Origin of the sequence: Bacillus sp. FSL K6-1338 (assembly GCF_038006965.1) — a bacterium.
Taxonomy (GTDB): Bacteria; Bacillota; Bacilli; order Bacillales; family Bacillaceae_G; genus Bacillus_A; species Bacillus_A thuringiensis_S.
The window spans coordinates 1,165,461-1,626,833 of record NZ_JBBOWI010000001.1 but is presented as its reverse complement, the minus strand read 5'-3'; the positions used below and the strand labels follow the sequence as shown (position 1 = coordinate 1,626,833).

The following is a 461,373-nucleotide window of genomic DNA, read 5'->3' as shown; positions in this document are numbered from 1 at the left end:
TGCATCGCCGCGTATGACATAGAAGTCGTTACGTTTTCTAAATTGTGCAGTACTGATTGAATTCCATTCGCCTTCACAATTTGTTCTGAAGGATCATTCACAACATCCATTAACTGTTCATGAAATTGAGCTGTACCTTCATTCACTTCTTCCTGTTTTTCTTCTGGAAAAGCAACTAACATTTCATAATCCTTTTTCCAGAAAAACGGTATATTTCGTTTTACACTTTCATCGACAACGTAATAATAATCTGTACCATATTGGTCAAATAACTTTCGATACAATTCATTTTTCGAAGCTGCTTTTATTCGCATTAACGCTTCTTTCTTTTCTGTACTTTCCATTACTTCACCCCCTACTATTCAATATAGGCAATTTGATCCACAACAATTTCTGGTGCTAATTCGCTAATACAAAGTACTTGTGCTTCCACTTGATAACGTTCTAGCAGTCTTACGATCGCAAATCTAAAATCTTTTCTACGTGTTAATAACACTGGTTCTCTTCCCATTAAACGTGCTTGCTTAAAGACGCGCTGCACTTGCTCAACGACACGTGTTTCTAAATCTAAATCCCAGTTTAATAAGTAACCTTGATATGAATTATTCACAACATCCGCATCTAACTCAATTGAATCAGAGAAGAGCGCTGCATATATTTTTCCGTCCGGATTTTTCGCATTTTCACAAATAACTTTTGAAATACATTCACGAACAAATGATGTCACACCGTCAACGTGGTTTTGATAAATTTCTTTGCCGTCAATAATACCTTCAATAATTGTTGGTAAATCACGAATAGAAATACCTTCTTTTAGAAGTTGTTTAATAACATTTTGAACGAGTGATAAATCAATTTCTTTCTTCTTAATCTCTTCTAATAGAACGCCATTATCATTTTCAAGCGAGTTAATTAAGTCTTTTACATGTTGACGCTGAATTAATTCATGAAGATTACGTCTAACAACAACATCTAAATGTGTAATTAATATGCTAAGTGGCTCTAACACTTGATAGCCTTTCATTTGTGCATCTTGCACCATATGCTCTAAAATCCAATATCCATCTTCACCGAAAATTGGATCTTTAGCTGGCTCTGCATCTAAATCAGCCATTACGTTCGGTGTTTTCAGTGCTAATAAATAACCTGATTTTAAAACACCTTCAGCTGCCTTAGCACCTTTAATTCGAATAATGTAACGTCCGCGTGGTCTAAAGCTCGTATTATCTTTAAAGTTAATTCCAGGAACGTTAATACCAAGGTCAGTAATAATCGACTTCCGCATAAGAACAACTTTATCACGAGCTGTTTCCCCGTTAATTTTCTGCTTTACAAGTGCTGCTAAATCTAAACCGAGTTCTACAATAATCGGATATTTATCCGTAAATACTCCGAATGAATCTTCCACTTGTTGCAGTTGCTCATCTTCGCCTTGAATCATTTCTAATTCTTTTTGAAGCTCGTCTTCTTTTTCTTTCTTTATTCGATTTTTATTACGAATGCCTAAGAAGATAATCGTTCCACCAACGAGTGCGAATGGTAGAAACGGTAGCGGAGTAAAAATACCCATTGCGATAAATAAACCACCTAGTGCATATACAACGACTTCATGCGCTAATAACTCTTTAAAGATACCTTCTGTTACTGTATCCGGTGAGCCGTCAAATACACGCGTTACGATAATACCTGTTGAAATTGCAAGCATTAATGAACCGATTTGGTTTACGATTCCGTCACCGACAGTTAACTGTGTATAATGAAGAGCTGCATCTGCAAAGCTCATTCCTTGCTGCATCATGCCGACAATTAAACCGAAAATAATGTTTACGAATAAAATGACAATCCCGAAAATAACGTCCCCTTTAATGAACTTTCCGGCACCATCCATCGCCCCGTAAAACTCTGTTTCCATATTTAATTTTTTTCGTTTTGCCTGTGCATCTTTTTCTGAAATAATACGCTGGTTTAAATCAGCATCGATAGACATTTGTTTCCCCGGTAAAGAATCAAGTGTAAAACGAGCTGCTACTTCAGCTGTACGAGATGCACCGTTTGCAACGATAAACTGGAATATGATTAATACTGTAAAAATAACGATACCAATTAATAAGTTTCCGCCAATTACGAACTGGCCGAACTCTTCAATAACATGACCTGCATTTCCATCTGTCAAAATCGCTCGCGTCGTCGAAACGTTAATCGATACGCGGAAAATCCCGATTAATAACAACATCGTTGGAAATGACTTTAATTCATCCCACTCGTTAATACTTGTCGCTCGCATATAAATAAGCACTGACATACTTAGTAGAAAAACGATAATGATATCAAGTATAAATGGTGGAAGTGGAATTAAGAGCGCCACTACGAATGACGCCGCTAAAAAGATAGAAAAATAGGTTCTTGCAGACTCTATCTTAAACAAAGAGATCTCCTCCAAACGCGCTATTACACTTCAAGTTCGTTCGTCTGAATTAAATAGCGCATAACTTCAATTACAGCTACGTATAAATCTTCTGGAATCGTCTCATCTTCCTCGACCTGATAATATAAAGAACGAGCAAGCGGACGGTTTTCCACCATTGGTATTTCTTGTTCACGGGCAAGCGTTCGTATATATAATGCGAGCTCATCTTCCCCTTTTGCAACGACAATTGGTGCTGCATCAACGTGTTTATTGTAACGAAGTACAACCGAAATATGCGTCGGGTTGTTCACAATAAACGTTGCACCATCCATCTTCTTCGCGATTGTCCCTTGCAAGATGGCATGCATAAAGTTTTTTCGTTTCCCCTTTACTTGCGGGTCCCCTTCATTATCTTTATGCTCCCTTTTTACTTCTTCTTTTTTCATCTTAATATCTTGCTCGTACTCCCATCTTTGATAAATGAAATCGATAATAGAAAGAACGATTAAAATAATTAAAATGGCTAAAAAGATAAATTTAATTTGGCTAATAATTTCAGTAAGTGACGCTGTCCAGTTAAATCCAATCATACTAACAATCTTCTCTAAATTCTTTTTAAAGAGAACGTACGAAACGTAACCGATTAATCCCATGTAAAACAGTGATTTCAAAATATCTACTAAACTTTTACGACTAAACAATCTCGTAAAATAGTTTTTCGGATTAATACGTGACGCTTTCGGTTTAATGACTTTAGAAGAAAATAGGAAGCCGACTTGAATCATATAATTGAATAAATGAAAAGCATATACGAGTATTAATATCGGAGCCGATACTTTCAGTAATAAAATCCCCATTAAATAAAAATACTCGGTTGAATCTGTATTTTTTCCAATTTGATCAAACAGCACCGCTACGGAATTTGCAATCTCATAACCTAGCCAATCTCCGAAGAAATAAACGACAACTGCTAATACGAGAATGGAAAATAAATTATTTAAATCTTTACTCCGGGCAATATTCCCTTCTTCACGCGATTTTTTACGCTTCTGCGGGGTGGCCTTTTCTGTTTTATTATCCTTTGCCATGCGCGTCCCCCTACTTCGTTAAGAAAAAGTTAAATAGTTTCGTATATTCTTCAAGTAATACATCCGTCATATTTTTAAACACATAACCGAGCATCGGTACACTCATCGCAATAAACAAAATACCACATGTAATTTTAATTACGTATGCATTCATAAAAACGTTTAATTGCGGAGCGTTTTTTGCAATTAAAATTAGAACAAAATTAATGATGAATAAACTTCCCATAAGCGGCAGAGCAATTTCAACCGCTGATGTGATCGCAAATAATAACGTTGCGAGTAGACTATCTAAAAAACTAGTCGTCAACAATTTTGAAATCGCCTCTGTATATTGAAACGACTTTAAAATAGTGGCAACGAAATAGTTAATGCCGCCAAGTGAAATAAAAATAATGAGAAAAAATATATCAAAAATGGTTGATAGTAAAGTAGACTGTGAGCCTGCATTTACATCAAACAAACTTGCTTGTGATAAACCAATATCAAAGTCTAAAATATGCCCTGCCATTTTCGGAATGTTCCACAGCATTTCTACAATTTTTGAAAGTGATAATCCAATTACAATTTGCGTTCCTGCATAAGCTGCAACGTCCCAAACTGTCTTGATGTGAGAGACATCCACTTGATCGGCCACTGTAATTGAAAGAGCAAGTCCAACTGTAACCTTCGCCATTGCTGGAATGGATCGGCCTGAGAAAAACGGTAAAAAATATAAAAATGAAGTAATGCGACAAAACGCAAAAAACGTCGCCGCCCATAATTCCATATTCATTTCAGTTCACCTATCTTAGTACGAACGCAATAGCGATGGGATTTTATCAAATAAATCTAAAATAAGCATCGTTAACTCTTGGAACATCCACGGACCTAAAATGATAATAACGAGCACAATACTCGCCATTTTCGGTAAAAACGTCAGCGTTTGCTCTTGAATTTGCATCATTGCCATAATAACCGCGATAATAATAACGACAATCAGACTTACAACGGCAATCGGCATTAAAATCATAACCCCTTTATAAAAAAAGGTTTGGAAAATATCTATAATTGGTGACGTATTCATTTATATGACTCCTATCACATAGCATCAAACGCTTCAGGCGACCGTCTTAAACATAATATCGACAATTTTTGTATATCCACCTAAATATACGAAAACGAGTATTTTAAACGGTAAACTTAAAATCATCGGCGGTACCATCATCATCCCGAGGTACATTAAAAGTGTACTAATAATCAAATCTATAAATACAAACGCTAAATAAATGAACATCCCTGTTAGTAAACCTTTTTGAATTTGCGTTAACGTAAAGGATGGTACAAGTGTAAATAAGGAAAGATCTTTCAAATCTTTCGGCAACTCTTCTCCGCGTACTTTCAGCATCATTTTCAAATCATGCTTATACGTATGCTTTGACATATATTCTTTCATAATAGGAGCTGTCGTTTCCGCAGCTTGACTTACTGTTATTTTCTCTTTCGTCATCGGATCCCACACATCGCTCTTCAGTTGCCCGAGTACAGGCTGCATCGTAAAGAGTGATAAAAATAATGCAAGTCCAACAAGCACTTGGTTTGGTGGTAAATTCATTACCCCAAGTCCTTGACGTGTAATCCCAAGAACGATCATAAAATAAGTAAAATGTGTAAATAATAGAACGATAGAAGAAGATAATGATAAAAGGGTAACGAGCGCAAATAGTTGTACACTTGAATTACTCGTAAACTCTTTTCCATTTTCGAAATTAATAAAACCGTTCGGGGCCGCATACGCTGGATTTACAAAAATAATTGAAAAAACGATAGAAAATACGAAAATAACGGCTAATAATGATAACTGTTTCTTTATTCTCATGATGGATCCTCTACTTTTTTCGTTTCAGTCTTCACCGCGTCTTCTAGTGCTTGTTGAAACTGATTTCCTGTTCCGGTTAATTGCACAGACTGCACACCGTTATTACTAATAACAGTGAACACTTGCTTTCCGTCCACTTCAAATAAAAAGGCACTCGTTTGATGATTTAAATACACGCCGTCTTTTACTTGAATATGGCCATTTTCACCCTGCTTAAAAAACTGCTGTTTGCGCGTCTTTTTTGTCATATAATATGCACCGTAACCGAGCGCACCAAACAGTAAAACGACTTGAAATAAGGTCGTCATATACGACATATGACTCCTCCTCTACTCTTTATCTTGCATTTGACTTTGCGCTTTCATAAGCGCCGCTTGTTTCTTGTCAGCTTCAATTTCAGAAATGATAATACCGAATTTCTCGTCCATTACGATTGCTTCACCGATGCCGACTTTCATATTACTTAAATACACATCTACTTTATGTCCTAAGTTTTTCTCTACTTCAAGAACATCGCCAACTTTTAACTGCTTTACATCACCAAGCGTAATAGATGACTTTCCAAGCTTTACACCAAGTTCAATCGAAATATCTGAAACAGTATCGATATGTGCTTTGCCTGCTTCATTTCGCTTTCCTGCAAAATCTTCTAATCCCATTAATGACACAGGAGATACTTCATGCTTCATATGGATCCTCCTACTCTACAAAACTTTTAAATAGGAGCGCCTTACGCGTTCCATCTTTTCCAATAAAACAATTAAATTTATGCTTTCCATCTACATAACCAAGTAATTCATCCGAAACTTTCGTATGAAGCGGAATAATATCCCCTTCTTCAATTTGTTCAATCTCACTCATTGTCATTTTCTGCTCACCAATCGCAACGTGAACAGGTTTGTACACTTGATTTACTTTCACTTCCACTTCAGACGTATACTTCCTACGTTTATCCGAAGAATGTTCGACAATATTTTCAGACGTTAACTTATCCATAATTTCTTCAACAGATAAGAACGGAATCCCGATACGCACCGTCGTATTCCAAAAATCTGTTTTCATATTTACATTAAGTAATGAAATGATATCGCTCGCTGTCGTAATCTTTAGTGCATTCGGATCTGTTTCCGTCGTTACAAATTTCGGTTCAATCGCAACAACACTTTCAAATGATTGCTCTAAATTTTTACAAAGAAGCAAGAATATATTATCAAGCGTTAAAAACTCAAATGCTGTTAACGGTCTGCGCATCGTAAAGTTACGCTTACTATCTCCGCCAAGCCAACATTCATGAATATAAATAACGAATGCTAAATCAATCTCAATAACAATTTCTCCAAGCTCTGGTAAACCGAGATCAATTACGCAATATAAATAATAATCTTTCGGCATTTTCTCCACATACTCACTCGTAAATGGAACTTGCTCAACCGTTGAAGGCTCTAGTTCAATTGGAATACGCATACGCGCTGATAACGTCTGTGACGTCTGTTTCCCAAAAGTAGAAGCAATCGCTTGCAAACTACGTAAATGCTCAACACCGAACTTCTCTGGTCTATTAAAATCATACTCTTGAAATTTCTCTTGCTTTCCTGCTTCTTGTGCGAAAGCTGGCATTTCCTCGCCTTCATTTACCGCCTTCAGCAGGGCATCAATTTGCTCTTGGCTTAATTTTTCGCCACTCATGACAATCCCCTTCCCTACCTTTTCAATTCAACGATTTCAACGTACATCTTCCCATTCTTCGTCAAAATCTTTCCGGTTCCAATCTCTTCATTCTCAAGCATAAGACGCACCGTATTTTTCGTTGAATTTTCAAGACGATACAATGTACCTTTCGTAATATGAAGCAGATCTTCAATTTTCTTTTTCGTATTTCCGATTTCAAAATAAATTGTTAACGGAATATCATCTTGTAATTTCAAATCTAGCCAACTCCCATATCATGTTCACGAAAATTTCATGTTCTCTCTATATATGAAACTTCTTATTTTGAAACGTCGATATTTAATATTTTTTTAATATATCCTTGCGTTTCTTTAAATGGCGGTACGCCTCCGTACTTTCTCACATTACCAGGACCAGCATTGTAAGAAGCAAGTGCCAATACTAAGTCGCCGTTATTTTTCTTTAAATAACCGCTTAACTCTTTCACGCCACCTTCAATACTTTCAGCTGGTGAAAATGGATTCTTCACACCCATCTCTTTCACATTCGCTGGCATAAGTTGCATAAGACCCATCGCACCTGCATGTGACACCGTTTTCGGATTAAAATTAGACTCTACTTCAATCATTTTTTGAATTAACGTTTTCGGAATTCCGTATGTACGGCTAGTGCGATCAATAATATCCTCATACTTCCCTTCATTGGAAGAACGTATTTTTTGAATATTATACTTCTTCGTTAATTCCCACGTATCAGCAGCCTCATTTTTCGTTTCTGGGAAACGTCGTTCAAACTCTTTTTGCGCAACTTGCACTTCATCTGCTTTCTTCGTTTCAACCTTTTCTTCAGGCTTACTCGCTTCCTCTACTTTATTAATAGTTTCTGCCGGTTTATTAACAACCGCTTCTATTTTCGTAGATTGTACCGGCTGACTCATATCCTCTACTTTTGCCGGCTGCGTAGTTTCTTTCGTCTCCTTCGCAGGTTCACTCTGCAACTTCTCTTGAAAACGACTACTCACAAATGCTTGTGGACTACTTAACTTTTGCTGAATTTGTCCTTTTTTATATGCAAGCACTTCTTTTACTATATTTCCAACTATCATAATATCACCTTTTCGGTAAACAAAGATAATCTAATATTAGAGTTTTTTTTTAAAGTTTGCAATAATCCTTTTAATAATTATGTAATAAAAAAATGAATATATTGTTAAACTGTTATTTTTTTATATTTATTAATTCGAATTTTTAGTTGACACCCGTTGTAGCAAGGATTACAATAAATCTCGAAATTGATTTTTTCGCATATTACCGTTTTTCAATTTGCAGAAAAGTCAATATAAAAAAATGGGGGTTTCTTAACATGAGAATTAATACAAACATTAACAGCATGCGTACTCAAGAGTACATGCGCCAAAACCAAGCAAAAATGAGCAACGCTATGGACCGTTTATCAAGCGGTAAACGTATCAACAACGCTTCTGACGATGCAGCAGGTCTTGCAATCGCAACTCGTATGCGTGCACGTGAAAGCGGATTAGGAGTTGCTGCTAACAACACACAAGACGGTATTTCATTAATCCGTACTGCTGATTCAGCAATGAACTCAGTATCTAACATCTTACTTCGTATGCGTGACCTTGCAAACCAATCTGCAAATGGTACAAATACTAACGAAAACCAAGCTGCATTAAACAAAGAGTTTGATGCATTAAAAGAACAAATCGATTATATTTCTACAAACACTGAGTTCAATGATAAAAAATTATTAGATGGTTCAAATAAAACTATCGCAGTTCAAACATTAGATAATGCTGATACAAGTAAGCAAATTAACATCAACTTATCTAATGTTTCTACTAAAGAATTAGGACTTGATACTTTATCTATTGGAACTGAAAAAGTAGAAAAAACAGTATATGATGCAACTACAAAAGCATTTGCTGATCTTGGAGCAAAAACAGGTACTGATAAAGCAGCATTTGCTGCAGATGTAACTGCTGCTATGAAAGAATTTGATAAGGTTAAACCATTCATGTCTGCAGACGATGTAAAGAAAATTGAAACGAAACTTGAAGATTACAATAAAGCAAATGATGCTGGTGCCCAAGCTGCTGCACAAGCACTTGGTAAAGAATTTGCTACATTAACAAAACTTGAGACTACAGATCTTAAAGCTAATGCTTCTGGTGCAATCGCATCTATCGATACAGCATTAAAAAATATTGCTTCTAACCGTGCAACTCTAGGTGCTACATTAAACCGTCTAGACTTTAACGTAAACAACCTGAAGAGCCAATCTTCTTCTATGGCTTCAGCTGCTTCTCAAATCGAAGACGCTGACATGGCGAAAGAAATGTCTGAAATGACTAAGTTCAAAATCTTGAACGAAGCTGGTATCAGCATGCTTTCTCAAGCAAACCAAACTCCACAAATGGTTTCTAAATTATTACAATAAGCCATTTGAGTTAGTTTCCTGAATAAACCTCTCTGCTTGCGGAGAGGTTTATTTTTTCTATATAGATAGATTATTTATAAAAGATTTCTTTTTTTATGTGGAAGAGAGCATCTGCGGCGCATAGAAGCGGTTAGTGCTTATCTTGATCCCCTCTTATTCTAAAACACAAATAGCAAATAAGCATAAGTCTTTTTTTCTTTTCATAACCGTTTATTAGCTTTAGAACACTAACTATATTAATCTATAAGGAGTGTCTATTATGCGTATTGGTACGAATTTTTTGAGTATGAACGCTAGGCAATCGCTATACGAGAATGAAAAACGTATGAATGTTGCGATGGAACATTTGGCTACTGGTAAGAAGTTAAACCATGCTTCTGATAATCCAGCTAATATTGCGATTGTGACTCGTATGCATGCGAGAGCAAGTGGTATGCGCGTGGCGATTCGTAATAATGAGGATGCGATATCGATGCTTCGCACAGCCGAAGCTGCCCTTCAAACTGTGACGAATATTTTACAGCGTATGCGTGATTTAGCCGTTCAATCCGCAAACGGTACAAATTCAAATAAAAACCGTGATTCACTTAATAAAGAGTTTCAATCTTTAACAGAACAAATTGGCTATATTGGCGAGACGACTGAGTTTAATGATTTATCCGTATTTGACGGTCAAAACCGCCCAGTTACATTAGACGATATCGGTCATACAATAAATATGACGAAACATATTCCCCCTTCCCCTACACAACATGACATCAAGATTTCAACAGAACAAGAAGCAAGAGCTGCAATTCGTAAAATTGAAGAGGCTTTACAAAATGTATCACTTCATCGTGCCGACCTTGGCTCTATGATAAATCGTTTACAGTTCAATATTGAAAATTTAAATAGCCAAAGTATGGCGTTAACAGATGCTGCATCTCGAATTGAAGATGCGGATATGGCGCAGGAAATGAGCGATTTTTTAAAGTTTAAATTGTTAACTGAAGTTGCACTTAGTATGGTTTCACAAGCAAATCAAATACCGCAAATGGTTTCTAAACTACTACAATCGTAAAAGTTCATCTTCCATCTTTGGAACGATTCCATACAAAATAAAAGGGAAATACATATAAACTATGTATCTCCCTTTTATTTTGTACCCAAATTTTTTTACTGTGTTACGGTCATAACTTGTCCACTACGATCAACCATAATTTTCATTTTACCGTCTTGTGCATTATATAGCCCTAGTTTATGTAATTCCATTTTACAATCTTGTACGAAAGTTGGTAATTTACGAATTTGATCGATATCAGAACTTGTAATGAAATGAATTAAAAGCTGCGTCATGCCTTTAATATCTTGTACAAGCTCTTCTTTCTCTCGTTTTAACCTTTCATTTTCTAGTTGTAACGACTGCAATTCACCTTCTAGACTACGTGTATTCTTTGCTTCTCTAGAACGTCCTGCTGCCATGCTAGAAAGCTTATAAATACCTTCCATAAACTGATGTAGTTCGTCTTCTTTCCTTTCACTACATTGATTAATTGTTTCAAAGTTATCAACGATACCAGATATAACTGTTACAAGATTTTTTTCATCCTCTTTATGCTGGATTTCTTCTTTTAATTCGTACTCATTTTCTTGTTTTCTTGCAACGATTGTCTCTTTTACTGGTATATATTTTCGCTTTCGTCCGGGTTTTTGTTTTTCAATATTTTCAAACGGTATTTCACGTTTTTTCAATTTATAATACGTATTTTGCAATTGACTTTCTGTTTTCGGAAAAAGATTTAGTTCATTTTTACTTACGTATTTTGAAATATTTAAAATGTTTAAACCGTGACGTTGACAAAATTGATACACTTCATAAAGTAGCTCTAGTTCAGACTTCAGCCATGTAATTGCTGATTTTTCATATGCGCGCATCCCGCCATTTTTTTCTATATCTATTTGAAATAATACCATTCTATTATGTAAATCAACTAATTCTTCATACTTTACTTGGAATTCTTTTTCTATTTTTTTTAATTCCACCTCTAGTTGCATATCGTTCATTTTATTATTTGACATGTTTTGTAAAAGATCTAATACATTAATTGCTGTGTGGTGATACATAATCTGTGCCACTCCCCCTCATCCTTTCACAATTCTCATCTGACTCCCATGTCTTTTAAGAAAATAGCAATTTTTACATATCCATATTATAACAGTTCGAAATTATCTGTCAAATAATAAACATACAAAAATGTATAGAAAGTATAAAAATTTGGAAAATGTTTTTTATTAATATGTAAAATTGCATATTAATTACATTTAATTATATTATATGGTATTTTGAATACTTTTTCACCGAAAAAATTTGCGTTACCACGAAATATAACTAAAATAATCCCAAAAATACGTTCGCTTATATTTTTAAATCAAAAATCTTCAAATGAAGATTTTACTTACATACAGCGACAAACACCTCAGAAACCTTTCATTTTTTTGCCAGCTTAAAGTATAGAATACTAAAAAGGAACTAACCAATGCTTACACATGGCTAATTCCTTCCTCTCTCTAACAGAATAGAGTTATAAACCCAATCTTCAAATCCTCAATCAAAGTCTCACTTCTTCTTACCTAAAACTACTTCATACCTCTGAACTCACATCGCATAAGACTCTATTAAGCACTGAAAACTTCCTTACATAAGTAGTTCCTCTATTCCTACTAAATAGAAACATGTTATACACCAGCTCTTCTACTTACCTATAACCATTCCATATCTCTGGTCTCAACATCGCATAGGACTCTATTAAGCACTGACCCGCTCAACACTTGGCTAGAGCTTCTATTCCGGCTAAATAGAAGCTTTTAAAGTACTAACTTATCAACTAAACCAATTAGCTCTTGAATATCTGGCTTACTTACTTGAGCATTTGCTCCTACAGCTTCACCTTTATGGAATAATTCATTTGTAATTAATGAAGAGAAAATAATGACAGGTAAACGATTCATTACTTCACTATCCTTAACCACTTTCGTTAAATGATGTCCATCCATTTTTGGCATTTCAATATCCGTAATTAGCAAGTGAATATGTTCAAACATTTTCTCGCCTTGCTCTTTCGCTAATTTTTCAATTTGCGCTAACGCTTCTGCCCCATTGCTGAAGAAGTTCATTTTCGTATATCCAGCTGATGATAATGTTTCTTCTAATATTTGGCGAAGCATCGCTGAATCTTCTGCAATATAAATTACTTTTTCAGCTCGATCTGTTTTTTGTTCTAACCCTGCAATTGATTTATTGTCATAACCAGTGCCGCTAATTTCACATACAATTTTTTCATAATCTAATAGTAAGATGATTTTTCCATCTAGTTTTACAATACCAGATGTCGTTTCTTCTAGTCCCATAGATAATGAAGCTGGTTCATCAATTTGTTCCCACGAAATACGTTGAATACGATGCACCTCATCAACGCGGAAAATAACTTTCATTTGGTTTAATTCTGAGATGATAAATTTCGTTTGATCAAGTGGCTTTGTTGACTTTAAATTAAGAGCCATTGCCAAGTTAATAACAGGTAAAATTTCACCACGTACTTGAACAACACCTTCAACTGCATGATGAGATTCTGGCACAGTTGTAACAGGGAATGGATTAATGATTTCACGTACTTTCATTACATTAATACTAAATAGGTTTTCACCAACAGTGTACGTAACAATCTCTAATTCATTTGTTCCGCTTTCTAATAAAATACTTTGTGCTTGTGACATAAAGGTGTCGCTCCCCTTCCATTAATTCCGTATATCTAATTATTAAGCTTTATAAAAGCGAAAAAGTCAACTACCTATATAAAAAATATAGATAGTCGATCGATTCATTTTACAAAAAAACAATTAATCTTGTATAAACGAAGCAAGTGCCTCTAATAACACTTCTTGTGCTCCTACAACTTCCGTCGGCATTGCTTCCCATTTTTTCGAAAGCTCGGTCTCTACTCTTATTCTCAGCTCAGAATTCATTTCTGCTAGCACATATTCTTTCGTTGCTATATCAACATCAAGTAGCGCAAGTGCATATAATTCCGGGTCATTTATTTTTTCGAATAATCGTTTTAATACCACCGGTGCTATATGTTTTAATTTTTCAATATGAATTTCCTTATCCGAAAATAGTAACTCATATTGAATAAACGTAACATTTTCTTTAATCACTTTAAAATAGCAATTATTTTTTTTATCATTTACAAAATAACCGTTTGGATCGGCAATAATACTCTCTACTTTACGGATTAAATCTGGCAAACTATTCGCCGCCATTACAGTCCGCTGCTCAACCTCACTCGGCGAAATGAATGTAACGCGATACTTATTTTGCGCCATCCTCCTCACCTCTCCTTTTATAGAAATTCAGTCTAATTGTATACTACAACTACCTTAAATTAACTTAAAACTATTTTATACTACCACTTCTTACACTACCACACTACTCTAGTAACGCTACATATCTCTGGTCTTACACATCGGTCGGGACTCTATTAGGCACTAACCGCTCCAAAACATCGCCAGGTCCTCTCTCAAAACCTAAAAAGTGCTTTTAAGAACCTTTCAATAACTCTATGTTATTAAACCAAAACGCTATCTGCTGATCCGTAATATTTGGCAACATAACAAAAAACTCACGACACTTCATCTCATCCTTAAACAGTTGATACTTCCAAACGCTATCGCTACCAACACTTATGAAATAAAACTCATGGATACGGCCAATGATTGCTTGTTTTTCGCCAAATGAATACGGAGGCACTTGCTTAATTTCAAATTGATCTGGTAAATATACATGCTCTTCTCGTTCTATTTTTAATACTTGCTCGGCAAGTTCACGTTTATTTTCGAAAAAAGGCAATTGTAAAATTCGCTCTTGTCTTGTCATACGAATAAAAAACCCTTTCTACTCCATTACATTTTTCCCATGCGATATATTATCGAATTAAGTTTACAACTTCATTTAATACTTCATCTGAAACTTTAATTACTTTCGCATTTCCTTGGAATCCGCGTTGGTATAACATTAAGTCAACGAACTCTACAGATAAATCTACGTTTGCACCTTCTTGTGCACCACCGCGTACTTTACCTGCACCATTTTGACCAGATGCACCAAGTGCTAAAATACCTGTTGTATTCGTCGCTGTATAGTTACCATTACCTGTTTTCATTAGTCCGCCTTCGTTCGGGAACATCGCAACAGCTAATTGACCAGCTGATTTCATACTTCCATCAGAATATTTTACCATCACATATCCACCGTCAGCAATGAAGCAATCTTTAACCGTCGCTGCTGCTCTACCATCTACGTCTGTTACTGATAATGTTTTATCTGTTGGATGGTTTGTTAAATGACTTAAGTCTAATTTTATAGAGCCGCCATCAAATGGAATATTGGCCCCTTGCTCTTTCGGATTTGGATTTCCAACAGCATCAAATGTCATATTACCACCTGCACCTGGAACATCTTTAAACTCTGTTTCTTTTTTCGAGTCATTACGCATTTGTACTTTATATGTATAATTATGTTCGCTCGTTTGTTTAAACTCTACACGCATTGTCCATGTATTCCCCGCATTATCATATACAGGTAAATCTTGTGTGATTTGTTTTTCACCAGTTGGAATATTCCCTTTAATTGTCCCTTTCGATGTTCGAATACCACCAATTGCTGTTCCCATTGGAATTTGCAACGGTCCTGGAATTCCAGATAAATCAACTTCACCAGTTGCCTCATTTGCAGGGTATGCAAATACGTATTGACCTTCAGTATTCGTAATATAGTAATCTGAAGATATCCCAAACGTACCTTTACGAGTAAATTCCATATTTCCGCCCTTTGAATCACCTACAACGAAGAAACCATTACCTTCCATTGCTGCTTGTGTTTTGCCACCTGTTAACGTAATTGTACCATCACTATAATCCGTAACCGTACCACTCATTTTCACACCGTTACCAATACTTTTCGGATTCGTTCCTGCGTATTTACCGTCACCTTTTGCACCAATCGAATTGTTATATAGTAAATCATCAAACATTGCTTTTTGTTTTTTATAACCTACTGTTTGTGCATTGGCAATATTATTTGAAGTTACACTTAATGCATTTTGTGTTGCATTCATTCCTGTAATACTTGTATATAACGCTTTAATCATAACGTATGGACACTCCTTATGAATTTGTAGTTTTTACTTCTTCAGTTACTTTTTGATCGTCTTTCTTTGCGTCTTCTGGGTTCGTTTCCCCAATCGGTTTATCAGACACTCTCTCAACGAAACGAAGAGATACAACCTTATTATTAATAACGAGCTGTACATCGTTATTTTCCGCAAGGCGAACCGTTTCTACTTGACCGGTTACTTTGTTTCCGTCACCGTCAACACCTCTTACGTATTTACCTAAAAACTTCATTCCACCATCAAGTGCTGTTGAATACATCGTTGATTGCAGCTTATCTACTGCTTTCGTCATATTCTGTACTTGTTCCATAAGAGATAACTGCGCTGTCTGATTCATCATTTGATTCATATCCATCGCATTAAATGGATCTTGATGTTGGAAACTTGATAAAAACAATTTTAGGAAATCATCTTTCCCCATTACCCCAGGAGTCTTTTGCGCTCCTGCCGAAACTCCATTACTTTGTTGCACTGGCGATTGTACACCATTAACAGGTACATTACTTTTTTGCGCTCCTGCTTGTAACGGAATATGATTTGTACTCGTTGTATTTAATCCAACTGTTGGCACGCTTTATTCCTCCAATAATCCCGCAAATTCTGTTGATTGTTGTTTTTCATGATTTGTATTTGCTAATTTCTGTTTTTGCCTTTGCTCTTGTTCTCGCTGTTCTTTACGATTTTCATCTTTATCTGAATAGCTAATTTGAATATTGATTTCTTTTTCTTTTAACTTTAATTTCAATTCATCAAAAATGATTTCAACACGTTTTTTCGCATCGTGTTTTTCCATTTCTACGTGAACATCAATTTGATCTCCGTGTTTTTTCATAAACACTGTTAATGTACCAAGTTTTTCTGGATTTAACTGAAATAAAACACGTTCTTGTTTCACTACAAATTTTTGCAGCGCTTCTACTTGTGCTTCCATTTTCTTTCCTAAGTCAGGTAATGAAACTTTCTCAGCACCACTATTTGATTTCCCTACTTGTTCGGTACTCGTCGTTTTATTTAATAACTCTGCACCTGCAGAGCTCGAATCATTTAATGCATCAACCTCTGGCAACTCTACCTTTGCATCATCGCTCTCAAGTTTCGGAAGATCTACCTCTTTAGACTCTTCTTGTTTCTTTGCAATATTACAAGTTTCTGTTTCTACAACTTTCAATGCTTGCATCGTTTGCTCTGGCATCTTCATTTTGTCTAATACCATTTGCATTGTATCTTCTAAACATATAGCATTTTTGATATTCATATTTGAAAGAAGTTCTTGTAATTGTTGTAATTCAGCTGCAGGTAATTCATTAAGTTTAATATTGCCATATTCTTTATATAGCTCTTGTATTTTTTGTATGTATTGATATAACAATTCCGGCTGCACATGTAATTGCTCAATTGCAACCATTTGCTCAGATACAGCTAATAACAACTGTTCTGTCTCTTTTTTTTCTTCTTTCTTTACAATAGGCTCTTCTTTCGTTACCGATTTTTTAGAAAGAATATAATCTTTTTTCTCTTCTGTTGGTGCTTCTTCTCGTTTCGTTTTCTCCGTTTGCGGCTGTTTTTTATTTTCCATTCTCATCGTACGATCGAATGAAGAATCTTCATTTTTTGATTGTACTTCTAGCCCTTTTTCTTTTTGCGGAGGTAAACTTTGTTGCACCGGTAATACAGACTGTATCACTACATTCACCTCATCCATTCATACACATTTTCAAATCCAGAAGCATTTTTTCTTCCAGCTTTTCTTGTGCTTTCGCAAGCTTTTTGCAATCTTCTTGATACATCTCATCAATGACACGTTCTTTTTCTTTTACTTGCTCTAAAAGGCTTTCATTTTTTTGAATAAAACCTTCCGTTTTTTTAATTTTTCGATTCCATTCTTCTATTCTTTCAGGTGAAAACGTATGTGAAGAAAGCATGCCCGCCATAATACGTTGCCCAGTTTGTACGACTTTACTACGCGATTTCACAACATATAAATCAGATTCTTTTTTTTGTTCTATTTTTCTTTTTTCAGCTGTTAATTCATACACTTCTTTTAAAATATTTTCTTTTTCTTGATTTATTTGCAATTTTATTGTGTCGTACTGCTGTTTATCCACCTGTTTTCATAGCCCCTTCCTATTATAACGTTCTCTTTTTCTATTATATAGTTTTTTTCCAAAAAAATCTGTGAAATATTAAAAAACAAAAAAATAAGACCTCTTAGGCAGAGGCCTTATACTATATGGTGTATCGCTTGAACGATATCATCAAATTGGAAACTATCCGATCGACCTTGCTTTAAAAATGTATTTATACCTTCTACTTTATTTTTACATTCAAAAATATAAGCATTTTCTTCGTTTTCTTGAATCGTTCCTAACTTAAAATACAATTCATTTTCTTTATAAATTGATAAAATTTTCCTCATTTCATTTGCAAGTTGCCAATGATGTGGCGAAACAATTTCTTCCATAATCCTACTTACTGAATCTAATACTGAAATTGCAGGATAATGACTAAGCGTTGCAAGCTCACGCTTTAATACAATATGTCCATCTAAAATACCACGTGCTAAATCTGGTACAGGACCATTTAAATCGTCCCCATCAACAAGCACCGTATAAATACCTGTTATAGATCCCTTTTGCGTTTTTCCGGACCGCTCTAACAGCTTCTTCATATAACTTTCCATTAACAGTGTTTTACCACCAATCGGTAACTCTTTAACAGCAATATCAACACTTCTACGGGCATCGGCGAAACGAGTAACAGAGTCCATCATAAGTAGTACGTTATTGCCTTGATCACGGAAGTATTCAGCAATAGACGTTGCGAGTTTCGCGGCACGAAGTTGCATAAGGTGACTTTCATCTGACGTCGCTACAACAACGACGCTTTTTCGCATCCCTTCCTCGCCTAACTCTTTTCGAATAAAGTCTTTTACTTCCCGGCCACGTTCTCCTACTAAACTAATAACGTTTATATCCGCTTTTGCATTTTTTGCTATCATTCCAAGTAAAGTTGATTTACCAACACCTGACCCAGCAAAAATACCAATCTTTTGACCGATACCAATTGTTAGCATAGAATCAATTGATTTTATTCCTGTTTCAAATACATCAGTAATCTCTTCACGTTCAAATGCATGTATAGGCGGCGCATCTAATTTTATTTTCTGTAATGGCACGTTTTCAGCGTCCTCATTTAACACTTCACCATTTGCACTTAACACTTTTCCGAGTAAGTGATTACCACGTGGTACAACAACATCTTCTGAAATTAATGTCACTGAATCTCCATAACATACTTTTTCTGTCTGTTCAAATGGAAGTAGCATATTATTTTCTTTTTCAATGGCAATCACTTCACATAAGACCTTATGTTCTCCAACGAAGCAAACATCTCCAATCTTCGCTTTCGGCCCTTTTGCTACGAAAAACTGTTCTTGTACACTATGAACTTTGCCTACTTTCGTATACAGCGGTGTTTCAATGAACTTATTCCATTTTTCGTTCTCATTCATTAACAGACGGCTCATACATTTTGCTCCTCAAATAACTTCTCTTCTTCCCATTTCTGACGAAGTTTCGCAAATATAGGTGCAAATTTAAATTCAAAGAACTCTTTCTCTTCTTCCAGAACAAATTCACCAAACTGCAGGGAGAAATCATATTTCCATTCTACTAATTGTAGCAACCAATATTCTTTCGTATTTTCCTTCTCTTCTTGAATACGTTCAAACGTTTCTGGATGTACTGTAATGATTAATTTTTCAAACGAAGTTGGCAATGTTTGCACGATGCCAGTTAAAATAGGTAACACATCAAGCAATCGTGAATCTACCGCTTGATTCACGATTTTTTCTGCTAGATGAAAAGATTGATCCCATAATAACTCTGTCCATTCATATGCTGTTTCTTGTTGTTCTTTTTGAAACTGCACACGCGCTGCTTCCATCTGTTCCATTTGTTCATGAATATGCATTTGAAATTGTTCTTTATCTTGTAATAACTGCTGCCGCTCTCGTTCTAGTATTTGCTTCTCTTGCCTTAGCTGATTCATTTCCATATGTAATGACTCTTGCTGGGCGCGAAGCTCTGCATGATCAGCTTGTAATTCTTCCTCTTCTATTTGAACTGAAGCTGGTTTTGGAAATTGTAATTCATACGTTTCTTCAGAAAAAGAAACAGAATTCTTCGGAATTCTGTTTTTAAATAAGGACATCCTCTTCACCTCTTTGAACGATAATTCTTCCTTCTTTCTCTAGCTTTTTCACTGTACCAGTGATCGTTTGCTGTGCTTTTTCAGCATCCGTCATCTTAAGCGGTCCTAAGCCATCTAATTCTTCTAGAATCATCTCTTTACGGTTTGAAGACATACATGTAAATAGTTTCTCTTTAATTTCTTCTTTTGCAATTTTAAGTGCTTTCGCAAGAACACCGTTATCTGTAATTTCTTCTAATACACGGCGAAGCGCAAGATCTTCAAGACCAAGTAAGTCTTCAAAGACAAACATATTTTCTTTAATTTTCTCAGATAACTCATAATCGACTTCATCCAGCTTTTGAAAGACTGTTTTTTCAACACCACGTGAAACATTATTTAAAATGTTTACGATTGTTTTCAAGCCATCAGTTTTATTAATTGCACTGAATGCCATATTATTTAATTTCGATTTTAACAACTCACCAATTTGATTAATTAATTCACCATCAACTTGTTCTAACTTCGCAATACCCATTACCGTCTCTACTCGTTTATGATCTGGCAATCTCTCAATTAATTGAGAAGCAAGCTGCGGTTTAATATAAGAAGCGATAATTGCAATTGTTTGTGGTGATTCATCATTAAGCACTGTAAGAAGTGGCTCTAAATCTGTAAGTGAATTTAAGAATTCAAATGGATTATCTTTGTTATACCAAAGGTCTTCCAATAATTTTTCCAGTTCGTCTTCTGGCATGTTTTTAAATATGCGACGAATGTATTCTTTATCTGGAGTGACTAAGTTCAATTCTTTTACATTTAGTTCATATAAGAACTCTCCCAGTACATTTTCTAACGTTTCTGGTTTATATACACGAAACTTCGCGATTTCACGAAGTAATACTTCTTTTTCCTCAGCTGTCATATATTCAATGACTTTTGCTGCCACCCCTTCTTCTAATGTACGAATAAGGATGGCAGCTTTTTCTTTGGAGGAGATTTCATCTAACATCGTTGTTCCTCCCTTACTGTCCGTTTAGCCATTTTTTAATTACTTTTGCAGTACCTTCTACATGTTCTTTCGTAGCATCCTGCACTTGTTCATCTAACGTTGGTTCTTTCGGTTCTTCTGGTTCAGGTTTTGGCTCTGGCACTATTTTTTCTTCAGGAATTCCCAAGATACTTTCATTACTTGCCGCAATTTCATCTTCTGCTAAGTATTCTTCATATTCCTCTTCTTCTTCTTTCTTTCTCTTACGTCTTGCTAATAAGAACCATACTAGACCACCGATCGCTAATAAGCCAGCTGTAATTCCACCGAATAACCACCAGTTCATGCCACTTTTTTCTGGCTCTTTCTCTTTTTCGACTTTCGGCTGATCGAACTGAACAGTTACAACGTTAACTTGACCATTTATAAAGTTACCGTTCGGATCAGCTTGCAGTCCTGCCGCTGTTCCGATTGCTTCTTTAAAAGTTGTCATATCCATTCTACGTTTTACTAGCGTATCATTATCTACCCATACAACAACATTTGTTTTCGTTAATTCTGGGTGTTTCTTAATTGTTTCAACTGTTTTATCTATTTCATAGTTTTCGATTTTGTTACCATTTTTATTATCATAGACAACTTTACCATTTTGATTATTGTTCGTACCGTAGTTTGGCACTTCACCGTTCGCTGTAATACCAGCACCTTGCTTCGGATCTGCCCCTTCTTGCGCAGTAGAGCTTTCCTCTTGCTCTTGTTTACTACGAAGTACACCTTTATCACCATATTTCTCTGACTGACGTGTAACTTCATCGTAGTTTACAGATACTTTCGTATTCACTTTATATTCATTCGGTTTAAACATCGTCATTAACGTTGCATCAATATCTTGTTTTAATTTACCTTCAAGTTGGTGCTGCATCTCTACTTCTTTCTCATAAGAAGAAGAACTACTAGAATGTGCTTCATCTGTCCCTTTTGAGATAACACCTTTTTTACTATCAATAACGCTTACTTCTTCTGCCTTTACACCAGGAACTGCTGCACTTATCATTTGCTGTATACCTGCAACTTGATCAGCTGTTAACAATTGGCCACGCTTCACCCCAATTGTAATCGCCGCTGTTCCTTTTGCTTTTTCTTCATCAAAAATTGTCTCTTTTTCAGGCAATGTAATTTGAACATTTGCCGTTTCAACTGTCGCAAAGTTTCTTACAATATCTTGCTCCAATTGCTTCTTCGTACCGACAATTTGCTTCATTTTTTTATCTTGCTCACTTGAACCGAGCGAGCTTTCTAATAAAATTTCCTCACCGCTTTTAGAATTAAACGGTAAGCCCATCCCATTCATTTCTTTTCGAACCCATGGAGCATCATTCTTTTGCACACGAATCGAACCATCGGCCGCTAATTGATAATCGACACCTAACTTCGATAATTCTGCTGTAATCTCTTGTTTATCTGTATCATTTAAATTTTGATATACAACAACATATTTATCTGGCAAGGTGAAGTATAAAAGTGCTCCTGTTACAATCGCTAAAAGCGCAGCACCAATTACTAACTTATGCCACGTTTTTAACGATCGGATAACATTTTTCATCTTTTCCATTTAAACACACCCGTCCACTTTCCTAAATTTGCATATTAATTAGTGACTTATAATTTTCAATAAGATTATCACGTACGAGAGCAGCTGTTTTCATTTGAGACTCAGCTTTCTTTTGCTGAATTAAAACGTCATGTGTTTCTCCTACCCCTTTAGTTAGTAAATCATATACTGCTGTTTGCGCATTGTTTTGCGTTTGATTCATATCTTCCAATAAATCAATAAACTTTTTCCCCTCAACTACAGATGTTTGAGAAGTTTTCGGTGCACCAATTGACTGAATTGCTCCAAATGGTTGTGTATGTAACATTGGTTGGATTTTCATATTACTATCTTCCCCCTTATCCTCGGCCGATTTCTAAATCTTTATCAAGCATTTTTTTATTCGCATTTAATACACTCGTATTTGCTTCATACATTTTTTGAGCAACCATAACATTCGTCATTTCAGCAGTTACATCAATATTTGGATAACGTACATATCCTTCTTCATTTGCGTGCGGATGCGTCGGATCATACACTAAATTTTCCGTTTTGTCTGCTTCAATACTTTTTATCTTTACTCCGTTAGTAGGAGCCCCATCTAACATACTTGCAAAACTATTGTTTGATTCTAGCACCACACTACGACGCTCATATAAATCTGTCCCCGGAGCCGCCGTCGTATTTGCATTTACAATATTGTTAGAAGTAACTTCCATCCACTTTCTCGCTGTCGTTAGCCCTGAGCCACTTGCATTTATTGCCTGAAACATCCGTTGTCTCTCCTTCTACCTTTAACGTCCGCGTGCCGCTTGGTTAATTGCATATTGTGTATTAATTGCGTTAATTGAAATACCGTATAACTGATTTGTTTTCATTAAATCTAGCATTTCTGTCGTTACATCCACACTATTTCCGTCTTTATTCGTTTGCATTGATTTTGTTTGAATCTTTGCATATGTATTTTTCGTATTTACTGTCGGCAAGTGCATTTCATTCGTTTGATATAAATCTGGATTACTCTTTAAATCAGCCGCATTGTTTTTATATAATGCACTACTTTTATTCATCTGCTCAGCAAATGTTACATCTTGTGCTTTATAGCCAGGTGTATTTGCATTTGCAATATTACTAGAAACAGTATTTCGTTTCGTCACTAAATAATTCATATAATGGCTTACATCACTCACTAAATCTGGCATATTCCACACCCTTTCTTTTCTAAATTAATAATCCACTGATAGAAGTTTCACTTCATTATTTATTTTCTTATATGCATTTATTAAAATATTTACTTTTATGTACCCCTACATATTTTATTCCATTTTTCCATTGTTGTCTTTAGAAAAATACAAAAATATAAAAAAGAATGCAAAAAACTGTATACACACAGTAATCTATACAACATTTCAATATATGAACTATAAACTAAAGTCCATTTTTCTATTATTTAGATTACTATTATTTTTCATCACAGTCATAAAATGAAACCTCAATCAGCGGAGTTCTTTATGTAAACGAAGGAATAGACCCCCTTTTAAAAGGGGAATCTGTTTCCAAACGTTATTATTAATATTTACCGTAAAATGAATTAGCCTTCATTCGTCCATCATTTGTCATAATCATTTCTTCCAAAATCTTTTGCTTATCCCGAATATGCTGTGCTGCCTTAATAATGAACGGGCTTACTTCTGCTGCAACTTGCGTACGCGTTTCTTCATCCAATGTCATCATCCAGCGATTTAACATCTCACTCTTCTCAGCAAACTCTCTGTCTGACACTTGCAATTCACCGATTTCATTAAAACAGCTGACAAACGTCCGATAAATATCATTGTTCATTTTCAAGTGCTCCGCGGTAACCGTCTATTAAATCTTGTAACACTTTCACAATTGCATCAATATCTTTCGCTTCACGCGTTACTTTCATCGTTTGAATTTGAATGCTAATCCAATCGTATAAACCATATAAGCTATCATATAAATCTTTCGTAATTTCAGGATTCAATTGAAGTTTTAATTCTTCAAAAATACGTTCTAACTTTTCAAGAAGTGCGTCCCCTTCTTGTAAGTTAAAAGTATGTAAAAGTTCTTCTAAATTACGAAACTCTACAATACACCTTTCATAAATAAAAATTGTATTTTTAATCGGATTACTCGTCATAATATCATTTTGCATATAACGTTGCCATGCTTGCATATGATCACTTCCTCAACTTTCATTAATCATCACTTTTTTGTTTTGTCATTGCTTTAATTGTTTTTAGTTGGCTATCAAGCGCCGCCAATGTACTTTCTAGCTTTTGATACTTCTTCACAATTTCATCTTGCTTTTGCAAGTTTTGCGTCTCAATATCTTTAATCTTTTTATCTAAATCACTTACACGTGAATCAATGTTTTTAACTCTCTCGCCCACTACGCCTTTATCACCGAATAGTTTATCAAGCGGTTCTTCCATCATTTTTCCTAAACCGTTAGAACTAAAGAAAAATTGCTTCGCTGCATCTGGCTTCTCTTTTAATGCTTTCGTTAACTTTTCGTCATCAATTTCCATCGTTCCATCTTGCTTTAATTGAATACCAAATGTGAATAAATAATTACCATCTTGAGAAAATGTTACGACATTGTTCATCGCTTGACGTACACTTTGCATAATAGCTTGACCTTGGAAAGCTCCACCTTTTCCAGCAAAGATATCTACTGTAGAAACAGCTTTATTATAATCAGCTACCATTTTTTTAATAACATTCGATGCATCTGTTACGTTTGAGTCATTTACTGTAAATTTTAGGTCTATACCTTTTGTTTTGGGATCTGTTGTTGTACCAGCATCTGGCGCTCCTTCTACTTTCGGCTCAGTTACCTTTAACAACTCAATTTTTACACCAGGAAGAGCTTCAATTGTATTAGTAGAACTTTCATCTGTAATACCATTAATACTATATTTAGCATTTTGTGCTTCATTGATTGTATTGAGCGCTTTGCCATCCGCGTTAGCTAAACCAATATCTTGAAATAGCGTAGATGTGTTCGCCTCAAACTTAATCTGTCCATCTGTTCCCTCTTTTTTCGAGGTCATGAAAATTTTATTTCCAAGTGTATAAGCTGATACGCCATAATCTCCATCATTAATCTTATTAATTAAATCTTTATATGTCATATCTGTTGTTACTTTTAATTCTTTACCGCCTAGTTTTAATGTTTCATCTTTAGGAAGCTTTGCATTTATATCTTTAATTTCATTAGAAGCTATTTGATGACGTTGCGCGAGCTGTGTAATTGTCATATTAAAAGTTCCTGCAATTGCACCACCATCAGCTTTTACATTAATATAACCGTCTTGTGATGTTGTTACTTTTTTCTCATTCCCTTTAAAAGCCGCTAAGTTTTTAAAAGTTTGTGTGAACGAGCTAAATTCTGATTTCAAACTTGTATATAACAATTTATCATTTGTAAGGTCGTTCTTTTCTTTCGTATACGGTGTCTTTTTCATATCTAACGCATTCATTTCTAATTCAACGAAGTGAGAAGTATCGATCATATTATTTCCAAGATTCCAAATCTGTTGTCTACCACCAATGCCTGTCATCGTTCCTGCCATATTTATCACTCCTTATTGTTTACATATAATCTAAAATACTCGTTTTACTCATCGTACTAACCGCTTTAAGCGTCGCTTCATACGTTGCATTTATATATGCCAAGTCAGAAATTGCGACCGCTAAATCAACATCCTCAATTTCTTTACGGTTTTCTTGAAGCGCTAAGTTTTGCTCGCTTAAAATTGTTTTAAACGTCTCCATTGTGTTCATTGTTGAACCAACTTCAGTTGTACGGTTAATGATGCCATCTAAGTTTTTCTTATTTTCTCCTAGTAACGGTTGTAACGCTTTTTGGTCACCTTTTTGCATTGCTTCGCTTATCTGTTTTAACGTTTTTATAACCGGGGATAATAATGCTTCTCCGTTACGGAATGCCTTTAATTCATAACCGTCATTTAGTTGCCAGTTCACATCATTTTGTCCACCTTGATACGTACCATCTTCTGTAAATGGTGGCTTCTCTGCGCTATCCCCACCGAAAATATAACGACCTTGCTCTTTCGTATTCGCTAAATATACAACTTGTTTTAAAATTTGATCAATCTCTGCACCGATGGCTTTCAATTCTTTTTCACCATTTTGCTCACTTATTGCCCGCAACATTAATTGATCTGCTCTTGTTAAAGATTTAAAAACACCTTGTAAAGTATTTTCAGTTTGTGTTAATACATTTTTAGAATCCGCTAAATCTTTTTGCATTTGTTCAATATTCGCCAACGAATGTTGAATCGCAAATGATTTACTTGCTGCTAGTGGATCTTCACTCATAAGAAGATTTTTCTTCCCTGAAGTTACTTGGTTTCTATGGTATTGTTGTTGCACATTCAAATCCATTAACTGATTCTTTGCCCAGTTTGCATTTTGAAATGTAGATACTCTCATTTCTATCTCCTCCTTATATATTTCCAATCAATTACTATCACTTATCGAATAATCGAAAATAGACTATCAAACACTTCATTCATCGTAGTAATAGCTTTAGAGTTTGCGACGAAGTATTTTTGGAAGGCCATTAAATTTACCATTTCCTCTTCCATATTTACCCCTTCGACGCTCATCTTTTCTTGCTGAATGCCTTCTAATAAGTCCCCATGAATTTTTTGATAACCATTTACTGCACTTTTATCAGATGCAACACGAACTATAAATTGGTCTAATGCTTGTTTATAAGAAAGACCTTCTTTATAATCTCCATCTGTAATTGCTGCTAGTTTATTTGCTGTTTCAGCAGATATTTTCATTTTCGAAATATCTTTTTGGAATTCTGGATTTAACTTCATATCTTTCGCATGATCTCCAACGAAGAAATCTTTTCCCATCACTGTATTCACTTGATTTTTCACTGAACTCATTAAGTCTTCAAGATTTTTTTTATAATCAACTATCTTCGCTTTCGTATCAATCGCTGACTTTATCGCCCCGCTAGTTACGGAGATTTCTGAACCGTAAATCTCAACTGACATTGGGTCTTTTTCTTTATTTAATTGAAGTGGATATGTATCTTGTCCATTTACTGTTAAAATACCATTCATTCTAACACTCGCGATATTAGGATTCATAGATTCATAAGATACTTCGATGTTTGCATACTTAGACATCTCTGTAACGATGCGATCTCGTTCATCTAAAAGTTGATTCGGCACTTGTGTACCTGCTTGTCCAATTTTATGATTCGCTTCTGCTAAACTAGCAGCAAGACGATTAAATTCATTAACATGCGCTTCAATATCTTCTGCCGTTTGTGCTTCCACTGTATCTAAGTTTTTCGCAAGACGATTCACTTGACTTGTGAACTTCCCAGTTTCAGAAATTAATGTATCGTAGTAGTTTGGTTGTTCTGGATTTTTTGCCACTTCACGAAAGGCATTAAAGAAACCGTCCATTAAACTAGATAATGAATTCTTTCCTGTCGTTCCAACCATAGACTCTACACGTGATAAAGTCGAATTCATGTAGTTATAGTAAGAGAGCTGAGATAATTGATCATTAAACTGCTTCGTCTTTACCTCATCAGTAATACGGTCAACACCTAGCGTTTGTACACCGTAACCAATTCTCTGTTCTGGCGTATGACCATTGCTTGCTCCAACAGATCCGTAATTCACCATTTGACGCACATAACCCGGTGTATGAATGTTAGACAAGTTTTGTTTCGTTGTTTGTAACCCCATTTGAGCCGCTAACATGCCTGATAGCGGTGTATTATAATCAGATAATCTCATAAAGCTTCACTTCTCCTTTACAATAGTTCGTTCATAAAGATTTGCGAATTATTGTTTCGCTCTAAGTTATATTCAGAAACAGAATCCACAATACTTTCTGTAGTTTTTAATAGTACGTTTAAGTAATATTGATTTTTCAAAAGAATCATTTTTACATTCTCTTCTAATCCAATTACATTTTTTTGTAATTCTTCCATTTTTTCAATTTCTTCTTGAGAAAAATACGAAAATAACGCACTTACACGAAACGATTCAACTCCTTGTTCTTTACAGAAATGAACAACCATTTCTTCAAATGAGCTTGATAACCCTTTTAAACCATCAATGTACTGCAATTGCTCTACTTGTAACTTTTGAACTGCATTTACATTTTTATTTTTTAAATTCTCATATATTTGCTCTCCAAGCGCTTGAATATTTTCATACGCTTTTTGAATAATAACGAGTTTTTCATATAATTGTATGTACATATAGCTTCCTTCCTTTTACAAGACTAAATTCACAATTAAACCATGGATTTCTCCAATTTGATTTAACATTTCTAAATGTCCTGTTTTCGTATTAATTAAATTCATAACATCTTCTAATTCATTCAATCCCATTTCTGCCTGTTTCACAATCGTCATTTTCTGTGAATATCCGTAACGTGGGTGACGAGACATGACATCTTTATACTGCAATACATTATCAACGTAAAAATTCAAAAATGATTTTACTGTATTTTTGTATTCCATTACATTATCAAGCGTTAATTCCATTTCAATTTTCTCTTTAATTTCTCCAATATTATCGACAAACGCTTCCATTTGTTCTAGCAATTTATCTTTTTTCGGATCTGCATGCAAATTATCCGAAAATGCAAGTCCTGTCCTGACATTTGCTTCTTTCGGCATTTGAGTAGCAGGCGGTATATGCGATAAAATTGGATTATGCGAGATAGAACGTAGCATATATATCACCTATTTATTTTTTTATTTCTTCCTAAACTTAATCGTAAAATCCAGTTATTTATAATTATACTCTGAACAGTAATATTTTGCAGTTATTTTTTATAAAAGATATGTTACAATTTAGCATGAGGTGGCACAATTCTATGAATATTTTCCTTTGTGGTTCAAATCAATTAACAGCATTAGATCAAGAAGAAATTAAAAAATTTTTAACTGACTATGCTCACAAACATAAAATTTACATATTATGTTATAAATCTATTGAAAATGAGGTTCTTCGTTTTTTCGTTGAGAATGAAAGACTCGCTCAAAATTTATGCCTTTACACGCTGCAACCATTGCAAGCAATAACAGATGAATTTCAAGAAGTCGTTGATTACTTAAAAAAACACGGAGCCGAATATGTTGCTTTCGATCATCCTTCTGACTCCATTTACCGATCAGATTATATGTTTTTTGTTAAACAAATTATTGAAGACACTGATTTAGTTCTCTGTTTTTATAATGGGGACAAACATACATCTGTCATCCCTGTCGATGTTGCAAAAGAAGCAGGTATTGATGCTGTCATTTATGATTTACCAGGATTACATGAAAAGCAAATGAAAAAAAGCTTTGAACAAAAAATTCGTATGATGTAAAGGGGGCGGCACAATATCATTATTGTGCCCATTGTAAATATGATAATTGAACAAGATTATGATCATTTTATCGCGAGTTTTAAACAACAATTCAATATGGATATCGCTTCGTATAAGCAAGATAGAATGCGCCGTAGAATCGATGCTTTCATTTCGAGAAAAGGCTTTGAAAACTACACTAATTTTTTAAACAAATTACGTGCTGATCAAAATTTATTTTTAAATTTTATTGACTATATTACAATTAACGTTTCAGAGTTTTTTAGAAATAAAGAACGATGGCAAACTTTAGAGTCGAAAGCACTACCTAAATTACTCGAACAAAATAGCGGAAAATTAAAGGTATGGAGTGCCGCTTGCGCTGCTGGTGAAGAACCGTATACACTTTCTTTAATTTTATCAAAGCATCTAGCTCCATTTCGTTTTGAAATTCAAGCAACAGATCTTGATTTTCATATTTTAGAAACTGCAAAACGCGGTCAATATACAGAACGTTCGTTAAAGGAATTACCTAATGATTTGAAAGAACGTCATTTCACAAAAGAGAATGATCTATATTCATTGCATCAAAACATTAAACAAAACGTCTCGTTTAAACAACATGACCTTTTAATGCAGTCATTCGATACAAATTATGATTTGATTATTTGTCGCAACGTAATGATTTATTTTACCGAAGAAGCAAGAGTAAAACTTTATGAAAAATTTAGTCGTTCTTTACGAAAAGGCGGCGTACTATTTGTTGGTAGTACGGAACAAATTTTAACACCCGAACGTTACAATCTTCAGCGGTTCGATACATTCTTCTACGAAAAAATATAAAAAAGGTCGTCACAATAGAGTGACGACCTTTTTACATAACTCGAATTAAAATAATACCGACAATCCATATAAAGAGAAAAAGAAACGTCATAGACCATTTATGTTCTTGCATCGTTTGTTTTAACGCCTGTGACAATTGTGTCATGTTCATTTCCGCAAGCGCTCTCCATACACTTACATCCCGATCTTTAGCAATGCGGTCTGTAACGCTAATTAAAATTGTTTCGTTAGACAATTTCGTTATATAAGCAGTAATAACCGTTACCATCAAATTTATATTTCCTTCTGAAGAATCACTTTCCACTCTAGAAATAAGTGCGCTCACATCTAGTAACGGAATATGTACTTTTCTACCAAATGATAGTTGTACTTCAGCGAAATCATATGTTCCATCTAACAAAGGAAGGTCTTTTATATGCGCCTGCTTAACAAGCCCTTGTAGGCTTCTAATTACTTGTTCAAATATTTTTTCTGTTTGCTTACCTTCTCCAGATAACGTATGTAGCTTTTTAAAAAGTTGTAACACTGTATCCATCTCTTTAGAAAGCATTTCCTTCATAATCTTTCCATCACTTAAACTTGCAAGTAAAATACCTATTTCATTATTTTTCGAAATAATTTTAGACTGTCCAGTAAACACTAAATTGCTACGCTTTCGTTCTTTCTGGATTTCATGCTCCGAAATAGCTACAGGCTGTTTTAATGGTTGTAACGCCTTATCTTCAATTGTCGTACGTTTAATCTCCATTTAAACGCCTCCACTACTATGAAATAATTAGCCCCATTCTTTATTACTCTTTAAAACTAAAAACAGTACGAATAAACCTGACATGATGGTAAACACATCAGAAGCTTGCACTCCCTGTTCACCTTTTTCTTCTTTCTTGTCTTTCGGTTCTTCTTTTTGTTCTTTCTTTTTAGAGGCAACTTGTTTGTTATTTTTCTCTTTTCGGTCCTTCGCCTTATGTACTTCCTTGTTGTCTTCGAACGGCTCTTTTATAACGTAAGTAAATTCCTCTTGCTCTTTCAACGGTTCTTTTATAAACTTATTTACTATCTCATCCTGCTTCGGAATTTGAACAACTGGCAAATTTTCTTCTGGAAGCGGGTTTTTGACTTTCGAATCTTCTTGCTTCTCATTTTCTTTCTTATCTTCTAATTCATTTTCTAGTTTATTATCTAATTTTTCTTCTTTCTCTTCTATCTTTTTATCATCTTCGTTTTTTGGCGCCAAAACAGAAATGGTATATTCACTTTCCTCAACAAGTTTATTACCTGCTGCATCTATTATCTCTACAAGTAATTCATATGGCCCAGCCGGCAATGCTTCTGTTATTTCAAATACTTTTTGCCAATCCATATCATGCTTGTTGTAGTCTAATAAAAAGGAAAGCTCTTTATTTTCTTTCCCTTTTAATGTAACGCGCACTTCTTTTACAACCGATTCTATATCTGACGCTTTTACTCGTATATGTATAGAATCTCCCTGTTTTCGTTCAACTAAGTTCTCTTTTACTTCATCAATAGTAACTTTCTGTAACTTTGGCAATTCTTTATCTATAGTTGGCGTTTCATTTTTAATACGAATGAGCGGGACTTTCAATTCATTTTTTATGAGGTCTTCTTTCTCATTCTCTTTGTAACTTTGAACGAGCTGAAGATTCCAATCACCTTGCAAATCAAAATCCCCTGCTTTATAGTTAGCAACCCACCTCTTCGTTTCTTCATCATACTCAAAAGATAGCATTCTTTCTTGCGCATATTGCTCGCCATTTTTTTGTAACTGCAATATACCTTTCATGCTTTGAATGTTTTTCCCATTTGGTTCTACAGCAATTCGCACTTCTTCGCCAACTTTAAGCTCCGGCTTATTTACTGTAACAATTCCTTGTTCCGTTTCTATCTTTCTTTCACCCAATTGTTTATTTACTACTTCTTGTTGTTCTACTTCTTGTTGTTTTACTTCTTTTTGTTCTACTTCTTTTTGTTTCTCTTCATCTTGTTTCGTTTCCACTTGCTCTGACTTTTCTTCTTGTACATTCACTTCATTTATTTTTTGATCTGACTCAATTTGTTCTTCAGCCTGACTTTGCAAGGGGAAGAACAAGCACACATGTATGCATAGCCAACTCATTAGAAAAAACTTTACGTTTTTCATCTACTAGTTCAAACTCCTATTTCAATGCCTTATAGTGATTTCGTCACTTTTACTCCGAAAAATCCATCTACATTTACAAGTTCACCATACGCCACTAATACATCATTTACATAAATACGAATCGGTTCATCAATATCCTCATCTAGTACAACTGCTTCATTTTCTTGTAAACATAATATATCTTGAATTGTTTTCACTGTACTTCCAAATACAAATTTCACGTTCATTTCTACATTTTGTAGAATGGACGTGTCCATATATACTGGCTCCATTTGTTTTACTTCTTTAAATTCAATAGGTTGCACAACTGGTTCTACAATTTTTTCTTCTTCAATTTCTTCTGTTGCAATCTCTTCTTCCACCATTGGATACAGAAGTCGCCTTACCATTTCTTTCGCTTCAGAAATCGGCAAAATTTGATACATTTTCGATTGAAGCAGATCGCCAATTTCAAGATTGAACGTAATTTGAACGAGTTCGTCCACTTCCATTGACTCTCCCAAATACTCCATTTCTTCTTTTAACGTTACAAATTTAACATTTGGCGGCGTCATGTCCATTTTTTCTTGGAACATTTCTGACATCGCCGTAGCAGCGTGCCCCATCATTTGGTTCATAATTTCTTTAATACCGCTCAGTTCTAATTCAGTCAACTCTTTTTCCGGATCAACTTCCCCTGTTCCCATCATCATTAAATCTACCATTGTTAAGGCGACATCTTTCGTAAATACGAATACATTCTCATTCTTTAGCCCTTCAACAAAGTCAACATTTAAAATAACAAATGGCACTGGTACTCCATCATAATGACGAACATTGATTGCTTCCACATTTGGTGTACTAATTGTAACTGGCTGATTTAAAAGCGTTGACAATACTGTTGAAGCGGAACCAATTGAAATATTTGCAATTTCACCAAGCACATCTTTCTCTTCTTGTGTTAAATGCTCTTTTTCAACTTCTTCTACAATCTCAGTTTCCACTACTTCTGCTGTCTCGTCTTTTTCTTCTACTCCACCAGATAATTGCATTAATTTATTTACCATTTGTTTCGCATGCTCAACAGAAACAATTTGTACAAGTTTAGAGTTTACAAGATTATCTATCTTTAAATCAAACGACACTTTAACAATCGTATGATTTCCATCGATTTCAGAGATTTTCTCCATTTCTTCTGATAACTTTACAACTTTAATCGTCGGCGGAGACATATCTACTGTATCTTGGAAGAATTCCGACATAGATGTAGCTGCGAATCCCATCATTTGATTCATCGCTTCTTGTACAGCACTTAGCTCTAATTCACCAAGTTCTTTTCCGTCCTCCACCTCGCCTGTTCCCATCATCATTAAATCAGCAATAGACAATGCAACATCTTGCTTAAGGACAAGAAGGTTTTCCATATCTAATCCTTTTGTAAAGTGAATGTTTAATACAACATGTGGAACTTCGACATCTCTTGAATCATATAAATCTACCAACTCTATGCGAGGAGCAGTAATGCTTACTTGCCTATTTAAAATTGTTGATAATACAGTCGAAGCTGAACCAAATGATATATTTGCAATTTCGCCAAGAATATCGCATTCTTGAGGCGTTAAATGCTCATTTTCTTTTTCTAGCACAATCGTGCTCGTATCCCCTTTTGTGTGTTGCTCAGGCATTTTCCCTGCCTCCTCATTTCTGTTTTTCTATCAAATGATATAAACTCTCATTTGATTTTAGCAAACTTATTATATAAAACGTTAATATGTATTTATTGCCATTATTAGAGTAGTAACGATTAGTCAAAAAGCTCCCCAATTGTATACAAGTGGGGAGCTTTCCTTCATTCCTATTATAAACCTTCTGGGTTTAAAATGAGGACCACTCGTCCATCACCGAGAATCGTCGCACCAGAGAAATAATTAGAACTCTCTGCAAAGAAGTCACCTAATGACTTTAAGACTATTTCTCTTTGACCGATAATTGTGTTTACAATAAGTCCATAGCTGCGATGTGTATTACGAACAATTAACACAGGAACCATTTGACCATCATATGACGCAAACGCCTCATCTACTGTTTTTTCACCAAATACAGTACTTAAATGTTTCACTTCAATAATTTGATTACGATAATTTAACACATCTTTTCCTTGTAAGGATTGGATGTCTTCTTTCTTAATTCGAATTGCTTCAACGATATTTCCAAGAGGTAAAGCATAACGCTTATCATTCGTTTGAATAAGCATAGATTGAATAATAGACAACGTTAACGGAAGTTCAATTCTAAATGTACTTCCCTTTCCTTCCTCAGAATCAATAATTAAATGTCCACCTAAACTATGAATCGTATGTTTTACAACATCTAATCCGACACCGCGTCCAGAAAGATCTGATACAACTTCAGCTGTACTAAATCCTGGTTGGAAAATAAGATCAAACACTTCACGATCTGTTAATCTATTCGCATCTGCTTCAGTTACAACGCCATTTTTAATCGCTTTTTCTAATACTTTCCCTTTATTAATACCGTTTCCATCATCCGTAATTTGAATAACGACATGATTTCCACTATGAAAAGCTTCTAATTTAATAGTACCTGTCTCATTTTTACCTGCATCACGTCGTTTTTCAACAGTTTCAACACCGTGATCGATTGCATTTCGAATTAAATGAACGAGCGGATCACCGATTTCATCAATAACAATTTTATCTACTTCAGTATCTTCACCTGTAATTTGTAAATCGATTTTTTTCCCTAAATCTTTCGCTAACATACGTACCATACGCGGGAAACGATTGAACACAGTTTCAATTGGCACCATACGCATATTTAATAGTACATTTTGAATATCTTTTGAAATATCGCCTAATCGATTTAAATGTTCAATTAGTTCCTTGTTTTGAATCGTTTGAGCCAATTCATCAATGCGCCCACGTTCAATTACACTTTCTTCAAACATATTCATTAATCTTTCAATTTTCTCTAATTGAACACGAATTGAACGATTCTCCACTTTAGCATTTTTCGTTTTTGTAGTACTTTTAGCTGGCTGATTCGTTGCCACTATCGGTGATTCTACCTGCGTAGCCACAGCTGGTTGTAGCGTTTCTTCTACTTGCACAACTTCTTGTGTAACGACTTTTTTAGAAGCTACTTCCCTCGATATAGGTTCTCCTTGCTTTACTTCCACTTTCTCAATTTCAGAAACATGAAGTACTACTTGTTTCAATTCTTCTATACTACAATCCGTATCCATAAATACTGTAAATTCAAATCCGAAAGCATCTGCTTCAATTTCTTCAATACTCGGAGCTGTTTTTTGTATATTCCCCACATTTTGTAATGCTTCAATACACATAATGGCACGTACTGCTTTTAAAATTGCTTGCTGTTCAACTGTTATATGCACTGCATGCGAAACTGCATCATCGTTGTCTATATGATTTTGCTCTATATGTTCCGTAGGAGTTTCTACATTGCCGTTCAATAATGCTTCTAATTTCTGTTTAGTTGAGACTACATCAATATTGCCCATTCCACCTTGTTGCACATCTGCAACCATCTTCTCCAAATTATCAATGCACTCAAAAATCACATCAATAATATCCGCATTTACAACTATATTTCCATGACGAATTTCATCTAACACATTTTCCATCTTATGCGTTAAATCAGCCATTTCCGTAAATTCCATGCTCGCAGACATACCTTTGAATGTATGAGCGGATCGGAATATTTCTCCTACAACATCCATATCAGCAGGATTTTGTTCTAACACTAGCACATTTTCATTTAGCGACTGTAAATGTTCTTCTGACTCTTCAAAAAATATATTTAATAGATCTGTTTGCATTTTTATCCCCTACCTGTCTAACAAACATTTCATTTATGTATAACAATTTAGTGTTTTACAATGAGAAAAAAGGGGGCCACACGTCGATCCGCTATCACTGTTTTGATTCCTTGTGGCACCCCTTCTATATTAACTATTTGCTACTTTTGTTAAAGCTTCAATTACACGATCCGCTTGGAATGGCTTTACAATAAAGTCTTTTGCCCCGCCCTTAATTGCATCTAATACCATACCTTGTTGTCCCATTGCAGAACAAATAACAACCTTTGCACTTGAATCAATTTTAATAATTTCTTTTAATGCTTCAAGCCCATCCATTTCTGGCATAGTAATATCTAATGTTACAATATCAGGTTGAAGCTCTTTATACTTTTGAATTGCTTCTACCCCATTCTCTGCTTCGCCAATAACTTCAAATTCAGCATTACTTTTTAATAAGTTTTTAATCATCGTTCGCATAAACATCGCATCGTCTACTACTAAAATTTTATGTGCCATTCTTTTTAATTCTCTCCTTCTATGTATAAATATATCTTAATATTTCACCTTATCATTCTCACTCATTATACAAAATAAAATGATAAAATTTAATATTTTTTTAAAAGAATTTTCGTATTTTTATTATTTTATTATTAAAATAATAATATACTACTCTTTTATATAAATAACAACGCGACGGTTTTTTTCCCAGTTTTGCGGTGAATCATTTGGTACAATTGGCTTTGTGTCTGCATATCCTACCGCAGCTAGCCTTTTATCATCCACATTATACACTTCAATTAAATGGTGAATCATATTTGCCGCTCGTGCTGAAGATAACTCCCAATTTGAAGGGAATTTCTCGTTATGAATAGGTCTACTATCTGTATGTCCCTCTACAACAATTGGGTTAGGTACGGATTGAAAAAATCCAACTAATTGACTTATTATCCCTTTCGCTTCGGGCTTAACGTTTGCATCGCCTGTATCAAATATTAAATTATCTACTATAACGACGCTTACCCCTGTATCCTCTCGATATACATTCACTTGACTAATACCGTTATTATCTACATACGCTTTTAACTTCTTATATAATTCATCCATTCTCTTTTTTGAGATCATCTTTTCATCATTTTTTTCATGTGAAATATCCGGTATTGTATTTTCCATTACTTTTGCATCTACTTGCCCCGTATCACTAAACTTTTCAAGCATCTTTGACAATTTTACTGCATCTTGCTTTGATGTAGCAACTAGTAATACAAAGAAAGTTAATAATAACATTGTTAAATCTGTAAAAGTCGTCATCCAACGAGGCGATCCCTTTTGCGGTCCTTTACTCATCATACCACTCCTTGAAATATTAGGCTGCTCCTTTTACCTTTTTTACCTTTGTTTCGTATACGTATGTATCCAGTTTCAACTTTAATTTAGAAGGGATTTGTCCACGATACAATTCTGAAATTGCTTCTATTACAAACTTCTTCTCTGTATATAAATCTTCAATACCACGATATACTTTTTCCGCAAGAGGGATTGCAATCATATTCGCAAGTACGGACCCATATAATGTCGTTAACATCGCAACTGCCATCCCCGTACCAATTTGCGATGTATCTTGTAAGTTTTGGAGCATAATGATAAGACCGATTAACGTACCAATCATTCCCCAAGCTGGAGCAAAATCACCAATTTTATCTAATAATGCTGCTCCTTTTCTTAACTCATACACTTCCGTTTCAATATCTTTCAGTAACACTTCTTTTAATTCATCTTCATCGTAACCGCTTAACATTAATCGAATTCCTTTTTGAATAAAAGGATTGTCTACTTGCTCTCCATCAACCTCTAAAGAAAGCAAGCCGTGCTTTTTAGACTTTTTCGAAAAATCGACAAACAAATCCGTTAACTGTTCTAAATCTTCTTCTCTTCTATGTAAAACAGTAAAAATGCTTTTCGTATATTTTTTTATTTCTCCAAATCGATATGCCACAACAATTGTCGCTGTTGTTCCCCCTATGACAATTAAAATAGATGAAACATCTAAAAAGTTTTTAAAAGCTTTTATTCCACCGCCGCCAAGCATAATTGCTGCTATCACTATAATGAACCCTACTATAATGCCCACTGGGCTAGAAATATCAAACTTCCTTTTTCTTCTTTGTGGTCTAGCTAATACTTGATTTTTCTCTCCCATATTTCTGCCCTTTCCTTTCCATTTTTATATAACATTTTTTTATTTTAATAATACGTTTTCACATATAACATGTATTATACGCTTATCATCTGTTTATCGCAATATACTCATGAAATTGACACATTTCATTTCTATATTAGAATTATAGTATGGATAAATGAGGAGGATCACGATGGAACACAACATTTTACAAGTCATTGCATTAGCAGAAAAACTAAAATATGAAATGCGACATAGCTGGCTTTCTAACGGACGTCAAGAAAGTGTTGCCGAACATACATGGCGTATGTCTCTAATGGCTATTTTAGTTGAACCTTATTTGGATCAAAAAGTAAATATTGAGAAATTACTTAAGATGGTTATTATTCACGACCTAGTCGAAGCCGAAGCTGGTGATATCCCTGCTTTTGATACGATGAATAGTCACGAATTACAACTACAAAAACAAAAAAATGAACTAGAAGCTATTTTAAATATTAAACAAACATTAACAAGTTCTCTCGGTGAGGAATTATATGACTTATGGATGGAGTTTGAAGCGAAAGAAACGTACGAAGCAAAAGTTGCTAATGCACTCGATAAACTTGAGGTGAAAATCCAACATAACGAAGCTGATATTGATACGTGGTTACCAATTGAACATAAAATGACATTCCAAGTAGCAAAGCATACAAACTTTGATTCTTTCCTATCTAAATTACAAAAAATTATTGAACAAGATGGAGAAAAGAAGTTAATTGCTGCCGGTATTGATGTTGAGGCATGCAAGCAATAATGAAATAAGACACTCAACAAGAGTGTCTTATTTCATTATTGTTGATATAGCCTGCTTATAAATAAGCTGTTGTTTTCCATCCACTAATATTAAAACTGTAAATTTATCTACTCCAACAACTTCTCCTACTATTCTAACGCCACTCTTTAAGAAAATTGTAACTGTACCTTTTTCTTCTTTTATTTGTTTATACAATTCTTCCTGTAAATGTTCCAATTACTGTCCTCTCCTTCTCGTGAAACATCTTAATATAAAAAACTATAAATTTTTTATTTATGCACTTTGTCTTTTCCATTCATAAACTTATTAATTAGTATATCTAAATCTCGGCTAAATAACAAAACTTTATCATGATCCAATCCGTGTCTCGCAACAAGTTGAATTAACTCTTTCTTTTTGTTTTCTATTTTATTTTGTAATTGTCCCATCTCCATCTCTATACTAAAACTCCCTTTTCCCATAATATTACTTGTAAAATTATAGTACATATTCTCTCATAAAAAAATAAAAAAATGGTTTTTTTTACAATTTTTTATTTTTTTATGCCTAAATTACGAATCACGTAAAGGTTCATTTACAAATCACTAACATACAATCCTAATGAATCTACAGGCATTTGTCTAATTATAAATGAGACTGGCTCGTTTTCTATACAAAAAACATACTGTATATAGTAGTCCATGAACCATATAGATTAACTTACTAAAAAGGAGGAAAACATATGAGTTATGGTGGAAGTTGCGCTGGTTTCGGCGGTGGATTTGCTTTGCTTATCGTACTATTCATCCTTCTAATCATCATCGGATGTAGCTGTTGGGGTGGCGGCGGATACGGATATTAATATATCCTATCCTTGACAAATGAACTAAAAACTATAGAAAAACAGCTCATATTTGAGCTGTTTTTTTCATACTTTCGTATGAATTTATATCCCTCTTATTTGCGATTTCAACTAACAAAATATCGTTTAATATGGAATAAGAAACATTTTTCACTGATATAAAAGATCGTTATACATACATATTACAAACAAAAATTATTTTAACATTAATTCTTGTCGGCATTTCATGGGGCATTATTGGAGGCGCTTATCAGCTACTCCTAACGATCTATACCGAGAGAATTTTCCACACTAACATTGGAATTTTATATACAGTTCAAGGCATTGGGCTTATGATTGGAAGCCTTCTCGTTAATCTTTATATGTCTCATAATAAAGAAAAAATGAAAAAAGTATTCGGTTGAGCCTAATTATTACAAGGAATTTTCTTTCTCGGATTCATTCTATCCGATCAACTTATTATCGGTATCGTTACTTTATTCTGTATGCGCATAGCAGGAGGAATCCTCGTTCCACTTGATACGACATTACTTCAAACTTACACACACGAAAATATGATGGGTAAAGTTTTTTCATTCCATTATTCCGTTTACGGATCTCTTATTCAGTTATCTATGTTTTTTACAGGAGGGCTGTTAGAAATTCTTTCTCCTCAAATAATTGGCAGTTTATTAGCTACATGCTGTATTTTTGTAAATTTTATATGGCTTTTCTTGTTTATCGCGGGGATCTCAGTGAATAATCTAATGATAATCAATAGATTTTAATCCCATTCATTATTTGTTTCCTAATAATAAAATTGCTTAAAAATGTCAGTCTAATTTTTTAGTTAATGATCCTTATATGGCAACACTATTTGAGAAAAAACTAGATATTTATGTTAAAATATAAATAAGTTTGTGAAAGTTTGCACTTAAATAAGAGACTTCAACTAGTTAAACTTGATTAAAGAGGAGGGCTGTTTTGGGTATCACATTCATTTTCATATGTATTATATTAGTGGCTTCTATTCTGCAAGCAAGTACAGGTTTTGGCTTTTCCATAATGGCAACCCCTTTCTTACTTATGTTATTTTTACCACAAGAAGCTATACAAATAAACATTATTTTATCTTTAATTATCTCCATTTCACTCATTTGGAAAATAAGAATGGACGTTGATTTTGTTCTACTGAAAAGGTTTATTTTGGGAAGTATAGTTGGTGTACCTTTTGGTATTTTAATCTTCATTTCCGTTAACATAAACACTTTTAAATTAGCAGTTAGCATCCTACTCTTACTATTAACATTGTTGCTAATATGCAAAATTAAGGTTAGATCAACACAATCTAGAGATTTCATAGTTGGTGGATTATCTGGTCTTTTAACGACAAGTATCGGTATGCCAGGTCCTCCCCTGTTACTTTATTTTACAGGAACTGATACTGAAAAAGAGAAGTTAAGAGCAACTACATTAGCTTTTTATCTGTTTATATATTTCATTAGTCTAGTAACTCAAATACTCTTTACTGGCACAAACAAAACCATTTGGGAATCAAGTTTTTATGCCATCCCAATTTTATTTTTAGGTTTGTTTATAGGTCAAATTATTTTCAAATGGCTTAATCAACGGATTTTTAAAATATTTACGTATATCCTTTTAAGTTGTACGGGTATGTATCTTCTTATTGAAAGTTTGCATTTATTATAGAAGTTGCTTTAGGTTATGCATTAAGAATTAGGTTTCGAATGAAATATCATGATATATTTTTAAACGTGATAATGTAAAAAGCGGCTATTATGCCGCTTTTTACATTATCAAATTGGTCGATATTAAACCAAATGACAGTAAATACATCGTTATAACAATCATCCACATATTGTTTTTCAATAGGGGTACTTAATGATTTATGAATAATGTACAAAATTAATTTTCCATATTGATCAATCACTTCTTTCAAAGCATCTTGATCATGTTTTTTCATAGCTATAATTAAATCCTCTTCAGAATTGAAAATCATAAGCATCTTCCTTCCTCAGTTCCCCTTTAGCAGCTGCTTTTACTTACTATTGGCATTTCATTCTCTTTTTCTATCACTTTTATAAAAAATTATTAATTTTTATTTCTATGTATATGATAACAAACAAAATACCTAAGTTCAGAAAGAATAAAGAACTTTCTGGCCTTAGGTATTTCTCCTTCCAAAAAAGGCAAACCCACATCACAGGTTTGCCTCTTTACTCACTTCTTATTTAAACCTTTTTCACTTAAAAACTCTTTCATATGCATTCTTTTTTCTTTGGACATAAATGAACTCATTGATTCCGTCCACGTTACGTTTTTTTGATTTGATGATCTTTCTTTGTAATACGCGCTCATCGTTTCATCATATTCATTTAGTAATTCATCATATTTCTGTTCATTATATCCATTTTCATGAAGAACTGCTGCTACTGGTAAACGTGGTTTAACTCCATGTTCTTCATCTGGTACACCGACTGTCATTCCGAATACAGGATATACTTTATCCGGTAAATGAAGCAATTCGCTCACTTCTCTCGGATTATTACGAATACCACCAATATAACAAATACCGTAGCCTAATGACTCTGCCGCTAGTGCTAAGTTTTGCGCAAAAAGTGATGCATCTACCGTCGCAACGATAAAGTCTTCTACTCCCTCATGCTTTATCTCTGTACCATGTTTTTCACATGCAATTTCAAGTCGTTTTAAATCTGCACAACAAATAAAAAATGCTGCACAGTCTTTCACATGGCGATTTCCGGATAGCTCTGCTAGTTTAGCTTTTAATTCCTGATCTGTTACATATATAACAGAATACGCCTGTACAAAATGTGATGAAGCTGCATGTTGTGCAGCGTGCACCATCTTTTCTACTACATCTTTCGGAATGGATTCTTCTTTATATTTACGAACTGAAACATGTTGCTCCATCTTATGTATCATCTCATTCATGAAAATCACTCCTTTTTTCTCTTCATAATGAAAAATTAACATACCTTTTTCAATATTCACAACTTATAAGCACAAAAAGAGCAATTCAAAATGAAGTGACCCCTAAAAGTTAGACACGGTTATTTGATTAGGCAGCTTGATAAAAGTGAGTCCGGTATTGTACCGGGCTCATTTTTAATTTTGCCTTAATCCGTTTCGTATTATAATAATCTATATATTTTTCTAATTCTATTTTAAAGTGCTCTACATTTTCAAATTCTTTTATGTAGAGGAACTCCGATTTCATAATCCCAAAGAAATTTTCTATTACTGCGTTGTCGTAACAGTTGCCTTTTCGAGACATACTCTGGACGATAGCTCTTGATTCTAGTGTACGGACGTATTGTCTCATTTGATAATGCCATCCTTGATCCGAATGCATCAGTAGCTGGTGCGTTTCAGGTAAACGTTCCAATGCTTTCTCTAACATGTCTGAAACAAGCGAATACGTCGGTCTAGAACCAATTGTATAGGTAATAATTTCACCATTATACAAATCTAATACAGGTGATACATACAGTTTTTCTCCAAACAATTTAAACTCTGTGATGTCTGTTACCCACTTTTGATTCGGTGCATCTGTATGAAAATTACGCTCTAAAATATTAGGTGCAATTCTACCGACTTTTCCTTTATAGGATTTATATTTCTTCATACGCACAACACACTTTAACCCAAGCTCTTTCATAATGCGCTGAACCTTCTTGTGGTTCACTTTCTGGCCACGATTCGTTAATTCATCACGAATGCGACGGTAACCATAACGACCTTCATTTTCCTCATAAATCGCTTTAATCTCAGCTTTCAAATCGGCATCTACATCTGGACGATTCATTTTCTTTACTAAATCATAATACGTGCTTCGAGGAATAGTAGCTAGCTCCACGAGTGCCTTCACCGAATATTTATGCCTTAATTCATAGACTACTTGCGCTTTGTCTTGTTTTGTGATTTTTCCTTGTTTTGAACTAAGGCATTTAACTTTTTTAAGTACTCATTTTCCATCTCAAGCTGTTTAATGCGTGCTTCAAGTGCTTCGACTGACCCTTCAGCTAAATGTTGTTTTAATTGTTTATTTGAATCTTTTTTCATGGATGGACGCCCCTTTTTCTTAGATTGAAGGGCATCAATTCCTTGTGTTTCGAGCTGTTTTTTCCAAACAGAAATCGTTGAAGGGGCAGGAATATTAAAGATAGCTGCCGTCTCAAATAAGGACATACCGTTTTCAATCATAAAGTTTAGTACGTCTAGTTTAAATTGTTGTGTGTAATTTGTACATCGTTTTAGAAAAGCTTCCAGACCATTCTGTTTATATTGGTTTACCCAATTCAAAATGATTGTGTCACTTATACCGAGCGATCTACCCATTTCTCGATAACTTTCATTTCCGTTCAAATAACGTAGAACGATTTGTATTTTTTCATCAGCTGTAAATTTAGCCATAGAAAAACTGCACCTCCAATTGTTAGACTGTGTCTAACAATTGGGGTGCAGTTCAAAAAGAATTGCTCTTTTTTAAAACGTTTATCAATACGGTAAATGAAATTATACTTATCTTATTACGCCGTTTTCAAAACTTTAATACCTCTGACGATATTCCAAATAAAGTAATAAATTCCTACAAGAATGAACACTGCATATGTGATAATCATTCCAATTCCAGCACCGTCAGATTGATCGAAACCTAAACCGTACATTCCTGATACTGCTAGTCCTCCAAATAAGATTGCGTATGGGAAAACATGTGACCAAAATGCTTTTTTCGCGTGATACTTCACTTCATCTTCTGCAACAAAGTACACGATAATTGGTAGTAAAAATGGTGCAAAAAATATACTAAAGTAACATAACGAAGATAAAATATTATTTCCTTTCATCCGATTCACCTCTAAATAGTTTTTGTTACCTTCATTATGTCAGGAAACCATTCCAGAAACTATCGCTTTACCTTTCACGAACGTGACATATTTGTAAGATTTTCTCTATATTCGATTCATAAACCAATATTGTGTAATTGCTAAATATTCTCGTACATTCGATGGAATGATGATTGGTTTCGGTGTTTTTGCCGGAAGACCTTCTAATTGTAAACCTTGTTTGGCCGCTATTTTTTTCGCTCTAAACATATGAAAATCGTTTGTTACGATCATACCTTTTTTCATATCGGCTGGTATTAACGGTTTTGAGAATGTAATGTTCTCATCTGTGCTCGTAGATTTGTCCTCCATTATAATACGGTCTTCTGCGATGTTTTGTTTTATTAATCCTTGTTTCATTGCTAATGCTTCTGAAATGTCTTCACCTTTTCCTTGTCCGCCAGATACAATAGCAATTGTTTTCTCATGTGATTTTAAATATTCAGCTGCTTTATCAATACGATATTGCAATGAATAAGATGGTTTCGTCCCATTTACTTTCGATCCTAGTACAATTATGTAGTCAGCATCGTAGGTTGCATTCATATGCCCATGCTTATAAATGTGATATTGTAAAAAACCCATATACACGGCGCAAATCATTATGACAACTAAAATGCACTTCATTATTTTCTTCTTTCTCATATTCATATACTCCTATTTTCTTTTACTTCCTTCATGATAATATCCATTTATTTGTTTGTATACAGACAGATTTCAATAAACCCTAATTTATCCTCTGAAAGGTAATATTTATATTACTTTCGGGAATAGTAAGTACAACTTTACACGAAGGAGTGTCTCTATTGCTTCTCTTTTTATGTAACGTGTCGTTCTTTTTTATCTTATTTTTACTATCGCTTAAGTTACTCGGTAAATCCGCGTTAGCACAACTAACTCCTCATGATTTTGGGGCTATAATTTTTTTATCTTATTTAGCTTTCCAGGCCATACCCGTCTCTGGTGCTTTACAAGCATTTCTCGGTATGGTTGTTATCACATGTTTACATTTACTCCTTACAAAATTAAGCCTATTTAACAAACTAAATCGCTTTATTCTCGGACACCCTATCATTTTAATTAAACATGGTGATATTATTTTTGAGAACTTACAAAAAAGTAGATACCCCATTGCAGAACTCCTTTCTAATCTTCGCGTTGCAGGTTATCCAAGTGTTCATGAAATTGAATACGCTATTTTAGAAGCGAACGGCGCTATTAGTATTTTACCAAAAAGAGAACTTGTACCATTAACTCCAAAAGATTTAAACATAGATGTTAAGTATGCTGGGTTACCAATTGCCCTTATCGTCGATTCACAAATTCAATATGATAACTTAAAGTTAATACATAAAAATGAAAAATGGTTATATAAAGAATTAAAAGAAAAAGGAATTACAAATATTAAAAACGTTGCCTTTGCTTCTGTTCAAGAAACGGATGGATCTTTTGCGATTAGTTTAAAGGAATAAAAAATCCCCTTAATTGCTTAAGGGGATTTTCTTCATCATATCGCTTCTTTCTCTCCTGCCATATTTAATGGAACAGGATGTTTTATACGATTCATCGTAAATACGATAATCGCTGTCATTACTTCCGCAACTGGCATAACGAGCCAAATTCCGTTTATCCCAAATAATTTTGGCATAATCCATAACAATGGAAGAATAAATAGTAATCCTCGGCTCATTATAATAAGTACTGATTTCTTCGTTTGTCGCACTGATTGGAAGTACTCTCCATACACAATGTTATAACCTAAAAATACGTATTGGATAAAGAATAAACTAATACCTGTTAAGGTTAACTCCAATAATTCTGGAGATTGAACATCAAATAAACCAATGATATATTTCCCGAAGAATAATCCGACAATTATCGCAACGCCTCCGAGGACAACTGCAATTTTCACAGCAAACTTCAATCCTTCACGCAATCTTTCTGATAAGTTTGCACCATAATGGAAACTAGCAATTGGTTGCAATGCAGCACCTACACCGAAGAATAGTAGTAATGTCATTGCATGAATACTATTCACCATCGCATAGGAAGCTACTCCTACTTCTCCTGCATATTGGACGAATGCGATATTAAAACCAATCGTTACGATTGCAACCGTACTTTCTGCTGTAAAACTTGGGAAACCAATCACCATAATTTGTTTGACAGTATCCCATTCAAAATGGAATTTCGTCCACTTTAAGATACTACTTTTTCTAAAGAAATGAGTTAATAATACAAGGAAACCAATCGCTGCCGAAAGAATAGTCGCTGAAGCAGCACCTGTTACGCCCCATCCAAAAATAAAAATAAAGATGTAGTCAAACACGATATTTAATACAGCCGTTACAACAAGACCTGCCATCGCTAAATTAGGATTTCCATCATTTCGAATAAATGTACTTAAAATATTTTCTAAAACGTATATCATTCCAAATGTTAATAATACGTGTAAATAGTCTAATGCATACGGTAAAATCACTTCATTTGCACCAAATAAGTATGCTAAATCTTCTATTCTCCATAAACAAATAGCTGCTAAAACACCTACGATAACAACTGCTACCGTCATTGATTGAGTAAAAATAGACCTTGCTCTCTCTCGTTTATTTTCACCTAATGCAATGGAATATAACGTTGCCCCGCCCATTCCAATCCATAATGAAATAGAGAAGAAAATCGAAAAGGCTGGAATAGCCACGTTCACTCCTGCTAAACCGTTCGCCCCAACTCCTCTACTAATCATAACCGCATCAATTACAATATTCACTGACATTAATACCATTCCGAGGACGGCTGGTATTAAATATGAAATAAATAAGCTTTTTATCGGTTTTTCTCTTAACTTTTCTGTTGCTTCCATACTCTAATATGCTCCTTTTTTTCAACTCTCTTTTCTTAGTTTAAACCTTCAAGTAACTTGAAGGTCAATAGAGAATTAAAAAATAAGTAACTTAATTATCGTGTTTGATCCTCATTTGTAATTATACGAGTCTTACAACTTATTGCTTTATTTTTTCATTATAGGAATTTGAATTTCTGTTACTTGCTCCTCAGGATCTTCTGTTACAGACCAATCAATCAATCCAATCTCAATCGAATCTCCATGTACTTCGTAACCTTCTTTATCAATGTATGTAAGTAACTCCTTGTACGTTGCATCTGTTTCTTCATATGGTCCATGATGATAAGAACAAGCATATAAACCTTCTTTAATTTCATCTGAAGTATGCACTTCATACGGCATATAATCCAAAAGAATAAATACACTGCTATATGCTTGAAACTCATTTTGCATTAATCCTTTTTTCGCAACAGTTACACCAATATCTCCAGAAAATAAACTATCATCCATTTGCCTCATATTTTTTTGCAACGAATGGATGTAGTACTCAAACATATCATCCGTCGTATTCGGGGCAACCGCAATTGCTGTAATTTTCCGCTGCGGGATCTCTTTAATTACCATTTGTTCAGCTTTTGCTTTTGTTGCTTCCTTAATTAAATGAATTCTATGCTCCATTTTCGCCAAAGCATACTCAATTTCTCTTTGTTTTTTCAACATCATTTCTTGTTGTTTTTCCAGTAAATTGAGTGCGTATGCTGGATTTCTTTCATCAATATATTTTTTAATTTCCTTTAATGGAATGTTTAATTGGCGTAAAAACTTAATCGTATCTAATAGTGAAAATTGATCGATTGTATAATAACGATAATTCGTTTGAGGATCAACAATGGACGGATGAAAAATTCCTTTTTCATCATAATACCTTAATGTAGATTCTGCGATATTATGCATTTTTGCCATTTCTCCAATTGTAAAACGTTTATTTAATAACATCTTTTATTTCCTTCCATTTCTATTTATTTCATTATATGTTCATTTTGTCTTCAAAACAAAAAAGAATTCCCATACGAGAATTCTTTTTTTACTATTAAACCTCTATTATTATAGGAAGAATCATCGGCTTTCGTTTTGTATTTGTATATATATACTTCCCTAACGCTTCTCTTACCTCCCTTTTCAAAATACCCCAGCTATTCACATTCTCTTTCTTTAAATTATTAATTGTAATAACAGCTAATTTATTTAATTCTCTTAAAAATTCTTCTGAATCACGAACATAGACAAATCCACGAGAAATAATATCAGGACCTGAAATTATTTCTCCATCCACTTTATTAAAAGTAATAACTATAACGAGCATTCCATCTTCTGAAAGTTGTTTACGATCACGTAATAATGCATTTCCAACATCTCCAATTCCTAATCCATCTACATATATATTTCCTGCCTGTATTCTTCTAGATTGAATTGCCACTTCATTACTTATATCTACAACATCTCCATTACGTACGATAAAGATATTTTCCTTTTCAATACCAATTGATTCTGCTAACAAACTATGGTGATGTAGCATTCTAAACTCTCCATGAATTGGAATAAAATATTTTGGCTTCATTAATGTAAGCATTAACTTCAACTCTTCTTGATATGCATGACCGGATACATGCACTCCAGTAGAACTACCTGATCCGTAAATCACCTTTGCTCCTAATGCAAATAAATTATCGATAATTCGAGAAACGTTACGTTCATTTCCTGGGATAGGGGTCGCGGCTATAATAACCGTATCTTCTGGTAAAATATCCACTTGTCTATAGTTTCCACTCGCTAAACGCGCTAAAGCTGCCATCGGTTCTCCTTGACTTCCTGTACAAAGTATCGCTACCTGCTTTGGATCTAAACGATTTACCTCACTCGCTTCAATTAACATGCCGTCTGGAATATGTAAATATCCTTTCTCTAGAGCAACTTCTACTACATTTACCATACTTCTCCCGAGCAAAGCCAATTTTCGATTTGTTTTTATACATGCTTCAACTATTTGCTGAACACGATTCACATTAGAAGCAAACGTAGAAATAATTACTTTTCTATTTGCTTTCATAAATATTTCCTCTATCCGTTCTCCTACTGACCTTTCTGATGGAGTAAAACCTGGGCGTTCTGCATTTGTGCTTTCAGATAATAAAGCTAGTACACCTTCACTTCCTATTTTAGCCATTTTATGAATATCAGGATGTTGATTATTTACTGGTGTTAAATCAAATTTAAAATCACCTGTATGTACTACAGTACCTTCTGGTGTATGAAAAACAATACCGAGACAATCCGGAATACTGTGGTTCGTTTTAAAAAAGGTTGCCTTAATAGAACCACAATCAATTTCTGATTCTGAATGAATAACGATTAATTCCGTATCATTTTGAAGATTGTGTTCCTTTAATTTAATTTCAATTAAACCTAACGTTAACTTTGTTGCATAGATTGGTACATTTAGTTGTTTTAAAAAATATGGTATTCCGCCAATATGGTCCTCATGCCCGTGCGTTACTACTAAACCGCGAATTTTTTCTTTATTTTCTTGTAAATATGTGACGTCTGGAATTATTAAATCAATCCCTAATAAACTTTCATCTGGAAATTTAGACCCACAATCAATGACGACAATATCATTTTCATATTGGATAGCATACATATTTTTTCCTATTTCATTTACTCCACCTAAAGCAACAATAGACAAGTTATTTTTTAATGAATTCAAATGATAAAACCTCCTTTTCACATTTATAATTCGTGAAATAGCATTTAGGCTTTATTATTTGTAATGAAAAAGGACTTCATACTATTTTATACATATAAAATTCACACGCTACTCTTACACCTATATCTCAATAAGACAGCTTCTTCCCCAAAAAGCTCCCATTTTTTCATTGATTTTTTATAAAATCTATTATATATTAATTACAGGTTCAAATTACGAGTTCAAAAGAACTTGTAATCAGACCCTTTTGTTTAATGAGTTTTACATATTTTCATTAGGCAAATTCCGAGAAATCGTATGATAAAATTAAAAATGACGAGGAGAGGATCAGATGGAATTCGAATTTTTCTTTCAAATTGCACTTATTTTATTAAGTACAAAGCTTGCTGGTGATCTTAGTGTTAGATTAGGTCAACCTTCTGTGCTAGGTAAATTAATTGTCGGTATCGTTATCGGCCCAGCTATATTAGGTTGGATTGAAAATTCAGAGCTTCTAACTCAATTAAGTAATGTCGGTGTTATTCTTTTAATGTTTATGGCAGGACTTGAAACAGACTTAGATGAATTAAACGCAAATCGCAATTCTTCTTTAGCAGTTGCACTCGGGGGTATCATTCTTCCATTCATAGGTGGTTACGTTTCCGGTCTTGTTATGGGAATGGAACAAGGAAACGCTGTATTCTTAGGGTTACTTCTGTGCGCGACAAGTGTTAGTATTTCCGTTCAAACACTTCGTGATTTAGGTAAAATGAAAACACGTGAAAGTACGACGATGCTTGGAGCCGCTGTATTTGATGATATTCTTGTTGTTATTTTATTAGCATTCGCAATGAGCTTCTTAGGCACAGATGATGTTAACTTAACAATGATTATCTTGAAGAAAGTAGTATTCTTCGCTTCTATTATTTTAATCGGATGGAAAGGTGTACCAGTGATTATGCGCTGGTTATCACCACTACGCGTATCTGAGTCTATCGTGAGCGCAGCTCTTATCATCTGTTTCTCATTCGCATATTTCGGCGAATTATTAGGAATTGCTGGTATTATCGGTGCTTTCGCTGCTGGTATTGCAATTTCTCAAACAAACTACAAACATGAAGTAGAAAAGAAAGTAGAACCAATTGCTTACGCTATGTTCGTTCCAGTATTCTTCGTTAGTATCGGTATGAATATTACATTTGACGGTATTGGCAATCAAATTTGGTTCATCCTAGCATTAACAGTAATCGCTGTATTAACAAAACTAATTGGTTGTGGTGTTGGTGCACGCATGACTGGATTTGATGCAAAGTCTTCTGCAATTATCGGTTCTGGTATGGTTTCTCGTGGTGAAGTTGCACTTATCATCGCAGGAACAGGACTCTCTTCAGGTCTATTAGCACAAGATTACTTTACAGCAATCGTTATTGTCGTTATTTTAACTACAATGATTACACCACCAATGTTAAAATACACTTTTGGTGCTAAAGATAAAGCAATGAATGAAAGCAAGTAAATAAGTTTACTATAATAAAAGGAGATTGCTATCTTATAAAATAGCAATCTCCTTTTTGTTTTACCCTTAAACAATCTCGTTCTTTTTTAACCATTTTTCAAAAATAATTCGTGCTTCTTCATCATCGATATCATTACTAAATGAATACACCTTAATGCCATAATCATCTATATATTCGCCTAGTTTCATTTCCTCCACTTTCTTATAAAAACCGTCTACCTCATAGTGCGGAAGATAAGCATCCCAAACTGGTTCATTTATTCTTTTGTACGCCGTCACTTCTAAATCATATCCATCTTCATAATATCCGATGTGATAATGTTTGTTCGGATCATATTTCTCCATTAAAAGTCCCCTCCTACTAAACAAAAGCGAGCCTTATATTACAGCTCGCTCCTCTCTCTATTTATTAAATACGTTCCATCGCCGTCTTCAACGTTCCAACAACAAAGGCAATTTCTTCACTTGAAATAATAAGCGGCGGTGCTAATGTTAAGACGTTATTATATCCTGCTGTTGTCATACCGTTGCGTCCTATAATTAAGCCCTTTTCTTTACAAGCATTTACGACACTTGCAATTTTGTCGTTATCAATTGGCTCTTTCGTCTCTTTATCATTTACTAGTTCGATTCCAACTAATAGACCTTTTCCTCTAATATTCCCAACAAGCGGATGTTCTCCAATTTCATCTTTTAGTTGCTCTAATAAAAGGGAACCCATTTGCGCAGATCGCTCGATTAAATTTTCATTTTCCATAATCTCTAAGTTTTTAAGTGCTAATGCACAAGCTGCTGGATTTCCACCAAATGTATTAATATGTCGGAAGAATTCATACTCTCCCTTCCCTTTAAATGCTTCATATATTTCTTTTTTCACAGCTGTTGCAGATAATGGTAAATATGCGCTCGTAATGCCTTTTGCCATCGTAATAATATCTGGCTTCACATCATAATTCATAAATCCAAATGCTTTTCCTGTACGACCGAAGCCGCAAATCACTTCATCACTAATAAGCAAGGCACCGTGTTTTTGACACGTCTCATGAACAGCTTTCATATAGTCTTGTGGTGGCATTAAAATGCCCCCACCTGTAATAATTGGTTCCATAATAAAAGCGGCAATTGTTTCACTTAATTCCCACGTCATAACACGATCGACTTCTTTCACACATTCTACATCATAAATATGCTGCCCTTCAATCCCAGGCATACGGTAACAATCCGGTGGTGTTACGTGTAAAAAGCCTGAAGCAAACGGCTCATATTGATATCTACGCTGCGCTTGTCCCGTCGCTGCCATTGTCGCCATTGTATTCCCGTGATACCCACGATAACGTGACATAAATTTATAACGATGTGGTTCACCTTTTTGCGCATAGTATTGCCTTGCTATTTTAAAAGCTGTTTCGTTCGCTTCTGAACCACTATTTGAGAAGAAAATAACATACTCTCCCCCAAGCCACTCATTTAACTTTTCAGCAAGCTTTATAGCTGGTTCATGAGATTGTGACATCGGAAAGTATGATAATGTTTGTAATTGCTTATAAGCCGCTTCTGCGAGCTCCTTTCTTCCATATCCACTATTCACACACCAAAGACCACTCATACCATCTAAATATCTTTTTCCTTGTATATCTTCAACCCAGCACCCTTCAGCTTTTGCCCCTACCATTGTACTATTTGGACTAAAGGGACGCATTCCGTGCCAAACATATTGCTCATCTTTTGCTAATAATTCATCAGTTTGCTTCGTTTTCATCATTACTTCCACCTTCCATAACAACTTATTTTTCACAAAAGCTGCGCTGGTGCCATGATGACTTAAATTTCTCCCTGCTATTTTCATTCCACAAAATTAAGACAAATCCTACTTACAAATCAGTAATATTTACAAGAAAATGACAAAAGAAAAAAGAGCTTTTCTTATCTATCGAAAAGCTCCTCTTTTATTTAATGTGAAGACGCATCACTAATACCGTGACCAGTATTAGATTTCACAAGAATTTCATCAAATTTCGCTGCATCTTCTTTCTTACTAGATAAAACAGTTCCTAAATATGCTGCAAGAAATCCGAGCGGAATTGAAATAATTCCTGGTGTCGTATATGGGAATATCGCTTCCCCAACAAAAATAGCTTTTCCAGCTACAGGGTTCCAAACATTCGGACTCAACGCTACGAGAACAATTGCTGATACGAGCCCTACAATCATACCGGAAATAGCACCCGTTGTATTAAAACGCTTCCAATATATTGTAAATAAAATCACTGGTAGATTTGCACTCGCTGCAACTGCAAATGCTAATGATACTAAAAATGCTACGTTTAATGTTTGGGCAAATAATGCAAGTATGATAGATAGTATCGCTACGCCAATAGATGCATACCGAGCCATAGATACTTGCTCTTTTTCTGTTGATTTCCCTTTGCGAATGATCTCATTATAAAAATCATGAGCGAATGCTGATGCTGCCGTTAATACGAGACCTGCCACTACAGCCAAAATTGTTGCAAAAGCAATTGCTGATACGAAAGCAAATAAGAAATCTCCACCTAACGCTTTTGCTAATAAAGGTGCCGCCATATTACCAGCTGGGTTCGCTTTAATAATCGCTTCATTTCCTACAAAAGCCGCCGCACCAAATCCTAAGAAAATCGTCATAATATAAAATGCACCAATTAACCACGTCGCATATACGACAGATTGACGTGCAGTTTTTGCATCACGTACTGTAAAAAAGCGGACAAGTATATGTGGTAATCCAGCTGTACCAAGTACTAGTCCTAAATTTAAAGAAAGTGTATCAAGACCATCCTTATACTTTACACCTGGATTTAAAAATGAATCTTTTAATGGTGTAGCTGTTTTCATTTGAGCGAACATTTCAGTCACGCTGAAGTTGAATTTTGCGAAAACGATAACAGAAATAATAAACGTACCAGCCATAAGTAATACAGCCTTTACAATTTGTACCCAGCTCGTTGCTGTCATACCACCAAAAATAACATACACCGTCATAAGTGTTCCAACGATTAATACAGATGTCGTATATTCAATTCCTAATAATAATTTAATAAGTGCACCCGCGCCAACTAATTGTGCAATCATATAAAAGATAGAAATCGTCATCGTATTAAGAGCTGCGACTCCGCGAACTTTTTTCGCATCAAAGCGTGCTGCAATCATATCCGCCAAAGTGTACTTTCCTAAATTTCTAAGCGGTTCTGCAACAAGATATAGTACAACTAAATAAGCAACTAAAAAACCGATACTATAAAAGAATCCATCAAACCCAGTTAATGCGATTGCTCCGGCTATACCAAGAAATGAAGCAGCAGACATATAATCTCCAGCAATGGCCAGACCATTTTGCCAACCAGTTAATCCCCCTCCAGCCGTATAAAATTCACTCGCATTTTTCGTTTTTTTCGATGCAAAATAGGTTATGACAAGCGTACCAAGAACAATAATTAAAAATAGTGCAAACGCAGTAGTATTCAAGTTCAGCCCCTCCCTTTTTGCATATCTTGCAGAATTTTTCGGGAGATTTCATCAAATGATTCTGCTTTTTTGCTATAAATCATACATAGTGCCCATGTCATGATAAATTGGGAAAAAGCAAATACCCACGCCCATGTAACGTCACCAAATGCAGGTGTATTGAGCACCTTTGAATACGATGTTAAAATAGGTAATGCGATAAAAAAACTAAAAAAGAAAATACTCATTGGAATGATAAACTTCTTTTTCGTATTTAATAACAATTGAAATTCTTCCGACTGAACGACCTCTGTATAATTCACCTCATTTTGCAACTTACGTGCTGACGTATCATCTCGTTTCATTAACCGATCCCCTCTCTTACTTGAAATGCAATTCCCCCTTGCATACCTAAAGACTAAATTTTATAAATATTCAGAAACTTATACTTATTGTAGACAATCCGTGCATTCATGCAAAGATTTTTTGATAGACATTTTTCGGCAATTTCCCCTAAATTTTTAATATACTTTTTCAACATAAAGTGACACCTTACTTATTTTTTCCTCATTAAGACAAAAGCAGTGCTTAACGCACTACTTTTGTCTTTTTTTCCTTTTCTAAATTACGAGCTGTTTCGCTTAACTCAACCTCTTTTCCGTCTTTAAGTGTTCCAAATATAAAATCGAATACTGGATTTGAAACACCGAACCAAAACTTTTCGTTTTTATAATGGTGTAATATATGTTGTTTTTTTAGCCATCTTCCAAACTTAGTGACGGGACGAATCGGTCTATGGGCAATATAATGTTTCCATTCGTAAACGAGCAGCATAATAATCATTCCGATTCCAAATGAAAGTGTAATAGTAAGACTTTTTGTAATACCATATGCTATAAGTAAATATATAGTAAAACTAGGTATACTAAACCATACAGGTAAAAACAAAAGTTTTAAATCATCTGGATATACGTGGTGATCATAATGTAATCTTCTTAACATTTTTAATAGAAATGTGTTTTTAGGTGGCTTTATATGGAATAAAAAACGATGTGTCATATATTCATTCAGTGTATAGAAAACAATTCCAAACATACATGCTAACATGCCAAACCACGTTAAAAATTGCATTTTTAAAATAATAATGAAAATAAATAGAATGCTATACATAATGACGATATCATATTGTAAAAAGAACTCTTTCCCCACTTTCTTCATCTTGTTTCCCCCTTTTCCAAAAAAACAGCCGCAACATATCGTTACGACTATTTCTTTTCTATTCTTATTCTATTCACTTTACAAATTTGCCTGCTGTTCTATTGTCGAGAAAAAATTGTTTGGTCCAAATATATTTTGCTTTGGAATAATATGTTCCACTGCAAACACTGTTACTTCTCCTCTTTGCACTTCTCCAATAATGAGACCAAATATTTGATGATTTACTGCAAACGTCGGTTGCTTTGTTTGTAGCAATCTTGCAGCATTATGAAATACTGCTTCATATAGTGGATTTCTATCAGTAATTTCTTTTCGGATTTTTGGCGCTAACGTAATTATAATTTCTTTTCCGTCAATAGTGGTTCGATACATAAAAATCTCCCCTTCAATCTTATGTGAACAACTGTAAAGCTTTGTATGCAAAATGTATAGAGTAACCTACTAAAATAATACCTGCTCCGGCTGTTATGTAGCCAAGCGCTTTTGGTTTTAATAAAGTTCTTCCAAAATGTACAGAAAAAGCAATATTTAAATTCCATAAAATAATACCTGCAATAATGCAAAGACTGTACAAAAAAGCTTCTTGTTTCGTTACCTTCGTAAGTAATGAGCTAAGTGTACTTCCGTATATACCAAACCAAAAAACAAGATTTAATGGATTGGATATCGCAATTAAAAATCCTGCCATAAACGATTGCTTAAGACCACCTACCTCTTCTTTTTTATATTCCATGTTTGAGTGGGAAATTCCTTGTTTTACACTTTGAAATCCTAAATAAAATAACAAGAAAAAACCCGTGCAATACATGAAGGCTTGTACATATGTATACATAAACACAGAAGATAAACCGAAATAAATGAGAAGCATAAATAAAACATCTGCAGTCATTCCACCAATTCCAACAACCCAAGCATGCCAAAACCCACGTTCAATTCCTCGTTTTAACATTTCAATATTAATCGGCCCTACTGGCGCAGCTAATGAAATACCTAATACGATTTGCTGAATAATTGCTCCAATCATCGCTCTATCCTTTCTACTCTCTTTACTACTAGTTAATGATGTAATTTGAAAAAATAGACTAGCTTTCATAATAAAATACCCTTTTTTATCCAAAATATACAAAAGAGCCATCTAGGTGATGGCTCTTACTTTTCTATCCTATGAAGAAAAGGACATTTCCCTTTTATTGGTTCTACATCGTCTCCTATAAAATATTGTTTCCATTCACGATGCTCTGGGTCACCATAATGACTAATGTTAGGATGTTTCGGCAATTGATCCCACTTTTCAACTCGCTCACGGACCATTTGTCTTGAATATGCTCCTTTAGGACGATCCCCCTCTAATCCATCAAAAATAGTGCGTGGCTGAAACCCAATAACGAGAGAATTCCCTAAATGTCTAGTTTTTCGCTGTTTATAAGCTGGCGCGTTTCCAAATGCGAATATTGGCTCACCACAAAATGAAAATTCCCATAAATAATGGTCTGGATCTTCAGGAATTTGCTTTGGCCATGCTTGATTATCGTTTTCATGTAAATACTGTAACACTTTCCAAAAGGAATCACGGTAATATTCGAGTGATCGTTCTTCACATTCCGGTTCTACAAAAAGGAAAAAGCCCCTTCTTACAATCGGCCTCTCTTTCATTAACTCTAAAAAAGATAACATTGTATGCGGCAAATGACTCCAATCATTATGAGAAAGAAATGAATAACGAAGTTCATTCTTTTTCAAAGCTGTTAAACCGAAATAACATGGAAAAGTTGGTTCTAACACGACACTTGAAAAAATCTCAAATTCTTTTGCAACCCAATCCGGTATGTCGGTTCTCGTTCTCATTCCTTCATTATCTAATAAGTACGACCTATTCATTCTTTCACCTCGTTATGTATAGCATTCAATTAAGAATATTACATACTCGGCCTGTCCTATACCTATTTAAAAATTTGATTGGAAAATTATTTAAAAATATAAAAAATAAAACCGCTTACTTGACTAAATTCTCCCAATTCGTGTATATTTAAATTAATCATTTAGCAGAATATTCAAGAATATAGCATTTTTAGTTTATATTATTTCTTTAAATGAATTTCACTAAATGAAAATAGTAAACGCTTTTAGGAGGAATTGTAACATGCAAGGAAAAGTAAAATGGTTTAACAACGAAAAAGGTTTTGGATTTATCGAAATGGAAGGCGCTGACGATGTATTCGTACATTTCTCTGCTATTCAAGGAGACGGCTACAAAGCTTTAGAAGAAGGTCAAGAAGTATCTTTCGACATTACTGAAGGTAACCGTGGACCTCAAGCTGCTAACGTAGTAAAACTTTAATCCAACATATAACAGGAGGTTACCTTACTTGGTAACCTTCTTTGTTATTCCTTTGTATATTTCCGTTTTACAGAGCAAAAACTATGTAAAATGCGCACTATACAAAGGAGGAATTATTAATGGGATCAGAAGTAAATGATTTTGAAGAAGTAAAATTCCGTGTAGAAACAGCACAAAAGATGGTAGGTTCTGCAACAATTTCAATGGATCCAGACACATTAGAGCATGCCACTACTGCAGTAGAAGCAGCTCGCTCACAGCTTGAAATTATGAAATCTGTTGCAGTAGATTTAGATGAACCATTTTTAATGAACGAGGAAAAGAAACTAAGCAAATGCGAGCAGCAATTAAACGAAGCAAAGCACTAAAAAACATCCAGAGAATTTTCTCTGGATGTTTTTTTATGACAACTGTTCTCCATACTTTTTCAATGTTTCTCCAACTGTACATTGTCTTATACAAAATGAATGTGCATAATATTTACTATTTGTCTTTCGATTATGTTCTCGCAAGAAACATCCTTCACAATATGTTTCTAATAAGTCATTTACCTCTGTAATGAGTTGCTTTTTATCCACCTTTGCACCTCTCTATTCGGTTATTTCTTTATGACTATCAATGACTGTCCCTTCTAATGCTTGCGTTGCTAATTGATGTGCTTCTTTATTTTGTTTTCTAGATATCGGATCACATACAAGTTTTAATTTCATTTGCTTCGCCTTTTGTTCAATTTGATCTAAATAATGGTTTAAATGCTCATCATAACAAGGCCATTCTCCCGCCAATTGCTGCAATACAACTTGAGAATCTCCGCGAAGTGTAACTGCTTCATATTTAATCCCTAATTCCTCGAGTATATTCATACCGTATAATAGTGATGCATATTCCGCTTCATTATTATCATCTATACCTTCTATATATGCATTGCGGCGAATGCGGTAGTTTGTATTTCCTTTTTTATAGTACACACATATACCAACGCCAGCTTCTTTCGTTTGCACATCATACCCCCCATCAAAATAAACGAGTATTTCTTGGGGCTCTTCCTCTACTTGTTTACTCAGTTTTTTCATTTCCTTTAATGACCATTCTGCATCCATTTCATCGTAAAATAAAAGTTCCTTAGCTCTTCCTGTTTTCTCAAAATCCTCTGCAAATTGAAGTATTTCTTCTATGTTCATATAATCTGTTGTTAATTCCGTCTGCAATCCTCGCTTCGTTTTATACAACCAATGAATTTTATATTTCATACTAGATTCCCCTTATATAAGACTTCTTATATGTAGCCAGCTAATGAAAGCCTCACTTTATTTTATTATATTTTATCTAGAGTCACAGCATTATATTCAATATGATTACATACAAAAAGAGCTATCCCTATAGGAATAGCTCTTTCATCTATTACATAAATCTTTCAAATTGTACTCGCTTATTAATCCAGTACATTACAGGCATACCAATGGCCATTACAACAAATTCACCGACTGCACATGTTAACCAAGACAACATAAATGGTAAACCCAATGCAAGATGAAGTTCAATTGCAATCATAAACATTGTAATCGTAAAGATAACCGTATTAAAAATCATACGAGCCCAAACACCTTTAATAAATCGCATAGAAATAATCGTTGCAACTAATGCAAGAATAGATTGCCCTACTCCAAATACTAAATCATAAGCGATCATAGGTGAGAAAAAGAGATTCGTTAAAAATACACCTAATACAATTCCGTAAATTGCTTTCTTGTTAAATACAATGAGATGATTAAACATCTCTGAAATACGAAATTGTACATTCGTAAAGCCAAATGGCTGAATAAGCATAGAAACAGCAATATATAATGCCGCTAAAATACCATTGCCGACTAAAGTTCTAATATTCATGACAAAATCTCCTTAGTTTTTTTACGTGGGATGGTTTCGAACCACGTTATTCTTTTTTTTAGCAACAAGATTATATTTTACGTGGTAGCCCCTCTTTCGTCAATAGATTCCTATCATGAACTACCTTTTTTCTTTTAGACAACGTATAATGAAACATATGAAAGATTTAGGAGGTTTCACTTCATGATAGCAACAATCCAAAATGAAAAAGTGATCGTTTCCATTTCTGACAAAGGTGCAGAATTACAAAGCGTTCGCTTAAAAGAAGACAACACACAATATTTATGGCAAGGTGATTCTACATATTGGGGACGCCGTGCACCAATTTTGTTCCCAATTGTCGGCCGATTAGTAGATAATACATACTACGTAGACGGTAGACCATATTCATTAACACAACACGGTTTCGCTCGTGATCTTACTTTCTCTGTGAAAGAACAAAGTGAAACAAAGATCACTTATATCGTTACTAATAATGAAGAAACGTTAAAAAAATACCCATACGAATTCGAATTACTCATTTCTTATGAGCTAGAAGGACAAAGCGTTCATGTAACATATGAAGTAAACAATCCTACTTCTAAAGAGATGTTCTTCTCAATTGGGGCACATCCTGGATTCAACTTCCCTTTATTGGATGGTGAATCATTTACAGATTATCACTTATCGTTTAATGGTTCGGAACGCTTAGAAACAAGCGTATTAGAAGGACCTTACCTTTCAAACAAAAAGCAATTAATCGCTGAAAATACAACTGAATTGCCACTTACATATGATTTATTCAAAAATGATGCGCTTATCTTTGAAAATATGAATACGAATGAAATTTCGATTCGTTCTCATAAACATAATAAATTTGTAAAAGTAGAATTTGATGGCTTCCCATTTGTCGGCGTATGGACACCAGGGGATAACGCACCTTTCTTATGTATTGAACCTTGGTATGGAATCGCTGATGAAGTAAATCCAGCAAAAGATTTCAAGGACAAAAAGGGAATTCAATCTTTACAAGCGAATGAAACATTTACATGTCGTTACAGCATCACAATCGGATAACTACTCTATCCCCTACTTCAAAAAAATATTTAAGTAGGGGATAACCTTATAATTTGGAGGTTTCTCATTTTGATTGAAGTATATATTGATGGTGCATCAAAAGGAAATCCTGGTCCTTCTGGTGCAGGAGTGTTTATTAAAGGCGTTCAGCCACCTGTACAATTATCATTACCACTTGGAACAATGTCCAATCATGAAGCAGAATACCGCGCTTTACTTCTAGCATTAAAATATTGCATCGAGCATAATTATAGCACTGTCTCTTTTCGTACAGATTCCCAGCTTGTCGAACGGGCTGTTGAAAAGGAATACGCAAAAAATAAAATATTTGCACCTCTTTTAGATGAAGCACTACAGTACATAAAAAACTTCGATCTCTTTTTTATTAAGTGGATTCCAAGTAGTCAAAATAAAGTAGCTGATGAATTAGCTAGAAAAGCTATATTACAAAATTAACGGGGGTATGAGTGTGAAAAAAGATTGGATTGCTCCTCTTGCTTTATTATTTGTCTCTTTTATTTGGGGAGCTACGTTTGTTGTCGTTCAAAATGCTATGTCTTTCGTTGGTCCATTTACCTTTAATGGTATTCGCTTTTTATTCGCTGGAATTATTTTATTATTCGTTCAAATGATTTTCTCAAAAAACACTTCAAAACAAGATATAAAACAGAGTAGCCTCGCTGGATTAATCGTTGGGTTCTTTTTATGTGTTGGCTATGTATTACAAACATTTGGCTTACTTTATACAACTTCTTCAAAAGCAGGTTTCTTAACAGGGCTTAGTATCGTTATGGTACCAATTTTGTCTTTTATCTTTTTAAAACAAAAAGCTACCATTTTTATCGTACTTGGTATTGCTGTAGCAACAGCAGGTTTATACTTATTAACAGTTGCTGATTCTTTCCAATTAAATATAGGAGATATACTTGTTCTCGGTTGTGCAATCGCTTTCGCTGCCCATATTCTTATTAACGGCTTCTTTTCTAAGAAAATATCACCTTTATTATTAAGCACATCTCAAGTATTAGCTGTTGGTATATTTTCTTCTATTTGCGCTTTCTTGTTTGAAGATTGGGAAAAATTATTTTCAGTATCACTATGGACGAATCAATCTTTTTTATTCGCACTCTTTCTAACTGCCCTGTTTGCAACATCTATTGCTTTTTTCATTCAAACATCGGCCCAAAAGCACACTTCTCCAACGAGAGTAGCAATTATTTTCGCAATGGAACCCGTTTTTGCTGCATTAACAGGCTTTCTCGTTGCGAATGAACAACTTTCTATTTCTGCTATTATCGGATGTCTATGTATTTTCCTGGGCATGATTTTTGTTGAATGGCCTTCCAAAACAAAAAAAGAAGCGCAGGCTGCGTGAAGTTATGCTTGTAACTTCCGCATAAAAGCCTTAGCGCTTTTTTTATCTGTAATTTCTTCCTCTTTCAATCGTTCTAATAACGCAACGAAATAACTACCATCAAACTGCAATTGATGTTTAATTGTCGCTTCTATTGCTGCGTTCACAATCCCATCAGACGCACCAGTATATCCTTGTCCGAACATAATAAACCCTTGTGCTTCCTCTGATAATTTAAATCCTTTCGTATGTAAGAATGAAAGATAATCTTCTACTGTTTGCATGTTATTCCCACCTACTCAAAAATTCTCCATCTCCTATCATACATGTTTTTACACGCTATGAGAATGAAATTTCTTTGACAACTTTGTAAATCGCTCTTCTAATTCGCTTGCAATGGAGGATTTCCTAACAATCTGAAGGAATATGTACAGTGGAACTTATTTCATATTAAAGGGGAGACACGATGAAACAAGCACTATTAATTATCGACGCTCAACAAGAATTAATTGATGGAAATGAGCAAGAAAATGAAGTTTTTCGTAAAATCGAGCTATTATCTACACTAAATACAGCCATGCAGAAAGCAATAGATTCCAATGCTCTTATTGTTTTCGTAAGAGATATCGATGTTGCTTCTGGCAGCGGAGAAGGATTTGAAGTACATAATCAAATTCAAGTACCTCAGTCTGCAATCTTTATTAATAAAGCAGCAACCAATTCATTCTACGGCACTTCTTTACTTGAACTTTTAAAAGAAGAGAAAATTGGCCATATCGTTATCGGTGGATGTAAAACAGAGCATTGTATCGACACCGCAGTTAGAACTGCGACTGTACAAGGATTTGATGTTACATTAATTAAAAACGGTCATTCCACAACTGATTCTAACGTATTATCTGCAGAGCAAATTATTGCTCATCACAATAAAACTTTACACGGTCATTATAACGTTGATCATTTTTCTATGGTGAGAGATATCGAGGAAGACCTCTTTCAGCCAACTCATGACCAATATCGTGATTAAATTAGCTCAAAAAAGAATCCTTCATTTAAAAGGATTCTTTCTTTATCCAAAAATTTGTGCTGCAATACTATATAGTTCACTATTTCTTTTTATTAACCGATTACTATTTTTCATCATAATTGGTGGTGTATTCACCTTTTTAAAACCAGCAATCTCTAATTCTTTCATGAAATCGTTCTTTCCTTCTGGTACATCCATTCTTAATTTTCCATTATGCCCTCTTGCTAAATCATGTACCATTCTCATCGCCATCGCATTATTTTTAGCAACGACTGGTCCTATTATTTTATTTTCTGGCGTTTGTATACTTATACCGTATCCTACTACATTTTCTTTCGTATCCTTTACAACGACACACTGCTCACTTTGCATAATTCTTTGTTTTAAAAACTCGTTTCGGCTTGTCCCAAATGCGCCTTTATCTATTTTTATTATTCCTTCTAAATCACTCTCTTTATAAACCATCATATATTCTTCATTTTCTGCACATTTATGATTCGCATTGTACGAGTTACAAATATATTTAGAAACATAGCTTACTACCCTAAATCCTAATGTTTCATATAAGGGCTTCCCTTCATCCGTAGCAATAAGCATACATGGAGTTTGAGCTGATACGCTATTCATACATGAATTCGTTATCATCTTTCCAATCCCTCTCCCCTTATAATCTGGATGTACAATTACCATTCCAATAGATGCCAACGCCTCCCCGTATAATATAATTGCTGCGCTAGCAATAAGTTCCTTTCTCTCATTCCAGACGCCGTATACAATACCTGAGTTAAAAACTGCTTCAATTTCTTCTCTGTTATAATCCCAGCCAATATAAGAAGATAACGCTACAATATCGCCTATTTGTTCTTTCCTAAGACGCTCCACCCTAATTTCCAATTCAATCATACTCCATCCCCTTATCTAGACATTTAAATCATTATTACTAAATCAACTTGTACATGTTTCCCTTTATTTGTCACACACATATGTTATTTTGACCAAGACTATATTGTAAATGAGGTGACAACATGCCCATTACGAATCGATTTTCTACCACCACTAACGGCGCACTCGCTATTACAGGTAATACTTTAGGCTTAAGTAAAATTAGTAATCAAAACCGTGCTGGTACAATCGGGGCCATTGGTGCGTTCGTAACTACGAATACAGCTTTACAAGTTCCTACTTTTCCTGCTGGTACAACATTAAACTATACACAAAATAGTTCTACCGCTATTTTAAATATCCCTGCTGGCAGTACTATTCTTTACGCAGAACTCATATGGGGAGGAAATTATTTAACTCGCGATCAAAATATTACAAGTGTTCTAGGAAATCCCGTTTCATTTACGACACCCGTTTCAACATACTCAATTACTCCTTCAGCTGTTACAGCTTCAAATCAAACATTCGTTTCAAACTCTATTACATTTGGCTTTTATACTCGTTCAGCAGACGTAACAACTCTTATTCAAGCGGGAGGTTCTGGTTCCTATACTACAGGAGCTGTCCCTGGACTTGTTGATCCTTTAGATGCTTCAAATGGATCTATTAACTCGGCTGGATGGACACTCATTGTCGCTTATCAAAACGGAACATTGCCTGCAAGAAACTTAACCATTTACGTAGCTGGTAACCGTGTTTCTGCTGATACTGGTAGTGCAGATGTAGCTGTTTCAGGATTTTTAACACCCGCAGGAGGACCTGTAAGCGGGAGATTATTCTTAAGCTCCACTGAAGGAGATGCAGATTTAACCGGGGATCAAGCATTATTTGGACCAAATTTCAGTTCATTAAATGCTTTATCTGGGCCAAATAATGCTGTAAATAACTTCTTCGGTTCTCAAATTAATAATGCTGCTGGAAACTTAGATACAACTGGGACATTTGGAACGCGAAATCAAAGTGCTTCTACAGGCACAAACATCTCCGCTGGGAGACAGGGCTGGGATATTACTTCTATTGATATTTCTCCTTATTTAACAAACTCACAAGTGTCCGCCGCAATCCGTTTAACAACTAACGGAGATGCGTATATGTTAAATACAGTCGGTTTACAAATCAACATAAATTCACCTACTATACAAGCAACGAAAAGCGTGAATAAAAGTGTTGCTGCAATTGGAGATATTCTCACTTATACAGTTACGATCCCTAACACCGGACTTCTTCCGGCGAATAATGTTACCTTTACAGACATTCTCCCTAACGGGACTTCCTTTATACCTGGCACTGTAACAGTAGATAATGTCCCGCAAACAAACGCAAATCCCGCCGCTGGTATATCTCTTGGAACAATCAATAATGGTGCTTCTCGTACAGTAACTTTCCAAGCTACTGTCGTTTCTCTCCCAAGTCAAAACCCTATCTCTAATACCGCTAATATTACATTTCAATATACACCTATCGCCGGAGGAACAACCTTTAACGGTCTTGCAACAAGCAATTCTGCTGGGACACAAATTAACCTGGCAGATATTAATGGAACAAAATCAGTCAACAAAATTTTTACCGATATTGGTGAAACATTAACTTACAGTATTGCCTTAGCTAATATAGGAAATATCGCTGCAACGAACGTTATATATACGGATCCAATCCCTAGCGGAACTACTTTCATTCCAGGAAGTGTAACTGTTAACGGAGTTACTCAAGCTGGAGCGAATCCCGCTAATGGTATATCAATTGGTTCGATTGCCGCAAATTCCACTACTACTATTTCATTCCAAGTGCTCGTTCCTTCTATCCCTCAAACAAATCCAATATTAAATAGTGGAACAACAACATATCAATATATTCCTATACCAAATCAACCTGCAGTAAGTGGGACTGATACGACAAATATCGTATCTACTCAAGTGAATAACGCTACTGTAACAATGGTAAAAGCAGTAGATAAAAATTTTGCAGATATTGGTGATACACTAACGTACACCGTTTCTTTTACAGGTACAGGTAATACAAATGCGAACAATATTATTTTTACAGATGTCATTCCTACTGGAACAACTTTTGTTTTAAACAGTTTAACAATAGATGGCACTACACAAGTGGGCGCAAATCCCGCTAACGGCGTGAACATTGGATCCATCCCAAGCGGCACAACAAAAAATGTTACATTTCAAGTAGTAATAAACACAATACCCGCGTCAAATGTCGTATCTAATGGATCAAATGCTTCTTATCAATATACCGTCAATCCTATCCAATCACCCGTTACAAAAAACATTTCTTCTAATCTCGTTTCCACTCAAATTAACAATGCGAATGTAACATTAACAAAATTAACTAACAAACAATTTGCCACAATTGGTGAAACGATAGGTTATACAATTCTTATTACAAACAGTGGAAATACAGCCGCTAATAACGTACAACTAACAGATCCACTTCCAAATGGAACGATATTAACATTAGGTTCGGTAACGCTCAACGGCGTTTTGCAAAATGTAGATTCTCTCGTTGCTTTACCTATTGGCACAATTCCTGCTGGAGCTACTTTTATCCTCTCTTTCCAAGTAACAGTTATTAATATTACTTCACAAAATCCTATCCTTAATAACGCTTTTGCCTCTTACATTTACACTGTAAATCCAGGTCTGCCACCAACTTCAAAAACAGCAAATTCTAATTCTGTTACATCTACAATTAGACTAGCAAATCTCCATGCTAATAAATCTGTAGATAAGACGTTTGCGGAAGTTGGCGATGTATTAACTTACACCTTTGCTCTTACTAACGATGGAAATGTTGCAGCAAACAACGTATTACTATCCGATTCCATCGCGAATGGCACTTCCTTTGTACCGAACAGTGTTATAGTTAACGGTGTTACTCAGCCGGGCATAACACCAGCTAGCATCAATATTGGTAGCATCAATGCTAATACTACAATTACAGCTTCATTCCAAGTAGTAATAACTAGCATTCCAAATCCAAACCCTATTTCAAATAGCGCTTTCGTCTCCTACAACTTTATCGTTGATCCAAACGCTTCACCTGTAAATAAAAACACTACTTCAACCACTACATTTACTCAAGTAAACGATGCAAATGTCATTTCAGCAAAAACAGTGGATCAAGCGTTCGCTACCGTAGGGGATATATTAACTTATACTGTTACTTTGACGAATGCAGGAAGTGTTTCTGCTGATAGTCCTACTTTCGTAGATACAAATCCAGACGGTACTACCTTTATTCCAAACACTTTTCTTATTAATGGTGTACTCCAAAATAACGCAGATCCAAATATAGGTGTTCCACTACCTTCCATTCCTGCTAACGGCTCACTTACCGTCTCTTATCAAGTAACCGTCACCTCTTTACCAACACAAAACCCAACGATAAATTCATCTAGTACACAGTATAGTTTTATTCTAAATCCGGGAGATCCACCAACTATAGAAATATCTGTAAGTAACACTGTAAGTACACAAATTAATTTAGCTAATGTAGTTATTGTCAAAGAAGTAGATTTAACTATCGCCGATGTAGGGCAACCAATCACATATACAATTTCTTTAGCTAATCTTAGCAATACTACAGCAAATAATGTTATTGTTACTGATATAATCCCTAATGGCACCACTATCGTACCAAATAGTATTTTTATAGGTGGTGCTTTACAACTAGGTGCAGATCCCAGTACCGGTCTTCAAGTCGGCTCCATTCCTTCGGGTGGTTTTACAACGATTGTTTTTCAAATAAGTGCAAATGGGCTACCTTCACCAAATCCAATTCAAAACAGCGCTTCACTTCAATATAGCTTTATCGTTGATCCAAATTTACCCGCTCTTGTTAGAAACGCTGCTAGCAATATAGTAACTACACAAATTAATACTGCTAATATCATTGCGACAAAGCTAACAAGCACAAACTTTGCTGATGTCGGTGATATCATATTATATGCGACTATTTTAACAAATAACGGGAATATCCCTGCTGCTAATGTAACGTTTACAGATATCATTCCAGCGGGTACCCTCTTCATTCCTAATACTGTAACGATTAATAATGTCCCTATAGCTAATGCAAATCCTGCTAACGGCATTTCGATTGGTACGATAGGAGCAAATTCATCACGCACCGTTGCATTCCAAGTTTTTGTACCAACTATCCCTGCTGTAAATCCGATTACAAATCAATCAGGCACAACATTCCAATATACGTATGATCCATCCAAACCCGCTGTGATGCAGATGGTTGCTTCTAACACTGTACAGACAACTATTAATAACGCCTCAATTGCCGCTACTAAATCGGCAGATAAACAGTTTGCTAACGTAAATGATATTATTACGTACACGACTACTTTAACGAATAACGGGAATACACTTGCATCAAATGTAATATTTACAGATGTAATCCCAAACGGGACATCGTTCATTCCTAATAGTGTTACTGTAAACGGGAATGCACTGCCTAATGTCAATCCAGCTAGCGGAATTGCAATCGATCCAATAGATCCGAATACAAATACGATCATCTCGTTCCAAGTACAAGTAAATTCTATCCCGAACCCGAATCCAATCCCGAACCAAAGTAATACAACGTATCAGTATGTCATAGATCCTAACTTACCTCCAGCATCCGCTAATGCGCTGAGTAACGTAATAACAACTCAAATCAATAATGCCACGATTATCGCTACAAAATCAGTGAACACACCGAATGCTACAATTGGAGATATCGTTACTTATACAATTGCAGTTACGAACACAGGAAATATCCCTGCTAGTGCTACAGTTTTAACAGATGGGCTTGGACCTGGTGCATCCTTCATCCCAAATTCCGTTACAATAAATAACGTTTCCCAACCTGGATTAGATCCTTCATTAGGGATTCATTTAGACGATATTTCACCAGGAAACACTACTTTCATTACATTCCAAGTGAAAATTCTGGCTATTCCACCTAGTGGAACTTTAACGAATAATGCTCTTGTAAACTACGAATATGCAGTGAATCCAGCTGAAACGCCAGCTATTGGTAGTACCGTTACAAACACAACAGTTACACCGATTATTGACGCTACTTTAGTAATAAATAAAAGTGCTAGTACAACTTTCGCTACGATTGGTGATACAATTACATTCACTTCATCTGTTACAAACACAGGAAATACTACTGCGAACAACATTGTTTTTACAGATACAATTCCAAACGGTACTACCCTTGTCCCAAATAGCTTTAAGATAAATGGTGTAACCGTCCCGAATGCAAATCCACAAAACGGTATCAATATTAGTAACTTAAATTCAAATGCATCGGTTACACTCAGTTTCCAAGTAAACATCACAACGCTTCCAAACCCTAATCCAATTCCGAACAAATCATCGCTTCAATATAGCTTTATTGTTGATATAAATGAACCGCCTGTTTCACGAACAGTTCAATCCAATACAACTTTTACGCAAGTAAATTCAGCTTCCGTTATCGCAACGAAAACTGCGAGCAGTGCATTTGCCGCTGCTGGCGATACAATTACGTATACAACTACTCTCACTAATAGCGGAAATACTACCGCAAACACACCTGTTTTTATCGATATATTACCAACTGAACTTTCATTCGTTCCTGATAGCGTACAAATTAATACCATCCCACAACTTGGATTTAGACCAGATAGCGGAATCTCTTTAGACTCAATTCCAGTTGGAGGAACGACAACAATTAGCTTTCAAGCTATCGTTGGCTCAATACCAGCTACAAATCCAACTTTGAACCAATCCAGTACGACATACTTGATCATTGTTGACCCTACCCAGCCACCGGTGACAGAAACAGCTACAAGTAATCCAACTTTAGTTCAAATTAATGAAGCAATTATTCAAGCAACGAAAAGTGTGGATCGACTATTTTCTGACGTAGCACCTGGAAATTCATTTTTAACGTATACAGTTTTATTAGAAAATGTAGGGAACACAACTGCTACGAATATCATTTTTACAGATCCTATTCCAAATAACACAATATTTATAGAAGATAGCGTTCGAGTCGGCGGAGTTTTATTGCCTGGGGTAAATCCAGCGAATGGAATACCAATTGGGGATATTATTGCAGGAGATTTTACAAACGTCACCTTCCGCGTTCAAGTAGTTAGTATTCCAAATCCAATTTTCACAATTGGACCTGGTGGACCAAACTCACCGGTTGTAAATAGTGCCTCCATTGACTATCAATTTATTACAGGACCTAATTTACCACTCGTTTCAAGAAGTACGACATCCAATCCCGTTGCGACACAAATAAATTCCGGAGAAATTGTGGCAATCAAATCTGTAGATAAAACTTTCGCAACGATTGGCGATACAATTTCTTATACAATTACATTAAGTAACCCTGGAAATGTCACTTCACAAAATATAATTTTCACAGATATTTTACCTGACGGAACGACATTCATATCTGGCACTCTTACAAACGATTCTGGTACACAGCAAATCGGAAATCCAGCTAGCGGGATACAGATTGGAAATATAAACCCAAATGGAACGGCCGTTATTTCTCTCAACGTACTTGTTACAAACATTCCAAGTATAAATCCTATCTCTAATTTTAGTTCCATACAATTTGAACATGTGATTGATCCTAGCCAACCTTCTGCATTACAAACAGCTGTATCTAATACAGTTTCAACGACCATTAATAGCGCAGTATTAACTACAACAAAAAGTGTTGATAAATCTATTATTTCCGTCGGGGATACACTTACGTATACAACGACTATTACGAATACAGGAAATACACCAGCTACAAATATAACTTTTACAAGTGCGATTCCTCCTAGTACTACTTTTGTACCAGATTCGGTCACTACAAATGGCATCCAGCAGCTTGGTGCACAGCCAGCACTCGGAGTAAATATACCAAATATCGCTCCTGGTGAAACAGTAACTGTTACTTTCCAAGTAAATGTGATTTCTGTTCCCCCTTCAAGCTCAATTATGGGTAACGATACAATTTTATATTCTTATACTGTTGATCCAAACGGAACTCCTGCTACTACTTCTACTTCAACAAACATTGTTACAAACCCTGTATTAGATGCTATGATAATGATGATTAAATCAGTTGATCAAACAATTGTAACGCTAGATGATACCATTACCTATACGACAATTTTAACGAATAATGGTAATACAAATGCAACGAATATTACTTTCACCGACCTTATACCAGATGGTACAACGTTTATTACTGATAGCGTTACAATAGATGGCATCACGCAAATTGGTCTTAATCCTAATACAGGTATAACGATTGGAGCAATTGCTCCTAACAGCTCAATATCTATAGCATTTCAAGTTACCGCTACTTCTACACCTGTTCAAAATCCTATTGCCAATTCCGCTAGTGCTTCTTACACATTTATCGCTGATCCAAATGCCCCTATTGTTTCAAGAAATGTTACTTCAAACACAGTGTTCACTACGATTAATACAGCTACCATTCTTTCATTAAAACAAGTCGATAAATCCTTTAGTCGTATTGGAGACACACTCACTTATACTGTCGCTTTAACAAACAATGGAAACTCATCCGCACAAAATGTTATATTTACAGATACAATGCCGAGCGGAACTACTTTTATTGCAAACACATTCTCTATTAATGGGGTTCCTCAAAGTGGTGCGGATCCATCGAATGGTGTGAATATTGGGACTATAACAGCCGGGACTACAGTAACCGTTTCGTTCCAAGTTACTGTAACGTCATTACCAACGGAAAACCCCATTGTAAATTTCTCATCAACATCGTACCAATTAGTCTCACCACCTGATGCAGAAACTTCAATTAGCAATCCTGTTTCAACGCAAATTAAAGAAGCCATATTATCCATGACGAAAAATGAAAGTGTATCCTTTGCAGATATCGGGCAAACTGCTTTTTATACTACTTCTATTACCAATGTAGGAAATACCGATGCAACTAACATTGTTTTCACAGATGTATTACCAAGTGGACTCACATTTGTTCCTAACACATTAACTGTCAATGGCGTTTTACAACCTAACGCGAATCCAAATACAGGTGTATTACTTGCAACACTTCCACCAAATGAAATATATAGTATCGTCTTTCAAGTGACAGTGAACAGTATTCCTCCTAGTAACCCAGCACCAAATACAGCATCAACGACGTATGAGTTTACTGTTGATCCAGGTAATCCGCCAGTATCGAGTACAGCTACTTCCAACACTACACTCCTTCAAATAAACAACGCAACTATTATTAGCACAAAAACAGCAGATCTTACTTTCGCGGATGTTGGTAATACAATAACATTTACACTTAACCTCCCTAATACCGGGAATGTGACTGCAACTGATGTAACTATTATTGACATTCTTGATAGTAATTTAAGTTTCGTTCCAAATAGTTTCACAGTTAATGGGCAAACCATTCCAAACGCTGATTTATCTACTGGTGTAAATATTGGTTCCATTAATGGTGGTAATGCGGCAATCGTTACATTCCAAGCAACTGTTATTACACTTCCAACACTTAATCCCATTTCTAACTCTGCTTCTATCACATATCATTATGTCGTTGATCCTAGCCAGCCACCTATTACAACTTCCAATCAATCTAATACAACGACAACACAAATTAATAGCGCTACCCTTACTGCACAAAAAAATTCAAATGTATCTACGGTAGATATCGGGCAGGATATTACCTACACCGTTACAATTACAAATAGCGGAAATGTTAGTGCGACGAATGTTATTTTTACCGACCTTATTCCAGACGGAACTTCCTTTGAACCGAATAGTTTTACACTGAACGGAACTAGCATCCCAAATGCAAATATCATTACAGGCGTTCCAATTGGTGATATTGCGCCAAACGAATCTGTCATCGTAGCATTCCATATTAATGCCAATGAAATTCCGCCTATAAATCCAATTACTAATCAAGCTAGCGTTAGCTTTCAATATATCGTTAATCCAGCTAATCCTCCAGTTTCAAAAAACATTACTTCTAATAGCGTTTCAACACAAATTGAAAGTGCTATTTTAAATACGATTAAAATAGGAGATAAAGCATTTGCAACGATTGGTGATACGATTACGTATACAACAACTATTACGAATACAGGAAATATCCCAGCTAACAATGTTGTATTCTCAGACCCTATACCATCGTGGACACAATTTGTTGCAGGATCAGTTGTTGTTGATGGAACTCCATTAACATCCGCTTCTATCATTGACGGCGTTGGCATAAATACAATAACTCCAAATCAAATCGTAACAATCGTATTCCAAGTTCAAATTGTAAGCAACCCAACAACGCTCACACCTGAACTCCAAAACTTAGGATTTGTTAACTTCCAATATAACGTAGGCAATGCATTACAGGCTCAACCTGGCAATGTGGAAACGAACGTCTTCGTTACCTCTATTAATTCAGCAATACTTTCAGCTGTAAAAACTACTAATACAGCCTTTGCAAATATTGGAGATACAATCACTTATACAGTTTTGATTCAAAATAATGGCAATACAAACGCTACGAATGTAAATTTCTCAGACATGGTTCCAGCAGGAACAACCTTTGTTGAAAATAGTTTTACTGTAAATGGAAGTAGCCTTCCAGGCGCAAATCCAAATAACGGAGTTAATATCGGAACAGTTAACGCGGGTAGTTCCTTAACCGTTACTTTCCAAGTCATTGTTACATCAACCCCACCTTCAAATCCGATTACAAACGTAGCATCTATTCAATACGCATTCATCGTTGATCCAGCCTCTCCTCCTGTTACAAGTACGATAAATTCTAATAGCGCTTCAACACAAATTAATAACGCGACTGTTACAACTGTTTTACAAGCAAATCGAACAATCGTATCTATCGGAGATGTAATTACGTATACAGCAACATTAACGAATACTGGAAACTTCCCTGCAAACTCTGTATTACTCATTAACGGAGTTCCTGAAGGAGCATTATTTGTTCCAAATAGTGTTACGCTCAACGGGATTTCACTTCCAGATGCAAGTCCAACTCTTGGTATTCCAGTTGGTATTATCGCACCAGGTGATTCCGCTACTATTACGTTCCAATTTCTTGCAAGTTCTATTCCACCGCAAGGAGCGATTATAAATCAAGCACTTACAAGTTACACGTATATTGTCGATCCAAGTCAACCTCCTGTTACAGCAACATCCTCGTCTAATACGGTTAATACAGCTGTTGTTGATGCATCGTTATCCGCAATTAAAAGTACAGATTCTCTCGTACAATCTACTGACGGTACAATCACTTACACAGTAGTCGTTCAAAACAACGGAAATACTACTGCAAATACAGTTACTTTAACAGATTTGGTCCCAGAAGGAACTGCATTTATTCCGAATAGCGTAACTATTAATAGTGTTTCCGTTCCAGGTGCCGACCCTAACGTAGGAATACCATTAAACCCCATCGCACCGTCAGAAATCGTCACTGTAACATTCCAGGTTATCGTTCAATCTATTCCAAGCGTGAACCCAATTTCTAATACAGCCCGTATTGACTATACTTTTATCGCCGATCCAACTGCTCCTATCATCTCTCGAACAATTACTTCGAATCCAGCTTTCACACAAATTTCGGATGCGACTATCCTTTCTTTAAAAGCAGTCAATGCACAACAAGCAACAACAGGTGATATTTTGACTTATACAATAACATTAGAAAATACAGGAAATATCCCAACTACGAATCTCACATTTTCAGACACTATCCCTCAAGGGACTACCTTTGTAGAAAATAGTTTTACACTTAACGGAACAGCTATACTTGATGCCAATCCTAATGTAGGTGTTACTTTGCCTAACCTAGCTGCAAACGCTACGCACCTTATTGCGTTCCAAATTCTTATTAACGATTCATTCTCGCAAGAATCAATTACAAATCAATCCAACACAACTTATACAATTCAGCCAGACCCAGGGCAACCGCCTATTACTGAAACATCTACTAGTAATATCGTCATTACAAATTTCGTGCAAGCACAATTGACAATTACAAAAACATCCAATCCAACAACTGTTGATATTGGCGGAACTATACTTTATATTTCTGAAGTAAAAAATATCGGCAATGTTGACGCAATAAATATTAATTTCACAGATTCTATTCCAGCTGGGACTACATTCGTTCCCGATAGTGTCACAATTAACGGTATCCTTCAGCCAGGTGTAAATCCAGAAAACGGAATACCGATTGGAACAATTCCAGCAAACAGTTCCAAAACGATACTATTTCAAGTGCAAACAAATAATCCACCTACTGAAACCGAAATTGTAAATCAATCTTCAGCAACTTACCAATATGTAAGTATTCCTGCAGCCCCACCAGTAAATCGTTCTGCAAATTCTAATATCGTTACAACATCACTTCAAAATGCAAATATTATTTCTGTTAAAAGTGCGGATGTAACTTTCGTATCAATCGGGCAAATTATTACCTACACAAATACACTTCAAAATATAGGAAGCGTTCCAGCTAACAATACCGTTTTCATTGATAACATTCCAGAAGGTACTATATTCATTGAAGATAGCTTAGCAATAAATAATGTAATTCAGCCTGGCGCTAATCCTGAAAACGGAGTAACTCTCGGCACGATACAACCAAATGAAACAGTCACTATTTCATTCCAAGTACAACTTACAAATATACCAGAGGGCAATACAGTCATTAATATTTCAGACACTTCGTACGAATACCAAATTGACCCTAGTTCTCCAATTATTCAGCGTAGATCGTTATCAAATGCAGTAAATACTGAAGTGCGGACGGCAAATGTTAGTGCCAGTAAATCCGCCAATAGATCCATTACACGCATTGGTCAAATCATCACATATACAGTCGCAGTTACAAACGCCGGTACAGTACCTATTACAAATACTCTCCTAATTGACGCAATTGCAGCTGGGACCACATTCGTTCTAAATAGCATTCTTGTAGATGGCATACCGAGACCTAATGAAAATCCAATTACCGGTATCAACCTTGATATTATCCTTCCAAATAATACAATTATTGTTACTTTTCAAGTAAGCGTAGTCTCTATACCGCCACAAAATAACATTAATAATATCGCAGTCATTCACTATGAGTATGAACCAGACCCAAGCGCACCACCAATTTCAGAAACGACATCTTCCAATAGTACAAATATACAATTTATTGATGCTATTCTTATTGCTACAAAATCCGCTAATACTGTATTAGCTAACATTGATGAAACCATTGAATATACAGTATTCATTCAAAATAACGGATCGACTACAACTAACTCCATCTTTTTTACAGATACTATAGCGGATGGAACAGTATTTATTCCAGGAAGTGTAATAGTTAACAATACTGTACTTCCTGCAGCAGATCCGAATATCGGCTTTTCCATTCCTAATGTCGCAGCAGGTCAAATAGCTACAATAACATTCCAAGTTTCCGTTACGAATTTACCTGTTGTAAATCCAGCACCTAATACTGCAAACATCGTCTACGACTTTATTTTCAATCCTGACTTTGCACCAATTCAAAAATCTACTACTTCCAATACTACTTTCGTTCAAATTAATGATGCTGATATCGTTTCACTTAAAACTGTTGATTTGACCTCTGTAACAATTGGTGACATTTTAACTTATACAACAACTTTAACGAATACAGGGAATACGGATGCCACTGCTGTTGTATTTACAGACAATATACCTGATGGAACAACTTTTATTGACGGTAGCGTTTTAGTAAATAACATTCCTCAGCTTAACGCCAATCCAAGTGCAGGTATACTTGTAGGAACGATTACTCCTAACACTTCTATCCCAGTCACATTTTCTGTTACCGTCGTAGCTCTTCCTGCTAGCGGCCATGTTCAAAATCAATCAACTTCTCGTTATACAATAAACGCGGAAGAACAAATATCGACTAGCAATATTACCTTCACTGAAGTTATTTCTGCTAATGTAATTGCGACAAAAACAACGCCTATCCAATATGCTGACTTACAAACTATCATCCCTTATACAATTTCCATCATAAATAACGGAAATATACAAGTCGAAAACATTATTGTTACAGATATCATCCCAGCAAATACGAGCTTTATAGAGAATAGTGTTATCGTGAACGGCAATGCTCGGCCAAATGACAACCCTCTTAACGGTATACAAATTGATAACATTCCGCCTAATACGACAGCAACTATTCTATTCCAAGTACGGGTTACTTCGATTCCACAAACAAATCCAATCTCTAACACGAGTACAATTGAATATGAATACACGGTACCAGATCGACCACCTATTACCGAAACTATTATTTCATCAGCTGCCGCAACAGAAATTAATCACGCGAATTTGAATAGTAATAAGGCTGTTGACCTTGCATTTGCAACGGTTGGTGATACGTTAACGTATACGATTACACTAAATCAAACCGGTAATGTTGCAACAAATGATGTAAACATTCAAGATATTATTCCTCAAGGTACTACGTTTATAGAAAATAGCGTCATTGTAAACGGAGAAGCTCTTCCAGGAGTGAATCCAGTAAGCGGCATACCAATTGGCACTATAATTGTTGGTGGAGATGCTATCGTTTCATTCCAAGTAACTGTGACTTCTATTCCAACACCAAATGAACTAAACAACAACGCAATTACTACTTTTAACTATATAGTCAACCCAAATAACGTACCCGTTACAAATACGACTACAACAAATACCGTCACAACTACTGTCCAAAATGATAATGTCATTGCCATAAAATCTGTTGATGTAACGAATGCCTTACCTGGTCAAACTTTAACGTATACAATTACGATTACGAATAGCGGTAATGTAACGATTGAAGACCTTCTTGCCATAGACACCGTACCAATAGATACGACTTTTGTTGCTGATAGTGTTACGATTAACGGAATCAATCAGCCTAATGAAAATCCTGAAAATGGTATTACGTTAGGAAATCTTGCTCCTAATGAATCTGTTATTATTACGTTCCAAGTGACAATATCTTCTTCTACTCTTCAATCTACAATTAATAATGATGCTTCTGTTTCCTATACCGTTATCATTGATCCAACAAAACCACCTATTACAATTACAAAACAAACAAATACCGTTACAACGACAGTCATTGATCCGATGGTTCGCATTGAAAAAACAACTGACAAATCTATTGTCGTTATAGGAGATATCATTACATTCACATTAGCGGTATTTAATCACTCCCCCATTCCGACAATCAGTACTTCTGTTATAGACAGCATTCCAGCTGGTACAACATTTATAGAAAATAGCGTAACAATTAACGGTACTTCGGTTCAAAATGTTCGTCCAGACACTGGTATTAATATTGGTTCTTTATCTGCAGATACAGTAGCAACTATAACATTTCAAGTTCTCGTAACTTCTATTCCTTCAAACAGTACAATTATAAATTCTGCAACAGTTACCGCTGCTTTTCAATTGACACCACAGGATCCAATTATTACTTTCATTGTTAATTCAAATATTGTTCGTATACCAGTTCAATTTGTAACTGCAACAGTCACGAAAAACGCTTCCGTCAGCTCCGCTTATTTAAACCAATACTTTGATTACACGGTGCGTATTACAAATACTTCCGAAATTTCACTCTCAAATATTTCTTTACAAGATACCATTCCAGCAGGTTTACAATTTATAAACGGCACTGTCTTTATTAACGGTGAACGCTCTCCACTAGCGAACCCAAATATCGGTTTCCTAGTTGCCACTAATTTAGAGCCAACTGAAACAATTATCGTGTTATTCACCGTACAAGTAATAAGTCCACCTATTAATAATCAATTTAAAAATACGGCCAATATTTCGTTACAACTTCAAGTCTCGCCTACCGATCCACCAATTACAGTAACCGTTACAAGCAACGAAAACATCGTCACCTTTGTTCCAGAAAATCCAGACGAAACACTTCCAAATTTAAATTGCTTCTTTGACGGTGAACGCTTCATACGGATTACTCCCCAAAATGCAAGAAATTACCTTTGGACTTGGATTTGGTGGAATTAAATTAAAAAAGAGATTGTAGTTTGGTTGAAACCAAATTACAATCTCTTTTTCATTGCCTTTATCACACTACGTTATAACTCGTCCAAGGATATACAATTAAGCATCACCTCAAGTTATTTTAGTCGTAATAAGTTGGCCAGCTTCATTAATAGTAACTTTCCATTTCACTCCACTAGCTGTCTTCATGATTATGCCTTTACTTGCCTCTATTTCAATATCTCCAAACATTCTTCCACCAGTTGTAGCTAACCAAGCATTCCCATTTTCCATAGAAGACCTTGCAAAAATGCGATTAATTCGAAAACGCTTATGATCTTGAGAATAACCACTTAATGTAATTCTTACTTTATATAGTTGATTCGCCTTCATATTCGATATAATTGTATCGCCTACATTTAATGGAACATCCGATGCGATAACCCAATTTCCAGTTGCGCTTAATGCATATTCAATTTTAATTTTTTTCGCGCTTTCTCCCCATCCAAAATACATTCCAAAACAATTTAACATTTGTATTGGTTTTTTCGTAAAATCCAGTTCAATGACAACTGGATTACTATCTGGAACGTCAATATAGTTTACACTTTGTTCATCTATTAAATTAAAGCAATTTGCGAGATTTCCACCGTACGGTACTTTCCCACTTACTTGCTTAACAATATACTTTTGCTGAGCATTTACTAATATATCATCTTGATTGCCTATTAAGTGAGGTTTATTTAACGTAATCGGTAACTGAATTCGAAGAGATTCTTCATAGGTAGACTTACAAACATTGTATTGCCCTTTATCTACAATAGTTGTCGAAAGCAGATTTGAAAAAAGGTAGTTACGATGAGAATTAGAAGAAAATTCAATGACAATTTGTTCACTACTCATCCGGTACGTATCCCAAATCATACAATCAAATGTATTATACGCACCTGAGCAACGAATTACTTTTTTCGTTTGTTGTCTACATTGCACTTGAATATCATGAAACGTATTTCCTGAACTTTCATTTGGCAAATCACTATTTCCATCTACTTCAATCCCATACCCGCATCCATCAATAAATATAGATTGAAATACATTGGCGTTAATCCAGCAAGGTGTATTGATATCATTTATATATTCTGTCTTCAAATGTATTGCAGTTTGAAAGTTTTTAATTTGAATAAATTTAACTTGAAAGAAACTAATAAAATCCCATGCCTTTTGACAATAAAAATGTATAGCTTTTCCTTTATACGATGGGGTTGCATTTACTATATTTATATTTGATATAACCGATTGATTAGGTACTTCGATTTGTTGTGAACCAGAAACATAAATAACAGCAGATTGAAACAATGGATTTATAACTTGAATAGTACCACCAATTACCGAAGCGTTACTTTGTAGCTCAAATGCATTAAAATCCCCATCAATTTGCAGCGTTACGGTAGGATCTAACTCTAATCTTACATTTGATTTAATAACAATTGGCTTTACAATTTTGTACGTATTTACTCCTGTAATTCTTACCGTCGAAATTCGGTTAGCTACACAATAATCAATAGCTTGTTGAATTGCTAATGAACTATCATTTCCTGAGTTCGGAACTGCGCCAAAACAATTAATATGAACGCTACTTTCTGGCACACAACCTTCTTGGGAAGAAATATATTCTGACAAAATAAATTCACTCCTCATATTACCTTTTTCATATAATATGTGAGTTCTCTCTTAAAAGTTTCTATAATAAAAAAAACAAACGACCTACCCGGTCATTTGTTTAATTCATATATATTTTTCGTTTCTTCTATCATTTTAGTTAACGAGAAATACCTCACTGCTTTCTCTCGTGCTTCGAGTCTAATAGCATTTACCTTTTCTTCATTCCCTTGTAGTTCCTCCAGTGCACTTGCGAATTCCAATTCGCAATATTCAGATACCAAAACACCTGATTCTCCATCTATTACCGCTTCATGTATTCCGCCAACATCTATTGAAACAATTGGTGTCCCTGTAGCCATCGCTTCAATTACTACCATTGGAAATACTTCACGAAAAGATAATAAAAGTAAGGCATCCATTTTCCCTATAAACTCATGCGGTTCTGAAATATTTCCTAGCATCTTTACACTTTGTCGCAATCCATATTTTTCTATTTCTTTCATAATCGATTCTTTCTCTGGTCCATCACCAGCAATATAAAACAGAAAATCATGTCTCTTTTTCAACACATTTGCAATTTTGACAAATAGTTGATGGTTTTTCTCTTTGGATAATCTAGCTAATATCCCTATTTTATATGTAGATTCTTTCTTTTTCTGCTGGAATAAAAACTTTTCAATATCGACACCGTTATAAATTGTATTTATTTTTTCTTCTGCTACATGAATTGAGATTAAATTATTCTTTTCAAACTCACTTACTGTAATAATATTGTTCACATATTTATTCATGAAATAACGAAAAAGCGTTGGCATTTTCTTTTCTAATATCGTTACATTATGTTTCGTATAAACAATTTTTATCTTTTTTTTAATAAACTTTTGAAGTAGCAAAGCATATAATACCATTCGCAAACTATTTGCATGAATAAGTTCTATCTTTCGTTTACAAATTTCGTTTCGTAAATAATAAATATTTCTCAAATGATTCCATCGACTAAGTAATATAAAATTTTCTTTTCTAGTAAGAGATTCATATAGTTCTCCATTACCTGCAGCTGTATAAATCTCAAAATCCTCATAATGCAAATTACTTTCCAATTTACAGAAATAGCTCTCGGCTCCGCCAGTTATCAATTTATCTGTCATCAACAGTATATTCATAATTGCGTCTTCCCAACTACATTGATTTTATTTTTTTTATAAGCATGATAAGCATACTTACTAAAATAGTAAAAAATTTGCACCGAATTCAGTCGTTCTTGTTCCCTTAACAATTTCCAATACCGGAAAGCTGCTCTAATTTTATTTCTAGAAACAGAATTTGTAACAATTCTATATTTTGCTAATACTTGCTGTATCCCTTTTGCTTCATACCCTTCATGTAATAAGTTCAGCCATAACGCTGTATCTTCCGGCTGTATACTAGGCATTTCGACATACGGAATTTTTTCACGATCAATCATCACTGTTAAACACCCGATAATTGTATTCCCTGCTAAATAATGATAGTCAACAGATTTTGGTACACTCACTTCGCGATTTAGTTCATTACCATTTTCATCAATTAAACTATACGACGCATATGAAAAAGCAATATTCATTTCTTCCATAAATAATAATTGTGTCTTCAATTTATGCGGCAACCATATATCATCACTATCTAAAAAGGCAATGTACCTTCCTCTCGCCTCTTGAATCGCTAAATTCCGAGCTTTAGCAGCACCGACATTTTCTTTTAATGATAATAACCTAATTCGTGAGTCTCCTTCTATTATCTCTTTAATTTTTGCGGCAGATTGGTCGGTTGAACAGTCATCAACGATAATCATTTCCCAGTTTTCATACGATTGATTCTGTACAGATAAAATTGTCTCACCTATAAATCGTATACTATTATAAGAAGGTGTTATTACAGAAACATAAGGCGGCTCGTTATGTGCTGATAGACATTTTACCATCTATCTTTCTCCTTCCTTCATATATTGAAATATACTTCACAACAACTGCTAAAAATAAAAAGAACGCTTCGTTAATAATGAGTGACAATGACATCATCTGAAATAAAAATGCAATCATAGTCAATAGAAGGTATGGTTTTTCACGAAATAAAGTATGCTGCGCTAGCTTGAACATTAATATGAATAAAAACGCGCTATATAGAAGAAAACCAATTGTACCCGATTCAGACAAAATTTCTAAAAATGTATTGTGTACATATAATTTTTCATTAAATTGATACTCATAATAATTCGAAAAGTTAAAAGCACCGATTCCGATATATGGATTGGATAAATAATATTTAAAAGCAGCTTCCCATAATGTAAATCTACCACTTCCATTATCATGGGAAAAATCAGAGATTCGTTTATTTAATATGTCATCTAATTGGCCCCCCATTACACTATTCGATAAACTAAAAATAACTAAACTAAACAATACTAAGCTCATAATTATTTTTACTTTTTTAACGAAACTAGACATACATATATATACAAAAACGACAAGTACAAGAGCTAATATACCGCCCCTTGAAAAGGTTAATAGACTCGTCGTAACACATAAAATCAACCCTAATATATTGGTGATATTTTGTAAATTCGTCATATAGTACATAAAAAATATTGTATTATAGAAAATGAAAATATTAGGATCATCTAGCAATCCAATTAACCGTGGATATCCTCTATCAACTAATAACCCAGCAAAAATTTCTCTCTCTTCTCCACCGTATAAACCAAAGTATTGTAAACCGATTATATAGAGTATTAGACTTACAACATTAAATACTACTCCTACATAAGCAATAGATGATTCAAGTACCACTATTTCAGTATTCCCCAATAAATTCCTCATTATAAAATAGCATCCTAAAACGAGTAGCACGCCAAAAATCATACGAATACTAGCATTTAAATACATAGAAAGAATTCCACTTAAACAATAAATGAAATAAAACAGTAAAAATACAACTTCATGAAAATATAACTTTTGAATATGAAAGTCTTTAATTGTTAAACAAAAATATATGACTAAAAAAATCATATATACCTTCAATGAAAATCCAATATATAAATTGTATTTACTTAACATAACAAATAATATTAGAAGAATAATCCATCCCATCGATACTTTCATATTATTTCCCATAGGCTATATCCCCTGTTTCGTAATATAATCCTTTTTGCGTATTTTTCTTATAAAAGAAAGAAGAAGTTTTTTTAGCTCATAATCATATAGGAATATGGCAGCTACTACAATTAGTATATTAAGAACAAGCGCAATCAAATGATATGTATGCACTATATATTGCACTCCAATAAAGGTTACACCAAAATAAATTGTATACGGTATTACAATTTGGAATACAATTTTTTTCTTCACTACACTTACCGCTATATATCCCACTAAAGCGACGATTTCAAATAAAACCATAGCGTATGCCGCTCCTATCACTCCACCAATACTACTAAAGCTATAAAGCATAACCCCACCTATCACCAATGCTACACACTGCACAACAGTTCTTTTATTTTGACATCCACTCGTCGTTAAACCGTCAGCAATGGCAATATTTAAACTTTGTAGCACAATAAGAAATGATAATATTTGGAGTGGTTCTACTGCATTGCTCCATTCTTCATGAAAAAATATAGAAATAAAGTATGGTGCTAAATGATATAAACCGATCGTCATACATATTCCTACAATCGCCATTGATTTAATTTGAAGCAAATTTAATTTCGTATGCTCTTCTAAATTATTCTGGTTATAATGCTTAAAGAGCACTGGAAAAAATGCACCTGCAATTACCCCCGGTACTTGATATAAAGCTGCTGGCATCCGGTACGCCACTGCAAAAACACCTACCATATTTAATGGCAATGTATAGTTAAGCAAGATAGGCGCTAATTGTGGCGTACCCATTATTAAAAAACCGCTAATAATAAAAGGAGTTAATTGCCAAAATAACGCTTTATGAATTACGACTTTCATATTCATTTTCGTCTTTCTTCTCATGATATATATACTGAATAAACCGCCGATCATATACCCAAAAGCATATAAGCGAGCCGTTACATACACCGGTAACTCTCCGAAAATACAAAAACATGTAATTATAATAACAACCGATGATGATACAACTTTAATGAGCGCTATATACTTCATACGTTCCGTCAGTTGAAAATAGGCAATCCCTATGTTTTGCCAAGTTAATCCTATTAACATGAAAAACATTACGTTTATCATCATATAAATTAAATTTTTATCTACATACATATAATGAATAGAAATATAACCGATGATAGAAATAAAAATAAGTAGAATCATTCTTGTTTTTATATACGATGATAAAATCTTCTCTAAATCTGCTCCATCCTTTGCCCCTTCTCGAAGAAATGTATTACTAAGTCCTAAGTCTGTAAAAAATAACATAACAAACGTCACTGCTATGGCAACACTAAACATCCCATAATGTTGTGCGTTAAAAAAGTTTGCTAAAGCAATTAAACTGACAGCCTGAAGAAGGTTAGCTAAAATCGTGCTATAAAATAGATGGATAATATTATTTAGAATAGATCTACCCATACCAGTTCTCCTTTGCAAGTAACCTACTTACATATGTTGTTTGTTTACATATATATTTATCTTGCACCATTACCGTTCAATACAATTAAAACGGTCTTACATAAAATACGGATGTCCATCCGAATCGTTTTCATTTCAATATACTCCATGTCTAACCTCAACTTTTCCTTTGGATCAAGATTATACCCTCCATTTATTTGTGCCCATCCTGTTAAGCCTGGTTTTACCATTAAACGATCCTTAAATTCTGGAATATACGCATCAAATTCATTATAAAAAAACTCTCTCTCTGGTCTAGGACCTACAAAAGACATATCTCCTCTTAAAATATTTAAGAGTTGTGGTAATTCATCAATTCTCGTTTTTCTTATAAACAATCCAACTTTTGTAATTCTTTGATCATGTTCTTTTGCCCATTGTGGTCCGTTCATTTCAGCATCCTTTACCATCGACCTTAATTTAAATACATTAAACTTCTTCCCGTTTATACCTAAACGTTCTTGAAAGTAAATTGGAGCCCCTGATGTTTCTAAAGTAATCATAATACAAAAGAACAACATAATTGGTATCGTTAATAGTAACAATATGATTGAAAATATAATATCAAACAAGCGTTTTACACTTCGATTCAATATGCTAGGCTTTTCTTGAGCCGGAATCGTATACAACTTGGCTTGATTTGTTTCACGAATCATGGATCGTTACCCCCACATTCAAGAATATAAAATTATACCTATTAATTCACATTCTTTTCTCTTTATATCCGCTATTACTTTTTGCACTGTACGTAGTGAATCTTTTCGCTTTTTAACTGCTAAAACCACTCCATCGCACTTCCCTGCAATAATGTGCGTAGCAGGAAGGTCAAATACTTCAGAGGAATAAAAGAAAATGTAATCAAAATCTTCTTTCCACTTAGCAATCGCATTATCAAATTCATCCATAGCAATTAAGGGTGTCCCTGTGTGTACTGTTTTTTTTGCAGGAATACAATATAAGTATTTAGACAAATTACTAGAAAAAGATTCATAATTGCAGGGGGAAGAACTTATTATATCGTTTACTGTTATCATGTGATTACTTTGTAATAATACATGTAGTTTAGGGTCAGAAAAATTCACATCAATAAGTAACACCTTTTTCTTCATTTCCGCAAACACTAGCCCCATATTTACTATAAGCGAGGCAACAACACCTCTGTCCTTCGTTGAACTAACTGTGAACAGTTGTTTTCCAGATTTTTTCAGCTCGTGATATACCGTATAAAACTGCTCTTTCATCAGATCATCATGCATATTGAATGGCAGCTGTTTCTTTGTCCTAAACATCGACATGTTCACCTCGATATATAGATGATTGTTTATCAACCTCTGTAGGTTTCTTTTTTCTATTCGGTTTCATATTTATGTAACCAATAACAGAAACTGTAGTTATTTTCTCTAAATCCTGTTCCACGTATATACGTTCATCAAAATAATCTCGAAATACAGCTAAACCTATACCAACAAAAAAACTAACAATTAAAGAAATAGGAATGATTAGTTGAAATTTCGGAAACAATTTTTCGGCCTGTTCCTGTAACTCAGGATCAGTTAATACTTTCACTCCTTGTACATTTGTGTACTGTTGAAAGCTTTTTTGTGATTGCTCTGCCAATGTCTTTACTATGTCTTTCACGACTTTCGGATTGGAATCTTTTACTGTAACAGTTACAATTTGTGAGTTGTCCGTATTTACCACCGAGATTTTTTGTGCTAATTCATAACTTGATTGCTCTAATTTCAAAGTTTTTTTAACTGTTGAAATAATTAATGGGCTTTTTAAAATATCGACATACGATGTTACTAGTTGCTTATTTTCTTGTGTTTTATTTGTTGAATTTTCCTTATTAAACTCATCTAAATTCCCAACAAGAATTTGCGTTGAATATTGATATGACGGCTTTAAAACATACATAGAGATAAGAACTAAAGAAGCGGTTAAACAACACATCGTTAAAATAATCGTTACGAATCTTCTTTTCAATAATTGTTGAAAATCTTTTATACTCATTTCTTGCTTCAATTATTTCACCGCCCTTTTCTGAATAACATCCTGCAAGTCACTCTTTACAGATAACCCTTTCTCCTTTCTATCCACTTGTTTTGTTACATACTTTCCGACTCTCAATGCAAATTTTTCTACATATATATACGAAAGCATTGCAAATATAAACGAAAAAACAAGTGAAAAAATTAAAATAATAGGCAACGGTAATATTTTATGGAGCATGTATATAAGGGAAAATAACGATATAATATGATATAAATAAAGACTGTAAGAAATCTTCCCCAAATATAACAAGTATTTATTACGTAGTAAGGACGACAAAGTTGATATTGACAAGCTTAATATGACAAATAGACATGCGCTTATCGCCACTACATAGTCTCGAAATATAAAATTATTGAGCACTTTCATTTCTCCAATAAGCCCTTCATACATAAAAAGTAAAATCGCAAATAAAAACCATGCAATTTTCGTGTTTTTAGTACAATTACTATAAAAAACTATTAAATTATTTTTATACTTCGCAACTAGTGCTCCTAGTAAAAATAGCACCGTATAATGCAAAGTTAATGCATAGCTTGTTAATGTTAAGCCCGAACGAAACAAAAATAATATGATGACAGAACATATACTAAAACTAAACAATAATAGTAATGAACCCCTTAACGTTTTTCGTAAGCAAATCATCAAAATTAACGGGAAAATTATTGATATTCGCATTTCATGGACAAGCGACCAAATCACACCGTTATATGCATCTGTATTATATTTCCCAACCAATAAAATATGTTGTGCGATTAAGCTTGAAGAACTTTCAATCGTCCATGAGCGATTAAACCATTCACTTAAATAAGAAATACCATATTCACTAATTGTAGTCTGGCATATAATCGCTATAATTATTGCCACAATATAAGGAATATATATTCTGCATATACGTTTTAAAAGGTATGACCCATAGCTACTATAGTTTTTTTGAATAGATTCATACAAAACAAATCCGCTCAAAACAAAAAAGATAATAACAGATTCGTTACCACTACTAAAAATTAGACGAGCAGGTGTTTCTTTTAATAGATACACAACAAATGGTTTATTATCTTCATAACTGTAATTTTGAAATGCTGAAAAAATCATTAAATGATGACCAATCATTACTACTAATGAAGAAATCCCTCTTATAGAGTCCAATTCTTCGTATCTCTTCATCTTTTTACATCAACTCCTAATGAAATGATACTAATCATTTCAAAGCGACATCTTTATTCATATTCCTCTCCTTTCTTTTCATTCCAATTTTTCATATTAAAATGATTTTATAGTATAAATTTGAGTGTATTGTAACATTTTTTGTAATATTATGAATAGTAAATCTCAAAATTGGTATATACCAATTTCAACCTCGAAAAATGAGTAATATTGATAGAAAAACACTATAAAAATATCTTGCATATTTACAAAATTAAAGAGATGAATAGCGTTTTTTCAATATAAAATAAAAAAGATAGCCTATATAGGCTATCTTTTTTATTTTATTTAATTACTGGCACCACTATATGCTACATGTCGTTTCTCAATTCTTTCTTCAATTTCTTTCATATTTTCTTTATTATTTAATAGTGATTGTTTATTTTCAATTAATAATTGTTTAAAAGATTTTCTCACTTTTTTTCTCATTTTCATTGTCCTCCTTGGGGGATAGTTTATATAAAAGATAAAGAATTATCTGTGTGTCCTTATAATAATTGATTGTTGTGAATTCTATTTGAACTTCATATGAAAATTCCGTTTATTTTCTGACAACTTTGTGAACACGAAAAAAAGACTCTCTAAAACTATGTTGAAATTAATTCACTTCATTATAAAAATTACTATTTCCATCAACTTTTATCATTATATCTTGTCGAAACATTTATATATTTAAAATTGATTTCGACATAATTTTATTTACTATAATACTGTTTATAAAAACAAAAAGAAGGTGTTGCATAAGTCAAAGTTCGACTTATGCAACATCCCTCTTTCTAAACTATTTATAGCATATTTATTAATATTTCAGGTCTTCCCCAATTCATTTCTTCACAAACAAATTTAAGTTTTTCTTCATCCATTGTGTGTAGTCCCTCTTCTAGTGCACATGAAATTGGAACTTCACAGTGAATTTGTGCTAATTGCAACGAAATATTTAAGTTCTCTAAATCACTTTCAATCTTCGTACGCTGCGCTTTCGTTAATGATTCTACATTTTCTAGTACAGCGGATACTGTTCCGTGCTCTTGAATAAGCTTATACGCTGTTTTTTCACCGATACCTTTTACACCTGGATAATTATCACTTGTATCTCCCATGAAAGCTTTTGCATGGACGATTTGCCACGGCTCTACACCTTTTTCTTCCATGATTTTCTCCGGTGTGTAATATTCGTAATTTCCAATTCCTTTACGCAGAAGCATAACTGTAACGTTCTTATCAACAAGTTGAAGTAAATCTGTATCACCAGTTAAAATATAAACTTCAGCTTCATTGCAATATTGTTTTGCAAGCGTACCGATACAATCATCGGCTTCGTAGCCTTTCATACCGATAACTGGAATGGATAATTTCGCAGTCATTTCTTGCACTAAATCAAATTGAGGAATTAATTCTTCTGGTGGCGCTGCACGATTTGCTTTATAATTCGAGAACGATTCTGTTCTAAATGTCGTACTTCCCATATCCCAGCATGTAACGATATGTGTTGGTTCGATCGCTTGCGTAGCTGTTAACAAGTGTTTCATATAACCATGAATCCCGTTCGTAGGGGTTCCATCTTGTCGTTTCATAAATTGTCCGTAGACACTTGTTGCGTAAAAAGCACGAAATAATAGTGCCATACCATCAACTAATAATACTTTTTTCATAATTCCTCTCCTATTAAAAAAATAATAACCTCACGTTATCACGTAAGGTTATATAAATAGATTACCATTCTACGTTTTTGCTCAACTTTGTCTATTATACATGGTTTTTGTATATTTAGCACCATTCACACATTAAGACATCCTACTACAACAAGTATGCAATATGCCTGAATACGTATTTTTTCCAGTAGAAACAACGACAGCCTTTGCATTTCCACTAACAATATGCGAACCTTTAAAACATACATTTTCAAGCTCAAGTGGATTATAATCTTTCATCCGTTTTAATGGAATAAATCGTTTACGTTCAAGGTGATAGCAGCTTTCAAACTTCTCTATACTCGCTTCGTTTCCCGTTAACACAGACTCATTTACTAATAAATCATCTGCATAAATAATACGTACATCAGCTGGCACAGCATCTCCAGCCGAAAGAAAAATCATATCTCCAGGTACAAGTTCTTGCACTGGTATCTCCATCATTTTCAGTTCACTATTTAGCCCTGTACTACTAGAACATTCTACTCTAGATACAGTAATCGTTTCACGTTGTAATTCATCACACACACGTTGTTTTGAAAAACCTGGGATCATGCCACCAAGCTTCATCATTACTTCTGCAAGAAGTGCTCTTTTTGAAGTTAGTTCATTTCGGCCATATACTTGAATACGTTTTTGTGCCTCTTTCATTGATAGTCCGTCTCTTGTTGTTTTAAAATATGCAAATACAGATTTTACATCTCTTGTTGCAATTTCAATTAATAAATCTTTATTTTTTTGAAGCATTGTTTGTTCTTTTATTGATTTTTTACTTAGTTTATATGACGTGTTACCCACAGTTTTGTTTGCATATAACATATTATCGTCTCCTCCTTTACAACATAGGAAGAAACGCTTTGTTTCTCAATTTATCCACTTTACTGTGAAAGTGTCTAGCGCTTTATAAACGCTACATTGTGATAAATATAGAGGGAGGAACAAATCGTTTCCTGCCTACATCATATATTTTTGATTTGAAGTATATGGGTAACGGAACCGAGTCAGAATTTGACATGCTCCTCACCTCCTCGTTTAATTTTATAGTTTATACTATGAAATTACTCATAGCTTGGTAACAAAAAAGACCCCTACCCTTAAGAGAGTAGTGGCCATTACATACACAAATAAACGATTTCTAATATAATTAGAAATCTACGGACCTCTCCCTCACCGAGTTTTAGCACTGTATAGCATAGGTACATTACCAGCTACGTTAAGAAAAACCTTAATTCGATCATTCCTGTTGACCCATTGGCGTCTCTCGACATTTTTGGGCAGTAGCATTTCTCTATACAGGAGCCTCACCTAACAGAGACTTATTTTCATTACATTGAAAATGTTACTCTTATTTAAAATAGATGTCAACCGTAGCCTACAATTTTTTCAAAAGGTATGGCAAACTAACATATATAAAGTGAAACTTTAATCAGTGGGGTTTTGTTCATCCCCCACTGATTATTAGCCCTCACCAATCGGGCTGCCCGGCAAATAGCGGAATAAAATAAAAAACTTTACGTTTAAACGTAAAGTTTTTAATAAGTTATACAGCCAGCAATTACAATCCCAATTGAAAGCGATAAAAACATAAGAAAAAGACCGACTGCTTGATTATCTTCTTCAAGACTTTTGTTTATATTAAAGCGTGGTGTAAGCCACTCAGCTAAATAAAAAACGATAATTTGAGCCAAAATCCCAACTGCTCCCCACGAAATCATATCAAGAAGTGAAATTGAATTAGCTGCTGTCGAATATAAAACAATAGCTAACCCAAGTAATCGTCCTCCAAGCACATAGCTTACCGCCTTATTCCCTTGAGCCATTAACTTAAATTCCTTAACTTTCGTTGTCACTTCCATCAAGAACAGACCAATACATAAAAGTCCGAGTGTTACTGCTAAATATGATAAAAAATTAATCATTTTTCCCCCTCCTTTTTATACCTACCGGTAAATAGTACGATTCATTTCCTGTAATCTTTTCTCCCGCGCGAATACCGATACTACTTGCTTTTCCAGCAATTAAAAAAGAACCAAACACATACGACAGTTTCTCCATCCCTTTTTCTGTTTCCAAGGATACGACTGGAAGTTCTATATACTTTTGAAATATCGGCAGTGAAGTTTTATACGTTTGATGTGCATTTTGAAGCATAATATTTTCATCCTTATCGCGAATCGTAATTGTATCTCCTTCTCTACCAAATGAAGGTTTTTGAACGAAAGAACCTTTTCCTAAAAATAAATCTGGTTCTAAATATGTAGGTAACATATATTCTTTAATCCACTGTTGTTCCTCGTTTGTATAAAAGACTTCTTCTTCTGCTAACCCCCAAATAAGACACTGAATTGATTTTGGCTGAAGTAAAAATGCTGACAAAGGATTTATTATAAAAAGCTTTCCGGCTTTTACAAGTTGCAGCAGTTCCACACCTACCAAATCTCCTGTTTCAGGATCTTGATCCTCAATTAAATCTTCTATCGGATATGTTTGACGATATAAAACATCAATCTTCGCCCCATCTTTATCAACTAGAGCACCTTTCGTAATTCTAAGTTCTGACATTGGCACTACTTTATTTTCAACATGGCATAACTGACTTAAATACATAGTCGTATTCCAATCCTCAATATGTTCATGATGTGCTGTAAAAACAACATTTGGATTGTCTAATCCCTTTGTCGCTTCCATTACAGCTTTCGTAACACCAGAAGATAGTAATCGTTCTTGATCCGAGTTTGGATCATCATAACCTAGGTTTTCACAAACTTTTCCATTCATTTGAAAGCATTCCATAATAAAAGTTGGTGTATCACTATTAAACTCAAGCATTTTAATTTGGTTATCAACCGTTATAACGAAATCAAATCGTGAAATAACAGATTCAGGATATAATCCTTTCATTCTAATGAATGATAAGCTCGCAGGAGGAAAACCAAGCTCAAGAATCTGTTCGTCACTTAAATTTCGCAAAAGTCTAGCAGTCTTAAAAAATATTTTACCCATTCGTTCAGTCGCTAAGTGTAATTGTTCCAAAGTCTGATTTGTTATAGAAAAAACATGAAACAAACTATATTCACATTCATATAAATCCGACCAAAAATTCGGATATTTTAAATAAAAATCTTTTCGATCCCTTATGTATTGCGACATATTTTAGCCCCCAAATCCTCCCTTTGAACCGCTTCCAATTCCACCTTTAAATTCAGCAGACGATTGATACGATTTAAACGCCGATGAATTTTTAAAAGTGGATTTATTTTGATAATATCGCCCACCATAGAAATAATGCCCACGATAACCTGAACTACTATCATCACACTGCCATACCCCAAGTTCATCATCCCAATCCCAATCAGAACAACTATTATCATTCGGTTTTGGGGGAAGATCTTGTGCGCAACCAAATAAAGTGCCAGTCATTAAAGACGTTACGACACCACCTACTAGCCATTTCGTTTTTGTCACCTTCGCACTCCCCTTTTTAAATTCTATTCCTATTATATAGGATGGCATGATAAAGTAGAAGAAAAAGGAAGAAGAGGGATGAAATGCGCTTAGAATATCGACTTAATGATGAAACGAAAGGGTATCCTGCTTTATGGAACTACGCCAATATTTCTAATTCTGAAATCATCGCACGCATGACTTGTGAATATTTTATTAAAGAGAAAAATACTTATGTTGTTACTGCAACTTCGGTTGATCCAGACGGAACAGCAGTTATTTATATTCAAAAAGAAGTTTTCGCCAATGACCCTTCAGACCCTACATACTCCCACATCGGTTTTGAAATTAGAGAACTAAGTGAAACGAGTTCAAGCTTAGTAGATAGTCAAGATGTATGGAACTACGAAAAAATTTTACCATCTCTTCATTCAGATATTATATATATTCAGCGAGACGGCATGTCTATGGAATTCTCCTTGGATTCAAGAGAGATTGATGAAGACAGAAAGTGCTACATTTATTACGGAAACTTCACAGGTGAATCAAGATAATATTGATATATCTATGCAACAAAAAAACCTTACGTATAAAACGTAAGGTTTTTATATAGCCCCACATATGCCGTTCTCTCTAGATGTCCATAAACCTGCTCTCACAGGTGGATGCTCTCACAAATGTTTGTAACTTCCTTCTTAAAAAGATGGCATGTTAGCTACATTTAAATATTGAACTTCCATATTAAACTTATTGGTTTAAGACATGCATAAGCTACGTACACCGTAGGAATTTTATATAAGGTTAGTTGAAATAAGACCCCCGCACGTGCCGCTCCTCGTAAATGTCCAAAAACCCGCTACTCGCAGGTGGATGCCCTCACAGTTACCGTACATCTTCCTCCACAAGGAAGGCTTGATGATGGTCGCTAAATATTGAGCTTCCGTATAACTAACATCGGTTTTAGACATAAATAAGTTACGTACACCGCAGGATGTATTATTTACTTGTCGTTATATTATCACATTGTTTCCAATGTGTAAAATACAAAGTTTTTCGAGCAATCTCTTGCTTGTGACCTTATTTTAATACAAATTATTTTTGCATGCAAGTGATTAATCTTCTTCTTTTGCAATTTGATTTTCTGGATAAGAAATCCAATCACTCCAGCTACCCGCATACAATTTAACATTTTGGAATCCAGCCAATTTTAACGCAATGATATTTGGACATGCCGTAACACCAGAACCACAATATACAATGGTTTCCTTATCTTTCGACAGATTTTGGAATCGTCCTTGTTGCTCAGCTTCATTCTTAAATTGTCCTGATTGCAACATTCCATCCTTCCAAAAATAGTTTGCTGCTGTCGGAATATGTCCTGCTTTATGATCGACAAGTTCCTCTACACCAGCATAACGTTTTGGCTCTCTTGAATCAATTAACGTAACATCTGCACCTGCCTGGATATTCTCTCTTACTGTTTCCATCGATACAAGCATATGATCTTGTATGTTTGTTTTGAATGTTTTTCGTATAACAACAGGAATTTCCGTTGTTGTCGGTAGTCCATTCTCTTTCCAAACCGGGAAACCACCATCTAATATATATACTTTCTCATGTCCTACATAGTTACATAACCACCATAAACGAGCAGCATTTGCACCAGCTTGACTGTCATACGCAATTACTGTCGTATGTTCATCAATACCAACCTCCGAAAGCTTGTCCGCAAACTCTTCAATGCTTGGCAACGGGTGGCGGCCACCATGCTCTACTATAGGACTTGATAAATCTAAATTCAAATCAAAATATAAAGCATGAGGAATATGTTCTTCTTCATACTTTTCTCTACCCCAATTAGGATTCGCTAAATCAAAACGACAATCGATTACACGGACGTTCTCATCTTCTATATGCTCACGTAACCATTCGACTGTAACTATCATCTTTAACGACCTTCTTTCTCTTGTAAACGACTTACATACTCCATAACCATTTCTTCTGTAACATATTTACGCTGCAAGGTAACACCATTTTTTGCAAGATCATTAATTTGCTTTGTTACAACATTAATGACATCAACCGAAAATTCTTTCCCATTTGACGCAAGAGATACGGCTGCTTCAATAGCTGCTTCACGCTGCGCATCTAATTGTAAACATGCTTTTACACTTTCATTTTGTTTACGAGAATGTGCTGTAATTGCTTTATGTACTTCCATCTTCTCTTCCCCCTAAATAAGTTATACGTTCTAATTCAATTCCATTGCAAGCCGAATCATATCACGGCATACAATGCCATTTTCAATAATCTCTTCTTCATAATGCTTTGAAAAGTAATCAAAATCAATAGAAAAAATACGAAATCCACATTTTTGATATAAAGCAAGTTGTGAAACACTAGAATTACCTGTACCAATTTCCAGTTTTGACATACCATATCCTTTAGCAGTTTCTACAGCATGACTTACTAGCTTCTTTCCAATCCCTTTTCCTTGCACATGCTCTGCAACCGCAATATTCATGATTTCCATCGTCTTTGGCCTTGTTTCTAAAAGAACATATACACCGATAACGCTACCCTCTTGCTTTGCTACGTATGTTAATCCTCTTTGTACATATGTAGCTATTTGCCGTTCACTTGGATCAGCAAGTAGCAATAAAGACTTCGGTATAGCTTCTTCTTTCGAAATATACTCTATTACTACACCCATAAAAATTCCCCTTTCTCTATTGTTCTAAACCCTCCTTGTCTACCATAAGTAATAGAAAGGAGGGGTTCATCATGGACAACAATGAGAAAAAATGCAACGTCATCTCTATTGATGGAAAGAAGAAGAAAAGCGACACGTATTCCTACCCAAAATTAGTAGTAGAAAACAAAACATATGAATTTTCTTCATTCGTCTTATGCGGTGAAACACCAGATGGCAGACGACTCGTTCTTACTCATATGATTTCTACCGATGAATTTGCTGGATTTGTCAAATCTTTAGATACTGTACTGCAAAAGAAAATTGAACGAATCTTTTTCTCATAACGACTATATAACATAAATTTCTTTTTCAATCTCTACTAACTGCTTTTGCAATTGTTCTTTACTTTGTTCATATAGAGATACATCGATCGTTTCAGCCAATGCAAACAATATACTTTCATAATAGTTCATCACATCTTGTTGCATCACTTTTTGGAATAAGTTCCACTTCATATCCCATTCTTGCTTATAATGATGAACAAATAAATCTTTTTCATCGGCTACATAGTTTGATACGAGCGGTTCTAATACAGATTTAGCGTCTTCTTGCATAAAAGCTTTGTCATTCTTTTCAAAAAAGCTTTTCTCATTTTTAAAATGTGCCAGTGCTTTTTTGAAATCTTTTATTTCAACTGAAGGGAACGGTTCTTTATGTGTAATATCTTTATATTCATACTCCACTGTTCCATTCATAGAAATTGATTGATTTTCTACTTTACAGTTCACTACAATTTCGTCCTTTGCACGCTTCATCGCTTCGTCTATCCATTTTTCAAGACGTAATGATGTCGCACGCATTTCTTGTAATAAATCATGCTGAATAAATGCTACTAATTCCATAACACACTGTTGCAATTGTGTTTTCACATTTCCATCCGTTCGAAGTGACGCCGGATTAATAAATTCAGTAAACACATCGTTATAGCGTAGGAATAGACGCTGTTGCACGTAATAAAGCAACTCTTTCACTTCATTTTGCATCGCCTGTTCTTCAGCAAGTACACTATATGATGAAATGATATGAAGTAGTTGACCACGCTCTGCTTCATATTTTTTCGTTTGCTTCTCTTTCTCTTCATTCCCCTGCTTTGCACCATTTATCATGTTTACTAAAAGCTGATCTGCCCCTTGCAACGCACCATATAGAGCATGCACAGAAACAAGCATTAAATCTCTCATCATAAAGGACGTAAATGATTCCTCAAACTTAGTAATTCCAGAGTTTTGTAAAATACCATACTTCTCTTTTTCAACATTCTTTCCTTGTTTCTCTTCAAGCGCACATAAACTTGAAATTGCAAATAAACGCGGATTTCTAATACCGTATTGCAGTAGCTGATCTGCGATATAACCTTTTACCATTTCAAGTTCTTCTTCAGACTCTGCTAAATCCGCCGCATTAATTAAGAAGAACATTTTATCAAGGGCAAAGGTATCCTTTACACGACCAAGCTGAATTAAAAATTCACGATCAGCACGAGAGAATACATGGTTATAATATGTTACAAATAAAATAGCATCTGCGTTTTTAATATACTGGAATGCAACATCCGTATGGCGAGCATTAATAGAATCCGCTCCAGGTGTGTCTACAAGCGCTACTCCCTGCCTTGTTAAAGCACAATCATAATAAAGCTCCATATACTCAACGAAGCATGATTTTTCTTCGTTCGCTACATAATCAGAGAACTCTTCTAATGTAACTTGTACTTGTTCTCCTAAATAAGTAGAAACTGCATCATACCCTTTTTGTACCGCTCGTAAAAAGCTAAATGTTGTTTTTTGCTTCCCAGTTGGTGAAGGATATTTCATAACTTTATCAATTTGTGCTAACGCCTCATCTAACGTAGTAATCTCATAATGAAACAGCTTATAAACAGCTTTCATATCTTCTAATAAAGCTTGCTTTGATTTGAATTGAACCATTACTGTTCCGTGTGGTTTTTCCTCTGTAACCGGCAAAATTTGATTAATCGTTGCCGTCGTCGGATTTGGTGATACAGGAAGTACCTTCTCACCTAGTAAGGCATTGGCAAATGATGATTTCCCAGCACTAAAAGCTCCGAATAACGCTACTGTAAATTGTTTCGTTTCCACACGACGCCTTTTTTCTATTACCTCTTGCTGTACATGTTTCAGCGCTGGCAATGGCTCTAATATCATTTCAGCTTTCTTCACTTTCTCTAATATACGCTGAATATTTAAAACTGCTGTTCCTTTTATCTCTTCTTCATGAGCCGCCCCGTTATCATTTACAATCTCCTGCTCTTGTAGTGTAAATTTCTCACTAACAATTTGTTTTTCACGTTGCAATATCTCCTCTATTTGCAATCCTTCTGGTGTAGCAACACGCTCGCGCCAAATATTTTGTAAATAACTTTCATATGTCTCTAAATTGTTACTGTATTGTAATTCCGTCTCTTTTGCCGTTTGCAACATCGTATATTTTTCAATCTCTTGTTCCATACGAGCAACTGCTTCCTTCACCTTTTGCTTTAAAACGACTGCACTTTTATCAAAAATTTGCTGAGCTTTTGTAAAATAACGTTTCTTCAGTTCATTCGCTACATCCGCTGTATAAAGAAGTAAGTAATCACCTGTGAAACCTGCACCTTGTTTAATGACTTCAGCTAACATTTCTGGTCCAAAAGCAATTTCTAAAGCATATATGTCTTTCCCAATTTCCTCCGTGAACAATCCTTCTTCTTTTAAGAAGGCCACAATAAATTCTTTCACATGAAAATCAAGTTGTGTTTCAACAGTCTTTTGAAGGGCAGAATAAAACGCCTCTACACGTCTTTGTTTTTCTTGCTCCGTCTTTCCTTTTGCAAATAGCAAACCAACTTTAAACTTTGTTAATTTCGTTTCTAAATATGCATTTGCCAATTCTCTCATTTCAAATGGCATTAAATACGCGTTATCTAATATAGCTTGTAAACCTTTTATAAATTCGTTTCTCACATGAGATTCTTTACTAGCCTCGCGATCTTTAATTTCCGTTAGCTCTTCTTTCTTTTCAACTATTTCTGAAATCGAAAGCGGTGATGCTAACTCTTCCTCATATGTCAAAAGAGCTTTTTCATTTTCAGAAAGAATAAACGAGAAATGTTCCCCCATTAAATATTCTGTTTCTCGCTCCATTCCATCTCTTACATACTGCTCTTTTTCTTTCATAATAGATGTAATTAATGTTTCTAAGCTTCCAATTTCATTTTGTGGATGGTTCATCATTCTTAATGACGTATAATAAACTCCATCTACTTCAATATCCCAGTTAGAGAACGATTGTTTTACACTATCTTTATAATCCTCAAACGATAATTCATTTTCTTTATGTTTATCTATTTGATTTACAACGAGATAAACCGTTTTATTACGTTGTTTCAATTCTTTAACAAATTGTAAATTCACTTCCGATTGGACGTGATTATAATCCATCATATAAAAAATTACGTCTGCTAGATGCAGCGTTGATTCTGTCGCTAATTGATGGGCATCATCTGTTGAATCAATCCCTGGTGTATCAACTAACATAACACCCTCAGGAATTGGCGCATCATTCCGATAAATATGAACACCAATTACCTCATCACCGTCTTTACAAATTTGTTTTAATTCTTCCGCTGAATATGCACCATCATATTCGTACTGTTCTCCAGATTTAATCGTTACAACAACACGATCAAATCCCTTTTCAATTTTAACGACGTTAGCGCTTGTCGGAATTGGACTTGTTGGTAACAACTGTGCTTTATATAGATGATTCATCATCGTTGATTTCCCTGCAGAGAAGTGACCGCAGAACGCTATCATAAGCTGTTCTTGTTTATATTTTTGAATCACCTCAAACAACTTTAAACTATTCTCTGCATCGCCGTGTTTTTGCCACTCTTCATAAAAACAAACAAGTTTTCTCATACCGTTTGTCTGTACTATGTTTGTCATCCCCTTGTTCCCCTTTATCCAAGATGTATATACTTTTCCCTGCTATTTGCGAGCTCATAACCAGTGAGAGTTACACCTACCCATTGATTACAGTTTCACTTTACTATCATACTAAATTTTCAGCATATTCTCATTAAAAATAAAAAATCCCTTTCATTCTTTTTACAAATGAAAGGGATTTTATGTCATATCACTCATTTTGCTGTTCCTACTCCATTTAAAACATACTTTGTAATAACTGCATATACAACGACTGTACCTGCTACTAATGCATATACCATACTTACGCACCAACCTTTTTTGATAATGATTATCACTTTTGAATACAGTTTATCATTAAAGAGAATCATTATCAACACTTTTCATAAAGAAAGCCCCTTATAGGAAGGAGCTTTACTGCCTGTTTTGAAGAAGGTTAAAACTTGTTGTGCACTCTTATTATATCTCATAATACGCATCTTAACAGTTTTAAAAATTGGAAATTACCTATATACCCTCTTCTTTACATTTTGTATAATAAAAGGGAATTACTTAACAAGGAGGAAAATAATGACACAAAACATTTCACAAGGCGAGAGGATACATTCCATCGATATTATTAGAGGAATAGCTGTATTAGGTATTTTTCTTGTTAACTGGCCAATTATTGCCGGGGTTGACTCACGTGATATTACAGGAATTTACGAAGGGATAGACAGCTATATTCGCCTATTTTACGATATGTTTATTCAAACGAAATTTTATACAATTTTTTCGTTTTTATTCGGATTAGGTTTTTATATTTTTATGAATCGTGCTGAGGCGAAGACCGATCGTCCAAAAACTTTGTTTGTTCGCCGCTTACTTATCTTATTATTATTTGGGTTCTTACATTACGTTCTTTTATGGGACGGTGACATTTTACATACTTATGCAATTACCGGGTTTTTCTTATTTTTATTTTACAAAAGAAAGACACGTACTATTTTAATATGGTCAATTGTACTATTAAGTTTCATGCAATTGTTCACATTATTAGGTTCTCTTGTCATGTTATTAGTGCCGGTAGATGAACTAGGCCTTTCCATAGCCATTATGCCGTTAGAAAACTGGGGCTTACAAATTACAGACAGATTCTATTCTTTCTATTCTGAAGCAATAAGTAACAGTCTTATTATGCTTCCTGAAACACTAGGATTGTTTTTACTCGGATTATATGCCGGTAAAAAAGACATTTTCCGCCGTGCTAAGGAATTAGATCCAAAACTTAAAAAATGGCAAATCATTATGTTCATTTTAACATTACCGATGTGGTTTATTATGGTTTACTTCTTTATGAACAATCAACCATACACACCATTTTCACTTATGGGTATTACGATGATAAGCGGAAAGACATTGTTCATCTTCTACATTGTCACGTTAATGCGTTTATTACAAAAAGAAAAATGGCAAACAGTATTACGTCCATTCCAATACGTTGGACGAATGGCGTTAACGAATTACATCTCACATACAATTGTTACATTACTTGTATTTGGGCTACTATTCAAAAATGATTATCTTGCTCCATTATGGGTTGGACCACTATTCTGCGTCGGTTTCTACACGTTACAAATCTTTATTAGCCGCTGGTGGCTTTCACATTACCAATACGGGCCACTTGAGTACATTTGGCGTCTTGGTACTTACGGGAAAATGATGCCACTTAAAAAGAAAAGCAAGGTCTCATAACGAGACCTTGCTTTTTTACGCTTCTCTTACTGCACTTTGCATAGACACCGGCTCTTCTTTTACTTTCACTTTGCGCTGCGGCACCATATTAAATACGATATTTAACAATACTGCTGATGCACTTCCAAGTACAATTCCGTTATCTGTTAAAATACGAATGCTTTCTGGAAGTTGTGAGAATAATGTAGGAACGACTGTTACGCCAAGCCCAATTCCAACAGAACATGCAACGATTAATAAGTTTTCTTGTCTTCCAAAGTCAACGCTACTTAACATTTTAATACCATATGCCATAACCATACCAAACATTGCGAGCATAGCACCGCCAAGTACTGACTTCGGAATAATTGTTGTGATAGCTGCAATTTTCGGAATAAACCCAAGAGCGATTAACATACCACCGCAAGTATAAATAATAACGCGATTTCTTACTCCAGTTAATTGAACAAGTCCTACGTTTTGAGAGTATGTTGTATATGGGAACGCGTTAAAAATACCACCTAACACCATCGCTAATCCTTCTGCACGATACCCTTTTGTTAATTCTTTTTCACCGATTTTTTTATTGCAAATATCAGATAATGCAAAGTATACACCTGTTGCTTCTACAATCCCTACACAAGCAACGAGAATCATTGTAATAATTGGTGTTAATTCAAATGTTGGTGTACCGAAGTAAAATGGCTGAATACCATGGAACCAATCCGCCTCTCCAACTGCTTGCAAGCTTACTTTCCCCATAAATGCTGCAACGATAGTACCGAACAACAAACCTAATAGAATAGAAATTGAACGGATAAACCCATCAAAGAAACGATACATAATGATGATAAATAATAACACGCCAAATGCTAACGCTAAGTTTTCAAGACTTCCGAAATCTTTGCTTCCTACTCCACCAGCCATATCATTAATAGCGGCTGGAACAAGTGTAACTCCAATTACTGTAACGACAGACCCTGTTACAACTGGTGGAAACAGTTTTACAAGCTTTCCAAATAATTTCGCAAAAATAACAACGAATAACCCGGCAGCAATAATTGCCCCATAGATAGAAGACACACCGTATTGTTTTCCAATTGCAATCATCGGCCCAACCGCTGTAAATGTACAACCAAGTACAACTGGGAGTCCAATACCGAAAAAGCGATTTGATAATGCTTGTAAAATTGTCGCAACGCCGCACATTAATAAATCAATTGAGACTAAGTATGTTAACTCTTTTTGATTTAAACCAAGTCCGCCGCCTACAATAAGCGGTACGATAATTGCGCCAGCATACATAGCAAGCATATGCTGCATACCAAGCGATGCAATTTTAAATGGATGCTGCTTCATTGCTTATTTCACCTCCGCAGTTTCATGCTGTACAAATGCAACTGTGCCGTTATCAAGTGATGCAATTTCTGCTAGTGATTCAACACGAACGCCTTGTTCACGAAGCTTCTTTCCTCCATCTTGAAATGCTTTTTCAATAACAATTCCAATTCCTGCAATACTCGCTCCAGCTTGCTCTACTAAACTCATTAAACCTAAAGCAGCCTGACCGTTTGCTAAAAAGTCATCGATGATTAATACACGATCATTTTCATCGATATGATTGCGAGATAATGAAATTTCATTCGTTTCTTGTTTCGTAAATGAGTATACGTTTGCAACGTACATATTATCTTGTAACGTTAACGATTTACGTTTTCTTGCAAAGATTACTTTTACACCAAGCTCTAATGCAGCCATAACTGCTGGTGCGATGCCTGAAGATTCAATCGTTACGATTTTTGTAATGTTCTCTTCTTTAAAACGTTTAGCAAATTCTTTTCCAATCTCTTGCATAAGTACTGGGTCAATTTGATGATTTAAAAATGCATCTACCTTTAATACGTCACCAGATAAAACCTTTCCTTCGTTCAAAATCTTTTCTTGTAATACTTTCATGTTTGTTCCCCCTCTTATGCAATAAAAAACTCCAAAAGCCGCCACCACTCGTTACAAGTGAGAGACGCGCTTTTGGAGTTTCGCAAAAAAGAATGCTAAACAAGCAATATATTCGTCCTCACTCATAGTCAAAGTATTTACGGTACTTCGGTAGAAACTTGCAGGCCATATCCCCGCGATTATATGAGTGTAGCTAACTATTTATTTTATAGATGGATTATAACGCACTTTTTATACTTTGAAAAGTATTTATTAACAAAACACGTACAAATTTTATAAAAACATCATTTTCGTTCGAGTTTTGTAAACTCTTACATATTATTTCAAAGCGTCGTTAAAACAATTGGCCCATCTTTTGTAATTGCAATTGTATGCTCATATTGCGCTGATAATTTCCCGTCCATCGTTCTTGCAGCCCATCCATTTAAATCTACTTTCGAATATCGCATACCTACATTTACAATTGGCTCAATTGTAATTACCATTCCTTCTTGCAACTCAGGCCCTTGTCCTTGTTTCCCAAAATGAAAAATTGCTGGTTCTTCATGGATCTCTTTACCTATTCCATGTCCCGTAAAGTCTCTTGCGACAGAAAAACCTTCATTTGCTACGTAACTCTCAATTGCATACCCAATGTCTCCTACATGATTACCGATTACCGCCTGATCAATCCCTTTATACAATGCATTCTCAGCTACTACCATTAACCTTTCCGCTTCCTCAGAAACATTTCCAACTCTATACGTCCAAGCAGAATCTGAAAGACCACCATTTAAGTTTACTACCATGTCAATTGTTACAATATCTCCTTCATTTAAAGGAACATCGGCCGGAAACCCATGACACATTTCATCGTTTACAGATGCACATATCGCATATGGATACCCATTGTAACCTTTCTGTTCAGATGTGGCACCATGCTGTTTTAAATACATTTCAACAAACGTATCAATCTCTTGTGTCTTTATACCTGGCTTTATCATTTTCGCAATTTCTTTATGACATGAAGCAAGTAATTTTCCAGATTCATGCATCAAATCTATTTCATTTTTCGTTTTAATTGTAATCATACTACCTCTACCTTTCCTTGCTAAACCTACTATTTACTACTAAAATTCTATCATACACATCTTCTTCCACAATTTCCAATTACAAAAGCAAATATCCTTTATCTCTATTTTCCGAATATAAATTTTTAGTTAATTCGATTTTTAAGATATTATATCTAGTATTTTTTATTGATATTTACTTATAAACAAAGTATAGTGTTACCATACTATTAAAAGGAGGATTATTAAAGATGATGCACGCAGGAAGACTACGTCAGCAAACTTTGAACAATAAGTAACTTAATATGTTCAAAGGCTCTGTTTTCATAAAGCAGAGTAAACGGGATTAGTCTGCACATTTTTAATAATCTTCAACGGAAGAGTACACTTTCCACATGAAGAAAGGCAGATATACGTCTGTCTTTTTTTCGTATATTTTTTCATACAAAGAGAGGCGTTTATTCATTATATCCTCGTTTACTCTTAACCACAGACAGAAGCTCGTCTGTGGTTTTTTTATGATTACATTTCCTTATATCTCGCTACTTTAATCATATTGATGTAGTTAGAAACAATTAGTAACAGAAAACATTAAAATTAGAATAAACATTTGGAGGAAATGGGAATGAATACACTTAAAGTTAAACAATTAGCAAATAAGGAAGGACTAAATATATTAGAAGATTCAATAGTAATTAATGAATCTGGCGTTGACTTTCAAGTAGCACACGTTAAAGAACAAAACGGAGATAAATGGATACTAAGAATTCCTCGTAGACCAGAATCTATGAGACATGTCCAACGAGAAAAAAAAGCATTAGAACTTATGAAAAAACATGTAGAATTCCAAGTTCCTGATTGGTCTATATTCTCTGAGGAACTAATCGCTTATAAACAACTAAGTGGCGTTCCTGCCGCTACTATCGATATAGAACGACAAGAATATATATGGAACTTTAATGAAAAGAATGCACCAACTGAATACAATATTTCATTAGGAAAAGTTCTAGCGAATTTACACTCATTACCTCAGCAAAAATTTAATAATATAGGTGTTGAAATTCTTACTGCTAATGAATTAAGAACTTCTATGAAACAAAGGATGAATCGAGTGAAGGAACAATACCACATCAATCAAAACTTATGGGATCGTTGGCAAGCATGGCTAGCTGAAGACTCTTTTTGGCCATCTCATGTAGGAGTAAAGCACGGGGATATACATCCAGGTCATATCCTGATTGATAAGAAAAATAATGTAACTGGCTTAATCGATTGGACAGAAGTAGGGATAGCTGATGTATCTATCGATTTCGCTTCCCATTATCTGCTCTTTGGGAAAGATGGACTAACAAAGTTAATTAATTCTTATGACAATTCTGGCGGTAAAACTTGGTCAAGAATGGATGAACATATTATCGAACTTCTAACAACAAATAGTATCACTGTTGCTGAATACGCTCAAGTATCAGGTTTGAAAGACATGCATGAAATAGCTGTACACATGCTATCAACTGAAAGTTAATGAAGTTGCAAAAAACAGAAGAACCCTCTTCTGTTTTTTGTTATTTTCCACATATATAATTCATTTTCAAAAACTCAAAACAACTACCGTTTGTTTTTTGTATAAACGTCCCAACTGCTTCAAACCCTGCCCTTTTATATACTTTAATAGCTCTCTCATTAAATTTCACTACTGATAGTGTTATATAATTGCACCCATATTTTTCTTCACTAAAAGCTAGTCCCGCATTCACGAACTGTAAACCAAATCCATTGCCAGTTATATCAGGTCTCATTCCAAGTCCTATATCAACCGTTCCATTATTCATTTTACAAACAGTAAAAAAACCAATGAGAGTGCCATTTTCCTTTACAGAAAACGTATGATTCCCTCTACTCTCATCATGTAAAAACTCATCTAAATCTTCTTCATCTGCCGCTATATCATAAAAAGAATATTTCCCTTCATAGTGCCAGTTATATGCAATCTCTTCCGCTTCTTCTTGCGTCATTACTGTATATGTATAAAGCATTCTTTTATCCCCCTTAAAAAAAGAGCTGCAATTAAGCAGCTCTTTTTTATAACTCATAAATTTCTTTATACTTCGCTTCTAAATAATCTGCTAAGTAGTTTGCATTTAATCCTTCGCCTGTCACATCTTCTAAAATTTCAAGTGGCTTTTTCGTTTTACCGTATTGGTGAATATTTTCTGTTAACCATTCACGAATTGGTGTTACGTTTCCTTCTTCTAATAATGCGTCAAAGTTCGGAATGTCTTTTAACATTCTTTGCTTAAACTGTGCTGCATACATGTAACCAAGCGCATAAGATGGGAAGTATCCAAATGAACCACCAGCCCAGTGAACATCTTGCAATACACCTTGTGCATTATTTTCCGGACGAATGCCTAAATATGCTTCCATCTTATCATTCCAAGCTGCTGGTAAGTCCTTCACTTGTAATGTACCATCAAATAATTCTTTCTCAAGCTCATAACGAACCATAACATGAAGCGGGTATGTAAGCTCATCTGCTTCTATACGAATGAATGACGGTTTCGATTCGTTAATTGCATCATAAAACTCATCAACTGACATATCATCAAATTGACCATTGCTATACTCTTTTAATAAATCATAATTCTTCTTCCAGAATGATTTATTACGGCCGATAAAGTTCTCAAAGAATAATGATTGTGATTCGTGAATACCCATAGATGTACCACTGCAAAGTGGTGTACCTTCAAATTGTTCTGCAATATTTTGTTCATATACTGCATGACCACATTCATGAATTGTTCCAAAAACAGCCATACGAAAATCTTTTTCATCATAGCGTGTCGTAATACGAACATCCCCTCTATTTAATGTAATTTCGAAAGGATGTACTGTTTCATCAAGACGACCTGCTTCAAAGTCATAATTCAATTGCTTCAATAATTCTAATGTAAAGTTCTTTTGTTTTTCTTTTGAAAATCGTTCCGATAAAGCACTTGTTTTTAATCCTTTTTTAGACTCAGAGATTTCTTTTACAAGCGGTACGATGCGCTCACGAAGTTGACCAAATACGTGATCTAAAACTTCCACTGTAATACCTGGCTCATACATATCTAATAATGTATTGTATTTATATGTTTCATAACCCCAATATGTAATAAATTTCTTTTTAAATTCCACAATTTTTTCTAAGTACGGGCGGAACATTTCGAAATCAGATTTTTCGCGAGCTTCTTCCCACACACTCTCCGCTTTCGCTTCTAATTTCACATAAGCCTCATATTCAACTTGTGGAATTTTTTTATTTCTATCATATTCTTTCCGGCACTCTTCAACCATTTTCTTCGTCGTTTCAGAAAGTTTATCTTCGCGTATTAAAGCTTCAAGCTCTGTTAAATAGTTTCCCATCTCATCTGAAGTCGACATAGCAAACACTTCTGACGAAAGCATACCAATTACTTCAGAACGCTGATCCACACCTTTTTTTGGTGCACCTGTTCTTAAATCCCAAAACATTAAACTTAATGCTTCTCCATAATTCTGTATCTTCTTCACGTATGTTAAAAATTGTTTTTCTACTTCATATGTAGCAACTGTCATCGTATAAAAGCCTCCTTTTTCTACCTCAAACTTAATTCGACACGGAAACATAAATTCCTTTTATAATAGAAAAAAGCTTGGCAAGCGCCAAGCTTTTTCCTTATAATTCTTTACCTTCTACTGGCAGTACATTTTTCACAGCTGCAACTACTTTCTCATCTTCTGAATCAGATAAGAAGATTGATATAGCACCTTTATCGTCGCTCGTACGAATTAAACGTCCGATCCCTTGACGAAGTCGTAAAATCATATACGGTACATCTACATCCCAGAATGGATCATTTACGTGCTTACGTTTCGCTTCAAACACAGGATCGTTTGGAGGGAATGGTAATGACCAAATGATAACATGTGATAATGATGAACCTGGAATATCTAAACCTTCCCATAAATGAACGGCACAAAGTACAGTCTCTTCTTCATTTTGGAAACGAGAAACGAGCTGACTAATTTCCTGATCTCCTTCATATAGGAACGGAACTGACATTTGTTCTTTACTTACATATTCTTTAAACGCTGCAAGTTCTTGTGTTGTACGGAATAATACAAGCGTACGTCCATTTGTTTTTTGTATATTTTCAAGTGTATATTGACACTTTCTTTCCCATTCATTTTCTTTCGTATGCGATAGTAAGTTTACCGCCATTTGCTCCTCATAATCAAACGGTGAGGCAACTGAGAATGATAAGTAATCTTTTACCCCTAGACTATTTGCTGTAAATGCGAATGAATCGTTGTTCGATAATGTCGCAGAAGAGAAAATATACGGGATTTTCTTCGAGAATACTTTCTCTTGTAACACCTCTTCAACTGCACGCGGCATAATAACTAACGTGAAGGCACCATCACCTTCTTCACCCCATGTAATTACATTTTTCTCGTGCATAAACAGACGAAGTGAATGTTCTAACACATCTAAATGCTCATCAACGATATTTAAGTCATACGTGTTTACTGTATGCATTTCACTTTCAAATACTAATGCATCACCGACTTCACCAATTTTTGCATAAAGTCGCTTCGCTTCAGCTGTTACTTTTTCTGTCACAGTAATTTCTAAACGATCAGAACCGGCAATTTCCTTTTTATTCTCTTGTAACACATCAAAGAATCGCTCTGTTTGCCAAATTGTTTCTTCTACTAAATGTGCAAACTCCTCGCGAATATCGTTTTGCAACAATCTCGTTAAAAGTTGCTCCATCATCGTTTGCTTTAAACGGTATGTTAAAGCTTTTTGAGCTGCATATTCTACAAGATGTCCTTCATCGAATACAACGCAGCTACTTTCTGGTAATAATGGAATTTGCCCTTCACGCTTACGAGCATCGTACGTCCAAATATGATCCATATAGAAATCTTGAGAACAAATAATTAAATCTGCTGCTTTACGATAATGTTCACGAGAAAGAGTTTGTCCACAGCGATGACGAGAATCACAAGTAAAGCAATCTTGGAAGTAATCCCAATTTACTTTTGACCATTCTTCGTCATTTAAAAGTGGAAATTCTTTTCTGTCACCATAGTGAGTAAAGTTTTGCATCGTACCATGATCGAATACAAACTGTGGTAACTCGTAATATACGTCTTCAATTACTTCTGGAGCTCGTCCACTCATAACATCTTCAAGTTTACGTAAGCATAAATAATTATCCATTGATTTTGCAAGCCTTACATCAACAGATAGCCCTAATGCTTCAGATAACTTAGCAATGTCCCCTTCTTCTTTCACAAGCTGCTCAATTAACGTTTCATCTGCACAAGCAATAATAGCTGGTTTCCCAGTATAACGCGCGTAACAAATTGCATATAGAAGATATACAATTGTTTTCCCTGTTCCTACACCCGCTTCTGCGAACATAACTTTCTTTTCTTGGAAAGCGCGTTCTAACTGAAACGCCATAAAAATTTGTTCATCACGCTCTTCAAAGCCTTTTTCCGGAAGGATGTCGTAAAATACATCTCCAATCCACTCATTCAACTTATCATAAAAATTATCTTGTTTTCCTACTTCAAATGGTAATCTCTTCTCAGTAAACATCCTTAGCCTCCAACCAAAAAGTTTTTCTATAAAAAGATAATAGCAACTGCTACGCATATGTATGCATTTGCTTTCCCCTGTTGCCATACATAGAAATTCACGAAAAAAAATTTTCCTTTCGAAAAAGGAAAATTTTCTTCTATATTAATGACTTTAAATACCGTTTATCAATCGCTGTTTCATGTGAAAGAGCTGACAAATATTCTTCTTGTGCTTTTTGTATTTCATCTACAATCGCACCTTGACTATCCACTTCTTTTCCGAGCTCATCATACGTACGGTGAATAGCTTTTTGAATCATTGATAATTGGAAACTATCCATATCACTTCCTCCTTTACGCATTACATAATAGCCAGTATATGCGCGCTGAAGGAGTTTTATACTATGAATTACGCGGTGGACGTTTTCCGAAGTATTGGTAGTAATCTGTACGGATAAATCCGTTAAACAGTTTACGCTTCTTCGACGCATCTTTTCCGTAACACTTCTCAAATGCTTCGTAGCTTGTTAATACATACGCTGACCATGTATCTAACGGACGGAATACTTGTCCCATTTCTTTATACAGTTGTTCAACGAGTGCTTTTTCACTTAAACGTTCTCCGTATGGAGGATTCGTTACAACGTAGCCATAATCCTCTTTTGTTGTGAAATCTTTTACCTGCATTTGTTTAAATGTAATTAAATCACCTAAACCTACTTCTTCTGCGTTATCTTGAGCAACTCGAATCATACGATGATCAATATCTGATCCTATGATTTGTAATCGTTGATCATAGTTCGCTAAATCTTCAGCTTCTTGACGCGCTTCACGCCAGTTTTGTTTACCTACCCAGCCCCACTCATCTGATGCGAAACCACGGTTAAATCCTGGCGCAATGTTTTGCCCAATTAATGCCGCTTCAATCGGAATTGTACCTGATCCACAGAATGGATCAACAAATGGACGATCTGGCTTCCAGTTTGTTAATTTAATTAAAGACGCAGCTAATGTTTCTTTTAACGGAGCTTCCCCTTGATCCATACGGTATCCACGTTTATGAAGTCCAACACCACTCGCATCAATTGTTAATGTTGCAATATCCTTGAGCATTGCAATCTCAATACGGAATAACGGACCATCTTCTTCAAACCAAGTTGTACGTTTATATGTTGTTTTTAATTTTTCAACGACAGCCTTTTTAACAATACGTTGGCAATCCGAAACACTGAATAATTCAGATTTTAAAGATTTACCGATAACAGGGAACTCGCCATTCTCTGGAATATAATCTCCCCAGTTTAATGCTTTCGTTTTTTCAAATAGCTCATCAAATGTTGTTGCTTTAAATTCGCCAACTTTAATTTTTACACGATCCGCAGTACGTAACCATAAATTCGTGCGACAAATCGCCTTTTCATCTGCTTCAAATGTTACTTTGCTGTTTTCTACTTGACATTCATAACCAAGATCGCGAACTTCTCGGGCAACTAACGCTTCAATACCCATTGCCGCTGTTGCAATTAAAGTAACTTTTCCCATTTGCATTCACCTCTTATGTATATTCAAACAATAATTAATAGCAATTGTTCCTATTAATCATTACATTTTACGAAAAATTTTCTCATTAACCATTTTAACTCATACTTTATAACTTCATACAAATAAAAAGCCCTCCTCTAACAAAGGAGAGCTGAGTTATTTCATAGTTGGTTCATAACGTTCTGTAAGCCATGTTCTGTTCCTTTGTACTACAAACGGCCCACGCCTCGTACTCCGGTGGCAATCATCTATCTACAGGTTATAAAACCTGTCCTTTCCCGTCGTTCATTTCCTTGGAAAAGATTCCCCTACCATTATTTGGGTTTCTCGCTCGTGGGGTTTACCTCGTTCCACTCCTATCATTTCTTCAAGGACTTCGTCACTGTGGCACTTTAAAGGTAGTCAAACCATATCCGAAAGGACTTAGGTTTTTTCCCTGCCGTTAAACCAGCCTTACAGCCAGAATACCCTAGCTTATGAATTGGCTAGGCACGAACACTACAGCCATCTCAGGCCGTGCGAGCATGGACTTTCCTCTACAACGTTGGCGTTGCAGCGATTACCCAAACGTTATGACATCCATTAGTATAGTGGAAACAAAAAGATTTTGCAACGTTTTTTTCTATGTAAAATGCTTAAACCTTTTCCCACCTTACATCATTCGTATAACTTACTTCCAAATACAGCTTTTTCTAAGTTAGATAAGCGTTTTAAAATATCCGTATTCGTGTTGTTATAAACCGGTTGTGCAACTGGTGTTTGTACAGGTTGTTGTGGAACTTGCGTTACTGCTAGTTTTTGTTCCTCTAATTCACGCTTTAAACGAGCATTTTGTTGCTTTAATTGCTCAAACTCTTTGTGGAAAGCTTCATAGTCTTTAATGATCATATCAAGAAACTTATCTACTTCTTCTTGCTGATAACCTCTCATACCTGTTTTAAATTCTTTTTCTAAAATATCTTTCGCTGTTAATTTAATTTTATCCGAAATCATTTTCTTCACCTCAAATTTTTACCAAAACTTTCATTAACTAAATTTTTTCAGAAACAATGCTTTTTGTCAATCATATATACGAGTACTATATTACATATTACTCTGCATTATTCCACTGTTCCTCTTCTATTATATCTTGTAACTCAGAAAAAAGAATGAAATAACTGTGATAATTTTCTATTTCCCCTTTTTTCTTTGCTGTTTCTACAATATATTTGGGACTTCCTGGTTTTTCTTCATCGTATACCGCTAAAAGTGCATCACTTTTTTCAATAAAAAATTGATTTTTTAATTTAAATTGCTCTGGGCTTTCATACTTCCGTTTCGTGATACTATCAACATGGTCTGCTTGAGAAAGAATAAATTCGTAATATTCACGATTATCTTCTTTCCAATTTTCTTCTTGTTCTAAAAACGGAGTGAATACCGCTAATTTTAAATCTGGATATTCTACTTGAATTTCAAAAACAACTTCAGCAGCCCATAATTCTACACCTAACTGGCCGCTTATTATAACCCATTCTAAACCATCTTCTACAAAAGTGGTTAATTTACGGTGTAATGCCTTTTTTATACACCCCACCCCTGGATGATCATTTTTAAATATTCCAAGTTCAAATGGCTTATATCCTGTTACTGCAATAACTTTCATATCAACACTCCAATTACAAAAAAAGAACTAGCATTTCGCTAGTTCTAACATATCATTTACTTTTTAAATATTCCACCAACGTTTGGTCCGATATTTGGACCTACTGGTGATACATTGTTTGGTAAAAACGGTGATACATTTGGTCCTGGTCCAAACGGTGATACATTCGGTCCTGGCCCAAATGGAGATATTTGATGAACGTGGTGATGATGACCATGGCCACACGGTCCACATCCACCGCCGAATCCTGGGTCGATTGGGTCCACAACATTTACATTTGAATTTGTTTGTGGGAAGAAGTTTTGGTTTTTAATTTGTTGATGATGTACATGTGTTGTATGTGTTGGGAAAATGTGTGGCACCACCGTTGTTGAAAAAGAGTGTGTTACGCATTGTTTCGTCGGATGAACGACAGGAGCAGTTGTACAAATAGGTCCTACAGGCTTATGCCCTCCAAAACAAGGATGACAATGATGCATAGTTTTTTCTCTCCTCTCTCGTTAAAAAAATCTGATTACACTTTACAGTATGAGAAAAGAGAGAAAGCCGTTTGTTATATATACCCATTTATTACAAGGAAATTTGTCTAGTCCTTTATTTCATATACCATACTTTCATAGACAACTCTTCAACATTACTTACCAAAAAAGCCTCCAACTTGCTTTACAATACCTGTCACCTGATTCATCGCATTCATCATTTGTCCAGCTGTATTCATCATTTTATTTACATCATAGTTACCATCGGATGTTTTAAATTGAGAAACAAAACTAGAAAACTGACTTGGCTGTTGTTGCTTTTGTTTACTCTGCGTCGGGTACGGCTGTTTTGGTGGATAAAACATCGCTTGTTGATTAGCATAGGGCGATGGTGGTGGCATATAATATTGCGAATTCATATAAGGCTGCTGCTGTTGTTGATTCATGTATGGTTGCTGAGCTTGTGATTGTTGAGCTTGATTCACATAAGGTTGCTGCTGTTGTGATTGTTGAGCCTGATTCACATAAGGTTGCTGCTGTTGTGATTGTTGAGCCTGATTCACATAAGGTTGCTGCTGTTGTGGTTGAGCTTGATTCATAAACGACACTTCAAACGGTTGATAATAATTTTGATTTCCATAATAAGGCTCGAAAGGATACATATTATACCGTAAATATGTATCCGTATTATATTGGTACATATTTTGCTGTGCATATGGATTTGTTTGCTGATATACGTTAGATTGTTGAAACATGCATTCTCTCCTCCTTCACATAAGTTTCTACATATATAATATGTACCTATAAAATAATATGTGTGATGGAGTATCTGTCTATTTTTGTCGGAAGTTTAAATTTTTAAAAAATTAAAAAAGAAAACCCTTCCATGCTATGATAATTAAGAAGAAGATTCTCATGGGGGAGGAATCAACATGGTATTAGGGGATTTAAAACAAGCGTTTTCTCAAAAAAAGGGGTATTGCACAGAGAATGCAAATGAATTATTAGACTTTGCGAGACATTGGTATCTCGAAGGAAAAATATGCATTTCAGATTATCGAACATTAATAAAAGAATTAGAAATAAACGGCGCAACAAAACCTACAACAATGACAGAAGCATAAAAATAACAAGAGGGTTCTCCCTCTTGTTATTTACATTGCTCAACTATATTTTGCAAAGTATACGAAATGGCTTGGTGTGTTTCAAAGAATCGTTTACCTTTACCTTTATTTACAAAACATTGTAACACATTCGTTTGTAAATTATCGTATACTTGATCAATTTGCTGTACATGTATATACTTTGGCTTTTCTTCTTTAATCCACGTATAAGCTAATTCTTTCCACTTCTTTAATTCCTCATCTACCATGTCTACAAATGGTTTCATATCCTTATAAAAGTCGTATTCGATTAGTTCTCTTTTTTTTATATTCGCTTCATTATTATACTGCATGAGTTTTTCTGAAGACTGTATTAATGCTTCATTCTTCATCTCTTTCCCACCTTATTATGCACTCACTACGACGTTTTGAAATGTCTTTACCCAATTCCCTTTTTCTTCGTGATGCACTAATTTATTTTCCATATGTTCAATATGCATTTCTGTTATTTCTATCTTATTACATATTTTTTCACTCGCATCCTTTAATGCATGATTCATTCTAATCCCTATATTCATTTCCAGCAAATCGAGAGAACTTAACATTTGATCCATTTTTTTCATTACATCTTCCTTCTGAACCATCGCCATATACAAAACGCCTCCTTCTTTGCTTTTCCTTTGTCATGTAATTTCGCCGAACGATTCACCACTCCTGCCCACATGACAAAACTAGTTGTTATTCGTCAAAGAAATCATTTCGTATGTCATTTATAGAAATGGTAACAATACAAAAAGGAGGTGTAGTACAATGGCAAAGAACAAAAATGAAAAAAAGAAAAACCAAAACAAACAACAAAATAAACCCGAGACTGGCAATCCAAAGCTAGATGGTCCAAACTTCCCTGCTACATAAAGCGAGACTTTATTACGTACGGTTAAATTTCAAGTCACCCTTAATCTCCTACTAGCATTACGTTTTGAGATTAAAGTCGTAGCAAGCATAGCAGGATTATTTCAAATTAAGAAGTCCCGTCTTCAAAATGGACGACGGGACTTCTTTTTCATTATATCATGAACTCATCCATCCTTTTAACGAAACGATTTACGATAGATATCCTATAGATTTGTTCCCTCTTTCTCCTATACCATTCTGTTATATTAACTTCCTCTTTAGGTTCTTCAAGTACAAATAGCACATTCATTTTCATATTTGCACAAAACCAATCTCTCATTTCTATTTCTTCATGTAAAACAACAGGATAACTATCTCTAAGTGCTGGCGTACACGATTTTCTAGTTTCCTTTGAGTAAAATTCATAATCTTCTCTAGACCCAGTATGTGTAGTTTGCACTGCAAACTTATAAAACGAACCATTATAAATTGGATGAAACAATAACCATGCTAATTTTTTTCCCAGTTCTATACGCTGTTGTAACGTTTCAAATTGATAAACCGAAAATCCATACATCCTCCCTTCAATTGTTGGGAAGATAACTGCACTAATATGAAATCTTTCTTGTACTTTAAAAAGTGCAGTATGGAATACATGTTTTTTAAAATATGTGCTCTCAATGACTGGTTTTTGAATTTTATTTTGTTCATTTATAATAAGGGCTGTTATAAGCCTATTCATATCTCTTTTCTCCCAGAAAAGTAACCATTCTTTTTCCATAAAAATTGATACGCTGAAATATTGCAACAAATGAAAGAGAGGTGTACGTCTCTTCTTACTTTCCTCATACAATAATAGCTGAGGAAAGGCATCTAAGAAAATAATCCAATTAGCTTGTTCGTACAGAAGAAATAAATGTTTTTTTACCGTTTTAGGTAAAACAGTAGCATAATATCTCCCTTCTAAATCGGTCATATTCCATCCCGCATTTCTCGAAACCATACTCGCTAAAAAGGCCCACCTGATTTCACTATTTCTTAAATAATATTCTTGATAAGATTGTGTCCGAGAAATATTGTCCACATTAGCTATTTCTGTTTTCTTTGTAATATTGCGAATGATTGCTTTTTCTTCCTCTGTACAAAACTTTTTTTCTCGATTTTGTTTAATTTTCATATAATCATTCCATGTCAACATAAATAAGTCATCATACCTTTCATCAAAAAGGTCACATCTTTTTTCATTTTTTGATATAATCACCTTTGTAAGTAATTCTTAGTAAGTTGGGAGTGGACACACTATGACCATTCGTTACCCAAATGGAAAAAGGTATAATCAAGCTTCACAACCTCAAAAAACACCTATAAAAACACATACTTATAGCAACAGAGGTATGTCCCTTGAAGAGGAATTGAATGAAACAAATCAATATTACTTAACCCATAATATTGCATGTGTACATAAAAAACCTACACCTCTTCAAATTGTAAAAGTAGATTACCCCGCTCGAAGTGCTGCAGTGGTAAAAGAAGCGTATTTTAAACAACCTTCTACAACAGATTACAACGGTGTATACAAAGGGAAATACATCGATTTTGAAGCAAAGGAAACAAAAAATAAAACTAGTTTCCCACTTCAAAACTTCCACCTTCATCAAATAGAACATATGAAGCAAGTGGTTGCTCATAATGGAATTGCATTTGTCATTATTAAATTTACACTTTTTGATGAATTTTATTTATTAGATGCAAAACATATTATTGCATTTTGGAATCGTCAAAATACTGGTGGACGCAAGTCGATTACGAAAGAAGAAATAGAAGAGCATGGATCCTTATTATCATGCGGTTATCACCCTCGGATTGACTATATCCGTGTACTAGACACGGTTTATTTTTCGTGATAGAGTCATCACTAAGGCTCTTTTTTCGACTTTTGGGGAGAGAATGAAAGGTAGGAGAAAGTATAATGTCAGATAATTATCGTTCTCGTACAGAACGAAATCATGTGAAAAATCAAGAGAAAAAAACACATAAAGAAGAAAAACCAAAGAAAAAAGGCTCCTTTTTCAAGAAATTCCTTATAGGTTGTCTACTTCTTGGTATCGTTGGTCTCGTAGCCGGCGTTTCCGCTTTCTTTGTTATGGTAAAGGACGCTCCAAAATTAGACAAATCCAAACTTGTTAATCCTTTATCAACAAAGTTTCTTGATAAAAACGGGAATTTCTTCTATGAATACGGTGCTGAAAAACGAACGCATGTTACTTATGATCAAATTCCAAAAGTAGTTGAAAATGCATTCCTTGCAACTGAGGATTCGCGTTTCTATGATCATAATGGAATTGATTTTAAACGAACTACAAAAGCAGTTATGGAAAATGTCACTGGTGGTTTCGGTTCCCAAGGTGGTAGTACGATTACACAGCAAGTCGTTAAAAACTATTTTCTAACGATGGATAAAACTGCTAAGAGAAAAGTACAAGAATGGTACTTATCTTATAAATTAGAGCAACAATACTCTAAACATGAGATTTTAGAAATGTACTTAAATAAGATTAATTTAGGTAACCGTTCATATGGTATTGCGACAGCAGCGCAAAAATATTATGGTAAAGATTTAAAAGACTTGCAATTACATGAAGCTGCTATGCTCGCTGGTTTACCCCAAGGTCCAAACATTTATGATCCAACAAAAAAGGAAAATGTTGAACGAGCAACAAATCGTCGTAATGTTGTATTATCATTAATGAATCGACATGGTTATATAACAAAAGAAGAAATGAATAACGCCGTTAAGATCCCAGTAACAGAGGGCCTTCAACCGTCTTCAGAAGTAACTGAGATGAAGTATCAAGCATTTTTAGATGCGGTTGTAAAAGAAGTTGAAAAAGAATATCCTGATGTAAATATCGGTTCAGATGGTTTAACGATTCATACAACACTTGATCAAGATGCTCAAGATTACGCTGACAAAATTATGGATGGCAATCTTATTAAGTATCCAGACGATCAATTCCAAGGGTCATTCGTATTTATGGATACACAGTCTGGAGAAGTTCGAGCAATTGGTGCTGGACGTAAAGAAAGTAAGTCTACTTTCAAAGGTCATAATATGGCAACTGATTTAAAACGCCAAGTTGGTTCAACAATGAAACCAATTTTCGACTACGGTCCGGCAATTGAAAATTTACAATGGTCTACATACCATCAATTAAACGATTCAGAGTATACGTATTCCAATGGTAAAAAAATACAAAATGCAACAAAGAGCTACAAAGGTGACGTTTCACTACGTGAAGCTTTGAAAAAGTCATTAAACATTCCAGCTTTAAAGACAGCACAAACAGTTGGTCTTAATAAGTCAAAAGAATTCGCTGAAGGTTTAGGCATGACCTTTAAAGAAGGAAAAGTCTACGAATCAACAGCAATCGGTAGTAACGAGGGGTCTCCATTGGAAGTAGCAGGTGCATATGCAACCTTCGGTAATAGTGGTAACTATAATAAACCACACTTCGTAAAAGAAGTAACCTTCCCGGACGGGAAAAAGAAAAGCTTTAAACCTAAGGAACAACGCGCAATGCAAGACTATACAGCTTACATGGTTACTGACGTTCTTCGTGACGTAGTAAAACCTGGTTCTGGTGGTACAGGTCCAACAGCATACGTTTCAGGTGTTGACGTAGCAGGTAAAACAGGAACACAAAACTTTGATGCATCAGTTCTTCAAAAATATGATATCCCAGCTGATGCAAACAGAGATAGCTGGTTTGCTGGATATACACCACAATACACAATGGCTGTTTGGACTGGTTACGAAAAAGATGGTCCAAAAAATTATGTTAGTGATCGCTCCACTAGAATTGCACAGCAAATGTTCCAAATAATGATGAGCAAATTCGCTACAGATAAATCACGCTTTGAACGTCCTTCTTCTGTACAAGAAATAAACGGAGAGTTATACGTTAAAGGTGCGAAAAAAGATGCAATTAAACAAATTAAAGTAGATGCCCCTAGTGGTCTGAATGTCACTTTTGATGGCGCTAGCACAGTTACACTAAACTGGTCTGGACCAGCAGAAGTTGACGCATATGCAGCCAGCTATAAAGCAACTGACGGTTCAAGTGGTAGCCTATCAATAAGTGGTACGACAGCTACTCTTGGTGGTATTAAACCAGGTGTTACTTACAGCTTCTCTGTAGTAGCGAAAAAAGGTACTGGAACAAGCCCAGCAATTGGTGCATCCTTCACTGCGCCTGGCGGAACTCCAGATGCGAAAAAAGCTGATGAAGAGGCTAAGAAAAAGGCCGATGAAGAAGCTAAGAAAAAAGCTGATGAGGAAGCCCAGAAAAAAGCTAATGAAGATAAAGTAAAACAAGACGAAGCTAAGAAAAAAGCTGATGAAGAGGCTAAGAAACAACAAGAACAGCAGCAACAAGAACAACAACGTAAACAGCAAGAAGAAGCTCAAAAGAAAGCTGATGAGGAAGCTAGAAGAAAAGCTGAAGACGAAGCTAAGAAAAAAGCTGAAGACGAAGCTAAGAAGAAAGCTGAAGAAGAGGCCAAGAAAAAAGCTGAAGACGAAGCTAAGAAACAACAAGAACAGCAACACCAAAATACCGGAGGAGATACACCTCAGGCAGACGGTGCTGTTGTTACAACAGAGTCCTAATAAACAAAAAAAGAAGTCCGTTTCTCTTAACGAGAAGCAGACTTCTTTTTTGTTATCATTTTCTTTACAAACAGCTTTTCTATTTCGATATATAACTGCGCTAATTGAATATAAGAATGATAATTACTCGGTTTCTTTATAATGAATGAATACCTTTCCATAAAATTAACAGGTTGCACTTTTAATTTATTCGTATTTATTTGCATTTCATTCAAACTATGAACAGGTTGCTCATTTAACCAATAGACAACCGATAACAAGTGAGCTGCAAAAAGAATCATTGGCCCCTCAGCCTCTTGCTTATCTCTATTTCGAAACAGTATAGCAATGTCTTCATGCTTATTTTTCCATACATTCAACACTGCTGGAATACTGTTTTCAATTTCCTTCCATGGCTCATACTGTCTTTCAATATCAAATATAAAGTAAGTATTTTGTATTATTTCTTCAAAAGACTCGTCTGTATGATACTCAATTGAATTTACGCTTTCTTTAAAAAATGGTAAGCAATGAAATTCTTTCGGTATTTCTATAACTCGCTCCATCCTTTATTTCACCTTCATTCGCTTCTTTCCTTCACGACATACTTCTAACAGCCTGCACTCCTCACATTGCGGTCGTTGTGCTTTACAGTGATAACGTCCAAAGAAAATCATACGATGATGCGTAACCCCCCACTCATCCATCGGTACTTTCTTCATTAACGTTTTTTCTACTTCTAACACAGAGTCTTTCCATCTACAAATCGCTAATCGTTTACTCACTCGCTCCACATGTGTATCAACAGCAATTGCCGGAATCCCAAACGCTACGGAAACTACAACATTCGCTGTTTTCCTTCCTACACCTGGTAATTTCGTAAGTTCATCTCGATCGCTCGGTACCTCCCCATTATAGTCATCTAATAACATTCGGCATAATTTTTGAATGTTTTTTGCTTTATTTCTATACAATCCGATAGAGCGTATATCTTGTTGTAATTCTTCTAGAGAAACACTTAAATAATCTTCTGGTGTTTTATATTTTTGAAATAAATTTCTTGTCACTTTATTTACAAGTACATCTGTACATTGTGCAGATAACGCCACCGCGATTACAAGTTCAAATGGATTGTCATGAACCAATTCACAATGTGCTTCTGGATACATATCCGCCATTGTGTCTAAACAATAACGGATTTGCGTTTTGTTAAGCATATTTCCCCTCCTATATTACTGCTCCAACCAATTATAAAAAGGCACTTTTCCAGTAAATTTCGTCTCTTGTTTTGTCATTTGTTGTGCTCTTTGTTGATTCGCTCTAAATTTTTGACCTTGATTTTGAGCCTGATCTACCGTTTTAATTCCATTCTTTTTCCACTCAAATAAAATACGATCAATATATCGGAAATTTAGTTTTCCACTCATTACAGCTTCTCTAAGAGCCGCTTGAATTAAATTTGGATGATGTTGATCTTGGTCCTCCCACATTCCTAACGTTTCACATTCGAACGGCGAAAGTGGTCTTCCAAATTCTTTTTCGAATACTGTATATAAATTTACTTGCAGCTGTTTTTTTTCTTTTTGCTCTTCCTCTATTGATTCATCCATTAAGAAATGTAATATTTTTTCCCATAACGGTTGTAAAGAATAACTTTCGCACATCATCGCTTCTGATCTTTGTCCACCTTCTAGTGATAAAAAACCTTTTTGAATCAACGCCTGAATTATTTCCATACATTTCATTTCTGTTATCGTCATCCGTTCAGAAATCTCTGAAGGAGTCGGAAACGAATTACCTGATTCTAAAAATGTATGTATATGAAGTACAACCATAAATTCCGTCTCATTTAAACCTAATTTTTTATAATGCATCATAAGCAATTTTGGAATTGCAATGCTTCCCTGCTCAAACCACTGTAACATCATTTTCTTTTTCATCACCAAACACCTCGCTCTCTAGTATAACACACCTTTAGCTATTTCTTTTTGCCACAATTCGTCAAAAAAACCTCCCCATTAATAGGGAGGTTTTGTATATTACATAAATGAAATATACAATTAAGCTTGCACTTTACTTTTCATAAATGTATGGATGCGTTCCAATGCTTTCTCTACTTGTTCAAGAGATGTCGCATATGATAAACGAACATTATTTGGAGCACCAAATCCTGTACCTGGTACAAGAGCCACTTTTTCCTCTTCTAATAGAGCTTTTGCCCAATCATCAACTGTTGCATATCCTGATAAAGCTACAGCTTCTTTTACGTTAGGGAATAAGTAAAATGCACCTTGCGGTTTAATACAAGTAAAGCCAGGGATTTGAATTAATTTATCATAAATGATGTTTAATCTCTCTTCAAAGGCTTGACGCATTGTTTCCACAGGTTCTTGTGAGCCTGCATATGCCGCAATTGCGCCGTATTGAGCGATTGAAGTAGGGTTTGACGTACTATGACTCGCTAAGTTCGTCATCGCTTTAATAAGCTGCTTATTTCCTGCAGCATATCCAATACGCCATCCTGTCATAGAATGAGATTTAGATACACCATTAATAATAAGTGTTTGTTCTTTTAATTCATTAGAAAGCTGGGCAATTGAAATATATTCTACGCCACCATAAATTAATTTTTCATAAATTTCATCAGAAACGATTAAAATATCATGTTCTAAACATACTTCTCCAAGCTGTTGTAATTCTTCTTTGCTATAAATCATTCCTGTTGGATTGCTCGGTGAATTAATAATAACTGCTTTCGTTTTCTCTGTAATTGCCTCACGCAGCTGCTTTGCTGTAATTTTGTACTCATTGTCTTCTAAACCTTCTACATAAACCGGCTTACCGCCAGCAAGCTTTACTTGCTCTGGATAGCTTACCCAGTAAGGAGTTGGGATGATAACTTCATCTCCCTCATCAAGTAATACTTGGAATAATGTATATAATGCATGCTTTGCGCCATTACATACAATAATTTCAGATGGATCATACGCAATACCTTGATCGCGAGTAAATTTCTTCACAATTTCTTGTTTTAACGATTGTAATCCACCTGTTGGTGTATACTTCGTATGCCCTTCTAACATCGCTTTATGTGCAGCATCCATAATATGCTCTGGTGTATTAAAGTCAGGTTCCCCTGCCCCTAATGCAATTACATCATGACCCTCTGCTTTTAATGCTTGTGCCTTTGCTGTAATTTCTAAAGTTGAAGACGGTGTTAAAGCAGCTACTCGCTTTGCTAATTTCATTTGTAGTTCCCCCTACATCTATTTTTCAATGCTATATCGTCTTAAAAATTTTCCATCTTTAAATTCAAGATAGTAATAACTATAACGATTGTCATCATCAATATATGTAACTTCCCATAGTGGTACATCATTTTCAAAGCCTAATTTCACTTTCATAATCTCTTTCGGCTTACTTTTTGATTCCTTACTTTCATTGCCGACTTGCTCTATTGTTCTTTGTATAGCCTCTTTTTCAGAAATACCTTCGCTCTTTTTCCTTACTACAGTATCCCCTTTTTTCTCAGGCACCCAAACGATAAGTTGTTCTCCCTTTTCATCTGTACCTTGCACGACTATATATGCAGATTTTCCGTTGTAATAATCAACAGATTTCACCTTTGTAAGCTTTGCTTTTTCTTTAGCAATTTCTACAAATTTCGACTCTTTTGGAATTTTCTTTCCCATCGCTTTATTATAAACATACGCCCCATATATTCCGCTAGCAACGATAACAATAATGATTGCAAAAATCCACTTTTTCATTGTATCGCTACGTTCTGTAAATCGTAAATACAGCTGTTTCTTTATCTTTTTCGTCTAATGCTAGTCCGAACATGAGGTCCTGCTCTTTTAACGTACGATTCAAACTATCAACAATTTTATACAAATCAGACGAATATTTAATACGCGTCGTTGATAGTACTTCGATTTTCTTCTCCATGAAAAAACTCCTCCGTTACACAAAAATTTCTAATTATAGAAGAACGCAATGCGGTTACAATAAGAGTACATTCTTTACAACCCCTGCTTCATCACCCATCTATTATAGCAGGACATGTACAGCAAAAAAAGGTTTCAAGTCGAAAACCAACACATTTTGTATACAAGAAGTAAGAAAAATAAAATTCCTCCTACCCACATTTTTTACGCCTGAAGTTTATAAGTACTTCAGGCGTATTTTTCTTCCATTTTTATTCATTTAATGGTTCTTCTAATTGTACTAATAATTCTTCTAATGGCCCTTCATAAAGAGGTACGTTAGGGATCGATTGTAGAAATCGTTTTCCATAGGAAGAACTCGTCAAACGACGATCTAACACTACTACCGTTCCTGTATCTGTATTCGTTCGAATTAAGCGGCCGAATCCTTGTTTGAAACGTAATATTGCTTGTGGCAACGCTAATTTAGCGAATACATCCTCACCTTGATTTTTTAGCCACTCACCTTTCGCTTCCATCATAGGTTGATGAGGAGGCGTAAATGGTAGACGGACAATAACAAGACAACTTAAGGCATCTCCTGGAATATCTATCCCTTCCCAGAAACTACTCGTCCCTAATAAAATTGATTTGTCGAACTCTTGAAACTTTCGAATTAAGCGGCTTCGACTTCTATTATTCACACTTTGTGTGAGTAATAAATAACCCTCTAATTCATCATTATTTTTTAAATTCGCATACGCTTCTTTTAACATTTCATACGAAGTGAATAAAACAAGCATTCTGCCTTTTGTGGCTTTCGCTATCTTTGCAATATGTTCCGATACAGATTCAATATATCGCTCATTACTTACTTGCTTAATAAAAGGTACATCCGTTGAAACCATTAATTTCATTTGTTCATCATAACGAAATGGCGACGGAACCTTTAAAGTATTTGGAGCGAAATCATGTAAACCAAGTTCCTCTTTTATATAATCAAACGTATCGTTAACTGTTAGTGTTGCGGATGTAAAAATAACACTCTTTTTTTCTGTTAAAAATTTATCAGCAAATCTTTCACCAATATGAACAGGCTGTGCATATAGAACTGTTGAATGAATCGTCCCTTTCGTTTCAGTCTCCATCCAAGTTACATACGAATTCTTTTCTAATACGAGTAACTGTAATGATTCTGCCATCTTTCTCAGCAACTCAATTAAATGCATAAATTCACCTGTTACAACATGCATCTCCCATTCTAACTTACTTTGCAATATATCCACTTGCTTCTCAAGAGCAGTTACTACCCTTCTTAATTCATATATAAAACGATTTGTTAATTCGACGATACTATCCCACAACTTACCTTTTTCTAGTTCTGCGTTATACCTATAGATGAGCGGCATATTATTTGTTCCTTGTTCTTGCTTTGTTTGTTTAAATATAAAAGTACGTAACATTTGGAAGAGTTCATCCGCATCAAACTTAAGTTCCTTCAAACTATAACTTATCATACGGAAAGTTGAACGAGATGCTTGCTCTGATTTTTTCATCATTTTATATACTTTGGAGAGTACATCTTCTGTTTCTAGCGTCCCAAGACGAGATATAACCAATTGAAAATACATACAAGAGAACTGTTCACCCAATGTTCTACTCGCAGCTTCTTCAATATGGTGAGCTTCATCAAAAATAATATGTTCGCATGAAGCAAACAGCGGTTCTTCACTTGAAAAATCTTGAAATAATAACGCATGATTTGTAATAACGATATCTGCAAATAAAGCTTTATTCTTCGCTCGCTGGTAAAAACAACGACTAAACCAATTACTTGGCATACCGCCTGGACTATACGCATCACTACAAATACGATTCCAAAGTAACTTTCCGCCCTCAGGAATATTTAATTCGTCTCGATCACCCGTTTCAGTTTGCAATAGCCAAACTAAAATCTTCGCTTTCGTAAGTGCCATATCATAATTTTTTTCTTCCTCTTGTAAAGCATACTCAAATTTGTGTAAGCAAAGATAATGCTTTCTTCCTTTTAGAAGAGCTGCATCAAATGAAAATGGCATTATTTTTTGTAATAACGGAATTTCTTTTTCTAATATTTGTTGTTGGAGTTGTACCGTTTGTGTACTTATAATGACAGGTTCTTCTTTTCTCTTTGCAAAATAAAGACTAGGAAGCAAATACGCAAGAGTCTTTCCTGTTCCTGTACCGGCTTCAATTAGTGAAAAACGAGAATCTCTTAACGCCGTATATATCTCTTTCATCATCAGTTGTTGACTTTCTCTTCTTTCAAACTTTGGCATATGTGATTCCAATTTATCCATCGTTTTATTCAAGAAAGCATCAAACTTTGATGAACACGTTTCTCCAAGGTTTAAGGAATAGTTCCGCTTTTTCAGCGCAATATTTCGATGTATTTCATACTCCGCTATATCTTCTTTACCATGCATTACTTTCTTTAAAATATTTTCAGAAAGCACATCAGCTATATCACTTTGAAACACGTCGCTTAATTCATAAAGCGATTGCAACGTGACAAGTGGTAACTTTTCAATTTCATTTAAAAATTGTAAAAATAATTCCGCTGTTGCAAGAGCATCACTATCCGCACGATGTGGTTGATCATGTTCTAGTTCGTGCTTCTTAGCTAAATCACGTAATTTATAACTATCAGCTGTCGGTAAAAGAATTTGAGCCAATTCAACCGTGTCGATTTTAGGACAATGTATTTCTGTATATCCAGCCTGCCTTAATTCTTCATTTAAAAAATTCCAATCAAAGTGAACATTATGCGCAACGAAAGCCGCACCTTGTAATAGCTCAACAATCATCGGGGCTACATCTTGAAATAACGGGGCTTGTTTTACAAGACTTTCATCAATCCCTGTTAATTCTGTAATAAATGGTGGGATCTCTCTCTTTGGGTTAACAAAAGACGAAAAAATCTCCAATATCTCTCCATCTTCTACTACAACAGCTGCAATTTGGGTAATTTTATCCTTCCCATCTTTCCAGGAGTTCCCTGTCGTCTCTAAATCAACAACGACATAACGCTTACTCATATATGTAACACCTCAATTTCTTACCGTTCAAACAACAATAATTTATATAATGTTACTATACCACGTTTTATCTCATCTTAATGAAAAGATGCACAAAAAAGCTATCTCCGCAATGGAGATAGCTTTTCTACTTATAATATCGTACCCGCTTTTTCAGCACCTAACATTTCAATAATTTGATTATTGTCGTCTAGTACTGCAATTTTTGGTTCTTGTTTATGAACCTCTTCTTCCGTAACTAGCCCATAACAAATAATAATTACTTTGTCCCCTGGTTGTACAAGCCTTGCCGCAGCACCGTTTAAACAAACAACACCACTACCGCGTTCCCCTTTAATAACGTATGTCTCTAAGCGAGCACCATTATTATTATTTACAATTTGGACTTTTTCATTTTCTACAATATTTACTGCATCCATTAAATCTTCATCAATTGTAATACTACCTACATAATTTAAATTTGCCTCCGTTACAGTTGCACGATGTAACTTTGCTCTCATCATTGTGCGAAACATAGATGCTCCCCCTTATTTAACCGTTAATGTTATATTGTCAATTAATCTTACATTTTCAAATTTAACTGCAATAGCTAAAATGATTCGTCCTTCGACTTTCTCTACCATTGTTAATGACGGATATGCATATAAATCCGCATAATCTACAGTGCCTTTCGTATGCGTCTCAATATACTCTTTCACAAGATTTGTAATGATTTCCGGATTACGTTCACCTGCCTCAATTCTTTCTTTCGCTATACATAGACTGCGGTATAAATGAAGAGCCTCTTCACGTTCATCTTGTGATAGGTACACGTTACGAGAACTTTTCGCTAATCCATCTTCTTCCCTTACAATATCAACTGGTACGATTGTAACTGGAATATTGAAATCAGTTACAAATCCTTCAATTACTGCAACTTGTTGAGCATCTTTCATACCGAAATAAGCACGCGTTGGCAGCGTAATATTAAATAGTTTCATTAGTACAGTTGCAACACCAGCAAAATGACCAGGTCTTTGTTTACCGCATAATACGTCCGTGCGTTTCACAACTTCTACTGTTGTTGTTTGTTCTGATGGATACATTTCTTCTACACTCGGATAAAATAAATAATCTACACCGTTTTCTTTTGCTACATTTTCATCTCTATCAATATCACGAGGATATCGATCTAAATCTTCATTTGGGCCAAATTGCAGCGGGTTTACAAATACACTTAAAACTACAATTTCATTTTCTTCTCTTGCCTTACGTAATAAGGTAGCATGCCCTTCATGTAAATAACCCATCGTTGGAACAAAACCAATACTTTTTCCACTTGCATGCAGTTCGTTTGTAATTTGCTGCATCTCTTGCACTGTAGTTACGATTTTCATTATTGTTTTCCCCCGTATAACGCTAAGCGGTCTTCTTCTTTCATTGTGAACGAATGTTTTTCTTCAGGAAATTGCCTTGTCTTTACTTCAGTAACGTATTGTGAAATCCCGCGCACAATCTCCTCTTGAACAGAAGTATATTGCTTCACAAATTTTGGAACACGATTTACGCCATATGAGATAAGATCATGATAAACAAGCACTTGCCCATCTACTTTTTGTCCTGCACCAATCCCGATTGTTGGTATTGTTAGTTGTTCTGAAATAAGTTCTGCTAACTGCATTGGTACACATTCTAACACAAGCGCTATTGCACCAGCTTCTTCACATTTCTTTGCATCTTCTATTAATTTTTTTGCACTCTCCGCATCTTTTCCTTGCACTTTATATCCACCCAACACTCCTACAGATTGAGGTGTTAAACCTAAATGCGCTACAACAGGAATTCCTGCGTTCGTCAAATATTGAATCGTTGATATAACTTCTCCAGCACCTTCTACCTTCAATGCGTGCGCCCCGCTCTCTTGAACGATGCGGCGTGCATTCATCATCGTTTCTTGTAATGATACGTGATACGACATAAATGGCATATCAGTTACAATAAACGTCTCTTTCGCTCCGCGGCGTACAGCTTTCGTATGATGAATCATATCCTCTACTGTTACAGGTACTGTTGAATCGTATCCGAGTACAACCATTCCAAGAGAATCTCCAACTAAAATCATATCAACTTCAGCTTCTTCTGCTAATTTAGCAGATGGATAATCATACGCCGTTAGCATTGTAATCGGCTCACCTTGCTCTTTCATCTTCAAAAAATCTGTTTTTGTTTTCAAAAACTACTCCTCCTTTATGCAGGAGAGAGGAGATGGCCGAAATCATATAAAAAACCCCTCTGGCCATAAAAGGGCAGAAGGGTTGTGTGTTAGTCGGCATTATTCATCCCTCTGTCCCAGTCCGTTATTGGATCAAGGCAGAATCCAAGTTATTATTTTTCATATTACTTCGAATCATGGTGCAGTTCACTCTGATACTGCCCACATTCGAACTAATTATAGCAAACTACAAAAAGGAATTACTACATTTTTTTGAAAAAATAATTTTTTATTCTTATTACGGTATATGAAATTTAACAAGAGAGTATATATGCTATAAAGTGAAAATTTAATCAGCCCGACAAATAGCGGGATAAAGTTTTTATAGATAATTCAATCTTGAAAAGATACATGTTTTTTCAACGCATGTTAAAAAAATCTAAGTTAATTTCTTCTATAATCAATTGAACTGTATAGTATAACTCTTAAACTAATGATGCAGGTTAATTGAGGAAAAGTACTTAACAAAGGAGAATTGCAGATGTCTATGAACAGGTGGTTATTTCGATTCAGCAGTTTGCTTGTAATGATTGTATGGTGGATGTCTTTAGGATCCTTTCATGTATTTGCCTCAGTTAATGTCGTAACACAACCCACCGATTTAACGAACGTGATTGAGGTTGAACTAAATGATGATTACTTTAATCCAAATGTCATCACGATTCCGCTTGAAGGATCTACAACATTACTATTGAAAAATAAAGGTAAAAACGAGCACACCTTTACAGTGAAAAAACTCGGCATTGACGTCGTAGTCGAGTCAGGAAAAGAAAAGAATATTACCGTGAAACCTAAAAATACTGGTACATATGAATTAATATGTCGATACCATCTTCTTAAAGGAATGGAAGGCAAAGTAATCGTCAAATAACATGCCAGGCCAACTAGACGGAAGATATTTTGAAGTGAACTTTAAATATGAAAAGAATTTATTATCATGTTACAAATTCAACTCAAAAATATTGAAATAAAAAGAAGTTCCAAAAGAGGAACTTCTTTTACTTAATTTCGATATCTGCAGAATGAATATGATGTACTTTCCCCTCATGATCCTCCAGAAGTAATACACCATCCTCTGTGATTCCTTTCGCTAACCCCGTAATCGTCTCTCTCATCGTTCGAGCAGTAATTTCTTTCCCGATGCTCACAGCGTAACTTTCCCAAAGAATTTTAATGACAGAGAAACCATTTTGTAAATACTCTTCATATAATTTTTCTAGTTGTAAATAGATTTGTTGCATAAGTTCTGCACGAACAATCGGCTTACCTGATTCAATCGCTAATGAAGTAGCAATGTGCTGAATTTCTTCATCAAAATGTTCTTGCTTTTGATTCGCATTAATACCGATGCCCATAATGACAGCATTAATTTTATCAGGATCCGCTTGCATTTCTGTTAATATACCTACAGCCTTTTTACCTTGAATTAAAATATCATTTGGCCATTTTATTCCCACGCCTACACCTGTACATTTTTCAATTGCCTGTGCAACACTAACAGCCGCTAACAAAGTAAGTTGCGGTGCATGATGAACTGGAATCGATGGGCGTAAAATAATACTCATCCAAATTCCTGTTCCTTTTGGTGAATGCCATTTTCTGCTTAAACGACCTCTTCCCGCTGTTTGTTCTTCTGCTACAACGATAGTTCCTTCTTCTGCACCTTCATAAGCAAGTTTTGCTGCAATGTGCTGCGTTGATTCAACAGTTTCTTCAAAATACACTGTTCTACCAATTCGCTTCGTTTGTAGCCCTAACTGAATTTCATTAGCAGTCACTTTGTCTGGCTTACTTGCAATTCGGTAACCTAATCGGCGCACAGCTTCAAGTTCATATCCCTCACTCCGGAGATCTTCCATATGTTTCCACACAGCAGTTCTTGAACAACCAAGTTTATCACTAATCGTTTGGCCGGATACAAACTCGCCATCCGCTTCAGAAAAAACTTGTAATAACTGCTTTCTTATAGTAGATTGCATCCTTGCAGCCACTCCCTTATACGCTCTTTCTCATTAACTACGTTTCCTTTTACAATTGCTTCCTCGATTTTCTGAAGCATGTCAGCAACCCACGGACCAGGCTTTTTGTTTGCCCAGTTTAATAAATCATTACCAGTCACATTCATTTCTTGACGACCCTGGATTGGCAATGCATGAAACATTGATTGTACTCGTTTAACAGATGTAGGATTATAGCTTTCAATCATCGCTTCATATACTCTCTCTGCCATTTCAGCGATATAAATTCCCGTTTTATAAAGAAGGACTGTATCCCAATCCTTCTCCTTTCTAGTACGGATTGCCAATAAAACTGCAACAATATCTTTTATTTTTTTATTCGAAAACTTCCATTGACGTAAAAAGACAGATGGATGTTCTTCTCCGATACAATATAAGAAAAATGCCCACGCCTCAATATCCGTTTCGAAAGAATCCCATTTATACTGCGTAGCTTTTAACAGTCTCTCTTCTGACATTTGTAAATATGGCAAATGAGAAAATAGCTTCGTCTCTACTAATTCTTTGAGACCTTTCACACAATATGTACCAGTTAACAATTTCTCAAACTCTACTGTAATGCGCTCAATTGCTATATGTTCTAGCAAATGTCCATACGTTTCAATCGCTTGCTTCGTTTTCGTTTCTAATGAAAAACCTAACGCGCTTACAAACCGAATACCACGCATCATTCGCAGGGCATCTTCTTGAAAACGATCCGCAGCATTTCCAACTGTCACAATTTCTCTCTGTTGAATGGCTTCCTGTCCAGCAAATAAATCAACCATTTCGCCTTCTTCTGTCATAGCAATTGCATTCATCGTGAAATCACGACGTTTTAAATCCTCTTCTAATGAACGAACAAATTGAACACTACTAGGTCTTCGAAAATCTTCATATTCGCTTTCTGTTCGAAAAGTAGTTACCTCATAAGGCTCACCATTTTCTAAAACAATTACAGTTCCATGCTCAAGACCAACAGGAACATTTCTTGGGAATATAGCCATCACTTCTTCTGGTAAAGCAGATGTCGCAATATCAATATCTCCAATCGGCCTATCGATAATAAGATCTCGTACGCTCCCACCAACAAAGTAAGCCTCATGTCCTTGTTGTTTTAATGTCTCAATAATAGAACTAGCTTTTTTAAATCTTTCCATTTTTGTCATCCCTTAGTACGTCATAGTAAATCGTTTCATATTGTGAAACAATTTTTTCTGAGCGAAATTGCTCATAAACACTTTCTCTTGCTCGTTCTCCCATATTACGGTGAAGTTCCTCGTCCTTTAATAGCTGAGTAGCTTGATTTGCCACTCCTGTTGTATCGCCAACTTCACATAAATATCCTGTTTCCCCGTGTTGAATAACCTCTGGAATACCTCCAACCCGTGTTCCGATACAAGGTACACCACACGCCATTGCTTCTAATAAAACAAGACCAAAACTTTCCTTCTCTGATAGAAGCAACATTAAATCACTCATCGCAAGTAGTTCTGCAACATTATCTTGCTTCCCTAGGAATAAAACACGATCTTCAATATGTAAATTCTTCACTATCTGTAAAATCGTACAGAATTCTGGTCCGTCTCCAACAAGAAGCAACTTCGCATCTACTTCTTTAACAATTTTAGCAAATGCCTCAACAACATCCTGCACACGTTTCACTTTACGGAAATTCGAAATATGAATAAGTACTTTTTCACTCTCACTTATACCGTATTCTTTCTTTAATTGAGACATATTACGTTTGAAATATACACGTTCGTCTATAAAGTTATATACCGTTTGAATTTCTTTACTTGGTTTTACAAGCTCATGCGTTTCGTTAATTAATGAATGCGAGACAGCAGTAACAACATCCGATTGCTCAATACCAAAACGAATTAAATTATTTAACGAAGGGTCGGAACCTAACACAGTAATATCTGTTCCATGCAAGGTTGTAACAATTTTAATACGCTCTCCGATCATTTGTTTTGCTAAATATGCACAAATTGCATGTGGTATTGCGTAATGCACATGTAAAATGTCTAAGTTTTCTCTTTGTGCAACCTCTGCCATTTTACTTGCTAACGCTAAATCGTATGGTGGATATTGAAATACAGAGTACTGGCTTACCGTCACTTCATGAAAATATATGTTTGGATATACTTTATTTAACCGGAATGGTAAACCCGATGTAATAAAGTGAATTTCATGCCCGCGTTCCGCCAATTGCTTTCCTAATTCTGTTCCAACAACTCCAGAACCACCTACAGAAGGATAACATGTAATACCTATTTTTAATTTCATTTACATCCCCCTAATAAATCAGCATGTAATAAAATCGGTTTCTTACTCATAAATCCCTCGGCATACAAGACTCCAACTTCTTTTCCAAACATCTTCTCACGAGCAATCACAGTTTCAACGTATCCTTCTGTTAACGGTGTCTTAACACCATCACTTCCTGTTGAAAATTGACTTTCATATGCTTCTAATGCTTCCACCTTTATAGAGAGGTACTCACTTATATCTATACAAAAATTCGGTTTATGAAAACCATTAATCATATAATTATAAAAAGACTCCACACGATGTGGTGAAAGTTCCGGCATATATTTACGGATTCCTGCTGAAAAAATAGCCTCTTCCACAAGCTTTGCACAATTTGCATGATCTGGATGACGATCTTCATAGTATGGCGCAAAAACTAGTTTTGGTTTATATGTACGGATCACCTTGACAATTTCACGTATATACTCTTCTTTCATATACAAACCACGGTCTGGCATCGCTAAATTCAGCCTCGTTTTTACTCCCATTATACGAGCTGCGACCTCTGCTTCTTCTTTTCTCAACTCTATCGTTCCATTGGAAGAAAGATCAGCTTCTGTTAAATCACAAATACCTACTTCATACCCTTGCTTTGTATATTTAGCGATGGTACCAGCCATGCCGATTTCAACATCATCGGCATGAGCACCAAACGCTAATATATGTAATCCACTCATAATTGTTCCCCTCATTTTCTTAACTTACGATAATCTAAATCTCCTCGCTCTAATGCGTGCATCAACATTTCAGCACTTGCCATATTCGTTGCAAGTGGAATCGCATATACATCACATAAACGAAGCAATGCATTCACATCCGGTTCATGCGGCTGTGCTGTTAATGGATCGCGGAAGAAAATCACCATATCTAAATCGTTTTTTGCAATCATTGCACCAATTTCTTGATCTCCACCAAGAGGGCCAGATTGATATCTTGTTACAACTAATCCAGTCGCTTCCATAATACGAAGCCCTGTCGTTCCTGTTGCAAATAATTCATGTTGCTCAAAAATTGGTTTATATGCGTATGCAAACGAAACCATATCATTTTTCTTTTTGTCATGTGCGATTAAGGCAATTTTCATCCGTTGTCTCCCCTTTAGTCGATAATATTTTCTAAACCGTACACAAGATGATCAAGGTTCATTACTGTCTCAATTGATAGTTTTACACCTGACATAAATGATGCACGATTGAATGAATCATGACGAACTGTTAACATTTGTCCATCTCCACCAAACATTACTTCTTGGTGTGCAATAAGCCCTGGCAAACGTACACTATGAATGTGAATACCGTCTACATTTGCACCACGTGCACCTGCTAGTTGCTCTACTTCATTTGGATGACCTTGCTGCTTTGATTCACGATTTTGACGAATTAATTCTACCGTTTTTACAGCTGTACCAGATGGTGCGTCTAATTTTTGATCATGATGTAATTCAATTACCTCAACATCTTGGAAATATTTCGCTGCCATTTGTGAGAATTTCATCATAAGAACTGCACCAATTGCAAAGTTTGGAGCAATAATTGTTCCTACTGCTTTTTCTTTTGCATTCTCTGTTAAACGTGCCAATTCTTCTTCTGTAAATCCAGTTGTACCAATAACAGAACGAAGTCCACGCTCAACTGCAAGTGTAACGTGTTGTTTCCCAACTTCTGGTGTTGTTAAATCTAACAACACATCTGCTTCTACTTCATCTAAACAAGTATGTAAATCAGCGTAAATCGGTGCATGTAATGCTGGCATGCCAGGTAAATCAGAAATCTTCTCACCACCATGCTTATAATCCACTGCTGCTACTAAATTAAAATGTTCCGTTCTTTCCATAAGAAGGACTGCTTCATGTCCCATACGTCCTCTTGGTCCGGCGATAATTACTTTAATTTCTTTCATTATTCTTTCTCTCCCTCATCAATACGTGTCCAGCGATCTTTATCACGTGTATTAAATTTATTCATTACAATGTTATGTGCTGTCTCTAAATCAATATTTAAACTATTTGCCATACAAATCATAACAAATAATACATCTCCAAGCTCTTCTTCAATACTTCTTTCTTTTTCAGTTGTTTTCTTCGGTTTCTCACCATAATAATGATTTACCTCTCTCGCAAGCTCTCCCATTTCTTCCGTTAAACGAGCCATCATTGCAAGCGGACTGAAATAACCTTCTTTAAACTGACCAATATATGCATCTACTTCTTTCTGCATATCTTTCATCGTTTTTGCTTCCATACTATTCACCTCTAATCCTTCCTCTTTCATGTTAGCCAATTCATCGCGATTTGACAAATATTATTCCCCGCCAAACACCTATTTGCGACCCTTTTTTGGATAGACTATAATAAAGTGAAACTTTCTTTTGCGCTTTTTGCAAAAGATTAGCCCATACTAATCGAGTTCTTACTATTTTCACTAGCAACTAGAAATTACTTATTATTATGTTTTACCGTTTCAGCGGAGCAATGTAATCATTACATAATTAGGGGGATTTCTATATGACATCAAAATTGAAGATGCGAAATATTATTTTTATTTTAATCGGTTCCGCTATATTTTCTTTCGGTATTGTCAATATCAATATTGAAAACCACCTTGCAGAGGGTGGGTTTACTGGTATTACACTATTATTGTATTTTTTATTTAAGTTTGATCCTTCCTACTCAAACTTAATTTTAAATATCCCTATATTTTTTATTGGTTGGAGGTTACTTGGCAGAACGACATTTTTATATACATTAATCGGCACCTTTAGCGTATCTTTATTTCTATGGATTTTCCAGCGTTACGAAGTGCTCAACTTACATTTAAACTTGCAAAATGATATGACACTCGCAGCTTTATTCGCCGGGGCATTTATCGGTATCGGCCTTGGAATAATATTTAAATATGGCGGGACTACTGGCGGTGTAGATATTATCGCACGACTAGCTCACAAATATGTTGGCTGGAGTATGGGAAAAACAATGTTTATGTTTGATGCTGTCGTTATCGTAGTCTCTATTCTTACCTATTTATCATACCGCGAGGGCATGTATACGCTAGTTGCTGTTTTTATCGGTGCTAAAGTCATTGATTTTATGCAAGAAGGGGCTTATGCTGCAAAAGGAGCGACTATTATCTCAGAGAAAAACGATGAAATTGCTGCCAAAATTTTATCTGAAATGGAGCGCGGAGCAACCTTTTTAAAAGCCGTTGGATCGTATACAAAAGTGGAACGTAACGTATTGTATTGCGTTGTTGCTAAAAATGAAATCGTGAAATTAAAAAATATTATTACGTCTGTAGATCCTCATGCTTTTGTCGCTGTAAGTGATGTACATGATGTAGTTGGTGAAGGATTTACGTTAGATGAAAATAAAAACCCTTTACATAATTAAATGTAACTAGAAAAGCACCTTAGCTTTTCTAGTTTTTTATTACAAGTCTTTTAAGCTTCTCCAAATCCTCATAAATAAGCTCCAATAAACTCCGATTATAAAAAATAGAAGCTGGATGAAAAGTTGGAAAAACATGATATTCATTCTCTGACCATATAAACTCTGCACTTTGCATATCCTTTAATTTTTGAATGGGCTGTTTTAATAATTGCCCATGTACATCTGTGATTTTTTTATTTTTTCCTGTTAAACGTTGAAGACCGATATTTCCAAGCGTGACGATAAGCTTCGGATTTATTTTCTCTAATTCATAATCTAATAAAGGCGCATGGGCAACTATTTCTCCTTGATTTGGCGTTCTATTATACTTTTTTTGTATGATTTCACCATTTCGTTCTTTTTTCTCTCGCCATTTATAAGGTCTACTCCGAACAGCGCTCGTAATATATACTTCTTCCCTTGTAACGTGAATACGCTCTAAAAAAACCATTAATTGTTTTCCCGCCCTCCCGCTAAACGGAATCCCATTATGAATTTCTGTTTCACCAGGCGCTTCTCCTAACAACATAAATTTGGGATTTTCAGGGCCTTGTCCACTTAAAAAACCTTCTAGTTGATAAGGAGCACTACGCTCTTTCACTTGTTTTACTAAATGGTCTGGATATTTCATTTCCCCCCACCGCCTTTCCACATTACTTCTATTATTTCTATTTGCAATACATTATATAATTCAAGCCACACAACAAAAAAAGACTATCAAAATTGATAGTCTTTAGTCGTCGCTACGCTGCATACCAGTATACATTAATACGAGACGTAATAATTCAAATACCGCTACAGCTGCAGCTGCTACATATGTTAATGCTGCCGCATTTAATACTTTACGAGCTTGGCCATATTCATCTGTTGATACAATACCTAACGCTTCAATTTGTTGCATCGCACGCTTTGACGCATCAAACTCAACTGGTAATGTAACGAGCTGGAACACAACACCTGCTGCCATTAGAATGATACCTAATAACAACAAACCAGACATTTGTGCAAATATACCGATTAGGACGAAAACCCAAGACATATTCGAACCAAAGTTTGCAACTGGCACTAACGAATGACGAACGCGCATAAATTTGTAATCTTTTGCATCTTGAATTGCGTGTCCTACTTCATGTGCTGCAACTGCCGTACCAGCAACTGAATGTCCATAATAGTTATCTGTTGATAATCGAACCGTCTTAGCGGTTGGATCATAATGGTCTGATAAATGACCTGGTGTTTCTTCTACAGCTACGTTGTATAATCCATTTTCATCTAAAATTTTTCGAGCCACTTCCGCTCCTGTCATACCTGATGTTGAATAAACTTGTGAATACTTGCTATAGGCACTACGTACTCTTGACTGTGCATACAACGGTATGATCATTATGATCGCGAAGTAAATTAAATAAAACATCATGAACCTCCATTGAAGTTTTAATTATAGTACTTCTCATTCTATTTTCTTCTGCCACTATTGTCAATAAATAAGCCTTACAATCCATATCTTTACTTATTACATTATCTATTTTTAGAATGTACATTACTTTTTCTTTTCTCTCTCTCTCCTTTATACTTTCTCCATCCAACATAAGTTAATGTGAATAAAATAAGTCCCCCAGTAATTGTCATAAACCAAATGAGAGAGGGTGCAATTTCATCCTTTTTTACTGTGTGAAATATCTTTTGCAAATCCCCTTTAATAATCCCTAATTGCATTTGGCCGCCTTTCGTTTTTAACATAACGTTACGAAATTCATCCAAATAAGATAAATGAGCATTTACACGCTGTACCTCGTTTTCTGGCAAAGCAATCATTAAGCTTGGATAAATAATATTGAATTCATTTAAAAATGTATTTAACGTTTGTTGAAACTGCCCAACATCTTCTTTTTCCATCGCTTTTTCCATTTGAGAAAAGGCATCCATTACTTTTCTTTCTCTTTCCATCCAAAGCGGTTGATATTTCGATACTTGCGCATCAACAGCAAGTTGTAATGCCAGCACATTATCCATTTTAACTTGCTTACCTAAACCTTCTTCAAAGAGCGATTGTTGCGCCTTGTCGTAAGCTAAAGAAATAACTCTAACTTGATCTGGTGTTACTTCCTGCTTCTTTTCATTCCCCTTGATTAAAAATTGCTCTGAGAAAAGTTGTAATACTTGTACTGCTTTTTCATCTTCATTACGCTTCACTAACTGTAACGAGTCATCTAACAACCCTGTTAGCTCATTCCACTCTTCAGCATATATACGTAATGGAAACATTATAATTAGAAATGCTATCAATCCAATTAATGTTCTCTTCATCCCGGTCCCCCCTATAACTACTAGTACAAAATATGTTAATTGGGACAAGAATAGAACAGAACTGAACCGAAAAATATATTATCGTTTTACAAAGAAAAAATTCTCTTTAAGCAGAGAATTTTTTCTTTGACATCCTTTTCTTTTTTACGAAATATCTATATAAACTATAACAAAGTATACTACCACCTAAAATGAATAATAAAATAGCACACGCAGCATGCATAAAGAACTCCTCTGGTAGCATTAATATAACTGGATCCGTTTCAATATCAAACATCCAATAATCATTACTGAATAAAAGCTTATGGAATAATACAAAGCTCTTTTCAAAATTAATAGCGATTGGTAACATAAGCGCTATCGGAAAAATGATTGTTAAAATCGATCCGTGCAGTAAAAACTTTTCATTTTTCTTTTTTAATAAATAAATTCCGCCTATCACTGCAATCATAATTGTCGCATACATCACATATTGAATCTTTACTAAAATATTTTTAACATCTACAAAATGAATACGGCCATTTGTAGACATATCTAATGTTGGCAAATGTAATGCTCCGTCATAAAACGGGGATAAATATGTAATAAGCACATCGTAATTTCTTTTAATTTCATCCTTCGTCATATCCGCTAAATCAGGAATATTTAAAAAATCAATTTCAAAATAATACAGCCATTTTCCATACACAACTGCCGTTGTTGCAAGTGCAAAAATAGAAAATGCTATGCTATATGAAACAATTAAAGTAATCAATCGATCCAATATTTTTGTACCACTCTTATTTTTCTCCATGTTCTCCCCCTAAATGTTCTAACCATCATAAAGAAAATTGTTTCCTGTGCTCACGTAAGCAACAATAATATGTAATACATAGTACAGCAACGCTTAACCAAAACGTAAAATAACCAATTTCCTCTACAAACAAATGCATAATTCCATATCGCGGCATTTGCCAAAATAAATAATCAATTGCATCGTTATGCAACGTCCACACACCCGCTACTATAAAATGCCATTTTTTTATACGGTAAAATGGAGCATATAAAACACCTTGCACCGCCATCGCAAAGTGCGAAAGCATTAACATGTAGCCCATAAGGCCAATAGGACCTTTTACGTAAATCATAATCGCATTTACAACAACAGCCCAAATACCATATTTTATTAAAGTAACAATCGCTAGCGCTTCTATTAATCCCCAGTTTCTCTTTGTCAAAAAAGCAATTAAAACAAAGACAAAAAAGAGACTCGCCATAGGACTATCTGGTACAAACGGCCAAAATATAGGTGACGTTTCTTTCAATTGATTTCCGTACCATATAAACCCGTAAATTGTACCTAATATGTTAACAACCAATAAAAATAATAATACCGAGCGTTGTCTTAACATTGCATACAAGTACACCAATCTGTATGTCCAACACCTTTCAAGCAAAGTAATTCATTCACTAAATCCTACTCTATTATAACAAACTTCATCCAACTAAATACAAAAGCTGACTACAAATTTTGTAGTCAGCTTTTTATTATTTTTTATTATACTTTGCAACGAATTCCGAAAGCTTCTTCAGTTCCTCATCTGTACCTTTAAATACACCTTTAGGCATGGAACCTTTTCCATCTTTCGCAATTTTAGCAATTTCTTCTGGCTTTAAAGTTAAGTTTTGCAGTGCTGGTGCTGCCGCCCCGCCCTGTAAGTTGTCACCATGACATGTTAAACAAGTATTTTTTTGCATTAATTTATAGCCATCATCATTTTTATCAACTGGCGCTGTTTTTACAATTGCTCCTTGTTTCTTTGCAGCTTCCCAGTCGTGGTGTGCTACAGATTCCCAAGTTAAAAAGATAATCGATGCAATTGCTAAAAGCATAAATCCAGTTGCTACAGGACGCTTCAATGGACGTCTTTCTGGACCTCGATCAAGAAATGGAGCTAACAGTAATGCACCAAACGCAATCCCTGGCATAATAAACGCTCCAATTACAGTAAATGAACCGGAAGCATAAGAATACTTTAATAACTGATACAAGAATAAGAAATACCAATCTGGAAGTGGTATATATCCAGCATCTGTTGGATCCGCCATTCTCTCAAGTGGCGACGGATGCGCCACTGTTAAACATAAATAACCGATTAAAAAAACTGCACCAACCATCCATTCTTTTAACAAGAAGTTCGGCCAAAATGCTTCTGTTTTCCCTGGGTATTCAGAATAGTCTTTTGGAATATTTGGTTTCCAAGCTACTGGTACCCGAGAATCTCCTACAAACTTCATCCCTTTGCCGCGATGCATAATCTCCCTCCTTTAGTTCTTTCCCCTTTAATTTAGCAATCTCTTATAGTGGACCGGAAATACCTTGTTTGCGAATCATGATGAAGTGGAAGGCCATTAAACCTAGAAGTGCTGCTGGTAAGAAGAAGACGTGAATAGCAAAGAAGCGAGTTAATGTTTGAGCGCCAACAATTTCGGAATGACCAGCGAGTAATGTTTTAATATAAGGACCAATGAGCGGTGTTTGCTCTGCAATTTGAATCCCTACTTTTGTAGCAAATAAAGCTTTCATATCCCACGGTAATAAATATCCGGTAAAACCAAGACCTAACATAACAAAGAAAATAAGAACACCAACAATCCAATTTAACTCACGGGGCTTTTTATACGCACCTTGGAAGAAAACTCTGAGTGTATGTAAAAACATCATTACAATTACGAGACTAGCACCCCAGTGGTGCATACCACGAACAATTTGCCCATAAGCAACTTCATTTTGTAAATAGTAAACGGATTCCCAAGCATTTTTAATATCAGGCACATAATACATCGTCAAAAACATTCCAGATAAAATTTGAATTACAGTAACGAAAAAGGTAAGTCCTCCAAAGCAATAGACGAATGCAGAAAAGTGATGTGCCGGGTTTACATGTTCAGGTACTTCATGATCAGCGATATCACGCCATATTGGTGTAATATCTAATCTTTCATCTACCCAATCATAAATTTTATTTAACATCTACTTTGCACCCCCTCTTGGCTTTGCTTTTCCTAGATACAGCGTTCCATCTTTCACTTTAGACTCGTACACATCAAGCGGAGCAAGGGGTGGCGTACCCTTAATGTTCATCCCATCTTTTGTATAACGCCCCCCGTGACATGGGCAAAAGAATTGATTCGGATGTGCTTTGTCCGAATTCCAGTTAACTGTACATCCTAAATGTTTACATACTGGAGAGAACGCAACAATGTCTCCGCTTTCATCTTTATGAACCCAAGCCGATTTTGGTTCTTCAGACTTGTACCAACCATCAACCTGCTTCACTTTAAAATCGAAACGCTTCGGCTCTGTTGTAATATCCTTTACTTGCGCAACAGCAACCATATCTGTTCCGGCTTCTTTTCTTAACACCGGATCAAGCGCAAATCGCGTCATCGGCATTAAAATACCGGCAGCCATAAAGCCTCCTACCCCTGTGAGTGTGTAATTTAAAAATTGTCTTCTTGACACGCGATGTTCTTTCTCGCTCACGAAAATTTCCCCCCTCTATCAGAAATTGTCCCCTCGTGATAAATTATATAAAAAATAAAAACTAGGACACTATCATGATATAATACGCTCATGCACAGGTCAATATCATACTACTCATAATAATAAGAACTTTCTGTTTATTGCGAGTTTCCCCACTTCTCTTCCAACATCACCATTATATTTTTTATATGTGCATGAATAACTTCTCTCTTTGCTTGATCACTAAATTGTTCTAATGCTAATGAAGGAAACCAAAATAAATCTCCCTGTAACTCTTGTATATCCTCTTTCCATGAAAAATCACTTGTAACATAAGCAATATGCTTAAAACCTTCTCTTCGTAAATGATTTGTCCATTCTTGCAAACGACCTTTTTCATTCTTTTGACTTTCTACTAAATACGTAAAAGCAGGCAGTAAAAGCACTCTTCCTTTATACTCTCTTTCCAATTCCATACTCAACAATTCGATAAATTCACCTTGTTCTACAACCATTTTTATTTCTTTCGCTGCCGAAATTGATAAAAGCGGTATTACTCCTGTATCAACATACTCTCTTGCTTGCTCAAACTGTTCCACATCTTTTACAATCCATTTCAAATTTCTTCCCCCCTTCATTTACAAATGACAGAACTTTCACTTTATATATATTAAACCATACTAAAAGAGGTAAAAAAAGAAAAACTACCCAATATAGGTAGTTTTTCTTGATAAAAGTCTGAAATTTGTAAAAATATTAATCCAAATACATTCTATAAAGTTTTTAACTCTGCCGTTAATCTATGAAACGCTTCCTTATCTTGCTTATCTAACGCTTCATCAATTTGTTTCAAAAGGCGTTCTCTTCTAAACGAAAATACACTTTCTTCCAAAAACCTTTCTGCAAGTAAACGATCTTTTTCATTTACTTCAATATGCTTTGGTAGATATGGGTTTTCTTCTAATACAGCTACATAATTCGCATTTTGAAACGATGATTTAAAGTTGAGTTGAATATAAATATCCTCATCTCGATTTAAACGAATATCATGAAACGATTTTTCAGCATCTGTTGTCATAACATTTTGTTTAAAAAAGTGAAACGGTGTGTCTTTCACACAATTCGCTGACATCACTAAGCCACGCGGACAATATTTTGCATGCTCTACGAAGTGGACTTTATGCATCAATTGGTCGTGACTCATTAAATAATTCAGAATCCATACACATTCACGCTGTTTCAGTTGGTAATTATTCAAAAACCATTTTACAAAATCCTTCTTCTCGTTTACAGAAACAGGGGTATTCATAGCAATTAAGTCCCTCCTCTGTCTTTCTCTTTTCTTTTTAGATTCAAGAAGCGGCATTCAGTTTCCTTCCAACTTATGAAAAATCCTCTAAATTATATAACAACTCTTCAATATGAATTTGTGTCGGGTCTAGTTGTAATAACTGGGTAAATACTTCTTTCGCCTCTTTTCGCTTTCCTTCTTCCAATAAGAAATAACCGTATTCTTCTAAGAAGTCTGGATGATTCTTAAAAGAAGTATATGCACTTTCATAGTGTTTTAATGCATCCGAATACATTTCTAATTGTTTTTTTGCATACGCAAGGTCCCAAAGTAGTTGTGTATCTGGTTCTCCACTATCAATAGCACGCTCTACAATTGCAATTAAATCTTCGTACTTTTCTTGTTCTTTTAAGATATACGCATATTTTAATGTTGCGCCTAAATGCCCTGGATCTAACTCAAGTGCTTTTTGAAGAACTTCCTCTGCTTCTACTATTTTTCCTAATTTCGCCGCAATGTTCGCTAACTCTACATAAAACGGAACTGAAAGCTCATCTACTTTAATTCCTTCATGAAGCGTTTCATAGCTTTCTTGAAGCATTCCTTCTTTTTCATAGCTTTTCGCTAAATACATGTACAGTGATGCGTACTCAGGGTCTAATTCTTTTAGTTCTTGCCAAGCACCGATTGCTCTCTGATATTCTTCACCTTGGTATAATGTGAAGGCATATCCAAATAATGAGTGAATATCTTTTTGTTCCTCTAGGCCTGCTTCATAATAAGAAATCGCCTCTTCCCAGTTTCCAATCGCACTTAACGTTTCTGCAAGACGAAGTGCGATTACAACACCACCCATTACTTTATGTTCCGCTAATAGCGATTCATAATAAGTAATTGCCTTTTGTTCTTCACCTTTACTACTATATAATTCTGCTAACCCAAACGTAATAACAGGTTCATCAGGCATCATTTCTTTCGCCTTTAATAGTTTTTGCTCTGCTACATCATCAAAACCTTGCATTTGGAATAAATCTGCAACAAGTAATAAAGATTGAACATATAAATCGTCATTTTCTGGAATATCATGAAGTACTTCAATCGCTTCATCTTCTTTATCTAGATCAATATATAATTCTGCTAAAAATACAGTGAATTCACTTTCTTCCGGATACAGTAAACGTAAGTCTTCAGTAATCGCTAATGCCTCATCTGTAAATCCAAGTGTATGATAGTAACGAGCGATATCATACTTCTCTTCATCATTTGCAATTTTTAATTGTTCTTTTAATAATTGTAATCCTTTTTCCGCTTCACCATTTTCAATATATGAAACAACTTGTTCAAACTTTTGCATAAACGTCTCCTTTAATTCTAAAAAATATTCTCTTCTGTTCATTTACCCCGCTATTAACGGGCAGTAAGACCCCCACCTCAAAATTCAGCTAAGGCAAAGAAGTTAGTTTGGGGATCAACTGCCCGTAAAAGCCCGATTGGTTCAACTAATAATCAGCGGGGGATAAACATCCCCCCACTGATTAAAGTTTCACTTTATCATAAGCAACTCACTGTTAGAACGCAACCTTTAGAATGAGCATGCTTCTTCTTATACTTCTTCTTACAGAGTAGGTAATTGTTCAAAAGGTTCGGATATGACACCGATACCTTATCATCATCTTCTATTGTACCGCTTTCTTTTATGACCGTGCAAATAACTTCTCTCACTAATTATCAAGCCATACAAACCGTGATTTACAGAACAACTTAATTACCAGTCTTCAACCTTTATTTTTAATACGATAAAAAAGGCTCCTATAATAGGAGCCTTCACAATCTCTTAAGAATATGTTTCTTCTTTCTGTACTTGCTCATTTACAAGCTCTTTCAGCAACTCTATAATTTCATCATTTTCTTCTTTCAAACCGACAGTAATACGAATACCATCATCGATACCAAATGCAGCACCAGAACGAACGATATATCCTTTTTTCATTAATCGTTCGAAAGCTTCATTACCCGGTATACCAAGTTTTAAGAAAATGAAATTTGTTTGAGATGGATAATAGAATACGTTATATTCTTTACAAAATGCATAATACTGATTTAGACCTTCAGCATTCTTTTTCACACAATCTTGTAAAAAGGCTTGATCTTCTAATGCAGCGAGTGCTACAGATTGCGCTACAGTTGATGTATTGAATGGTAACCTTGCTACTTCTAGCTGTCCGATTAACTTCGCATCCCCAATCGCATATCCAATACGAAAAGCAGCTAAACCATATGCTTTTGAAAACGTGCGTAAAACCATAAGATTTTCATACTTTTCAAGAAGTGGTAATGTTTGCGGATAGTCTTCTGCTTCCGCGTATTCATAATATGCTTCGTCCATAATAACGAGAGCCGACTTAGGAACCGATTCTAAAAATGAAAGTAATTTTTGTTTCTCAACATATGTACCTGTCGGATTATTCGGATTACAAATCCATACAATTTTCGTTTTATCATCTACTTGCTCTAGCATTGCATCTAAATCGTGAATACCATCTTTAAGTGATACTTCACGAACTTCTGCTCCTTCAATAACAGCATGGTGATGATATTGTGAAAACGTAGGATTCGCCATTACAACGTTTGTTCCTTCATGTAGTAACGCTCGGCTAATCATTTGAATGACTTCATCTAATCCACTACCAAATAGTAGTTGTTCTGCTTTTACACCTAAATGTTCCGCTACTTTTGTCCGAAGTTCAAAGGCATATCCATCTGGATAAAGGGCATATTGGCTCGCTAAAGAAGTTAATGCTTCTGTCACACGCGCTGAGCAACCGAATGGATTTTCGTTCGATGCTAATTTCACAATTTTCGATAATCCATATTCCCTTTTTACTTCTTCAATGTTTTTCCCAGGTACATATGCTCTCAAAGTTAACAATTGCTCTTTCACTCTCATTTTTCTTCCCCCAGTCATTTCATTCAATTTGATTACAATACAGTTATAGCCCCTTACTGTAATCTTTTATCATAACCGTCACTATTACGAGAATACCTCTAAATGAGCACTTCACAACACTTCGCTATCATTTTAAACCATATCTTTTTGAAATGCCTCTAACGCAATATGAACAGTCTCATCTGAAATAGATACGACATTCACTACCCCATATTCCTGCATAAGCACCATATGAATTGCTCCTGCATTTGCTTTCTTATCTTGTTTCATCAATTGAACGAGGCGCTCTACATTCAAATCTCTTGGCATTTTTGGATAGCCGTATTTCAAGAACCACTGCTTCATATCTTCATAAGCAAGATTAACCTTGTACACTTGCTCACTTAAAAATATGGCGAATAACATTCCAACCGCTACGCCGTCACCGTGAGTAATATTTCCATACCCTAGCTCTTTTTCAAGAGCATGTCCTAACGTATGTCCAAAGTTCAAATGGGCACGTACACCCTTCTCTGTTTCATCTTGTGATACAACATTTGCCTTTACAGGAATCGCCTTCGTTAATATATGGATTAACTTCTCATCACGAAGATCCGCTAATGTTTGCACTTCTTCTTTTAACCAATGATATAGCTCCACATCACCAATAAGAGCATGCTTTATCACCTCTGCATAACCTGAACGCCACTCTTTTTTAGGAAGAGACTGTAAAAACGGTGTATGATATACAACTGCTTCTGGCTGATGGAATGCACCAATCATATTTTTACCTAACGGATGATTAATCGCTACTTTCCCACCTACTGCGCTATCGTGCGCTAATAAAGTCGTCGGAACCTGCACAAAGCGAATACCACGCATAAACGATGCAGCAACAAAACCAGCTAAATCTCCAATCATTCCGCCTCCCAGTGCAAGAATTAAAGAATTTCTATCTAATTTATTTTCAAGAGCTGACGTATGAGCCGCATAGAAATTTTCGAAAGACTTCTCTTTTTCGCCACTTGGTACAACAAACGAAAACACGTCCTGCTCCACTTGTAATGCATCGATAACTGTCTGTAAATGTAGTGATGCAACAGCTTCATCTGAAATGATCATTACGTTAGATACAGCTGGCTGCATATTTTGAACGATCATTGTTAAGTGTGACAACGCTTCTTTACCAACATGTACATCATATTCTTTTGATTTCGTTTGAATATGTATGTTTCCCATTAAAATCCCCTCGCATATTCATTATGTTTCTCAATATTTTCACGAATCAGTTCCATACGATCTAATCCGAATTGTTCTATTAAAGCTGTTGCTAATTCCCAAGCCACAACCGCTTCTGCAACGACACTAGCTGCTGGTACTGCACAACTATCTGAACGTTCAATGCTCGCTGTAAAAGGCTCTTTCGTATCAATATCTACACTTTGAAGAGGTTTATAAAGTGTAGGTATCGGTTTCATCACACCGCGCACAACAATTGGCATTCCAGTCGTCATACCACCTTCCAATCCACCTGCATTATTTGTTCTTTTTGTATATCCATGCTCCTCATTCCATAGAATTTCATCATGAACTTCACTTCCCGGTCTATGCGCTGCTTCAAAACCAATTCCAATCTCGACACCTTTAAAAGCATTAATACTCATAATTGCAGCTGCTAATTTCGCATCCAGTTTTCGATCATAATGCACGTAGCTACCTACTCCAATTGGCATTCCTTCCACAATTACTTCAACGATTCCACCAATTGAATCACCATTTGCTTTCGCATCATCAATCGCTTTCATCATTTGGTTACCAGCTTCGTCATCTAAGCAACGTACAGGAGATGCTTCTGTAATACTCTTTAATTCTTCAATTGAACTATACGTAACCTCCTTAGCTTGTACACCGCCAATTTCAATTACATGGCCCGCCACTTTAATACCAAGTTCTGCTAACACCTTTTTAGCAACCGCACCAGCAGCAACACGCACCGTCGTTTCGCGCGCTGACGAACGTTCCAGTACATTCCTCATATCTCTATGACCATATTTAATTGCACCATTTAAATCAGCATGCCCAGGCCTTGGTTTTGTCACTTTCCTTTTCATCTCTTTTTCTTCTTGTTTCGTTAAAGGTTCTGCACCCATAACTTTTATCCAATGGGCAAAATCACGATTTTCAACAACGAGTGCAATAGGGGAACCTAATGTTTCTCCATGTCTAACACCACTTAAAATTTGCACTTGATCCGTTTCAATTTGCATGCGTCTACCACGCCCATACCCCTTTTGCCTTCTAGCTAACTCTTCGTTTATATCATCCGCTACTAAAGACAATCCTGCTGGAACACCCTCTATAATTGTTGTAAGTTGCGGACCATGAGATTCACCAGCTGTAATATATCGCATACGTTATTCCTCTTTTCGTATATGTATTTATCTCACTATATTAACTTTTATCATTCTAAAAATATTAAAGAAATTATATCATATATCGACCATTTTCTTATTCTATATTTCCGATAGGCCTAATTTAAATATCAATATATCATAACAGCTCAAACTTCGTAACTAATTGAAAATAAAAAAAGTGCAAGAAGAATAGGGGTATTCTTCTTGCACTTTTTACTATTATCACAGTGATTAAAGCGTTTACAAATTATTTCAAAATAATTAGTAAATCCATTCATTCATTAATTTTGAGTAGTCAACTAATTCTTCTTCTTTAAAGAAAATAGCAATCTCGCGCTCTGCGCTTTCTAAAGAATCAGAACCATGGATAATGTTTTTCGCAACAGTTACACCGAAATCTCCACGAATTGTTCCAGGAGCTGCTTCATGTGGTCTTGTTTTCCCCATCATGTTACGCGCTGTATCTACTACACCTTCACCTTGCCATACCATTGCGAACACAGGTCCAGATGTAATAAAGTCTACTAACTCACCAAAGAAAGGTTTTTCCTTATGCTCAGCGTAGTGTTGTCCAGCAATTTCCGGAGTGACTTGCATTAATTTTGCACCAACTAATTGAAAGCCTTTTTTCTCAAAACGAGCTACAATTTCCCCAATGAAGGCACGTTGTACACCGTCTGGTTTTACCATTAGAAATGTTTTTTCCATAAAAAATCTCTCCACTTCTGAATTATGTATGTAATTGTATATCCCCACACACATATTATCACCCTTATCACAATTGTGCAATAGTTTTGAAATAGAGAGATTATTTTATTTTTTAGAATAAACATTAAAATTTTCGTTTTCCAATATACTTTGCAACATTTTGTAATGCGTACTTTGCTTGTCCACGTGGGAGTGGTTTTATTATTTCTAAAGCTTTATGTAAATAACGTTCACTAAACGCAAATGCTTGATCAATTGCTGTACTATTTTTTACAGCATCAATAATTTCTTGCATTTCACTTGCTGTTGAATTTTCATGTACAGATGTGATTTTCTGACGAAGTACGGGATCTTCCATCGCATATAAAGCAGGAAGTGTAATATTCCCTTGTAGTAAATCTCCACCAGCAGGTTTTCCAAGTTTCTCTTCTGTAGAAACGAAGTCTAAAATGTCATCAATAATTTGATAAGACATTCCTACAAAATACCCATACCAAAATAGACGATTTACCGTATCACGATTAGCACCAGCAGCAATCGCTCCCAATTGACAACTCGCGGCAATTAATAATGCTGTTTTTCGCTTTATTCTTCTTAAATACGTTCTTAAATTTTGGTCATAATTGTATTTATCTTTAATTTGTTCAATTTCACCTTTACAGACTTCTAAAATAGTATGCGATAACGCTTGATGTGCCTCTGGAATTTCGATATTTGTTATACATTCAAGAGACTTAGCGAACAGATAGTCCCCTGTATACATCGCAATACGATCTCCCCATTTTGCATTCACAGTCGCACTGCCGCGTCGTAAAAATGCAGCATCAATAACATCATCGTGAACAAGAGAAGCCATATGAATAAGTTCTAACGCAACAGCAACATGCTTAATTGCATCTAACTTATAATCTCCAAATTTCCCTGCAAGCAACACAAATACAGGACGAATTCGCTTCCCACCAGCTTCAATAAGCTGTAATGCTGCCTCTTCTACTAATGGCTGTTCAGAAGCGACTGTCTTTTTTAATTCTTTTTCTATCACATTAATATCCGATCGTAAAAAAGAGTACATAAGTTGTAACTTCATATTGTTCACCTTAACCTAAAACTTCTTTTTTCTATTTTGATTCTGGTTTAATACCTAAATGCATCGCTGCTACCCCAAAAGTAAATGGTTTTACTTGCACACGTTCAAGTCCAGCTTGCTCAAACATTTGAGCCAGTTCTTTCATCCCTGGGAACGTACTAGCAGATTCTTGAAGCCATGAATATTCTTTATAACTTTTCGCAAACATCTTTCCAAATAACGGCATGATATATTTAAAGTATAAAATATACCCTTGTCGAAAACCAATCATTGTTGGTTGAGATGTTTCTAAACAGATTACTTTTCCACCTGGTTTTACTACACGTGTCATTTCTTTTAATACGTGCATATAATCCGGTACGTTACGTAAACCAAACCCAATCGTCACATAATCAAACGTATTATCTTCAAATGGAAGTTCCATTGCATTCCCATGTAGAAGTTCTACTTGTTTTAATTGTAACGCCTCTACCTTTTGCTTACCGACAGATAACATATTTTCACTGAAGTCTAAGCCAACAACCTTTCCTTGTTCACCTACCGCTCCAGCTAGCGCAATTGTCCAATCTGCGGTTCCACAGCATACATCAAGCGCTTGACTACCTGGTTGTACATCCATAATTCGCATCGTTTCTTTACGCCACGCTTTATGTCTTTGAAAACTAATTACAGAATTCATCACATCGTATTTATCAGAAATCTTTTCAAATACGTCATGTACTCTTTCTTCTTTTGATTGTTGCATGCTCGTACCTTCTTCCAATGTAAAATTGCTTATGTCTTCTATTTATCCCTTAACACAGAATTTATTTCATTAATGTCTATGTGATTTTCTAAAAATTGTTTTTCTTTCTTTCTCAATTCCATCATCAAACTATTAATCACTACTTCTGCTTTATCCCCTAAAGCATCTTGCATCGCTTGAAAAACAGGTGAATGTTGTTTATCAGCATACAATTGAATTTCTTTTTGAAGACGATTTCCACCTAATACGTATGTGATAAATGGCTTCCAATGTGATAAATGAAAATGATCACATGTTTTTTGAAGGAGCGCAGACTCAATCGTTACTACGCTTTTCATTATGTCATCCGTCGTTTCATGCGCTTTTTGGTATAACATAATTTTGTGTTCATTTATCTCTTTAATTCCTTCAGCAAGTGCACGAATTAAAACAATATCACGATTCATAGACAATAAATAATAATATAGTCCACTATAGTAATCGCCTGCAAGTACTGTTAATTGACGACATTTATGCGATTCAATCGCTTCCTCGCCTGCTTTATTTGATACCTTTTCATGCGTATCAAGCGCAATTTGCACAAGCATAATCGTTACTACGTAATGCTCAATTTGTTCTATATGTAAGTTTGCACTCTTTAAAGCACCATATAACAATGCTATCTTTTCTTCATCAATAAATGGTTCTTCAATATAGTTTATAAAATAAGGATGGCGTAATTTCTCCATCAATTTCTCTTTTATACCCGCATACCCTCCGTAGATGTCACACACAAAAAATCACCCTTGTTTTCTAATTCATAAAACTTATTATAACACATACACTCTATTTTCTATAACCAAAACTTGGCTACACCTACCATTCATGTAAGCAATTTTTCTAATCTCACTCTGTCTAGCTAAAACTATATCATTTATTTACTAAAAAAAAAAAGAAAAGCAGTTTCCCGCTTTTCTTTACTTCGTTTTAATAAACGATAAAATTTCACTGCGCGCTGCAGCATCATTTTCAAGCACACCACGCACTGCTGTCGTTACTGTTTTCGCACCTGGTTTTTTCACACCACGCATCGTCATACACATATGTTCTGCTTCTACTACTACCATTACACCATGAGGCTCTAATACTTCCATAATAGAGTTCGCTACTGTTGATGTAATACGTTCTTGCAGTTGTGGACGACGTGCAATTGTATCTACAGTACGAGCTAATTTACTTAACCCTGTCACCTTTCCACCTTGCGGAATATATGCAACGTGAGCAACTCCATAGAATGGAACTAAATGATGCTCACACATCGAATAAAATGGTATATCTTTTACTAGTACAAGCTCTTCGTGATCTTCTCCGAATACTTTATGCAAATGCTCTTTCGGATCTTCATGCATACCTGAGAACACTTCTGCGTACATTTTTGCAACACGTTTTGGTGTATCAAGTACTCCCTCACGATTTGGATCATCCCCAATCGCCTCTAAAATAAGGCGTACTGCATGTTCAATTTGTTCTAAATTAACTTTTGCCATCCGCTAGCCCTCCCGAAAACCTAAAAGTGATACGAACACATTCTAGCATATTTATGTTTTTAAAAGCAAAAAGAAGAGTTCCCAAAAAGGAAACTCTTCTTCCCTGTTAATATGTAAGGATTATTTAACCGCATCTTTTAACGCTTTACCAGGTTTGAATGCAGGTACTTTACTTGCAGCGATTTCAATCTCCTCACCTGTTTGTGGGTTACGACCTTTACGAGCCGCACGCTCACGAACTTCGAAGTTACCGAATCCGATCAGTTGTACTTTATCACCTTGTTTTAAAGCTTCTAAGATAGAATCAAAAACAGCGTCTACTGCTTTTGTTGCGTCCTTTTTAGAAAGGGAACTTGCTTCTGCAACAGCATTGATTAAATCTGTCTTGTTCATGCCATTCACCTCCTCCCAAAGATAAGACTGTATAATGATCATAAAATGAGTCTTACTTTCATTTGTAGGCAATTTTTACAAATTCTATACTACAAAGATGTAGATAAATCATTATCAACGCCTATATTATACGATTCTCCTTTATAATTCAATATTTTTAAGGAAATTGTTACTGTGAAAATGTGAAAATCTGATGAAACTTGACAATTTACAACAATGTATTAGATAATGACTGTTTATTTTTCTATTTTATAATCAAAAAAAAACAAAAAATCCCTCTACAATGAGAGGGATTTTTCTTATAGTATAATCGCAATTAATCCGCCAGATCCTTCATTAATAATTCTTTCTAGCGTTTCTTTTAATTTATATCTAGCGTTTTCTGGCATTAAGGATAATTTCGCTTGAATTCCTTCTCGAACAATTGAGCTAAGCGAACGTCCAAATATATCAGAATTCCAAATTGATAACGGGTCATCTTCAAAATCTTGCATTAAATAACGAACTAATTCTTCACTTTGCTTTTCAGTACCAATGATCGGTTCAAACGTTGACTCTACATCTACTTTAATCATATGAATGGATGGCGCTACCGCTTTTAACTTCACACCAAACCTTGAACCGTGACGAATAATTTCTGGCTCATCTAAGCTCATATCTGCTAGCGCAGGCGCTGCTACACCATATCCTGTTTGTTTAACCATACGCAGTGCGTCTGCGACTTGGTCGTATTCTGTTTTCGCATGAGATAAATCGAGCATAAGCTTCAATAAATGATCTTTCCCCCGAATTTCTACCCCTACTACTTCTTTTAAAATCTGATCATATAATTCATCTGGCGCATATAAATCAATCTCCGCCACACCTTGCCCCATATCAATGCCAGCTAAGCTCGCTCGATCAATAAATTCATATTGACTAAACTGCCAAACAACCCGATCCACATCACGAAGACGTTTTATATCCTTCACAGTTTCTTGAACTGCTTCTTGATAACTTTGACGCAACCAATGCCCTTCATTTAGCACCATTACCCAGCTCGGAAGGTTCACATTCACTTCTAATACAGGGAATTCAAATAGCGCTTCACGAAGTACATTATATACATCTGTTTCTCTTAAACTCTCCACACTCATTGCAATAACCGGGATATCATATTCTTCTGATAAACTTTGGCGTAATTGCTCTGTATCTGGATGATACGGCTGTACCGTATTAATTATCATAATGAAAGGTTTTCCTACTTCTTTCAATTCATTTACAACGCGTTCTTCTGCCTCTATATAATCTCTTCTTGGAATTTCACCAATTGTTCCATCTGTTGTAATTACAACACCAATTGTTGAATGTTCTTGAATTACTTTACGCGTGCCGATTTCTGCAGCTTCATGGAATGGAATAGGTTCTTCATACCAAGGGGTATTAATCATGCGCGGGCCATTCTCATCTTCATAGCCCTTCGCTCCTGGAACCGTATATCCAACACAATCTACTAATCGAATATTCACTTCAAGTCCTTCATCTACTTCGATAGAAACCGCTTGGTTTGGAACAAACTTCGGTTCCGTCGTCATAATTGTACGACCAGCAGCACTTTGAGGCAATTCATCCTGCGCTCTTTGACGGTCAGACTCATTCTCAATATTTGGAATAACTACAAGTTCCATAAATTTTTTAATGAATGTTGATTTCCCTGTTCGAACAGCTCCTACAACTCCAAAATAAATATCACCGCCTGTTCGTTCTGCAATATCTTTAAAAATATCTACCTTTTCCAAGTGATTCCCTCCCTCAAAATTTTTGGGAATAATTCCGCGTTTATAGTCAACTAATACCTTCTCTAACGTTGCCTATAATATCTGATATAATATAATGGTATTCTAGAAGTTCGGACAATATATCATATAATTTTGTCCAATTTCATATGACTATTAAAAAATATCTTTTGTTTGCATCGTAAGTTGTATAACATAAAAAACCTTTCTTCTAGAACTTATTCACTAAAAGAAAGGTTCATGACTTATGATTTTAAAAAAATTGGTTCTCCGTCCTTTACTGTGTACGGTAAAGAATAAGCTGGTACAAACGGGGAACCTTTCGAAAGTATATTTCGAATATCTTCTCCCTCCGTAAACTGCCCTTCATTTTTTTTCAAAGCGTCATATAAGTCGATTCTATAATCAACAAAAACTTCTCCTTTTTCATTAATTACAAAAGGAAGTCCTTTACCAGAATATGGACTTGTCACTTGTGGCACATCTTTATATCCTAGTTTTTTAAAATCCAATTCATATACACCATCTGAAATTACTTTTTTAAAAGGTGGATATTGATGTTCATCACGATACATCCTAAGCTTTAAAGATAGTTCCTGAATTTGTTCAGCCATCCTAACATCAATTAACTTTACTGTTGGATTTGTTTCAACGTCTATTAATACGTATTGATATACTCCTCCACTTTCATATGCATTCCCTGGTGCTTCTTGTATGTAACGCGGGGCAATCTGTTGAAAGTCGATTGGATACTTTTGATAAATAGGTGTACTCATATCCCTCGTCTTAATTGGCAATATCCCATCATTTTGCTCCTTAAATGTCACAACAGCTTTTTGAACAACCTGTAGCTGATCTTCATAAGGAACCGCATTTTGCTTCATATTTTCTTTCGGATACAGACACCCCGTTAAAAGGCTCATACAACAAAATATTAAAATAATATGGACTTTTTTCACTAGCATCACCTTTTCATACTAATATAACTTGCTCCGTATGTAGTATTTTCGAGACCATTCCATTTACTGCTGTACAGGTCCACTAAATACAACAAGAAAAATAACAATTCCTGACACAACCATAAGGGTGTACGCTACTAACGCTGTAATCCCTTTCAAAAATTTATTCTGTATTTTATGTCTACTTAATAAAATAAAACTTACTGCAAAAAACATAAATCCAATTGCCCCTAAAGCCAACCACATTTTCATAAGCCCTTCTGACATATACACACCCCTTTTTATTAATCTATTTTTATACTATTTTAACAAATTAAAATCTTTAAACAAATACAAAAAGAACATTTTACTACAAATTACGAATATGTAACTTTAATCAATAGGTTTTTCAGCATTTTCCACTAATCTAGATAAAAATAAAACCGAAGCGATTGTATCTCTCGCTTCGGTTGACCAAATATGCCCAAAAACAGCTCTATTCCCATTCTTTCATGGCTATCATATGCAATCTACAAACTCTTTGTTTCTCATAATTTATTTTTTAAACATTTTGCTTAACGAGCCAAAATCTGCTGGCATATTATTATTAATAATCGCTTTTACAATTTGATCCTCTTGCTCTTTCGGCACTTCACGTCCCGCCATAAGAGCCACTTGATGAATTAATTGACGAAGTACAGTTTCATCACGTAAATTCGCATTTTGCACGGATGACGCTAATTTAAAAATATCCTCTTTATTTACTTTCGCTTCCTTCTCAATATTATTAAAAATGTTATTATCCATTCTTTTCACCCTCTCCTCAAGTTACTCTTCATCCTATGCAAAAATAAAAAAATGGTGAAAAGACCCATAAAATAAAAAAGGGACAGAAGTACAAATGTACTTCTGTCGCTTTTCTTTACAGTAAGTCAGGTATAGCTTCCACTTCATGTTTTCGAACACGTCCCATCAATGAGCCTACCGCATCTTTTACGTTATTCCCATTGAACAGCACGTCATATAAAGCAGCTGTAATCGGCATTTCAACTTCCATTTTCTCTGCCAATTCATGAGCAGCTTTCGTTGTTCTTACACCTTCTACAACCATACCCATGCTTTCTAACACTTCTTCTAAAGAATGTCCTTTTCCAAGCATATTTCCAGCGCGCCAATTTCGGCTATGAACACTTGTACAAGTTACAATTAAGTCTCCCATACCGGTTAGACCAGCAAACGTTAACGGATTCCCGCCCATTTTTCTTCCTAAACGAGCAATCTCTGTTAAACCACGTGTCATCAATGCCGCTTTTGCATTATCACCTAATCCAAGACCATCAGTTATACCAGCAGCTAATGCGATAATATTTTTTAACGCACCACCAAGTTCAACTCCAACGATATCTGGATTTGTGTATACACGGAAATAACTATTCATAAATAAATCTTGTACTTCCTCAGCCGCTTCCATACGCTTTGCTGCAGACGTAACTGTTGTCGCTTGTCGTAAACCAACTTCTTCAGCATGACTCGGTCCAGACAATACAACAACATCTTTAATTAAGTTCTCTGGAATTTCTTCCTCGATCACTTCCGAAATACGTTTTGACGTACCAGGTTCAATCCCTTTACTCGCATGAATCCAAGTAATCGGTTCTGTAACAATTTCTTTCATCTCTTGTAATACATCTCTGTACGCTTTCGTCGGTACTACTAGCAGTACTGTATTTACATCTACTAATGCTTCTTCTAAAGAAGAGTAGGCTACGATTGTGCTTGGCAATGTAATGCCTGGGAGATATCGACTATTCTCATGTTTCGTATTCATTTCATCCATAAGTTCTGAGCGATTTCCCCAAATACGTACATCATGTCCATTGTCAGCTAATACCATCGCTAACGCTGTTCCCCAGCTACCTGCTCCTACTACTGTGATTTTTGTCATAAAATCACATCCTCTCCATTAGTCTCTTGCTCGAGCAATAATGTGAATCGGCGTTCCTACAAAACCGAACGCTTCACGTAAACGATTCTTTAAGAAGCGCTCATATGAAAAGTGCATTAATTCTGTATCGTTTACAAACACAACAAATGTCGGTGGTTTTACCGCAACCTGTGTCGCATAGAAGATTTTCAGACGGCTACCATTATGAGTCGGTGTTGGATTCATCGCTACCGCATCCATAATTACATCGTTTAATACGTTTGTTTGTACACGGATACTATGGCTTTCATTTACCTCATTGATAACCGGTAATAACGTTTGTGTACGTTTTTTCGTTTTTGCAGATAAGAATACAATCGGTGCATAATCCAAGAATTGGAAATGAGCACGAATATTTTCTTCAAATGCTTTCATTGTTTTTTCATCTTTTTTCACTGCATCCCATTTGTTTACAACGATAATAACAGCTCGTCCTGAATCATGAGCATATCCAGCGATTTTTTTATCTTGCTCAATAATTCCTTCTTCTCCGTCTAAAACAACTAAAACAACGTCAGAACGTTCAATCGCTCTAAGTGCACGAAGTACACTATACTTTTCTGTACTTTCATATACTTTTCCTTTTTTACGCATACCAGCTGTATCAATGATTACATAATCTTGATCATCTTTACTATATGGTGTATCGACAGCATCACGCGTCGTTCCTGCGATATTACTTACAATTACACGTTCTTGACCAAGAAGTGCATTTACAAGCGATGATTTCCCTACATTTGGACGTCCAATTAAAGAGAAACGGATTGTTTCATCGTCATACGCCTCTTCTTCAATCTTTGGAAAATGATTTGCAGCTTCATCTAACAAATCACCAAGTCCTAAACCGTGTGTACCTGAAATCGGGAATGGCTCGCCAAATCCTAATGAATAAAAATCATAAATATCACTACGCATTTCTGGATTATCAACCTTATTTACCGCAAGTACAATTGGTTTTTTAGAACGATACAAAATTTTAGCAACTTCTTCATCCGCTGCAGTTACACCATCGCGACCATTCGTCATAAAAATGATAACATCTGCTTCATCAATCGCAACTTCCGCCTGTTGACGAATTTGTGTCAAGAACGGCTCGTCTCCAATATCAATTCCACCTGTATCAATAATGTTAAACTCATGATTTAACCATTCTCCCGCACTATAAATACGGTCTCGAGTTATACCTGGGATATCTTCTACGATTGAAACTCTTTCTCCAACTATTCTATTGAAAATAGTAGATTTTCCTACGTTCGGGCGGCCTACTATTGCTATTACTGGTTTCGGCATATACTTTCATCCTTTCAACTTGCTTCTGTTTATTATGTAAAAAACCCTTCTTTGTGCAAGAAGGGATTTGCATTCCAGAATATTTCTCAACGTATCAAAACACCTCACATTATAACACACGTTCCTAATGTTTCACAATAATATATACATTCTCTTGTAAGCGATGCGCAATACCATCTAAAATTGCCTCTAAATTATTTGCAACAAATTCTAGTTCCTCCATCGACTCACAAACAAATAAAGGAGCACCACCTGCAAATTTTTCTGGCGCTGTTGTAATAACTGCCAGGATAACGCTTTCTAACATCATCTCTTATCTCCCCTTCCTTTCGGGGCTTCCGATGACATATGGACGGCACTTTCTAACGTTGGTACATTTCCTATAACACTTATCGCTTTCTCTGCATCTTGATCTTGCGGTAAGACAAAAATTCCAACCCTACCATCCTCTAAATCACGCTTTGCTAACGGTACAAGCGCTGGTGTACCAGAATCTCTATAAATCCCTAGCGCCACCGAAACATCGTGTAAAACAGCTTGCCGTTGCCCTAAATTTGAGATTGTCACCATCGCATCAATTGATTTCGGTTTTAAAATAAACCCCATGCCATATTTCATAATCTCTTCTTGCCTCGCCGGTAATCCAATATTCATAATATAAATATTATCAATATACAGTCCTGCCCCTTCAAAACGAAGGGGCACGTGCTCAATTTCAACAAGATCATGTAGCCTTTTTCCAGACATTAATTTTTTCGCAATAAAAAATGCGATTATAGCCATAATTACTCCCGCAATCCATGAACGGAACCCTATATACGCAAATGTCGTTGCAAACGACGTTAACATCGCCAAATAGTTGCGACTTTCAAAAACCAATGCAATTCCTTCAATATATGTATTTCCACGCGGTACGAGCTCATATCCATCTAATTGTTGAAGCGTGTTTCTTTCCATATTACGTACATCACGAAATTGTGTTGCCGCTAACGTAAGAAATGTAATGGCAGAAAAATCTTTTTTCAAAATAGACGGGATTGCAATCGCTCCTAAAGCAGCTGCAATTAACCCCATTGCAATATGAATAATTTTCCCATGCAGCCTCGTCGGATATTGCCGCGTATCCGTCCGAAGCATTAACACTCTTGTAACTGTCCCCGCTATTACGCCGCATAAAATGGCTGATGTATATTCAGTCATGCATTACCCTCGCCTTTCTTTTACGTGTTTTTCTCTTAAACTGTTCCATGTATACTGATGCTTTTGCAATCCAAAACAATACTGCCATGAATAATGTAGAAACGGCGACGATATCAAAAAATGCTAAACTACCGTAATCATATGGAAAATTCAATTTCCGAAAAATAAATGTCACTAGCAACTCTCCTTGTAACATCCCTACATATAGGGAACATAATCGTAATATGCGATCCCCATGCAATAACACCGATGCATACACAAGAGCACTACTTAGCAGAAACACTCTATCCACCACAATCCAAATCGGATCATATATTTCTAACAAATGAAAACTTGTATATAACATTGCAATAATAAGTGCCGAAAGTAAGCTATATAATTTTTTCCAAACAGAATATAGCGTAATTCCTATAAAAGAAATAATACAAAGTAGAAGAGCATTTACTGATACCACGAATGAGGCAATCGTTACATGTAACGGAGAGCAAATTATAAAAATCATTATACAAGCGCCTAACTTCCACCGAATAGGGTCCTTTTTCATAAAAAAGGTTACGATGATCCACCCTATCCAAGCTACAAAATAAAAAGTACTTCCATCCATCAACTTCACCTCCTATGTTTTCCATTATGGGAACTTTTTATGAAAGTTAATCCACTTTATTTACGCATAGTTTTTTCTTATAACAGCAACACTTTTAACAAGGAGGTGTTATTTATTATGGGTAAAGATCGCCAAGAACGAAAACTACGAGAATCACGCCGCGTTGAATCTGATCGTAATCAATCACTACAATATCCAGGTGCAACTGGACTTGATACACCAGAGCAGGCTCGAAAACAAAACCAGCACTAATTAATACAAAAAGACGGTTTCGATGTTGTACGAAACCGTCTTTTGCATAATCATTTTAATGATTTTTATTTATATTGAAATAATATTTTGTGTACTATATCCTCCTATCACTTCTTTTCCCCCCACCTATTTCCCTTATAAAAGCAAGTCCTCTCAAAAATCCAGTAACTAATCATCTTCATTTTTTAACCTTTTTTCAATTACAATTTTTATAAAATACCAATTCCATTCTCCACTTTATATTACGAGAAAGAAAAGAAAACAAAAAATCAACCGAACGGTTGATTTTTTATCTCCTACTATAATGCGCAGTATCAATACCACGCTGCATTAACCAATGATATGTTTCACCTTTTACAACAAGAGGTACAGATTGCAACTCTTCTATCGTCTTCGCACCAAGAGCTGTCATAATAAATTTCAAATCTGTATGTAGAAGCTCAATTTCATCCACTAATTTCTCGATACCATCTTGCATTAAAATACGTAAAAAGTAACCAGCAAACGCAGTTGTATTCGCCCCTAATGCGATTGCTTTCGCTACGTCAAGCGCTGTCTGTATACCCCCTGATGCAATAAAAGAGAGGTTATTATTTGTAGAGGTTGCTTCAATAATCGAGGTTGCTGTTTGTATGCCCCAGTTATTAAAATAAGAAAGCATTCGCTGTCTTCTTTCATTTTCAACAGCAGCAAAATTCGTACCACCTTGCCCACCAATATCAATTGCCGTTACACCTACGTTCGCTAACTGTTGCATTGTTTCCTTACTCATCCCAAATCCAACTTCTTTTACAATGACAGGAACTTTACTATTTAAAACAATTTTCTCAATACGCTGAAGTACGCCAGTAAAATCACGGTCTCCTTCTGGCATCGTTAACTCTTGTATGACATTTAAATGAATTTGCAATGCATTCGCTTCAATCATATCAACGGCACGCTCTGCCTGCTCGATAGTTGCCTCACTACCTAAATTAGCAAAGAAAATACCATTTGGGTTTACCTTTCTGATCACCTTATAAGAAGCAGCCTCACTTTCATCTTTTAACGCCGCCATTTGCGAACCTACAGCCATAGCAAGGTTATGTTGTTTCGCTACATATGCTAATTGCTCATTGATATGTAACGTTTTCTCTCCTCCACCACCAGTCATCGCATTGATAAAAATCGGCGAACTTAGTGAAAGTTCGCCGATTTTTGTTTCACATGTTATTGTGTCATAATTTGAATTTGGCAAGCTTTGATGCACAAAATCAATATCATGAAAGCCATGCGTACGAGACTGACCAGTAGAAAGAGCGTATTCAATATGATCTAATTTACGTTTTGCCCTTACCACTTGTACCCCTCATTATTTCTTTAATTTTTTCAGTTGTTCACCAATAATATCACTTAATTGGAAAGTAGCAGAATCAGCATTTGGCTCATACTGACTATAATCTTCAATTACATTATTTTCCTCAAGCGCTTCTTTTATACTTAAAGAAATACGTTTCTCTGCTGCGTGAACTTCAAGTACTTTCACTTTTACTTCTTGTCCCATTTCCAATACTTCATTCGGATTTTTCACGTGACGATTTGCAATTTGAGATACGTGTACAAGTCCTTCAACGCCAGGTAAAATCTCAACGAATGCACCAAATGTAACAAGGCGTTTTACTACGCCCTCACGAATATCTCCAGCTTTTATTTCGCCAGCAACGTTTTCCCAAGGTCCTGGTTGAGCTGCTTTAATCGATAAAGAAATACGTTGTGTATCAGCATCAACAGATAACACCTTTACCTTAACCTTTTGACCTTGCTCTAAAACTTCAGAAGGTTGCTCTACACGTTCGTGTGAAATTTGTGAAATGTGAACTAAACCGTCCACGCCACCAACGTTAACGAAAGCACCAAAGTCAGTTAATCGTTGCACTGTTCCTTCAACAACGTCCCCTTCTTTTAATGAAGAAATTGCTTCTTTTTTCTTAGAATCTAGTTCTAATTCTACTACCGCTTTATGCGAAAGGATTACACGATTTTTTTCACGGTCTAATTCAACAATTTTCACCGCTAACGTTTTACCTTTATAGTCAGTAAAGTCTTCTACATAATGTACTTCTACAAGTGAAGCTGGGATAAAACCGCGAACCCCAAGATCCACAACTAATCCGCCATTCACAATATCTTTTACAGTAACATCAAACACATGACCAGAAGTAAATTTCTCTTGTAATTCTACCCATGCTTTTTCTGCATCAACAGCACGTTTAGACAAGACAAGATCATCTTCTTCTAATTTAATAATTTTCAACTCTAGTGTTTGATCTAATTCTACAACATCGCTTGCTTTTTCAATATGAACGTTAGCTAATTCACTAATTGGAATTACGCCATCTGTTTTGTATCCAACATTTACAAGCACTTGTTTCTCTTCAACTTTCGTTACAGAACCTGTAACAACGTCACCAACTTGTAATTCTTTTGAATCCATAACTTCTTCATTCATTTTCTCTACCATGGAAATACCTCCCTACAGAATTGACAAAGCATTTTTTATGTATATACGAAATGAAAACAAAGTTTTCATTTGCATGTTTAAGAATTTCTCATCACATACTTTTTTCAATACCATTCATAAGAAAATATATTAAACCTATATAAATAGTATACAGCAAAACCAGCTTGAAAAAAGTATGTTTTGAAATATAATAGCGAATATATTCTGACAGTTTTATTCCTCTTTAACTAACTTCTTACAAATCAGCTCATTTGTCAAGGAAAGAGACTCACAATTCACGTATCCTTTACATTTCTATTTAAACAAAAAAGAAAGGGGATCATCCCCTTTCTTTATTTCGCAAACACTCCTGAAACAATACTCATAATTTTTTGGACAACTTCTTCAATTGATAAAGAAGTCGTATCTAATTCCAATGCATCATCAGCCTTTTTTAGTGGAGAAACTTCGCGTTCTGAATCTAATTTATCACGCTGAGCAATTTCTTCTTTTAGCTGCTCTAAATTAGAATCGAAACCTTTATTTAAATTTTCTAAATGTCTTCTTTCCGCTCTTTCTTCAACAGAAGCAAGCATAAAGATTTTCACTTCAGCATCCGGTAATACATGTGTACCAATATCACGGCCGTCCATTACAACACCGCCTTTTTTCGCTAAATCTTGCTGACGGCGTACCATTTCTTCACGAACAAGGCGATGCTTTGCTACAATAGATACTCGATTCGTCACATCAGGTGTACGAATTACTTCAGAAACATCTTGTCCATTTAAAAATACAAGCTGTGTATTTTCTCCTTGCTGAAATTCAATATTTACATTCCTTACAACTTCCATTAACTGCTCTTCATTTTCAATATCTACTTTTTGTTCAAGGGCTGCATATGTAAGCGTACGGTACATTGCGCCTGTATCAATATAAACGTAAGAAAGTTCCTTCGCAACAACTTTTGCCACTGTACTTTTACCAGCAGCTGCTGGACCATCTATAGCAATTGAAATTCGTTTATCCATTGTAACACCTCATTTTTTCACTTATAAAACAAAACGAAAAGCAGGTGTTCACCCTGCTTCTTCTCATTTGCTTCACGTCATTAAATCCTCAATTATTGTAGCATAATCCTTCATAGAAGAAAATGAAAACTACCTATTCACCTGTAAGATTTCCGCTTTGTCTTTTACCATGACACCTTCATAATAAACAATTTTAGATAAATATTTCACTGATGACTTATGTATAAATAACAATTGCACAACAGAAAGACAAATAAATTGTATTATTAATATACGAATAAAAATTCTCTCCATCTTTTCCACCGTAATTGCTCCCTCCTATACTATATTTACACATCTCGTTTCGTAATTTTATACATCGTACATATAGCAGTTAATTTTATTGTCATTTGCGAGGCATACTTTTATACATTTCCATTGTCGAATTTACTAAAAACATGTTATGTTCTAAATGTATTTTTTACTTGAAAGGGGTATAAGAATTGAAAAGAATCCTAGTTTTACACACAGGTGGAACAATTGCAATGGAGGAGGATAAAGAAACTGGAGTCGTACAACCAGGTGAAAAAAATCCTCTTTTAAAATTCATTCCTGATTTAGAAGGCGATGTTGATTTAATCGTTGAAGATGTGTTCCATTTACCATCTCCCCATATGACACCGAGCGAAATGTTACAATTACAAGTCATCATTGATGAAAGAGTAAAACAAGACAACATTCATGGCGTAGTCATTACGCATGGTACTGATACATTAGAAGAAACAGCCTATTTCTTAGATTTAACAGTACAAGCAACTATTCCGATCGTTGTGACAGGTGCAATGCGCTCTAGCAATGAATTAGGTGCTGACGGCCTATATAACTTCTTATCAGCTGTAAAGGTTGCTAGTTGTGATGAAGCTGCAGAAAAAGGTGTTTTAGTCGTATTAAATGACGAAATTCATTGCGCTACAAATGTAACGAAAACACATACAAGTAATGTCGCAACATTCCAAAGCCCACAATACGGACCAATTGGAATGGTAACAAAACGCGGCGTTGTCTTCCATCACGCTTTAGTACATCATGAAACATATACGATAAACACAGTGTCTAAAAATGTAGTTGTTCTAAAAGCATATGCTGGCATGGATGATACATTATTAGCAGCAATCGAAAATCTTCCTGTAGACGGTATTGTTATCGAAGCGCTCGGACAAGGTAACCTACCTCCAAGAACACTTCCTAGTCTAGAACGATTATTAAATAAAGGTATTCCTGTCGTATTAGTTTCTCGCTGTTTCAACGGTATCGTTCAAGACGTATATTCGTATGAAGGTGGCGGTAAACACTTAAAAGATATGGGCGTTGTATTCACATACGGCTTAAATGCACAAAAAGCACGTATTAAATTACTTGTCGCATTAGAGAATACAAATTCTCATGAATCCATTCAAAATATGTTTATGCACGAATAAAAAGGAGTTGTCGAGATTTTCTCGACAACTCCTTTTTATTTTTCTCTTGATGCAATGGTTTGCGCAATCGCATCTCCATGAAATCTACCGTTCTCGATAAATATTTCATTTGCATTATTTCCAGCAGCAATGACACCTGCAATGAAAATATTTTCAGCATTCGTTTCCATTCTATCCTCTGTATAAATTGGACGTCCTGTTTCTTCATCAATCTGAACACCCATCTTCGTTAAGAAGCTATGATCAGGATGATAACCAGTCATCGCAAATACAAAATCGTTTTGGATTGTATAAACTTCACCATCAACTGTAAACGTTAATGTATGCTCAGTAATTTCTTTCACATGAGCCCCGAAATGCATTTGAATTGTACCGTTTCGTACTAACGCCTCAAATTCCGGCAAAATCCAAGGCTTTATGCTTGGCGAATACTCAATTCCACGATACAGTACCGTTACACGCGCACCAGCTTTAACAAGTTCTAATGCGGCATCTACACTCGAATTTTTCCCACCTATAACTACTACGTCTCGATCAAAATAAGGATGCCCCTCTTTAAAATAGTGAGCTACTTTCTTCAATCCCTCACCTGGAACATTCATATAATTTGGATTATCATAATATCCAGTTGCTACAACAATATATTTCGCTATATATGTTTCTTTACTTCCGTCACACTTTGTCGTCTCAACTTGAAAAACTCCTCCATCTTTTTGAACTTTCTCCACTCGCTCAAAAGCATTTACACGTACAGATTTACGTTTTACTACTTCACGATAATACGCAAGCGCTTGATTTCGAACTGGCTTACGATTTTCTGTAATAAAAGCTACATCACCAATTTCTAATTTTTCACTAGAAGAGAAAAATGTTTGATGAGTTGGATAATTATAAATGGCATTTACAATGTTTCCTTTTTCAATTACTAACGGATTTATCCCTACCTTTTGCAACGAAATCGCTGCCGCTAATCCGCACGGACCGCCTCCGATTATAATAACTGTTTCTTTCTGCATACTCGTCCACTCCTAGTCTTCTACCAATACACTATTTATAAAAACAAGAAAAAACCTACTTACAGCAGTAGGTACCTATCTTTATTGTATTCATTTTTCATATATTTGTCATCTAAACGAAACGTACATCCGATAGACATCTGCTAAAAACTGCTGAAATTTAATACCTTGTTTCCCTAATACATTCTCAGGATCAATCTTTCTAGCTGGATCAAGCGTTTTATGTGACACGATATCTTTTTTCGGATTTAAGCCAAAGTTTTGGCATAAATACGCATGATACCATGTAAAACGATTATATGCTTCCCAAAAGTTAACATCACCGCCATAACAAAGTTCCACTCCAATGGCCGCCTTATTCGCGTCATAGCCGTATAAGTCATTATCCGTCGGCACACCATATCGAACATGATACGCAACTTCATTTATAGGAATAATCTCCAATATTGTTTTATCATCTATAAATGTATGCGCCGAAGCTTTCGGTTGTAATTCATTAAAGTAATCTCGATTTCCTATCGCATTGCTTCCTGGATTCCCCGTATCATGGCTTACAATAAATCTCACTTTAGTCAGAGGAATCCCCGGCCGTGAACTTCCATATCCAATATAGTTGCGTTCTATAGGAAACATCGCCATTGCTACCAACTCCCGCTCTAGAAGATTACCTTACTTCCTTATATATGTATTCGGTAGCAACGTCCTTATCGCATATTTCTTACACGAAGAGAAAATCGAAAATATTTGAAGTGAACACCATAAACAACAAGATACTTACAGCCACTCCATAAAAACCGTAAAACCAAACACAATCTTCTTTCGTATCTAAACCGAAAAATTTATTTACCGATTGTAATAATGTGCCACGCTTGCTTTGTTTGTTTCGTAATACTTCCACTCGCTCTACAACATCTGCTGGCATCATAAATCTTTGGTCTACTGTCATTTTCATCATTTATCTCTCCTTAAAATCATTTCCGTTTTGTTTATCTAAGGAGAGTATAGCACATTTGTTCGTATAGAACAAGCGTTCTTTTTTATTTTTATTTTATTTTTCAGCAAGCCAAGTAAAAATTGAGATTACAACGGCAATAATCGGCCCTACTACAACCACACCAAATATCAAAAACAGTAGCCCTTCCCCGAACATTCTAACGGTACTTACTTTTCGAGCTTTCATCGTTCTTGCAAGTTCTCCCTCTAACCTCTTAACCTTTTCTTCTAATTGTTCTACTCGTTCCAGCATTTCATTCTCCATATATAACACCTCATTTAATACTTCAACAAAAAAACGTGATTCCCTCGAAAGGAAATCACGTTTTCTCAAGATATAATATTTTATACCCAACCTCTGAAGCGGCTTGCTTCAGCCATTTTACGAACACCAACCATGTACGCCGCTAAGCGCATGTTCACTTTACGAACTTGTGCTGTTTCATAAATAGAATCAAATGATCTTACCATTACTTTTTCTAAACGTTGTTCTACTTCTTCTTCAGTCCAGTAGTATCCTTGGTTATTTTGTACCCACTCAAAGTAAGATACTGTTACACCACCAGCACTTGCTAACACGTCTGGAACAAGTAAAATTCCGCGATCTGTTAAAATTTTAGTCGCTTCTAATGTTGTTGGACCATTTGCAGCTTCAACAACGATTTTTGCTTTAATATCATTAGCATTTTCTTCTGTAATTTGGTTCTCAATTGCAGCTGGAACTAAAATATCGCAATCAAGTTCTAACAATTCTTTATTTGAAATTGTATTGTTAAATAGCTTTGTTACTGTACCGAAGCTATCACGACGGTCTAATAAATAATCAATATCTAATCCGTTTGGATCATGTAACGCACCGTAAGCATCTGAGATTGCAATAACTTTCGCACCTGCATCATGCATAAATTTAGCTAAGAAGCTACCAGCATTACCGAACCCTTGGACAACAACGCGTGCACCCTTAATATCAATGCCACGTTTTTTCGCAGCTTCACGAATACAAATTGTTACACCTTTCGCTGTTGCTGTTTCACGGCCATGTGATCCACCTAATACAAGCGGTTTACCTGTAATAAATCCTGGTGAATTAAATTCATCAATACGGCTATACTCATCCATCATCCATGCCATAATTTGAGAGTTTGTGAATACATCTGGAGCTGGAATATCTTTCGTCGGACCTACGATTTGGCTAATTGCTCGTACATAACCGCGGCTTAATCTTTCTAACTCACGGAATGACATTTCACGTGGATCACAGATAATTCCACCCTTACCTCCACCATATGGTAAATCAACAATACCACATTTTAAACTCATCCAGATTGAAAGTGCTTTCACTTCATTTTCTGTTACATTCGGATGGAAGCGAATTCCACCTTTCGTTGGACCAACAGCATCATTATGTTGTGCACGATACCCTGTAAATATTTTAACAGTCCCGTCATCCATACGAACTGGTATTTTCACTGTCATCATACGAATTGGTTCTTTTAATAATTCATATACTTCGTTTGGATAACCCAATTTTTCTAACGCTTCACTAATAACAATTTGTGTTGAATTCAATAGTTCAAAATGTTGTTCCCTTTGTTGTTGTGTTTTTGTTTGAGTTCCCTTTTCGGCTACCATAGTAAGTAAACCCCCTGTAATTTCACTTGTTTAGTAAACCTTCATTGCCTAGTATACACCCTTAAATTTGGAATGCAATAGAAAACGCTAACAAATATATACAAACTATTTTCTGTTGCAAGCGTTTTCACTATTATTATAGTCCTTTTATTACTTTTAGAAAAGTAAAATACTTAAATATTTAAATATTTTTTATTTTACTCAAACATACTCCCATAAAACTGCATATTTTATTTTAAAAAAGTATGTTGGAGTATTTACAATCATCCCTTCCCTTATCCAAATAAAAACAAAACCTCAGCTATGTTGTATTAGCTGAGGTTTTGTTTTTTCACAAAGTAATTGTGTATTTGTTCTATCGCATTAAAATCCATTAATTCTTTACCGTACTCCATGATGCGATAAATAGTTGCGGTAGACGGATTACCGTATTCCGCTAAAATAGCTATAAAATCCGCCTTTAACAATTGAATTTGTTCCTCTTCTTCCATCCAAAGATAGAAGCGCTTATCCCACGTATATAGCTTTCCGCCAGTTACACCAAGGTTATATAAGCGATTCGACAGGTTAATTATGTCATCTAGCGTAGCAAACTCATATAATATATGCTCACTTTCATCTAGAGTCACTTGCATTTCAATAAACTCGTCACGAAACTCATCATCTGTATCCATTTCTTGATTTTCTTTCGTTACAATTACAACCATCCCTTGTGCTTGTAGAGAAAATACTTCAACTGCAATCGGACCATCTGCTTCAAATCCTAATTCCTTATTTGCTTCTTGCATCATATCACGAAATAATTGCTGTACTTTCGGCGCATTTCTCCATAAATCTTCTTTCGTTAATCCTCGTTCAGATAAATCATCAAATGTTAGAAAAATTTTTATCTTATTGTAATTTAATCGTTCCAGCCTCATCTCATACCCTCCCTACGTAACCAATGCATCTAATTTTTATTATATGAAATAGAAAATAGATGGTTCTTTTCGAACAACTATTCCGACATTTTTAACCATTCATCCCATTCTTCTTTTGTATCACCAATTAAGGTTGTTTCAATGTCCAACTGGTTTAGAACGCCTAGCTTTCCGATAAAGCCAACAGAAAGAGATTCCCTTTTTTCTTGTAATAAATTTATAAAGTTCATCGTCTTTTTCATTTCTTGTTCGTCAGCACAAGATACAAATACATATTTCGGCTGTATTTCTTCTACCGCTGACAACATACCATCTTCAGCTAAGCTTGTCCTAATATATATCGCCTCATATCCTTTTAAGCGTAAATACGTTGAAAAAATAAATCCTTGCAATGCATTCTTTTCTAACACAATAACTTTGTGTAAAGAGGAAAACATTGAGGCATTGTGATACACCATTCCTAGACGCGTTTGTAAAAATGATAGTGCATATTGGAATTGCGCCATTGAAATCTCATTATTATTTTTTGACATTAATAAATTGTCTGTCACTCGAAGAACGATACTGGCAACAACCTTCTCTGTTGAATATATACTAAAAGCTTCGTTTAATAATGCAGTAATTGTAATTTCATCAAATTTTAACAAAGCTTGTAGCAAATCGTCCACTAAAACAACTTCTTTATCGAAAGGTATCTCTTTTTGAACTGTACTCTGCAAACGATTCTCTTCTAATAACTGAACTGCTTGTCCAATCATCATACCGGAAGAAACTTTTTCCATTAACCATTTTAAAATTTGAATATGTTCTTCTGTATATAAACGATGCCCAGCTTGATTCCGCTTTGGGGCAATAATTTGATATCGTCTTTCCCATGCACGAAGCGTACTCGGCTGAACTCCAATTATATTCGAAACAGCTTTTATATTATATTTTCCACTAAGAGTTGGCATCATTTCCCTCCGCACAATGTAATGATATGTGTTTGAGCAGGTGCTCGGAAACGAAGTGGTATCAATGTTGTTCCGTACCCATTACTAACAAAGAGAATCGTATTCAAATGGTTATATACGCCACCTTTTAAATATTTTTTAGATGGGAATAATCGGATTTGTCCCCCATGCGTATGTCCACTTAATACAAGTGAAATCTGCTCATTTCCAGACATCTTTTTTATTATATCAGGGTTGTGACTAACTAAGATACGAAAACCTTCTTCTTTACAATCCGCCAATGCCAAATCTAGACGATCACGGTGCAATCCAACATCATCTATACCGAGCAAACAAATTCTCTCTCCTAATTCAGACTCAAATACCACTCTTGTATTATCTAAAACTTTTACGTTATTTTCTAATAATAACGCATCTAATTCATGATATTCTATCTCATAATCATTGTTTCCCCACACAAAATATACAGGAGCTATCTCTCTTAACTTTTGGATATTCGCAGAGATTTTTGATAAAGAGACACCTTTCTCTGCTAAATCTCCTCCGATAATTACTAGATCTACTTTTCCTTTTACTTGTTCAATTAACAAATTCGAAATAACTCTTCTATGAATATCAGAAATAAAAAACACATTTACTTTTTGAAAACTTTTCGGAAATTCTTTAAATACTAAAGTATGTTCCAACACCGTATTACGCGTCGCTTCTTTATACATCACAAGAAGTAATAAAATCCCCATGCCTATGAGAGTACTGAATAATATAATCCATATCATATTTTTTACTCCCCTCCTCATAAAGATAATCCTAGGCTTTTATAACAAATTGTGATCGCCTAATTCACTAGCTCTCTTGCTTTGTGGATTTATCTTTTATCGGAATTTTTAATTCTTGCCCTGCACTCACTTCATCTTCTTGCAAGTTATTATACTTTTTAATGACTTCAATCCCATTTTCATCCGAAAAATATTGCTTCGCTATACTTTCTAAAGTTTCTCCCTCTTTCACAGTATGCGTTATCGCTTTTTCAGACTGTTTCTGTGAATCAGATTTAGCTGAATCAAAGAAGATTACTTCAAACGCACTTTTCCCGGCATTATTACTATCGCCCTTCACCTGAATATATTTATCCGTATACCACAAAATACTAATTGGCAGCAGAATGAATAGAAATGTTAAAACCCGGACGAAAATGTGATTTATTTTAAACTTTTGTTTTTTCTCTTTATTTCTATGAATTTCACTACGCGGCGGTAAACTTTCTTTTTCTTCCACTCGCTCAACTTCTAATTCCTCTTCAAAATCAGGAATTCGTTTCCTCATGTTGTTCACCACCACCTTCCATTTATTTTCTTAATTGGAGTCCCATTATAAAATCAACAAGAAAGTGTGCAAAGATTGTTATAAACAAATTCCCTGTCCATTCAAATACATAACCAAAGACAAAACTAATGAAACAGACGAAACAAAACAAAAATGGCTTTGTTATATAACGAATATGTAACACTGCAAATACTAAACTCGCAATTACAATTCCAAAATGAGTCTGCACTACACCTCTAAATAAAAATTCTTCTGCAAAACCGATTACGAACGTAATAACGAGTAAATGTAGAACCGACATTCCTCGAAACATCTTATCGTTAATACCACCATCATCAAACCAAGACTCTGGAAACACTCGCATTGCAACATAATCTAATAACACAATACCAATCGCTAACAAACCACCTATAATAAGTATAGATACTGGTTCCCATTTCCATAAATTAAACACTTCTTTTACATCTTGAAATAATATATATGCTAGTAAACAGCCAATACCGATAATAATTAACTGTGTTATATATAGATTCAGCCTTATTTCCTGCGGACTCATATCTTCAACATTATGCCTTTGAATGTTCATCATTCCTCCATCTTTTCTAGGCCGAAAAGCTTTTGTAACTCTGTTTCCCAATTATAGTCGAAATCCGATTGTTGCGCTCGTCTTTTTTTATAATCTTCTTTTGTAATACCGCAATAATCGCAGCAATTATTTAACTCTTTCTCTTTCCTATAACCGAACTGTTGCAGCACATATTCACGTCTACATCCTTTAACTCGTATCCATGACTTCATATTTTCTAATTCACTATATTTATTACGCAACCTTATTTCTACTTCAGCTATTAATCGGTTCATAATTTCATCTGACAAACCCTCTAATAATAATCTTCGTTGTTGTATAATTCCAACCTGTTCGAGATGATAACGAACGAAACGCCAATATTGCTCATTAAATCTTGCTGCATTATAACAAATTTCTTCTACATCTTCTATTGGTAATTCTTTCGTTTGAAACATTCTTTCTTGTAGTAAAGAAAATAAAAATTGTATTTGCGACTTACTTGGCAATTCATCCTCAATGATTGAAAGTGGTAAATCATGGTCCAACGGACTACACAATAAAATAGCTATACTCGGTTTGCCATCTCTTCCAGCTCTTCCGATTTCTTGTAAGTAAGAAGCTATATTAGTTGGATAATGAAAATGAATAATATATTGCGTATTCGCCTTATTTACCCCCATACCAAATGCACTTGTACATATTACAAGCTGCAATTGATCGTTCATAAACTGCTGTTGAATTAACATACGCTCTTCATGTTCCATACCACCATGATAAAAAGCTACACCAGTAACACCTTTCCCTCTCAAGTATTCCGTTAACCTTTCTGTCCACGCTCTACTTGAACAATATACAATCCCCGGCCCTTGTAAATACATCACCTGCTCCAAAAGCGCCTCTTTCTTTTCTTCTATCGTCTCTACAAATTGCACCTCCATTGCAATATTAGGACGGTCAATAGAGTATACATGTTCCGCGGCACCCTTTAAATTTAAACTGTCTGCGATATCTTGCAGTACCCCTTTTGTCGCTGTGGCTGTCAATGCTAACACTGTAGGAGAACCAATATTTTCAATAACTACATTTAGTTTCTTATAGTCCGGTCTAAAATCATAACCCCATTGAGAAATACAATGAGCCTCATCAACAACAAATAATGAAATATGAATTTTCTTCAATTCCCTAATTAATAACTCCGACTGTAACATCTCTGGTGAAACAAAAATAAATTTATATGAAGATAATTTTTTCATCGCTTCTCTTTTTTCATTTAATGTCCGAAAACTATTAAATGCTATCACTCGGTTTTTCACAACATACTTTAATTGTGTCACTTGATCTTCCATTAAAGATAATAACGGCGATACAACAAGCACTGTTCCTTCTCGCATAAGCCCCGGAAACTGATAGCACATAGACTTTCCTCTTCCAGTCGGAAGCATTGCTATCACATCTTTTCCTTCTAATAAATCTGTAATAACTCCTTTTTGACCTGGACGAAATTCAGAATATCCAAACCACTTATATAAATATTCTTCAAGTTTCATTTACACCCTCCATCCGCGCTAATACAAGACGAACTTCAAAATAAGAGATATCTTCTCCAATCGCTTGTTTCAAAACACGTAACTTCCGCGTTTGCAATGCTTCAATTACTTTTATTACTTTGTCTATCTTTTCTTTTTCCATAAACATTTCAATAGAAAAATCTTTTTCTCGCAAAGCAATTTCAACAAAATGATCTTCTATCGTTGCAACCTTCAAATTCCGAATCGTTGCTATTTCTTCTAAAGAACGCCCTTGTCTCCAAAAATTATATGTTTTTTTCGTGGATAAACTAAATAGTTCAGCTCTCTCATTTGGATAAGATATAATTTCAGCTAATAGCGGAAATTCATTTTCTTTATCACGAACTTCTTGTATAAAGAAATGCATTGTACCCCAAAATAAAAAATACACCCTGAACATATCTTGTTTCGTAATTTCTGCTAATTGTTGCAATGTACAACCAATCCGTTCATAACCCGTTAGTCGATATGTTACAATCGTCGCTTCTATCGCATTACTTTTTTCTAAAAGATTATGTACTTCCGTCCACAGTTTTCTCGCCAATTCACTTCTCTTATATGGCCTTCCTGTTAGAAAACGTTTCACCCACATCATTATTTCTGTATCTTGTTGAATCGGGATAAACTTAGTATTATTCTGTTGTAAATTTGATATAGTTTGAATAATCAATGATAATCTTTTCCAAAATGTTTCACCTAATTCTCCATAATGTAAACCATGCAAATGCGCTGGAAAAGCATAAACTTCCTCCCATTTATGTAACTGCGTTTTACCCTTAGGTGTTAACACATATGTATTTTCATGTATTTCTTGAATAAAATCTGCTTGCAACAACTTTACAACTTCACCATCATAGTCATTTCTATTTAATGATTTATATATTCCGAACAAAAAAGAAATTCTAAACATATTTCCATCTTGTAAAGTTTGCGAAGAACGTTTGCCCTTTAGTAAATAATAAATAGATGAAACGGTTCTTTCACCATTCAATTGTTTTAAACAATGCAACAAAGTATATTGTATTTGCATGACCGCTTCCACCTTCCAATCTTAACTTCATTCTTTTCAGTACAATTACACTATCTACTGTCGCTCATTAAACTTATCATAATAAGAACTATATACTTGTATATATTCTATTGTATCAAACGAAATCATATTTACGTATTTTGAAAATCTTATGACATAATTCAAAAATAAGTTGACACTCTAATTGATAAGCATTATCATTATAATTTTATGTTGAAAAGTTTTACAAACCGTTTTACAATAAGGTTATAATTTTTATGGCAAGCTTTTCACATACATATTATCAGGAGGGAAAAAAGATGGCAAAATATACAATCGTTGATAAAGATACTTGTATTGCATGTGGTGCTTGTGGCGCTGCTGCACCAGACATTTATGACTATGATGATGAAGGTATTGCATTTGTAACATTAGACGATAACCAAGGTATCGTTGAAATTCCAGATGTACTAATTGAAGATATGATGGATGCATTCGAAGGCTGTCCAACTGACTCAATTAAAGTTGCTGACGAATCATTCGACGGAGACGCTTTAAAATTTGAATAGTGTTTTATTAACTTCAAAAAATGCCCCTCATATTGATGAGGGGCATTTTTTGTATCTAAATTTTATTTTCCTTAATAAAAAACCATTAGTAGTTCCACACTACTAATGGTTTATATATATTATGCATTTTTCATTTTTGTAAACACCCATACTTTCAGGCGTGAGAATAATGCCACAAATACAATTGTTACAACAATTCCTTTAATTAAATTAAATGGTAAGATTGCCGTTACAACCGTTGTTCTTATAGCTTCGCTAGACATAGCTGGTGAATTTAAAAACCAAGTGTACGCCGGGAATATGATGATGTAGTTTAATACACTCATAATAAGTGCCATTGTAATTGTCCCTAGCATTAACCCTGTCGTTAAACTCTTCACAGTACGATACTTTCTAAATAAGAAAGCTGCTGGTCCAATAAATAAACATCCTGCAATAAAGTTTGCAATTTCTCCAACTGGTACTCCCGTTAAACTTCCTTGAATCCCGTAATGTAAAATGTTCTTTATTGCCTCTACAATCACTCCAGCTACTGGTCCAAAGATAATTGCTGCAATTAGAGCTGGTACATCACTAAAATCAATTTTCAAAAATGGCGGAAGCCCTGGGAACGGGAAATCTAACATCATTAGTAAATATGCAATACTACTTAGCATCGCTACACTCACCATCTGCACCACACTGTTTTTTTGTTTCATCTTTCTCTCTCCTTTTCCATCGATCTTCTCATGGAAAGTGGAAAGGTTCTGCTATGCCTATTTTTTCATAGAACGAAAAAACCCTTTGTGTTTTACACAAAGGGAGAATTTAAGGCACATCAAACAGACGTTCAAATCCATATCTTTTTTGAACGCTTGAACCTCCATCTTCTCCCATCCAGACTGTACTGTCGGCTTTGGAATCACACCAAATCCTGCCTTAACGGCTCGCGGGCTTAGAACAAAATCATAAATAGTTCATCACCGCCGGTCGGGATTTTCACCCTGCCCCGAAGATAGACCGATATTCTATTTTCCCCTTCATTATACAACAACCTCATAACATTGTGAACAAAAAAATTGTAACTTATTTAAAATTAGTTATTTATTTTTCGTAACAATAAATAAATTGCGAGATATTTTACAATACAATCCATATTTTTTATTATTCGGCATTTCTCTTTTGAATTACCTAGTCATATATAATTAAAAGTGATAAGATATTGAATTGTTAAGATAAGAACATTTTCTGAGTTATGGAGGAAATGTCATGAAAAAAGAAAAGAGACATTCTATTCGAGAAGCAATGAAAAAAAACTTAAGAAAAGAATACTTTTACTTAAAAAAAGAATTACTTTTCTACTGCCCAATTGATTTAGGCACATTCTCAAACGAGACATACTATGCTACTTTCGATGAAGATGGCATCAGTATTTATCAGTATGATAAAAAAACAGAAAGTAAATTAAAATTGTGTGAGCGTCATCCGTGGAAAAGTTGGAGTAAAGTGAAGATTGATCACTATTTGACAACTTCTCAATTTATTTTTCAGGGTGAGCGAAATTGGATCTTATCCCTTTTTCAAAAAGGAAAAGAAGCTCAAAGAATTATTGAAGAGCATACATCTTTACAAACAGAAGTTGTTTCCCGCTCTTTCTTAAAAAAACTTCCTGGTTTTCGTTCTAATACACCACTGAATAAATACATCGGTAGCATTTGTTACACTGCACTTATTGCATTTTTATTAAAATGGATGATTCCATTTCAAGCACCACAAATCGCCCTGTATTCTATTTCGATTGGTTGTATGCTTCTTGGCCTACTTTGTTTGACAATCGGTTTAATTGAACCGACTATCGTACTGTTTCGAACAAAAGAGAAAACAAGAACAAAAGTTTTTTACTTATATAGCTATTTAGCTATTTCTGGATTTATATGTGTCTTTATTTTTTGGTAAAAGAAGCCGTCCCAAAATAAATTTTGGGACGGTTTTCTTTTAGATATAAATACTCTAATTCACTCAATACTTCTAGCAGAAGCGCCCATATAATTTCATTTACATTGAACCTTATTTAAGAATATTCAAAGTTTAATTTTTGAGACGTTACCTTTACTTAACATATAATTGTTGATTAGGATAAATTAGCTCTTGCTGCAATCCATTTTTTTCTTTAATTTCCTTAAGTGTCATACTAAATTTCCGTGCAATACTAACTAAAGTATCCCCTTTTTGTACGACATATAATGATGAAGAAACAACTTCATTTCTTTGTTCACTTAAAACAAGCAATGGGTTCATCGCATTCTTTTTCGCCATCGTCCATCTTCCTTGATGAAGTTCTAGATGTAAGTGTGCACCTCGCGATTCTCCCGTGTTCCCTACTTCTCCAATTTTTTCACCTTTTGAAATATAATCTCCTTGACCCACATATCTCTTATTTAAATGTGCATATACAGCCTCATATTCTCCGTGTTTAATAAATACAACATTTCCATAACTACTTGAATAATAAGACTTCGTTACCTTACCATCTTGGATAGCTGCCACAGGCGTTCCAATCGGTGCAGCTACATCAATACCATAGTGTTTTCCATGCCTTGTCCCAAAATAATCACTTATCTGACCTTCAACAGGCCATGTCCATCGATTTTCTTCTGCATAAACATGTAATTGAGATACAAACAGTATACTCAATAACATGACTCCGCATTTTAAAACTTTCATATACATCCTCCGTTTTCTAATTACCACCATACCTTCTCTATTTTGGTATATTACAGAAAAAAGTATACAAAAAAAGAAAGTGAATTACTCCACTTCCTTCTCTTTCTTATCACGAAAAACTAATGCACTAAGGTTATACTCCACATCTTTCACTTGTAATCGGGCATTTATTACTCTAGCTACTGCAAATAAATAGTCAGATAATCTATTTACATACTTTAGAACAACTTCATTTATTTCTCCTTCTTTTTGTAAGGACACGATACATCGTTCTGCTCGCCTTACAACTGTACGTGCAATATGAATAGCAGCTGCCGACTCGCTTCCACCTGGTAAAATAAAGCGCTCTAGCGGCGGTGCTTCTTCTATATACAAATCAATCTTTCTTTCTAAGCTTTCAACCATCTCAATTGTCACCTTATAAGGAATTTTTTGTTCCACTATTGCCAAGTCTCCTCCGCAATCAAATAGCTCATGTTGAATATTTTCGAGCTCATTGTAAATATCTCTATAAGTCCCGCCTTGAAGCTTAGTCATTGCATATCCGATATGAGAATTCGCCTCGTCTATTGTTCCATACGCTTCCACACGGATATCATCTTTATCAACCCTACCGCCTATTACACTTGTCGTTCCTTTATCTCCTGTTTTTGTATATAATTTCATTTCTTCACAGCACCTCTCTTGTTATTCTTTATTCGAGCAACATAGAAAAAAGTTCTACCATTCTTTATTTAATTGAGTTTACAAAAAAATAAAAAACAGCAGAACTTTATTCATTATCAACTTTAAAAACACATATCTAAATTATACGATTCGGTAAATATACAGAGAATGTAGTTCCTTCTCCAACAACACTTGAAACAGAAATTTTACCATCATGACCTTGAACAATATTTTTCGCAATCGCAAGCCCGAGTCCTGTTCCACCCTTTTTCCCACGTGTTCTTGCTTTATCAGCTTTATAGAAACGATCAAATAAAAATGGAATATCCTCTTCTGGAATGCCTGCACCCGAATCTTGTACTTCAAAAATGAGGCCATTATTTTTCGTATCAATTACAAGTGTTACATGTCCGCCTGCATTCGTATGACGAATTGCGTTATCAATTAAATTCGTCAATACTTGTTCCATACGATCTGCATCAAATGGGTATTGCTCAATTGGATTTTGGAAATCAACCGTTAATGCGACTTCTTTATCCTTTGCAATCCCTTGGAATTTACGACCTATTTTTTCAACGAAAGGATGAATATCAACTTCACCTATATGTAACTCTACATTACCACTTTCCATGCGTGCTAAATCTAATAATTCATTTACAAGTTTACCTAAACGAACGGATTCATCATAAATGATTTGAACAAAATCATCAATTTCTTCTTTCGTTTGCACAATATCATCTAAAATCGCTTCACTATACCCTTGCAGCATTACCATTGGTGTACGAAGTTCATGCGATACATTCGCAATAAAGTCTTGACGCATCTTTTCAAGACGGCGTTCTTCCGTCATATCTCGCAGTACCGCTACAGCTCCACGAATTTTCGTTTGATTGTAAAGCGGCGTCATAAGAACTACATAGTTCCCTTTTTGTAAATTAATTTCAACAACTTGTTGTTGTTCACTTTCTACAACAAGATGGAATAGTTCCACAAGTTCAGAAGGTAGTTTTTTACTTAGCTCTATCTCTTTTTCTTCTTGCCAAACTTGTAAGAAATGTTCGGCCGGCGGATTAATTACAACGACTTCACCTTCTTGATTTAACGTAATAACCCCATCTGCCATACTACTTAAAATACTAGCTAACTGTTCTTTTTCTTGCTGCAGTGCATTCATATTAAACTTCAACTGTTTCCCCATTTGATTTAAGGCCGTTGCAAGCTCACCAATCTCGTCCTGAGACACCATAGGAGCTTTCGCATCAAACTTCCCACGCGCCACCTCAAAAGCAACTTCACGCATTTTACGGAGTGGTGCTGTAATTCGAGTAGACAAGAAGAATGCAAAGAACGTTGTTAATATAATCGCAATCCCTGCTGATAAGAATATAAAATCAGTCGTTCTCTCCATGCCTTGTATCGGTACTTGTAAAGATTCGTATACGAACACTGCACTTTGATTTTTTGACTGCACTGGTTTTCCGACAATCATAATATCATTTTCAGTGTTTTTATTCTTTCTACTATTAGAGGCTTTTCTAATGTTATTCTTAATTTCTTTTTTGTCTGTGAAAACAGCCGCTAATTCTTTATCTTCTTTCAAATCATCCATTGTAAGAGTGACTAACCCTTCTTGTTTCGGCGAAGATGATATTTCTTTACCATCTTCTACAATAATGATCCTTGAAAGTGAATCAGAGAATTTGTACGCGATATTCTCAATCGTTTTTACATCGGCGCCTTCTTCAATTAACTCTGAAACACTTGTTGCAACTTTTTGAAGCCTATCTTCACTCATATCAACATAATATGTTCTAAAAAACTGTGAAAGTAAAATCGCAACAAATCCAAGCACAAACGAAACGAGAAGTAATATAGTCATCCATAACTTCCCTACTACACTTCTCCAAAGCATCAGTCGTTCACAACCTCAAATTTATAACCTACGCCCCAAACGGTAACAATCATCTTCGCAGCATCTGGTGATTTTTTACTTAACTTCTCACGTAAACGCTTTACATGCGTATCAACTGTACGTAAATCTCCGAAGAATTCATATTGCCATACTTCTTTTAACAATTGCTCACGATCGAATACTTTATCAGGAGCTTTCGCTAAAAATAATAGTAACTCATATTCTTTCGGCGTTAAGTTTACTTCATTACCATCTGCAGTAACACGGTGTGCATCGTTATCAATTGTTAAGTGCGGGAATACAGTAACATCTTTTGTCGTTGTATCTTGTGTAAAGAATGTTGTTGGTACAGCACGACGTAATACCGCTTTCACACGTAGCACGACCTCACGTGGACTAAATGGCTTTACAATATAATCATCTGTTCCAACTTCAAATCCTTGTACTCTATTTACTTCTTCACCTTTTGCTGTCAGCATAATAATTGGTGTCGCTTTCTTCTCACGAACCCCTTTACATACTTCAATGCCATCTTTACCAGGCATCATAAGATCTAATAAGATTAAATCGTAATCATTTTGCAACGCCATTTCTAAAGCTGTATCACCATTATCTGCTTCTTCAATTGTGTATTGTTCTCTTTCTAAGTACATTTTCAATAAACGACGAATACGATCCTCATCATCTACAATTAAAATTCTTGATTCATTTTCCATCTCTACCCGCTGCGTACTCTCACCTCAGCGGTTCACACCTACCCTTCTTTACTATTATGTTGCGCTATTCTCGTTTATTTAAGCAATCTTCTAAATGTTTCACTTCCCATATTATGCTTCACAAGAATAATAAATTTTGTTCAATTTTTTTCCAAAACTATGTATTTTTTTTGAACAGTATATAATGTCCTCGACATCATTTTACAAAATCAACCGCTACTTTGTCATGTTTTTCTCAAAAAAGAAGAAAAGTTGACAAAAATAAAATAGGAAAGTGACATGCACTCTCCTATTTTATTTCTCTATGCATATGAATGTAAACCGGCAATAATTAAGTTTACTACAATAAAGTTAAACATAATAATTGCAAAACCAATTACTGCAAGCCAAGCTGATTTCTCTCCATGCCACCCTTTAGATAATCGTAAATGTAGTACTGCAGCATAAAAGAGCCACGTTATAAGTGCCCAAACCTCTTTCGGATCCCAGCCCCAAAAACGCGTCCACGCTATTTGAGCCCAAATCATTGCAAAAATTAACGCTCCTAATGTGAAAACTGGGAATCCAATTGCAATAGATCGATATCCGATTTCATCTAGTAAATCACTATTCGTATTCTTTACTAACGGCTGAAGTGCCGCCGATACTCGCTTCCGTAAAACAAGCCTTAATACAATATAAAGTAATGTTCCAACTAACACTGACCAAATAACAGTATTTAATTTTTTCGCATTTACAATCGCTGGAACTTCAACTACCGGTTCTAATTTATTTTCTGTCTGTAACTTCCCTTCATGCGGTCCTACTAAAGCTGGAAGATTGTACTTCATTTCCAGTTGTTGTTCATTTTTATCAACCCATTGAAACTTCGCTTCATATTTCATACTAGAAAATACCGTTGTTACTCCAATAAATCCAACTGTACAAACAAGCGTAAACACTACCGTCTCTAGCCAAAATGTCCGTTTACTTCTCGTTGATTGATCTACATTTTTTAATAAATACATGACGCCCGTAATAAAACTAATCGCTAAAATTGCTTGTCCTGCTGCTGCAGTCGTCACGTGAATATGTAACCAATTACTTTTTAAAGATGGAATAAGCGGAGATATTTCCCTCGGAAACATACTTGCATAGGCAATTAATAAAAGCGCAACTGGTAATGCAAATAGTCCAATTATACTTACGCGGTACATAAAATACATTACAATAAATGCTCCTACAAGCATCATGCCGAAAAATGTACCGAATTCAAAAAAGTTACTAACTGGCGCATGCCCTGATGCAATCCACCTTGTAACAAAATATACTGTTTGTGCTATAAACCCTAAAATTGTAATTGTTATTCCTACATTTGCCCATTTATGACCCTTTTCTTTAATGGCTCCACCAAAAAATAGAGTCGCAATTAAATATAAAATAAATGCGGTAAAGAGAAAGTTACTACTTATTTGCACCATATCGTTTCCCCACCTTAACTAATTTTTTTATCGATTACTTTATCATTTGGCTGTGGAATTGCTGTACCTTCTATTACTCTTTCAATATCTTTCTTTAAACCGAACCAATTTTTATTCGTATGCCCTGCAATCCACCATTCATCATTAACACGTTGTATCCAAATACGGCGATGATTCCAATACATACCTTGAATGACACCAACCATAAATATAAATCCTCCAATACCGAGAATCCAAAGCGTTAAATCTTTTCTTACAGTAAGTGCTGTTGCATTTTGCATTTCAACACCCGCAAACGACATTTTATATTTGTTGTTTCCATCAGGTTCTATATTTTGCTGAATACCAACAAAACTCACTTCACCATCTGATGTTTCAGGTGTAAACATTTTAAATACAAATGCAGGATTGTTCGGTAATTTCGTTTTTGTATTCGGTTTTCCATTCTCATCAAAATAAAAATCAGGAAAATAGCTTAATAGTTCTAGAGAATAACCATTTCCTAAATCATATTTTTCCTTAGGATTCGTTAAATCTACTTTAATCGGTCCCCATTTTTGATTATTTTCTTTATTTTGCAAGTTGAAGGACATACTTTTAAATTCACTTTCTTTATAATCCACTTGATACACTGCAAATTGATCAAATTTCAGTGGTTCATTTACTCGAATTTCCGCTTCTTTTACTTTTTCCAACTTTGGTTTTTGCCCTGCTATATTTTCGCCCACAGCTTTATATAATACAGCATTCGTTTGGAAGTTTTTCGCAATCATTTTATCGCCTACACGATCAATCGCTTCCTCAAAAACTTCCTTGTCCTTACTTTTATCATAAACTTCTTTTATAAATTTCTCGTTTTTTAAGTAGTATTGTCCATCCGTCCCTGGTATTTCTTTCGTTTCACCATCACGTAACCAAAGTGCTTCGTCTACGTACATACTCGGTAAAAAACGAAGCATCGCACCGAATAAAAAGATAATAAGACCGATATGATTTACATATGGACCCCAACGCGAGAAGCGTCCCTTTTCTGCTAAAACGTTTCCGTCTTCCACTTTCACGTTATAGTTTCTTTTCTTTAAATTCTTTTGCACTCTTTCCAGGTCACCATCTTGCGGTGTACCAGTCCCATATAATCTCTGTCTCTTTAAAAAACTAGGATGTCTTTTTACGCCTTGCTTTTTTAAAGCTTTATAAAGTGGAATAACGCGGTCTAAACTACATATCACAAGTGAAATACCGATAGAAGCAATCAAAATCATATACCACCATGAACCGTATAAATTATTAAATCCTAATTGATAGTATAATTGCCCTAAAAATCCGTATTCTTGCTTATAATATTCAGCTGGTGCAATCCCTGGAGTTATGTACATTTCTTGCGGAAAAATAGTTCCTATCGCTGATGCAGCTAAAGTTATTACGATTAGCCATACACCGACTTTTACAGAAGAGAAAAAGCTCCAAATTTTATTGACTATCGTTTTTGTTTGCGTGAGAGATCTCCGTGCACTCCCCTCATAGCGCATATCCAATAGTTTTGCATTTTCATTGCTTTCAAATGGTTTCCCGCAAGCTTCACAAAAAACGGTTCCTATCGGATTAACATGTCCACATTCACATTTAATTTCTTTCAACACTCTCACCGCCCCTGTATCTATATGTACTATTGTATATTCTAACCTCGAGTTACCGCAATACTCAGAATTTTTAAATCAGAGGCACTATAGACACGCACCTCTTATGTAAAGGCTTTCTTTATTACGGAGTAATTTTCTTTAAATACTCTTCTAACTGTTCTTTCGTTTGTTCACCTATAATTTGCTCCACTACTTTTCCATCTTTATCAATCAAAAAGCTTGTCGGTAATGGACCTACTCCATATGTTCCTATAATCTTTTGTCCTTTATCAATAGCAACTGGGAATTTCAAACCATATTGGTTCACAAAGTTCTTTACTGCAATATCCGTTTCATCTGCATCTAACGCTATGATTTCAACGCCTTTTTCTTTATACTTTGGATATAATTCATTCATATAAGGCATTTCTTTTTCACAAGGTTTACACCACGTACCCCAAAAGTTTAAAAATACACCTTTTCCCTTTAAATCTTTTAGTTCAATTTTCTTCCCTTCTAAATCTGTCACAACAAAGTTAGGTGCTTCTTTTCCGATTTGCATTTTCTCTTTATTAGCAAAGAATCCTTGATAAAGGGTAAATCCTACAGCACCACATAAAATGAGTAGAATAATAACGCGAAATAATAAGCGATTTTTCTTCATATTACCTCTCCTCTCCTCGGTAAATGTTATGTATTATCTTCTGTAAATGTTGTATTGAATAAATCACCAGCAGAGCACTCCACTGGTGAATTTTTAACTCTATAGCTTATCTTGGCTTTGTAGAAGCAAGCGCGCGTAATTGTTTCACCTCATGTGGTGTCAATTCTCTCGCATCACCAGGTCGCAGGCTTCCTACTTCTAAGAAAGCATAACGTTCACGTTTTAATTTCACTACTTTACAGTCTAACGCTTCAAACATACGACGTACTTGACGATTACGTCCTTCATGAATTGTTAATTGTACAATAGCCATCTCTTTACGCTTGTCCCAAGAAATAATTTTCACATGTGCTGGTGCTGTTTTACCATCTTCTAATGCAACACCGCGTTCTAACATGCGAATTTTCTCACCTGTTAATGGGCCTTTTATTTTTGCAACATACGTTTTTTCAACTTTATATTTAGGATGCATTAATATATTTGCGAAGTCCCCGTCGTTTGTCATTAATAATACTCCTGACGTATCATAATCTAGACGTCCGATTGGGAATAAACGTTGTGTAATTTCAGGGAAAAAGTCTGTTACAACACTTCTACCTTTATCATCTGATACACTTGAAATTACACCAGTTGGTTTATATAGTAAAAAATAAACAGGTTCTTCTTTTTCAAGAGGGATGTTATTTACTTCTACTTTATCTTGAGGAGTTACTTTTGTTCCTAACTCTTTCACTATTTTTCCGTTAACTTTCACTTTTCCTTGCTGAATTAATTCCTCAGCCTTTCTTCTCGATGCAATACCTGCTTGCGCAATCACTTTTTGTAATCGTTCCATTTCTTTTTTTCACCTCGAATTTATCTTACCTTACATTAGAAAGACTTGGCAACCGCATACGCTTTACGGTTATTCGCTCCATCTCCCTTAAACAACATAGCGATGATATTAAACATATAAAGGTCAAATCATGTTTTTATCCTTTATTATTGTCCATATTTTTCATATTTCTCACAATAAAAGTTCATCATTTTGTCAAAAATACTGCATAAAAAAACCACTATTAAGCTACACCTTAATAGTGGTCGTATACGTATTATACGCGAAATAGCATAAAAAATGAATAGCTTTACTGAAACAATAGGGAAACAAAGACAATCGAGCAAATAATTCCGATTAAATCTGCAAAAAGACCTACTTTTAATGCATCTCCCATTTTTCTAATACCAACAGCTCCGAAGTATACTGTTAAAATATAAAAAGTCGTATCTGTACTCCCTTGCATCGTAGAAGCTAATCTCCCAATGAATGAGTCTGGCCCATATGTAGCAATTAAATCAGTCGTAATACTTAGACCAGCAGAACCTGAAATAGGACGTATTAGTGCTAATGGAACGATTTCTGCTGGAACGTGAATTAAATCTAGCATTGGCTTCATTACTGATATCATTGCATCTAGCGCACCTGACGATCGGAATATAGAAATAGACACAAGCATTCCAACCATAAACGGTAAAATGGAAATTGCAATTTGAATCCCTTCTTTTCCTCCCTCAACGAACGATTCATACGTCGGCACTTTCTTTATCGTGCCATATAAAAGGATAAAACCAATTACACAAGGGATTACCCATAAGGAAATTGTATTTACAATACTCATTTTTTCCGCCCCTTTCTACTCCTTCTTCGGTAAAAATAGCGGTCAATCCAAATTGCTCCAATCATAGAAAGTACTTGTGCAATAAATGTTACCCCAACAATTTCAGTAGGATTGGCTGATTCATATGTCATTCGAATTGAAATGACTGTCGTAGGAATTAATGTAATAGCTGATGTATTTAATGCTAGAAACGTCACCATAGAACGGCTCGCCGAATCCTTTCCTCCATTTAACTCTTTTAGTTGTTCCATCGCTTTAATACCAAGAGGGGTTGCTGCATTACCTAGACCAAAAAAGTTTGCCATCATATTTGATAGAATAAATCCCATGGACGGATGATCCTTTGGTATTTCTGGAAACAACCTTTTTACTATCGGCATAAAAAGTGAAACTAATTTTTTTAACAATCCGGCTTCCTCTGCAATTTTCATTAAACCAAGCCAAAATACTAAAACACTAATAAGTCCTATACAAATCGTTACTGCATCTTTTGCTCCGTCAAATACAGCCTTATTCACTTCTTCCATCGTTCCATTTATCATGGCGTATACAATCCCAATGACAGCCATCGCTACCCATACGAGATTAACCATTGTTCCCAACACCTATCATGTAAGAAAAAATTTCTTTCACATTATTCCAGTAAAGTCCCGTTGTAGCTACTAACTTCCGTTTACTATAAAATAAATTCCGTTCTCCAACTTTCTCATTGCCAACATAAACATCTGTCTTTCCAACCTTTACTCCATCCTCAAGCGTTATACTTTTATCCAGTTCAACTTTTAATAATACGTTCTTTCTTTCCTCTTCAGTTAACGGCACGGAAAAACTATTTTTCGTATAAACATGGTTGGCATACTTCTTTTCATTTATTTCAGCAATTGCTCCTTGTCCTAAAACTTTCGTTTGCTTGAAACGTTCAAATCCTTTATCAAATAGATTCATATGATCATCCCAATCACTAGAAGCACTCAAAGTTACGACAATTAAATCTAGTCCATCTTTTGATGCCGTTGTAACAAGCGTTCTTCCTGCTTTCTTCGTAAAGCCTGTTTTTCCTCCTGTTGCAAATTCATAATAAGACGTTACCAACTTATGTTTATTTTTCCACGGGTAATCCCAAGAATCGGATTTATACGTTTTTGTTCCAAAGATTTTTTTAAATGACTCGTTTCCCATTGCATACTTCGTTAATAACGCCATATCGTAAGCCGACGAATAATGTGATCCATCTCCATCTAAACCATGAGGGTTTGAGAAGTGAGTATCTTTCATTCCAATTTCTTTCGCCTTTTCATTCATTAAATATACGAATCCATCTATACTCCCACCCACACTTTCAGCAATTACTTGCGCTGCGTCATTACCAGATCTAAGCATGAGTCCGTATACTAAATCTTCTAACTTCACTTTTTGTCCAGGCTTTAAATAGATTGCTGATCCTTCCACCCTCACCGCTTCATTGCTAACTGACACCATTTCTTTCATCTTCCCTGATTCAGCAGCTAACAAGGCAGTCATAATTTTTGTTATACTAGCAATTTTTTGAGGTTCATGTTCTGCTTTTCCGTATAATACACGACCAGACTGTTGCTCCATTAATACAGCATTTCGAGCACTGACATTGCTGTTCATCTTTGCATATGTAGGAATCGGCATAACGCTTGCGTACATAATAAGAAGCGTAATGATTACACAAATTCGTCTCATATTTCCCCCCACGTCCTTTTGGCACTTTTTGTACAAGTGTATGCTTGGCCTTTTAAAATATGAACGAAATCTTCCTTCTGCTTCCATTAAAAAAGACGCAGAGAATTTGCGTCTAATATGGTGTCCATTCAATTTGTTTCGCAGTTTCAAACCTTTTTTCTACATCAGGCCAATTTACAACATTCCACCAGTTTTTAATATATTCATCTTTTCGATTTTGGTATTGTAAATAATACGCATGTTCCCAGACATCTAGTACAAGGAGTGGTATCGTATCCCATTGTGTAAATAATTGATGAAGTGTACTTTGCAAAATTTCTAACCTTCCAGACCGGGGCACCCAAACGAGAATTGCCCAGCCTGAACCTTCTACTTTAGAGGCCGCTTCTGTAAAATGTTTTTGGAAACGTAAAAAGCTCCCAAAATCTTGTTCGATTTGTTGTGAAAAAGCACCTCTTGGACTCCCACCACCGTCTTTTTTCATGTTATTCCAAAATATCGTGTGTAAGTAATGACCTGACCCATGAAAAGCCGCTTCTCTTTCCCAATGCTTAATTAAATCAAATTGATTTGTTTTTCTCGCTTCTTCCATCATCTTCTCAGCTTTATTTAACCCTTCCACGTAACTCCGATGATGTTTATCATGGTGTAACATCATAATTTCTTTAGAAATATAAGGTTCTAACGCATTATACGGATAAGGTAATGGCGGGAGTGTATGTCCTCCAATTGGAACAGCTCGTTCGCTATCCCCTCTTTCATATAATTCATATTCCTCTTCTTCTTGCATAAATACTTCCTGCAAGTGATGCTGAATATGTTCTACATCATCACTTATTTCATACATAAACTCTGCATCTGTTTCATACTCATGCTCTTTCATACGCTCTAACAACGCCTGAATTTTATAAGCAAGCATATGGACATCATACACTTCCATTGCGCGGCTATCTAATACGTGAAGAACACTTTCACACCAATTTTCTACTTCATGAAAGTAATCTGTAAATACACCTTGCTGATTCATGTTGCACCTCCCTAATGCTATCCACTTAACTATATTCAATAAAAATCCCTTATATAACTGTACAAAAGGAAAAGAAGCTAAGTCACCTTAGCTTCTTTTCCGCAATCAATATTTGTGTAACATCTTTGTCTGATAATCCGTCTCATAATATTCTAGTTCTTCACGCATCAATTGAAATTTACCTTCTAAACTCTTCATCACTTGCCCCAAAGATGCAGGTGGTGTTTGTTGAAAAACGATAGAATTTTTTCCTGTATATGCAGACCGACTATTTTCATACCAATAATCACTCTTTGGTGAAAAAAACTCTGCAATTACTTGATGGTAAATCTTATATAAAATTTTTTCAGCTGCTGTTTTTCGAAATGGCTGACTATTCAACAAAACAAAACATGCATCATGTCCTTCTTCGCAAAAAACGAGAAGTCGTCTCATTGATGCTAATAACCCTTTATAATATTGCTCATTCCCTGCTGGTGTTTCCTCTAATAAAGAAGGCAACGTATGATAATTTACATAATTGGTTATCAAATTAATAGCATCTTCTAAAAATATAGAAACTTGTTCTGTTTGATTTTCAACCATCAAATTAGACATTTTTTCTCTCTCCTTTGCCATTTCACGCTATTTCTACTCTTTTATTTTTATGTAATTCAGCCAATATTTCTTGTACTTTCGACACCGTTCCCTCATCAAAATATTGTTGAAATTCTTCCAGGTTATTTAAATACAAACGTTTTTGCGCACGAAGTTCCCTATCCTTCACTAAACAACATATCGCTACAATATCGCGCAAATATATGTTTTGTTCTTCTACTTTATACACTGGATTTCCTTCAAAAGGAGTAATTTCTTGTAAAACTTCTTCAAAATATCGAACGTATAAAACCGAAAAAGTTTTCTCTTTATCATTTAATATATATGTCACTTCAGATCTGTTAAAAAAATCTTCTGATGTATTAGGTTTCGCCTTTTCTAACTCATATCCTACATAACCTTTTATAATCATATACTCCCCTCCACCTTCTTTCATCTTATTCTAACTTAATTTTCTGATAAACAAAATATTCTTTTAAATATACCTATATAAAAAATAGCTCCCCTATACAGGAATTTACCTTTTTATTTTTCTTGAAGTTTGTCATAATAATATTATTGTCTCAGTTTTCTTATACAAGGAGAGTTGTATTTATGTCGTTTTCATGGAAACGTTTCTTACTAATCGGGAAAATTATCTTCCCATTTGTTGTATTAACAATTGTATTCTTTCAAGCAAAAAAAGAATTAGCGGGCATTTCTTTTTTAGAAGCGATTGATACAATTAAAAACATTCCAACTGGAGGAGTCTTTTTAGCAATTACACTTGGTGCATTCGCTGTATCAACAATGTTCTTTTATGACTATGTTATGCTTCGTTACTTAAAAGCTGATATCCCTGTCCAAAAGATTTTCCGTATCTCGTGGATTGCTAATACTTTAAATGGATTTATCGGGTTTGGTGGTCTAGTTGGAGCTGGCGTACGCACAATGCTTTATCGTCCATACATAAAAGAAAATGGAAAACTTATTAAAAGTATCGCTTGGATGACAACTGCCTTTATTAATGGATTAGCCATTCTTTCATTTCTTGGTCTTATCGGAATATTAGACACGAGATTTATTTTGCATGAAAAACCATGGCTATGGCCTGTTCTTATCTTCTTTGCTCTTTTCGTCCCTATATATATCGGATTTTCTAAATTAAAAAATAGAAAAGCGATGCAAACAGAGGGACAAGAAGAAGAGGAGAAAAATCCAACTGTTTTATACTCATTAGTTTCATTAGTCGAATGGGTATCTGCTGGTATTGTTATGTACGTCATATTACTATTATTTGGCATTGAAATCGAATTCCAAAAGTTTTTAGGCGTATATGTCATTGCTGCTTTAGCTGGTGTCGTTAGTCTTGTTCCTGGTGGTCTTGGATCATTTGATCTTGTCTTCTTAACTGGGCTTGGGCAATACGGCATCGATACAGGTGTTTTGCTTCCTGCTATGTTATTATATCGTCTCGTCTATTACATCTTACCATTCTGCCTTGGTCTCATTTTTGCAGCTTTTGAAATGACAGGAGTAGCCATTAAAAAGTTTGAAGATAAACCCTTTATTGCGCCTGCATTAGAGACAACTGGTGTTATATGGACTTTGCAGCGTGACTTTCTAGGAAAGTTAGGTTCTTGGGCATCTGCTGCTTTAACAGTATTTGCTGGCTTAATGGTTATTTTATCAACTATTCTACCGACAAGTATAAATCGGGCACACGCCTTACATATTCTAGCTCCAAAACATCTTATTCAATTTTCTTTTAGCTTATCGCTAACATTCGGTATTCTCCTCCTCATTCTTTCACGAGGGATATATTACGGAACAAAACGTTCTTATTATATGACGATTGTTTCTTTAATTGGAGCGGCTATTTTTAATACACTAAAAGGAATTGATGTTGAAGAAACTTTTATTTTATTAATCGTACTCGCTGTATTGTATATGCTTCGTAAAAGGTTTGTACGTGAGAAAATGGAAGTCTCACTTTCCGATATCGTAAAAGTTTTTATATTCCTACTTGTAACGTTATATTTATATAAAAACTTAGGTATTTTATTTGCAAGTGCAAAAGAAGCTTTCCAACCTGATTTTGTCGTTCGTAATATTACACAAGTGAAACGAAGTGCATTAGCAGCTGCCTTTTTTGTTCCTACTTTTTTACTAATTGGTTCACTCATTGCAAATCGTTATCGAAATGAATTTCCCGGGCAACCAGCTAATGATAAAAGATTACAAAACTTCTTAGATGAACATGGTGGAAATGTACTTAGTCATTTAGGTTTTTTAGGAGATAAACAGTTCTTTTTCAGTAGTGATGGAAAAGCACTCATTCTCTTCTCAATAACTGGAAAACGACTTATTGTACTAGGTGATCCAATCGGGGACCCTTCCTCCTATCGTACTGTATTGCAAGAGTTTTTAGCTGAGGCTGATCGATTTGGATACATTTGTGTATTCTACCAAATTGAAAGTAAATGGATGAGTTTATATCACGATTTTGGTTATAACTTCTTTAAGCTCGGTGAAGAAGCTGTTGTTGATTTAAATACATTTACAATAACAGGAAAGAAACGCGCTGGCATGCGAGCTACTTTCAACCGTTTTGAAAGAGAAGGCTATACATTCTCTATTCATGAGCCACCTTTCTCAGACGAATTATATGAAGAGTTAAGAAAAGTTTCAGATGCATGGCTTGGTGGAAAAAAAGAGAAAGGTTTTTCACTCGGATACTTCGATCGTGAATATATTAGTCGCGCTCCCATTGCAACATTATCTGATGCGGATGGAAAAATTATTGCATTCACAACATTCATGCCCGTATATCAAAACGGATCATTATCTGTCGATTTAATGCGATATTATCCAGATGCGCCTAGCGGCATTATGGACGCAATTTTCATCCACTTATTCCAATGGGCAAAAGAAAATGAATACCACTCCTTTAATATTGGTATGGCACCACTTTCAAATGTTGGTTTATCCACACAGTCTTTCTGGTCTGAACGAGTGGCTGCTGCAATCTTTAATAACGTTCGTTATACGTATAGTTTCAGCGGATTACGACATTTTAAAGAAAAATATAAACCAGCATGGAGCGGTAAATATTTAGCATTTAGGAAGAATCATTCTTTACCAATTACAATGCTCTCTGTAACAAAATTAATAGGAAAAAGAAAAAACAGCTAAATTCTTAGCTGTTTTTTCTTTTTTGAACTTGTACAATAAATTCTTTTTCATATTTCTTACCATTTATATAGAAATTCCCCCACATTTTATACGTACCCTCGGCAGGAAATGTAATACGGTATTGTAATTGTTCATCCGTATCCACAGGCATAGCGTATAAAAAGTTCTCCTTCGTTTCATCCACGATATAGAGTGACTCTACTTCTCCTCTCTCTGAATGTAATTTCAATTTTTCACCCTTTTTCGCTTGAAACTGAAATGTTAACGTAACTGGTTCATTCGGATGTAATGCGCCAAATAAAAGAGAAACTTCATACTCCCCTATTTTTTTTGTAAGTACACTGTCGATTGGAAATTTCACTTTTTTCTTATTGTTCTCCTCTTTCGTTCTACCAAAATCTTTCCTAGCGAATGACTCTACGGACTTATTTTTATCTTCGTATAAAAATATCGTATATTCTTCATCTTTCGCTATTTTGGAAGATAACTTATATGACCCGTTCCCTGCAAATGTAGGTTTAATTTGTTGTATGTGTTTTAACTGTCCATCTACAATCACTGCCCGTATTTGATCATTTACACCACGAATTTCATTATTCTTTTTGTTTAACAACTGAAATACAATATCTACTTTCTCATTTCCCTTTCCATTTGACATATCCCACTTTACTTCCTGAACATCTCCTACAGTCTCTTCGTTTTCTTGATATTTTTTTATGTAAAATCCTCCTGCCACAATAAGTACTAACGCAATAAGCCCAATGACAAGATTTTTCAAAACATCACCTACCATTTTTATTGTCTCTGTTCACATAAAACTTCTTAAGCTATATATTCTAGATTATGATTTATGAAATCCTCCTATTTTGCACATATTACAAATAATAAAAAGATTTTAATTGAAAGGATTCGTAGTGTATAATGCAAATGATATTGATTTCTATCAATACATTATAAGGAGGACTTTTCATGAGTGTACATATCGAAGCAAAACAAGGCGAAATCGCTGAATCTATTCTATTACCAGGTGATCCATTACGTGCAAAATATATCGCTGAAACATTTCTAGAGGATGTTACTTGCTATAATAACGTACGTGGTATGTTAGGTTTTACTGGAACTTATAAAGGAAAACGTGTATCTGTTCAAGGTACAGGTATGGGTGTTCCTTCTATTTCTATTTATGTAAACGAATTAATCCAAAGCTACGGAGTTAAAAATTTAATTCGCGTTGGCACTTGCGGTGCAATTCAAAAAGATGTAAAAGTTCGTGATGTTATTATCGCAATGACGGCTTGTACTGATTCTAATATGAACCGTTTAACATTCCCAGGATTTGATTTCGCACCAGCTGCAAACTTTGATCTTTTAAAGAAAGCTTACGATGCTGGAACTGAAAAAGGATTACACGTTCGTGTCGGTAACGTCTTAACAGCAGATGTGTTTTATCGCGAAAGCATGGACATGGTTAAAAAACTTGGAGATTACGGTGTATTAGCAGTAGAAATGGAAACAACTGCTCTTTATACATTAGCAGCGAAATACGGCGTAAATGCATTATCTGTATTAACAGTTAGCGATCACATCTTCACTGGCGAAGAAACAACATCTGAAGAGCGTCAAACTACATTTAACGAAATGATTGAAATCGCTTTAGATGCAGCAATTCAACAATAATACACTAAAGAACTTGTCATACGTCTGGCGAGTTCTTTTTATGTGACTTTTTATAAATAACTATTTTATAAAGAGACAGATTTCTCCCCTCTACTTTATTGTAACGTTTGTTATAATAAAGTGAAACTTTAATCAGTGGTTTTTTTCCATCCCCCACTGATTATTAGTTGAACCAATCAGGCTTTTACGGACAGTTGATCTCCCACCTACTAACTCCCTTGTATTCGCCGAATTTTGAAGTGGAAGTCTTATTGCCCGAGCGGGATAAAGAAATCATTTACAGTATTTCTCATAAGAGGTGACGCAGTGAAAAACAGAAGTATCGTCTTTAAACTATTTTTATTAACATCAACTTTATTTACAATAATATTCCTACTTTTTTTCCTAGGACAATCTCTATTTTTAGAGAAATTTTATATTAATAAAAAAGTAAAAACAGTTCAAACTGCTTTTGAAAAATTCGTAGATAATTATGACAAAAGTGATAAAAGTTATGAGAAAGTTAGAAAACTAAAACAAGAATTTCATGATAAAACAAATGCCGATATGCAGTTTTTGGATTCTAACGGTATTATTAAAAGTGATAACAATTACTATATCGATGTATTTAATCCCAACAATAATAAACAGTATTCCATTCCACTCAATAACCTTTTAACACCAGAAGAATATAATAAATTCGAAAATTTAGGTTTAAAAAAAGATGTAATAATTAATGTTGATGGAGTCGTACAAGAGAATAATATTATTACACCACAAAAATTAGGAACGAATTATAATCAATGGCAAAACGAACATTTCTATTCGGATTTTCAGTCAATTAATGGTAATCCTTCTAAGAATAGACTTGCAAGCCGATACAAATCTACAACTCGTATCGTCTTTACAGGTGTTATAACTAAGTTACAGCTCCCATCAAAAGCTGAGGTTCGTCTTGCAAATGATATTGAAACATTACAAGCCGTTCAATATTTTGCAGATATTATTAGAGATGGCACTTCTAACTCGAACCAATTAAACACTTTCATATTAGATGGCGGCGAAAATATAAAAAATAGTATCTTTGTAAAGCCGATTATAGAAAACGGAAAGATTACAGAATATGCTTTTGCGATAGCGTCTTTACAACCCGTTAATGAAGCGATGCTAGTTTTAAAAGACTATTATGTTTATGCCTTAATCATCGTGTTTCTCGTTATTATTTTGTTATCCTTCTACTACTCAAAAATCATTGTTAAGCCATTAATTAAAATGAATCGTGTTACAAAAAAAATGGCTAATTTTGATTTCAGCGAGAAATTACCTGTTACAGCCGACGATGAAATTGGTGGGCTTTCCGGCAGTATCAATACATTATCTGTAAATTTAAAAGATCGAATCGATCGATTAAATGTTGCCAATACAAAGTTACAACAAGACATTGAACGTGAACGTCAATTAGAGAAAACAAGAAAAGAATTCATTTCTGGCGTATCACACGAATTAAAAACACCACTGAGTGTAATTAGAAGTTTTGCAGAAGGTATTAAAGATGGTGTTAGTAAGGATACTTCGTATTATACTGATGTTATTTTAGAAGAAACAGAAAATATGAACAGGCTGATTGTTGAAATGTTAGAATTAGCAAAGTTAGAATCTGGTACTTACAAACTAGATATGACGACGTTCTCAATTGGTGAATTAACGCAACAAGTCTATACAAAATTATTATTTAGCATGGAAGAAAAGCATCTACAAGTGAACGTCGATGCAGACCCTTCTATACTTGTTAAAGCAAATCGTAGCCGTATTGAGCAAGTAGTTGTGAACTTACTAAGTAATGCCATCCGCTATACGCCGGATGGAGAAAAAATACAAGTCTCCATTATAGAAGCAGAAGATACCGTAAAAATCGAAATCGAAAATACAGGAAACCCTATCCCTGAAGAAAGTCTTGAAAAAATTTGGGATCGCTTCTATCGCCTAGATGCATCACGTAGCCGTCACACCGGAGGTACCGGTCTCGGATTATCTATTGTAAAAAACATTTTAGACCTCCATCATGCCGAGTACGGTGTGTATAATACGACTAACAGTGTTGTATTCTATTTCAATTTACAAAAAGTAAAAGAAGTCAAATAATTTGTCTTAATTTCACTAGGAGTTCACATGAAATTCACACTCTCCCTTTATAGTAAGAAACAAGTTAATCCTTTCCTTTACACATATAAAAGAGGAGAGTGCGTGAAATGAAACAAGCAGGACAACCTATTCAAAATGAAAAACAATTAGAAACTATCAAAAATATACTTTTACAATCTTCGAAACGTGATGGCTTATTATTCGTATTAGCTGTAAATTCTGGCTTAAAAGTAAGTGAAATCTTACAATTAAAAGTTAGTGATGTAATCGATGAAAATGAAAATGTTCGCCATTCCATTTTATTTTACAATGAAAAAGTGAAGAAACATAAATGGTTTGCTGTAAATGAAGACTTACAGCACGCAATCGAAGACTACATGAAAGAACGTAAAACTTGGAAACGTAATGAACCATTGTTAAAATCTCAAAAAGGAACAAAATCTATTACGAGACAACATGCATGGTACATTTTAAACAAAGCTGCAAAAGAAGTTGGATTAGAAGGGATTAGCTCACATACACTTCGAAAAACTTGGGGTTATTGTGCATACAAATCAGGTGTTGATATTGCATTTTTACAACACTTCTTTGATCACAGTACTCCATCAAAAACTTTAAAGTATATCGGTATTGCTTAATAACTCTTATACATAAAAAAGGTTACCATTTGAAAATTTGGTAACCTTTTTTATATTTCATATTCTCTTTTCTTGTCTCTCCTATACTGTAGTGGTACTCTAATAATAAGGGGGAGAAATTATGAACACACTTACAATTGAATTACCAAAAGAAACGGCTGAAAAACTTGATTTATTAAAACAAGCTTACGAAAAGAAAACAGGTGCTTCTATCTCTGAGAGCACTCTCGTGCAAACACTTATCTCAAAAGAATTTATCCAGGCGATAACTCCTTTTGATTTACAACAATTCATCAACGGAAAAGAACAGCATTAATGCTGTTCTTTTTTTATCTCTATTTAAAATATACAAAGTTTTTTATATATTTTTAGAAAAACCATTGACAATGATAATGATAACCATTATCATTTATTATGAAGCCAACAATTGATGAATCAACCAAACGCTCAGTAACATTGTTACCCCTCTTTTTCATATAGAAAGGCACTGTACATTCCCCCTGTTTGTACAGTGCCTTTCTTGTTTATTATCATTCAAAAAAATTTAATTGCTCCGGCTTCGGCTCACCATATGTAATGTTCATCATTTTCATAAGCTGTTTCGCATTATCTGCTGCATCCCCACCTGAATTGTTGTTAAACAGTACGTATATATCCTTTGTTTTCTTTTTTAATTGCTCTAGTCGTTCCACCCATTCTTCCAGTTCTTTATTGTTGTAGCGATATAAACAACGAACCGCTCTCCAATTTTCCCCTTTATCAAGCCAACCATGAACATTTCGACCGTGAAAACGTATTAATGCCATGTTTGAATTCGTAACCTCTAATACGAGTGGCACAGAACCTATCCCAGCCTGTGGTTCATCACAAATTGTATGAACCCATTTCTCCTGTTCTAGAAACTGTAACGTCTTATCTCTCATTTCTGGATAAAACCATGTTTGATTTCGAAATTCTATTGCACATGGTAAACCTTCCATTTTTTCTTTCGTATATCGAAGAAAATCTACATTTTTCTTTTTGCAATCAAACCATGGTGGATATTGAAATAAAATTGTTTTTAATTTATTAGCTTCTATTAAAGGAAGAATGGACTGCTTATACACATCAAACATCTCATCAAACGTAGAAAAAGGAAATTCCCCTTTCATATGTCCTGTCATTCCTTGATACGCTTTTACGACAAAAGAAAAATCTTTCGGCGTTTCCATTGCCCATTTTATATAATTTCGTGCAGGTTGCATCGCGTAAAATGAACTATCCACTTCCACAATAGGAAAATACTCACTATATGTTCGTAATTTATTTCTATTTTCATAGGAATCTACGTATAAAGAATCATGATCTCCCCATCCTGTCACTCCAATGAACAGCACATATATTCCTCCCTTTTTAACTTTATCTTCTATTCACTCCCCAAACACTTTTGCTAATCAATTTCATTAAGTGGCCCTTTCTTTAAGAGTATCCTTATTAAAATATGATATACTATATGGAAGAATTTTTAAAATGAGGGGTTATTTATTTATGCTTCCAAACGATGCTACTGTATCTCATGAAAAACGAATTGAAGAACTAGAAAATAAAGTGCGTTTTTATGAAGAACTTGTAAATCAATTACCACATCATTTCACATACAAAAATCCACATATTGGTTTACAAATAAAGAAAACTAGAGCAACTCATTCCATTCAAGAAATACCAAAAGAGAATAAAGAGGCTCATTTTCAACTTACTTGTGATTCATTATTCTTATTTGAACAACTTGAAAAACACTTTGTACATATTTTTGATGCCTTTTCACATCATGTAACCTTTGTCGATAGTAAAGGGAATATTACTTTATGTAATCAAGTTGCCGCAGATGATTTCGGTGTAATACGAAATGATATTATCGGAAAACCGATTCAACAATTACTAAGCTTGCCGGAAGAAAAAATTAAAGCGATTGAAACATTAAGAACGGGAACAGAAATATATAATGAAGAAGTTTTAGACAAAAACTATGGCATTATAAACAACCGAATTATTCGCGATTATAACGGGGAGATTTTTAGGGTTATTAGTGTCTTTCATTATTTAAACACAGAGCGTGATGCAGAGAAGTTTTCGTTAGCAGGACGAATCGCAGCCGGAATTGCACACGAGGTACGAAACCCTCTTACGACAGTACGAGGATACTTACAATTTTTACAAGAAAGTGTTTCTCCATCAAATAAAGAGTTATTTAAAAGCTTACTTATCCCTGAATTAGATCGTGCAAATAGTATTATTACAAAATTTTTAGCCATTTCAAAAACACGTGAATTTACAAGAGAACCGTTTCCTATTAATACATTTTTATGCGACTATATTCAACAGTTACTAGCTAGTGAAGTCTTCTTGCATAACATTTCAATTGATTATAACTTTTCTAATGAATTAGATGATATTTTAGTCAATATTGATCGACATGAACTTGTTCAAGTATTTTTAAACCTATTTCAAAATGCCGTCGATGCTCAAGGCGAAAAGCCTCTTTCTATTCAAATCACTAGTTATCGCCTAGATAACTTCGTTCGGATTACTTTCACAGACAATGGAATTGGTATTCCTCTAGCTATTCAAGAATATATCTTTGATCCATTCTTCTCAACGAAGGATTCGGGGACAGGACTAGGCTTATCAGTAACAAAAAAAATCATCCAAAATCATAACGGTACGCTCAAAATGACTAGTGATCCAGACGGTACAACCTTCACTATTTCTATTCCGATTTTACCTAAAGTAAATCGTGAAGCAATTAACTTATAAAATGAGAATGCTGTTCTATTAACTCCCTTTAATTGTTAAGCACACTCTAACAATTAAAGGGAGTTTTTTAAAACATATAGATTTTTCTCTACTTCTTTATTGTTCGTGTTAGGTAGGTAAACTTCTTATTTTTTGAGAAATAGTAGTTTGTCCATCACGAATTTAATTTAAATTTCATTATAATATATAGTAACGACTATTATTCTATGAAAGAAAGGAATGCAAAGATAAACAACAAAAATAAAGGGAAAGTATTTTATGGTAATGATTGTTGCGAAGTAAGAGCTTGTAGTTATATCAACATCTCTAAGTCCGAACTTAAATAATTTGTTAGACTTCTTCAAGCTCTCGGCCAAGCTATTCAAGCTGTCTTAGTTCAATATGGATCTGGTTCCTAGGTGGAGGCGCTACTGGACCAGCGGGTACTCCGATTCGGGTAACTATAGCTGCAATAGGAAACTCCAATGCTCAAACAATATCAACTGGAATTAATATTCAATTAAATCAAGTTTTTGAAATAAATAATATTAACTTTAATGACACTACACATACTTTACAGGCGTATATGATATTAGTTTCTCGGCATCTACAACTTTCCCAGGCTCTTCACCGTTTGGATTCGGTATTTCATTCAATGGCCAACCACCTACTCGTAATTTTTCAACTAATGTTATCGGTAGTGCTGTTTCTTTCTCTACAATTGTTACTTTACAAGCTGGTACAACGATTTCTGTACAACCTACAGCAAATACTATTTCTATTCCTAACACGGGCGATACAACTGCGACACTATCTGTACTCCGAATTTACTAACCACAATTTCCGATAATATTTTGGGAGGACTAAACACATTTATAAGTAATAGGTGTGATTTTGATTGTCTATTAAATCTCTCTTTTAATAAAAAGGAGCACTTATTTGGGAGGATAAGTGCTCCTTCTTTACGTTTCTTTACCTCAAATTTACTCTATCTTAATCCTCATTTTGTATGATAAATAATGAAGTCAAAGATATGAAAGAGGGATGAAAAATGAGAGTTATGTCACCGATACGCATTTGGATTGCTCTTATGATATGCATTATTTTATGTGTAGGGTTTTTTTTAACTCTAAAATATTCTACTATTTCAAAAGCAGAGAGAAAAACAGTTCCATACACACTTTTGTATACGAAACAAAACAACATCCTTTATTCCAATTCCACAAATAATGAAAAAAAAGTTATAAAAGGAATGCTTATTACGAAAGCTTCTAGTTACGAAACTCTACTTCAAATTACTGAAACGATTAAAGATCAGTATACAAATAAAGGAATTGATGAAATCACGCTGACTATCCATAATGAAAATAATGGTAGTTATGAAGAAGAATTACCATACGAACCGATTAGTAAAGGAACAATAATCATCACATACGATTCTCAATCCTTTGGCAGTACCAACATTACTCTTAATGAATAGTAGCATTTACCCCACTAATTATGAGCTCACTTCATTTTTTACATGAGAAAGAGGCGAATAACGAAATTCGCCTCTTTCTTTTACCATAACGATGGAATCCACTCTTTTACTTTATTAAACCACTCTTGCTGTTCTTTTTTCCTTTTTTGTTCTTCTTCTTGCCTTTTCTTTTCTTCTTCTTTTCTTCGCTTTTCTTCTTCAATTGTTTGCAATTGTTTTTTATAGTCCGCCTCAGATATTAACGACAATTGGAACGCTTTTTGGGCTGGGTTTGCATTTGCTTTTTTCATGATATCCCGGAACATCGTCGTTGTAATTTGACTACCACCTGGAACATAATGCTCGCTATCTGTTTTGTCATATCCTACCCAAACTGCACCTACTAAATCTGGTGTGTATCCTACAAACCACGAGTCCTTTGCCCCTACGCTCGGGCCATTTACAAGTTGAGTAGTCCCTGTCTTCCCTGCTGTATCAACATTAGTAACTTTCGCTTTTCCACCTGTTCCCTTTTCTACAACACCTTTTAATAAATACGTCATCTTTTGAGCAATTTTCTCACTCGTCACTCGTGTCTCTTTCTTATACCATTTCCCTATTATTTCCCCTTCAGCATTTTGAACTTCTCTAATTGCATGAGCCTCTACTTGAACCCCATCATTAGCAAATGTACTATATGCTTGGGCCATTACAAATGGTGATGTCCCTACATGCATCCCACCTAAAGCAATTGGATACGTACGGTCTTCTGGTACTAACGGAATACCAAATCGCTCTAAAGATTTCAATCCTTTATCTAATCCTATTTGTTCTAAAAGCCACACAGCGGAAACATTATACGACTTTGCTACCGCTTCATACATTGTCACATTACCATGAAAGGCCTGATCACTATTTTTCGGTTCATATTCTTTAATATGAAATGGTTCATCTTTTAATATATCGTATACTTCATACCCTTGTTCTAAAGCGGGTACATATACAGCTAGAGGCTTTAATGTTGAACCTGGCTGTCTTTTTAATTGCGTAGCATGATTAAATTGTAAAAACTGATATGGTCCTCTACCTCCAACTAAAGCTGGAACACCGCCTGTTTTTGGATTTATAAGGACTACACCCGTTTGCATAAGTTGATCTGAGCCACTATCTTTGAAATAACTATCATTATTCACAACATCTTCTACAGCTTGTTGTTTTTTCGGATCAAGCTCTGTATAAATACGATAACCACCTGCTAAAATTTCATTTTGTGTTAATTCATACTTATCCATCGCTTCTCTAACTATATAGTCTACATATTGGGAGTATTTACCTTTGTATTTATCATCAACCCCACGTTTTAATACAAGGCCTGACTCTTTTTCTTTATTGTATTGCTCTTCAGAAATATATCCTTGTTCCTTCATTAAACTTAATACGACATTACGTCGTTCAATTGATTTATTAAAGTTTTTATAAGGAGAATACGCAGACGGCGCTTTAATTAAACCTGCAATCGTTGCAGCTTCTGAAATTGATAAATCTTTTACCTCTTTATCAAAATAAGATTTAGCTGCCCTCTTTATTCCCCAAGCACCTTCCCCAAAATAAATTTGATTCATATACATTTCAATAATTTCATCTTTTGTATAAGTACGTTCTATTTTTTTGGTTAAAAAGTATTCCTTTATTTTACGAGAAAATGTACGATCTTGTGTCAGAAATACATTCTTTGCAAGCTGCTGTGTAATTGTACTTCCCCCTGCTACAACTTCTCCTGCTGTAATATTTTTAAAAACTGCACTTATAATTCCACTATAATAAATACCATGATGGTTAAAAAAACCCTTATCTTCTACTGCAACAATTGCCTGAACCATAATATCAGGAATATCTTTTCTTTTAACACCTTCTGTTTTCGAAGAAGCTAATTTAGTTGCGACCTCATTATTTGCATCATAAATTAAAGTCGGTTGTGGAACAGCTTGTTTTAATTCAGATATGTCTTGAATGGATATTATTATATTTATAGCAATAAATAGAGTAATGAGTACACTTCCCAATACAATTAATGAATTACGAAGTTTCTTCCTCTTATTGAACCACTCAAGCATTTTTTTAAAATGAGTGTTCTTCAATTTCATTCGTTCACTTCCTTCATTTATTTACACTCTTCTTTTTAAAAGGAAGAATATACCGCCTTTTAAATTTACTATAATAACGTAGTCATTCCTATAGTGTAAAGCTTTTCTTTTACATTCATACTTTTTGCAAGAAAAGGACATTCTACAAGTAAGATATTCACTATTGGATATTAATATTATTAATAGAACAACGAGAGTTATGTTAAGTTTTTGTAAACTTTTCGATAAAATGTTTTAAAAAACGACAGTTTTTTGTTAGAATTGATTAGCCAATATATTTTACATATATTACTTTTGTGGGGGTAACAATAATGGTCTTTAAATCAAAAAAAGATAAATTTTCTGAAATGTTAATGAATGTTTCCGAAAATTTAAAAGAAGGCGCGCAGTTTTTCGTGGAGTATAAAATTAAAAATGCTAGCGATTTAAAAGAGTTTTCTATGCGCATGAAAGAGTATGAGTCAAAAGGTGACTCATTTATTCACGAAATCATTATGGAGCTAAACAAAGCGTTTATTACTCCAATTGAACGTGAGGACATCCTACAACTTGCAATGAGTATGGATGATGTATTAGACGGATTAGATCACAGTGCTGGTCTGTTCGAAATGTATTCTATTACAGAAGCTGATGAATACATGATTAAATTCGTGGAAGCAATTAATCAATGTGCGATTGAGATTGCAAACTCTGTTGAACTACTGTCTAAAAAGAAGTTAGTCGACATTCGTACGAACGCGATTAAGATTAAGGATTACGAATCACAATGCGATGATATTCGTCGTCATGCGATTAAGCACTTATTCTCTCGTGAAAAAGATCCGATTAAGATTATTCAATTTAAAGAGATTTACGAAGAGCTTGAAGAAGTAGCTGATAGCTGTCAAAGCGTTGCAAACGTATTAGAAACAATTATTATGAAGAACGCGTAAGGAGTTTGATCATGGATACACTCTTGATACTGACCGTTTTAGTAGTCATTTGCGCTTTAGCTTTTGACTTTATCAATGGATTTCACGATACAGCAAACGCTATTGCAACGGCTGTTTCAACGAAAGCTCTAAAGCCTAGACATGCAATTATTATGGCAGCTATTATGAACTTTTTAGGTGCAATGACATTTACAGGTGTAGCAAAAACGATTACAAAAGATATCGTTGACCCATTTGCTTTACAAAATGGTTCTCTTGTAATTTTAGCTGCTTTGCTTGCGGCGATAGCATGGAACTTAATTACTTGGTACTACGGTATCCCAAGTAGTTCTTCGCATGCAATTATTGGCTCAATCGCAGGTGCAGCCATTGCTGCTGCTGGTATTAGCTCATTAAACCTTAAAGGATTCATTAAAATTCTTGAAGCTTTAATCATTTCACCAATTATCGCTTTCGTTATTGGTTATATCGTTTACAGTATTTTTAAAGTGGTCTTTAAAAACTTTAACTTAACGAAAACGAATAAAAACTTCCGTATATTCCAGATTTTCACTGCAGCATTACAAGCCTATACACACGGTACGAATGATGCACAAAAAGCAATGGGAATCATTACGATGGCTCTTATGGCTAATAACTATCATACTTCTAGCGATATCCCGTTCTGGGTACAATTATCTTGTGCTATCGCAATGGGACTTGGTACTTCTGTCGGTGGATGGAAAATTATTAAAACTGTCGGTGGACAAATTATGAAAATTCGTCCTGTAAATGGTGTAGCTGCCGATTTATCATCATCACTTGTTATTTTCGGTGCAACATTCATTCACTTACCGGTTAGTACGACGCACGTTATCTCTTCTTCTATTTTAGGGGTTGGTGCTTCTCACCGTGTGAAGGGGGTAAAATGGGGAACTGCAAAACGTATGTTAATTACATGGGTTATTACACTTCCTATTTCAGCTTCTTTAGCTGCTCTGTTTTACTACCTATTACATTTTGTTTTCTAATCAAAAGTCGTCTTCCTTATTTTTCTAGGAAGACGACTTTTTTGTGAACAAGCCTATTTCTCATTAAAAAGCGTGTATAATAATTGGTGGATAAGTTATTTAGAGGAGTTGGCAATTTTGGAATACATCATGTTACTTTTCATCGGACTAATCGCCGGGACAGTCGGCAGCCTAGTTGGGCTTGGAGGCGGAATTATTATTGTTCCGTTATTAATTGGATTACACAGTTTATCACCACAACTTGCAGTAGGGACTTCTATGGTAACAGTCGTTTTCACAGGACTATCTTCTACCCTTACTTACATGAAGCATAAGCGAGTGGATTATAAAAGTGGACTTATTTTATTTATCGGAAGCGGTCCTGGTGGTATTATCGGATCATGGGCAAATAAATTTTTAAACCAAGACACATTTTCTTTATACTTTGGGATTTTCCTTATATTCGTCTCAATTCTACTTATGCTTCGAGACAAATTAAAACCTCTTTCCCTCTCAAATACGTCTGTAATTAAGCGTTCTTTTACAGATAATGATGGAAATGCTGTACACTACCAATTCCCACCGTTTCTTGCTATCTTTATCGCCTTTATAGTTGGGTTTATATCTGGGTTATTTGGAATTGGTGGCGGTGCCTTACTTGTTCCAGCAATGATGCTTCTTTTTGCATTCCCAGCACATATTGCAGTAGCAACTTCAATGTTCATCGTATTTCTATCGGCAATTGTAAGTTCTGCAACTCACATCTCACTTGGAAATGTCAGCTGGATTTATGCATTAATCCTTATTCCTGGTGCATGGATCGGCGGAAAAATCGGGGCTTACATTAATACAAAACTGAGTGGTAACGCCGTAATTAATTTATTACGTATTACGTTAATTATTCTTGGAACTAGATTAATCATTATTTCCCTTTTATAACGTATTCTTTTTAGAATGCGTTTTTCTTATACACATGAATATAAAAATCCTCCGAGGAGAACAAATAAAATTAAACAAGCACTTAATAACATATAATTTGAAATATGTACTTTCTTCAAGTTGACCACTCCTATAACTGCGACTGTTATCTTTATGATAGCGAAAAAATAGTTCACTTGCAGTTACAGAGTGCTAACAATGCAAAATCAATTATTACAAATTTTATCCTTATATTTCATTTCTTTGTATATTCTATCGATTTAATAAAAAAAGATGTCATATTGACATCTTTTTTAGTGAAGAAGTGACCATCCCATAAAGTCTTCATGTACTTGGCACGCCCTCTTATCGTTTCGATCATATAATTCAGCATAACTATCTGTTTCTTCATCATAAGCCATCGTATAAATAATTTGGCCGTCTACTTCAACGGATAAAACGACTCCACCTTTCATCTCTTCTACATGAATGATAGCATTCGCCGGAATTCTCATATCCGTCATTCTTATCGCATCTAACAATATACTAAACCCCCTACAGCGTATTCATTGCTAGTACTATTACACACTAAATAGTATACTACTGTAATAGCATACATTTCGTCAATGAAATTGCTGTTGAAATAGCATATTGTCTATATACATATACGCTAAAATAGAAGAAATAGAAACATATTAATGGGGGGCTAACATTGATTCTACACAAAGGAGATGTACTATTCCGTCAAGGCGAGGACGGTCCTTTATACTTTATAAAAACAGGCTTATTAAAAGTAGTTCGGCTAGAAGAAGACGGAACACCATTTTTATTCAACATTATCGTTCCAGGTGAAACGATACCTCATCATTCTTTAATTTCACCGAAAGAATATCACGGTACAGCTATCGCTTTAATAAAGACAGAAGTGGAACCGATCACTAGTAGTGAATGGTACGAGAGACTTCAAGCAAATCCCGAATCATATGCCAACATCGCTATGCAATTGCAATCTAAATTAAGAATGATGCAACAACGAATTGATCAATTGACAACTGTCTCTCCGAAAGAACGTCTTCATCGTTTACAAGAATGGTTCACATTATATTTAGGTGACATTCCTATATATGAAATATTAACACAAACTGAAATTGGTCAACTGATAGGCATACGCCGTGAAACAGTTAACCGTTTATTACGAGAACAAATAAAAAACGAGGTAAAATAAATACCTCGTTTTTTTGTTTATTCTCATCTGTCTTATTGTAAGCTTGTTGCTGGGCCGAAAAATTCATAATGAATATGCTCTTGTTTCACACCTAAATCAGTTAGTGCAGCATTTATATGCTTCATAAATGCTACTGGACCACAGAAATAAAATTCTGCTTCAGTTGTCTGAATAATAGTTTTTAACCATTCGCTTTCAACGAAACCTTCTTTATCAAAGTTCTTCATTTCTAAATCTTTTTCAGTCGGTGCAGAATAACAAGTATATGCTTTAACTTGTTCATATTCATTTTCTACTGCCTTAACGTGTTCTTTCATTGCATGTGTATTACTATTTATTGCTGCATGAATAAAATATACATTACGTTTTGAATCTTGTTCAATTAACGTATTTAACATACTCATCATCGGTGTAATCCCTACTCCACCACTAATTAGTACAACTGGTAATGTTGAATCCATATTTAACACGAAATCTCCCGCTGGTGCACTTACTGGTAAAACATCTCCTTCTTTTACATGTTCATGTAAGTAATTAGACACTTTACCGTCTGGTGTATCTACACCTTTTTCTTTCTTTACACTAATACGATAATATTCTTTCCCAGGTGCATCGGATAAACTGTATTGACGATTATGTGTATATGTCTCACCTTCAATATTGATTTGAACCGTTACATATTGACCTGGGATGAATGAAGAAACTTTCCCTCCATCTTCAGGTTTCAAATAAAATGACGTAATAACATCGCTTTCCTTCACTTTTTTAACAATCACAAAGTTACGGAAGTCTTTCCATCCACCTTCTTTATGTGCAGCTTCTTCATACATCTCTGCTTCAATGCTAATAAATGCATCAGCAATGACACCATATGCTTCTCCCCATGCATTTAAAACTTCATCAGGTGCACCTGCGACCTCTTTAATGGCACGTAGTAAACATGTACCTACAATCGGATAATGCTCAGCTTTAATACCTAAACTTCTATGCTTATGACCAATTTGTTTTACAACTGGAATAATTGCTTCTAAATTATCAATGTACGTTGCAGCTGCATAAACAGCATTCGCTAACGCTTGTTGTTGTCTTCCCTTTTTCTGATTCGTATGGTTGAAAATATTCAATAACTCCGGATGTTCTGAAAATAAAATTTCATAAAATCTCGTTGTAATTTCAACGCCTTTTTCTTGTAATAATGGTACTGTTGACTTTACGATTTCAATTGTTTTTGCACTTAACATTGTATCCCACTCCTCTATTTCCTTAACTGTTTTTAGTTTAACTGAATCTTATAATGCAGATTGTGATTTTAATCACTATTAACACGTTGTTTTTGTGAATAATATATGAACATTGTACTTACAAAAGAAAATAAGCTAACTAGAATTCTAGCTAGCTTATTATTTTGTTTGTATAGCTTGTTCAATTACTTTTATATCTTTCCCCTCGCCAAACTCTGTATACCCCCAGATATTCGTTTCCCCCCTATATTTATTTACGATAATATCCAAGTCATGATATACACGGTGGGCATACACTACATACTCAATATTTTGAAGTTCCACACCTTTTTTTACAATTTCATAGCTTCTATTTACATCGCGTTTTATTTTTTCATTCTTTATTTCCGTATGTATATTTTTTAAAGATGGTTCTTGTTGTTGAAACCATTGCTTAAATTGATTCCAATCCCCGTCTGTATAATTCTCTGCTTTACCGTAATTTAAGAAATTATTATAGCTTTCATGTGTCATTCGAATAAAATCTAGCACTTTTGTCTCTTCTTGCACATCTTCTACTTGAGCTATTGTATTTACCTCAGCAGGCTTATTCGCATAATGTAACAGCACTTTCATAAGACTATAACTCGCGATGATCATTACGATAATAATCCCGAATACACGTAGCAATTTCTTCATATACAGAACTCCTTCTCTACTAAAGATATTATAATGTATGGCTATACTTGTAACATTCTCTCGTAGAAATATACTTCCTGTATAAATTCTTCCTATCATTTCGACAATATTTTTCTATACATTTCTCGTTGGCAAATGTTCTTGTAAAACAATATATCCTTCATAAGCTGTGTAACCGAGTATAGCCATTAATCCGATATAACAAGCAAATACTGTCCATTTCGTTTTCGCATCCACTTTATAATAGTTTTCTTGTTGTTCTTTTTCTATTTTCCATTTATTTAATTTTCTTTCTGACGCTTCAAATGCTTCCCTTATGTGAATTGTATACTCATCTTTTTCATCTTCATATGGAACATAATCTAACGGTTCGAACTTCGGTAAAAGATACTCTAACACTTCCATTTTTTGAAGTTCACCTATTTGTAACTCTTTTTCCCGTTCTCTTTGTCTTAATGCATTCATCTCATGATGCATCATGTATATAGTCCGATGTACAGCACCCGTTTCTTTTAATTCCTCTTCAATCCTAGCAACATATTCTTTCATCCCATCAATTTTATGCCCTAATTCCTTAATCGGCTCATCTCTCTTTATCACTCTATATAATTCCATACAACCGATAATAACAATAAATCCTCCCAAAATATTTTTAAAGTAAATTGAATAGCCAAGTAATAAAATAAGGCCTGCTCCCCAAATTTTAGTGCTGACAACTGAAATAATTCGCCCACCATCTAGCGGCGAAACGGGAATTAAATTAAAGAAATTAATCATACTTCCAAGCAAAATAACAAGCGCCCAAAATGGTTCTTTCGTCATTATGTAAAGCGGTATCGCGGGTAAATATGACAGAAGCCCGAAAAGCGGACCCATATAGGCAATGTAAGCTTCATCTTTTGCATTTTTCGGCATCTCTTTCATTCCAATAAGAGCCCCCATAAATGGGATAAAGATTGCTGGCGATGTTGGAATTCCTTTTCTTTTCGCAGCCCATAAATGGCCCATTTCATGAACAAACAACAAATAAATGAGCGCCACCCCAAATTTCCAACCATATAGAACTGCGTATGCGCCAAGCGATAGAAACATACTAAATACCGTTGAAAACTTTGCTAATTTAAAAATTGCAAATACCCACTTTAACTTAGACAGTAAAAATAATCCTATGGCAACAATAATTCCCCATAATCCTTTTTTATTATTTTTCATCTCTCTCCTTTAACCCCCTGTAACGAGTCATACAAGCTCATCAAAAATTATTCTCCTCTTTATTATGACATATTTTTTTCTATTGTTAGAAATAATGTTTATTTAATCCATTTTTAGCCAAAAATATAAATAAAGGAGGTATATACGAATGAATTTACAATCTCTCATAATAAGTGTTTTATCATTTTTAGCTTCAACTCTTATTTTTTATACAGTGAGCTATGTATTATTATTAGATTGGTTGCCAAATCACTTACTTATCACTCTTATCATTCTTTCCGCTCTTATGATTTCATTTCTTATTACACGAAAATCAATGAATGAGCCATCTGCAAAAGCAAAATAATAGAGAGGGTGTTCTTCTCCCCTCTCTATTATCATTTCCTAGGAAAGGCTATATAGAATTTACAATTCAGTTACAGCCAATAAGGGCCTTACCCCAAAATTCAGTTGAAACAAAGAAGTTAAGTGAGAGTCAACGCCGAATTGGCAAAGACTATTAATCAATGAGAAATGATCAGCCTCCGCCGATTAAATTCTCACTTTATCTTTGGAAATTCATTTTTTCACCATACTCTTTAACGATTTGAATTATATTTTGAAACACACCTATTTTTTCTTTTTCACTGTTTAATATTTTTAAATCATACTTTTCGTAATATGTTTCTAATGATTTTAATTGTGATTCTGAAGCGCCTTTTACCTGCACAGTAGCATGCAATTCATATTGCTTATACCCTTCCTTTACTTTTTCACCTAAAATCATTTCACTCTCTTTTGCTCCAATTAATTTTTGAACTTTTTCTGGGAAAGTGAGTTGCAAATAATATTCTTGTTCCTTCACTAACTTGTTGTATAGTGATTGTGAAATCGTATACCGTACCATATAATTCACGTTTTGATAGCCTGCTTTAATATGAAACGCGGTAATCTGCAAATCTTTTTTTGTTACCTCCGTTAAAGGACCTACCTGCATCTCTTCTTCTTTTTGTTCTGAAACATTTGGAAATATAGCCAAAAGCTTTTCCGTATCTTTTTCATTCAACATATACATAACTTTCTTATATTGCACCCATCCTCGTCTATCTTCTCCCCTTAACCATGCATAATAAGTTTCTTTTTTCCCCTCTCTACTAATTTGTATTTCATATTCAGGTTCACCGAAGCTTCCGGTTATTTCTTGTTTCTCAGCTTTATCCAAAATGTCTATTACTAACTTCGCTTCTGATTCCTGCAACTTTTTCTCTTTATGTTTTTTTTGTATAACGGTTACCCCTATTGTTTCTTTCACTTCATTCACCGTCTCTTCTACTTTTTTTGTTTCTTGTTTTTGCTCAGCTTGACCACAAGCTGCTAGTAACATAACAAATAACAACAATACATATTTCCCTTTCAAATTAATCCTCCTTTTACGATAAGAAATTCTTATAATCTTCATACATAAAACAAAAACGTGACATCCTATTAAATAAGTTATACTAATCATTGAAAGGAGGTCTTTATCATGTCCATTAATTTTCATGATGCAAATAATAAATACACATACGCAACAAGAAACGCTCATATTTCTTGGGCTGAAATGGTAAAAAACATTACAGACATACAAAACAAGCAAATAATTGATATTGGCTGCGGTGGCGGGATTTATACGAAAGAACTCGCTCTTATGGGAGCCAAAAATGTTGTGGGACTTGATTTTTCAAAAGAAATATTACAAGCTGCAAAAGAAAATTGCAACAATTTCCCAAATATTTCTTTCATCCACGGTGATGCACATAATATCCCATACCCTAACGAAACATTCGACATAGTTATTTCGCGCGCAGTTATTCATCATTTACAAGACATTCCTACATTTTTATGTGAAGCTTCTCGTATATTAAATAAAAACGGTGTACTTATTTTACAAGATCGAACGATTGAAGATTGTACAGTTCCAGGAAGTCCCGAACACATTCGTGGATATTTTTTCTCTATATTTCCAAAACTCATTGAAATAGAGTCAAAAAGACGTCCAAAAACCAACACGATACAGAAAGAATTACAAAAACATTCTCTTCACGTGCTTCCCACACAAACACAATGGGAAGTACGAAAAATACATGATTCTGTAGAAGCATTGCTACAAGATTTATCTCCTCGAACAGGTCGATCCATTCTATATGAGTTAACAGATGATGAACTTTCTCAACTTCTACAACATATACAGACCACATTACAAAACGTCTCTCCTATTATTGAAAGAGATCGATGGGCAATTTGGAGCGCCATGAAGTTGTAAGGAAGGAAGCCTCACAAAATAATGTGAGGCTTCCTTTCTTTCATAATCTAATTTTGCAACACTCTTGATATCCTCCACTTCTGGCCTGTGCACTTCCACACTTCGGACATACTAAATATCTAGACTGATTTGTCAACAAACTACCTTTTTGAAAGAGTAAAACTTCTGCTTGTTTAAACGAACGCGAATAATATAACCACATAAAACCAATTATAGCAATAATGCCAAATAATGCTCCCATCGCAAGCATTTCAGTCACCTCTTTTGGTTTGTTCTTTCCAGCAAGTGGATTGTTGTAATATTCTCTGTAAATTCAAATAATCCCTTCTTTACTCCTATAAATATCAACTTTCTCTATAAATTTTACAATTCTCCACAAATTTTTACTCCCATTTTACAATTCATTATTCCTTTAGCAACAACGAATATTACTTTCGATATTTCCGTATATAAATATATCTTTCAAAAAACATATTGACTTTCTAAAAAAAACATGCAACAATACTGTCAGAATACTTGAATAAAAATTCATTGACGAGAACGAGTACGTTATAGAACTGTTCCCCAGAGAGTTGGCGATTTGCTGAAAGCCAACGTTCAGTGCGTAACCGAAAATCATCTCCGAGAAGTAGAACCGAATGTTACAGTAAGTTCTTACCGGCCGTCCCCCGTTACAAGGAACACGTATCATGTTGTACGTTGCAAAGCCGTATACATATAGATTTATTTCTACATGTGTAAATTAGGGTGGTATCGCGGGTAAATATAACTCGTCCCTTTCTTTAGGGACGAGTTTTTTGTGTTCTTACAAATGAATTTAAAAAAGGAGGAAAAACAATGAACACTGTATCAAAAAAACATATTTTTTTCACGGGTCTTATGCTATTTTCTTTATTTTTTGGGGCAGGTAATTTAATTTTCCCTCCCATGCTTGGCCAAAACGCAGGTGAAAACTTTTGGCCCGCAATGATTGGATTTTTACTAACAGGAGTTGGCTTACCACTACTTACTGTTATCGCAATTTCTCTATCAGGAAATGGAATGCAGCAACTTGCAAGTCATGTTCATCCATTATTCGGAATTTTCTTTACGGTAGTTGTATACATTGCCATCGGTCCATCCATGGGCATCCCACGTGTTGCAAATGTTGCTTATGAAATGGGTGTTAGTTCTTTCTTACCAGAAACAATCCGCTCTAGCAGCCTAGTGCTATTTGTATATACAATCATATTCTTTACTATCGTATTTTGGCTGAGTTTAAATCCATCTAAACTTGTCGATCGTATTGGAAATATATTAACACCTATTTTATTACTCTCAATTTTCTTATTGTTTGTTAAAAGTGTCTTTACACCACTTGGACAATCAGGACCAGCTATGCAAGAGTATCAAACTTCTCCAATCTTCAAAGGCTTTATGGAAGGGTACTTAACAATGGACACCATTTCAGCACTTGCATTTGGAATTATCGTTGTAAATGCAATTCGCTCTAAAGGTGTGAATGATCGTAAGTCCATTGCCATCGCCACAGCAAAAGCAGGGCTTATTGCCGCTACAGGACTCGTACTTGTATATGGTGCACTCGGCTGGCTTGGGACAACTAGTGTCTCTCTCGGATATGCAAAAAATGGTGGACAGCTACTTACTGTTATCGTACAACAATTATTCGGCCCATACGGTTTGCTCCTATTATCTCTTATCGTTACACTCGCTTGTTTAACGACATGCGTTGGACTCGTATCTGCGTGCAGCCAATATTTTTCAACATTATTGACTACATTTTCATACAAAACGTTCGCGAGTATCATTTGCGCATTAGGATTATTAGTTGCCAACTTAGGTTTAACAAAAATTATCGCAATCTCTGTTCCAATTCTACTTGTTGTATATCCAATTGCGATTGTACTCGTACTACTATCGTTACTTCATAAATACTTCGGTGGATATCGCTCTGTTTATGTAGGTGCTTTAATCGGAGCAGCAGTTGTGAGCGTATTTGATGGATTAAAACAAGGCGGTATTCCAGTCTCGTTTATCACGTCCAACTTTGAATTTATTCCTTTATATAATGAAGGAATAGGCTGGCTATTACCAGCATTAGCCGGAGCACTTATCGGATTTACTATCGCTAAACTAAACGGTGCTAAAAAAGTTCCCTTAATAACCGACGCAAAAGCATTCTAAAAAAACTCCCGAAAGGGAGTTTTTTTACATTTGATAAGCAGTATGATTAAAACTACTTATTTTATACGCTTTCGTATAATATTCAATATTCGTATCAACTGTTTCTACCTTAACAACATCATAGCAGTCTTCTTGCTTTACTAAAAATAAATAGTATTCCTCTGTTGCCTCAATAATCGCAATTTTATCTGTTTCAACATTATATTGTTCACAAAGCGCTTGTAATGCGTTCACATAATCCCCTAATTTTTTAGACTTATCCATTCCGAATATAGTTTGAACTAACATATACATTCTCCCCTTTGTATGTACTGTTAACAACTTAATGATAACGCTTACATTTATTAGCGTCAATAAAAAGATTTGATGCAAACTAATAATCAATGGGGATAGTCCCCCACTGATTAAAGTTGCACTTTATCATTTCGTTAATTGATGTCTAAATGCATAAATAACCGCCTGTGTCCGGTCACTTACATTTAGTTTATTTAATATATTACTCACATGTGTCTTTACTGTTTTGAGGGCAATAAACAATTCATCTGCAATCTCTTGATTACTTTTCCCCTCTGCAATTAATAACAAAATTTCAGACTCTCTTTCTGTTAACTCCTCATGCAAAGGTTGCTCTTTCTTTTGACGCATACGGGACATCATTTTCCCGGTAACTTTCGGCTCTAATACCGTTTCTCCATCATAAGTAGCTCGTACAGCGTCCGCTATATCACTTGCTCTTGATGTTTTTAATAAATAACTAGTCGCCCCAGCCTCAATAACAGGATACAATTTTTCGTCATCTAAAAAGCTTGTTACAACTACAATTTTTGCTTCTGGCCATTCTTGAATAATAGCACGTGTTGCTTCGACACCATCCATCTCATCCATAACAAGGTCCATTAAAATAATATCCGGTCTTAATTGCAGTGCTAATTCTGATCCTTTTTTTCCATTTTCAGCTTCCCCGACCACTTCAATATCTGGTTGTGTAGATAAATATGCCGATACACCCATACGAACCATTTCATGATCATCGACAAGCAATACTTTTATCATACTTCTCCCCCTCTCTCAAGCATAATCGGTACTTTCACTTCTATTTGTGTACCTTTGGCCGGGAAACTCAGTACCTTGAGTGTCCCACCAATTTCATGAACACGCTCTTGCATCGATCTTAAGCCATAGGAACCGGCTTTATTAACGCCTACTTCAAACCCAACACCGTCATCAATGATTTTTAAAATCGCATATTGATCAATTTTTCGAAGGCGCACTTCTGTTTTCTTTGCCTTCGCGTGTCGCAACGTATTTGATAGCGCTTCTTGCACAATACGGAATAAATGATCTTCTACACCTTTTTTTAATTCTATTGGCTCAATAAGCCATTCAATTTTCATATGTTGTTTTCGCGATAATTCCGTTAATAATTCCTCTATACCTTCTGTCAGTTTCTTACCTTCCAATTGTACAGGACGTAAATGAAGGAGCAATGCTCTCATTTCTGATTGAGCATTTACAACCATATTTTCAACAAGTTGTAATTGTTTTTTTGTCACATCTGGAAATTCAGTTATTTGTTCATTAATCGCTGACATCATCATCGACATTGCGAAAAGCTGCTGACTTACTGAATCATGCAACTCCCTTGCTAAGCGATGCCTTTCTTGAGAAATCGCTTCTTGTCTCATCTCTTCATTCCAATGAGCTCGTTCATTCGTTACTTTTTGAAAGAGTCCAGCTTGCTCCTCTAATCGACGAGCCAGAACGATTACTTTTCGCTCCACTTCATTAAATTCATCATCCGCAGTAAACGAAACATCACTCGGAAAATTCCCTCGCTCTACTTCAAATAGAAAAGTATTTAATCCTTGTATACGCTGCTCTATATAGTAACCGATTGCATATCCTACAATTCCCCCGATAAGTAAACTTGTAGTCATAATAAACAAGCCAATTGGAACAGAAGCGATGGATTCCTTCCATAATAAATCATACACTTGTTGCTCGCTTTTCCATACATATACAATTGTACAAATGAGTGCGATACTAACAGAGGACAACATAGAATAACGAATATACATCCACGAAATATTTTTTTGTTTCTTCATTATACTTTCCTCACTTCCGTGTCGCCTACGACAAGCGAAGAAATAATTTTAATACGACGAGGAGCCTCTTTATACTGCTCTGTTCTAAATGTAACATTGCGGTTAAACCCTGTCTCTTCATGACCTGGCAAGAGCACACGGCCGACAATAACAGAGTGATTTAAAGAAAGTTCAATATCATATGGCACATATAAACGAATATTACCAACGACACCTCGAATAACAATTACTGTTTCTCCTTCTGGAATCATAGCAGTTGTTAAATCTATTTCCACATCACAAGCACCATATTGAACATTAATATCCTCAAGTTCATAAATATGATCCATCATTCGTACATTGCCTACAAACATATTTTTCAAATATGGTTCTGTACGATATATTTGCTTCTCTTCGTCTATAATCCCTTTTTCTTTAATTTCAACCTTCATTGCTTTTTGCTGATGTCCTTGTTGAATCAATTGATAACCAATTAAAGCTAAACAAGCAAATACGACAAGAACAAATGCTGCTGATGAAAATAAGAAAAATAAAAATACGATACCACCAACAAATAAAAATACATTCCCCCGTACATAACGATTCTTTTTACGATAATGCCTTCCAAACATAAGCATAATAAATGCAAAAATGAGACCACCTGGTTCAAAATGTCCAAGTATCATATCAAGAAAAAGACCGAACCCAAATATGATGAGGAGCATCCCCATTAATTGTGTCTTTGAAAAATGTTTCTTCACTTCAGCTCCCCCCCCTTCTTGTCACATATACATAGAAGAAAAGGCATTGCTTTCCAACACCTTTTCTCCTATCACTATATCATAAGCCTGTTTTATAATATACTACTATTATTTTGTTAACTCTTTCGTTAACGATACATCATTCTTTTCTTTCATTTCACGCTCAAGTTTTGCAATTTTCATATCAAATGTGTCACGCTCATGCCCTTCATTCATACGAGTTTCTAAGTCACGAATGTGATCTTCAATTTCTTCAAATCGTAAGAACGGATTATTTTCATCCATTTTATGCATCGCAGTATTCATCCGACGATTTGCATGTGCCATATTTTCACGTGCCATTAGTTCCATACGCTTTGCGTGCATTTCTTTTAATTTATTTTTCATTTCAGAAAGACGACGCTCTAACTCATCAATTTGCTCTACAACACCTGCATACATTTCTTCTAATCGAGTTACTTGCCCTTCATAATAAGCTACCTCTTCTAACGCACGTTCGTGCAATTGTAATTCGCCTGCTTCTTGAGCAACGATAGCTTGCTTTGATCTTTTATTAACGAAATAACGTGCTTGCTCAAGCTCACGAGCGAAGTTAGATTTTAATGTTTTATGACGCTCAATTAACTTCTCAATTTTTGTTATTTCACGCTCACTATCACGTAAATATTGGTTTAACATCGCAATTGGATTTTTTCTTTCCTTCTCATCTAACACGTTATGAAAATCAGCTAAAATTGCATCGCGTACACGTCCGAATAAAGATTGTTTCATTATAAATCTTCCTCTCTTCTACTTTAATTATAATTTGATTTATTGTTTTAGTTTTTCATTAATTTGTTCCACTCATCTTCAAAGTTGCTATATGGTTTAGAACTTTCTGGAGCAGATTCAACAACTACATCTTTTTCTTTTTTCCACTCACGGTATCCGTAGTATAAAACCACTAAAGCAGCGATACCGATTAATGCTGGTGAATGAGAAAGTGCAATGGATAAACCGATTAAACCAACAATACCCCAAGCTAACTTTCCAAAAAATGATTTAGCTCGCACAAATGATTTATAGCTCCAATATACAACTCCTGCTCCGATTGCGAATCCTACAATACCAGCAAGACTACCAAGAGCAATTAAAGCCAAAATACCGGCTGCGATAAACGCTAGAAATTGTTTCATCTTGTGCTTGCCTCCCTTCGATTTGATACTCTTATCTTAACTATTTTTTCATCTTTCCATAACGAGCTTAAGAACCGTTTTTAACTCAGACTTAAGACCGAGTCATATTCAGCCCTTTACGCAAAAAAACGTGCAGAGTCTATTCTCTGCACGTTTTTTAATTACTAACGTTCATATTAGATTAAGCTGTTTTATGATACTTTTTTTTCTCAGCTACTTTCGAAAACCTTGGAAACCCAATTAAAATAGAAACAATCCCACATACTCCAACTAAAATTGGATAAAATGCATATGGTAACAATTCAACCGGAGATAACGCTGCAAATCCTGCTGCCGTTAACATTTGGGCACCGTACGGGATCAACCCTTGCACACAACATGAGAAAAGATCTAATACACTCGCTGATTTACGAGGATCTATTTCATATTGATCCGCAATATTTTTTGCAAGCGGGCCTGTAAAAATAATCGAAATCGTATTATTTGCTGTACACATATTCGTCATACTCACTAAACCAGCAATACCAAATTCCGCTCCTTTTTTCGAACGAATATTACGTGTTAATACATTCATTAAATATTGAATACCACCATTATATTGGATTAATTCAACCATACCGCCAATTAATATAGCAAGTAATACTAACTCCATCATACCGCCCATTCCAGTCGTTACACTTTTAAAGAAACTTTCTAACGTGTAACTTCCATCTATAAGACCGATAACACCAGATAGTACAGTTCCACCAGTTAATACGATAAGTACATTCCAGCCAAGTAGAGCTGTAATAAGTACTCCTGCGTACGGTAAAATCTTTATCCAATCAAAGCTATGCGCTTTAACCTGCGTATCACTTCCTGAAGTAACTATTACTAATAGTACAATTGTAATAATAGCCGCTGGTAATACAATTAAAAAGTTCGTTTTAAACTTATCTTTCATTTCTGTTCCTTGTGAACGAACAGCTGCGATTGTTGTATCTGAAATAAATGATAAATTATCACCAAACATCGCTCCGCCAACAACAGTAGCCATCGTAAGCGCAATTGAGATATCAGTTTGACCACTAATACCTACAGCAATTGGTGCTAACGCTGCAATTGTTCCCATTGAAGTCCCCATAGCTAATGAAATAAATGCACCAATAACAAAGATTCCAGCTACGATAAATCCTGGCGGTAAAATAGTTAACGCTAAATTAACAGTTGAATCTACCCCGCCCATTCCTTTAGCAGTTTCAGAAAATGCACCAGCAAGCACAAAAATTAATACCATAATCATAATATCTGGATTTCCTGCACCTTTAGCGAACCGCTCTACTTTCACATTAAAACTTTCTTTACGATTCATCACTAAAGCAACTCCTACAGCAATTGAAATCGCTACAAGTATCGGCAATTTATAGAAATCACCTGTAATAATTCCAGAACCAATAAATAGCGCCAAAAATATCCCAAGTGGTAATAAAGCTAAACCATTTCCTCTCGTTTCTTTCAAAGTACCATCTCTCCCTAGTTTCAACCTTTTTCTAATGAATAACAAAAGACCTCTTCCGATGAGAAGAGGTCTTATACATCTATAAGAAACACTCTTCTCATCTTTCAAGCACACGCTTGCTGGATTTGGCACAGCACTCTGAAATCGAGTCCGCTGCCGAGGCATCGTAGGGCCAGTCCCTCCGCCTCTCTTTATAAGAAGGTTTCATATTTATTTTTTAATAATAATTTCTCCCCTAACTTTACTCGCTTACAAAACAAAAGTCAATTATTTTTTGTATAGATTTTTTTGGTAATTATACAAAAATTTGAATACAACAATCATTTTAACTTTTCGATTTCTTCTTCCAATATTGAAATCCAATAAAATTCACTATTTTTTATTGCTGCTAATATCCATTTCGTAGTGTACCAAGCTAACTCATACTCTTCCTTCGTGACATCGCCACTTTTATAAGCATCCTCCAGCTCTTCTTCATCTAATATATACACCTTACCGCTGGGTAATAATACTACATCTAAATATAAATCATCAAAATACGGTAAACCACGATCGTCTATTTCATATTCTTTCGTCACATCAATATAATATTGCACTAAATTGTGCCTATCATCTAACATAGCTGTAATCGCAAAGTTCTTTCCATTAATGAAATATTGAACCCACGTATACCCATCACTTGCAATACAAATTTCTTTACCATCATATTCTTTACAACTAGGCTCTCTCACTTTTTTTATATCCAGTATTCCGAGCATTCCCTCTTCCACTTGCTTAACCGTATAACTCTTTTCTATTAGTCTCTTCCACGAAGCACCGTCACCATATTTACGTTTCATTATGTCTGCTCCTCTTCTATATACAGAAAAGCTCCCACATATTATGTGAGAGCTTGTTCATATTATAATTAAGCAGCTTGACCCTTTTCAGAAATCTCTTTTAAATAAGCTTGTCCTTTTTCAGCGTCATATTGACCTTCCCACTTAGACATAACTACAGCTGCTAAAGAGTTTCCTACAACGTTAACTGCTGTACGAGCCATATCTAAAATACGGTCAATACCAGCAATGAACGCTAAACCTTCAGGTGGAATACCTACTGTACCAAGTGTCGCTAATAATACAACGAATGATACGCCCGGTACACCTGCGATACCTTTTGATGTAACCATTAATACAAGTAATAATGTAATTTGTTGTGTAATAGATAAATCAATACCGTACATTTGCGCCAAGAAAATCGCCGCAATTGCTTGATATAAAGTTGATCCATCTAAGTTAAATGAATAACCTGTCGGAATAACGAAAGATGTAATTGCTTTCGGACAACCGAATTTCTCCATTTTCTCCATGATTTTCGGTAAAACTGTTTCTGAGCTTGCTGTAGAATACGCTAAGATCAGCTCGTCTTTTAAAATCTTAAAGAATTGGAAAATGTTAATTCCAAATATTTTCGCTGTAAGTCCTAAGACAACTACGACGAAGAAGATCATTGCTCCATATACGACAATTAGTAATTTCCCTAATGGAATTAATGAAGCAAGACCAAATGTAGAAACTGTAACACCAATTAGTGCAAACACACCAAATGGTGCAAATTTCATAACTTGGTTTGTTACATAAAACATTGCGTCAGCTACACCTTGGAAAAATTGAAGAACTGGTCTTCCTCTTTCACCAATTGCTGCTACACCTAAACCAAATAGTACAGAGAAGAAGATAATAGCAAGCATATCTCCGTCAGCTAATGACTTCATAATGTTCGTTGGAACAATATTTACAAATGTATCTGCAAATGAATGACTTTGTACTTGCTCTGTTGTATGTGTATATTTTGAAATATCTGTCTTTGTTAACTGCTCCATATTCACGCCTTTTCCTGGTTGGAAAATATTCGCTATTAATAGACCAACAATAATTGCAATTGTTGTAATAATTTCAAAGTAAATAATTGTTTTTCCGCCTAGTCGACCTAGTTTTTTAACATCGCCAACACCAGCAACCCCAACAACAATACTTGCTACAACAATCGGTACAACGATCATTTTAATTAATCGGATGAAAATATCACCAATTGGTTGTAAATAACTCACTACAGCCGGATTGCCAAAGAAAATCGCCCCAACTGCAATACCAAGTGCAAGTCCTATTAATATTTGCCATGCAAGTCCTATTCTTTTCATATTTGTTGTAACCCCCTCTTCGATGTGTCACTCTATCTCTCATTCTATCTCTATAAAACTAAGAAATTAAGAGTATTACATATTATTCGACAATTCACTACATTTTGTCCCTGTTAAAAATCATAAATCAAAATTTAAAATCTGACAACAAAATAACTTTGCTCGAACACAAATAATTTTCTTGACAAAAAATAAACTCATGTCAGAAAACCTCACATGAGAACGATTCCTTACTAGTATTTCATTGGCTTTCTAAGTAATATTTCACCCCATAAAAACTCTTACTTCCCTCCTGCATTTTACAAATAAATCAAAAATTTACCTTTGTTACACATATAAATAAAATGTAAGTACTATGACAATTAAAGTTGAAAAATGATAAATTCCGACAAAACTTAGCAATTTTATAAAGTTTTCTTTACATTATGATTACAACGATAGACACCCTTCTTCTTATGATATATAACATTCATAGGGAAAGGAGTCAGACAACAATGAAAAAGAAATTTGCAGCGTTTAGTGTTTTAGCAGCAGGAACGATTTTTGCTTCCCCGTTACTTTCACCCGTATACGCTGAAACGAATCAAGATAAATTAACTAACATTCAATCTGAATTAGAAGGCAAACAAAGTGACTTACAAAATAAATCAGTCGAGAAAGAACAAATAGAAAAAGAAATTCAAGAATTACAGAAGAAAATCGATGAATTAACTACTTCTATTAATAAAAACGAGGCTGAATTAAACGATACAAAAAAAGAAATTAGCAAAACACAACAAGTAATTACTGACAAAAAGAAACATATAGAACAATTACAAACAAACATAGATACACGTCAGGAAGTTATTAAACAACGATTACAATCTATGCAAGAAAAACCGCGTACAAATATCATTACAGAAGTATTAACAAACTCTACAAACATTGCTGATCTTGTTGATAATATGTACTCCGTAAGTTTAATATTAAACAACGATACAGATATTGTAAAAAAACAAACATCTGATCAAAATGCTGTAACTACAGAAAAAGAAGCTGTTGAGAAAAAAGAACAACAACTGAAAGAATCTGAGCAAAAACTAGAACAAAAACAGCAAGAATTACAAAATAACCAACAACAGCAACAAACTCTTATTAACGATCTACATACGAAAGTAGCAAAAGTAGATTCAGAGATTGAAGGATTAGAAGAATCCAAAGGTATTTTAGAAAATCAACGTCAAGCTGTTCAAAAAGCAATTGAAGAAGAAAAACGTGCCGAAGAAGCTCGTAAAGCGGAAGAAGCTCGCCAGGCAGAAGAGGCTCGCAAACAACAAGCTACTAAATCTGCTCAAGCAACTCAAGCAGCTCCAACACCACATGATACAAATATCGGTGGCTTTATCAAACCAGCAGCTGGATCAAAAACATCCGGATTCGGTGTACGTTCTTTAGATAACCATAAAGGAATTGACATCGCTGCTTCGGGAACGGTTCCAATTATCGCTGCTGCAGATGGCGTTGTTATTCGCTCAGAATTATCATCTAGTTACGGAAACGTAGTGTACTTATCTCACCGTATAAACGGAAAAACATATACGACAGTATATGCTCATATGAATAGCCGTTCCGTATCGAATGGACAAACTGTAAAACAAGGCGATCAGCTTGGATTTATGGGGAATACGGGCCAATCATACGGACAACATTTACACTTCGAACTTCATCTTGGAGAATGGAATGTCGGCAAGACAAACGCAGTTGACCCATCTCCTTATATCGGATTATAAAAAACCTCGGTGCCTACCGAGGTTTTTTATTTACACTTCACACAATATAGGCATTCTACATAAACTATAACTAAATGCCTATAGTTTACGAGGTGATCCATATGAATACGCAATTACAACAAAAAATAGAAGAAGCTAGAACGACATATATCGGCCGGATATTTACATTTGGCGGCTCAGTTTTATTTTTAATCGGTTCATTCCTCGCAGTCACCACAGCCTATAAAGCGTATAATCGGCTATTACATTCATCAACATAAAAAAGACGGTAGATCCCCGTCTTTTTTATGCAAACATTTTAAATATACCTATCGCATTTAAAAATACAATTATTACAGTTACCGGAATGACATAACGAAGTAAGAAGAACCAAATGTTAAATAACGTTTTCCCTTTCGTTTCCGTCACTTCTAATTCTTTCATCAACAATTCTTTACTCATTTTATTTGGTACAAATAATGAAATAGCTAGTACTCCTAACGGCAGCAATACGTTACTTACTGAAAAGTCGACTAAATCAAAAAATGTTTTCCCGAATATTTTCACGTCACTCATTATTCCAAATGATAACGCTGATGGAATACCGACTGCAAAAATAAGAATACCAATTAATAATGATGCTGACGGACGCTTCTTCTCATTACCTTTCGCAACAGATGCTACTACAATTTCAAGCATTGAAATTGCTGATGTTAAAGTCGCAAAGAAGAATAAAATTAAAAACATAATAAAGAAAAATTGACCAAATGGTATTTTTGCAAATACTGCTGGAAGGACGATAAACAGTAATCCCGGTCCTTCAGTCGGTTTAACTCCTAATGCGAAAATCGCTGGGAAAATTGCTAATCCTGCAAGTACTGTAACAAAAACAGTTAAACTTACAATAGATGTTGCTGATTTCGCTAAATGTTCTTCTTTCTTTAAATACGAACTATACGTTACCATTACCGAGGCACCTACAGTTAGCGAGAAGAAAGATTGTCCCATCGCATATAAAATCGTATCTGCTGTAAGCTTTGAAAAATCTGGCTTTAAGAAGAACTCTACTCCAGCAAAAGCACCATCGAGTGTTAACGCACGAACAATAATCGCTATAAATAAAATAAATAATAGCGGCATCATGTACTTACTTGCCTTTTCTATACCTTTCTCTACACCTTTACTTACGACAAAAATTGTACAAAGCATAAAGATAAATTGTGCTCCAATCGCACTTAACGGATTTGAAATCGTTTCACCAAACAATTGTCCATAATCAGCTACTCCATTCCAGAAACTGCCTGTCACACTATAATATAAATAAAGTAAAATCCATCCACCTACAACACTATAAAAAGATAGTACACTAAAACAAGTAACAACTCCCATACGACCAATCCAAGGATATAATTTGCTATTTGGCACTAATACTTTATAAGCTGTAACCGCCTCTTTTTGCGTGCTACGTCCAATAACAAACTCCGCTATTATAAGAGGCATACCTATAAATAAAGTTAATAGTAAAAATACAAGGAAGAATGCTCCTCCCCCGCCATTACCTGCAACATATGGAAATTTCCATATCGCACCAAGACCTACTGCGGCTCCGGCTGCTGCGAGTACAAAGCCTATTTTCGACGTCCATTGCTGTGTTTCTTTCATCATAAATTCTCCTTTTCTGAATATTTAAACTTTTGTTAATTATACACTTTCATTTCATACTCGCACACCTCCTTTAGAAAATAAAAAAGTCCTCTACACGCAAATATGCATGTAGAGGACGATATATGTAATGTAAATACCGTGGTACCACCTCAATTGGATTGATAAATCCCACTTGTTCAAGTACAGGAATAATTCCGATACTCTATCCTTTTAACGGCGGAACCCGGGTTGTCTACTACAATGTTCAACATACCTCTCGCAAGCCCATTCTGTATAATTTATCGTACCGGGCTCCCACCTAACCCCAGCTCTCTGAACGCATCAAATATACGTACTCTTCTTGCTCATCGATTTCATCTATTGAAGTTACTTGTGATTATAAATTATATTTTTATATTTGTAAAGCGCACTTTATCTTTTATTATTTTAAAACCTTTTCCTCTAATTCTCGCAAAAAACTTTCTCTTTTCCCCTCGTTTTGCATATATACTGATTTCAACACTTCCTGGAGCAATATATTTCGTTCCCTCTTTTCTAACTGTAAATCTTTTAACTTCACCCTTACTTCATATAAAAAATCTAAATACGATTCATATGTCTCATCATATTTATTTGCAATCTCATCTCGAATTTTTTTTGCGAGCTTCGGGCTCGCTCCCCCAGTAGAAACTGCTATATTAAGCAAACCACGATGAATCGCTGCCGGAAAATGAACATTACCACTTTCCGGATTTGTAATAACATTTACTAATTGATTCTCCGCGGCATCTTCAGCAACTTGTTCATTTAATATTGAATCACTACTCGCTGCAACAACTAAAAAAGCACTTTTAATATCACTTTTTTCATATTCTCTTTGATACCAACGAATTTTCTTTTCTTCCACAAGTTTTACTAAATTCGCATCTAATTCTGGACTGATTACAACTATATCTGCACCTTGTTTGAGTAAAGGAATAATTTTAAATCCTGCAACTTTTCCCCCACCAATAACAACAACACGTTTCTCATTAACTCGCACTGTAAGTGGATACATACTGATCTCCCTTCAATAACTCCGTCGTTTTCTGAATTAACATATCTTGAAACGCTTCATTCTTCCCTAAATATGGACTGATTTTTATCTCTTCCAATTCATATTGGCGCACTTCTTTCTCAATATGTTTCATAAGTAAACCTGTAAATAACAAGTAGGGCAGTACAACGATGTTCTTTTCTTTTCGTTCTACAACTTCCTTTAATTTCTTCTCAAATTTCGGCTCCGCAGCTGCTAAAAAACAAACTTCTACTTTAGCAATTTTTTCTTCTGCTTGAAATAAAGTAGCGATCCGATTTATATCTTGTAAAGTTTCAGGATCGCTACTACCCCTTGCAACGAGTAAAAGTGTTACTTCATCTTTATATTCTTCAATACCACTTCCGTTATATACCGACTTTATAAGCGTCTCTGATACACCAAACGGATTACCATACGTTACCTTAATATTAGGGTATTGATTATTTAACTTTTCTAATTCAAAAGGAATATCATTCTTCACATGGCCTGCTGCTAATAAGAAAACAGGAATAGCAATAATCTCTGTCGCACCACGCTTCGCACATGTACGAAATCCTTCTTCAATAGAAGGATTCGCCAGCTCTAAAAAACAAACTTCTTGAATAGCCGCTTCTATACGGCTCATACATGTCGTAATAAATTGAATTGCCTCTTCTTTCGCTGCCCTCAAACGACTTCCATGACATATATATAAGACGGCTTTCATTTTACAACACTCCACTTACTTGATAAGCATTTTCCGTTTGCTTCTCAAACCAATGGATTTTTTCTCTAAAACGGACAACTTCTCCAATTACAATCATGCTCGGATTTTGAATTTGCTCTTTTTTCGCAACATCTACAATTGTCCCTAACGTTCCAACAACTGTGCGCTGCATAGACGTCGTCCCCTGCTCAATAATAGCAACTGGCGTACTTTTATCTTTTCCATGCTTCATCAGTTGTTCGCATATGTAGGGTAAATTACTAACCCCCATATATACAGCTAACGTCTCTACACCTTTCGCTAAATTTTCCCATTTCACTTCTTCTTTAGCACCTTCTTTCCTATGCCCAGTCACAATAGCAAAACTTGCACTTGCATCACGGTGCGTCACTGGAATACCAGCATAAGCAGGTACAGCTATTCCAGACGAAATGCCTGGGACGATTTCAAATGGTACACCTTGCTTTGCTAATGCTTCCGCTTCTTCTCCTCCTCTACCAAATACAAATGGATCACCGCCCTTAAGCCTCGTTACAACTTTTCCTTTTTTCGCATATTTAACAAGAAATGTGTTAATTGTCTCTTGCTTCATCGTGTGATAATTCGGGAGTTTCCCGCAATAAATTAAATCCGCTTCAGGCTTTGCATATGAAAGCAATTCTTTATTCACGAGACGGTCATATAAAATAACATCTGCCTTCTCAATACATTTCAATCCTTTAACAGTAATTAAATCCGGATCGCCAGGACCCGCTCCAACTATATACACCTTCCCCATCATCTCTCCTCTTTTCTTCTATTAAAATGAAACTTCCATTCGTATATAAGAATGGAAGTTTTTATTTTTTCGTATTACTGATCTCTACTCATGAATAACAAATGCCGCACCTTTTCGAATCTTCTTTTTTTCAAATAAGGAGATTTCCTTTACTTCTGGCAACGGTAAAAAATGCTTTTCAAGCTCAATCTCCGCAAGCTTAAATGCCTGCTCTTCACTTTGAGCAACAACAACAATCGGAACGATATTATTCGCTAACACAGCTTCAAATCGATATAATTCCATATTGCCCCTCCTAAGACGCTATTACTTCTTCTAACACGTTATTTAAAGCTATTTGCAATGTATCTACACCGATACGTCCGACAAAATCATAAAATGTTTCGGCAGGTAACTTATTCTCTTTAAAATAACTTATAAATGATGCGAGTACATCCGGTAAATCCTCGCCATCTATTTTCCCTTTTAACTTTTGATTATAGGCACCGCCATCTAACAACGTTCCACCTACATATATTTCAAATGCTTCAACAATCCCTTTTTCCTTCGTTTTCATTTTTACCCCTTGTAATCCGATGTCAGCAATTTGACGTTGACCACATGAATTTGGGCATCCTACCATATGAATTCGAACTGGAACATCAAGTGCAATTTCTGTATCTAAGTATTCTGCAATTTTCCGTAATCTTTCTTTCGTTTCTACTAGAGCAAGATTGCAATATTCAATACCAGTACATGAAACCGCATGACCAATAAATGATTTCGGACTTGCAGATATCGCTTCAAACAACGGTTCACTAAGTAATCCTTTTACATTTTCCGGCGGAACGTTCGGAATAATAAAGTTTTGTGAGTTACACGTACGAATTTGTCCATTTCCATACTGCTTTGCAATTCTTGCAATCTCAAACATTTCTTTTGCATGTAAACGACCTACCGGCACATTAAAACCGACATATTTTAATCCATCTTGTTTTTGATCTTGAACACCATAAAAATAGCCTGCATTCCATCCTTTAAGTGCACTTTCTCCTTTACTTTGCAATGGTCCTGTATACTCTATTAGTTTCTCTTTAAATTTCTCTGCTCCCCAGTCTGCAACAAGAAATTTCAAACGAGCTAAATGACGTTTCTCGCGATATCCAAAATCACGGAATATAGTAGCAATCCCAATTGCTACCGCCTTCACTTCTTCTGGTAAAACGAACACATCTAATTCATCAGCTAAATATGGACGGGCTGATAATCCACCGCCTACTTTTATATGAAAACCAACTTTTTTCTCACCATCTATTTCTTTCGTAGCAGGTGTAAATGCAACACAGTTAATCTCTGCGTTTGCCGAGTTATAAACGTTAGAACTAATAGACATTTTAAATTTACGTGGTAAGTTAGAAAACTCTTCATTATGTTGGAAATAGTCATATACCTCCTTCACAATATGCGTTGTATCAAACAGTTCATTCGCATCAATTCCTGCAAGTGGATTACCTGTAATATTACGTGTTATATCACCACACGCCCCTGCTGAAGATAACCCAACTCTTGCTAATCTTTTAAAAATATCTGGCATTTGCTGAATTTCTAACCAGTGAAACTGAATCGCCTGTCTTGTCGTAATATCTATTACATCACGTCCATAATCCTCAGCGATAGAAGCAAGCACTTCCGCCTGCGCATTTGTAATAATCCCTGAAGGAATATTTACACGCATCATAAAATAGCCAGCTTCTTTCGGTCTTTGCAAATACAATCCTGCCCATTTAAATGCGTCCCACTCTTCTTTCGGAATAGATTCGAATCCATTTTCCGCATAGTAAGGAATATCATTAAAAATTTCCAAACCATCTTTTGCTAATTTATTTTTCTCAGTCTGATTTAATTTTTCATTATTAGCCCATACTTTTTCATAACTCATTTTTAAATCCCCCTATATAAAGTGAAACTTTAATCAACCCTCACCAATCGGGCATTTACAGCCTGCTCCAGCCGAATTTTGAGGTGGGCGTTTTACTTCCCAGCAAACAACGGGACAAAACTACGCTCTTGTAAGTACTTCACGATTTGTTCTGCACATTCTTCAATAGAATACTTGTGCGTTTCTACAATTAATTCCGCTCGATCTGGTTCCTCATACGGTGAATCAATACCTGTAAAATCTTTAATATCACCTTGTCTCGCTTTTTTGTATAACCCTTTTGGATCACGTTTTTCACACTCTTCAATTGGACATTTTACAAACACTTCTATAAACTCATCTGCCGCTAATAGATCCCTAACTTGTTTGCGATCTACTCGAAATGGTGAAATAAATGCTGTAAGGACAACTGTTCCTTGATCTACAAATAACTTTGCCACTTCGCCAATACGTCTTATATTTTCCATGCGATCACTTTCAGAAAATCCTAAGTCTTTATTTAAACCGTGGCGAATGTTATCCCCATCCAGCACATAATTTCCAATATTCTTTTCAAACAGTTTACGAGCGACCGCATTCGCTACTGTAGATTTACCCGAAGCTGATAAACCAGTAAACCAAATTACAAAACTGTGATGTCCATTCTTCACTCTTCTATCATCTTTTGAAACCGAAGCTATATGCCAAGTAATATTCGTATCCATCTCGTTCTCTCCCTATTCTGTTACTACTTCTTTTTTTAAACCTTTAATTAGCACTTCTACTACTTCTTTACGACTAAATGTACTTGGCGGAATCTCACCGTTTCTTAATAATTCTCTTACTTTCGTACCCGATAAAATAACATGATCTTCTTTTCCGTGCGGACATGTTTTCGTTGAAGCCATCGCTTCACATTTCGTGCAGTAAAAACTATGTTCAAAGAATAGTGGTGTAATGCCTAACTCTTCTATCGTAAAATTCGTGAAGATTTCTTGCGCTTCGTATGTTCCGTAATAATCTCCTACTCCGGCATGATCACGCCCTACAATAAAGTGTGTACATCCAAAATTCTTTCTTACTAACGCATGAAATATAGCTTCCCTTGGTCCTGCGTAACGCATTGCAGCAGGAAATACACTTAAAAAGACACGATTTTTCGGATAATAGTTTTGAAGGAGTACTTCATAGCTTTCCATTCTTACATCAGCAGGAATATCATCCGATTTCGTTTCTCCAACGAGTGGATTTAAAAAGAGACCATCTACAATTTCAAGAGCAGATTTTTGAATATACTCATGGGCACGATGTACCGGGTTTCTCGTTTGAAATCCGACTACTGTTTTCCACCCACGTTTTTTAAATTCTTCTCTCGTTTCAATTGGGTCTAAACGATAAGAAGGAAATTGATTATTTTCAAAGCGTTTTGTTAGAATAATAGTTCCTCCAACGTAAACGTTTGGCCGTTCATATAACTTTTTCACTCCTGGATGAACCTCATCCGTTGTTTTATATACAAGTAACGCTTCTTTTTCTTTATCTGGTACGAAAATATCTTCTATTTGAATAACACCATATATATTTCCATTGTTGACAAGCTTTACTTCCTCTCCAGTCTTCAGGCTTTCTGCGACTTCTTCTGTTACCGGTAATGTAATCGGTATACTCCACACACTACCATTTGCTAAACGAAGCGTTTCTACGACTGAATCATAATCTTCCTTCCCTAAAAAACCAGTAAGCGGGCTATATCCACCTGTCGCCAATAGTTCTAAATCACTTAAAGCAATATTGTCTAATTTAATTTCTTTTTCAATTTGTGATACCTCATATGTCTCATCTATACGGTTTACTAATTCGTTTACTGTGCTCATTTTCTATATCCCCTCTTAGCTTTATTTCAAGATTCATCTTATTGATAATGAAGACCACATTCGGTTTTCATTTTCCCAGCCCATCTACCATCTCTTGAATCGCCACCATCCCCTACAGGTAAAGTACATTTCTCACACCCAATACTTGGATAGCCAACATCATGCAACGGGTTATACGGCAAGCTATGTTTGTATACATATCGCCAAACTTCTTTCCACGTCCAATGAATGAGTGGACAAACTTTAATAGATTGAAAACGATGATCTTGATTTATAAACTTTGTATGCTTACGTGTTTCTGATTGTTCCCTTCTTAAGCCCGATATCCATGCTTTTTCCACGACTAATGATTTTTCTAAAGGTAAAATTTTTCTAATCTTACAACAAAGATTCGGATTGCTCTCCCACAGTTTTTCACCATGCAACTTCGCCTGTTCATCAAGTGTAAGTTCTGGCTGTTTTTCTATAATATTCAATGAAGGAAATCGTTCCCTCACTCTTTGAATTAATTCATACGTTTCTTGAAAATGAACATTTGTATCTAAAAATACAACTTTAGCAGATGGATTTACTTGGTTTATAAGGTGCAGCAATACCATACCTTCCACCCCAAAGCTACATGCATAGACGATTTCATCTTTATACTCTTCATAAGCCCAATTTAATACTGATAACGCGCCTTTTGTTTCATCTTCTTCCGAAAATGAAACAACATTTTCTTCCCACGTTTCATACGTCAACATGTTTTTTCCCCCTGTAAAAGCAAAAAGACGGTTTTAACCTAATGAAAATAGGTTAAAACCGCCTCTAGTTTTTCTAGTCAGCGCTTTTCACTTTAAACGTACTTTTTCACTTTTCTCTAACTGAATTACTTTTCCATCTTGCACAACAATTGTAATTGAACCATATTTCATATCAGCAAGCATCGCTTCAATCTTCTCGGATACTTCATCAAAATGTTCCCGTACACTCACGCGAACAGCCCCCCTTTTTATTCATAAAAAAAATCTTTCCCATTTCGAAAAGACTGTTCGGTAATATATTTTACCTTATCTTTCAAAATGGATTCCATTTTGCTGGATTTAGCACCTTGCTTTCTATAAGCAGGTTGCCGAGCTTCTTCGGGCCAGTTCCCTCCGCTTCTCTTGATAAGCTTTGTATTTGTATTTTATCACAATTCTGATTTTTTTCAATCCTAGTTTTCCGATATATTTTAATTATTTTATTTTACAAAAAAGGAATTGCCCATCCGAACAACTCCTTTTCTATTTAGACAAGCTCTTTAATACGTATGCGATCGTTCCCAATAATATTTTCATATGTTTCGCGTTCCACAACTACTTGCGATGTTCCGCCTTTTGCAAAGACCACGGCTGGTCTTCGAATCCGATTGTAATTATTCGCCATCGAATACCCGTAGGCTCCTGTACAGGAAACTGCTAGTAAATCAGCAGAAGCGACTTTTGGTAAATGAATATCCCAAATCAACATATCTCCACTCTCACAGCATTTCCCAGCAATCGAAACGAGTTCCTCATTCTCATCATTCCCTCGATTCGCTAACATTGCTTCATAACGCGCACTATATAAAGCAGGTCTTAAATTATCTGTCATTCCACCATCGACTGATACATATTTCCGAATACCAGGAATATCTTTCACAGATCCAACTGTATAAATTGTTGTCCCAGCATCACCTACAATGCTACGGCCTGGTTCAATCCATATTTCTGGCAATGGATATTCACATACAGTAAATTGTTCTCTCACTGCACTTGTTACAGCTCGCACATATGTCTCAAGAGTTAATGGTGTATCCGACTCTGTGTAGCGTATTCCAAATCCCCCGCCTACATTTAACACTTTTACTACATAGTTTGTTTGCTCTCTCACTTCTTCTAAAAATTGGCGAAGAACTTCAATTGCTCGAACAAAACCAGCTGTTTCAAATATTTGCGATCCGATATGTGAATGAATCCCTAGCACATTATAATTTGATTTTTGTAAAGCAAATCCAATTGCCTGCATCGCTTGACCGTTTGAAACGCCAAATCCAAATTTCGAATCATCTTGGCCTGTTGTAATATATTCATGTGTGTGCGCCTCTACTCCAGGTGTTACACGAATTAATATGTTCACAAATTTTCCATGTTGCATCGCTAAATCGTGTAAAATTTCTAATTCAAAGAAATTATCTACGACAAAACAACCAATATTCGCCTGAAGAGCCATCACTATCTCTTCTTCTGTTTTATTATTTCCATGAAAATGAATACGTGATGCTGGAAATCCAGCTTGGAGCGCAGTATATAATTCTCCCCCAGAAACAACGTCTAATGACATATTCTCTTCACGAGCTACTCGGCACATCTCCATGCACAAGAACGCCTTGCTTGCATATGCTACTTGATAAGAGAAACCACTTTCTTTAAAAGCACGATGAAACGCTCGGCATTTTCCTCGAATAGACTCTTCATCGTATACATAAAGTGGTGTTCCGTATTGCTTTGCTAGCTGCGTCGTATCGCACCCTCCAATTTCTAAGTGTCCTTGCCCATTAATTCGGCTTGTGCCGTGTAAATACATTTAAATTCCTCCCTTATTTCCTCTAAAACTCATAACCCCAATCTTCTATTCATTGCAGCACGCTTTTAGATAGACAAAAAACGCGCGGAACAATGTTCACACGCGTTTCTTATTAGGAAAAATATATATTGAAAAAATAAACGAGTTGTTATCTCCTCAAAATAAGAAACCGCATCAACATCTCCAAATAGCTCTCCATAAAATAAATCTTATGACAGTACTACATTTATTCAATGTAGTCCCAATATATGAATAAGATGGTTATTCTTATATTTCGGCAATAGTCCCTTTCAACCTATGATCACAGATTCCATTAAATCTCCCATAGCTTACTCTTTCCTATCGCGGCCTCTACCTTTGAGAGTAGATGAGGTAAGTCTATTTAATTTTCAAACATCTAATTGTTGCTATTAACAATACCAAAGGACCATTTTATTTGTCAAACAATTTTTTATATTGTTTTTTTACAGTTTAATTTTGTATCGTTTGGTAAGCGCTTTACTGAAATCTTTGTCACTTCCCATTCGCCTTCTTCGTTATTAAATGTAATCGTTACCTTCTCAAATGGGGGAGCAATTTTCCCAGCAACACGTTCATACTTTGTCACTTCAATACTTGCTTGAAATAAATATGTACCGCTATACACTTTTTTTAAACTAATAATTTTAGGACATTGATAAGGTTTCAAACTTCCATATTGTTTTTCAATTGCTTTATTTATTTTTGGAAATAAAACAGAATAAAGTGCATCTTCCATAAGAGGTGCATCATATTGAGCTACCGACACACTCGGTGAAGTAAAAAGTATAACACTACTGCATGCTATAAAATATAATAATTTTCGCATTATAACCTCCGTATATCACGCGATTCTTTCTACGTACGATAATTATCATACATAGAAATTCTGTTTTATTGTCTCCCACCAATCTTTTTCTACTCGATTATTATAAAAAAGCCCACAACCCCCTTTTATTTTCGTATAATGATACTCATAGTATAATAATCATAATAACAAAGGACTGTTCGTATATATAAAAGGAGTCGTTAAGCAAACTGACTCACAAGAACTGTCATGCTTTTTAGGAGAGGAGTATATTATGCTACAACATCTGTTTCCAAAACTGCGATTTGCACTCGTTGCAGTCGTTTTACTATGGATTAAAACATATATTGTGTACAAGCTAGCATTTGATATTAAAATTGATAATTTCTTTGAAGAATTCATGCTTTTTATTAATCCACTAGCTGCGTTACTTTTATTTTTCGGCTTAGCTTTACTTGCATCTAAGCACCGAAACCGAATTATAATTGGAATCAGTTTTATACTGTCATTTATTTTATTTGGAAACGCAATGTTTTATGGGTTCTATAACGATTTCGTTACTTTCCCGGTTTTATTCCAAACAAACAATATGGCTGATTTAGGGACAAGTATAAAAGAACTCTTTACGTACAAAACATTACTTTTATTTGCAGATGCAATTATTTTAATGTTTATTTCGCGTAAATTCCCATCATTTGGCGACAAAACACCACTTTCCCGCTCAGAGAAGCGAACTTTCTTTAGCGGTGTAACAGCTTTATTAGCACTACAAATTGTTGTATCAGTTATTTATAAACCACAAATGTTCTCACGCTCATTTGACCGTCAAACTGTTGTGAAAAATTTAGGTTTATACACATATCATCTATTTGATATTACACTTCAATCCAAGTCTTCAGCTGAGCGTGTATTTGCAAGTGGCGATGGATTTTCTGAAATTAAGAACTATACAGACTCAAAAGACAAGCAAGTTGATAAAAACTTATTTGGAGCTGCAAAAGGTAAAAATGTAATTTTAATTTCAATGGAATCTACACAAAGCTTTGTTATTAATAAAAAAATAAATGGAAAAGAAATTACACCATTTTTAAATGAATTTATTAAGGATAGCTTCTATTTCGATAACTTCTATCATCAAACTGGACAAGGTAAAACTTCTGATGCTGAATTTATCGTTGAAAACTCACTTTACCCACTAGATCGTGGTTCTGTATTCTTTACTCATGCAACAAATGAATACACAGCTACACCAGAACAATTAAAGAAATACGGATATTCTTCTGCCGTCTTCCATTCAAACGATAAAACGTTTTGGAATCGGGATGTAATGTATCCTACACTTGGATATGATCGTTACTTTAATTTAAATGATTACGTAGGAACGGAACAAATGTCTGTCGGTTGGGGATTAAAAGATAAAGAGTTCTTTGAACAATCTATTCCAAAGTTAAAATCTTTACCGCAACCGTTCTATACAAAATTTATTACATTAACAAATCATTTTCCGTTTCTTCTAAATCCGGAAGACCAATATGTTGATGAATTCAACTCAGAAAGTGGTGTTGTAAACCGCTACTTCCCAACTGTTCGTTACACAGATGAAGCTCTTAAATTATTTATTAAACAATTAAAAGAAGAAGGACTGTATGATAATTCCGTTATTGTCATTTATGGTGATCATTATGGTATTTCCGAAAACCATAACGCAGCTATGGCACAGTTCCTAGGAAAAGATACTATTACACCATTCGATTCTATGCAATTACAACGCGTTCCTCTTATTATTCATGTGCCTGGTCAAGAAGGAAAAGTTGTTTCTAAAGTATCTGGTCAAATTGATATTAAACCAACGCTCCTTCATTTACTTGGTATTAAAACAAATAAATCCGTTGAATTTGGAACTGACTTATTTATTAAAGAAAAAGACCCGCTTATGGTAATGCGTGATGGTAGCTTTGTTTCTGAAGAGTATGTTTATACAAAAAATATGTGCTACAAAAGAAGTACAGGTGAAGAAGCTGACATGACGCTATGTCAGCCGTATGTTGAAAAAGCAAAAACAGAATTAAAACTCTCCGATAAATTAATTTATGGAGATTTATTACGTTTCGATCCTAATAATCGATATAAAACCGGAACGATGACAACGAAATTTGAATAGTAAAGGAAGCAACTTTATACAAGTTGCTTCCTCTTTTTATTTTCACTTAATTTATTCCTCATCCTTCTATGAAATCTTTCACAAATTGGTAATTTCTTTCGTATGAGGAATAAATTTATGGTATGATAAAATAAGTAAACTTTCATACACTAATTAAGAATTTATTACAGAAAGCAAGGGATCAGATTTTGTATAGAGCAGCTATTCCAAACTTATTTACGCTCGGAAATTTATATAGCGGATTTTTATCAATCGGCTATGCATCTTTAGGATATTATAAATCAGCTGCTATTTTAGTACTTATCGGGATGATGTTAGATAGTCTTGATGGTCGTGTTGCTCGTTTATTACGTGTTGATTCACAAATGGGAAAAGAGCTCGACTCGCTTGCAGATGTCGTAACATTTGGTGCAGCACCTGCTGTTTTAATGTATTACACATCTTTCTCAAACTACGGAATCATCGGATTATACATAGCGGGATTATTCCCTCTTTTCGGGGCATATCGTTTAGCACGATTTAATGTAACACCATCTTCTACTTCAATGAAATATTTCACTGGAGTACCGATTACAGCAGCGGGAGGGCTTGTTGCTTTCTTAACATTATTTTCACATACCATTCCAAAAATCGTTCTTATTACCGTATTTGTAACGTTCGCATTTTTAATGGTGAGCCGCATTCGTATCCCAAGTTTAAAAGATGTACCAATTCCACGATATAGCATCATTATTACACTATTTTTAGTTGGAATCATTATTACAATGTATCAAACAGGATTTGGCAATTTTTCTGTTTTCTTATTCATTGCCATTCCACTATATATTTTGTACATGTTATCTCAATTCATTAGACAAAGACCGTCTAAAAAAGCGAATAAAGAAAAATAAGAAACCTTCCGAGTCCGGAAGGTTTCTTTTTATTTTGTGACTAATACCTTTTGATTTACAGGTGTTACTGGCTCTTCGCCGTTTAATACAGCTAAAATATTTCTGACAGCCATTTCAGCCATCGCATCACGAGTTTCAAACGTTGCATTCCCTACGTGTGGAGCAAGCACTACATTCTTTAATTCTTTTAGCTCTTCTGTAATTTTCGGTTCAAATTCAAACACATCAAGAGCTGCCCCTTCAATTTCATTCGTTTTTAATGCATGAGCAAGTGCCGCTTCATTCATAATTGGTCCACGTGAAGCATTTACAATATACGCTGTTTTCTTCATCATTTTAAACTGCTCTTCATCAATCATATGATGTAATTTTGGATTATAAGCACAGTTAATTGTAATAAAATCTGCTGTTTGTAATAATTCTTCCAACGTCACATACGTTGCTCCCAGTTCACTTTCAGCTTCAAGCTTACGATTTGGCCCTGTATATAAAACACCCATTCCAAATGCTCTCGCACGTTTTGCAACAGCCTTCCCGATTTCTCCAAGACCAATAATTCCAATTGTCTTACCGTGGACTTCTCGTCCTAAGAAAAATAACGGTGCCCATCCGTTAAATCCAGTCGTACGACATAACGTATCCCCTTCAGGAATTCTACGCGCCGCTGCTAAAAGAAGTGCAAATGTTAATTCTGCAGTCGCTTCCGTTGATACTTTCGGTGTATTCGTTACTGCAATTCCTTTTTCCCCAGCATACGTGTAATCAATATTGTCGTAACCAGCACCATAGTTTGCAACAATCTTTAAATGAGGCGCTGCATCAATAACTTCTTTTGGCACCTTTGTTGAAAGTAAACTTAACAATGCATCTTTATCTTTTACACGCTCTATTAATTCATCTATAGAAATTAACTCCTCTTTATCGTACATTTCTACATCATGATCTTTTAATAGTTCTAATCCAATTTCTGGAATTTTTCCCGCTACTAATATTTTTGCCACTACTAACACCTCTTCTATAGAAAATAAGATATCTCTTATATTTCATTGTAAGAAATCCATATATAAAAACCAAGGAATTTGATTATAGTTTTGAAAATCGACACTTTTCCATAAAAAAAGAGGAGATACAACTCTCCCCTCTTCTTACGCTTTTTCCTGCGATTCTTTTCCGAGCTTCACATCAATAGTTCCTTCTGCAACCGTATCGCTAATTTGCTCCTCAATAACCGATTGAGATGCAGCATTCGTTTCAGACGTATAAGCTTGTTGCTGTGCAACTTGTACATTTTGTTTATTTTGTTGTTTCGCCATTTCTTACCCTCCTTTTCATTCTTTCTTATTTTGAACAAAAAGGACGGTTTTCATCAAAAAATCGCGTTTCATTTTAAATTTGTTACTTCTTCTTCAAGCAACCTCATTACTCTTGCTCGCTTCGTAAATGTTGCGACCTGAGTAACACCGTGAGCTCGTAATGTTTGTACATTTTCTTGTACATAATTCCCTAAATCATTTGGATAATGGGCATCCGAAGAAATCGTAATTGGAACACCATACTTAGCTAATACTTGTAAATATAGTGGACTTGGGCACATCTCACGAACAGGGTAACGATAGTACAGTCCTGCATTTATTTCTGTTGCCGTATTCGTTTCTACTAACGCACAGGCAATTTCCTTATAATAAGAAAGCTGTTCATTCTCATCGAATCGATAATTAAATACTTTTATATTATCAAGATGAGCGATAATATCAAATAACTCTGTATGAATCGCACTCTCAACTGTTTTAAAAAACGTATCGTATAATGTGCGTAGGTCATGCACCTCAAAATATTCTTTCGTATCCGGATTATCAAATCCCCAGCCATTTAGAAAATGAACGGAACCAATTACATAATCAAAGTCTCCTAGCGCTAATAATTCTTTTAACTCTCCTTCACAATCAAGAAAATAATCCGCTTCAATTCCAAGTTTAAGTGTGACACCTCTTTTACTCCATCGTTCTTTCGCTTCTTCAATTGCCTTTGTAAAATCATACAGTGAAACTACCCTTACTTGATCTAACCATTCCTTCTGTATACGACCAAGCTTAGAATCACTAATATCTACATATTTTTCATAATATCCTTTCGCTTCATGAAAACGATATAGATGATCAACAATTCCCACTTCTTTTATTCCTTTTCGCACAGCTTCTTCTAAATAGAGATCCATCCATTCTTTTGTAAATGGCCCTTCCTTCACACGCTTTTGCAAACGCTCTTGTGTTTTCATAAGCCAATCAATAGAATGCCTTTCTTGAAGCGGTTCATAACATTCCAACGCTTCATTTATTTTAGCAAGCCATCTTATTGAATACGGTCCTTCTTCTAAGTGAAGATGATAATCTACTTTCATATACATTCCCCCTTATAATGTATCTATTTCCCTTCTATCCCCAACTCTCGAAAGCTTTCCATTTCGTTCTTTCACCTCTCGCATGACATCTTCCAATGCAATATTTTTTTCAGCCAATAAAACGAAACAGTGATAAAATACATCAACCATTTCTTTCACTACTTCTTCTTTATCATTATTTTTACATGCGATAATTACTTCAGCGCACTCTTCACCAATTTTCTTTAAAATTTTATCTTCTCCTTTTGAAAATAAATAATTTGTATACGATTCAGGAAGTGGGCTTTCCTTTCGTTCTTCAATTGTTTTATACAGCAACTTAAAGGCATTTTCCATATGTATCCCCCCTATATAATTTGATAGTGAAAGCATGTCTTCTCCCCCGTATGACAAGCAGGCCCTACTTGTTTCACATTCACAACAATTGAATCTTGATCACAATCTAAGTATAGAGATTGCACATATTGAACATTCCCTGATGTTTCTCCCTTATTCCATAACGACTGCCTCGAACGAGAATAAAACCATGTTCTTTTCGTCTCTAACGTTTTTTCATATGCGTCTTCATTCATATAAGCTAGCATTAAAACTTCTTTCGTACCTTCTTCGATGACAATTGCTGGTATTAATCCTTTTGAAAAATTAGGTTTCATAACCGCACCTCAACATTTGCATCTCTTAATTTTCGCTTTACACTCTGCACTGTCGCCTCACCATAATGAAATATGGATGCCGCTAACGCTGCATCAACCGTTGTCTTTTGAAAAACTTCTATAATGTGATCCGTATGACCACAGCCCCCTGATGCGATGACTGGAATGGAAACACTTTTTGAAATCTCTTCTGTTAAACGAAGATCATATCCACTTTTCGTTCCATCTGCATCCATACTCGTTAACAAAATTTCACCCGCCCCGAGCTTAACAACACGCTTCGCCCATTCTATAGCATCCATTTCTGTGTCAACTCTTCCACCGTTGACGTATACGTTCCATTTATCTTCCGCTACTTTTCTAGCGTCAATTGCGACGACAATACATTGTGATCCAAAGTGTTCTGCCCCTTCTTCGATTAGCTTCGGGTTTCGCACTGCCGCTGAGTTTATTGAAACTTTGTCTGCTCCAGCTCTTAGTAAATTGTACATATCTTTCACACTTGAAATCCCCCCGCCAACCGTAAGAGGAATAAATACTTTTGCTGCTGTTTTTTCTACAACATCTATAATCGTTTTTCTTCCTTCATGGGTCGCCGTAATATCTAAAAATACGATTTCATCTGCCCCTGCCTCGTTATATGCTTCAGCTATTTCAACCGGATCACCGACATCTTGTAATCCTATAAAATTTACACCCTTTACGACTCGCCCTTCTTTCACATCTAGACATGGAATAATTCGTTTCGCTAACATAACTTCGTTACCTGTAATACTTCTTCTAAATCAATCTTTTTCTCGTAAAGCGCCTTTCCAATTATGACACCATATATATTCATATCATTTAACTTTTTCACATCTTGAATAGATGCCACTCCTCCAGAGGCAATGAGACGAATGCCCACACTTTTTTGAAGTAACGTCAATTGTTCAAAATTTGGCCCTGCAAGCGTCCCGTCTTTCGAAATGTCTGTAAACACAATCGTTTGAACACCTAAACTTTCCATTTGTTTCGCTAAACTAATATAAGAAATTTCAGACAAATCAAGCCAACCTCTCGTTGCTACGAAACCATTTTTCGCATCAATTCCAACAATGATTTTCTCTTTATATAGATGAACTGCTTCCTCTAAAAATGACTTATCATAAAGAGCCGCTGTTCCTAAAATCACTTTTTCTACACCTACTGACAATAACTTCTCCACCGCTTTAAGTGAACGAATTCCTCCTCCCACTTGCACAGGAATACGTACCGCCTTGCAGATTTTTTCAATGACGAGAAAATTTAGCGACTCGCCAGCAATTGCACCGTCTAAATCAACAATGTGTAGTATTTCCGCTCCAAGCTTTTCAAATATGATCGCCTGCGCTACCGGATCTTCATTCATCACCGTTTCTTTACTAAACTCTCCTTGATAAAGTCTAACGCATCGCCCTTCCTTTAAATCGATAGCCGGGAAGATTTCCATGCTTCTACCACCCCTTGAAAATTTTTTAATATTTGCATGCCAATTTCACCACTTTTTTCTGGATGAAACTGTGCACCAAATACATTTCCTTTCGCTACAAACCCTGGTACTTGCATTCCATAATCACTTACTCCGCATACAATTTCATCTGGACAATCCGCGTAATATGAATGAACATAATACACGAAAGAACCATCTACTAATCCATTCCAAAGCGGAAATTCTCTTTCCTTCCTTAATTCATTCCATCCCATATGAGGAATTTTATACGAAACTTTTAACTTACGAATTTCCCCTGGTAGTAAACCTAACCCACTACAACCTTTTAGTTCCTCACTTCGTTCAAATAAAAGCTGCATGCCCAAACATATACCGAGGAGTGGTTTTCCTATATCACAAACTTCTTTTAGTACACACACTAAATCTCTTTCTTCTAATACTTCCATCGCTTTCGGAAATGCACCTACTCCCGGTAAAATCACGCCATCGCTTCTCAATATCTCTTCTTTATCACTCGTTACAATGTGCTCTGCCCCAATATATTTTAATGCTTGCTCTACACTACGAATATTCCCCATTCCATAATCTATAATGGCAATCAATTACAACATCCCTTTCGTTGAATTTACACCAGTAATGTTGGCATTTTTTTCGACCGCTTCTCTAAGCGCTCTACCAAAAGCTTTAAATAATGCTTCAATTTTGTGATGTGTATTACTTCCATATAGAACGCGCGCATGTAATGTAATATTGGCAGCATGTGCAACTGCTCTAAAAAATTCTTCCGTCAATTCTGTATCAAAATCCCCGAGCTTCGGATTTGTTAATTCCCCTTGAAATACACAATATGAGCGTCCACTTATATCAATTGCGACAAATCCTAAAGATTCATCCATCGGTACATACGCTGAACCGTAACGATTAATTCTCTCTTTATTTTGCAATGCTTCTTTCAAGCAATTTCCGAGTACAATTCCAACATCTTCAACGGTGTGATGTGCATCGACAAATACATCACCTTCTGCCTCAACTTGCAATCCAAATCTTCCATGTCTAGCAAATAAAGTCAGCATATGATCGAAAAAACCAATCCCCGTTTGAATAGATACATTCGTACTTTCATCAAGCTGCAAACTTAATTTAATTTTTGTTTCTGTCGTCTGACGTACTTGACTGGACTGACGCATTATTTTTCCTCCTCAAACCTTATTTGGATTGCTCTCGCATGTGCATGTAACCCTTCTTTATTTGCAAGCTCTACAATATGATGCTGTACATTTTTTAATGCTTCCTCCGTATAAGAAATAAAACTTGATTTTTTCACGAAATCATCGACTGATAACGGAGAAAAAAATCTTGCCGTTCCGCTCGTTGGTAATACATGATTCGGTCCCGCCAAATAATCCCCGAGCGGTTCAGGTGCATATGGCCCAAGGAAAATAGAGCCTGCATGTTTCACATAATCTAGAGCATTCATCGGTTCTTTTATATGTAACTCTAAATGTTCTGGAGCAATTTCATTTGATAACTTTAGTGCCTCCTCTAAAGAAGGAACGATAAAGATGGCTCCATTTCTATTTATTGATTCACGTGCAATTTCACTTCTTGGTAACATTTCTAACTGTCTTTCTACCTCTTTTTCTACTTCTTTAGCTAGTTCCATATTCGTTGTAATACAAATTGCCGTTGCTCTCTCATCATGCTCTGCTTGCGATAATAAATCCGCTGCGATATATTTTGCATTACCTGTTTCATCCGCGACAACTACAATTTCTGATGGACCAGCAATCATATCGATATTTACTATTCCGTATACTTCTCGTTTCGCTAGAGCGACGTACAAATTTCCCGGTCCAACTATTTTATCCACTTTCGGAATCGATTCCGTCCCGTATGCTAAAGCCGCAATTGCTTGCGCGCCACCTATCGTATAAATTTCATCTACCCCCGCAAGATTTGCAGCAGCTAATATATGAGGATCAATTCCTTCTTTCCTCGGCGGTGTTACCATTACAATCTTTTTCACACCTGCGAGTTTCGCCGGCAATACATTCATTAATACTGAAGAAGGATATGAGGCTGTCCCACCCGGTACATATACACCTATATTTTCTAATGGCCGAATGAGCTGTCCTCTAATTATGCCTTTACTTTCACAATCGAATATTGAGTACTTCTTTTGCTTTTCGTGATACGAAACAATGTTTTTCTTCGCCTCTTTTAAAGCTTCTAAAAATGAATTCTCTACAAGCATACTCGCTTGCTGTATTTCTTCTTCACTTACACAAAAATCTTTCATCTCTACACCATCAAACTTTTTTGTATAGAAAGATAAAGCCTCATCTTTCCCTTCCCTTACATTTCTAATGATTTCTCTTACACTTCTTTGAACAGTTTCTTCTATTATATTAGCGTTTTCTCTTAGCACTTTTATTTTAGATAATGCCTCCTTAAAGTCTTCATAAATGATTTCCATTTTAAGTCCTCCTATTTCCCTGATAAGATTTCTTGCTCCATCATATTTACAATACTGAATATTTCGTCTTTTTTAGTTTTTAAGGCCGCCTTATTTACAATCATCCGAGCCGATATAGAGTGCATTTCCTCAAATACAATAAGTCCATTCTCTTGTAATGTTTTTCCTGTTTCAACAATATCTACAATTGCATCTGCCAATCCAAGAAGAGGAGCGATTTCTACAGAACCTTCTATTTTAATAATTTCTACGTCCTCTCCCTTATCATGAAAATAAGTAGAAGTAATATGTGGGTATTTCGTAGCAATTCTTTTCTTCCGGTAACTTTTCGGATTATACGTAGGAATAGAAGCAACACAAAACTTACAAATCCCTACTCCTAAATCCAGCATTTCATAAATATCTTTCTCGTTTTCCATTAAAATATCTTTTCCAACGATCCCAATATCAGCTACCCCATGTTCTACATAAGTAGCAACATCAACCGCTTTTACTAAAATAAATGAAACATTTGTATTTTTACTTTGAAATACAAGCTTCCGACCTTTATTTTTGAGTTCCGAACAATCAATTCCAATCTGCTCAAAGAGTGGAATTACATGTTTTTCTAATCTTCCTTTCGTTAACGCAATTTGAATGTTACGCATGAAGTCTCTCCTTCTTTCTGGACTACCCATTTCTCATTCCACACATATTCCACTAAGTATTCATTCTTTGCCTCAACGACCGTTCCTATTTTATTTTTTCTTGCAAATTGAAAGGTATCGCTTAAATTAGAGAATAGAGATAACCAGGCATTTTTCCCGTCCTTTCGAAGTAAATTTCGTAACCTTTCTGCTTCTGCTAATCTATTTAACTCATAATGAATCACAATATCAATTTGATTTCGTTCATATGGTTCTTGCTGCTCTTGTAGCGCCTTCACAATTTGATTTACTTGCACCGCGAGTCCAACAGCCGGCAGCGTTTCTCCAAAATTCCCAATTAGCTCATCATATCTTCCGCCACTAACGATTTCTTCTCCAATTTCATATATATATCCTTTGAAAATAACACCCGTATAGTAATCTAAGTGTTGAATCATGCCTAAATCAATTGATATGTAAGAACCATATCCTAACGTTTCCATTGTTTCATACATTTCTTTTACTCTTGCAATTGCCATTTTCATTTCATTACTTGAAGCAAGCTTTTCTGCTTCCTCAATAACTTCTAAATTTCCAAATAGCCTCGGTAATTTCTCAAGTAATCTTACTGTCTCATCGCATCGATCTAATTTCTTTTCTCCGATGAAATTTGAGAGGGCAGCATAATTTTTACTTTCTATATACGTTCTAAGTACCCTTTCTTCTTCATCATGGATGGAGAGCTTTTTTACAATACATTTATATAACTGTACTTGCCCAATCTCAATTGTAAAAGATTGCACATTCAACTTTTGAAGTGCTTGAATGACACTTATTACGCATTCAATTTCAGCTCTTACATTATCAATCCCGATAACTTCAATACCACTTTGTACGATTTCATTATATTTTCCAGAATGGGATTCATTTGCTCGAAATACATTCCCGCTATACGTCACTTTAAGTGGCGTATCCCATCTCTGTGTTCCAATAACTCTCGCTAAAGGAATTGTCATATCTGGACGTAAAACGATAATCCTTCCCTTTTCATCAAAAAATTTATACATCTTCTCTTCATCTATCGGTCTATTTTGAAATGCAAAAACATCATAAAATTCAATTGTAGGTGTTCTTATTTCCTCATAACCTCTCTCTAAAAAAGTAAGCCTTAATTTTTGCTCCACTTCTTCAATTAATGTACATTCTTCGAATAAATAATCTCTCGTTCCATTCGGGTTTGCCCGCTTCCATTTTGTCATCTAAATTTTCACACCTTTCCCCTTCTAATGTATGCCGATTTCATTCACCTAAGCCGAAAATAAAAAGAGCCTTGTAGACAAAATACCTACAAGGCTCTTCAATAGAGTGTAGGTACAACGGGAATACCCCTTGTACCTACACGTTTTCACGCTAGGTTCAAGGGTTTCATGTATGATGATGTAGTTGTGTAAGCATTGTAATAGATCGCACGATATTCATAATACTTACTCCCTTTCTCCTCTGATTTTCACATAGTATATAACAGTTAATTTTGAATGTAAATACATTTTTAATATTCCGTCACTTTTTTAATATAAAGCCACTTTTCTTTCATACTCTTTTATTTCTTGTTCATATTGCATTGTAATACTAATTTCATCTAAACCATTTAATAACTTCTCTTTCCACATTTTCTCGATTGTAAAATGGAATCTATGCGTATTCGTTGTAATTACTTCATTTTCTAAATCAACTGTGATTTGTTCCCTCGCATCTGTTTTAGCAAGTTGTTCACGCATATCTTTATCCATTACAATCGGTAACATGCCATTCTTCATACAATTCATATAAAAGATATCGGCAAATCCTCCAGCGATAATAACGCGGAAACCATAATCAGCAAGCGCCCATGGAGCATGTTCTCTTGACGAGCCACATCCAAAATTATCACCTGTAATTAATATGCTGGCTCCTTTTCTTTCTTGTGCATTAAGAGGAAAATTAGGGTTTTCTTGGCGATTATTATCATATCGCCACTCATCAAATAAAAACTTCCCAAACCCAGTTCTTTCAATTCTCTTTAAATATTGCTTCGGAATAATTTGATCTGTATCAATGTTATCATTCATCAGTACTGCGGCAGTACCTTTATGAATACGAAATGGCTCCATCATAACTCTCCTTTCTAATATCAACAAAATGACCATATAACGCAGCCGCAGCCGCCATTGCCGGGCTAACTAAATGCGTTCGTGCTCCCTTTCCTTGTCTTCCTTCAAAATTGCGATTTGACGTAGAGGCACAATGTTCTCCTTCAGGCACTTGATCTGGATTCATACCTAGACACATTGAGCATCCGGGCTCTCTCCATTCAAATCCAGCTTCTTCAAATATGCGATGTAATCCTTTATGCATCGCTGCTTCTCTTACCCTTTGAGATCCGGGTACAACAAGTGCTCGCACACCTTCTTTTACTTTCTTACCTTTCACGACAGATGCAGCAATTTCTAAGTCAGAAAGCCTAGAATTTGTACAAGATCCAATGAAAACATGTTGAACTGGAATGTCATACGTACTTTGTCCGGGACTCAATCCCATATAAGAAAACGCTCTTTCGTCATTTGCATCATACTTTTCTGGCAATTTCTCATCAATCCGAACACCCATACTAGGATTTGTTCCCCACGTAACGTACGGCGCTAAATCCGTAACATCTACTGAAATATGTAAATCATAAACTGCATCTAAATCTGTATAAAGTTCTGACCATTTTTTCTTAATAGATTCATAGTCTTTCGGCGCATATTTACGCCCTTTTACGTAAGCAACCGTTTTTTCATCTGGTGCAATAATACCAGCCTTTGCTCCCCCTTCAATTGCCATATTGCAAAGCGTCATCCTCTCTTCCATATCCATAGCATGAATGGTCTCTCCGTAAAACTCCATTACGTAACCTGTTCCAACTGCTACTCCGTACTTTGAAAGGAGATGTAAAATAATATCTTTCGCATAAACACCTTGCGGTAACTTTCCTTTTAACTCAATGCCCATCGCTTTCGGCTTTCGTTGCCATAACGTTTGCGTTGCCAATACATGTTCCACTTCACTCGTACCAATACCAAACGCTAGTGCACCAAAAGCACCGTGTGTTGCTGTATGACTATCACCACAAACAATCGTTTTTCCTGGCTGTGTGAGTCCAAGTTCTGGTCCTATAACATGAACGATCCCTTGCTCTTCATCTCCGATATCCGCTAATGGCACCTGAAATTGTTTACAATTTTCCCGAAGTGTATCTAGTTGCTGCTTCGCAATACGATCGGTAATATTCCAAACATCTTTCGTTGGAATATTATGATCCATCGTTGCAAATGTTAAATCTGGTCTGCGGACTCTTCGATTTGTAAGCCGCAAGCCTTCAAAGGCTTGCGGTGACGTTACTTCATGAACAAGATGTAGATCGATATATAATAAATCCAATCCATTTTCATTAGTCGCAACTACATGTCTTTCCCAAAGCTTATCTAGTAACCTTTTCCCCATTATTTTCCTCTCCCTACTAACGCTTGCTCTTCCATTTCTTGAATAACTGCCTTTGTAAATGAAATTGTCGTTTCAGTCCCCCCGATATCTGCTGTACATTTTCCTGATTTAAGGACTGCAGAAACTGCTTCTTCAATTGCATATCCTTCCCTCGTTAATCCGAACGATTGCCCAAGCATCATTGCAACAGAACGCATCATCGCAATTGGATTCGCCTTATTTTTCCCCGCAATATCCGGCGCTGATCCGTGAATAGGCTCGTATAATGAAGGCCCCTTTTCAGCGTGACTTGCTGATGGAAGCATTCCTAATGATCCAGCTAATACTGAAGCCTCATCACTTAAAATATCACCAAATAAATTTTCCGTTACAATAACGTCAAATCTTCCTGGATTTCGAATTAATTCCATAGCCGCTGCATCTACTAAAATGTGTTCTACTTCCACATTTGGGTAGCGAAGTGCTACTTCTTCTGTCACAGTTCTCCATAGTTTACTAGACTCTAAAACATTCGCTTTATCAATAGATGTTACTTTTTTCTTCCGCTTATTCGCTAATTGAAAAGCATACGAAACGATACGTTCAATTTCATGGCGATGATACGTAAGTGTATCTGTCGCCACTTCTTCCGTTCGCTCTTTCGGATAAGAAAAATAAATTCCGCCTGTTAATTCACGAACGACAACGAAATCAATTTCATCCACATTTTTTAATGGTGATAAATGTGCAGTTGCACTTTCTACCGTTACAGGGCGAACATTCGCAAATACACCGAGTCCTTTTCTTAATGCTAATAATCCTTTCTCAGGCCTTTCTTTCGCACTATCCCACCTTGGTCCACCTACTGCTCCAAGTAAAACCGCATCACTCGCTAAACAGGCGGCAAGTGTTCGCTGTGGTAATGGTTGCCCAGTTAAATCGATAGCAACACCACCAAAGTACTCATCTTGCAAATGAAAATGATGTCCATATAGCCTTTCTACCATATGCAATACTTCCTTCGCACTTTCCATAACTTCTGGACCGACACCATCACCAGCTAAACAAACGATACGTTTTTCCATTTTTAACACTCCTTTTAACTGAATTTTCAGAACTTTAATTTGATAGGTGAGGAAAACTTCTCTCACCTATCAAATATTTATTTCACAAGCGCTATAAGAGATTTTAATTTCCCTGCTGCATGGACATAAGCTCTCGCCGACGCTTCCAATACGTCTTGCGCAACTCCGAAACCTGATATTTGGTGACTACCTTCTTTTAATTCAACATGAACGTGAGCAAGTGCATCTTGACCTTGTGTAATAGATTGTATGCGATAATCTGCCAATTCACATTCTAGTCCTAAAATTCTTTGAATCGCATTGTATATCGCTTCAATACTACCAGAACCAGTGGCTGCATCTTCATATACATTTCCTTCCTCATCCTTCAGCACAACTGTTGCGCATTGTGTACTATTTGATACGAAATGCACTTGTAATTGCGTAATGTTATATTGCTGGGCTGCAAATGCTGCTTCACCAAGCATAAGTGCGCGTAAATCTTCCTCAGTAATTTCCTTTTTACGATCAGCCAATTTTTTAAACGCTTCGAATACCGCATCTCGCTCTTCATTTGTAAATTCATAACCAAGCTCTTTCATTTTTTCCGTAAACGCATGACGGCCAGAATGTTTCCCAAGTACAAAGAGATTTTGAGATTCTCCTATAAGCGCTGGTTCGATAATTTCATAAGTTGTTACTTCTTTTAGAACACCATCTTGGTGGATGCCTGATTCATGAGCAAATGCATTCGCTCCAACGATTGCTTTATTTTTCGGTACAACCATACCCGTTAACCTGCTTACTAATGTACTCGTCGCCTTAATCTCTTTTAAAGTCATAGAAGGTTCTGCTTTATAAAAATCTTTTCTAATATGAAGAGCAACCGCAACTTCTTCTAACGCTGCATTCCCTGCTCTTTCTCCAATGCCATTAATCGTTCCTTCTACTTGCAATGCTCCGCCTTCAACCGCAGCTAACGAATTTGCTACTGCCATACCAAGATCATCGTGACAGTGACAAGAAAAAATCGCTTTTTCATATGATGGAACGGATTCTTGTAAGTATTTGAAAAGAGAATAATATTCTTCTGGATTCGTATATCCAACTGTATCCGGAATATTAATTACATTCGCTCCTGCGCGAATCGCAGTTTCTACTGCTTCAGCTAAAAATGCTCTCGATGTTCTTGTCGCATCTTCTGCAGAAAATTGTACTGTCGGAAATAATGATTTTCCAAGCGTAACCGAACGATGAATACTATTTAACACGTCTTCTTTTGACATACAAAGTTTATATTTCATATGAATATCACTCGTAGCTAGAAATACGTGTAGACGAGGAGATACAGCACCTTTCACTGCTTCATATGCTCTTCGAATGTCACTTTCTTTCGCTCTAGCTAAACTCATAACCGTAGCATTTTGAATTGTATTCGCGATGCGTTTTACTGATTGGAAGTCACCTTCGGAAGCTGCCGCGAATCCAGCTTCCATTACATGAATACCAAGCCTCTCTAATTGCCTAGCAATTTGTAATTTCTCTTGTTCATTTAAATTTACTCCTGGTGATTGTTCGCCATCACGAAGCGTTGTATCCATGAACAAAATCTGCTTCATATTATTTAATCCCTACCTTTACTCGCGGCTGTACGAAAGGCATCATTTCACGTAATTTACGTCCAACTACTTCAATTTCATGTTCATTCTCTTTCTCATTTGTCGCGTGGAAATTTGGTCTTCCTGCTTTATGCTCTGCAATCCAGCCTCTTGCAAATGTACCATCTTGAATTTCTGCTAATACTGCCCCCATCGCTTTCTTCGTATCTTCAGTAACAACGCGTGGTCCTGATACGAAGTCTCCCCACTGCGCTGTATCTGAAACTGAATATCTCATATTTTCAAGTCCACCTTCATACATAAGGTCAACGATTAGCTTCAGTTCATGTAAACATTCAAAATATGCAAGTTCAGGCTGGTATCCCGCATCAACTAACGTTTCAAACCCTGCTTTTACAAGTGCAGTCACTCCGCCGCAGAGTACAGCTTGCTCTCCAAATAAATCTGTTTCTGTTTCTTCTTTAAACGTCGTTTCTAATACACCAGCTCTCGTTGCTCCAATTCCGTCAGCATAAGAAAGTGCTTTTTCAGTCGCAACTCCTGTTGCATCTTGATATACGGCAAATAGTGCAGGAACAGCCCCGCCCTCGGCGAACGTACGGCGTACGAGATGCCCCGGTCCTTTTGGCGCTACTAGAAATACATCTACATTAGCTGGTGGTTTTACTTGATCAAAGTGAACATTAAATCCATGTGCGAACACGAGAGAATTTCCGGCTTGTAAATTTGGTTCAATTTCAGCTTTATATACTTCTGGTTGTAATTCATCAGGCAGTAGAATCATTACTACATCAGCTTTTTCCGCTGCTTCTGCTACTGTATATACAGAAAATCCATCTTCATTCGCTTTATCCCAAGACTTACCTTTTCTTAAACCTACTACTACATCAAATCCGTTATCACGTAAATTTTGCGCATGCGCATGACCTTGCGAGCCATATCCGATGATTGCTACTTTCTTTTCCTTTAATACATTTACTGTTACATCTTTCTCATAATAAACTTTTGCCATTTTCATTTCCCCCTATATTTAAATGATTATTGAATTAACATAACTTGCTTATCTTGTTTTTTCATACTACGTGTAAATGCTGTTACACCTGTTCTCGCAATTTCTTTCAAACCGTATGGTCTAAGTAATTCAATTAACGCTTCCACTTTATCTTGCGTACCTGTTACTTGCACAACTATGGAATCCTTCCCAACATCTATTACAGCGGCTCGAAACGGTTCAATTAAACTATATAATTCCGCCCTTGCTACAGAAGTTGCTACTTTAATAAGAGCAAGCTCTCTAGCAATCATCGCTTCTTCTGTAATATCTGATACTTTCAGAACATCGATTTGCTTATGAAGTTGTTTAATTAACTGCTCAACTTGCTGTTCACTTTCCACATGCACAACTATCGTCATTCGCGATATATCTGATGATTCCGTATGACCTACTGAAATACTTTCAATATTAAAATGTCTTCGTGTCATAACCCCTGTAATTCGGTTTAACACACCACTTTGATTTCGAACTGTCGCTGTAACAATTCTCTTCACCTTTTTTCCACTCCTTCCATTTGGTGAACGCCTTTCCCGGGCGCAACCATCGGCATAACTTTCTCAGATTGAAGTACACGGCAATCAATTAAGACTGGTTCTTTTAATTCAATCGCATGCTTCAACTGCTTCTTTGCAAGAAGTGGATCATCAATACGAACAGCTTTTATACCATACGCATTCGCAAGAGCGACGAAATCTGGTTGACACGACAATAAGGAATGTGAATATCTTTGATTATAAAATTCGTCTTGCCATTGCCTTACCATTCCTAAAGCTTCATTATTTAAAATAAATACTTTAACAGGTAAAGAATGTTCTTTTAATACACTTAATTCTTGTAGAGTCATTTGAAACCCAGCGTCACCAACAATTGCAATGACTAGTTCTTCAGGCTTTGCGATTTGCGCACCAATTGCTGCTGGAAATCCGAATCCCATCGTTCCCAATCCGCCAGAAGTTACCCATTTATCTGGATTTTTCAGCGGATAATATTGCGCTGCCCACATTTGATGTTGCCCAACGTCTGTTGTTACAATCGCTTCTCCTTTCGTGATTTCATATAGCATATCAATTGCGTATTGAGGTTTAATACTTTCAGAGTTTCGTTTATAAGAGAATGGATACTGTTCTTTTCTACTCTTTAATAAAGAGATCCATTCATGATGATTTCCTTTCCTTCCTTCTGGTTGAAGTAATACTTCCAATGCCCGCTTAGCACTTGCAACAATAGGAATTTCAGTCGGCACATTTTTTCCGATTTCTGCTGGATCGATATCGATATGCGCGACAGTCGCTCCTTTAGCAAAATAAGCTAAATTTCCAGTAAGCCGATCATCAAATCTCGCGCCTACATTAATGAGTAAGTCGCATTCATATAACGCCATATTGGCTGTGTAAGAACCATGCATTCCCCCCATCCCTAGAAAAAGTTCATCATCTGGCGGAAAGCCACCAAGACCAAGTAATGTATGCACAACAGGAATTTCATATTTACGCGCAAAACTTGTTAACTCTTTTGATGCTTTCGCATGCAATACACCTGCTCCAGCTAAAATTAACGGCTTGTTTGCAGCACTAATTGCTTGTAATAATTTGTTTATTTGGAGTAAATTCGGTTCATAATTTGGGTTGTATCCTGGTAAATCCATTTGCACATCATTACATCGTTCTCCTTGCTCTACTACCATATCTTTCGGAAGATCGATCACGACTGGGCCTGGTCTTCCTGTTTTAGCAATATGAAATGCTTCTTTAATAATTCGAGGTAAATCTGAAGCCTTTCGCACTTGATAGTTATGTTTTGTCACCGGCATTGTAAGCCCCATAATATCCGCTTCTTGGAAAGCATCACTTCCAATTAACGTTGTTGCTACTTGCCCTGTAAATACAACAAGTGGTAATGAATCAATCATCGCATCTGCTAGACCAGTAATCACATTTGTAGCACCTGGACCACTCGTTGCAATGACAACCCCTGGATTACCAGTAATTCTGGCATACCCTTCAGCAGCGTGAATTGCTCCTTGCTCATGCCTTGTTAAAATATGAGGAATTTCACAATCATACAGTGCATCATAGAGAGGTAAAACAGCACCACCAGGATAACCGAAAATCACTTCTACTCCTTCCTTTTCTAGCGCTTCTAACAATAGCTGTGCACCAGTTGCCAGTTTCTCTTCCGTTTTTGAAGACATTGTTCTTATAAGCCCCCTTTTTGAAAACCTTTATCAATAAAAAAAATCCTACGTCCACACTCCAGCTATGTGCTGAAGGGACGAAAGATTTCGCGGTACCACCCTTCTTTGCAAGAATACTCTTGCCTCAGTGACCCATAAATGGATCTAGCTAATAACGGAGCTACCGTCTAAGCCTAGACAAATGCTTCAGCTTAGCACTCAAGGGCGATGTTCGTCGACGTGAACCATCGGTTTTCAGCAACCACCGACTCTCTGTGAGGCTTCACAATCAACTACTCCTCCCTCTCAACGCTTTCTTATGTTATAAAAAGTTGTTATCCAACTTTATTTTCTTCGTAAATTTTCTCTCCATCTTCTATAACTAACTTTCGGAATTCTTCCAATAAACGATTCGTATGTGGACCCGTTTGCCCTAAACCAATCGTTCTACCATCTACTGTCGTAACAGCAATAACTTCAGCAGCTGTTCCTGTTAAAAACACTTCATCAGCTACATATACATCATGTCTTGTAAATAACTCTTCTCTTACGTCATATCCAAGTTTTTCGCCGATTTCTAAAATGGCGTTTCGTGTAATACCTTCTAACGCTCCAGCAGAACTTGGTGGTGTAATTAATTTATTTCCTTTAACAATAAACACGTTATCTCCTGATCCTTCAGCTACATATCCTTGATCATTTAACATAAGTGCTTCTTGTACTCCAGCTAATTTCGCTTCAATACGAACTAAAATATTGTTTAAGTAATTTAAAGATTTTACTTGAGGGGATAAAACATCGGGACGATTTCGGCGCGTTGCAACTGTTACAACTGGAATCCCTTTCTCATAATATTCTTGTGGGAATAAAGATAATTGTTCTGCAATTACTACTACATTCGGCTTCTTACATGAATCGGGATCCAATCCAAGATTTCCTGCTCCTCTTGATACAACAAGGCGAATGTATCCATTAGATAATTTATTTTGTCGAATCGTCTCAACAACAATATTCGTTACTTCATCTAATGAATATGGAATTTCTAAAAGGATTGATTTTGCTGATTCATACAACCGGACAAGATGCTCTCTCAAACGGAAAACATTACCGCTATAAACTCTAATTCCTTCAAATACTCCATCGCCATATAAATAGCCATGATCATATACCGAAACTTTTGCTTCATCTTTCGGAACAAATTCTCCATTTAAGAAAATCCATTGCTCATTCACTGGAAGTGCCTCCTATGTTCTATGAATTTTTTATTGTTTCCTAGTTTACTCTCCTTTTTAAATAAATCAAGTAAATTTTTAGAAAATTTATAATTTTTAATCGTACGTACATCTTCAATTATATTGATTTAACAACATTGTTAACGTTTACAAAAAGTCCGAAAATTTTTTTCGCCAATTTTCACTAAAAAAAGATTTGTTTAAAAGAAGGATTTTCATCAATTAATACGAATCTATTGTATTCAATAAACGGACGTCCGATTTTATAAATCCGGGAATATATAACGACTTTTGCTGAAAAAGGGGGGAAATAACAAAAATAGCGCTGTCTAAAAATAACATTCATATTTTTCATTTCGTAATCATAATCCTATTTTTAAAAAACAATTTGTCAAAATGAAGGAGGAAATAAATATGGCATGTGTACAAATTAAAGGAACGAGACAAGAGGTAGTAGAAATGTTGCAATTATTTGATCTAATGGACACGAAAGGTTTTTGTAAATTCGATAATTACGTAGAGGTAGAACCAAACACGCAAGAACATAATCATTTTATTGCTTCAATCGACATCCATTCAAATACTTCTTCTGCACAAGATACATTAAACGATCAATTCGTTAGTCAAATGCTTACTGGCGTATATAACGACTAAACAAAGATTTACTTCCTACCGTCTTTTCATAAATATATGCAGTGAACTTGAGCATACTAGCAATTAGATGGTAGGAGGTGAGAATTATGGCTAGAATTGGCGTTGAAAACTCATTAACAGACGTTCAACAAGCTCTTCAGCAACAAGGTCATGAAGTTGTTACACTTAACTCAGAACAGGATGCACAAGGGTGTGATTGTTGCGTTGTAACTGGGCAAGATTCTAATGTGATGGGCATTGCAGATGCATCAATTAAAGGATCAGTCATTACAGCTCACGGTTTAACAACGGATGAAATTTGTCAACAAGTTGAAATTCGCACTTAAAAAAAGAAAGAGGACTCCTTTTGAAAAGGAGTCCTCTTTTTTATATTCACCTAACGGGAAAGTAACATATACTGGATGAAAGCCCTACCTCTCTCTCATCATTACGGTTCCACTGACCGCTCCTTGATTCACTAGTATACCTATAAAGCTTACACTTATAATTTATAGGGTTTGTTCACAAAAGTTGTTGGTAAGACTACCCGATCTTTCGCAAACTTTTCGTATTACATTTATAAGATTTATTTACTTTATACTAGCTGTAACCGAGACACGAATTAAAATTTTAACATCAATAAAATAACTTGTCAACATTTTTTGTAAATTAAAAACAGACAGTAACGGTTTGTCTGTTTTAGAATGGAGCTTTTTCTTTTATTACATATACAACAAAACCGCTTACTAACATACATAAACCAACTACTAAGTTTTTGATATTAATCATAAATTCCTCTCCCTTATTCCACACATCATATATATTTACAGTTCAATTATTCCGATCATCCTAAAGCGCACTTTTTCTAATATATCATAATTCCTAAAAAATGCAAGTTCACTTTTGGCGACCATTTACAAATTTATCTACAGTGCTTGGTACCGTATTTAAAGCCTTTTCAATTAAATGTGTACTACTATTGAGGTGTAATACTTGCACACCGTTAGAACCGACTACTAAAAAAGCAACTGGGCTAATAGAAACCCCAGCCCCGCTTCCTCCTCCAAATGGATGCCCTTGCTTTTTCTCTTTATGCTGATTTTGCCCACCGTTATGTTTTTCAGTAATGAAATCCCCTTTAAAATCACTTCCACCAGCTCCAAAACCAAAAGCCACCTGAGATACTGTTAATACTACATTTCCGTCAGCTGTTGAGACCGGGCTCCCAACAATTGTATTTACATCTACCATCTCTTTTAAATTTGTCATTGCCGTTTTCATTAAATTTTCAATTGGATGTTCCATTATGTATTGCACCCTTTCCTCTTTATTCCTTTTTATACTTTCCAAAATAGAGGAAGTCATACTAACTTTTCCTATTTCAAGAAAACATTTTCCTCCTTTTAAAAGATACTACTCCCTGTACATGCTCCGGTATAGTGAAACTTTAATCAGTAGGATGTGTACGTAGCTCGACTCCCACAAATAGCAGGATAAAAAAGAAAAAGAGATACATACTACTATTGAACCTTGTTATGAAAGGAGTCATGACTTTGACTGAGAAATTTGATGATTATAAAAGAAGAGATAGAATAGATAGTGATTATAGTGACTATAAAGAAGAGTACGCCGCTGAGGTTGCACCACAACGCATTGATTATGATGATAAAGACGATAAAGATGTTGTAAAATCATCCGCCGCTGGATCAACTGCTGGTTTTATCGCTCTTGCGCTATCTATCTTATCGCTATTTACATTCCCAACACTATTTGGTCTTGTTTCTGTTTTACTCGGTATTTACGCTTATAATCGCGGAGCTACTGTAACTGGCGGTATCGCTGCAGTTGTCGGTGGGATTGCTGCACTTATCGCAATTTTATTCCGAGTAGCACTTATTGGTTTATTGTTCTCCCTGTTCTAAAAAAGAAAAAGGTATCTCGCTTAACGCGGGATACCTTATCCTGTAAACACATCTTCCGATGGATATTTTATTTTTTGTTTTGCTGGTCGCGCTAAAGAAAACACAAGTGTTAACGGTCCAATTAATCCGCAAAACATAACAAACATAATAATACATTTTCCGAATGCCGATAGCTTTGCAGTAATTCCCATCGTTAATCCGACTGTGCCAAACGCTGATATTGTCTCAAATAATAATTGAATAAAGCTGAAGTTTTCTGTAAGCATTAATATAAATACCGCTGTAAAAATAAGTATTTGACTAGCAACAGCAATCGCTAAGGCCCTCGTTACTGTCGACATTTTAATTGTACGCTGAAATAAAACAATTTCTTCCTTTTTTCTAAAGAAAGAAAGGACAGATGTAATTAAGATAACAAACGTTGTTAATTTAATTCCTCCACCTGTTGATACACTTCCTGCACCAATAAACATTAAAATCATCGTAAATAATATAGATGATTCTTCCATACCTCCATAGTCAATCGTATTAAATCCAGCTGTCCGCGGGGTAATACCTTGAAAGAAGGAAGCCCATAGTTTTTCATTTAAAGATAAATTCCCTAACGTCTTCACATTATTATATTCCAATACAAAAATTACAATCATTGCTATAACATTTAACACTACTGTTCCAATAATCATTATTTTTGAGTGAAGTGATAATTTTCGAAAACTGCGACTATACCATATATCAATTAATACGGTAAAACCGAGTCCACCTATTACAATTAAAGAGCAAATCCCAATATTAATAATGGGATCCCCTACATATCTTGTTAAATTATCTGGCCATAAAGCAAATCCTGCATTATTATAAGATGCAATTACATGAAAAATACTATAGTATAAACCTTTTCCAAAACCAAACTCTGGAATAAAGCGAAACGATAAAAAGATGACCCCAATAAGCTCAATACAAATCGAAAATATAAAGACACGCTTTACTAATTTTACAAGACCACCTATATTTGTTTGATTAAATGCTTCTCCAATTAATAAACGATGGCGTAATCCGATTTTTTTGCCTAATACCCAAACAATTAAAATGGCAATTGTCATAAGACCTAGACCACCTGTTTGAATTAAAAACATAATAACAATTTCGCCAAACATCGTAAATGTACTTGCTGTATCCACTACTCCCAAACCAGTTACGGTCGCTGCTGACGTTGCTGTAAAGAAAGCATCTACCCAACTAATATGTGCTTTCGTTGCGAATGGTAACTTTAATAACAAACCGCCAACCACAATTAAGCAGAAAAAACCTAATGCTAATATTTGTGGTGGGTTTAATCGTATAAGACGATTATACAGCCCTTGTTTTTTTGTTACTTCCATATCACTAACTCCCTTATTAAAGTGAAGCTTTCCCCTCATAAATAAAAAGCTTTTAAAAAGCCCTTAAACAATTGGGACAAACCTTATATTCTTATAATATAGTTGAGCATAATCCTTTTTTTCATAGATTACAACTTTTATTTATATTCAGATTCCTTTTTGTTTTATGCTGGAAAACTATATATCCTAGCTCAATATTGCTAGCAATAACAATTTCATATGTACTATTTTTCAAATCCCCATATCTTTCACTCTATGTTCACATAGAGGTCACATCCACCTTTTATAGTATATGTATCGAAGCTGTTCCTCCCTAATTTTTAAGACATTCCCCAGTGTCTTTGAATAGCTTCCATCCCTAATTAAATTGACATAAATTGTCCCCTTCCTTGACCATCTTATAAATGATGGTCTTATTTTTTTGTCTTTCTATCTTTTCTTTAAAACTCCCTCTCTCTTTCACTCTATGTTCACACAGAGGTCACATCCACCTTTTATAGTATATGTATCGAAGCTGTTCCTCCCTAATTTTTAAGACATTCCCCAGTGTCTTTGAATAGCTTCCATCCCTAATTAAATTGACATAAATTGTCCCCTTCCTTGACCATCTTATAAATGATGGTCTTATTTTTTTGTCTTTCTATCTTTTCTTTAAAACTCCCTCTCTCTTTCACCCTATGTTCACATGAGAGTCACACCTACCTTTTATAGTATATATATCGAAGTTGTTCCTCCCTAATTTTTAAGACATTCCCCAGTGTCTTTGAACAACTTCCATCCCTAATTAAATTGACATAAATTGTCCCCTTCCTTGACCATCTTATAAATGATGGTCTTATTTTTTTGTCTTTCTATCTTTTCTTTAAAACTCCCTCTCTCTTTCACCCTATGTTCACATGAGAGTCACACCTACCTTTTATAGTATATGTATCGAAGTTGTTCCTCCCTAATTTTTAAGACATTCCCCAGTGTCTTAAAGCAGCTTCCATCCCTAATTAAATTGACATAAATTGTCCCCTTCCCTAGACCATCCTATGTGATGGTCTATTTTATTTTCCAAACACAAAATCAGTCTATCTACACTTAAATAAAAACAAAAAATTCAGAAAATATTGTTAAATTAGGTATTTTTTCGGTATAATTACTTTAGAAAGAACTTTCGCACAAACAAAAGGGGGGATTTTATTGAAACAAACAAAAGCAATCTTAATCGCATTATTTCTAGGTCTAGTTGTTGGACTCACTCTAAATTTAGCCGCTCCATCTATCTTTGAGCCACTAAATCAATATGTGTTCAACCCAATTGGTCAATTGTTTATTCGCCTTATTAAAATGCTAGTTGTTCCTGTTGTATTCATTTCTATCGTACTTGGTGCTGCCGGCCTTGGAGATCCGAAACAACTTGGAAGAATCGGTTTAAAATCAATTTCATTCTTTCTCGTAACAACTGCGGTTGCCATCTCTATAGCGGTTACATTTGCACTTATTATAAAACCAGGAGCTGGCGGTAATTTTAAAACAGAAGGTCTTAAGTATGAAGGTGCAAAAACTGAAACATCTTTCGTCGAAACATTGCTAAATATCGTACCAGATAACCCAGCAAAAGCAATGGCTGACGGAAACATGTTACAAATCATTGCCTTTGCCGTATTGATTGGACTCGGTATAGCTATTTTAGGAAAACGAGTTCAAGGTATCCATTCATTACTTGAACAGGGCAACGAATTAATGATGTATCTTGTTAATCTCGTTATGAAATTAGCCCCAATTGGAACATTCGGTTTGCTCGCTTCATCCGTTGGTAAAATGGGTCTTGCAGGCGTCGCTGCGATGTTCAAGTATATGATTGTCGTTATGTTAGTACTCATTATTCACGGGGTCTTTGTATATGGCGGCCTATTAAAGGTATTAGCAAAAGAAAGTATCGTCCGGTTCTTTAAGCATTTCGGACCGGTAATGGCAATTGGCTTTAGCACATCTAGCTCTAATGCATCTCTTCCATTTGCAATGAAAACCGCACAAGAGAAGCTTGGAGTTCCAAAAGCAATCAGCTCATTTGTACAACCACTCGGTGCAACGATTAATATGGATGGTACCGCTATTATGCAAGGGGTAGCAACTGTATTTATCGCTCAAGTATACGGAGTTGAACTTACATTACCGCAATTAGCTATGGTCGTATTAACTGCTGTACTAGCTAGTATTGGTACTGCTGGTGTACCAGGTGTTGGACTTGTAATGCTTACAATGGTTTTAAATCAAGTAAATCTACCAGTAGAAGGTATCGCTTTAATTATTGGTATTGACCGTATTCTAGATATGTCAAGAACAGCTGTAAACATTTCTGGTGATGCAATTTGTGCAATGATTGTCGCAAAATCAGAAGAAAAATATAATACTGATCAATCGGCAGCATCTTAAATCAAAAAAGGAGTGAATATATTCACTCCTTTTTTGATTTACTTCCTTTTTTCGAACGATATTCTTTCCCTTTATTATCATTACCAGTTTCAAATTCAGTGCTAAATTCCTGATTAAACTGGCCGGACTTTGGTGATCCTTGATTACCGCTCCCTTTACTACCGTTACGATTCGTCATATTTCTCCCTCCCTTCCTTGTATTAGTAGTATGGCGCTCTATCTTTTTTCATACACATTTTATTTTTTAACATCTACTACACACGAAAGAAGACCTTCCATATATAAGGAAGATCTTCTTTTTCATCACGTAAGCGTTTTCTTGTTTATAATCACTTAAATAAGTTTTTTGGAAATCGAAATCATTACACTCATTTCATCTTCTGAAAGTGCAGAGAATCTTTCTTGTAAATATTGTTTTTTCGCATCTTCCATTTTCGCAACTAAATCTTTCCCTTGTTCTGTAATCTCTAAATACACAACTCGGCGATCCGATGTAGAACGTGAACGAGTTACAAAACCTTTATTAATTAATTTTTCTGTAACAGCTGTAATATGACTATTCGACACATTTAATTCATTTGCTACACGCGATACCATTTCTTTATTCGTACGATTTAATATTCTCAGGACGATGAATTCATTCCACGGTATGTAACCACCGAATATTTTTCCGATATCATTACGCAATGTGCGAAACATAGCAAACACATTTGTCGATAGTTCTTCCATTAATTGCTCTCGATTTTGAGACAACTTTGACAGCTCCTTTTATTTCATTTAGTTAAATAAAAACCTTATTAATAATTTTACATGAAATCTTACTTTTTGTCACCTTATTTTCCCATAATTCGTAGTTTTTTAATAGGTATTTCATGATAAAATGAAGTTAACTTCCAGAAAAAGGGGGTATTTTAATGCATGAGGAGGAGAAATTCTCAAATCTCAGCCTAAAAGATAAAACGATTATCACTAGTATTATTGCTCTTTTTCTCATTATCGTTTTTGCATTTATATTTTTTGTATATGTAGGAATCTTTCAAATTACAGGTATAGAGTATAGTTCACGTACTGCGTTACTTCTCTTTTTTTATTAATCACTTTCTTAGACAGTATTACATTTTTCATCTTCAGTTTCTTCAAAGCGCTGCTATATCCACTGACACAAAACATGCCAAATTGGATTTCTATTACTCTTTTCTCGTTCATTGAAATTACACTAGATTGGTTCGTCATTCATACTGCTGATAATTGGATAGAAAGCGTACAAATGTCCAACACAGCTGAATTATGTGTCGTACTATTCTTTTTCCTCTTAAATAAATTATTAAGTGACGAGAAAGAGTAAGAATACAAGCTTTTCTATATAAAAATTGGTACAATGAAAGCAAATCTTACTAAAGAGGTGTTAATTATGAACTTACAACAATGGGCTGATAAAGGTATGTCCTTTGATACATATGTGAATGAAATGCAAGTAAACCAATACGAGCTACTACACATTTACAATAACTTTTTAATTCCAAATGAATTACTTCCTGTATTAGAAGAACGTCAAAATGACGGCTGGCGTGTTATCGTATTAACTGCTGATTGGTGTGGCGATGCTCTTTTATGCGTACCTGTTATGAAACGAATTTCTGAAGTTGCAAATATTGATATGAGTTTATTAATTCGCGATGAAAACTTAGAATTAATGGATCAATATTTAACAAATGGAACAGCACGTGCGATTCCAATCTTTATTTTCATTGATAAAGATGGAAATGAACAAGCCGTCTTTGGACCACGCGCTCCAAAAGTACAAGAATTAGTAACTTCAATGCGCGCTACATTACCTGAAAAAGAAGATCCAACATTCGAAGAAAAACAAAAAGAAATGTATGCTAATTTCCGTGCTACATTAGCTGATGATACTTCTCTTTGGGAGCATGTAATGGAAAATATGGTGGAAAAAATAGTAAAATAAAAAAAACTGCCGAGCTCGGCAGTTTTTTTTATTACATAATGAAGAAATAGAATACCGCAGCTAAAATGAAACGATAGTAAGCGAACGGTGTTAGTTTTACACGAGATAATAATTTCAAGAATGAAACAATTGCAAGCATCGCAACAACGAATGCAGTTACAAATCCTGTTACAAATAGCGTTATATCTGCTGAGCTTAATACATCCCAGCTTTTAATTAAATCTAACCCACTTGCAGCTACCATCATCGGTACCGCTAAAATGAACGTATATTCAGCTGCCGCTGTATGCGACACGCGAGCTAATAAACCACCACTGATTGTAGAACCAGAACGAGAAAACCCTGGCCAAAGAGCTAAACATTGGAACATTCCAATTGTAAATGCCTGTTTATATGTGATTTCATCTAACGTTCTTGCTGTACTTGGTTTTGAAAACTTCTCAGCAACAATCATTAAAATACCACCGGCTACTAAGCTAATAACAACTGGTCCTGGACCAAATAAAACCTCTTTAATAGTGCTATGGAATAATACGCCAAGTACCCCGGCAGGAATCATCCCGATAATAATATGTAATAAATTTAACGATGGTCCGTCTGTTACTTTTCCTATTCCAACTAACGACCATAGACGCTTCCAGAATATAACAACAACTGCTAAAATCGATCCCAATTGGATAACAACTTCGAAAACTTTCGCTCTCTCATCTTCAAATCCAATTAAATGTCCTGTTAAAATCATATGTCCTGTTGATGATACTGGTAGAAACTCTGTTAACCCTTCAACAGCACCCATGATTAAACCAATTAACCAATCAGCCACAAGTAGTGCCTCCTTAATAACAAATAATATGTAATTTTTTCACACCTTATCATAATACCTTATCCCTTTTCAAAGTGCATCCTTTTTTTATTGGTTTCATATGTTGTAGGCGCGTATTTCTTTTCTAATCTTTGATTAAATTGTATGATAGTAAGAGTTTGTTTTTTTATACGGAAAGGGGATTTTATGAAAGAAACTACTTCATTCTCACAAAAGTTAAAGCAATTTGTATTACTATTTTTTCCGATTTTCGTAACGCAAATGTCATTATTTGCGATGAGTTTTTTTGATACAACAATGTCAGGACATGCAAGTCCAACTGATTTAGCAGGTGTTGCAATTGGAACAAGTATATGGCTTCCAGTTAGTACGGGATTAACAGGAATTTTAATAGCTACTACTCCCATTGTTGCACAGCTCGTTGGATCCAAGAAAAAAGAGGACGTTCCCCACGTTGTCATACAAGCAGTTTATTTAGCAATTTGTGCTAGCTTCGTTGTTATCCTCATCGGTTTCTTCGTCGTTTCACCTATTTTAAACGGCATGCGCTTAGAAGAACCTGTGGAACGAATTGCAGCTCAATTTTTAAGTATTATCGCAATAGGAATTATACCTTTATTCACGTACACTGTTTTACGTGGATTTATTGATGCATTAGGAAAAACTCGAACAACGATGATTATTACATTACTATCATTACCAATTAACGTAATATTAAATTACCTATTAATTTTTGGTAACTTCGGTTTCCCAAAGCTTGGTGGTGTCGGAGCAGCAATTGCTTCCACTGCAACATATTGGTGCATATTAATTATTACAGTCATTATTATTCAGACGAAAGAGCCTTTTGCCTCTTTTAACATTTTCAAACAATTATATCGTCCTTCTCTTTCGAGTTGGACAGCATTCTTAAAGCTTGGCGTCCCTATCGGATTTGCTATCTTTTTTGAAACAAGTATTTTCGCTGCGGTAACGCTTATGATGAGTAATTTTAGTACGACAACTATTGCAGCTCACCAAGCAGCTATGAACTTTGCTTCCTTGTTATATATGACTCCGCTAAGTTTAGCAATGGCAATGACTATTGCAGTCGGATTCGAAGTCGGAGCAAAACGTTACGATAATGCAAAACAATACGGACTGATTGGAATTGGATTAGCCCTTGCCTTTGCTTTATTATATTCGATTCTTCTCTACTTCTTTGATAATCAAATTGCTTCTATTTATACGACAGATGCAAAAGTTCATCATTTAGCAAAAGAATTTCTTATCTTTGCGATTTTATTTCAAATTTCAGATGCAATTGCAACCCCTGTACAAGGAGCTCTGCGTGGTTATAAAGATGTAAATGTTGCTCTAATTATGACTTTAATTGCTTATTGGATAATAGGTCTACCACTAGGTTACATACTAGCAACGTATACAGAATGGGCCGCAAAAGGCTATTGGATCGGTCTTATTATCGGTCTAGCATTTGGCGCTGCCTTCCTACTTATCCGTCTCTTTCAAGTACAACGAAAATATGCAACACAAAACAGCCGCTAATAATAAAGCGGCTGTTTTCTTTATGCATATTTTTTCTTGTAACGTGTAATATAATGAAAAAGAAAGGTGGGTACATATGGACGACAAAGAAAAAAAGCAATCATTCGATGAAGAATTTGCCCCTGAAATTTCACCTGGATATCGGCAAGATGTACATAAGCCACCTAAATATAAAAACACTTCGTTTTTAATGGGCATTACCATTTTCGCTGCTGTATTACTCATACTTATCATTTTCGTTTATTTTTGATGAAAGGTGCCTATTATATGAAGAAACAAAATTCCAATCGTTCAAAAAGAACTGTTAAAACACAAAAAGGATATGCAGGAGATTCTGTTCATACACTTAAACAAGTCGAGCAAGGAAATTTATATATTGCTCAAAAAGAACTTGGTCAACAAAATGAAAATCTTTAAAGGCCCTTGATTCCTTGAGGGCCTTTTTATTCCGCATTAAGTAGTACACCCCCAAATGTTCTATTGAGCAATGAATTTCCTTTATTGTACGCGCTGCTTTTGTTCTAGCACCATAAATATATTATTAACCTTTACAATTTTCACTTCATAATTCAATTTCATTTTGCTTCTCTTACCATTTTCAGTACCCGCAACGTACGCTACAGCTTGATAAAGAAAACTCTCATCGGTCTCTTCACGTATCTCCTCGTTTGTAAATTTATACTCTAAATCTTGAAAACGATTTGGATAATAATTTCCCATTAATTGTTCATACCCTCTATTTAAAAATAGTTCTTCACCTTTTCGTTTCACATCTTCTTTATTAGTAAACTCAAACACTGATAGTTGCTCGGTCACAAAATGCTCTCCTACCTTTTTCATTTCATTATGAGTTAAATTTTCTATACTTTTGTTCTTTAATTCCTTATTTAACTCGTACTGATCAATCGGTTTAAAGGTAGCAAAAACCTTCTCTTTATATGACCAAAACAATACAAAAGCGATACATAGAGAAATGATTAACAATCTTTTTTTCGTAATACTCCCGCCCTTCTTCATAATGATAGCTATATTTTAACATATAGAAAGAAAATTCTGATATCATAAAGTAGAATAACTTAACTCAGAAACGAGGAACAATTATGGACTCTTACAAACATTATATAAAAGAAGCTTTGCCTAATCTTTCTATACGTTCATATAAACAAAATAAAGGAGGATGGGATAATGTAGCAGTTATAGTAAATGATGAGCTACTGTTTCGTTTCCCGCGAAAACAGGAATATGCAATGCGAATTCCGTTAGAAAAAGAACTATGCACAATTCTCACTCAATCACTACAAGAAATCAAAGTTCCACAATATCACCTAATTTATAAAAATGAATCTGATGAGGTTCCTCTTTGTAGTTACTATACTCTCATTCATGGTGAACCATTAAAAACAGAAACAATTGCCACGCTGGAGGATACAGAGCTGAAAGCAATTATTACAAAATTAGCTACTTTCCTTGCGGTACTACATAGTATTCCTTTAAACCAAGTTACAACGCTATGTTTCCCTATTAGAAAAACATGTACCTACTGGAAAGAGCTACAAACAAAATTAAACCAATATCTCACTACTAACCTTACTTCATTACAGAAACTAGCCTTAAATCGCTTATTTGAAAATTTCTTTGCATGTTTAGCTACATCCACTTTTCAAAACACAATCATTCACGCTGATTTTACACATCATCACATTTTATTTAACAAGCAGAACAAAAGCATTTCAGGTGTTATCGATTTTGGTGATGCGCAAATTGGCGATCCTGCTTTTGATTTTGCAGGACTATATTATGATTTCGGACATGAGTTTACTACATCTGTATATGAACAGTACAGTACACTTATTTCTCATCATGATCCATTACTCATTCACCGCATTACTACCTTTTATCAATACAGTCCTTTACTACATAATATTATTTATAACTTTGAGTCAGAGAATGAACTCGAATTCATTACAAGTACAGAACAGCTAAAAACGATATTACAGGGATGAGATTACATTCTCTCCCTGTATACTCTTTCCTCATACATCATTAACTTTTTATCCATTTCAACAATAACTTTATACAATTGAAATGCCTGTAAGATTTGCAGTTGAATTTCAAAAGGAGCATTTTGTTCTTTTAACCATTGAAATACTTTCGTTTCATCTTTCATTGATTATTCCTCCCTTTATCCCGCTATTTGCGGGCAGTAAGACCCCCACCTCAAAATTCAGCGGAAGCAAAGAAGTTAGGTGGGGGTCGGGCTGCCCGTTAAAGCCCGATTGGTTAAGGCTAATAATCAGTGGGTGATGAACAAAACCCCACTAATTAAAATTTCACTTTATTAAAATCTGCTACAAATATACCGTAAATGATGAAAAGCTTTTCATGTCAATAACAAAAAAGGATGCAAAGTTGCATCCTTTAATGAACTATATTTTTCTTCTGTTTCGCTTCTTTCTTTACTTCTTCCCTTTGGCATTCACTACGAAACGCACAACTTATACACTCAGAACGAAAATGACGCTCAGTATAATGCTCAGGTTGCTGTAACATTTCTTTCATTCTAGATAAATCAGCCATTCCAGTTATAATATCTTCTTGTTTCGGAATGTACTCATACTTAGTTCCTTCTATTAAATTAATAACTTCAATTTTTCCTGGAAGAACGCCGAAAGCTTTATAACTGAATACTGTCATTAGCTTCTGACAAAGAGCAAGCATTTCCTCATCCGCATCGACAACATACTTTTTAATTACAAACGACTCAGCATTCCACTCACCAACTTCAAATGTCAATGACATGTGGACACCTAACTCTTCCATATATGTTTGAAACTTCTCGTATAAAAACAATGGTGGTGTCTGACTATCATCCCTTTCAACAAACTGTAATAAGTGATCCGTTAGCTTCGCTAATACAATATAGTACTCCGTCTTCGAAGCAAACATATTAATCCTTACTTTTTTCCAATACTTTTCTATTAATATTAAAAGTACAATTTTCGTTTGTTGACCCGCAGGTAGCGTGTAATACTCGTTAATAATTTGATTCACAATCATTTGCGCTATTTGTTGCCATTCAAATGAAGAAGGTTCTCTTCTTTTTATATGACGAAAATAAAATTTATGCGGACACCGCATAAAATCATACAAATGATAATCTGTCATCGTTTTGATTGAGATTTTCTCATGCACTTGCTCTTCAGCTCCCTTCTGCCATTAAGAAAGGTGTTTTACAAATTTAGCTCCAAACTGTAAACATTTTTCTACATCTTCATCTTCTGGCGTTAATTCTACTTTTAGTCCTTCTAACACAACTGCTGCTCCGCGCTCTTGTAGCTTTTCTATTAAAATGTCAACCGCCACTCCGTATTTCGGATAAGCCGAATCACATGATCCGAATACGGCCGCTTTTTTCCCAGTTAAATCAATAGAATCCATTGCATCATAAAAATCTAAGAAATCATCAGGAAGATCACCATCTCCCCATGTGTATGCACCTAAAATAATTCCATCATACTGTTCCAATATAGAAGCTTCTGGTGAATCCATAATATCAATAACTTCAATTTCATTTTCTGTTTCACGAATTACGCCGGCAATATGGTCAGCCATTTCCTCTGTATTTCCACTCATACTTGCAAAAATCATTACTAACTTACTCAACTGAACCTCTCCCTTTACTTTGTATCTCTTTTTCTGTTTGAATGCTCTTCTTCTCATCTACATATTCAGACCGAATTACATTTCGTTGCCATTCCATATGCTGATCAACATCTTTATTTTTATCTTTTAATCCCCTCCGTAGAAGGTGAAATTTTTTTCTCATTAACATGTCGCACCCATCCTATTGATAATAATTATCAATTTCAAATATATTTAGATTAATTGACATTGATTATCAATGTCAACAACTATTTTTAAAAAAATGATTAAAATGTACAAGCTTGTCCGTTAGCTATTCATATACTATAAATGAGCATAGTTCTTTCTCAGCCCTCTCTGACGGAAAGAAATAAAAGCAACTGCGATAGAGCGCAGTTGCCTTTTTTTGTTTTTCTATGATTTTAGTAATCTTATAGTAGTCTCTAAGAATAGCTCCACTCCACAAATTAATGCTGATTCATCCACGTCAAATTTCGGATGATGATGTGGATAACAAGTATATATATTTTCATTACCTGTTCCTAATTTAATGAAACAACCGGGTGCTTTTCTTAAATATGCTGAAAAATCTTCCCCACCCATAGAAGGTTCAAGCTTAACAACACGCTCATTCCCAAACAAATGTAGTGCACTTTCTTCTACTATTTTCGTAATATATTCATCATTAATAACCGGATCATATCCATATCGATACGTATATGTATACGATCCTCCATGTGCTTCTGTAATTCCTTTCACAATTTTTTCGATTTTCCCTTCTGCTTCTATTCTTAATGTTTGATTAAAAGAACGTACAGTTCCCATTAAAGTTGCTGTACTTGGAATAATATTATCAGCCATTCCCCCATGGAACTGCGTAACTGAAACGACTCTTTGCATGAAAGCACTTGTATTTCTTGATACGATATGTTGTAAATTTGTAATAATCTGTGCTCCGATAGCAATAGGGTCAATCGTTTCTTCTGGACGTGCTGCATGTCCTCCTTTGCCTTGAATCTCAACTGTAAATACGTCTGGAGCTGCCATCATTGGCCCATACGCAATACCTATCTTTCCGCTCTCCAATCCAGACATAACATGTAAACCTATTACATAATCAACACCGTCCATAACGCCCGCCTCGACCATTTCTTGTCCACCACCAGGGTATGCTTCTTCTGCATGCTGAAAGAATAGACGAACTTCCCCTACAAACTCTTCCTTCATATTTGATAACATCTCTGCTGTACTTAATAAAATAGCTGCATGAGCATCGTGCCCACATGCATGCATCACTCCTTTATTTACAGACGTATAAGATTTCCTTGTCTCCTCTTGGATTGGTAAAGCATCTATATCAGCTCGAATCGCAATCACTTTCCCTTGCTTCACGCCTCTTTTAATTGCTAGTACACTATACTTCGTCGGTCTCGTTACTTCAAAAGAAGAAAACGAGCATAATGTATCATATATAAATTGCGAAGTTTCTTTTTCATGAAATGATAATTCCGGATACTTATGAAAATGCCTTCTCCATTTCACGATATTTTCTTCCGAAATTAGACTCTTCCACACTCTATTCATGATAATTTCCTCCTTTTCAAAAGAACTAGAAATTTTAAATTTTACTCCGTCTTAAATGATTAATAAAAGCAAATACTGCATTTTTACGTATTCTTATAGTCCACTTTTATGTATTCACACAATCCACTTTCTATTTACATATCAAACCCATTACAAATTCATGCTGAATGTAATATAATTGCTAAGTTAGGGATTTTCTTTTTTAGTATTTAGTGCTAATATCAGAAAAGAGCCTTTTGACTTATTTTTACCTAAAATGTGGGATTTTGTTTTTTTCACAATAATGTAGGACATGATACCTACAAAGAGCTATTATTTCATTAAGAGAGGGAAAGACATGGAAAGATTAAAAGAGATATGGTCTCGACCACTCACACAATGGGTTGCAAAGACGGTTTATTATCTTGCAATTTTATTTGCATTACTTTGGTTGTATGGATTCCATGATACAAACACAAGTACATTTATTTACAATGAATTCTAGGGTGGGAACGTTATGAAGTTATTAGAACTAATTGAAAAGTGGGCTATTGAAACGCCTGATCAAACTGCTTTTGTTTGGCGAGATGCGAAAATTACGTACAAACAATTAAAGGAAGATTCTGATGCGTTAGCACATTGGATTTCTTCTGCGTATCCAGATGATCGTTCACCAATTATGGTGTATGGCCATATGCAACCTGAAATGATTATTAACTTTTTAGGATGTGTAAAAGCTGGACATGCTTATATTCCTGTAGATTTATCTATCCCAGCTGATCGTGTACAACGTATCGCTGAAAATTCTGGTGCGAAATTACTTTTATCGGCAGCAGCAGTAACTGTAACTGATTTACCAGTTCGCATCGTAAGTGAAGACAACTTAAAAGATATTTTCTTTACTCATAAAGGGAACACTCCAAATCCTGAACATGCGGTAAAAGGTGATGAGAACTTCTACATTATTTACACATCAGGAAGCACAGGTAATCCGAAAGGGGTTCAGATTACTTATAACTGCCTTGTTAGCTTTACAAAATGGGCTGTAGAAGATTTTAACTTACAAACAGGGCAAGTATTCTTAAACCAAGCACCTTTCTCATTCGATTTATCTGTCATGGATATTTACCCATCATTAGTAACAGGTGGTACACTTTGGGCAATCGATAAAGATATGATTGCGCGTCCAAAAGACTTGTTTGCTTCTTTAGAGCAATCGGATATACAAGTATGGACTTCCACACCTTCTTTCGCTGAAATGTGTTTAATGGAAGCATCCTTCTCTGAGAGTATGCTACCGAACATGAAAACATTCTTATTCTGTGGTGAAGTATTACCAAATGAAGTAGCTAGAAAATTAATTGAGCGTTTCCCAAATGCAACACTTATGAATACGTACGGTCCAACAGAAGCTACTGTCGCTGTAACAGGTATTCACGTTACAGAAGAAGTACTTGATCAATACAAATCACTTCCAGTTGGCTATTGTAAATCAGACTGTCGCCTTCTTATTATGAAAGAAGATGGCACGATTGCACCTGATGGTGAAAAAGGTGAAATCGTAATTGTCGGTCCAAGCGTAAGCGTTGGATACTTAGGAAGCCCTGAATTAACAGAAAAAGCATTTACTATGATTGACGGTGAGCGTGCCTATAAAACAGGCGATGCTGGCTATGTAGAAAATGGTCTTCTATTCTATAATGGTCGTCTTGATTTCCAAATTAAGCTGCATGGTTATCGAATGGAATTAGAAGAAATTGAGCATCACCTTCGTGCGTGTTCTTACGTTGAGGGAGCAGTTATCGTTCCAATTAAAAAAGGTGAGAAATACGATTATTTATTAGCGGTTGTTGTTCCTGGAGAGCATTCGTTTGAAAAAGAATTCAAATTAACATCTGCAATCAAAAAAGAACTCAATGAGCGATTACCAAACTACATGATTCCACGTAAATTCATGTATCAATCTTCTATTCCAATGACACCAAATGGAAAGGTAGATCGCAAAAAATTATTGAGTGAGGTTACAGCATGACCGCATATGGATCATTTTATTTTTTCGCTATAGTGGGCATTTTATTAATACCTACTATCATAGCTGGATTAAAAGGTAAAATGTTGCGTAAATATAATGCCGTTTTAACATTAGTCATGCTTGCTATTATCTTCTCAGATAAACCAAAGCAAGCAATGATGTTAGCTGCATTTATTATTTGGCAATATGCCCTTATTAAAGGCTATTTAATTTTAAGAAAACAAAATAATAGTACATTCACATTTTGCATAGCTGTTATTTTATCGATTTTGCCTCTTATTTTGGCAAAAATCGCACCATTTGCATCGTTATTACCTGAGTTAAAACTTGTTGTTTTTCTAGGTATATCTTACGTAACATTCAGAGCAGTTCAAATGGTATTTGAAGTTCGTGATGGTTTAATTAAAGAGCTTTCTTTCTTTAACTTCTGGGAATTCGTTTTATTCTTCCCTGCAATTTCAACAGGACCTATCGATCGTTACAGAAGATTCCAAAAAGATATTCAAAAGCCACCTAGCGCTGAAGAATATCAAAATTTACTATATACAGGACTAAATCGTATTTTCCAAGGTTTCTTGTATAAATTTATTATTGCTTACTTAATAAAGCAATATTGTATGGATCCAGCATTCGCTCAACACGATACAATCTTTTCAAATATGATTTACATGTATAGCTATAGCTTATATCTATTCTTTGATTTTGCTGGTTATAGCTCTTTTGTAATTGGTGTAAGTTATATGATGGGAATTAAAACGCCAGAAAACTTTAATAAGCCATTCCTTAGTCGTAATATTAAAGACTTCTGGAACCGCTGGCACATGAGTTTATCATTCTGGTTCCGTGATTTTATTTACATGCGTTTCGTCTTTTTTGCAACGAAGAAAAAGTTAATTAAGAACCGTTACACAATTTCATATATCGGTGCATTTTTAAACTTTTTCATTATGGGAATTTGGCATATCCAAGGAAGCGCTGTTGCGCAGTATATTATTTATGGTCTATATCATGCCGCACTGTTTATTTTATTCGATATTTTCGAACGAAAAAACAAGAAGCATAAGTTTTGGCCAAACACTAAATTTACACGCATCCTTGCGATTGTAATTACGTTCCACGTTGTATGTTTCGGTTTCCTAATCTTCTCTGGACACCTTAACAGATACTTTTAATGCACCCTTCTTATTCCATTAAGAAGTTGCACATATAATATATTTCGGATATAAAGGAGATTTTAAAAATGGCAGAATTCAAAGAGCAAGTATTAGATATTTTAGAAGAAGTATGTGAAAACGATATTGTGAAAGAAAACTTAGATGTTCAATTATTTGAAGAAGGTATCCTTGATTCTTTCGCTGTAGTATCTTTATTAGTTGAATTCCAAGAGCGTTTAGATATTGAAGTTTCTATTTCTGATTTTGACCGTGACGAGTGGGCTACACCAAACATGGTTATTAAAAAGTTGGAAGAAATCCGATGAACAAAGCAAAATTTGGTCCGATGCTTTTAGCATTGGCCCTTTTTGCTGTATTCTTACTTATTCCAACGCGCTTCCTACTTCCACTTTTAAGTGATGAAAAAGTAGAACAAGCTGCTACTTCTTTAAAAGAAGAAAAAATTCAAAGTATGATTTTACAGCAAAAGATGTTAGCAAATCCAAAATATCTTCCGATGTACGGTTCATCGGAATTCGCACGTATGGATGCTTTCCATCCATCTAATTATTTTAAAGTAAAGCCTGAAGGGTTCACACCATTCCTTCTTGGACGCGGCGGAACACAAGACCTTGTACATGTGTTAAACTTCGCATCTACAATGGATCAATTGAAAGATAAGAAAATGGTATTCGTTCTTTCTCCGCAATGGTTTGTACCACAAGGTATTGATGAAACGCACTTTGCACCTAACTTTTCAAAGCAACAAGGTTACCATTTCATTTTCAACAATGATTTAAAACCTGAAATGAAAAAACAAATTGCAAAGCGTTTATTAAACTTTGAGATTGTAAAAAAAGAAACTTTATTAAAAATTTCGCTTGAAGGCATTGCTTATGATGATACGAAGTATAAAGTAAAAGCACTTGCTGCTAAACCTTTCGCTTATATTTATCGTAACATTTTAGATCGTAAAGATTTATTTACAGCTATGTTTAATATTAAACCGCACAAAGAAAAGCTTGATCCTTCATTAAAACAAATGAACTGGGAAGAGGCTCGTAAACATGCGGATCAAACAGGTGCAGTAGAATCTGGATCTAATGAATACGGTATTGAAGATGATTATTTCAATAGCAAAATTAAGAAAAAATTAAAGCAACGTGAAGGTTACTTAAAAAATGATGCTTATGACCAATCGCCAGAATATGAAGATTTACAAATTGTACTTGATTTATTAAAACAATCTGGTGCAAAACCGCTCTTCATTTCTGTTCCTGTCAAAGGTCCTTGGTACGACTACGCTGGCTTCCCGAAAGAACGCCGTGAAGCATACTATAAGAAAGTTCATGAGCAAATCGAAAAAGCTGGTTATCCAATTGCCGACTTCTCAAATCATGAATACGATAAATACTTCTTAAAAGATCATATGCACTTAGGTTGGAAAGGCTGGGTTTACATCGACGAAGCCATCCAACAATTTTATAAAGCAAACTAATGAAAAGACCGCTTGAATTACTCAAGTGGTCTTTTTGTATATATTTTGTAATTGCTCGATTGCATTCTCCGCTTCTTTCATAACTCGCTCCACTACATGCTGAGCTGATTCGATTCGTGCCAACGATGCTGCCTGTCCTGCCCAAAGTGACATATATTCTTCCTTATTTTGCTTCGCTGCCTCTTGGCGTATTTTAGAAGTTAATACGTTTTGCACTGGATACATCGGAAGCCCTTCTTCTTTTCCTTCATGTCTCTCTATAAATTCATTCCGGATACCCCGTGCATATTTCCCGGAAAACGCACGAGTTACCGTTGTGCTCGTATCTGTACTATGTAAAACCGCTTCTTTATACACATCGTGCGTAATACTCTCTTCACTTGTTAAAAAGGCCGATCCCATTTGAACACCTTCTGCTCCTAGTGCCAATGCCGCAACAAGCCCTTGTCCGTTCATTACACCACCTGCTGCGACAATTGGGATATGCGGAACAGCTTCTACTAACTGAGGTACTAACGCAAAAGTACCAATCATAGCATCTCGTTCTTTCCCAATAAACGTTCCTCTATGCCCTCCTGCTTCGCTACCTTGTCCGATAATAATATCTACTCCTAGCTCGGCAAGTACTTTCGCTTCCTTCACATGGGTAGCTGTTCCGATAACTTTTATTCCACTTCTTTTTAAATCATTTATTTCTTCTTTTTCTAACGTTTGAAATGCAAAACTAACGACCGGTACTTTTTCATCTAATAGCACTTGTAATTGTTCCTTATAGCTTTTTGGAAGCTTTAACGTTCCTTCTACTTCTATACCTAATTCTCTATTCACTCCGCTTAGTAATACTTTCGCCTCATTTACCTTCTCTTCTTCTATTTGTATCTCTTTCGTTACAAGTAAATTAACACCGAAAGGCTTATCTGTTAGTTCTCTTATTCTATAAATCGCTTCACAAATTTGTTCTGGGCTCATATAGCCCGCTCCAAGCGTCCCTAATCCTCCGCTATTACTTACTGCTGCAACGAGTTCTGGCGTCGTAATCGCGCCTGCCATACCGGCTTGAACAACGGGATACTCAATTTTTAATATGTCTGTTACTCGACTTGTAAACATCATTTTCCCTCCTATTTCCCTTATATCTTCTTTATTTGATAAGCTTTCCCCTGCTTTTGCAAGGGTTGAACTTCATATGAAGCGAATATATTGAAAGATAAGGAGGCTGAGCTTAATGATTTATCCAAATGCATTAAAACAAGGTGATACAGTAATGATTATTGCACCATCTGGTCCACCTACAATCGAAAATGTATTAAAAGGTGTGAATGTATTACAAGAGATGGGGTTATCCGTAATAATCGGGAAGAGTGTTTACGAGAAATATGGATTTTTAGCCGGAAGTGATCAAGTTCGGCTTGACGATATACATGAAGCATTTACAAATAATGAAGTGAAGGCAATTTTTTGTGCACGAGGTGGTTATGGAAGTGCTCGTCTTCTTCCTCACATTCAATATGAAGTTATTAGGCAGAATCCAAAAATCTTTTGGGGATATAGCGATATTACAGCTTTACATACTGCTGTTTCACGTTATGCAAAGCTTATAACATTTCATGGTCCGATGATTGAAGAACTAGGAAAAGGTATTGATTCCCTATCTTTATCCTCTTTTAATCAGCTATTCCATCCGTATTCAACCATTTTATCTGCATCAGAATGTATCGTACCTAGCTCTCACAGTACAGTTACAAGTACGTTAGTTGGAGGAAATTTAGCTGTGTTAACAAGTATAATTGGCTCGCCCTACGAGATAAATACGGACAATACACTTTTATTACTTGAAGACATTGGTGAAGAACCGTACCGCATTGACCGTATGTTAAATCAGCTACTTTTATCTGGAAAGTTTAATGAATGCAGGGGCGTTATTTTCACAAGTTGTCACGACTGCACTCCTTCAAAGCCATCTCAATCATTGCAAACAATATTATATGAATATTTCGCGCCATATCATATACCTGTCCTATTCGGTTTACCAATTGGACATATAAGTCCAAACATCGGTATTCCACTTGGAGCTACAGCGACAATAAACACAAATAATAAAACAGTCTCTATTTCTTCTGGTATAGCCACTCCATGTTCAAATTAAAAAGGAAAAGCGATTACGCTTTTCCTTTTACTTATAATAATTAAAAATTCGTCCAGATGCGATATCTGCAATTTCTTCTGGAATAAATGTTTTACTTATATCAGTGCCAACATTTAATACAGCTGTAGCATCTTTCTCAATGCTACCAAATAACTCTTTCCCACGTATCGTAATAAGGGGCGTTCCTTCTGGCAACACATCTTTTACAAATTCCATTTGTGTAAAGAACGGAACGATCCATCTACCTTCTCCTTGGAAATGACGCAAACGAAGTATTCCTTCTGTTGCCCCGTCCTCTGCTTCTAGTGAACCAGCAACATAAAACTCAGTAGATAAGAGCAATTCATAAAATTCCTTTTGCTTCTGTTTATCATCCCCTGCTACAACAAGTACCTCTTCTAATTTCTTTACTGAAATTTGCTCCATATGATGCCACCCCTATTTCAAAATGATTGTACTTAGATTATACGAAATATTCTTATTTTTTTCTACATAATTCGCAATTATTTTTTCAAAATAATTTTAATGCTTCTTTTGTCGTCACAATCGTAGCAAACTCTTCATGTAAATTTACAAGTGTCATATTGTGAATATCTTCTGCACTATACTCTTTACCATCTAAACCTTTACGGTTAAAAGTAGCCGTTGCATCACTCACTAAATACGTTGTAAATCCTAAATTCCCTGCCATTCGTGTCGTAGTTTCCACGCAATGATTTGTCGTTAATCCTACAACTACTACTGCATTACATTTGTCCTCTCTTAATTGCTCTTCTAAATTCGTCCCAATGAACGCGCTGTTAACGAATTTCTGAATAACCACTTCACCAGGTAGTGGTTGCACTTCTTCTTTAAAGTTTACCGTTTCCCCTCTCTCATAAAACATTGACCGAGCATCTTCTTTATTTACATGTTGAATATGAAAAACTGGTCGTTTCCTTTTCCTCCATTCTGCTAACAAAATTCTCATGTTTTCTTCAGCAAAAATATTATTTCTCTCGCCCCAATCTTGTAATTGAAATGCCTTTTGTACATCGATTATGATAAGTGCTATTTGATTTGTCATCATTTCCTCCTTAATTTGGCTGTAATTGAAATAGAAAACCAAGTTGTTGTGACGCAGTAATAAAGCAAACATAGGCGCAAAGCTCTACAATTTCTTTTTCTGTCCAATATTGTTTTAATGCGTGAAACATAGTATCATCTATCGCTTTTCGGTCATGAACAAATGTATGCGCAAAAGTAACGGCTACACCAATCTCCTCTGCCTTTTGCACATCATCAGGTCTTCCCTTTGCCATACAGTACGGACATTCATTCCCATACGCTAATGTTCTTCTCACTTGCTCCTTCAACTCTGCTGAAAGAATTCCTTTATTGTACAGTGTATCCTCTAACGTACTCCACGAATGTAATATATCCGAATTATGCCCTAATAACTTTTGAAACTTTGTATCTCCTACATTTGATAATGAAATTCTCTCCATCATTTCCCCTCCTATTTCCTTCTGTTTTATTGTAAAATAAATAACGTTCACTTTACATTTCATATGAATCTTAATTTATATTTTCCCTTTACAAAAATCATTATTTTACTGGAGGTATATTTACAAATGCAACTAGACCGTGTTGATCGAAAAATTTTAAATGAATTATATAATGATAGTCGCCTTTCTATGCGTGAATTGGCGAAACGAGTAAACTTATCTGCTCCGTCTACTGCAGAACGTGTTCGTAAACTTGAAAGTGAAGGCGTTATTCAAAAATATACAATCGATATCGACTATAAAAAAGCAGGACTAGTTTTAGATTGTATTTTAGAAATCACTTTAAAAAATGGTGATACAACACGTATGCAACAGTTTATTCAGTCTTATCCATCTGCAAGTTTTTGTTACCGAGTAACAGGAAGCTTATGCTACATTGTAAAAATTTCTGTTCCTTCACTCGTTGAACTTGAAGAATTTATCAATGATGTTTCTTCATATGCAACGACAGTTTCTCATATCGTATTATCAGAAGTATCTCTTACTCCTGATATTGAACATATCTTCCCAGAAGATTAATTTATTTTTATTCATAAAATATAAAAAAACCCCTTACAATAAGAATAAAAATAATATATTATGTATTAAAATACATAAAGTTCGAGAAAGGGGCTTTACATTGAAAATCTGGTTTTATGAAAAAACGGCACAATTAGATGACTTGCTTGGTATTTGGGACAATGTTCCGACCATCCCGCGAATTGGTGAAAAAGTGGAGATTTTAAAGACAGTCCGTACTGTTACAGATATTAAATATGTAAAGAACGGTAATAATTTTCGTATAGAAATTATTACAAATTAAAAAGTAGCTCCTAAGGAGCTACTTTTTAATTATCTATTATGTGCTTTCTTTATAACGATTTTATCTTCTTCTACTGATACTGTTACATAATCACTTTCTTCTAACCGAAGCTTATTTACAACCTCATCTGGTAACTCTATGGCCATCAATCTATCGGTTACGATCACTTGACTATACACTTCATTTTCTTGTGATGAATTCACTACTTTTTGCTCATTTATAAAACGTACTGGTGGCACGCCAACTTCTTTTACTGTACGCCATTGTTTCCAAACATACGGAATTAACCATAGTAATCCAACAACTGTAAGACCGATACCAATCCATAAATTACTTTGCGCTTGTAATTCAGTAATTGAGATTGTACCACTTTCTTCTCCACCGAAAAATTGCATACTTGTTGCAATCAAATTATTTAGAGCGTGCACAGCTATATTCGTCCATATATTTTTTGTCTTTATGTATAAAAGGCACATAACGACACCAAACATGAACGCACCAATAACATCAAAATGTCCTAGGCCAAAAATAATTGAAGATATAATTACAGCTTTTTTAATTCCCCATTTATGAGCCATTCGCTGTAAGAAAAATCCCCTAAAAATAACCTCTTCCATAATAGGTGCTAACACACATGCTGAAATGAAAGTAAATATCGTCATATATACGTTACTCGTATTAATAACATTTCCGTCTTCTAGCATAGTAACTAAGAAATTCGGTAACGTATGTGCTAATATGTAAAATTGAATCTGAGATATGCCAACTGAAAAAATCATCCCCATTATCGTTGCTAATACAATTAATCCCCAAGATAAACGTCCTGGCTTATCAAAAAAACTGTTAAATACAACATTATTTTTATTTGTTTTTACGTATAGCCAAAGTAACGGAAATACAAAAAATACAGTTATTTGTGAAATAACCTCCATCGTATTCTCAGAAACATTTGCTAGACCTAATGGTATCATTATAAGGAACACCCCTATAATCATCCATCCAAAAAAGCTACGTAGCCTTATACTTGAAAATGCATAGTGCACATGAAACACCCCCAAAGATAGTAAAAAATAAAGTAAAACTTGAATCAATATTTTATAGGCGTCCTTTCCTTATAAATAATTGGATAACTAAATTACAATATGAATCTAGTTGAAATCCTTCCTATTTTTCTCAAATCATTTCAAACAGCATGGCTCTTAAAATACCATATCGCTGTTCTTCAAGTTGCAATCCAAGTGAAATTTATGTAATAAAAATCCCCGTTTTTACAAGCGGGGATTTCTTTTATTATAATACGTCACGTTTTTGGAATAATGCACTTGATGCTACAAGTAACACAACAAAGTATGCAGCTACAAGTAATAATGAAGTTGTAAACGTAAATTCTGTAAATGTTGGTTCTACTCCACCACTAATTAATTTATTACTGTCGTAAGCTCTTAAATCCAAATGGAAGAATACTACAAACTTCGCTACACCTTTTGCAAACATCATTAGTGCCATATTAATTGCTCCTTGTAAGAATAATAGGAACATCGTAATAATTAATGGTAATACAGACTTTCTAAATACGTTTGCTAAGAAAAATGCAAGTGTTGCAAAGAAAAATGGCGATAGCAACTGATATAATATTGTTTTCAAAACAATTCCTAATGTTAATTCAGTTTTACTACCGTCCATTACAATTAATCCAATAATCATGGCAATTAACGTACTAGCAAATACAATAAATAACATCGTTAATAACACTGTAATATATTTAGAAAATAAAACTGTCATTCGTTTTCTTGGACGAATTAATAATTGTTTAATCGTTCCTTTTTGGAATTCATCTGTAATTGTACGAGAAGCTGTTGTAATTCCAAAAATCGTTGTGAATATCATAATTAAGCCGATATCTGAACTTACAAAATCTAAGTAAGATCCACTTAAACTACCAGCTTCACCCCATTTCGCCAGTACTACAGCTCCTAAAATCTCCAATAAAGCAATGACACCAATTAAAATATACATACCTTTTTTCGCATGTAATTTTAAAAATTCATTTTGAATTAATTTAAACATTACGCTTTCACTCCCCCAGTAATCGCTAAGAACTCATCCTCTAACGTTTTATTTTGAACAGTAACTCCGTATACAAGCACATCAGCATGAACAAGTTTTTTGACAAGTTGCGGAATGTTTTCTTTTGTTACAGATGCTACAATCACATTCCCTTTTGCTTTACCTTTAATAATTTCATTCGCTTTCTGAACTTCATCTACTTCAAACGCCACAACGACTGCCTCATCATGCTTCACTTTTTCATGTAAGTTGTACTCTTGTACAAACTCACCTTGTTTAATAATAACAACGCGATCACACATTAATTCAATTTCACTCAATAAGTGACTTGATACGATTACAGCAATATTCTCTTCTTTCGCTAAACGTTGTAAATAATCACGAATTTGGCGAATACCAGCTGGATCTAATCCATTTGTCGGCTCATCTAAAATTAAGATTTTCGGCTGATGAAGTAATGCTTGTGCAATTCCTAAACGTTGTTTCATACCAAGTGAATATGTTTTCACCTTTTTATGAATCGCATGCTCTAATTCAACAAGCTTTACAATCTCAGCAATGCGCTCTTTACTAATTGGAGTGATGGCCATGTTCGCAAAATGCTTTAAGTTTTGCATTCCTGTCATATAATCATATAGTTCAGGATTTTCTACAATCGCTCCAATTTGCTCTAGTGCCTTTTCACGCTCCGAGCGAATACTATGTCCACAAATTGTAATATCGCCCTCTGTCATTGAAATAAGACCTGTCATCATACGGATCGTCGTCGTCTTACCGCTACCGTTCGGCCCAAGGAATCCGTATACTTCTCCTTCACGAACCTCAAATGATAAACCACGAATAATTTCCGTTCCACCAATCCTTTTTCGAACATTCTCTAACTTTACTACTACGTTTCCCAATGCTGATTCCTCCTTTAGACTTCTAGTTTTTTATCGACTATGTAAGCAATTACATATATTATTAGAGCACTAACCATTACCATGAAACTTATATTAAAAATGTTAAATCCATTTTCTTGAAACATATTAATAAACAGACTCTTGCTTTCACTATGATATTCTACTCTTCGTAATACTTGGAAAGCTGGAGCTAATTTTCCTAGCAAGGTTGTCGCTAAAGTAATCGCTATATTTATTACTAGGAAAATAATAACGATTAGTATATTTTGCGCCTTTTTCTTTTTCGTAAGTAACTTTACTAGAGTAATTACCAATATGATTTGTAAAACACTAAACAAAAACTCAAATAAATCGCTTATCGTATATATTAAATTATTAATTATGCCTACTTGCATAATCTCTTTTGCTTCTACATATACAGAAGTCGTAGGAAAAGCTAATACATAACTTACGTAGAAAAGAATTCCACATATCCCATACCATATAGCCATTGCGATAAATGAGAAAATAAGCATAGAAATTACATATTGTTTCCCAGATATTGCTGTAAGTCGTAACATTGGATTAGTTAGTAAGCGTGAATATGATTTCATTGTTTGTATAAACATATAAACAATATAAAAGAAAAATATAATGATTCCAAATATACCCTCTTGTCTACTGATAGCCGCATCACTTTTTCTTACAATCATTTGTGAAAATAACACAGCTTCAATTAGCACAAAGAATAAAAAAGTAACAATATATCTTTTCTTATTTACATTCCATAAATAGGAAAGTACTGACTTCACTTACTAAACACCTCCTTAAACAATTCATGAACTGCTTTTCCTCTCTGAAAACGAATTTCTTCTACATTTTCATATAGAACCATTTCTCCATCTTTTAAAAAGATCACTTCATCAAAAATATTTTCAATTTCATTTATTAAGTGAGTGGAAATTAATATCGTACAATCTTCCCTATAGAACTGTAGAATTAGATCCAATACATGTTCTCTAGAAAGAGGATCTATCCCGCCCAATGGCTCATCTAGTACATATAGCTTCGCTTTTCGAGAAAACGTTAAAATAATCTGCAGCTTCTCAACCATACCTTTTGACAATGCTGTAATTTTTTCTTCTAGCGGTATTTTAAATTCTGCAATCGTATCTACCGCTTTTTGAATATCGAAGTCTTTATAAAAATCCCGGTAGAAAAATAAAGCGTCTTTTACAGTCATCCAATCATCAAAGATTGGCTTATCGGACATAAATGAAACGATTTCTTTCGTCTGTAATCCTACCTTTTTACCGTCTATTGTGATACTGCCTTCAGAAGGGTGTTGCAAGCCTGCAATCATTTTCAATAACGTCGTTTTCCCGCTCCCGTTATCTCCAACAAGCCCAACGATTTTCCCTTCCGTAATCTCTATGTTTAATTCACGGATCACTGCTTTTAATCCGTATCTCTTCCATAAGTTTTCTATTTTTAATAGCTCTGTCATTGGCTCTCCTCCCTCTTATCATGCAATGAAGAACGAAGAATTGTAAGAATTTCTTCTTCTGAAAAACCTAAATTTTCCATTCCATCTATAAAAGAATGAAGTAATTCTTTCGCCATCTCTTTTCGCAGCTCCATTATTTTCTCCCCTTCATTCGTTACATACCGTCCCATTCCTCTACGTGTTACAACAACTCCATCCCGTTCTAGCTCTTGAAATGTACGCTGAATCGTATTTGGATTCACTTGTAATTCACTCGCTAATTCACGGACAGAGGGAATTTTATCACCAGGCAATAACTGTCCTGTTACGATCTCTTTTTTTATGTATTCCATTACCTGAATGTAAATTGGTATATTTGGAGAAAACTCTATTTTCATTTCTTCCCTCCTTTTGTATCGGTGTACTAGTTAAATAATACACTGATACAAAAAGTTTGTAAATACCCATTTAATTACAAAAAGTTCTATCCGTTAACCGAATAGAACTTCCCAAACATAAATCGCTATATAGAAATAATAGTGTTATGTAAACAAAATTATAAAGAAAAGCTGTCTTATCAATGAATAAGACAGCTTTTCTTTATAATCCTATATTAAAAGTTAAACACGAAGTCATCGTCAGCTAACTTTTCAACGTTCGTTGCTTTTACGTAACCATTTCCTTTTACAGAGAAGAAATCATGGTTTTTCGTATCTGTACGTAAACCATTTAAAACGATTGGGTTAATTTCTTCTTCTTCAAACTTCGGCTCAAGTCCTAAGTTCATAAGCCCTTTATTCGCATTGTAACGAACGAAACGATTTACATCTTCTACAAGACCGATAGAAGTGTAAATTTCTTCTGTATAAGCCATTTCAATTTCATATAGTTCCATTAATAACTCTTGTGTTTCTTTTTGCACTTCTTGTTGCTCTTCTGCAGAAAGTTCTGCGAAGATTTGTTGTGCTAAAATACCGACGAATACGCCGTGAATTGACTCATCACGAATTATCAAGTTAATAATCTCACCACTTGCTGTTAGTTTTCCTTGACCAGCTAAGTAAAGCGGATAGAAGAATCCACTATAGAATAAATAACTTTCTAAGAACACACTTGCTACCATTGCCATATATAGCTCTTTTTTCGTTACCTCAGGCTTTAACAAACGACGATAGTAACCAGTAATAATACCGGCCTTTTTCTCAAGTAATGGATGATTGTCTACCCAGTCAAAAATATCATCAATTTCTTCTTCAGTAGCTAACGTTGTAAAGATATGACTGTAACTCTTCGCATGTACTTCTTCCATAGCTCCCATGAAAGCTAATACACTTTTAGCTTGTAAATTTTCAAGATGAACAAGTACAAGTGGCATTCCTTCGCCACCTTGTTTCGTATCTAAAAGTGTTAAACCACCTAATACACGCTTATAAGCAATTTGCTCTTCTTTCGATAATTGCACCCAAGTATTTTTGTCAGACGAAACCGCAATTTCTTCTTCTGTCCAAAACTGAGCGATGTTTTGCTTCCAAAACATTAAACTAAAATCATCTTCTTTTTTGTTCCAGTTTACCGCACGCATTAAATCGCCCCTTCTCTAAATATGATAACTAAGCATGAGCAGGGTTCAGAAAACCCTGCTCATCATGTCTCACTTTTTATATTAAACGGTACAAGCCACACACTCTTCCACGCTTAATTTACGTGTTCTCGTATAATACAGACTCTTTAAGCCTTTTTTATGTGCATAGATGTAGTAACGTGCTAATTCACGTGTTGAAATATCACTATTAACGTAAAGAATTGTACTAATTCCTTGATCAATATGTTCTTGAATTTCTGCGATTAAATCAATTAATTTAAACTGATTCATATCGTAAGAAGATTTATAGTACCAGAACGTATCTTTTGATAAATACGGCATTGGATAATATGTTGTCGCGTTCGCATATGTTCTTGATTCGATTTGACTTACGATCGGCATTACGCTTGAAGTTGCATTTTGAACGTAACTGATTGATTGTGTTGGAGCAATGGCAAGACGATATGAGTTGTATAAACCATTCTTTTGCACTTGCTCTTTTAAACTTGTCCAATCTTCTTTTGTCGGAATATGAATTCCTTCAAATAGTTGCTGAACTTTTTCAGTTACTGGGCTGTAATCTGTCGTTTCATACTTTTCGAAGTATGTGCCATTCGCATAATCAGATTTATCGAAGTCTTTAAATGTCTCGCCTTTTTCTGTAGCGATTTCCATACTTTTCTCAATAGAATAGTAATTTAACATCATAAAGAATGTACGAGCGAATTCTTTCGCTTCTGCACTTTCATAAGCGATTTTATTTTTTGCTAAATATCCGTGTAAGTTCATTGCTCCAAGTCCAACTGAATGAAGCTCGTCATTTGCTTTTTTCACAGTTGGTGCATTCGGAATAATCGTCATATCAGAAACAGCTGTTAAAGCTTCCATTCCCGCATGAACTGCTTCACGAATTTCTTTATTTTCCATTACGTTTACGATATTTAACGATCCTAAGTTACAGTTAATATCACGACGGATAATGTCATCTGTACCGTAATCATTTATTTCTGAAGTTTCTTGAAGCTGGAAGATTTCTGTACATAAGTTCGACATCTTCACAGTTCCAATATCCTTCAATGGATGTTGATTATTTGCATTTGATTTAAACATTAAGTATGGGTAACCAGACTCAAGCTGAATCATAGCGATTTTAATAAGCATATCACGTGCACTAATATCTAGTGGCTTCTTCTTCACTTTCGGATTGCTCATTAATTCATCGTACATTTCATCAATGTCAATATCATCTAAATGCTTGCCATATTCTTTATAAACCGTATAAGGCGCGAAAACATGGAAAGGTTCGTTTTTCTCAGCAAGCTCAAAGAACTTACTTGGAACGATAATTCCGATTGATAGAGACTGAATACGGCTCTTCTCATCGGCATTTATTTTTTTTGTATCAAGGAATTCAATAATATCCCAATGGAAAATGTTTAAATATACTGCGCCGGCACCTTTTCGTTGGCCAAGCTGATTCGCATATGAAAACGAATCTTCAAGCAATTTCATAACAGGCACTACACCACTTGCAGCGTTGTCGATACCTTTAATTTGCTCACCACGTGCGCGTAGCTTAGATAAGTTTAAGGCTACTCCCCCGCCGATTTTCGATAATTGCATCGCAGTATTAATGTTAAAGCCAATTGAATTTAAGCTATCGTCCATCTCTAACAAGAAACAAGACACCATTTCTCCTCTTCTGCTTCTTCCCGCATTTAAAAAGGTTGGTGTCGCTGGTTGGTAGTTTTGTTTTACAATCATGCTTGCGAATTGTTTTGCCTTCGAAACATCACCGCGTCCTAAGTATAATGACACAATTGCTACACGATCTTCATAGCTTTCTAAGTATTGTTTTTGATCATTCGTTTTTAACGCATAATCTTTGTAGAACTTAGATGCTGCCATATAAGATTGGAACTCGAAGTTTTCACCATAAGCGATGTTATATACTCCCTCTACTTCCTCCAAGCTATACTCGTCCAGAACGTTGTAATAGTAATCATGTTCTTTCATATACTCCATTCGCTCTGCCACGCTATTAAAAGGAACGGTATTCTCTCTAGCTTCTTCCATAAAGACTTCTAATGCCTCTTTATCTTTATGAAGCTGATAAAAACCGTCCTGCATTTGCGTGATTTCATTATTCAGTTCAATGTGTCGCAATCTCCCGCACCCTTTCCTTAAAATATTCTACATCGTTATTTGTTCCAGATAACTCAAATTTTGATACAATAGGCACTTCATATTTAGTAGAAATCTTGTCAGCACTTGCACCGAACATGTCTCCCCAGTTACGATTGCCGCTTGCAGATACGCCTTTTAATTTTTCATTATTGCGCTCTAAAAAGTCTAAAACACGTTCTGGTACATTGCCAAAACCTGTTGTATACGTAATAAGAATAAAGTCTTCATCTATTACTAGATCTTCATCAATTTGAACGGCCGGCATATTTAATTTGTGAATGAAACGCTTCACGTTTCCTGTCATAGAATCATATGCAACTAACATTTCCGACCCTCCCTCTCAAATCTATATTCTCTATATGTTGTTCTTGATTTCTCTATATATTGTATTACGTTTCAAAATAAGACACAAGATATATGTATAAATTCTTTCTTTTTTTAACTTTTACTTTTCGACATGATAGCCGTTTTTTTTCAATACAATGACTATGAAACAACATTCTAAAACTCATGTCAATAAAGTGCTTTTCAAAAAAGTTGTCAACGAATTTAATCTTATTTTAAAAAAAGTTAACAATATATTTTGTCATAAAACGGTAGATGCTGAAGAAATATATTTCTCCAGCATCACGCAAAAAAGAACAGATATGAAACTATAATCTGCTCTAAAAAACGATTACATTTATCAAATTTACCTTATTAAATATATTATACATATACTTTCGTTTTTCGTTACATACTAAAAGATAACTATTATAGAAAAAGATTATTATTATGGAACTTCAATTTATTTATGAAAAGTTTATTCAGAGTGCTCAATACGCAAAATATCTTTTACAAATATGTGATGTGGATTTTCATCTTTATCAAGCATTGTACATACAGGAGCTTCTTCATCAAAGTATACAATCATTCCTTCTACGTACTGATATGTATGTTGAACTTGTACAGTTACTTTAATTTCTATCGCTTCTTCATATGCTCTTTTTATTTTCTGAAGCATTTTTGCTGAACATTTTCGTTTCTCTGGATACATAACCATTCCCATAAATCTATTGCCGGCTCTATCTTTCCACATATAATCCCAATGTGGTAAAATGCCTTGTTTAAAATCGCCCATAATTCCCCTCTCCTTTATCTTTTATTTATCCCGCATTAAACGTTCGATTGGTGTCGGCTACTAATCAGTGAGGGATGCCCTGCTGATCAAAATTCCCCTTTATGAACGTGGCGTTTCTGAATATGTATAAATCACTTGCCCGCCTCGTTGTGCGTTACCAATGAAATGCTTAAAGTCTTCTCTATTTACAACAACTTCTCTGAACGTATAAAATACATCTTTCGTAACAACATACTCCGTTATTTCACCATTTTTCAGCTGATCTAAAATTGTATTTGCTAATTCTTTATCCATGTATTTCACCTCTCTGCAATATTTTATTTTATCGTATATTCTATAGGTCAACAACTGTAAAATTATCCCGCTATTTGCAGGCGGTCCGATTGGTGTTGGCTACTAATCAGTCGTGGAATGAACAAAAGTCTTACTGATTAACGTTTCATTTTATCTCGTTGTTATGCCATGATTTTATTTTCGTTATTTCGCAAACAATATCGTTTTACTATATGTCCACTAAATATCATATACTAACATAGCTACTTCTCTATATCAAACATTTCGGCATTCAATTATGCAAAGTTCCATACCACTATGCTACAATATACAAATAGAACTAGGAGGGATACTATGATTCGGAAAGCAAAAAAGACAGATGCACTGGCAATAGCTCCTTTATTGTATAATGCTCTGCATGAAATTGCTGAAAAAATCACAGGTAGCACAGTTAAAGCAGAAGTATTACTAGGACTTGAGACATGGTTCTCAAAAGAAAATAACCGTCTGAGCTACGAAAACTGTTTTGTCTATGAACAAGACGAGAGTGCAGTTGGAATTATTGTCGCTTATCACGGTAGTGAAGCAACACAGCTTGACGCACCAATTGTACATCACTTAAGAGAATTACATAAAGATGAATCAATTACGTTAGAAAAAGAAGCTGAGCTTGATGAGTATTACATTGATACATTATCAGTTTCAAGTGCACACGGCGGAAAAGGTATAGGTTCTAAATTAATTGAAGCTGCCGAAATCTATGCAACTGAAAAAGGGCATGAAAAAATCGCTTTACTTGTTAATTTAGAAAACACACGCGCCTATTCACTATACGAAAAGTTAGGTTATAAAAAAGATGAAATTGTTATGCTAGTAGGCGAACCTTATGCTCATCTCGTAAAAACATTAAACGTCAAAATTTCTATATCTTAAAAAGAAAGCACACGATTTATATAAATCGTGTGCTTTTATGTTAAATTCGTATTTAATATATTTCCATCCATCGCCTCGTGAAACGTATATGTTGTACATCCCCATGGCTTTCTATGCAAAATAGGAGAACCAGACCATCCCATTGCCCTCAGCTCCGTTCCAATCATCGAATTAAAATACTTATGACCTACAAGAGCAATACTTCCATGTACGAGAGCATAACGATGTAACAGGTAAGCCGCTTGCCTTGCCCTCTCTCTTACTTCCTTATAAGACTCAACATCTTTATGGTAGCCAAGTATCCATAATGTTCGTCCAATGAACATCCATACCTTAATTGTGCATTTCAACCACTTCGGAGCAAAAAAGCATGAAGGAACTTCAGCTTCTCTAAAAAGAGAATTTTGCATAAAAGATAAAGAATCTGTCAATTCAGCTGCTGATTGTACAGCACGCCTTTGATCACTTGTTAAGACAAATTTCGCTGCTTCAATTGCCTCTATTGTTTCTATCGGCATTTTAGCTTTTTGTATCATTGATTCGGAATCATACTGTTTCATCCATTCGTGAAATGAATTAATTGTCATCGGTTCTCTTATACGACCTAAACAACCATGACGAATAAAAGAAATCTTCATTCTTTTCACTCTCCATTCATCACTTACGAACTCTATTATGCACTAGTTCTAAATATCATACCACGCAAGAAAAGAAAGTTATATACCTTTACATCTCCCCACCACTATCATGTGTTATCGAAGCATGGGTACCATCCATCCCATCAAAATATGTATTCGTATCATATTGACGAATCTTTTTTAAATGCATATAAGAAAATAAAAATAAAATTAAAGCAATAACACTCCCCACAAATTCAAACATCATTTTACCGCCTCTAATTTCTCCCACTTCAGCAGGTTATTCTACTTTTTCATTATACCTCGATATAAAGATTTCCGCATTTTTGCTATTTTTTCAAATAACATGGATTTTCTACATATTTTCTTACAAAAAGTGAATTTTTTTCGAATTTTTACTTTGGAAACATTTACAAAGTAGGAAATATGGTTCAAAATAGGAGGAAATAAAAAAACCCAAATTTATTCTTTTTTTGGGAAAACTGTAACAAGGAGAGTTGCTTATGCAGATCGCAGAAACTGGAGATATCATCGAATTTAAAGGTGGAATGCAAGGCCGTGTTCAAAAAGTAAATCAAAACTCTGTTATTGTTGATATAACAATTATGAAGAATTTTAGAGAACTAGATATGGAACCTCTTACAGTTGTAAGTCATAAAAACTATACTGTCATTAATCAAAATGCATAATATAATAGAAAGAAAGGGCCTGTATAGTATACAGGCCCTTTCTTTCTATTAACGATTATCAATTGTTTCCGGATATAGATCGTGGTTCATCATGCGGTAGTCAGCCATTTGTTCATACTTCGTCCCCGGGCGACCGTAGTTGCAGTATGGATCAATTGAAATGCCACCACGTGGTGTAAATTTCCCCCATACCTCAATGTAACGTGGATCCATTAATTTAATTAAATCGTTCATAATAACGTTCATGCAATCTTCGTGGAAATCACCATGATTGCGGAAACTAAATAAATACAACTTTAAAGATTTACTCTCTACCATTTTTTGCTCTGGAATATAGCTAATATAAATTGTTGCAAAATCTGGTTGTCCTGTTTTCGGACATAAACTTGTAAATTCAGGACAATTGAATTTTACAAAATAATCACGGTTTGGATGATTATTATCAAATACCTCTAATATTTCTGGGCTATATTCAAATAAATATTTTGTATTTTGATTTCCTAGTAATGTTACATCTTTTAAATCTTCATCTAATCTTCCTGTCATTTTAAACATCCCTTCTCATTATACGCCGCGTTTATTTCCCCATACTAACGCATGAAGCTGGGGCAATACTTTTGCATCATTCATCTCTTTACAATTTACAGCTTTATCAATCAGCCACTCATACTTATCTAATAATTTTTTAATAAGCATTGCATCATCCACTGTTTTTGTATCATCGTTTCCTACTTGCAAGAAAAATGGTACATCTGGATAACGTTCGTGCATCTTAACTGCATATTCAAAATCATGATCATCGAATACTACTACTTTTAAACTAATATCTTTTCCTGCTAGTTTCTGAATAATAGCATCTAACTTCTGAAAATCTGTTTTCATCGTCGAACTTGGTGGTTTTGGAGAAATTGTTACTTCATCAATTTGAAGTAACCAATCTTGCCATTTACTCCCTTGAGTTTCAATTGCCGTCCGCATTCCATTTTCTTTTAATATAGAAAGAAGAAACTCAATATTTTTCAGCAATGCCGGATTCCCGCCTGAAATCGTAACATGAGAAAATTTTTCTCCTCCAATTGCAACAAGCTCATCCCAAATATCTTCTGCTGTCATCTGTCTAATTTGATTTTTAGCTGATCCATCCCATGTAAAAGCAGAATCACACCAAGCGCAGCTATAATCACAACCAGCCGTACGGATAAACATTGTCTTTTGCCCTACAACCATTCCTTCACCTTGAATAGTCGGACCAAATATTTCTAAGACAGGGATTTTACTCATCGAGCATCCACTCCCGTCTTACTTCCGCATAACTAGTCGGCGTCTCAAATAGACGAACAAATTCTACGCGAGCTCCTTTATATTCGTTCACTCGATTCTCTTTAGTTAGTGCCTCTGCCATCTTTTCATAAATCCAAACGACCATATTTTCAGCAGTCGTATTCATTGCAGGTAACGTTTCGTTTAAATAACGATGATCTAAATAAATTTCGATTTCATTCTTCCAAATCTCTTTTATATCACCAAAGTCAATTGCAAGTCCTATTTCATTTACATATCCACTAATTCCAAATACAACTTTATATGTGTGACCATGTAAGTTTTTACATTTCCCTTCATAACAGTGTAAATGGTGTGCTGCATCAAATGTAAATTCCTTGCTGACCATTACTCTTTTATTATGGTATTTGAGCTGTTTACGCTGAATATCCTTGTCCATTTTTTGCAAATTTTCTACGATGCGAAATCCAAAGAAATTATCCATTAGTTGTTCGCTCCTTCGCGTTCTTGTAGGTACGTATCTAATCCTGCTTTACGAAGTTGGCACGCTGGACATTCACCGCAACCATCACCAATGATTCCGTTATAACATGTTAATGTTTTTTCTCGAACAAACTCAAATGCTCCAAGTTCATCTGATAATTTCCATGTTTCAGCTTTATCAATCCACATAAGTGGCGTGTGAATGACAAACCGGTAATCCATGGATAAATTTAAAGTAACGTTTAACGATTTCACAAACACATCACGGCAATCTGGATAACCACTGAAATCAGTTTCACATACACCCGTTACAATATGACGTGCTCCAACTTGTTTTGCTAATACAGCAGCAAATGATAAGAAGAGTAAATTTCGTCCATCTACAAATGTCGATGGCAATTCACCTTCTTCATGTGTAATCTCCATATCCGTTCTCGTTAACGCATTTGGAGCAAGTTGATTTAATAGACTCATATCTAGTACCGTATGCTTTATTCCTAGCTCTTTTGCAATTTTCGCTGCACAATCAATTTCTAGCTTATGACGTTGATTGTAATTAAACGTTACAGCTTCTACCTCTGCAAACTGCTCTATTGCCCAAAATAAACATGTTGTACTATCTTGTCCTCCACTAAAAACAACAACTGCTTTTTCTTTTTTCATTTCACTCATTCTCCTTCTCTACTATAAATAAGAAGAAAGAACGCTCTTGAACTGTCACAATAAAAAAACAAAACAATACCTAAGGATATTGTTGTTTCCATAGTTTTTTATAGAGGGAGTTCGCGAACCTCTCCCGCGCGGTGCACGGAATTTCTTCTTTCATTGACACAGCTTATTGTAACATATTGTATACTAGCGTAAAAATTTCTGATTTTTCCGCTATTTATTATTTCATTTCTTTCATTTTATAGTATGATTAATTTAATATAAGAAGAGAGGAGGCATCCCACTGAAATCCTTTATTATTTATCTCTTTTTAAATATATTATTCATCCTTATTACAATGCTCGTATATCATTTATTTTGGAATCAAAAAGGGAAACGCTCTCCTAAATTAAATTCAGCTATATTTATTGTATTGTGTTGCCTCGCTACCGTACTCTGTATTACATTTGCAGCAAAAACAAATAATGGTTTTCAATTTGATATGCGCCATATTGTATTAATTGTCGGTACATTAACGGGAGGGCCTATTGCTGGTGGTTCTATCTTAGTTGTATTAAACATATATCGCTTACTATTAGGTGGGGTAGGTGTTTTCCCATCTCTTATCGGTTCTGTTCTTCTATTTATTGTTCTACTATTAACATATAAATTTTTCAATCGAACTTCTAATCGTATAAAAATAACACTTGCTATTATCTACAGTCTCACATACGGATTTAGTTGGATACCTTTCTTTCTTTCAAAGGTTACAAATAAGACTGATTATATACCGCATATTATTGTATATGAGTTATGTTCAATGCTTGGTACGATCCTAATTTTATATTTACTACACATATTACAAACTCAAGTTCGTCTCCAAAACGAACTTATAAATGCTGAAAAGTTTCATTTAATTGGTGAAATGGCAGCGTCTATCTCTCATGAAATTCGCAATCCATTAACTTCAACGAAAGGGTTTTTACAACTGTTACAATCAGATACATGCACTGAGCAGGAACGAAAATTATATATCGACATTGCCATTAACGGCATCGAACAAGCAAATCATGTTCTTACAGATTATTTAACTTTTGCCAAACCAAGCATTGAAAAAGAACAAACATTACAGTTAGAAGAAGAATTACTACATGCATTGTCGTTAATTACACCGCTTGCTAATTTAACAAATGTACGTACTCATTATATAAAGCAAAGCACTTCTTTTTTTATCGCTGGAGAAAAACAAAAACTAAATCAATGTTTATTAAATATTTTAAAAAATTGCATTGAGGCTATGCCAAAAGGCGGTGATCTTTATTTCACATTAGTTCCTGATCATAAGCATATTCAGTTATATATAAAAGATACAGGAATCGGTATGGATTCAGAACAAGTAAAACGTCTTGGTTCGCCTTTCTATTCAACGAAAGAAAAAGGCACTGGACTTGGAATGATGGTCGTATTCAGTGTTGTTCAAGCTATGAACGGAAAAATTGATATTATAAGTGAAAAAGGAATCGGTACAACCTTTTTATTAACTTTTCCACTCATACAAAAAACGTGATGAAATAATCATCACGTTTTTTCTGTTCCTTCAACTAATTCAGCAAAAGCTTTCACTTTTCCGTGCGGTTGTTGATTTTCTTTACGCGCTTTCCAGGCGCGCTCCTCTTCTCGCTTCTTCTTAGACATATTTTTTCAACTCCTTCTTTTCTTTCTCCATGTAGTATTCCAAAATAAGAAAGAAAACTATGCACATATCAAAAAAGAAGTGGTTTCCCACTTCTTCCACTTTAGCGTTGCAAAATTGCATGTTTCGCCTCTTTTAACTGCGTAAGATGTCTTTGTTCATGCAAATCAAGAAATTGAACCCATTGATACAAATTCAGATCATTAAAAACAGGATGCTTTAATCCATTTTCAAATAGATCTTTTTCATCTATAACACTATGAAGCGCGTGTAATAGTTCTTGTCGTGAATGTTCTAGTAATTGAATTCCTTGCTGTTTTTTCATTAAAGTTTCTGTTGGTTGCATTTGCTGAGGAGCTTCTCGTTTATGTGTGCGATCAAGCGTAAGTTGGAGGTCTTTAAATGGAGTCATGTTTCTTTCGTTTTTTTGTAAAGCATATACAAGGGCAGACGTGACAGATTGTTCAACTAAATGCAAGTGGTGTAAAATTTGAGTAATACTCCATTTATCACGGCGTGGCTTTACATTCACTTCTGTATCATTTAACATTTCAATTTCTGATAATAGCGTGCTTCGGGTAGACTGTAATGAGTTTACTAAACTTTCTAAACTCACATCCATATTAGATTGAAGCATACTTGTTCCCCCCTTTTGTTGGTGAAAAGAGGTGCTCCTTATTAGAAACACCTCTTTAGTATTCTGAATTTTCTTTTATTATCTCATCATTTTCCCATTATGTCGATGTTAAACATGTGAAAAAAAGCGCATGTTTTTTACAATTTTGTGTCGTCAATCGCATGTAACCATGCTTCAATTTCTGTAATAACACTTTTCACACAGCCTTCAGCAAATGGTGATGTTAAATTTGCAACTTCTACTAATTCTAAGAACGATTTACTTCCACCTTGTTGACACAGATTCACATAATCTTCCCACGCCTCTTGTCTATTATCTCTTGCACGTTTCCAAAATTGTAGCGCACAAATTTGAGCAAGCGTGTAATCAATATAATAGAAAGGTGAACTATAAATATGCCCTTGACGTTGCCAAAAACCACCGCGCTCTAAATAATCATTATCTTCATAATCACGATGCGGTAAGTATTTCTTCTCTATGTTACGCCATGCTGTCTTACGCTCTTCAGGTGATGCTTCAGGATTTTCATATACATAATGTTGATATTCATCAACTGATACGCCATAAGGTAAAAACAGAAGTGCTGAACTTAAGTGAGAGAAGTAATATTTATCTGCATCTTCTTCAAAGAATAGCTTCATCCATGGCCATGTAAAAAATTCCATACTCATAGAGTGGATTTCACACGCTTCATATGTTGGCCAATTATATTCTGGAATTTCAAATTTACGACTTTCATATACTTGGAAAGCATGACCTGCTTCATGTGTTAATACATCAATGTCACCAGATGTTCCATTGAAGTTTGAGAAAATAAATGGCGCTTTATAATTCTCAATATATGTACAATATCCGCCACCAGCTTTTCCTTTTTTCGCAACTAAATCTAATAAATCATTATCTAGCATGAAATTGAAAAATTCATCTGTCTCAGCCGATAACTCTTTATACATCGTCTTTCCATGATCAACAATCCAATCCGCATCTCCTTTTGGAGTTGGGTTCCCTGTAGCAAACTCAAAGTTTTCGTCGTAATAAGCTAACTTCTCTACACCGATACGTGCTTGTTGTCGCTTTCTTAATTCCGTTGTAACGGGAACGATATAATCCAGCACTTGCTGACGGTAATTAGCCACCATCTCCGCATTATAATCTGTACGGTACATTCTTGCATATCCAAGTTCAACAAAGTTTTTGAAACCTAAAGATTTTGCGATTTTCGTTCTCACTTTAACAAGCTCATCATAAATACGATCTAGTTCTTCCTCATTTCCAGCTAAAAATCCGTAGTATGCTTCACTTGCTGCTTTACGTTCGCTTCTTTCTTTTCCTTGCATAAACGGAATCAGTTGCGATAACGTTCTTTCTTCTCCAGCAAAGTCAATTTTTGCAGATGCTAATAACTGTGTATATTGCGACGATAATTTATTTTCTAATTGTAAATCTTTCACGACTTCATCTGAATATGTTTTTAAATCACATTCTGCTAGAGCAAATAATTGTTTTCCATAATACGCCTCTAATTCTTCACGAAATGGAGAATTAATGAGTGCCTTATAATATTTTGTACCATATCCTTGTACAACTGGAGAGAATTCATCAAAGAAATCCTGCTCCTCCTTATAAAAAGTATCCGTCGTATCAACAGAATGGCGAATGTAACAAAGGTTTCCCATTGTACCAAAATCGTTGCGAATTTCATTAATTGAATGAATGACTTGTTTTTGTTCTTCTACAGTTTTTGCGTTATCAAACTTCTCTAAAGCAACAGTAAATTTCTCTTTTAACTCTTCAATATTTGGGCGTTTATATTCATAGTCTTTAAATGACATGAACGAGCCTCCTCTCCATTGCATACCTTTACTATAATTCAATACGTATTCCCGAATTCCCTCTTAATTTTCAACAAAATTCGGCAGTTACTACCCTGAGTTCATTGCAAATAAAAAAGCCTTGGATTTATTTATCCAAAGCTCCTTTGGAACATATTATTATTTTTCATACTTCCCAATTTTTTTTAATAGATCAAGTAATTCATCTTTTTCATCTTTCGTTAACATTTCAAAAGACCGATGTATAACTTTCTCATGCCCCGGAAAAATAGAAGCAATAAAGTTCTCGCCAGACTCAGTTAATTGCGCGTAAATAACACGTCTGTCATTCGGGCATGGGATTCTCTTTACTAATCCCTTTTTCTCCAGCTTATCTACAACATATGTAATGCTGCCACTGGCTATTAAAATGCGCTCACCAATTTGCTGGAGTGGTTGACCGCCTTTATGATATAGCAGTTCTAATACAGCAAATTCCGTTGGATTTAACCCGTTACTTTGTATAGATTTATTTGTAGTATCCATAACAGAACGATGTACACGAGATAATGCAATAAATACTTTTAAAGATTGAGAAATATCTTCTCGTTCATTATTTGATGTCATACAACTTTCAACCCTTCACTTAAATTCTCAGCAATAAAAAGAAAATGCCACTTCATACTTCATGTGAATTCCGAATGAGCATTCACTCATCCATTTCCTCTCCCCTAATATATTAAGAATCATTCTTGAATAAAAACATGACAATTTTAACATAGTTTATATATAATGATAATAAAAAAAGAAGGAGTACCACATTTGAAAGTCAAATTCCAAAGCATAATTATATATATATTGCTTGTTATCCTACCGACAATAGGGATTGGTGCTACATTTTATTCGTATCATACATATAAAATGAAACAGGAAAACAAATTATCCGCTCATACAGTTCTCTTTTTATATAGAGATTATTTAGATCATCATCTTGGTGAAGCAATTTCTGCTTTAGACATGCTTGCAAAAGTTGTAGGCACCGAGACTGGTAATATAAATGGCATTAAACAAATTGTACATGATACAGATGGAAACGATGCACGCTTTTCTGGTCTATATTACGCTACACCAAAAGGGGTCATTACAATCGCATCTGAAGATGAATCAAAGCCCGTAGATGTTTCAGACCGTAAATATATTCAAGACGTTCTACAAACTAAAAAAACCACTGTATCATCAGTCATTACTGATCGCGTTCTTGGACATAAAGCTATTATGATTGCTGCCCCCATATTCAATAAACAGAAGGAGCTCTCAGGATTATTATTAGCTAGTTTACGCTTTGATTACATTTCATCTTCTTTAAATGCCCTTAAACCACAATACCATTTTGAGGTAACTGATAAACATGATGTAGTTTTTCTAACCGATGATAATAATGACACAAGTGATACGCATTCTAATATGCTTACTACTCCACTCCAAAGATTAAATTGGAAGGTCTCTGTTTCACCATTACCTATTCATCAAAAAAACTTATACCAGTGGGTTGCAATAGAGTGTATCGCTACTTTATTTTTAATGTCTATTTTATTTTTACTTGCTCAATATATGTTGTTAAAACGTCAAACAAAACTTGAAAGACAACAAAATGAACTACAGAAAATTGAATTAGTTGGAACTTTTGCAGCAAGTACAGCACACGAAATCCGTAATCCTCTTACTGGAATTAAAGGACTCGTCGCTCTATTAAAAGAGAAATATAAAGATGAACAAGATCAGTTCTACTTTTCCGTAATTGAACAAGAAATAGAGCGAATCAATGAAATTGTAAGTGAATTTCTTATTCTCGGCAAGCCAACCGCCATCATCGAACAAACATATGACGTAAGAACAATTCTAAATGAGGTAGCATTAATTATTCAATCTGAGGCGAATTTACATAACATTGTATTCCATTTACATTTGCCAGACCATCCTGTTCATATCCGTTGTTCGAAAGACCATATGAAACAAGTGGTTTTAAACATTACAAAAAATGCAATTGAGGCCATGACTTCTAGTGATACACTAACCATTGTAGTAAAAAACAATGAAACACACGCACAATTGCAGATTACAGATACTGGAAAAGGGATTCCGCAACATATTCAAAAACACCTCTTTCATCCGTTCTTTACTAATAAAGATACTGGAACAGGTCTTGGACTTGTCATATGTAAACGAATTGTAGAGATGTATAATGGGCATATTTTTATTGACAGTACAGAAAACGAAGGAACGACAGTTCATATCGAAATTCCGTTACACATAGTATAATTATCCTTATCCTATAAGGGTAATTATACTTATTTCATAAAACCAGTGACAAGCATTCGCCAAAAATTATTTGATTTTCCTTCATACCCGATTTGGAAAATTGGTATTTTTATAATTGAAAACCATTTCGGTGTTTGTTTTTCTTTATAACACTGATATTGTAAAATAAGCTTGTCCAATTCTTGACTAACTTGAATTGTCTCCCTACTATTTAGCCCACTTGTTAATCCTAGTTGAATCATTTCTTCACGTTTCATATGAATATCACGTGAAAGCTTTTCTAATGTGTACTTCCTTTTTACAGTAAACATCCATATCCCCCTTATTATACTTCCATGCTCTCAACTTCACTTCTCCATTGACCTTTTTAACTACTTAATCATATACAAATTTGAAGAATCAGAAATTTTAACATTTTCTCCCTGTAATTTACAAATCTTTACCCTCACTTTGAGAATTATTACAAATTATTCTATCTTTGTAAATACATTCGCAATAATAGACATTTTTTTCATCTTCTTTTTTTACAAATTCTACGTAAACCGGGGATTCTTAATTTTCCACCTACTTTTCTTCGACATTTTTTGTTTAATTTATATAAAAAAGCAAAACATAATGATGATTGATAAAGTGAAACTTTAATCAGTGTTTTTTGTTCAGCCCCACTGATTATTAGCATTCACCAATCGTGCGTTTATAGGCAGTGAATCTCCCACCTATCCAGCCCAATGTTGAGGTGGGAGTCTTACTACCCACAAATAGCGGGATAACAATAGAAAGGAAATATTTATATGCGAAAATATACGATTACATTGTTCATCATTGTTTTGTTTTTACCGTCCTTCTTATTTCCTATTCAAGCAAATGCTCATACAAATAAAGTTGCTATTGTCATTGATGATTTCGGCAATAATATGAAGGGGACTAATCAAATGTTATCACTTCCCATTCCGCTCACTGTTGCTGTTATGCCTTTTCTTCCTTCCACAAAAGAAGATGCAATAGCCGCCCATAAAAAAGGCCATGAAGTTATTATACATATGCCAATGGAACCTATTAAAGGTAAAAAAGAATGGCTTGGACCGAAAGCAATTACAACCGATTTAAGCGATGAAGAAATAAACAACCGACTTGAACAAGCGATTCAAGAAGTTCCGCATGCAATTGGAATGAACAATCATATGGGGTCAAAAGTAACAGCGGATGAAAGAATTGTTCGCCTTATACTTGCTGCTTGTAAAAAACACGGTTTATTTTACTTAGATAGTAAAACTAATCCTAATAGTGTCGTCCCAAAAATCGGAAAAGAATTAGGAGTTCCTATTATTGAAAACCAACTATTTTTTGATGATGTGTATACAGCAGGACATATTTCAAAACAAGCCCAATTACTCATCAAAAAAATTCAAGAAAAACCTATTATGGTAGCTATCGGGCATGTGGGCCCCCCAGGTGAAATTACATCACGCGTTATTGAAACTTCTATCCCTAAAATTCGTGAGCATGCAGACTTTATTTTTTTATCTGATCTAGCATTATCCCCGCCTCCTGTTTCAAAATAAAGTTTATTACTCACAAAGAAAAGTACCTATCTATATATAACAGATAGGTACTTTTCTTTTTAACTTAAATATAATCTACATGACTCACTCTGAATCCTTTTTTCTCTATTTTTCCGATTAATTGCTTTAATCTTGTTTCATCTAACTCATCTGATATATTTACAATAACGCGGCGGATATATTGATCACCGTTATCGAGTGTAAACAACCCACCGATATTATATGCTTTTAACAATGTCCCAAGCTCTTTAATCGTTCCTTTACAATCTTGTGTTGCAATTGTTAATATATAACCACCTGTCCGCATACCAAATGAATCTTCAATAACATCAAATATATTCGAATGCGTTAACATACCGACAAATTCATTATAATCATTTAGCACGGCTAAAAACGGAAGCCGACGAATCACATAAAAGGCTCTGAAGAAGGAATCCTTTTCAAAAATAAATGCATTGGAATTGTCAAGTATATCTCCTGCACTTACATGCTCTAATCCGCTATTGCATTTTTTTTCTAATAAATCTACTTTATAAATAATCCCCGTGAATTTCTTCTCATCTTCTGCTAATACCGGGATGGCTCGAAATCCCGTTTTGTTCATCGTTTGCAGTGCCTCTTCACCAGAATCATTTATTTTGCAAAATGTTACTTGCTGCTTTGGCAGAAAATGATATTTAACTCGCAAAATATGTTCCTCCTTACATGTCAACATGTAATCTATATATAATAAGGAGACCTATATTTTATGAGTGAAATTATTTTTAAAACGCTTTCATTTATTTATTAACTTGTGGCCATATCACATTCATTTTTATATAACAGAGCTTCTTGCGCCCTTAATCATTAATAATTTCACATGATAGTTCATTAAATATTCTATACCCTCTAGCCATTTTTTCGCTTCTTCTGGCGTTTTTCCCCACACAATCATGCCGTAATTATGAACAAGAACTACTCCTCCACCTTCAATGAAATTCGGAACATTGCTTTCTAATAAATCAGCGAATTTTTTTTCATCTTCTACAATTGGAATGGTCATTTCTGTTATACCTTCTTTTCCGAAAACACGTTCCACACTGCGTTTATCGAACGTTACTTCTCCTTCTTCTCCATATAACTCTGATATTAAATGACTATCTACAGTCTGCACTTGTAAAATACATCCTGCACTACTTTTTTTATAAATATCCGCATGCATAAATGACTCTGCAGCTGGTTTTTCTTCATTTTCAAATACTGACTCGCACATGCAATTTACGACAATAAAATCTTCTTCCGAAAATAGCCCTTTATCTCTTCCCTCAACATTTACTAAAAATGTTAACGGCTCTTTTGACGTACATAGCGACAAACTAATTTTGGTACCATAAAACCAATCACGAAGTGCCAATTCAGATTTCACATCTTTTAATTCATTCCATTTCTTCAGAAAAAATAACATTTCGTCACCCCCGGCATAATATTCATATAAGGTTCGAATCCTTTCTATGTAAAAGGAATATTTTTTGATTATTCTAAAAATTTAATTGAATTATCACATGAGAATGCTTTTTTGTCAATATAGTTTCGCGGTTCTTCTTTAAAATAGGCTATTCATATGTCTATACTCCTATCTATTGCCTATTTCATTTTGTACATAAAAAAATGCACTATTCTTTAATTAAAGAATAGTGCATTTTCCTCACTTTTTATCCCGCTATTTGCTAGGCAGTAAGACCCCCACCTCAAAATGCAGCGAAAGCAAAGAAGTTAGGCGGGGATCGGGCTCTGCCCGTAAAAGCCCGATTGGTGAGGGCTAATAATCAGTGGGGGATAAACAAAACCCCCACTGATTAAAGTTTCACTTTATTTCTTTATTGCATTATACAAAAACTGTGCATATTGTTCACGTGTTACGAAATTATCTCCTAAAAAATTCCCTTCCCCGTCACCTTTTGATATTTTATTATCTACTAGAGCTTTCACATATCCTTTCGCCCAATGGCCATTTGGTATATCTTTGAAATTCTCTGCACTATTTTCATTTTCTTTTAACTGAAATACTCTTTGTAGTACTACTGACATTTCATATCGAGTTAATACTCCATCTGGACGGAATATATCATTTCCATACCCTGTCATAATACCAGCTTGAACCACTGCATCAATAGCCGTTTCATACATATTTCCTTTCGTATCTGTAAATGCCGTTTTTGGTTCTAGATTATTTTCTAATTTTAAATACCTTTGTATTAGAAGAGCTACTTGTCCACGAGTAATGTTATCACCAAATCCAAATTCACCATTTCCATAGCCTATAAATAACTTTTCTTTCGCTAAGTAATTAATTGCTTCTTCTGACCAATGTCCCTTTGGTACATCTTTAAATTCTACCACTTCTGTTTTCTCATCTTCTTTAGATGTATTACCGTCTTTACTTTCTACTACATTTTGAATAACAGACCCTGTAAAGAAGATTCCTGTATCCGCAAATGGATCTTTCACACCAAATTCATATACTTTCTCACCTGGTGTACTCCATTTCACTACACCATTACTATACGTACCGTTATCGCTCTTCAGACGAATTTTCGTAGAAATCTCACCATCTTTTTCATATATAGGTACTTTTACTTCTTTATTTACTTCTGTTTCCTCTAAAAATACTTTTTGGTTTTGGACATTGATATAAGCCGTCTTACTTAGTTCTATAACTGGTCGGACATCACGGATTTCATTTGCAACAAAACTTAGAAATACTAATTTTTTCAAATTGCTCACTGGTGATAAGTCTGTAATATAATTCGCTTCTAAATCAAGCTTTTGTAAGTTTACTAGACTTGATAATGGAGTAATATCTTTTAATTCATTATTGGGTAAATCTAATTCTGTAAGCTGAGTCATTTTAGCAAGTGGTGTCACATCTTTAATTTGATTTTTCCCGACAAATAATTTATTTAATTGATTCATTTGATCAATACCCGATAAATCTTTAACATTATTACGCGTTAATACTAAATCTTTTAAAGGTAATGAATATAACGGTTTAATATCTTCAATTTGATTACCTGCTAAAGTTAAGTATGTTACATTTTTTAAAGCACTTAATGGAGCAACGTTCTTAATTTTATTATTTGCTAAATTCAAGTAATCTAGTTGTTCCATTTTCGCTAATGCTGTTACATCTTCTATTTGGTTGCCTGATAGATATAAAGTTTTTACATTTTTCATTTCAGTTAGTGGTGCAACATTTGTAATTTTATTATTACTTAAATCAAGAGACTCTAAATTATTCATCTTAACAAGTGGCGTTACATCTGAAAACTCATTACCACGCAAAGCTAAATGATTTAATTGCTTTAGGTTCGCAAAGAACGACGGATCTTTTATCTTTGCATTCGCAACTGTTAAAGATTTTAAATTTGGCATATATTTTAATGCACTATAATCAAGTATCTCGTTTGTATTTAAAAACAAATCCTTTACTTGTAATAACTCTTCTTTCGTAATTGGTGTATTTAAATCTTTTTTATTAAATACTTTTTTATTAACAAGTTCTCTTAATTTGTTATCTGTTATCATGTTTTGATTATCAACTGGATTATCCGTTTCCGTATTGCCTGAATTAGAGTTATCATCTGGTTTCTCTGTTTCTTTGTTACCTACAGTTGGATCTTTAATTTCAAATTGAACTTGATATTTGTGATCATATCCAATAGCTGGAATAAGTATATGCATTTGCATATTGTGCTTCTTCTCAAACTCGCCAATTTCAAATTGAACTACTTTCGTTCCATTCTTCCTCTTATCTTCTGACAAAACTTTCACATCATGAAATACACCAGGCTGGTTTCTATCTTCTATTCTAAGATATTGAAAATAATCGCTATCTTGCATTGTTACAGTGACAATTTTTTTGCCAGCTGCAATTGTTACTTTAGGATCTTTTATATATTGAGAAACCATAGATGGCTCGTCTTTTTGATCCTTATATATTTTAATCTCAGTATCATACGTGCGATCACTCGCTGCTGCTACCGATTGATTTGCTTCAACTTTTAGTGCTGCTAATGCTGGAGTAGAGTACGTAGCAAATGGAATTGCTAATGTTGTCGCTACTACTAGCGCCTTCATATAATTTTTTTTCAAAATAATATCCCCTATCATATATAATTTTTATAATTGATAATACTTATCAATTATCCACAAATAAATGATAATGAATCTCATTATCATTGTCAATGAGAATATTACATTAAATTTATATTTTTAAAGATAAATAATAAAAAGCCCTTTATTCAAAGGGCTTTTTTACCTATCGTATGAAGAATTTCACTTTTTTCCTTCTCATTGATGACACCGATTTTTTGCAAAATATTCGCGTACAATACAAGTTTATTATATATTCGTTCTGACATGTTCTCCCTTCTTTCCTTCGACCAACTTTTTTTGTATTGGTAAATTATATGAAAGAGATGAGAAAATGTGTCCACTTTTTGCATAAATGCAAATCTTTTATTTTACGATTTACAGACAATAAAACTCCCTCCTAAAAATTAGGCGGGAGTTTAGGTACTTTCACTGTATTTAACAAACTGTCCACTGAATATTATGCTTCATAAGTTCTTCTTCAAAACTATATGGCATTTTTTTATCACAAATTACATGTTGAATACGTGAAAATGCTGCTATACGATAATTCCCTTTCACGCCTACCTTCGTATGATCACATAAAATATATGTTTTCTCAGCTAATTTCATCATCGCCTCTGACAATTTCGCTTTCTCTAATTCAAAGCTGGAAACTCCAAAACTAGGTAATAGCCCATCAATCGAAACGAACGCTTTATGAAAATGGAATTGCTGTATTACTTGCTGAGAAATAGACCCTGATACACGCGAATGCTTTGGAGATACTTTTCCACCTATAAATAAAACTTCACCGTGAAACATCTTTTTATTAATAGAAGAAATTAATTGTGTTGCGACTGGAAATGAACTTGTTACAATCGTTAAGTTTTTACGATGAACAAGGTATGGAACCATTTGAAGCGGTGTACTTCCATCATCAATTGCAATGACATCACCATCTTCTACAAATGTCGCTGCTTTATAACCAATTCTTTTCTTCTCTTCTATATGTAGCATTTCTCTTTCTAACATTGGTGCCTCTACCCCAGCGCCTGGAAGTTGAACAGCTCCACCATACACTTTTTTCAACTTCTTTTCACGATCTAATTCTTCTAAATATCGACGAATCGTTTCTGTTGATACAGCAAATTCTCTAGCTAATTCTGAAACCTTTACTTTCCCTTTAAATTCTACCTTTTCAAGAATGGTTCGCTTTCTTTCTTCTCCTACTACAGACATAGCTTCACCTCATTTATATCTCCCTCATAAACTTCCTTATTTATACAAGGTTGTAATTTTCTTTATAAGCAGAAACTTTTTCATGAATATGAATACCGCGCTTTGCTAGCTCATCAAAAATCAATTGTGGATTTTCAAAAGCTTCTTCAGGCGTAACAACACCCACCCTATTTACATTTCCATTTGCAATTAACTCTGCAGCAATCCCAAATGGAATACCTACGTTTCTCGTATAAGCTCTTAATTTTTCCCATCCTACAACAGAGCCATCAGATAACGGATGTGTATGATATAATACATGTCTTTGCTTCTCATTATTTTTCATACCTATTACTTCTACATGAAGTGCATAACCATAAACCTCTGTTTCTTGTCCTTCTTTCGATTGTAATAAATACTGCGAAATACAATCCATAATACCAATTTCTTTCCCATTTATTTCAATCTGATCATTACGCAATATGCCGTAATCATATAAAGCATGTACAAGTTGCATATTTTGCTTTGGCCAAGTTCCTCTCGTCTCTATCAGTTTGATACCTTTATTTTCTAGTGCCTTTGCTAACGTAATTGTTTCAGAATGCGGGATTATATACTGCGTTGTCTTACCATAAGGCGCTGGCAATTCTATTTCTCTTGGACGCGCAAACGGAAGTACTTGCTTAAATTCACCATCTTCATACACTGTACGCGATGGTAAATGTGGATCATATTCATATGTCGTTGTCTCTGTAATTGATGCAGAAAAAGCAATCGGACGATACGAACCGTGACTTACGCGGATCGTATCTACAGTATCCAGTTGATTTGCTGCATGCATTGCCATCATTTGCGTTACACCTGGCGTCATGCCAAATCCAGGTAAACATGTTTTTTCGTTTTGAACAAATATAGCATGCGATTCATTTTCTTCACCAAATCCATTTAAGTTCACACCGTGACACCCTGCTTCTGCAATACAGCGGGTCGACAATCCGTTTAGCTTTATCGTCGTACCGTCCATTACAATGTCATAACCAATCATTTTTGCAACCGTATCCTCGTGATTCGTTACATCTACTTTTACAAAATCAACACGAGGATCGTTGAGCCATTCTACTACTTTACGGCCCTCTTCCTCGTTAAAATCAGCTACTGTAATCGTCTCAAAAGATGAAAATTGAACTAAATCCAAAATAGCTTCACGACAAATTTTACCTGCTCCACCTAAGCAAAATACTTTCATCCAATAACAGCTCCTTTAGCAATACTATCAACTAAGCGATTAATATCTTCTTCATGTACATCACCGATATTTCCAATGCGAAACGTATCTACTTTCGAAATTTTTCCAGGGTAAATAACAAATCCATAACGCTTTAATTCGTTATATAACTGTTGAAACTCGAACCCCTCTTTTGGATAAATGAAAGATGTAATAATAGGAGATTGATATTTCTCATCTACTAGTGGCTTAAATCCGATTTCTCCCATTCTATTCACTAGTAGTTTTTGATTGTTGTAATATCGATTGTAACGCGCTCTCACTCCCCCCTCTTTTTCTAGTTCAAGTAGTGCTTGATAAAAAGCATGTACAACATGTGTAGGTGAAGTAAAACGCCATTTCCCATTTTGTTTTTCCATCGTTTCCCATTGATCATATAAATCAAGAGATAAAAAACGTCCTTTTCCTTTACACTTCAATAATTCATCACGTTTTGCGATTACAAATCCGAATCCAGGAACCCCTTGAATACACTTATTTGCACTACTAATTAAAAAATCAATTTGTAAATCAGCAATGTCTATTTCAATCCCGCCGAAACTACTCATCGCATCAACAATTGTAACCTTTCCATACTGCTTTCCTAATTTACATACATCTACAATTGGATTTATAATACCTGTCGTTGTTTCACAATGAACAACTGCAATATGCGTAATCTCTTTATCTTCTTGCAATAACTTTTCTACTTCTACAATATTAGTAGGTTCCCACTCTTCTGTTTGACTGACCACTACATCAATCTGTAACATCTCTGCCATTTGCACGATGCGCTTACCGTACGCACCATTTGTACAAACGAGAAGCTTCCCATTTGCCGGAATAACAGAACCAATTACTGCTTCAACTGAAAACGTACCGCTTCCTTGCATTAACACTGTTGTATATTTCTCTTCTTCCTTCGTCGCTAACGATACAAGTTTAGCTCTTACTTCTTGCACCATCGTATTATATTCAACATCCCACGTACACCAATCGTATAGCATAACTTCTTTTACTGATTTTGTTGTCGTTAATGGTCCTGGTGTTAATAATAAATAGTGATTTTCATTCATGATCCAGTGCCCCTTTTATGAAATAATTAGTTCTTGTTTCTCGATATGTTCTATTATATTTTCGAGCTCCTGCATCGTTTCAATCGTAAAATGAGCCCCATTTTCAACAAACCGATTACGAACTACTTCTATTTTTTCACGAAGCTCTACCGAATCCATACTCTCCACTTCCTCTTCCGTTAAACCGAGCTCACTACTTCCAAGAATTACGCCAACTGTCCACATTCCAGCATTTCTACCTTCTTTCATATCTGATACTGTGTCCCCTACTTTTATCATATGATTCATCGGATACACATCAAGTTCCATTGCATTTTTATAGCACATCCATGGATATGGACGGCCTGCTGGAACATCATCTGGCGTAACAAGAAAATCAGGTTTATATCCTTGTAACACTGCTTCCTTTGCAACAATATCCATCATTTCTCTCGTATAACCAGTTGTTGAACCGATTTTAATGCCTCTCTCACGTAAAGAAGCGATTACTTCTTTTACCCCCTCAATCGGCGTAGCATAACTTGGCAAAATAGAAAAGAGAATTTCTTCAAACTCTTCATACATCTCATGAATGTCTACTTCTGTTGGTAATTGACCGAAGACACGCTTCCACTCATCCGCAATACGAGGCATTTCTGTTAGTGCCCTTACATGATCTATTTTTAATAATCCCATTGGCTTACGTGCTTCTTCTACTGTAATTTCAACGCCGCGTTTATGAAAAATCTTCATGAATACTTCTAGTGGTGCAAAACATCCGTAATCAACTGTCGTACCTGCCCAATCAAAAATAACTGCTTCAATTTTCATTCTGTCCATCACCCTTCTTATTTATCTTTTTTGCCATTGCGAAGTTCGGTTACGAAGTGCTTTCGTTCCCCATTCATATACAACTCTCACTACAATATTTGTAATAACAATAAGTACACTCATTGCAGCTGCTGGCGCTACATTTCCTGCATCATCCATATTTACGATTGATACGGCAGCTAGTTTAAAATCAGCTGCATATAAGAATACAACTGCTGACACAGTTACCATCGAATTTACGAAGTAGTACATCACCATTTCTAAAATTGCTGGTAAACACATTGGTACTGTTACTCTAAAGAATGTTTTATAAAACGGAATACCCATTGACTGCGAAACAAGCTCAAACTCTCGGTCTAATTTCTTTAAGGCAGTCGTTGCCGTGACAAATGTTACAGAATAAAAATGAATGATATTTACTAGTACTAACACAGCGATTGTTCCGTATAAAGAATGAAACGGATTCGTTACTGATAGTCCCAGAATTTGAATCGTTGGTTGACTAAAGAAAAAGACATATCCTAATCCGAGTACTAAACCTGGTATCGCTAACGGCACTATAGAGAAAAAGTAACCTGTTTTTCTAAAAAATTGTAGCTGGTCTATTTTCTCAATTGCATATGCGAATACAAATGTTAAAATCGCCCCAATAACTGCTGTAACTGCTGAAACAATTACGCTATTTTTAAATGCTTCAAGTCCATCTCCTGTTAAACTCGAAAAATTAAAATGCTCAAATGTAAAACTCATATTATATGGCCATACTTTCACACTTGCAGCAATACCAACTGCAACAAATAATAGAATGATCATAAGTGTAATTACACTACAATATATGAATGAGATTACATCTCTTTTCTTATTAGCTATTATTCTGTATGGTACTGCTTTTGAAGATAAGAAATTCGCCTGCTTTCTTTGCGTAATACGATCAACTACAAATGCGAATATAGCTGGGATTAATAAAATCATTCCGACAGTTGCACCCATCGGCATATTTTGCTGTCCAATTACTTGTTTGTATACGTCAGTAGCAAGCACATTATATTGCCCACCAACAATTTTTGGTGCCCCAAAATCAGTAAAACTAAGTGTAAACACAACAAACATTGCACTAATTAATCCGTACTTTACACTAGGTAAAGTAACCGTGAAAAATTGCTTTGTTTTACTCGCCCCTAACATATTAGAAGCTTCATATAATCGATAATCAGATCCTTGAAAGGCAATTAGCAATATAAGAAATGCTTGCGGAAATGTATACATAACTTCAGCTATTACAATTCCTACTGGTCCATATAAAGGGATTTGTATACCTTCAAATAACCCAAACATCCCTTTCGTTACTAGCCCTTGATTACCAAATAAATATGTAAGTGCTATACCGTGCATCATCGTTGGTGCGAACAATGGTAATAACGCTACATACTGAAATACACGCTTTCCAAAAACATTCGTACGGGCAATTGCATATGCGTAAACGAATGCGATTGCAACTGAAATAATTGTTGTTGCGCCCGAAATCCATACTGTATTTTGTAAAGACTGAACTAAAGTTGGTGTTGTGAAATATTTACTGAAATTCGCTAAACCAATGAAAACTCCATCTTTATTATAAAAAGCTTGTGTAAATATTTGTAATAGCGGCAATACAAGTATGATAAGGAAGGAAAGGATCATACCGATAATTACGAGCCTTTGGATCCATTCCTCTTTCCCAATACTTCTCTTAATCTTTTTTTTCGTACTTTCTACCTTATAGTTTTCTAACATCTCCATCTATACAATGACCTTCTTTCCATATGACAACATATGATTTTCTGAGAAAGAGATTTGAATCGGCTTTCCTTTTCTAATAGCGGTTGCTTCTACTTCTGATGCTAATATATCCACTACAATTTTCTCATTATAAAGGTGTGTGTTTTCTTCTATGACTCGCACTTCCGTCCGATATACGGATCCGCGAAATTCCATACTTTCCACAACTGTTTTAATACCTTCCTTTTGTACAATTGTTACATGTTCAGGACGAATTGCATGTTCTTCGTTATTTTTCGAAAAGAAATTAATAGAACCAATAAAATCTGCCACAAACGGATTGGCTGGTCTTTGATAAATCTCCTCTGGTGTTCCAATCTGCATAATTTCCGCATGATTCATTACAACAATTTTATCAGCCATCGTTAATGCCTCTTCTTGATCATGCGTTACCATAATCGTCGTTATTCCTATTTCCTCTTGTAAATCACGCATTTCTCTACGTAATTTTTCACGCACTTTTGCATCTAAAGCTGATAACGGCTCATCGAGTAACAAAATATCTGGAGACAGAGCGAGCGCACGTGCAAGTGCTACTCGCTGCTGTTGTCCACCAGACATTTGAGCAGGATATTTATCTTTTACATTCAGCAAATCTACAAGTTTTAACGCATCTAGCGCTTTCTCTTTCACTTCTGCTTTCCCATATTTTTTTGTCTTTAAGCCGTATTCAATATTTTCAAGTGCTGTTAAATTCGGAAATAAAGCATACGATTGGAAAACCATTCCGAAGTTTCTCTTTCCAGGAGGCAATGCTGTAATATCTTTTCCATTCACAGCTATACTGCCAGTCGTTGGTTCCTCTAGTCCCGCTAAAATGCGAAGCAACGTCGTTTTCCCACAACCACTTGGGCCTAATAAACAAACAAACTCATTTTTGTTCACAGTAAAAGAAATATCTTTTAACGCTGTAAATGCATCAAACTGTTTTTGAATGTGTTGAATTGATAAATATTCGCTCATTTTTCTCTCTCCCACTCACTTACTTTTTCGGTTCTGCTTTTTGGCCAAACTCTTTTTCCCATTTTTCTAAAATTTTGTCACGATTTTCTGCTGCCCATTTAAAGTCATTCTTTTTATATAATTTTTCAGTAACATCTTTCGGGAATCCCTCTGGAAGTTTATAGTCATTTTTAATTGTCGCAAATCCATTTTTCTCAAAGTATAACTTCATTACATCATCAGTAATTGCCCAATCTAAAAATGCTTGCGCTAATTTATCATTTTTCGCATTATCTTTCTTAATAAGTGCGTTCGCTTCTACTTCCCATCCTAATCCTTCTTTCGGCAGTACAACTTCAACTGGGGCACCTTTTTGTTTTTCTTTTAAAGCACTATAAACCATTGATACACCGACTGGATATTCACCTGCTCCTGCTAATTTTGCTGGTTTTGATCCTGAATGCGTATAACTTGCCATATTATCATGAAGTTTCTTCATGTAATCCCAGCCTTTATCTTCACCCATGATTTGTAGCCATGCAGAAACTGTTAAAAACCCTGTTCCAGATGATGCTGGATGTGGCATAACAAGTGTTCCTTTATACTCTGGTTTCGTTAAATCTTCATATGATTCTGGCATCGGTAAATTTTTCTTCTTTAATTCTTCTTTATTTACAGCAATCCCCGTCATAAATGCAGTATTTCCTACCCATTTTTCAGGTTGCTTATCATCTTTAAATTGCGGAAGAACACGATCTGTTCCTTTTGGAGAGTATCCTTTTAACATATCTTTTTTATCTAAAGCTAATAGACTTGATGCCGCAGTTCCCCATACAACATCTGCTTGTGTATTTTTCCCTTCAGCTAGCAATTTCGCAGTAATAACTCCTGTTGAATCACGTACAATGTTTAATTTCACATCAGGATATTTCTTTTTAAAGGAATCAAGATAAATTGGTACAAGCTCTTCTTCAATTGCTGTGTAAACAGTTAATGATCCAGATAATTTTTCATCTTTCACTTTCGCTCCAGCACTTTCTTCCTTCTTTGCACCACACCCCATTAATAACGAAAATACCATTCCAGTCGCTACAGCTTTAAAGATTGTTTTTTTCACTGTTTCTCTCTCCTTTTACAAATCTTATGTACAACTCAAATATAAACAACTAGTGTAAAAGCAGTATTAAACCAACATTAATCTTTTGTTTGTTGTTTGTTTTTGTGTAATACGTTGCTACTTCTATGTTTTTTCGCATTTTTCTGCTAATAGAAAACACTAAATTTACAAATAATTAAAAAAACCTTTATAATCCCACAAAAAAATGAGGCGTTTGTAAAAACGCCTCATTTTTGTTTCCCTTTTTTTGAATTACGATTAGCATACTTTGCGCTATTTTCTCCTTCATACTCTAATGCAAATTCTGCATCTGGTAAGCTTTCTTTCGGAGTTTTATTATTATTGATTGCCGCATTTTGTTTTACTTTTCTTTTTACCAATACATTCACCTGCTCTCAAGAAATCACTTTCTACTCTAGTTTGAAACAATTTAAAATAATTATTACTGACAAGTGTTAACAAGTACATAAGAGGCGTTCGATGGAAATACTACGTATGAAGAAATCATTATAAAAAGGAGCGATGATTTTGAAGAAAAAAGAAAAGATTCAATCACCAATTTTAGACGAAACGCTCCCGCATCAAATGAATTTTCCATCTTTTAAAGGAACAGGAAAAACGATGCAACAACCTTTTGTGAATCCATATGATGTTGTAATTGGAGACAGTAAATATAATTCCGAGAACAGTCCACTTAACAATTGGAGTGATGAAGTAGATCCTACCATTATGGCTGGTGATGAGTGGATCCATCCTACAAATGATATTGGGTGGATTTCAGAAGAAAATCAAGAGTTGCTAAAAAACGAATCAGATAATAAAAATGAAGCTTTTATGCATCCACAATTTGGCATTAACGACTAAAAAACCATTCTACCTAACATAGGTAGAATGGTTTCATACTATCCAATAATAATCCGTTCTTTCGGGTATTTATAGCGAGGTGGTTGTTCCCTTCCACCACTAGCTAAAATAAATGTTAAAATACCAACGCGTCCGATAAACATAAGCACAATGAGTACAAGCTTCCCAATAGTTGTTAAATCAGGCGTAACACCTGTTGATAGTCCTGTCGTTCCGAAAGCAGAACAAACCTCAACAATTAAGCTCATAAGCGGTACATTTTCCGTAATAGATAAAACGAATAGCGCAGTAGCACATAACAAAATCCCCATCGTCATAACGACAGATGCTTTCAGTACATCCTCTTCATGTAACTGACGTTTGAAGACTCTAACTGTTCTACCGCCCCTTGCAAAGGTGTATAGTGACAATATACTAACAGCAAATGTTGTTGTACGTATTCCGCCCCCAACCGAACTTGGAGATGCCCCTATAAACATTAATATACTCATAAATAAAAGCGTCGGTTGTGACAATTCACGTATATCCATTGTAGCCAGTCCACCACTTCGCGTCGTCACAGATTGGAATAATGTATAGAAAACTGTTTCATGCCATGACTTTCCTGCTAAAAACTGATTTCGTTCTAGTAGAAAAATCATAATTGTTCCAACGATAACGAGTGCAAAAAATGTCGTTGTCGTCAATTTTGTAAATAACGAAAAGCGGAATAGTTGCTGTCGCCTTTTACTAAAGAATTGTTTTACTTCCATTAACACCGGGAAGCCAATCGCTCCTAAAATAATAAGCAACATATGAATCATTTGCACAATATAATCTTTTTTGTACGGAATTAGTGATTGTCCAGTTAAATCAAATCCTCCGTTCGTAGTTGCACTAACAGCGGCAAAGAAACCGTGGAAATAAGCTTCTTGCCAAGTTGGAAAATAAAGTAGAAATCTTGTACCTAATAGTATTGCTCCAATAAGTTCTATCGAAATAATTACAATTAAAATAGAACGCATCAATTCTACAAGGCCTGATAAATTCCCTTGATTATGATCTGCCATAATGAGTCTTCTTCTCTGCAAACCGATTTTTTTCCCCGTTATAATCCAAACAAACGTACCAAGTGCCATAATCCCTAAGCCGCCTAATTGTAAAATAAGGGCTAACATAATAATTCCTGCCGTAGTAAATGTATCTGAAATCGTAACAACAGACAGTCCCGTAACACTTACCGCACTAACAGATGTAAAGAGGGCATCTATAAATGTCCATTTCACACCAGCCTTCGTAACAAACGGGAAACTAAGCAATATTACCGATACAACTACCGCTAATAAATAAAACAAAACGATGAGTTGTACAGGACGTAATTTTTGTAAAAACTTTTTTATATCTCTCATTCCATCACTTCGCTACCTTTTTTCTATCGATTAAATAAAGAAAAATCTTTACTTTCTTTATTTGTAAATAACTGCTCAAATAATTTGGCAAAGACCATTCCATATACAGTTCCATTACCTCCATACGGCAATGCGTAAAACAAATTATGTATCTTTTCGTCTTCTTTTAAAATGGGGAGACCATCATGAGTACCACCAAATGCGGCTGCCCAATAGTAGTCTGCCTGTATATTTTTATACTGCGGGAACAGTTCTTTTACAATATTAATAAGGATATCACGCTTATGCAATAATTTCGTATCACCGATTGTTTGAATTTGTATCGCTTCATCTAATCCGCCTACAATAATGCGGTTTCGATACGTTCGAAAATATAAGTAGGGCCGTGCCGTTTCCCAAATTAACGATCGCTCATGCCAGCCTTCAAACTGATTTATTTCATTTGTTACAATTGCATAAGAAGTTTCTACTGTTGTATTCTTTTCTTTCTTTCCAAAAAGCGCTTCATAACCTGTCGCCATAATAATATTCTTTGCTACAATTTGATTTCCTGTTTTCGTGTAACAAATTAAATCATTTTGGTGTTTTTTTATATGTATTGCCTCTGTATGTTCATATATATTAGCTCCCATTTGGTTTGCTTTATGCAAAAAACTATGCGCTAGTAAATACGGATTCACCTCAGCATCACCTTGCATATATAACGCTGCTTGTTTTGCAAAAGAATAACGTTTCTTAATATCAGCTTCTGTAAAATATTCAACTGGAAATCCATAATTCTGTAACGTATTATATTCCTCTTGTAAAAATGAGACATCCTCACTTTTACTTGCATAATATAAACTATTTCGCGGAATAAAATGGGGATCAATATCAAGAGTCGGTATAACCTCTTCCATTGTTCTTAGCGCTTCATAACAAAGCTTATATGCTCGTACCCCTTTTTCTTTACCAAATGTATGAATAAGAGAAGTTAACGATTTATCATGAAGAAATTGTAGTAAACCTGTATTAGCAGCTGTGCTACCACACGCAATTGCTCTTTTTTCAATAAGTGTAACACTCATACCAATTTTCGCTAACGAATGCGCTATATGAGCACCTGCTTCGCCACTTCCGACTACAAGTACATCACATATCATATCACTTTCTAACGGTGGATAACAAGGTACAGAAACTCCTGTATTCCAAAACAACTTACCGGTCATAAGTTTCATAATCATACTCCTAAAATATAAATTTCTCCTTTCTATGTTTTGTTATTTCCCATAAAAAAATCCAACTAACATAGGCTAGTTGGATTTTTTTATTTTTAATTAGAACGCTCTTCAAGCCAATTTCCAATCGTCGGATATGTTTGTTTTACAGCTGTTCCACCGTAAACAATAGACATATGCCCTGTCGGTAAACATACATATTGTTTATCTGTGCTAGAAATATGGTCTAGTAACGCTTCTACTTGACATGGCAAAGCGATATGATCACGTTTCCCGGAAATATTTAAGACATTCGCCTTAATCTTTGCAAGGTCTACCTTTTGTCCGCGAATAACAAGTTCACCCTTAACCAGTTTATTATTTTGATAAAAATCACGAATCCACTGTCTGTATGATTCACCTGGGAACGGAATACCATCACCAACCCACTTTTGAACCAATCTCCAGCTTTCGACGAAGCGCTCATTCTCTGAACGATCTACTAAAGCAACATATGGACCAACAAAGTTCGTAATTGGTTTTAACATTTTGTTTCCGAAATCAATCATTTCTGGCGGAATATTTCCAAATGTATCAACCGCTTTATCTAAATTGAAGTATTTCTCATCTAATAAAGGACCATACAATCCTGTTTCAGAGAAATCAAAAGGACTTGTCATGAAAATTAAATTACGAATTGGCATGTGCGGATGAAGTGCTGCATAAATGGAAGTTAGCGTTCCACCCATGCAATAACCAAGTAAAGAAATCTCGTCCGCTTTTGCAGTTCGCATTACTTTTTTTACTGCTTTTGCAATATAATCAAACACGAAATCATCAAATTTCAAATGACTATCTTCTAAACCAAATGTGCCCCAATCAAGCATATACACATCAAAACCACGATCCACTAGATATTCCACTAAACTATTTCCAGGAGTTAAATCCATAATATATGGTTTATTAATAAGAGCATATATTAACAAAATTGGAACTCTTTGTGTTTTTTCTTGTTTTGGAATGTAGCGATAAAGCTTCGTCTTATTCTTCGTCCAAATAACCTCTTTCGGCGTTAATCCTACTTGCGGCTCTGGTTCACGTAATAAAATTTCACTCGCCCTTTTCACTCGGCGGTATGCTTTTCGGTACTCTTCTGGGTATAGCTCTAATTGCTTTTCCCATTCTGTTGCGAATGTAGTCATTTTCCTATCTCCTTTTTGGTCGATTTCCTTCTAAAAAAAGAAGTGCATTCCTGCTATGGATATGCACTTTTTTCTTACTTCATTACATATATAATCCGCCGTTAATGTTTAATTGCTGACCTGTGATATACGCACCGTCACGGCATAGGTATACTACACCTTTTGCAATTTCATCAGCTTGACCAAAACGTTTTTTCGGGATTTTTGCAACGATTTTTTGACGTACTTCTTCTGGTACTTCTGCTACCATTTCAGTATCAATAAATCCAGGGCAAATTGCATTTACAGTGACATTTGTTTTTGCAAGTTCTAATGCTAATGATTTTGTAAATCCTAACATACCCGCTTTTGCTGCTGAGTAGTTTGTTTGGCCAAATCCACCTGCTTGGCCAATAATAGAAGAAATGCTAATAATTCTTCCTTCTTCCGCTTCCGTTATGTATGGAAGAACCGCGCTTGTCGTATTAAATACGCTACTTAAATTCACGTCAATTACGCGCTCCCAATCTTCACGATTTAACTTTTTGAATGTACGATCTCTTGTAATACCAGCATTATTAACAAGAATATCAACTTTACCAAAATGATTCACAGCTTCTTCTACAAGTCGGTTTGCATCTTCTACTTTAGAAACATCCGCTTGCACTGCATAAACGTCATGTCCATCTTTTCCTAGTTCATTTACTAAATTTTCAGCTGCTTCTTTACTGCTATTATAGTTAATAACTACTTTCGCTCCCTCTTGTGCTAATGCTACTGTAATTGCTTTTCCAATCCCTTTTGCTCCACCTGTTACGATTGCTACTTTGCCATTTAATTGAACCATTTCTTTTCCCCCTTAAATGAATTTGTGAACGATTGTTATGAATCATTTTGGTACTCATACTGTAGAGTCCCTATATAATTATGTTTCGCCGTTTACACGTGAAAGAGATTCTCCCTCTCTCTTTTACCTGTTATAAACAAGCGCTTTTATCATTTTTTATTTTCCGGCTTATTCGCAGGCTTTATCTCTTCTTTTACAGGTACTTGTAGTTTAGCTAGTACTGCATTTTGCTTTTCTAGCAATTCTAAAATTTGATCTACTTTTGTTTCAAGCGTACGAATATCTTGTTTCACTTTCGTCACATCACGCTTTAATGTAGGAGCTTGTCCTAAAGAATCTACTTTCTCCTCTAGAAACTCCTCAATGTTATCTACTTTATTTTCTAAGTTAATAACAAGCGTAGCCACTCTTGCGATATCCTCTTTCGTCGGCACATTTACTTGTTCTAAATAGTTTTTTGTCGTATCATTTAATGCTTTTTGATAAAACAAATTCAAATCTAGAACGCTGCCCATCCAAGCAGAATATTCTTCTGTTTTAATTGTTTCATTGAGCGCTTTTCCCCAAAATGTTTCGGTTTGTTCATAAGCATTTTTCCATGCTTGTAGTGGATCGAATTTTTGATCAATCACTTTACCTACACTCCCTTTTTCGTTTTTGAAACAATTCAACCTATTCACTATTTTCTAATATTCTGAATAAAACTTCAAGTCTATATTTTATTTTTTCTATTTTCTAACAAATGTGTTGACTTTAAAAACAGATAGGTGTAAATTGCACTTATAAGCAAAAAATTCCATCTAACTGATTCATGAGGTGATGCACAATCATGCTACAAAATGAACCAGAACAACGCGAAAGTTTGGAGAACAACCAAGCGAAACAACCAAACTCCATGCCAAAAAACTTCTTAGTTCCCTTCTTACTTCTCTGTCTAAAAGACTGGAGTCTTCATGGTTACAAACTTATTCAAATGCTAATGGATATCGGCTTTTCTTCTGTTGACCAAGGTAATGTTTATAGAACACTACGCAAATTAGAAAAAGAAAACCTTATTTCTTCTACTTGGGATACAAGCGATGGAGGGCCGGCAAAAAGAATTTATTCTTTAACTGAATATGGAGAGCAATATTTAACAACATGTGCGACTTCTTTTGAACATTATCAAAATATGTTGCGAACGTTTTTCACGTTATACACCAATGCATTCTTTCCATTTTCTACTTCTCCAGAAAAGGATGAAAAGGATTCTTCATCTTCACCTGGTGGTACAGCAGAGTAATCTGCGTTCACAATATGCAAAAAAACATTTGGGGGTCAAACAATGGAAACTAAACCATACGAATTAGTCGATGCATTTTGGAAAAACTGGTCTCAATCACTTTCCCTTTTCTCTTCAGCTGGGAAACAATTAGAGCAACTTACTTTAGAAACATTAAAACAACAACAAGACGCTTTGCATAAATTAACATCAGGAGTAGATGAACTAGAAAAAGAACTACAACAACTCACTGCTCAGTTCAATAACCAATATACAGATTACGTGAAACAATTAACTGGAAACTCCTTAAATGATCAAATTAACGAGTGGCAAGACAAGTGGAAGGAACTTTCTGCTCATATGCAGCAACTTACTGTTTCTCCTACAAAAACATCTTTGTCAATCCTTACACAAACAAGCGGTCAATTTGAAGAAACAACAAAACAATTTATTGAGCAACAACAATTACAACGTGAAGAGGCTCAAAAACAGTTAGAGGGTTTTTTGGAAGAGTTCAAGTCAAAACAGTTGGAACTCGCAAAAAAGTTCGAGGAAAATTCAAAAAATCTATTTACTTCCATCAAGTAAGAAAAATGTGGGAGCTAACTGCAGCACAAACAAAACTCTTTCTTCCTCCTACTACATCAAGATGGCTAGCATTTTTCGATATGGAAAAGAAGGAGGACAAAATGAATCCATTTCAAGAAGCACAAACTGTTCCGGAGCTTCGTTATGATGAGATTCAAGTCGGTGATCAAGCATCCCTTACAAAAACAATTACGGATGAAGATGTTATCAATTTTGCAAAATTGACTGGAGATGTGAATCCTATTCATATTTTAGATTCTTTTGCAAAAACAACAATGTTTAAAGAACGTATTGCTCACGGTATGCTCGTTTCGAGTTTTATTTCTACCATCCTTGGAACGAAACTCCCAGGCAAAAATACGATTTATTTATCCCAAAATGTTTCATTCCGTGCCCCTGTCAAAATCGGTGATACACTTCGTGTTGTGGCAGAGGTTATTAAGAAGCGTGACGATAAAAAAATCATTACGTTGCAAACAAACATATATAATCAATCAGATGATATTGTCGTGGAAGGAACGGCGACAATACTAAAAAAAGAGTAGCAAATTTGCTACTCTTTTTTCTATCCAAGAACTTCTAATCGCACCGATTACTTCCGCGTATGACTACGTCATTTCCACATAAAATAACGTTACCAGTTTAGATAAGAACTTAGCTGAACTGGACTACTCATAAGGATGTGTATCAACATGGTAAAAACAAACAAATTATTAGTTCCAGGTGCAGAGCAAGCGCTTGAACAATTTAAATATGAGATTGCACAAGAATTTGGTGTAAGCTTAGGGTCTAATACAGCATCTCGTTCTAACGGTTCAGTTGGCGGTGAAGTAACAAAACGTCTTGTTGCTTTAGCACAACAACAATTACGTGGATAATAATATAACATATGGCTTAGAGGCAGATATTCTCTGCCTCTTTCTATTTTCAACATACATAATAGTGCTTTTTCACATACTAATCAAAGCAAAATGAAAGGAGCGATATGTGAAATGAAACGGATTAATATTAGCATGAGCCCTCCCCGCGTTCTTACTTTATCTTTTCTTCTATTATCAGTTGTCGGCACATGCTTATTAAAACTGCCCATTGCTACGACAACGTCCATTTCATGGCTCGATGCCTTATTTACAACCGTTTCCGCTTGTACTGTTACTGGGCTTGGTGTTGTAGATACCGGAAAAATGTTTACTTTATTTGGACAATGTGTCATTTTAGCGCTTATACAAGTTGGCGGGCTTGGCATTATGAGCTTTGCTGTCTTAATTGCGATTATGCTCGGAAGAAAAATCGGTCTTCAAAACCGTATTTTATTACAACAAGCATTAAATCAAACGAATATCGGCGGCGTCATCCGTCTTGCCAAATCGTTATTTTTATTCTCTTTTACAGTCGAATGTATCGCTACTTTAATTCTTTCTTTTGAGTGGGTACCAAAATATGGGGTTACCAAAGGGATCTATTATAGTTTTTTCCATTCAATCTCAGCCTTTAACAATGCTGGTTTTTCTGTGTGGAGCGATAATTTAATGTCCCATTCTCATAGCATTCTTGTCAATTTCGTCATTTCCTCTCTCATCATTTTAGGTGGAATAGGTTTTACAGTAATCGTAGACATAAAAAGAAAGAAAAACTTTAAAAACCTTACACTACATTCAAAACTTATGCTTTCTTCTACTCTAATCGTAAACATTATTGCTACCCTTTTTATTTTTATATTCGAGTTCCATAACTCCCTTTCTATGAGAGGTTTTACCCCATTTGAAGAAGGAATAGCCTCTTATTTTCAAGCAATTTCGACGCGAACTGCCGGGTTTAATACAGTTGATATTTCTACATTGTCAAAACCTTCCCTCCTATTAATGATGCTCCTTATGTTTATTGGTGCTGGTAGCGCTTCAACGGGTGGTGGGATTAAGTTAACAACATTTTTAATCATATTTTTTGGCGTATTTAAATTTCTACAAGAACAAGAGGATATTGTCGTATTTAAAAAATCCATTAAAGATACTCTCATTGTCAAATCATTAACTATTACTATTATTTCCATTTCATTTATCTTTTTTGCTATTTTAATTTTGAGTATTACTGAGCGAGTTCCTCTATTGATGAGTGCTTTCGAAGTATTTTCAGCATTTGGGACTGTTGGCCTCAGTATGAACTTAACACCCCACTTAACTATAATCGGAAAAGCTATTATTATCTTTATGATGTTTTTTGGGAAAATGGGTCCTTTAACATTGGCTTTTTCATTTGCTCGTAAAAAGAACCGGAAAATAAAATATCCGAATGAAGATATTTTAACAGGTTGACAACCGTAGAAATTATCCATATAATGAGAATACAATAGCATATCTCCAAAGGGGAGTAGCGTCCAAGAAAATTTCTTGGAAACAAAGTCGTCATTACGTAGAACTTAGTTCTTCCGGCTTTGTTGGCATTTTCATTACATATGTCTAGCAAGACCTTTGCCTATTAACGGCAGAGGTCTTTTTTGTATTCACTTCCAGATTCTTCCAAAGTTAATAGGCAGGAGTATGGGGAAACTAAATAGTGGGGAAATTCTTCACTTATTTAGAACTTATAGAAATGAGAGGAGAATGTACATGGATGTATCATTATTATTGGAGTATGGTTGGGTATTACTCATCCTAATTGCACTTGAAGGAATTTTAGCGGCTGATAACGCTCTTGTTCTTGCAATTATGGTAAAACATTTACCAGAAGAAAAACGAAAGAAAGCACTATTTTATGGATTAGCGGGGGCATTTGTTTTCCGATTCGGATCGTTATTTATGATTTCGTTCTTAGTCGATGTATGGCAAGTGCAAGCAATCGGTGCCATCTACCTTATGTTTATCGCTGGTAATCACTTATTTAAAACGTATGTTAAAAAGAATACGGATGAAGAAACTGAAGAAAAAGAAGCAAAGAAAAAACAAGAGAACTTTTGGTGGACTGTATTTAAAGTTGAGGTTGCTGATATCGCCTTCGCAGTTGATTCAATTTTAGCTGCTGTTGCACTAGCAATGACTTTACCAAAAACAGGATTAGGTACAATTGGTAGTCTTGATACTGGGCAATTCGTTGTTATCTTTGTGGGTGGACTTATCGGATTAATCATTATGCGATTTGCAGCAACTGCTTTCGTACAAATCTTAAAACGTAAACCAGGACTTGAAACTGCAGCATTCTTAATTGTAGGTTGGGTTGGTGTAAAGCTAGCAGTTTATACATTAGCACACCCTGCATTAAATGTAATTCCACATTCATTCCCAGAATCCACTCCGTGGAAGCTTACATTCTGGATTGTATTAGTCGGAATCGCAGTTGGTGGTTGGTTCTTCTCAAAAGAAGTAGAAGTAAAAGTAAAAAAGAATTTAGACGAAAAAGCGCTGTAATTACAGCGCTTTTTCTTTTTGCTTTCTTCCTCTCAATATCCAGAAAAAATTCCATTATACTATCTTTTGTAAACGTTTTCTAAATATATGTATGTCCTTTTTGTGAAACATTGCACAAACTTATTGAAAGTGAGAACAATTCCATGTACTTTATTCATATAAGGAGTATTTATAGAAGATTTACTAAAGGAGCGTATTACTCATGCTAGAACAAGGACTAGATTATGTTGTCAAACTGGCTAAAAGCAAAAAGAAAATGCTAGATACAAACCCAATGCAATATTTCATTCGTGCTGCACTTGCGGGTATTTATATCGGTTTTATTATTGTACTATGTTTTAAATTAGGTAATTTTTTTCACATTGCAGATTCACCAGCAACTTATTTAGCTGCTTCTATGTTTTTCGGGATTGCTCTCGTACTTATTATATATGGCGGTGCTGAATTGTTTACTGGAAACACAATGTACTTTACTGTAGCAACTTTAAGAAAGGAAACAACAATTTCTGATACACTGCGTAACTGGGTTGCTTGTTACGCAGGTAACTTAGGTGGCGCGTTATTCTTTGCCTTACTATTTTACGCAACTGGAATTTTTGAAGCAATTGATCACGGTCACTTAATGAGTAAAGTCGTTGAAGGAAAGATGAACACACCTACAATGCAGTTATTCTTTAAAGCCATTTTATGTAACTGGCTCGTATGTCTTGCTTGCTTCTTACCTTCTCAGGTCAAAGGTGACACAGCAAAAATAATGGTCATGATGCTACTTGTTTTCACATTCTTCTTATCTGGTTACGAACATAGTATTGCAAACTTATCACTCTTTGCTTTATCTTTAGTTTCACCGCATCCTGAGACAATTTCTTTTTCAGGTGCTATTCATAACTTAATTCCTGTTACAATCGGTAACATTATTGGCGGATCAGTATTTGTCGGTATGGTATACCACTACTTAACTAAGAAAACACCTGACGTTCAACAGGAAGAAACTGAAATCGCAGCAGCTCAACAAGAAGAGATTATTCCTTTACAAGCACATATGAAACATTAAAAACTCCAAAGTTTTACTTTGGAGTTTTTAGCTTCCCACATATTTAACAACAAGGTAAGGATTAATTTCTCCTTCTTCCTTTCCCTTATCCAATCTTTGTTTCATCTTATGCATACCGATGATATCATTCGTATGAAGGTGAATTTCATTTACATATAACCCTTCTGTACAAAAGGCTTCTACAAAATCTAGTCCACTTTTTTCTCCCCATCCCATATTAAAATCAAGGGAAAGAATATTCACACCATAATCCCGAACCATTTGTAAGGTACATTCTACTGTAGTTGCCGGCACATACCCGAACGGACAACTTCTTTGATCATCCATATATACGTTCATTTTCTATTCCCTCTCTACTTTGAATATGCGACCAATACATAACATATTGCCCCAAGGCTAATAAAAGGACCAAATGGAATGGGCTTTCGTACTTCTATACGCTTTAATACGATCCCAATCCCGAAAAAACAAAGACTAAAACAAGATGCTAAAAATAAAATGATAAAAACTCCCTTCACTCCTACTATAAACCCAAGCAACGAAAGTAGTTTTATATCTCCACCGCCAAGCCCTTCTGGATATATCTTTTGCATGCAATATAACAAAATGAATATAACACCACTACCAACTATACTATCTGTCCAAGTAACTAATTGTACAAAAACACTTTCGAGAATGAGTAAAACGGCAAATGAAATTAAAATACAATCAGGAATTAACATATATAAGTAATCTGTAAGTGAAATAATAAGAAGTAGCGAAAAAAGGGATAAAATGATAATAAGCTCTCGTTCTATTCCAATCATATACACGGTAAGAAGAAATATACTTCCTGTTATACATTCAAATGCTACATACATAATCGGAATTTGCCTCTTACAATTCGTACAACAGCCTCTTTGTATATAAAATGAAATGATGGGGATTAGTTCTTTTGACCTTAGCACATATTTACAATAATGACAATGTGAACGCGGGGTAATGATAGACTCCCCTAATGGAACCCTCATCGCAACTAACATAAAAAAAGACCCAAACACCATTCCTGCTAACAGTGCATATAAATAAGTGAACATCCCTTCCTCTCCTTTCCCAAAAAACATAGCAAAAAAAGGAGAGAACTTCTACTTCATATTATCCATTATTCTACTAAAAAAGCAGGCCATTTTCTGGCCTGCTTTCCCCTCTTTTATACGATGAAATATATTGCTTTTAATGGTCCATGTACTCCGACAACAAGATTCATCTCAATGTCAGCCGAGTTACTTGGTCCTGTAATAAAGTTAATACAAGATGCCGCTGTCTCGCCATCTTCTACACGTGAGTTCATATCCTGAACTGCTTGTGTAATACGAGGCACAAGTGTTTCACGTGGAATAATAGCTAAATATACAGTCGGTAAAAAATGTAAAGAACGTCCTTGTCCTTTATGACTTTGTACAACAATTGTACCAGATTCAGCTAATGTATAATCACTAAATGCAATACCAATATTCGCTTTTTCAGCTAAACGCATATTTCCGTCTTTTCTCTCTGGATCCCATACGTTTACTTCAACGTCTCGCTTTGGAAGTTCTTCTTTAAATAAAGATGTTAAACCATATGCATCAAAACGCTCATCCGCTGATAATAAAATAGGTCCTCCGCCGTTTTCCATGATTACTTGTTGAAGGTCTTCACGTAAACGTTCATTTGTCGTTTCTACTACAGTTGTATGAATGTTTGTACATTGATTTTTAAACACTTCTAGTAATTCTTCTTGTGAATAATCTTTTAATGTTTCTATATTCACATTACTTTTCCATACTGGACGCTCTACACCTTCTGTTTTACGCGCGCGCCCAAGTTCTTTTGCAATGTTATCTAGAAAGGCATCACGGTTTTGAATTAATCCTGTCATTATTTATCCCCGCCTTTCTTATGATCTTTATACCAATCACGGAATCGTTCTTTACTTGGAGCTGGGAATTCACGAATATCCGTCCAGTTTTTAAGTGGCCCAATACCTTTTGATACACGATTACCAGATGTAAATGGACTCATTGCCGCTGGTGCCATTTTTGAACCCATTTTATATAAAGCAGCTGAAGAAGCACCCATACTAAACATTTTCATCGCTAGTTTTTCTGCAAGTGGTGCACGACCTTCTTGCTCAACGATGACTTGACGATGTTTTAATAATAAATCATGCAATGGAATTTTTACTGGACAAGCTTCTGTACATGCTCCGCATAAACTAGATGCATAAGGAAGCTCTTTATAATCATCATATCCACCTAGAAGCGGTGTTAATACCGCGCCGATTGGTCCTGAATAAATCGATCCATATGAATGTCCACCAACGTGACGATATACAGGACATACGTTAACACAAGCAGCGCAACGAATACATTGTAATACTGAACGGAATTCAGATCCAAGAATTTGAGAGCGACCATTATCAACAACAACTAAATGGAATTCTTCAGGTCCATCAACTTCCTCTTCTTGAATTGGTCCTGCTACTGTTACATAACTTGTTAATTTTTGACCTACTGCACTACGACATAGTAAACCAACTAAAACATCTAATTCTTCCATTGTCGGAACCATACGTTCCATACCCATTACTGCAATTTGTGTTTTCGGAATTGACATAACAAGATCTGCATTACCTTCATTCGTTACTAAACAAAGGGAGCCCGTATTTGCAACAGCAAAGTTACAACCAGTTACACCAATTTCTGCATCCATAAATTTCTCACGAAGTTGTTTACGAACAAACTTTGTCATTTCATACGGGTCATCAGAATTTTCATAGCCTAGCTTTTCTTTAAATACATCGCGAATTTGCGTTCTATTTTTATGAAGTGCAGGTGCAATAATATGTGAAGGTGGATCGTTATCTACTTGCAAGATATACTCTCCTAAATCACTCTCTAACACTTCACAGCCAATCTCTTCAAGCGCATGGTTCATACTGATTTCTTCTGTTACCATCGACTTTGATTTTACTACTTTTTTCGCTTGTTTCTTTTTGGCGACGTCTTGAATATACTTTGCTGCTTCCTCTTTCGTCTTCGCAAAGTACACGTGTCCGCCTCTTTTTGATACATTTTCACTTAACTGCATTAAGTAATAATCAAGATTTTCTAACGTATGTTGACGGATTTGTTCACCTAGTTCACGCCACTCTTCCCAGTTTCCTAATTCATCTGCGGCTTTTAAGCGATTCGTATATAAGCGCGTTTGTGCCGAAGATACTGCTCCGCGCATAAACGAATCTTGAATTCCATCACCAACGCGATCATTAAATTTTTTCTCACTGATTTTCATAGACATAGCTTATGTTCCCCCTTCATGAGCGACTATTCAGTACCTCAGCAATATGCATTACTTTTACTTCTTTTCCTAAACGCTCAATACGTCCGCCAATGTTTAACAAACACCCACAATCTGCACCGATTAAATAATCTGCACCTGTTTCCATTACACTATCTACTTTTTCATCTACCATTTGCTCAGAGATTGGAGTCATCTTAACTGAAAACGTTCCCCCAAACCCACAACAATTTTGCACGTTTGGCAAATCTCTCACAGTTAATCCTTTTACATTTGATAATAAAATCCCTGGTGCTTCTTTTACTCCGAGCATACGTGTCATATGACATGATTTATGAATAGTAGCTATCCCTGATAAACTTGCACCAACATCTGTAACTTTTAAAACATCTACAATAAACTGTGTAAATTCATAAGTTTTATCAGCAACTTTTTGTGCACGTTTAGCCCACTTTGGATCATCTTTGAAAACATGCGGATACTCATGAAACATTGTCGCACACGAGCCAGATGGTGTAACAATATATTCTGCATCTTCAAAAGTTTCAATCATATGTTTCATCGCTTCTTTTGCTGCTTCTACATGGCCGCTATTATAAGCAGGCTGACCACAACAAACTTGTGCTTCTGGAAATTCAATTTCACAACCTAAACGCTCCAACACTTCAACTGTTGCTTTACCGACATTTGTTTCAAACATATCGACTAAACAAGTAACAAATAAAGTAACTTTCATAACTATTACTCCCCCTTTTTACAGCTTCGCCAACAAACATATGGTCATCAGATGACTGAGTAGAGAAGAAATAGGCTCAACCATGGCCTATCCTCTCCCTCTCCTAAAGAAAACGCTTACTTAATCTTTCTCTATTTTATCAGAAAATTAAATTTTTAAAAGATTAAATTACGAATTTATATCGTTTTTACCTGTGACAATATGTTCTACATTTGTTAAATGATCTAGCATTGCTTTCTGCGCTAATTCTACATCTTGTTTTAACACCGCATCATATATAACTTGATGCTCTTCTATAAGTCGTTCTGATGTCGTTTGTTCACCATATAAAATAATGCGTCTTGATTCACCAATTGTTTCAGCAATCATCTCTGAAACATGATTCATGAGTTCAAGCAAAATGTTATTATGCGAAGACTCTGCAATTCCCATATGAAATTGAAAATCAGCTTTTTCGCCAGCCTTTTCATCTCCAATGCTCTTTGCCATTTCATCTAACCAATGTTTCATATTTTGTAAATTATCTTCCGTACGTTTTGCCGCCGCTACTCGAACTGCCCCCACTTCAAGCACCTTTCGTACTTCTAATAAATTCAAAATATCTTCTTTCTTCATTAATAATCTATTGTTTAATGATTTTGTTAATGAAGAAGAATCGAAGTTCTTCACATATGTACCTTCTCCTTGTTTCATCTCAATTAAGCCCATCGCTCTTAGCGCACTTAGCGCTTCACGAACAGCAGATCTGCCAACTTGAAACTGCTCAGCTAATTGATGCACAGGGAGTAGTTTGTCACCAGGTTTTAACGTACCATTTTTAATCATTGTTAAAATAGCTTCAGATACTTCTTCGTAAATTTTTTTCGGTTTAATAGATTTGTACTCCAGTTAAATCACCTCAGTATCTTCCAAACAACAATTGAAACGATTTATAAGAACTTTGCATCATAACTATTTTAGACCGAATTGATAAGAAGTACAAATGTTTTGTTCATAAAATAGTCAAATTTCCGATATTTATTACATATTAATTTATATTTTTACGTATAAAGTGAAACTTTAATCAGTAGTTTTTTTTTCATCCCCCACCTAACTTCTTTGCTTCCGCTGAATTTTGAGGTGGGGGGCTTACTGCCCGGCAAATAGCGAGATAAATATTCCCTTCAATATAAAGAACATGTCCTAAAAATTAGAACATGCCCACCTCATCCTGTACATTCAGTTTAATAATAACCGTTGTTCCCTTATCTTTTTCACTTTTAATTTTCCACTGTCCACCATGTATATGAACAATTTGTCTCACAATAGCAAGGCCTAAACCTGTTCCACCATGTTGACGACTTCTCGCTTTATCAACTCGGTAAAAGCGCTCGCCAAGATTTTCTAAATGCTCTATATCAATGCCAATTCCTGTATCTTTTATTTTTAATTCACAGTAATCATCGATTTGCTCTAAAGTTATAACGATATTTCCATTTTGATTTGTATACCGTATCGCATTATCTAACACATTATGAAGCACCTGTTGCATACGATCCTCATCAATCATGACAATGACCTCTGGATTTAAATTGGTTGAAATATGAATTTCCTTTTCTATAAACTTAATCTCATACGTATCTAATACGTCTTCAATCAGCTGTGAAAAAACGATAGGTTGCTTCTTTAACGGAAAGTGCTCACCTTCTAATTGCGCTAAGTCTAACAAGTCATGAACGAGACGCTGCATACGACCTGCTTCTTTATGAATTAGCTGCGTTACTTTTTCCTGCTGTGGTCCCTTTGCAACGCCATCTAAAATAGCCTCGCTATACCCTTTTATATAACTAAGTGGTGTTCTAAGTTCATGCGAAACATTTGCTAAAAATTCCTTACGCTTTACATCTTCTGTTTCCAATGAATTTGCCATTTTATTAAATGCTTTTCCTAGTCGTCCAATTTCATCCTCTGAAGAAACGGTAATCCGCTCCGAGAAATCTCCCGTAGCCAAATGGTTTGCAACCCGCTCCATTTGCGAAAGCGGCTTCGTTATTGCAATTATAATTTTTCTTCCAACCCATATCGTAATTAAAATCATCGCAATTGCTAGTGGTGCTAAAATAAGACCCATATCATATATTAAGTCTTTTATACTTTTTAAAGGAATATAAGAATATACAATTCCGACTAATTTTTTATTTTCCAATACAGGGATGACAACCCCCATAATATTACGTTCAAAATGTTCTTCATATCCTATCTTTGTCACAGTTTTCCCATCTAATAGCGTTTGCCTATCTCCTTCACTTATAAGAGAATGATGATGCACATCAAAAGGTAAACATGCACTTAAATCACGCGGATTAGACACGAAAAGAACGTCTGAACTAGATATTTGATCAAATGATCTTACTTTCTCTTCAAAAATTGATATTCCTTCGCGCTTATCATACTGAGCAGCAAGATTTTTCCCTTCCATTACTAATGAACCTTTTAAATTATCAACGTATAGTTTTTCATATGAGTATAAAGATACGAAATAAAGAAAGGACACTGTTACACATACTGCACACACTACTGTAAGCCAAAGTTTTTGTACCATCGTAAACATACGTTACACCTCGAATTTATAGCCTACACCCCAAACAGTTTGAATGTAGTTTCCACTTTCTCCAAGCTTCAAGCGCATCGTTTTCACGTGCGTATCTACTGTTCTTGTACTTCCCGCATAATCATATCCCCATACCTTTTCAAGTAATTGTTCCCGGCTAAATACTTGTCCTGTATGCTGACAAAGAAAATATAGTAAATCAAACTCTTTTACTGTAAGAGAAATCGGCTCACCATCCGCCTCTATTCGTCTACTTTTTTCATTGATAAGAATTGGTCCAAATTGAATCTCTTCTTGCTGTTCTTGCTTTGTATATCTTCTTAACACAGCTTCCATACGGGCAACCAATTCACCAGGACTAAACGGTTTTACAATATAATCATCCGCTCCCATACGTAAGCCGTTCACCCTATTCCACTCTTCACCTTTTGCGGTTAAAAATATAATCGGCACATCTGACGTTTTTCTAATTTCTTTACAAACTGAAAGTCCATCCATTTCTGGCATCATAATATCTAATACAACGAAATCATAATGATCTGTTTCTAGTTTTTTAAGAGCCTCTTTTCCATTTTCAGCTTCTCCCCACTCATATCCGAAGTTGTCCAAATACATTCCAACAAGCTGCCTCATATCACTTTCATCATCTACAACTAGCACTCTATATTTATTCATTATCCTTCCCTTCCCTCTCTATGAGTTGAAACGGTCCTTTTCCGACTTTAATTGTTTGTTTTATTTTCAAATTCTTCATATCCATAACGCACACTTCATCACTATCATAACTTGCTACATATCCTTCTGCTCCGCTCTCCAAAAATGCAAATGGATTCGATCCTACTTCTACAGAAGCTATTTCTTTATATGTGCTAATATCAAACTTTCTAAGTGTGTTCGAACCATGACTTAGTGCATATACGTACTTACTATCCTTCGTTATATTCACAGGCATAAATGGAGCGTGTAAAGAGCGCACCATTTCTCCCCCCTGTAAAGAATACACTAACACTTTCTCATTTACTTGATTTCCATCACCATGTCCGCCAATCCATATTTCTTTCCCATCAGGACTAATCGTTGCTCCGGTTGATGCTGGCGGAATCATAAAGGATTGAACAACTTCTTTTTTCTTCGTATCAATTGTCGTTAGTTTCGTATCATAAAAGTTTAGTACAGATAACCGATTATGATACTCTACCATCGTTATAGGACCTTTTCCTGTTGAAACATTTCCTGTCTCTTTCCCATTTATCGTAAAGAACCTTACCTTTTGAACATTTTGATCGGCAGCAAATAATTGCTTTTTATCTTCTGATACGACCACATTTACAATGCCCTTTCCAGTTTTATATTTTTCCACTTGCCTTCCTTCCGCCAATGAATATACATACATATATTCTAATTGCTTACCGTATACAAGGATTTCCTCACCGTTTGGAAGCAGTGTGATTCCGGCCATTGGCTCATTTAGTTCCCATGTCGTGATTAACTTTTTATTTTTTTTATCAATAAAACTAATGCTTCCTTCTTTTATATTCGTTGTTATAATAACATTTTTATCTTTAGCAATTGGTGTATATGAACTTCCTTGACACCCTACTAATAGAAATAAAAAACAGAGAAGAAAAACATACTTTCTCAAAAGATTCCCTCCATCTTCGGATGATTTCGTTATAATTGTAAAATAACAAATAAATGTGTGGAAAGTGTGAAATTTTCCTTTCTTACTCAATTTACATATATAATGTACAACAAATAGAATTTGAGGTGTGTCAATTATGCTATTTCCTGATTTAGCGAATAAAATTGTACGAGAAGTACGCAGACTAATTACAGAGAATATTATTATTATTAATATACAAGGCGTTATTATTGCAAGTACAGATACAGAAAGAATTGGTCAATTTCATGAAGGTGCACTCCGCTGCGCTAACCAAAAGAAAACTGTCATCATTACAACAGAAGATGAAAGGCAGTTGCAAGGTGTAAAGGCTGGAATGAATCTTCCTTTATTATTTCATGACGAAGTAATTGGTGTTATTGGAATTACAGGAGAACCTGAAAATATTTCACGCTATGGAGAAATATTGCGTAAGATGACCGAGTTATTAATTCATGAAAACTACTTTTTAGAGCAACTAGAACTTGAGCACCGTTCTTATGAAGCTTTCGTCTTTGATTGGCTTCAAAATACAGCATGGTCTCCAAGTTTTCTCGATCGCGCCAAAACACTTGGCATTGATTTATATAAGAAGAAACAACTTATTTTGTTTTCTATTGGAAAAAATGACACGATGCTCCAGCGTAAAATATGGCAACATATACGCAATATATTAACAAAAGAGCATCTATTTGTTCGGTGGGGAAATGATCGTTTTATTTTATTTACAGCGATGAGCTCTAACGAGCAAACATACCAATTTTTAAAACGATTAAAACAAGACTGCGAAGCTTTATTTTCTATTCCTTTATATATCGGGATTGGACAAACAGTTACCCCAAACAATATGAACATATCTTACGAACAAGCATTACGTGCTCTTTCTGTATCATTGGAAACGAAACAAATTGTATTTAATGAAGATTTACGTTTAGAAATGTGTTTACAAGATATTTCTGCCGAAACGCGTGAACAATTTCTAGAGCGTACCATCGAAAACTTACTATCATCTCCTGAGCTTATGCACACCTTACGCTTATTTATCGATTATAACCAATCTTATAAACAGACAGCTAAACAATTACATATACACATTAACACATTACATTACAGGCTAAAAAAGATTGAAGAGCATACAGGACTTGATCCAAAACAATTCAAAGACTTAAACGTTTTATACTTCGCACTCCTCCTATTAGATAATCATACAAAAAAGAACGATAAAACAGATTAATTTTTAGATGATTACACATAGAAAGAATCCCTTTACTTTTTTATCATTATAATGAAAGCACTGTTACCACGTTGTTTATTATAACTAAACACGTTAACAGTTTGAGGGGGATTTCCAATGTTAGAAAAGCAAATTATTCATTCATTCGTATCTATTGTTGGCGAAGATAATGTAGATACATCCAATATGGGGCGTTTAACTTATAGTTATGATGCCACTCCAAACTTCCAAGCAATGCCTGATGCAGTCATTGCTCCACGTAATACAAATGAAGTAGCTGAAGTGTTAAAGGTATGTAACACTCACAAAATTCCTGTGTATGTTCGTGGGTCTGGAACAAATCTTTGCGCAGGAACATGTCCACTTGAAGGCGGTATCGTCCTTATTTTCCGCCATATGAACAATATTTTAGAAATTGATGAAGAAAACTTAACAATTACTGTACAAGCTGGTGTCATTACACTTGATATTATTAAAGCAGTAGAAGAAAAAGGTTTATTTTATCCGCCAGATCCAAGTTCGATGAAGATTTCTACAATCGGCGGCAATATTAATGAAAATTCAGGTGGGTTACGCGGCTTGAAATATGGCGTAACACGTGATTATGTAATGGGGCTTGAACTTGTCTTACCAAATGGTGATATTATTCGTACTGGCGGCAAATTAGCAAAAGATGTAGCTGGTTACGATTTAACTCGTTTATTTATCGGCTCTGAAGGAACACTTGGCGTGGTAACAGAAGCGATATTAAAACTTGTTCCTATGCCCGAAACAAAGAAAACAATGCTTGCACTCTATGAAGATATTAATGAAGCTGCACGTGCTGTTTCTTCTATTATTGCAAATAAAATTATTCCAGCAACTCTGGAATTTTTAGACCAACCGACAATTGAAGTAGTAGAAGAGTTTGCACAAATCGGTTTACCTACAGATGTAAAAGCAATTTTATTAATCGAACAAGACGGCCCGCCCGAAGTAGTCAATCGAGATATTGAAAACATGGCTAACGTTTGCCGCTCTATGAATGCAGTTGATGTTCGCATTGCAAAAGATGAAACGGAAGCAGATGCACTTCGTACCGCTCGCCGTAGTGCACTATCAGCGCTCGCACGATTAAAACCTACTACAATATTAGAAGATGCAACTGTACCACGTTCACAAATCGCTCCGATGGTTGAAGCTATTAATGCCATTGCAAAAAAATATAATATTCCTATTTGTACGTTTGGACACGCTGGTGACGGTAACTTACATCCAACTTGTATGACAGACGCTCGTAATGCAGAAGAAATGCACCGAGCTGAACAAGCTTTTGCTGAAATATTTACGAAAGCAATTGAACTTGGTGGCACAATTACTGGTGAACATGGTGTTGGTGCGATGAAAGCTCCATATTTAGAAATGAAATTAGGTAAAGAAGGTATTGCAGCTATGCAAGGAATAAAGCAAGCTTTCGATCCAAATAACATTATGAATCCTGGAAAAATGTTCGCGAAAGACACTCGAAAAAGAGTGGTGGTTGAGCGATGACCACATTAAATAAAGAAAATATTCAAAAAGAATTTAAAGAACGGTTAAGTGAAGATGAATTACTAAACTGTATGCGATGCGGTTTTTGTTTACCTACTTGTCCTACCTACATTCAATCCGGATATAAAGAGTCACATTCACCGCGCGGACGTATCGCATTAATGAAAGCTATCGTTGATGGTTTAATCGAACCAGATGAAGATGTTGAAAATACATTAAACGTTTGTCTTGGTTGCCGTGCTTGTGAGCCTGTTTGTCCATCTGGTGTAAATTATGGACATTTATTAGAAGAAGCTCGTGATATTATTAATCAAAATAAAAAATTCTCAATGCCAGTGAAAGCTGTTCGAAAAGTCGTTTTTGAAGGATTGTTCCCCCATCAAAATCGAATGAGAACATTAACAGGACTAATTGGATTTTATCAACGTTCTGGTTTACAAACACTAACACATAAAACAGGTATTATGAAGTTATTCCCTGAAACACTTGCAACGATGGATCTCATTTTGCCAAAAATGCCAAAAATGAAAGCAATGAAAGATCGTCCTTCATTTTTACCTGCAGAAAGTACAAAGAAAAAACAAGTTGCATTCTTCACAGGCTGCTTAATGGATACTATGTTTTTAGAAACAAATAACGCAACGATGAAACTTCTTCAATTAGCTGGTTGTGATATCGTTATTCCGAAAACACAAAGTTGCTGCGGTGCATTGCATGGACATGCTGGTGAAAAGAGTGGAGCAAAAGAATTAGCAAAGCGAAATATAAAGGCATTCGAAGATTTAAACATCGACTATATTATTACGAATGCAGGTGGTTGCGGAGCTTACCTCGTAGACTATGATTATCTTTTAAAGGATGATCCAGAGTGGGCTGAACGTGCTAAGCAGTTTGTTTCTAAGATTAAAGATATTACTGCTATACTAGTAGAACTAGACTTCCATAAGCGAACTGATTTACGACTCACGCAGCAAATTATTACGTATCAAGACTCTTGTCATTTACGCAATGTTATGCGCACAGCTTCTGAACCTCGTATGTTACTAGAGGCTATCCAAGGTGCAACATATCGTGAAATGAAAGATGCGGACCGCTGCTGTGGCTCTGCTGGTATTTACAATATTGTTCATTCAGAGTTATCAATGGAATTTCTAGATTACAAAATGGACCGTGTGCATGAAACAGACGCAGCAACCATTGTTACTGCAAATCCAGGTTGTTTATTACAAATGAAATTAGGAATTGAGCGAGAAGGGCTTTCTCATAAAATGAGAGGAATTCACATTGTAGATTTATTATTAGAAGCAATTGAAACTAACTCGTAACATACGTAATAATAGGAAAACGGCTATCTCCTTCGTCTATGTAAAGAGATAGCCGCTTTTTTGTCTGCTACAACATTAAAAATATGTTACTTTATTATAAAAAAGAACAACAGAAACATTACAGTTTTGTAAAAATCAATCCATTATATTCCTCAAAAAATCGCTCAAACCATTGATACAATAGGATTCTTTATTTTCTCTTTAGGTAAATTTATCCAAAAACCCCTCTTAAAATCAAGTATAAAAACACTATAAATTCCTTTTATACTCTATATTTCTCTTATTTTTGCTCACTTCTTCTCTTAGGATAAATTAGGTAATTTTAAAGTCTATGAATTTTTTTCCATCTTTTTTCTCGCAAATTGTATGCTACGATGAATTTGTCAGTCAGACAGGCTGTCAAAAACAAATCGTGTGAAAACAAATTAAAACTTTATATAGGGGGACACACATCATGAAAAAGCGTGTTTTATTATCTGTAGCTGCTGCAACAGCTCTTACTTTAGGAGTATCTTCTCTAGATGCACAAGCTGCAACAGTACAACCATCTAACATTAAGGTTCAAAATATTCAGCATTCAAAAGTAATGATGAAACAAATGAACCAACAAGAATTACAAGCATTCTTACAATCTATGGGCGTTGAGTCATTAGCGCAATGGCAACAAGGAAACTTCCAACCAAATTGCATTATTCCTGGTCAACAACCTACTGAAAATGTTGTAACTGAGCAACCAACAGCTAAGCCAGAAACTCAAAAGCCTGCTGAGCAAAAACCTGCCGAGCAAAAGCCTGCTGAAGAAGTTCAAAAACCAGAAGCTCAAAAGCCTGCTGAAAACAACAATACTCAAAAACCTGCTGAACAAAAACCTGCTGAGCAAAAGCCTGCTGAAGAAGCAAAATCTTTAAGCGAGTTCGAACAACGTGTTGTTGAATTAACAAACGCTGAGCGTACAAAGCAAGGCTTACCAGCACTAAAAATCGATACTGAATTAAGCAAAGTAGCACGTATTAAGTCTGAAGACATGCAAAAAAACAACTACTTTGATCATAACAGCCCTACATACGGGTCTCCGTTTGACATGATGAAGAAATTTGGTATTTCTTATACATCTGCAGGTGAAAACATCGCTCAAGGCCAACGTACACCTGAAGAAGTAGTACAAGCTTGGATGAACAGCGCTGGACACCGTGCAAACATCTTAAATAACGGCTTCACTCACATCGGTGTTGGTTATGTAGAAAGCGGCAACTACTGGACACAACAATTTATTACAAAGTAAATAGATTAAAAGAGTCTTCTCATAATGAGAAGACTCTTTTTCAAGTTTCATAGCTTTCTATTATGTATGAATAGAAAATATAGAACATAAACAACATAGATCCACAGCTTATTACACTAAGCAATATATAAAATCCCCACTCTAAGTTCAAAAACAATGAAAACAATATGCCACATGCCATCACTTGAAAAATCCGTCTACTTACTAAACGAATTTTTTGTAATTTAATTGGATCTTTTTCTTTGCCTTTTATTTTCTTAAATTCTTTACTCAGCATAAAAAGAAACATACTAATCCCAATCGTTAATCCTGTTTGAAAGAATATAAAATCTCCAAAATTAATCAAGAGAATAAGCATATGAATAAACAACATAAATAATGTAATTTTCTTTATAAATCCGCCTATAATACAATGCTCTCTTTCATTAAACTTAAATATATTATGTGAAATAATATACAAAAATCCATATGAAAAAATAATAAAACAAGGAATAAATGCTACAACAACTTGTTTACTCATAAACTCGTTTGGCTCACCATTTACGTTCCAATGTACTGCCATACGATTTGGTAAATAGGGGTAAAGACATAGAGTAACTAAAAGACAAGCGAAAAATATCCCAAGTACATACTTATATTTGATCAAGTAATTCTCACCTCTCTTTTCTCTTAACGGCTTCGCTTCTTTTAGAGAAATCCCTGCAAAAATCTACTTTTTTCAAATTAAAACTTATACTTTACGCATTTTCTTTTTGAAATTCTTTTATTTTATTATTTAATTTTGTAGGAAACGGCACATCAACTTCAATCGCTTCTTTCGTAATTGGATGCAAGAAATTTATCTTCATCGCATGTAATGCTTGACTGGACATATATTTTGTTTGCCCACCATATAATACATCCCCAACTAGTGGATTACCATTATGACTCATATGAACACGAATTTGATGCGTTCTACCCGTTTCTAATTGTAACGTTACGAAAGTCGTGTTTTGCTTCTTAAAATACTTTTCTACTTTATAATATGTGATAGCTTGGTCACCTTTTGGAGAAATACGACGCCTTGTAGCATGATGGCGATCCCTTCCGATAGCAGCATCAATCGTTCCTTGTTTCTTCTTTACTTTCCCTTCAACGAGCGCTGCGTACGTTCTTTTAATTTTTCGTTCCATTAATAAACGATCCATAATTGCACCAGCAATTCTATGCTTAGCAAACACGACACCACCTGTCGTATCTTTATCTAAACGATGAATATGACGAACCTTCGTCTCTAAACCTTGCATTTGAAAATGAAAAGCAACAAGATTTGCAAGCGTCCCGTTTCCACCTTTTTCAGCAGGATGTGTGTCCATTTGCTCTAGTTTATTTACGATGAGTACGTGATCATCTTCGTATACTACATGTAATTCACCATATTCTGGATCTACACCGTACTCTTCCTCCGCAAACATATGAACTTGTAACTTATCGTTCTCTTTTAAAAGCTCATTCCATCTTCTTTGTTCCCCGTTAACCGTAACACCTTTTTCCATACGAAGCTGATGTAATAGCTTTTTCGGTATTTCCCATTCTACTTTTAATACCGATTCAATACTTATACCATTCCATTTAGCTGGAACGGTAATTTCACACCATTCGCCCTTTTTCTTTGTTTCCATACTGTTTATCACCTTATTTCTATTGATTCTCTCATTGTAACGGAAAACACACTTTGATGCACCGTCAAAAATAGAGGACAGTCTTATAATAGACTGCCCCTCAAGCTCTAAGCCTTTTCATTTCTAACAATACTTCTTCAGCTTTTTGTTCATACGATAAATCTTTAAAGAAATCTGCCAACCTTTTATAATCATTGTAAGCATCTAATAAATCGTCCATCCTTTCTATTTTCATCACTTGTTGTTTTTGTTTCATTTTTACTGGATAACGATAACCTGATACTTCTTGTATTTTGTAATACTCATCCTCTACTTGAACGACCTTTACAAGTTCTTCCTCCTCTGCATCCATCGTATACCCGTCAAATTCTCTAAGTAGTTCATAAATGATATGAGTCCATTCATCTTTTGGATAAAATCCCTTTTCTAACCGATAACCGACAATGCGATACATATGCCCATCGTTTTCTGCAAACTGTACTGTATCATTTAACTTAAACTTAAAATAACGAAACATTGCCTTCACCTACTTGTATGTAATGTTCTTATCACATACTATTTGCAAAATGTAGGTCTTGCTATTCATAAAAAAATGCTCATCAATATGATGAGCATTTTTTTATGATGACTTTTCTCGTTTTTTTCGAAATGGCAACCACCAGTTCCAGTCTCCAAATAACTTCATTAAGCTTGGTACGAGCATAAGACGAATAATTGTTGCATCAAGAAATATTGCTAATGCGACGCCAAGCCCCATCTGCTTTACTGGTAAAATATCAGTAAATGCGAATGCACCCGTTACAACAATCATTATTAAAGCAGCTGATGTAATGATTCTACTTGTTGAAACGAGCCCTTCTAACGTTGCTTGATCGTTATCTCCTGTTTCTTCATAGAGCTCATGAATGCGTGAAATAAGAAATACTTCATAATCCATACTAAGCCCAAATACGAGGCCAAAAATGAAGATTGGTAAGACAAACAGAACCGGACTCGCTTCTAAACCGAAATGACCACCTTCAAATAACCAAACAACAATTCCAATAGTTGCACTTAAACTAAGTATATTCATAATAATTGCCTTAATTGGAATGAGTATAGATCGGAATGCAAATAATAATATAACAAAGGTCGATCCAAATATAACAGACATACCAATTACAACTTTATCTTTAATTTCATCTTCTAATTCTTGTTGAAACGTCGTCATTCCGCCTAGATAATACGTAACATCCGTTTCTTTATAGTTCTTTTTAAAGTCACGCACCCACTGTTTTGCAGTCTCTGTACGTGGTTTTGTTTTCAAAAAGACTTCTATCGTCGTCTTATTCCCTTTCGTGTATGCTTCAAATACAGGAGTTAGTTTCACTGACTCTGGCGACTGCAATATTCCAACAACTTGATCTGCTTTCATTCCAGTTAACCCGTCGTATAAACTTCTTACTTCATGTACTTTCTTATCATCTTTTAACTTTTGAACGACTTCTTCTATCTTTTGTAGACTTTCTTTTTCTTTCATATCTTCTTTCGTCTCTACAACTAACATAACATCAGCGTGTGTTTTGACAGTTTCATTAAATGCTTCTTCATACTTTTCATATGCAATCCTTGTATCACTCTTTTCAGGTAAAGCTTCAACACCAGGGAACTGCAAATTAGCTGTACGTAACGGCAATAAGCAAATAACAATAAATGTTGTAACAACAATAATCATTGCGATTGGATGTTTCATTACAAATTGTGCAAATTTACGCCATGCTTTTGCCGGCGTATGTGCTACTTGATTCTTTTTTAATATTCTTTTACCTATTAACGATAATAGCGCTGGAAGAAGTGTGAGTGAGAATAAAATACTCATAATCACAACAATCATTCCGCTAATCGCGACAGATTGAATATAATCTATCTTAAAGAAAAACAAACCTGACAACCCAACAAATACGCATAATCCTGAAAATACAATTGCACGTCCTGCCGTCTGATATGTAATTGCTATCGCTTCTTTTACCTTTCGTTTAGCAACTTCCTCTCGAAAACGGTTCACAAATAATAGCGCAAAATCAATAGATAGTGCAAGTCCAATCATCGATGCAACGTTTAACACGAAAATAGAAAGTTCTTTATCCACACCGATAAAATACAATATACCCATCGTGCTAATAACACTAAGCGCCCCATTCAAAATCGGTAAAATTGATGCCAAAAGGCTACCAAACGAAAATAGTAATACAAGAAACGCAATTGGTAATCCAATCATTTCTGCTACTTTTAAATCATTTTGCGTTCTTTCATTAATCTCTTGATTAATTTTCGGAAATCCTGTAGGTGTTACTTTTAATGCTACATTACTTTCTTTCTCAATCTCATCAGCAAATTGTAATGTCTTTTCCATTCTTTCTTTATTTGTTTTCCCGGAAAATAAAATTGTCGCATAACCGATATCACCTTGTAGCATTTCTTTATTTTGGATTGGGTGATGGAAAGATTCATAGTTCTCTTTCTCTTGAACATTCTTTACAATTTCATCTATTCGTTTTTTAAATTCCTCATGCGAAGCATCTTTATTTTTCTCAAAAACGAGCAGAAGCGTATCTTGAGACCTCTTAAAATCTTTATCTAAAATTTCTTTTGTTTTTTGATAGTCGCCTTCCGTTTGGAAACCGTCACCACCTAATACTCCCGGTAGCTTTGGAGCAAAAATCCCAAGTGCGATTGCGAGCAACAGTAACGCTACAATTACTGTATAACGAAATTGATACAAAAAAGCTCCTAACTTGCCCCACTTATCAACTTTATGAACATTTGTCTTCACACATTTTCACCTACTTTAAATAATTCAATTGTCACTTATACTGTATCATATCTTTATACAAACAAAAAACGCCTAGGAACACTATAATGATAGTTTTTCCAGGCGTTTTTTCTATCTCTCTTTATTAAGCCCCAATCTCTCAGTAAGTAAACGATGATAGTAAATCGCGATAATTAACAAAATACCACCTACGCAGTAACCAGCTAAAATATCAGTTGGGTAATGTACATTTAAAATGACTCTACTTAATCCAATCGACAGAATTACTGTGCCCATCAAAATCGTTGTGACACATTTCCCAGCTATGCTTTTCAAATTAGCAGCAATGATATAAGCAAGAAATCCAAATGTCATAATTGATAGCATTGCATGTCCACTAGGAAAACTATATCCAAGTGCATCTAGCGCTTCATTTAATGACGGACGTTCTCTCTGTACAATCTCTTTTATCCCTTTATTCACAAGATGTGTTATTAAAATTCCCAGTGGATACACAATCATCGTAGCATAATAACGCTTCTTCCAAAAAACAAGCAAACTTATAACGAGCGTAGCGACTATCCCAATTGCTGATCCCAATTTTGTAAAGTACGAGAAAAATGTAAGGGAACTCTCCGTTTGTAGCCCTTTTACTAATCCACGGACATATGTATCCATCACGGTAACGCCACCTGCATGTACGCGCCAAGCAACAATACCAAATACAGCAAATAATAAAGCAATACACATTATCTCATATTGATGTAACTTCTTCTTCAAACGATTTCCTCCTACTATGAAAAAATGCGATTTCTACTTTAGAAACCGCATTTCCTTACTTATTTACCTTTTGTTTTTAGCTCCGTCCAGTAACGATCATAGTCTTTTAACTTATCATCTACATCAACAAGCCATTCTGTACGATCTAACTCTTCTTTCGTTAAGAAAATCATGTGATTATCACGGTATTCTTTACTATGAAGAGGATGAGCTTTTTCATTTGGATTACTGTAACCAATTGACTCGTAGTTTTTCACACTTACTTTTTCATCTAGTAAGTAGTTCATAAATTTCTCAGCAAGCTCTTTATGTTTTGCACCTTTTGGAATTGCTAACGTATCAGCCCAAATTGTGCCGCCTTCTTTTGGTACAACGTATTCTACATCTTTATTATCTTTTGCGATAAATGCTGCATCTCCAGACCAAACTGTTCCGATCCAAGCATCTTCTGTAATGAATTTTTGTTTAATGTTGTCTGTATCAAATGCTAATAAGTTTGGAAGCAGCTTCTTTAAATCATCTGCTGCTGTCTTTAACTCTGCATCGTCTTTCGTACTGTTTGAGAAACCGTGCTTCTTAAGACCCATTCCTAATACTTCACGAGAATCGTTTAGTAACGTTACATGCCCTTTATATTTCTCATTCCATAAGTCAGCCCAGCTTGTAGGTGCTTCTTTCACATACTTTTTATTGTATGCAATCCCTGTTACACCCCAAGTGTACACTAAAGAATATTTATTCTCTGGATCAAACGCCGGTGTTTTGAAATTAGAAACCATGTTTTCGATATTTGGGATATTCTTTTTATCTAACGGCGCTAATAAATCCATTTTCGCCATTGTTTTAACCATGTAATCAGATGGCTGAATTAAATCATACTTTGCGCCACCAGCTTGTAATTTCGCAAGCATTTCTTCGTTACTTGCGTACTTATCATAGTTAATTTTCACATTATATTTCTTTTCAAAATCTCTTAGCACTTGCTCATCAAAATTGTCAGCCCAGCTATAAATATTTAATTCTTCTTTTTTTTCACCACAACCAGCAAGTACACCAGCAACAAGGCTAAAGCTAATTGCTGCGCCAGCTATTCTTTTCATTAATTTCATCGGTTTATTACCCCCTCGTACTTTCTATATCATTCGTATTATAAAGGAAGGTGTCCTCCAGAGTTTTCTTCACCATCTGCACCTTTGTTACGGAAGATTTCAGATAGAACCATTAATCCTACGATAGCAACAATTAAAATTGTAGAAAGAGCATTAATTTCTGGTGATACTCCGCGCTTAACCATACTGTAAATGTATAATGGCAATGTTGTTGATCCTGGTCCTGATACGAAGAAACTAATTACAAAATCATCAATTGATAATGTGAATGTTAATAATGCTGCCGAAATAACTCCCGGTGCAATTGCTGGGAACGTTACATAACGAAACGTTTGCCAAGGCGTTGCTCCTAAATCATTTGCAGCTTCTTCTAAGTCACGTCCCATACTTGAAAGACGCGCAGCTAAAATAACAACAACAAACGAAATACTAAATGTAATATGTGCAATAATAATCGTTGTTTGTCCAAGTTCCATTCCTAACTGACTGAAAAGAATTAGTAAAGATAATCCCATTAAAATATCAGGAATTAAAATTGGTAAATATACAAGGCCATTAATAGCCCCTTCGAAACGATATTTATAACGATGTAAAGCAATCGCAAAGAATACGCCAAGTACCGTTGTCACAATCGTTGTTATAACTGCAATCGTAATACTATTTACAAATGCATCAATAACATCTTGTTTTTGAAATAAATCTGTATACCAATGGAATGTAAAACCTTCCCACTCCGCATTAATGCGAGAGTCGTTGAAAGAATAGACCATTAAAACCATCATTGGAAAATACAAGAATAACAAAATTAACCAAGAATAAGAAACTAAAAACTTCTTCATCTTTGCCTATTCCCCTCCGTTCTCATTATATTTATATACTTTCGTTACACGATAATATAAGTAAATTAACAGAACAGAGAATAGAACAACGATAATCGATAACGCAGATCCAAACGGCCAGTCACGTGCACCTAAGAATTGGTTTTGAATAACGTTTCCGATTAATGCTACTTTCGATCCGCCCATCACGTCTGATACAACAAACATTCCGATAGAAGAAACAAATACTAAAATAGAACCAGTCGCAATTCCTGACATTGTCATCGGCACTGTTATATTCCAAAATGCCTTTATTGGTGTTGCTCCTAAATCATAAGCCGCTTCTAGCTTACGCTTATCTAGCTGCTCAATTGCTGCATACACTGGTAAGATCATAAATGGTAATAAAGAATAGACCATTCCGAGTATTACAGAAGGAGTATTATATAATAAATTTAACGGTTCACTAATAATACCAAGCTTTAATAACAACGTATTCACAAGGCCTTGTGAACGTAAAATAACAATCCATGCGTATGAACGAACAAGAAAGTTAATCCAAAACGGGATCGTTGCCAATAATAAAAGAATAGAACGATATTTGCGGTCAACAATTGTAATTGTATACGCAAATGGATAACCAATTAATAAACATATTACTGTAGTAATAACTGCGATTTTAACAGTTTCCCATAATGTCCCTAAGTACAATGGATCAAACACACGGGATATATTCTCCAGCGTAAATTGCATTTCTACTGTCCCGTAAGCTCCGCGCTGCATGAAGGCGAATCCTAATACGAATACGAGCGGGATTAGGAAGAAAATTAATAACCACGCGACTGTAGGTAGTGCGAGTAATTTCCCTTTTTTCAATTTAAGGTCACCTCGTCCTCTTGCTCCCAGCCTACATATACATTATCTCCAATGCCCCACTGCGCTGCCTCTTCAGCAGTTTGATATGCCATTAGTAATTCTGATGTTTTCTCATCACGTACATAAAGCTTCTCCATATTTCCGACAAACTCTATATCTTCAATATGTCCAAGATGGTATTCTTTTAAAATTGGTTCTTCAACCGAACGTACTTTTACATTTTCAGGGCGAATTGCTACATAGCCTTCCCCGTTTTTCACAATATTATTTTCACCGATGAATGTCGCAACGAACAACGTTTTCGGCTTATTATAAATTTCTTTCGGCGTTCCGATTTGTTCGATATGTCCTTTATTCATAACCACGATACGATCGCTCATGCTCATTGCTTCTTCTTGATCGTGCGTTACGTATATGAACGTAATTCCTAAATTACGTTGTAAGTTTTTCAATTCACGTTGCAAGTCTTTTCGTAACTTAAAGTCAAGCGCTCCAAGTGGCTCATCTAATAGTAATACACGCGGATTATTTACAATTGCTCTTGCAATTGCAACACGCTGCTGTTGTCCACCAGAAAGCTTCGCAGGTTTACGATTACGGAACTCAAGTAACTGCGTTAAACGCATTGCCTCTTCAGCACGCTCTTTCTGCTCTGCTGCTGATACTTTCTGCATTTTCATACCAAAACAAATATTCTTCTCCACTGTCATATGTGGGAATAGTGCGTAATGTTGGAACACTAGGTTCATATGACGCTTATATGGCGGTAAATCGTTAATTCTTTCATCATCTAATAAAAGATTCCCTTTAGTTGGAGTTTCAAATCCTGCGATCATACGAAGTAAAGTCGTTTTCCCGCAGCCACTCGGCCCTAAAATTGTTAAAAACTCTCCCTCTTTAATATCTAAAGAAAGAGGTGGGATAATCACTTGATTTCCAAAATGTTTTTCAACTGCTTCAACTTTAATAATCTTTTTCATTTTCCCGTCCTATCTACCTTAAATTTTAAATTTTTATATTCATGAATAAATATTTATGTTCTATAGACTATTTTTTGTTTCGATCCAAACAAAAATGGTTATTTAGCAAGCGTTCGTTTCTATTCTTTATGTAGTATGTTTGATTCATTTTCGCATGATACATAACGTCGAACAGAAAAACCCCTTCCATTGCGAAGGGGCTATTATCATACGGCTGCGCCTACTGATAAACACCATCATCATTTTAACAACTTTCGTATGAATTTTAAAGCACTTTTTGTAGAAGAGTAACGAATTTTCATGTCGAATGCTGTAGATTGGGCTAAAATGCTTTTATAATGTGAAAAAGTCCGAAAACTTTCTTTCCCATGATAACCCCCTAATCCACTACTTCCAACACCCCCAAAAGGTAAATATGGCGTGGCAAGATGATAGACAACATCATTAATACAGCCTCCACCATATGAAATATTACTCGTCACTTTCTTTTGTACTTCTTTATCTTCAGAAAATACATATAACGCTAACGGCTTCGGATGTTGCTGAATTGTGCCAATTACATCTTCTATATTGTCGTACTCTATGATTGGTAAAATCGGGCCAAAAATTTCATCTTCCATAACAGCATCTTGCCATGTAGTATCCGCTAGTACTGTCGGCTCAATATGTAATGTATCTTTCTTATAGTTTCCACCAATTACGACTTGACCATCTTGTAAAAATCGACATAATCGTTCAAAATGACGCTCACTTACAATACGCACGTAATTTTCATTTTGCAAAGGTTCTTTACTATACTGCTCTGTAATTTCATGTCGCATTGCCTCAATTAGCTTTTCTTTCACGGAAGAATGCACGTACATATAATCAGGCGCTACACACGTCTGCCCTGCATTTAAAAACTTACCCCAAACAATTCTTCTTGCTGTCATCTCTATCTTTGCATCTTTATGTACAATACAAGGACTTTTCCCGCCAAGTTCTAACGTAAGCGGCGTCAACTGTTTCGCTGCTGCTTCCATTACAACTTTTCCAACGCCAACACTACCAGTAAAGAAAATATAATCAATCGGTTCCCTCAGCAAAGATGTACTCTCTTCAACGCCACCTTCTACTACCGCTACAAGCTCTTCTGGGAATAACTCACCTAACATTCTCTTAAGCACTTTTGAAACGCTTGGCGTTAACTCTGACGGCTTTAAAACGATTGTATTTCCAGCTGCCAGTGCTCCTACAAGTGGTGCAATTGCTAATTGGAACGGATAGTTCCACGGTGCAATAATAAGCGTAACACCATACGGTTCTGGCACTACTTTTCCTTTTGATCCAAAATGAGTCAGTGCTGTTCGAACTCGCTTTGGTTTACTCCACGATGACATATGTTTCAATTGAAAAGAAATTTCTTTTAATACATATCCAACTTCCGTTGTAAACGACTCGTGAACTGACTTATTTAAATCTAATTTCAATGCCTGAAATATTTCTTCTTCAAAACGCTGAATGCCTTCATAAAGCCTCTTCAAATTATTCTTTCTCATTTCGATGCTTCTCGTATGCCCTTTTAAAAAATATTCCTTTTGCCTACTTACAATAGAGGAAATACTCATTCACTCACCTTCTCCCACTATTTTTATCCAGTTCTTTCATTATTTATATAGACTTCATATATAATAAATTTCTATTCTTAAAGTTACATTATATATGACTTTTTCAACTATATAAAATTCATTGCTCACAAAAAAACTACCGAAAGAAAATCTCTCGGTAGTTTCACAGTATTAACGATATAAACGAACAGCACCTGCAGAATTATCATCAGCTTGTCCTACTACTTCAAACTTCAGACCAAGCTTCGGTAAAATACGTCCTGCATCTGGAATCTGTTGATTAATATACGTTTTCGAATCATCAAACTTCGCTACACCCGCTAAGCCATCATACGTATACGTTCCACGCGTTGGAGATACAACTTTCCAAGCTGGCGTTTTATCGAATGAGAATGCCGCATCAGCGATTTGGAATCGTGTACTACTATCAATTGTTGGTTTACCATTTAAAGTTCCTACAATTGCTTCTGGATGAGAATCAACTACACCAAGGAAACCATGTCCTGGATGTAAACCAACCCAGTTATCTGCGTAAGCTGAGTCTGCATACCATACAACCATACCTGAGTTATATTCTGGACCGCGAGCAAATTTCAATGCGCTATCTGATCCAGTATGGTTTCTCCACTCTACGTAGTAGTTATGTTTTTTCTTCTCTGTTCCGCTAGATACAACGAAACCATCTAATTTTAATTGTGGTGTACCTTCAGCATCATCTGAGAATGTAACTTTACCATCTACTGTTAATGACGCATTATCAAGTAGGAAACCATTTAATGCTAAACCACCATCCGTAATGTACTCAAACGTTAATTTTACTTTTTTACCTTTGAATTGACTTAAATCATATGATTTGTCAATCCATTTTCCATTTGTCGAATCTGCATTTCCACTATTTGCTTTCTCGCCAAGTCTTTCAATTAACGTTTTTTGACCATCTTCTGTTACAGCATGTACTTCAAGGAAATCATACTCTGCTTCGATTTCATATAACGATTTAAAATCAAATTTCGCATTCGTTGCATTCGTTAAATCGAACAGTGGTGTTTCTAACGTTGTATGAAGATTATCACCTTTTGTGCTGTAGTAATACTGCTTACCAAATGCTGGTGCAATTGTTTTTACATCTTTATCTGGTAAGTTAACACGAATCATACCTGGACGGTTAGATTTCGTAACACTTTGGTCTAAATATGTTGCTAGACCGATACCTTTATTTAATTTCTCGTAATCTACTTCTACGATATTTGCCCAGTTACCACCAATTGTTTTTTGGAAAAACTCTTTATTTTGTGGTGAGAAACTCGTTGGTGTTGTTCCAGCGATTTTACCAGCCCAGCTGCCGCCACTCATAACAGACCAAGCTTGAATTGGCTCACCATGACCCGTATAGTCTGTATCATACTCATCTGGTAAACCTAAATCATGGCCATATTCATGCGCGAATACACCAACTGCGCCATCTTCTGGTTCAATTGTATAGTCGAATGCTGCCATCTTTCCGCCCCAATATGGAACTTTCGCTTGTGTGCCTTCAATTGCGAATGGTTTTGGTCCAACTGTCCAGCGATGTGACCAAATTGCATCATCACCTAATTTACCACCGCCAGCTTCTTGTCCAACACCCGCATGAATAATCATTAAGTGATCGATTAAACCGTCTGGTTGATTTTGATTTCCATCACCATTTACATCGTATTGATCGAACTGATCAAACTGTGATAAATCAAGACCGCTATCTACAGCTGCTTTTAATGCATCTTTTACTAGATCACGTGGTCCTTTTGGTCCTTTATTATCATGACCTGTAGCAGCATCTGCACCATAATCAGCAGCTTTACCAGGAACTGTTAACCATTTTGTAACTGTTCCGTCCACTGTGTAACTACCACCGGATTGCTCTTCGTAATATTGTTTAAATGTTTCGATTTTGCTTCCATCCTCTAACGCGAATGGCTCATCACCGAATAACATTTTTTCATAGTGTTCTTTGTTAAAGTCTTCCGAATACATATAACCAGGTTCTTTATCGATGTTGTTATGTTTAAAATCAGCGTACTCTACAAGTAAAACAAGTACCTTATCTTTACGAACATCGCCGTTATATGCTTTTTGTTTTGCTGGAGAAGTTGGTACTTTACCATTTAGTCCGCCTTTAACTGGTCCTGTCGCTGCAGGTGTCCCTGTTGCTGGCTGATTTAGTTTTTCTTTCGTATCTGCTTTCGCATCTTTCACTTTCTTTAAAAAGTCAGATGCTTCTTTCGTAAGTTGATCCCCATTTGTTGCTTCTTTCCCAGGATTTTCACCCTTTTTGTCCTCTACATACTTTTCAACAGCTTTCTTTGTTTCTTTCTCTGAAGCTGAAGAATCAATTACCCCACGTTTTTTCAGTGCATCTGCTAAACGCTCTTCTGGAATTAAATGATCATCCACTGGGCTCGTAGCTGTTTTATTCACAGGTGTTTCAGCATATGCCGATTGAGTGCCAGCTCCGAATGAAAGGCCTAATACAGCTGTCAAAGCGATTGATGACAAAACTTTGAACGGTTTCTTGTTCATCCCTTATTTCCTCCCCTAATAAATAATATGTATTACAAATTAAATTTTATTAAAAATTCAATATTTTTTCAATATTTAGTCATATTATGTAATGTTTTTAATATATTTGTAAAAATTTCATAGTTAGCATACGGATATATCACAATTCAACAATGTTTTCTGAAAATATTGAAAGTTTTTATCGAACAATTTATAATTTCCATAGAGGGAGTTTAATGGGGATTTTATCTTTGTTTCATCTACAAAGTATTTGATAATTCACTATATAAAACACAAAGTCCGATTGCATTATCATGTATTCTGTAGCAGCAATTATGACCGATAATTAGGGAGGAATTACATTTGTACAAAGATAAGACAGACGCACTGGATCAAGAATGGATTGATTTAATACTTGAAGCTCTAGATGCTGGTATCGCCATGCAAGACATCGAGCAATTTTTCCAACGTATGAAGCCATCCAGTCAGGCTCAATAGGTTTGTTCTTTTTAACGAAGTTTATGTTATAATAATGACATCATAAGACAACTACATATTGATAGAAAGGTGCGCAAATATGATTGGAGAACGTATAAAACGCCTTCGTTTACAAAAAGGTATTTCATTAACTGAACTTGCCGAAAAAGCTGGCGTTGCTAAATCTTACATTAGTTCTATAGAACGAAATTTACAAAAAAACCCTTCCATTCAGTTTCTTGAAAAGATCGCAGCAGTTCTACAAATTCCAGTTGATACTTTACTTCATGATGAAACAACAAAGGCAACTAACCTAGACTCCGAATGGACACAACTCGTTAAAGATGCAATGAACTCTGGTGTCTCCAAAGAACAATTTCGTGAATTTCTTGAATTTACAAAGTGGAAGCAAAATCAAAAATAATAATAGAAAGAAGTGCTTACAACCAGCACTTCTTTTTCTTTATAAAAAAAAGCGGGAATACCCGCTTTTTTATTATTTTTCTTCCCCAGCTTCTTGGTTAGCATTGAATGTCCATTCTAAATTCAATGTATCACCTTGGAAGATATTTTGGTCTTTTCCATCATCTACAAATTCAAATTGTACCCATAGATAATCCTCTGTACCAGCTGCTAATCCACCCTTTTCTCCCCACTCAGGAGCAAAGATGTCTTTAGCTAAAAGATCTGGATCAACTTTTTGTAAGTCTGCTAAAGTTGTTTCGTATACAGGCTCACTTTGTTTATCCCAGTTCCAAAGGAATTTTACTTTAACGTGCTTACCAAAGTCTTCACCAGCATTATCACCTTTTGCATCTTTAACAGTATACTTTGTTGCTAATTTAACGTCTTTAATAGTTAACGAACCGCTGTTTTGTAATAAGAACTCTTTCTTAACAGAATCCCCTGGTTTTAAATCTTTAATATCTACAAGCGTCTTAGGGTTTAATGTAAGGTCTAACGTCCCAGCTGCAAATGTATTGTTTGATACTTCTTTATCGCTAAAGAATGCAAATGTTCCTCCACCAATTAAAGCTAACCCCAATGCTGCTGATGCAACTCCCATACCTAATTTCTTTTTCAGACTCACAATCAATTCCCCCTAGCTTTTTTTTATATTTTTATCACTTATTTTTCAATAAGAGATGTAAAGAAAACTATATTAGCTTAGCTAATATGTGTTCTTTTTTAAAAAACCTTATGTTCATTATAACGAACAACCCTATATAAACACAACACATATTTATTAATATTTTCAATTATTTTTATTTCTCAATATTATTTAGATTTTTCAGAAAAAAAGAATGATGATTTATAACTTTTTTCACACTCAAATGCATTTAATACTATAAGAAAAAAGAAAAACAAAGAGGTGAGGGCTAACGTTCCCTCACACTCATATAAATATTACTAGTTTTGCTTATTCGTTCATTATCTCTTGCACCACATTCTTGTTTTCCAGCCGTTTCACTACAGCAGTTACTCCGCTTTTTTCTGTTCTTCTGCTTTCTTTTGCTCTTCTACTTTCTTTTGCTCTTCTATTTTCTTCTGTTCCTCTACTTTCTTCTGTTCTTCTGCTTTCTTCTGTTCTTCTACTTTCTTTTGTTCTTCTGCTTTCTTTTGTTCTTCCGCTTTCTTCTGTTCTTCTACTTTCTTTTGTTCTTCTGCTTTCTTCTGTTCTTCTGCTTTCTTCTGTTCTTCTACTTTCTTCTGTTCTTCCGCTTTCTTCTGTTCTTCTACTTTCTTTTGTTCTTCTGCTTTCTTTTGTCCTTCCGCTTCAATTGCAACGTTTAATTGTTGCTGAAGAGCCTGAATTTGCTCATCAATAGCTTTCAAGCTAATTTCTTTCTCAATATAGTCATGTTTCTCTTTGATACTGCGAAAGCCTTCATTTACATATACGGACACTTGCTGCATCGACTCATCTTTATTTACCTTTAATTCTTCTTGTATTTGATTGTAAGGAGCCTCTATTTCAGTATATACATTTTGCAGAGCTTCCTTCTCAGCAACAATTTTCTCACGCCCTTGTTGCCATACAGAAATCGCCTGTTTTATTTCTTCAATAGAAGTTGCTTTCGATTTCCCCTTCATCGTTCCATACTCACGCTCAATAAACTGTTTATGTTTCTCAGATTGCTCTTTTAACGTATTAACTGTTTTCGGAAATATAATTGCTGTAGAAAGCGTCGCTTCCACTTTCGTTTCATGAATGAACGCCGCTTCTGTATACGTCATAATTTGAGATCCTAAATAAAACGTAATAGAACACATACACGGCAATATAAGCATCTTTTTAAAATTCCGCGGTCTTTTCAGCATCTTAATCTCCCCCATCGAACATTACGTTCTTTATACAGAACATTATCTATATTATAGTAAAGAACTATTAAAATTGATAGACAAATACTAGAAAAATAGAAAAAGGGCTATCCATGTGATAGCCCTTTTTGTTATTATCTTTCTTCACCTGCTGTTTGTTGTGCATCAAACGTCCAATTTAATTGTAACTTATCGCCTTGGAATTGATTTTGATCTTTTCCATTATCAACGAACTCAAATTTCACTTTGAATTTATCAGATTTACCTGCTGAAATACCTTTTTCATCCCAGAACCAAGCCGATAAATCATTATCTACAGCTGTAAGTGTGTCACCTTTTAATTTATCTAAAGTAGTTTGTTTCACAATTGTCTCATGCTTATCTACATTTTTTAAGAATGTTACTTTAATATGTTTACCAAAATCATCTTTATTATCTTTCTTTACATCTTCTACATTATAATCTGTTTTCAGTAGAACCTTTTTAATATCTAAAGAGCCTTTATTTTCTAGTTTAAATTCTTTTTCAATTGTATCCCCAGGTTTTAAATTCGATACGTTAACAACTGTTGATGGATTTAATGCTAAATCCAGTGTCCCAGCCGCAAATGTATTGTTTGACACTTCTTTATCACTGAAAAACGCAAATGTTCCTCCACCAACTAACGCTGCTCCTAGTACTGCTGATGTAATACCCATTCCTAATTTTTTCTTTAAAGTCATGTCCATATCCCCTTAATATATATTTGTTAACTTCCTAAACGGAAAGTATAACCAAACGAACTAGACGGATTGTTCTACTTTTTTATCTTTCTTTTCTCCGTCAATACTACGAATAGCACCAAAAATAGAAATCGCGGAATAACCAAGTAAAAAGACTCCTGGAATAATAAGAAGTAATGCTGCTCCCGCTTTTGAATTCGCATAATTCAGTAAATACCCAACATACGGAACTGTAATATCTGCATACTTTCCAACTACATTTTCTGCAAGTACTGGCTCTAAATCTGGTCCGTTGTTGTTATCCCCTTTTGTTTCATACACTACTTTTCCATTTGTATCTTTTACACCGATAATACGGTGAGTGATAATTTTTTGATCTTTCTCTTTAAAGGTAATAACATCACCTTTTTGATATTTAGAACCATCTTTGTTTGGTTCTATTGCAATGATTGATCCTGTTAAAAACGTTGGCTCCATTGATCCTGAAAGAACGCTCTTAAATTGATATCCCATCACTGTGGGATCACCACCGCTTGCTTTTGAAGAAATAACTACAAAAGCTAAAAACACCATCAATGCAAATAAAACAAATGAGATCGCGTTGCTAATTACCTTCCAAATTAATTTCATCGACTCTCTCCCTCTCCGTTGTTTTATATTATTTGAAGTATGCAATGTTCATTTCGTTCTTTAACAAGAACACAAGTAAATGATATAACGAACTTCAGGTTATTGCAATAAGAAAATTTACAATTATTAGTTAAAAGTATTTTTAGCATAGAAAAAGACTGTGATAAAATCTCCACAGCCTTTTTACTAATACGTTATTTTTCTTCTGTTTTCATTCCTTTTGTATTTCGGCGTAGCACTACATATAAAATGGCTCCAAATAGTACAAGTGCGCCTACCCCAACACTTATTACTTTCACATTTGACTCTTTTTCTTCTGATACAATTGTATCTTTTTTAGGCATCGCAAAAGTGACATCTTCTGTTGAAAGAACATTTACCGTCGCAATTGTTTGATTATTTTTCGTAATATCAACTGCACCAACTACCTCACCACGATGAATTCCTTTATGATACAAAGATTCTTTATCTAATGAAGCTGCCCGGAAAATAGTTTTCACATTTTTCCCTTCATCTTTCTTAAGCATAAGTTCTGCACTTTTTTCAAGTTCACTATTAATATCTTTATTTAAATATGTTGTTTTTTGATGCCAACTATGTTTATCTAGTACAGTTTGCTTCACAAATTGACCAAAAGAATAGTCCGCCATCTGCTTCAAATCTTCATAAATTTCAGGTCTTTGAGAAGCCATTACTACATTTATAATACGATTTCCATCTTTCTCATTTAATAAAACAAGTGTATTACGCGCTTCATTCGTAAACCCTGTCTTACCGCCAATGCTATATGGATTTTCAAAAAAATTAGATTTATTAAAAATAGACACCGTCTGCCTAGACGTCGTAACTGTCGTTCTTTTCGTATTCATCGCTTGTAAAATTTCAGGATAATTTTGCACACCTTTCGTAATCATAGCCATATCATATGGCGTCGTATAATGATTCGGATCATGCAATCCATTCGGTGTTACAAAGTGACTATCTCTCGCTCCTAATTGCTTCGCTTTCTCATTCATCATATTGGCGAAATTTTCAACACTCCCGCCAATCCGCTCCGCAATCGCATACGACACATCATTCGCACTCAGCACCATTAAAATCATAAGCGCAGTATTTCTATTAATTGTCTCTCCAGGTTGAAACTCAATTTGATAATTACTCTTCTCTTGATCTAATGCTAATTGTGAAAATGTAAATTGATCCTCTGGCTTTGTATGCTCCATGAGTAGAATCGCTGTTAACACTTTCGTCGTACTAGCAGGATATGCGCGGTGATATGCGTTTTTGTCATACAAAACATCTCCTGTTTTCGCATCAATTGTCGTTGCAAACTGACTAAAAACATTTGGTCCTTCCGCAGGTGGTGGTGCAACTTGTTCTGGATTTACTCCAATATTCGTCTCAGCACGCAATGTCATAGGTGTCAACAAAAACAAACAAATAACTGTAATAAAAACCAAAATTTTCTTAAAATTTACCATATGACTCTCCCTTTTCCATTTAATCCCTTAACAAAATAATATATCTACCAATCATATGTAATTTGTATTAAACTGGAAGAATTTTCACTATTTTTTACTATATCATATTTTTACGATAAAGAACATAAATATACAATAAAAATAAGAAGGAATTACTCTTTCTTATCCTTCTCATCAATCAACGAATCTATTAACTTTTGACTAGCTTCCTCGGGCGTAATCTCATCCGTTATCCCCATAAACGACCAACCTTTAGAATCAACCCACTCAACAAACTCTTGTAAAAATTCATCATGTGTAACATCCACATCAAGAATCGATCCATTAATCGAAATCGTTCTATTTCTAGACACGCGCATCTTGAACGTTTTTCTTACCATTACAACTTTTCTCCCTCTACTCCTGAATATTTATAAAATAATCTTGTATCTCTGTTATACATGATTTTCAGTAAATTGTAAAAAGGATATATTGGCCAATTTAAATAGCAAAAATGAAAATCTCTTACCTACGTAAACGTAATACGACATATAATTGCTCATAAATTATTAAATAAATTCATAAAAACATACAGTTATGTGGATTTATTTAAGTAAGCCATTATAGCCTTTTGGAAGATATTATCTAAAATAGTATACTAAACGGATGAAAGATATTTGAATACAGAAACTGAGGCTTTCTATTTAGCTGGACTCTTAAGTGGTAGACTTAGAGACTGATGCCGAAATTCATATTTAATTTCTATTTCTGTACATAATATTGTAAGAAAGAAGGTAGTACTGTGAAAACAACAGAAAATTTTACTGACAGGGCCGATATATATGCACAATATCGTCCTAGTTATCCTAATGAATATATTGATTACTTACTTTCAGCTAACCAACTGAAAGGAAATCCGATTGTAGCTGATATTGGTTCAGGTACGGGTACGGGGATATTTAGCCGCCAGCTGCTTGAAAGTGGTTTACATGTTATTGGAGTTGAGCCAAATAATGATATGAGGAAGATGGCTGAGCAATCGTCAAAACTATATTCTCGTTTTCAATCCATAAAAGCAACTGCTGAAAATACCACTTTAAAAGAAAATAGTGTAGATTTAGTAACTGTTGCCCAAGCATTTCATTGGTTTGATAAAGAGGCTTTCAAAATTGAATGCCAACGAATTTTAAAACAAAAAGCAAACGTTGCTCTTGTTTGGAATAGTAGAGATTTAACTAGTCCACTTATTAAAGAGAACGCAGAAATTTGCCACATCAAATTCAAATGACTTTCGTACAATAAAGTAGAATATATTAGAAAACACCTTAAAATGAGGAGGAACTCAATGGCGCGTTGTACGTATTGTAAAACGAAGTGGAAAGTAAAAGACGTATGGTCGCTTCTCATAACATTTGAAAAAGATTGTCCGTATTGTTTTGGAAGACAATATATGTCTAATGATACTTTTCATCAAGCTAACGCTGCTTTACCACTGTTATTTTTATGCCCTTTAATTGTTGATTTAAGCGATGAAAATCCTTTAGATAAATACCGGAAATAATATAACGGCTACATTCAAAAACTACTTTTTACTGAATTTTCTTCTTATCATTATCCCTTCATACATTACTAGCATAATCGCTTATACTTTCCCTTTTGAAGATTCCGTAGCCCAGCAGGAATAGCGTCCTCTGAACAAGGTTTATCAATTATGACTAAAAAACAGTGATATATGTATACTGTTAAACATAAAAAAATAGCATTAGGTTCCAATCAAATATTAATTGAAACTCAGCACCGCTTGTATTCTGTAATTCAGAATACAAGCAGTGTTTTTTATTATGCATTTTTGCATACAGTATGATTTTCTCTTGTAAATAGATAATAATGGTATATAATAAAATCAACGTTTTACCAATAAAAGGTAATAAAAAGCAGTGTGATAAGTAAATAACCAAAACGTATTAACAGATTTGCTCTATGTAAATCATGATACATATATGGAATCAAAACTATGAAATTATATGTAGAGGTTAGATTACTACAAGATGAAAGATTCATAGCGAATACACTCGAGGAAAAAAGCGTTCGATTAGATTAATGTTATAAAACTACTTAATGTGGTATCTATGGAACGAATTGAGAATATACTTAGGGGGAATTTCAAGTGAAAACATTTGGTAAAGTATTATTAACAGGAGCTTTAGCTTTAGGTGGTTTAACAGCTATGAACATTGATACACCGAAGGCACATGCTGACGGAGCAAGCGAGTTCTGTCGTTATATTTGTGGTCCTAGCGAAACGGTGAACGGTGTTACAGTTCAGGTACATTCTACACAAGTTACTTTTGGTAACAGCGTAATTGCAAGAATTACAAATGACCGAGCGGAAGAAATTCATTACAATGTCAGCCTTGAAAAGAAATATGGCGATAGATGGGGAGAATTTGAAACCAACTTCCGTTGGCAAAATCAATGGGTCCCAGCTGGAAGCAATGATGAAATTGCAACTTTCACAGGATATGGCGATGATATTTATGAGGATGGAACATATCGTTATAAAGTCGAAATAAAAGACGCTGACGGTTCTATTGATACAATTTACACAGCAGGAATGACAGTTACAGGGCGATAGCTCATGACTGAGTTCCATTATTTATGATTTTATTTTTGATAATATCATTGATAATTGCGGTGATATTATTATTAAAATAAGCTCTTCGGGGCTTATTTTTTTATATAAAAATTGGAATGATAATATTCAGAAAATTACATCTTTACACTATTGAAATTTGTTGTTATTATAAGAATACATTAAATGTTACAATATTCAACAAATTATATAAATTCTCCGATTACACGAATGAAATGAAAACACATTGCTGGTGGTAATATTTATAGTTGGGATCCCGTAGCTCAGCAGGGAGAGCGCCACCTTGACAGGGTGGAGGTCGTGAGTTCAAACCTCTCCAGGTTCATAAAAAAGAGACACCATATCAACCTTCTACGTGATATGGTGTCTCTTTTTTATCTAATTCAATCACTTCCCACCAAACATCTTCTCCAAAGACTTTGCATTGGCAAACAATACTTCTTTCAAGTTATCGTCAGCAACGATTTTATAGTCGCCATCTTTGTCTTTCTTTAAGTTCAATGTAACTTCGCGAGTTGCCATTGCTGCATCTTTATCCGTTAAGTTTTTGATGATAGTTGAGGTCATTGTTTTTTCAATCGCTTTTTCAGATTGTTCTTTGTCTTCGCTAAATGCGCTAGCGAAGGCCATTGGCATAACTTCTCCCACTGCTTTTGTTACAGCAACGGATAGATCAGCAGATGTAATTTTCACTTTCACTTCTGCTTTGTCATCCTTTTTCGATACTTCTTCTAGCTTTTCAAATTTAAAGTTCTTTGTAATTGCACTTAGCATTGCTTTTGCCTCAGCATCATCTGTTTTTTCATTTAGTTTATTAAATTCCTTGTCACTCTCAACAAATGTACGAGCCTTTTCTACATCACCTTTTTGTATCGCTGTTAAAAATTCTTCTGTAGTATCTTTCGGATTTGCACACCCTGCTAAAACAACCGCTGTTAATCCTACTACCATCATTAATAGCAATAATCTCTTTATCTTTTGCACGCTCATTCTCCTCATTATCTTTTCTAGTAAGTCAGTATCATACAATATTATGAAACTGACATTACAAACATTTTTTAGCATAGCATTTATATGATTAATTTTCTATTAATTCCCAAAAATATAAAGAGCCTTGCAGCATTCCTACAAGGCCTCTCTTCTATCAATCTGTATCCGTAGCACAAATGAACCACATTTTCTGTTCCCTACTACCATCCATATAGTCCGATTAAAGATCATAAGCGATAACCAAAGTGATATATTAATAGCAGCAAATAATAAATATAAAATGAAGTCTCTCTTTTGTAGTGCCCCTCTATTCATTACAATGTAAAATGCACCGATAGGAGGCAAAATAAAGCAAAGGAAAAAGTTTTTCTTAACAACCATAGATACGCAGTTTCTTTCTGCATATGAATCCCCTTTTCATCATAATACTTGCTTCAACATCGGCCTCACTACCCTATATTCATCACTATAAGCTTCCTTTATGATTAAAGGCGGATATTCACTTTTTTCTTCCTCAATCATTGTGAATACTTCTGTTTTCTCTTGTAATGTATTAGATTCACTATTTTTAGTAGGTTTTTTACTTGTTTTAATTTTTTTGTTACTTCACCAAGTTTTTGCCCAACTTCTTCTACTTTGGCAGGTTCATTCGTTACGTGGTACTCCTGATCCTCCCATACTAACATAGGTGGCACTTGTTCTCGTTTGTTGCATATTATATAAGTAGTACTAGCTACAAGTAGTAGACAAGTTAATAAATAGAAGATAGTTTTTTATTCGTATACTACACTCCTTATCTATCATTTCATTGGATTATATAATGTAAGTTATTTACAGAAAATGGATCTAGTGGTAATTTTCAGGTTAAACAATAAAGAAAAACCTTACCGAAGTAAGGTTCCGTTTTTACATTCTATAGTGACTGACTTATTAAAACGATCATTACAATAATCGCTATAAGCAAAACAACTAAACAGCCGATTAATTTATAAAATCCTCGTTTCGTTAACGTCCCGCCTTGAACGTCTTTACGAATAAATAAGAATACTGCTAAAAATAATACAAGCCCAATGCCAAAAGCATACATCATTTGCATATATTAATCTTCCTTTCTCTCTTCCATCTTAATATCTTTTTGCCAAAACAACAAATGAGATAAAGACGGTGCTCATTGTAAGTGCCATAAGTATATTCAATAATTCAGTAGCAGATAGTGTAAGTATTTTTAAGTTTAAGCCGATAGAGAAAAGAAGATACTATGCTGTTAATGCAAAAAAGGTTACAAACATTCCTTTATAACGAATAAGTTTCATTCGCTCGTCTTTTTCTTTAAATTGCGGGTGTAAGTAGCTTAGACAGAAACTCATAATCATCATCCCAAGCAATGGATACGTTATAGCTGGTGGTGCAGAATGCGTCATTATACCTGTTAATATCATAAATCCACTCATAAATAGAAAAATAACACCCATAATTACAAAGTACTTTTGTGAATAATTCATCCCTATTCCCCCTCTTCTTTTCCTTCATAAATAAATACATGTTCTATCGTTGTCTGAAATGTTTTTGCTATTTCAAATGCTAGCGGAAGTGATGGATCGTATTTCCCTTTTTCAATTGAGATAATGGTTTGTCTGGAAACCCCGAGTTTCTCGGCCAGTTTTTCTTGAGATAGTCCAAATTTCTTTCGGTATTCGACCATTTTATTTTCCAAGGAAATTTCTCCCTCCTTCCATATATCGAGTATATATGTAAAGTAAACTTTACGTCAAGGTTCCTTTACATTTATTTCAATCAGTTTTCGTTCTATTTATATAGAAGAAACTTGTTCGATTTCAGCACGTCTATTTTGTAATAAAACATGGAACACTGTATGTAATCGTTACTATATTTCCTCCTCACTTTTTTAAAAATTTAATATCTTCATATTTGTTTTATCCTTTTAAAATATTTCATTCTCTGCTTTATTAGATGCAATGTGTTATTTGTTTTACGGTGTTTTTTGGCATATTTATAGAAACTAACGGGTTATAAAGCATTTTTTATGTTTAACCACTTTTTTTGTAGAAATCCTTCATTTTCCTTTCGATATTTAACACTATCGAAATAAAGTTTATGGTAAATTCATAATTTTTTATTTTTTATACTATATTCCGTTATATTGTTGTATAATATCTATGAAAGCGCTTATTATTTCAATATACATAATTCGAATCAACTTTTATCAAAACATTCCAATGATTATACTTATATTTACATGTAACAATTCTAGTTTTCAATGTAGGTATACCAAATATATCCACCCCATTTTTCTGTAAAATTACTTTATAAAGTGAAAGATTAACTTGGGTGATAAGTTATTGTGAATGTTTTTTTACAAAACAGATAAGTAATAGTGTTTGGTATTATGTAAATTATTGTAATAACATAAGAGTAAAGAAAACATTTACATTGATTATTGGTTCATCAATTATTGAAAAGAGCAAAATGCACCTTTTGTATGGAAAAGGATTATATGCATTGGGAGGTTTAAACAAATGACGAGGAAGAATACAACGACAAACCCTTGGGCCAAGTTCCACGGTCCGAACCTTGGTTATGTGATTGAACAGTATGATCTTTACGTAACTGGAGCAGGTTCTGTTGATCCGGAATTACAAGAGCTTTTTGAAATTTTTGGAGCTCCTTCGTTTCAAGATGATGTCGTAACAGGGGACAACACAGCAACACATTTTTCTCCTCAAAACACAGGTAACATTGAAAAAATTCTTAAAGTCGTTCAACTTGTTGAGCAGATTCGTTCTTTCGGGCACACATTGGCTCACATCAACCCGATGGAAGATGCTGCAAATGGACAATCTCTTCTTGAGAAAGCAATGAACGAACTGAGCGATGCTGACTTGAAAGCGATTCCAGCGAAAACAGTATGGCAAGATGCACCAGAAGGTATTCACACTGCACTTGATGTAATTCATAGATTAAAAGACGTTTATACAAAATCTTTAGCTTATGAATTTTCTCATATACAAGATAGTGAAGAACGCACGTGGTTGCATCAAATGGTGGAATCAAATTCATTGCGTCAACCACTATCAAATAAAAAACGAACTGCTCTTTTAAAACGTTTAACAGCTGTTGAAGGTTTCGAGCAATTCTTGCATAAAACATTCGTTGGGCAAAAACGTTTCTCTATCGAGGGCGTTGATATGCTTGTGCCTGTTTTAGATGAAATTGTTCTAGAAGGTGCTAAGAACGGTGTAGAGGATGTCATGATTGGTATGGCTCACCGTGGTCGTCTAAGCGTACTTGCTCACGTATTAGAAAAACCATATAGTCACATGTTTGCTGAGTTCAAACATGCAAAAATAGAAGGCGCAGTAGCCAATTCTGGCTGGACTGGCGACGTAAAATACCACCTAGGTAGAGAACAAGTCGTTAGTAACGAAGAAGTTAGCACTCGCGTGACATTAGCAAATAACCCGAGTCATCTTGAGTTCGTGAATCCTGTAGTAGAAGGTTTCGCACGTGCTGCTCAAGAGAATCGTAAAAAATCTGGTCTTCCAGATCAAGATATTTCAAAATCATTCGTAATTTTAGTTCATGGTGATGCTGCATTCCCTGGTCAAGGTATTGTATCTGAAACGCTCAACTTAAGCAGATTGAACGCGTATCAAACAGGCGGAACGATTCATGTTATCGCAAACAATGCAGTTGGTTTTACAACTGATAGCTATGATTCTCGTTCTACGAAATATTCAAGTGACCTTGCAAAAGGTTTCGATATTCCGATTGTTCACGTGAACGCTGATGATCCAGAAGCTTGTCTTGCAGCTGCTAACCTTGCGATTCAATATCGCATGTTGTTCAAAAAAGACTTCTTAATCGATTTAATCGGTTACCGTCGATATGGTCATAACGAAATGGATGACCCAGCGGTTACGCAACCACAAGTGTACAAAAAAATTAAAAATCACCCAACTGTAAGAGCAATTTATGCAGATCAATTACAAGCTGCTGGTGTTCTAAATGCAGATGAGGTTGAAACAATTACTCAGTTTACGCAAGAACAATTAAAATCCGATTATGCACAAGTACCGCCAGCTGATACGAGCGATGCAACAATTCACGTTAAAGTGCCAGATGTTGTTGCAAAAGGCATTCAACCAATTGATACTGGTGTTGAGATTGACTCACTTCGTGCAATTAATGAAGGTCTACTATCTTGGCCAGAAGGCTTTAACGTATATCCGAAAGTGAAGAAAATTCTTGAGCGCCGTAAAGATGCTTTAGAAGAGAACGGTAAAATTGAATGGGCACTTGCTGAGTCATTAGCATTCGCTTCTATTTTACAAGAAGGTACGCCAATTCGTTTAACTGGTCAAGATTCACAGCGTGGTACATTTGCGCACCGTCATATCGTATTACACGATACTGATACAAATGAAACATATTCACCATTACATCGCTTACCAAACATTAATGCATCATTCTCTGTTCATAACAGTCCGTTATCAGAGGCTGCTGTTGTTGGTTACGAATATGGTTATAACGTATTCGCTCCAGAAACTCTTGTTATGTGGGAAGCGCAATATGGTGACTTTTCAAATACTGCGCAAGCATTATTTGATCAATATGTTTCAGCTGGAAGAGCAAAATGGGGTCAAAAATCTGGTTTAGTTCTTCTATTACCACACGGTTATGAAGGTCAAGGACCAGAGCACTCTAGTGCACGTCCAGAACGTTTCTTACAGTTAGCTGCTGAGAATAACTGGACAGTTGCAAACTTAACGAGCGCGGCACAGTACTTCCATATCCTGCGTCGTCAAGCATCTATCTTAGGAACAGAAGCTGTTCGACCATTAGTACTGATGACGCCGAAGAGTTTATTACGTCACCCACTTACGCTTTCAACTGCTAGTCAGTTAAGCGAAGGACGTTTCCAACCTGCTTTAGAACAAGAAAACCTTGGCACGAAACCAAATAAAGTAAAACGTCTTGTTTTAAGCACAGGTAAAATGGCGATTGACTTAGCAGCAGAAATCGAGTCTGGTAAACATGAGTACAACTTAGACGAAGTTCATGTCGTTCGTATCGAGCAATTGTACCCATTCCCTGCTGAGAAAGTTCAATCTATTATTAAACGATTTAAAAACTTAGAAGAAATCATTTGGGTTCAAGAAGAACCTCGTAATATGGGCGCATGGCATTACATGGCTCCAATTCTGTTCGAACTTGCTGGAGATAAAGTGAAAACAGGTTACATTGGACGTCCTGATCGCTCTAGTCCATCTGGCGGCGATCCATTCGCTCACAAAGCTGAGCAAGAACTAATTGTTGCACACGCTTTAGATGTGAAGTATAACTTCCGTCAAGATAAACAAGAAATTGAAGTTTTCAGCAACTAAAAAGTAATAATGAAGGTTTCTAGCTTGTTCCCTGGGCAGATATTCTGCCCAAGGCCAGGCTAACAAATGGAGATTACCGAAGACAAAAGAAGAAAAAACACACCGTTAGGCAAATAAGGGGAGGACATTTAAAATGATCGAAATTAAAGTACCTGAGCTTGCAGAATCTATTACCGAAGGAACTATTTCACAATGGCTTATCAACGTAGGCGACAAAGTTGAGAAAGGCGGCAGCGTTGTTGAGCTTGAAACTGATAAAGTCAATGTAGAAATCATTGCAGAAGATTCAGGTATTGTATCGAAGTTACTAGGCGAACCTGGGGATACAGTTGAAGTTGGCGCAACTATCGCAATTTTAGATGCTAATGGAGCACCAGTTGCAGTAAGTACACCTGCACCACCTGCTGAGCAAGCAAAACAAGAAACAGCTGAAGCACCGAAAGCTGCGGCTCCAAATGCTGAACAAACTACGAGTCTACAAGGCTTACCAAATACGAACCGTCCTATCGCATCACCAGCTGCTAGAAAAATGGCTCGTGAATTAGGAATCGACTTAAACGACGTACGTAGCACAGATCCACTTGGACGCGTGAGACCACATGATGTACAAGCTCATGCTGCAGCACCAAAAGAAGCACCAGCTGCTCCAAAGAGCCCAGCTCCTGCTCCAGTTGCAAAAACGGAATTCGAAAAACCAGTTGAGCGCGTGAAAATGTCCCGCCGCCGTCAAACAATTGCAAAACGTCTTGTAGAAGTTCAACAAACATCTGCAATGTTAACAACATTTAACGAAGTTGATATGAGTGCGATCATGGAATTACGTAAAGAGCGTAAAGACGCTTTCGAGAAAAAACATGATGTACGTCTTGGCTTCATGTCATTCTTCACAAAAGCAGTTGTTGCAGCATTAAAACAATTCCCATTATTAAATGCTGAAATTCAAGGTGACGAGCTTATCATCAAAAAATTCTATGATATCGGTATTGCAGTAGCAGCTCCAGATGGATTAGTTGTTCCAGTTGTACGCGATGCTAACCAATTAAACTTCGCTGAAATCGAAAGTGAAATTCGTAATTTAGGTATGAAAGCACGCGATAACAAACTTTCATTAAAAGAACTACAAGGTGGTACATTTACAATTACAAACGGTGGTGTATTCGGTTCTCTAATGTCAACACCAATCCTAAATAGCCCTCAAGTTGGTATTTTAGGAATGCATAAAATCCAAGTACGCCCAGTTGCAATTGATAACGAGCGTATGGAAAACCGCCCAATGATGTACATTGCTTTATCTTACGATCACCGTATTGTTGATGGTAAAGAAGCAGTTAGCTTCCTTGTTGCTGTTAAAGATATGCTTGAAGATCCAAAATCATTATTATTAGAAGGTTGATAGATTAATAATCTAATATATAAAGGCTGTAGAATACATCATTCTACAGCCTTTTTTTGCGTTCATACGGGACAAATTTCATGACATAAGATAATAATGTATGCCTAAACGTAAGGAGGATTAAAATGAATAACCTTCCAATTCATGCAAAACTTAAAGTAAATAAGGATACTTTCTTCCTGCCCGATTCAAACGGGGGTGTCTATTTTCGAAATAACGCCAGTTCATTTCGCATGGACGGTGATGGAATTTATGACTGGATTGAAAAATTAATGCCAATGTTTAACGGTAATCATTCTTTAGCAGAAATAACTGATGGTCTCCCTCTCCCCTATCAAAATCGTGTATTTGAAATTGGAGAGGTTTTATATGAAAATGGTTTCGTTCGCGATGCAAATCAAGATGCACCTCATGAATTAAACAGTACATTACTCGACAGATATGCTTCACAAATTGAATTTTTAGAAGCTGATTCTCATTCAGGTGCTTTAAAATTTGAAACGTACCGCGGAGCAAATGTCCTTGTACTTGGCTCCGGAGATATGCTTACTTCTTTAGTTTCTTCTTTATTAGAATCTGGTTTACCTACATTTCATTACCTCGTTACAGATCGAGATGAAACAAACTATGACAGAATACATGAGCTAATAGAACGTGCATATGAAGTTGATAACGGTGTACTCATTCAAGAAATCGATACTACAATTGACCGTCCCTTGCATGAAGTATTCGAACCTTTTGATTGGATTTTATATGTTTCTCAAAATGGAGACATTGACGGTTTAAAAACAGTTCACACTATTTGTAGAGAAACGAAAAAGAATTTTATACCAGCTATTTGTTTATCAACACTCGGTATAGCTGGACCTGTCGTAACGGAAAATCGTGATGAATGCTGGAAATCCGCATGGCATCGGCTACATGAAACGACTTTGCAAAATGAAAATTCATCAGATTCCTTCTCACCAATTACATCTGCAATGTTAGCAAATGTAATCGTTTTTGAATTGTTTAAACATGTCGCGGATGATTTATATCGTGAAAAAGAATTACAATTCTTTTTATTAAACTATGAAACACTTGAAGGAACGTGGCATCCTTTTATAAAACACCCTCTTGCAACTGATGAAAGTTTTACAATTGATACGATAGAAAATCTTTCTGAAAAACTTGAGCATCGGTCCAACCAACATACTTCAACTGATGTATTCCGCTTTTTCGACTCATTAACTTCTAAAGAAGCCGGTATATTCCATGTATGGGATGAACAAGATTCATATCAATTACCGTTATCACAATGCTATATTCAAGTAGCCAATCCATTATCAGATGGCCCAGCTCCCCTTCTGCCTCTTATGACTCGCAGTGGATTAACTCATAATGAAGCACGCCGAGAAGCTGGTTTAACAGGAATTGAAACATATGTAGCAGAAATCATTCACCGCCTTATTCCTGAACATAACGATATCGGTATTGGCGCTGGAGAAACGATGACAGAAGGATTTTACCGGGCACTACAACAACATTTAAATAATAAATTGTATGAACGGCAGTCACATATGCTAGAAGAACTTACAACGATTGATTTAACTGATATTCACGATAAACATTGTAGATTTTATTACGATGCCCTTGCTACAATTCATGAAACACCTAAAATCGCAATGAGTGAAGAGATTCTCAGTTTTCCAGTCGTTTGGGTTGGTATAAATGATAAATGGTACGGTGCATCTAATATTAATATGACGTTAGCGTTACGGAGCGCACTACAACTATCACTGCTCCACATTCAAAGTGAAGAGACTCCTTACAGAGCTAATATCTTGCCTGAATCATCTATTATTTTATATGACACGGATTCTTTTAGGGTGGAAATACAAGCGGAAGAAGAAATTCCAAGTGTGCAATCTTTACAGCTTGCCTTACAGCATTTAGAAGAACATAATTTTTATCCCTTCGTGTTTGATTTAGCAATCGAACCATTTTTGAAAGAAAACTTAGACGGTGTGTATGGGGTATTAATTGCAAAGGAGGACGGTCTATGACTCAAAATATATTGCTTATAGGGGATGGCCTTCTTGCAGACTATGTACATGATCAATTATGCAAACAATATTCCATCATTCGTCAGCATACCCTTACAGAAGAACTTCCTGAAAATATTTATCTCGCTCTCGTATTACATGATGGATCTCCTTCTACTATTCATCATGATGCTGAGCTAATTTTTCGCTCAAATCATATTCCGTGGCTTCGTGGTTTCACTTCATTTGGCGAAGGTATTATCGGTCCTTACATTCATCCTCTTACGCCCGGATGTTCCCATTGTTCTGATGGACGCCGTTTTATCGCTGGCTTTGATCAAAAAGAAATGTGGGAACTACAGCGGAAATATGCCTTTAAAGCCGAAAATGGAACGAGGCGTGATGTACGTGCCACCCAAAATGGCATGTTACAAATGTGCCATCTTATTTGCGCAGAAACAGAAAAAATATTAACTCATAACCATTCTTCTTTAGAAAATGAACTTATTTTACTAAACTTACAAACATTACAATGTACACGGCATTCTTTTCTTCCAGATCCTCTCTGTCCTGTATGTAGTAGTTTACCTGATGATACTGCGGATGCGGCGGAAGTTTCTTTACAACCGAGTTTAAAAGTAAGCACCGAAACGTATCGCTGCCGTTCCATTCATGAATTAAACACATTTTTAACGAAAGACTATTTAGATTATCGGATCGGTATGTTGAACGGCAAAATGCAGCATTCTTTATTGCCATTCGCTGACGTTATTATAAACATGCCATTAATGTTTGGAAATGAAGGTGTTGCAGGCCGAACTCATTCATTTGCAGTGAGTGAAGCAACTGCTATTTTAGAAGGTTTAGAACGATATTGCGGTATGTCGCCTCGCGGGAAAAAGACAAATGTGCATGGTAGTTTTCATGATTTAGAGGAACATGCACTAAATCCCCTTACACTCGGTGTGCATACAAATGAACACTACAATCGTGATAATTTTCCATTTAAGCCGTTTGATCCTGATTATGAGCAAAACTGGGTATGGGGATATTCTTTATCACAAAACAGACCGCTTTTAGTTCCTGAATCAATTGCTTATTATAGCCTCGGTCATCGAGATGCTTTCGTGTATGAAACATCAAATGGATGTGCAATTGGCGGTAGTTTAGAAGAAGCGATTTTTCACGGCATTTTAGAAATTGTAGAGCGTGATGCCTTCTTACTCACTTGGTATGCCGAATTACCTCTTCCCCGCCTTGATCTGAGTTCAGCAAATGATACAGAATTACAATTAATGATTCAGCGGTTACGTACGATTACCGGATATGAATTACACGCTTTTAATGCGACGATGGAACACGGCATCCCGAGCTTATGGGTAATTGCAAAAAACACACGTGAAAATGGAATGAACGTTGTTTGTGCGGGAGGTGCTCATTTAGATCCTATTCGAGCTTTAAAAAGTGCCATTCAAGAAATCGCAGGCATGTTACTTATAACAGACGATGAGCTCGAGCACAAAAGAGAATACTATGAAAAATGCTTACAAGATCCTTATTTCGTTAATAAAATGGAAGACCACAGTATGCTGTACGGATTGAAAGAAACGGAAGAACGTCTTCACTTCCTTTTACGAGAAGATGCACCGGTGCAAACGTTCCAAGAAATGAATGTATCACAATCATTTGATATGGATTTAACATCCGATCTCCACCAACTTTTAAATCGTTTGCATCAATCTAATCTTGAAATAATCGTTGTAGATCAAACCGTTCCCCTTATAGAAAAGAACGGACTACACTGTGTAAAAGTTATTATTCCAGGCATGTTACCGATGACTTTCGGACACCATCTTACTCGGATTACAGGACTGGACCGGGTATATACCGTACCGATGACACTTGGATATACAGACGAACCTTTAACGAATGAAAGATTAAATCCACATCCACATCCGTTTCCATAGTAAAGGAGGGATTTCATGCAGCTAGATACTTTTTTACATCATCTCCATTTCTCTATCGATGAAATTATGCCGAATCATGAGGTGGACTGGAAAGACGCACCGCTTCCTTATAAATTATATCGAAATGTACCTACCATCCCGCTCTCCTTAGAAATCCCATTATCTTTACCGAACTCTTCTACTACACCTACTTTAGATGAAATTGGTCACTACCTTTGGTATTCATTTGGTGTAACACAATTATGTCAGCTAAATAGCGAGAGAAATGTATTACGAAGATCTATTCCTTCAGGCGGCGCTTTATATCCGAATGAATTGTATATCTATTTAAAGATTGACGATTATCCAGACGGCATTTACCATTATGACGCCGCGCATCACCGGCTTATTTTACTTCGCGAAGGAAATTTCGATTCTTATTTAGCAGACGCACTCGGTAATCGCTGTAATATACATGATTGTTTCGGTGCCGCATTCGTATCCACTATGTTTTGGAAAAACTTCTTTAAATACAATAACTTTTCATATCGCCTTCAAGGATTAGATAGCGGGGTTCTCATTGGACAATTACTAGAATGTGCAAAACAGTTCGGTTATACGAACGGCGTATACTTTCAATTTCTAGACCGTGCACTGAACCGTTTACTCGGATTGTCAGAAGGTGAAGAAAGTGTGTATGCCGTTATTCCTTTAAGTACAGAGCCAGAAACTAATTGGTTTCACAATGATTACCGTGAAAATAAAACAGTTACTTCTCATGAGTTGTTGCAACAAATTCCGCCGTTAGCACATGAACATTTCGTTCGCTCAAAACATGTAGGTGAATATCCGATGATAACAAAAATAAATGAAGCTTCTATGATCGAATCGACAGCACACTTCCAAACACTACATCATGAAGAGCACTATCAACATAATGCGTACGCTGTACAGCTACCAAAAGTAGAACGGTTATCGTATGATTTCCTACAACTTTGTAAAAAACGATATTCTCCTGATGCGGACTTTATTTTAACGAAATGGGATGCAGCCGAGCTCGCTACTTTACTACAAGAAGCGAGCCTCTCCTTCCCCTATTACAACGACCTTGACGGTAAGTATGCAAATGAAAATGCACGCGTCTTCTTATATGGATGTTTTTATAACGTGAAAAATATTGAAAACGGGGCTTACGCTTATAATAGTAAAACACATTCGATACAACCAATTCGGTATGGAGACCTTCGTTACCCTCTTCAATCTAGTATGACGATGGATAACGTAAACCTTTTTCAAGTACCACTTTGCTTACATGTAGTCGGAAAGAAAGATTACTATACACGTGCATTAGGCTATAGAGGATATCGTATTCACCAAATGGAAGCTGGTATACTCGTTCATAAACTCGTTTTTGCAGCGACCGCGATGGGGATGGGCGGGCATCCTTTACTAAGTTTTGATACAAATTCATGTGATCAATTGTACGGTATTGATGCTGGGAATGAAACGTCTCTTATTCAAATTCCTGTTGGGGCTTATCGAGCGCGGAATTGGTTAAAAGGGGTTTTGCATAGTTAAAAGCACGCCGATGGACGGCGTGCTTTTTTACTAGATTAACTTAAAAATACTCTTAATTTGTCTAGCAAATAACCAATTTTTCGTACCGTAGTTATCATTTAAACTATCTAAATTAATAGATTGTCCGTTAGCAAACTTTAATTCTAACGTTGTATTTTTGTCATTTGTTTTTAAATTACTATTTGTAATATCATCATACTTTAATTTTTCAATCTCAATATATTCGTCTTTTTCTTGTCCGATCACGACATGGTCTTGGAAGAAGAAAAACACTTCTACTTTTTTACCGAAACAAAATACATTTTTCGTATAAATTAATGTCGCATTATCAAGTCCGACGCATACTTCTTTCATCTCTTCCACAACGTGTCCAAAGTCTTCTTCTTGTCTTGCGTTTGATTCAGCAATCCATTCTTCGATTGTTTTCATGTTAATTGCCATACTGTGCCCCCTGGTTCGTTCATTGCTTTTTTTAAAAATAAATACTATATGAAAATATAAGCGATAAGTACTATGTTTTCAAGGGTGAACGGTATATTCAAAATAAAGTTAAATTTCAAAGTAATCTACTAGAGGCACCGATTTCATTATATTTTAAACGTTTGAACGAGACATTCTTCATCATCGATTAACTGTGTTTTCTCATCAAATACGATGTTTAGCTCCCTATATACTTTCTTCCAAAAAGAAACAGCTGGTACATTTTTCACAAGTTCGATAACGAAATACTGTCCTCGTTTCTCTTTTAGTACATTCTCAATAACTTGTTTACCAATTCCTTTTCCTTTGTACTGATTCAATATGAAAATGTCATTTATGCCAAAGTCGTTTTCCTTCTTCAAAAACGGGCGTTCCAACAATAATAAAAATCCTACAATACTATTTTCAGCTTTTATAAAATACGGAGTGATTCCGTCATTTCCCCAAAACATGTGCAAATCTTCGTATTCAAAAAATCCATTTGCCCCAATCTTTATATTAGGAGTGAATGTAGAGAGATCATGAAGATATAGTGCGTACAAATTACGTAATATTTCTTTTTCAGATTCTTGAACGGTTTGAAGTGCTACAAACATTTTTAATAATCCCCTTCCCTATATGTAACTGTTTCTCCCTCTTTATTATTCGCTAAAAAAGTTTACCTACCTTTGCAAAAAAAATAGCACTTAAAAAGTGCTATTCTGCTCTCCTTGCCGCTTGCTGAATTGGGTCCCAAACGCTGTTATATGGTGGTGCATAACTTAAATCGACATCTTCTAAATCATGAATGCTCATTTTATTGAAAAGTGCCATCGCGATCACATCAATACGTTTATCTACGCCTTCTTCTCCAATTACTTGCCCGCCCAACAATTGTTTCGTATCAGAGCGATATAGTAGTTTCAAGTAAAGTGGTTTTGCATTTGGATAATAGCCCGCCATATTTGTAGAATCTACTTTGACCGTTTTATACGGGATATGTAGCCCTTTTGCTTCTTTTTCATTTAAGCCTGTTCTTGCGAGCGTCAAATCCATAAATTTAATAATACCTGTGCCTAACGTACCTTTAAATGCTCTTCGTTTATCAAGCATATTCAGTCCAGCAAGTCGCCCTTGTTTATTAGCAGTCGTTCCGAGCGGGATATGATCATGAATTTCCTTTATAACGTGGTAATGTGTTGCGCAATCACCGGCTGCATATACGTCTTGCACATTCGTTTGCATATATGCATTTACTTCGATTGCCCCTTTATAATTTGTACGTATATTTGTTCCTTCAAGAAAATCAGTATTCGGCTTCACTCCAACCGATACTAAAACAAGATCTGCTTTATACGTACCTTTATCCGTTTCAATTTGTTCCACTCTTTCATTTCCTTTAAATGCTTTCACATTTTCATTCGTTAAAATTTCAATATTGTGTTTATCTGCTTCTTTATGTATATATTCAGCCATATCTGCATCATAAATCGTACCGATATGATCATTTCGCTCAATCATTCTTACTTTCTTACCAAGTTCGACGAATGTTTCTGCCATCTCCAGTCCAATCGCACCACCGCCAATAATGGTTACATCTTCAACTTTATTCGTTTCTAGCGTTTTTAATATACGCTCAGCATCTGGAATTGTTTTTAAAAGATGAACACCTTGCAAATCTCGACCTTCCCACTCTGGCATAACAGGACGTACGCCAGTTGCAATTAATAAACGATCGTACGGAAATTCAAAAATATCTTTCGTCTTCGTATGCTCTGCGTACACCACTTTCTTTTCCGTATCTACTTTCGTTACTTCATGTCGTACTTTCGCATCAATTCCATATTTATCACGAAACGTCTTTACGTTGCGCGCGATTAACTTTTCAGTTGAAGCGATAGCACCACTAATGACATACGGTAATCCACACTGAGCGTATGAATAAATTTCACCTTTTTCTAACGTTACAACAGTTGCATTTTCATCGTTTCTAACAATTTGCATAGCTGCACTCATACCAGCTGCATCTCCGCCAATAATGACATAGTTCACTTTACCACTCCTTCTTTTTTTACATACTCTTTACGTTTTCCATATTTTATAGAAATAACACCTACTTCCATTGTAAAGAAAGAGGATTTTATCTTCAAATTTGGTGCACAAACCTATGCCTGAATAGGTAGCCGTTGTGTCTCATAAACAACATGTTTAATATGCTATAACAGTTACTATTGAAAGTAGGTGAAATATATGTGCGCCGGCCTTCTCGCCCAGCTTCCAGATGAACCGCAAGAACCAAAAGAACCGAAACCCGCCCTCTCACTTGACCAAGAATTTTCCATTAATGCGACAATATACAGCGCTCGTGCCTGGTTATCTAACGATGATACGTTTGCGCAAGATATTTGGAAAGCTACCCAATTCGCTTCAGCATCACATGCTGGCAAGTCTATCTTTCCAGTCGGTTCAGTTAAAATTCTGAACTTCTCTGACGATACAATAACTGTTACTGCTTCACCAGAATCAGATCATGCGCTCAAAATAGTCGTACCCCCCCATTCCGAGGCAGCCCTAACATCTGGTCCTTTATCACATATACAAGCTAGTACATCAGGAGGATCAAGTAAAGTCACATTTCTCTTTCACATCTTTTTCTCAAGGGATCCTGGTTCAGATAAATAACCATAAAAAAGGTACAGTTATGCACTGTACCTTTTTCACATGTTTATTCTCTTGATTTGATGAGTTCAACATTATAAGTTTCAATATCTGTTAGCTTTCCTGTAAAATATGGATTTTCTCTATACCAAGATTGTTTTGAAAAATACGTTTGCATATCTTTCGTCTGAAAAATATGTCCATGCCTTGCATATATTTCATTTCTAGCAATTTTCAACTGTTCTTTCGATAAATATGCTAAATCTGTACTCGTTAATTTTCGAATATCACTATCTGGGAAAATGAAACCATTATATACATACGGAGTGGTAGATGGCGGAGTAACATTATAAACAACTTTTTTTTCTGTACTTTTCTTTTGAAATGGAAGATTATAAGACGGAAGTGCCGTTACCGTTTCTACCTTCGTCGTTTCCCTTCCATTTTCTCCATTTCGTTCTAAATAAATCGTCGTACTTCCATCAGTCGCTATAGGCCCCCATGTAATTTCTTCTCCTGCCAGTGCTGTAACTGGTTTTTGATTTACGTACAATGTTGCACCAGGCGCGTTCGTTTGAACTGTAATATATTGACCTTGCAACGTTAAATCTATCATTACGTTATTTTGGCTTTGTTTCATAAGTACAACCTTTTCCTCACGCGATAGTTTTACATAATCATTTTTATATTCTGATTGAAACACTTGATTGCCCGGAAGAAACGGCCCATATTGCTTCTCAAACTTTTTGTCATCTGTCTTATCAATTTCTTTTCCGTTCATTTTTAACGATACGCCTTTTTCATTTGTAAGCAAAGTGGTATAGTACGTCTTCACTTTCAATTTATACCGATCAAATATAAAGAAATACTTTCCGTCTTTCGTTAACGAAAAATCAGCTCTTTCTATTCCGTCCCGTTGTTTTTCACCTTGTCTCAAATATTCTTTTAATTCATTCACATACGATGGATTTTCTTTTATATATGAAAATAGAGGCGTTAAACTCTCTTTTGTTATCATAACCGATTGATCATCTGCCGTAATGATCTCAGCTAATTTCTCTCCGTCCCTCTCTTGTAAAATCGTAATCATCCGATCTACTTGTGCCACCTGCGTATAATACGATGATCCGTACAAATATAATCCAATAATCGCTATAACAAATAGTGCTAACAGTGTAATGCCAACCTTTGCACCACCGCTCATGTTCTTCTTTACTACAGGACTTCCCCTCTTCGTCCCGCAGTTTTGACAAAATTGCACACCATCTTCAAACTGAATTCCGCACTTTGTACATACATTCATCCAGTCAACCACCTTTTCATTAGAAGCCAGTTATTCCCTGTGTTAAGGCTTGAATTATCGTGCTAATGTAAGACCAAAGTACAATAAATGTTGCAATTCCAATTAAAACATTTGCAATAATAAGTGTGTACACGAGATCTAATCCGCCATTGTCTAGCTTTAATATGGCTACAGTTATACTAATCCCTATATAAGTTGCAGCTACCGATAATAATATCGGTAAGAAAAAGATTAATAAGAAACTAAAAAGAAAAGAAAGGACTAATATAGCAATAGCCGGCGTCGCTAGCGTTCCCCATATACCGAATACTTCAAGAAACGAAAAAGATGATTTCATCATCTTACCACTTACAAAAATAATAAATCCGACAAATAAAGTTAAAATTAATAAAAAGAAAAAGACCGTTATAGATTCTACAAAAAATGTGGGAGTAGATATATCTGGTGCAAATGTTCTCGTAACTGCTGATGCTGCACTCATCATTCTATAAAAAATACATGCTCCTAAAAAACAAATAAGAACAAGACTTACAATTCCATTTCTTACTTCAATCGTGCCGCTTTTCATAATCGCTGTCGGTGCTTGTAATGCATGTTTAAAAAATTGAAAATAGCCGCTCGCAAACCGCTTCGCTTGCTCTACCGTTTCATTTGGCCGAGTTTCCTTTACTTGTGCCGCGCGTGCTTGTTCCGGCCCTTCTTCTTGACCACTACTTGCCACTACTTCTTCCGTTAACGAATGTCCACAATTCCCGCAAAACTTTGCCTCTGCTGCATTTTCTGTATGACATGACGGACATTTCATTCTCTCATCCCTCCTTAAGCATATACCATATAGGGTGTTACAAATTCAATATATGACTTTGTACATAAAACATGACTACAAGAAAAAGATTCTGAAATCCTTCTTTCAAAAGAAATTATATATGCTAGCAATCTTGAAAAATAATGCTATTATGAAACAGAACAAATAACATTTTTAACAGATTGGATGAAAGACAATGGAATTGGTAAACTCAATTTTTCAAATACTCCTTACAAGCGTAATCCAATTATTTTCCTTAATTGGCGTTATCATTGTAATTGGATTTCTATTAGATTATTTAGAATCACTAACACGAATGTATTGGTCGAGGGCTTTCGGAAGAAAAGGATTCCTTTTAACGGCGTGGATTGGTGTTCCGATCCACGAACTTGGACATGCCATTATGTGCGTACTGTTCCGTCATAAAATTGTAGCAACGCAGTTTTTCCCAACAGATACAAGTCAAGGAGCATTAGGTTACGTACAACATCAATACAATCAAAAAAGTGTGTATCAACGAATTGGGAATTTCTTCATCGGCATCGGGCCTATTATTTCTGGTATTACTGCATTAATCCTTTTAATGCGCTATTTCGTACCAGAATCATATTTTTTATTTAATACAACTCTCGAAAAAACGATCGCTTCTACTTCTATTAATGTAGAAATGATTCAAAACATGCTCTTGTCGACGTTTGTATTATTGAAAAGCTTATTTACAATCGGCAATTTATTGAATCCTTCCTTTTGGTTATTTTTATTTATCGCCATTTGTATTTCCGCACATATCGCTTTAAGTAAACCAGACATTAAAGGATCAATAGACGGAGTTATCGTCATGTTTATCGTTTTATTTTTATTCAACATCATAGCGGGACTGTTTCAATACGACAGTAACCAGCTAATTGGACAGGTTATGAAATATAATATGTATCTCATTGCGTTTTCTAGTGTAGCACTGCTTTTCTCTTGTCTTTCTACACTCGTTAGTTTTTCGTTTTATAAAATAAGAAGAGGGCGTTCTTTTTGAACGCCCTCTTCTTATTAATTATTCCCCTTATAATCACAATGCTCAACAGGCACACGAGCATGCCCTTCTTCATCGGTACACCATGACTGTGATTGGAATGCAAGAAAGATACCAATCCATTCTTCTTCCTTTTCAAAGTGAATGAGTATCCCTCCGTCTTGCCATATGCCATTATCACCTTTCCATTTCTCTACATTCCCTTGATTCATGTGAATATCATGTATACCGTTTCCTGGTTTGAAATGAAAATAGGAATCTGGTGTGTTTTCTTCTGGTCCCCATCTTTCACCAAACGCGTAAATAATCGCTTTTTCTTCTATCGCTCGCTTTATATAACGTTCTATTTTTTCGTTTAAATCATTATCTGCTCCTGCTTTTTCGGGAGGCAAAGGAATCATTTGTTTTGAGTCAAATAGATTTCCTCTTACATAATCTAAAGCTACTTTCGGTTCATTATTTTTTACTTCCGTAAAACCAAATGGTAATGTCGGTAAAATATGAATCGCCTCTGACCTAATATTGTTATTCGCAAAATATAAAACTTCTGACGGATAACTTTGCGACTTTACGTTAATAGCAATACGATAATCTACTCCAGTCTCGCCCTGTAAATGAACTTGATAATGAGGTGTCTTCCCTTTTCCAATCTTTGATTGTATAACTGTACCTTTTAACACACCGTAGTTTTTTAGGGGCATACATTTCATCTCCTATTCATCTAAAATCGGCAAGGATACCCCCTACTTCAATCGTGTGAAGGGCGATAGCCCAACGATAAGTGGGGGAGGAATTGCCGGCAGATACGGTATGGTACGTTAAAAATCCTAAGATTCTGTACCATATCAAGTATCTGAAACTTCCACCTTGCCTCCTACTTTCTCTACTTAAGTTGTTTGCTTTCACTAAAAATCTGTTACAATTTAATTAGTGAAAGGCGGTGAAAATAATGCCTACAATTACTGCAAAAATACAAATCCATGTTTCCGATAATCAAGCTGAAAGTCTAAAGATAACAACGAACGCTTACCGCAAGGCTTGTAATTGGTTATCAAAACACATATTTGAAACAAAGAACCTTAATCAAGTAAATCTCAATAACTTATATTATTCTGATTTGCGAAATCAATTTAGGTTAAAAAGTCAAATGGCTCAATCTGTGATGAAAACTGTAATTGCTCGTTACAAGTCGGCTAAATCAAATGGACATGAATGGTCTTTGATTGACTTCAAACTTGCAGAATATGATTTAGTCTGGAATCGAGATTATTCACTAACCAAAAACCAATTTAGTGTAAACACGCTTGAAGGTCGCCTAAAACTAAATTATGAGCGTAAGGCTATGAAGAAATACTTCAACAGCACTTGGAAATTTGGTACTGCTAAATTAGTGCATAAGTACAAAAAGTGGTTCTTACATATCCCGATGACAAAAGAGTACCAAACATTAGATTTCGCAGATGTAAACAACATCGTTGGTGTTGATTTAGGAATCAACTTCCTTGCAACCACTTATGATAGTCAGGGCAAAACAACCTTCTACAACGGAAATATTTTTAAACATAAGCGTGGTAAATTTAAAGCTACTCGTAAGCAATTACAAACACGACAAACACCATCTTCTCGTAAGAAAATAAAACAAATTGGCTCAAGAGAAAACCGTTATGTAACTGATGTAAACCATCAAATTACAAAGGCACTCGTTGAGGCATACCCTAGAGGTACTATGTTTGTTTTAGAAGACTTAACAGGGGTTCGTTCTGCGACAGAGAAAGTACGAGTGAAAAACCGCTATGTTTCTGTATCTTGGGCTTTCTATCAGTTCCGTCAAATGCTTGAGTATAAAGCTGAATTGAATGGACAAAAGGTAATTGTGGTAGACCCCAAATATACTTCCCAAACTTGCCCTAAGTGCGGAAACATTGAAAAAGCGAATCGTAATAAAAAGCTACACACTTTTAAGTGTAAAAATTGCCAATACCAATCAAATGATGACCGTATTGGTGCGATGAATCTACACCGTAAGGGAATTAAGCATATCAGTGTAGTTATCACAGGAGTATAGCTCTTGTGGTAGGGGCGAAGTCAACCGTCCTTATGCTCCACCATACTAAGGTAGGAGAGCATTGCTCGTTCGTACTACTGGGTAGGAATAAGCGTAGTTGCTCTCTATGAGGGTAGAAGCACTGTCGAACTCCGACAGACGCAAGCCCCCACTTCAAACGACCCGTAAGGGTGTTAAGTGGCGGGTTGTTGACTTAGTAGAAGCTTTTCATATTTAAAACATTATCCATTCATAAAAAAAATCCTCCTATGTTAGGAGGATTTTTAATTTCTCAACATATACCAAACAATAACCTCTACCACTACAAGCAAAACCGCACCAAAGATCATTAACGTCGTCTTCTTTAATAGTTCATTTTCACGGTAAGGGATATTACATAAGTAAGCACCTAATGTAATCCGTGATGGACAAGCGATTGTCGCTACTGATGATGCGGTGTTTTGAAGTGTTGTGACATATTGCCACGGGAGTGCTACGTTTTGTGCGGTTTGCATTTGTAGTTTTATAAACATTGCATTTGATCCTGCGTTACTACCTGTTAAAAATCCACCAATAGCGCCAATAAACGGAGCAACAAAAACGAAAAAGGTTCCAAATGTTTCACCAGCTGTTTTTGCAAGTAATGAATGCATGCCAGATGCACCCATTAGTTCTGAAATGGCGATAAACATTGTCGTCGTAATAGCAAATGGAATCCATTGTTTGATCGTTTGTGAGAATGATTGTTTAATAATATTAGACGGGATGCGGAAGAAAATAATAGTAAATAAGCAAGTCATACCGAGCCAAAATCCTGGTGAATATAGTAACTCTAGTTTATAAGAGTATGATTTCAAATCAAGAACCGCATATGATCTGAACAAATCATGTAATGCTGGAACGAGGCGAGAAAGTAAAATACAAACTGTTAGAAATATATAAGGGCTAATAATTTTTATAATGGATACTTCTCTCTCCGTTGCAGCGGCATGTTCTGTTATAAGATTTTGCCCACTTTTTCCTTTTAATTTAATGATAAGAAAGCCAAATGTAATCGTAACGATAGAACTTAATATCCCGGCTAGTTCAACACTTACGTATGCATTAGAAAGATAGATTCCGAGAGAAAATAATAGAAAGAACCCTACTCCTTCTTTCCACTTTTCTATAACCGCTTGCCAGCCGCCAACAACGTGTAAAGAAAGAATAACGAAGTAAGCAAACATCGGAATACTTAATAGCGCTGTATTTGTACCAAGTGTTGTAAGAGGCATATTTATTAGCTGCGAACCGATAATCGTACCCGTTGCCATTGCGCCCCATGAACTAGCTAGTAAGCCGATGAATGAGAGCAGTACAGCTTGAAATGGTTTATAGCCTAGCGAAAGAAAAATAGGTGCTGCAACCATGAATCCAATACCAAATCCACTTACTGATTCAATAAGCGGACAAATGCCAAAACACATAAGCAGCATTTGTAATAAGCGATCATGTGTGATTTCTTCTAAAAAACGTGCTACTTGATCGATGTATCCCATTTTGTTCATGAGGTGAAATAAAAAAATACCGAAAAATAAAACGTACCCGACAATAAAACAAATTAACCATCCTTTAATCGTTGCGTGCACAGTTTCACTTATCCCTAATCGAAACGTTGGCGAGAGTAAAACGATTCCGACAGACACAGCATAAGAAATTAACGAGGACCTTAATGACGTTTGTTTAAATAAAAATAAACAAATGAAAATCATCATAATTGGGATAAGTGCCAACAATATGGCCATGTTATCATCTCATTTCGTTTAAAATACAATTTTTAACTATTATATAACAGATGTTGTAATTTTCAATTGTTTTTAAGACAGATTTAAAAAAGGAGCCAAACGGCCCCTTTTCATTCACTCCCATTTTCTATTATCCTGAAAAACTGTCTGCTGTCCGATTATTTTTTTCAACACAACAAACACAATGTAAGTACATATTGCTTGCAATGCAATATTCCAAAATTTCATTAATGTAAATGAATGAATCCGTAGAAATAATTCGTTTAATAATACAATCGAAACGATACTAAATAATTCTATACTAATCGAAAATAGACATATTTCTAAAATAGACTGTTCTTGAATGCGATTTAAGTTGGAAAAGATAAATACATATCCTAAAAATAGAGCCATCAACTCTATTTTCGTCATGCTAATGAGCCAAGCGTATAGCGGTACAGTTAAAAGAAGATATAGTAGTTTACGTCTTAGCATGCCTTCTCACCCTCTAAATTATATGTATTTTCTGTATATTCTAACATTCATTATACAAAACAAAAAGAAGAGACTACGCCTCTTCTTTTTGTTTTGTTGCCTGTATTAATTCACATATTTCTTCTCGTTTTTCATTTTCTAATAGCTCAATCACTTTACTTCCAACGACAACACCGTCACATATTGTAACCATTTCTTCTACATGTTCTTTTGTTGAAATGCCAAATCCAGCGACTACTGGTAAGTTGACGTGTAATTTTACTTTTTCTAAGTAACTATGAATCTCCTCTTTAAAGTTTTGACGTACTCCCGTTACGCCCGCTACTGTAACAGCATAAACGAACCCTTCTGATTCACTCGTGATTTTTTCAATTCTTTCAATAGGGCTCGTTACGGTAACGAGTGGAATAAGCGCAATGTTTGCCTCTCGAAGTAACGGCGCAATAATATTTTGTTCTTCATACGGTAAGTCTGGAACGATAATACCATCCACACCGGCCTCTAAGCACTTCTCTACAAATCGTTCTTTTCCAAATGCGAGTACTGGATTTAAATATGTCATGAGTACAAACGGAATTTGCACTTCTTCCCTTACCTCTATTAATGCTTGAAAAATTCCTTTTACTGTTATACCGCTATCTAGCGCTCGCTTCCCTGCTCTTTGAATCGTTGGGCCATCTGCAACTGGATCTGAAAACGGGATACCAATTTCAACGATGCTTGCTCCTGCTTCGTCTAGAAAACGAATTCTTTCTTTTAGTTTCTCAAGTCCACCATCTCCGCCCATTACGTACGGAATAAATGCTTTCTTACCATTTTCAAACGCTGCTTTAATTTTTTCTACTCCCATTTTTCACACCTCTTCCATATAACGTTTTATACTCTCTACATCTTTATCACCGCGGCCTGATAAGCAAATGATAAGTCCTTCGTCTTTCTTCATTTGCGGCGCTAATTTTAATGCATATGCGACAGCATGTGAGCTTTCTAAAGCCGGAATAATTCCTTCTTTTTTCGTTAATAATTGAAATGCTTCTAACGCTTCATCATCAGTAATTGAATGATAAGAAACGCGGCCAATATCTTTTAGCAAGCTATGTTCTGGACCAACACCTGGATAATCGAGTCCTGCTGAAATAGAGTGCGCTTCTTGAATTTGCCCTTCTTCGTTTTGCAGAAGATACATCATTGATCCGTGTAAAACACCGACGCTTCCTTTCGTTAAAGTTGCTGCATGCTTTTCTGTATGAACGCCTTTCCCTGCTGCTTCTACGCCGTAAAGAGCGACCTCTTCATCGTGTACGAACGGATAAAACATGCCCATCGCATTACTACCACCGCCAATACAAGCAACGACTGCTTCTGGTAACTTTCCTTCTAACGCCTCATATTGTTTTTTCGTTTCATTTCCAATTACACTTTGGAAATCACGGACAATTTGCGGGAATGGATGTGGCCCGAGAACGGATCCCATAATGTAGTGTGTATCGTGCACGTGTGAAACCCAGTAGCGAAGCGCCTCGTTCACTGCATCTTTTAATGTGCCGCTACCTGCCGCTACACTTTCTACTTTCGCTCCGAGTAATTCCATTCGGAACACATTTAATTTTTGACGTCTCACATCTTCCTCTCCCATAAAGATGACGCATTCTAATCCGAGTAGGGCACATACAGTAGCAGTTGCCACTCCGTGTTGTCCTGCTCCTGTTTCAGCGACAACTTTTTTCTTGCCCATTCGTACTGCAAGTAGTGCCTGACCGATTGTATTGTTAATTTTATGAGCTCCTGTATGGTTCAAATCTTCACGTTTTAAATAAATCTTTGCACCACCGCAATACTTCGTCATATTTTCAGCGAAATAAAGCGGTGTTTCCCTTCCAACGTACGTTTTTAAATAATGATTTAATTCCTTTTGAAACGCTTCATCTTGCATCGCTTCTTTATATGCTTCTTCTAGTTCTAATACAGATTGCATTAACGTTTCTGGAACGTATCGTCCTCCGTATATACCGTAGTGACCTTTTTCATCTGGATATGCGTAGTTCATTTGGAACACTCCTTCGATTTTATAATAAATTGTTTTATTTTCTTTAGATCTTTCTTTCCTTCTGTCTCTACTCCGCTACTTACATCGACCATATATGGCCGAACAGTTCGAATTGCTTCTTCTATGTTAAGGATGTTTAATCCACCAGCTAATATCGTTTTCTTTCGCAACTCTTTTGGCATATGCTCAAGTAATTCCCATGAAAATGTCTTTCCATTTCCTCCATGAAACTTTTCTTTCGGGCTATCAAACAATATATAATCCGTTTCATATGCTTGAGCGCTTTTCATATCACTCTCTGAAGTTACTCCTAGCGATTTTATAGACGGAATATTCAATCTTCTAATTTGATGATTCTCTTCATCCCCATGTAGTTGCACATGCGTTAACCCGCACTCATCTGCAATCTTCTGAATCACTTCAACTGATTCATTTACGAAAACCCCGATTTTTAATACGTGTGCTGGAAGCTTCCCAATAATTTCTTTCGCTAGCCCCAGAGTAATTTTCCGCTTACTTTCTGCAAAAACAAATCCGATTGCATCTGCTCCGTATTCGCAAGCACATTTTGCTGTTTCAACATCAGTAATACCACAAATTTTCACTTTCATATATTCACCTTACAATCTTCAAAAAAGCTACTAATAGAAGATGATGTCATAAGTGCCTCTCCAACTAATACACCTTTTGCTCCAGCTCTTTTAACGCGGGTAATATCTTCTTTTGAATGAATGCCACTTTCACTAATCCAAAGTAATTTCTCCTCATTCAATCGTTTTCCTAACTTTTCAGTTTGGCTTAAATCTACTTCGAACGTTTTTAAATTACGATTATTAATGCCAATAACATGTGGATTTAGTTGGATCGCAGTTTCTAATTCCTGTTCATCATGAACTTCAACAATCGCTTCCAATCCTTTTTCTAACACGTAGCTATACAACTCTTTTAACTTTTCTTTCGTTAACGCTGCTACGATTAGTAAAATAATATCTGCTCCCGTTTCATACGCTCTATCGATTTGAATCTTATCGATTATGAAATCTTTACATAAAAGCGGAATGTTACTTTCTTCTCTTGCTGTTTGTAAATCGTGAAACGATCCTTTAAAAAATTGACCATCTGTTAAAACAGATACTGCTCCTGCCCCGCAGTCTTCATATGTTCCCACTTGTTTTCGTACGTCAACGTGTAAATTGATATCTCCTTTTGATGGTGATGCTCGCTTTACTTCTGCAATGACAGTAAACTGCTGTAACGCTTCTACAAGTGAATGTGTCTTTCTTTTTGTTTTGACTGGTGTATACGTTTCATATAACTCCGCAACTTCCTTTTTCTTCTGTTCTACAATTTTATCTAAAATCGTCCCCACTTTAGTTCACCCTTTCTAATTTTTCGTTGCTTGCTGCAATTAATAAGTTTAATTTGGTTAATGCTTTTCCAGAGTCAATGCTATGTGTTGCTAGTTTAATTCCTTCTTCAATCGTTTCTGTTTTTCCATTTGCAAAAAGGGCTAGACCTGCATTTAATAACACTGTATCGCGGTAAACACTCTTTTCTCCACTCAATACGCCGACTGTAATCTTTGCATTTTCTTGTGAATTCCCCCCTCTAATTTCTTCATTTTTCACTCTTGAAAAACCATAATTTTCTGGATCAATATTCATTTCTACTATTTCATTATCTTTTAAAAGGACTACTTGATTTTCCCCTTGTAATGACGCTTCATCTAAAAAACCACTTCCATTTACGACAAGCGCTTGTTTCCGGCCTAACTTTTGTAATACTTGTGCAACTGGTAATAACATATCTCGTTTATAAATACCGACAAATTGTGTTTCTAAATTCACTGGATTTGTTAAAGGACCAATTAAATTAAAGATTGTCGGCACGTTTAACTCTTTTCTTATTTTCATAATGCGCCTTAGTGCTGGATGCATTGCTGGTGCAAATAAGAAGGCAATGCCCACATGCTCTAGTAAATAATCAATCTCGTTTGGCGTACTACTAATATTTACACCTAGTTCTTCTAATAAGTCTGCACTTCCTGTTTTACTAGAAACGGCACGATTACCATGTTTTGCAACCTTTACACCTGCTCCTGCCAGTACGAATGCTGATGTTGTGCTAATATTAAACGTTTGAGCACCGTCACCACCCGTCCCGCAATTGTCCATTGCTCCTTGTATATGGTTCGAAAACGGCAATGCCTTTTCGCGAAGAGCTCGAACGAGACCGTATATTTCTTCTGCAGTTTCACCTTTCGCTTTCAGTAAGACTAAGAAAGCTGCAATTTCACTTTCTAATATGTTTTCACTTAATAAAAGTAGTCCTGCTTTATACATTTCCTCTTCTGTTAAATGTTGACCCTCCACTAATTTACGAAGATAGTTATTCATACTCTTTCCTCCTCTTTTACTTCTGTTAAAAAGGCACGTATTAACTTTCCGCCTTCTTCTGTTGCGATTGATTCCGGATGAAACTGTAATCCGAAGAGCGGATAATAATTGTGACAGACTGCCATTATTTCTCCGTCGTCCATCGCTGTCGCTAATATGTCAAAACAATCTGGCAAGCTCGTTTGCTCTGCAACAAGGGAATGATAGCGCATCGCCGTCAGCGGCTGTGTAACGTATGAAAAGATTGACGTTCCGTTATGTTTCACACGCGATGTTTTTCCGTGTTTAATACGTTCTGCTCTAACAATGTCTCCTCCAAATGCGGCTATGATCGCTTGGTGGCCAAGACAAATCCCTAATATGGGAACGTTCTTATAAAAATGACGAATCACTTCGATACAAATACCAGCATCCTCTGGTTTTCCTGGTCCTGGTGAAAGCACAATTCCTGTTGGATTCATCTCTTCTAGCTGTTCTATCGTTATTTGATCATTTCTTACGACTACAATATCTTCTTCGTATTCACCTAACAGTTGATACAAGTTATAAGTAAATGAATCATAATTATCAATTAGTACAATCATTTCATTACCTCCAATAGCGCTCTCGCTTTATTTAATGTTTCTTCATATTCAGCTACTGGATCTGAATCGTAAACGACTCCTGCTCCGGCCTGAACGTATGCTTTTTCATCCTTTACGACCATCGTTCGAATGGCAAGTGCCATATCAAGATTCCCTGAAAAACTAACGTATCCAACTGCTCCGGCGTATACGTTTCTTTTTTCATTCTCTAGCTCATTTATAATTTCCATCGCTCTAATTTTCGGAGCTCCAGAAACTGTCCCTGCTGGTAAGCAATACGCTAACGCATCAAATCCGCTCGTTTGTTTTCGCAATGTTCCGTAAACTTCAGATACAATGTGCATAACGTGAGAATATTTTTCTACTTTCATATATTTATCTATCGTCACGGATCCAATTTCACTCACTCTGCCAATATCATTTCGCCCAAGATCTACAAGCATCATATGCTCCGCTCGTTCTTTCTCATCTTCCAACAGTTCTTTTTCGATTTCCTCATCTTCCCTCTTCGTTTTCCCCCTCGGCCTCGTACCAGCAATTGGATTCGTCATCACTTTATTCTCCCTTACTGATAGCAAACTTTCCGGTGAAGAACCGAGTACAACATAATCTTGAAAATCGATATAGAACATATATGGTGATGGATTTGCAATTCGAAGTTTTCGGTATAACGCGAATGGATCACCAATACATTCACTTTGCAAACGCTGTGACAGTACGACTTGGAATATGTCCCCAGCTCTTATATGTTCTTTCGCCATTTCTACCATCTTACAAAACTCTTTTTCCGTTATAGAAGAAGTGAATGATAATGTGGATTGTATTGCATTTACTTCAGCTTCTTCTCCTTGTAGCACTTCCTCTTTGTATACTCGTAGCCTTTCGTATACTTCCTCATAATCTGCTGAATCATCTTCCCTGCATACATATACAAACGACAACTTTTGGCGTAAATGATCGTAAACGATAAACTCACGATATAGTAAAAGGTGTACTTCCGGAATATTTAATGGGTCGTGTAAATCCGCTCCAATGTTTTCATACTGCCGAATGACATCATATCCAATATAACCAACTGCTCCTCCGCAAAATGGAAATGGGCTATCTACTTGTGATGATGCGATTACTTCTTCTAACACTTGTAGTACGTTACCTTTTAACTTTTCTGTTTGCCCATATATCATTCTTTCTACTTCCGTACCAACGCTTGTCACCTCTCCATAAGGATTACATCCTAAGTAAGAATAACGCCCTTTATCTTGATGAAGCTGTGAACTTTCTAATAAAAATTTCTTCTTCCCTTTCATACGTCTATATAAAGAAATTGGCGTAATGCTATCTCCTTCTTCTTCAGTGATTACTAAAAATGTCTTTCTCTCTCTTTTTTGTTTTATAAATTCTTCTTTCGTCATCATGTCCTTCACCTCACTCTGAAAAATAAAAAAGTCCCCTACATATCGAAAATATGTAGAGGACGATAAATATACCGCGGTACCACCTCGTGTTGGATGCAAAAGCATCCCGCTTTGTTCAGGTACAAAATTTATACCTTATCCTTGTAACGGCGGAACCCGGGTTGCCTACTGAAAATAATTGTTCAGCATACCTCTCGTAAGCCCATTCCGTATATGGCACCGTACCGGGCTCCCACCTATTCCCGGCTCTCTGTAACGTCTCCAATATACGTACTCTTCTTACTTAAACGATTTCATTTATTTAATTTTTTATACACAAAAAGGGAGTACTCATCCTATAGAAAGGACGGGTACTCCCGTGGTGCCACCTTAATTCGTTACAAATGTAACGCACTTTACCGTATCAAAAACAATACGTGTCTCTTGTATCGATGAGATCATGTCGCCAAAGCCTACTTCTTTCGTTTCGGTTTGGAAGCTCCGAAGCCCATTCCACATCAATTCCATACTGATTCGCACCAACCATCAGCTCTCTGACATGTTCATCATGTGTACTCTTCTTCATCAACGCTTGCATTTTTTTAAGTTGCACTTATTATAGACCTGACTTTTTTCACAAGTCAATACTTTTTTAAAAAAATTTTTTTCTTTCCTTTCAATATTATATTGACAAAACAACCTCTTTTTATGTAAATATAATAAATACTCTATTAAAAATAAGGTTTTTTGTATGAATATTATATATTAAAAAAGTAAAATCACATCAAAAAACGCTTACATTTCTGAAAATTCATATTTCTATATGGATTTTTCAGAATAATCATGATAGATTATAAAGTGAAACTTTAATAAGTGGGGGTTTTGTTCATCCCCCACTTATTATTAGTTGAACTAATCGGGCATTTACGGGCAGTTGATCTCCCACCTAACTTCCTTGCCCATCCAATTTTAAGGTGGGAGTTTTACTGCCCGTTCATGCGGGATAAATATGCATAACGCATCAAAAGACATGACAAAAGAAAGGGGAACTACATGAGTACGCAGATGTTAATTTTAACTTCTATCTCTATTTACATGCTCGGGATGCTAATTATCGGCTATTTCGCTTATAAGCAAACATCCAACTTAACAGATTATATGCTTGGCGGGCGTACACTAGGCCCCGCAGTAACAGCATTAAGTGCTGGAGCAGCTGATATGAGTGGTTGGCTTTTAATGGGCTTACCCGGTGCAATGTTTAGCGTTGGATTAAGTAGTAGCTGGATTGCGATTGGCCTAACATTAGGCGCATATGCAAACTGGCTTTATGTCGCTCCTCGCTTACGTACCTACTCTGAAATTGCAAATAACTCTATTACTATCCCAGAATTTTTGGAACACCGTTTCCACGACAAATCCCATATGCTACGTTTAGTATCTGGACTTGTTATTATGATATTTTTCACGTTTTATGTAGCTTCAGGATTTGTCTCTGGTGCTGTATTATTCGAAAATTCATTTGGACTCAATTACCATGTTGGTCTTCTTATCGTTGGTGGAGTTGTCGTAGCTTACACATTATTTGGTGGATTTTTAGCTGTAAGTTGGACAGACTTCGTGCAAGGAATCATTATGGTAGTCGCTCTTATTCTTGTTCCAGTCGTAACAATTATGCACGTAAATGGACTTGGTCCAGCATTTGAAACAATTAAATCTATCGATCCGGCATTATTAGATATTTTTAAAGGTACTTCTGTATTAGGAATTATTTCATTATTCGCATGGGGCCTTGGTTATGTTGGACAACCACATATTATTGTACGCTTTATGGCGATTTCTTCTGTAAAAGAAATTAAAAGTGCACGACGTATTGGTATGAGCTGGATGATTTTCTCTGTTGCTGGAGCTATGTTTACTGGCCTTATCGGTATTGCATACTATTCAAAAGCAGGTTTAAAACTTTCTGATCCAGAAACGATTTTCGTTGAACTTGGCACTATTTTATTCCATCCACTTATTACTGGATTTTTATTAGCAGCTATTTTAGCAGCTATTATGAGTACAATTTCTTCTCAACTTCTCGTTACTTCGAGTGCAGTAACAGAAGACTTATATAGAACATTCTTTAAGCGTGATGCTTCTGATAAAGAACTTGTATTTGTCGGTCGTATGGCTGTTCTTGTTATTGCTTTAATTGGATGTGCATTAGCACTTAAACAAAATGATACGATTTTAGCTCTTGTTGGATATGCTTGGGCTGGGTTCGGTTCTTCATTCGGACCTGCTATTTTATTAAGCTTATATTGGAAACGTATGACGAAATGGGGCGCGCTTGCTGGTATGGTTTCTGGTGCCGCTACTGTTATTATATGGACTCAATTCAAATTCTTAAAAGATTTCTTATATGAAATGATTCCAGGTTTCGCTATTAGTTTACTAGCTATCGTAATTGTTAGTTTACTAACACAACCTTCAAAAGAAGTTGAAGAGCAATTTGAGAATTTCGAAAAACAACATAGTCATAATCTATAAAGGGAAAGCTCTGCTGTTATCGTATCAGCAGAGCTTTCTTTATATCAAAGTTCGACGATCTTCTGCTCGAATTTAACAATTTCTTTATGTTTCGTTAAATTAAACGTAACACTACTCCTTTATAGTATTACTATCAGCACTTATACAGAAAGGGGACTCCAATATGTTAGCAGCTTTCCAGCAACAACAAACACGAAAATTTTCACCTATCACCAATACTTCTGCGTCTTGTTTGAACATACAACCTAATCCACCTAAAATTACAATTGCTCCTTCTGTTATTTCAGTCATCGGTGTTCATATGGAAAAAAATAAGTTAAAAGTAAGAACTGGCCAAAGCACTGAGTTATCAGCTTCCGTTTTGCCAATGCAGGCAACAAATAAAGAACTTCTTTGGACGAATATGAATGCTGATGTTATCACACTGTATCCAAAGGGGGACACGGTAACGATTACTGGAAAAAGTGCAGGTAGAGCAGTCGTAATTGTCACAACTGCTGAAGGAAAGTTCCGTGACCTATGTATCATTCACGTACAACCTTATATGACAAATCCAAAGTAAAAGAGTGGCTACGAAGCCACTCTTTTACTTTATTTCAATGTGTGGATTTTTACTTTTAACAAGATTGATGAATTGCTCTTTATCTTTAGGAGAAATAATTTCTGTTTGATGTGCACCATAAACAATTTCAAGTCGATCAAATGACAATGCATGGGCTGCTATTGGATTTTTTGTATTTAAAACTTGTTTTATATCTCGTATAAATATGCGCTTTTTAACGAAACCTGATCTAATTGTAATTGTTTCTTCTCCGACGATGTATTTTGTCGAAAACCAACTCCAAATAAATAATATCGCTAATGAAATTGTAAAAAATAAAAGAAAATATTCTCTACCTGCAAATAGGGGAGCAAAACACGCTCCAATGACAACGAAAAAAATCGGATATAGCCATACATCTTTTTTTGATGGGAATTCCATTTCCTTCCCCCTTCCACACCCGTATTTATATAAAACAAAAAGAGAAGTATCACAACTTCTCTTTTCTCCTCTAACATTATAATTCCTGTGTATACGCCGGCTCGTTTACTACATTTTTTGCTGTTCGTTTTTGTTGCTGTAGTAAGAAAACAGATACACCAAATAATACGAGCATGCTACCGATAATTTGCATGGCATTTAGTCTTTCACCGAGTAAGAAGAACGCTAGTATAGATGCTCCAACGGGTTCTCCTAAAATACTCATTGAAATTGTTGTTGCATTTACGTAGTTTAATAACCAATTATTAATGACGTGTGACACTGTCGGGACAACCGCAAGTAAAAGAAAAACGGTCCAATCCCACTTCGTATAACCTGTAAAAGGCACTTGCAATACTATATTATAAATTCCCATAAAAATACCTGCGAATGCAAAAACTGTAAAGCTGTAAATCCAGTGTGATACTTTCTTTACTGTCGTTTGCCCGATAAATAAATAACCGACAACCGCTATTACACTTAAAAAGGATAATATATCTCCATAAATTGCTTGTTCACTTAGCCCTAAATCTCCCCAACCAATACACATTACGCCTAATATCGCAATTCCCATCGTTGCAATAGCTGAGTATGTTGTTCTTTCTTTAAATAAGAAAAAACCTCCAATTAAAGATACGATTGGTTGAAGCGCTAAAATAATCGTCGAACTCGCAACTGTCGTATACTTTAAAGATTCAAACCATAATAGAAAATGAAGTGCTAAAAAGAAACCAGATCCAATTAAAAATCCCCAATCTTTTATTTGAATCTTACTAAAATCTTCCCGTTTTTTCCATACGATAGGCAGCATAATAAGTACGATAATCCATAAGCGGTACATACTTAAAATAGAAGATGGTGCTGAGGACATCTTTACAAAAACTGCTGCAAAAGAAATGGCAATTATAGAAATAGCTAATGGTAGTGCGATTGACTTTTCTTGTTTCAAATCCTGTCTCCCCTCTCACCTGTCAAAAATCCCACTTCATTATATCCGTTTTCTTTCGTGACTTAAATACTAATTTTTTAGATTCTTCGTACCATTATGGTAAAATAGAAATTAAGGCACCAATTAGTGAATATTTATTTCCTTTTTCACTACAAGCGTCGCTCTTACAATCGTTACAGTAAATTTTTATTTAGGGGGATCTACATGAGTCAAACAATAGGGAGAATTGAAGAAATTTCATTTTATAGCGCATCACTTCAAGAAGACGTTACACTTCTCGTTTATTTACCAGTAAATTACACACCACTGCACAAACATACAGTTGTAATTGCACAAGATGGTAGAGATTATTTTCAGCTCGGTAAAGCGCATCGTGTAATTGAGCGCCTTCGTGAAACTGAAGAAATTGACCGTACAATTATTGTCGGTATTCCATATAAAAATGTACATGATCGTAAAGAAAAATATTTCCCAAATGAAGTAAAAAATGCTGCATATATACGTTTCCTTGCTCATGAACTTGCACCATATATTGATGAAAATTATCCAACGTACCAAATGGGAAAAGGTCGTGTTTTAATTGGTGATTCTCTTGGCGGAACAGTTTCCTTTATGACTGCACTTATGTATCCGCATACATTCGGTAAAGTCGTTATGCAATCACCATTTGTGGATGAGACAGTAATGAACTTAGCAAAAGACTTCAAAGATCCACAAGCATTAGAACTGTATCACGTCATCGGCACAGAAGAAACGGCTGTAAAGCGTACTGATGGACAAGTATCTGATTTCGTAGAACCGAACCGTGAGTTAAATACACTTCTTACAGATAGAAATTTCATTACGCATTACGAAGAGTTTGAAGGTAATCATACTTGGAAATATTGGCAAACTGATTTACCAAAAGCCTTCTCTCATATTCTATCAATGAAATAATAGAGAGCAGTATTCAGAATAATTTGATATAATAGACGAAGAGATCTATTTATCTCAAAATCTAACTAGACTTACAAAGGGAGGAATTGGAACATGAAATTAGGCATTGTAATTTTTCCATCTAAAATGATTCAAGATAAAGCGAACGGATTGCGTAAGCGTTATGACCCACACTACGCATTAGTTCCGCCACATATTACATTGAAAACACCCTTTGAGACGCAAGATGAACAATTAGAATCGATTGTAAACGAGCTACATACAATCGCAGGTAAAACGAACCCTTTCACCCTTCATGTTGGGAAAGTCGGTTCATTCGCACCTGTTAATAACGTCCTTTATTTTAAAGTAGAAAAAACACCTGAACTTACTTTCTTAAATGAAGAAATGCATGGCGGGTTATTCACGCAAGAACGCGAATATGCTTTCGTACCTCACTTAACAATCGGACAAGGCTTATCAGATGCAGAGCATGCTGATGTATTGGGGCGATTACGTATGAAAGATTTCTATTATGAACAACCAATTGATCGTTTCCATCTTCTATATCAATTAGAAAATGGAACATGGACTGTACACGAAACATTCCATCTTGGAAAGGGGAACAACTAATTTGCACGCACAGATTGTACAAACGGACGAACAACTAAGAGATGCATTCTCTGTACGTAAACAAGTGTTTGTAAATGAACAACGTGTCTCTGCTGAAGAAGAGTACGATGAGTTTGAAGAAACTTCAACACACGTTGTTATATATGACAATGATGTTCCAGTTGGTGCTGGACGTTTTCGCACCCTTGATGGTATAGGAAAAGTGGAACGCATTTGCGTGCTAGGTTCCCATCGAAAAAAAGGCATCGGAAAAATTGTTATGGATGCGCTTGAAGCGTATGCAAAGGAAAATTCGCTACCAAAATTGAAACTTCATGCTCAAACACATGCTGAAGATTTCTATAAAAAACTTGGATATGTAACGAGTTCTGATGTATTTATGGAAGCAAATATCCCGCACGTCGTAATGATAAAAGAATTGTGATTTGAAAGCAGGAGGTGACCCCTCCTGTTTTTTTACATTGCTATTTTCTTTTTCTTCCGCTAAAGTTAAATGTTGATGCTATAGTTTTGAAGGTGAATATATGACACAAGAAAAATTTTCACAAAAATCGTTAACACACGCTGATATTCCGCGTGCGACATATCATACTCCGAAAACATCTACCCATTTAATTATGGAAGAAGATGTAGATGCGGCTTATTTCCGCGCTCTCGAACAACAAAATGTTTTTTTAAACGAAAAACAATTAGAAGCCGTGCGCACAACAGAAGGTCCTGTTCTTACACTAGCTGGTGCTGGAAGCGGGAAAACATCTGTTTTAACAACTCGCGTTGGTTATTTAGTAAATGTAAAACAAGTTCATCCAAGAAATATTTTATTACTTACATTTACACAAAAAGCAGCTGAAGAAATCCGAAGTCGTGTTGCAAAGTTACCAGGTATGAATCATGCAGCAAGTAGCTACGTTGTTGCTGGTACATTCCACTCTGTTTTCTTAAAATTGCTTCGTAGTCAAGGGTATAATCAGCAAATTTTAGCAAATGAAAAACATAAACAAATTATGATAAAGAAAATCTTAAAAGAATTGCGTTTAAAAGACGATTATGATTCGGAAACGATCCTCGCGATGATTTCACTTGAGAAAAACAAATTAAATCGTCCGAAAGATGTAAAGGCGAAAACGCCAGTCGAACAAGAATTTAAAGAAGTATATGAACGTTTTGAAGAGGTAAAACAACGATACAATTATATTGATTTCGATGACATCTTATTGGAAACATATTATATGTTAGAAAATAATGCTCCTTTACTAACTCAATTACAACAACGTTTTCACTACATTGAAGTAGATGAGTTTCAAGATACATCCTATGCACAATATGAAATTGTAAAATTGTTAGCCACGCCAAGAAATAATTTGTTCATCGCAGGTGATGATGATCAAGCAATTTATGGCTGGCGAGGGGCAAGTCACCAAATTATTTTATCTTTTCCAAAAGAATTTGATAACACAACAATCATTGCACTAAATACGAATTATCGATCCAATCCCTTTATCGTCGGGCTTGGAAATGAAGTTATAAAATTAAATCAAGAACGTTTTGATAAAGAGCTATACTCCGTTCGTGAGGAAGGTGTACAACCTTTTTATGCAAGACCTGCTACAACTCTTGATGAAGCAAATCAAATTTTGCAGCTCATTCAAGAAAAAGTAGATAGCGGTGACCGAAACTATAAAGATTTTTGTTTACTGTATCGCACACATTCTGTAAGCCGTTCGTTACTTGATCAGCTTACCATTCATAAAATTCCGTTTATTAAACACGGGGCGAGCCAATCATTTTATGAACATTCTTTAATTAAGCCTGTATTAGATCATTTAAGACTCGTGATTGAGCCGTTTCGACTAGAATCACTTTCAAACATATTGCCGACGATGTATATCGGACGTGATGATTGTATTTCATTTATTGAACGTGAACAATGGAAATATGGTGAAGGCCGTTTTCCTTCTCTTCTTCATTTCTTATTATTAAATCCGAGCTTAAAACCTTTTCAAGTGAAAAAGGTAAATGAGCGCATCGATTTTATTAAATTTATTAAAGAATTAGAACCGAAAAAAGCATTAAAAGAAATCATACATGGTAAAGGAAAATATTTAGAGTACTTACAAAGTAACGATCGTTCTTCCTTTACGATGCATAAAGACATACAAGAAGAAATGTTGGAAGAATTAATGGAGTCTGCAACTCGTTTCACCGATATTCCAGCTTATTTACAATTTATCGACGAGGCGATTCAAGGTCAAAAGGAAATGGAAGCATTAAAAACAATGCCGCAAAAAGATGCCGTTTCACTTATGTCAATTCATAACGCAAAAGGCCTTGAATTTCCATGTGTCTTTTTACTTGGAGCGAGTGATGGAATCCTGCCCCATACTTCTTCTTTAAAAGATGCAAATGATCGTATTACGGAAACTTCTGAAGCGTTAGAAGAAGAACGCCGATTACTGTATGTCGCCATTACACGTGCGAAAGAAGAGCTTTACATTTCTTCTCCGCAATTTTTCAGAGGAAAGAAATTAGATATATCTCGTTTTTTATATACTGTGCGAAAAGATTTACCTGAAAAGACATCCACTAAATAAGGATGTCTTTTTTTATATCACATTATGTACATCCCTCCTATATAAATTCCTTGTTTTTATCGTGAGAATTAACGTAATATCAGCCATATCCCACTCATATTGTAATAGTGTATGTCAGAACTCACGATAAGGAGTGAACATAATGAGCTGCAATTGTAACGAAGACCATCATGAACATGATTGTGATTTCAACTGTGTATCGAATGTCGTTCGCTTTATACATGAACTGCAAGACTGTGCAACAACAACATGTGGATCTGGTTGCGAAGTTCCATTTTTAGGTGCACATAACACTGCATCAGTAGCTAATACACGTCCTTTTATTTTATACACAAAAGCCGGAGCACCTTTTGAAGCATTTGCACCATCAGCAAGTCTTACTAGCTGCCGATCTCCAATTTTCCGCGTAGAAAGTATAGATGATGATGATTGTGCTGTATTACGTGTATTAACTGTAGTATTAGGTGATAACTCCCCTGTACCACCTACTGACGATCCCATCTGTACGTTTTTAGCTGTACCAAATGCAAGATTAGTATCAACCTCTACTTGCATTACTGTTGATTTAAGTTGCTTCTGTGCGATTCAATGCTTACGCGATGTTACAATTTAAAACTAAATAATGCGTTAAGTATGGATTGGGTGGCAGATAATTCTGCCACCCAATCCATGCTTAACGAGTATTATTATGTAAATTTCTTAAAATTGGGAACTTGTCTAGAACATAGAACCTGTCCTTTTCATTAACTGAAAGTAGAAACAGATAAAGGAGTGAAAAACATGTTCTCTTCTGATTGCGAATTTACTAAAATTGATTGCGAGGCAAAACCAGCTAGTACACTACCTGCCTTCGGTTTTGCTTTCAACGCGTCTGCACCTCAGTTCGCTTCACTATTTACACCACTACTATTACCTAGTGTAAGTCCAAACCCAAATATTACTGTTCCTGTAATAAATGATACAGTAAGTGTTGGGGATGGTATTCGAATTCTACGAGCTGGTATTTATCAAATCAGTTATACATTAACAATTAGTCTTGATAATGCACCTGTTGCACCAGAAGCTGGTCGTTTCTTCTTATCATTAGGTACGCCAGCTAACATTATTCCTGGATCAGGTACAGCGGTTCGTTCTAACGTTATTGGTACTGGTGAAGTAGACGTATCCAGCGGTGTTATTCTTATTAACTTAAATCCTGGTGACTTAATTCAAATTGTACCAGTTGAGTTAATTGGAACTGTAGACATCCGTGCAGCAGCATTAACAGTTGCACAAATTAGCTAGTAAAAAGCGGTATTTCTAATACAGAAATACCGCTTTTTATATGTATAATAAAAAACACTCACAGTAACATGAGTGTTTCATTCTTCATAGTGTTTTATTGTGTTCTTCTTTTTCCCACAATTGCATCCCTTTTTCTTCACAAATCCTTGTTGTTGTAATTGTTCTTGATATGCCTGTTGTTGTGCATGGTGCTGTTGCTGTATTTGATACCACTGCTGCAGGTCATATGAATTTTGCCTAGGATTATTGCTCACAGCAAACATCTCCTCTACTGTCAATTCTGTCTATTTACTATATGAACAACTCTTTATTTCCGTTCCCTTATTCTTTTAAACTCCGCTTTTTCTCTTATTATGAAAATATATTATTCTCCCATAAAATATCCTGTAATCGTTTCAATGATTGCTGCTGCTCCTGCAATAGCTAATAATGCAAGTAACGGCTCCGCAACGATAGGAATCCAATTATATAAAACTAATAAAAAAGCACTAACCCATACACCTGTACACCAATAACAGCTTAATAATTCGCCAATCCACTTTCTTAATCCTTTACCTTTCACTTTTGTAAACGTTGATACACTTCCATCTGGCTCCGTAATCTCTAATTCATCAATAAATGGTCTTCGCAAAAAGGCTGTAATTTTATCATAAACAATTAAACGAGTGAGCCTAAAGGCTGCTAACGCGAAAATAAAAAATAAAAGCCAGCTTGTAAACAGCATAATTCCACCTTCCCTTATCTTCTTTCGCCTATTTAAAAAAAAAGGTCTTGAGATTGTGACCAAATCTCCTCGACTCCAATATCTTATTAATGTAAATACAAACAAGAAGATAAGGAGTGACATTAATGAGTTGTAACGAAAATAAACACCATGGCTCTTCTCATTGTGTAGTTGACGTTGTAAAATTCATCAATGAATTACAAGATTGTTCTACAACAACGTGTGGATCTGGTTGTGAAATTCCATTTTTAGGTGCACATAATACTGCATCAGTAGCAAATACACGTCCTTTTATTTTATACACAAAAGCTGGAGCACCTTTTGAAGCATTTGCACCATCTGCAAGCCTTGTTGGCTGCCGATCTCCAATTTTCCGTGTGGAAAGTGTAGATGATGATAGCTGTGCTGTACTACGTGTATTAAGTGTAGTATTAGGTGATAGTTCTCCTGTACCACCTACTGATGATCCAATTTGTACGTTTTTAGCTGTACCAAATGCAAGACTAGTATCGACATCTACTTGCATTACTGTTGATTTAAGCTGTTTCTGTGCGATTCAATGCTTACGCGACGTTACTATCTAATAAGTGAAGTAAACTAAAAAACTATTGGGGTGGTAGAAGCTTTCTACCACCTTTACATATTTAAAAGCCGGCCATACTAATTGATTGGATATCATCTATAGACAACCTAATATCTCTCATGCTATTTTGCGGCATAATAGATACAATACCATTACGATACGATATGATCGATCCAACATAAGAAACTGTAGCTGTTTTTATTCTGCACCTTACTTTCGGAATGTAATGAGGGCGGTTTAATAAAAAATGAATTTTTTCATCATTATTCATATCCTTAAATGATTTATTATACGGAACAGTTCTTACTGGTTCTTTCTGTTCTTGTTGTTCTTGTTGTTCTTGTTCTGCGTGTGCTTCTTTTTTCTCTTCTTCTATTTTTTCTTCCACTTGCTGCTCTTCTTGTTGTTCTTGTTCTGTTACCTCTTCCACAGCACTACTTACAATATTTTCATTTCTATTACTTTGCTCTTTTTGATCTTCATTTCCAAAGTTTGTCAGGATAATCCTTTTTATTTTCGGTGCAGTAAGTTCTAAACTTACTTGCGCAATATATAACAACGGTTTTCCAACTGTTGAACTTTTATTTTTATTCTTCACACTCGTCCCTCCCACTTCCATACGTAGCTGAATAAATTGTGTACTATTATAGTTATATTCATCACGTGGTAAGAACTTTCGTTAAAAATCGTTCTTTCTCAGAACAAATAAAAAGGACAATCTCAGCATTTAGAGATTGTCCTTTAAAAATTAATATTATATTTATCCTAGGATATGATACCCTGAATCAACATGAATGTTTTCTCCTGTTACACCGCGAGCTAAATCACTGAATAGGAATACTGCTGTATCGCCAACTTCTTCTGGAGTTGTTGTACGACGAAGTGGTGCGCGCTCCTCAATTTCTCTTAAGATTGAGTTGAAATCGCCTACACCTTTTGCAGATAACGTACGAATTGGTCCTGCAGAAATAGCGTTGACACGAATACCATGTTGACCTAAATCGTTCGCTAAATATTTCACGCTCGCTTCTAATGAAGCTTTCGCAACACCCATAACGTTATAATTTTTCACAACACGCTCGCCGCCAAGGTATGTTAACGTTAAAATATTTCCGCCTTCTGTCATAACTTTCTTCGCTTCTCTTGCTACAGCTGTTAAAGAGAATGCACTAATATTTTGTGCAAGTAAAAATCCATCGCGAGAAGTATCTACAAATTCGCCTTTTAAGTCATCGCGATTCGCAAAAGCAATACAATGTGCTACACCGTGAATAGTACCTACTTCTTGTTTAATTGTTTCAAAGCAAGCTGTAAGTTCCTCATCATTTGTTACATCACAAGGTAATACAAGTGATTCTTGTCCTTCTAATGTATCCGCTAATTCACGAACGTTTCTTTCTAAACGTTCTCCTGCATATGTGAAGATTAATTTTGCACCTGCATTATGCAAAGAGCGAGCAATTCCCCACGCAATACTTCTTTGGTTCGCAACGCCCATAACAACAAATGTTTTCCCTTGTAATAGTTCCATGATATATCCTCCCAGAAATACTTATACTTGTTATTAGTACCTGATACTATAATTATAGTACCATAAAACCGCTTAAAGGCAAACAAAAAAGTCATTAACAGAAATTTGTTAATGACTTTTGGTTTCTATAAAAAAGCGCTCTAATCCTTCTTCCCAAGACGGCATTTGTAAAAAACCATTTAATCGTAGCATGTTATGTTGAAAGATAGAATATTTGGGCCTCGCAGCCGCAGCCCCGAATTCTTCCGTTGAAACAGGTAACACATTCACTTTCATATTTGTATACGAAAATATCTTTTTTGCAAATTCAAACCAAGAGCATGAGCCTCTGTTTGATACGTGGTATGTACCGTATAAAGAAGTATGAATGAGCTTATTAATAACTATATTTAAATCCGCCACATACGTAGGAGAGCCAACTTGATCCGCTACAACAGATATTTCATCTCTTTCTTTTCCTAATCGCATCATCGTTTTCACAAAATTATTTCCATATTTACCATATAGCCACGATGTGCGAACGATAAAATATTTATTATGTAACTCTTTGACGAACTGCTCCCCCGCATACTTAGAGGCTCCATATATATTTATCGGCGCTGGACTATGAAATTCATCGTATCCCTCTGGTCTGGCGCCTTGAAATACATAATCAGTACTAATATAAACTAGTTTCGCTCCTACTAATTGTGAAGCGACCGCTACATTTCGAGCTCCGATTGCATTTATTCTATATGCAAGATCCTGTTCTTTCTCCGCATGATCTACTTTCGTATAGGCAGCACAATGAATAATTATATGTGGTTTTATTTCTTGTACCACTTGTTGTATTCGGGATATATTTGTCACATCTAATAACTTTTTATCAAATGGATATATATCATATTCTTCAGAGTTTAACTCTTCAAATAGTTGCTTTCCTAATTGGCCGTTTGCTCCTGTTATGATAACCCTCTCTTTCATTTAACATGCCCCTTACTGGTCTTTTAGTAGTTTCCACCATTCCTTATTCTTTTCATACCATTTCACCGTCTCTTGTAATCCTTGTTCAAACGTATATTTCGGTTCCCAATCAAATTCATTCTTCATTTTCTCTGCATCAATCGCATAACGACGATCGTGCCCTAAACGATCTGTAACATATTCGATATCTTTTTTTGTTTTTCCTAAAAGAGTAATAATTTGTTCCACAACTTCTACATTTGTTTTTTCATTATTTCCACCTATATTATATACTTCTCCTACACGTCCCTTATGCAGAACAACGTCAATCGCACTACAATGATCCGTTACATGTAACCAATCTCTTACATTTAAACCATCACCATATAACGGTAGTTTTTTTCCTTCCAGTGCATTCGTAACCATTAACGGAATTAATTTCTCGGGATACTGGTACGGCCCATAATTGTTAGAACAACGCGTTACTATAACCGGTAAGTGATATGTTTTATAGTAAGATAGAGCTATCAGGTCCGCGCTCGCCTTACTTGAAGAATATGGACTATTTGGAGCTAACGGCGTTTTCTCTGTGAATTTCCCTATTTTCCCTAAAGAGCCATACACTTCATCCGTTGATACTTGCACAAGTTTTATATGCGAATATTTTTTAACTAGTTCTAATAAAGTGACCGTCCCAATTACATTTGTATCATAAAAAGGAATCGGATTTTCAATACTACGGTCCACATGTGATTCAGCTGCAAAATTTACAATCACTTGTACGTCTCGCTCTTTTATAATATGTTCTAATAGCTCTCCATTTTGAATTTCTCCTTTTACAAAAGAGTAATTCGGGTGATTCTGAAGAGATTTTACGTTATTTAAATTCCCGCTATATGTTAATGCATCGTAATTAATAATTTTATATGTTTCATAACTTTGTAGCATATAATGAACGAAATTACTTCCAATAAATCCAGCCCCACCTGTTACTAATATATTCATAAACAACGCTCCTACTTAAAAACTATCTTCATATTCCTCTAGTAATGGTAATATCTGATCCTTATCGGACAATATAGGATCGGTTACTGGCCAAGGAATTGCTAAATCTTTATCTTCCCAAAGTAATCCTGAGTCATGCTCTGCGCTATAATATTCATCTACTTTATACATAACGATAGTATGCGGAACAAGGGTGCAAAATCCATGCGCAAACCCTTTTGGCACTAGTAATTGTCGATGGTTATCTGCACTTAAAATATACCCTTTCCATTGTTTAAATGTTGGTGATTTTTTTCGTAAATCAACGATAACATCATAAATTGCCCCTTGCATAACTTGAATGAGTTTCGTTTGTGCTTTCGGTTTTTTTTGAAAGTGTAGTCCCCGAATCGTTCCTGCCTTAGCCGAATAAGATACGTTATCCTGTACAAATGAATACGTAATCCCTAATGTTTCTAGCACCTGCTTATTATAGCTTTCTGAAAAAAAGCCACGCTCGTCTCCAAACAACCTCGGTTCTAACAATTTTGCATCGATAAAATTTGTTTCTACGACTTTCATATTCTCACCTATTCTCCGTTAAACTGTTTCCCAAAATCAATATCCCGTGCTAACGTATTCGCCTTTTGAAGAGAAGCATGAGTTCCCGCATCAGTCCACCAGCCGCTCATTTCATTATAAGTAAGTACCCCTCGTTTTAAATACCAATTATTTATATCTGTAATTTCAAGTTCTCCCCGTGCAGAAGGTTTTAATTCTTTAATATAAGAAAAAACTTTCGAATCATACAAATAAATTCCCGTAACAGCATAAGAACTTTTCGGCTCTTTCGGCTTTTCTTCAATTTCAACTATTTTTCGGTTTTGAATATGTGCTACGCCAAATCTTTCGGGATCTTCTACAGATTGCAAGAGCACTTTCGCACCTTCTTTTTGATTTGCAAACTCTTCAACATACGGAAGAATATCATCTGAAAAAATATTATCCCCCAATATAACTACCATACGATCATTCCCGACGAAATCTTCACAAAGCCCTAACGCCTGTGCGATACCGCCCGCTTTATCTTGCACACGATACGTAAAGGACACGCCAAATTCATGACCACTCCCTAAGAAGCTAACAACATCCCCCATATGCTCTTTACCTGTAATAATCATAATGTCTGTAATATCGCATTGTTTTAGCTTATATACCGCATGATAAATCATCGGATACCGACCAACAGGAAGTAAATGTTTATTCGTTACTTTCGTTATTGGATATAATCTCGATCCAGTACCACCTGCTAAAATAATTCCTTTCACTCTGCATCTCTCCTTTATGATGGAGATAATATATCTTTGTAATGTTCTATAAACACTTGCCGGTACTTCTCATATGTATCCGCATCAAACTCATCCCCGTTGTAATGAATACACCATAAATTTGCTTGATTTGGGATACCGATTAAATAACCAGCCCTTTGAAACTCTAAAGACTGTGACACATCATAAAAGTGAAACCCTTGAAACAAATCTTCTCGCCACGGAATATCATACTGCGTTGCCATGAATAAACCATCAATTGCCTGAACTGACAAAAATGGTTGATTACCATAAAAAACCTGATCTAAATTTAATAATTGATAATTCTGTCTTCTGTATTCAATCACTTTCCCTACTAAATTTTTTCCTTCCCACCATATCCCGTTATTCGGTAAAAACTGAGCCCCAGCGACTCCTATTAAACCAAGCTTTTCATTTTCTTTAAAAAGAGATATAAGTGTAGAAAACATGTCTCGATTAATAAGATATGTATCTTGATGTATATACACTTTGTATTTCGCTGGATATGAAAGGGCTCGGTTGTATGCACTTGCCATACTTTGTGCATCTCGTATCGGAAAAATTTGTACGACATAGCCAGGGGGAACAAAAATGTTTCTGATTTGGCTCTCACATTGTTTGAAAAGCTCTTCATTATTTACACAAACAACAACTAATATTGTATGATCTTTCATTTTTGTCCCCCCTTTTATTCTTCCTTATTTACCTCTGACATATAGTGTTCCACAAATATTTCCCGATACTTCTCATAGTTCGTCATATTCACATCAAAATGATAATGGATACACCAAGCATCGCGCTGTACAGGTACACCGACTGTATATCCTGCTTTTTTAAATTCAAATGATTGAGATACATCATAAAAGTCAAATCCGTCAAATAAGTCTTCTCGCCACGGAACATCATATTGTGTCGCCATTAATAAACCGTCAATACATTCTACAGGAATAAATGTTTTTGATTCGTGATACGGTTGTTCTAAACTTGCCATATAAAACAAATCATTCATATAACCAATGACCTTTCCTACAATTCCACGCCCTTCGTTCCATACACCAGTTGGAGGAACATATTGCGCTCCAACCATCCCAATCATACCAAGGTGTTCATGTTCCTCAAATAATTGAAGTAATCCGTATAAAAAAGCTCTATTTATAATAAAAACATCTTGATGTAAATACACTTTATACTTCGCTGGATGCGAAATGGCTTGATTGTATCCACTCGTCATACTTTTCGCATTTCGAATCGGCATAAATTGGACAATATACCCTGGTGGTACTAACAATTGCAATATATGTCGCACGCAGTTTGCATACAATTTCCGATCATTTATACATGTAACAAATAATATTGTTTTGTCTGCAGCACTCATAATTGTGATTTTTCAGCTTCAATAATATACTGAAATACAACTGTCTCAGCCATGAAGCCACTTCCAAGACGATATTTTTTACAAATTCCATATAACTCCTCAATAAGTGGTTCATACATTTTATGATCAACATATACACGATCTACTTTACTAATAACATATCCTGCTTTTAAAAACATTCTTAGCATTTCATTAAATGTAAAGAAACGAATATGTGTTTTATCTAATAAACCATATTCTGTATACGTCCAATTTCCGGCAAGTAAGGGAGCTAATACTGAAATATGAGCAACGTTTGGTATACTTGCTAAAATCACACCATTTTGCTTTATATATGGCTTAACCTTTTCAATCACAGCCCACGGATCAAATAAATGCTCTAATACATCTCCAAATAGGATGCAATCAAATTGCTCCTCCTCATAAGGAAGATCTATTTTTTCTATATCCCCTAAAATAACATGATCTAGTCTTTCTTTCGCTTTTTCTGCAGCCTCTGGAAATGCCTCGATTCCTGATACACGTGTACCATTTTCTTTAATAGCTGCTCCCAATGTACCGCTCGAGCAACCAATATCAAGAACTTCTTTCCATTCCTTTTTTATATGCTTTAATAAATTCGGATTCGCTGCATTATAATAATGCTCGGATTTTTCTTCATATAAAGAACTTTTTTCGCGATTCATTTCACACACTCCTTATGCAAATTGAATTAGAAATATAAATCTCATATGAATTCTATAAAGTGCAGATTTTGTTCATCCCCCACTGATTATTAGCCCGCAAATAGCTTTATAAAATTTTTTATCTATATTGGTTTCGTTACTGATACTCTAATATATAACCAATCTATTAGAGTTAGAATAACGATAAATCATTTCTAAAAAACGAAACCTATTACGCTTTATATGGTTTATCAAAAACTCCCCGAAAATATTTACGGTTATATTCAATTGCAGCATTATTCGGAACATAAGAAGCTGCTAATTCATTGTAATAATACGCTTTATCCTGCTCCCCTAACCTGCTATAACAAATACACATTTGTAAATAGGGTAGCCATGTGTAGCTAGCTGGACTATGAAAAGGACTTTCCGTTGCCATTGGTACTTCCGTTGCAAGTTTAAACCAAAATATCGCTTCATTATATTTTTCTTGTTCCATATATATATATCCTATTCTTGTACAATTCTCTCCTCTAGGGACGTCATACCGAAACGACTTCACACAAGATTCGATTGCCTTCTCCCACATTCCGAGCTTCGCATAGCAATCTCCTAACTTACCACATGCATAAATTTTCTCTTCATACCATCCTTCGTCTTGATTAAGAAATGTTTCATAAAGAAGAACTGCATCATCATATTTTTGGTTATCCATAGATTCATTTGCGTAATAAAATAAATCCCTCGAACTCAATTCTTCCCCTGCTGCTACAGTATTTTGAAAAATTTTCAAATTACGATTTGTTACTTTTTTTTCTTTTTTATGTGTAATAGCAACTTTACTACTAAAAGTCTCACCAGCAATAGCTAAATACTCATGAACCTTTCCAAACCATTGAAATTGTTTTTCACGCTTTACAAGTCGATTTCTTTTTGTACAATATAAAGGTTTCCCGTTAGAATCCATCGCAAGATGATAAGGCATCGAAACAGCATCAAATTTAGGATCTAATTCTATTTTTAAGAGTTTCAATGCTTCTTGGGCATCTTCTAATAATACGTCATCTGCATCTAGCCACAATATATACTCTTGCGTCGCTTTTGAAAAAGAAAAATTTCTTGCTGCCGCAAAATCATCAATCCACTGGAAATCATATATGTTAGAAGTGTATTTCTCTACGATTTCTTTCGTTCGATCGACGGAACCTGTATCCACTACTATAATTTCATCCACAATTTTCTCAACTGTCTCTAAACAACGGGCTATTGTCTCCTCCTCATCTCGAACAATCATACATAAACTAATTGTAATTCCTTGCTTGTTCAACATAATCACCCTCTTCCAAATCAATCATATGTTATACATATACTAAACTTTCCATTTTTTTTAATTGTTCAAGTAGTTTAAGATTTCTTTTCAATAATTCAAATGTCCGTGTCATTTTCTTTCGGTTTTGCATCTACTATATAATGAACGCTTTATGGAGGTGAATTTATGTCAAATAATAATTATTCAAATGGATTAAATCCCGATGAATCTTTATCAGCTAGTGCATTTGACCCTAATCTTGTAGGACCAACATTACCACCGATACCACCGTTTACCCTTCCAACTGGGCCTACCGGGCCTACTGGACCTACCGGACCTACGGGGCCTACCGGACCTACGGGGCCTACGGGGCCTACCGGGCCTACTGGCGGTGGAACTGGAATAACTGGACCTACGGGGCCTACTGGTGACACTGGGGCTACTGGACCTACCGGGCCTACTGGTGACACTGGGGCTACTGGACTTACGGGGCCTACTGGTGACACTGGGGCTACTGGACCTACTGGGCCTACTGGTGACACTGGAGCTACTGGACCTACCGGGCCTACTGGTGACACTGGGGCTACTGGACTTACGGGGCCTACTGGTGCTGGGGCTACTGGACCTACCGGGCCTACTGGTGACACTGGGGCTACCGGACCTACGGGAGCTACTGGACCTACGGGGGCTACTGGACCGACTGGACCATCCGGATTAGGACTTCCAGCAGGATTATATGCATTTAACTCCGGTGGGATTTCTTTAGATCTAGGAATTAATGATCCAGTACCATTTAATACTGTTGGATCTCAGTTTGGTACAGCAATTTCTCAATTAGATGCTGATACTTTCGTAATTAGTGAAACTGGATTCTATAAAATTACTGTTATCGCTAATACTGCAACAGTAAGCTTATTAGGAGGTCTTACAATCCAAGTGAATGGAGTACCTGTACCAGGTACTGGATCAAGTTTAATCTCACTTGGAGCACCTATCGTTATTCAAGCAATTACGCAAATTACGACAACTCCATCATTGGTTGAAGTAATTGTTACAGGACTTGGGCTATCATTAGCTCTTGGTACGAGTGCATCCATTATTATTGAAAAAGTTGCTTAATTTTTTACTTAGCAGTAAAACTGATATCAGTTTTACTGCTTTTTCAATTTCAAATTCAATCATGAAACATTCGTTAGCTACATAATCATATTGTTGTATGACATTTTGCAGGAGGCACAAATATGGAAAGTAAATCTGCTGTTCAGCTTTATCTCGAATTGCTAAAGAAAACAATTTTATTTGAAATATGGTTGGAATATGAGGCATACTTACCCGCATCTCTACATATTTCGAAAGAACTAGAATTCGAACCCGTTACAGTCCCCCTCCCTTTATTCATTAAGCAATATGCCGAAAACCATAACTTAAAAATTGTAAAACCAAATGTTTCAAAAAGTGAACGTCATGATGGAATGGATTGGCCAAGAGCAGCACATAGCATGATTGGTCGAGAACGTATGAACCAATTACAAGAGGCAATGGAAACCGTTGTTCGTGAAAATATAGAGGGAGATTTTATTGAAACAGGTGTATGGCGCGGAGGATCATGCATTTTTATGAATGGTTTTTTACAAGCAAACAACATTACGAATCGTACTGTGTGGGTCGCAGATTCATTTGAAGGTTTGCCAGCACCGAATCTAGAACAATATCCAAAAGATTACGGTGATTATTTACACACATTCGATTACTTACGCGTCTCTTTAGAACAAGTACAAGAGAATTTTAAAAAATATGATTTACTAAATGATCAAGTGAAATTTTTAAAAGGTTGGTTTAAAGATACTTTACCAACAGCACCAATTGAAAAAATAGCAATTGCACGGCTTGATGGTGATATGTACGAATCCACCATGGATGGTCTCATGAACTTATATGATAAAGTTTCTAAAGGTGGCTATATAATTATCGATGACTACGGGCTACCGCCATGCGCTGAGGCTGTGACAGACTTTAGAAAGCAACGAAATTTAAAAGCCCCTATTACTAAAATTGATGTATTTGGCGTTTATTGGAGAAAAGAATAAACAAGATTTAATCTATAGGAGATTCCATTTTCACTCATTCTTCTCTCACTTCTAATCCAATTAAATATTTCTTTTGTGGAATCTCCTTACATATAACAATTGTTTTCCTTTGTTCTCTCACTACAAATTGAAAATTTTATTAATAGAGTGACTGCATATTCTCAAACAAGAAAGGGGTATACTCATGAGCGAACTTAACAAAGAAATGACTTTACTCCCCCCTCCTGAACTCGTCCAATATGTAGGTGGCGACTTCAAAAAGGTTGGAAAAGAGTTCCTAAAGCATTTTATTCAAATTGGCGCTTTAAAATCAAATGAAAAAGTATTAGATGTAGGCTGCGGCGTCGGCCGAATGGCTGTACCATTAATGAATTACTTAAATGATGATGGAGCATATTATGGATTTGATTTGTTTAAAGATGGAATTACTTGGTGTCAAAATAACATTTCAACTATGCGTAATAATTTTCACTTTGAACATGTTGATATATACAATCAATTCTATAATCCAGAAGGAAAAGAAGATGCCTCTCAATATCGTTTTCCCTATGAAGACGAAACATTCGATTTTATCTTTTTAACTTCTGTATTTACACATCTTCTTCCAAAAGAATTAGAACATTACGTATCTGAAATTGTACGTGTATTAAAAAAAGACGGGAGATGTTTCATTACATTCTTTCTAATAAATCCTGAATCGTCCTATTATTTAAATGCAGGACAAAGTACATTAGGTTTTTATCATCGAATTGAAAATTGCTACGTTGTAAATAAAGATATTCCCAATTTTGCAGTTGCTTATCCTGAGACAGATATTTGCAATCTATTGAATAAGTATGGTCTAGAAATAATCAATAAGCCACATTATGGTTTATGGTGCGGCAGACCAGAATATACAAGTTACCAAGATATTGTTCTTACAAAAAAAAGCTTCTGAAAGGAAGTTATGTATGGCGAGTGAAAAAAATCTACCTCTCGTTTCTATCCTTATTCCCACTTATAATCGACCCCATTATTTCAAAATCGCTCTAGAAAGTGCATTGGCACAAACTTATTCAAATATTGAAATCATCATCGGAGATGATAGTACAAATGATGAAACAGCAACTCTAATCCATGAACAATACTTACCAAATTATAAAAATATAACATACATTCGAAATATCTCTACTCTAGGACAATTTCACAATGACCTTATGCTCATAGAAAAATCAAATGGTGAGTATATAAATTTTTTAATGGACGATGACGTGTTTTATAAGCATAAAATACAAAAAATGATGGCCTATTTTGAGCAAGATTCCAATAAAGATCTTGCTCTTGTTACTTCTTATCGAGTACGTATTGATGATCATGGAAATCTAATCGGCGATGCCCATCCAACACAAAAGTTATATAGCGAAGATACCCCATTAAACGGAATATTTTTAGGCGACTGGATGCTAAAGGCCGGCCACAACATTATCGGCGAACCTACAACTACTTTGTTTCGAAAGAACTTGCTCACTGAACCTTTTGGCACCCTTAAAGAGCGACAATATTCTTGTAGTGTTGATATGGCCTCATGGATTTCTTTACTTTCTAAAGGAAATGCAATATACATTTCTGAGCCTTTAAGTCAATTTCGCTACCATGCTGGACAACAAATACACAATAAACTACTTCAAGGTTGCGAAGATTTCACACACCTCGTTATAACAGCAAAAGAATATGGATTTTTACAAAATACTATAGACTATAGAACAGCTCTACTTAGTGCTTACAAATGGTGTAAAAGTTCCTTAAAATACTACCTTCATCAACTAGATATTTTTCCTGACGCACATGTACGTCTTGCCCATTGTTTGGATATAATTATTAAAGAGTTAAACAATTAAACTACTCTGCAAAATCAAAAGTGTATGGACTATATGTGAATCATTCGTATAGTTCATACATTCTTTCTCATACTATAAAATCCATTACTATAAAGAGCAGTAGAAAGGAATACCTACATTGAAAGATTCAAATTCTCAATATCAAATAGACTACGTATTACTATTTATTTTATTTGCCATTGGGATTGTTAGTTGTTGTGCTATTGCAAGTGCGCAAGCCTCCTTACCGCCATTTTTACAAAACGTCAATTTTGTACTCAAGCAAATCCAATGGTACTTCATTGGATTTATAGCCATTGGTGTTATTATGATTATCGATTTCGATCGTTATCAAAAAATTGCTTGGTATTTGTATAGCTTTGCAATGGTACTACTTATTGGACTAGAACTTCAAGTACCAGGTGCCGTTACAATTAAAGGCGCTACCGCTTGGTACAGGCTCCCAGGCATCGGAAATTTTCAGCCTTCTGAAATTATGAAATTGTTTTTAATTATCGTCATTGGACGAATTATAGCAAATCATAATGAGAAATATTTTTCCCAAACAATGCGTGACGATTTTTTATTACTTGGAAAAATATTTGCGACAAGCTTGCCACCACTACTACTTATTGCAAAAGAACCAGATTTAGGAAACACAATGGTCATTTCAGCGATGCTTGCAGCAATGATACTAGTTTCTGGCATACGATGGCGTTTTATTTTCGGATTAGTTTCAGGTACTTTCGTGGCTGGATCTACATTAATATATATTTTTTTTACTCACACAGATTTCTTTAAAGCACACATTTTAAAAGAATATCAATTAAATCGCTTCTACGGATGGTTGGCACCTTACAAATATGATGCGCAAGGCTATCAATTAAGACAAGCATTCTTAGCGACTGGATCCGGAGAAATGCAAGGAAAGGGGTGGGAAAATGGACAAGTATATTTTCCAGAACCACATACAGATTTTATTTTCACTAATGTCGCTGAACAATTTGGATTTCTAGGTGCAAGTGTCATTATTTCACTTTTTTTCTTACTCATTTTTCGAATGATTCATATCGCTTTAGAAAGTAATGACCCTTTCGGTAGTTACATTTGCGCTGGTACAATCGGAATGTTTACTTTCCAAGTATTCCAAAATATCGGGATGACAATCGGATTACTTCCCATTACAGGGATAACATTACCTCTTATGAGCTACGGAGGAAGTTCACTGCTTACATACATGATTGCGATTGGATTCATTTTAAATATTCGCTCAAGAACGAAAAGCTTTATGTTTAAATGAACAACACAAAAACGCTATATTTTTATCTCTATCCTTTTTTAGATATACTAATGAAAAATACGATGGAGGTTTAAATATGAAATATGACATTATAGGAGATATTCATGGATGCTTCCAAGAGTTTCAAAATTTAACAGAGAAGCTAGGGTATAACTGGAGTAGCGGTCTACCGATCCACCCTGAACAACGTAAACTTGCATTCGTTGGTGATATTACAGACCGTGGTCCTCATTCATTACGTATGATCGAAATTGTATGGGAACTTGTCATACATAAAAAAGAAGCTTATTACGCTCCTGGAAATCACTGTAATAAACTATATCGATTTTTCCTTGGACGTAATGTAACAATCGCTCACGGACTTGAAACAACTGTCGCTGAATATGAGGCACTTCCTTCTCATAAGCAAAACATTATAAAAGAAAAGTTTATCACTCTTTATGAACAATCACCACTCTACCACATACTAGATGAAAAAAAAGTAATCGTATGTCACGCTGGGATTCGGCAAGATTACATAGGAAGACGAGATAAAAAAGTACAAACCTTTGTATTATATGGTGATATTACAGGAGAAAAGCATGCCGATGGCTCACCTGTCCGTCGCGATTGGGCGCAAGAATACAAGGGGCAAGCTTGGATTGTATATGGACATACACCAGTAAAAGAACCTCGATTCGTCAATCAGACAGTCAATATTGATACTGGTGCTGTATTTGGTGGCAAATTAACCGGATTACGTTATCCTGAAATGGAGACTATCTCTGTCCCTTCTTCTTTACCTTTTGTCACTGAGAAGTTCCGTCCAATTTCATAACTACCTTACTTAGCGAGAGATTACCGTATTATTTAGGCAGATCTCATATAAAACTAGGTAAAGTAATTAAAAAAAGATGCAATAAAGTGCATCTTTTTTTAATTGCTTTACATATAATGTCGCAGGAGGTGACAGAATGAAGAAAAAATCTTCTAAACAAAAAAGAAAATTTCCCCCTTTATATCTGCCCATGTACGGAATTAACAACTGGTGTAGCATTCGGGCTGCAGCCATAGAAGAACTAGAAGAACAAGAGTCATCAAAAAAAAGCAAAGTAAAACCAACATATGTCTCTTTAGAAAATGCTGTGATGAACCACATAATCGATCGCAGAAAAATAAAGATGCAACAAAAAAATAAACAGCTCTCAAATCAAGATGAACAGGTACTACGTTCTAACCAAACAGAAGAAACCGCGGAAGAAAATAATTCTGTAGCAATAAATAAAAAAGTGGAACCAGAAATTCCAGCTGCTATTATAAACAAAGTAAAAAAAATAAAAGAAGCATTAGCTTCATCGAATGATATACAAACTGAAAAACCACTCATAATTGAGACACCTACACCTGAAAATACAAAAGTTAAAAGGGGCGGCCGATATGCATATGCGGAGGGGCTTCACTCTCATGCGGAGGGCATGGCAGCACATGCGGAAGGCTTATTAACACACGCAAAAGGTTCTTTCTCTCATGCAGAAGGATCCAACTCAAAAGCAACTGGACATAGTTCGCATAGTGAGGGAAGTGAAACGACAGCAGGCGGTGCTTATTCTCATGCGGAGGGTAAACAGACGACTGCTTTAGGCGAAGCAGCACACGCAGAAGGAACCGCAACTATCGCTAACGGCTTCTCTTCTCATGCGGAAGGTCATCATACATCAACAGCTCATTTTGCAGGTAGCCATATTATGGGGCGCTTCGGCACTGCAGAAGAAGCTTATTCCTGGTTTATTGCAAATGGTGCAAACGACACCGACCATAATATCGGTGCTAAATGGCTTGCCCATAATGGAGAAATGTATATTGAGGGCGCGTCTTACAATGCAAGCGGAACGGATTTTGCACAAATGTTTGAAACAGAAGGTCATAAACCTATTGATGTCGGTTATTTCGTTACATTTAGTAGCGAAGAAAAAATTCGGATAGCTACTTCACACGATTCGTTCATTTTAGGAATATCTAGTGCAACCCCTGCACTTATAGGAAATAGCGGGGCTTTAAGTTGGCAAAAACGCTATAAAACAGACAACTTTGGAAAACGCCAATATGTATGGACGGAATCAGAAGAAATACAACCTCTTTTAAATACAGAATGGGATCCAGCTTGCAAATATGTAGCAAGAAAAGATCGCGCCGAGTGGCTTCCTGTCGGATTAATTGGGCAAATGTTAGTACGTGATGACGGCACTTGCGAAACGCATGGATATTGTCGTCCAAATGACAATGGCATTGCTACAAAAGCCGAAAGTGGATTTTTCGTTATAAAGCGTACGGGTGAGAACCAAATTTTAATATTATTCCGCTAAGAAAAAAGGGAACAAAATTCTTTATAACATAAGAATTTTGTTCCCTTTTTAAGCATTCCTAAGTAACTCTTGCATATCGCTTGGAATCTTTATAGTGAAAGACATTTCTTTCTCTAAAATAGGATGATAAAACGTCAAAGATTTACTATGAAGTGCTTGCCGTTTCATTTCATCCCTTCTTCCTCCATATAAGTTATCACCAAGTAATGGATGTCCTATATGAGCCATATGCACACGAATTTGATGCGTTCTTCCTGTCTCAAGCTCCAGCGCTACATGTGTCTTATGATATGTACTATCAATTACTTTAAAATGAGTAACTGCCCTTTGTCCATCCTCACAAACCGTTCGCTCAATAATGCTATCAGATTTCCGACCAATTGGTGCATCAATCATTCCTTCTCGTTCTACCATCTCACCGTGAACAATTGCTTCATACGTTCGTTTCACAGCTTTTTGTTGATGCTGCTTCGATAAAAGATGATGCACGAAACGATTTTTTGCAATAAGCATAAGCCCTGAAGTATCACGATCTAACCGTGTTACAATGTGTACTGTACTTGCAAGATGCTGCTTATCATAATGAGATAAAAGCGCATTGGCAACACTCCCTGTCGGATGTTCCCTAGATGGAATCGTTGACATGTTCGCCTCTTTATTAATGATAAGAACCGCATCATCTTCATATACAATGCATAAAGGGATATCTTCTGCAATCATCCCTTCACTTCTTTCCTCCACTGGAAAAAAGATGCGTAATTCTTCACTAGCGCGCAACTGATGACGAACACTCGCATGTTGACCATTTACTTCAATTGCCCCGCCGTGAAACTTTATATCCGTTAAAGCGGCTTTAGAAATACCTTTCGTTTTCAAAAATTCCCTAACTAAAGTACTCTCTTCAGCCAGTCCTATATCCCATTTCAATGTAAATCTGTTCAAATTTATAACCCTTTCTATTTATCTGCAACAAACGAGTCACGAACTCGTTTCCAGAACGGGAACGGGCGGAAACGAACAAATCGTACTTTCTCGTTTGCGACGCGATACTGGATTGATTTCACATCTTGATGAACCATCGTTAAATGATCCACTGTAATTTGTAAGTTCATTCCTGCAGCTGGCTTTAACACACATGTATGGTGCTTCGGCAATACGAGTGGCGATCCCACAGTACGAAACACACGATTGTTAATGGATGCCATTTCTGCAATTTGAATCGCTTCAATAGAAGGGTGAATAATTGCTCCGCCAAGCGCTTTATTATATGCAGTACTTCCTGAAGGAGTAGAAATACAAAGGCCGTCCCCGCGGAATGTTTCAAAATATTCTCCGCGTATTTCTACTTCTGTTACTAATGTACCTTCTGCACTTTTTACAGTCGCCTCATTCATCGCCAAATACTGTGACTCTTTACTTCCATTCACATAGCGAATAATCACTTCTAAAAGCGGATATTCCACCACTTGGAATGGTGTTTTCGCAATCGCAATTACTAATTTCTCTACTTCTGTCGGTAACCAATCTGCATAGAAACCTAAATGTCCTGTATGTACACCAACAAATGCTGTTTCATCCAATCGATTATAATAACGATGAAACGCATATAAAAGCGTTCCATCTCCCCCAACAGAAATTACAATATCGGGTTCTTTTTCATCCATTGTAAATCCAAAATCTAACAAGTACTCTTTCATCGTGCTTGCCAGTGTATCTGATGATTGATCTCCCTTTGACATAATTGTAAATTTCATCGCCCAACACCCTTTAGTTTATGATTCGGAATCTTTCGTTTCTTGCTTTCTTGAAAAAGCCTTCTGCGCTTCTTGAATCTCAAGACGAATAGAAGACATTTCTTCATCTAATAAAAACGCCGCTTCCGCTGCACGTTGCAAGCGTATTTTAATATCTTCAGGAAAACGTCCACTATATTTATAATTTAAAGAATGCTCAATTGTTGCCCAAAAGTTCATTGCTAACGTGCGTATTTGGATTTCTACCAATACTTTTTTTTCTCCCTGAATCGTTTGAACGGGGTAACTAATGACAACGTGATAAGAGCGATAGCCGCTATCTTTCTTTTGCGTGACATAATCACGTTCTTCCACGATTTCAAAGTCATTTCGTTTTCGAAGATATTCTACAACAGGCTTAATCTCATCAACAAATTGACACATCATTCGAAGGCCCGCGATGTCTTGCATATCTTCTCTCAGCCGATCTAGCGGTACATTTCTCTTCTCCGCTTTATCAATAATACTAGCAACCGACTTTACCCTTCCTGTTACAAACTCAATTGGAGAATGCTCTGTCAACATTGCAAATTGAGTACGCATTCCTTTTAGTTTCACTTTCAGCTCTGCCACCGCTTGATGGTAAGGTGCTAAAAATTCTTCCCAATTTCGATTCATTTCAACCACCACCAAAATCAATCCATTTGCTTATAGAAATACTTTTTCTACAGCAGTTACTAGTTCTTCTCCGTAATTTGCATTACCTTCAATATTTTCAACTAAATATTCTACTTCTTCTTTTAAATTTTCTAATTCCATTTCAACGTCATTCACACGAACGAACATTACTATATCGTTATTCATCGCTTCATGCATTGCTTCCCAGCATGTGTGCGGAATACTTACATAAATGAAAGATGATTCGTTTTCTAAAATATATAAAAATGATAAATTGTCTGAGTCTACAAGTACGTGATTACGCGCACTTAACTCCTTTACCTCTATTTCATTATTTTCCGCACAAAAAATAAGCGCATTCTCTCTCTTTTCTACGCTCTTAACTTGAATTTTATTTTGCATGCTCTAACTCCTCCATCTCAACTTCCTGTCTTACTTAACAGTATTATTGTATCATAACATGGACGCAAACAAATAAAACATTGAACCAAATTTATGAAAAAGCGATAATGTGTAAAGAATTATTTTTTAAAAGGAGCGCGCATACAATGACACAAGAAATTGAAATTGAATTTAAAAATATTGTTACAGAAGAAGAATTCGATACATTATGTAAATCATTCTCTATTGAAGCATTTACGAAACAGGTGAATCACTACTTTGAAACACCGGGCTTCTCGTTAAAAGAAGCCGGCTCTGCACTTCGTATTCGTCATAAAGGAGAAATTTATACATTAACATTGAAACAACCTGCAGAAGTCGGCTTGTTAGAAACGCATCAAGTCGTAACAGAAGACGCAGCAAGAATGATGATGGAAACAAACGTAATCATTCCAGGGGCTGTAATGGATCAACTACACAAATTACAAATTCCTGTTTCCACTTTAACTTATATGGGTAGTTTAACAACTGAAAGAGCCGAAGCATTATTTAAAGGCGGAACGCTTGTCTTTGATCATAGTTTCTATTACAATCACGATGATTATGAAATTGAATTTGAAGTGCAAGATGAAGAAACAGGAAAAGCTGCATTTATTCATTTATTAACGCAACATAACATACCTGTTCGTCATACAAATAACAAAGTAAAACGCTTTTTCCTTGCCAAACAAAACAAAGCACGCTAAAGTGAAAATTCCACTAGTGAATATGTTTCGCTAGTGGATATACCTCACTAAAAAAATTTACATCCGTAGAATAAGCAAAGAATCTTTGAGAAGGCTGTTTATTTGCCCTCTCGAACATTCCATTGCTACAATAGATATACATTTCATGGAAAAAGGAGTTTATAAAGGATGAGCAAGCAACCGATGACACCATTTGAAGCAATTGGCGGTGAACAATGCATTGCAATATTAGTAGATACATTTTATTCCTATGTCAGTAAACACCCTGACTTATCTCCCATCTTCCCGGAAGATTTAACAGAAACCGCTAGGAAGCAGAAGCAATTTTTAACACAATATTTAGGTGGTCCTAATTTGTACACTGAAGAACATGGTCATCCTATGTTAAGAGCACGCCATCTTCCGTTTGAGATTACTCCAAAACGAGCAGAGGCTTGGCTATCATGTATGGAGCAAGCAATGGATGATACTGGAGTGCATGGTCATATAAGAGAGTTTGTTTTTGAACGTTTAGCATTAACCGCTCAGCATATGGTTAATACTCCAAACGAAACAGGTGAAGTGTAATGGATAAGCAGGAAGCAAAGCATATAAATATGCCATCTCCTTCCGCATGCGAGCATAAGTCTGTAGAAGCATATTTATTTATTGATCCACTTTGTAAAGATTGCTGGGAAATTGAGCCTTTTATTATTAAACTATGGCTTGAATACGGGAAATACTTCTCTATTCGTCATATCGTAACAGGAAAAGTGGATGGAACGAACGCTTCCTCACACAAATGGAATAAACCTGCTAATATTCGATTTGTGTGGGAAAAGACAACAAGTTTACAAGGTTTTTCATGTGATGGAAAGGTACATATGCAAGAAGCATCGTCAACACCATATTTAGTTTCGATGGCGATTAAGGCAGCGGAGTTACAGGGCCGAAAAGCAGGTTCGAAGTTTTTGCGAAAACTCCAAGAATACATTTTCCTTGAAAATGTATCAACCCCTGACTGCGAACTATTACTTGCATGTGCGAAAGATAGCAATATTGATGTAGAAGAATTTAAAAAAGATCTACATTCTGCTAGTGCAAAAAAAGCTTTCCAATGTGACTTGAAATTCACGAATGAAATGCATATTACAGAAATACCCTCCCTCGTCTTTTTTCATGCGAACTCAGATGAAGAAGGTATTAAAATCGCTGGAAATTATTCCTACGATGTATACGTACAATTATTGAAAGAACTTGTAAAATGTGAAATTGAGCCAGAACCATTACCACCTTTAGAAGCATTACTAGAAGCAACACAATTTATATCTTCAAAAGAAGTAGCATTTATTTATGACTGTCCGCAGCAAGAAATTGAGCGCGAACTTAAAAAATTACAACTGAAACGAAAAGTACAAATGATTGAAGTAAAATGCGAACGTTATTGGAAATGGATAGCAAAAGAAAAAGACCTGGTGTAAACACCAGGTCTTTTTCTTTACGGCTTATAAAAATATTAAAGGGGATGGGAGAAATTTTCACGTTCAAACAAAGGGGTATATGTTTGTATGTGAATTCGTTCACGCTTATTATATTACAAGATTCGACGCCAGATGACAACCCCTTTTGTCGAAATTCACACTTTTGTCACATTCTAAACGTTTTCATTTTTGAATAAGCTATAAAAAAGGTCATTTAGGGGGGTTATTTATGAAAAAATCTTATATTGCTCTTCTCTTTCTAGCTGTCATCGTTTCTTTTTTCTTGTACATCCTCTCTCTACTACAAGCTTTTCCTAAAATTATTGCCTTACCTCTTTTATTTGGAATCATCGTTATCACTCTCTCTTATTTCAATCATAAAAAAAGATTCAAAGGGTTTTAATTTCAAAAATCAGCTGTAAAACTATCCTTTCAGTTAGAAAAACAAAGAAATTCACCTTATTTTTTCGACAAATATCGACATTGAATTTATTCAACAAAAAAGACGAGGATACAATCTCTCGTCTTTTTTCATTACTTTTCTTCAAATAATAATGCTTCTAATTCATTTAATTTCTCTTCAAATACTTGTAGTGCCTCTTTTACTGGTTCAGGAGATGCCATATCTACTCCTGCTTTTTTCAGCACTTCAATTGGATAATCAGAGCTTCCTGCTTTTAAGAATTCGTTAATATAACGTTCTACTGCTGGTTGTCCTTCTTCTAAAATCTGTTTAGATAGAGCTGTCGCTGCACTAAATCCTGTTGCGTATTGATATACGTAATAGTTGTAGTAGAAGTGCGGAATACGAGACCATTCTAAACCAATCTCTTCGTCGATTACTAAAGCGTCACCGAAATATTTCTTATTTAAATCGTAGTAGATTTCCGTTAGCATGTCTGGCGTAACAGCATGTCCTTCTTGTACTTTCTTATGAATAATATGTTCAAACTCTGCAAACATCGTTTGACGGAATACAGTACCACGGAACCCTTCTAAATAATGATTTAATAAATATAGACGCTCTTTCTTATCTTCTGTCGTTTTTAATAAATAATCATTTAGAAGCGCTTCATTACAAGTTGATGCCACTTCTGCTACGAAGATGGAATAATCACCATATACGTGCGGTTGTGTTTTTCTTGTATAGTAACTATGCACCGAATGACCAAATTCATGAGCAAGTGTAAATAAATTATTTACATTATCATGCCAGTTCATTAAAATATACGGATTTGTTCCATATGCACCAGATGAATATGCCCCGCTTCGTTTTCCTTTATTCTCATACACATCTACCCAGCGATTTTCATATGCTTCTTTCAAAATATCAACATATTCATCACCAAGTACGTTTAAAGATTTTAATAAAAGGTCTTGCGCTTCTTCGTATTTCACATTCATTTTCACTTCTGGTACAAGTGGTGTATATAAATCATACATGTGAAGCTCATCAAGTCCTAATGCACGCTTACGAATATCGATGTAACGGTGTAATAAATGTAAGTTGTCATTTACCGTTTCAACAAGTTGATCATATACTGCTTCCGGAATATTATTATTGCTTAGTGCAGCTTGGCGAGCAGAATCATATTTACGAACACGCGCATTGAAATTATTACGTTTTACTGCTCCGCTTAACGTACTTGCGAATGTATTTTTAAATTTCCCGTACGTTTCATATACAGCTTTAAATGCATCTTCGCGAACACGGCCATCATCACTTTCTAAAAACTGAATGTAACGACCATGTGTAATTTCTATTTCTTCTCCGTCTTCACCTTTAATAGATGGGAATTTTAAATCCGCGTTATTCAACATACCAAATGTATTGCTTGATGAACTCATTACTTCAGATGCTTCCGCTAATAAAGCCTCCTCAGCTTCTGATAATACGTGCGGGCGTTGACGTGTAATTTCTTCTAATGCATGTTCATATACACTTAAATCTCTATTTTCCTTCAAGAATGTTTGCAGTGTATCTTCTGAAACCGACAAAATTTCAGGTACAATATACGCTGTGCTACTAGATACTTGTGAATATAAATTTGTTGCGCGATCATTTAATGCTTGATATACAGAGTTTGTTGTATCTTGATCGTAACGCATATGAGCATATGTATATAGCTTACCTAATCGCATTGAAATTTCGTCTTCATATTGCAATGCCTCAAGCAAATTGTCCGCAGAGTCACCAAGTTTCCCTTTAAATTCAGTTAACTTCGGTAATAGCTCTTTAATAGCTTGGAATTCTTTTTCCCATTCTGCATCTGTTTGGAAAATATCTTCTAATCGCCACGTACTTGCTTCTTCAATCTCATTGCGATCTGGTAATGTTTTCGCTTTGTTTTGTTCAGACATTCTTTAAGCCCTCCTTTAATTATCTCTACTTAAGTACAATTCGTTTTTTTCTTATGTAATTCCTTCACAATCAGTCTTTATTATATCCCCTTTTCCTTCTCTCATGTTGTACTTTGCCTCAAATAAAGATAAGGCATACGCTAAACAAGTTTCATCATATTTCATAACCTCCTCCTCTGTTTTTAACATAACGATCCCCCTTATTTTCCGGTACTTATAAGTCTCCACTTTACGTAATACACCTGTATAACATAAGAATGTCATATATTCAGTAACTGCTACTTTCCATATATGCTTTGAAAAGTACGGGAGCATACGCCTTTTCGTATACTTTTTTACATAACTACACACATATTGAAGAGTAATACACTCTCCTACTGCAAGCTCCCCTATACACTTCATATATAGAAAAGCTTGCCATATAAATGGGTTTGTTTGAAAAGCAAATCCAGAAGGAAGTGGAACACCAATTTCAGAAGGAAAGCTCGCTGGGGTACATTTAAATTGATATAAGAGGCGTAATAGTGACTTATAATTATAATTCCAAATAGGCAAAGCATTTTTTCGAAAATAGTCCTTTCGTTGCTTCCATTCTCGGTCTAATATTTCTTTTTGGAAAGGAACAGGGGAAAAGAGTAGTTCAAAAGTAGTAGTTTCAGTTGATAAATATATAGTATGTGAGAAAGAGACGCTTGTAGAAAAAGAAGTGAGAAACGCGCATTTCATAAATGCTTTTTGTTTGGAACAGAAGAAAATAAGAAATGGTTGAGGATAAGATTGTAAGGAGAAAGCCATAAGTGAGGAAAATTTCATCCAATATGCAGATTGCTTTTTCAATTGATTTCCACCAATGATCCAAATGACCTGTATACCCGCTCGCCAATACGAATAGGTTCGTTTGTACAGCTGCTCTATAGAAAGATTTGCGCATTGGTATTCAATCGCAATTTTTCTCCCTGCTCTCTCTATAAAAATATCTGGTCGTTGCTGAATCTGGGGCAGATAATGCTCTATATCTACATGAAAGTTTTGACGTTCGAACCATCTATATAACAATTCTTTACCGTGCCTATGATACATAGATTCCGCTTCATAAAAGGCAAGACATGAATCCACTTTTTTATGAGCAAAATGCCAACTTTTTTGTTTCCCTAATTTCATTTGTACTTCCTTTCCACAAGCTACACAAAAGAATCGTTCCTGTTGACGCATACGGCGCAAAAGCTCTTCATTACAATTGTAGAGTAAATGAATTTTTTCTCCGTTTTCTCTTTTAGCTATAAATATCGTAATCACATCCTTTCAGCTCTTTACATTCTACAATTTATTACAAATTCCTTTAAAAAAAGAGATGTCCCAATTTCGGACATCTCTTTTTATAATAAAGGGGATAATAACCGGTACGTTGATTCAACAATTCGTCTATGAAGACGCCTTTTATGAAAATGATCGACATGAATTTCACTTGATTCTTCTAAATCATCTTTAAAGTCTTGAACAAGTCTTTTAATGCTATCTGTATCATATAAAAAGGCATTTACTTCAAAATTCAAATGAAAACTTCTCATATCCATATTAGCTGTCCCAATTGAAGCTAAATCAGAATCGACAATGACAACTTTACTATGGAGAAAACCTTTTTCATACTCATATATCTTTACCCCTGCATCTAAAAGCTCTGGGAAGTACGATCTCGATGCGTAAAAGACAGTACGCTTATCAGGCTTACTCGGCATTAACAAACGAACATCAATACCAGCAAGCGCAGCTACCTTTAATGCGGATAAAATATCATCATCCGGAATGAAATACGGCGTTGCAATCCAAATAGATTTCCGAGCAGAAGCGATCATTGCGAAATATAAATGCTTAATCGTTTCCCACTTATTATCAGGGCCGCCTGCAACGAGCTGCACGCCTCCCCAATGATCACCCTCAACTGCTTTTGCTTGTAAATATTCAGGAGCTAGCACAGCCTCTCCAGTCATATAAAACCAATCTTGAAGGAAAATAAGCTGTAAACTTTGAACCGCTTCACCACGTAAATACAAATGCGTGTCTCGCCAAAAGCCAAAATATTTACTTTTCCCTAAATACTCATCACCGATATTTAATCCGCCTACAAACCCTTCGTTCCCATCAATCACAACAATTTTCCTATGATTTCGATAATTAATCTTATCGTTTAAAATCGGAAAGCGCACAGGAAAAAACGGAATCATTTCAACACCTGCATCGTTTAATTCTTCAATATACGATTTTGATAACTTAAAACTTCCAACCGCATCATATAAAAAACGAACAACAACGCCTTCTTTTGATTTTTGTATTAAAATATCTTTAATTTCTGTTCCTAATTTATCATCACGCACAATATAATATTCCATATGAATGTGATGTTTTGCTCGTTTTAATCCATCTAAAATGGCCTGAAACGTTTCATCTCCATTTGTTAATGTCCTCGTTTCAGTTTGAAATGAAATATTTAAAGCGCCTAAGCGATCCGCTAAACGAAATAACAGCTCTTGATGCTTATGATTGCGTAAAATTCTTTCTTCGTAATCTTCATGCCCTTTATATTGTAAAAACGCCTGTTCATCAAGTAACGCCTTCTTTTGAAACATTCTTTTTCTCCGAAAATTTTGTCCAAATAATAAATAAGCAAAGAAGCCAAATACCGGAAAAATCCCTAACACAATTAACCATGTAAGTGTTTTAGATGGATGGCGATTTTCTAAGAAAATAACGCAACCAATTAAAAACGCAGATACTGTAAATAAAATACTAATAATACCTAAAATCGAAACATCTTTTATCCCAATCACATCTGAATAAAATGCTACATCAATAAACATACGTAACGAAACAAATAATGCGAACAATAGCAGGATAAAGAAAATCAGCTTTAACGTATTTTTCATCTCTTACCTCCTAACTAAGAAAGCTTTCCTATTCTTCATATAAAAAGCCGATTTCATACTACAGAAATCGGCCTACGTTTTAGCAGGAAAATTATTGCGAATCGTTTCAAGCGCATGCTCTTTCACAATTTGTTTTCCATACTCACTTACACGATGAATTGTTAAAGTTGATTCTTCCCCATATTCTAAAATAATACTTAAAATACGATCGATTTCTTCTTCATCATGTAGCACTTCATCGAATTCCACATATACATAATAGCGGTTCTCAAATGAATACAGCTCATCTTTTATATCTTCAAAGATAAGACGATGACTTAATGAAATGACATCTTCAAAATCATTAAATTTAATTAAAAAGCCAAACGTACCATCTTCATTAAAGTTTGTTCCTGTTTGTTCTTCTACCTCTTCGACTAACTCTTGTTGGAATAATGATTCGATGCCTTCATCTAGAGGAATATCTATAATTTTGTCTACCCCTATCGGTAGTTCCAGCTTTTGTCCGTCCTTTGAAAGCTCTGCTTTCGTGACAAGTACTTCAATCCCTTTATCGACTGCTTGCACTTGAATCCATAACGGCCCATCAATAAAGAAATCGTCATGATCACGAGCTTCGTCCATCATCTCCCAAAAGAGCTCTTCACTTCGTTCGCGATCATACCAAATTTCTTCACGATTAAATCCTCTATCCTCTATATCAATGTACGTAATAAAAAATTTCATCGTATGATCATTAATTCTTTCAATATCCAAAATACAACTCTCCCTTCCTGCTTAGAATTGTTATGAAGGGATTCCCCACTCATATGACAAATCAATAGATTCTTGTACTCTCATTTTATGATAAGATTCTCCAGAATGGAAATAAAATCGATTTATTTTACAAAAATAGTTATATGCCTATCTTTACTCGATCAACTACATAAATATATTATTATAGCGATTTCTTACTTACAAAAAATTTGGACATACATTTCCACATTCCCCCGTACACTTTAATAAAGTGAAACTTCTATTGGAAGAGATTATTTAACAACAACTTTCTTCATCACATACATACAGTTCGCTTATTAAAACATCATAAATGGAGGCAGACGAATGGACTTAGAGTTTTTAACATCCGTACTAATGATTGTCGGTATCGATGTTGTATTAGGTGGTGACAATGCAATTGTCATCGCACTAGCTAGCCGAAATTTACCTGAATCGAAACGAAATAAAGCTATTTTGATTGGTACTCTTTTAGCAATCGTACTAAGAATTGCCCTTACTATATTAGCTGTCTATTTACTCGACATTCCATTTCTACAACTGATTGGCGGGGTTTTACTTACATTAATTGCAGTCAATTTATTAACTGATAATAACAACGATCTTTCTGCTATTCAAGGAAAAACAACTTTATTCCAAGCTGTGCGGACAATTGTTTTCGCGGATCTCGTTATGGGGTTTGATAATGTTATTGCCATTGCAGGTGCAGCTCACGGGAGATTTTTACTCGTCATAATTGGCTTACTCATTTCTATCCCTATTATTATTTGGGGCAGCAAACTTATTTTAATACTTATGGAACGATTTCCATTCCTCATTTATTGCGGTGCAGCGATTCTTGCCTATACTGCAGGAAAAATGGTTACACATGAAGACAGACTTGCCACCTTTTTTCATAACAACCCAAGTTTCACTGCAAGCATTCCTTATTTGTTCATTTTCACTATTTTATGCATCGGCTTTATCGTACAACAAGTTCGATTACGCAATGTGAAACATTAAAAAAAACCTTCTACTATATAATAGGTAGAAGGTTTTCATATTATTATAATTAATTTACAAGACGTTGTGCTTCACGTAATTGGAACGTTCTTACTGTACGTGGTAAGAAACGGCGAATTTCGTCTTCGTTGTAACCAACTTGAAGGCGTTTCTCGTCAATCATAATTGGACGACGTAAAATCCCTGGATAGTCACGAATCATCTTATATAAATCTTGAAGTGGTAAAGATTCTAAGTTTACATTCAATTCTTGGAAAACTTTCGAACGAGTAGAAATAATCTCATCCGTTCCGCTTTCTGTCATACGTAAAATCTCTTTAATTTCCTCAATTGTTAATGGATCTGAGAAAATATTACGTTCTGTATAGGGAATATGATTTTCCTCTAGCCATAATTTCGCCTTTCTACAAGACGTACAGCTTGGAGAACTATATAATGTTACCATACAAAGCTCACTCTCCTTAAAGAGTACAAATTCTGTACTAAATACAGTTTTAATTTCTAACTTCAGCAATTTTTCGCGATAACTTGTCTTATTGAAAAGTACAAAAATCGCATTTCATGTAAGCAACAACTTATAATAAACAACAATTACTTTTAATAAGTAACTTCTATAATCATTATACAATAGATTTTGCAAGAAATATACAGTAAATTTCCTGCTAGTTGAGAAAACTCTTCCGTGTATTCCACTGCTATGTAACATGATTACGCTCAATTTATCTGTACTTGAACAATAACTTTCAACCCTTTCAATACTCATTTCCCCTAGATTTTTCATATAATATATAGTTATTTATCTATAATCTTCCCTATGAAAAAGAGAACGTTTTCTTACTTTTTCCTGATAAATCAATTAAGAAATGTAAGACTATACAAATGAGAATGAAAAGGAACGTTTGTTCTTATTTTAACAAATATTCTCCCTCCTGTCCACACGATTTCTAAAGTAAATTATTTTTTTCTGACATTTCTTTCTTTTTTATTTTTTATCTCATACAATAAACATACAGACAGGCAAAGGGGGAGTTTGCAAATGGTTGCTTTTTTTGTTGATTTTATTACGGTTGCTGCCCTCATCATCGGAATAACAGCATTGATTGGTGTCATTACAAATAGCATTGGCGAAAAGCTCTTTGGCGGAAAAGAAAAAATGAAGTTTGTTAACAAAAGTTTGGATGTACAATCCGGCTGGAATCAAGTTGGCGGAAAAGGCATTTATAAGAAACGCACGTATTAAAAAAAGCAGGTGGTTAGCCTGCTTTTTTTATTTCCCTACGGATGCCCATTTGAAGCTCACATCAGGGCCATATTTATGGTTGTACATATCTTTAATTGTTTCTCTTTGTAAGTATGCTCTACCACGTTGGTATACTGGAACAATCGCAGCGTCATCAAGTAACATTTTTTCTGCCTCAAGTAAGTTTTTCCAGCGAGCATTTACATCGCTTCCATCTTTTTTCGCTTTCATAATGATTTCATCGTATTTCGGATTAGAGTACTTCATCTTATTTTGTGACCCATCTGTTACAAACATATCAAGATATGTGATCGGATCTGGGAAGTCTGCCCCCCATCCAGAGAATGACATGACATAATCACCCGCATCTTCTAATTTCAACTTTTGTGCGAATGGTTGTTGTTTAATTTTCACTGTTAAGCCTGGTAAATTCTTTTCCAGTTCACCTTTTAAATATTCACCAGTTTTCTTAGATAATTCAACATCTTCATTTAATAACTCTAATTCAATTTCATTTTTTCCAAGCTCTTTTGTACCAGCTTCCCAATATTTTTTTGCTTCTTTCACATTTGGTTTTACAATATCACCATTTTCAGCACGGAAATCCTTTTTATCCGGACCTTTAATGAAGTTATCAGGAATTAATCCTGTTGCTGGCTTAGAACCGTTATTTAATAATGTATCAACGAACGGCTTACGATCAAAAGCAAGGGAAATTGCTTTACGAATATTTTTATTTGCTAAAGCTGGATCTTTTTGATTTAAGCGTAGGAAAAATACAGATGTCTCTTCTACTGTTTTGAAATCTGGTTTTCCTTTATATTTATCGATGAACTCTGCTAATAACGTCGCTCGATCGATTGCATTTGTTTCATATAAGTTAATTGGCGTAGATGTATCTTTTACAATATTAAAGTTTACTTCTTCAAGCTTCACTTCTTTATTGTCCCAATATGATGAGCTCTTTGTCATTTTAAAACTGCGTTCATGTTGCCAATCACTTAATGTAAATGGTCCGTTGTAAAGCGTTGTGTTCGCTTCCAAACCAAACTTCGCACCTTGCTCTTTCACAAATTTCTCATTTACAGGATAAAAGATTGGATATACCATTAAATCTACAAGATATGGAATAGAATTGTCTAATTCTACTTCTAATGTGTAATCATCAATTGCTTTTACACCTAATTGATCAGGACTCATCTCTTTTTTATTAATTTTCTCTGCATTTTTTATATCATACATAATGTATGCTGATTTCGCAGCTGTGTCTGGGTTGATTGCTCTTTGCCATGCGTATACAAAATCTTTCGCCGTTAAAGGCTCACCGTTTGACCATTTCGCGTCTTCACGTAATTTAAATGTATATTTTTTACCGTCTTCTGACTTTTTAAATTCTTTTGCTACACCTGGAACTAACTTATCATCTTTTCCAAGGCGGTATAGACCTTCCATCGTGTTGTTCATTACTTTTGAAGAAACTGCGTCAGCTGATAATGCTGGGTCCATCGTTGGAATTTCTTGTGTTTCAATTAAATTAAGAACTTGCTTCGCACCGCTTTTCCCGCTATCCCCTTTTGCGTTTGCTTGCGGTTCATCTTTTTGGTAGCTACATGCCCCTAATATCATGCTCATTGCTACTGTTGATACTACAAAAACTGGTATCTTTTTTTTCATACTTCCACCCTCCAAAAAATGTTAGCACTTTCATTTTCAAACAGAAAGAAATATATATATATGTTCTAATAATTCATATTATACACACAAATATATTTTTTGTATATTTATATTTCTATTTCATTAAAATTTTCCGTTAAAAAATATATCTTTGTAAACGTTTTATATTGTCTATTTTCCTTACTAAAGTGCCAAAAATAATTATTTTTATATTTTTCTAAATTATCAGAGAAAAATAAATTTTATATTTTATAATATTTTATGTATAATTATCCCACCCTTTTCAACATAAAATAGCAGGCCCTTCATATTAAAAATATATAGGCTAAAATGAGTGCAAAGGATAAGAAAGTATGTTACGATACATTTTGCTAAAAATAGATATCGGTAAAGAGGGGACGGACATGACAGCAATTCAGGCAAAAAATGGGCCGACAGAGAAATTAAGTTTATTCTTATTAACATGGCCTATTTTTCTAGAAGTTTTTCTTTTTATGTTGATGGGGATCGCTGATACTTTCATGTTAAGTGCATTATCAGACGATGCTGTATCTGGGGTTGGTGCAGCGAATCAATATCTCCATATTGCGATTTTGGTATTAGAAGTCATCGGGAACGGCGCTGCTATCGTTGTATCTCAATACCTCGGTTCCAGACGCTTTATGGAAGCATCTAAAATATCAGCATTAGCCGTCACATTAAATTTAATAGTTGGGCTCGTTATAAGCGCTGGTTTTCTTTTATTTTCGAAACATATGATGCTCGCAATGAACTTACAAGGCGATGTACTAACGTATGCGCAAAACTACTTATCTATCGTCGGAGGGGCAATCTTCCTGCAAGCTATCATTAACTCATTAGCCGCAATTATCCGTGTACACGGTTTTACAAAGCAAGCGATGTTTATTTCACTCGGAATGAATATTATTCATATCGCTGGAAACTACGTACTCATTTTCGGGAAATTTGGTTTCCCTGAGCTCGGTGTACAAGGGGCTGCAATTTCTTCCGCTATCAGTCGATTGATCGCACTTATTGTTTTCTTCTGGTTACTATATCGCGTTATGGAATATCGTGTGAAATTACAATATTACTTCACTTTATCCAAAGAATACATTGGAAAAATTTTAAAAATCGGCATTCCATCTGCATTTGAACAAGTGATGTATCAAGCTTGTCAAATCGTCTTCCTTTATTACGCAACGTACTTAGGAACGGAATCATTAGCTGCTAGACAATACGCTACTAACATTTCCATGTTCACTTATTTATTTGCAATTGCGATTGGTATGGGAACAGCCATTATTATTGGCCGCCTTGTTGGTGGTGGCGAAAAGGATGAAGCATACGAACGTTTGTGGAAAAGTGTAAAATGGGCGATTGGTGTAACTTTATGTATGGTCGCTCTCGTTATTACATTCCGTACACAATTAATGGGACTGTTTACAGATAATCCGCACATTATCAGGTTAGGCGCAAGTGTTCTTTTACTAAGTGTACTACTTGAAACGGGACGTACGATGAACATCGTCATCATTAATTCGCTTCGTGCAGCTGGTGATGCAAAATATCCTGTTTTAATCGGTGCATTTTCTATGGTGTTAATGAGTTTACCACTAGGTTACTTTTTCGCCTTTCATTTAGATATGGGGCTCGTGGGTATTTGGCTAGCGATCGCCATCGACGAATGGACACGTGCCATTATTATGTTCTTCCGCTGGAAAAGTAGAGCTTGGGAACGTTACGCACTAGTTAAACCTGAAGAACAAGAAGAGAGTATTTCTGTTCAAGTTTAGTAATTTTATATAGTAGAAAAAAGAGCCCTCCTTCCGCAATGGAAGAATGGCTCTTTTTTATTGATAGATTTCTTTATATTTCTTATACTCTGCTTCAGAACATAGTACGAAATGTCCTGGACGAATTTCACGCATTGTTGGCACTTCGCTACCGTAATCATGCTGCGATGGATCGTATACGATACGTTTACGATTACGCTCATAATCTGGATCTGGTAGCGGAATTGCTGATAATAGTGATTTCGTATATGGATGAACTGGATTCGCATATAACTCTTCACTTGTTGTCAGTTCTACAATTTGACCACGGTACATTACGCCGATGCGGTCACTAATGTATTTTACCATCGATAAATCATGGGCAATGAATAAGTATGTTAACCCTTTTTCTTTTTGTAACTTTTTCAGTAAGTTTACAACTTGCGCCTGAATCGATACGTCAAGTGCTGAGATCGGCTCATCGGCAATGATAAATTCTGGTTCTACAGCAAGCGCTCGAGCGATACCGATACGCTGACGTTGTCCACCTGAGAATTCGTGTGGGAAACGGTTTGCGTGCTCTTTATTTAAACCAACTGTGTTTAGTAGTTCATGAACACGGTCTATGCGCTCTTTTTTACTTTTCGCTAATCCGTGAATATCAATACCTTCTGCGATAATATCCCCTACTGTCATACGAGGATTTAGTGATGCGTATGGATCTTGGAAAATCATTTGCATTTTACGGTTGAATTTCTTCAATTCTGTGCGTGATTTCTTACCATGTACGTTTTCACCATCGAATAATACTTCACCAGCAGTTGCATCATATAAACGAATAATCGTTCTTCCAGTTGTTGATTTACCACAACCTGATTCTCCTACAAGACCAAATGTTTCTCCGCGGTAAATATCAAATGAAATATCATTAACCGCTTTGACAACACCACCACTCACGTCGAAGTGCTGCTTTACATTTTTTACTTCAATTAATTTCTCACGTTGTTTAGTCATGTTGTTCACCTGCTTTCATTTGAAGAATACGTTTTTCAACAACTGCCGGCGGTTTTACTTCTGGAGCTTGCTCGTGAAGTAACCAAGTTGCCGCATAGTGTGTATCACTTACTTTAAATAAAGGCGGTTCCATTTCAAAATCAATTTTCAGCGCCTGTGGGTTACGTGGTGCAAAAGCATCACCCTTTGGCGGCTTCAATAAATCCGGAGGCGTTCCAGGAATTGCGTATAACTCTTCCTCTGAACCATCTAAACTTGGCATAGATGCGATTAAGCCCCAAGTATATGGATGTTTCGGATTATAGAAAATTTCATCTACAGTTCCAATTTCAACAACTTTACCAGCATACATAACTGCCACTCGGTCAGCAACGTTTGCTACTACACCTAAGTCATGCGTAATGAAAATAATTGCCGCTTCTGTTTTTTGCTGAATGTCTTTCATAAGTTCTAAAATTTGTGCCTGAATCGTAACGTCTAGCGCTGTTGTCGGCTCATCGGCAATTAATAATTTCGGGTTACAAGCTAACGCCATCGCAATAACTACACGCTGTCTCATACCACCTGAGAATTGGTGAGGATATTGTTTTAAACGTGCTTCTGGATTTGGAATACCTACAAGGTCGATTAATTCTAACGCAACTTTACGTGCGTCTCCTCTACTCATCCCTTGGTGTTTAATAAGACCTTCCATAATTTGATTCCCAATTGTCATCGTTGGATTTAATGATGTCATTGGATCTTGGAAAATCATCGCGATATCTTTACCACGAACTTGCTGCATTTCTTTTTCCGTTAATTTCGTTAAATCACGACCGTCAAATACAATCTCTCCATTTTTAATACGGCCTGGAGGATTTGGGATTAACCCCATTAGCGCTTTAGAAGTAACTGATTTCCCAGAACCAGACTCTCCTACAATCGCTAATGTTTCCCCTTTTTTCAAATCAAAAGTAACTCCGCGCACTGCTTGTACTTCACCTGCATGTGTATCAAAGGAGACTTGTAAATCTTTTACCTCTAACAATGTTTTCATTTTTACTTCTCCCTCCTCATTTACTTACGCATTTTTGGATCTAACGCATCGCGTAATCCATCTGCCATTAAGTTGAATGCTAGAATTAACATACTGATGACAACCGCAGGGATGAACATCATGTGTGGATACGTTTGAATAGATTTATAACCATCATTTACAAGAGAACCAAGTGACGCGAATGGTGGCTGAATTCCTAAACCAATGAAACTTAAGAACGCTTCACCAAACACCGCTGATGGAATTGTGAACATTGTCATTACGATAATAGGTCCCATTACGTTTGGAATTAAATGTTTCACAATTAATTGTGTATTTGTTGCACCTAATGTACGAGATGCTAATACATATTCTTGGTTTTTTAACTTTAGGATTTGTCCACGAACAATCCGCGACATCCCTATCCAACCCGTAATCGCCATCGCGAGTGTAATTGACCAAATACCAGATCCCATAATGATTACCATTAAAATAACGATGATTAAGTATGGAATACCGTTAATAATCTCCATAATACGTTGCATAATATTATCTACTCTACCGCCGTAGAATGCTGAAATACCTCCGTATGCAACCCCAATTACTAAGTCAATTGCTGCTGCTAAAAGAGCGATATATAATGATACGCGTGTACCTTCCCATGTTCTTGTCCATAAGTCACGGCCAAGATCATCTGTACCAAACCAGAAGTACTCTTTAATATCACGTTTTTCATATTGGTCAACACCATATTGATCTGTACCGTCAAATGGTAACCAATGAACATTTTCAATAACTGGAATTTTTGGTGGTAATTTCGCACGACCTAAATCTTGCTCTTTATACGAGTGTTTACTTACCATCGGTCCAAAAATCGCTAATAGCGCAATGATTACTAATAATACAAGGCCAAGCATCGCACCTTTATGTTGGAACAAACGTCTTCTTACATCTTGCCAAAACGTTAAGCTTGGACGGGCAATGACTTCATTATCAACATTATTTTGATTGGCTTGTTGAAATAAATCTGGAGATAATTTTTGTACATCTTTCATCATTTTTTCCCTCCCGCTAAACGAATACGAGGATCAATAATTCCGTATAAAATATCGACAATGAAAATAACTAAAATGAAGATTGCACTATAGAAAATCGTAGTTCCCATAATAACTGTATAGTCATTTAAAGTAATCGATTTAACGAATTGTTCCCCAAGTCCTGGTACAGCATAAATTTGCTCGATAACAAGTGTTCCTGTAATTAATGCCGCAACCATTGGTCCTAAAATTGTTACAACTGGAATTAACGCGTTACGAAGTGCGTGTTTTACAATGATAACGCCTTGACTAATTCCTTTTGCTTTCGCTGTTAAAATATAGTCTGACTGCATAACTTCAATTAATTCTGCACGAGAGAAACGTGCGATTGTTGCGATAACTCCCATCGATAATGCAATTGTAGGCATTACAGTAAACTCTGGTCCTTTCCAGAATGCTACCGGGAACCAACCAAGTTTTACCCCTACGAAATATTGTAGTAATGCGGCGAATACGAATGATGGTACCGACATTCCGAGTACCGAAATAACTGTTGCACTATAATCCACCCACGTATTATTACGAAGTGCGGCAACAATACCTAAAATTAAACCGATAAATGTCCCTAATATAATCGCTTGTAAACCTAATTGGGCTGATGGTCCAATACGATCCACAATCATGTCTGTTACTGGGCGGTTATCATATTGGAATGATACCCCTAAATCACCTTTTGCTAAGTTACCTAAGTAACGTGCGTATTGAACTGGTACCGGATCATTTAATCCGTATTTTTCAAGAATGATTTCTTTTTGTGCCGGTGATAGCTTCTCCTGGTTTTTAAGCGGAGAACCCGGAAGTAATTTCATCAAAAAGAAAGTCAGTGTAGTAATTAAAAATAATGTCAAAGCCATGTACACGAAACGTTTTAATACATAACGTCCCATAGTCAAGCACCTCCCCGTTTTTCTCAAAAGCAATAAGATAGTTTAAAATATTCTTACTTTTATTTTTTTAAAATAAGAGCATATGCCCATCATAGGCATATACCCTTGTAAACGATGGAAAAAAAAGATTATTTTTGTTCAACAGATGCCCATTTGTAAGTTAATTTACCACCATAGTTAATTGGGATAATATCTTTTACGGCACCTTTTACTACATACGCTGAACCTTTTTGGAAGATTGGAGTGATAACTGCATCTTCTTTAATTAACATCTTCTCTACTTCTAGAAGGTTGTTCCAGCGAGCTTGTAAATCTTTTGTATCTGTTTTAGCTTTTAGGATTAACTCATCATACTTCTGATTAGAATACCCTGTTTTATTTTGAGAACCATTCGTAACAAACATATCTAAATATGAGATTGGATCTGGGAAATCTGGTCCCCAAATACCAAACGCAATATCATATTGCTGAGAATCTTCTAATTTATTTTTTTGTGCGAATGGTTGCTGTTTAATTTTAATTGATAAACCTGGTAAGTTCTTTTCTATCTCACCTTTTAAGAATTCACCAACTTTTTTAGCATCTTCATTATCAAAGTTTAAGAATTCTAGTTCGATTTTATCAGTTCCAAGCTCTTTCTTCGCTGTTTCCCAAAGCTTTTTCGCTTCTTTTGGATTTGTTTCAACTAGCTTTCCATTTTCAGCTCGGAAATCTTTTTTATTCGGACCTTCAGCGAAATCTTTTCCAACAAATCCGTAAGCTCCAATTGCACCGTTATTTAAAATAACTTTCGCAATGTTATCACGGTCAAAGGACATTGAAATTGCTTTTCTTAAGTTTTTATTACTTAAGTACTGATTACTTTGATTAAATCTTAAGTAAGCAACCCCTGCTTCTTTTCTTGTTTGGAACTCTGGGCTTTGTCTAAACTTATCAACAAATTCAGACGTTAAAGCCGCACGATCAATCGCGTTTGTCTCATATAAATTTACATCAGTTGCTGTATTTTTTACAATATTAAAGTTGATTTCTTCGATTTTAACCGTTTTATTATCCCAATATGAAGGATTCTTCTTGAATTGGAAACTTTGTTCATGTTTCCAATCACTCATAACGAATGGACCGTTATATAATGTTGTATTTGCCTCTAAACCAAACTTATCACCTTGTGCTTTTACAAAGTTTTCATTTAGCGGGTAAAATACTGGATAAACTGTTAAATCGATAAAGTAAGGAACGGGATTGTCTAATTCCACTTCTAATGTATAATCATCAATCGCTTTTACACCTAATTGGTCAGCAGGTAATTCTTTTTTATGAATTTTCTCTGCATTTTTAATATCGAACATAATGTACGAATACGTTGCTTTTGTATCTGGATTTACGGCTCTTTTCCATGAATACACAAAGTCTTTAGCTGTTACAGGTTCCCCATTTGACCATTTCGCATCTTTTCTTAATTTAAATATGTATTTCTTCCCATCATCTAGCTTTTCGACATCTTCTGCAACGCCAGGCATTCTCTTTTGATCTTTGCCAATACGATATAAACCTTCCATCGTATTATTTAATGCTGTAGAAGATGAAGAGTCAGATGCTAATGATGCATCCATTGACGGAATTTCAGATAACTCTGTTAAATTAAGAATCTGTTTTCCGTTACTACTACTCGTAGCGTTCTCTTTCCCTTTTGCTTTTGCATCATCTTTTTGGTAGCTACACGCGCCAAGCAACATACTTGCAGTTAAAGTTGATGCAAGTAATAACGGTATCTTTTTCTTCATGTTGTGTTGCCTCCCCTAATTGCACTTCCTGTACCCTCACTTGTTAAAAAGTAGAATTGAAAGAATAATCTCCAAGTTTCTACAATTTTCATTATACATATAATACGACGATTGTGAATATAGTTTTTTGTTTTTTTGTTAAAATTTTTAATAAAATGTTTATATTTTTAATTTTTCGTAAAGGGATACGTTAACATTGCTACCATCATCTTAAAATCAGACCTTTAATTGTGTATAATTTTCAAAAAATTATTTCTAGTACTTATTATAGCTTTTATAGTATAATAATTCTAGTAATATTTTGACGGAGGGGAATATTTTGAATAAAGTTTTTTTTCATACTTGTATACTAATTTTTATAGCGATGATTGCTTCTAGTATTGGTGCATTCCTCATTTCATCTCAATTTTTGTTGAACTTTGTCAACATCTCGTTTTATATCGCGCTATTTTTTATTCTGATAGGTGGTTTTTTATTCATATTTCAAAATGGATTTTTCAATGTAACTCTTTACGCTTTCCAGAGAGTATTTGGCACGAACAAAAAGATTGACTCTTTAATTGAAGAAGTCGAGGAACCTACAGATAAGAAAGAACGTATTTATAAAACATATTCATTCAAATGGACATATCCAATTTGTATTACAGGTATCGTTCTTGGGTTGTTCTCGACCCTCATTAGCTTTACTATTTTGATGTAGTTTGCAAACACTATCCCATATGATATAATAATCAGCAAAACATTTTGTTATAAAACTTTAGTTCTTTCATATTAAAAGAGCTCAAGTAACAATAAATAAATTTATATGTATGCGATGATAAAGAAGAGTACATATTGATGCAATTTCAGAGAGCTTGTGGTCGGTGTGAACAAGTAATTGTACAGTATGGAATGGGCTTTTGAGCACCAAACCGAACCGAAAGTAGTAGGCCTTGGCGTTATATCCAGACGTTACTATGGATTAGAGAGATTTCACAGTAGTGAAATAATTAGGGTGGTACCGCGGTCCATTCGTCCCTATAGTTTTTTGGGATGAATGGGCTTTTTTGTTTGCCTTCTCTTCCCTATCACGCATTCAAATTTAGGAGGAAATAATTATGTCAGTTATCTTTTCTGGTATTCAGCCAAGCGGAACGATTACACTTGGAAACTATTTAGGGGCTATGAAGCAATTTACAGAGCTTCAAAACGAACACGATTGCTATTTCTGTATTGTAAACCAACATGCCATTACAGTACCTCAAGATCCTATACAACTTCGCAAAAACATTCGTAGTCTTGCTGCACTTTATGTAGCATGCGGCATCGATCCTGAAAAAGCTACTTTATTTGTACAATCAGAAGTACCTGCACACGCTCAACTAGGATGGATCATGCAATCTGTTGCTTACGTTGGAGAATTAGAGCGTATGACACAATATAAAGATAAAGCTTCAGGTAGAGATTCAGTTCCAGCTGGATTACTTACGTATCCACCATTAATGGCTGCTGATATTTTACTTTATAACACAGAAATCGTACCTGTTGGTGATGACCAAAAACAACATATGGAATTAACACGTGATCTAGCAGAGCGTTTCAACAAACGCTTCCGTGAAGTGTTCATAGTTCCTGAAATTCGTATTCCAAAAGTAGGAGCTCGCGTTATGTCATTAACCGAACCTACGAAAAAAATGAGTAAATCTGATCCGAATCCAAAATCAATGATCAGTATGCTTGATGAACCAAAAACAATTGAAAAGAAAATTAAAAGTGCTGTAACAGATTCAGAAGGTATCGTGAAATTCGATAAAGAAAATAAACCTGGAATCTCTAACCTATTAACAATTTACTCTTCATTCTCAGGAAAAACAGTTGAAGAGATAGAAGCAATGTACGAAGGAAAAGGATACGGCGACTTCAAAGGCGACTTAGCACAAGTAGTCGTAGAAGCAATTCGCCCAATCCAAGACAAATATAACGAACTAATCAGCTCCCCAGAACTAGACGAAATTCTAGACAAAGGTGCCGAAAAAGCAAACCGCGTTGCATTCAAACAACTACGCAAAGTAGAAAACGCAATGGGACTAAGCAGAAAACGTAGGTAACATAAAAAGCGGAGGCGACTGCTTAGCCCTGACGGCTAAAGTTCTTTCCCACAGAAGGTGCTTTTTACCTTCTCGTGGGGAAGGTTCTTAGACGCGAAGGGCTAGGAGCCGGAGCTAAATTACATATAAAGTGGAAGCGGCTCGTTTAGAATGTGAGGGGGATGGAGCTCCTGACGTAAAGGCGCTTTTTGCCTCGCAGGAAGGCGCGAAGCCACCGAACATTCTTGCCGCTGGAGCTGGATTTCACCAAATTAAAAAACCGCCAATTGGCGGTTTTTTAATTTACCTTTTGCTCATTTTCCATTTCCCATAACTTTTCAAAAAACGGCTGTCCTTTTACAAGGCGCTCGCATAATTGTTCGTGCTTCTCAGACCAGCCTGATTTCGCTTCATCATATAGTCTTGCCCAAATATCTTCAAATTCCATATGTTGGACCGTTCCATATGCTGACGGATCCCACTCTGTGTACCAATAGCGAATTTCCGCTGTATTTTTCGTTGTATGTAATTGGTCTAACGCCATAAATAATAATTGTTTTAGTTGTCTTTCTTTACGAGTCAAGCCATTCATAATGAAAGGCGATGGTGATAAAATGTGGTGTTCTTTTTCTGTTTCTTCTACTTGGAACTCATACTTTTCTGCTTGTACGTTTTCTACCATCTCATATACCATCTGCTCTTGCCGTGGTATAAGTCTGCTTTTACGGATAGGTACATTGTAACCAATTGTATCAATCGCAATAATTCCTTTTCCATCTGTAACAACAAAGCAATACTCTTGCTGCAAACGTTCATGATTTTTACGAATATAAGCCTTATGATGTACGTCTTCCAACAATTTTTGCGGAAGCTCTAACAATTCGTCCTCGATGTAATGATATAATGTGGCATCTACTTTTAATAATGGCACTTGATCTAATAGCTCAATCGTATCATCTTTCCGCCATTCGTAAAAATGACAAACGTTATACCCATTCTCTTCACCTTCAAACCAATTTACCCATACATCATGTAGATATAACATTCACTACCCCTCACTTCACTACTGTTTGTATCAATCATTATGTTCAATTTTTCTTAACTTTATTCCACCTAAGGAAATATATTCTAATTATTATTTTTTCTTCTATTAATACTAAAAAAACAGGAAATAGAGCTCCTGTTTTTTTATATATGAAATGTATTTGCTTTATTCAATATTTCTTTTGCATCTATAGATAATAAAGAAAGTGTATCTTCTCCTTCCAATGTTACACAATCTTTGACAATATGAAATCCAAGCGCATAGCCAAGCATCTTTGGATAAGAGTGAAATCCATTTAATAAGATGTCGTGCTCCCTTGTTCCTCGTTTTATACTTATTCTTTCATGTACAACATTTTTCCAATAATAAATAGCCTCTTCTTTTGAAAGATACATCGTCCACGGTGCATTGTTTTTTTCTGAATATCTTTCCGTTACCGCTTGCTCAGCTAGCCCTTCCATAATCATCGTATCAAGTAATGTATATTCTGTTTCTTTCGTCTCAATTTGATGTAACCTGCATATGTGATGATATTCATGCGCCAATAACACCTTTAATTCTTCCACCGAATTCCGTCCACATACAAATAAGAAAATAACATGACGCATAGATAATCCAGCCCTACCGTTATACTCTTCTTGTACAGTTCGATTATAGGAATCTGATAATAAAATAAAGACAGGGACATCCGGACCTTTCAACCAATTTTTCAATTTATCATACTCCAAGCTCAACTCTTTCCAAATTTCCTTTTCCTCTAATTCTTTAATTTCCTTTTCCCCATGCATGACCGGACGATACATCCCTTTTGAAATTAAAAAGCGATACAACCTTTCTTTTGGCAACGGAATATACTTCGTAAATTTCTCACAAAGTTTTTCTGGCCGTCCATAATATAAATGTAGCCATTCAGCTGTTTCAATAACCCCCATCTTTATCCCTCCTTTTTTCTTATGTATATGCTACAAGAGAAAAAGACGTAAAAATAAATAAGGAGTTTTTTCGTAATATGCTACGAAAAAACTCCTTATTTCATCTATTATTTATACGATTTAAATACTAATACTGCGTTATGACCACCGAATCCTAGTGAGTTACTTAATACTGCATTTACTTCTTGTTGTCTCGCTTGATTCGGTACGTAATCTAAGTCACATTCTGGATCTGGTGTTTCATAGTTAATTGTTGGAGGGATTACTCCGTCTGTAATTGATTTAATTGAGAAGATCGCTTCAACAGCACCAGCTGCTCCTAATAAGTGACCTGTCATTGATTTCGTTGAGCTAATTGCTACTTTGTACGCGTGCTCACCGAACGTTTCTTTAATTGCCATCGTTTCATACTTTTCATTCGCATCCGTACTTGTACCGTGCGCATTAATGTAATCAATATCTTCTGGCTGTAGACCTGCATCTGCTAAAGCTTGACGCATTGCACGCACGCCGCCTTCACCACCAGGAGCCGGCATTGTAATATGGAATGCATCACCAGTTGCACCGTAACCAGCGATTTCCGCATAAATGTGAGCACCACGAGCTAATGCGTGCTCTAATTCTTCAAGAATTAAAATACCTGAACCTTCACCCATTACGAAACCGCTACGGTTTTTATCAAATGGACGGCAAGCCGTTGCTGGGTCTTCATTAAATGTTAATGCTTTCGCTGAGCTAAATCCTGCGAATGCCATACTTGTTAACGGCGCTTCAGCTCCGCCTGTTATCATTGCATCAGCATCACCACGCTGAATTGCTTTAAATGCATCACCAATTGAGTTTGCACCAGATGCACAAGCCGTTACAGAGCAAGTGTTAATTCCTTTCGCTCCTGTTGCGATTGATACTTGACCTGCTGCCATATCTGGGATCATCATCGGCACGAAGAATGGGCTCACACGGCGCGGACCTTTCTCAGTAAAAATCTTAAATTGTTCTTCGTATGTCTCCATACCGCCAATACCAGATCCAATCCATACACCAATTCGAGGTCCGTTTTCTTCTGTAATTTCAAGCTTTGCATCTGCAACTGCCATTTTCGCTGCTGCTACTGCATATTGTGTAAAGCGATCCATACGGCGCGCTTCTTTTTTATCAATATATTTCTCGACTTCAAAGTCGTTAATTTCTGCTGCTACTTTTGCTGGAAATAGTTCCGGATCAATTCTTGTAAGTCGTCCGATTCCAGATACACCTTTTTTAATGTTTTCCCACGCTGTTTCAACATCTGTACCGATCGGTGTAACAGCTCCTAGCCCTGTAATTACGACCCTCTTTTTTTCCATACAAAATACACTCCTTTTTTTCTCTCAGTCCTTATTTACCCCAACGAAGAGCAACTGCTCCCCATGTTAATCCGCCGCCAAAACCAACAAGTATAATTAAATCACCATCTTGAATACGTCCATTTTGCAATTCCTCTACCATTGCAATTGGAATTGAAGAAGCTGATGTATTACCAAACTTTTCAATTGTCATACTCATTTTTTCTTGTGGTAAATTTAATCTCTCTCTTGCAGATTCCATAATACGAATGTTCGCTTGATGCGGTACTAAGAAATCCACATCCTCTTTCGTAAGACCAGCTTTATCCAGCACGCGAAGACAAGATTCACCAAGTTGACGAACGGCAAATTTAAACACTTCTCTGCCATTCATCATAACATACTCGTCTTGATAAAGATGCTTACCGCCACTTCCGTCTGCTCCTAATTCGAAAGATAGAACGCCTCTTCCTTCTGAAACAGCTCCCATTACGATAGCACCGGCTCCGTCTCCAAATAGTACCGCTGTATTTCGATCATTCCAGTCTACAATTTTAGATAGTTTATCACTACCAACTACTAATACATTTTTATAAGTTCCCGTTTGAATAAATTGCTGCGCTGTAATCATTCCGTACATAAAACCAGCACATGCTGCACCTACATCCATTGCAGCTGCATGTTTCGCTCCAATCGCTTCTTGAATGACACAAGCTACTGCTGGAAACGCACGATCTGGTGTTACTGTCGCCACCAAAATAAGATCGATATCTTCTCCGCTAACCCCTGCATCTTCAAGTGCTTTTTTAGCAGCCTCTACGGCCATATACGAAGTATCTATTGTATCATCGGCAATGCGTCTTTCGGCAATTCCCGTTCTCGTACGAATCCATTCATCGGATGTATCCATTATCTTCTCTAAATCGTGATTTGTGACTACTTTTTCCGGCACATATCTTCCGATCCCTAAAATGCCCACGTTCACATCGCAGCCCTCCGTTTTATATCAATTATTATGACTTGGTACTAATTTTAAAACATAAATGTATTTTTGTCTAGAATATATTTCAGCTAAAACATAAAGCTAGGCATTATTCACTTTATTGTTTATTAAAAGAAACAGAAACATACCTTCCCTGTTTCTTTTGAAATATAAAAAGGCTCGAACCGCTTCTCTCGACGGTTCGAGCCTCTTTCTCCTCAAAAAGAAAGGGTTTTATTGTTGATCTGCTTTCCCAAGCTCATATGCTTCGTTCATAACTTTCATCAATAACTCTAATACTGGTTGTGCTTTCTCCATATCAAGCGCAATTCCATTATCATCTAAAATGGCCTTTGCTTCTGGTAAATGCTTCATTGCGATTTGTAAAAACTGCATGCTTTTTTCGTTCATATTATACTCTTCCTCTCCATTAAAACTTTCACATACAATAGTGTAACACGCGTGCTACCCTTCGTATAACTCTTTATATTTTTTCATGTGTGCCAGTTGCTTATTTAAACCGTATTCTAACGGAGTATTTCTTTTTATCGAAATTACCTCGATAGCCTCATCTCTTACTTCGTTATTATTTTTATTTACTTTATCATCCGCGCGTAAAAGGTTCATACCTTTTTTCCATAATGACTTTTTACCACTAAGCAAATTGTATATACCGAGATGCTGCTCGTTCATTCCATTTTCCCATAAGTATTCACATACATCTTCCACGTACAGTAGATCACTTCCGTTTTCCTCACTCGCATAATAGCACTCTTTCTCATCCAGTTCTGATAAAATGAGCTGATGATACATCATAAAAGACGGTTGCCACGGTCCATATAATGTAGGAACTCGAAATACACTATATTGTAAATCCCCTTTTTTCAATCCTTCTTCTACTTTCAAAAATATGCGCTTATTTTCCGATTCATCTGTACTACCTACTTCAATAGAAGAAATTAAATTTAACTTCAATTTTTGTTCTTCACACATTCTTATAATTCGCTTTAAATATTGTAATATGACTCTTTCATTCCGAAATCCACATTGCTGATTTGGCTCATATAAGCAAAAGTAAACAGTATCGAATCTCTCTTCCTCTACTAATCTCCATCCATCTTCATCTCTTATCGAATAATACGTAAATAACGCATTTCGCCCAATTAACAATAACTTCTCTTCATTAATTTTGGTCATACTATTGAATTCATCAAAATCAAGACCATACACTTCTACTTCTTCTGCGATCATTTTATTCACAAGGTGATAACCTACAAACGTAAGTGCACCTATTATCAGCACGCGTTCCATACCACCAACCCTTTCTCCTTGAAACAAATAGCTCCTCATTTATGTATATGGGAGCTTCACAATTCTTCTTCATATTTTTTAAAGAAATCAGTCGTTTGCCTAACCATTTTATATTTCACATCTTGCAGATGGAACAAGAGAGAAGTATCGCATTGATTTAATTGCCTCATTTTCTCATATTTACGCAACTGTTGTTTTCTTCCTCTTTTTTCTTGTGTTGATACGAAAACTTTGACAGGTACACAAGATGGCAGAAGCGTAAATGATTTCTTATTTATTTTTAAATCTAACTCTTCTTCTTTGGCATCATACGCCAAACTTAATTCCTTCACTAATCTTTTGTAAAAAAACTTATGCTCTTTCTCAAATTCCACATATTCTGGTAAATCTAAACATGGATTCAACATAATGACAGAACGAATACATTCAGGGTATTTGTTCATCATTTCAAGTGCTACAAGCGCACCCATACCATCTGCCATTATGTGCATTTTCGCATTTAACGTCTCTTTTCTCAAAACAACATCATATAAACGTTTTGCTAGACGAACAGATTGGTCGTTTCCCCAGTGCCTTCCGTATAAATTAGAAGAAAAGACTGTGTAGCCTTCCTCAATAAGGCCATGTAAAAAATAAGATCTTCCCGCATGCTGTGTCCATAAACTTGTACCATTCTCAATAAAGTAGTTGTAATCACCGAGGAGCATAACCGAAAATCCATTTGGCTTCTCCGGTAAATAAATGACACATGGTTCTTTTTCTAAGTAAAAAAAACGTTCCGTAATACTCATTTTTCCCCCGCCTTATTTTCTAAACATATAAAACCACTCTTTTATAATGTATGAACGGAATGCAAATTTGCGTTGAAAAATCTACAAATATTTTTCTATATTCTTTTTTCAATTGTGTTACAATAAGGACAGATTGAACGAATAGAGGTGTAAAATATGCGTTTCATTTGGGCATTAATTTGGTCGTTCTTACTTGTACATATGATGAGCTATGTAATCGGCTCTATGACTGGCGGTACATACGACTTTAACCAAGCGTCTATTTTCTCAGTTGTTCTTGCTGTATTAGTACTAGCGATTTCAGCTGCAATTCCAAACGAGCCAGTAGAACAACACTAAAAAAAGAGTCCGGATTTTATCCGAACTCTTTTTTATTTTTATTTTTATTTCACATGAACAACTAATTCGTTATTTTCTACATCGACAACTACGTGACTATTGTCAGTAATTGTTCCTGCAATTAATTCTCGCGCTAATTTCGTTTCCACTTGACGTTGTACGTATCGTTTTAATGGACGAGCTCCATACATCGGATCAAAGCCAGCTTCTACAACAAATTCTTTTGCTGCGTCTGTTAATTCTACTGTAATGTGACGGTCAGCTAAACGCCCTTGTAATTCTTTTACAATTTTATCAACAATACCTTTAATTTCATTCGTTGTAAGAGGTTTAAATAAAATAATTTCATCAACACGGTTTAAAAATTCAGGGCGGAAATGTCCTCTTAATTGCCCCATTACAAGGTCTCTTGATTCCTCTTTAATCGAGCCATCTTCTTCTAATCCATCTAGTAAATGAGCAGATCCAATATTTGAAGTCATAATAATAACTGTGTTTTTAAAGTCCACTGTACGTCCTTGCGAATCTGTAATGCGTCCATCATCTAACATTTGTAATAAAATGTTGAATACTTCTGGATGTGCTTTTTCAATTTCATCTAATAAAATAACGGAATATGGTTTACGTCTTACCGCTTCTGTTAATTGACCGCCTTCTTCATATCCTACATATCCAGGAGGTGCACCAATTAAGCGTGACACTGCGTGTTTCTCCATATACTCAGACATATCAATACGAATCATTTGCTCTTCACTATCGAATAAAGACTGCGCTAACGTTTTTGCAAGTTCTGTTTTACCAACACCCGTAGGGCCTAAGAAAATGAAGGAACCAATCGGGCGGTTCGGATCTTTAATACCAGCGCGAGCACGAAGAACCGCGTCTGATACTAAGCTTACTGCTTCCTCTTGTCCGATGACACGCTCTGATAAGATTTGCTCTAAGCGTAGTAATTTCTCGCGTTCACCTTCAACGAGTTTAGCAACAGGAATACCAGTCCAGCGTGAAACAATATCTGCAATTTCTTCTTCACTTACTTCCTCACGTAATAAACGATTTTCTTGTTTATTATGCGCGCCCATTTCTTCCGCTTCTTTTAACTCTTTTTCAATTGCTGGAATTTTCCCGTGACGAAGTTCGGCTGCTTTATTTAAATCGTAATTACCTTCTGCTTCTTCTAATTCACGGCGCAGACGTTCTAAATGTTCACGTAAGTCACGAACTTTGTGAATGTCTTCTTTTTCTTTCTCCCATTTCGCTCTCATACCACTTGCAACTTCTTTTAAATCTGATAGTTCACGTTGCAACGTTTTAAGACGTTCTTGGCTACCACGATCTGTTTCTTTTCCAAGAGCTGCTTCCTCAATTTCTAACTGCATAATACGACGCGTTACTTCATCTAATTCTGTCGGCATAGAATCGATTTCTGTACGAATTGTTGCACACGCTTCATCGACAAGATCAATTGCTTTATCTGGTAAGAAACGGTCCGAAATATATCGATCTGATAAAACTGATGCTGCTACAATCGCGCGGTCATGAATATTTACACCATGATAAATTTCAAAACGCTCTTTTAAACCACGTAAAATGGAAATTGTATCTTCAACAGTTGGTTCTTCTGCTAATACTTGTTGGAAACGTCTTTCTAACGCCGGGTCTTTCTCAATATATTTACGATATTCATCTAATGTCGTCGCCCCAATACAGTGTAGTTCACCGCGAGCAAGCATCGGTTTTAACATATTCCCTGCATCCATCGCACCTTCTGTTTTACCGGCGCCAACGATTGTATGAAGTTCATCAATAAATAATAAAATACGCCCTTCACTCTTTTTAATTTCATTTAATACAGCTTGCAGACGCTCTTCGAACTCACCACGGAATTTCGCACCAGCTACGAGCGCACTCATATCTAACGCGAAGATCGTTCTATCTTTTAGCCCTTCAGGTACATCTTTTTTCACAATACGCTGCGCTAACCCTTCAACGATTGCTGTTTTACCAACACCTGGCTCACCAATTAAAACAGGGTTGTTTTTCGTTTTACGTGAAAGAATGCGAATGACACGTCGAATTTCACTATCCCGGCCAATAACAGGATCAATTTTCCCTGCTCTCACTTCTGCCACTAAATCACGGCCATATTTTTCTAACGCTTCATAAGTTGCTTCTGGATTTTGACTAGTCACTCTTTGATTCCCCCGAACTGTCATTAAAGACTGTAATAAGTTATCTTTCGTAATATGAAATCTTGTAAATAATTGATTGATATCGCCTTTTTCTTCAGAAAAAGCAAGCAATACATGTTCTACTGAAATGTAGTCATCTTGCAATTTCTCTGCTTCTTTTCCTGCTCTTACAAATAGTTGTTGCAGAGCACCTGTTATATATAATTTGCCTACTTCTGCACCGCTTCCCGTTACAGAAGGCTTTTTCTTAATTAAACTTTCGGCGCCTTGCTTTAACGCTTCTATATCGACATTCATTTTTTGAAAAATACGCACTGCTAACCCATCTTGCTCTTCTAATAATGTAAACAAGAGATGAACAGTATCTACTTCTTGATGATGATGAGATACCGCTAAAGATTGGGCACTCATAATCGCCTCTTGTGTTTTTGTTGTCATTTGATTTAAGTCCATCTTTACAGCCCTCCAAATGTTTGACTTTCTTTGACCTTTGATTTAATTATACGCCAACTGACTTTTTTATACAATAAATTCGCCTATGCATTTTCAAACTTATTATTGGAAAAAGAAAAAAGGAGCATTCATTATGCTATTAAAAAAAGTACGATAAATGAAACTACATTATGTAACAACAAAAAAGCCGCAATAAAGATTGCGGCTTCTGTTACGGTTTTCTTTTATATGTCCACTGGCGGTTATGATTCGTGTTATCTGGAAACTTTTCACCGGCAGTTAATTGTACCATTTGCGGATTTTTTACCATACTTCCCGTTTCACCAATTTCTACGTAAATGCCATCATTTGGCGCTTTTTGTCCAGAACGAAACCTGCGATTTTGTCCCATCTTCATTCTCCTTCCATGACGTCTTGCCTCATTAGTATATCCATTTTAAAAGAAAGGTTTTCTGTCATGTTTAGGAAACAAGTACTACATCTCATTCTTGTACATATACATGAATGACACAAGCTTAGGAAGGAATTCCTTTCCTATCTGTAGAAAAAAAGAAACCAACCTACTCTAGGCTAGTTTCAAAGGAGAGTCAAACATATACGAGAAGATTACATGTTCATTATAT

Annotated in this window: 482 protein-coding genes, 1 tRNA gene, 3 other RNA genes, 7 pseudogenes, 9 riboswitches and 6 other annotated features (1 of these 508 cut by a window edge); of the genes and pseudogenes, 125 read left to right on the top strand and 368 right to left on the bottom strand. The window is 35.4% G+C overall.

Features of this window, described 5'->3' with window-relative positions; all coding sequences use genetic code 11:
* The 11 genes from flhF to NZ044_RS08570 all read right to left on the bottom strand — a co-directional run.
* A protein-coding gene (flhF, locus tag NZ044_RS08620; protein WP_000446179.1) for a flagellar biosynthesis protein FlhF crosses the window boundary here: on the bottom strand, window positions 1-344 show its 5' portion. It extends 967 nt beyond the left edge of the window; only the first 344 of its 1,311 coding nucleotides appear in the window; it begins with the start codon at window positions 342-344; its stop codon lies beyond the left edge, outside the window.
* Between the two features lie 14 nt (window positions 345-358).
* Window positions 359-2,425 carry a flagellar biosynthesis protein FlhA gene (gene flhA / locus NZ044_RS08615; protein WP_000472586.1) on the bottom strand — a complete coding sequence of 689 codons (2,067 nt, stop codon included), beginning with the start codon at window positions 2,423-2,425 and terminating at the stop codon, window positions 359-361.
* A 23-nt stretch (window positions 2,426-2,448) separates the two neighbouring features.
* On the bottom strand, window positions 2,449-3,495 hold the full coding sequence (flhB, locus tag NZ044_RS08610; protein WP_001040121.1) for a flagellar type III secretion system protein FlhB: 1,047 nt from the start codon (window positions 3,493-3,495) through the stop codon (window positions 2,449-2,451).
* A 10-nt stretch (window positions 3,496-3,505) separates the two neighbouring features.
* Window positions 3,506-4,267, bottom strand: coding sequence for a flagellar biosynthetic protein FliR (locus NZ044_RS08605; protein WP_001055718.1), 762 nt, complete (start codon window positions 4,265-4,267; stop codon window positions 3,506-3,508).
* Between the two features lie 15 nt (window positions 4,268-4,282).
* Window positions 4,283-4,558, bottom strand: coding sequence for a flagellar biosynthetic protein FliQ (locus NZ044_RS08600; RefSeq protein ID WP_001098080.1), 276 nt, complete (start codon window positions 4,556-4,558; stop codon window positions 4,283-4,285).
* 33 nt (window positions 4,559-4,591) lie between these two features.
* Window positions 4,592-5,350 (bottom strand): flagellar type III secretion system pore protein FliP, encoded by a 759-nt coding sequence (locus NZ044_RS08595; protein ID WP_001220582.1) that lies wholly within the window; start codon window positions 5,348-5,350, stop codon window positions 4,592-4,594.
* Window positions 5,347-5,667, bottom strand: coding sequence for a hypothetical protein (locus tag NZ044_RS08590; RefSeq protein WP_000121178.1), 321 nt, complete (start codon window positions 5,665-5,667; stop codon window positions 5,347-5,349). The genes NZ044_RS08595 and NZ044_RS08590 overlap by 4 nt, the downstream gene beginning before the upstream one ends.
* A gap of 12 nt (window positions 5,668-5,679) precedes the next feature.
* A complete protein-coding gene (gene fliN, locus NZ044_RS08585; RefSeq protein WP_000680010.1) occupies window positions 5,680-6,039 on the bottom strand; it encodes a flagellar motor switch protein FliN in 360 nt (119 codons plus the stop codon).
* 10 nt (window positions 6,040-6,049) lie between these two features.
* Complete coding sequence (fliM, locus tag NZ044_RS08580) at window positions 6,050-7,036, bottom strand: flagellar motor switch protein FliM (RefSeq protein ID WP_000012361.1); 987 nt, start codon at window positions 7,034-7,036, stop codon at window positions 6,050-6,052.
* Between the two features lie 14 nt (window positions 7,037-7,050).
* Window positions 7,051-7,275: a flagellar motor switch protein FliN gene (locus NZ044_RS08575; RefSeq protein ID WP_000775712.1), complete on the bottom strand. Its 225-nt coding sequence runs from the start codon at window positions 7,273-7,275 to the stop codon at window positions 7,051-7,053.
* Window positions 7,276-7,337: 62 nt separating this feature from the next.
* Window positions 7,338-8,123 (bottom strand): lytic transglycosylase domain-containing protein, encoded by a 786-nt coding sequence (locus tag NZ044_RS08570; RefSeq protein WP_086402968.1) that lies wholly within the window; start codon window positions 8,121-8,123, stop codon window positions 7,338-7,340.
* 257 nt (window positions 8,124-8,380) lie between these two features.
* Here NZ044_RS08570 and NZ044_RS08565 point away from each other — a divergent pair, with 257 nt between their 5' ends.
* Window positions 8,381-9,475: a flagellin N-terminal helical domain-containing protein gene (locus NZ044_RS08565; protein WP_098506777.1), complete on the top strand. Its 1,095-nt coding sequence runs from the start codon at window positions 8,381-8,383 to the stop codon at window positions 9,473-9,475.
* Window positions 9,476-9,734: 259 nt separating this feature from the next.
* On the top strand, window positions 9,735-10,535 hold the full coding sequence (locus tag NZ044_RS08560) for a flagellin N-terminal helical domain-containing protein (RefSeq protein WP_098506778.1): 801 nt from the start codon (window positions 9,735-9,737) through the stop codon (window positions 10,533-10,535).
* Between the two features lie 95 nt (window positions 10,536-10,630).
* On the opposite strand, the gene NZ044_RS08555 is transcribed toward NZ044_RS08560, so the two are convergent.
* From NZ044_RS08555 to NZ044_RS08450, 22 genes are all read right to left on the bottom strand, one after another.
* Entirely contained in the window at window positions 10,631-11,578 is a 948-nt protein-coding gene (locus NZ044_RS08555; protein ID WP_016077902.1) for a DNA-binding domain-containing protein, read from the bottom strand.
* 741 nt (window positions 11,579-12,319) lie between these two features.
* Complete coding sequence (locus tag NZ044_RS08550; protein ID WP_000075943.1) at window positions 12,320-13,228, bottom strand: chemotaxis protein; 909 nt, start codon at window positions 13,226-13,228, stop codon at window positions 12,320-12,322.
* A 123-nt stretch (window positions 13,229-13,351) separates the two neighbouring features.
* The gene (locus NZ044_RS08545; RefSeq protein WP_000068302.1) at window positions 13,352-13,837 is read right to left on the bottom strand and encodes a hypothetical protein; all 486 of its coding nucleotides are present in this window, start codon (window positions 13,835-13,837) and stop codon (window positions 13,352-13,354) included.
* A 214-nt stretch (window positions 13,838-14,051) separates the two neighbouring features.
* Window positions 14,052-14,387 (bottom strand): DUF3964 family protein, encoded by a 336-nt coding sequence (locus tag NZ044_RS08540; RefSeq protein ID WP_000198166.1) that lies wholly within the window; start codon window positions 14,385-14,387, stop codon window positions 14,052-14,054.
* Window positions 14,388-14,436: 49 nt separating this feature from the next.
* Window positions 14,437-15,660, bottom strand: a complete 1,224-nt coding sequence (locus tag NZ044_RS08535) for a flagellar hook protein FlgE (protein ID WP_000588320.1) — start codon at window positions 15,658-15,660, stop codon at window positions 14,437-14,439.
* 16 nt (window positions 15,661-15,676) lie between these two features.
* Complete coding sequence (locus NZ044_RS08530; protein WP_001143462.1) at window positions 15,677-16,255, bottom strand: flagellar hook assembly protein FlgD; 579 nt, start codon at window positions 16,253-16,255, stop codon at window positions 15,677-15,679.
* A 3-nt stretch (window positions 16,256-16,258) separates the two neighbouring features.
* Window positions 16,259-17,368, bottom strand: a complete 1,110-nt coding sequence (locus tag NZ044_RS08525; protein WP_044306869.1) for a flagellar hook-length control protein FliK — start codon at window positions 17,366-17,368, stop codon at window positions 16,259-16,261.
* 10 nt (window positions 17,369-17,378) lie between these two features.
* Window positions 17,379-17,789 carry a cytoplasmic protein gene (locus NZ044_RS08520; protein ID WP_098506779.1) on the bottom strand — a complete coding sequence of 137 codons (411 nt, stop codon included), beginning with the start codon at window positions 17,787-17,789 and terminating at the stop codon, window positions 17,379-17,381.
* Between the two features lie 116 nt (window positions 17,790-17,905).
* On the bottom strand, window positions 17,906-19,210 hold the full coding sequence (gene fliI, locus NZ044_RS08515) for a flagellar protein export ATPase FliI (RefSeq protein WP_079245321.1): 1,305 nt from the start codon (window positions 19,208-19,210) through the stop codon (window positions 17,906-17,908).
* Window positions 19,207-19,896 carry a FliH/SctL family protein gene (locus NZ044_RS08510; RefSeq protein WP_000051687.1) on the bottom strand — a complete coding sequence of 230 codons (690 nt, stop codon included), beginning with the start codon at window positions 19,894-19,896 and terminating at the stop codon, window positions 19,207-19,209. The genes fliI and NZ044_RS08510 overlap by 4 nt, the downstream gene beginning before the upstream one ends.
* On the bottom strand, window positions 19,883-20,887 hold the full coding sequence (gene fliG, locus NZ044_RS08505) for a flagellar motor switch protein FliG (RefSeq protein WP_000883364.1): 1,005 nt from the start codon (window positions 20,885-20,887) through the stop codon (window positions 19,883-19,885). The genes NZ044_RS08510 and fliG overlap by 14 nt, the downstream gene beginning before the upstream one ends.
* 13 nt (window positions 20,888-20,900) lie before the next feature.
* Window positions 20,901-22,478 carry a flagellar basal-body MS-ring/collar protein FliF gene (gene fliF / locus NZ044_RS08500; RefSeq protein ID WP_340949669.1) on the bottom strand — a complete coding sequence of 526 codons (1,578 nt, stop codon included), beginning with the start codon at window positions 22,476-22,478 and terminating at the stop codon, window positions 20,901-20,903.
* Between the two features lie 22 nt (window positions 22,479-22,500).
* A complete protein-coding gene (fliE, locus tag NZ044_RS08495; RefSeq protein ID WP_000701672.1) occupies window positions 22,501-22,800 on the bottom strand; it encodes a flagellar hook-basal body complex protein FliE in 300 nt (99 codons plus the stop codon).
* Window positions 22,801-22,816: 16 nt separating this feature from the next.
* The gene (flgC, locus tag NZ044_RS08490; protein ID WP_000484685.1) at window positions 22,817-23,230 is read right to left on the bottom strand and encodes a flagellar basal body rod protein FlgC; all 414 of its coding nucleotides are present in this window, start codon (window positions 23,228-23,230) and stop codon (window positions 22,817-22,819) included.
* A 21-nt stretch (window positions 23,231-23,251) separates the two neighbouring features.
* Window positions 23,252-23,659, bottom strand: a complete 408-nt coding sequence (flgB, locus tag NZ044_RS08485) for a flagellar basal body rod protein FlgB (RefSeq protein ID WP_016077909.1) — start codon at window positions 23,657-23,659, stop codon at window positions 23,252-23,254.
* A 367-nt stretch (window positions 23,660-24,026) separates the two neighbouring features.
* Window positions 24,027-24,299, bottom strand: coding sequence for a hypothetical protein (locus NZ044_RS08480; RefSeq protein ID WP_001058090.1), 273 nt, complete (start codon window positions 24,297-24,299; stop codon window positions 24,027-24,029).
* Window positions 24,289-24,657 (bottom strand): flagellar export chaperone FliS, encoded by a 369-nt coding sequence (locus NZ044_RS08475; protein ID WP_016077910.1) that lies wholly within the window; start codon window positions 24,655-24,657, stop codon window positions 24,289-24,291. The genes NZ044_RS08480 and NZ044_RS08475 overlap by 11 nt, the downstream gene beginning before the upstream one ends.
* 22 nt (window positions 24,658-24,679) lie before the next feature.
* Window positions 24,680-26,059 carry a flagellar hook-associated protein 2 gene (locus NZ044_RS08470; protein ID WP_016077911.1) on the bottom strand — a complete coding sequence of 460 codons (1,380 nt, stop codon included), beginning with the start codon at window positions 26,057-26,059 and terminating at the stop codon, window positions 24,680-24,682.
* 19 nt (window positions 26,060-26,078) lie between these two features.
* Entirely contained in the window at window positions 26,079-26,942 is an 864-nt protein-coding gene (locus NZ044_RS08465; RefSeq protein ID WP_098506780.1) for a flagellar hook-associated protein 3, read from the bottom strand.
* Window positions 26,943-26,983: 41 nt separating this feature from the next.
* On the bottom strand, window positions 26,984-28,282 hold the full coding sequence (gene flgK, locus NZ044_RS08460) for a flagellar hook-associated protein FlgK (RefSeq protein WP_098506781.1): 1,299 nt from the start codon (window positions 28,280-28,282) through the stop codon (window positions 26,984-26,986).
* A gap of 17 nt (window positions 28,283-28,299) precedes the next feature.
* Window positions 28,300-28,752, bottom strand: coding sequence for a hypothetical protein (locus NZ044_RS08455; RefSeq protein ID WP_098506782.1), 453 nt, complete (start codon window positions 28,750-28,752; stop codon window positions 28,300-28,302).
* 15 nt (window positions 28,753-28,767) lie between these two features.
* Window positions 28,768-29,232: a YaaR family protein gene (locus NZ044_RS08450; RefSeq protein WP_000946323.1), complete on the bottom strand. Its 465-nt coding sequence runs from the start codon at window positions 29,230-29,232 to the stop codon at window positions 28,768-28,770.
* Window positions 29,233-29,375: 143 nt separating this feature from the next.
* On the opposite strand from NZ044_RS08450, the gene NZ044_RS08445 reads away from it, so the two are divergent.
* On the top strand, window positions 29,376-29,873 hold the full coding sequence (locus NZ044_RS08445) for a flagellar motor switch protein FliG (RefSeq protein WP_001020110.1): 498 nt from the start codon (window positions 29,376-29,378) through the stop codon (window positions 29,871-29,873).
* A 39-nt stretch (window positions 29,874-29,912) separates the two neighbouring features.
* Complete coding sequence (gene cheR / locus NZ044_RS08440; protein WP_000582876.1) at window positions 29,913-30,695, top strand: protein-glutamate O-methyltransferase CheR; 783 nt, start codon at window positions 29,913-29,915, stop codon at window positions 30,693-30,695.
* A gap of 31 nt (window positions 30,696-30,726) precedes the next feature.
* On the opposite strand, the gene NZ044_RS08435 is transcribed toward cheR, so the two are convergent.
* From NZ044_RS08435 to NZ044_RS08405, 7 genes are all read right to left on the bottom strand, one after another.
* Complete coding sequence (locus NZ044_RS08435) at window positions 30,727-31,443, bottom strand: hypothetical protein (protein ID WP_098506783.1); 717 nt, start codon at window positions 31,441-31,443, stop codon at window positions 30,727-30,729.
* Window positions 31,444-31,470: 27 nt separating this feature from the next.
* A complete protein-coding gene (locus NZ044_RS08430) occupies window positions 31,471-32,853 on the bottom strand; it encodes a transglycosylase (RefSeq protein ID WP_098506784.1) in 1,383 nt (460 codons plus the stop codon).
* 29 nt (window positions 32,854-32,882) lie between these two features.
* Window positions 32,883-34,517, bottom strand: a complete 1,635-nt coding sequence (locus NZ044_RS08425; RefSeq protein ID WP_098506785.1) for a flagellar motor switch protein — start codon at window positions 34,515-34,517, stop codon at window positions 32,883-32,885.
* Window positions 34,518-34,690: 173 nt separating this feature from the next.
* Window positions 34,691-36,694, bottom strand: a complete 2,004-nt coding sequence (locus NZ044_RS08420; RefSeq protein ID WP_044783888.1) for a chemotaxis protein CheA — start codon at window positions 36,692-36,694, stop codon at window positions 34,691-34,693.
* Window positions 36,695-36,823: 129 nt separating this feature from the next.
* Complete coding sequence (locus NZ044_RS08415) at window positions 36,824-37,192, bottom strand: response regulator (RefSeq protein WP_000940568.1); 369 nt, start codon at window positions 37,190-37,192, stop codon at window positions 36,824-36,826.
* A gap of 150 nt (window positions 37,193-37,342) precedes the next feature.
* A complete protein-coding gene (locus tag NZ044_RS08410; RefSeq protein WP_000033627.1) occupies window positions 37,343-38,020 on the bottom strand; it encodes an OmpA family protein in 678 nt (225 codons plus the stop codon).
* Window positions 38,021-38,039: 19 nt separating this feature from the next.
* Window positions 38,040-38,873 (bottom strand): flagellar motor protein MotP, encoded by an 834-nt coding sequence (locus tag NZ044_RS08405; RefSeq protein WP_000504191.1) that lies wholly within the window; start codon window positions 38,871-38,873, stop codon window positions 38,040-38,042.
* A gap of 172 nt (window positions 38,874-39,045) precedes the next feature.
* Here NZ044_RS08405 and NZ044_RS08400 point away from each other — a divergent pair, with 172 nt between their 5' ends.
* Entirely contained in the window at window positions 39,046-39,648 is a 603-nt protein-coding gene (locus NZ044_RS08400) for an HD domain-containing protein (protein WP_000400770.1), read from the top strand.
* A 27-nt stretch (window positions 39,649-39,675) separates the two neighbouring features.
* On the opposite strand, the gene hfq is transcribed toward NZ044_RS08400, so the two are convergent.
* Both hfq and NZ044_RS08390 read right to left on the bottom strand, forming a co-directional pair.
* The gene (hfq, locus tag NZ044_RS08395; RefSeq protein ID WP_000400665.1) at window positions 39,676-39,864 is read right to left on the bottom strand and encodes an RNA chaperone Hfq; all 189 of its coding nucleotides are present in this window, start codon (window positions 39,862-39,864) and stop codon (window positions 39,676-39,678) included.
* Window positions 39,865-39,917: 53 nt separating this feature from the next.
* Window positions 39,918-40,136 carry an aspartyl-phosphate phosphatase Spo0E family protein gene (locus NZ044_RS08390; RefSeq protein WP_000291690.1) on the bottom strand — a complete coding sequence of 73 codons (219 nt, stop codon included), beginning with the start codon at window positions 40,134-40,136 and terminating at the stop codon, window positions 39,918-39,920.
* Between the two features lie 233 nt (window positions 40,137-40,369).
* Between NZ044_RS08390 and NZ044_RS08385 the strand changes: the two genes are divergently transcribed.
* The 3 genes and pseudogenes from NZ044_RS08385 to NZ044_RS08375 all read left to right on the top strand — a co-directional run bounded on the left by NZ044_RS08385 (window position 40,370) and on the right by NZ044_RS08375 (window position 42,178).
* The gene (locus tag NZ044_RS08385) at window positions 40,370-40,489 is read left to right on the top strand and encodes a YjcZ family sporulation protein (protein WP_000120179.1); all 120 of its coding nucleotides are present in this window, start codon (window positions 40,370-40,372) and stop codon (window positions 40,487-40,489) included.
* A gap of 140 nt (window positions 40,490-40,629) precedes the next feature.
* Window positions 40,630-41,256 (top strand): annotated as a pseudogene (locus NZ044_RS08380) (MFS transporter); the annotation flags it as partial.
* 196 nt (window positions 41,257-41,452) lie between these two features.
* Complete coding sequence (locus NZ044_RS08375; RefSeq protein ID WP_000513086.1) at window positions 41,453-42,178, top strand: sulfite exporter TauE/SafE family protein; 726 nt, start codon at window positions 41,453-41,455, stop codon at window positions 42,176-42,178.
* A gap of 46 nt (window positions 42,179-42,224) precedes the next feature.
* Here the strand turns inward: NZ044_RS08375 and NZ044_RS08370 are convergent, their stop codons facing one another.
* The 5 genes from NZ044_RS08370 to NZ044_RS08350 form a co-directional block, all read right to left on the bottom strand.
* Window positions 42,225-42,488: a hypothetical protein gene (locus NZ044_RS08370; protein ID WP_015945739.1), complete on the bottom strand. Its 264-nt coding sequence runs from the start codon at window positions 42,486-42,488 to the stop codon at window positions 42,225-42,227.
* A gap of 221 nt (window positions 42,489-42,709) precedes the next feature.
* Entirely contained in the window at window positions 42,710-43,444 is a 735-nt protein-coding gene (gene nfsA, locus NZ044_RS08365) for an oxygen-insensitive NADPH nitroreductase (RefSeq protein WP_001004528.1), read from the bottom strand.
* Between the two features lie 127 nt (window positions 43,445-43,571).
* A protein-coding gene (locus NZ044_RS08360) for an IS3 family transposase (protein WP_085959122.1) occupies window positions 43,572-44,926 on the bottom strand; the annotation gives its coding sequence in 2 pieces (ribosomal slippage) (window positions 43,572-44,473 and window positions 44,473-44,926; 1,356 coding nt in all).
* Window positions 44,927-45,042: 116 nt separating this feature from the next.
* The gene (locus tag NZ044_RS08355; RefSeq protein ID WP_000678054.1) at window positions 45,043-45,360 is read right to left on the bottom strand and encodes a DUF4870 domain-containing protein; all 318 of its coding nucleotides are present in this window, start codon (window positions 45,358-45,360) and stop codon (window positions 45,043-45,045) included.
* A gap of 105 nt (window positions 45,361-45,465) precedes the next feature.
* Entirely contained in the window at window positions 45,466-46,044 is a 579-nt protein-coding gene (locus NZ044_RS08350) for a YdcF family protein (RefSeq protein ID WP_001227671.1), read from the bottom strand.
* A gap of 161 nt (window positions 46,045-46,205) precedes the next feature.
* On the opposite strand from NZ044_RS08350, the gene NZ044_RS08345 reads away from it, so the two are divergent.
* Complete coding sequence (locus NZ044_RS08345) at window positions 46,206-46,871, top strand: DUF421 domain-containing protein (RefSeq protein WP_000923923.1); 666 nt, start codon at window positions 46,206-46,208, stop codon at window positions 46,869-46,871.
* 35 nt (window positions 46,872-46,906) lie between these two features.
* Here the strand turns inward: NZ044_RS08345 and NZ044_RS08340 are convergent, their stop codons facing one another.
* The 3 genes from NZ044_RS08340 to NZ044_RS08330 all read right to left on the bottom strand — a co-directional run bounded on the left by NZ044_RS08340 (window position 46,907) and on the right by NZ044_RS08330 (window position 51,008).
* Window positions 46,907-48,262, bottom strand: coding sequence for an MATE family efflux transporter (locus NZ044_RS08340; RefSeq protein WP_000388401.1), 1,356 nt, complete (start codon window positions 48,260-48,262; stop codon window positions 46,907-46,909).
* A 147-nt stretch (window positions 48,263-48,409) separates the two neighbouring features.
* Window positions 48,410-49,240 carry a MerR family transcriptional regulator gene (locus NZ044_RS08335; RefSeq protein ID WP_000925914.1) on the bottom strand — a complete coding sequence of 277 codons (831 nt, stop codon included), beginning with the start codon at window positions 49,238-49,240 and terminating at the stop codon, window positions 48,410-48,412.
* A gap of 94 nt (window positions 49,241-49,334) precedes the next feature.
* On the bottom strand, window positions 49,335-51,008 hold the full coding sequence (locus NZ044_RS08330) for a ribonuclease J (protein WP_001086700.1): 1,674 nt from the start codon (window positions 51,006-51,008) through the stop codon (window positions 49,335-49,337).
* A gap of 331 nt (window positions 51,009-51,339) precedes the next feature.
* Here NZ044_RS08330 and NZ044_RS08325 point away from each other — a divergent pair, with 331 nt between their 5' ends.
* On the top strand, window positions 51,340-52,503 hold the full coding sequence (locus tag NZ044_RS08325; RefSeq protein ID WP_340949666.1) for a cation:proton antiporter: 1,164 nt from the start codon (window positions 51,340-51,342) through the stop codon (window positions 52,501-52,503).
* A gap of 66 nt (window positions 52,504-52,569) precedes the next feature.
* On the opposite strand, the gene NZ044_RS08320 is transcribed toward NZ044_RS08325, so the two are convergent.
* The 8 genes from NZ044_RS08320 to NZ044_RS08285 all read right to left on the bottom strand — a co-directional run bounded on the left by NZ044_RS08320 (window position 52,570) and on the right by NZ044_RS08285 (window position 59,079).
* A complete protein-coding gene (locus tag NZ044_RS08320; RefSeq protein WP_000417071.1) occupies window positions 52,570-52,848 on the bottom strand; it encodes a DUF3986 family protein in 279 nt (92 codons plus the stop codon).
* A 64-nt stretch (window positions 52,849-52,912) separates the two neighbouring features.
* A complete protein-coding gene (locus NZ044_RS08315; protein ID WP_000850964.1) occupies window positions 52,913-54,262 on the bottom strand; it encodes an aspartate aminotransferase family protein in 1,350 nt (449 codons plus the stop codon).
* Window positions 54,263-54,453: 191 nt separating this feature from the next.
* Window positions 54,454-56,004, bottom strand: a complete 1,551-nt coding sequence (locus tag NZ044_RS08310) for a solute symporter family protein (RefSeq protein ID WP_001098235.1) — start codon at window positions 56,002-56,004, stop codon at window positions 54,454-54,456.
* A gap of 2 nt (window positions 56,005-56,006) precedes the next feature.
* Complete coding sequence (locus NZ044_RS08305) at window positions 56,007-56,348, bottom strand: DUF485 domain-containing protein (RefSeq protein ID WP_000817366.1); 342 nt, start codon at window positions 56,346-56,348, stop codon at window positions 56,007-56,009.
* Between the two features lie 223 nt (window positions 56,349-56,571).
* Window positions 56,572-57,201 (bottom strand): sterol desaturase family protein, encoded by a 630-nt coding sequence (locus NZ044_RS08300; protein WP_000755405.1) that lies wholly within the window; start codon window positions 57,199-57,201, stop codon window positions 56,572-56,574.
* 78 nt (window positions 57,202-57,279) lie between these two features.
* A complete protein-coding gene (locus NZ044_RS08295) occupies window positions 57,280-57,573 on the bottom strand; it encodes a hypothetical protein (protein ID WP_000286367.1) in 294 nt (97 codons plus the stop codon).
* A gap of 19 nt (window positions 57,574-57,592) precedes the next feature.
* Window positions 57,593-58,336, bottom strand: coding sequence for a LysE family transporter (locus tag NZ044_RS08290; protein ID WP_001196842.1), 744 nt, complete (start codon window positions 58,334-58,336; stop codon window positions 57,593-57,595).
* A gap of 14 nt (window positions 58,337-58,350) precedes the next feature.
* Complete coding sequence (locus NZ044_RS08285) at window positions 58,351-59,079, bottom strand: YqcI/YcgG family protein (protein ID WP_001082150.1); 729 nt, start codon at window positions 59,077-59,079, stop codon at window positions 58,351-58,353.
* Between the two features lie 262 nt (window positions 59,080-59,341).
* On the opposite strand from NZ044_RS08285, the gene cspB reads away from it, so the two are divergent.
* Window positions 59,342-59,539, top strand: coding sequence for a cold shock-like protein CspB (gene cspB / locus NZ044_RS08280; RefSeq protein WP_001161731.1), 198 nt, complete (start codon window positions 59,342-59,344; stop codon window positions 59,537-59,539).
* A gap of 119 nt (window positions 59,540-59,658) precedes the next feature.
* Window positions 59,659-59,907 (top strand): DUF2564 family protein, encoded by a 249-nt coding sequence (locus NZ044_RS08275; protein ID WP_000534400.1) that lies wholly within the window; start codon window positions 59,659-59,661, stop codon window positions 59,905-59,907.
* Between the two features lie 33 nt (window positions 59,908-59,940).
* On the opposite strand, the gene NZ044_RS08270 is transcribed toward NZ044_RS08275, so the two are convergent.
* The 3 genes from NZ044_RS08270 to NZ044_RS08260 form a co-directional block, all read right to left on the bottom strand.
* Window positions 59,941-60,117 (bottom strand): zinc-finger domain-containing protein, encoded by a 177-nt coding sequence (locus NZ044_RS08270; RefSeq protein WP_000358801.1) that lies wholly within the window; start codon window positions 60,115-60,117, stop codon window positions 59,941-59,943.
* Between the two features lie 12 nt (window positions 60,118-60,129).
* Entirely contained in the window at window positions 60,130-60,789 is a 660-nt protein-coding gene (locus NZ044_RS08265; RefSeq protein WP_000875533.1) for a ribonuclease H family protein, read from the bottom strand.
* Between the two features lie 151 nt (window positions 60,790-60,940).
* Complete coding sequence (locus NZ044_RS08260) at window positions 60,941-61,426, bottom strand: QueT transporter family protein (RefSeq protein ID WP_001026464.1); 486 nt, start codon at window positions 61,424-61,426, stop codon at window positions 60,941-60,943.
* A gap of 6 nt (window positions 61,427-61,432) precedes the next feature.
* Window positions 61,433-61,477: riboswitch (PreQ1 riboswitch) on the bottom strand.
* A 132-nt stretch (window positions 61,478-61,609) separates the two neighbouring features.
* Here NZ044_RS08260 and NZ044_RS08255 point away from each other — a divergent pair.
* The 3 genes from NZ044_RS08255 to NZ044_RS08245 all read left to right on the top strand — a co-directional run bounded on the left by NZ044_RS08255 (window position 61,610) and on the right by NZ044_RS08245 (window position 63,857).
* Window positions 61,610-62,482: an aldose 1-epimerase family protein gene (locus NZ044_RS08255; protein ID WP_086389880.1), complete on the top strand. Its 873-nt coding sequence runs from the start codon at window positions 61,610-61,612 to the stop codon at window positions 62,480-62,482.
* Window positions 62,483-62,551: 69 nt separating this feature from the next.
* Window positions 62,552-62,938 (top strand): reverse transcriptase-like protein, encoded by a 387-nt coding sequence (locus NZ044_RS08250; RefSeq protein ID WP_000573877.1) that lies wholly within the window; start codon window positions 62,552-62,554, stop codon window positions 62,936-62,938.
* Between the two features lie 13 nt (window positions 62,939-62,951).
* On the top strand, window positions 62,952-63,857 hold the full coding sequence (locus NZ044_RS08245; protein ID WP_063675165.1) for a DMT family transporter: 906 nt from the start codon (window positions 62,952-62,954) through the stop codon (window positions 63,855-63,857).
* 2 nt (window positions 63,858-63,859) lie between these two features.
* Here NZ044_RS08245 and NZ044_RS08240 read toward each other — a convergent pair whose 3' ends face one another.
* A complete protein-coding gene (locus tag NZ044_RS08240) occupies window positions 63,860-64,120 on the bottom strand; it encodes a DUF6123 family protein (RefSeq protein WP_001195212.1) in 261 nt (86 codons plus the stop codon).
* A 182-nt stretch (window positions 64,121-64,302) separates the two neighbouring features.
* Between NZ044_RS08240 and NZ044_RS08235 the strand changes: the two genes are divergently transcribed.
* Window positions 64,303-64,863, top strand: a complete 561-nt coding sequence (locus NZ044_RS08235; protein WP_000806312.1) for a cysteine hydrolase family protein — start codon at window positions 64,303-64,305, stop codon at window positions 64,861-64,863.
* Window positions 64,864-64,905: 42 nt separating this feature from the next.
* Here NZ044_RS08235 and NZ044_RS08230 read toward each other — a convergent pair whose 3' ends face one another.
* Window positions 64,906-65,766, bottom strand: a complete 861-nt coding sequence (locus tag NZ044_RS08230) for a GNAT family N-acetyltransferase (protein WP_000571020.1) — start codon at window positions 65,764-65,766, stop codon at window positions 64,906-64,908.
* 122 nt (window positions 65,767-65,888) lie between these two features.
* Here NZ044_RS08230 and NZ044_RS08225 point away from each other — a divergent pair, with 122 nt between their 5' ends.
* Window positions 65,889-80,921: a DUF7507 domain-containing protein gene (locus tag NZ044_RS08225; RefSeq protein ID WP_340949658.1), complete on the top strand. Its 15,033-nt coding sequence runs from the start codon at window positions 65,889-65,891 to the stop codon at window positions 80,919-80,921.
* A 108-nt stretch (window positions 80,922-81,029) separates the two neighbouring features.
* On the opposite strand, the gene NZ044_RS08220 is transcribed toward NZ044_RS08225, so the two are convergent.
* The 15 genes from NZ044_RS08220 to NZ044_RS08150 all read right to left on the bottom strand — a co-directional run bounded on the left by NZ044_RS08220 (window position 81,030) and on the right by NZ044_RS08150 (window position 95,601).
* Window positions 81,030-82,577, bottom strand: a complete 1,548-nt coding sequence (locus NZ044_RS08220; RefSeq protein ID WP_000006070.1) for a hypothetical protein — start codon at window positions 82,575-82,577, stop codon at window positions 81,030-81,032.
* Between the two features lie 92 nt (window positions 82,578-82,669).
* Window positions 82,670-83,722, bottom strand: coding sequence for a glycosyltransferase family 4 protein (locus NZ044_RS08215; RefSeq protein ID WP_001023692.1), 1,053 nt, complete (start codon window positions 83,720-83,722; stop codon window positions 82,670-82,672).
* Window positions 83,719-84,519: a glycosyltransferase family 2 protein gene (locus NZ044_RS08210; RefSeq protein WP_000237677.1), complete on the bottom strand. Its 801-nt coding sequence runs from the start codon at window positions 84,517-84,519 to the stop codon at window positions 83,719-83,721. Before NZ044_RS08210 ends, NZ044_RS08215 begins: the two co-directional genes overlap by 4 nt.
* The gene (locus NZ044_RS08205) at window positions 84,494-85,708 is read right to left on the bottom strand and encodes an O-antigen ligase family protein (RefSeq protein ID WP_000527867.1); all 1,215 of its coding nucleotides are present in this window, start codon (window positions 85,706-85,708) and stop codon (window positions 84,494-84,496) included. Before NZ044_RS08205 ends, NZ044_RS08210 begins: the two co-directional genes overlap by 26 nt.
* Window positions 85,709-85,711: 3 nt before the next feature.
* On the bottom strand, window positions 85,712-87,148 hold the full coding sequence (locus tag NZ044_RS08200) for an oligosaccharide flippase family protein (RefSeq protein ID WP_000533720.1): 1,437 nt from the start codon (window positions 87,146-87,148) through the stop codon (window positions 85,712-85,714).
* 56 nt (window positions 87,149-87,204) lie between these two features.
* On the bottom strand, window positions 87,205-87,843 hold the full coding sequence (locus NZ044_RS08195) for a sugar transferase (RefSeq protein WP_000617647.1): 639 nt from the start codon (window positions 87,841-87,843) through the stop codon (window positions 87,205-87,207).
* A gap of 18 nt (window positions 87,844-87,861) precedes the next feature.
* A complete protein-coding gene (locus tag NZ044_RS08190; RefSeq protein WP_041488115.1) occupies window positions 87,862-88,482 on the bottom strand; it encodes a CpsD/CapB family tyrosine-protein kinase in 621 nt (206 codons plus the stop codon).
* Entirely contained in the window at window positions 88,469-89,212 is a 744-nt protein-coding gene (locus NZ044_RS08185) for a YveK family protein (RefSeq protein ID WP_000807060.1), read from the bottom strand. The genes NZ044_RS08190 and NZ044_RS08185 overlap by 14 nt, the downstream gene beginning before the upstream one ends.
* Window positions 89,213-90,406 carry an acyltransferase family protein gene (locus tag NZ044_RS08180; RefSeq protein WP_000833052.1) on the bottom strand — a complete coding sequence of 398 codons (1,194 nt, stop codon included), beginning with the start codon at window positions 90,404-90,406 and terminating at the stop codon, window positions 89,213-89,215.
* A 327-nt stretch (window positions 90,407-90,733) separates the two neighbouring features.
* Window positions 90,734-90,874 (bottom strand): FbpB family small basic protein, encoded by a 141-nt coding sequence (locus NZ044_RS08175; protein ID WP_001228048.1) that lies wholly within the window; start codon window positions 90,872-90,874, stop codon window positions 90,734-90,736.
* A 356-nt stretch (window positions 90,875-91,230) separates the two neighbouring features.
* Complete coding sequence (locus NZ044_RS08170) at window positions 91,231-92,097, bottom strand: 5'-3' exonuclease (RefSeq protein WP_000757068.1); 867 nt, start codon at window positions 92,095-92,097, stop codon at window positions 91,231-91,233.
* A gap of 132 nt (window positions 92,098-92,229) precedes the next feature.
* Window positions 92,230-92,955: a P-type ATPase gene (locus tag NZ044_RS08165; RefSeq protein WP_000964950.1), complete on the bottom strand. Its 726-nt coding sequence runs from the start codon at window positions 92,953-92,955 to the stop codon at window positions 92,230-92,232.
* Window positions 92,956-93,290: 335 nt separating this feature from the next.
* Window positions 93,291-93,456, bottom strand: a riboswitch (M-box (ykoK) riboswitch).
* A 212-nt stretch (window positions 93,457-93,668) separates the two neighbouring features.
* Window positions 93,669-94,055, bottom strand: coding sequence for a DUF350 domain-containing protein (locus tag NZ044_RS08160; RefSeq protein WP_000606873.1), 387 nt, complete (start codon window positions 94,053-94,055; stop codon window positions 93,669-93,671).
* Window positions 94,048-95,286 (bottom strand): glutathionylspermidine synthase family protein, encoded by a 1,239-nt coding sequence (locus NZ044_RS08155; RefSeq protein WP_000084926.1) that lies wholly within the window; start codon window positions 95,284-95,286, stop codon window positions 94,048-94,050. Before NZ044_RS08155 ends, NZ044_RS08160 begins: the two co-directional genes overlap by 8 nt.
* A 3-nt stretch (window positions 95,287-95,289) precedes the next feature.
* Window positions 95,290-95,601, bottom strand: a complete 312-nt coding sequence (locus NZ044_RS08150) for a hypothetical protein (RefSeq protein ID WP_000169030.1) — start codon at window positions 95,599-95,601, stop codon at window positions 95,290-95,292.
* Window positions 95,602-95,684: 83 nt separating this feature from the next.
* Between NZ044_RS08150 and NZ044_RS08145 the strand changes: the two genes are divergently transcribed.
* Window positions 95,685-96,134 (top strand): hypothetical protein, encoded by a 450-nt coding sequence (locus NZ044_RS08145; RefSeq protein ID WP_098506662.1) that lies wholly within the window; start codon window positions 95,685-95,687, stop codon window positions 96,132-96,134.
* A gap of 54 nt (window positions 96,135-96,188) precedes the next feature.
* Here the strand turns inward: NZ044_RS08145 and ssrS (NZ044_RS08140) are convergent.
* The 5 genes from ssrS (NZ044_RS08140) to NZ044_RS08120 all read right to left on the bottom strand — a co-directional run bounded on the left by ssrS (NZ044_RS08140) (window position 96,189) and on the right by NZ044_RS08120 (window position 98,293).
* Window positions 96,189-96,372, bottom strand: a non-coding RNA gene (ssrS, locus tag NZ044_RS08140) — 6S RNA.
* Between the two features lie 21 nt (window positions 96,373-96,393).
* Window positions 96,394-96,576: non-coding RNA, 6S RNA (gene ssrS / locus NZ044_RS08135), on the bottom strand.
* Window positions 96,577-96,692: 116 nt separating this feature from the next.
* Window positions 96,693-97,526: a sulfurtransferase gene (locus NZ044_RS08130; protein WP_000637581.1), complete on the bottom strand. Its 834-nt coding sequence runs from the start codon at window positions 97,524-97,526 to the stop codon at window positions 96,693-96,695.
* Between the two features lie 2 nt (window positions 97,527-97,528).
* Window positions 97,529-97,801 (bottom strand): YpbS family protein, encoded by a 273-nt coding sequence (locus NZ044_RS08125; protein WP_000451820.1) that lies wholly within the window; start codon window positions 97,799-97,801, stop codon window positions 97,529-97,531.
* Window positions 97,802-97,831: 30 nt separating this feature from the next.
* Window positions 97,832-98,293, bottom strand: coding sequence for a GNAT family N-acetyltransferase (locus NZ044_RS08120; RefSeq protein WP_000539328.1), 462 nt, complete (start codon window positions 98,291-98,293; stop codon window positions 97,832-97,834).
* Window positions 98,294-98,364: 71 nt separating this feature from the next.
* Here NZ044_RS08120 and NZ044_RS08115 point away from each other — a divergent pair, with 71 nt between their 5' ends.
* Entirely contained in the window at window positions 98,365-98,619 is a 255-nt protein-coding gene (locus NZ044_RS08115; RefSeq protein ID WP_000369740.1) for a DUF3931 domain-containing protein, read from the top strand.
* Window positions 98,620-98,622: 3 nt separating this feature from the next.
* Here the strand turns inward: NZ044_RS08115 and NZ044_RS08110 are convergent, their stop codons facing one another.
* Window positions 98,623-102,282 (bottom strand): dynamin family protein, encoded by a 3,660-nt coding sequence (locus NZ044_RS08110; RefSeq protein ID WP_000182181.1) that lies wholly within the window; start codon window positions 102,280-102,282, stop codon window positions 98,623-98,625.
* 194 nt (window positions 102,283-102,476) lie between these two features.
* Window positions 102,477-102,632, bottom strand: coding sequence for a hypothetical protein (locus NZ044_RS08105; RefSeq protein ID WP_000600126.1), 156 nt, complete (start codon window positions 102,630-102,632; stop codon window positions 102,477-102,479).
* A gap of 199 nt (window positions 102,633-102,831) precedes the next feature.
* Between NZ044_RS08105 and NZ044_RS08100 the strand changes: the two genes are divergently transcribed.
* Window positions 102,832-103,995, top strand: coding sequence for a DUF418 domain-containing protein (locus NZ044_RS08100; protein WP_000193087.1), 1,164 nt, complete (start codon window positions 102,832-102,834; stop codon window positions 103,993-103,995).
* 15 nt (window positions 103,996-104,010) lie between these two features.
* Here the strand turns inward: NZ044_RS08100 and pbuX are convergent, their stop codons facing one another.
* The 3 genes from pbuX to NZ044_RS08085 form a co-directional block, all read right to left on the bottom strand.
* Window positions 104,011-105,333: a xanthine permease PbuX gene (gene pbuX / locus NZ044_RS08095; RefSeq protein ID WP_000809215.1), complete on the bottom strand. Its 1,323-nt coding sequence runs from the start codon at window positions 105,331-105,333 to the stop codon at window positions 104,011-104,013.
* A 3-nt stretch (window positions 105,334-105,336) separates the two neighbouring features.
* Entirely contained in the window at window positions 105,337-105,930 is a 594-nt protein-coding gene (locus tag NZ044_RS08090) for a xanthine phosphoribosyltransferase (protein WP_000866481.1), read from the bottom strand.
* A gap of 105 nt (window positions 105,931-106,035) precedes the next feature.
* A riboswitch (purine riboswitch) is annotated at window positions 106,036-106,137 on the bottom strand.
* A 116-nt stretch (window positions 106,138-106,253) separates the two neighbouring features.
* Entirely contained in the window at window positions 106,254-107,000 is a 747-nt protein-coding gene (locus NZ044_RS08085; RefSeq protein WP_000628412.1) for a type I methionyl aminopeptidase, read from the bottom strand.
* A gap of 604 nt (window positions 107,001-107,604) precedes the next feature.
* Here NZ044_RS08085 and mphL point away from each other — a divergent pair.
* Window positions 107,605-108,501, top strand: a complete 897-nt coding sequence (mphL, locus tag NZ044_RS08080) for a macrolide 2'-phosphotransferase MphL (protein WP_081143526.1) — start codon at window positions 107,605-107,607, stop codon at window positions 108,499-108,501.
* 40 nt (window positions 108,502-108,541) lie between these two features.
* Here the strand turns inward: mphL and NZ044_RS08075 are convergent, their stop codons facing one another.
* From NZ044_RS08075 to NZ044_RS08030, 10 genes are all read right to left on the bottom strand, one after another.
* Window positions 108,542-109,012 carry a GNAT family N-acetyltransferase gene (locus NZ044_RS08075; protein ID WP_000967501.1) on the bottom strand — a complete coding sequence of 157 codons (471 nt, stop codon included), beginning with the start codon at window positions 109,010-109,012 and terminating at the stop codon, window positions 108,542-108,544.
* Between the two features lie 46 nt (window positions 109,013-109,058).
* Complete coding sequence (gene ypwA / locus NZ044_RS08070; protein ID WP_000215085.1) at window positions 109,059-110,576, bottom strand: carboxypeptidase; 1,518 nt, start codon at window positions 110,574-110,576, stop codon at window positions 109,059-109,061.
* A 100-nt stretch (window positions 110,577-110,676) separates the two neighbouring features.
* Window positions 110,677-112,614 carry an ATP-dependent DNA helicase gene (locus tag NZ044_RS08065; RefSeq protein WP_000493696.1) on the bottom strand — a complete coding sequence of 646 codons (1,938 nt, stop codon included), beginning with the start codon at window positions 112,612-112,614 and terminating at the stop codon, window positions 110,677-110,679.
* A gap of 139 nt (window positions 112,615-112,753) precedes the next feature.
* Window positions 112,754-112,936 (bottom strand): DUF3921 domain-containing protein, encoded by a 183-nt coding sequence (locus tag NZ044_RS08060; protein WP_000376895.1) that lies wholly within the window; start codon window positions 112,934-112,936, stop codon window positions 112,754-112,756.
* Window positions 112,937-112,997: 61 nt separating this feature from the next.
* A complete protein-coding gene (locus tag NZ044_RS08055) occupies window positions 112,998-114,137 on the bottom strand; it encodes a THUMP domain-containing class I SAM-dependent RNA methyltransferase (protein WP_000521224.1) in 1,140 nt (379 codons plus the stop codon).
* Window positions 114,138-114,317: 180 nt separating this feature from the next.
* An RNA gene (gene rnpB, locus NZ044_RS08050) (RNase P RNA component class B) lies at window positions 114,318-114,708 on the bottom strand.
* A gap of 86 nt (window positions 114,709-114,794) precedes the next feature.
* On the bottom strand, window positions 114,795-115,130 hold the full coding sequence (gene gpsB / locus NZ044_RS08045; protein WP_000622431.1) for a cell division regulator GpsB: 336 nt from the start codon (window positions 115,128-115,130) through the stop codon (window positions 114,795-114,797).
* A gap of 97 nt (window positions 115,131-115,227) precedes the next feature.
* On the bottom strand, window positions 115,228-115,782 hold the full coding sequence (locus tag NZ044_RS08040; RefSeq protein ID WP_000862927.1) for a DUF1273 domain-containing protein: 555 nt from the start codon (window positions 115,780-115,782) through the stop codon (window positions 115,228-115,230).
* A gap of 56 nt (window positions 115,783-115,838) precedes the next feature.
* Window positions 115,839-116,261, bottom strand: coding sequence for a CotD family spore coat protein (locus NZ044_RS08035; protein WP_118961697.1), 423 nt, complete (start codon window positions 116,259-116,261; stop codon window positions 115,839-115,841).
* A 155-nt stretch (window positions 116,262-116,416) separates the two neighbouring features.
* Entirely contained in the window at window positions 116,417-117,016 is a 600-nt protein-coding gene (locus NZ044_RS08030; RefSeq protein ID WP_118961696.1) for a YppG family protein, read from the bottom strand.
* A 177-nt stretch (window positions 117,017-117,193) separates the two neighbouring features.
* On the opposite strand from NZ044_RS08030, the gene NZ044_RS08025 reads away from it, so the two are divergent.
* Window positions 117,194-117,385 carry a YppF family protein gene (locus NZ044_RS08025; RefSeq protein ID WP_000242652.1) on the top strand — a complete coding sequence of 64 codons (192 nt, stop codon included), beginning with the start codon at window positions 117,194-117,196 and terminating at the stop codon, window positions 117,383-117,385.
* A gap of 26 nt (window positions 117,386-117,411) precedes the next feature.
* On the opposite strand, the gene NZ044_RS08020 is transcribed toward NZ044_RS08025, so the two are convergent.
* Complete coding sequence (locus NZ044_RS08020) at window positions 117,412-117,756, bottom strand: YppE family protein (RefSeq protein WP_000786936.1); 345 nt, start codon at window positions 117,754-117,756, stop codon at window positions 117,412-117,414.
* 15 nt (window positions 117,757-117,771) lie between these two features.
* A complete protein-coding gene (locus tag NZ044_RS08015; protein WP_001252036.1) occupies window positions 117,772-118,014 on the bottom strand; it encodes a hypothetical protein in 243 nt (80 codons plus the stop codon).
* An 85-nt stretch (window positions 118,015-118,099) separates the two neighbouring features.
* On the opposite strand from NZ044_RS08015, the gene NZ044_RS08010 reads away from it, so the two are divergent.
* Window positions 118,100-118,279 carry a hypothetical protein gene (locus tag NZ044_RS08010; RefSeq protein WP_003277508.1) on the top strand — a complete coding sequence of 60 codons (180 nt, stop codon included), beginning with the start codon at window positions 118,100-118,102 and terminating at the stop codon, window positions 118,277-118,279.
* A 151-nt stretch (window positions 118,280-118,430) separates the two neighbouring features.
* Here NZ044_RS08010 and NZ044_RS08005 read toward each other — a convergent pair whose 3' ends face one another.
* Window positions 118,431-119,456 (bottom strand): DUF2515 domain-containing protein, encoded by a 1,026-nt coding sequence (locus tag NZ044_RS08005; RefSeq protein WP_003277507.1) that lies wholly within the window; start codon window positions 119,454-119,456, stop codon window positions 118,431-118,433.
* Between the two features lie 103 nt (window positions 119,457-119,559).
* Here NZ044_RS08005 and recU point away from each other — a divergent pair, with 103 nt between their 5' ends.
* Window positions 119,560-120,162: a Holliday junction resolvase RecU gene (gene recU, locus NZ044_RS08000; protein ID WP_000155599.1), complete on the top strand. Its 603-nt coding sequence runs from the start codon at window positions 119,560-119,562 to the stop codon at window positions 120,160-120,162.
* A gap of 65 nt (window positions 120,163-120,227) precedes the next feature.
* Window positions 120,228-122,927: a PBP1A family penicillin-binding protein gene (locus tag NZ044_RS07995; protein WP_017762953.1), complete on the top strand. Its 2,700-nt coding sequence runs from the start codon at window positions 120,228-120,230 to the stop codon at window positions 122,925-122,927.
* A 26-nt stretch (window positions 122,928-122,953) separates the two neighbouring features.
* Here NZ044_RS07995 and NZ044_RS07990 read toward each other — a convergent pair whose 3' ends face one another.
* From NZ044_RS07990 to panB, 10 genes are all read right to left on the bottom strand, one after another.
* The gene (locus NZ044_RS07990) at window positions 122,954-123,472 is read right to left on the bottom strand and encodes a YpoC family protein (protein WP_000442661.1); all 519 of its coding nucleotides are present in this window, start codon (window positions 123,470-123,472) and stop codon (window positions 122,954-122,956) included.
* A gap of 3 nt (window positions 123,473-123,475) precedes the next feature.
* Window positions 123,476-124,123 (bottom strand): endonuclease III, encoded by a 648-nt coding sequence (nth, locus tag NZ044_RS07985; RefSeq protein ID WP_000933035.1) that lies wholly within the window; start codon window positions 124,121-124,123, stop codon window positions 123,476-123,478.
* 15 nt (window positions 124,124-124,138) lie between these two features.
* Window positions 124,139-124,846: a DNA replication protein DnaD gene (gene dnaD, locus NZ044_RS07980; RefSeq protein WP_000728537.1), complete on the bottom strand. Its 708-nt coding sequence runs from the start codon at window positions 124,844-124,846 to the stop codon at window positions 124,139-124,141.
* A gap of 120 nt (window positions 124,847-124,966) precedes the next feature.
* The gene (gene aspB / locus NZ044_RS07975; protein WP_000761559.1) at window positions 124,967-126,154 is read right to left on the bottom strand and encodes an aspartate transaminase AspB; all 1,188 of its coding nucleotides are present in this window, start codon (window positions 126,152-126,154) and stop codon (window positions 124,967-124,969) included.
* Window positions 126,155-126,172: 18 nt separating this feature from the next.
* The gene (locus NZ044_RS07970; RefSeq protein WP_000758739.1) at window positions 126,173-126,676 is read right to left on the bottom strand and encodes a cell wall elongation regulator TseB-like domain-containing protein; all 504 of its coding nucleotides are present in this window, start codon (window positions 126,674-126,676) and stop codon (window positions 126,173-126,175) included.
* Between the two features lie 7 nt (window positions 126,677-126,683).
* Window positions 126,684-126,854 (bottom strand): YpmA family protein, encoded by a 171-nt coding sequence (locus tag NZ044_RS07965; protein ID WP_000412179.1) that lies wholly within the window; start codon window positions 126,852-126,854, stop codon window positions 126,684-126,686.
* Between the two features lie 250 nt (window positions 126,855-127,104).
* A complete protein-coding gene (gene dinG, locus NZ044_RS07960) occupies window positions 127,105-129,909 on the bottom strand; it encodes an ATP-dependent DNA helicase DinG (RefSeq protein WP_098506664.1) in 2,805 nt (934 codons plus the stop codon).
* A 131-nt stretch (window positions 129,910-130,040) separates the two neighbouring features.
* Window positions 130,041-130,424, bottom strand: coding sequence for an aspartate 1-decarboxylase (gene panD, locus NZ044_RS07955; protein WP_000490186.1), 384 nt, complete (start codon window positions 130,422-130,424; stop codon window positions 130,041-130,043).
* A gap of 12 nt (window positions 130,425-130,436) precedes the next feature.
* Complete coding sequence (gene panC, locus NZ044_RS07950) at window positions 130,437-131,285, bottom strand: pantoate--beta-alanine ligase (protein ID WP_000707008.1); 849 nt, start codon at window positions 131,283-131,285, stop codon at window positions 130,437-130,439.
* Window positions 131,285-132,121, bottom strand: a complete 837-nt coding sequence (gene panB / locus NZ044_RS07945; protein WP_000851105.1) for a 3-methyl-2-oxobutanoate hydroxymethyltransferase — start codon at window positions 132,119-132,121, stop codon at window positions 131,285-131,287. The genes panC and panB overlap by 1 nt, the downstream gene beginning before the upstream one ends.
* 520 nt (window positions 132,122-132,641) lie before the next feature.
* Between panB and NZ044_RS07940 the strand changes: the two genes are divergently transcribed.
* Complete coding sequence (locus tag NZ044_RS07940; RefSeq protein ID WP_000062380.1) at window positions 132,642-133,031, top strand: cupredoxin domain-containing protein; 390 nt, start codon at window positions 132,642-132,644, stop codon at window positions 133,029-133,031.
* A gap of 127 nt (window positions 133,032-133,158) precedes the next feature.
* On the opposite strand, the gene NZ044_RS07935 is transcribed toward NZ044_RS07940, so the two are convergent.
* The 7 genes from NZ044_RS07935 to NZ044_RS07905 are packed head-to-tail and all read right to left on the bottom strand — an operon-like array spanning window position 133,159 to window position 138,713.
* Window positions 133,159-134,139, bottom strand: a complete 981-nt coding sequence (locus NZ044_RS07935) for a biotin--[acetyl-CoA-carboxylase] ligase (protein WP_001192058.1) — start codon at window positions 134,137-134,139, stop codon at window positions 133,159-133,161.
* The gene (locus NZ044_RS07930) at window positions 134,124-135,317 is read right to left on the bottom strand and encodes a CCA tRNA nucleotidyltransferase (RefSeq protein ID WP_000439312.1); all 1,194 of its coding nucleotides are present in this window, start codon (window positions 135,315-135,317) and stop codon (window positions 134,124-134,126) included. The genes NZ044_RS07935 and NZ044_RS07930 overlap by 16 nt, the downstream gene beginning before the upstream one ends.
* On the bottom strand, window positions 135,304-136,449 hold the full coding sequence (gene bshA / locus NZ044_RS07925) for an N-acetyl-alpha-D-glucosaminyl L-malate synthase BshA (protein WP_000768317.1): 1,146 nt from the start codon (window positions 136,447-136,449) through the stop codon (window positions 135,304-135,306). The genes NZ044_RS07930 and bshA overlap by 14 nt, the downstream gene beginning before the upstream one ends.
* Entirely contained in the window at window positions 136,446-137,150 is a 705-nt protein-coding gene (gene bshB1 / locus NZ044_RS07920) for a bacillithiol biosynthesis deacetylase BshB1 (RefSeq protein ID WP_098506665.1), read from the bottom strand. Before bshB1 ends, bshA begins: the two co-directional genes overlap by 4 nt.
* An 11-nt stretch (window positions 137,151-137,161) precedes the next feature.
* Window positions 137,162-137,557, bottom strand: a complete 396-nt coding sequence (gene mgsA, locus NZ044_RS07915; protein WP_000684765.1) for a methylglyoxal synthase — start codon at window positions 137,555-137,557, stop codon at window positions 137,162-137,164.
* A gap of 14 nt (window positions 137,558-137,571) precedes the next feature.
* Window positions 137,572-138,372 (bottom strand): dihydrodipicolinate reductase, encoded by an 801-nt coding sequence (gene dapB, locus NZ044_RS07910; RefSeq protein WP_000658810.1) that lies wholly within the window; start codon window positions 138,370-138,372, stop codon window positions 137,572-137,574.
* Window positions 138,372-138,713 carry a nucleotide pyrophosphohydrolase gene (locus NZ044_RS07905; RefSeq protein WP_002108639.1) on the bottom strand — a complete coding sequence of 114 codons (342 nt, stop codon included), beginning with the start codon at window positions 138,711-138,713 and terminating at the stop codon, window positions 138,372-138,374. The genes dapB and NZ044_RS07905 overlap by 1 nt, the downstream gene beginning before the upstream one ends.
* A 263-nt stretch (window positions 138,714-138,976) precedes the next feature.
* On the opposite strand from NZ044_RS07905, the gene NZ044_RS07900 reads away from it, so the two are divergent.
* Complete coding sequence (locus NZ044_RS07900) at window positions 138,977-139,858, top strand: YitT family protein (protein WP_000202121.1); 882 nt, start codon at window positions 138,977-138,979, stop codon at window positions 139,856-139,858.
* Window positions 139,859-139,886: 28 nt separating this feature from the next.
* Here the strand turns inward: NZ044_RS07900 and NZ044_RS07895 are convergent, their stop codons facing one another.
* The 29 genes from NZ044_RS07895 to NZ044_RS07755 form a co-directional block, all read right to left on the bottom strand.
* Window positions 139,887-140,528 (bottom strand): uracil-DNA glycosylase, encoded by a 642-nt coding sequence (locus NZ044_RS07895; RefSeq protein WP_000876860.1) that lies wholly within the window; start codon window positions 140,526-140,528, stop codon window positions 139,887-139,889.
* A 102-nt stretch (window positions 140,529-140,630) separates the two neighbouring features.
* Window positions 140,631-141,314: a zinc metallopeptidase gene (locus NZ044_RS07890; RefSeq protein ID WP_003258828.1), complete on the bottom strand. Its 684-nt coding sequence runs from the start codon at window positions 141,312-141,314 to the stop codon at window positions 140,631-140,633.
* A 101-nt stretch (window positions 141,315-141,415) separates the two neighbouring features.
* Entirely contained in the window at window positions 141,416-142,204 is a 789-nt protein-coding gene (gene ypjB, locus NZ044_RS07885; protein ID WP_044783870.1) for a sporulation protein YpjB, read from the bottom strand.
* Window positions 142,205-142,310: 106 nt separating this feature from the next.
* Window positions 142,311-142,997: a lipoprotein intramolecular transacylase Lit gene (gene lit, locus NZ044_RS07880; RefSeq protein ID WP_000414366.1), complete on the bottom strand. Its 687-nt coding sequence runs from the start codon at window positions 142,995-142,997 to the stop codon at window positions 142,311-142,313.
* A 25-nt stretch (window positions 142,998-143,022) separates the two neighbouring features.
* Entirely contained in the window at window positions 143,023-143,613 is a 591-nt protein-coding gene (locus NZ044_RS07875; RefSeq protein WP_000262838.1) for a DUF1405 domain-containing protein, read from the bottom strand.
* Window positions 143,614-143,731: 118 nt separating this feature from the next.
* A complete protein-coding gene (qcrC, locus tag NZ044_RS07870; protein WP_340949647.1) occupies window positions 143,732-144,499 on the bottom strand; it encodes a menaquinol-cytochrome c reductase cytochrome b/c subunit in 768 nt (255 codons plus the stop codon).
* 43 nt (window positions 144,500-144,542) lie between these two features.
* A complete protein-coding gene (gene qcrB, locus NZ044_RS07865) occupies window positions 144,543-145,217 on the bottom strand; it encodes a menaquinol-cytochrome c reductase cytochrome b subunit (RefSeq protein ID WP_000932700.1) in 675 nt (224 codons plus the stop codon).
* Window positions 145,218-145,730 carry a menaquinol-cytochrome c reductase iron-sulfur subunit gene (gene qcrA / locus NZ044_RS07860; RefSeq protein WP_001290420.1) on the bottom strand — a complete coding sequence of 171 codons (513 nt, stop codon included), beginning with the start codon at window positions 145,728-145,730 and terminating at the stop codon, window positions 145,218-145,220. It abuts the gene before it with no gap.
* Window positions 145,731-145,867: 137 nt separating this feature from the next.
* Window positions 145,868-146,347, bottom strand: a complete 480-nt coding sequence (locus NZ044_RS07855) for a YpiF family protein (RefSeq protein ID WP_003258820.1) — start codon at window positions 146,345-146,347, stop codon at window positions 145,868-145,870.
* Between the two features lie 134 nt (window positions 146,348-146,481).
* A complete protein-coding gene (locus NZ044_RS07850) occupies window positions 146,482-147,018 on the bottom strand; it encodes a ReoY family proteolytic degradation factor (RefSeq protein WP_001095925.1) in 537 nt (178 codons plus the stop codon).
* Window positions 147,019-147,091: 73 nt separating this feature from the next.
* Entirely contained in the window at window positions 147,092-148,354 is a 1,263-nt protein-coding gene (locus NZ044_RS07845; RefSeq protein WP_001168695.1) for a tetratricopeptide repeat protein, read from the bottom strand.
* A gap of 480 nt (window positions 148,355-148,834) precedes the next feature.
* Entirely contained in the window at window positions 148,835-149,947 is a 1,113-nt protein-coding gene (hisC, locus tag NZ044_RS07840; RefSeq protein WP_001264022.1) for a histidinol-phosphate transaminase, read from the bottom strand.
* A gap of 132 nt (window positions 149,948-150,079) precedes the next feature.
* Entirely contained in the window at window positions 150,080-151,165 is a 1,086-nt protein-coding gene (gene aroB / locus NZ044_RS07835; RefSeq protein WP_000526805.1) for a 3-dehydroquinate synthase, read from the bottom strand.
* A complete protein-coding gene (aroC, locus tag NZ044_RS07830) occupies window positions 151,165-152,337 on the bottom strand; it encodes a chorismate synthase (RefSeq protein WP_001269378.1) in 1,173 nt (390 codons plus the stop codon). Before aroC ends, aroB begins: the two co-directional genes overlap by 1 nt.
* A gap of 264 nt (window positions 152,338-152,601) precedes the next feature.
* Window positions 152,602-153,048: a nucleoside-diphosphate kinase gene (ndk, locus tag NZ044_RS07825; RefSeq protein WP_000415883.1), complete on the bottom strand. Its 447-nt coding sequence runs from the start codon at window positions 153,046-153,048 to the stop codon at window positions 152,602-152,604.
* A 124-nt stretch (window positions 153,049-153,172) separates the two neighbouring features.
* Window positions 153,173-154,135 carry a heptaprenyl diphosphate synthase component II gene (gene hepT, locus NZ044_RS07820; RefSeq protein WP_000776078.1) on the bottom strand — a complete coding sequence of 321 codons (963 nt, stop codon included), beginning with the start codon at window positions 154,133-154,135 and terminating at the stop codon, window positions 153,173-153,175.
* 31 nt (window positions 154,136-154,166) lie between these two features.
* Window positions 154,167-154,880: a 2-heptaprenyl-1,4-naphthoquinone methyltransferase gene (gene menG / locus NZ044_RS07815; protein ID WP_001187674.1), complete on the bottom strand. Its 714-nt coding sequence runs from the start codon at window positions 154,878-154,880 to the stop codon at window positions 154,167-154,169.
* A gap of 38 nt (window positions 154,881-154,918) precedes the next feature.
* Window positions 154,919-155,653, bottom strand: a complete 735-nt coding sequence (locus tag NZ044_RS07810) for a heptaprenyl diphosphate synthase component 1 (protein WP_340949645.1) — start codon at window positions 155,651-155,653, stop codon at window positions 154,919-154,921.
* Between the two features lie 183 nt (window positions 155,654-155,836).
* The gene (folE, locus tag NZ044_RS07805; protein ID WP_001151482.1) at window positions 155,837-156,406 is read right to left on the bottom strand and encodes a GTP cyclohydrolase I FolE; all 570 of its coding nucleotides are present in this window, start codon (window positions 156,404-156,406) and stop codon (window positions 155,837-155,839) included.
* Between the two features lie 120 nt (window positions 156,407-156,526).
* Entirely contained in the window at window positions 156,527-156,799 is a 273-nt protein-coding gene (locus NZ044_RS07800) for an HU family DNA-binding protein (RefSeq protein ID WP_001043860.1), read from the bottom strand.
* A gap of 299 nt (window positions 156,800-157,098) precedes the next feature.
* Complete coding sequence (spoIVA, locus tag NZ044_RS07795; RefSeq protein WP_000416521.1) at window positions 157,099-158,577, bottom strand: stage IV sporulation protein A; 1,479 nt, start codon at window positions 158,575-158,577, stop codon at window positions 157,099-157,101.
* Window positions 158,578-158,819: 242 nt separating this feature from the next.
* Entirely contained in the window at window positions 158,820-159,533 is a 714-nt protein-coding gene (locus tag NZ044_RS07790) for a hypothetical protein (RefSeq protein WP_000755479.1), read from the bottom strand.
* Between the two features lie 63 nt (window positions 159,534-159,596).
* A complete protein-coding gene (locus tag NZ044_RS07785; protein ID WP_001289006.1) occupies window positions 159,597-159,800 on the bottom strand; it encodes a DUF2768 domain-containing protein in 204 nt (67 codons plus the stop codon).
* A 267-nt stretch (window positions 159,801-160,067) separates the two neighbouring features.
* Complete coding sequence (locus NZ044_RS07780; protein WP_000369753.1) at window positions 160,068-160,319, bottom strand: stage VI sporulation protein F; 252 nt, start codon at window positions 160,317-160,319, stop codon at window positions 160,068-160,070.
* A 115-nt stretch (window positions 160,320-160,434) separates the two neighbouring features.
* A complete protein-coding gene (locus NZ044_RS07775) occupies window positions 160,435-161,457 on the bottom strand; it encodes an NAD(P)H-dependent glycerol-3-phosphate dehydrogenase (RefSeq protein WP_000161783.1) in 1,023 nt (340 codons plus the stop codon).
* Between the two features lie 18 nt (window positions 161,458-161,475).
* Window positions 161,476-162,786, bottom strand: coding sequence for a ribosome biogenesis GTPase Der (gene der, locus NZ044_RS07770; protein ID WP_001125890.1), 1,311 nt, complete (start codon window positions 162,784-162,786; stop codon window positions 161,476-161,478).
* Between the two features lie 124 nt (window positions 162,787-162,910).
* Window positions 162,911-163,096, bottom strand: a complete 186-nt coding sequence (locus tag NZ044_RS07765; protein WP_000979048.1) for a capping complex subunit for YIEGIA — start codon at window positions 163,094-163,096, stop codon at window positions 162,911-162,913.
* Window positions 163,093-163,986: a YIEGIA family protein gene (locus NZ044_RS07760; RefSeq protein ID WP_000141605.1), complete on the bottom strand. Its 894-nt coding sequence runs from the start codon at window positions 163,984-163,986 to the stop codon at window positions 163,093-163,095. Before NZ044_RS07760 ends, NZ044_RS07765 begins: the two co-directional genes overlap by 4 nt.
* Window positions 163,979-164,590: a YphA family membrane protein gene (locus NZ044_RS07755; RefSeq protein ID WP_000349104.1), complete on the bottom strand. Its 612-nt coding sequence runs from the start codon at window positions 164,588-164,590 to the stop codon at window positions 163,979-163,981. The genes NZ044_RS07760 and NZ044_RS07755 overlap by 8 nt, the downstream gene beginning before the upstream one ends.
* Before the next feature lie 117 nt (window positions 164,591-164,707).
* Between NZ044_RS07755 and NZ044_RS07750 the strand changes: the two genes are divergently transcribed.
* Window positions 164,708-164,842 carry a YpzI family protein gene (locus NZ044_RS07750; protein ID WP_000513902.1) on the top strand — a complete coding sequence of 45 codons (135 nt, stop codon included), beginning with the start codon at window positions 164,708-164,710 and terminating at the stop codon, window positions 164,840-164,842.
* Window positions 164,843-165,131: 289 nt separating this feature from the next.
* On the opposite strand, the gene NZ044_RS07745 is transcribed toward NZ044_RS07750, so the two are convergent.
* The 4 genes from NZ044_RS07745 to NZ044_RS07730 form a co-directional block, all read right to left on the bottom strand.
* On the bottom strand, window positions 165,132-166,181 hold the full coding sequence (locus NZ044_RS07745) for a type 2 isopentenyl-diphosphate Delta-isomerase (RefSeq protein WP_000251041.1): 1,050 nt from the start codon (window positions 166,179-166,181) through the stop codon (window positions 165,132-165,134).
* 12 nt (window positions 166,182-166,193) lie between these two features.
* Complete coding sequence (rpsA, locus tag NZ044_RS07740) at window positions 166,194-167,342, bottom strand: 30S ribosomal protein S1 (protein WP_000229557.1); 1,149 nt, start codon at window positions 167,340-167,342, stop codon at window positions 166,194-166,196.
* A gap of 332 nt (window positions 167,343-167,674) precedes the next feature.
* A complete protein-coding gene (cmk, locus tag NZ044_RS07735) occupies window positions 167,675-168,352 on the bottom strand; it encodes a (d)CMP kinase (RefSeq protein WP_000361254.1) in 678 nt (225 codons plus the stop codon).
* Between the two features lie 129 nt (window positions 168,353-168,481).
* On the bottom strand, window positions 168,482-168,655 hold the full coding sequence (locus NZ044_RS07730; protein WP_000413849.1) for a YpfB family protein: 174 nt from the start codon (window positions 168,653-168,655) through the stop codon (window positions 168,482-168,484).
* Between the two features lie 179 nt (window positions 168,656-168,834).
* On the opposite strand from NZ044_RS07730, the gene ansA reads away from it, so the two are divergent.
* On the top strand, window positions 168,835-169,809 hold the full coding sequence (gene ansA / locus NZ044_RS07725; protein WP_000822011.1) for an asparaginase: 975 nt from the start codon (window positions 168,835-168,837) through the stop codon (window positions 169,807-169,809).
* Window positions 169,810-169,844: 35 nt separating this feature from the next.
* Here ansA and NZ044_RS07720 read toward each other — a convergent pair whose 3' ends face one another.
* The 12 genes from NZ044_RS07720 to NZ044_RS07665 all read right to left on the bottom strand — a co-directional run bounded on the left by NZ044_RS07720 (window position 169,845) and on the right by NZ044_RS07665 (window position 179,812).
* Window positions 169,845-170,825, bottom strand: a complete 981-nt coding sequence (locus tag NZ044_RS07720) for a YpdA family putative bacillithiol disulfide reductase (protein ID WP_001168517.1) — start codon at window positions 170,823-170,825, stop codon at window positions 169,845-169,847.
* A gap of 108 nt (window positions 170,826-170,933) precedes the next feature.
* A complete protein-coding gene (locus tag NZ044_RS07715; RefSeq protein ID WP_001240655.1) occupies window positions 170,934-171,464 on the bottom strand; it encodes a peptidoglycan recognition protein family protein in 531 nt (176 codons plus the stop codon).
* Between the two features lie 79 nt (window positions 171,465-171,543).
* Window positions 171,544-171,780: a DUF3961 domain-containing protein gene (locus NZ044_RS07710; RefSeq protein ID WP_002083150.1), complete on the bottom strand. Its 237-nt coding sequence runs from the start codon at window positions 171,778-171,780 to the stop codon at window positions 171,544-171,546.
* A gap of 93 nt (window positions 171,781-171,873) precedes the next feature.
* A complete protein-coding gene (locus tag NZ044_RS07705; protein ID WP_000426765.1) occupies window positions 171,874-172,083 on the bottom strand; it encodes a hypothetical protein in 210 nt (69 codons plus the stop codon).
* An 80-nt stretch (window positions 172,084-172,163) separates the two neighbouring features.
* Entirely contained in the window at window positions 172,164-173,450 is a 1,287-nt protein-coding gene (gene gudB / locus NZ044_RS07700; protein ID WP_000225173.1) for an NAD-specific glutamate dehydrogenase, read from the bottom strand.
* Window positions 173,451-173,761: 311 nt separating this feature from the next.
* Complete coding sequence (locus tag NZ044_RS07695) at window positions 173,762-174,370, bottom strand: genetic competence negative regulator (RefSeq protein ID WP_001235399.1); 609 nt, start codon at window positions 174,368-174,370, stop codon at window positions 173,762-173,764.
* A 77-nt stretch (window positions 174,371-174,447) separates the two neighbouring features.
* The gene (locus NZ044_RS07690; protein WP_001142721.1) at window positions 174,448-175,323 is read right to left on the bottom strand and encodes a MerR family transcriptional regulator; all 876 of its coding nucleotides are present in this window, start codon (window positions 175,321-175,323) and stop codon (window positions 174,448-174,450) included.
* Window positions 175,323-176,099 (bottom strand): metallophosphoesterase, encoded by a 777-nt coding sequence (locus NZ044_RS07685; RefSeq protein WP_000637802.1) that lies wholly within the window; start codon window positions 176,097-176,099, stop codon window positions 175,323-175,325. Before NZ044_RS07685 ends, NZ044_RS07690 begins: the two co-directional genes overlap by 1 nt.
* 67 nt (window positions 176,100-176,166) lie before the next feature.
* Entirely contained in the window at window positions 176,167-176,646 is a 480-nt protein-coding gene (locus NZ044_RS07680; protein WP_001231548.1) for a LysM peptidoglycan-binding domain-containing protein, read from the bottom strand.
* Window positions 176,647-176,668: 22 nt separating this feature from the next.
* Window positions 176,669-177,232, bottom strand: coding sequence for a CPBP family intramembrane glutamic endopeptidase (locus NZ044_RS07675; protein WP_001025781.1), 564 nt, complete (start codon window positions 177,230-177,232; stop codon window positions 176,669-176,671).
* On the bottom strand, window positions 177,232-178,761 hold the full coding sequence (recQ, locus tag NZ044_RS07670; protein ID WP_000762978.1) for an ATP-dependent DNA helicase RecQ: 1,530 nt from the start codon (window positions 178,759-178,761) through the stop codon (window positions 177,232-177,234). The genes NZ044_RS07675 and recQ overlap by 1 nt, the downstream gene beginning before the upstream one ends.
* On the bottom strand, window positions 178,751-179,812 hold the full coding sequence (locus tag NZ044_RS07665) for a helix-turn-helix domain-containing protein (RefSeq protein WP_001167015.1): 1,062 nt from the start codon (window positions 179,810-179,812) through the stop codon (window positions 178,751-178,753). Before NZ044_RS07665 ends, recQ begins: the two co-directional genes overlap by 11 nt.
* A 299-nt stretch (window positions 179,813-180,111) precedes the next feature.
* Here NZ044_RS07665 and NZ044_RS07660 point away from each other — a divergent pair, with 299 nt between their 5' ends.
* A complete protein-coding gene (locus NZ044_RS07660) occupies window positions 180,112-180,360 on the top strand; it encodes a ferredoxin (RefSeq protein ID WP_001151993.1) in 249 nt (82 codons plus the stop codon).
* Between the two features lie 119 nt (window positions 180,361-180,479).
* On the opposite strand, the gene NZ044_RS07655 is transcribed toward NZ044_RS07660, so the two are convergent.
* The gene (locus tag NZ044_RS07655; RefSeq protein ID WP_098390660.1) at window positions 180,480-181,058 is read right to left on the bottom strand and encodes an ECF transporter S component; all 579 of its coding nucleotides are present in this window, start codon (window positions 181,056-181,058) and stop codon (window positions 180,480-180,482) included.
* 162 nt (window positions 181,059-181,220) lie between these two features.
* A riboswitch (FMN riboswitch) is annotated at window positions 181,221-181,360 on the bottom strand.
* A 248-nt stretch (window positions 181,361-181,608) separates the two neighbouring features.
* Here NZ044_RS07655 and NZ044_RS07650 point away from each other — a divergent pair.
* A complete protein-coding gene (locus NZ044_RS07650; RefSeq protein WP_000711799.1) occupies window positions 181,609-182,295 on the top strand; it encodes a hypothetical protein in 687 nt (228 codons plus the stop codon).
* Between the two features lie 153 nt (window positions 182,296-182,448).
* On the opposite strand, the gene NZ044_RS07645 is transcribed toward NZ044_RS07650, so the two are convergent.
* The 14 genes from NZ044_RS07645 to NZ044_RS07580 form a co-directional block, all read right to left on the bottom strand.
* A complete protein-coding gene (locus tag NZ044_RS07645; protein WP_000866113.1) occupies window positions 182,449-183,063 on the bottom strand; it encodes a peptidoglycan DD-metalloendopeptidase family protein in 615 nt (204 codons plus the stop codon).
* Between the two features lie 84 nt (window positions 183,064-183,147).
* Window positions 183,148-183,729 (bottom strand): cob(I)yrinic acid a,c-diamide adenosyltransferase, encoded by a 582-nt coding sequence (locus tag NZ044_RS07640; protein WP_098506668.1) that lies wholly within the window; start codon window positions 183,727-183,729, stop codon window positions 183,148-183,150.
* 136 nt (window positions 183,730-183,865) lie between these two features.
* The gene (gene resE / locus NZ044_RS07635; protein ID WP_098506669.1) at window positions 183,866-185,641 is read right to left on the bottom strand and encodes a sensor histidine kinase ResE; all 1,776 of its coding nucleotides are present in this window, start codon (window positions 185,639-185,641) and stop codon (window positions 183,866-183,868) included.
* On the bottom strand, window positions 185,641-186,357 hold the full coding sequence (gene resD / locus NZ044_RS07630) for a DNA-binding response regulator ResD (RefSeq protein ID WP_000426861.1): 717 nt from the start codon (window positions 186,355-186,357) through the stop codon (window positions 185,641-185,643). Before resD ends, resE begins: the two co-directional genes overlap by 1 nt.
* A gap of 302 nt (window positions 186,358-186,659) precedes the next feature.
* Entirely contained in the window at window positions 186,660-187,817 is a 1,158-nt protein-coding gene (gene resC, locus NZ044_RS07625) for a cytochrome c biogenesis protein ResC (protein ID WP_000250089.1), read from the bottom strand.
* 14 nt (window positions 187,818-187,831) lie between these two features.
* Window positions 187,832-189,457 (bottom strand): cytochrome c biogenesis protein ResB, encoded by a 1,626-nt coding sequence (gene resB / locus NZ044_RS07620; RefSeq protein WP_118961695.1) that lies wholly within the window; start codon window positions 189,455-189,457, stop codon window positions 187,832-187,834.
* A gap of 121 nt (window positions 189,458-189,578) precedes the next feature.
* Entirely contained in the window at window positions 189,579-190,100 is a 522-nt protein-coding gene (gene resA, locus NZ044_RS07615; RefSeq protein WP_000742193.1) for a thiol-disulfide oxidoreductase ResA, read from the bottom strand.
* A gap of 106 nt (window positions 190,101-190,206) precedes the next feature.
* On the bottom strand, window positions 190,207-190,935 hold the full coding sequence (gene rluB, locus NZ044_RS07610) for a 23S rRNA pseudouridine(2605) synthase RluB (protein WP_000440553.1): 729 nt from the start codon (window positions 190,933-190,935) through the stop codon (window positions 190,207-190,209).
* A gap of 289 nt (window positions 190,936-191,224) precedes the next feature.
* Entirely contained in the window at window positions 191,225-191,755 is a 531-nt protein-coding gene (gene spmB, locus NZ044_RS07605; protein ID WP_000029514.1) for a spore maturation protein SpmB, read from the bottom strand.
* Window positions 191,752-192,348, bottom strand: a complete 597-nt coding sequence (spmA, locus tag NZ044_RS07600; protein ID WP_000247810.1) for a spore maturation protein SpmA — start codon at window positions 192,346-192,348, stop codon at window positions 191,752-191,754. Before spmA ends, spmB begins: the two co-directional genes overlap by 4 nt.
* Window positions 192,341-193,465 (bottom strand): D-alanyl-D-alanine carboxypeptidase family protein, encoded by a 1,125-nt coding sequence (locus NZ044_RS07595; protein WP_001252627.1) that lies wholly within the window; start codon window positions 193,463-193,465, stop codon window positions 192,341-192,343. Before NZ044_RS07595 ends, spmA begins: the two co-directional genes overlap by 8 nt.
* A gap of 112 nt (window positions 193,466-193,577) precedes the next feature.
* Window positions 193,578-194,492, bottom strand: coding sequence for a superoxide dismutase (locus tag NZ044_RS07590; protein ID WP_001075736.1), 915 nt, complete (start codon window positions 194,490-194,492; stop codon window positions 193,578-193,580).
* A gap of 105 nt (window positions 194,493-194,597) precedes the next feature.
* Entirely contained in the window at window positions 194,598-195,089 is a 492-nt protein-coding gene (locus tag NZ044_RS07585; RefSeq protein WP_000067555.1) for a YpuI family protein, read from the bottom strand.
* Window positions 195,090-195,111: 22 nt separating this feature from the next.
* Window positions 195,112-195,501: a hypothetical protein gene (locus NZ044_RS07580; protein ID WP_000584359.1), complete on the bottom strand. Its 390-nt coding sequence runs from the start codon at window positions 195,499-195,501 to the stop codon at window positions 195,112-195,114.
* A 182-nt stretch (window positions 195,502-195,683) separates the two neighbouring features.
* Between NZ044_RS07580 and mprF the strand changes: the two genes are divergently transcribed.
* Entirely contained in the window at window positions 195,684-198,263 is a 2,580-nt protein-coding gene (gene mprF, locus NZ044_RS07575) for a bifunctional lysylphosphatidylglycerol flippase/synthetase MprF (RefSeq protein WP_340949641.1), read from the top strand.
* A gap of 4 nt (window positions 198,264-198,267) precedes the next feature.
* Here mprF and NZ044_RS07570 read toward each other — a convergent pair whose 3' ends face one another.
* Window positions 198,268-199,056 (bottom strand): hypothetical protein, encoded by a 789-nt coding sequence (locus NZ044_RS07570; protein ID WP_118961694.1) that lies wholly within the window; start codon window positions 199,054-199,056, stop codon window positions 198,268-198,270.
* Window positions 199,057-199,232: 176 nt separating this feature from the next.
* On the opposite strand from NZ044_RS07570, the gene deoD reads away from it, so the two are divergent.
* From deoD to NZ044_RS07550, 4 genes are all read left to right on the top strand, one after another.
* Entirely contained in the window at window positions 199,233-199,940 is a 708-nt protein-coding gene (gene deoD / locus NZ044_RS07565) for a purine-nucleoside phosphorylase (protein ID WP_000110707.1), read from the top strand.
* Between the two features lie 306 nt (window positions 199,941-200,246).
* Complete coding sequence (locus NZ044_RS07560) at window positions 200,247-202,061, top strand: sensor histidine kinase (protein ID WP_000797506.1); 1,815 nt, start codon at window positions 200,247-200,249, stop codon at window positions 202,059-202,061.
* 107 nt (window positions 202,062-202,168) lie between these two features.
* A complete protein-coding gene (locus NZ044_RS07555; RefSeq protein ID WP_000806236.1) occupies window positions 202,169-202,699 on the top strand; it encodes a tyrosine-type recombinase/integrase in 531 nt (176 codons plus the stop codon).
* Window positions 202,700-202,820: 121 nt separating this feature from the next.
* Window positions 202,821-203,015, top strand: a complete 195-nt coding sequence (locus NZ044_RS07550) for a DUF3924 domain-containing protein (RefSeq protein ID WP_001094856.1) — start codon at window positions 202,821-202,823, stop codon at window positions 203,013-203,015.
* A 214-nt stretch (window positions 203,016-203,229) separates the two neighbouring features.
* Here NZ044_RS07550 and NZ044_RS07545 read toward each other — a convergent pair whose 3' ends face one another.
* Complete coding sequence (locus tag NZ044_RS07545; protein ID WP_000897362.1) at window positions 203,230-204,075, bottom strand: DUF72 domain-containing protein; 846 nt, start codon at window positions 204,073-204,075, stop codon at window positions 203,230-203,232.
* Window positions 204,076-204,226: 151 nt separating this feature from the next.
* Here NZ044_RS07545 and NZ044_RS07540 point away from each other — a divergent pair, with 151 nt between their 5' ends.
* The 3 genes and pseudogenes from NZ044_RS07540 (at window position 204,227) to NZ044_RS07520 (ending at window position 206,951) form a co-directional block, all read left to right on the top strand.
* A complete protein-coding gene (locus NZ044_RS07540; RefSeq protein ID WP_000937233.1) occupies window positions 204,227-205,492 on the top strand; it encodes an ATP-binding protein in 1,266 nt (421 codons plus the stop codon).
* A gap of 206 nt (window positions 205,493-205,698) precedes the next feature.
* A pseudogene (locus NZ044_RS30830) lies at window positions 205,699-206,305 on the top strand (Gly-Xaa-Xaa repeat protein).
* A gap of 217 nt (window positions 206,306-206,522) precedes the next feature.
* Window positions 206,523-206,951: a hypothetical protein gene (locus NZ044_RS07520; protein ID WP_001265587.1), complete on the top strand. Its 429-nt coding sequence runs from the start codon at window positions 206,523-206,525 to the stop codon at window positions 206,949-206,951.
* Between the two features lie 80 nt (window positions 206,952-207,031).
* Here NZ044_RS07520 and NZ044_RS07515 read toward each other — a convergent pair whose 3' ends face one another.
* Entirely contained in the window at window positions 207,032-209,074 is a 2,043-nt protein-coding gene (locus NZ044_RS07515; RefSeq protein ID WP_000769249.1) for a transglycosylase domain-containing protein, read from the bottom strand.
* Window positions 209,075-209,385: 311 nt separating this feature from the next.
* Between NZ044_RS07515 and NZ044_RS07510 the strand changes: the two genes are divergently transcribed.
* The 3 genes from NZ044_RS07510 to NZ044_RS07500 all read left to right on the top strand — a co-directional run bounded on the left by NZ044_RS07510 (window position 209,386) and on the right by NZ044_RS07500 (window position 211,934).
* The gene (locus NZ044_RS07510; RefSeq protein ID WP_000231445.1) at window positions 209,386-210,006 is read left to right on the top strand and encodes a DUF47 domain-containing protein; all 621 of its coding nucleotides are present in this window, start codon (window positions 209,386-209,388) and stop codon (window positions 210,004-210,006) included.
* 11 nt (window positions 210,007-210,017) lie between these two features.
* Window positions 210,018-211,016, top strand: a complete 999-nt coding sequence (locus NZ044_RS07505) for an inorganic phosphate transporter (protein ID WP_000380276.1) — start codon at window positions 210,018-210,020, stop codon at window positions 211,014-211,016.
* 117 nt (window positions 211,017-211,133) lie between these two features.
* Window positions 211,134-211,934: a sulfite exporter TauE/SafE family protein gene (locus NZ044_RS07500; protein ID WP_000455760.1), complete on the top strand. Its 801-nt coding sequence runs from the start codon at window positions 211,134-211,136 to the stop codon at window positions 211,932-211,934.
* A 293-nt stretch (window positions 211,935-212,227) separates the two neighbouring features.
* On the opposite strand, the gene NZ044_RS07495 is transcribed toward NZ044_RS07500, so the two are convergent.
* The gene (locus NZ044_RS07495; protein ID WP_000882911.1) at window positions 212,228-212,455 is read right to left on the bottom strand and encodes a hypothetical protein; all 228 of its coding nucleotides are present in this window, start codon (window positions 212,453-212,455) and stop codon (window positions 212,228-212,230) included.
* 170 nt (window positions 212,456-212,625) lie between these two features.
* Here NZ044_RS07495 and NZ044_RS07490 point away from each other — a divergent pair, with 170 nt between their 5' ends.
* Window positions 212,626-213,138, top strand: a complete 513-nt coding sequence (locus NZ044_RS07490) for a Crp/Fnr family transcriptional regulator (RefSeq protein WP_000600585.1) — start codon at window positions 212,626-212,628, stop codon at window positions 213,136-213,138.
* Window positions 213,139-213,170: 32 nt separating this feature from the next.
* On the opposite strand, the gene hmpA is transcribed toward NZ044_RS07490, so the two are convergent.
* The 3 genes from hmpA to NZ044_RS07475 all read right to left on the bottom strand — a co-directional run bounded on the left by hmpA (window position 213,171) and on the right by NZ044_RS07475 (window position 216,269).
* Window positions 213,171-214,379 (bottom strand): NO-inducible flavohemoprotein, encoded by a 1,209-nt coding sequence (gene hmpA, locus NZ044_RS07485; protein WP_000947319.1) that lies wholly within the window; start codon window positions 214,377-214,379, stop codon window positions 213,171-213,173.
* Window positions 214,380-214,538: 159 nt separating this feature from the next.
* On the bottom strand, window positions 214,539-215,057 hold the full coding sequence (locus NZ044_RS07480) for a hypothetical protein (RefSeq protein WP_000735433.1): 519 nt from the start codon (window positions 215,055-215,057) through the stop codon (window positions 214,539-214,541).
* Between the two features lie 114 nt (window positions 215,058-215,171).
* Window positions 215,172-216,269, bottom strand: coding sequence for a site-2 protease family protein (locus tag NZ044_RS07475; protein ID WP_098506671.1), 1,098 nt, complete (start codon window positions 216,267-216,269; stop codon window positions 215,172-215,174).
* A 148-nt stretch (window positions 216,270-216,417) separates the two neighbouring features.
* Here NZ044_RS07475 and NZ044_RS07470 point away from each other — a divergent pair, with 148 nt between their 5' ends.
* A complete protein-coding gene (locus tag NZ044_RS07470) occupies window positions 216,418-216,615 on the top strand; it encodes a hypothetical protein (protein WP_001053359.1) in 198 nt (65 codons plus the stop codon).
* A gap of 198 nt (window positions 216,616-216,813) precedes the next feature.
* On the opposite strand, the gene NZ044_RS07465 is transcribed toward NZ044_RS07470, so the two are convergent.
* Complete coding sequence (locus tag NZ044_RS07465; protein ID WP_118961693.1) at window positions 216,814-217,665, bottom strand: hypothetical protein; 852 nt, start codon at window positions 217,663-217,665, stop codon at window positions 216,814-216,816.
* 108 nt (window positions 217,666-217,773) lie between these two features.
* On the opposite strand from NZ044_RS07465, the gene NZ044_RS07460 reads away from it, so the two are divergent.
* Window positions 217,774-218,550 (top strand): class I SAM-dependent methyltransferase, encoded by a 777-nt coding sequence (locus tag NZ044_RS07460; protein ID WP_098506672.1) that lies wholly within the window; start codon window positions 217,774-217,776, stop codon window positions 218,548-218,550.
* A 40-nt stretch (window positions 218,551-218,590) separates the two neighbouring features.
* Here the strand turns inward: NZ044_RS07460 and NZ044_RS07455 are convergent, their stop codons facing one another.
* Window positions 218,591-218,800: a hypothetical protein gene (locus tag NZ044_RS07455; RefSeq protein ID WP_340950053.1), complete on the bottom strand. Its 210-nt coding sequence runs from the start codon at window positions 218,798-218,800 to the stop codon at window positions 218,591-218,593.
* A gap of 272 nt (window positions 218,801-219,072) precedes the next feature.
* Window positions 219,073-219,331 (top strand) — a binding site (T-box leader).
* Between the two features lie 56 nt (window positions 219,332-219,387).
* On the opposite strand from NZ044_RS07455, the gene brnQ3 reads away from it, so the two are divergent.
* Window positions 219,388-220,734 carry a branched-chain amino acid transport system II carrier protein BrnQ3 gene (gene brnQ3, locus NZ044_RS07450; protein ID WP_098506673.1) on the top strand — a complete coding sequence of 449 codons (1,347 nt, stop codon included), beginning with the start codon at window positions 219,388-219,390 and terminating at the stop codon, window positions 220,732-220,734.
* Between the two features lie 24 nt (window positions 220,735-220,758).
* On the opposite strand, the gene NZ044_RS07445 is transcribed toward brnQ3, so the two are convergent.
* From NZ044_RS07445 to gltP, 9 genes are all read right to left on the bottom strand, one after another.
* A complete protein-coding gene (locus tag NZ044_RS07445) occupies window positions 220,759-221,097 on the bottom strand; it encodes a DUF3922 domain-containing protein (protein ID WP_118961699.1) in 339 nt (112 codons plus the stop codon).
* Window positions 221,098-221,154: 57 nt separating this feature from the next.
* On the bottom strand, window positions 221,155-221,787 hold the full coding sequence (locus NZ044_RS07440; protein WP_000598702.1) for a response regulator: 633 nt from the start codon (window positions 221,785-221,787) through the stop codon (window positions 221,155-221,157).
* A complete protein-coding gene (locus NZ044_RS07435) occupies window positions 221,784-222,839 on the bottom strand; it encodes a sensor histidine kinase (protein ID WP_098506674.1) in 1,056 nt (351 codons plus the stop codon). Before NZ044_RS07435 ends, NZ044_RS07440 begins: the two co-directional genes overlap by 4 nt.
* A complete protein-coding gene (liaF, locus tag NZ044_RS07430) occupies window positions 222,839-223,579 on the bottom strand; it encodes a cell wall-active antibiotics response protein LiaF (RefSeq protein ID WP_000716094.1) in 741 nt (246 codons plus the stop codon). Before liaF ends, NZ044_RS07435 begins: the two co-directional genes overlap by 1 nt.
* Window positions 223,580-223,687: 108 nt before the next feature.
* Complete coding sequence (locus NZ044_RS07425) at window positions 223,688-224,350, bottom strand: PspA/IM30 family protein (RefSeq protein ID WP_000814131.1); 663 nt, start codon at window positions 224,348-224,350, stop codon at window positions 223,688-223,690.
* 47 nt (window positions 224,351-224,397) lie between these two features.
* Window positions 224,398-224,754 carry a lmo0954 family membrane protein gene (locus tag NZ044_RS07420; protein ID WP_000808640.1) on the bottom strand — a complete coding sequence of 119 codons (357 nt, stop codon included), beginning with the start codon at window positions 224,752-224,754 and terminating at the stop codon, window positions 224,398-224,400.
* A 181-nt stretch (window positions 224,755-224,935) separates the two neighbouring features.
* Window positions 224,936-226,252 (bottom strand): Na+/H+ antiporter NhaC family protein, encoded by a 1,317-nt coding sequence (locus tag NZ044_RS07415; RefSeq protein WP_000665498.1) that lies wholly within the window; start codon window positions 226,250-226,252, stop codon window positions 224,936-224,938.
* A 94-nt stretch (window positions 226,253-226,346) separates the two neighbouring features.
* Window positions 226,347-226,452, bottom strand: a riboswitch (SAM riboswitch).
* Between the two features lie 120 nt (window positions 226,453-226,572).
* Window positions 226,573-227,091: a DUF402 domain-containing protein gene (locus NZ044_RS07410; protein ID WP_000824630.1), complete on the bottom strand. Its 519-nt coding sequence runs from the start codon at window positions 227,089-227,091 to the stop codon at window positions 226,573-226,575.
* A gap of 68 nt (window positions 227,092-227,159) precedes the next feature.
* Window positions 227,160-228,434: a glutamate/aspartate:proton symporter GltP gene (gene gltP, locus NZ044_RS07405; protein ID WP_000821134.1), complete on the bottom strand. Its 1,275-nt coding sequence runs from the start codon at window positions 228,432-228,434 to the stop codon at window positions 227,160-227,162.
* A gap of 494 nt (window positions 228,435-228,928) precedes the next feature.
* Here gltP and NZ044_RS07400 point away from each other — a divergent pair, with 494 nt between their 5' ends.
* Window positions 228,929-230,203 (top strand): murein hydrolase activator EnvC family protein, encoded by a 1,275-nt coding sequence (locus tag NZ044_RS07400; protein WP_000726091.1) that lies wholly within the window; start codon window positions 228,929-228,931, stop codon window positions 230,201-230,203.
* A gap of 101 nt (window positions 230,204-230,304) precedes the next feature.
* On the top strand, window positions 230,305-230,463 hold the full coding sequence (locus tag NZ044_RS07395) for a hypothetical protein (RefSeq protein ID WP_001096007.1): 159 nt from the start codon (window positions 230,305-230,307) through the stop codon (window positions 230,461-230,463).
* Window positions 230,464-230,488: 25 nt separating this feature from the next.
* Here the strand turns inward: NZ044_RS07395 and NZ044_RS07390 are convergent, their stop codons facing one another.
* The 12 genes from NZ044_RS07390 to NZ044_RS07335 form a co-directional block, all read right to left on the bottom strand.
* A complete protein-coding gene (locus tag NZ044_RS07390; RefSeq protein ID WP_118961692.1) occupies window positions 230,489-231,844 on the bottom strand; it encodes a sodium-dependent transporter in 1,356 nt (451 codons plus the stop codon).
* A 111-nt stretch (window positions 231,845-231,955) separates the two neighbouring features.
* Window positions 231,956-232,204 (bottom strand) — a binding site (T-box leader).
* 64 nt (window positions 232,205-232,268) lie between these two features.
* Entirely contained in the window at window positions 232,269-232,883 is a 615-nt protein-coding gene (locus NZ044_RS07385) for an NAD(P)-binding protein (protein ID WP_000283361.1), read from the bottom strand.
* Window positions 232,858-233,610 carry a sirohydrochlorin chelatase gene (locus tag NZ044_RS07380; RefSeq protein WP_000648894.1) on the bottom strand — a complete coding sequence of 251 codons (753 nt, stop codon included), beginning with the start codon at window positions 233,608-233,610 and terminating at the stop codon, window positions 232,858-232,860. Before NZ044_RS07380 ends, NZ044_RS07385 begins: the two co-directional genes overlap by 26 nt.
* 1 nt (window position 233,611) lies before the next feature.
* Entirely contained in the window at window positions 233,612-234,388 is a 777-nt protein-coding gene (cobA, locus tag NZ044_RS07375; RefSeq protein WP_098506678.1) for a uroporphyrinogen-III C-methyltransferase, read from the bottom strand.
* A gap of 84 nt (window positions 234,389-234,472) precedes the next feature.
* Entirely contained in the window at window positions 234,473-234,673 is a 201-nt protein-coding gene (locus NZ044_RS07370; protein WP_000424929.1) for a DUF3906 family protein, read from the bottom strand.
* A gap of 10 nt (window positions 234,674-234,683) precedes the next feature.
* On the bottom strand, window positions 234,684-236,306 hold the full coding sequence (locus NZ044_RS07365) for a nitrite/sulfite reductase (protein WP_098506679.1): 1,623 nt from the start codon (window positions 236,304-236,306) through the stop codon (window positions 234,684-234,686).
* Window positions 236,307-236,398: 92 nt separating this feature from the next.
* Entirely contained in the window at window positions 236,399-237,010 is a 612-nt protein-coding gene (cysC, locus tag NZ044_RS07360; RefSeq protein WP_000380490.1) for an adenylyl-sulfate kinase, read from the bottom strand.
* 12 nt (window positions 237,011-237,022) lie between these two features.
* The gene (sat, locus tag NZ044_RS07355; RefSeq protein WP_000108784.1) at window positions 237,023-238,159 is read right to left on the bottom strand and encodes a sulfate adenylyltransferase; all 1,137 of its coding nucleotides are present in this window, start codon (window positions 238,157-238,159) and stop codon (window positions 237,023-237,025) included.
* A gap of 38 nt (window positions 238,160-238,197) precedes the next feature.
* Window positions 238,198-238,902: a phosphoadenylyl-sulfate reductase gene (locus tag NZ044_RS07350; RefSeq protein WP_000959017.1), complete on the bottom strand. Its 705-nt coding sequence runs from the start codon at window positions 238,900-238,902 to the stop codon at window positions 238,198-238,200.
* An 87-nt stretch (window positions 238,903-238,989) separates the two neighbouring features.
* Window positions 238,990-239,133, bottom strand: a complete 144-nt coding sequence (locus NZ044_RS07345; RefSeq protein ID WP_000116158.1) for a YezD family protein — start codon at window positions 239,131-239,133, stop codon at window positions 238,990-238,992.
* Window positions 239,134-239,205: 72 nt separating this feature from the next.
* Window positions 239,206-239,314, bottom strand: a riboswitch (SAM riboswitch).
* A gap of 114 nt (window positions 239,315-239,428) precedes the next feature.
* On the bottom strand, window positions 239,429-240,745 hold the full coding sequence (gene lysA, locus NZ044_RS07340) for a diaminopimelate decarboxylase (protein ID WP_000280641.1): 1,317 nt from the start codon (window positions 240,743-240,745) through the stop codon (window positions 239,429-239,431).
* A 180-nt stretch (window positions 240,746-240,925) separates the two neighbouring features.
* Window positions 240,926-241,107: riboswitch (Lysine riboswitch) on the bottom strand.
* 89 nt (window positions 241,108-241,196) lie between these two features.
* The gene (locus NZ044_RS07335; protein WP_001228823.1) at window positions 241,197-241,592 is read right to left on the bottom strand and encodes a DUF3888 domain-containing protein; all 396 of its coding nucleotides are present in this window, start codon (window positions 241,590-241,592) and stop codon (window positions 241,197-241,199) included.
* Between the two features lie 253 nt (window positions 241,593-241,845).
* Between NZ044_RS07335 and NZ044_RS07330 the strand changes: the two genes are divergently transcribed.
* Together NZ044_RS07330 and pssA are read left to right on the top strand one after the other, a co-directional pair.
* Window positions 241,846-243,732: an LTA synthase family protein gene (locus NZ044_RS07330; protein ID WP_000939085.1), complete on the top strand. Its 1,887-nt coding sequence runs from the start codon at window positions 241,846-241,848 to the stop codon at window positions 243,730-243,732.
* Window positions 243,733-243,920: 188 nt separating this feature from the next.
* Window positions 243,921-244,622: a CDP-diacylglycerol--serine O-phosphatidyltransferase gene (gene pssA / locus NZ044_RS07325; RefSeq protein ID WP_000285417.1), complete on the top strand. Its 702-nt coding sequence runs from the start codon at window positions 243,921-243,923 to the stop codon at window positions 244,620-244,622.
* Window positions 244,623-244,651: 29 nt separating this feature from the next.
* Here the strand turns inward: pssA and NZ044_RS07320 are convergent, their stop codons facing one another.
* From NZ044_RS07320 to ilvE, 20 genes are all read right to left on the bottom strand, one after another.
* Complete coding sequence (locus tag NZ044_RS07320; RefSeq protein WP_098506681.1) at window positions 244,652-245,623, bottom strand: NAD(P)-dependent oxidoreductase; 972 nt, start codon at window positions 245,621-245,623, stop codon at window positions 244,652-244,654.
* Between the two features lie 144 nt (window positions 245,624-245,767).
* The gene (locus NZ044_RS07315) at window positions 245,768-245,935 is read right to left on the bottom strand and encodes a DUF4025 domain-containing protein (RefSeq protein WP_001118893.1); all 168 of its coding nucleotides are present in this window, start codon (window positions 245,933-245,935) and stop codon (window positions 245,768-245,770) included.
* Window positions 245,936-246,003: 68 nt separating this feature from the next.
* On the bottom strand, window positions 246,004-247,020 hold the full coding sequence (locus NZ044_RS07310) for a histidinol phosphate phosphatase domain-containing protein (RefSeq protein ID WP_098506682.1): 1,017 nt from the start codon (window positions 247,018-247,020) through the stop codon (window positions 246,004-246,006).
* A gap of 12 nt (window positions 247,021-247,032) precedes the next feature.
* Complete coding sequence (gene hisE / locus NZ044_RS07305; RefSeq protein WP_000426355.1) at window positions 247,033-247,356, bottom strand: phosphoribosyl-ATP diphosphatase; 324 nt, start codon at window positions 247,354-247,356, stop codon at window positions 247,033-247,035.
* Window positions 247,357-247,367: 11 nt separating this feature from the next.
* Window positions 247,368-247,673, bottom strand: a complete 306-nt coding sequence (gene hisI / locus NZ044_RS07300; RefSeq protein WP_000803959.1) for a phosphoribosyl-AMP cyclohydrolase — start codon at window positions 247,671-247,673, stop codon at window positions 247,368-247,370.
* On the bottom strand, window positions 247,670-248,428 hold the full coding sequence (hisF, locus tag NZ044_RS07295) for an imidazoleglycerol phosphate synthase cyclase subunit (RefSeq protein ID WP_000880105.1): 759 nt from the start codon (window positions 248,426-248,428) through the stop codon (window positions 247,670-247,672). The genes hisI and hisF overlap by 4 nt, the downstream gene beginning before the upstream one ends.
* Window positions 248,422-249,141, bottom strand: coding sequence for a 1-(5-phosphoribosyl)-5-[(5-phosphoribosylamino)methylideneamino]imidazole-4-carboxamide isomerase (gene hisA / locus NZ044_RS07290; RefSeq protein WP_000402290.1), 720 nt, complete (start codon window positions 249,139-249,141; stop codon window positions 248,422-248,424). The genes hisF and hisA overlap by 7 nt, the downstream gene beginning before the upstream one ends.
* Window positions 249,114-249,743 (bottom strand): imidazole glycerol phosphate synthase subunit HisH, encoded by a 630-nt coding sequence (gene hisH, locus NZ044_RS07285; protein ID WP_000560346.1) that lies wholly within the window; start codon window positions 249,741-249,743, stop codon window positions 249,114-249,116. Before hisH ends, hisA begins: the two co-directional genes overlap by 28 nt.
* Window positions 249,744-250,328: an imidazoleglycerol-phosphate dehydratase HisB gene (gene hisB / locus NZ044_RS07280; RefSeq protein WP_001249962.1), complete on the bottom strand. Its 585-nt coding sequence runs from the start codon at window positions 250,326-250,328 to the stop codon at window positions 249,744-249,746. It abuts the gene before it with no gap.
* Complete coding sequence (gene hisD, locus NZ044_RS07275) at window positions 250,328-251,617, bottom strand: histidinol dehydrogenase (RefSeq protein ID WP_000402915.1); 1,290 nt, start codon at window positions 251,615-251,617, stop codon at window positions 250,328-250,330. The genes hisB and hisD overlap by 1 nt, the downstream gene beginning before the upstream one ends.
* 11 nt (window positions 251,618-251,628) lie before the next feature.
* The gene (hisG, locus tag NZ044_RS07270) at window positions 251,629-252,264 is read right to left on the bottom strand and encodes an ATP phosphoribosyltransferase (protein WP_001244492.1); all 636 of its coding nucleotides are present in this window, start codon (window positions 252,262-252,264) and stop codon (window positions 251,629-251,631) included.
* Window positions 252,240-253,502, bottom strand: coding sequence for an ATP phosphoribosyltransferase regulatory subunit (locus NZ044_RS07265; RefSeq protein WP_000170302.1), 1,263 nt, complete (start codon window positions 253,500-253,502; stop codon window positions 252,240-252,242). Before NZ044_RS07265 ends, hisG begins: the two co-directional genes overlap by 25 nt.
* A gap of 309 nt (window positions 253,503-253,811) precedes the next feature.
* Window positions 253,812-254,393, bottom strand: coding sequence for a 3-isopropylmalate dehydratase small subunit (leuD, locus tag NZ044_RS07260; protein WP_000433191.1), 582 nt, complete (start codon window positions 254,391-254,393; stop codon window positions 253,812-253,814).
* Complete coding sequence (gene leuC, locus NZ044_RS07255) at window positions 254,371-255,765, bottom strand: 3-isopropylmalate dehydratase large subunit (protein ID WP_000518094.1); 1,395 nt, start codon at window positions 255,763-255,765, stop codon at window positions 254,371-254,373. Before leuC ends, leuD begins: the two co-directional genes overlap by 23 nt.
* Entirely contained in the window at window positions 255,765-256,829 is a 1,065-nt protein-coding gene (leuB, locus tag NZ044_RS07250) for a 3-isopropylmalate dehydrogenase (protein ID WP_000415389.1), read from the bottom strand. Before leuB ends, leuC begins: the two co-directional genes overlap by 1 nt.
* A 77-nt stretch (window positions 256,830-256,906) precedes the next feature.
* Entirely contained in the window at window positions 256,907-258,427 is a 1,521-nt protein-coding gene (leuA, locus tag NZ044_RS07245; protein ID WP_000809594.1) for a 2-isopropylmalate synthase, read from the bottom strand.
* Between the two features lies 1 nt (window position 258,428).
* On the bottom strand, window positions 258,429-259,439 hold the full coding sequence (ilvC, locus tag NZ044_RS07240; RefSeq protein WP_001151745.1) for a ketol-acid reductoisomerase: 1,011 nt from the start codon (window positions 259,437-259,439) through the stop codon (window positions 258,429-258,431).
* Window positions 259,440-259,465: 26 nt separating this feature from the next.
* Complete coding sequence (ilvN, locus tag NZ044_RS07235; RefSeq protein WP_000822952.1) at window positions 259,466-259,975, bottom strand: acetolactate synthase small subunit; 510 nt, start codon at window positions 259,973-259,975, stop codon at window positions 259,466-259,468.
* Window positions 259,972-261,672 carry an acetolactate synthase large subunit gene (gene ilvB / locus NZ044_RS07230; protein ID WP_000095839.1) on the bottom strand — a complete coding sequence of 567 codons (1,701 nt, stop codon included), beginning with the start codon at window positions 261,670-261,672 and terminating at the stop codon, window positions 259,972-259,974. Before ilvB ends, ilvN begins: the two co-directional genes overlap by 4 nt.
* Before the next feature lie 73 nt (window positions 261,673-261,745).
* Window positions 261,746-261,973: a binding site (T-box leader), on the bottom strand.
* 16 nt (window positions 261,974-261,989) lie between these two features.
* Complete coding sequence (gene ilvE / locus NZ044_RS07225; protein ID WP_001005485.1) at window positions 261,990-262,886, bottom strand: branched-chain-amino-acid transaminase; 897 nt, start codon at window positions 262,884-262,886, stop codon at window positions 261,990-261,992.
* A 414-nt stretch (window positions 262,887-263,300) separates the two neighbouring features.
* Between ilvE and NZ044_RS07220 the strand changes: the two genes are divergently transcribed.
* Entirely contained in the window at window positions 263,301-263,540 is a 240-nt protein-coding gene (locus tag NZ044_RS07220) for a DUF3911 family protein (protein WP_000752514.1), read from the top strand.
* Window positions 263,541-263,626: 86 nt separating this feature from the next.
* Entirely contained in the window at window positions 263,627-263,866 is a 240-nt protein-coding gene (locus NZ044_RS07215) for a YkuS family protein (protein WP_000101020.1), read from the top strand.
* Between the two features lie 352 nt (window positions 263,867-264,218).
* On the opposite strand, the gene NZ044_RS07210 is transcribed toward NZ044_RS07215, so the two are convergent.
* A complete protein-coding gene (locus NZ044_RS07210; RefSeq protein ID WP_000608225.1) occupies window positions 264,219-264,308 on the bottom strand; it encodes a hypothetical protein in 90 nt (29 codons plus the stop codon).
* A 108-nt stretch (window positions 264,309-264,416) separates the two neighbouring features.
* Window positions 264,417-264,884 (bottom strand): GerW family sporulation protein, encoded by a 468-nt coding sequence (ytfJ, locus tag NZ044_RS07205; protein ID WP_000204240.1) that lies wholly within the window; start codon window positions 264,882-264,884, stop codon window positions 264,417-264,419.
* A 188-nt stretch (window positions 264,885-265,072) separates the two neighbouring features.
* Between ytfJ and NZ044_RS07200 the strand changes: the two genes are divergently transcribed.
* A complete protein-coding gene (locus NZ044_RS07200) occupies window positions 265,073-265,441 on the top strand; it encodes an imidazole glycerol phosphate synthase (protein ID WP_118961691.1) in 369 nt (122 codons plus the stop codon).
* 35 nt (window positions 265,442-265,476) lie between these two features.
* Here the strand turns inward: NZ044_RS07200 and NZ044_RS07195 are convergent, their stop codons facing one another.
* Entirely contained in the window at window positions 265,477-266,820 is a 1,344-nt protein-coding gene (locus NZ044_RS07195) for a TrkH family potassium uptake protein (RefSeq protein ID WP_000454114.1), read from the bottom strand.
* A 1,185-nt stretch (window positions 266,821-268,005) separates the two neighbouring features.
* Here NZ044_RS07195 and NZ044_RS07190 point away from each other — a divergent pair.
* On the top strand, window positions 268,006-269,241 hold the full coding sequence (locus tag NZ044_RS07190) for a dicarboxylate/amino acid:cation symporter (protein ID WP_000814811.1): 1,236 nt from the start codon (window positions 268,006-268,008) through the stop codon (window positions 269,239-269,241).
* Window positions 269,242-269,263: 22 nt separating this feature from the next.
* On the opposite strand, the gene NZ044_RS07185 is transcribed toward NZ044_RS07190, so the two are convergent.
* Together NZ044_RS07185 and NZ044_RS07180 are read right to left on the bottom strand one after the other, a co-directional pair.
* The gene (locus NZ044_RS07185) at window positions 269,264-269,419 is read right to left on the bottom strand and encodes a hypothetical protein (protein WP_000184928.1); all 156 of its coding nucleotides are present in this window, start codon (window positions 269,417-269,419) and stop codon (window positions 269,264-269,266) included.
* 155 nt (window positions 269,420-269,574) lie between these two features.
* Window positions 269,575-269,994, bottom strand: coding sequence for a MarR family winged helix-turn-helix transcriptional regulator (locus NZ044_RS07180; protein WP_000081433.1), 420 nt, complete (start codon window positions 269,992-269,994; stop codon window positions 269,575-269,577).
* Between the two features lie 161 nt (window positions 269,995-270,155).
* Here NZ044_RS07180 and NZ044_RS07175 point away from each other — a divergent pair.
* Window positions 270,156-270,586, top strand: a pseudogene (locus NZ044_RS07175) (regulatory YrvL family protein).
* 33 nt (window positions 270,587-270,619) lie between these two features.
* Window positions 270,620-271,207: a thioredoxin family protein gene (locus NZ044_RS07170; RefSeq protein WP_003260458.1), complete on the top strand. Its 588-nt coding sequence runs from the start codon at window positions 270,620-270,622 to the stop codon at window positions 271,205-271,207.
* Between the two features lie 31 nt (window positions 271,208-271,238).
* Here NZ044_RS07170 and uppP read toward each other — a convergent pair whose 3' ends face one another.
* Window positions 271,239-272,030 (bottom strand): bacitracin resistance undecaprenyl-diphosphatase, encoded by a 792-nt coding sequence (gene uppP / locus NZ044_RS07165; protein ID WP_000796263.1) that lies wholly within the window; start codon window positions 272,028-272,030, stop codon window positions 271,239-271,241.
* Window positions 272,031-272,216: 186 nt separating this feature from the next.
* On the opposite strand from uppP, the gene NZ044_RS07160 reads away from it, so the two are divergent.
* From NZ044_RS07160 to NZ044_RS07150, 3 genes are all read left to right on the top strand, one after another.
* Window positions 272,217-273,575 (top strand): MATE family efflux transporter, encoded by a 1,359-nt coding sequence (locus tag NZ044_RS07160; RefSeq protein ID WP_118961652.1) that lies wholly within the window; start codon window positions 272,217-272,219, stop codon window positions 273,573-273,575.
* 76 nt (window positions 273,576-273,651) lie between these two features.
* Entirely contained in the window at window positions 273,652-273,825 is a 174-nt protein-coding gene (locus tag NZ044_RS07155) for a hypothetical protein (protein WP_000341062.1), read from the top strand.
* A 17-nt stretch (window positions 273,826-273,842) separates the two neighbouring features.
* Window positions 273,843-273,992: a hypothetical protein gene (locus NZ044_RS07150; protein WP_000744623.1), complete on the top strand. Its 150-nt coding sequence runs from the start codon at window positions 273,843-273,845 to the stop codon at window positions 273,990-273,992.
* An 81-nt stretch (window positions 273,993-274,073) separates the two neighbouring features.
* Here the strand turns inward: NZ044_RS07150 and NZ044_RS07145 are convergent, their stop codons facing one another.
* Complete coding sequence (locus NZ044_RS07145; protein WP_002083113.1) at window positions 274,074-274,592, bottom strand: hypothetical protein; 519 nt, start codon at window positions 274,590-274,592, stop codon at window positions 274,074-274,076.
* Window positions 274,593-274,675: 83 nt separating this feature from the next.
* Between NZ044_RS07145 and NZ044_RS07140 the strand changes: the two genes are divergently transcribed.
* A complete protein-coding gene (locus NZ044_RS07140) occupies window positions 274,676-275,578 on the top strand; it encodes an aminoglycoside phosphotransferase family protein (protein ID WP_000378990.1) in 903 nt (300 codons plus the stop codon).
* 2 nt (window positions 275,579-275,580) lie between these two features.
* Here NZ044_RS07140 and NZ044_RS07135 read toward each other — a convergent pair whose 3' ends face one another.
* The 5 genes from NZ044_RS07135 to NZ044_RS07115 form a co-directional block, all read right to left on the bottom strand.
* Window positions 275,581-275,742 carry a hypothetical protein gene (locus NZ044_RS07135; RefSeq protein ID WP_000651086.1) on the bottom strand — a complete coding sequence of 54 codons (162 nt, stop codon included), beginning with the start codon at window positions 275,740-275,742 and terminating at the stop codon, window positions 275,581-275,583.
* A 251-nt stretch (window positions 275,743-275,993) separates the two neighbouring features.
* Window positions 275,994-276,767 carry a hypothetical protein gene (locus tag NZ044_RS07130; RefSeq protein ID WP_000544580.1) on the bottom strand — a complete coding sequence of 258 codons (774 nt, stop codon included), beginning with the start codon at window positions 276,765-276,767 and terminating at the stop codon, window positions 275,994-275,996.
* 24 nt (window positions 276,768-276,791) lie between these two features.
* A complete protein-coding gene (locus NZ044_RS07125) occupies window positions 276,792-277,238 on the bottom strand; it encodes a flavodoxin (protein ID WP_000041154.1) in 447 nt (148 codons plus the stop codon).
* A complete protein-coding gene (locus NZ044_RS07120; protein ID WP_000929009.1) occupies window positions 277,231-277,407 on the bottom strand; it encodes a hypothetical protein in 177 nt (58 codons plus the stop codon). Before NZ044_RS07120 ends, NZ044_RS07125 begins: the two co-directional genes overlap by 8 nt.
* 224 nt (window positions 277,408-277,631) lie before the next feature.
* Window positions 277,632-278,801: an amidohydrolase gene (locus NZ044_RS07115; RefSeq protein WP_001082809.1), complete on the bottom strand. Its 1,170-nt coding sequence runs from the start codon at window positions 278,799-278,801 to the stop codon at window positions 277,632-277,634.
* A 337-nt stretch (window positions 278,802-279,138) separates the two neighbouring features.
* Here NZ044_RS07115 and NZ044_RS07110 point away from each other — a divergent pair, with 337 nt between their 5' ends.
* From NZ044_RS07110 to dltD, 5 genes are all read left to right on the top strand, one after another.
* Window positions 279,139-279,285 (top strand): teichoic acid D-Ala incorporation-associated protein DltX, encoded by a 147-nt coding sequence (locus tag NZ044_RS07110; protein WP_000440293.1) that lies wholly within the window; start codon window positions 279,139-279,141, stop codon window positions 279,283-279,285.
* 12 nt (window positions 279,286-279,297) lie between these two features.
* Complete coding sequence (gene dltA / locus NZ044_RS07105) at window positions 279,298-280,812, top strand: D-alanine--poly(phosphoribitol) ligase subunit DltA (protein ID WP_118961651.1); 1,515 nt, start codon at window positions 279,298-279,300, stop codon at window positions 280,810-280,812.
* Complete coding sequence (gene dltB / locus NZ044_RS07100; protein ID WP_000127955.1) at window positions 280,809-281,984, top strand: D-alanyl-lipoteichoic acid biosynthesis protein DltB; 1,176 nt, start codon at window positions 280,809-280,811, stop codon at window positions 281,982-281,984. The genes dltA and dltB overlap by 4 nt, the downstream gene beginning before the upstream one ends.
* Window positions 281,985-282,052: 68 nt before the next feature.
* Window positions 282,053-282,292 carry a D-alanine--poly(phosphoribitol) ligase subunit DltC gene (gene dltC, locus NZ044_RS07095; protein ID WP_000807310.1) on the top strand — a complete coding sequence of 80 codons (240 nt, stop codon included), beginning with the start codon at window positions 282,053-282,055 and terminating at the stop codon, window positions 282,290-282,292.
* Entirely contained in the window at window positions 282,289-283,464 is a 1,176-nt protein-coding gene (gene dltD / locus NZ044_RS07090) for a D-alanyl-lipoteichoic acid biosynthesis protein DltD (RefSeq protein ID WP_001030287.1), read from the top strand. The genes dltC and dltD overlap by 4 nt, the downstream gene beginning before the upstream one ends.
* A 21-nt stretch (window positions 283,465-283,485) precedes the next feature.
* On the opposite strand, the gene NZ044_RS07085 is transcribed toward dltD, so the two are convergent.
* On the bottom strand, window positions 283,486-284,574 hold the full coding sequence (locus NZ044_RS07085) for an NAD(P)H-dependent flavin oxidoreductase (RefSeq protein WP_000495271.1): 1,089 nt from the start codon (window positions 284,572-284,574) through the stop codon (window positions 283,486-283,488).
* A 115-nt stretch (window positions 284,575-284,689) separates the two neighbouring features.
* Between NZ044_RS07085 and NZ044_RS07080 the strand changes: the two genes are divergently transcribed.
* Complete coding sequence (locus tag NZ044_RS07080; RefSeq protein WP_000640066.1) at window positions 284,690-285,610, top strand: S66 peptidase family protein; 921 nt, start codon at window positions 284,690-284,692, stop codon at window positions 285,608-285,610.
* A gap of 27 nt (window positions 285,611-285,637) precedes the next feature.
* Here the strand turns inward: NZ044_RS07080 and NZ044_RS07075 are convergent, their stop codons facing one another.
* The 3 genes from NZ044_RS07075 to NZ044_RS07065 all read right to left on the bottom strand — a co-directional run bounded on the left by NZ044_RS07075 (window position 285,638) and on the right by NZ044_RS07065 (window position 287,097).
* Window positions 285,638-286,036, bottom strand: coding sequence for an SseB family protein (locus NZ044_RS07075; protein WP_000435265.1), 399 nt, complete (start codon window positions 286,034-286,036; stop codon window positions 285,638-285,640).
* Between the two features lie 85 nt (window positions 286,037-286,121).
* Entirely contained in the window at window positions 286,122-286,676 is a 555-nt protein-coding gene (locus NZ044_RS07070; RefSeq protein WP_000184442.1) for a cysteine hydrolase family protein, read from the bottom strand.
* 10 nt (window positions 286,677-286,686) lie between these two features.
* A complete protein-coding gene (locus tag NZ044_RS07065) occupies window positions 286,687-287,097 on the bottom strand; it encodes a carboxymuconolactone decarboxylase family protein (RefSeq protein WP_000439752.1) in 411 nt (136 codons plus the stop codon).
* A 126-nt stretch (window positions 287,098-287,223) separates the two neighbouring features.
* On the opposite strand from NZ044_RS07065, the gene NZ044_RS07060 reads away from it, so the two are divergent.
* Together NZ044_RS07060 and NZ044_RS07055 are read left to right on the top strand one after the other, a co-directional pair.
* The gene (locus NZ044_RS07060; RefSeq protein ID WP_001175498.1) at window positions 287,224-287,676 is read left to right on the top strand and encodes an Lrp/AsnC family transcriptional regulator; all 453 of its coding nucleotides are present in this window, start codon (window positions 287,224-287,226) and stop codon (window positions 287,674-287,676) included.
* A gap of 100 nt (window positions 287,677-287,776) precedes the next feature.
* On the top strand, window positions 287,777-287,959 hold the full coding sequence (locus tag NZ044_RS07055) for a DUF3913 family protein (protein WP_000707106.1): 183 nt from the start codon (window positions 287,777-287,779) through the stop codon (window positions 287,957-287,959).
* Window positions 287,960-287,988: 29 nt separating this feature from the next.
* On the opposite strand, the gene NZ044_RS07050 is transcribed toward NZ044_RS07055, so the two are convergent.
* The 11 genes from NZ044_RS07050 to NZ044_RS07000 all read right to left on the bottom strand — a co-directional run bounded on the left by NZ044_RS07050 (window position 287,989) and on the right by NZ044_RS07000 (window position 297,576).
* Window positions 287,989-289,002, bottom strand: coding sequence for a CPBP family intramembrane glutamic endopeptidase (locus NZ044_RS07050; protein WP_002162875.1), 1,014 nt, complete (start codon window positions 289,000-289,002; stop codon window positions 287,989-287,991).
* A 247-nt stretch (window positions 289,003-289,249) separates the two neighbouring features.
* Complete coding sequence (locus NZ044_RS07045) at window positions 289,250-290,026, bottom strand: ABC transporter permease (RefSeq protein ID WP_000475436.1); 777 nt, start codon at window positions 290,024-290,026, stop codon at window positions 289,250-289,252.
* Window positions 290,026-290,928 carry an ABC transporter ATP-binding protein gene (locus NZ044_RS07040; protein ID WP_000528821.1) on the bottom strand — a complete coding sequence of 301 codons (903 nt, stop codon included), beginning with the start codon at window positions 290,926-290,928 and terminating at the stop codon, window positions 290,026-290,028. The genes NZ044_RS07045 and NZ044_RS07040 overlap by 1 nt, the downstream gene beginning before the upstream one ends.
* 14 nt (window positions 290,929-290,942) lie before the next feature.
* Window positions 290,943-291,719: an ABC transporter permease gene (locus NZ044_RS07035; RefSeq protein WP_098505597.1), complete on the bottom strand. Its 777-nt coding sequence runs from the start codon at window positions 291,717-291,719 to the stop codon at window positions 290,943-290,945.
* Window positions 291,716-292,414 carry an ABC transporter ATP-binding protein gene (locus tag NZ044_RS07030; RefSeq protein WP_000137741.1) on the bottom strand — a complete coding sequence of 233 codons (699 nt, stop codon included), beginning with the start codon at window positions 292,412-292,414 and terminating at the stop codon, window positions 291,716-291,718. The genes NZ044_RS07035 and NZ044_RS07030 overlap by 4 nt, the downstream gene beginning before the upstream one ends.
* Window positions 292,411-292,791 carry a GntR family transcriptional regulator gene (locus NZ044_RS07025; RefSeq protein ID WP_000687507.1) on the bottom strand — a complete coding sequence of 127 codons (381 nt, stop codon included), beginning with the start codon at window positions 292,789-292,791 and terminating at the stop codon, window positions 292,411-292,413. The genes NZ044_RS07030 and NZ044_RS07025 overlap by 4 nt, the downstream gene beginning before the upstream one ends.
* A gap of 215 nt (window positions 292,792-293,006) precedes the next feature.
* Window positions 293,007-293,975 (bottom strand): class 1b ribonucleoside-diphosphate reductase subunit beta, encoded by a 969-nt coding sequence (gene nrdF, locus NZ044_RS07020; RefSeq protein WP_001203025.1) that lies wholly within the window; start codon window positions 293,973-293,975, stop codon window positions 293,007-293,009.
* Window positions 293,976-294,056: 81 nt separating this feature from the next.
* Window positions 294,057-296,141, bottom strand: a complete 2,085-nt coding sequence (gene nrdE / locus NZ044_RS07015) for a class 1b ribonucleoside-diphosphate reductase subunit alpha (RefSeq protein ID WP_001215843.1) — start codon at window positions 296,139-296,141, stop codon at window positions 294,057-294,059.
* Complete coding sequence (gene nrdI / locus NZ044_RS07010; RefSeq protein WP_000959447.1) at window positions 296,128-296,487, bottom strand: class Ib ribonucleoside-diphosphate reductase assembly flavoprotein NrdI; 360 nt, start codon at window positions 296,485-296,487, stop codon at window positions 296,128-296,130. The genes nrdE and nrdI overlap by 14 nt, the downstream gene beginning before the upstream one ends.
* A gap of 477 nt (window positions 296,488-296,964) precedes the next feature.
* The gene (locus NZ044_RS07005) at window positions 296,965-297,282 is read right to left on the bottom strand and encodes a hypothetical protein (RefSeq protein ID WP_000502199.1); all 318 of its coding nucleotides are present in this window, start codon (window positions 297,280-297,282) and stop codon (window positions 296,965-296,967) included.
* Between the two features lie 99 nt (window positions 297,283-297,381).
* Window positions 297,382-297,576: a hypothetical protein gene (locus tag NZ044_RS07000; RefSeq protein WP_000356686.1), complete on the bottom strand. Its 195-nt coding sequence runs from the start codon at window positions 297,574-297,576 to the stop codon at window positions 297,382-297,384.
* A gap of 333 nt (window positions 297,577-297,909) precedes the next feature.
* Here NZ044_RS07000 and NZ044_RS06995 point away from each other — a divergent pair, with 333 nt between their 5' ends.
* Entirely contained in the window at window positions 297,910-298,488 is a 579-nt protein-coding gene (locus NZ044_RS06995; protein ID WP_000619541.1) for a GNAT family N-acetyltransferase, read from the top strand.
* A 35-nt stretch (window positions 298,489-298,523) separates the two neighbouring features.
* Here NZ044_RS06995 and NZ044_RS06990 read toward each other — a convergent pair whose 3' ends face one another.
* On the bottom strand, window positions 298,524-299,126 hold the full coding sequence (locus tag NZ044_RS06990; protein WP_000703092.1) for a phosphoglycerate mutase: 603 nt from the start codon (window positions 299,124-299,126) through the stop codon (window positions 298,524-298,526).
* Between the two features lie 88 nt (window positions 299,127-299,214).
* Window positions 299,215-299,370 carry a hypothetical protein gene (locus tag NZ044_RS06985; protein ID WP_002083105.1) on the bottom strand — a complete coding sequence of 52 codons (156 nt, stop codon included), beginning with the start codon at window positions 299,368-299,370 and terminating at the stop codon, window positions 299,215-299,217.
* Window positions 299,371-299,629: 259 nt separating this feature from the next.
* On the opposite strand from NZ044_RS06985, the gene NZ044_RS06980 reads away from it, so the two are divergent.
* Window positions 299,630-299,815, top strand: coding sequence for a YkvS family protein (locus NZ044_RS06980; RefSeq protein ID WP_001165082.1), 186 nt, complete (start codon window positions 299,630-299,632; stop codon window positions 299,813-299,815).
* A gap of 48 nt (window positions 299,816-299,863) precedes the next feature.
* On the opposite strand, the gene queF is transcribed toward NZ044_RS06980, so the two are convergent.
* The 4 genes from queF to queC are packed head-to-tail and all read right to left on the bottom strand — an operon-like array spanning window position 299,864 to window position 302,242.
* Window positions 299,864-300,361 carry a preQ(1) synthase gene (gene queF, locus NZ044_RS06975; RefSeq protein WP_001986050.1) on the bottom strand — a complete coding sequence of 166 codons (498 nt, stop codon included), beginning with the start codon at window positions 300,359-300,361 and terminating at the stop codon, window positions 299,864-299,866.
* 18 nt (window positions 300,362-300,379) lie between these two features.
* Window positions 300,380-301,096: a 7-carboxy-7-deazaguanine synthase QueE gene (queE, locus tag NZ044_RS06970; RefSeq protein ID WP_000036303.1), complete on the bottom strand. Its 717-nt coding sequence runs from the start codon at window positions 301,094-301,096 to the stop codon at window positions 300,380-300,382.
* Window positions 301,089-301,580, bottom strand: coding sequence for a 6-carboxytetrahydropterin synthase QueD (gene queD / locus NZ044_RS06965; RefSeq protein ID WP_000368414.1), 492 nt, complete (start codon window positions 301,578-301,580; stop codon window positions 301,089-301,091). Before queD ends, queE begins: the two co-directional genes overlap by 8 nt.
* Entirely contained in the window at window positions 301,580-302,242 is a 663-nt protein-coding gene (gene queC / locus NZ044_RS06960; protein ID WP_016097975.1) for a 7-cyano-7-deazaguanine synthase QueC, read from the bottom strand. The genes queD and queC overlap by 1 nt, the downstream gene beginning before the upstream one ends.
* Before the next feature lie 93 nt (window positions 302,243-302,335).
* Window positions 302,336-302,379: riboswitch (PreQ1 riboswitch) on the bottom strand.
* A gap of 206 nt (window positions 302,380-302,585) precedes the next feature.
* On the opposite strand from queC, the gene kinB reads away from it, so the two are divergent.
* Window positions 302,586-303,794 carry a sporulation sensor histidine kinase KinB gene (gene kinB, locus NZ044_RS06955; RefSeq protein ID WP_002083096.1) on the top strand — a complete coding sequence of 403 codons (1,209 nt, stop codon included), beginning with the start codon at window positions 302,586-302,588 and terminating at the stop codon, window positions 303,792-303,794.
* 11 nt (window positions 303,795-303,805) lie between these two features.
* Here kinB and NZ044_RS06950 read toward each other — a convergent pair whose 3' ends face one another.
* From NZ044_RS06950 to NZ044_RS06935, 4 genes are all read right to left on the bottom strand, one after another.
* Entirely contained in the window at window positions 303,806-303,922 is a 117-nt protein-coding gene (locus NZ044_RS06950) for a DUF6254 family protein (protein WP_000038355.1), read from the bottom strand.
* Window positions 303,923-304,023: 101 nt separating this feature from the next.
* Window positions 304,024-304,557, bottom strand: a complete 534-nt coding sequence (locus NZ044_RS06945; protein WP_000941975.1) for a DinB family protein — start codon at window positions 304,555-304,557, stop codon at window positions 304,024-304,026.
* A 137-nt stretch (window positions 304,558-304,694) separates the two neighbouring features.
* Entirely contained in the window at window positions 304,695-306,389 is a 1,695-nt protein-coding gene (locus tag NZ044_RS06940; RefSeq protein ID WP_000008576.1) for a M3 family oligoendopeptidase, read from the bottom strand.
* A 159-nt stretch (window positions 306,390-306,548) separates the two neighbouring features.
* Window positions 306,549-306,995, bottom strand: coding sequence for a MarR family winged helix-turn-helix transcriptional regulator (locus NZ044_RS06935; protein WP_000203339.1), 447 nt, complete (start codon window positions 306,993-306,995; stop codon window positions 306,549-306,551).
* A 195-nt stretch (window positions 306,996-307,190) separates the two neighbouring features.
* Here NZ044_RS06935 and NZ044_RS06930 point away from each other — a divergent pair, with 195 nt between their 5' ends.
* Window positions 307,191-308,687 carry a DUF3149 domain-containing protein gene (locus NZ044_RS06930; RefSeq protein ID WP_098505595.1) on the top strand — a complete coding sequence of 499 codons (1,497 nt, stop codon included), beginning with the start codon at window positions 307,191-307,193 and terminating at the stop codon, window positions 308,685-308,687.
* Between the two features lie 29 nt (window positions 308,688-308,716).
* Here NZ044_RS06930 and NZ044_RS06925 read toward each other — a convergent pair whose 3' ends face one another.
* On the bottom strand, window positions 308,717-308,998 hold the full coding sequence (locus NZ044_RS06925; RefSeq protein ID WP_000495537.1) for an aspartyl-phosphate phosphatase Spo0E family protein: 282 nt from the start codon (window positions 308,996-308,998) through the stop codon (window positions 308,717-308,719).
* Window positions 308,999-309,478: 480 nt separating this feature from the next.
* Here NZ044_RS06925 and NZ044_RS06920 point away from each other — a divergent pair, with 480 nt between their 5' ends.
* Window positions 309,479-310,249 (top strand): divergent polysaccharide deacetylase family protein, encoded by a 771-nt coding sequence (locus NZ044_RS06920; RefSeq protein ID WP_001234134.1) that lies wholly within the window; start codon window positions 309,479-309,481, stop codon window positions 310,247-310,249.
* Between the two features lie 64 nt (window positions 310,250-310,313).
* On the opposite strand, the gene cbpA is transcribed toward NZ044_RS06920, so the two are convergent.
* The 11 genes from cbpA to NZ044_RS06865 form a co-directional block, all read right to left on the bottom strand.
* Window positions 310,314-310,937: a cyclic di-AMP binding protein CbpA gene (gene cbpA / locus NZ044_RS06915; protein WP_001264213.1), complete on the bottom strand. Its 624-nt coding sequence runs from the start codon at window positions 310,935-310,937 to the stop codon at window positions 310,314-310,316.
* Window positions 310,938-311,063: 126 nt separating this feature from the next.
* Window positions 311,064-311,693, bottom strand: coding sequence for a class II aldolase/adducin family protein (locus NZ044_RS06910; RefSeq protein ID WP_000896006.1), 630 nt, complete (start codon window positions 311,691-311,693; stop codon window positions 311,064-311,066).
* Between the two features lie 404 nt (window positions 311,694-312,097).
* Entirely contained in the window at window positions 312,098-314,380 is a 2,283-nt protein-coding gene (locus tag NZ044_RS06905; RefSeq protein ID WP_118961650.1) for an NEAT domain-containing leucine-rich repeat protein, read from the bottom strand.
* A gap of 438 nt (window positions 314,381-314,818) precedes the next feature.
* A complete protein-coding gene (locus NZ044_RS06900) occupies window positions 314,819-315,601 on the bottom strand; it encodes a DeoR/GlpR family DNA-binding transcription regulator (RefSeq protein ID WP_000117666.1) in 783 nt (260 codons plus the stop codon).
* Between the two features lie 40 nt (window positions 315,602-315,641).
* Window positions 315,642-316,826 carry a saccharopine dehydrogenase family protein gene (locus tag NZ044_RS06895; RefSeq protein ID WP_000862157.1) on the bottom strand — a complete coding sequence of 395 codons (1,185 nt, stop codon included), beginning with the start codon at window positions 316,824-316,826 and terminating at the stop codon, window positions 315,642-315,644.
* Entirely contained in the window at window positions 316,823-317,920 is a 1,098-nt protein-coding gene (gene phnW, locus NZ044_RS06890) for a 2-aminoethylphosphonate--pyruvate transaminase (RefSeq protein WP_340949635.1), read from the bottom strand. Before phnW ends, NZ044_RS06895 begins: the two co-directional genes overlap by 4 nt.
* Before the next feature lie 15 nt (window positions 317,921-317,935).
* Window positions 317,936-318,730: a phosphonoacetaldehyde hydrolase gene (gene phnX, locus NZ044_RS06885; RefSeq protein ID WP_340949634.1), complete on the bottom strand. Its 795-nt coding sequence runs from the start codon at window positions 318,728-318,730 to the stop codon at window positions 317,936-317,938.
* Between the two features lie 21 nt (window positions 318,731-318,751).
* Window positions 318,752-320,509, bottom strand: a complete 1,758-nt coding sequence (locus NZ044_RS06880) for a putative 2-aminoethylphosphonate ABC transporter permease subunit (RefSeq protein WP_000425527.1) — start codon at window positions 320,507-320,509, stop codon at window positions 318,752-318,754.
* Window positions 320,510-321,511, bottom strand: a complete 1,002-nt coding sequence (locus tag NZ044_RS06875) for a putative 2-aminoethylphosphonate ABC transporter ATP-binding protein (RefSeq protein ID WP_000006195.1) — start codon at window positions 321,509-321,511, stop codon at window positions 320,510-320,512. It lies immediately after the preceding gene.
* Window positions 321,512-321,530: 19 nt separating this feature from the next.
* Window positions 321,531-322,607, bottom strand: coding sequence for a putative 2-aminoethylphosphonate ABC transporter substrate-binding protein (locus NZ044_RS06870; RefSeq protein ID WP_000750915.1), 1,077 nt, complete (start codon window positions 322,605-322,607; stop codon window positions 321,531-321,533).
* A gap of 227 nt (window positions 322,608-322,834) precedes the next feature.
* Window positions 322,835-322,987: a hypothetical protein gene (locus NZ044_RS06865; protein ID WP_000240799.1), complete on the bottom strand. Its 153-nt coding sequence runs from the start codon at window positions 322,985-322,987 to the stop codon at window positions 322,835-322,837.
* Window positions 322,988-323,135: 148 nt separating this feature from the next.
* Here NZ044_RS06865 and NZ044_RS06860 point away from each other — a divergent pair, with 148 nt between their 5' ends.
* Window positions 323,136-323,471 carry a DUF3905 domain-containing protein gene (locus NZ044_RS06860; RefSeq protein ID WP_340949633.1) on the top strand — a complete coding sequence of 112 codons (336 nt, stop codon included), beginning with the start codon at window positions 323,136-323,138 and terminating at the stop codon, window positions 323,469-323,471.
* Between the two features lie 38 nt (window positions 323,472-323,509).
* Here NZ044_RS06860 and NZ044_RS06855 read toward each other — a convergent pair whose 3' ends face one another.
* The 5 genes from NZ044_RS06855 to phaR all read right to left on the bottom strand — a co-directional run bounded on the left by NZ044_RS06855 (window position 323,510) and on the right by phaR (window position 328,715).
* Window positions 323,510-324,859 carry a TrkH family potassium uptake protein gene (locus NZ044_RS06855; RefSeq protein ID WP_001204689.1) on the bottom strand — a complete coding sequence of 450 codons (1,350 nt, stop codon included), beginning with the start codon at window positions 324,857-324,859 and terminating at the stop codon, window positions 323,510-323,512.
* A 23-nt stretch (window positions 324,860-324,882) separates the two neighbouring features.
* On the bottom strand, window positions 324,883-326,076 hold the full coding sequence (locus NZ044_RS06850) for an NAD(P)/FAD-dependent oxidoreductase (RefSeq protein ID WP_000772567.1): 1,194 nt from the start codon (window positions 326,074-326,076) through the stop codon (window positions 324,883-324,885).
* 95 nt (window positions 326,077-326,171) lie between these two features.
* Window positions 326,172-327,257 carry a class III poly(R)-hydroxyalkanoic acid synthase subunit PhaC gene (gene phaC / locus NZ044_RS06845; RefSeq protein ID WP_016097973.1) on the bottom strand — a complete coding sequence of 362 codons (1,086 nt, stop codon included), beginning with the start codon at window positions 327,255-327,257 and terminating at the stop codon, window positions 326,172-326,174.
* A gap of 82 nt (window positions 327,258-327,339) precedes the next feature.
* Complete coding sequence (locus tag NZ044_RS06840; protein ID WP_000250407.1) at window positions 327,340-328,083, bottom strand: acetoacetyl-CoA reductase; 744 nt, start codon at window positions 328,081-328,083, stop codon at window positions 327,340-327,342.
* Window positions 328,084-328,232: 149 nt separating this feature from the next.
* Complete coding sequence (gene phaR / locus NZ044_RS06835; protein ID WP_000566941.1) at window positions 328,233-328,715, bottom strand: polyhydroxyalkanoic acid synthase subunit PhaR; 483 nt, start codon at window positions 328,713-328,715, stop codon at window positions 328,233-328,235.
* 197 nt (window positions 328,716-328,912) lie between these two features.
* Between phaR and phaQ the strand changes: the two genes are divergently transcribed.
* The 7 genes from phaQ to NZ044_RS06800 all read left to right on the top strand — a co-directional run bounded on the left by phaQ (window position 328,913) and on the right by NZ044_RS06800 (window position 334,387).
* A complete protein-coding gene (phaQ, locus tag NZ044_RS06830; protein WP_000939954.1) occupies window positions 328,913-329,365 on the top strand; it encodes a poly-beta-hydroxybutyrate-responsive repressor in 453 nt (150 codons plus the stop codon).
* Between the two features lie 42 nt (window positions 329,366-329,407).
* Window positions 329,408-329,932, top strand: coding sequence for a polyhydroxyalkanoic acid inclusion protein PhaP (phaP, locus tag NZ044_RS06825; RefSeq protein WP_000448596.1), 525 nt, complete (start codon window positions 329,408-329,410; stop codon window positions 329,930-329,932).
* Window positions 329,933-330,033: 101 nt separating this feature from the next.
* On the top strand, window positions 330,034-330,477 hold the full coding sequence (locus tag NZ044_RS06820; RefSeq protein ID WP_001067916.1) for a MaoC family dehydratase: 444 nt from the start codon (window positions 330,034-330,036) through the stop codon (window positions 330,475-330,477).
* A gap of 147 nt (window positions 330,478-330,624) precedes the next feature.
* Window positions 330,625-330,810: an alpha/beta-type small acid-soluble spore protein gene (locus NZ044_RS06815; protein WP_000241212.1), complete on the top strand. Its 186-nt coding sequence runs from the start codon at window positions 330,625-330,627 to the stop codon at window positions 330,808-330,810.
* A gap of 114 nt (window positions 330,811-330,924) precedes the next feature.
* Entirely contained in the window at window positions 330,925-332,244 is a 1,320-nt protein-coding gene (locus tag NZ044_RS06810) for a TrkH family potassium uptake protein (protein WP_000822358.1), read from the top strand.
* Window positions 332,245-332,282: 38 nt separating this feature from the next.
* Window positions 332,283-332,448: riboswitch (yybP-ykoY riboswitch) on the top strand.
* 90 nt (window positions 332,449-332,538) lie between these two features.
* A complete protein-coding gene (locus tag NZ044_RS06805) occupies window positions 332,539-333,333 on the top strand; it encodes a TerC family protein (protein ID WP_118961648.1) in 795 nt (264 codons plus the stop codon).
* 202 nt (window positions 333,334-333,535) lie between these two features.
* A complete protein-coding gene (locus tag NZ044_RS06800; RefSeq protein ID WP_000893035.1) occupies window positions 333,536-334,387 on the top strand; it encodes a formate/nitrite transporter family protein in 852 nt (283 codons plus the stop codon).
* A gap of 27 nt (window positions 334,388-334,414) precedes the next feature.
* Here NZ044_RS06800 and NZ044_RS06795 read toward each other — a convergent pair whose 3' ends face one another.
* The 9 genes from NZ044_RS06795 to NZ044_RS06755 form a co-directional block, all read right to left on the bottom strand.
* On the bottom strand, window positions 334,415-334,726 hold the full coding sequence (locus NZ044_RS06795) for a cyclic-phosphate processing receiver domain-containing protein (protein ID WP_001103767.1): 312 nt from the start codon (window positions 334,724-334,726) through the stop codon (window positions 334,415-334,417).
* Between the two features lie 14 nt (window positions 334,727-334,740).
* Entirely contained in the window at window positions 334,741-335,463 is a 723-nt protein-coding gene (locus NZ044_RS06790) for a prepilin peptidase (protein ID WP_098505592.1), read from the bottom strand.
* Window positions 335,464-335,576: 113 nt separating this feature from the next.
* Window positions 335,577-336,287: a LutC/YkgG family protein gene (locus NZ044_RS06785; RefSeq protein ID WP_000147194.1), complete on the bottom strand. Its 711-nt coding sequence runs from the start codon at window positions 336,285-336,287 to the stop codon at window positions 335,577-335,579.
* A complete protein-coding gene (locus NZ044_RS06780) occupies window positions 336,287-337,708 on the bottom strand; it encodes a LutB/LldF family L-lactate oxidation iron-sulfur protein (RefSeq protein WP_000061929.1) in 1,422 nt (473 codons plus the stop codon). The genes NZ044_RS06785 and NZ044_RS06780 overlap by 1 nt, the downstream gene beginning before the upstream one ends.
* A gap of 16 nt (window positions 337,709-337,724) precedes the next feature.
* On the bottom strand, window positions 337,725-338,444 hold the full coding sequence (locus tag NZ044_RS06775) for a (Fe-S)-binding protein (RefSeq protein WP_000869152.1): 720 nt from the start codon (window positions 338,442-338,444) through the stop codon (window positions 337,725-337,727).
* Window positions 338,445-338,612: 168 nt separating this feature from the next.
* A complete protein-coding gene (locus NZ044_RS06770; RefSeq protein ID WP_254894088.1) occupies window positions 338,613-339,302 on the bottom strand; it encodes a FadR/GntR family transcriptional regulator in 690 nt (229 codons plus the stop codon).
* Between the two features lie 331 nt (window positions 339,303-339,633).
* The gene (locus NZ044_RS06765; RefSeq protein ID WP_000494814.1) at window positions 339,634-341,034 is read right to left on the bottom strand and encodes a sensor histidine kinase; all 1,401 of its coding nucleotides are present in this window, start codon (window positions 341,032-341,034) and stop codon (window positions 339,634-339,636) included.
* 3 nt (window positions 341,035-341,037) lie between these two features.
* A complete protein-coding gene (locus NZ044_RS06760) occupies window positions 341,038-341,709 on the bottom strand; it encodes a response regulator transcription factor (RefSeq protein ID WP_001046396.1) in 672 nt (223 codons plus the stop codon).
* Window positions 341,702-342,676: a YncE family protein gene (locus NZ044_RS06755; RefSeq protein ID WP_001234158.1), complete on the bottom strand. Its 975-nt coding sequence runs from the start codon at window positions 342,674-342,676 to the stop codon at window positions 341,702-341,704. Before NZ044_RS06755 ends, NZ044_RS06760 begins: the two co-directional genes overlap by 8 nt.
* Window positions 342,677-342,803: 127 nt before the next feature.
* On the opposite strand from NZ044_RS06755, the gene NZ044_RS06750 reads away from it, so the two are divergent.
* The 4 genes from NZ044_RS06750 to NZ044_RS06735 all read left to right on the top strand — a co-directional run bounded on the left by NZ044_RS06750 (window position 342,804) and on the right by NZ044_RS06735 (window position 348,065).
* On the top strand, window positions 342,804-343,928 hold the full coding sequence (locus NZ044_RS06750; RefSeq protein ID WP_003256589.1) for a CdaR family transcriptional regulator: 1,125 nt from the start codon (window positions 342,804-342,806) through the stop codon (window positions 343,926-343,928).
* A gap of 117 nt (window positions 343,929-344,045) precedes the next feature.
* Window positions 344,046-345,458 (top strand): glycolate oxidase subunit GlcD, encoded by a 1,413-nt coding sequence (gene glcD / locus NZ044_RS06745; RefSeq protein ID WP_000890758.1) that lies wholly within the window; start codon window positions 344,046-344,048, stop codon window positions 345,456-345,458.
* Entirely contained in the window at window positions 345,455-346,783 is a 1,329-nt protein-coding gene (locus NZ044_RS06740) for a (Fe-S)-binding protein (RefSeq protein ID WP_098505591.1), read from the top strand. The genes glcD and NZ044_RS06740 overlap by 4 nt, the downstream gene beginning before the upstream one ends.
* 454 nt (window positions 346,784-347,237) lie before the next feature.
* A complete protein-coding gene (locus tag NZ044_RS06735) occupies window positions 347,238-348,065 on the top strand; it encodes a CAP domain-containing protein (RefSeq protein ID WP_000747572.1) in 828 nt (275 codons plus the stop codon).
* 40 nt (window positions 348,066-348,105) lie between these two features.
* Here the strand turns inward: NZ044_RS06735 and NZ044_RS06730 are convergent, their stop codons facing one another.
* From NZ044_RS06730 to inhA1, 11 genes are all read right to left on the bottom strand, one after another.
* On the bottom strand, window positions 348,106-348,711 hold the full coding sequence (locus NZ044_RS06730; protein ID WP_000599007.1) for a DUF1648 domain-containing protein: 606 nt from the start codon (window positions 348,709-348,711) through the stop codon (window positions 348,106-348,108).
* A 91-nt stretch (window positions 348,712-348,802) separates the two neighbouring features.
* Window positions 348,803-349,726 (bottom strand): RluA family pseudouridine synthase, encoded by a 924-nt coding sequence (locus NZ044_RS06725; protein WP_000448345.1) that lies wholly within the window; start codon window positions 349,724-349,726, stop codon window positions 348,803-348,805.
* Between the two features lie 100 nt (window positions 349,727-349,826).
* Window positions 349,827-350,243, bottom strand: coding sequence for a hypothetical protein (locus NZ044_RS06720; RefSeq protein ID WP_000490302.1), 417 nt, complete (start codon window positions 350,241-350,243; stop codon window positions 349,827-349,829).
* A 102-nt stretch (window positions 350,244-350,345) separates the two neighbouring features.
* Window positions 350,346-352,538, bottom strand: coding sequence for an MMPL family transporter (locus NZ044_RS06715; RefSeq protein ID WP_098505590.1), 2,193 nt, complete (start codon window positions 352,536-352,538; stop codon window positions 350,346-350,348).
* A gap of 111 nt (window positions 352,539-352,649) precedes the next feature.
* Entirely contained in the window at window positions 352,650-353,297 is a 648-nt protein-coding gene (locus tag NZ044_RS06710; protein WP_118961646.1) for a phosphatase PAP2 family protein, read from the bottom strand.
* A 59-nt stretch (window positions 353,298-353,356) separates the two neighbouring features.
* The gene (potD, locus tag NZ044_RS06705; RefSeq protein WP_098505589.1) at window positions 353,357-354,406 is read right to left on the bottom strand and encodes a spermidine/putrescine ABC transporter substrate-binding protein PotD; all 1,050 of its coding nucleotides are present in this window, start codon (window positions 354,404-354,406) and stop codon (window positions 353,357-353,359) included.
* A 38-nt stretch (window positions 354,407-354,444) separates the two neighbouring features.
* Window positions 354,445-355,245 carry a spermidine/putrescine ABC transporter permease PotC gene (gene potC / locus NZ044_RS06700; RefSeq protein ID WP_000714192.1) on the bottom strand — a complete coding sequence of 267 codons (801 nt, stop codon included), beginning with the start codon at window positions 355,243-355,245 and terminating at the stop codon, window positions 354,445-354,447.
* Between the two features lie 6 nt (window positions 355,246-355,251).
* A complete protein-coding gene (gene potB / locus NZ044_RS06695; RefSeq protein WP_098505588.1) occupies window positions 355,252-356,100 on the bottom strand; it encodes a spermidine/putrescine ABC transporter permease PotB in 849 nt (282 codons plus the stop codon).
* Window positions 356,097-357,080, bottom strand: coding sequence for a spermidine/putrescine ABC transporter ATP-binding protein PotA (gene potA / locus NZ044_RS06690; protein ID WP_098505587.1), 984 nt, complete (start codon window positions 357,078-357,080; stop codon window positions 356,097-356,099). Before potA ends, potB begins: the two co-directional genes overlap by 4 nt.
* Before the next feature lie 239 nt (window positions 357,081-357,319).
* Entirely contained in the window at window positions 357,320-358,687 is a 1,368-nt protein-coding gene (locus tag NZ044_RS06685) for an aldehyde dehydrogenase (protein WP_000028385.1), read from the bottom strand.
* Window positions 358,688-358,858: 171 nt separating this feature from the next.
* Window positions 358,859-361,246: a M6 family metalloprotease immune inhibitor InhA1 gene (gene inhA1, locus NZ044_RS06680; protein ID WP_001035950.1), complete on the bottom strand. Its 2,388-nt coding sequence runs from the start codon at window positions 361,244-361,246 to the stop codon at window positions 358,859-358,861.
* Between the two features lie 342 nt (window positions 361,247-361,588).
* On the opposite strand from inhA1, the gene NZ044_RS06675 reads away from it, so the two are divergent.
* On the top strand, window positions 361,589-361,723 hold the full coding sequence (locus NZ044_RS06675) for an anti-repressor SinI family protein (RefSeq protein WP_000276219.1): 135 nt from the start codon (window positions 361,589-361,591) through the stop codon (window positions 361,721-361,723).
* Between the two features lie 79 nt (window positions 361,724-361,802).
* On the top strand, window positions 361,803-362,126 hold the full coding sequence (locus NZ044_RS06670) for a helix-turn-helix domain-containing protein (RefSeq protein ID WP_000578875.1): 324 nt from the start codon (window positions 361,803-361,805) through the stop codon (window positions 362,124-362,126).
* 72 nt (window positions 362,127-362,198) lie between these two features.
* Here the strand turns inward: NZ044_RS06670 and calY are convergent, their stop codons facing one another.
* From calY to NZ044_RS06640, 6 genes are all read right to left on the bottom strand, one after another.
* On the bottom strand, window positions 362,199-362,792 hold the full coding sequence (calY, locus tag NZ044_RS06665; RefSeq protein ID WP_000053713.1) for a biofilm matrix protein CalY: 594 nt from the start codon (window positions 362,790-362,792) through the stop codon (window positions 362,199-362,201).
* 389 nt (window positions 362,793-363,181) lie between these two features.
* Window positions 363,182-364,024, bottom strand: coding sequence for a DUF4047 domain-containing protein (locus NZ044_RS06660; RefSeq protein ID WP_118961645.1), 843 nt, complete (start codon window positions 364,022-364,024; stop codon window positions 363,182-363,184).
* A gap of 134 nt (window positions 364,025-364,158) precedes the next feature.
* Complete coding sequence (locus NZ044_RS06655; protein WP_000172852.1) at window positions 364,159-364,746, bottom strand: CalY family protein; 588 nt, start codon at window positions 364,744-364,746, stop codon at window positions 364,159-364,161.
* Window positions 364,747-364,806: 60 nt separating this feature from the next.
* Complete coding sequence (sipW, locus tag NZ044_RS06650; protein ID WP_000767804.1) at window positions 364,807-365,376, bottom strand: signal peptidase I SipW; 570 nt, start codon at window positions 365,374-365,376, stop codon at window positions 364,807-364,809.
* Between the two features lie 194 nt (window positions 365,377-365,570).
* Entirely contained in the window at window positions 365,571-366,857 is a 1,287-nt protein-coding gene (locus tag NZ044_RS06645) for a D-alanyl-D-alanine carboxypeptidase family protein (RefSeq protein ID WP_000247024.1), read from the bottom strand.
* A 152-nt stretch (window positions 366,858-367,009) separates the two neighbouring features.
* The gene (locus tag NZ044_RS06640; RefSeq protein WP_000251862.1) at window positions 367,010-367,237 is read right to left on the bottom strand and encodes a hypothetical protein; all 228 of its coding nucleotides are present in this window, start codon (window positions 367,235-367,237) and stop codon (window positions 367,010-367,012) included.
* A 401-nt stretch (window positions 367,238-367,638) separates the two neighbouring features.
* Here NZ044_RS06640 and NZ044_RS06635 point away from each other — a divergent pair.
* The 4 genes and pseudogenes from NZ044_RS06635 to NZ044_RS06620 form a co-directional block, all read left to right on the top strand.
* Window positions 367,639-368,106, top strand: a pseudogene (locus tag NZ044_RS06635) (class I SAM-dependent methyltransferase); the annotation flags it as partial.
* 75 nt (window positions 368,107-368,181) lie between these two features.
* The gene (locus tag NZ044_RS06630; RefSeq protein WP_000090226.1) at window positions 368,182-368,397 is read left to right on the top strand and encodes a hypothetical protein; all 216 of its coding nucleotides are present in this window, start codon (window positions 368,182-368,184) and stop codon (window positions 368,395-368,397) included.
* A gap of 606 nt (window positions 368,398-369,003) precedes the next feature.
* Complete coding sequence (locus NZ044_RS06625; RefSeq protein WP_000846651.1) at window positions 369,004-369,471, top strand: hypothetical protein; 468 nt, start codon at window positions 369,004-369,006, stop codon at window positions 369,469-369,471.
* A 269-nt stretch (window positions 369,472-369,740) separates the two neighbouring features.
* Window positions 369,741-369,814, top strand: a tRNA-Val gene (locus NZ044_RS06620).
* 62 nt (window positions 369,815-369,876) lie between these two features.
* Here NZ044_RS06620 and NZ044_RS06615 read toward each other — a convergent pair.
* From NZ044_RS06615 to NZ044_RS06590, 6 genes and pseudogenes are all read right to left on the bottom strand, one after another.
* A complete protein-coding gene (locus NZ044_RS06615; protein ID WP_001169502.1) occupies window positions 369,877-370,473 on the bottom strand; it encodes a DUF4878 domain-containing protein in 597 nt (198 codons plus the stop codon).
* Between the two features lie 141 nt (window positions 370,474-370,614).
* Window positions 370,615-370,883, bottom strand: a pseudogene (locus tag NZ044_RS06610) (hypothetical protein).
* 16 nt (window positions 370,884-370,899) lie between these two features.
* Window positions 370,900-371,246 (bottom strand): annotated as a pseudogene (locus NZ044_RS06605) (hypothetical protein).
* Window positions 371,247-371,392: 146 nt separating this feature from the next.
* A complete protein-coding gene (locus NZ044_RS06600) occupies window positions 371,393-371,575 on the bottom strand; it encodes a DUF3976 domain-containing protein (RefSeq protein WP_063675117.1) in 183 nt (60 codons plus the stop codon).
* A gap of 28 nt (window positions 371,576-371,603) precedes the next feature.
* Window positions 371,604-371,981, bottom strand: a pseudogene (locus NZ044_RS06595) (permease).
* Window positions 371,982-371,983: 2 nt separating this feature from the next.
* Complete coding sequence (locus tag NZ044_RS06590; RefSeq protein WP_000428506.1) at window positions 371,984-372,193, bottom strand: helix-turn-helix transcriptional regulator; 210 nt, start codon at window positions 372,191-372,193, stop codon at window positions 371,984-371,986.
* A gap of 823 nt (window positions 372,194-373,016) precedes the next feature.
* Between NZ044_RS06590 and odhA the strand changes: the two genes are divergently transcribed.
* The 5 genes from odhA to NZ044_RS06565 all read left to right on the top strand — a co-directional run bounded on the left by odhA (window position 373,017) and on the right by NZ044_RS06565 (window position 382,825).
* Window positions 373,017-375,884 carry a 2-oxoglutarate dehydrogenase E1 component gene (gene odhA / locus NZ044_RS06585; RefSeq protein WP_000197142.1) on the top strand — a complete coding sequence of 956 codons (2,868 nt, stop codon included), beginning with the start codon at window positions 373,017-373,019 and terminating at the stop codon, window positions 375,882-375,884.
* A gap of 133 nt (window positions 375,885-376,017) precedes the next feature.
* A complete protein-coding gene (odhB, locus tag NZ044_RS06580) occupies window positions 376,018-377,277 on the top strand; it encodes a 2-oxoglutarate dehydrogenase complex dihydrolipoyllysine-residue succinyltransferase (protein ID WP_000569919.1) in 1,260 nt (419 codons plus the stop codon).
* Between the two features lie 125 nt (window positions 377,278-377,402).
* Window positions 377,403-379,322, top strand: a complete 1,920-nt coding sequence (locus NZ044_RS06575; protein ID WP_079245216.1) for a putative thiazole-containing bacteriocin maturation protein — start codon at window positions 377,403-377,405, stop codon at window positions 379,320-379,322.
* Window positions 379,319-381,268 carry a TOMM precursor leader peptide-binding protein gene (locus NZ044_RS06570; RefSeq protein WP_074789375.1) on the top strand — a complete coding sequence of 650 codons (1,950 nt, stop codon included), beginning with the start codon at window positions 379,319-379,321 and terminating at the stop codon, window positions 381,266-381,268. The genes NZ044_RS06575 and NZ044_RS06570 overlap by 4 nt, the downstream gene beginning before the upstream one ends.
* A 15-nt stretch (window positions 381,269-381,283) precedes the next feature.
* A complete protein-coding gene (locus NZ044_RS06565; protein WP_081144071.1) occupies window positions 381,284-382,825 on the top strand; it encodes a SagB family peptide dehydrogenase in 1,542 nt (513 codons plus the stop codon).
* Window positions 382,826-382,855: 30 nt separating this feature from the next.
* On the opposite strand, the gene NZ044_RS06560 is transcribed toward NZ044_RS06565, so the two are convergent.
* The 3 genes from NZ044_RS06560 to NZ044_RS06550 all read right to left on the bottom strand — a co-directional run bounded on the left by NZ044_RS06560 (window position 382,856) and on the right by NZ044_RS06550 (window position 385,336).
* On the bottom strand, window positions 382,856-383,266 hold the full coding sequence (locus NZ044_RS06560; protein ID WP_000996793.1) for a DUF3908 family protein: 411 nt from the start codon (window positions 383,264-383,266) through the stop codon (window positions 382,856-382,858).
* Between the two features lie 146 nt (window positions 383,267-383,412).
* A complete protein-coding gene (locus tag NZ044_RS06555; protein WP_000495856.1) occupies window positions 383,413-383,901 on the bottom strand; it encodes a GNAT family N-acetyltransferase in 489 nt (162 codons plus the stop codon).
* A 100-nt stretch (window positions 383,902-384,001) separates the two neighbouring features.
* Window positions 384,002-385,336 carry an FAD-dependent oxidoreductase gene (locus NZ044_RS06550; protein WP_079245213.1) on the bottom strand — a complete coding sequence of 445 codons (1,335 nt, stop codon included), beginning with the start codon at window positions 385,334-385,336 and terminating at the stop codon, window positions 384,002-384,004.
* Between the two features lie 198 nt (window positions 385,337-385,534).
* On the opposite strand from NZ044_RS06550, the gene NZ044_RS06545 reads away from it, so the two are divergent.
* Window positions 385,535-385,966 carry a hypothetical protein gene (locus NZ044_RS06545; protein WP_000332402.1) on the top strand — a complete coding sequence of 144 codons (432 nt, stop codon included), beginning with the start codon at window positions 385,535-385,537 and terminating at the stop codon, window positions 385,964-385,966.
* 43 nt (window positions 385,967-386,009) lie between these two features.
* On the opposite strand, the gene NZ044_RS06540 is transcribed toward NZ044_RS06545, so the two are convergent.
* On the bottom strand, window positions 386,010-387,245 hold the full coding sequence (locus tag NZ044_RS06540) for a TcaA 3rd/4th domain-containing protein (protein ID WP_098505585.1): 1,236 nt from the start codon (window positions 387,243-387,245) through the stop codon (window positions 386,010-386,012).
* 19 nt (window positions 387,246-387,264) lie between these two features.
* Window positions 387,265-388,050: a zinc ribbon domain-containing protein gene (locus NZ044_RS06535; RefSeq protein ID WP_000650096.1), complete on the bottom strand. Its 786-nt coding sequence runs from the start codon at window positions 388,048-388,050 to the stop codon at window positions 387,265-387,267.
* 196 nt (window positions 388,051-388,246) lie between these two features.
* On the opposite strand from NZ044_RS06535, the gene NZ044_RS06530 reads away from it, so the two are divergent.
* Window positions 388,247-389,080 carry a hypothetical protein gene (locus NZ044_RS06530; RefSeq protein WP_098505584.1) on the top strand — a complete coding sequence of 278 codons (834 nt, stop codon included), beginning with the start codon at window positions 388,247-388,249 and terminating at the stop codon, window positions 389,078-389,080.
* A 14-nt stretch (window positions 389,081-389,094) separates the two neighbouring features.
* Here the strand turns inward: NZ044_RS06530 and NZ044_RS06525 are convergent, their stop codons facing one another.
* Window positions 389,095-389,778 (bottom strand): DUF2278 family protein, encoded by a 684-nt coding sequence (locus NZ044_RS06525; RefSeq protein WP_016097962.1) that lies wholly within the window; start codon window positions 389,776-389,778, stop codon window positions 389,095-389,097.
* 248 nt (window positions 389,779-390,026) lie between these two features.
* Here NZ044_RS06525 and NZ044_RS06520 point away from each other — a divergent pair, with 248 nt between their 5' ends.
* On the top strand, window positions 390,027-391,142 hold the full coding sequence (locus tag NZ044_RS06520) for an RNA-guided endonuclease InsQ/TnpB family protein (protein WP_118961642.1): 1,116 nt from the start codon (window positions 390,027-390,029) through the stop codon (window positions 391,140-391,142).
* Between the two features lie 263 nt (window positions 391,143-391,405).
* Here NZ044_RS06520 and NZ044_RS06515 read toward each other — a convergent pair whose 3' ends face one another.
* The 9 genes from NZ044_RS06515 to trpE form a co-directional block, all read right to left on the bottom strand.
* Window positions 391,406-392,905, bottom strand: a complete 1,500-nt coding sequence (locus NZ044_RS06515; protein WP_000996272.1) for an L-lactate permease — start codon at window positions 392,903-392,905, stop codon at window positions 391,406-391,408.
* A gap of 114 nt (window positions 392,906-393,019) precedes the next feature.
* Window positions 393,020-393,379: a DUF4029 domain-containing protein gene (locus tag NZ044_RS06510; protein ID WP_000946150.1), complete on the bottom strand. Its 360-nt coding sequence runs from the start codon at window positions 393,377-393,379 to the stop codon at window positions 393,020-393,022.
* A 73-nt stretch (window positions 393,380-393,452) separates the two neighbouring features.
* Window positions 393,453-394,229 carry a tryptophan synthase subunit alpha gene (trpA, locus tag NZ044_RS06505; protein WP_086398445.1) on the bottom strand — a complete coding sequence of 259 codons (777 nt, stop codon included), beginning with the start codon at window positions 394,227-394,229 and terminating at the stop codon, window positions 393,453-393,455.
* Window positions 394,230-394,232: 3 nt separating this feature from the next.
* The gene (gene trpB / locus NZ044_RS06500) at window positions 394,233-395,426 is read right to left on the bottom strand and encodes a tryptophan synthase subunit beta (RefSeq protein WP_098505583.1); all 1,194 of its coding nucleotides are present in this window, start codon (window positions 395,424-395,426) and stop codon (window positions 394,233-394,235) included.
* Entirely contained in the window at window positions 395,423-396,037 is a 615-nt protein-coding gene (locus NZ044_RS06495; RefSeq protein WP_000865128.1) for a phosphoribosylanthranilate isomerase, read from the bottom strand. The genes trpB and NZ044_RS06495 overlap by 4 nt, the downstream gene beginning before the upstream one ends.
* Entirely contained in the window at window positions 396,034-396,795 is a 762-nt protein-coding gene (gene trpC / locus NZ044_RS06490; RefSeq protein ID WP_000536711.1) for an indole-3-glycerol phosphate synthase TrpC, read from the bottom strand. Before trpC ends, NZ044_RS06495 begins: the two co-directional genes overlap by 4 nt.
* Before the next feature lies 1 nt (window position 396,796).
* Window positions 396,797-397,822 carry an anthranilate phosphoribosyltransferase gene (gene trpD, locus NZ044_RS06485; RefSeq protein ID WP_001067363.1) on the bottom strand — a complete coding sequence of 342 codons (1,026 nt, stop codon included), beginning with the start codon at window positions 397,820-397,822 and terminating at the stop codon, window positions 396,797-396,799.
* Complete coding sequence (locus tag NZ044_RS06480) at window positions 397,819-398,406, bottom strand: aminodeoxychorismate/anthranilate synthase component II (RefSeq protein WP_063675109.1); 588 nt, start codon at window positions 398,404-398,406, stop codon at window positions 397,819-397,821. The genes trpD and NZ044_RS06480 overlap by 4 nt, the downstream gene beginning before the upstream one ends.
* The gene (gene trpE, locus NZ044_RS06475) at window positions 398,403-399,821 is read right to left on the bottom strand and encodes an anthranilate synthase component I (protein WP_118961641.1); all 1,419 of its coding nucleotides are present in this window, start codon (window positions 399,819-399,821) and stop codon (window positions 398,403-398,405) included. The genes NZ044_RS06480 and trpE overlap by 4 nt, the downstream gene beginning before the upstream one ends.
* 52 nt (window positions 399,822-399,873) lie before the next feature.
* Window positions 399,874-400,118: a binding site (T-box leader), on the bottom strand.
* 42 nt (window positions 400,119-400,160) lie between these two features.
* Window positions 400,161-400,398: a binding site (T-box leader), on the bottom strand.
* Between the two features lie 455 nt (window positions 400,399-400,853).
* Here trpE and putP point away from each other — a divergent pair.
* Together putP and NZ044_RS06465 are read left to right on the top strand one after the other, a co-directional pair.
* Window positions 400,854-402,332 carry a sodium/proline symporter PutP gene (putP, locus tag NZ044_RS06470; RefSeq protein ID WP_000107191.1) on the top strand — a complete coding sequence of 493 codons (1,479 nt, stop codon included), beginning with the start codon at window positions 400,854-400,856 and terminating at the stop codon, window positions 402,330-402,332.
* 163 nt (window positions 402,333-402,495) lie between these two features.
* Window positions 402,496-402,894, top strand: a complete 399-nt coding sequence (locus tag NZ044_RS06465; protein WP_000878727.1) for an Ig-like domain-containing protein — start codon at window positions 402,496-402,498, stop codon at window positions 402,892-402,894.
* 24 nt (window positions 402,895-402,918) lie between these two features.
* Here the strand turns inward: NZ044_RS06465 and NZ044_RS06460 are convergent, their stop codons facing one another.
* Both NZ044_RS06460 and NZ044_RS06455 read right to left on the bottom strand, forming a co-directional pair.
* Window positions 402,919-403,314 carry a PH domain-containing protein gene (locus NZ044_RS06460; RefSeq protein WP_000395656.1) on the bottom strand — a complete coding sequence of 132 codons (396 nt, stop codon included), beginning with the start codon at window positions 403,312-403,314 and terminating at the stop codon, window positions 402,919-402,921.
* Window positions 403,315-403,390: 76 nt separating this feature from the next.
* On the bottom strand, window positions 403,391-404,302 hold the full coding sequence (locus NZ044_RS06455) for a DMT family transporter (RefSeq protein WP_340949629.1): 912 nt from the start codon (window positions 404,300-404,302) through the stop codon (window positions 403,391-403,393).
* 204 nt (window positions 404,303-404,506) lie between these two features.
* Here NZ044_RS06455 and NZ044_RS06450 point away from each other — a divergent pair, with 204 nt between their 5' ends.
* From NZ044_RS06450 to exsF, 6 genes are all read left to right on the top strand, one after another.
* Complete coding sequence (locus NZ044_RS06450) at window positions 404,507-405,238, top strand: alpha/beta hydrolase (RefSeq protein ID WP_000084010.1); 732 nt, start codon at window positions 404,507-404,509, stop codon at window positions 405,236-405,238.
* A gap of 93 nt (window positions 405,239-405,331) precedes the next feature.
* Window positions 405,332-405,850: a YjcG family protein gene (locus tag NZ044_RS06445; protein WP_000765871.1), complete on the top strand. Its 519-nt coding sequence runs from the start codon at window positions 405,332-405,334 to the stop codon at window positions 405,848-405,850.
* A gap of 1 nt (window position 405,851) precedes the next feature.
* Entirely contained in the window at window positions 405,852-406,274 is a 423-nt protein-coding gene (locus NZ044_RS06440) for a GNAT family N-acetyltransferase (protein ID WP_000543309.1), read from the top strand.
* Window positions 406,275-406,374: 100 nt separating this feature from the next.
* Entirely contained in the window at window positions 406,375-408,441 is a 2,067-nt protein-coding gene (locus tag NZ044_RS06435; RefSeq protein WP_000191211.1) for an ATP-dependent helicase, read from the top strand.
* A gap of 142 nt (window positions 408,442-408,583) precedes the next feature.
* Window positions 408,584-409,054, top strand: coding sequence for a spore coat protein CotY (cotY, locus tag NZ044_RS06430; protein WP_001277697.1), 471 nt, complete (start codon window positions 408,584-408,586; stop codon window positions 409,052-409,054).
* A gap of 167 nt (window positions 409,055-409,221) precedes the next feature.
* A complete protein-coding gene (gene exsF / locus NZ044_RS06425) occupies window positions 409,222-409,725 on the top strand; it encodes an exosporium protein ExsF (RefSeq protein WP_000492933.1) in 504 nt (167 codons plus the stop codon).
* Window positions 409,726-409,802: 77 nt separating this feature from the next.
* On the opposite strand, the gene NZ044_RS06420 is transcribed toward exsF, so the two are convergent.
* Window positions 409,803-409,988 (bottom strand): hypothetical protein, encoded by a 186-nt coding sequence (locus NZ044_RS06420; protein WP_014894818.1) that lies wholly within the window; start codon window positions 409,986-409,988, stop codon window positions 409,803-409,805.
* A 101-nt stretch (window positions 409,989-410,089) separates the two neighbouring features.
* Complete coding sequence (locus NZ044_RS06415; RefSeq protein WP_000899662.1) at window positions 410,090-410,449, bottom strand: DUF1360 domain-containing protein; 360 nt, start codon at window positions 410,447-410,449, stop codon at window positions 410,090-410,092.
* 125 nt (window positions 410,450-410,574) lie between these two features.
* On the opposite strand from NZ044_RS06415, the gene exsY reads away from it, so the two are divergent.
* Complete coding sequence (gene exsY / locus NZ044_RS06410; protein WP_001277735.1) at window positions 410,575-411,033, top strand: exosporium assembly protein ExsY; 459 nt, start codon at window positions 410,575-410,577, stop codon at window positions 411,031-411,033.
* Between the two features lie 60 nt (window positions 411,034-411,093).
* On the opposite strand, the gene NZ044_RS06405 is transcribed toward exsY, so the two are convergent.
* The 10 genes from NZ044_RS06405 to NZ044_RS06360 form a co-directional block, all read right to left on the bottom strand.
* Window positions 411,094-411,651 carry a spore coat CotO family protein gene (locus tag NZ044_RS06405; RefSeq protein WP_080018635.1) on the bottom strand — a complete coding sequence of 186 codons (558 nt, stop codon included), beginning with the start codon at window positions 411,649-411,651 and terminating at the stop codon, window positions 411,094-411,096.
* Between the two features lie 141 nt (window positions 411,652-411,792).
* On the bottom strand, window positions 411,793-412,563 hold the full coding sequence (gene fabI, locus NZ044_RS06400) for an enoyl-ACP reductase FabI (RefSeq protein WP_000421885.1): 771 nt from the start codon (window positions 412,561-412,563) through the stop codon (window positions 411,793-411,795).
* A gap of 108 nt (window positions 412,564-412,671) precedes the next feature.
* Complete coding sequence (gene rfbD, locus NZ044_RS06395) at window positions 412,672-413,526, bottom strand: dTDP-4-dehydrorhamnose reductase (RefSeq protein ID WP_000664661.1); 855 nt, start codon at window positions 413,524-413,526, stop codon at window positions 412,672-412,674.
* Between the two features lie 12 nt (window positions 413,527-413,538).
* Window positions 413,539-414,510 (bottom strand): dTDP-glucose 4,6-dehydratase, encoded by a 972-nt coding sequence (gene rfbB / locus NZ044_RS06390; protein ID WP_001024179.1) that lies wholly within the window; start codon window positions 414,508-414,510, stop codon window positions 413,539-413,541.
* Window positions 414,511-414,525: 15 nt separating this feature from the next.
* The gene (gene rfbC / locus NZ044_RS06385; RefSeq protein ID WP_000869412.1) at window positions 414,526-415,071 is read right to left on the bottom strand and encodes a dTDP-4-dehydrorhamnose 3,5-epimerase; all 546 of its coding nucleotides are present in this window, start codon (window positions 415,069-415,071) and stop codon (window positions 414,526-414,528) included.
* 8 nt (window positions 415,072-415,079) lie between these two features.
* Complete coding sequence (locus NZ044_RS06380) at window positions 415,080-415,817, bottom strand: sugar phosphate nucleotidyltransferase (protein WP_000676159.1); 738 nt, start codon at window positions 415,815-415,817, stop codon at window positions 415,080-415,082.
* Window positions 415,818-415,831: 14 nt separating this feature from the next.
* The gene (locus NZ044_RS06375) at window positions 415,832-416,512 is read right to left on the bottom strand and encodes a glycosyltransferase family protein (RefSeq protein ID WP_000651525.1); all 681 of its coding nucleotides are present in this window, start codon (window positions 416,510-416,512) and stop codon (window positions 415,832-415,834) included.
* 14 nt (window positions 416,513-416,526) lie between these two features.
* A complete protein-coding gene (locus NZ044_RS06370) occupies window positions 416,527-417,213 on the bottom strand; it encodes a glycosyltransferase family protein (RefSeq protein WP_001271181.1) in 687 nt (228 codons plus the stop codon).
* The gene (locus tag NZ044_RS06365; RefSeq protein WP_001078435.1) at window positions 417,210-417,899 is read right to left on the bottom strand and encodes a class I SAM-dependent methyltransferase; all 690 of its coding nucleotides are present in this window, start codon (window positions 417,897-417,899) and stop codon (window positions 417,210-417,212) included. Before NZ044_RS06365 ends, NZ044_RS06370 begins: the two co-directional genes overlap by 4 nt.
* A 211-nt stretch (window positions 417,900-418,110) precedes the next feature.
* Window positions 418,111-419,208, bottom strand: a complete 1,098-nt coding sequence (locus tag NZ044_RS06360) for a glycosyltransferase (RefSeq protein WP_000932911.1) — start codon at window positions 419,206-419,208, stop codon at window positions 418,111-418,113.
* Between the two features lie 165 nt (window positions 419,209-419,373).
* Here NZ044_RS06360 and NZ044_RS06355 point away from each other — a divergent pair, with 165 nt between their 5' ends.
* The 7 genes from NZ044_RS06355 (at window position 419,374) to NZ044_RS06325 (ending at window position 426,772) form a co-directional block, all read left to right on the top strand.
* On the top strand, window positions 419,374-420,306 hold the full coding sequence (locus NZ044_RS06355) for a BclA C-terminal domain-containing protein (protein WP_340949628.1): 933 nt from the start codon (window positions 419,374-419,376) through the stop codon (window positions 420,304-420,306).
* 122 nt (window positions 420,307-420,428) lie between these two features.
* Window positions 420,429-421,274 (top strand): TylF/MycF family methyltransferase, encoded by an 846-nt coding sequence (locus NZ044_RS06350; protein WP_000444387.1) that lies wholly within the window; start codon window positions 420,429-420,431, stop codon window positions 421,272-421,274.
* A gap of 184 nt (window positions 421,275-421,458) precedes the next feature.
* Window positions 421,459-422,211, top strand: a complete 753-nt coding sequence (locus NZ044_RS06345) for a class I SAM-dependent methyltransferase (RefSeq protein ID WP_001292841.1) — start codon at window positions 421,459-421,461, stop codon at window positions 422,209-422,211.
* 13 nt (window positions 422,212-422,224) lie between these two features.
* Window positions 422,225-423,151, top strand: a complete 927-nt coding sequence (locus NZ044_RS06340; protein WP_000135606.1) for a glycosyltransferase family 2 protein — start codon at window positions 422,225-422,227, stop codon at window positions 423,149-423,151.
* Between the two features lie 118 nt (window positions 423,152-423,269).
* Entirely contained in the window at window positions 423,270-424,430 is a 1,161-nt protein-coding gene (locus tag NZ044_RS06335) for an FtsW/RodA/SpoVE family cell cycle protein (RefSeq protein WP_000655325.1), read from the top strand.
* A 76-nt stretch (window positions 424,431-424,506) separates the two neighbouring features.
* Window positions 424,507-425,247, top strand: coding sequence for a bis(5'-nucleosyl)-tetraphosphatase PrpE (prpE, locus tag NZ044_RS06330; protein WP_000872691.1), 741 nt, complete (start codon window positions 424,507-424,509; stop codon window positions 425,245-425,247).
* A gap of 136 nt (window positions 425,248-425,383) precedes the next feature.
* Window positions 425,384-426,772 carry a peptidase G2 autoproteolytic cleavage domain-containing protein gene (locus NZ044_RS06325; protein ID WP_000730506.1) on the top strand — a complete coding sequence of 463 codons (1,389 nt, stop codon included), beginning with the start codon at window positions 425,384-425,386 and terminating at the stop codon, window positions 426,770-426,772.
* 48 nt (window positions 426,773-426,820) lie between these two features.
* Here NZ044_RS06325 and NZ044_RS06320 read toward each other — a convergent pair whose 3' ends face one another.
* The 4 genes from NZ044_RS06320 to NZ044_RS06305 are packed head-to-tail and all read right to left on the bottom strand — an operon-like array spanning window position 426,821 to window position 429,585.
* A complete protein-coding gene (locus NZ044_RS06320; protein WP_001079127.1) occupies window positions 426,821-427,714 on the bottom strand; it encodes an RluA family pseudouridine synthase in 894 nt (297 codons plus the stop codon).
* Between the two features lie 14 nt (window positions 427,715-427,728).
* Window positions 427,729-428,526, bottom strand: a complete 798-nt coding sequence (locus tag NZ044_RS06315) for an NAD kinase (RefSeq protein WP_000673196.1) — start codon at window positions 428,524-428,526, stop codon at window positions 427,729-427,731.
* An 18-nt stretch (window positions 428,527-428,544) separates the two neighbouring features.
* Window positions 428,545-429,183 (bottom strand): GTP pyrophosphokinase, encoded by a 639-nt coding sequence (locus NZ044_RS06310; RefSeq protein WP_001081480.1) that lies wholly within the window; start codon window positions 429,181-429,183, stop codon window positions 428,545-428,547.
* A 30-nt stretch (window positions 429,184-429,213) separates the two neighbouring features.
* Complete coding sequence (locus NZ044_RS06305) at window positions 429,214-429,585, bottom strand: UPF0738 family protein (RefSeq protein ID WP_001179996.1); 372 nt, start codon at window positions 429,583-429,585, stop codon at window positions 429,214-429,216.
* A gap of 146 nt (window positions 429,586-429,731) precedes the next feature.
* Between NZ044_RS06305 and NZ044_RS06300 the strand changes: the two genes are divergently transcribed.
* From NZ044_RS06300 to NZ044_RS06285, 4 genes are all read left to right on the top strand, one after another.
* The gene (locus NZ044_RS06300; RefSeq protein ID WP_000191101.1) at window positions 429,732-430,310 is read left to right on the top strand and encodes a CYTH domain-containing protein; all 579 of its coding nucleotides are present in this window, start codon (window positions 429,732-429,734) and stop codon (window positions 430,308-430,310) included.
* 168 nt (window positions 430,311-430,478) lie between these two features.
* Entirely contained in the window at window positions 430,479-430,877 is a 399-nt protein-coding gene (locus tag NZ044_RS06295; protein ID WP_000043386.1) for a globin domain-containing protein, read from the top strand.
* Window positions 430,877-431,770: a ClpXP adapter SpxH family protein gene (locus tag NZ044_RS06290; protein WP_000360659.1), complete on the top strand. Its 894-nt coding sequence runs from the start codon at window positions 430,877-430,879 to the stop codon at window positions 431,768-431,770. Before NZ044_RS06295 ends, NZ044_RS06290 begins: the two co-directional genes overlap by 1 nt.
* 229 nt (window positions 431,771-431,999) lie before the next feature.
* The gene (locus NZ044_RS06285; RefSeq protein WP_000750354.1) at window positions 432,000-432,173 is read left to right on the top strand and encodes a hypothetical protein; all 174 of its coding nucleotides are present in this window, start codon (window positions 432,000-432,002) and stop codon (window positions 432,171-432,173) included.
* Window positions 432,174-432,304: 131 nt separating this feature from the next.
* Here NZ044_RS06285 and pepF read toward each other — a convergent pair whose 3' ends face one another.
* The 4 genes from pepF to mecA form a co-directional block, all read right to left on the bottom strand.
* Window positions 432,305-434,131 (bottom strand): oligoendopeptidase F, encoded by a 1,827-nt coding sequence (gene pepF, locus NZ044_RS06280; protein WP_000003356.1) that lies wholly within the window; start codon window positions 434,129-434,131, stop codon window positions 432,305-432,307.
* Between the two features lie 51 nt (window positions 434,132-434,182).
* Window positions 434,183-435,427 (bottom strand): competence protein CoiA, encoded by a 1,245-nt coding sequence (locus tag NZ044_RS06275; RefSeq protein ID WP_098505577.1) that lies wholly within the window; start codon window positions 435,425-435,427, stop codon window positions 434,183-434,185.
* An 80-nt stretch (window positions 435,428-435,507) separates the two neighbouring features.
* The gene (locus NZ044_RS06270; protein ID WP_000799189.1) at window positions 435,508-437,052 is read right to left on the bottom strand and encodes a cardiolipin synthase; all 1,545 of its coding nucleotides are present in this window, start codon (window positions 437,050-437,052) and stop codon (window positions 435,508-435,510) included.
* Between the two features lie 72 nt (window positions 437,053-437,124).
* Window positions 437,125-437,808, bottom strand: coding sequence for an adaptor protein MecA (gene mecA / locus NZ044_RS06265; protein ID WP_000350716.1), 684 nt, complete (start codon window positions 437,806-437,808; stop codon window positions 437,125-437,127).
* Window positions 437,809-438,153: 345 nt separating this feature from the next.
* Here mecA and NZ044_RS06260 point away from each other — a divergent pair, with 345 nt between their 5' ends.
* The gene (locus NZ044_RS06260; RefSeq protein WP_000362600.1) at window positions 438,154-438,828 is read left to right on the top strand and encodes a TerC family protein; all 675 of its coding nucleotides are present in this window, start codon (window positions 438,154-438,156) and stop codon (window positions 438,826-438,828) included.
* A gap of 49 nt (window positions 438,829-438,877) precedes the next feature.
* Here the strand turns inward: NZ044_RS06260 and spx are convergent, their stop codons facing one another.
* Window positions 438,878-439,273 (bottom strand): transcriptional regulator Spx, encoded by a 396-nt coding sequence (spx, locus tag NZ044_RS06255; RefSeq protein WP_000258267.1) that lies wholly within the window; start codon window positions 439,271-439,273, stop codon window positions 438,878-438,880.
* Between the two features lie 509 nt (window positions 439,274-439,782).
* Window positions 439,783-439,938 carry a dithiol-disulfide isomerase gene (locus NZ044_RS06250; RefSeq protein ID WP_098505598.1) on the bottom strand — a complete coding sequence of 52 codons (156 nt, stop codon included), beginning with the start codon at window positions 439,936-439,938 and terminating at the stop codon, window positions 439,783-439,785.
* Between NZ044_RS06250 and NZ044_RS06245 the strand changes: the two genes are divergently transcribed.
* Window positions 439,865-440,068: a hypothetical protein gene (locus tag NZ044_RS06245; protein ID WP_098505576.1), complete on the top strand. Its 204-nt coding sequence runs from the start codon at window positions 439,865-439,867 to the stop codon at window positions 440,066-440,068. The two genes, NZ044_RS06250 and NZ044_RS06245, sit on opposite strands and share 74 nt — an antisense overlap.
* A 27-nt stretch (window positions 440,069-440,095) precedes the next feature.
* Here the strand turns inward: NZ044_RS06245 and NZ044_RS06240 are convergent, their stop codons facing one another.
* On the bottom strand, window positions 440,096-441,742 hold the full coding sequence (locus NZ044_RS06240; protein WP_000727253.1) for a peptide ABC transporter substrate-binding protein: 1,647 nt from the start codon (window positions 441,740-441,742) through the stop codon (window positions 440,096-440,098).
* Window positions 441,743-442,095: 353 nt separating this feature from the next.
* On the opposite strand from NZ044_RS06240, the gene NZ044_RS06235 reads away from it, so the two are divergent.
* A complete protein-coding gene (locus tag NZ044_RS06235; protein ID WP_041488113.1) occupies window positions 442,096-443,538 on the top strand; it encodes an MATE family efflux transporter in 1,443 nt (480 codons plus the stop codon).
* 57 nt (window positions 443,539-443,595) lie between these two features.
* On the opposite strand, the gene NZ044_RS06230 is transcribed toward NZ044_RS06235, so the two are convergent.
* From NZ044_RS06230 to NZ044_RS06210, 5 genes are all read right to left on the bottom strand, one after another.
* Window positions 443,596-444,531 (bottom strand): ABC transporter ATP-binding protein, encoded by a 936-nt coding sequence (locus NZ044_RS06230; protein ID WP_098505575.1) that lies wholly within the window; start codon window positions 444,529-444,531, stop codon window positions 443,596-443,598.
* Window positions 444,524-445,567, bottom strand: coding sequence for an ABC transporter ATP-binding protein (locus tag NZ044_RS06225; RefSeq protein ID WP_000854341.1), 1,044 nt, complete (start codon window positions 445,565-445,567; stop codon window positions 444,524-444,526). The genes NZ044_RS06230 and NZ044_RS06225 overlap by 8 nt, the downstream gene beginning before the upstream one ends.
* Window positions 445,568-445,587: 20 nt before the next feature.
* On the bottom strand, window positions 445,588-446,604 hold the full coding sequence (gene opp3C, locus NZ044_RS06220) for an oligopeptide ABC transporter permease (protein WP_000974107.1): 1,017 nt from the start codon (window positions 446,602-446,604) through the stop codon (window positions 445,588-445,590).
* Window positions 446,601-447,530, bottom strand: coding sequence for an oligopeptide ABC transporter permease (gene opp3b, locus NZ044_RS06215; RefSeq protein WP_000534168.1), 930 nt, complete (start codon window positions 447,528-447,530; stop codon window positions 446,601-446,603). Before opp3b ends, opp3C begins: the two co-directional genes overlap by 4 nt.
* Before the next feature lie 128 nt (window positions 447,531-447,658).
* Window positions 447,659-449,314, bottom strand: a complete 1,656-nt coding sequence (locus NZ044_RS06210) for a peptide ABC transporter substrate-binding protein (protein ID WP_000727209.1) — start codon at window positions 449,312-449,314, stop codon at window positions 447,659-447,661.
* Between the two features lie 319 nt (window positions 449,315-449,633).
* Here NZ044_RS06210 and NZ044_RS06205 point away from each other — a divergent pair, with 319 nt between their 5' ends.
* Both NZ044_RS06205 and trpS read left to right on the top strand, forming a co-directional pair.
* On the top strand, window positions 449,634-450,014 hold the full coding sequence (locus NZ044_RS06205; RefSeq protein WP_001045002.1) for a DUF3899 domain-containing protein: 381 nt from the start codon (window positions 449,634-449,636) through the stop codon (window positions 450,012-450,014).
* Window positions 450,015-450,119: 105 nt separating this feature from the next.
* Window positions 450,120-450,336, top strand: a binding site (T-box leader).
* Window positions 450,337-450,411: 75 nt separating this feature from the next.
* The gene (trpS, locus tag NZ044_RS06200; protein ID WP_000110979.1) at window positions 450,412-451,401 is read left to right on the top strand and encodes a tryptophan--tRNA ligase; all 990 of its coding nucleotides are present in this window, start codon (window positions 450,412-450,414) and stop codon (window positions 451,399-451,401) included.
* Between the two features lie 277 nt (window positions 451,402-451,678).
* Here trpS and NZ044_RS06195 read toward each other — a convergent pair whose 3' ends face one another.
* From NZ044_RS06195 to NZ044_RS06165, 7 genes are all read right to left on the bottom strand, one after another.
* On the bottom strand, window positions 451,679-452,425 hold the full coding sequence (locus tag NZ044_RS06195) for a YjbA family protein (RefSeq protein ID WP_000966119.1): 747 nt from the start codon (window positions 452,423-452,425) through the stop codon (window positions 451,679-451,681).
* 143 nt (window positions 452,426-452,568) lie between these two features.
* Window positions 452,569-453,357, bottom strand: coding sequence for a DUF2268 domain-containing protein (locus NZ044_RS06190; RefSeq protein WP_000538198.1), 789 nt, complete (start codon window positions 453,355-453,357; stop codon window positions 452,569-452,571).
* 107 nt (window positions 453,358-453,464) lie between these two features.
* Window positions 453,465-454,703, bottom strand: coding sequence for a beta-ketoacyl-ACP synthase II (gene fabF / locus NZ044_RS06185; protein WP_000412645.1), 1,239 nt, complete (start codon window positions 454,701-454,703; stop codon window positions 453,465-453,467).
* Window positions 454,704-454,734: 31 nt separating this feature from the next.
* A complete protein-coding gene (fabH, locus tag NZ044_RS06180; RefSeq protein ID WP_001100533.1) occupies window positions 454,735-455,667 on the bottom strand; it encodes a beta-ketoacyl-ACP synthase III in 933 nt (310 codons plus the stop codon).
* 231 nt (window positions 455,668-455,898) lie between these two features.
* A complete protein-coding gene (locus NZ044_RS06175; RefSeq protein ID WP_001003335.1) occupies window positions 455,899-456,075 on the bottom strand; it encodes a ComZ family protein in 177 nt (58 codons plus the stop codon).
* Between the two features lie 54 nt (window positions 456,076-456,129).
* Entirely contained in the window at window positions 456,130-457,002 is an 873-nt protein-coding gene (locus NZ044_RS06170; RefSeq protein ID WP_000486171.1) for an NAD-dependent epimerase/dehydratase family protein, read from the bottom strand.
* A gap of 29 nt (window positions 457,003-457,031) precedes the next feature.
* Window positions 457,032-457,766 (bottom strand): alpha/beta hydrolase, encoded by a 735-nt coding sequence (locus NZ044_RS06165; protein WP_098505574.1) that lies wholly within the window; start codon window positions 457,764-457,766, stop codon window positions 457,032-457,034.
* A gap of 156 nt (window positions 457,767-457,922) precedes the next feature.
* Here NZ044_RS06165 and NZ044_RS06160 point away from each other — a divergent pair, with 156 nt between their 5' ends.
* A complete protein-coding gene (locus NZ044_RS06160) occupies window positions 457,923-458,105 on the top strand; it encodes a YjzD family protein (protein WP_001211116.1) in 183 nt (60 codons plus the stop codon).
* A gap of 44 nt (window positions 458,106-458,149) precedes the next feature.
* On the opposite strand, the gene clpB is transcribed toward NZ044_RS06160, so the two are convergent.
* Both clpB and NZ044_RS06150 read right to left on the bottom strand, forming a co-directional pair.
* Entirely contained in the window at window positions 458,150-460,750 is a 2,601-nt protein-coding gene (clpB, locus tag NZ044_RS06155; RefSeq protein WP_000365378.1) for an ATP-dependent chaperone ClpB, read from the bottom strand.
* A 211-nt stretch (window positions 460,751-460,961) separates the two neighbouring features.
* Window positions 460,962-461,141 (bottom strand): YjzC family protein, encoded by a 180-nt coding sequence (locus NZ044_RS06150; protein WP_000531422.1) that lies wholly within the window; start codon window positions 461,139-461,141, stop codon window positions 460,962-460,964.
* Window positions 461,142-461,373: the final 232 nt, after the last annotated feature.

Excerpts from the sequence above, each read along its gene's own strand:
- flhB (WP_001040121.1), bottom strand. The coding sequence starts at position 3,495 with ATGGCAAAGGATAATAAAACAGAAAAGGCCACCCCGCAGAAGCGTAAA.
- NZ044_RS08605 (WP_001055718.1), bottom strand. The coding sequence starts at position 4,267 with ATGAATATGGAATTATGGGCGGCGACGTTTTTTGCGTTTTGTCGCATT.
- NZ044_RS08600 (WP_001098080.1), bottom strand. The coding sequence starts at position 4,558 with ATGAATACGTCACCAATTATAGATATTTTCCAAACCTTTTTTTATAAA.
- NZ044_RS08595 (WP_001220582.1), bottom strand. The coding sequence starts at position 5,350 with ATGAGAATAAAGAAACAGTTATCATTATTAGCCGTTATTTTCGTATTT.
- NZ044_RS08590 (WP_000121178.1), bottom strand. The coding sequence starts at position 5,667 with ATGTCGTATATGACGACCTTATTTCAAGTCGTTTTACTGTTTGGTGCG.
- fliN (WP_000680010.1), bottom strand. The coding sequence starts at position 6,039 with ATGAAGCATGAAGTATCTCCTGTGTCATTAATGGGATTAGAAGATTTT.
- fliM (WP_000012361.1), bottom strand. The coding sequence starts at position 7,036 with ATGAGTGGCGAAAAATTAAGCCAAGAGCAAATTGATGCCCTGCTGAAG.
- NZ044_RS08570 (WP_086402968.1), bottom strand. The coding sequence starts at position 8,123 with ATGATAGTTGGAAATATAGTAAAAGAAGTGCTTGCATATAAAAAAGGA.
- NZ044_RS08565 (WP_098506777.1), top strand. The coding sequence starts at position 8,381 with ATGAGAATTAATACAAACATTAACAGCATGCGTACTCAAGAGTACATG.
- NZ044_RS08560 (WP_098506778.1), top strand. The coding sequence starts at position 9,735 with ATGCGTATTGGTACGAATTTTTTGAGTATGAACGCTAGGCAATCGCTA.
- NZ044_RS08555 (WP_016077902.1), bottom strand. The coding sequence starts at position 11,578 with ATGTATCACCACACAGCAATTAATGTATTAGATCTTTTACAAAACATG.
- NZ044_RS08550 (WP_000075943.1), bottom strand. The coding sequence starts at position 13,228 with ATGTCACAAGCACAAAGTATTTTATTAGAAAGCGGAACAAATGAATTA.
- NZ044_RS08545 (WP_000068302.1), bottom strand. The coding sequence starts at position 13,837 with ATGGCGCAAAATAAGTATCGCGTTACATTCATTTCGCCGAGTGAGGTT.
- NZ044_RS08540 (WP_000198166.1), bottom strand. The coding sequence starts at position 14,387 with ATGACAAGACAAGAGCGAATTTTACAATTGCCTTTTTTCGAAAATAAA.
- NZ044_RS08535 (WP_000588320.1), bottom strand. The coding sequence starts at position 15,660 with ATGATTAAAGCGTTATATACAAGTATTACAGGAATGAATGCAACACAA.
- fliI (WP_079245321.1), bottom strand. The coding sequence starts at position 19,210 with ATGAGCCGTCTGTTAATGAATGAGAACGAAAAATGGAATAAGTTCATT.
- NZ044_RS08510 (WP_000051687.1), bottom strand. The coding sequence starts at position 19,896 with ATGTCCTTATTTAAAAACAGAATTCCGAAGAATTCTGTTTCTTTTTCT.
- fliG (WP_000883364.1), bottom strand. The coding sequence starts at position 20,887 with ATGTTAGATGAAATCTCCTCCAAAGAAAAAGCTGCCATCCTTATTCGT.
- fliF (WP_340949669.1), bottom strand. The coding sequence starts at position 22,478 with ATGGAAAAGATGAAAAATGTTATCCGATCGTTAAAAACGTGGCATAAG.
- fliE (WP_000701672.1), bottom strand. The coding sequence starts at position 22,800 with ATGAAAATCCAACCAATGTTACATACACAACCATTTGGAGCAATTCAG.
- flgC (WP_000484685.1), bottom strand. The coding sequence starts at position 23,230 with ATGTTTCAGGCAATAAATGCAAGTGGCTCAGGGCTAACGACAGCGAGA.
- flgB (WP_016077909.1), bottom strand. The coding sequence starts at position 23,659 with ATGCCAGATTTAGTGAGTGATGTAAGCCATTATATGAATTATTTAGTG.
- NZ044_RS08480 (WP_001058090.1), bottom strand. The coding sequence starts at position 24,299 with ATGAACAATGATATTTATCGGACGTTTGTCAGCTGTTTTAATGAAATC.
- NZ044_RS08475 (WP_016077910.1), bottom strand. The coding sequence starts at position 24,657 with ATGCAAGCATGGCAACGTTATATGCAAAATGATATTATGACGAGTAAT.
- NZ044_RS08470 (WP_016077911.1), bottom strand. The coding sequence starts at position 26,059 with ATGGCAGGAACGATGACAGGCATTGGTGGTAGACAACAGATTTGGAAT.
- NZ044_RS08465 (WP_098506780.1), bottom strand. The coding sequence starts at position 26,942 with ATGAGAGTATCTACATTTCAAAATGCAAACTGGGCAAAGAATCAGTTA.
- flgK (WP_098506781.1), bottom strand. The coding sequence starts at position 28,282 with ATGAGATTATCTGATTATAATACACCGCTATCAGGCATGTTAGCGGCT.
- NZ044_RS08455 (WP_098506782.1), bottom strand. The coding sequence starts at position 28,752 with ATGTACATACAATTATATGAAAAACTCGTTATTATTCAAAAAGCGTAT.
- NZ044_RS08450 (WP_000946323.1), bottom strand. The coding sequence starts at position 29,232 with ATGCTACGTTCTATCTCGCATAATCCAATTTTATCGCATATACCGCCT.
- NZ044_RS08445 (WP_001020110.1), top strand. The coding sequence starts at position 29,376 with ATGAATATTTTCCTTTGTGGTTCAAATCAATTAACAGCATTAGATCAA.
- cheR (WP_000582876.1), top strand. The coding sequence starts at position 29,913 with ATGATAATTGAACAAGATTATGATCATTTTATCGCGAGTTTTAAACAA.
- NZ044_RS08435 (WP_098506783.1), bottom strand. The coding sequence starts at position 31,443 with ATGGAGATTAAACGTACGACAATTGAAGATAAGGCGTTACAACCATTA.
- NZ044_RS08430 (WP_098506784.1), bottom strand. The coding sequence starts at position 32,853 with ATGAAAAACGTAAAGTTTTTTCTAATGAGTTGGCTATGCATACATGTG.
- NZ044_RS08425 (WP_098506785.1), bottom strand. The coding sequence starts at position 34,517 with ATGCCTGAGCAACACACAAAAGGGGATACGAGCACGATTGTGCTAGAA.
- NZ044_RS08420 (WP_044783888.1), bottom strand. The coding sequence starts at position 36,694 with ATGCAAACAGATCTATTAAATATATTTTTTGAAGAGTCAGAAGAACAT.
- NZ044_RS08415 (WP_000940568.1), bottom strand. The coding sequence starts at position 37,192 with ATGGCACATAAAATTTTAGTAGTAGACGATGCGATGTTTATGCGAACG.
- NZ044_RS08410 (WP_000033627.1), bottom strand. The coding sequence starts at position 38,020 with ATGAGTAAAGGACCGCAAAAGGGATCGCCTCGTTGGATGACGACTTTT.
- NZ044_RS08405 (WP_000504191.1), bottom strand. The coding sequence starts at position 38,873 with ATGGGAGAGAAAAATCAAGTATTAGCTAGACCACAAAGAAGAAAAAGG.
- NZ044_RS08400 (WP_000400770.1), top strand. The coding sequence starts at position 39,046 with ATGGAACACAACATTTTACAAGTCATTGCATTAGCAGAAAAACTAAAA.
- NZ044_RS08390 (WP_000291690.1), bottom strand. The coding sequence starts at position 40,136 with ATGTACTATAATTTTACAAGTAATATTATGGGAAAAGGGAGTTTTAGT.
- NZ044_RS08385 (WP_000120179.1), top strand. The coding sequence starts at position 40,370 with ATGAGTTATGGTGGAAGTTGCGCTGGTTTCGGCGGTGGATTTGCTTTG.
- NZ044_RS08370 (WP_015945739.1), bottom strand. The coding sequence starts at position 42,488 with ATGATTTTCAATTCTGAAGAGGATTTAATTATAGCTATGAAAAAACAT.
- nfsA (WP_001004528.1), bottom strand. The coding sequence starts at position 43,444 with ATGAATGAGATGATACATAAGATGGAGCAACATGTTTCAGTTCGTAAA.
- NZ044_RS08355 (WP_000678054.1), bottom strand. The coding sequence starts at position 45,360 with ATGAAAGGAAATAATATTTTATCTTCGTTATGTTACTTTAGTATATTT.
- NZ044_RS08350 (WP_001227671.1), bottom strand. The coding sequence starts at position 46,044 with ATGAGAAAGAAGAAAATAATGAAGTGCATTTTAGTTGTCATAATGATT.
- NZ044_RS08340 (WP_000388401.1), bottom strand. The coding sequence starts at position 48,262 with ATGGAAGCAACAGAAAAGTTAAGAGAAAAACCGATAAAAAGCTTATTT.
- NZ044_RS08335 (WP_000925914.1), bottom strand. The coding sequence starts at position 49,240 with ATGTTATTAAATAAACGTTTTACAATTGGAGAAATGGCAAAAATGCAT.
- NZ044_RS08325 (WP_340949666.1), top strand. The coding sequence starts at position 51,340 with ATGGAATTCGAATTTTTCTTTCAAATTGCACTTATTTTATTAAGTACA.
- NZ044_RS08320 (WP_000417071.1), bottom strand. The coding sequence starts at position 52,848 with ATGGAGAAATATGATCCGAACAAACATTATCACATCGGATATTATGAA.
- NZ044_RS08315 (WP_000850964.1), bottom strand. The coding sequence starts at position 54,262 with ATGAAAACGAAGCAAACTGATGAATTATTAGCAAAAGATGAGCAATAT.
- NZ044_RS08305 (WP_000817366.1), bottom strand. The coding sequence starts at position 56,348 with ATGAAACGAGATGATACGTCAGCACGTAAGTTGCAAAATGAGGTGAAT.
- NZ044_RS08300 (WP_000755405.1), bottom strand. The coding sequence starts at position 57,201 with ATGAAGAAAGTGGGGAAAGAGTTCTTTTTACAATATGATATCGTCATT.
- NZ044_RS08295 (WP_000286367.1), bottom strand. The coding sequence starts at position 57,573 with ATGTATCGAACCACTATTGACGGAAAAGAAATTATAATTACGTTAGCG.
- NZ044_RS08290 (WP_001196842.1), bottom strand. The coding sequence starts at position 58,336 with ATGGCTCTTTTGTATATTTTGGATAAAAAAGGGTATTTTATTATGAAA.
- NZ044_RS08285 (WP_001082150.1), bottom strand. The coding sequence starts at position 59,079 with ATGAATAGGTCGTACTTATTAGATAATGAAGGAATGAGAACGAGAACC.
- cspB (WP_001161731.1), top strand. The coding sequence starts at position 59,342 with ATGCAAGGAAAAGTAAAATGGTTTAACAACGAAAAAGGTTTTGGATTT.
- NZ044_RS08275 (WP_000534400.1), top strand. The coding sequence starts at position 59,659 with ATGGGATCAGAAGTAAATGATTTTGAAGAAGTAAAATTCCGTGTAGAA.
- NZ044_RS08265 (WP_000875533.1), bottom strand. The coding sequence starts at position 60,789 with ATGAAATATAAAATTCATTGGTTGTATAAAACGAAGCGAGGATTGCAG.
- NZ044_RS08260 (WP_001026464.1), bottom strand. The coding sequence starts at position 61,426 with ATGAATATTAGAACTTTAGTCGGCAATGGTATTTTAGCGGCATTATAT.
- NZ044_RS08255 (WP_086389880.1), top strand. The coding sequence starts at position 61,610 with ATGATAGCAACAATCCAAAATGAAAAAGTGATCGTTTCCATTTCTGAC.
- NZ044_RS08240 (WP_001195212.1), bottom strand. The coding sequence starts at position 64,120 with ATGCAAACAGTAGAAGATTATCTTTCATTCTTACATACGAAAGGATTT.
- NZ044_RS08235 (WP_000806312.1), top strand. The coding sequence starts at position 64,303 with ATGAAACAAGCACTATTAATTATCGACGCTCAACAAGAATTAATTGAT.
- NZ044_RS08230 (WP_000571020.1), bottom strand. The coding sequence starts at position 65,766 with ATGATTGAATTGGAAATTAGGGTGGAGCGTCTTAGGAAAGAACAAATA.
- NZ044_RS08225 (WP_340949658.1), top strand. The coding sequence starts at position 65,889 with ATGCCCATTACGAATCGATTTTCTACCACCACTAACGGCGCACTCGCT.
- NZ044_RS08215 (WP_001023692.1), bottom strand. The coding sequence starts at position 83,722 with ATGAATATACTGTTGATGACAGATAAATTGATAACTGGCGGAGCCGAG.
- NZ044_RS08210 (WP_000237677.1), bottom strand. The coding sequence starts at position 84,519 with ATGGTAAAATGTCTATCAGCACATAACGAGCCGCCTTATGTTTCTGTA.
- NZ044_RS08205 (WP_000527867.1), bottom strand. The coding sequence starts at position 85,708 with ATGGGAAATAATATGAAAGTATCGATGGGATGGATTATTCTTCTAATA.
- NZ044_RS08200 (WP_000533720.1), bottom strand. The coding sequence starts at position 87,148 with ATGGGTAGATCTATTCTAAATAATATTATCCATCTATTTTATAGCACG.
- NZ044_RS08195 (WP_000617647.1), bottom strand. The coding sequence starts at position 87,843 with ATGATTCGTGAAACAAATCAAGCCAAGTTGTATACGATTCCGGCTCAA.
- NZ044_RS08190 (WP_041488115.1), bottom strand. The coding sequence starts at position 88,482 with ATGTCGATGTTTAGGACAAAGAAACAGCTGCCATTCAATATGCATGAT.
- NZ044_RS08180 (WP_000833052.1), bottom strand. The coding sequence starts at position 90,406 with ATGAAGAGATACGAAGAATTGGACTCTATAAGAGGGATTTCTTCATTA.
- NZ044_RS08175 (WP_001228048.1), bottom strand. The coding sequence starts at position 90,874 with ATGAGAAAAAAAGTGAGAAAATCTTTTAAACAATTATTAATTGAAAAT.
- NZ044_RS08170 (WP_000757068.1), bottom strand. The coding sequence starts at position 92,097 with ATGAAAAAAGTATTATTAGTTGATGGTATGGCACTATTATTTCGTGCT.
- NZ044_RS08165 (WP_000964950.1), bottom strand. The coding sequence starts at position 92,955 with ATGTTATATGCAAACAAAACTGTGGGTAACACGTCATATAAACTAAGT.
- NZ044_RS08160 (WP_000606873.1), bottom strand. The coding sequence starts at position 94,055 with ATGATTAATTTTTTATCATATTTAGCAGTAACACTCGGACTTTTATGT.
- NZ044_RS08155 (WP_000084926.1), bottom strand. The coding sequence starts at position 95,286 with ATGTCGCAATACATAAGGGATCGAAAAGATTTTTATTTAAAATATCCG.
- NZ044_RS08145 (WP_098506662.1), top strand. The coding sequence starts at position 95,685 with ATGCGCTTAGAATATCGACTTAATGATGAAACGAAAGGGTATCCTGCT.
- NZ044_RS08130 (WP_000637581.1), bottom strand. The coding sequence starts at position 97,526 with ATGATAGTTACAGTCGAATGGTTACGTGAGCATATAGAAGATGAGAAC.
- NZ044_RS08125 (WP_000451820.1), bottom strand. The coding sequence starts at position 97,801 with ATGGAAGTACATAAAGCAATTACAGCACATTCTCGTAAACAAAATGAA.
- NZ044_RS08120 (WP_000539328.1), bottom strand. The coding sequence starts at position 98,293 with ATGGGTGTAGTAATAGAGTATATTTCGAAAGAAGAAGCTATACCGAAG.
- NZ044_RS08115 (WP_000369740.1), top strand. The coding sequence starts at position 98,365 with ATGGACAACAATGAGAAAAAATGCAACGTCATCTCTATTGATGGAAAG.
- NZ044_RS08110 (WP_000182181.1), bottom strand. The coding sequence starts at position 102,282 with ATGACAAACATAGTACAGACAAACGGTATGAGAAAACTTGTTTGTTTT.
- NZ044_RS08105 (WP_000600126.1), bottom strand. The coding sequence starts at position 102,632 with ATGATTCTCTTTAATGATAAACTGTATTCAAAAGTGATAATCATTATC.
- NZ044_RS08100 (WP_000193087.1), top strand. The coding sequence starts at position 102,832 with ATGACACAAAACATTTCACAAGGCGAGAGGATACATTCCATCGATATT.
- pbuX (WP_000809215.1), bottom strand. The coding sequence starts at position 105,333 with ATGAAGCAGCATCCATTTAAAATTGCATCGCTTGGTATGCAGCATATG.
- NZ044_RS08090 (WP_000866481.1), bottom strand. The coding sequence starts at position 105,930 with ATGAAAGTATTACAAGAAAAGATTTTGAACGAAGGAAAGGTTTTATCT.
- NZ044_RS08085 (WP_000628412.1), bottom strand. The coding sequence starts at position 107,000 with ATGATTACAATTAAAACGAAAAATGAAATAGATTTGATGCATGAATCT.
- mphL (WP_081143526.1), top strand. The coding sequence starts at position 107,605 with ATGAATACACTTAAAGTTAAACAATTAGCAAATAAGGAAGGACTAAAT.
- NZ044_RS08075 (WP_000967501.1), bottom strand. The coding sequence starts at position 109,012 with ATGCTTTATACATATACAGTAATGACGCAAGAAGAAGCGGAAGAGATT.
- ypwA (WP_000215085.1), bottom strand. The coding sequence starts at position 110,576 with ATGACAGTTGCTACATATGAAGTAGAAAAACAATTTTTAACATACGTG.
- NZ044_RS08065 (WP_000493696.1), bottom strand. The coding sequence starts at position 112,614 with ATGTTTACTGAGAAGAGATTACCATTTGAAGTAGGAAAACAAGATAAT.
- NZ044_RS08060 (WP_000376895.1), bottom strand. The coding sequence starts at position 112,936 with ATGGATAGTTTCCAATTATCAATGATTCAAAAAGCTATTCACCGTACG.
- NZ044_RS08055 (WP_000521224.1), bottom strand. The coding sequence starts at position 114,137 with ATGGGAAAAGTTACTTTAATTGCAACAGCGGCAATGGGTATTGAAGCG.
- gpsB (WP_000622431.1), bottom strand. The coding sequence starts at position 115,130 with ATGATTTCGGATAAAATTAAATTAACAGCGAAAGATATTTTAGAAAAA.
- NZ044_RS08040 (WP_000862927.1), bottom strand. The coding sequence starts at position 115,782 with ATGAAAGTTATTGCAGTAACAGGATATAAGCCATTTGAACTTGGAATA.
- NZ044_RS08035 (WP_118961697.1), bottom strand. The coding sequence starts at position 116,261 with ATGCATCATTGTCATCCTTGTTTTGGAGGGCATAAGCCTGTAGGACCT.
- NZ044_RS08030 (WP_118961696.1), bottom strand. The coding sequence starts at position 117,016 with ATGTTTCAACAATCTAACGTATATCAGCAAACAAATCCATATGCACAG.
- NZ044_RS08025 (WP_000242652.1), top strand. The coding sequence starts at position 117,194 with ATGGTATTAGGGGATTTAAAACAAGCGTTTTCTCAAAAAAAGGGGTAT.
- NZ044_RS08020 (WP_000786936.1), bottom strand. The coding sequence starts at position 117,756 with ATGAAGAATGAAGCATTAATACAGTCTTCAGAAAAACTCATGCAGTAT.
- NZ044_RS08015 (WP_001252036.1), bottom strand. The coding sequence starts at position 118,014 with ATGGCGATGGTTCAGAAGGAAGATGTAATGAAAAAAATGGATCAAATG.
- NZ044_RS08005 (WP_003277507.1), bottom strand. The coding sequence starts at position 119,456 with ATGTTGACATGGAATGATTATATGAAAATTAAACAAAATCGAGAAAAA.
- recU (WP_000155599.1), top strand. The coding sequence starts at position 119,560 with ATGACCATTCGTTACCCAAATGGAAAAAGGTATAATCAAGCTTCACAA.
- NZ044_RS07995 (WP_017762953.1), top strand. The coding sequence starts at position 120,228 with ATGTCAGATAATTATCGTTCTCGTACAGAACGAAATCATGTGAAAAAT.
- NZ044_RS07990 (WP_000442661.1), bottom strand. The coding sequence starts at position 123,472 with ATGGAGCGAGTTATAGAAATACCGAAAGAATTTCATTGCTTACCATTT.
- nth (WP_000933035.1), bottom strand. The coding sequence starts at position 124,123 with ATGCTTAACAAAACGCAAATCCGTTATTGTTTAGACACAATGGCGGAT.
- dnaD (WP_000728537.1), bottom strand. The coding sequence starts at position 124,846 with ATGAAAAAGAAAATGATGTTACAGTGGTTTGAGCAGGGAAGCATTGCA.
- aspB (WP_000761559.1), bottom strand. The coding sequence starts at position 126,154 with ATGAAATTAGCAAAGCGAGTAGCTGCTTTAACACCGTCTTCAACTTTA.
- NZ044_RS07970 (WP_000758739.1), bottom strand. The coding sequence starts at position 126,676 with ATGAAAAAGTGGATTTTTGCAATCATTATTGTTATCGTTGCTAGCGGA.
- NZ044_RS07965 (WP_000412179.1), bottom strand. The coding sequence starts at position 126,854 with ATGGAGAAGAAAATCGAAGTACTATCAACGACGCGTATTAAATATTCG.
- dinG (WP_098506664.1), bottom strand. The coding sequence starts at position 129,909 with ATGAGTAAGCGTTATGTCGTTGTTGATTTAGAGACGACAGGGAACTCC.
- panD (WP_000490186.1), bottom strand. The coding sequence starts at position 130,424 with ATGTTTCGCACAATGATGAGAGCAAAGTTACATCGTGCAACTGTAACG.
- panC (WP_000707008.1), bottom strand. The coding sequence starts at position 131,285 with ATGAAAATCGTAACTACAGTGCAAGAGATGCAGCAAATTACAAACGAA.
- NZ044_RS07940 (WP_000062380.1), top strand. The coding sequence starts at position 132,642 with ATGTCTATGAACAGGTGGTTATTTCGATTCAGCAGTTTGCTTGTAATG.
- NZ044_RS07935 (WP_001192058.1), bottom strand. The coding sequence starts at position 134,139 with ATGCAATCTACTATAAGAAAGCAGTTATTACAAGTTTTTTCTGAAGCG.
- NZ044_RS07930 (WP_000439312.1), bottom strand. The coding sequence starts at position 135,317 with ATGGAAAGATTTAAAAAAGCTAGTTCTATTATTGAGACATTAAAACAA.
- bshA (WP_000768317.1), bottom strand. The coding sequence starts at position 136,449 with ATGAAATTAAAAATAGGTATTACATGTTATCCTTCTGTAGGTGGTTCT.
- bshB1 (WP_098506665.1), bottom strand. The coding sequence starts at position 137,150 with ATGAGTGGATTACATATATTAGCGTTTGGTGCTCATGCCGATGATGTT.
- mgsA (WP_000684765.1), bottom strand. The coding sequence starts at position 137,557 with ATGAAAATTGCCTTAATCGCACATGACAAAAAGAAAAATGATATGGTT.
- dapB (WP_000658810.1), bottom strand. The coding sequence starts at position 138,372 with ATGAAAGAAATTAAAGTAATTATCGCCGGACCAAGAGGACGTATGGGA.
- NZ044_RS07905 (WP_002108639.1), bottom strand. The coding sequence starts at position 138,713 with ATGGAAGCAAAAACGATGAAAGATATGCAGAAAGAAGTAGATGCATAT.
- NZ044_RS07900 (WP_000202121.1), top strand. The coding sequence starts at position 138,977 with ATGACATCAAAATTGAAGATGCGAAATATTATTTTTATTTTAATCGGT.
- NZ044_RS07895 (WP_000876860.1), bottom strand. The coding sequence starts at position 140,528 with ATGAAATATCCAGACCATTTAGTAAAACAAGTGAAAGAGCGTAGTGCT.
- NZ044_RS07890 (WP_003258828.1), bottom strand. The coding sequence starts at position 141,314 with ATGATGTTTTATTTAATTTACTTCGCGATCATAATGATCATACCGTTG.
- ypjB (WP_044783870.1), bottom strand. The coding sequence starts at position 142,204 with ATGAAGAGAACATTAATTGGATTGATAGCATTTCTAATTATAATGTTT.
- lit (WP_000414366.1), bottom strand. The coding sequence starts at position 142,997 with ATGGAGAAAAATAAGAGTGGTACAAAAATATTGGATCGATTGATTACT.
- qcrC (WP_340949647.1), bottom strand. The coding sequence starts at position 144,499 with ATGCATCGCGGCAAAGGGATGAAGTTTGTAGGAGATTCTCGGGTACCA.
- qcrB (WP_000932700.1), bottom strand. The coding sequence starts at position 145,217 with ATGTTAAATAAAATTTATGATTGGGTAGATGAAAGATTAGATATTACA.
- NZ044_RS07855 (WP_003258820.1), bottom strand. The coding sequence starts at position 146,347 with ATGAAGGGGGGAAGAAATTTGAAATGGATTGTAAAAGATGTGGAACAG.
- NZ044_RS07850 (WP_001095925.1), bottom strand. The coding sequence starts at position 147,018 with ATGAATACCCCTGTTTCTGTAAACGAGAAGAAGGATTTTGTAAAATGG.
- NZ044_RS07845 (WP_001168695.1), bottom strand. The coding sequence starts at position 148,354 with ATGCAAAAGTTTGAACAAGTTGTTTCATATATTGAAAATGGTGAAGCG.
- hisC (WP_001264022.1), bottom strand. The coding sequence starts at position 149,947 with ATGAGAGTGAAAGAGCAATTGTTAACTTTGAGAGCATATGTACCTGGG.
- aroB (WP_000526805.1), bottom strand. The coding sequence starts at position 151,165 with ATGGGAAACATACATATTCAAACGAAATCAAAAGAATATGATGTACAT.
- aroC (WP_001269378.1), bottom strand. The coding sequence starts at position 152,337 with ATGCGATATATTACAGCTGGTGAATCTCATGGTCCGCAACTTACAACA.
- ndk (WP_000415883.1), bottom strand. The coding sequence starts at position 153,048 with ATGGAAAAAACATTTCTAATGGTAAAACCAGACGGTGTACAACGTGCC.
- hepT (WP_000776078.1), bottom strand. The coding sequence starts at position 154,135 with ATGAAGTTACAACTTATGTACTCTTTTTTACGATCGGATATTAATGTG.
- menG (WP_001187674.1), bottom strand. The coding sequence starts at position 154,880 with ATGCAACAATCAAAAGAAGAAAGAGTACATGACGTATTTGAAAAGATT.
- folE (WP_001151482.1), bottom strand. The coding sequence starts at position 156,406 with ATGGCAAAAGTTAATTTAGAACAAATTGAACATGCAGTACGCCTTATT.
- NZ044_RS07800 (WP_001043860.1), bottom strand. The coding sequence starts at position 156,799 with ATGAACAAGACAGATTTAATCAATGCTGTTGCAGAAGCAAGTTCCCTT.
- NZ044_RS07785 (WP_001289006.1), bottom strand. The coding sequence starts at position 159,800 with ATGTCAGAAGGGCTTATGAAAATGTGGTTGGCTTTAGGGGCAATTGGA.
- NZ044_RS07780 (WP_000369753.1), bottom strand. The coding sequence starts at position 160,319 with ATGGATAATAACATTTTTAATAATATTGAGAAGGAAGCGAAAGTAAAT.
- NZ044_RS07775 (WP_000161783.1), bottom strand. The coding sequence starts at position 161,457 with ATGACAAAAATCACAGTAGTAGGAGCAGGTAGCTGGGGAACAGCGTTA.
- der (WP_001125890.1), bottom strand. The coding sequence starts at position 162,786 with ATGCCGAAACCAGTAATAGCAATAGTAGGCCGCCCGAACGTAGGAAAA.
- NZ044_RS07765 (WP_000979048.1), bottom strand. The coding sequence starts at position 163,096 with ATGATGTTAGAAAGCGTTATCCTGGCAGTTATTACAACAGCGCCAGAA.
- NZ044_RS07760 (WP_000141605.1), bottom strand. The coding sequence starts at position 163,986 with ATGACTGAATATACATCAGCCATTTTATGCGGCGTAATAGCGGGGACA.
- NZ044_RS07755 (WP_000349104.1), bottom strand. The coding sequence starts at position 164,590 with ATGGATGGAAGTACTTTTTATTTTGTAGCTTGGATAGGGTGGATCATC.
- NZ044_RS07750 (WP_000513902.1), top strand. The coding sequence starts at position 164,708 with ATGGGTAAAGATCGCCAAGAACGAAAACTACGAGAATCACGCCGCGTT.
- rpsA (WP_000229557.1), bottom strand. The coding sequence starts at position 167,342 with ATGGTAGAGAAAATGAATGAAGAAGTTATGGATTCAAAAGAATTACAA.
- cmk (WP_000361254.1), bottom strand. The coding sequence starts at position 168,352 with ATGGATAAACGAATTTCAATTGCTATAGATGGTCCAGCAGCTGCTGGT.
- NZ044_RS07720 (WP_001168517.1), bottom strand. The coding sequence starts at position 170,825 with ATGCAGAAAGAAACAGTTATTATAATCGGAGGCGGTCCGTGCGGATTA.
- NZ044_RS07715 (WP_001240655.1), bottom strand. The coding sequence starts at position 171,464 with ATGGCGATGTTTCCTATAGAACGCAACTATATTGGATATGGAAGTTCA.
- NZ044_RS07710 (WP_002083150.1), bottom strand. The coding sequence starts at position 171,780 with ATGATGAAAATGACAGTAGACCAAAGATTTATGATGCCAGCAGATGTT.
- NZ044_RS07705 (WP_000426765.1), bottom strand. The coding sequence starts at position 172,083 with ATGGAGAATGAAATGCTGGAACGAGTAGAACAATTAGAAGAAAAGGTT.
- gudB (WP_000225173.1), bottom strand. The coding sequence starts at position 173,450 with ATGGTAGCCGAAAAGGGAACTCAAACAAAAACACAACAACAAAGGGAA.
- NZ044_RS07695 (WP_001235399.1), bottom strand. The coding sequence starts at position 174,370 with ATGAGGCTGGAACGATTAAATTACAATAAGATAAAAATTTTTCTAACA.
- NZ044_RS07690 (WP_001142721.1), bottom strand. The coding sequence starts at position 175,323 with ATGCCAACTCTTAGTGGAAAATATAATATAAAAGCTGTTTCGAATATA.
- NZ044_RS07685 (WP_000637802.1), bottom strand. The coding sequence starts at position 176,099 with ATGATATGGATTATATTATTCAGTACTCTCATAGGCATGGGGATTTTA.
- NZ044_RS07680 (WP_001231548.1), bottom strand. The coding sequence starts at position 176,646 with ATGAGGAAACGAATTCCTGATTTTGAAGAGGAATTAGAAGTTGAGCGA.
- NZ044_RS07675 (WP_001025781.1), bottom strand. The coding sequence starts at position 177,232 with ATGAACATTCAAAGGCATAATGTTGAAGATATGAGTCCGCAGGAAATA.
- recQ (WP_000762978.1), bottom strand. The coding sequence starts at position 178,761 with ATGAAACTTGAAGAATATTTATATAAGTGGTTTGGATATTCTGAATTT.
- NZ044_RS07665 (WP_001167015.1), bottom strand. The coding sequence starts at position 179,812 with ATGCAAATACAATATACTTTGTTGCATTGTTTAAAACAATTGAATGGT.
- NZ044_RS07660 (WP_001151993.1), top strand. The coding sequence starts at position 180,112 with ATGGCAAAATATACAATCGTTGATAAAGATACTTGTATTGCATGTGGT.
- NZ044_RS07655 (WP_098390660.1), bottom strand. The coding sequence starts at position 181,058 with ATGAAACAAAAAAACAGTGTGGTGCAGATGGTGAGTGTAGCGATGCTA.
- NZ044_RS07650 (WP_000711799.1), top strand. The coding sequence starts at position 181,609 with ATGAAAAAAGAAAAGAGACATTCTATTCGAGAAGCAATGAAAAAAAAC.
- NZ044_RS07645 (WP_000866113.1), bottom strand. The coding sequence starts at position 183,063 with ATGAAAGTTTTAAAATGCGGAGTCATGTTATTGAGTATACTGTTTGTA.
- NZ044_RS07640 (WP_098506668.1), bottom strand. The coding sequence starts at position 183,729 with ATGAAATTATATACAAAAACAGGAGATAAAGGAACGACAAGTGTAATA.
- resE (WP_098506669.1), bottom strand. The coding sequence starts at position 185,641 with ATGCTTTGGAGAAGTGTAGTAGGGAAGTTATGGATGACTATATTACTT.
- resD (WP_000426861.1), bottom strand. The coding sequence starts at position 186,357 with ATGGAAAATGAATCAAGAATTTTAATTGTAGATGATGAGGATCGTATT.
- resC (WP_000250089.1), bottom strand. The coding sequence starts at position 187,817 with ATGGTGCAAATAAGTAGTAACTTTCTCTTTACCGCATTTATTTTATAT.
- resA (WP_000742193.1), bottom strand. The coding sequence starts at position 190,100 with ATGAAGAAAAATCGCTTATTATTTCGCGTTATTATTCTACTCATTTTA.
- rluB (WP_000440553.1), bottom strand. The coding sequence starts at position 190,935 with ATGGAACGATTACAAAAAGTGATTGCGCAAGCAGGTATTGCATCGAGA.
- spmB (WP_000029514.1), bottom strand. The coding sequence starts at position 191,755 with ATGAGTATTGTAAATACAATTTCCTTATGGGTAATCCCTTGTGTAATT.
- spmA (WP_000247810.1), bottom strand. The coding sequence starts at position 192,348 with ATGGTTAATCTCGTATGGGTAGCGATGGCTGTCATTGGGATTGTATAC.
- NZ044_RS07595 (WP_001252627.1), bottom strand. The coding sequence starts at position 193,465 with ATGAGACGAATTTGTGTAATCATTACGCTTCTTATTATGTACGCAAGC.
- NZ044_RS07590 (WP_001075736.1), bottom strand. The coding sequence starts at position 194,492 with ATGAATCAGCAAGGTGTATTTACAGATTACTTTCATGAAGTAGAAAAT.
- NZ044_RS07585 (WP_000067555.1), bottom strand. The coding sequence starts at position 195,089 with ATGTCTAATTTGATGGTTGAAAATCAAACAGAACAAGTTTCTATATTT.
- NZ044_RS07580 (WP_000584359.1), bottom strand. The coding sequence starts at position 195,501 with ATGATTATAAAAGGTTATGTAGGATATGAGTTAGAAAAGGCGAAACCT.
- mprF (WP_340949641.1), top strand. The coding sequence starts at position 195,684 with ATGTCGTTTTCATGGAAACGTTTCTTACTAATCGGGAAAATTATCTTC.
- NZ044_RS07570 (WP_118961694.1), bottom strand. The coding sequence starts at position 199,056 with ATGGTAGGTGATGTTTTGAAAAATCTTGTCATTGGGCTTATTGCGTTA.
- deoD (WP_000110707.1), top strand. The coding sequence starts at position 199,233 with ATGAGTGTACATATCGAAGCAAAACAAGGCGAAATCGCTGAATCTATT.
- NZ044_RS07555 (WP_000806236.1), top strand. The coding sequence starts at position 202,169 with ATGAAACAAGCAGGACAACCTATTCAAAATGAAAAACAATTAGAAACT.
- NZ044_RS07550 (WP_001094856.1), top strand. The coding sequence starts at position 202,821 with ATGAACACACTTACAATTGAATTACCAAAAGAAACGGCTGAAAAACTT.
- NZ044_RS07540 (WP_000937233.1), top strand. The coding sequence starts at position 204,227 with ATGCTTCCAAACGATGCTACTGTATCTCATGAAAAACGAATTGAAGAA.
- NZ044_RS07520 (WP_001265587.1), top strand. The coding sequence starts at position 206,523 with ATGAGAGTTATGTCACCGATACGCATTTGGATTGCTCTTATGATATGC.
- NZ044_RS07515 (WP_000769249.1), bottom strand. The coding sequence starts at position 209,074 with ATGAAATTGAAGAACACTCATTTTAAAAAAATGCTTGAGTGGTTCAAT.
- NZ044_RS07510 (WP_000231445.1), top strand. The coding sequence starts at position 209,386 with ATGGTCTTTAAATCAAAAAAAGATAAATTTTCTGAAATGTTAATGAAT.
- NZ044_RS07505 (WP_000380276.1), top strand. The coding sequence starts at position 210,018 with ATGGATACACTCTTGATACTGACCGTTTTAGTAGTCATTTGCGCTTTA.
- hmpA (WP_000947319.1), bottom strand. The coding sequence starts at position 214,379 with ATGTTAAGTGCAAAAACAATTGAAATCGTAAAGTCAACAGTACCATTA.
- NZ044_RS07480 (WP_000735433.1), bottom strand. The coding sequence starts at position 215,057 with ATGAAGAAATTGCTACGTGTATTCGGGATTATTATCGTAATGATCATC.
- NZ044_RS07475 (WP_098506671.1), bottom strand. The coding sequence starts at position 216,269 with ATGAAAAATAATAAAAAAGGATTATGGGGAATTATTGTTGCCATAGGA.
- NZ044_RS07470 (WP_001053359.1), top strand. The coding sequence starts at position 216,418 with ATGAATTTACAATCTCTCATAATAAGTGTTTTATCATTTTTAGCTTCA.
- NZ044_RS07460 (WP_098506672.1), top strand. The coding sequence starts at position 217,774 with ATGTCCATTAATTTTCATGATGCAAATAATAAATACACATACGCAACA.
- NZ044_RS07455 (WP_340950053.1), bottom strand. The coding sequence starts at position 218,800 with ATGCTTGCGATGGGAGCATTATTTGGCATTATTGCTATAATTGGTTTT.
- brnQ3 (WP_098506673.1), top strand. The coding sequence starts at position 219,388 with ATGAACACTGTATCAAAAAAACATATTTTTTTCACGGGTCTTATGCTA.
- NZ044_RS07440 (WP_000598702.1), bottom strand. The coding sequence starts at position 221,787 with ATGATAAAAGTATTGCTTGTCGATGATCATGAAATGGTTCGTATGGGT.
- NZ044_RS07435 (WP_098506674.1), bottom strand. The coding sequence starts at position 222,839 with ATGAAGAAACAAAAAAATATTTCGTGGATGTATATTCGTTATTCTATG.
- NZ044_RS07425 (WP_000814131.1), bottom strand. The coding sequence starts at position 224,350 with ATGAAACAATCTTTATTCGGACGTGTACGCGATGCAATTTTAGCTGAT.
- NZ044_RS07420 (WP_000808640.1), bottom strand. The coding sequence starts at position 224,754 with ATGAAACAATTTCTAGCGTTTATCGCAGCCGGTATTTTGGCTTTAATT.
- NZ044_RS07410 (WP_000824630.1), bottom strand. The coding sequence starts at position 227,091 with ATGAAACGTAAATATGGTGACGGTGCTTCGTGGAAGAGACTAATAGAA.
- gltP (WP_000821134.1), bottom strand. The coding sequence starts at position 228,434 with ATGAAAAGAATAGGACTTGCATGGCAAATATTAATAGGACTTGCACTT.
- NZ044_RS07400 (WP_000726091.1), top strand. The coding sequence starts at position 228,929 with ATGAAAAAGAAATTTGCAGCGTTTAGTGTTTTAGCAGCAGGAACGATT.
- NZ044_RS07395 (WP_001096007.1), top strand. The coding sequence starts at position 230,305 with ATGAATACGCAATTACAACAAAAAATAGAAGAAGCTAGAACGACATAT.
- NZ044_RS07390 (WP_118961692.1), bottom strand. The coding sequence starts at position 231,844 with ATGAAAGAAACACAGCAATGGACGTCGAAAATAGGCTTTGTACTCGCA.
- NZ044_RS07385 (WP_000283361.1), bottom strand. The coding sequence starts at position 232,883 with ATGTATCCACTTACAGTGCGAGTTAATGAGAAACGTGTTGTTGTTATT.
- NZ044_RS07380 (WP_000648894.1), bottom strand. The coding sequence starts at position 233,610 with ATGAAAGCCGTCTTATATATATGTCATGGAAGTCGTTTGAGGGCAGCG.
- cobA (WP_098506678.1), bottom strand. The coding sequence starts at position 234,388 with ATGGGGAAGGTGTATATAGTTGGAGCGGGTCCTGGCGATCCGGATTTA.
- NZ044_RS07370 (WP_000424929.1), bottom strand. The coding sequence starts at position 234,673 with ATGGAATTATATCGATTTGAAGCTGTGTTAGCGAATAATATCGTTCCG.
- NZ044_RS07365 (WP_098506679.1), bottom strand. The coding sequence starts at position 236,306 with ATGAGTTATGAAAAAGTATGGGCTAATAATGAAAAATTAAATCAGACT.
- cysC (WP_000380490.1), bottom strand. The coding sequence starts at position 237,010 with ATGGATACGAATATTACTTGGCATATAGCTTCGGTTTCAAAAGATGAT.
- sat (WP_000108784.1), bottom strand. The coding sequence starts at position 238,159 with ATGAGCACAGTAAACGAATTAGTAAACCGTATAGATGAGACATATGAG.
- NZ044_RS07350 (WP_000959017.1), bottom strand. The coding sequence starts at position 238,902 with ATGTTGACGTATGAAACGTGGGAAGAAAATGTTGTTTCATTTTCGGAA.
- lysA (WP_000280641.1), bottom strand. The coding sequence starts at position 240,745 with ATGTATTTACACGGCACAAGCCGAATTAATGGGCAAGGACACTTAGAA.
- NZ044_RS07335 (WP_001228823.1), bottom strand. The coding sequence starts at position 241,592 with ATGCGAAAATTATTATATTTTATAGCATGCAGTAGTGTTATACTTTTT.
- NZ044_RS07330 (WP_000939085.1), top strand. The coding sequence starts at position 241,846 with ATGCTACAACATCTGTTTCCAAAACTGCGATTTGCACTCGTTGCAGTC.
- NZ044_RS07315 (WP_001118893.1), bottom strand. The coding sequence starts at position 245,935 with ATGGCGAAACAACAAAATAAACAAAATGTACAAGTTGCACAGCAACAA.
- NZ044_RS07310 (WP_098506682.1), bottom strand. The coding sequence starts at position 247,020 with ATGAAAGTAGATTATCATCTTCACTTAGAAGAAGGACCGTATTCAATA.
- hisE (WP_000426355.1), bottom strand. The coding sequence starts at position 247,356 with ATGGAAAATGCCTTTAAGTTGCTGTATAAAACAATTGAAGAACGAAAG.
- hisI (WP_000803959.1), bottom strand. The coding sequence starts at position 247,673 with ATGAAACCTAATTTTTCAAAAGGATTAATACCAGCAATTGTCATCGAA.
- hisF (WP_000880105.1), bottom strand. The coding sequence starts at position 248,428 with ATGTTAGCGAAACGAATTATTCCATGTCTAGATGTGAAAGAAGGGCGA.
- hisA (WP_000402290.1), bottom strand. The coding sequence starts at position 249,141 with ATGGAAATCTTCCCGGCTATCGATTTAAAGGAAGGGCGATGCGTTAGA.
- hisB (WP_001249962.1), bottom strand. The coding sequence starts at position 250,328 with ATGCGTCAGTCCAGTCAAGTACGTCAGACGACAGAAACAAAAATTAAA.
- hisD (WP_000402915.1), bottom strand. The coding sequence starts at position 251,617 with ATGGAAATCATTTATGAAGACTTTAAGGAGGCATTATCTAAAATAAAA.
- hisG (WP_001244492.1), bottom strand. The coding sequence starts at position 252,264 with ATGCGTAACATTCAAATTGCGTTAACGAAAGGAAGATTAGAAAAACAT.
- NZ044_RS07265 (WP_000170302.1), bottom strand. The coding sequence starts at position 253,502 with ATGACAAAATGGAAGCGGGCAAACCCGAATGGAACGAGAGATTATTTA.
- leuD (WP_000433191.1), bottom strand. The coding sequence starts at position 254,393 with ATGGAGCCATTTCGTATTCATAAAGGTACTGCCGCAGTACTGATGAAT.
- leuC (WP_000518094.1), bottom strand. The coding sequence starts at position 255,765 with ATGGGGAAAAGGTTACTAGATAAGCTTTGGGAAAGACATGTAGTTGCG.
- leuB (WP_000415389.1), bottom strand. The coding sequence starts at position 256,829 with ATGGAAAAACGTATCGTTTGTTTAGCTGGTGATGGTGTCGGTCCAGAA.
- leuA (WP_000809594.1), bottom strand. The coding sequence starts at position 258,427 with ATGAAGCAGATTTTGTTCATGGATACAACGCTTCGTGATGGCGAACAA.
- ilvC (WP_001151745.1), bottom strand. The coding sequence starts at position 259,439 with ATGGCAAAAGTTTATTATGAGAAAGATGTAACAGTAAATGTATTAAAG.
- ilvB (WP_000095839.1), bottom strand. The coding sequence starts at position 261,672 with ATGTCTTCAAAAACGGAAGAGAAACTGGCAACTGGTGCACAGCTATTG.
- NZ044_RS07220 (WP_000752514.1), top strand. The coding sequence starts at position 263,301 with ATGGCATGTGTACAAATTAAAGGAACGAGACAAGAGGTAGTAGAAATG.
- NZ044_RS07215 (WP_000101020.1), top strand. The coding sequence starts at position 263,627 with ATGGCTAGAATTGGCGTTGAAAACTCATTAACAGACGTTCAACAAGCT.
- NZ044_RS07210 (WP_000608225.1), bottom strand. The coding sequence starts at position 264,308 with ATGATTAATATCAAAAACTTAGTAGTTGGTTTATGTATGTTAGTAAGC.
- ytfJ (WP_000204240.1), bottom strand. The coding sequence starts at position 264,884 with ATGACTTCCTCTATTTTGGAAAGTATAAAAAGGAATAAAGAGGAAAGG.
- NZ044_RS07195 (WP_000454114.1), bottom strand. The coding sequence starts at position 266,820 with ATGGAAGTAACAAAAAAACAAGGGCTGTATAATCGTCTTATACGATTA.
- NZ044_RS07185 (WP_000184928.1), bottom strand. The coding sequence starts at position 269,419 with ATGACGAATCGTAACGGTAGTAAAGGGAGCGGTAATCAAGGATCACCA.
- NZ044_RS07170 (WP_003260458.1), top strand. The coding sequence starts at position 270,620 with ATGAAAGCAAATCTTACTAAAGAGGTGTTAATTATGAACTTACAACAA.
- NZ044_RS07160 (WP_118961652.1), top strand. The coding sequence starts at position 272,217 with ATGAAAGAAACTACTTCATTCTCACAAAAGTTAAAGCAATTTGTATTA.
- NZ044_RS07155 (WP_000341062.1), top strand. The coding sequence starts at position 273,652 with ATGGACGACAAAGAAAAAAAGCAATCATTCGATGAAGAATTTGCCCCT.
- NZ044_RS07150 (WP_000744623.1), top strand. The coding sequence starts at position 273,843 with ATGAAGAAACAAAATTCCAATCGTTCAAAAAGAACTGTTAAAACACAA.
- NZ044_RS07145 (WP_002083113.1), bottom strand. The coding sequence starts at position 274,592 with ATGAAGAAGGGCGGGAGTATTACGAAAAAAAGATTGTTAATCATTTCT.
- NZ044_RS07140 (WP_000378990.1), top strand. The coding sequence starts at position 274,676 with ATGGACTCTTACAAACATTATATAAAAGAAGCTTTGCCTAATCTTTCT.
- NZ044_RS07135 (WP_000651086.1), bottom strand. The coding sequence starts at position 275,742 with ATGAAAGATGAAACGAAAGTATTTCAATGGTTAAAAGAACAAAATGCT.
- NZ044_RS07120 (WP_000929009.1), bottom strand. The coding sequence starts at position 277,407 with ATGTTAATGAGAAAAAAATTTCACCTTCTACGGAGGGGATTAAAAGAT.
- NZ044_RS07115 (WP_001082809.1), bottom strand. The coding sequence starts at position 278,801 with ATGAATAGAGTGTGGAAGAGTCTAATTTCGGAAGAAAATATCGTGAAA.
- NZ044_RS07110 (WP_000440293.1), top strand. The coding sequence starts at position 279,139 with ATGGAAAGATTAAAAGAGATATGGTCTCGACCACTCACACAATGGGTT.
- dltA (WP_118961651.1), top strand. The coding sequence starts at position 279,298 with ATGAAGTTATTAGAACTAATTGAAAAGTGGGCTATTGAAACGCCTGAT.
- dltB (WP_000127955.1), top strand. The coding sequence starts at position 280,809 with ATGACCGCATATGGATCATTTTATTTTTTCGCTATAGTGGGCATTTTA.
- dltC (WP_000807310.1), top strand. The coding sequence starts at position 282,053 with ATGGCAGAATTCAAAGAGCAAGTATTAGATATTTTAGAAGAAGTATGT.
- dltD (WP_001030287.1), top strand. The coding sequence starts at position 282,289 with ATGAACAAAGCAAAATTTGGTCCGATGCTTTTAGCATTGGCCCTTTTT.
- NZ044_RS07085 (WP_000495271.1), bottom strand. The coding sequence starts at position 284,574 with ATGTTTACAAGTCGAGTAACAGACATATTAAAAATTGAGTATCCCGTT.
- NZ044_RS07080 (WP_000640066.1), top strand. The coding sequence starts at position 284,690 with ATGATTTATCCAAATGCATTAAAACAAGGTGATACAGTAATGATTATT.
- NZ044_RS07075 (WP_000435265.1), bottom strand. The coding sequence starts at position 286,036 with ATGGAGCAAATTTCAGTAAAGAAATTAGAAGAGGTACTTGTTGTAGCA.
- NZ044_RS07070 (WP_000184442.1), bottom strand. The coding sequence starts at position 286,676 with ATGACAAATCAAATAGCACTTATCATAATCGATGTACAAAAGGCATTT.
- NZ044_RS07065 (WP_000439752.1), bottom strand. The coding sequence starts at position 287,097 with ATGGAGAGAATTTCATTATCAAATGTAGGAGATACAAAGTTTCAAAAG.
- NZ044_RS07060 (WP_001175498.1), top strand. The coding sequence starts at position 287,224 with ATGCAACTAGACCGTGTTGATCGAAAAATTTTAAATGAATTATATAAT.
- NZ044_RS07045 (WP_000475436.1), bottom strand. The coding sequence starts at position 290,026 with ATGTTTAAATTAATTCAAAATGAATTTTTAAAATTACATGCGAAAAAA.
- NZ044_RS07030 (WP_000137741.1), bottom strand. The coding sequence starts at position 292,414 with ATGACAGAGCTATTAAAAATAGAAAACTTATGGAAGAGATACGGATTA.
- NZ044_RS07025 (WP_000687507.1), bottom strand. The coding sequence starts at position 292,791 with ATGAAAATAGAGTTTTCTCCAAATATACCAATTTACATTCAGGTAATG.
- nrdF (WP_001203025.1), bottom strand. The coding sequence starts at position 293,975 with ATGCGTGCGGTAAACTGGAACAAAAAAGAAGATGATTTTAGTTTAATG.
- nrdI (WP_000959447.1), bottom strand. The coding sequence starts at position 296,487 with ATGTTAGTTGCATATGATTCTATGACAGGAAACGTGAAGCGTTTCATT.
- NZ044_RS07005 (WP_000502199.1), bottom strand. The coding sequence starts at position 297,282 with ATGGGCGATTTTAAACAAGGCATTTTACCACATTGGGATTATATGTGG.
- NZ044_RS07000 (WP_000356686.1), bottom strand. The coding sequence starts at position 297,576 with ATGGATAAAGAATTAGCAAATACAATTTTAGATCAGCTGAAAAATGGT.
- NZ044_RS06995 (WP_000619541.1), top strand. The coding sequence starts at position 297,910 with ATGATTCGGAAAGCAAAAAAGACAGATGCACTGGCAATAGCTCCTTTA.
- NZ044_RS06990 (WP_000703092.1), bottom strand. The coding sequence starts at position 299,126 with ATGAAGATTTCTTTTATTCGTCATGGTTGTTTAGGTCGTATAAGAGAA.
- NZ044_RS06985 (WP_002083105.1), bottom strand. The coding sequence starts at position 299,370 with ATGTTTGAATTTGTGGGGAGTGTTATTGCTTTAATTTTATTTTTATTT.
- NZ044_RS06980 (WP_001165082.1), top strand. The coding sequence starts at position 299,630 with ATGCAGATCGCAGAAACTGGAGATATCATCGAATTTAAAGGTGGAATG.
- queF (WP_001986050.1), bottom strand. The coding sequence starts at position 300,361 with ATGACAGGAAGATTAGATGAAGATTTAAAAGATGTAACATTACTAGGA.
- queE (WP_000036303.1), bottom strand. The coding sequence starts at position 301,096 with ATGAGTAAAATCCCTGTCTTAGAAATATTTGGTCCGACTATTCAAGGT.
- queD (WP_000368414.1), bottom strand. The coding sequence starts at position 301,580 with ATGGATAATTTCTTTGGATTTCGCATCGTAGAAAATTTGCAAAAAATG.
- queC (WP_016097975.1), bottom strand. The coding sequence starts at position 302,242 with ATGAAAAAAGAAAAAGCAGTTGTTGTTTTTAGTGGAGGACAAGATAGT.
- kinB (WP_002083096.1), top strand. The coding sequence starts at position 302,586 with ATGCTCGTATATCATTTATTTTGGAATCAAAAAGGGAAACGCTCTCCT.
- NZ044_RS06950 (WP_000038355.1), bottom strand. The coding sequence starts at position 303,922 with ATGTCTAAGAAGAAGCGAGAAGAGGAGCGCGCCTGGAAAGCGCGTAAA.
- NZ044_RS06945 (WP_000941975.1), bottom strand. The coding sequence starts at position 304,557 with ATGCTTCAATCTAATATGGATGTGAGTTTAGAAAGTTTAGTAAACTCA.
- NZ044_RS06940 (WP_000008576.1), bottom strand. The coding sequence starts at position 306,389 with ATGTCATTTAAAGACTATGAATATAAACGCCCAAATATTGAAGAGTTA.
- NZ044_RS06935 (WP_000203339.1), bottom strand. The coding sequence starts at position 306,995 with ATGACATCAAATAATGAACGAGAAGATATTTCTCAATCTTTAAAAGTA.
- NZ044_RS06925 (WP_000495537.1), bottom strand. The coding sequence starts at position 308,998 with ATGTTTACTGTAAAAAGGAAGTACACATTAGAAAAGCTTTCACGTGAT.
- NZ044_RS06920 (WP_001234134.1), top strand. The coding sequence starts at position 309,479 with ATGCGAAAATATACGATTACATTGTTCATCATTGTTTTGTTTTTACCG.
- NZ044_RS06910 (WP_000896006.1), bottom strand. The coding sequence starts at position 311,693 with ATGTTATTTTTTCTGAAGAAATGGAATGAATTAAAAGATGTGAAATCT.
- NZ044_RS06900 (WP_000117666.1), bottom strand. The coding sequence starts at position 315,601 with ATGTCTGTAGTAGGAGAAGAAAGAAAGCGAACCATTCTTGAAAAGGTA.
- NZ044_RS06895 (WP_000862157.1), bottom strand. The coding sequence starts at position 316,826 with ATGAAAGTATTTTGCTTAGGTGGAGCAGGTAAAATTTGTCGTGAAGCT.
- phnW (WP_340949635.1), bottom strand. The coding sequence starts at position 317,920 with ATGAATGAAAATCACTATTTATTATTAACACCAGGACCATTAACGACA.
- phnX (WP_340949634.1), bottom strand. The coding sequence starts at position 318,730 with ATGAAAATTGAAGCAGTTATTTTTGATTGGGCAGGTACGACAGTTGAT.
- NZ044_RS06880 (WP_000425527.1), bottom strand. The coding sequence starts at position 320,509 with ATGGAGATGTTAGAAAACTATAAGGTAGAAAGTACGAAAAAAAAGATT.
- NZ044_RS06875 (WP_000006195.1), bottom strand. The coding sequence starts at position 321,511 with ATGAGCGAATATTTATCAATTCAACACATTCAAAAACAGTTTGATGCA.
- NZ044_RS06855 (WP_001204689.1), bottom strand. The coding sequence starts at position 324,859 with ATGAGAGATATAAAAAAGTTTTTACAAAAATTACGTCCTGTACAACTC.
- NZ044_RS06850 (WP_000772567.1), bottom strand. The coding sequence starts at position 326,076 with ATGAAACTTATGACCGGTAAGTTGTTTTGGAATACAGGAGTTTCTGTA.
- phaC (WP_016097973.1), bottom strand. The coding sequence starts at position 327,257 with ATGACTACATTCGCAACAGAATGGGAAAAGCAATTAGAGCTATACCCA.
- NZ044_RS06840 (WP_000250407.1), bottom strand. The coding sequence starts at position 328,083 with ATGGTTCAATTAAATGGCAAAGTAGCAATCGTAACAGGTGGAGCAAAA.
- phaQ (WP_000939954.1), top strand. The coding sequence starts at position 328,913 with ATGCTACAAAATGAACCAGAACAACGCGAAAGTTTGGAGAACAACCAA.
- phaP (WP_000448596.1), top strand. The coding sequence starts at position 329,408 with ATGGAAACTAAACCATACGAATTAGTCGATGCATTTTGGAAAAACTGG.
- NZ044_RS06820 (WP_001067916.1), top strand. The coding sequence starts at position 330,034 with ATGAATCCATTTCAAGAAGCACAAACTGTTCCGGAGCTTCGTTATGAT.
- NZ044_RS06815 (WP_000241212.1), top strand. The coding sequence starts at position 330,625 with ATGGTAAAAACAAACAAATTATTAGTTCCAGGTGCAGAGCAAGCGCTT.
- NZ044_RS06810 (WP_000822358.1), top strand. The coding sequence starts at position 330,925 with ATGAAACGGATTAATATTAGCATGAGCCCTCCCCGCGTTCTTACTTTA.
- NZ044_RS06805 (WP_118961648.1), top strand. The coding sequence starts at position 332,539 with ATGGATGTATCATTATTATTGGAGTATGGTTGGGTATTACTCATCCTA.
- NZ044_RS06800 (WP_000893035.1), top strand. The coding sequence starts at position 333,536 with ATGCTAGAACAAGGACTAGATTATGTTGTCAAACTGGCTAAAAGCAAA.
- NZ044_RS06795 (WP_001103767.1), bottom strand. The coding sequence starts at position 334,726 with ATGAACGTATATATGGATGATCAAAGAAGTTGTCCGTTCGGGTATGTG.
- NZ044_RS06790 (WP_098505592.1), bottom strand. The coding sequence starts at position 335,463 with ATGTTCACTTATTTATATGCACTGTTAGCAGGAATGGTGTTTGGGTCT.
- NZ044_RS06785 (WP_000147194.1), bottom strand. The coding sequence starts at position 336,287 with ATGACAGGATTAATTCAAAACCGTGATGCCTTTCTAGATAACATTGCA.
- NZ044_RS06780 (WP_000061929.1), bottom strand. The coding sequence starts at position 337,708 with ATGTCTATGAAAATCAGTGAGAAAAAATTTAATGATCGCGTTGGTGAT.
- NZ044_RS06775 (WP_000869152.1), bottom strand. The coding sequence starts at position 338,444 with ATGAAAGTTACTTTATTTGTTACTTGTTTAGTCGATATGTTTGAAACA.
- NZ044_RS06765 (WP_000494814.1), bottom strand. The coding sequence starts at position 341,034 with ATGTTTACGATGGTACAAAAACTTTGGCTTACAGTAGTGTGTGCAGTA.
- NZ044_RS06760 (WP_001046396.1), bottom strand. The coding sequence starts at position 341,709 with ATGAATAAATATAGAGTGCTAGTTGTAGATGATGAAAGTGATATGAGG.
- glcD (WP_000890758.1), top strand. The coding sequence starts at position 344,046 with ATGTTAGAAAAGCAAATTATTCATTCATTCGTATCTATTGTTGGCGAA.
- NZ044_RS06740 (WP_098505591.1), top strand. The coding sequence starts at position 345,455 with ATGACCACATTAAATAAAGAAAATATTCAAAAAGAATTTAAAGAACGG.
- NZ044_RS06735 (WP_000747572.1), top strand. The coding sequence starts at position 347,238 with ATGAAAAAGCGTGTTTTATTATCTGTAGCTGCTGCAACAGCTCTTACT.
- NZ044_RS06725 (WP_000448345.1), bottom strand. The coding sequence starts at position 349,726 with ATGGAAACAAAGAAAAAGGGCGAATGGTGTGAAATTACCGTTCCAGCT.
- NZ044_RS06720 (WP_000490302.1), bottom strand. The coding sequence starts at position 350,243 with ATGTTTCGTTATTTTAAGTTTAAGTTAAATGATACAGTACAGTTTGCA.
- potD (WP_098505589.1), bottom strand. The coding sequence starts at position 354,406 with ATGAAATTAATGAAAAGAATAGCTGGCGCAGCAATTAGCTTTAGCCTT.
- potC (WP_000714192.1), bottom strand. The coding sequence starts at position 355,245 with ATGAAGAAGTTTTTAGTTTCTTATTCTTGGTTAATTTTGTTATTCTTG.
- potA (WP_098505587.1), bottom strand. The coding sequence starts at position 357,080 with ATGAAAAAGATTATTAAAGTTGAAGCAGTTGAAAAACATTTTGGAAAT.
- NZ044_RS06685 (WP_000028385.1), bottom strand. The coding sequence starts at position 358,687 with ATGAGTATTTCCTCTATTGTAAGTAGGCAAAAGGAATATTTTTTAAAA.
- inhA1 (WP_001035950.1), bottom strand. The coding sequence starts at position 361,246 with ATGAACAAGAAACCGTTCAAAGTTTTGTCATCAATCGCTTTGACAGCT.
- NZ044_RS06670 (WP_000578875.1), top strand. The coding sequence starts at position 361,803 with ATGATTGGAGAACGTATAAAACGCCTTCGTTTACAAAAAGGTATTTCA.
- NZ044_RS06660 (WP_118961645.1), bottom strand. The coding sequence starts at position 364,024 with ATGCTGAAAAGACCGCGGAATTTTAAAAAGATGCTTATATTGCCGTGT.
- NZ044_RS06655 (WP_000172852.1), bottom strand. The coding sequence starts at position 364,746 with ATGACTTTAAAGAAAAAATTAGGAATGGGTATTACATCAGCAGTACTA.
- sipW (WP_000767804.1), bottom strand. The coding sequence starts at position 365,376 with ATGAAATTAATTTGGAAGGTAATTAGCAACGCGATCTCATTTGTTTTA.
- NZ044_RS06645 (WP_000247024.1), bottom strand. The coding sequence starts at position 366,857 with ATGGTAAATTTTAAGAAAATTTTGGTTTTTATTACAGTTATTTGTTTG.
- NZ044_RS06640 (WP_000251862.1), bottom strand. The coding sequence starts at position 367,237 with ATGGTAAGAAAAACGTTCAAGATGCGCGTGTCTAGAAATAGAACGATT.
- NZ044_RS06630 (WP_000090226.1), top strand. The coding sequence starts at position 368,182 with ATGGCGCGTTGTACGTATTGTAAAACGAAGTGGAAAGTAAAAGACGTA.
- NZ044_RS06600 (WP_063675117.1), bottom strand. The coding sequence starts at position 371,575 with ATGCAAATGATGTATGCTTTTGGCATTGGGCTTGTATTATTTTTAGCA.
- odhA (WP_000197142.1), top strand. The coding sequence starts at position 373,017 with ATGACGAGGAAGAATACAACGACAAACCCTTGGGCCAAGTTCCACGGT.
- odhB (WP_000569919.1), top strand. The coding sequence starts at position 376,018 with ATGATCGAAATTAAAGTACCTGAGCTTGCAGAATCTATTACCGAAGGA.
- NZ044_RS06575 (WP_079245216.1), top strand. The coding sequence starts at position 377,403 with ATGAATAACCTTCCAATTCATGCAAAACTTAAAGTAAATAAGGATACT.
- NZ044_RS06570 (WP_074789375.1), top strand. The coding sequence starts at position 379,319 with ATGACTCAAAATATATTGCTTATAGGGGATGGCCTTCTTGCAGACTAT.
- NZ044_RS06565 (WP_081144071.1), top strand. The coding sequence starts at position 381,284 with ATGCAGCTAGATACTTTTTTACATCATCTCCATTTCTCTATCGATGAA.
- NZ044_RS06560 (WP_000996793.1), bottom strand. The coding sequence starts at position 383,266 with ATGGCAATTAACATGAAAACAATCGAAGAATGGATTGCTGAATCAAAC.
- NZ044_RS06555 (WP_000495856.1), bottom strand. The coding sequence starts at position 383,901 with ATGTTTGTAGCACTTCAAACCGTTCAAGAATCTGAAAAAGAAATATTA.
- NZ044_RS06545 (WP_000332402.1), top strand. The coding sequence starts at position 385,535 with ATGTGCGCCGGCCTTCTCGCCCAGCTTCCAGATGAACCGCAAGAACCA.
- NZ044_RS06540 (WP_098505585.1), bottom strand. The coding sequence starts at position 387,245 with ATGAATGTATGTACAAAGTGCGGAATTCAGTTTGAAGATGGTGTGCAA.
- NZ044_RS06535 (WP_000650096.1), bottom strand. The coding sequence starts at position 388,050 with ATGAAATGTCCGTCATGTCATACAGAAAATGCAGCAGAGGCAAAGTTT.
- NZ044_RS06530 (WP_098505584.1), top strand. The coding sequence starts at position 388,247 with ATGGAATTGGTAAACTCAATTTTTCAAATACTCCTTACAAGCGTAATC.
- NZ044_RS06525 (WP_016097962.1), bottom strand. The coding sequence starts at position 389,778 with ATGCCCCTAAAAAACTACGGTGTGTTAAAAGGTACAGTTATACAATCA.
- NZ044_RS06520 (WP_118961642.1), top strand. The coding sequence starts at position 390,027 with ATGCCTACAATTACTGCAAAAATACAAATCCATGTTTCCGATAATCAA.
- NZ044_RS06515 (WP_000996272.1), bottom strand. The coding sequence starts at position 392,905 with ATGGCCATATTGTTGGCACTTATCCCAATTATGATGATTTTCATTTGT.
- NZ044_RS06510 (WP_000946150.1), bottom strand. The coding sequence starts at position 393,379 with ATGCTAAGACGTAAACTACTATATCTTCTTTTAACTGTACCGCTATAC.
- trpA (WP_086398445.1), bottom strand. The coding sequence starts at position 394,229 with ATGGGAGTAGAAAAAATTAAAGCAGCGTTTGAAAATGGTAAGAAAGCA.
- trpB (WP_098505583.1), bottom strand. The coding sequence starts at position 395,426 with ATGAACTACGCATATCCAGATGAAAAAGGTCACTACGGTATATACGGA.
- NZ044_RS06495 (WP_000865128.1), bottom strand. The coding sequence starts at position 396,037 with ATGAAAGTGAAAATTTGTGGTATTACTGATGTTGAAACAGCAAAATGT.
- trpD (WP_001067363.1), bottom strand. The coding sequence starts at position 397,822 with ATGAATAACTATCTTCGTAAATTAGTGGAGGGTCAACATTTAACAGAA.
- NZ044_RS06480 (WP_063675109.1), bottom strand. The coding sequence starts at position 398,406 with ATGATTGTACTAATTGATAATTATGATTCATTTACTTATAACTTGTAT.
- trpE (WP_118961641.1), bottom strand. The coding sequence starts at position 399,821 with ATGATGACGAAAGAAGAATTTATAAAACAAAAAAGAGAGAGAAAGACA.
- putP (WP_000107191.1), top strand. The coding sequence starts at position 400,854 with ATGAGTACGCAGATGTTAATTTTAACTTCTATCTCTATTTACATGCTC.
- NZ044_RS06465 (WP_000878727.1), top strand. The coding sequence starts at position 402,496 with ATGTTAGCAGCTTTCCAGCAACAACAAACACGAAAATTTTCACCTATC.
- NZ044_RS06460 (WP_000395656.1), bottom strand. The coding sequence starts at position 403,314 with ATGGAATTCCCATCAAAAAAAGATGTATGGCTATATCCGATTTTTTTC.
- NZ044_RS06450 (WP_000084010.1), top strand. The coding sequence starts at position 404,507 with ATGAGTCAAACAATAGGGAGAATTGAAGAAATTTCATTTTATAGCGCA.
- NZ044_RS06445 (WP_000765871.1), top strand. The coding sequence starts at position 405,332 with ATGAAATTAGGCATTGTAATTTTTCCATCTAAAATGATTCAAGATAAA.
- NZ044_RS06435 (WP_000191211.1), top strand. The coding sequence starts at position 406,375 with ATGACACAAGAAAAATTTTCACAAAAATCGTTAACACACGCTGATATT.
- cotY (WP_001277697.1), top strand. The coding sequence starts at position 408,584 with ATGAGCTGCAATTGTAACGAAGACCATCATGAACATGATTGTGATTTC.
- exsF (WP_000492933.1), top strand. The coding sequence starts at position 409,222 with ATGTTCTCTTCTGATTGCGAATTTACTAAAATTGATTGCGAGGCAAAA.
- NZ044_RS06420 (WP_014894818.1), bottom strand. The coding sequence starts at position 409,988 with ATGTTTGCTGTGAGCAATAATCCTAGGCAAAATTCATATGACCTGCAG.
- NZ044_RS06415 (WP_000899662.1), bottom strand. The coding sequence starts at position 410,449 with ATGCTGTTTACAAGCTGGCTTTTATTTTTTATTTTCGCGTTAGCAGCC.
- exsY (WP_001277735.1), top strand. The coding sequence starts at position 410,575 with ATGAGTTGTAACGAAAATAAACACCATGGCTCTTCTCATTGTGTAGTT.
- NZ044_RS06405 (WP_080018635.1), bottom strand. The coding sequence starts at position 411,651 with ATGGAAGTGGGAGGGACGAGTGTGAAGAATAAAAATAAAAGTTCAACA.
- fabI (WP_000421885.1), bottom strand. The coding sequence starts at position 412,563 with ATGGAACTATTACAAGGGAAAACATTTGTTGTTATGGGCGTTGCGAAC.
- rfbD (WP_000664661.1), bottom strand. The coding sequence starts at position 413,526 with ATGAAAGAGAGGGTTATCATAACAGGAGCAAACGGCCAATTAGGAAAG.
- rfbB (WP_001024179.1), bottom strand. The coding sequence starts at position 414,510 with ATGAATATATTAGTAACAGGTGGGGCTGGATTTATTGGAAGTAATTTC.
- rfbC (WP_000869412.1), bottom strand. The coding sequence starts at position 415,071 with ATGAAAGTCGTAGAAACAAATTTTATCGATGCAAAATTGTTAGAACCG.
- NZ044_RS06375 (WP_000651525.1), bottom strand. The coding sequence starts at position 416,512 with ATGAAAGATCATACAATATTAGTTGTTGTTTGTGTAAATAATGAAGAG.
- NZ044_RS06370 (WP_001271181.1), bottom strand. The coding sequence starts at position 417,213 with ATGAGTGCTGCAGACAAAACAATATTATTTGTTACATGTATAAATGAT.
- NZ044_RS06365 (WP_001078435.1), bottom strand. The coding sequence starts at position 417,899 with ATGAATCGCGAAAAAAGTTCTTTATATGAAGAAAAATCCGAGCATTAT.
- NZ044_RS06360 (WP_000932911.1), bottom strand. The coding sequence starts at position 419,208 with ATGTTGAACAAGCAAGGAATTACAATTAGTTTATGTATGATTGTTCGA.
- NZ044_RS06355 (WP_340949628.1), top strand. The coding sequence starts at position 419,374 with ATGTCAAATAATAATTATTCAAATGGATTAAATCCCGATGAATCTTTA.
- NZ044_RS06350 (WP_000444387.1), top strand. The coding sequence starts at position 420,429 with ATGGAAAGTAAATCTGCTGTTCAGCTTTATCTCGAATTGCTAAAGAAA.
- NZ044_RS06345 (WP_001292841.1), top strand. The coding sequence starts at position 421,459 with ATGAGCGAACTTAACAAAGAAATGACTTTACTCCCCCCTCCTGAACTC.
- NZ044_RS06340 (WP_000135606.1), top strand. The coding sequence starts at position 422,225 with ATGGCGAGTGAAAAAAATCTACCTCTCGTTTCTATCCTTATTCCCACT.
- prpE (WP_000872691.1), top strand. The coding sequence starts at position 424,507 with ATGAAATATGACATTATAGGAGATATTCATGGATGCTTCCAAGAGTTT.
- NZ044_RS06325 (WP_000730506.1), top strand. The coding sequence starts at position 425,384 with ATGAAGAAAAAATCTTCTAAACAAAAAAGAAAATTTCCCCCTTTATAT.
- NZ044_RS06315 (WP_000673196.1), bottom strand. The coding sequence starts at position 428,526 with ATGAAATTTACAATTATGTCAAAGGGAGATCAATCATCAGATACACTG.
- NZ044_RS06310 (WP_001081480.1), bottom strand. The coding sequence starts at position 429,183 with ATGAATCGAAATTGGGAAGAATTTTTAGCACCTTACCATCAAGCGGTG.
- NZ044_RS06305 (WP_001179996.1), bottom strand. The coding sequence starts at position 429,585 with ATGCAAAATAAAATTCAAGTTAAGAGCGTAGAAAAGAGAGAGAATGCG.
- NZ044_RS06300 (WP_000191101.1), top strand. The coding sequence starts at position 429,732 with ATGACACAAGAAATTGAAATTGAATTTAAAAATATTGTTACAGAAGAA.
- NZ044_RS06295 (WP_000043386.1), top strand. The coding sequence starts at position 430,479 with ATGAGCAAGCAACCGATGACACCATTTGAAGCAATTGGCGGTGAACAA.
- NZ044_RS06290 (WP_000360659.1), top strand. The coding sequence starts at position 430,877 with ATGGATAAGCAGGAAGCAAAGCATATAAATATGCCATCTCCTTCCGCA.
- NZ044_RS06285 (WP_000750354.1), top strand. The coding sequence starts at position 432,000 with ATGAAAAAATCTTATATTGCTCTTCTCTTTCTAGCTGTCATCGTTTCT.
- pepF (WP_000003356.1), bottom strand. The coding sequence starts at position 434,131 with ATGTCTGAACAAAACAAAGCGAAAACATTACCAGATCGCAATGAGATT.
- NZ044_RS06270 (WP_000799189.1), bottom strand. The coding sequence starts at position 437,052 with ATGAAAAATACGTTAAAGCTGATTTTCTTTATCCTGCTATTGTTCGCA.
- NZ044_RS06260 (WP_000362600.1), top strand. The coding sequence starts at position 438,154 with ATGGACTTAGAGTTTTTAACATCCGTACTAATGATTGTCGGTATCGAT.
- spx (WP_000258267.1), bottom strand. The coding sequence starts at position 439,273 with ATGGTAACATTATATAGTTCTCCAAGCTGTACGTCTTGTAGAAAGGCG.
- NZ044_RS06245 (WP_098505576.1), top strand. The coding sequence starts at position 439,865 with ATGGTTGCTTTTTTTGTTGATTTTATTACGGTTGCTGCCCTCATCATC.
- NZ044_RS06250 (WP_098505598.1), bottom strand. The coding sequence starts at position 439,938 with ATGACACCAATCAATGCTGTTATTCCGATGATGAGGGCAGCAACCGTA.
- NZ044_RS06240 (WP_000727253.1), bottom strand. The coding sequence starts at position 441,742 with ATGAAAAAAAAGATACCAGTTTTTGTAGTATCAACAGTAGCAATGAGC.
- NZ044_RS06235 (WP_041488113.1), top strand. The coding sequence starts at position 442,096 with ATGTTACGATACATTTTGCTAAAAATAGATATCGGTAAAGAGGGGACG.
- NZ044_RS06230 (WP_098505575.1), bottom strand. The coding sequence starts at position 444,531 with ATGACTAAACAACGTGAGAAATTAATTGAAGTAAAAAATGTAAAGCAG.
- NZ044_RS06225 (WP_000854341.1), bottom strand. The coding sequence starts at position 445,567 with ATGAAAACATTGTTAGAGGTAAAAGATTTACAAGTCTCCTTTGATACA.
- opp3C (WP_000974107.1), bottom strand. The coding sequence starts at position 446,604 with ATGATGAAAGATGTACAAAAATTATCTCCAGATTTATTTCAACAAGCC.
- opp3b (WP_000534168.1), bottom strand. The coding sequence starts at position 447,530 with ATGGGACGTTATGTATTAAAACGTTTCGTGTACATGGCTTTGACATTA.
- NZ044_RS06210 (WP_000727209.1), bottom strand. The coding sequence starts at position 449,314 with ATGAAGAAAAAGATACCGTTATTACTTGCATCAACTTTAACTGCAAGT.
- trpS (WP_000110979.1), top strand. The coding sequence starts at position 450,412 with ATGTCAGTTATCTTTTCTGGTATTCAGCCAAGCGGAACGATTACACTT.
- NZ044_RS06195 (WP_000966119.1), bottom strand. The coding sequence starts at position 452,425 with ATGTTATATCTACATGATGTATGGGTAAATTGGTTTGAAGGTGAAGAG.
- NZ044_RS06190 (WP_000538198.1), bottom strand. The coding sequence starts at position 453,357 with ATGGGGGTTATTGAAACAGCTGAATGGCTACATTTATATTATGGACGG.
- fabF (WP_000412645.1), bottom strand. The coding sequence starts at position 454,703 with ATGGAAAAAAAGAGGGTCGTAATTACAGGGCTAGGAGCTGTTACACCG.
- NZ044_RS06175 (WP_001003335.1), bottom strand. The coding sequence starts at position 456,075 with ATGAACGAAAAAAGCATGCAGTTTTTACAAATCGCAATGAAGCATTTA.
- NZ044_RS06165 (WP_098505574.1), bottom strand. The coding sequence starts at position 457,766 with ATGAGTATTACGGAACGTTTTTTTTACTTAGAAAAAGAACCATGTGTC.
- NZ044_RS06160 (WP_001211116.1), top strand. The coding sequence starts at position 457,923 with ATGCGTTTCATTTGGGCATTAATTTGGTCGTTCTTACTTGTACATATG.
- clpB (WP_000365378.1), bottom strand. The coding sequence starts at position 460,750 with ATGGACTTAAATCAAATGACAACAAAAACACAAGAGGCGATTATGAGT.
- NZ044_RS06150 (WP_000531422.1), bottom strand. The coding sequence starts at position 461,141 with ATGGGACAAAATCGCAGGTTTCGTTCTGGACAAAAAGCGCCAAATGAT.